Here is a 454,852-nt window from a genome sequence, read left to right on the forward strand (position 1 = left end):
TGTTCACCGTCGGCACCCGCTTCGCGCCGACCCGGGCGAACACCCGCGGCACCAGGCCGTCCCGGGCCATCGCGACCAGCACCCGCGTCTGTCCGTAGAGGACGGTCAGCACCACGGACGCGATCGCGATCACCGCGCCCGCCGACAGCACGGTCGCGGGCCACCCCGCGCCGGTCACCCGTTGCAGGACCGCGGCGAGCGAGGCGTCCGAACCGGCCAGCGCGTCCACGCCCACCGCGCCGACGGCGGTGAACGCCACCAGCACGTAGACGACCGTGACGATCACCAGCGAGATCACGATGGCCCGCGGCAGGTCGCGCTGCGGGTTGCGCGCCTCCTCACCGGCCGTGGACGCGGCGTCGAACCCGATGAACGAGAAGAACACCAGCGACGCCGCACCCGTGACGCCCGCGACCCCGGCCGGGGCGAACGGCGCCAGGTTCCCGCTCTGGAACCCGAACACCGCCACCACCACGAAGAACACCAGCACCGCCACCTTGAGCAGCGTCGTCACCGTGGTGACCGCGGCGCTCTCCCGCACCCCGCCCAGCAGCACGGCCGAGGCCAGCAGCACGACCACCGCCGCGGGCAGGTTCACCACGTCACCGGACAGCGCCGCCGGCAGTTGGAACCCGAGCGTGGCGTCGAGGAACGCGTTGAGGTAGCCGCTCCAGCCGACCGCGACCGCCGCCACCGACACGCCGTACTCCAGCAGCAGGCACCACCCGCACACCCACGCGACCAGCTCGCCGAGCGTGGCGTAGGCGTAGGAGTAGGCCGACCCGGACACCGGCACCGCGCCCGCCAGCTCGGCGTAGGACAGCGCGGAGAACAACGCGGCCAACGCCGCCACCGCGAACGACACGGTGACCGCCGGACCGGCCACCGGCGCGGCGTGGCCGAGCACCACGAAGATCCCCGTGCCCAGCGTCGCGCCCACCGACAGGGAGACCAGCGGGACCAGGCCGAGGCTGCGGCGCAGCGACGTGCGCGCGCTCTCGTCGGTGAGGAGGTCGACGGGCTTGGTGCGCAGGAGCTGCCGCAGCGGTGACACGTCGGCCGACGGTACCTGCCGGTGGATCGGGGCCCGCACCCCGTAGCCTGTCGGCCGTGCGCCTCGTCATCGCTCGCTGCCAGGTCGACTACGTCGGACGCCTCACCGCCCATCTGCCGATGGCGCAGAGGCTGCTGCTGATCAAGGCGGACGGCTCGGTGTCGATCCACTCCGACGACCGCGCGTACAAGCCGCTGAACTGGATGAGCCCGCCGTGCTGGCTGATCGAGGACCCGGACGTGTGGGTCGTGCAGAACAAGGCGGGCGAGAAGCTGATCATCAGCCTGGCCGAGGTGCTGCACGACTCCAAGCACGAGCTGGGCCTGGAACCCGGCCTGGTCAAGGACGGCGTGGAGGCCGACCTCCAGAAGCTGCTGGCCGAGCACGTCACCACGCTCGGCGACGGCTGGACCCTGGTCCGCCGCGAGTTCCCCACCCCGATCGGCCCGGTCGACCTGATGTGCCGGGACGCGTCGGGCAAGTCCGTCGCGGTCGAGATCAAGCGCCGCGGCGAGATCGACGGCGTCGAACAGCTGACCCGCTACCTGGAACTGCTCAACCGCGACCCGTTGCTGGCGCCGGTGCGCGGCGTGTTCGCCGCACAGCAGATCAAGCCCCAGGCCCGCACCCTGGCCGAGGACCGCGGCATCCGCTGCGTCGTGCTGGACTACGACGCCCTGCGCGGCATCGAATCCGATGAGTTCCGCCTGTTCTAGGCGATTCCACACCGAGCGGCACAAATCCGCATTTTTCGTACCTCATCGCGTTTTGGGTAGGGCGCACCCAAAGCGACGCCATGATCCGTACTATGCGATCGTGCAGAGAGTGAGGGCGACATGCCAGTCGACTTAAAGCGTCGAGCCGAGCGCTGGACGCTCACCGCGATGATCGTGGCGACCATCGCGATCACGGTCGGAGACACGGTGGGCCTGTTCGACGACAAGGGCGGTGTCGTCGCCAAGGCGACGCTGGTCCTCTTGGGACTGATCACGGCTTTCCTGCTGTTCGAGGTGCAACGCTTCCACAAGTTCGACCAGATCGAGGCGTCACTCGCCAAGCTCGACATCGACGGCCTCGCCGCGACATTGCGGGAAAAGCATTACGCGGGTCTCACCGAAGTGCACGACGATTTCAGCGACCAGCTGTTCGGCAGGTACGTCGACGGTGCCAAGCAGGTGACGATCCTGAACACCTGGATACCCAACCTCGATGACCTGCGCGGTGATCTCGAACGCGCCGTCAAGCAGGGTGCGGAGGTGCGGATCCTGTTGCTGCACCCGGAGTCCAACGCGGTCGACCTGCGCGGTCGGGCACTCCGGGAGCGCGGTGTCGAGCGTGTCGGCGAGCCGGTGCGCAAGGGCATCGTGGATTGCCTGAACGTCCTGGGTGCGATGCACGCCGGTCTTGATCGGCCCGACCGGGCCAAGCTGCGGGTCCGGCTCTACAACTCGCTGCCTTCGGTGTCGGTGTACCGCGCGGACGAGCGCTACCTCGTGGGTATGTTCCTGCACCGGCAGCTCGCCATCCGGTCGCCGCAGTTCCGGATCGAGGGAACCGCCACCGTGCTGGGGCGGCAGATCCAGCAGGAACTCGACACGTTGTGGGAAATCGGGCGCGACATCGACCCCGGGAACTGGCAGCACGACCTCTACCCCTAGCGCGAAAGGTGTTCGCCGTGAAAGAGCTGGACCATTTCGAGGACGAGTTGATCGAACGCTTCCGGTCGCACCCGGTGCTGGCGGCGATGGACGACCTCCCCGAGCAGGACTTCCACGCCGTCCTGTTGCAGCGACGTTTCGTCTCGCACACGTTCACCAGCGCCTACGACCTGGCGATCGACCTGCTCACCGACGAGAGGGCGGTCGAGATCGCCCGGGTCATCATTCGCGAGGAGTACCCGCACGACCGCGGCGAAGCCCTGACGCCATCGCACCGGGAGGACATGAAGACCGACCTCCTCGGTCTCGGGGTGACGTGGCGGCAGTTCGTGGAGTCCCGACCGACCGAGGTCACCGAGAAGACCAACAAGGACACCTGGTCGCTGATCCTGGACGCGGGCGCGGCCGAACTCGCGAACCTGGAGTTGGTGACCGTCCTCCGGTTCTGGGGCGAGGTGCTGGTCTCCGTCGAGTACGGCCGGATGTGGCCCCGGATCGCGCGGCGACTGGTCGTGGACGGCGAGAACCGCTCCACGTTCTACTACCCGCACTACAAGCACGACGCGAAGACCCACCCGTTGGCGGACGCGTCACCGTTGTCGTTGACGCACTCCGACAAGTTGGGCATGCGCCTGTCGCAGCTGGCGGACTCCCCGGCGGCCTGGGATGCCTTCAAGCGCGTCGAGACGGAGATCCTGGAGCTGAAGACCGGTTTCTACGACCAGTTCCTGCCGATGCTGGGCTGATCCACCGGTCCCTCGACCCGATTCCTGTCGGGGTCGGGCCGGTGATGTGCCGTTGCGGGATGGTGTGGTTGTCCGCATTTTGCGGGTCGGCGGTAAGCCGTTCGGGTGCGTGGCAGGCCGGATTTCGCGATATACGCTGACTTCCCCCGTCGACGGGCCTGGGAGGCGCGCGGTGCGAAGACGAAGACCCGGTCCACCGCTCCTGGTTCTGCTGGTTCCCCTGGTGGTGGCGGGCTGCGCGGCGCAGACGCCCCTGCCGTTGATCGCCGTCACGGCGTTGAGCTCCACCGCCGCCGCGGTTCCCGCCGCGCACCTCGCGGCACACCCCCTCTCCGGTCACGCCGGCGCCGAGGTCCGGCTCAGCGGCGAGGGCTATCCCGCACACGGTCGAGTGGTGTTCACCTTCCACGGCCGGCGGGTCGGCGACACCACCGCGGACGCGGTCGGGCGGTTCGCCGAGGTCGCGGTGCGCGTGCCCGATTCGTTCGGCGATTCCGCCCCCGGCACGCAGTTCACCATCGGCGCCACCTCCGGACCGGTCTACGCCGAGACGCCGTTCGTCCTCACCCGCTGACGCCCCCACCTGAGGTTTAGCCCGGGGTAGTTCAAACCGGCGGAGCGCGCCGGGGTGCACTACCGTCGGCTTGATCGGTTGTGCGGTAGTGCGCGGTGGTGTTCGGGGTTGTGCGATCAGGGAGGTGGGCGGAGGTGCCCGTACTGGCCCAGGTGGATCTTCGGCTGGACGCCGGTCCGTTGGACTACACCCTGCTGGCGGTCTACTTCGTGTTCGTCCTCGGCATCGGGTTCCTGGCCCGCCGATCCGTTTCGTCCAGTTTGGACTTCCTGCTCTCCGGCCGCTCGCTGCCCGCGTGGGTGACGGGCCTGGCGTTCATCTCCGCCAACCTCGGCGCGATCGAGCTGCTCGGCATGGCGGCCAACGGCGCGCAGTACGGCATGGCGACGGTGCACTACTACTGGATCGGCGCGATCCCGGCCATGGTGTTCCTCGGCCTGGTGATGATGCCGTTCTACTACGGCTCGAAGGTCCGCAGCGTCCCGGAGTTCCTGCGCCGCCGCTTCGGCAAGGGCGCGCACCTGGTCAACGCGATCAGCTTCGCCGTCGCGCAGGTGCTGATCGCGGGCGTGAACCTGTACGCGCTGGCGTTCCTGCTCAACCTCATGCTCGGCTGGCCGATCCCGCTCTCCGTGGTCATCGCCGCCGCGATCGTGCTGACGTACACGGCGCTGGGCGGGCTTTCGGCGGCGATCTACAACGAGGTGCTGCAGTTCTTCGTGATCGTCGCCGCGCTGCTGCCGCTGACCATCGTCGGCCTGCACCGGGTCGGCGGGTGGGACGGGCTGGTGGAGAAGGTCACCGGCGGACCGGGCGGGGCGGAGCAGCTGTCGGCGTGGCCCGCGACCGAGCTGACCGGCATCCAGAACCCGGTGCTCAGCGTGATCGGCATCGTGTTCGGGCTCGGGTTCGTGCTGTCGTTCGGGTACTGGACGACGAACTTCGCCGAGGTGCAGCGCGCGCTGTCGGCCAAGAGCATGTCGGCCGCCCGGCGCACGCCCATCATCGGCGCGTACCCCAAGATGCTGATCCCGTTCGTGATCATCATCCCGGGCATCATCGCCGCGCTGGTCGTGCCGGAGATGGTCGCGCTCAAGGCCGGCGAGGAGAGCGGCGTCGTCTACAACAACGCGCTGCCCGCGTTGATCGGCGAACTGCTGCCCAACGGCATGCTGGGCATCGCGATCACCGGTCTGCTGGCGTCGTTCATGGCGGGTGTCGCGGCGAACGTGTCGTCGTTCAACACGGTGTTCACGTACGACCTGTGGCAGGACTACGTGCGCAAGGACCGGCCGGACGAGTACTACCTGCGGGTCGGCCGGTTGGCCACGATCGGCGGCACGGTGGTCGCGATCGGCACCGCGTTCCTGGCGGCCGGTTACGGCAACATCATGGACTACATCCAGGCGCTGTTCTCGTTCTTCAACGCGCCGCTGTTCGCCACGTTCATCCTGGCCATGTTCTGGAAGCGGATGTCGGCGGCGGCCGGTTGGGCGGGCCTGGTCGCGGGCACGCTCGGCGCGGTGGCGGTGTTCGTGCTGGCCGAGGTCGGCGTGCTCGACCTGCCCGGCCAGGGCGCGAGCTTCCTGGGCGCGGGTGTCGCGTTCGCGGTGGACATCGTGGTCAGCGTGGTGGTGACCGTGTTCACCCGGCCGGTGCCGGAGGAGCGGCTGGTCGGGCTGGTGTACAGCCTGACTCCCAAGGAGGACCGCAAGCACTCCACCACCGGCGACGACGCCGGGTGGTACCGGTCGCCCGTGCTGCTGGGCATCGGCGTGCTGGCGCTGACCGCCGTGCTCAACATCATCTTCGGCTGAGGGGAGGTAGGTCGTCGTGGCGCACAAGGCCGGTCTGTTCGACCTGCGACTGGTGATCGCGGTGCTGTTCGCCATCTACGGCGTGGTGCTGCTGGTGGTCGGGCTCGGCTTCACCGACGAGGCCGACCTGGCCAAGGCGGACGGGCTCAACATCAACCTGTGGTCCGGCGTGGGCATGCTCGCGCTGTCCGCGGTGTTCGCCGCTTGGGCGACGCTGCGGCCGGTCGTGGTGCCCGACGCGGAGGCCTCGGGGAGTTGACGCCGGGGAGTTGACGCGGGTGGTCAGCGCCTCGGGTAGACCGGGTTGAACGCCTCGACCGTCCAGGTGTCGAGCCAGCGGACGGCGCGTCGGACGCGGGTGCGCATTCGGTGTTCCTCTCGTTGGTTCGGTTCTCCGGGTGCTCCGCAGGGGTTCTGCGGGGCTCGCTCCGTACAGCGCGTCGATGTTCTGAATCGTTCCCGAAGGGCGTCGTGAGGGCGGACACACGGGTGGAGTCGTGAGCACGGACACAGGGTTCGTGCCACGAATGGCGCAAGCGGTCGCTACCGTGCACTCGTGCCCCGCCTCGTCGCCCTGTTGAGCCTGATCCTGCTGCTGGCCGGCTGCGCCGGGACGGATCTGGCCAAGCAGAAGTTCCCGCGCACCACGATCCCGGCCGACGCCGAGAACGTCTCCGACCCGAGCGGGACGACCCGGACCCCGCCGCCCGCGGCCGGGCAGCCGGTCGACCCGGCGTTCGCCGCGGACAAGATGCGGCTGACCGACCCGTGCGAGCTGCTGGACGAGGACGTGCTGAAGCGGCTCGGCACGCCCGGCGACCGGTCGCGCAGCGGGTTCAGCCGGTGCTCGAACTTCATGAAGGACAAGAACGGCAAGGACCTCGCGGTCACCGTCGAGATCGGCCAGACCATGACCAGCGAGCTGAAGAAGGCCGACAAGCAGCTCGCCGGCCTGCGCAGCTACGAGCAGGTGCTGGAGAACAGCGCCTGCTTCGTCTCGGTGATCACGCAGGAGGAGCCCGGCCTCGGCATCACCGTGCAGATCGGCTACGAGGACGGCGACGCGTGCGCGCCGGGCCGCGAGGTGGCCGAGTCGGTGGTCAAGCAGGTCAAGGAGCGGTCGGCGACCCGCTCGCCCGCGAAGGGCTCGCTGATCACGCTCGACCCGTGCGCGCTGCCGGACAAGGCGGCGGTGGACGCGGGTGCCGGCGCCGATTACCGAACGTATCCGTACGGGCTGCACAACTGCGCGTGGGTGGGCAACGACCGGGAGCTGAGCCTGGCGTTCCGTGAGTCGTTCATCCCCGACGACCGCGAGTTCGACGACGGGCAGACCGAGGTCGACCTCGGTGGTGGCGTCACCGCCTACCAGGTGGCCACCACCACCTCGTTCCCGTCGTGCGAGGTCAAGTGGGTGCAGCTGGTCGGCACGGACGACGAGGGCGAGCTGGTCGAGGTCAAGTCGGCCGGGCCGAAGGACTCCGGGTTCGACCGCTGCGCCACGGCCCTGACCTTCGCCAAGACGGTGGTCGGCAAGATCCCGAAGGGCTGAACGGGGGCTGACATCACCCCCCGTTACCCGTTACTGTTCAGTAACACCCCCGCGTTCGTGCTTTGTGCTTGGAGGGCTCGATGACGCAGACCGCTCCCACCACTCCTGCGCGGGCCGACGACGAGCAGCGGCGGTTCGCCTCGCTCGACCCCCGCACGGGCGAGGTCATCGCCCACCACGCGGTGGCGTCGGAGGACGACGTCCGCGAGGCCGTGCGGGTGGCGCGGGAGGCGTCGGCGTTCTGGGCCGGGCTCGGGTTCGACGGCAGGCGCGGCCGGCTGGACGCGTGGCGCAGGCTGCTGCTCAAGCGGCTGGACGAGTTCCAGCACCTGATCAGCTCGGAGACCGGCAAGTCGGCCGACGACGCCAGGACCGAGTTGGCGCTGGTCATCGACCACCTGCACTGGGCGGCCAAGCACGCGCCGAAGGTGCTGGGCAAGCGCAAGGTCTCGCCCGGGATGCTCATGTACAACCACGCGGCGTCCCTGGAGTACCGGCCGCTGGGCGTGGTCGGCGTGATCGGGCCGTGGAACTACCCGGCGTTCACGCCGATGGGCTCGATCGCGTACGCGCTGGCCGCGGGCAACGCGGTGGTGTTCAAGCCGTCGGAGCTCACGCCGGGCGTGGGTGTGTTCCTGGCGTCGACGTTCGGCGAGGTGGTGCCGGAGTTCCCGGTGCTGCAGGTGGTGACCGGGTTCGGTGAGACCGGTGCGGCGCTGTGCACCTCCGGGGTCGACAAGCTGGCGTTCACCGGCTCGACGGCGACGGGCAAGAAGGTGATGGCGGCGTGTGCGGCGTCGTTGACGCCGGTGCTGGTGGAGTGCGGCGGGAAGGACCCGCTGATCGTGGCGGAGGACGCCGACGTGAAGGCGGCGGCGGACGGCGCGGTGTGGGGCGGGATCTTCAACTCCGGGCAGACGTGCGCCGGGGTCGAGCGGGTGTACGTGGCGGACGCGGTGTACGACGAGTTCGTCGGCCTGGTGGTGGAGAAGGCGAAGAAGCTGCGGCCCGGTGGGGAGGCCGACGCCCACTTCGGACCGATCACCATGCCCAAGCAGGTGGACGTGATCCAGTCGCACGTGGCCGACGCGTTGGAGCGCGGTGGGCGGGCGTTGGTGGGTGGGCTGGAGTCGATCAGGCCCCCTTACGTCGAGCCGGTGGTGCTGGTGGACGTGCCGGACGAGTCGACCGCGGTGACCGAGGAGACGTTCGGGCCGACGCTGGTGGTGACGCGGGTCGCGGACGCGGACGAGGCGGTCCGGCGGGCCAACTCGTCGGCGTACGGGCTGGGCGCGTCGGTGTACTCGCGCAACCGGGGCGAGGAGCTGGCGGATCGGCTGCGGTGCGGGATGGTGTCGATCAACTCGGTGCTGGCGTACGCGTCGGTGCCGGGGTTGCCGTTCGGCGGGGTGGGGGATTCGGGGTTCGGGCGCATCCACGGGGAGGACGGGCTGCGCGAGTTCACGTACGCGCACTCGGTGACGCGGAAGCGGTTCGGGGCGTTGCTGAACCCGATGACGTACGAGCGCGGGTCTCGGACGATCCGGCACGTGGTCCGGCTGGTGCGCGTCCTGTACGGCCGCTGATCACCCGCCCCGGGCCACGCTAAGGGGTTCCTCCGCTACTCCAGGTCATTGACCTGCGGTTCCAAGGCCGCGCGTCCGCTTTCCGGCACGCTCGCGGTGGGGTAGTAATGGGGTGATCAGCGTCGATCGGGAGGTCACCCGTGAAGAAGATCATCAACGATCCGGCGACCGTCGTGGTCGACGCGTTGCGGGGCATGGCGCTCGCGCACGCCGACCTGCTCGACATCCAGTACGACCCGGCGGTGGTGGTGCGGGCGGACGCCCCGGTGGCGCGCAAGGTGGCCGTGATCTCCGGCGGCGGGTCGGGGCACGAGCCGTTGCACGGCGGGTTCGTCGGCCGGGGGATGCTCGACGCGGCCTGTCCCGGGGCGGTGTTCACCTCGCCCACACCCGATCAGGTGGCGGCGGCGGTCGGTCGCACCGATGGTGGCGCGGGGGCGTTGCTGCTGGTCAAGAACTACACCGGCGACGTGCTGAACTTCGAGACGGCCGCGGAGCTGGTCGAGGGCGTGGACGTGCGGACCGTGCTGATCGACGACGACGTGGCCGTCAAGGACTCCCTCTACACGGCCGGTCGGCGTGGTGTCGGCGGGACGGTGCTGGTGGAGAAGATCGTCGGCGCGGCGGCGGAACGCGGGGTCGACCTGGACGGGTGCGAGGCGTTGGCGCGGCGGGTCGTGTCGCGGGTGCGGTCGATGGGCCTGGCGTTGGCCGCCTGCACGGTGCCGCACGCGGGCGAGCCGTCGTTCACGCTCGCCGACGACGAGATGGAGCTGGGCATCGGCATCCACGGCGAGCCGGGACGACGGCGGGTGCCGGTGGGGTCCGCGGACGAGATGGTGCGGGCGCTGCTCGACCCGGTCCTGGAGGACCTGCCGTTCGGCGAGGGCGACCGGGTGCTGCTGTTCACCAACTCGATGGGCGGGACGCCGCTGATCGAGTTGTACTTGGCGCACGGGATCGCGGAGCGGTTGTTGGCGGAGCGCGGAGTGGTGGTGGAGCGGCGGTTGGTCGGCCCGTACATCACGAGTCTGGAGATGCAGGGCATGAGCTTGACGTTGTTGAAGTTGGACGACGAGATGGTCGAGTTGTGGGACGCGCCCGTGCACACCGCGGCGCTGCGGTGGGGCGTCTGATGGCGTGCACGGCGGACTCGGTCGCGGACGCGTTGCGGGCGGTGGCGGCGGTGGTGGTCGAGCACCGGGAAGAGCTGATCCGGCTCGACCGGGAGATCGGGGACGGCGACCACGGCGAGAACATGGCCCGCGGGTTCACCGCGCTGGTGTCGAAGTTGGACGCCGACGTGCCGTCGTCGCCCGGCGGGGTGTTGCGGTTGGTGGCGACGACGTTGATCTCCACGGTGGGTGGTGCGGCCGGGCCGTTGTACGGGACGGCTTTCCTGCGTGCCGCCACCTCGGTTGGTGATGTGGCGGTCGTGGACGGCGCGGCGGCGGCTGCGGCGTTGCGCGCGGCGTTGGAGGGTGTGGTGGCGCGGGGCAAGGCCGCCGTGGGGGACAAGACGATGGTGGACGCCCTCACGCCCGCCGTGGCGGCCGCGGAGTCCGTGGCGGCCACCGGTGGCGGGGTGGCCGAGGTGCTGGCGGCGGCGGCCGACGGGGCCGAGATGGGTGCCGACTCGACCGTGCCGATGGTGGCGCGCAAGGGTCGTGCCTCCTACTTGGGTGAGCGCAGCGCCGGGCACCTGGACCCGGGCGCGCGCTCGACGGCGTTGCTGCTGCGGACCTTGGCGGGGCGTGCGCGGTGATCGGGCTCGTGGTGGTGTCGCACAGCCGGCAGTTGGCGGAGGGCGTGGCGGAGTTGGCCGGGCAGATGGCGCCGTCGGTGGCGATCGTGCCGTCCGGTGGCGACGGGTCGGGTGGCCTCGGCACGGATTACGTGGCGGTCGGCGAGGCGATCGGGAAGGCCGATTCCGGGTCCGGTGTGGTCGTGCTGTTCGACCTGGGCAGCGCGAAGATGGTCGCCGACATGGCCGCCGAGGAGGCCGAGGGGTCGGTGGTGGTCATGGACGCGCCGTTGGTCGAGGGCGCGGTGGCGGCGGCCGTTCGCGCGCAGGGTGGCGCCGGGTTGGCGGAGGTGGCCGCGGCGGCGGGTACCGCCTGGTCCCGGTCGGCGGAGGTGTCCGTTCCGGTCGGGGAGGCGGTGCGGGCGGGGGTGGAGCTGACCAACTCGGTCGGGCTGCACGCGCGGCCGGCGGCGTTGGTGGTGCGGGCGTTGGACTCGCTGGACGCGTCGGTGGTGGTGCGGTTCGGCGACGAGGAGGCGGACGCGAAGAGCGTGTTGGCGTTGATGGGCCTGGGCGCGCCGGGCGGTGCGCGGATCGAGGTCGTGGCCACCGGTGCGGACGCGGCGGAAGCCGTGCGACGGGTGGAGGAGCTGGCCGCGCGGCGGTTCGACGAATGAGCTGATGAGACGTCGCTGGACCGATTACTTGCTCGATACCGATGGTGAAGCTCACGCGAACGACGCGTGACGGCCGTGGGATAGTCGCGGTCAAGTTACCGATCGGTAGCCACTCCGGTGAGTGGGAGGTAAGCAGTGACGCGCCAGTTCAACACGGTCGGAGTCGTCGGTCTCGGCACGATGGGCGCCGGTATCGCCGAAGTCCTCGCCCGGACCGGCATCACTGTGGTGGCGGTCGACGTGGACGAGGACGGCCTGGCCCGCGGTCGCGGGCACCTGGACCACTCGACGGACCGCGCGGTGGCGGGCGGCAAGCTCTCCGCGCAGGAGCGGGACGCGACGCTCGGGCGCATCTCGTACGCCACGTCGCTGGACGCGTTGGCGGGGGTGGACCTCGTCGTCGAGGCGGTGCCGGAGCGGATCGAGCTGAAGGCCGCCGTGTTCGCCGAACTGGACCGGATCTGCGGCCCCGACACGGTTTTCGCCTCGAACACGTCGTCGTTGTCGATCACCGAGATCGGTGTCCACACCGGACGGCCGGGCAAGGTCGTCGGCATGCACTTCTTCAACCCGGCTCCGGTGTTGAAGCTGGTCGAGGTGATCCGCACGGTCGTCACCGAGCCGGACGTGGTGGCCGACGTGGTCGCGTTCGCCGAGGGGTTGGGCAAGTCGCCGGTCGTCATCGGCGACCGGGCCGGGTTCATCGCCAACGCGCTGCTGTTCGGGTACCTCAACCACGCGGTGCGGATGTACGAATCCCGTTACGCGACAAGGGAAGACCTCGACGCGGCCATGCGGTACGGCTGCGGCTACCCGATGGGTCCGCTGGCGCTGCTCGACCTGATCGGACTGGATACCGCATACGAAATCCTGGATACGATGTACCACCAGTCGCGCAACCGGCTGCACGCGCCGGCGCCGCTGCTCAAGCAGATGATCACGGCGGGTCTGCTCGGCCGCAAGAGCGGGCGCGGCTTCTACACCTACGACGGTCCCGACTCGCCGGTCGTGGTGCCGGACGTGCAGACGCCCGTCGCCTCGGTGGAGGGCGTGCCCGCGCGGGAGGTCCAGCGGGTCGGGGTGATCGGTACGGGCACCATGGCCACCGGGATCGTGGAGGTGTTCGCCAAGCGCGGGTACGACGTGGTGCTGCGGGCGCGGTCGGAGGAGAAGGCCGCCGCGGCGGTGGGCAAGGTGCGCAAGTCGTTGGAGAAGGCGGTCTCGCGGGGCAGGTTGTCGGCGGAGGACCGGGACGCGGCGCTGGCGCGGGTGGCGCCGGTGGTCGACTTCGCGGACCTGGCCGACTGCGACCTCGTGGTCGAGGCGGTCGCCGAGGAGCTGTCGATCAAGAAGGCCGTGTTCGAGGCGTTGGACGAGGTGTGCAAGCCCGGCGCGGTGCTGGCCACCACGACGTCCTCGCTGCCGGTCATCGAGTGCGCCGCCGCCACCGCGCGGCCCGGTGACGTCGTCGGTCTGCACTTCTTCAACCCGGCTCAGGTGATGAAGCTGGTCGAGGTCGTGGAGACGATCTCGACGTCGGCGGACGTGGTCGCGACCGCCCGTCGGGTGTGCCTGGACCTGGGCAAGGTGCCGGTGCACTGCGGCGACCGGGCCGGGTTCATCGTCAACGCGCTGCTGTTCCCGTACCTCAACGACGCGGTGAAGATGTTGGAGGCGCACTACGCGACCGCCGACGACATCGACAACGCGATGAAGGTCGGTTGCTCGTTGCCGATGGGGCCGTTCGAGCTGCTGGACGTGGTGGGGCTGGACGTGTCGTTGGCCATCGAGCGGACCCTGTACCTGGAGTTCCGCGAGGCCGGCTTCGCCCCCGCGCCGCTGTTGGAGCACCTGGTGAAGGCCGGGCGGTTGGGTCGCAAGACCGGCAAGGGTTTCCGCGACTACGCGGCCTGAGGGTCGCGTTGTGCGGGCTGATGGCGTGGCGGGTTTCGGCGTTTGGCATCGTGGTCACCATGCGGCGTGTGGTGATCTCGCTCCTGGTGGCGGCGTTCGGTCTGACGAGCGCCTGCGCGTACACGGTCAACGGCACCCCGGTGGCGGAGCAGGTGCTCGACGTCGACCCGCCGTTCACCTCGAGCAAACCCACGCCGACCGGGTCCACCGACCCGTCCGGTGAGCCGACGGGCGAGGTCGGGGACATCTGCTCGTTGCTCGGGTGGGGTGACCTGCCCTACGACGTGCCGGACAAGAAGGCCGCGCCGACCGACACCGGTTACGACGCGACGTTCGACCAGTCGTGCAAGTGGCAGACGTCGGTCGGGACGCTGGACGTGGGCGTGACCCTGCGGTTCCGCGAGGGGCGGGCGATCACGCTGGAGCAGAGCAACGGCGAGTTCGACCTGGGTGACCGGAAGGTGACCTATTTCGACCGGACGACGGACACGTCGGTGCAGCCCTCGTGCGTGCTGGTGATGGACTACGCCGGTGGCGGGCTCGGGATCATCGTGATCGACGGCTCGGCCCGCTTCGGCGCGATCTGCGACCAGGGCAAGAAGGTGGCCGAGGTGCTGCTGGAGAAGGAGCCGACCGGCTGAGCTCGGCCAGCTGAGCTTGACCGGCTGCGGTCGACTGGCTGAGCTGGCCGGCTGAGGACGGCTCTCCGCCGACTCAGGTCGACCAGCTGGGGCCGGCTCCTCCACCGGCTAAGGCCAGCTTGCGGGAGGCCGGCTCTCGACCGGCCAAGCCCCCCCCGGCTTGAGACCGGCTGGCTGGGGCTAGCGGGCCTGATCAGCCGCAGCAGCCGCCGCCGCAGCACCCGCCACCACCGGCTCCGCCTCCGGCGGGCGCGTCGGCCTTGCCGCTCAGGCCGGCCATGGAGAGCAGCTTCACGGTGTCGTCGTGACCGTTCGGGCACGGGGCGGGCGCGGAGGACTCATCCATCGACCGCTTCACGTCGAAGGTCGACCCGCACGCCTTGCAGCGGAATTCGTAGGTTGGCACGCCGCTCATTGTCCCCGGCGCGGCGGTGTCAGCACCAGCAAGGGCACCCCAACCGCCGACACGGTGGCGAGCAGCGTCAACAGCGGCAGGCTGTGCACCCACCCGAGGCCCGCGGCGGCCAGGTGCGTGCCGGTGAACGTGGCCACCCACGTCCGCGACCCGGGTCGCAGCCACACCAGCGCCAACGCCGACAGGGCTGTGACCAGCATCAACATCGTCGTGCCGAGCAGCACGCCCTGCCGGAGCCCACGCGGCTGCCCGACCGGCGCATCAGGCCCCTGGAGGACCGGCCGCACCCCGCCACCAGGCGGAACGTCCGCCTGCGCCGGCTCGAACAGCAGCCCGCGCACCACCGGCAGCAACGTCACGGCGATCTCGACCACCAGGAGCATGGTTAATATGACCCGTTGCCACTTGCTCACCCAGTGGACCGTAGGCGATCACCCAGGGCGAGCCCGGATACCCTCGGTTCTCGTGCCACGCCGTAACCGCCCGCATCGCCCGGACGAGCCGTCACCCATCGGTGGTCACGGCTGGGCACGCGCCGAGAGCGCCCCGGACGGCGAGTGGCTGGTGCGCACCGTGTCCGGCAACGCCACCACCAAGACCTACCGCTGCCCCGGCTGCGACCACGAGATCCGCCCCGGCACCCCGCACGTCGTCGCCTGGCCCGCCGCCGACTACGGCTCGGTCGAAGACCGCCGCCACTGGCACCAGGGCTGCTGGTCGTCACGCCGCCGAAGAGGCCCCACCACCCGCCGCTGGTGACCGCATTGCTCACCAACCCCGCCACCCCATCACACCGCCGCCGGTGACGCTCCGTATCGCGACGGCCTCGCCACCCGCGCAGCCCAACCCGCCCAGCCGGCGCGGCCGCCCACCAAGCCGTGCCGAACGGCCGCGCCGTGCGCCGTGTCGTGCGGCCGTGTCGAACGGCGGTGCCGCTGGTGCGGTGGCAGGCCGGGCGGGTGGTCGGTGTCGTCGTCGGGCGTGCCCGCCGGCGCGTGGGTGGATGGCACGATGTCGTCGTGGGTGACGAAGTCCAGATCAAGGCCAACACCGTGCTGCCCGCACGCCGGGAAGCCGTGACGTTGCGGACCGCGGACGGGTTGGCGTTGGTCGGCGAGCTGGCCTTGCCGGCCGAACGGGACCCACGGGCCACGGTGGTGCTGTTGCACCCGTTGCCCACCCACGGCGGGATGATGGACTCCCACCTCTACCGCAAGGCGGCGTGGCGGTTGCCCGCGCTGGCCGACCTCGCGGTGTTGCGGTTCAACACTCGCGGCACGGCCAGTGCGGCCGGGTGCAGTGAGGGCACGTTCGACCACGCCGTCGGCGAGCGGCTGGATGTCGCCGCCGCCTTGGCGTTCTCGGCCGAACGCGGGTTGCCCTCGGTGTGGCTCGTGGGGTGGTCGTTCGGCACCGACCTGGCGCTGATGCACGGGTGCGACCCGCTGGTCGAGGGTGCCGTGTTGATCTCACCTCCTCTGCGGTGGAGCAGTACCGAGCACTTGCGGACCTGGGCAGGTGCGGGCAAACCGGTGGTGTGCCTGGTGCCGGAGTTCGACACCTACCTGCCACCGGCCGAGGCCAGGCGGCGGTTCGGCGCGGGCATCCCGACCGCGGACGTCATCGACTTCCCCGGCGCCAAGCACCTCATGGTCGGGCACGCCGAAGAGGTGCTGGACGCGATCGTGTCCGCGGCCGTGCCCGAGGTGCCCACGCCGTTGCCGCGCACCTGGTCCGGCCCTCACGAGCAGCATCAAGTGGCCATCGTGGCCTCCTGAAGCCGCCAGACCAGCACCGGCCCCTCGGCGGTCCTGCTGTCGCCCACGTGCGCGAAGCCCAGCTTCTCCGCGACGCGCTGGGAGGGTGTGTTGCCGTGGTCGGTGATGATCGTGACCGGACGGTCCGGCCGGACCCGACCCGCCCACTCGATGGCCGCGCGCGCCATCTCCGGGGCGTAGCCGCGACCCCAGTGCCGGGGGCGGAACCGGTAGAACAGGTTGAGCGTCGGTTCCCCGTCCAGCTCGTGGTGGCGCAGGCCGCCGAAGCCGATGACCTCCCCGGTCTCCGGCAGCTCCACCGCCCAGTACCCGATGCCGTCGTGCGCCCAGTGGGCCTGCCACTCGGCCGGCATCTTCGCCGCTTGCTCCGCCGACGGTGGCCCCGCCGGGTTGAAGCGGTTGGTCTCCGGATCGGACAGGACCGCGATCGCCGCGCGCACGTCACCCGGGCCGACGCGCCTGAGCAGGAGGCGGTCGGTGCGCATCTCGTCCGGTTCGGAGGTGGAGGTCATGCGACGAAGCTAGCCGCGGGGTCCGACAATTCGGGGTATGGAACCTGCTCCGCTCGTCCTCCTGCACGCCTTCCCGCTCGACTCACGGATGTGGGACGGGGCCCGTGAACTGCTGAAACCGATCACACCCGACCAGCGCGGCGGCGATCGTTCACCCGATCTGGTGGCTATTGCGGACGACGTGCTGCGGTTGCTCGACGAGCACGGGGTCGAACGGGCGGTGCTCGGCGGGTGCTCCATGGGCGGGTACGTGGCGATGGCCGTGCTGCGGCGCGACCCGTCCAGGGTGGCCGGGCTGGTGCTGGCCGACACGCGGGCCGGTGCGGACGCCGACGAGGCGCGGGCGAACCGGCTGGCGATGGCCGCACGCGTGGCGGCGGAGGGCGTCGGCTGGGTGCCGGACACCGTGCTGACCGGGCTGCTCGGGCCGGCGCCGGACGCGGCCGTGGTCGAGCGGGTGCGCGGGTTGATCCTCGACCAGGACCCGGCGGAGGTGGCGTGGGCGCAGCGGGCGATGGCCGTGCGGCCGGACTCGACCGGCGTGCTGGCCGAGGTGGACGTGCCGGCGTTGGTGCTGGTGGGCGAGCACGACGCCCTCACACCGCCCGCGTTGGCCCGTGAACTGGCCGGGCTGCTGCGCCAGGGCGAGTACGTCGAGTTGCCCGGCGTCGGCCACCTGTCGCCGCTGGAGGCACCGGGCGCGTTCGCCTCGGCCGTCCTGGACTGGCGGCGGCGCGTCGGGGTGTGACGGCGTGTCCTGAGCGTTGAACTCGGGGGTCCTGAACGTAGGACACGCGCGTTCTGAACGTAGGACACGCGCGTGCTGAAGGTAGGACTCTCGCGAGGTGGAGGTTGGACTCTCGCGTGGTCAGCGCTTGGCGGTTTGGGGCTTGGGGTTGGGGCGGGCCATCTTCTGGGTTGGGCCGTCGGGGGTGGGCTTGGTGGCTGCCGAGGTCGCTTCCGAGTCGGGTTCCGGGGTGGGTTCCGGAGTGGTGCTCGGCTGGGTGGTGGTGCTCGGTTGGGCCGGGGTGCTCGGTTGGGTTGAGGTGGAGCTGGTGGAGGGGGGAGAGGAAGGCGAGGGGGGAGAGGCCTGCTGCTGGGGTGCCTGCTGCGAGGGCTGGGGGCGTTCCTCGTCCAGCGGGTCCAGCAGGGGGGTGACGTCGTGCAGGGCGGAGCTCACGGCGTGCAGCTGCTGGGACAGGCGGTTGCGGAGCTGGCGGAGGGCTTCCACCTTCTGGGTGGCCTGGGTGACGCGGCGGTTCGACTCCTCCGTCGCCTCGCGCACCCGGCGGTTCGCCTCGTCGGTCGCCTCCTGCACGCGGGCCGTCGCCTCGCTGATGGAGTCGTGCCGGCGGCGGTTCGCCTCCTCGGTCGCCTCGCGCACCAGCCGCTGGGCCTCGGCGTTCGACGCGGCCTGCTCCTGGGCGATCTGGGCGCGCACCCGGGCGGCCTCCTCGGCCGCCTCGCGCAACCGCCGCTCGGCCTCGCCCTTCGACGACGCCTCCTGCTCGGCCAGCGTCTTCATCGACTCGACCCGGCGCGCGGCCATCGCGATCTCGAAGTCCTCCTCGACCGTGGTCCGGCGCTGGAGGGACTCCTCGTCCAACCTGGCGGCCTCGGCACGGGCCTCGCCCACCATCCGGTCGGCCTCGGCGCGCGCCTTCTCCAGCACGCCCCGGTGCTCGGCCTCCATCTCGGTGCGCCGCTGGTCGAGCTCGGCGATCAGCTTCTCGTACCGGGTGCGCAGCACCCCCGCGTCGGCCTCGGCCTTGGCGCGGATGTGCCCGCCCTCGGCCTCGGCCCGCGCCTTGATCTCGTTCGCCTCGTCCTGCGCGAGCCGCAGCATCCGCTGCAACCGCTCGCTCAGGCCCTCCAACGTGGTGGGCGGCAGCGACAGCCGCTCCACCTGGCCGCGCAGCTCCGCGATCTCCGACCGGGCCGCTTCCAGCTGCCGGGCCAGGTCGTTGGTCTGCGAGACCGCCGCGTCCCGGTCGGCCGCGAGCAGGCGCAGGTCGGAGTCCAGGCGTTCCAGGTGGTCCTCGACCTGGGCGCGGTCGTACCCGCGCTTGACGATGTCGAAGCCGGATCCCAGGGGGACGAGGTCACGGTCGTCGGCGAGGCCCATGCCGCTCACGCTACCTGCTCCCGATGTGCGGCGGTCACCCGAGAGCCGCACATCGGGAGTGATTTCGCTTTAGACGCCCCGGAAACGGTTGATCCCGTCCAGGTGCGCCGCCCGCAGCTCGTGGTCGCGGACGCCGAGGCCCTCCTCCGGCGCCAGCGTCAGCACGCCGACCTTGCCCTGGTGGGCGTTGCGGTGCACGTCGTACGCGGCCTGCCCGGTCTCCTCCAGGGAGTACACCTTGGACAGTGTCGGGTGGATCTTCCCCTTGGCGACCAACCGGTTGGCCTCCCACGCCTCCCGGTAGTTCGCGAAGTGCGAGCCGACGATCCGCTTGAGGTGCATCCAGAGGTACCGGTTGTCGTACTGGTGCATGTACCCGCTGGTGGACGCGCACGTCACGATCGTGCCGCCCTTGCGCGCCACGTAGACCGACGCGCCGAACGTCTCCCGGCCGGGGTGCTCGAACACGATGTCCGGGTCGTCGCCGCCGGTCAGCTCGCGGATCTTCGCGCCGAGCCGCTTCCACTCGCGCACGTCCTGCTCGTGCTCGTCCTTCCAGAACCGGTAGCCCTCGGCGCTGCGGTCGATGATCAGCTCCGCGCCCATCCGGCGGCAGATCTCCGCCTTCTCCGGTGACGACACGACGCAGATCGGGGTCGCGCCGCCGTTGAGCGCGAACTGGGTGGCGTAGGAGCCGAGGCCGCCCGACGCGCCCCAGATCAGCACGGTGTCGCCCTGCTTCATGTTCGCGCCGTTGGTCGACACGAGCTGCCGGTAGGCGGTGGAGTTCACCAGTCCGGGTGACGCCGCCTCCTCCCACGTCAGGTGGGCGGGCATCGGCATCAGCTGGTTGGCCTTGACCAGCGCGATCTCCGCGAGACCGCCGTAGTTGGTCTCGAAGCCCCAGATGCGCTGCTCCGGGTCGAGCATGGTGTCGCTGTGCCCGTCCGGGTGCTCCAGCTGCACGTCCAGGCAGTGCGCGACGACCCGGTCGCCGGGCTTCCACGCGTTCACGCCGGGGCCGGTGCGCAGCACCACGCCCGCCAGGTCCGAGCCGACCACGTGGAACGGCTGGTCGTGGCGGCCGCCGTACTTCTTGAGGAACGCGAACGTGGACAGCGGCTCGAAGATCGAGGTCCACACCGTGTTGTAGTTGATGGCGCTCGCCATCACCGCGACCAGCGCCTCGCCCGGTGCCAGCTCGGGCGTGGCCACCTCGTCGACGTGCAACGACTTGCGCGGGTCCTTGTCCTTGGTGGCCAGGCCCTCGAACATCTTGACCTCGTCGGCGTGCACCGTCACGCCCCGGTAGCTCTCCGGTACGTCCAGCGATCCGATCGCGTCCAATTCGTCCGCGAGGATCGCGTCGAGGATCTTCTGCACGGCGTTCCCTCCCAATGGGGGCTTGGGGGATGGTCGGTGTCGCGGGCTCCGGAGGTCCACGCGGGTGGCCGGAGGTTACCCACGGGTAACCGATTCAGAACCCGCGCTGTGAGGCACCGCACTGGCATTTCGCCCGATCGGTCGGTCCGCGCCGAGCGGTCGTGCCCTGGTCGTTCCGGGCGGTCTTGACCGGGCGGCCAACCAAGCGGACCATCGACGGTGTCCGATTCATGAGGACGGAGGTGCAGGTCATGGCAAAGGCGTGGACCAGGTGGCAGGACTGGGCCGAGGTCGTCATCGGTGTCCTGGTGCTGCTGTCGCCCCTGGTCGTGGAGACCACCACCGGGGCCATGTGGACGATGATCGTGCTCGGCGCACTGATCGCCATCGACGGCCTCGCGTCGCTCGCGATGCCCGGGATGGTCTACGGCGAGTGGTTCCAGATGGTCCTGGGCGCGCTGCTGTTCATCTCCCCGTGGGTGGTGGGCTACAGCGACCTGGCGGCGGCGTCGTGGGTGTCGTGGGTCGGCGGCGTGCTGACCGTCGCGGCGGGCGCGATGGCGGTGCCGCTGGCGAACGCGGCGCACGGCGGCCGGATCGCCGGCACCGCCTGAGAACGACGGAGGACCCGGGCCCGCGGCTGCCGCCGTGGGCCCGGTCGACGGGAAGGGCTGGGACAATTGGCAGAGGACTCGTCGGCCCGGGAGCGGATCCTGCGAGCGGCCGAGGAGTTGTTCGCCGAGTCGGGTTTCGACGCGACGCCGACCTCGCGCATCGCCGAACGGGCCGCCGTGCCCAAGGGGCTCGTGCACTACTACTTCCGCCGCAAGACCGACCTGCTGGCGGCACTCGTGCAGCGGCTCCCGGACGGCACCGTGGACGCGCACCGGGTCGTGGTGGTCGGCGACGTCGCGGAGAGCCTGCGCAGGCTCGTCGCCGCCCTGGACGCCCGGCTCACCGCGTCACCGCTGCTCAGCCACCTGCTGTGGCGCGAGGCGGACACGCACACGGCGGTCCGCGACGCGCTGCACGAGCGCTACCAGTCGATGGTGCGGCAGATCCGCAACGTCATCATCGCCGCCGGCGGGGCGGCCGTGGCCGCGAAGGACGTCGACAGCGCCTCCGCCCTGCTCGGGCTCGCGGTCAGCTACCGGCACTCGGTGGCCCGGCACGCGCCGGGCGACGACCGGATGGACCTGGAGCTGACGTTCGTCGCCGCCGCCCTCGAACGGCCCTAGCGAGCGGGTTCCACCAGCTCCACCAGCACGCCGCCCGCGTCCTTGGGATGCACGAAGTTGACCCGGCTGTCGGACGTGCCGCGTCTGGCCACGTCGTACAGCAGCCGCAAGCCCTTGGCGCGCAGCGCGTCCGCCGCCGCGTCCACATCGGACACCCGGTAGGCCAGTTGCTGCAGCCCCGGCCCGGACCTGCCGATGAACTTGGCGATGGTCGACTCGGGCGTCAGCGGCGCCAGGAGCTGCACGGCGGTGCCCGCGCCGTCGTCCCCCGGCGCGCGCAGCATCGCCTCGCGCACACCCTGCTCCTCGTTGACCTCCTCGTGCGCGACTTCGAGGCCGAAGTGGTCGCGGTGGAACGCGATCGCGGCGTCGAGGTCGGGCACGGCGATGCCCACGTGGTCGATGGCGGTGACGAGACCGCGGAGTTCTTCCATGGCCGGGAAGGCTAGTGGCCGAATCGGTGCAGGTAGCCCTGTGCGACGCCTCACAGGGCTACTCCGTGGTAACCGTGGGTATCGTGGCGTGTTAACAACCGCTTACACCCGCTGTGGAGGCTGCTGTGTCCGGTTCCGTCATCGTCGCCGGGGCCCGTACCCCGATGGGACGACTGCTCGGGTCGTTGAAGGACTTCTCCGGCGCCCAGCTCGGCGGCGTCGCGATCAAGGCCGCCCTGGAGCGGGCCGGGGTCGCGCCCGACCAGGTCCAGTACGTGATCATGGGCCAGGTGCTCACCGCGGGCGCGGGCCAGATCCCGGCGCGCCAGGCCGCGGTGAACGCGGGCATCCCCATGACCGTGCCCGCCCTCACGATCAACAAGGTGTGCCTGTCCGGCATCGACGCGATCGCGCTGGCCGACCAGCTCATCCGCGCCGGTGAGTTCGACATCGTGGTGGCGGGTGGCCAGGAGTCCATGACGCAGGCGCCCCACCTGCTGCAGAAGTCACGCGGCGGGTTCAAGTTCGGCGACGTCACGATGCTCGACCACATGTCCCACGACGGCCTGTTCTGCGCGTTCGACCAGGTCGCGATGGGCATGTCGACGGAGAAGTTCAACGCGCGCCACGGCCTGACCCGCGAGGAGCAGGACGCGTTCTCCGCCCGGTCGCACCGGCTGGCGGCCCAGGCGACGGAGAACGGCGTGTTCGGCGAGGAGATCGCCCCGGTCGCCATCCCGCAGCGCAAGGGCGACCCGGTGCTGTTCGCCACCGACGAGGGCGTGCGCGCCGACACCACGGCGGAGACCCTGGCCAAGCTGCGCCCGGCGTTCGCGCCCGACGGCACGATCACCGCCGGTTCGGCGTCGCAGATCTCCGACGGCGCGGCGGCCGTGGTCGTGATGAGCAAGGCCAAGGCCGAGGAGCTGGGCCTGACCTGGCTGGCCGAGATCGGCGCGCACGGTGTCGTGGCCGGTCCCGACGCCAGCCTGCACCAGCAGCCCTCGAACGCGATCAAGGCGGCGTGCGCCAAGGAGGGCATCGACCCGGCCGACCTGGACCTGGTCGAGATCAACGAGGCGTTCGCCGCGGTCGGCATCGTCTCCACCCGCGAGCTCGGCATCGCCGAGGACAAGGTCAACGTCAACGGCGGCGCGATCGCGCTGGGTCACCCGATCGGCATGTCGGGCGCCCGGATCGCGCTGCACCTCGCGCTGGAGCTCAAGCGCCGCGGCGGCGGCGTCGGTGCGGCCGCCCTGTGCGGCGGCGGCGGTCAGGGCGACGCCCTGATCGTGCGCGTGCCCAAGGCCTAGGAGTGTGGCCCGCACCGTTGACGTAGCAGAACTGGTCGACCGCGCGCGTGAGGGACAGCCGCGCGCGGTCGCCAGGCTGATCTCGCTGGTCGAGGACGCGAGCCCGCAGTTGCGCGAGGTGGCGGGCGCGCTGGCCCCGTTCTGCGGGAACGCCCAGGTCATCGGCTTGACGGGTGCGCCGGGCGTGGGCAAGTCCACGTCCACGTCGGCACTGGTCGCGGCCTACCGCGGCCGCGGCAAGCGGGTCGGGGTGCTGGCCGTCGACCCGTCGTCGCCGTTCTCCGGCGGCGCGCTGCTCGGCGACCGGGTGCGGATGGGCGAGCACGCCACCGACCCCGGCGTGTTCATCCGGTCCATGGCCACCCGCGGCCACCTGGGCGGGCTGTCCTGGGCCACGCCGCAGGCGTTGCGCGTGCTCGACGCGGCGGGCTGCGACGTGGTGCTGGTCGAGACCGTCGGCGTCGGCCAGTCCGAGGTCGAGGTGGTGTCGCTGGCCGACACCACGGTGGTGCTGCTCGCGCCCGGCATGGGCGACGGCATCCAGGCCGCCAAGGCGGGCATCCTGGAGATCGCCGACGTGTTCGTGGTGAACAAGGCCGACCGCGACGGCGCCGACCAGACCGCGCGTGAGCTCAAGCACATGATCTCGCTGGGCCGCCGCGACCGGGAGGGCGGCCTGTGGCGGCCCCCCGTGGTGAAGACCGTCGCGTCCCGCGCCGAAGGGCTGGACGAGGTCGTGGACGCCGTCGACGCGCACCACGCGTGGCTGGTCCGGCGCGGTGAGCTGGAACGACGCCGTGCCTCCAGGGCCGCGGGCGAGATCGAGGCCATCGCGCTGGAGCGGCTCCGTTCCCGGATCGGCGGATTGCGCGGCGCGTCCGCGCTCGAAACCCTGGCCAAACGGGTCGTGGCGGGTGAGCTGGACCCCTACGCTGCGGCTGATCGACTGGTCGAGGGGGTGGGGGCATGACGCCAGTGGTGATAGACATCGGCAGGCGGGACGTCCGGCGCGTGCTGATCGGGGGAGCGGTGGCCGGGGTGCTCGGCGTGGCCGCACTGGTCGGCGCGGTGACGGCGTACGCGGACGGCGAGGGTGTCGGCGGGACGATCGGGCTGGTCATCGGCCTGGCGTTCACCGGGATCACGGTCGGCGCGATCGTCAACCGGAAGAAGATCTCCCGGCCGCGCAAGCTCGTGTTCGAGGCGGCGGGCGTGCGGTGGGACGACCCGGCGGGCGCGCCCTGGGCGGTGGCGTGGCCGGAGTTGGGCGCGGTGCGCGTCTCGCGGACGCGGGAGCGGGTGTTCCACCCTGCCGACTCGGTCGTCCGCAAGACCATGGTCCGGGTGGACCTGCTGCCCGCCGATCCGCCGACGTTCCAGGCGCGGCACGCCGACATGGCGCACCTGGCCCGTCACGACGGCGGCTACCGGCTGCCGCTCGGCGACGCGGCCGGCCTGGTCCGCGTGGTCGAGGGCGCCGTGCTCGGTTTCGCGCCGCAGCTGTACCGGGGTGTGCAGGACGAGGGTTCGGCGGTGGGGTTGTCGTGAAAGAGGTCGAGATCCCCTTCGGCAACCGGACCGAGCGGCGCGTCGCCCTCGCGGTGCAGCTCGGCTTGACCCTGTTCGGCGTCCTGCTGATGTTCCTGTCCTACTCCGACGGCCACCTGGCGGCGATGGTCGTGGGACCGCTGGTGGCGCTGGGCGGCCTGATCGGCGGCGGCATCTGGCGGCGGAAGGCCCGGCTGCGTCGGCTCGTGGTCGAGCCGCAGGGCCTGCGCTGGGAGGAGAAGGGCAAGACCTGGGCGGTGCCCTGGTACGAGCTGGCCGGGGTGGGCCTGTCGTACGACGGCAAGCCGAAGCCCTCGCTGTGGCTGCACCTCGTGCCGAACGACCCGCGGGCCTTCGCCGTCACGTACCGCAGCATCCCGGCGTCCCCGCACGGCCACTGGGTGCAGCTGCCCGACGACACCGGCAACGACATGCTCGACCTGGCGCTCAAGCGGCACGCGCCGCAGCTCTACCGGGGCTACGTGACGCACTTCACCGGCTGAGCCGGTCCACTCCACCGGCCGGGCACGCCGAGCCCGGCCGGTTCGGGCCGAGCCGGGGCTAGGTCGTGGTCGCCAGGTGCGCCTCGTGCTGGGACACGGCCTTGCGCCACAGCGGGTCGCGGTCCTCGGCGGCGACGACCAGCCCGTAGACGTCGGCCAAGGCCGTGAACCAGTCGGCCCGGTCGTCCAGCAGCGTCCTGGTGGTGGTCTCCCCGATCCGGGACAGCGTCAACGCGCGCAGCACGTCCCAGCCCGTCGCGTCCGCCCGCTGCACGCAGAACGTGCGCACGAAGCCCGACTCGGGTGACGTGGACAGGTGCACGTGCCGGTCCGCGAAGCGGTCCATGCCGACGTCGTCGGGCGCGAAGTCCATGGCGAAGAAGCTGCCCCGCTCGTCGTGCTCCAACCGCCACCCGCCCGGCGCCACCACCGACGGCACCAGGCCGAACGTGAACGGGCCCTGCCGGTACCTGCCCTCACGCAGCGGCAACGGCGAGTGCAGGCCGTCGCCCAAGCCGACGTCCACCAACCAGGCGTCGTCGGACCCGGGCAGGTCGCGCACGGTGAGCGCGAGGTGGTTGCGGTTGATGGTGGGCTCGCCGTCCCGGGTCCTCTGCACGCCGCCGGGGTGCCTGGCCACGTGGTAGCCGAGCGCGCGGAGCAACTCGCTGAACGCGCCGTTGAGGTGGAAGCAGTAGCCGCCGCGACCGGACAGCACGCGGTCCACCGAGTCGAGCGGGTCCAGCGAGGTCACCCGGCCGAGCTGGACCTCCACCGTCTCGTACGGCACGCGTTCCACGAACGCCTGGTGCAGCCGGGTCAGCGCCGCCACGCTCGGCGGTTCGGCGGAGGTCTGGCCGAGGCGGCGCAAGAAAGCGGGCACGTCCAGCGAAGCCATCTTGAAAATCCCCCATCCGGGTGGAACGTCGAAGCCGGGACTTCCGACTCTAGGCAAGGACGATCACAGAACCGAACCTTTATCCCAGCGACCCGGGGGACGAAGAGGTGCGATGTACGACTCCGCTGGGCTTCAGGTCCTCTCCCGCGAGGAGTGCCTCAAGCTGCTCGGCACGGCCGCCGTCGGCCGCCTTGTCTACACCGACAAGGCGTTGCCCGTGGTGCACCCCGTGGTGTTCGTGCTCGACGGGGACTGCGTCGTGCTCCGCGTGCCCGACGGCAGCGCCACCCTCGTCGCCCGGGACACGATCGTGGCGTTCCAGATCGACGACGTCGCGCCCGACCTGTCCCGGGGCTGGTCGGTGATGGCGGTGGGACACGTCACCGAGGTCGAGGAGCAGGTGCGGCTGACCCGGCTCCAGCAGTTGCCGCTGGCCTCCCGCGGCCACGGCGGCGGTGACCACTTCCTGGTCGTCGACCTGGAGCTGCTGTCGGGGCGTCGCATCCCCTAGGAGAAGGCGATAGCCTCGGAACCCTCCCAGCCGGAGGTGGTCGGAGGTGGCCGGAACCCCGGACGCGAACGCCGCGGTGCGACTGGACGGCCTGCTGCGCCAGCTGACCGACCGCACCGCCGAGGCGGTCGTGTCGCAGGCGCGGCTGCACCGGTTGTTGACCGCGGTCGTCTCGTTGGCCAGCGACCTGTCCCTGCCCGACGTGCTGCGCCGGATCGTGGAGTCCTCGTGCGGCCTGGTCGGCGCCCGGTACGGCGCGCTGGCCGTGGTGGGACCGAACCGGCAGCTGCTGGAGTTCACCTACGGCGACGGCCACCACGACACCGACCTCGCCGGGCCCGGGGCGGAGGAGGCCGCGTTCGACGCGTCCGCGGTGGAGTCCCCCGCGTTCGACTCCTCCGCGTTTGACTCCTCCGCGTTCGATCCCGCTGCGTTCGATCCTGCCGGGCAGGGCTTCCTGGGCGTGCCGGTGCACGTGCGGGGGAAGGTGTTCGGCAACCTCTACCTCAGCGACAAGGCCGACGGCTCCGACTTCACCCGCGCCGACCGCGAGGTCGTGGTGGCGGTCGCCGCCGCGGCGGGCATCGCGATCGAGAACGCCCGGCTCTACGAGCAGTCGCGGCAGCGCGAGGTGTGGTTGCGCGCGTCCAACGAGGTGACGAACGCGCTGCTCACCGGCACCCCGGACCGGGACGCGCTGCGCCTGGTCGCGGTGCGCGCCCGGCTGGCCGCCGACGGCGTGAACGCGCTGCTGGCGCTGCCCGACGTGCAGGGCGAGCTGGCCGTCCGGGTGGTGGACGGCCACCTGCGCGGGTTCAGCGTGTCCGGCGAGGGCGGCGCGGTCCGCGAGGTGTTCGACACCGGCAAGGCCAAGGTGCTCGACGGGCTGCCCGGCCACGCCGACCGGATCGGCCCGGTGGTGTTCGCGCCGCTGGCCGCGGGCGAACGGGTGCTGGGCGTGCTGATGGTCGCCCGTGCCCGCGACCAGCGGGCGTTCGACGCCTCGGACGTGGCGCTGGTCGAGTCGTTCGCCCGGCAGGCCGCGCTGATCCTGGAGTTCACCAGGGCCACCGGCGCCGGGCGGCGGCTGGCCGTGCTGGAGGACCGCGACCGGATCGCCCGCGACCTGCACGACCTGGTCGTGCAGCGGCTGTTCGGGCTCGGCCTGGGCTTGCAGAGCATGAACGGGCTGGTGGAGCAGCCGATGGTGGCGCAGCGGCTGACGGACTTCGTCACCGAGGTCGACCAGACCATCCGCGAGATCCGGCGCACCATCTTCTCGCTCCAGGAGCCGCCCGCCGGCGCGGCCGACCTGCGCGCCCAGCTGCTGAAGGTGGTGCAGGAGTCGGCCCGGCTGCTCGGGTTCGAGCCCGCGCTGGCCATGGACGGCCCGATCGACTCGGTGGTGCCCGACCACGTGCGGCCCGACCTGCTGGCCACGCTGCGCGAGGCGCTGGCCAACGCGGCCAGGCACGCCTCGGCGCGCAAGGTCGACGTCGAGGTCGTGGTGGACCGCGCGGCGACGAACCTGCGGCTGGTCGTGCGCGACGACGGCGACGGCCTGCCGTCCGGCCGCGACCGGCACACCGGCGGTCTGGTGAACATGGCGGCGCGTGCCGCGAGGTGGGATGGTTCGTGCGAGGTCGAGTCGACCCGGGGCCGGGGCGTAACGCTGACGTGGTCCGTGCCGTTGGTGTCGGTGTAGGGAGGCCCCATGTCCATCTCAGTGCTCTTGGTGGACGACCACGAGATCGTCCGGCGCGGTTTGCAGCAGCTGTTGGCCGTCGAGTCGGACATCGAGGTCGTCGGTGAGGCGGAGAGCGCCGCCGCGGCCGTGTCCGCCGCCGCGTTCCACCGGCCCGACGTGGCCGTCATCGACGTGCGGCTGCCCGACGGCGACGGGGTCACCGTGTGCCGGGAGATCCGTTCGACGGTCCAGCCGCCGCCCGCGTGCCTGATGCTGACCTCGTACTCCGACGACGAGGCCCTGTTCGGCGCGATCATGGCGGGCGCGGCCGGGTACATGCTCAAGCAGGTCTCCGGCAACGACCTGGTCTCGGCGATCCGCACGCTGGCGGCGGGCGGCTCGCTGCTGCACTCGGGCGTGACCGCGACCGTGCTGCAACGGCTGCGGGGCGGGCCGGTCGAGGATCCGCGCTACGCGTCGTTGAGCCCGCAGGAGCGGCGGATCCTCGACCTGATCGCCGAGGGCCTGACCAACCGGCAGATCGCGACCCGGTTGTTCCTGGCCGAGAAGACGGTCAAGAACTACGTCTCCACGTTGTTGCACAAGCTCGGCTTCGACCGCCGGACCGAGGCCGGCGTCTACGCCGCCCGCAGGCGGCAGGCCGGCGGGTTGTAGCCGGCGGTCGGCGGCTACGCGGCTACAGCGGCCAGCCGATCAGCGGTCGCGTGCTCGTGGCGGCGGGCGCCGTCGGGTCGGGCAGCGGCATCCCCGGGCAGGTCAGGTCACCTGGCGGCACCGTGCCGTCCACGATGAAGGCCTCCACGACGTCGTCCACGCACGGGTTGCCGAAGCCGTAGATGCCGTGGTCGCCCTCGTCGGTCACGGTGAGCAGCCGTGAGCCCTGGAAGTTGCGGTGTGCCCGTTGGGCGCCTTCCAGCGGCGTCGCCGGGTCGCGCTCCGACTGCACCATGAGCAACGGCGGCACGCCCTTGCCGGTCGGCTTCTTCAGCTCCAGCGGCGGCCGCTCCCAGAACGCGCACGGCGCCAGCCGCTGGTAGTAGCCCATCAGGGGGTACTTCCGGCCAAGGCGCTCGGCCTCGGCGGCCAGGGTGGCGCGGTTGTGCCGGAACTTCGTGTCGTTGCACGTGATGCCGTAGAGCGTCGCGTTGGGCGCGTCCGGGAACCGGGCCGACGTCGCCGCGGTCGCCGTGGGCTGCCCGACGAACGCCAAGGCCTCCGCCGCCTGCGGGAACGCCTGCTTGCTGTACTGCGCCTGGGCCAGCACCAGGTCCAGCAGCACGCCGTCGACCACCGTGCCGTCCGGCAGCGTCAACGGGTCCGCGGCCAGCTTCGCGCGGGTCGTCTCGTAGGTCTGGCGGACCTGCTCGGCGGTCGTGCCCAGGTGGTAGAGGCTGTCGTACTTGGCCGCCCAGGGCAGGAAGTCGGTCCGGAACCGGCGTTCGAAGGCGTACCCGAAGTTGTCGAAGATGTCCTGGAACGTCGAGGTGAAGTCGGTGTTGGAGTCGAGCACGACCTTGTCCACCCGGTTCGGGAAGTAGGTGGCGTAGTACGCGCCCATCCAGGAGCCGCCCGAGTAGCCGATCCAGTTGATCTTCTCCCGGCCGAGCAGGCGGCGCAGCAGGTCCAGGTCGTGGACGGTCTGCTCGGTGTTGATCACCTTGCCGAACTCGCCCGAGCGCGCCTGGCACGCGGTGGCCTGGAGCTCGGCGGCGTCGTAGAGCAGCTCGGTGTTGGCCCGGCCGCGGTCGCGCGGGTCGGTGATGCCGAGCCAGTTGTACCCGCCGCAGGTGGCGTTCGTGCTCGCCCCCGTGCCACGGGGGTCGATGCCGATGATCTCCATGCTGTCGACGAGCTTGGCGCGGCCGGTGTAGAGCAGCGGCAGCGACCGGCCCGGCGCACCCGGACCGCCCGGGTTGGTCAGCACGACCCCCTTGGCCTCGCCGGTGCGCGGCTTGAGCCTGCTCACCGCGATGGTGATCTTGCGGCCGTCGTGCGGCGTGCGCCAGTCGAACGGCGACTGGAACGTGCCGCACTCCAGACCTTCGTACTCGGCGCACGCGGACCACGTGATGGTCTGGTCCAGGCCGGGCTCCGGCTCGGCCTGCGCGTACGTCGGCAGGGCGGCGCCGATCAGGGCGCCGATCAGGGCCGCTGTCACGGCCGCGGCGGTTCTCCCTCGCATGGATTTCCCCCTCCGTCGAGGCCTCCACTCCACCGCGCACGTACTCTGGGGGCAACCGCAGAAAGGCCCTGTTCGGCTCTACGAAAGACTTAAGCCACTCGGGCTCGGAGGAAAGTAAGGTCGCTGGAGTGGGGATTTTCCGGAGGAAGCGGCCTGCCGCGGTCGCCCGCGAGGTGGTGCGGGACCACACCTACGACGACGCGATCCTGGACATCGCGGCGGAGGAGATGGACGCGGGCCACCTGAGGGCGGCGACCACGGTGCTCGCGGAGTGCCGTGACGAGCCCGAGGTGCGCGCGTTGCGGGTCGAGGTGCTCGGTGAGCACGCCATCGGCCACGCGGACGAGCTGCTGGAGCTGGCGAAGAACAACACCGACCCCGACCTGTGGCTGCTGGCCGGCACGGCGTTCATCCGGGAGGCGTGGGCGATCCGCGGCTCGGGGCGGGCCGACAGCGTGGGCAAGGACCGGTTCAAGGTCTTCTTCGGCACCCTCCGCAAGGCCGTGGGACCGCTGCACGAGGCCGCGAAGCTCCTGCCGCGCGACGCGGTGCCGTGGGCGCAGTTGCAGACCGCCGGCCTGGGGTTGCAGGTGGACCGGGACCAGAAGGACGAGGTGTGGCGCGAGGTGGCGGCGCGCTGCGCGACGCTGTACCCGGCGCACTGGACCCGGCTGCAGATCCTGGCGTCCAAGTGGGGTGGGTCGGCCGAGGAGATGATGGCGTTCGCCCAGGGCAGCGTCGACGCCGCGCCGCCCGGCGACCCGGTGGTGGCGATGCTGCCGCTGGCGCACTTCGAGATCTTCCTGGAGCAGTTCGAGGACGCCGTGCAGGCGCGGTCGGCGTTGAAGATCGCGACGTTGAAGATGCGGTACTTCACCCGGCACCGGGAGGAGATCGCCGCGGCGGCGGACAAGTGGGACGCCACCCGGACCAAGCCCCACCCGCGCACCCTCCAGGCGCACAACCTGTTCGCGGCGGCGTTCGCCCTGGCCGACGACGCGCCGCGGGCCAAGCGCCACCTGCTCGGCATGCGCGACCACGTGCACGAGGTGCCCTGGGCCTACGTCGCCTACCTGGCCGACGACCTGGAGCAGGAGTACTCGGAACTGGCCAACAAGTACCTCTGACCCGAGAGTCCAACCTCCACCCCGCGAGAGTCCTACGTTCGCGTCACGCGTGTCCTACGTTCAGAACACCCGAGTTCAACGCTCAGAACAGTCGATCTTGTTCTGAGCGTTGAACTCGGGGTACGCGAACGTAGGACACGCGCGTTCTGAACGTAGGACACGCGCGGTGTGGGGGTTGGACTCTCGGGTGGTCAGCACGTTTGCTTGTAGAAGTACTGCGAGTTCGCGTCCATGTCGGCCTTGGTCAGTGCGACCAGGTCGGTCTCGACGTCGCGCTCCACCGGCTTGCCCTCCAGCGCCGCCACGGCCTGCGCGACGCCGGTCCGGCCGATGGTCGCCGGGTCCTGCGCGATCAGGGCCTGCACCGCACCGCCCCGCAGGTCCGCCACCTGTTTGGGTGACGCGTCGAACCCGACCAGGTTGACCGCGCCGGTCCGGCCCGCGTTGCGCAACCCGGTCGCCGCGCCCTCACCGGTGTTCAGGTTCGTCGCGAACACCCCGACCAGGTCCGGGTTGGCGGCCAGCGTGGCGGTCACCTTGGCCGCCGCCTGGTCCGGCTCGTTGTCGGTGTACTGCTGCCCGACGTACTTCAGGTTCGGGTACTGCTTGACCTCCTCCTCGAACCCGGCGGCACGGGCGTCCGTCGTCGACGTGCCCGCCTTCGTGTTCAGCACCAGCACCGAACCGGGCTTGTCGCCGACCAGCCCGGCCAACGTCCGCGCCGCCAGCCGCCCGCCCTGCTCGTTGTCCGAGGAGACGGTCGAGGACGCGATCGACGTGTCCTCCAGCTTGGTGTCGACCTCCACGACCTTGATCCCGGCCTCCTTGAGCTGCCGCATCGGACCGGCCATGGCCTTGTCGTCGGTCGGCGCGATGAGCACCGCGCCGGGCCGGTCGGCCAGCACACCCGTCACGATCGGGGTCTGCTGCGTGGCGTCGAACTTCGCCGGCGCCTGCACGTCGACCGAGTAGCCCGCCGCCGCGGCGGCCTCCCGGAAACCGCACTCCATCGAGATGTAGAACGGCTCCGCCGCCACACCGGGGATCAGCACCATCTTCTTCGCGTCACCCGTGCCGCCGGTGTCGCCGATCTGCCCACCGCCACCGCAGGCCGTGAGCAGCAAAGCCGCCCCTAAAAGAGCACCTGGGACCAGAGCAACCGTCCTCGTTGACATGGTTCTCCTCCTCCGTCGCCGGCTAGCGTCTGTCGCGCGCCTTCCGCCGTGACTGGTCGAACCACACGGCCGCCACCAGGACCAGCGCCACCGCGATCGGCTGCCAGTACACGTTCACGCCGACTATCACGAACCCCTTGCGCAACACGGCCGGGATGAACACCCCGAGCACCGTGCCCACGACCGACCCCGCGCCGCCGAACAGGCTGGTGCCGCCGAGCACCACGGCGGCGATGGCGTTGAGGTTGTCGGTGTCGTGCCCGGTGATCGACGCGACCCGGAAGTACGCCAGCGCCATGAACCCGGCCAGCCCGGCCAGCACGCCCGCCAGCAGGTAGACCCGCACCAGGTGCCGCGTCACCGGGATGCCCGCGCGCCGCGCCGCCTCCTCGTTCGAGCCGATGGCGTACGTGTGCCGCCCGAACACCGTGGTGCCCAGCGCCAGCGCGCCGAGCGCGGCCACCACGGCGGCCAGCAGCACCAGGTTCGGCACGCCGAACCACGTCCCCGTGCCCAGGCCGTCGCCGAGCACCTCGGGCACCCCGGCCACGTTCGACCCGTTGGACAGCAGCTGCCCAGCCCCGAGCGCCGCGCCGAACGACCCGAGCGTCACGATCAGCGGCGGGAGGCCGGTGCGGGCGATGAGCACGCCGTTCAGCAACCCCCACGCCGCACCGGACAGCAGCGCCACCAGCAGGCCGACGAACACCACGCCCCACCCGGCGGTCGTCGCGTTGCCGCCGTGCAGGGCGTTCATCGTCATGGCCGACGTGACGCCGGAGAACACCAGCACCGAGCCGACGGACAGGTCGATCCCGGCGGTGATGACCACGTACGTCATGCCCACCGACAGCACCAGCAGCACCGACGTCTCGACCAGCGTGGTCTGCAACGTGAAGACGGTCAGCACCGCGTCCGGCCGCAACGCGCCGAACACCGCGATCAGCACCAGCAGCACCACCGCGATCCACAACGTGTTCGCGCCGAACAGCCGTTGCAGGGGTGTCCGGCGGCGTTCCGGCGCGGTGTCGAGGGCAGGGTCGAGGCCGGCGTCGGGGGCGGTCATGCCTCCTCCTGCGACAACGCGCCGGTCATCGCGCCGACCAGCTCCTCGACCGTGGTCGTCGCCGCGTCGAACCGCGCCACCCGCCGACCCAGCCGCAGCACCTCGACCCGGTCCGCCACGGCCAGCACCTCGGGCATGTTGTGGCTGATCAGCACCACCGCCATGCCCTGGTCGCGAACCCGCCGGAGCACGTCGAGCACCCGTTGCCGCTGCACCACGCCCAACGCCGCGGTCGGCTCGTCCATGAACACCAACCGGCTCGCCCACACCACCGACCGGGCCACCGCGACGCTCTGCCGCTGACCACCCGACAACGCCCCGATCGGCACGTCCACGTCCGGCAGCGACACCCCGAGGTCGTGGAACGAGGCGATCGCCCGCCGCCGCATCCCCCGCTTGTCCAGCACGCCCAGCCTGCCGAGCAGGCCGCCCCGGCGCAGCTCCCGCCCCAGGAACAGGTTGGCCGCCGGGTCCAGGTCCGGCGCGACGGCCAGGTCCTGGTACACGGTCTCGATGCCCAGCGCCCGTGCGGACACCGGCGAGTCCAGCGTGACCGGCGTGCCGTCGAGCAGGATCGTCCCCGAGTCCGGCCGCTCCACCCCGGACAGGCACTTCACCAGCGTCGACTTGCCCGCGCCGTTGTCACCGACGAGCGCGACGACCTCGCCCGCGTGCGCGGTGAACGAGGCGCCGCGCAACGCCTCCACGTTCCCGTAGTGCTTCACCAACTCCCGTGCGTCCAACAGGGGTAACGCCATCCGTCAGCTCCCGGGGCTCGACACCAGTGGCGGCCGGCACCGGATGGCGACGACGTCGCCGGTCACCACGACCTCACCCGCCGCGTGCGGCACGACCACCGTGCTGCCCCGGTGCACCGCGACGGGACCCAGCGTGCCGGCGCCCTCCAGCACCACGTACACGCCGAACGAGGGTTCCAGCGCCGCCGAGCCCGACACGTGCAGCCGGTCGGCGCGGAAGAACGGGTCGGCCCGCGCGTCGAACAGGGCCACCGAACGCCCGGTGAGCGCCTGCGTGCGCCGCACCAGCTCGTCGGCCGACCGGGCACGGCGCTCCAGGCAGTCCAACGCCTTGTCGTAGCCCAGGCCCAGGTGCCCGGCCTCGGCATCGGCCAGGAAGCCCCGCCACTCCAACGTGACCGAGAAGTCCGTGGGCTGCTGGAGCTCGACGATGAACACACCTTCGCCGATGGCGTGCGGCACGCCCGCGGGCACGAACACCGTGTCGCCCGGCGAGACCTTGACCGGGTTCAGCGCGGCCAGCATCGCGGCGGAGTCCTGGGTGGACACCCACTCGGCGGCCACGGCGGCGGGCACGTCCTCGCGGAAGCCGATGTACACCGTCGGGTCGGCGCCGACCGTGCCGATCACGACCCACGCCTCGGTCTTGCCGTGCCGGCAGCCCAGGTGGGCGGACGCGAACGCGTCGGACGGGTGGCAGTGCACCGGCAGCCGCTGCCCGGCGTCGAGCAGCTTGACCAGCAGCGCGACGTCCGCGCCGAACTCCGCCGCGTGCTCCGACCCCAACCACGCCACCGGGTCCGCCGCCACCGCGTCGCGCAACCACCGCCCGTCCGGCAGCCGGGACAACCCGGCCTCGTCCTTGCCGAACTGCGTGGTGGTCGACGCGACCCAGTCCTCGGGCCCGCGATCGGCCTCGGCCCGGTTCCGGAACGCCGCGATCGCCGCACCGCCCCGGTAGAACTGCCGGGGCTGGTTGGCCTCCAGCGCGATGGGCTGGGCGTCGGGACTCATGCGCGTACCTCTCCTGATCCACGGGCCACCAAGCGGACCGGCAGGACGACGCGGCGCGGTGGGGAGCCGTCGCCGTCCAACCGGGCGAAGAGCAGGTCGGCCGCTGCCTTGCCGAGCGCGCTCGCGTCGTGCGCGATCACGGTGACCGGTGGTGACAGCAGGTCGGCCAGCTCGAAGTCGTCGAAGCCGACCAGCGCGGGTCGGGCCGCGCTGCCCGCCAACGCCCGCACCGCGTGCACGGTGATCCGGTTGTTGCCGGTCACCACGGCGGTGGCCGGGTCGGCCGCGTTCAACAGGCCCCGCAACGCCTTGTGCACCGATTCCTCGTCGTGCGGCCCCATGACCACCAACGACTCGTGGTAGCCGATGCCGGCCCGCACGCAGCCCTCGCGGTAGCCGCGCAGGCGCTCGTTGGCGGTGAAGATGTCCGGCGCGTCGCCGAGGAACGCGATCCGCCGGTGCCCGAACGACGCCAGGTGCGCCACCGCCTCGGCGGTGCCGCCGATGTTGTCCACCAGCACGGTGTCGGCGACCACGTCGCCGGCCGGCCGGTCCAGGAACACCACCGGCGTGCCCGCGCGCATCTCCGGCACCAGGTACCCGTGCTGCAACCCGGCGGGCACGATCAGCAGGCCGTCCACGCGTCGCGAGCAGAACTCCAGCGACAGCTCGCGTTCCCGCGCCGGGTCCTCGTCGGACGAGCCGGTGATGACCTGCCGCCCGCGCAGCCGGGCGATCTCCTCGACGGCGCGCGTGACTCCCGAGTAGAACGGGTTGCCGACGTCCTCCAGCACCAGGCCGACCGTGCCGGTGGACGAGCCGCGCCGCAGGTTGCGCGCGCTGAGGTTGCGCCGGAAGCCGAGTTGGTCGATCGCCGCGAGCACCCGCTCGGCGGTGGCCGGGTGCACGCCCGCCTCGTCGTTCACCACGCGCGAGACGGTCTTGATGCTGACGCCCGCCAGCCGCGCCACGTCGTTCATCGTGGCACGCCGAACCTTGCGGGCGCCTGCCGCGCCGTTCGGGGACAACGTTGTCATAGTGCGCGAATCACACACCTCGCATTCGGGTATGTCAACGGCCGGCCCTGTCTCGAACCGGACAACACTCGGTGTCGGGGTTGACGCCACCCCCACACGCTCCGCAAGTATGCGATTACGGGTAGTTCGTAGACAGCGTTGTCAACCGTCGACGGAGTCGACACACGGATTCAGAGGCGGCCATGCGGACTTCGAAGACACGGAGGATTCTCGCTCTCACGGCGGCGGTGGCGCTTTCGGCTGCGCTTCCGGTCGTGGGGATCGCCCAGGAGGAGCAGGCACAGGGAGAGCAGGTTCGGGTGGACGACCTGGCGCGGTGGGTGAACCCGTTCGTCGGCACCAAGCCGGGTGGACCGGACCACGGCACCGGCGGCGGGGCGGGCAACAACTTCCCCGGCGCGGACGTGCCGTTCGGGATGGTGCAGTGGAGCCCGGACACGGTGACCCGCCAGCACGGCGGCTACGCCTACGAGGACGACCGGATCAGGGGATTCAGCCTCACCCACCTGTCCGGCGCGGGCTGCTCGACCTACCAGGACATCCCGATCATGCCGTTCACCGGCGAGGTCACCACCTCACCCGCGACGGACCCCGACCGGTACGTCTCGACGTTCTCGCACGGCAACGAGACCGCGAGTCCCGGCTACTACGGGGTGACCCTCGACAGCGGGACGAAGGTCGAGCTGACGGTCACCCAGCGCACCGGCGTCGGCCGGTTCGCCTACCCCGGCGGGTCGACGTCGACGTTGCTGGTCAACACCTCCGGCTCGATCTCGGGCACGGACGACGCGGAGATCACCCTCGGCGCGGACACCATCAGCGGCTGGGCGACCAGCGGCCGGTTCTGCGGCGCGGACCACCGCTACCGGGTGTACTTCCACGCGCGGTTCGACCAGCCGTTCGCCTCGATCGGCACGTGGCGCAACGGCGCGGTCACGCCCGGCCGCTCGGCCGAACGCGGCGGGTCCGGCGTCCGCGACGGCTTGGGTGACGCCCCGAAGACCCTTGAGGCGCAGGGAGAACCCGACGTCGAGACCGAGGACACCACGGTGTCGGGTCCAGGCTCCGGCGGTTGGGTGACGTTCGACGACCCGGACGTGACCATGCGCGTCGGCCTGTCGTTCGTCTCGATCGACGGCGCGAGGAAGAACCTGGAGGCGGAGAACGCGGGCAAGTCTTTCGACGCCGTGCACGCCGCCGCCCGCCAGGCGTGGAACGACCGGCTCGGCCAGGTCGAGGTGACCGGCGGCACGGACGCCCAGCGCACCACGTTCTACACCGCGCTGTACCACTCGTTGTTGCAGCCGAACGTCTTCTCCGACACCGACGGCCGCTACCCCGGCTTCGACGGCCGCACCCACACCGCCGAACCCGGTCACGCCGTCTACACCAACTTCTCCGGCTGGGACGTCTACCGCTCGGAGATGCAGCTGCTGTCGCTGCTGGCGCCGCGCGAGGCGTCGGACATGGTCCGCTCGATGATGGCGTTCGCCGAGCAGGGCGGCTCCTGGGACCGCTGGACGGTGGCCAACGGCTACACCGGCGTGATGGTCGGCGACCCGTACCACGTGATGGTGGCCGGCGCGTACGCGTTCGGCGCCAGGGACTTCGACGCGCGCAAGGCCCTGCTGCTGATGCTGCGCGGCGCGACCCAGCCGACCCAGGGCTACGAGGAACGCCCGGGCCTCACCGAGTACATGGACCTCGGGTACGTGCCGGTCGGCGCGCGCAACGTGTGGGGAGCGCCCGCGACCACCCTGGAGTACACGACCGCGGACTTCGCCATCGCCGACCTCGCCCGCAGGCTCGGTGACGGCGCGACCTGGCAGGCGTTCATGAAGCGCGCCCAGTACTGGCAGAACGTCTTCAACCCCGCCACCGGCTACACCCAGCCCCGCAACCGGGACGGCTCGTACGTGGAGCCGTTCACGCCGGGCAGCCCGGACAACTGGGTGGAGGGCAACGCCGCCCAGTACACGTGGATGGTGCCGTACAACGCGCGTGGCCTGTTCACCGCGATGGGCGGCGACGCAAAGGTCCGCGACCGGCTGGACGCGTTCTTCACCAAGCTCAACGCCGGGCCCGACGAGCCGTACGCGTTCCTGGGCAACGAGCCGATCATGCACTCGCTGTGGCTGTACAACTGGGCGGGCGCGCCCGCGAGGACCCAGGCCGTGACGCGGCGTGCGGTGACCGAGCTGTTCGGCCCCGGCCCGGACGGGCTGATGGGCAACGACGACCTCGGCCAGATGTCGTCCTGGTACGTGTGGGCGGCGCTGGGCATGTACCCGGTGATCCCGGGCCGGGCCGAGCTGGTGCTCAACAGCCCGCTGTTCAGCGAGGTCACGATCACCCGGCCGAACGGCGCGCCGCTCGTGATCAAGGCGTCCGGCAGCGGCGCGTACGTGTCGGACCTCAAGCTGAACGGTCGCGAGCAGACCCGCAGCTGGCTGCCGGAGTCGTTCGTGACGCGCGGCGGCACGGTGGAGTTCGGGCTGTCCGAGGAGCCCACCGCCTGGGCCACCGGCCCGGCCGACGCACCGCCGTCGTTCCGGGACGGCGAGGTGGGGCAGCAGGCGTTCGTGCAACCGGGTCGGCTGGTGCTGCCGGCGGGCGGCAGCGGCACCGTGACCGTCGGCGCGCAGGACTTCTCCGGCAGCGGCGGCAAGGTGTCGTGGACCGCGCAGCCACCCGCCGGGATCACGCTCACCCCGGCGTCCGGCCAGGTGACCGTGCCGCCGGGGGAGAAGGCCGGTGTGCCGGTCACGGTCGCCGTGGCGGCGGACGCGGCCGAGCAGATCCACCGCGTGCCGCTGACGTTCTCCACCGGCGGGCGGTCCACGATCTCGGTGCTGGTGGCCGAGCCGGGCAGCCTGCGGGCGGCGTTCGACAACGTGGGCACCTCACCGGACGACGACCAGGCGATCGGCAACTTCGACGGCGGCGGGTGGAGCTACTCGCGCGAGGCGCTGGCCGCCGCCGGCGTGACGCCCGGCGGCACGGTCACCTCCGACGGCCTCGCCTACACCTGGCCGACGTCGCCGGTCGGCGAGCCGGACAACGTCAACGCCTCCGGCGAGGTGGTGACGATCGCCGCGCCCGCGGGTGCGACGAGGCTCGGGCTGCTGGGCAGCGCGGCGGGCGGCAAGGCGTCCGGCACGCTCACCGTCACCTACACCGACGGCAGCACCCAGACCGCCGAGGTCGGGTTCTCCGACTGGGCGCTCGGCGGCAGCGCGAACCTGCCGCCGTCGTTCGACAACCGGACCGTGGCCTCCACGCCGTACCGCAACAACTCCAGCGGCGAGCCGCAGCAGCTCGAGGTGCACGTGTTCGCGACCGCGCCGATCGCGTTGCGGGCCGACAAGCAGGTCCGTTCGGTGACGCTGCCCGCGTCGGTGACCGGCGGGACGTTCCACGTGTTCGCCATCGCGGTAGCGTGAGGTCGTGACCAGCCCTGATCCGGTCGAGTCGGTGGACACGTTCATCGGCACCAAGGACGACGGGAACACGTTCCCGGGCGCGTCCGTGCCGTTCGGCATGGCGCACTCCAGTCCGATCGGCTCGCACTACGCGGGCTACCGCTACGACGACCCGGTGATCCGCGGGTTCGGGCACTTCTTCCTGTCCGGCGCGGGGTGCTGGGAGCAGGGCGGGCTGGTGTCGGTCCTGCCGACCACGCGCCTGCCGCGCCGCTTCGACCACCGCTCGTACGGCGTCGGGTACACCCACGACGGCGAGGTCGGCCGGCCCGGCTACTACCGCGTGCGGCTGGCCTCCGGCATCACGGTGGAGACGACGGCGACGACCCGTGCGGGGGTCGAGCGGTTCTCGTTCCCGGCCGGTGCGACGCCGCACGTGCTGGTGAACGTGGGTCAGGCGAACGACAAGGAGCCGGTGTTCGCCAGCGGCGTGCGGGTGGTGGACGACCGGACGCTGGCCGGGACCGTGGTGTCGCAGGCGTTCTGCGGCGGCAAGCCGTACACCACGTACTTCACCACGACGTTCGACCGGCCGTTCAAGGCGACCGGCAACTGGGGCGGCGTGGAGGGCGGCGCCGGTCTGCGCGGCCAGTGGGTGACGTTCGAGGAGGGCCCGGTCACCGCGGCCACCGCGATCTCGCACGTGGACGCCGAAGGCGCGACGAAGAACCTCGGCGAGGCCAGGGGCAGGTCGTTCGACGCGTTGCGCGCGGCGGCGCAGGAGGCGTGGCGGCGGGAGCTGTCGAGCATCGAGATCTCCGCGGGCGGAACCGACCGCACCGTGTTCTACACCGCGCTGTACCACGCGCTGCTGCAACCGTTGACGGGCAACGACGTGGACGGCCGGTACCGCGGGTTCGACGACCGGGTGCACGTGGCCGACGGCTGGACCTACCACGAGTTCTTCTCGCTCTGGGACACCTACCGGGCGCACAACCAGCTGCTGGCGCTGCTGCGGCCCGCGCGGGCGAAGGACATCGCGCGGTCGTTGCTGGCGATCCACGAGCAGGGCGGGTGGCTGCCCCGCTGGGCGTACGCCAACCAGGAGACCAACACCATGACCGGCGACCCGGTCACCCCCTTCCTGGTGGACCTGTGGCGGTTCGGCGCGCTGGAGGGCTCGGAGGAGCGTGCCTACCGGGCGTTGTGGCAGAACGCGACCGGTGTGCCGCCCGCGTCGTCACCGTTCGAGGGCAGGGCGGGCAACCCGTCCTACCTGGGGCGCGGTTTCGTGCAGTACGACAAGGACTTCCGCAAGAAGGGGCAGGACGTCGACCCGCACCACGGCGCCTCGGCGACGTTGGAGTACGCGCTGGCGGACTGCGCGCTGTCGATCATGGCGCGCGGCCTGGGGCACGAGGACGACGCCGAGGTCCTGCGCCGCCGCGGGCTGAACTACCGGCAGCTGTGGGACGGCACGGTGTCGGACCGCGGGTTCACCGGCTTCCCCCGGCCCAGGCTGGGCAACGGCGAGTGGCTGGCGCCGTTCACCCCGCAGGGCCCGGACGGCTTCCACGAGGGCACGGCGTGGCAGTACCAGTGGCTGGCGCAGCAGGACGTGCCCGGTCTGGTGGAGCTGCTCGGTGGCCGTGACGCGGCGGCGGCCCGGCTGGACGACTTCTTCGCCTACCCGGACCTGGTGGCCGACCCGGCGAAGACCGTGCGCGAGAAGTGGGTCGTCGGGCCGTACAACTACTACAACCAGTACCGGTACAACCCGAACAACGAACCGGACCTGCACGCGCCGTGGATGTACGCGCTGGTCGGGCAGCCGTGGAAGACGTCGGCCGTGGTGCGGGCGGCGCAGACGTTGTTCGTGGCCGCGCCCAACGGCGTGACCGGCAACGACGACCTCGGGCAGATGTCGGCGTGGTACGTGTTCGGCGCGCTGGGCATGTACCCGGTGACACCGGGCACCGGCGACCTGGTGCTGAACGCGCCGAGGTTCGACCGGGCCGTGATCCACCTGGAGAACGGCCGTGACATCACCATCACGGCGGCCGGCGCGGACCCGTCGAGGCTGGAGTACGTGCGGTCGCTCCACGTCGACGACACGTCGTGGGACCGGGCGTACCTGAACGTCGACCGGCTCCGGCACGGCGGCGTCACGCTCGACTACGTGCTGACGGCGGACCCGGCGGAGGCGACGTGGGCGACCCGGCCCGAGTCCGCGCCGCCCTCTGCCGGCACAGGTGAGCACGTCTCGTGATCGGGAGCGCGCGCACAGCGACGGTCGGATGGGTCGAAGGTCTCGATCGTCCTTTACTTCCGTCGCGAACGGATCGAAGCGCCACCACCGGAGCGTGACGCGGCCTACCGTCCAGCCATGACAGGGGCACGCATTCCAGCCGTCGTGGTTGCCGACATCAGGAAGAACTACGGCGAGCTGAAGGCGGTGGACGGCGTCTCGTTCACCGTCGCCGAAGGGGAGTTCTTCGGCATCCTGGGGCCGAACGGCGCGGGCAAGACCACCACGCTGGAGATCGTCGAGGGCCTGCGCAAGCCCGACGGCGGTCAGGTGACGTTGCTCGGCGAGCACTCGTGGCCGCGCAACGCGAAGTTGCTGCCCCGCATCGGCGTGCAGCTGCAGGCGTCGAGCTTCTTCGAGAAGCTGACCGCCCGTGAACAGCTCCAGACGTTCGGCTCGCTGTACGGCGTGAGCCGGCGCAAGGCCGACGAGATGCTGGAGCTGGTCGGCCTGACCGACAAGGCGGACGTGCAGGAGAACAAGCTCTCCGGCGGTCAGCGCCAGCGCCTGTCGATCGCGTGCGCCCTCGTCCACGACCCGGACCTCGTCTTCCTGGACGAGCCGACCGCCGCGCTGGACCCGCAGGCCCGCCGCAACCTGTGGGACGTGCTGCGCGCGATCCAGGCCAGGGGCAAGACCATCGTCTACACCACGCACTACCTCGACGAGGCCGAGATCCTGTGCGACCGGGTGGCGATCATGGACCGGGGGCGGATCCTCGCCATGGACGCACCCGCGACGCTCGTGCGCGGTCTCGACGCGCCCACGCACGTGGTGCTGCAGAAGGGGTTGCTGACGCGTGAGGCGGCGCGTGGCATCACCGGTGTCGAGGACGCCCAGGAGGACGAGGTCTCGTTGACCATCTCCACCCGCAAGCCCGCGCCGGTGCTCTCGGCGCTCGCCGAGCGCGGCACCTTGGACGGGCTCCAGGTGCGCACGGCCACGTTGGAGGACGTCTTCCTCGACCTGACCGGACGGGAGTACCGCGCGTGACCGCGTTCCGGAGCCTCTCGGTCGCCATGGTCAAGGGTTTCCTGCGGGACAAGATGACGTTGTTCTTCGTCTTCCTGTTCCCGTTGATGTTCCTGGTCGTGTTCGGGCTGCTGCTCGGCGACTCGGGCAGCGACAAGACCAAGATCGCGGCGGTGGGCGAGGGGCCGGTGCTGTCGGCGCTGGAGCAGACCGGCGCGGTGGAGCTGGAGAAGTACGGCGACACGGCCACCGCGCGGCAGAAGGTGGACGACGGTGACCTGCCCGCCGCCGTGGTGGTGTCCGGTGATCGCGTCGAGCTGATCTACGCGGCGAGCGACCAGGTGGCGGCGGGCACCGTGACGGGCATCGTGTCCGGCGTGGTCGACAAGATCAACCTGGGTGCGGCGGACGTGGCGCCGCGGTTCACGTTGGAGACCAGCTCGGTCGAGGACGCCTCGCTCAAGCCGATCCAGTACCTGACGCCGGGCATCCTGTCGTGGGCGATCTCGATCTCGGGCGTGTTCGGCGCGGCGTTGACCATGGTGTCGTGGCGGAAGAAGCAGGTGCTGCGGCGGATCCGGCTGGCGCCGGTGAGCGCGACGACGGTGCTCACGTCGCGGGTGCTGGTGAGCGTCGGGACGGCGTTGGCGCAGGGCGTGGTGTTCGTGGCGGTGGCGCTGCTGCCCGCGTTCGGCCTGCGGTTGACCGGTCAGTGGTACTTGGCGCTGCCGTTGCTGGTGCTGGGGACCACGGCGTTCTTCGCGGTCGGGATGCTGGTCGGCGCGTTCTGCAAGACGGAGGAGGCGGCGTCGGGCGCGGCGAACATCGTCATCATGCCGATGGCGTTCCTGTCGGGCACGTTCTTCCCGGTGGAGAACGCACCCGCGTGGCTCCAGACCGTCTCGAACATCTTCCCGTTGCGGCACATGAACGACGGCATGCTGGACGTCCTGGTGCGCGGCAAGGGCGTGGAGGCCCTGCTCCTGCCCTCCGCAGTGCTGATCGCATTCACCCTCGTCGTGGGCCTGCTCGCCGCCAAGCTCTTCCGCTGGGAAGACTGACCGCGAGAGTCCAACACTCAGCCCGGGAGAGTCCAACGTTCACCCCGCGCGTGTCCTACGTTCGCGTCACGCGTGTCCTACGTTCAGAACACCCGAGTTCAACGCTCAGAACAAGATCGACTGTTCTGAGCGTTGAACTCGGGGTACGCGAACGTAGGACACGCGCGTTCTGAACGTAGGACTCGCGCGGGCTGGAGGTAGGACTCTCGGGGGGTGGGGGTGGGGGTGGGGTGAGGGGGGTCACTGGCCACAATGGGGGCATGTTGAGCAGCGCTGTTGGTCGGTTCCGACTCCTCGCCTTTGCCGAGGCGGTGTCCTGGGCCGGTTTGTTGATCGGCATGTTCTTCAAGTACGTCGTGGTCGAGAACGAGATCGGGGTCAAGGTCTTCGGCCCGGTGCACGGCGCGATCTTCGTCGGCTACGTCCTGGTGACGTTGATGCTGGCGCACCGCTGGGACCGCAAGACCCTCGTCCTGGGCCTGGTCGCGAGCATCCCGCCGTTCGGCACCGTGGTGTTCGAGCGCTGGGCCAACCGGACCGGTCGCCTGACCGAGACCGAGGCTCAGACCGCCAACGACTGAGCGCGCGCCAACTCGGCCTCGGGGTCGCCGAGGTGGTAGACGCGTTCGCTCGGCTCGATGTTGTCCAGGAACCCCTGGTACACCAGCGCGCCGACCAGGTGTGACGCCGGCCGGGCGTGCCGCAGCGCGCTCGCCGGATCGCTCGACGGGTAGTGGCTCAACCACGCGTCGACCCACACCCGCTCGATCACCGGCCGGAACTCCGGCGCGACGAACCCGATCAGCCGCGCCGCGTCCAACGCCGGGTGACCCCAGTGCGCGTCACCCCAGTCGAGCACGACCCCGCCGGAACGCCAGTTGCCCGGGTGGAAGTCACCGTGCAGCAGCGTGTCCGGCAGCCCGAAGTCCGGCACCCGCACCCCGCGCACCGGCACCCCGTGCGCACCCAACCGCGGCGAGCCCGCCAACGCCGCCTGCACCGCCACCCACCGCGGCACGATCCGCTCGACCACCTCGTCACCCGGCTGCCAGCAGTCCACCCCGGACGCCTCCGCCAGCAGCACCCGACCGGGCTCCGCCGCGATCAACCCCGGCGCCAACGACGGGTCGACCGACGCCACCAGCCCGATCACCGCGGCCTCGTCCGCCATGAACGGCGGCGTGGCCTTCGCCCACACGTTCCCGCCCGCGGTCGGCAGCCGGTACAGGCACGACAGGTTCCACGTCTTCACCTGCACGGCCGGCCCGCTCACCCCGACGTGCCGCCGGGCCCACCCGACCAGCTCCGCCGGACCGCCGGGACGCGCCCACGGCAGCCGCAGCGGGTGGTCCGGGAACTCGTGCCGCCCCACCTCGGCGACACCGCGAGCCGGCACCCGGTCGGCCTCCACCTGGTACGTCACCACGCCGTCACGCCCGCCGCTACCGGTGGTCGACACCAGCCGCAGCACGCTCGTCGGCACGCCCAGCGCGCGCGACAGGTGCGCGGTCACCGGCTCGACGTCGTTCCACCAAGGGCTGTCCACCGTGAACGGCTCCGCCGCGCCCACGCAACGCCCGCCGACCGTCACCAGAGCCCTGATCTCCCGCACGAGGTGCAGGGTGGCCGTCACCGGCGAGGTCTGTCGACCGAATTCAGTCCTCGGAATTCAGTCCTCGAAGTCGCCGACCGCGCGGCGCACCTTGGCCAGCAGCTCGGTCAGCTGCTCGGTCTGCCGGCCGGTCAGCCCGCGCAACCCGAACTCGACGCCCGTCACGGCCTCCGTGGCCGCCTCCCGCCGGGCGTGCCCGGCCTCGGTGATCTCCACCAGGGTGGTGCGCCGGTCGGTGGGGTGCGGGTTGCGGCGCACGAGCCCGTCGGCTTCCAACCGGTCCACGATGTTCGTGACGCTCGTCGGGTGCAGCTGGAGCCGTTCGCCCATGACCCGCATCGGCAGGCTGCCCGTGCGGGCGAACGTCAACAGCACCAGCGCCTCGAACCGCGCGAACGTCAGCCCGTGCGGTTTGAGGGCGGCGTCCACGGCGGACTGGATGATCTGCTGTACTCGCATGACGCTGGTGACCGCCGCCATCGCCGTCGACGGTCCGATCCGCTTCTCCCACAGCTCGGCGGCGCGCGCGATGGGGTCGAACGGCAGCGGCTGGGACGTCATGCCGCGAAGCTACCAGTGGGTACCCGTCCACCAGGAGGCAGCAGTGCTCGTCGCGTTCAGTGTCAGCCCGCTCGGCGGGGAGTCCGACGGGGTGGCCGAGGCCGTCGCCCAGGCCGTCCGGGTGGTGCGCGAGTCCGGCCTGCCCAACGAGACCAACGCCATGTTCACGCTGGTCGAGGGCGAGTGGGACGAGGTGATGGCGGTGGTGAAGAAGGCGACCGAGGTCGTCCAGGCATCCGCACCGCGGGTCAGCCTCGTGCTCAAGGCGGACATCCGACCCGGCTGGACGGGCCAGCTGACGGCCAAGGTGCAACGGGTCGAGCAGCACCTCGCCGACGACCTGCCGTAGGCGACAAATAGTAGGACGTCCTACTAAGTTGAAGGGCATGGAACCCCGGGACCTGTGGTTGCGCTTCGAGACCTACCACGACGTCACGTACTTCTCGCCCGAGTCACGAGCGGTGACCGACGCGCTGGGCTGCAAGGGCGGCTGGATGGGCTACTTCGGCCAGCGCGCGGCGCCCCTGGGCGCGGTGCCGCCGGAGATCGCGACCGCCGCGTTCTTCAACTTCCACCCGCGCACGGTGGCCCGCGCGCTGCCCGACGCGTGGGACGTGGCCGGTCCGGAGCGGTTCCTCCAGGCCCGGCTGGAGGGCGCCGACCTGGCGTTGCGGCGGATGCTGGCGAGCCTGGACGTGGCCGAGGCCGCCGAGCTGGCCGGTCAGGCCGCCGAGGCCGCACCCCTGGCGGGCCGGGTGCTGGCCGCGGCGAACCACGCGCTGCCGCTGCCCGACGAGCCGCACCTGGCGTTGTGGCAGGCGTGCACGACGTTGCGCGAGTCGCGCGGTGACGGCCACGTGGCCGCGCTGGTCGCGGCCGACCTCGGGCCGTGCGAGGCGTTGGTCCTGTTCAGCGCCGACAAGGACCTCGCGCCCGCGTACATGCGCAGGATGCGCGGGTGGTCCGAGGAGGAATGGCGGGAAGCCGAAGCGGCCCTGGTCGAACGCGGTCTGCTGGACGGGGGTCTGACGCCCGCCGGTCGGGCGCTGCGCGAGGACGTCGAACGCCGCACCGACGAGGCCGCCGCTCGTCCGTGGGACGTGCTCGGCGCGGCGGGCACGGCCCGTTTCGCGGAGTTGACGACCCCGATCGCCCGCCGCCTGGGACGACTGAACGAGGCCATGCGGGTCAACCCGATGGCGATCGACCCGATCGCGCAACTACCCGGCTAGCCGCGCGCGGCGCGCCGCCGCACTCGTGCCAGGATGGAGACGTGACAAGGCCAGACCCCCGAAAGACCGCCGCACTGTCCGCCGCGTTGTCCGGGGCGGTCGACCTCGGCGCGCTCAAGGCCCGGGCCGACGCCGCGAGGCAGCGCGCCGCCACCCCACCCCCGCCGGCCGGTGCGGCCGGCGGCTCGGACGCCGGTCCGAGCCCGTGGGTGCTGGACGTCACCGAGGCGACGTTCCAGTCGGTGGTCGAGCGCTCCCTGGAAGTCCCGGTCGTGGTCGAGCTGACCGCGTCGTGGAGTCCCGAGGCGGGCCAGCTCTCGCCCGTGCTCGAACGCGCCGCGCGGGCGGGCGGCGGCACCTGGCTGCTGGCCAGGGTCGACCTGGACGCCAACCCGCGCATCGGCCAGGTGTTCGGCGTGCAGTCGGTGCCGACCGTGGTCGCGATCGCCGGCGGCCAGCCCCTCGACGCCTTCGCCGGGCCGCTGCCGGAGGCAGAGTTCGGCCAGTGGATCACCCGCCTGCTGGACGCCCTGCGCGACCGCCTGCCGGGCATCAAGGCCGCGGAGGCCAACCGCGGCGCGCCGCAGGCGGGCGTCGTCGAGCCCGAGGGCGAGCCGGAGGACCCCCGCTTCGCCGCCGCCGAGGACGCGTTCGAGCAGGGTGACTTCGCCGCCGCCGAGGCCGCGTACGAGGCGATCCTGGCCGCCGAACCGGCCAACGCCGAGGCGAAGGCGGCCCTGGCGCAGGTCCGGTTCACCGCGCGCGCCGAGGCCGTGCCGGGGGACGCCATCGCCAAGGCCGACGCCAACCCGGACGACCTGGACGCCCAGCTGGCCGCCGCGGACCTGGAACTGGCGACCAACGACGTCGATCAAGCGTTCAAGCGCCTGGTCGACACGGTCCGCCGGGTCTTCGGCGAGGACCGCGACAAGGTCCGCGAACACCTGGTGGGTCTGTTCGAGCTGTTCCCGCCGGACGACGAGCGGGTCGCCAAGGCCCGCCGCAACCTGGCCAGCGCCCTGTTCTGACACGGGTTCCACCACGATTCGCAGGGGTCCCCCGCGCTGGGGGACCCCTGTTCTTCATTCTGCCGGCGGGGTCCGACATTTCGGGTTCCGAGGTGCCGGCTCACCCGGCCACCCCCGTCGCGCTGACGAGTCGTGTGCGGGAAGTCAGCCCGCGTACTTGCGGGTGCACAGGCCCGCGCCCTGGTAGAAGCCGTCGCGGAACGACTCGACGCGGGCGAAGCCCGACGGCACGACGGTGCCGTTCACGTCCGCCGCGATCAGGCTCTTGTCGGCCAGCAGCTCCGCCACCGCCTCGTCCAGGTCGCCGGACGACAGCCGCAGCTTCGCGCCGCTCTGGTTCGTCTTCCCGGCCCACGCCCCGGTCAGGCACGCCGTGCGCAGACCGGCCGCCGGCCCTTCCAGCCCGTACCCGGTCGCCTTCTGGATCGACAGCGCGTACCTCGACGCGATCTCGGCGAACGCGGCGAAGTCGCCGATGCCGCCCTTCTGCCCCCGCTTCGGCGGCGTGCCGATCTTCACCAGGTCGGGCAGGTCGACGGAGATCGAGTTGGTCGACGGGCAGTAGGCCGCGGGCGAGGTGTCGCCGCCGTCCGTGCAGGCCGCGGACGACGAGGTGGTCAGCGACGGCGGGGTCGCGCCCGCCTGGTTGAACGCGTCCCGCAGCGACTCCTCCAGCAGGTCGAGCGACCGCTGGTCGTCCACCTTCAGGTTGCCCTTGCCCTGCCCGGTGTCCTGGTCCTGCGAGTCGAACTTCTGCTGCGTGATCCGCGCCTTGACCTCGGCCTCGTCGATCTGCGCGCACCGCGTCGGGTCGCCCGCGAACCCGAACTGGAACGCGGACACCCGGTCGAACGCGCTGCCGTGCGCGCCCTGCTTCTCGGCCGACGTGCCCGCCGCGTCCCGGATGAAGAACATCGTCGCCAGCACCTGGTTCAACCCGGGCCCGGTGGAGATCCGGAAGTGCTTGGACTTGCCCTCGGCCACCCACCGGAAGAAGTTGCCCGCGTAGCAGTCGGCCTGCTGCTCCTTGATGATCGACGGCGTGGCCTGGTTGATCCCGCCGATGTCGCCGAGCTTGTACTGGATCGCGTGACCCATCTCGTGCGCCAGCACGGTCACCACCGACATCGGCCCGAACGCGTCGTCCAGCATCGGCAGCAGCTCGCCGCGGTCCCAGGCGATCGAGTCGTCGAGCGAGCAGTAGAACGCGTTGGCCACGCCCGCGGTGTTGGTGCGGCAGATGTCGACGCCCTTGCCGTTGGAGTCGTAGGACACCAACCGCTTGACCGGCTCGAACTCCTTGCCGAATCGGGCGGGCAGCTGCTCGGCCCAGTACTGCTCGACGTCGGCCAGCGTGTTGATGGCGAGCCGGTCCATCTCGCCGCCGTCGCCGTTCTCCACCTGCAGGTCGGCGTCCGGGACGCCGGGCTTCGCGCCGCTCTCACCGGTGGTGATGTCCAACCCGGCCACCTTGGTGACGTCGGGCCGTTCCGACCGGCCCTGCCCGCTCACCGTCTGGGTGCACCCGGTCAACGCCATCGCGGCGACGAGCGTCGCCGCAACCCAAGCCCGTCGAGCCATGCCCAAGCCCCATCCCCGGTCCGTGCCGATCCGAGCCCGAACCCTACTTGGCCCGCCCGCGCGGCTAGGCCAAACCACAGGCTTCGGTGCCCTCCAGGACGCCGCCGCGGAACACCTCGACCCGCTTGAAGCCCGGCCCGAGCGCCGCCGAGCCCGTCGCGTCACGTGCCGCGTAGTCGTAGGCGAGCAGCACCTGCACCGCCTCGTCCAGGTCACCGGGCGAGAGCCCGAACCCCTTCTGCCGCACGAACACCTCCCGCGTGTACGCGCCGGCCAGGCACAACGCGCTGCTCGCGGCGGGTTCGCCCTCGAGGTCGACGTCGACGGCCGCCATCGCGGCCAGGCCGTAGCGGCTGGCCAGCAGCACGCCGGTGGCGTAGTCGCCGATCTCCGCGTGCAGCTCGGGCAGGTCGGCCTGGACCTCGATCTCCACCGACTTGTCCGCCGGGCAGAACGCGACCGGGCCCTGGTCGCCGGAGCAGTCCGGCTCGTCCTCGGTGGTCCTGGCCTTCGGCTCGGTCCACTTCTTGCCCGCCTGCTCGACCACGGTCTTGTAGTACAGGTTCAGGTCGGGGGTGACGTTCTCCAGCATCTCGTCGAACGGCAGGTTGCCGCCGCGGTCGCGGTCGTCGGCCGTCGTGAACGCCTGCTGGGTGAAGACCCGGTTGTCGACCGTCATGGCCGCGCAGAACTTGGTGCCCTGCTGGTAGCCGTCCTGGAACGCGGACACCCGGTCGAACGCGTTGCCGTGCGCGGACCGGTCCTCGGCCGAGGTGCCGACCGGGTCGCGGAACGTGATCAGCGCGCCGAGCGCCGAGTCCAGCGTGTCGGAACCGATGTCGAGGTGCTCGGACTTGTCGTCGTTGACCCACTTGATGAACGACCCCGCGAAGCAGTCGGCCATCGCCTCGGTGAGGATCGTCGGGAACCGCTGCGGCTGGCGGCGTTCGGCCTCCGGCGTGATGCCCATCCGGTTCTGCACGGCGTGGCCCACCTCGTGGGCCAGCACGATCACCACGGCGGCGTCGCCGAACCGGTCCTTGAGCACGGGCAGCAGCGCGGCGCGGTCCCAGGCGATGGCGTCGGCGCTGGGGCAGTAGAACGCGTTGCCCTCGACGTCGCTCGCCTTCTCGGTGCACGGCGGCGGCTTGGCCGAGGGGTCGGCCGTGTCGACGGAGTAGATGCCGCCCTCGACCGGCTGCCACGGCTTGTCGAACGTGTCCGGGAACGCCTGCTGCCAGAACGAGTCGATGTCGGTGATCGCGGTGGCCGCGAGCTGGTCGATGGGACCGCCGTCGGTGCCGCGGATGAAGCCCGGGTCGACGGTGCCCTTGGTGACCGCCTCGCCCGCCACCGGTTTGCCGGGAACCACCTCGGCGCAGGCGCCGACCGTGAGCAGGACCGCCGCCAGCAGGGCCGGCCGAGCCGATACGAGCCGCATTCGCCCATTGTGCCTGCCGCGACCCCCTACGGGGTGCTGTTGGGCAGCACCGGCTCCCGCGTCCGGTTCGCCCACCTGGTCAGCGCGGGCACGGGCGCGGCCGCGACGAGGAAGATCGCGGCCACCGCGACCCAGCCGCCCGCGCCGAAGCCGCCGAGCGCGAACGTGAAGACCGCCGGCCCGAACAGCTGCACGGTGGCGGTGGCCGCCTCGTTCACGCCCTGGTACGCGCCGCGCGCCTCCTCGCGCATGAGGCTCACCGAAAGGCCCCAGTTCGCGGCCACGTACCCCAGTTCCCCGACCACGTGCAGCAGCGCCGCGACGATGACGATCGCCACGCCCACCGCACCGCCGCCGCCCGCGGTCGTGGCGAGCAGCAGGCAGCTCGCGGCCAGCACGACCCCGGACCGCACGGCCGTGCGCGCGGCTTGGTCGGTGGTGCGGGCGAACCGCGAGAACGGCACCTGGAACACGGCGATGCCCACCGAGCCGAGGACGACCACCACGCCGCCGAGGGCGAGCGGCAGGTCCGTCGAGCGGGACAGCCACAGCGGCAGACCGGTCGACAGCATCGCCCAGCACAGTGAGAGCACCGAGGTGACGGCGACGACGGCCAGGTAGGGGCGGTCGCGCAGGACCTCGCGGTGGCGCGGGGCACGCACCGCCGCCTCGGGCTTGCGCACCGCGAGCGTCGTCACCGCCAGCACCCCGAACGTGGCCGCGTTGCCCGTGATGGCCAGGGCGTAGGCGGAGTGGCTGTCGGCGGTCAGGACCAGTGCGCCGAGCCCGGCCCCGATCGCGTACCCGACGTGCTGCGCCACCCGCTGCCGCGCCAACGCCCGCACCCGCTCGGCCTGGTCGGAGACCAGGCCCGCGATCAACGCCGTCCGCACCGCGTTGCCGCCGTTGGCCAGCGAGGTGAACGCCACCGTCGCCGCGAGGAACGACCACGTGCCGTCCACCGCCAGGTAGGACGCCATGGCGAGGGCCCGCACGACGGTGATCGCGACCAGCACCAGCCGGGGGTCGAACCGGTCCGCCAACCCGCCGAGCGGCACCGCCGCGACCAGACCCGCCGCCCCGGCCACCGCCATCCCCACACCCACCGTGACCAGCGGCAAGCCGAGCACGCGGGTGAAGAACAACGCCCACGTGGTGAACCACAGGCCGTCGCCGAGCGCCGAGACGCCGCGGCCCCACAACAGCACTCCCAGCCCCATCGGCGCTCACCCTTCACGTAGACATGAATGGTGGATGCACGGTAACCCGAGCCGCGCCGGACCGCAATCAACGTTCAGGAGACCATGAAGAGTGCTAACGTGGGAGGGGGAGAGGAGCACGCACATGGCGGGATGGGTCGACTCCGGCAACGCCGTCCAGGCCGCGGTCGTCGCGCTGGCCCGCGAGCTGTCCGACCCGGTCCGCCTCACCGCGCTGCAACTGCTCGCCGCCGAGGGCCCGCACACGATGGTGCAGCTGGCCGACGCCATGGGCGTCTCGCCGCCGCGCCTGGGCAACCACCTGGCCCGCCTGCGCGCCGCCGGCCTCGTCACGGTCGAGCACACCGGTCGGCACGCGGTCTACCAGGTCGCCCGCGGCGAGATCGCCGACGTCCTCACCGCCCTGGCCCGCTACGCCCACCACGGCGACCTGACCACGCCGCAGCGCTCGTCCTCACCGGTCGACGTGGCCCACACCTGCTACGACCACGCGGCCGGCCGGTTGGGCATCGCGGTGTTCGCCACCCTGGTGGACGGCGGCGCGCTCAAGCCGCCGGACGGCCGCACCGGTGAGCTGGCGCTCGGCGACGACCTGTCCGCGCTGCACCGCCTGGGCGTCGACCCGGGCGCCGTCGCACCGCGCCGCCGCCTGGCGTCGGCCTGCCTGGACCGCACGCACCGCGTCCCGCACCTGGGCGGCGACCTGGGCAGGCTCGTGCTGGACGCGTTCCTGGCCGACGACCTCGTCCGCCGCCAGGACGGCACCAGGGCGCTGCTGGTCACCGAACGGGGAGCCGGACGCCTGCCCGGGCTGCTGCCGACGTTCAGCCCGTCGGGGTGACTCCCCGCACCGCCCACGCCCGGGCGGTGAGCCGGATCGAGCCGTCGCGGTGGGTGGGCAGCCGGGTGCGCAGCAGGTCGCGCAGGGCGCGGCGCCGGTCGTCGGGCAGGGACGCGGCGTAGCCGGGCGCCGGGCCCTGACCACCGAGGAACGGGCGCCAGTAGTCGTCGAAGTCGCTGAACACCGTCGGCACCTCCAACGCCTCCACGCGCACCGCGCCCAGGCCCGCACCGGTCCACAGCGCCCGCAGGGGTTCCGGGCGGCAGAGCGGGAAGCGCCGCCCCTCGTCCAGGTCCGCCGCCGCCGGGTCGAGGTCGGTGGCGGCATCCCAGAACCACCGGGTGATCGCCATGCCCTCGGCGTAGTCCCAGACGTAGGCGGCGACCACACCGCCGGGCGCGGCGACCCTGGCGCACTCGGCCACGGCCCGCGCGGCGTCCGGCACGAAGTTGAGGGCCAGGCCGCTGACCACGGCGTCGAAGGCCCGGTCGGGCAACGGCAGCGCCCGGGCGTCACCGGCGTGGAAGACCGCGCGCGGATCGGCGACGCGGTGCCGCGCGGTGGCCAGGAACCCCTCCGACGGGTCGACGCCGGCGATCTCCGCGGGCTGCCCGACGTCGAGCACGGCCGTCGTCAACGCCCCCGTGCCACAGCCGACATCCACCCAACGGCGGCCCGCCGGCACGTTCAACAGGCGGAGGAACTGCCGCGCGACGGGCGCGCTCCACCGCCCGACGTAAGCCTCGTAAGCCTCGCCTACCGCCCACACCTCGTTCGCCACCGGCTCAGCATGGCAGCGCCGGGCCCGCCGAGGGAGGTTTGTCGCCCGCGAACGAAGCAGGGGCCCCACCTCGGGCGCCCCTGCGCGCCACGTCCGACGGCTCGGTCAGCCGTTGTCCAGCGCGGTCCGCTGCACGTCCGGGCCGCGGTCGGTGTCGTCGTCGGTGTCGTGCTCGGTGTCGGCCGCGGCTGCGGGATCGGCGCCGATCGGAACGAGGTCGTCGTGGATCCTCTCCACGGCCGCGTTGGCGGTGTCAGCGCTCGTCACGGCCGCCGCGGGAGCTTCCGGCACGAGCCAGAGCACGCCCGCCGGCGGCAGTTGCAGCACCGCCGAAGCGGGCCGGCCGTGCCACGGGTGCTCCTCCGCCTCCACCACGCCCAGGTTGCCGACGCCGGACCCGCCGTACACCTCGGAGTCGGTGTTCACCACCTCGCGCCACCGACCGGCCGCGGGCAGACCCACCCGGTAGTCGTGGTGCGGCAGCCCGGCGAAGTTCGCCACGCACGCGACCACCGAGCCGTCCGCGCCGATCCGCAGGAAGCTCAGCACGTTGCCCGCCGAGTCGTTCGCGTCGATCCAGGAGAACCCCTCGGGCCTGTTGTCCGCGCTGTACAAGGCGGGCGAGGCGGTGTAGACCCGGTTCAGGTCCGAGATCAACCGGTGCAGGCCCGCGTGCAGCGGGTCGTGCAGCAGGTGCCAGTCCAGCGACCGGGCCTCCGACCACTCCTCCCGCTGCCCGAACTCGCCGCCCATGAACAGCAGTTGCTTGCCCGGGTGCGCCCACATGAACGCCAGCAGCGACCGCAGCCCCGCCGCCTTGTTCCAGTCGTCGCCGGGCATCCGCTGCCACAGCGAACCCTTGCCGTGCACGACCTCGTCGTGCGACAGCGGCAGCACGAAGTTCTCGCTCCACGCGTACACCAGCGAGAACGTGATCTCGTTGTGGTGGAACGAGCGGTGGATGGGCTCGCGCGACAGGTAGTGCAGCGAGTCGTGCATCCAGCCCATGTTCCACTTGAACCCGAACCCCAGGCCGCCCAGGTGCGTCGGCCGCGAGACGCCCGGCCACGCCGTCGACTCCTCGGCCGCCATCACCACCCCGGGGTGGCGCTTGTAGACCGTCGCGTTCAGCTCCTGCAGGAACCGCACCGCGTCCAGGTTCTCCCGGCCGCCGTACTGGTTGGGCAGCCACTGGCCTTCCTCGCGGGAGTAGTCCAGGTAGAGCATCGAGGCCACCGCGTCGACCCGCAGGCCGTCGATGTGGAACTCCTCGATCCAGTACAGGGCGTTGGCGACGAGGAAGTTGCGCACCTCGTTGCGCCCGAAGTCGAACACCAGCGTGCCCCAGTCGGGGTGCTCGCCCCGGCGCGGGTCCTCGTGCTCGTACAACGCGGTGCCGTCGAACCTGGCCAGCGCCCACGAGTCCTTGGGGAAGTGCGCGGGCACCCAGTCCATGATCACGCCGATGCCGCGCTGGTGGAGCACGTCCACGAAGTACCGGAAATCGTCGGGTGAGCCGAACCGCGAGGTCGGTGCGTAGTAGGAGGTCACCTGGTAGCCCCACGAGCCGCCGAACGGGTGCTCGGCCACCGGCATCAGCTCCACGTGCGTGAAACCGGTGCCCACCACGTAGTCCGCCAGCTCCTCGGCCAGCTCCCGGTACCCCAGACCGGGCTTCCAGGACCCGAGGTGCACCTCGTACACGCTCATCGGCGCGTTGATCCACTGGGTGGCGTCCCGCTTGGCCCGCCACTCGTCGTCACCCCACTGGTGGGTCGACCGGGTCACCACGGACGCCGTGGCGGGCGGTGTCTCGGTCGCGAACGCCATCGGGTCGGCCTTCTCGTGCCAGCGGCCGTCCCGGCCGAGGATCCGGAACTTGTACCGGGTGCCCTCGGGGATGCCGGGGATGAAGATCTCCCACACGCCGGACGAGCCGAGCGACCTCATCGGGTTCGCGCGGCCGTCCCAGCCGTCGAAGTCGCCGCACACCCGGACACCGCGCGCGGTCGGCGCCCAGACGGCGAACGAGACACCGGAGACGACGCCGTCGGGCGTGTCGTAGGTGCGCACCTGCGCGCCCAGCACGTCCCACAGCCGCTCGTGCCGTCCCTCGCCGATGAGGTGCAGGTCCAGCTCGCCGACGGTCGGCAGCCAGCGGTACGGGTCGTCCACCTCGACCAGGTCGTCGCCGTACTCGACCTCCAGCCGGTAGCCGCCGCCGGGGTGCTCGGGCAGGTCGCCCGCGAACAACCCGTCGGTGACTCGGTCCAGCTCGAAGCGCTTGTCACCCGCGATGACGGCGACCGCGGTCGCGCCCGGCCGCAGCGCCCTCGCGACCACGCCCTCCGGGACGTGGTGCACGCCGAGCACGGAGTGCGGGTCGTGGTGCGCCCCGGCCAGCAGCCGGTCGACGTCCTCGGGCGAGATCATGACTGCACCGCTCCCTCTCCAGTGATCCGCGCGATCGACGACAACGGGACCGTCAACCACTCCGGCCTGTTCGCGTGCTCGTACGCCACCTCGTACACGGCCTTGTCCAGCTCGAACGCCCGCAGCAGGTAGCCCCGCTTGCGCGGGTCGCCGACCGACTCCGACGCCGCCTCCGCGTAGCCCTCGGTGAACGCCGCGCGGTTGCGCCGCGCCCACTCCAGCGCCCGCACGGTCAGCTGGTGGTCCTCCGGCTGGCCGACCAGCAGCTGGTGCGCCGCGTAGTCGAAGGATCGCAGCATCCCGGCCACGTCGCGCAGCGGCGAGCGCAGCGCGGTCCGATCCGCGATCGGCGAACCCGGCTCGCCCTCGAAGTCGATCAGCAACCACCCCTGCACGGTCCGCAGCACCTGACCGAGGTGCAGGTCGCCGTGGATGTGCTGCACGGCGATCACGTCCGGGGTGTCCTTGGCCTGCTCGAACGCCTCCCGCAGCGCGGGCACGTACGGCCGCAGCTCCGGCACCGCGGCGACCACCCGGTCCAGCCGCGAGGTCATCGCCCGCACGGTCCGCTCGATGTCCTCGGCGTCCGCGTGCCGCGTGCCCAGCGCGCGCTCCAGGTCCGAGTGCACGGTGGCCACCGCCTGGCCCAGCCGCTGCGCCTCGCCGGCGAAGTCGCCGCCGACCTCGTCGGCGTGCAGGTCGGCCTCGGCCATCAGGTCGCGCACGCTCGTGGTGGCCATCGCCCAGCCGTCCACCGCGTCCGGCATGAACTGCTGCACCATGCCGACCGTGGTGGTCCGGCCGTCCAGCCGACCGGTGATCGACCCGAGCGGCTGGGCGATGTGCTCGCAGCCGACCTGGCGCAACGCGCGGTGCAGCACCAGGTCCGGGTTGTCGCCGTAGGTCAGCTTGCGGAACAGCTTGAGGATGTACTGGCTGCCGAACACGATCGAGGTGTTGGACTGCTCGGAGGTGATCGGCCTGCCGCGCAGCCCGGTCTGCAGCTCCACGTCCGGCTCGTGCGCGAACGTCAGCCCCTCGACCTCGGCGCCCTCGGCGATCAGGTCGAGCAGCACGCCGGTCAGCTCCGGCACCTGGGTCGCGTCGTAGTTGTCCACGTGGTCGGTGACCAGCAGCTGGTAGGGCTCCCGCCGGTCGGGTTGCTCCACCTCGACCACCAGGTGCACCAGCACGGGCTCCTCGGCCCGCAGCACCGACGTCCGCAGCGGTCGGATCGAGGTGACCGGGCGGTCCTTCCCGCCGAACCACCGCTGCGCGGGCAGCCACTCGGGCAGCTCGGCCATCACCTTGTCGACCAGGTCGTGCGGTTCGGTCACGTCCATCACCTCGGCTCGCTGTCGTCGCCGGCTTCCACGAGCTGGAACCAGTAGAAGCCGTGACCGGGCAGGGTCAACAGGTACGGCAAATCGCCCACGGTGGGGAAGACCACCCCGCCGGTCAGCTCCACCGGCCTGCTGCCGTGGTGCTCCGACAGGTCGAGCTCGACCGGCTGCGGGAACCGCGACAGGTTGTTCACGCACAGCACGACGTCCTCGTGGCCGTCGGGTCGCCGCCACCGCCGCCGGTACGCCAGCACGCTCGGGTTCGAGCCGCCCAGGTCGGTGAAGTCGCCCTCGGCGAACGCGTGGTGCTGCTTGCGCACCTCGATCATCCGCCGGGTCCAGTGCAGCAGCGAGGACTGGTTGTTCAGCTGCGCCTCGACGTTGAGCGCCTGGTAGCCGTACACCGGGTCCATGATCACGGGCAGGTAGATCCGGCCGGGGTCGCAGCTGGAGAACCCGGCGTTGCGGTCCGGGGTCCACTGCATCGGCGTGCGCACCGCGTCGCGGTCGCCGAGCCAGATGTTGTCGCCCATGCCGATCTCGTCGCCGTAGTACAGCACCGGCGAGCCGGGCAGCGAGAGCAGCATCGCGGTGAACAGCTCCTGCTGGTTGCGGTCGTTCTCCAGCAGGGGTGCCAGTCGTCGCCGGATGCCGATGTTGGCCTTCATCCGCGGGTCTTTGGCGTATTCGGCGTACATGTAGTCGCGTTCTTCGTCGGTGACCATTTCGAGCGTCAACTCGTCGTGGTTGCGCAGGAAGATGCCCCACTGGGCGCCGGACGGGATCTCCGGCGTCTGCGCCAGGATCTCCGAGATCGGGAACCGCGACTCGCGCCGCACCGCCATGAAGATGCGCGGCATCAGCGGGAAGTGGAAGGCCATGTGGCACTCGTCGCCGCCGACGTCGGGGTCGCCGAAGTACTCGACCACGTCCGACGGCCACTGGTTGGCCTCGGCGAGCAGCACCCGGCCGGGGTACTCGTCGTCCACCACCTTGCGGCAGCGCTTGAGGAAGTCGTGCGTGCGCGGCAGGTTCTCGCAGTTGGTGCCCTCCTGCTCGAACAGGTACGGCACGGCGTCGAGCCGGAACCCGTCGATGCCCAGGTCCAGCCAGAACCGCAGCGTGTCCAGCATGGCCTCCTGGACGTGCGGGTTCTCGAAGTTCAGGTCCGGCTGGTGGGAGAAGAACCGGTGCCAGTAGAACTGGCCGCGCACCGGGTCGTAGGTCCAGTTCGAGGACTCGGTGTCGACGAAGATGATCCGCGCGTCCGCGTAGCGCTGGTCGTCGTCGCTCCACACGTAGTAGTCGCCGTACGGGCCGTCGGGGTCGAGCCGGGACTGCTGGAACCACGGGTGCGCGTCGCTGGTGTGGTTGAGCACGAGGTCGGTGATCACCCGGATGCCGCGGCGGTGCGCCTCGTCCAGCAGGTAGACGAAGTCGTCCACCGAGCCGAACTCCGGCAGCACCGCGCGGAAGTCGGAGATGTCGTAGCCCCCGTCGCGCAGCGGCGAGGCGTAGAACGGCGGCAGCCACAGGCAGTCCACGCCGAGCCACTCCAGGTAGTCCAACCGGGACGCGAGGCCCCGCAGGTCACCGGTGCCGTCGCCGTTGGAGTCGCTGAACGCGCGCACCAGCACCTCGTAGAACACCGCGCCCTTGAACCAGTCGCGCTCGCGCGGCACGAGCTTGGCCGACCGGAAGTCCTCCGCCTGCGGTTCGACCAGCAGGCCGTCGGCGCCGATGGCCTCGCCGGTGTGCGGCACGTTCTCCAGGCCTACCAGCGCGGCATCGGGTCGGGCCTCTTCTTGCATGTGTGCTCCACCTCGTCCCACCTCATTGGGGGTGCGTTCGATCGTCCCTCGTGTCCTTCGGCGGGCACGGGGACTCAGGTTTGGGGACCGGGCTGGGTTTTCGCTGACTGCTGGGTCTCGCCCCAGGGGGATCTCGCCCCTAGGAGAACCTGCGCTGGACGCTCACGATGTGTGCCGGAGCGCGCCAGGGTTCCAGGCGGACGTAGTTGGCCTGACCCCAGTCCCAGGTCTCCCCGGACACCTCGTCGTGCGCGATCAGCCGCTCGTGCCAGTCGGCGCCGAGCGTGGGCAGGTCCAGCCAGACGGTGCCGTCCTGCGCTTCGTGCGGATCCAGGTTGACCACGACGACGACCGTGTCGCCGCTGCCGGGATCCTGCTTCGAGTAGGCGATCAACGCCGGGTTGTCGACGTGGTGGAACCGGAGTGTTCGCATCTGCTGCAACGCCGGGTGCGCCCGGCGGACCGCGTTCAGCTTGCGCAACCACGGTTCCAACGACCGTCCCTCGGCCACCGCCGCCGCGTAGTCGCGCGGGCGGAGCTGGTACTTCTCCGAGTTCAGGTACTCCTCGCTGCCCGGCCGGACGGCCTCGTGCTCGAACAGCTCGTAGCCCGAGTACACACCCCAGGTCGGCGCCATCGTCGCCGCCAGCGCCGCGCGCAGCGCGAACATGCCCGGACCGCCGTGTTGCAGCGACTCGTGCAGGATGTCGGGGGTGTTGACGAACAGGTTGGGCCGCGCTTCGTCCCAGTGCTCGACCAGTTCGGCGCCGAACTCGGTCAGCTCCTCCTTGGTCGTGCGCCAGGTGAAGTAGGTGTAGCTCTGCGTGAAGCCGAGCTTGGCCAGGCCGTACAGGCGGGCCGGGCGGGTGAAGGCCTCGGACAGGAACAGCACGTCCGGGTGCCGGTCCTTGACCGCCCAGATCAGCCACGCCCAGAAGTCCGGCGGCTTGGTGTGCGGGTTGTCCACCCGGAAGATGCGCACCCCGTGGTCCACCCAGTGCAGCACGACGCGCAGCACCTCGTTGTAGATGCCCTGGGGGTCGTTGTCGAAGTTGACCGGGTAGATGTCCTGGTACTTCTTCGGCGGGTTCTCCGCGTAGGCGATCGAGCCGTCCGGGCGGGTGGTGAACCACTCGGGGTTCTTGAGCACCCAGGGGTGGTCGGGCGCGCACTGCAACGCGAGGTCGAGCGCCACCTCCAGGTTCAGCTCGCGGGCGCGCGCCACGAACGCGTCGAAGTCCTCGATCGTGCCGAGCTCGGGGTGGATCGCGTCGTGCCCGCCCTCGTCCGCGCCGATGGCCCAGGTCGACCCGGGGTCGTCCTCGGTGGCGGTGAGCGTGTTGTTCGGGCCCTTGCGGTTCACCCGCCCGATCGGGTGGATCGGGGGCAGGTAGGCCACGTCGAAGCCCATGGCCGCGACGCGGTCCAGCTCCTTCGCGGCGGTGACGAACGTGCCGTGCACCGGGACGCCGGACTCGTCCACCCCGCCCGTGCTGCGGGGGAAGAACTCGTACCAGGAGCCGAAGGCCGCGCGCTTGCGGTCGACCCACACCTTCTGCGGCTTGCCCTTGGTGATCAGCTCGCGCACCGGGTGGTCGTGCATGATCTGCCGGACGTCGCCCGCGAGGGCGGGCGCGACCCGTTCGGCCAGGGGCCGGTGCTCGTCGCGCAGCGCGGTGGCCGCGTTGACCAGCAGCGGCTTCTCCCGGCGCCGGTCCGGCCGGCGGCTGACCCGGTCCAGCAGGCGGGCGCCCGCCTCCAGGTCGTTCTCCAGCTCGTGGGCACCCTGCCCGGCGGCGATCTTGACCTCGACGGCGTGCTGCCAGGTGGCCCACGGGTCGCTCCAGGCGTCCACGCGGAAGGTCCACGCGCCTTCGGTGTCGGGCACGATCGTGGTGGCCCAGCGGTCCAGGCCCGCGCCCGCGGGGACCATGCGCGTCTGTCTGGCGACCCGGTCGTTCGGTCCCCGCCACGCCACGGTGGCGGCCACGGCGTCGTGACCCTCCCGCCACACCGTGGCCTCGACCGGGACGTGTTCGCCCACCACGGCCTTCGCCGGGTAGCGGCCTCCGCTCACGGTCGGGGAGACATCGTCGATTCCGAGTCGTCCGCTCATCGGCAGCGCCCCTCTCACCTGGTGTGACGCGTGCACGGCCAAGTCTGCCCGCAGTGATCGGATAGGTCATCACCGGGACCCGTCTCGCTGTTCCTACCCCTTCTGATTGGATTGCACACTTGGTGGTGGTGCTCGTCTCGCGATGGAGGAGCGGATTCCCAGGTCGTGATCACCCCTGCCCCGCGCCCCGAGCCCCCCGGTCGAGCGATGATCGACCGAACCGGTCACTCTCCGAGACCACCCGGTCGGGCAACGTGACGCTCGGTCCCCGGCCCGTCCCGCCGGCCTCCCGCCGCGTTGCCACTTGCGCGCTGTGGTTGAAATAACTTGCGGCGAAACGTTTGTCCTGGTCAAGCTGGATCGGTCCCTGCATCGGTTCGGGTGACCGTTGTTCCGCGCCGCTGGATGGGGGATAAGGTCCGACGCCATGCGAGCACTTCGCCGGTTCACCGTCCGAGCCAGTCTGCCCGAGCCGTTGACGGCCCTGGGCACCCTCGCCACGAACCTGCGCTGGACATGGCACCAGCCCACCCAGGACCTGTTCGCGTCGGTCGACCCCGAGCTGTGGGCCGACGGCGGCGACCCATTGCGCCTGCTGTCCGTGGTCGCCCCCGAACGCCTCGACGACCTCTCCCGTGACGAGCAGTTCCTCTCGCACGCCCGTGCGCTGGCCGACGACCTGCACCGCTACACCACCGGCCCCCGCTGGTTCCAGCGCCGCCAGGACGAGATCGCGCAACGCCGCGAGCACGGCAACCACGACCTGCACCCCCTGCCCAACGCGGTCGCCTACTTCTCGATGGAGTTCGGCGTCACCGAGGCGTTGCCGAACTACTCCGGCGGCCTCGGCGTGCTGGCGGGCGACCATCTCAAGGCGGCCTCCGACCTGGGCGTCCCGCTGATCGCGGTCGGCCTGCTCTACCGGTCCGGCTACTTCCGCCAGGCGTTGAGCCTGGACGGCTGGCAGATCGAGCACTACCCCGTCCTCGACCCGCGCGGCCTGCCGCTGGAGCTGCTCACCGAGCCGTCCGGCGCGCCGATCCTGGTGCACGTGGCCATGCCCGGCGACCGGGTGCTGCGCGCCAAGGTGTGGAAGGCCCAGGTCGGCCGCATCCCGCTGCTGCTCCTGGACTCCGACGTGGAGGAGAACGACGACGACCTGCGCGGCGTCACCGACCGCCTCTACGGCGGCGACCAGGACCACCGCATCCGGCAGGAGATCCTGGCGGGCGTCGGCGGTGTCCGCGCCGTGCGCACGTACTGCGACCTGACCGGGCACCCCTCGCCCGAGGTGTTCCACACCAACGAGGGCCACGCGGGCTTCCTCGGCCTGGAGCGCATCCGCGAGCTGGTCACCGGCGAGGGCCTGGACTTCGACCAGGCGCTGGCCGCGGTCCGCGCGGGCACGGTGTTCACCACGCACACGCCGGTGCCGGCGGGCATCGACCGGTTCCCGGTCGACCTGGTGCAGCACTACTTCGGCTCGGAGTCGCTGCTGCCGGGCGTGAACACCCAGCGCGTCCTGGCGCTCGGCGCGGAGGACAACCCTGGCCTGTTCAACATGGCGCACATGGGACTGCGGCTCGCGCAGCGCGCGAACGGCGTGTCCAAGCTGCACGGCACCGTCAGCCGCGACATGTTCCGCGGCCTGTGGCCGGGCTTCGACGCCTCGGAGGTGCCGATCGGCTCGGTCACCAACGGCGTGCACGGCCCGACGTGGGCGGCCACCGAGATGAGCCGGCTGGTGGGTGACACGGAGGAGTCCGGCGTCGGCCTGCGCGGGTTCGAGCCGGTGACCGACCAGCGGCTGTGGGAGCTGCGCAACGACCTGCGCACCAAGCTCGTCCACGAGGTGCGCCGCCGCACCCGCGCGTCGTGGCTGCAACGCGGCGCGTCGGCGTTGGAGCTGGGCTGGACCGACTCGGTGTTCGACCCGGACGTGCTGACCGTCGGCTTCGCCCGCCGCGTGCCGACCTACAAGCGGTTGACGTTGATGCTGCGCGACCCGGAGCGGCTGCGCGCGATGCTGCTGCACCCCGAACGGCCGGTGCAGCTGGTCGTGGCGGGCAAGTCGCACCCGGCCGACGACGGCGGCAAGGCGTTGATCCAGCAGATCGTGCGGTACGCCGACGACGCGGGCGTGCGGCACCGGATCGTGTTCCTGCCCGACTACGACATGTCCATGGCCCGGTACCTGTACTGGGGCTGCGACGTGTGGCTGAACAACCCGATGCGCCCGCTGGAGGCCTGCGGCACGTCCGGCATGAAGTCGGCGCTGAACGGCGGGCTGAACCTGTCGATCCGCGACGGCTGGTGGGACGAGCTGTACGACGGCAGCAACGGCTGGGCCATCCCGACCGCGGACGGCGTCACCGACCCGACCCGGCGTGACGACCTGGAGGCCGCCGCCCTGTACGACCTGCTGGGCAACCAGGTCGCGCCGCTGTTCTACGACCGCGGCGAGGACGGCGTGCCGGCCCGCTGGTTGGCCATGGTGCGGCACACACTGGCGTCGCTCGGCCCGGCGGTGCAGGCGTCGCGGATGGTGCGCGAGTACGTGGAGAGGCTGTACGCGCCCGCCGCGTCGTCGGCCGCCTCGGTGGTCGGGGAGGGCTTCCGCGGCGCGAAGGAGCTGGCCTCGTACCGGCAGCGGTTGCGGGCGTCGTGGACCAGGGTGCGGGTGCTGGACTCGCAGATGTCGTCGAACGGGTCGGCCACGCCCCAGCTCGGCTCGCCGGTCGGCGTGCGGGCGCGGATCGAGCTGGCCGGCCTGGAACCGTCCGAAGTGGACGTCCAGGTGGCCCTGGGCCGGGTCGGCGACTCCGACGAGCTCTACGACGTGGTCACGCACGGGATGCGGTACGCGGGCAACGGCAACTACGAGATCGAGGTGCCGCTGCCGCACGCGGGCGCCGTCGGCTACACCGTGCGCGTGCTGCCCCGGCACGACCTGCTCGCGTCACCCGCTGAACTCGGCCGGGTCGTGCTGGCCGGCTGAATCGCCCGATCAGATGACCGCCGGCGTGACCGGCGGTCATCTCGTCGGACAATCCTTCACGCTTTCGGCACGCTATTTCTTCGGCCGGGTGAACTCGTCGTTCCCGCTGTTAGGTGTCGGTGTTCGCGCTTACCCTTCGGGGTGTGAACAAATTCGCGACAATGGGCACGGTGCTCGCCGTGGTGTTCGCCGTGGCCGTCATCCCGGCCGCGTCGGCGCAGCGGCGTTCGGCGGAACCGCCCGCCGGGTGCGCGGGTCTGGTGACGCAGCTCGCGGAGACGGTGAAGAAGGCGATCGAGCCGCTGGCCGCGAACCCGCCCGCGCCGGACAAGGCCGCTGCGCCGCTCGGTGACGCGCTCCGGCTGCTGGTGGGGATGACCGCGGCGAAGTGCCTGCCCGCGCCGCCGGCGAGCGCGCCCGCGCAGGCGGAGGCCCAGTTCCAGGGGCCGGAGTTGTGCCTGTCGCACGCCATGGCGGTGTTCGCCGGGCTGTTCAGCGTGCTGAGCAAGATCGTGCCGGGCGCGGTGGCGCCGGACCCGGGGAAATTGCGCGCCGAAGTGCAGGCGTGGCTGAAAACCGTCACCACCGCGTTGGAGAACTGCGGTCTGCCCGCACCGCCCGGTGGTATGCCGACGTTGCCGAATCCGCCCGCCTAGCGCATTTCCCCGAATAGACGTCCGGTCGGGCTCAGGCGATGTCGAGCCGGGCGGTGGTTTCTGCGACCCGGGGCATCCAGCCGGCCAGTTCCCGGGCCTCGACCAACGTCGCACGGGCCGCCGCGTTGTCCCCGGCGGCCATCTGCGCGCGGGCGATCGTGACCAGGGCGTCGGCCCGCGCCAGCCCGCTCTCGCTGCTCGCCTTGGCCTGCTTGGCGAGGACCAGCGCGGCGGCGTGGTCGTCCTCCAGGAGCGCGAGCTGCGCCAGCGTGCCCGTGCAGCGGTGGCGGGGGTAGCCGAACTGCATCGCGCCGTCCGCGGCCCGTCGCGCCGCGGGCACGCCGATGTCCGCGGGCACCTGGCCGCCCTCGACGGCGTTGGCCGTGGAGCTGGCCATCTCCGCCAGCACGAACGCCATGTCGCGCGGTTCCAGGTCGGTGCGCCCCATCAGGCCGCTGACCGCGTGCAGCGCCTCGGCGTACCGGCTGCGCAGCGTCAGCACGGCGACCCGGGCGCCGGTCGTGACCAGGAGCGTGGGGTGGCGTTCGACCAGTTCGTCGGCGAGCGCCTCCGCCCGGTCGAGGTCGCCGACCGCGAGGGCGTCGGTCACCTGGTTGACCAGCGGCGTCGCCTCGTACTCGGCGGCCAGGCGGCCGGAGGCGCGGGGCAGCGCGAACAGGAACCAGCCGGGTGAGGTGGTGCCCGCGCCGCGTCGCGGCCACAGGCCGTTGACCAGCACCGCCGTGCCCGCGACCGCGAAGCCCCGCAGGAACGGCTGGTCGACGTCGGACCAGACCAGCGCGCCGAGCCAGGCCACCGCCACGATCGCCGCGGACAGCACCGCCGAGGACAGCCCGGTCAGCCACAGCCGACGGCGCACCGGCGCCTTGATCGAGGTGAGGCCGACCGACATCAGCACCGGGACCGTCCGCCACACCACGCGCAGGTGCGGTCGCGTCCACGTGCGCACCTCGCCGCCGACGCCGATCTCGACCAACGACACCCGCACCCGGAACAGCAGCGCACCCAGCAGCAACCCGACTTGCAGCGCCGTGAGCACCGCCCAGGCGCCGCACGCCGCCCCGCCGAACGTCGCGACACCCGGCCGCCAGACCACGAGGACGACCAGCACCAGTCCGGTCAGCGCTTTCCACACGAACCTGGAGACGCTACCGCCACCCCCGCGGTTCCCGAACCGACCACCCGGCCGTTCCGAACGGTGAACTCGGGGGTCCTGAACGTAGGACACGGCCGTTCCGAACGTAGGACACGCGGGGCCTGGACGTAGAACTCGCGCGACCTGAACGTAGGACTCTCGCGCGAGTCCTACGTTCAGGTCGGGTGTGTCCTACGTTCAGGAACCCCGAGTTCAACGTTCAGGACGGTCAGGTGACGGCTTGGGTGGCGCCCGGGCGGACGGGCAGGCCGGCGGCGGCGTAGGCGCGGAAGCCGCCGACCAGGTCCGTCGCGTTGGGCAGGCCCACGCGCCGCAGGTCGCGGGCGGCCAGGCTGGAGGCGTACCCCTCGTTGCACAGCACGACGACGGTGGTGTCGGCGGTGAAGCCGGGGATGCGGTGCTCGCCGTCCGGGTCCAGCCGCCACTCCAGGACGATGCGCTCCACCGGGATCGAGCCGGGGATCTCACCCTCCTCCGCCCGGTTGTGGTGCGGCCGGATGTCGACCAGCAGCACGTCCGACAGCCCCGCCAACTCGTGCGGCGAGACGCGCGTCAGCTCCCGTCGCGCTTCCTCCAGCAACTCCTCGGCACTCACGGGCCCTCCTGATCGGCCAGAACGCGCAGCCGCGCCAACGGCAGCCGCTTCGCGGGCAACGGCGGGATCTCGTGCGGGATGTCCGCCAGGCTCGGGTACTCGCGGGTCGGCACCAGCGGCGGCGAGTAGGCGTGCACGCTCGCCGCACCCGCGGCGCCCTGGTTCACCACCCGGTGCGCACGCCCGGCGCCGAAGCCCAGAGCGCTGCCCACGGGTCGCAGCGCGCTGCGGATCGGCCCACCGGGGTAACGGTAGTCCTCCGCCAACTCGCCGGTGAGCACGGTGAACGAGCCCGCCGCGCCGCCGTGGTCGTGCGGCTCGGTGCCCTGACCGGGCAGCCAGCTCAGCAACCACAGCTCGACGCCCTCGGTCAGCCCGAGCCGGGCCCACCAGCGGCGGTCGGCGTCGTACTCCAGGACGTCCAGCAACGGGGTGGTCAGCTCGGCGGCGACGGTGGCGGTCAGCTCACGCAGCTCGCGCGGCGTCCACAGGTCGCGTTCCGGGTGGATGAGGTCGTGCAGGAACGGCACGTCCAGCTTCGGGTGCAGGTCGGCGCGCGCGATCGTCGCGGTCACGGTGGGTCGCTCCTGATGGCTACGGGTCGGGCGGGGTAGCGATCAAGACGCGACGCGGCGTCAATCCGAGGAGCGGGACCGGCCGCGTCGCGTCCGGCTACACCCGCACGACGCCACCAGCAGGAGGTCGATCGTGCGGTCGCGCCAGGTCAGCAACGGGCGGGCCACACCGTGATCGTGCCACGGATCCGCGACCCGCGCGCAGCCTCTCACCAGGCAGGATTGCATCGGTAGCCGACGCAACCGGCACCGGTCAGTTGGGCACCCGGAGCAGCAGCAGCGACCGGCCCTCCAGCACGACGGTCGTGCCCGCGGCCAGGCTCTCCGCGATCGCGGGCGTGCCGTCGGCGGCGGTGGAGTCGAGCACCGGCTCGTACCGGCCGCCGTACTCGGGCCCCGGCAGGGTCACCTCGACCGGGTCCGCCCCGGCGTGCACGAGCAGCAGCCACGAGTCGTCGGACACCAGCTCGCCGTCACGGGAGCGGGACAGGCTGTTCGACCCGTCGATCCACATGCCCAGGAACCGGCGGCCCTCGTCGAACCAGTCGGTCTCGGCCATCTCCTCGCCGTCAGGTCGGAACCACACCAGGTCCGGCGCGCCGGACGAGGTGGTGCGGCCGTCGAAGAACTGCGGCTGCCGCAACGCGGGCGACGCGGCGCGCAACGCGATCACCCGGCGGGCGAACGCCAGCATCGACTCGCCCTCGCCGCCGGGCTCCCAGCTCACCCAGGACGTCTCGTCGTCCAGGCAGTACGCGTTGTTGTTGCCGCCCTGCGTGCGCCACTGCTCGTCACCTGCGGTCAGCATCGGCGTGCCGGTGGACAGCATCAGCGTGGCGAACAGGTTGCGCGCCTGCCGGGCGCGCAGCGCGAGCACCGACGCGTCGTCCGTCTCGCCCTCCACGCCGCAGTTCCACGACCGGTTGTCGTTGGTGCCGTCGCGGTTGTCCTCGCCGTTGGCCAGGTTGTGCTTGTCGTTGTACGACACCAGGTCGCGCAGCGTGAACCCGTCGTGCGCGGTGATGAAGTTGACCGACTGCCACGGCCGGCGCAGGTCGTCGGCGTACAGGTCGGACGACCCCGACAGCCGGTAGGCCAGGTCGCGCACGCTGGTCATCCCGCGCCAGTAGTCCCGCACGGTGTCGCGGTACCGGCCGTTCCACTCGGCCCACTGCACGCCGAAGTCGCCGACCCGGTAGCCGTCGCCGGTGGCGTCCCACGGCTCCGCGATCAGCTTGCACCGCGACAGCACCGGGTCCTGCGTGATCGCGGTCAGCATCGCCGACGCCCGGTCGAACCGGCCGCCGCCCGGCCGGCCCAGCGTGGAGGCCAGGTCGAACCGGAACCCGTCCACGCCCATCTCGGTGGCCCAGTACCGCAGCGAGTCGGTCACCAGCCGGACGAACTGCGGCGACCCGGCCTCGGTGGTGTTGCCGCAGCCGGTGATGTCGAGCGTGCCGCCGCCCTCGATGTGCAGGTAGTAGCCGGGCGCGTCGAAGCCCCGGTAGGACAGCGTCGGACCCTCCGGACCGCCCTCGCACGTGTGGTTGAAGACCACGTCGATGATCACCTCGATGCCCACGGCGTGCAGCGCGGACACCATCGTGCGGAACTCCTCCACCTCCCGGCCCGCCTCGCTGGCGTAGGCCGGGTGCGGCGCGAAGTAGCTCAGCGGGGAGTAGCCCCAGTAGTTGTGCCTGCCGCCGCGGATCAACGACGGCTCGTCGACGAACGCGTGCACCGGCAGCAACTCCACCGACGTCACGCCGAGCCGCACCAGGTGCTCCACCACGGCCGGGTGCGCCAGCCCCAGGTACGTGCCGCGCTGGTGCTCGGGCACGGCCGGGTGCCGCTTGGTGAAGCCGCGCACGTGCAGCTCGTAGATCACCGCTTCCTCGAACGGCACCTCGGGCTTCACCCCGGTGTCCGGCCCGCCCGGTGAGGTGACCACGGACAGCGGCACGCTGCCCAGCGAGTCGACCGGCGACGGGCCGCCGAGCATCGGGTCGTCCACGTAACCGAGCGCCGCTTCCAGGCTCGTGATCCCGCCGGTGATCCTCGTCGCATAAGGGTCGACCAACAGCTTCGCCGGGTTGCACCGCAGCCCGCGCGAGGGGTCGTAGGGGCCGTGCACGCGGTAGCCGTAGCGCTGGCCGGGCGTGACGCCGGAGATCAACCCGTGCCACACGCCGAACGTGCGCTCGGTCAGCTCGACCCGCTCCTCCGTGCCGTCTTCGCTGATCAGGCACACTTCCACGGCGTGCGCGGGCGGTGCCGAGACGGCGAAGCGCACACCTCCGGCCTCGGGATGCGCCCCGAGGGGGAACGGTCGGCCCGCGAGCAGGATCGAGTCGGCAGCCATACCCGGGATCTTTCCAGCACGGACCGACCGCGTGGGATCGCCGCGCCCCCGGCACGGCGGCCCGGCGGGCACGAGCGCGCCGCGTGACCGCGAGTCCCGGCCACCCCGTGACTGCGAGGTTCGCCCACCGCGCCATACCTCCCCCCACCGGACCGCGGGCGGAGGGGGGTGAAGAACAATGGCGACGGCGGCGCATCGACGGGGCGAGGGCAGGCGTGGAAAACGAAGATCTGGTCATCCACATGCAGGGTGTTTCGGTTCGACGCGGCAAGACCACGCTGGTCGGGGACGTCGACTGGAGCGTGGAGCTGGACGAGCGCTGGGTCGTGCTCGGTCCGAACGGCGCGGGCAAGACCACGCTGCTGAGGCTGGCCGGCGCGGAGCTGCACCCGACCAAGGGCAAGGTGCACCTGCTCGGCGAGCGGATCGGCAAGACCGACATGGCCGAGCTGCGGCCCCGGATCGGGCTGTCCTCGTCCGCGTTGAACGGCCGGATCCCGCCCGACGAGAAGGTGGTCGACCTGGTGGTCAGCGCCGGGTACGCGGTGCTGGGCCGGTGGCGCGAGGAGTACGACAAGCTGGACACCGGCCGCGCCAAGGAGCTGCTGGCCACGATGGGCATCGAGCACCTGGCCGACCGCACCTACGGGACGTTGTCCGAGGGCGAGCGCAAGCGCACCCTGATCGCCCGCGCGTTGATGACCGACCCCGAGATGCTCCTGCTGGACGAGCCCGCGGCCGGCCTGGACCTGGGTGGCCGCGAGGACCTGGTGGCCCGGCTGTCCGAGCTGGCGCTCGACCCCGACGCGCCGGCGACGGTGCTGGTCACGCACCACGTGGAGGAGATCCCGCCCGGTTTCACGCACGCGCTGCTGCTGCGTGACGGCGGCATCGTGGCGCAGGGCCTGCTGGACGACGTGCTGACCGAGGAGAACCTGTCGAAGACGTTCGACCAGCCGCTGGAGCTCCAGCGGTCGGGTGACCGGTACTTCGCCCGCCGCAAAACTACCCAGGGGTAACCTGCGAGGCGCACCGACGGAGGTCGAGGAGGACCGCGTGGCTGAGTTCGTGAGGCTCGAAGTCGAGGACGGGATCGGCACCATCCGGCTGGACCGCCCGCCGATGAACGCGCTCAACCGGCAGGTCCAGGAGGAGATCCGGTCCGCCGCGCTGGAGGCGACCGACCGGGCCGACGTCTACTCGGTGATCGTGTACGGCGGCCCGAAGGTGTTCGCGGCGGGCGCGGACATCAAGGAGATGGCCGAGCTGTCCTACGCCGAGATGGCGGCCCGCGCGGCCGCGTTCACCTCGGCGTTGCGCTCGGTGGAGGAGATCCCGAAGCCGACGGTGGCCGCCATCACCGGGTACGCCCTGGGTGGCGGGTTCGAGCTGGCGCTGTGCGCGGACCGGCGGATCGCGGGCGACAACGCCAAGGTCGGCCAGCCGGAGATCCTGCTCGGCGTCATCCCCGGCATGGGCGGCACGCAGCGCCTGCCGCGGCTGATCGGGCCGTCGCGGGCCAAGGACCTGATCTACACCGGCCGGTTCGTCGGCGCCGAGGAGGCGTTGCGCATCGGCATGGTGGACGAGGTGGTGGCCCCGGACGACGTCTACGCCGCGGCACGCCGGTGGGCAGGCCAGTTCGTGCACGGCCCGGTGCGCGCGTACGCCGCCGCGAAGGCCGCGATCGACGGCGGGCTGGACACCGACCTGGGCAGCGGGCTGAAGTTGGAGAGCCAGCTGTTCGCCGCGATGTTCGCCACCGAGGACCAGAAGACCGGCATGGCGTCGTTCGTCGAGAACGGCCCGGGGAAGGCGAAGTTCAGTGGCCGTTGATCCCAAGCCCAACCCGCACGCCTCCGTCGAGGAGATCGAGGCGGCGTACTCCGACCCCAAGCTCGCGAACGTGCTCTACCACGACTGGGAAGCGGACACGTACGACGAGAAGTGGTCGATCTCGTACGACGAGCGCTGCATCACCTACGCCAAGGACCGCTTCCGCGCGGTCGCGGGTGACGTCGGTCCCTACGAGCACGCGCTGGAGCTGGGCAGCGGCACCGGGTTCTTCCTGCTCAACCTGATGCAGGGCGACGTGATCCGGCGCGGCTCGGTGACCGACCTGTCGCCGGGCATGGTCGAGGTGGCGCTGCGCAACGCCGAGCGGCTGGAGCTGCCGGTCGACGGCCGGGTGGCCGACGCCGAGCGCATCCCGTACGACGACGACACGTTCGACCTGGTGGTGGGGCACGCGGTGCTGCACCACATCCCGGACGTGCCCGCCGCGATGCGCGAGGTGCTGCGGGTGCTCAAGCCGGGCGGGAAGTTCGTGTTCGCGGGCGACCCGACGAACGTGGGCAACTTCTACGCCCGCAAGCTCGGGCAGCTCACCTGGTGGCTGACCACCAACGTGACCAAGCTCGGTCCGCTGAACGACTGGCGCCGGCCGCAGGAGGAGCTGGACTCCTCGTCCCGGGCGGCGGCGCTGGAAGCGGTGGTGGACCTGCACACGTTCGACCCGTCGGACCTGGAGCGGACGGCGCGCGGCGCGGGCGCGGTCGGCGTGCGCGCGGTGACCGAGGAGCTGTCGGCGGCGTTGTTCGGCTGGCCGGTGCGCACGTTCGAGGCCGCCGTGCCGCGCGAGAAGCTGGGCTTCGGGTGGGCGGTGTTCGCCTACAAGACCTGGCAGCGGCTGTCCTGGGTGGACGAGAACGTGCTCGCCAAGGTGCTGCCGCGGGAGGTCTTCTACAACGTCTCCGTGACGGGCCGCAAGCCGGTCTAGTGGCCTACGCGTTCAGCCTCGACGACGTGGCGTACCTGCGTTCCGACGCCGGGTCCGCCGCGTTGTCGGCGTTGGCGGACCTGCCGTTGACGCCCGCGTCGCGGCTGTCCGACGTGCGGCTGGCCAAGCAGGTCTCGCCGACCCGCTTCGCCGCCGTGCTGGAGACGTTGTTGTTGCGGCGCAAGGCGGCCAAACTCGCCTTCGCCGACGGGCTGTTCACCTCCGACGCCTTGCAGCAGGCCACCGCGCACGTGGTGGCCGTGCACCGGGCGCGGCGGTTCGGCGGGCCCGCGCACGACGTGACGTGCTCGATCGGCGCGGACCTCGCGGCGCTGCCCGAGGGCTCGATCGGCTCGGACCTGGACCCGGTGCGGCTGGCCATGGCGCGGCACAACCTGGGTGCCGCGGTGCCGCTGGCGCGGGCGGACGCGTTGCGGCCGGTGTCGCGCGGCACGGCGGTGCTGGCCGACCCGGCCCGGCGTGACGCGACCGGTCGGCGCACGTGGCGCCCGGCCGACTTCGCGCCGCCGTTGGACGAGCTGGCGTCGGCCTACGCGGCGCGGGACATGGCGGTGAAGTGCGCGCCGGGCGTGGACTTCGCGGTCGCGCCGTGGGCGGACGAGGTCGAGCTGGTGTCGTTGGACGGGCAGGTGCGCGAGGCGTGCCTGTGGACGCGCGGCCTGGCCACGCCCGGTGTGTCGCGGCGGGCGACCGTGCTGCGGTCGGACGGTCCGGAGTGGACGATCACCTCCGCCGAGCCGGACGACTGCCCCGTGCGTCCGCCCGGCGAGTGGCTGGTCGACCCGGACGGCGCGGTGGTGCGCGCGGGGCTGGTGCGGCACTACGCGGCCCGGCACGGGCTGGCGCAGCTGGACGAGCGGATCGCCTACCTGACCGGCCCCGTCCCGCCGTCGGGCGTACGGGCGTTCCGCGTGGTGGAGCACGGGCACTACAGTGAGAAGACCTTGCGGTCCGTGCTGCGGGCGCACGACGTCGGTCGGCTGGAGATCCTCGTGCGCGGGCTGGACGTGGACCCGAACGCGTTGCGGCCGAGGCTGAAGCTGTCCGGGTCCGGCGAGGCGACCGTGGCGTTGACCCGCATCGGCCGCCGTCCCGTGTACCTGCTCGCGCACGCCGAGCGCACCTAGCCCGCCAGGCCTGCCAGCCGCTCGAAGAGGAACGCGCGCAGGCCGTCGAGGTCGGCGTCCATCGTGATGTCGAGCGTCGTCGGCGCGCGCACCTCCAGCCGCTGGTCCACCACGAGCGCACCCCGGCCCGGGCCGAACGAGCAGTCGACGTCCACCGGGTACGGGGTCGGGGTGAGGATGCCCGGCCGGACCGCCTCGGCCACCGCGACCGCGTCGTGCACCGCCATGCCGTCCCAGCCGAGGAACTTCCGGTAGGTCTCCAGGTAGGAGGGCGTGAGGCCGACCAGCGTGGCCGCGACCGGGGACGTCTTCGCCAGCGCGTCCAGCCACTCGGCGCTGACCGCGCAGCGGCGGGTCAGGTCCATCGGGACCAGCGTCGTGGGCACGTCCTCCTCGACCAGCACGCGACGGGCGGCCTCGGGGTCGCTCCAGACGTTGAACTCGGCGGTGGCGGTGACGTTGCCGCCACTCACGCCGCCGCCCATGACGACGAGCCTGCCGATCTTCGGCTTGAGGCCGGGGTGCGCGGCCAGCAGCAGCGCGATGTTGGTGAGCGGGCCGATGGGCACGATCGTGACCGGCCGGTCGGCCTGCTCCAGGAGTTCGCGCATGAGCGTGACGGCGTCCCGCGGGTCCACGTCCCGCGTCGGCTCGGGCAGCGTGTGGGCGAAGCCGGACAGACCGTCGGAACCGTGCGCGCTGGACAGGTGCGGGTGGGGATGCACCAACGGCCGGGCCGCGCCGACCCCGACCGGCACGTCGTCCCGACCGAGCAGGGTGAGCAGGCGCAGCGCGTTGCGCGTGGTGTTCTCCAACGACACGTTGCCGAAGACGGTCGTCACCCCGATCAGGTCGACCTCGGGGCTGGCGGCGGCGAGGGCGATGGCGAACGCGTCGTCCACCCCGGGGTCGGTGTCGATGATCAAAGGAGTCGTCACGGCACCACTGTGACATGGCCCCGCCCACCGCCCGCGGAGCAGCGGCAATTCAATACAGTGCTTCTCGTGACGAGCATGTGGGGTGCACCGGTGTGGACGAGGTGGCGCAGGTCGCGGCGCGATCCGGCGCAGGCCAAGTTCCTCACCCTGGCGTCGCTGCGCTGGGTGTTGCGGCACCGGGCGTACACGCCCTGGTACCTGGTGCGGTACTGGCGGCTGCTCAAGTTCCGCATCGCGAACCCGCACGTGGTGCTGCGCGGCATGGTGTTCCTGGGCAAGAAGGTCGACCTGCACTGCCGCCCCGGCTACGGCCGGCTGGAGATCGGCCGTTGGGTGCACATCGGCGACGGCAACGCCATCCGTTGCCACGAGGGGTCGCTGCGGATCGGCGACAAGGCCGTGTTCGGCAAGGACAACACGGTGAACTGCTACCTCGACCTGGAGATCGGCGCGGCCACGCTGGTCGCCGACTGGGTCTACATCTGCGACTTCGACCACGTGACCGCGGACATCACCCTGCCGATCAAGGACCAGGGCATCGTGAAGTCGCCGGTGCGCATCGGGCCCGACTGCTGGCTGGGCACGAAGGTCACCGTCACGCGCGGCACGCGGATCGGGCGCGGGTGCGTGATCGGGGCGCACGCCGTGGTGCGCGGCGACGTGCCGGACTTCAAGATCGCCGTCGGCATCCCGGCGCGGGTCGTCAAGGACCGCCGTGCGGACTACGAGGCCGACGCCGTGCGCCGCGCCGCCGTCGCCGACATGGCCCGCAAGGCGCAGGAAGCCCTGGAGCAGTCCCGCAACGGTTCCTAGACGGGTTGCAGCTCCTCGCCCGCCTTGCGGTCGTACTCCTCCTGCGCGGTGCGGATGTCGTCGATGTGGGTCTCCGACCACACCCTGATCGCGTCCATCAGGCCGCCGACGTTGTCGCCCAGCGGGGTGAGGCTGTACTCGACGCGCGGTGGCACGCTCGGGTAGACGGCGCGGTGCACGAGGCCGGCGCGTTCCAGGTCCCGCAGGGTCTGGGTGAGCATCTTCTGGGTGATCCCGTCGAGGCGGCGGCGGAGCTCGCCGAAGCGCATGGTGCCGGGCCGCAGGGCGCCGATCACCAGGCACACCCACTTGTTGGTCAGCAGGTCGAGCACCGCTCGTGACGCGCAAGTGCGGAGGTAGGCGTCCGCGCCGCCGTAGGCCCGCAGGTCAGGGACGGTATGCATGGGGTACCTAATTACCATTCAGGTGCCTTCTTCACAAGAGGTACCACCGCCGGTGATCCTTTGACCATGACGAACGAGATGCGAGCCGTGACGGTCGAAGCCTTCGGGGAGCCCGAGGTCATGGTGGTCGGGCAGGTCGCACGGCCGGAGCCGGCGATGGACGAGATCCTGGTGGAGGTGCGCGCGATCGGCGTGAACCCGGCCGACTGGAAGGTGCGGCGCCACGGCTACTGGCTGACCGCGCCGTGGGTGCCGGGCTGGGACGTCTCCGGCGTGGTGGCGTCGGTGCCCGCCGGGGAGAACCGGTTCGCGGTCGGCGACGAGGTGTTCGGGATGCCCCATTTCCCGCGCCCGGCCGGTGCGTACGCCGAGTACGTCGCCGCGCCGGCCAGGCACTTCGCTCGCAAGCCCGCGAGCCTCGACCACGTGCACGCGGCGGCCCTGCCGCTGGCCGTGCTGACCGCGTGGCAGGCCCTCACCGAGGCCGCCCGGGTCGGGGCGGGCGACCGGGTGCTGATCCACGCCGCCGCCGGCGGTGTCGGGCACCTGGCCGTGCAGCTGGCGAAGTCGCTGGGCGCGCACGTCATCGGCACCGCCCGGGCGGGCAAGCACGACCTGCTGCGCGAGCTGGGCGCGGACGAGCTGCTGGACTACACGACGCAGGACTTCGGCGAACTCCGGGACGTCGACGTGGTGGTCGACCTGGTCGGCGGCGACGACTACGAGCGGCGCTCGATGCGGGTCCTCAAGCCCGGCGGGCTGTACGTCGGCGTGCCCGCTCCGGGCGCGCTGCCCGAGCTCAAGGCCGCGGCCGAAGCACTGGGCGTCCGTGCCGCCACCGTGTTCGTGGCCCCGGACCACGCCGTCCTGGAGCACGTGGCGGGGCTGGTCGAGCGCGGCGAGCTGGAGGTCCTCGTCGCCGAGACGTTCCCGCTGGAGGACGCGGCCAAGGCGCACGAGGTGGGCGAGGCCAACCGGACCACCGGCAAGCTGGTCCTCACCGTGTGAGCCCGCTCACCGGCGGAGACCTCGGACGACGAGATCCACCGTGGCGACGAGGAAGTCGTCGTCGACCGGACGGCCGGTCACCAGCAGGTGGAAGTAGGGCGGGCCGAGCACGGCCTCGATCACGTGCTCCGGGTCGACGGGCGCGATCTCGCCCCGCTCGACGGCACGGCGGACCACCTCCGCGTCCACGGCGAGGCGTTCGGCCCAGAAGGTGCGGCTCGTGGTGGCCACCGCGTCGTCGTGCGGTGACAGTGCGACGGCCACGCGGACCATCGCCTGCACCTCCGCCGTGGTCAGGTTGGCGATCGCGGCCCGGACCAGGGCGAGCAGGTCTTCGCGCAGGTCTCCGGTGTCCGGGATGGGCACCTTGGCGGTCGCGCGGGCGCGGATCGCGTCGAGGAGCAGCGCCTCCCGCGTGCCCCAGCGGCGGTAGAGGGTCGTCTTGTTGACGCCCGCACGTCGGGCCACGCCTTCCAGGCTCAGGTTGTGGTAGCCGGCCGATACCAGCTCGGCGAGGCCGGCTTCCAGCACGGCGGCGCGGACCTGCGCGCTGCGACCACCGGGACGACGGCGTGGCTCGGGCACGCGGGAACCTTAACGCAACTCTTGGTTGCGCGAAGCACGATCTGTCCGGAGACTAAAAGCAACGCCACGTGGCGTTTAGTTGTCTTCAGATGGGGGATCGCCATGACCGGAGATCACAGCAGGAGGACCGTGCTGGGCGGGATGCTCGGCGCGGGACTGGTCGCCGCGGCGCCCGGCTTGGCCGCCGCCGACGACCGGGGGACACGTGGCCGGTACGCGGGCAAGGTCGTGCAGATCACCGGCGCGACGTCGGGCATCGGTGCCGCCACCGCCCGCGCGTTCGCCGCGGCGGGGGCGAAGGTGGCGTTCTGCGGCAGGCGGACCGCGCTGGGGCACGAGGTGGAGCGGTCCATCCGCGCGTCCGGCGGTGACGCGACGTACATCGCCGCCGACGTGCGGGTGCCGTCGTCGGTGCAGCACTTCGTGGACGGCGCCGTGCGGCGGTACGGGCGGGTGGACATCGCCTTCAACAACGCGGGCGTGCAGGTCAACGCCGACCTGGACAAGGTCACCGTCGAGCAGTGGGACGACGTGGTGAACACGAACGCGCGTGGCGTCTTCCTGGCGATGAAGCACCAGGTTCCGCACATGCGGGCGGCCGGTGGCGGGCACATCATCGTGAACTCGTCCATCGGCGCGATCGTCGGCAGGCCGGGTCTGTCCACCTACCAGGCGAGCAAGCAGGCCGTGCGCGCGCTCGTGCAGTCGGCGGCGCTGGAGTACGGCGTGCACGGCATCAGGGTCAACGCCATCATGCCGGGCATCACCGACACCCCGATGATCCGCCCGCCCGGCTTCGACGACGTCACCTGGGACCAGGTCAAGGCCGCGTTGGGCCAACTCAACGTGGACGGCCTCAAGAGGATCGCGTCACCGGACGACATCGCCCGCGCGGTCCTCGCGATGGCCTCGGCGGACCTGGCCTACCTGACCGGCGCGGCCGTTCCGGTGGACGGCGGCATCGTCGCGGGCCGCCGGATGCTCCTGCCCGAACCGCCGTCGTGACACCGAGCCGCACCGGACGGCCTGGTGCGGCTGGAGGTCGGGGAGGCCGAGGTCGACGTCGAGCGACTGCAACCCGCCGTCGACCTCGATGACCTTCCGGCGCACCTCCCCTTCCCCGACCAGCGCTCGCAACGCCGACGTGAGCACGGTGCCCGGTGCCACGGCGTCGACCCGGCGGATCACGCCGAGCGGGTTCGGACCGGTCCTAGAGGAACGCGTTGCCGGTCGGGATCTTCGGACGGCCCAGCGGCGGGTGGTCGCGGACGGTGGCCGAGCGGTAGACGGCGGCGGTGTCGGTGGCGATCCTCGACCAGTCGAAGTCGGTGGCGAGGCGGGACTTCGCGGCACGAGCCCGGCGCACGGCCGCGGGTCGGTCGGCCAGCACGGACCGGACCGCGCCCGCCAGGGCCTCGACGTCGCCGGGGGTGAACGACAGGCCCGTCACGCCGTCCAGGACGACCTCGCCCAGACCACCCGCGGTCGACGCCACCAGCGGGGTGCCGGCCGCGGCCGCTTCCAGCGCCACGATGCCGAACGGCTCGTACCTGCTCGGCAGCACGACGGCGTCGGCCGCCGCGAGCGCCGCCGCCAGCGCGCGGTCCGACAGGTGGCCGACGAAGTCCACCGCCCGCCGCACCTTGTGCTTGCGCGCCTGGGCCACCAGCCACTCCCGGTGCGTGCCGGTGCCCGCCACGACCAGGCGGGTGCCCGGGTGGGCGCGCCGGATCCGGGGCAGGGCGGCGATCAGGTCCTGCACGCCCTTCTCCCACTCCAACCGACCGAAGAACAGCAGCAGCGGCGCGCCGTGCGGGCTGTGCGCGGCGCGGGCGGCGGCCACGTCGGACGAGCGCACCCGCCACCGGCGCGGCTCGATGCCGTTGTGCAGCACCGTGACCGAGGACGGCTCCACCTCGAACAGGTGCGCCACCTCGGTCCGCATCGCGGACGAGCACGTGATCAGCGCGTCCGCCCGGTTCGCCAACCACCACTCGACGGAGTGCACCTGCTGGTTCAACGTCTGCGACAGCCACCCGCTGTGCCGCCCGGCCTCGGTCGCGTGCACGGTCGCCACCAACGGCGCGCCGCACAGCTCCGCGAGCGCGATCGCGGGATGCGTGACCAGCCAGTCGTGCGCGTGCACCACGTCCGGCCGCCAGTCGCGCAGCAACGCCGACCCGGCCCGCGTCATCGCGTGGCCCATCGCCAACGTCCACGCCACCAGGTCCCGCTCGAACACCAGGTGCGTCGGGTCCTCGGCCACCCGGATCAGCCGCACGCCGTCGACCACGACGTCCGACGTCGGGTGCGTGACCGCGTCCGTCCCCGCCGGCTGGCGGCACAGCACGACCACCTCGTGGCCCTGCGCGGCCAGGTGCCCGGCCAGCGCGTGCACGTGCCGGCCCAGCCCGCCGACGACCACGGGCGGGTACTCCCACGACAACATCAGCACGCGCATGGGCCATCCTCGCACTTCCGCACCGCTAGGCTGGGCAGAACCGGGAGAAGGGGGACCACGGTCATGCCACCTTGGCTCTGGGGGTTGCTGTTCTGTGCCACGCTGCTGACGATCGGGGCCGTGGTCGACCGGAGGGCCCGTGCCAAGCGCGCCGGCCTCGAACGACCGGCCGACACCAGGGGCCGCTCGAAGGCGGACCCGGTGGTGCAGGCCCGGCTCGACAACCCCGGTTCGGCGGGCATCGCGCACCGGCGCGACGGCGACGAAACGGGCGGCGTGGGCGTCAACTAGCCAGCCCTCGCGCGTCGAGGCGGCCGAACGGTCCGTCGATCAGCCGCAGCTCGGCCGCCCGGTCACGGCCGCGCCCGGCCCGCCTCAGGGCGACGAGCTCGCGGAACCTCTCCGCGTGCACCTTGGCGCGGTAGCGGGCGTAGTCCGCGGCCGAGTCCTTGGTCACCATGAACGCCCAGTCGCTGGACAACGCCAGCAGCGCCTCGCGCACGGCCTGGTCGGCCACCGGGTCGCGCACCACGCCGGACAGGTCGAGCGCGAGCAGTTCGCGCTGCACCTCGGCGTTGCCGTGCACGATGTCGCCGACCTGCGGACCGTTCCACACCTGCCAGTCCTTGCCCGAGCCCCAAGACGACGGCGGCACCTCGACCGGCGCGCCCACGTGCCCGGCCTCGACCGCGCCGCGCAGCGTCGTCACCCGCACGCCCGCCTCGGGCAGCGCGCGCAGCACCGCCTCCAACCACGCCGGGCCCTCGTGCCACCAGTGCCCGTACAGCTCGGTGTCGTACGCGGCGACCACCAGGGACGGCTTGCCGTGCTGCTCCTTCAACGCCCGCAGCCGCCGCACCACCGTGTCCACGAAGTCGGCCGCGTGCCGCCGGACCGCCGCCGCGGCCAAGGCCGGGTCGTACGGCCGCTTGTCGGCCGGCTCGACGGTCTTCCCGGTCACCCGCGCCGGCTTGAGCCCGCTGGCGTGGTCGTAGGTGTGGAAGTCCCGGTACGCCGGGTCGCCGGGGTAGCCGACCTTGGGCGACCACACCCGGTAGGACACCTCCAGGTCACGCCCGAAGGCGACCACGTCCGACGTGCCGACCGGCCTGCCCGCGGCGGTGTCACCGTGCAGCGACGGGCCGTCGACCAGGAACCGCCGCACGCCGGCCCGCGCGTAGTCGTGCTCCATGCCCGGCGCGTACGCGCATTCCGGCGCCCAGATGCCCTCCGGCGTCGAGCCGACGCGCAAAGCGGTGTCCGCGAGGCCGGTGCGCAACGAGAACGCCCGCAGCCGCGGGTCGAGCAACGGCTGGAACGGGTGGGTGGCCGGTCCGCCCAGCAGCTCGACCGCCCGTGAGTCCACAAGGGACCGCAGCACCGGCGAGAAACCGTGCCGCCACCGGGTTTCGAAGCGCGCCAACGCCCACGCGGACGCCCGGTGCTCGCGCGCGGCCAGCTCCGGCAGCCGGGAGGACGCACTGTGCGCGCGCAGCTGCCAGTTGCCCAGCCAGTCGTGCAGGCCGCGCAGGCTGTACGGGTCGTCCAGCTGCGCGGCCAGCACGGGCGTGACGCCCAGCGTCAGCACGTCCTCGCGGCCCTCCGCGGCGAACCGCTCCAGCAGGTCGACCACCGGCAGGTACGAGTGCGCCCACGCCTGGTAGAGCCACTCCTCGCCGACCGGCCAGGCGCCGTGGTGCGCCAGCCACGGCAGGTGGCTGTGCAGGACCAGGCAGAACGTGCCCTCGTCGTGGGTCACGGGCGCACCGCCACGGCGACGAGGTCCAGGCAGGCGTCCAGGTCGTCGGTGGTGATCTCGAAGTCCTCGGCCCGCACCGACGCCACGGCCGCGAGCAGGTCGTCGGGCCACTGGCCGCCGTCCACCACCACGGCCACCTGTGCGTCGATGATCGACCCGCCGAACCGCCCGTCCAGCGCGCGCAACGCCGGTCCGTGCCGCAGGCCGGCCAGCAGCTCCACCCGCAGCCCCGCGCCGACCAGCAGCCCGGCCAGCTCGGCCGGTGCCAGCTCGCGGGTGTGGAACGGGTTGAGCGGGGTGTCGCGGCCGGGGGAGAAGGTGATCCGGTTGGGCGTGGTGACCAGCAGCCGCCCGCCGGGCCGCAGCACCCGCGCGCACTCGGCCAGGAAGCCCTCCTGGTCCCACAGGTGCTCGATGACCTGGAGGTTCGCCACCACGTCCACGCTCGCGTCGCGCAGCGGCAGCGAGGCCAGGTTGCCGCGCAGCACCGCCAGCTCCGGGTACGCGCGGCCCGCGTGCGAGGCGGTCGGCTCGTCGTAGTCGAGCGCGACCACGCGCGTCGCGTGCCGGGCGATCAGCGCGGCGCCGTAGCCCTCGCCGCAGCCCGCCTCCAGCACCACCGCGCCGACGCAGTGCCGGACCAGGTCCAGGTACGCCGCTTCGTGGCGCCGGAACCAGTAGTTCTCCTCGGGGACACCGGGCACGGTGCGCTCACCGGTGAGGGGCAGTGGCTCGACGGTCACCGGGCCAGCCTAGTTGTCCGTTACTCGTGGGTAGGCATCGCCCGTCCAGATGGTGGTCACTTTTTCGTGTGAACGCACCGGTCACCTATTGGCGGTTTTTGTTGCTGTGTGCATTCCGATTAGTCCGGTTGATTCGCGGAAAGCAACACTATCGAGTGACCTGAACCGATCCTGCATTGATCTTCCCTGATGGTGTTTGCCCTGGAAGGCGACGCATTGATCGAGGTTCGCCAGGGTAGTCGTGGGTGGTCATGTGCCGGTTGGGTGCTTTACGCTCGTACCCTCGGCCAATCTTCGAACGAGTGGGGCCGCCATGGGTGCGAAAGAGCCGGAGATTGTTCCGCTGCACGCGGGTTTCGACGTCGTCTACCGAGGTTTCCACCGCCGTCAGGTCATCGAGCACCTGGAGAACCTCGACGAGCAGCTCAAGTACACGACCCTGGACCGCGCCGAGGCGCTGGCCCAGGCGGCCGACCTGCGCAAGCTGCTGGAGATGACCAGGCAGGACCTCGACGAGGCCAGGACCCGCATCGAGCGGCTGGAGATGTCGCCCAACACGACGTCCGGCGCGTCCGAGCGCCTGCACCGGATGTTGACGCTCGCCGAGGACGAGGCGAACGAGCTGCGCGTGCGCGCCCGCAACGAGGTGGCGGCGTTGCGCGAGCGCACCGAGGCCGAGCTGGCCGAGCGGCGGCGCCAGGTCGAGGAGGAGCTGACCGCGCAACGCGCGGAGGTCGACGAGCACGCGCGCGAGCAGCGCGAGGCCGCCAACCGGCGGGCCGCCGAGCTGGAGCAGTGCGAGATCGACCTGGAACGCCGCCGGGTCGAGGTGGAGGAGCACCTCAAGGCCCGTGCCGAGGAGGTCGAGGCCGAGTGCGTCGCGGCCGTGGCCAAGGCGGAGCAGGAGGGGGAGCAACTGCTGCGGGAGGCGGCCGAGCGGTGCGCGCAACTGGAGGCCGAGTCCGACGCCAAGCGCACCAAGGCGCAGAACTTCTTCGAGCTGACCATGAACAGGCGGCGCCACGAGGCCGAGCAGCACTTCGCCGAGCAGGAGGAGCTGGCCAAGGCGCGGGCCGCGTTCCTGATCAAGCTCGCCGCCCGGGAGGCGACCCGGCGCCTGGACGAGGTCCAGCGGCAGACCGACGAGCTGCGTGAACTGCGCCGCACGGTGGCCGCCCAGCTCGCCTCGGCCAGGGGCGCGCTCGACTCGGCGGCGGACCAGGTGCCCGGCCTCATCCCGGAGCAGACGACCGCCGAGCAGGCGGAGGCCGAGCAGACCAGCGGCGACGACCAGCGGGTCGGCGCTTGAGGCCGGCGCGGACCGCGGTCCCCGGGCCGCGGACCACGTCGACAGGCGGCCCGGGTCGGCGGCGGGTGCGGGAGTTCGTGATCGTGCGGGGCGCGCCGGTGGGCGCAGCCCCGCGAGTCGACGTGCGCGTCGGGTGAGGATGCGGTGATGACCGGGGTGGCGGTCGTGTTCGGGATGTGCGCCTTGTCGTTCGCGGCGGGCTGCGTGCTGACGGCGGTCATGCTCAGGCGGGACCAGCCACCCGAACCCGCGCCGCGGCCGGCCGCGCCGGTGTCGCCGGCGCCGGTGTTCGAACCGCAGTTCCCGCCCGAGGACTACGTGACCAGGCCGATCCACCGCAACCCGGTGGTGGGCGTGCCGGTGGCGCTGCCCGCACCGGAGCCCGCGCGGCCCAACCTGGTCCTGGTCACGGATGCGCGGCCCGGGGCGGCGAAGCCCGTGCGGTTGGATGAAGTGCGCCGCATGCACGTGGTCCGGGCCGGGGACGTGCCGCAGCTCGAAACCGAGCCGCCCGGACCGGCGGTGCCGCCTGGACCGACAGCGCCGGAACCGGCGGGATCGACCGATGCCGCGGAACCCGCCGATCCGGTGGAGATCGCCGAACCCGCAGCCGGGACCGCCGAATCCGAGACCGAGACCGCCGAACCCGCCGAGATCGTGGAGTCCGGGACCGAGATCGTGGAGCCCGTTGACGCGGCCGGGGATGGCACGGAGTCCGTCGCCGACACCGTGGTCATCCAGGTACCGGCGCAAGCCGAACCCGTTCTGGGTCGGTGAACGTTCGAAGCGGCCCGCCGGGAGTCCGACCGGTAGGGCCGGCGGCGGGCCGCTCGAACGTCAGCGGTGCTAGCGCTTGCGGAACTTGCGCAGCAGTTGTTGGGCCTTGGCCTTGTTGCGTGGATCGCGAGCCGCGTGCTTGACCTGCTCGGCGACCCGACGGCCCTGCGGACTGCGGGCGAACGCGGCGAGCTTGCTGAACAGATTTGCCATGTCCACCTCCTTCCCCAACCGGTCAACGCTCAAACACCGCAGGGAGTTCCTAAACCGGCGAAACGGTCACGCCCACCGCGCCCGGACCGACGTGCGCGCCGATCGCGGAGCTGACCTGGGTCACCAGGAACCGCCGCACGTTGGGCAGTTTCGCGCGCAGCTGGTCGAGCACGGTCGTCGCGCGATCGGCCGCGTCGAAGTGCTCGACCGCGATGTCCACCGCGTCGCGGCCCGCGCGCTTGACCGCGATGTCGACCAGCCTGCGCAGCGCCCGTTCCGCGCCGAGCACCTTGTCCAGCGGCGTGATCCGCCCGTCCGCCACGGTCAAGAGCGGCTTCATCGACAGCGCCGAGCCGAGCAGGGCGGCGGCCTTGCCGATCCGCCCACCGCGCTGGAGGTACTCCAACGTGTCCACGTAGATGAGCTCGGAACTGCCGCGGACGATGTGCTGCGCGGCGGACAGCACGTGGTTCACGTCACCTCCGGCGGCGGCCGCGGTGGCGGCGGCCACGACCGCGTACCCCAGGCTCATGCCGCACGTCCGCGTGTCGACCACGTGCACCGGCACCTGCACCTGCTCGGCGGCCCGCCGGGCCGCCTCCACGGTCTTCGACAGGCCGGTCGACACGTGCAGCGACACGATCGCGTCCGCGCCCGACGTCACCGCGTCGGCGTAGGCCCAGAAGAAGGCGCCGGGGTCGGGCGGCGCGGTGGTGACGTCGAGCTGCCCGCGCAGGGCGTCCACGAGCTTCGGCACGGGCACGCGGACCTCGTCGTCCACCCAGTCCCCGATGCGCACCTGGATCTGCGCGACGGTCACGCCGAGCTTTTCGGTCAACTGCGGCGGCAGGCACGCGGTGGAGTCCGTGACAATCGCTACTCGCCGGGGCATGCGATCGAACCTAGCCGAGTAGGGGACAGGGCCGAGTAGGGGGACGAATGGCCTGCTCGTCCCAGTGAGCATCATCACCCGCCGCCGGTGCTTGCTGCGGTTTGCACCTCTGCTACCGGTGGGTAACATGCGGGTGGCCGACACCACCATGCCAATGCGGCGATGACATGGCAGGGTCACGAACAATCCGGCGACCGCAGGCAACTACCGTCGCCCACCCACGTCGCCGCCCGTCCGCAGGAGGTCGAAGAGGACCCATGAACATTGTCGTCCTGGTCAAGCAGGTGCCCGACACCTGGTCCGAGCGCAAGCTCGCCGACGCCGACCACACCCTCGACCGCGAGTCCGCGGACGCCGTGCTCGACGAGATCAACGAGCGCGCCGTGGAAGAGGCGCTGCTGCTCCAGGAGGCGCACGGCGGCGAGGTGACCGTCGTCGCGATGGGTCCCGACCGCGCGACCGACGCGATCCGCAAGGCGCTCTCCATGGGTGCGGACAAGGCCGTGCACGTCTCCGACGAGGCGCTGCACGGTTCCGACGCGCTCACCACCGCCAAGGTGCTGGCCAAGGCCATCGGCACCATCGAGGGCTTCGACCTGGTCATCGCGGGCAACGAGGCCACCGACGGCCGCGCGGGCGCGGTGCCCGCGATGCTGGCCGAGCTGCTGGGCCTGCCGCAGGTGACCCAGGTGCGCAAGCTCTCCGTCGAGGGCGGCACGGTCAAGGCCGAGCGGGAGACCGACGAGGGTGTCGCGCACCTGGAGGCGAGCCTGCCCGCCGTGGTCAGCGTGAACGAGAAGATCAACGAGCCGCGCTACCCGTCGTTCAAGGGCATCATGGCGGCCAAGAAGAAGCCGGTCAGCACGCTCACGGTCGCCGACCTGGGGTTGGACGCGGGCGAGGTGGGCCTCGGCGCCGCCTGGTCGCAGGTGCTGGAGTCGGCCCCGAAGCCGCCGCGCGGCGCGGGCCAGCGCGTCGAGGACTCGGGTGACGGCGGTTCGAAGATCGCCGCGTACCTGGTCGACCAGAAGCTCATCTGAAGGCGAGGAGAAGCATGTCTGAGGTACTCGTCCTCGTCGACCACGTCGACGGCGAGGTCAAGAAGGTCACCTATGAGCTTCTATCCGCCGCGCGCCGTCTCGGCGAGCCGGCCGCGGTGGTGGTCGGATCGCCCGGGACCGCGGGCAAGGTGAGGGAGTCGCTGGGCCGCTACGGCGCGGTGAAGGTGTACGCGGTGGAGTCCGAGGACGCCGCCAACCACCTGGTCACGCCGAAGGTGGACGCGCTCGCCACGATCGCGGGCACCGCCTCGCCCGTCGCCGTGCTGGTGTCGGCGACGCTGGAGGGCAAGGAGGTCGCGGGGCGGCTGGCCGTGCGGCTGGACTCCGGCCTGCTCTACGACGCCGTGGACCTCGACGGCGAGGGCGTCGCCACGCAGTCGATCTTCGGTGGCGCGTACGTGGTGAAGTCCAAGGTCACCAAGGGCGTGCCGGTCATCGCCGTGCGCCCCGGTGGCGTGGAGGCCTCCGAGTCGCCCGCCGACGCGGTCGAGCAGGCCGTGGAGCTGCCCGCCGCGAACCCGGCGCTGGTCACCAGGGTGACCGGTCGCGAGCCGATCGTCGGTGGCGACCGCCCGGAGCTGACCGAGGCGTCGGTCGTCGTGTCCGGTGGTCGTGGCGTGGGCAGCGCGGAGAGCTTCGAGGTCGTGGAGAAGCTGGCCGACAGCCTCGGCGCGGCCGTGGGCGCGTCCCGGGCCGCGGTCGACTCCGGCTACTACCCGCACCAGTTCCAGGTCGGCCAGACCGGCAAGACGGTCTCGCCGCAGCTGTACATCGCGCTGGGCATCTCGGGCGCGATCCAGCACCGGGCGGGCATGCAGACGTCCAAGACCATCGTCGCGGTCAACAAGGACCCGGAGGCGCCGATCTTCGAGATCGCCGACTTCGGTGTGGTCGGCGACCTGTTCGCGGTCGCGCCGCAGCTGACCCAGGAAGTCGACAACCGCAAGGGCTGACCTGCGGGTTCGTTCGAGAGTCCGGCCGAGGGCCGCTCCGCCGCGCGCGGAGCGGCCCTCGTGCTGCCGGTGGCCTCACCAGCGCTTAACCGACCTGCCACTGAGGCGTCATCGGAACGACCTGCTCCCGGTCGCCAACCGGTCGGTAGACCAGAGCCATGACGCAGCCGCAACTGCTTGTCAGCACCGGTGACGCCGCTTCCGACGCGCCGCGCTACTCCCTGTTGGTCGCGCGTGACAGCGACGAGGTCGTGGCCGCGCAGCGGCTGCGGTACCAGGTGTTCGCCTCCGAGATGGGCGCCGTGCTGCACACACCCGTGCCGGGGCACGACGTCGACCGGTTCGACGAGTACTGCGACCACCTCGTGGTGCGCGACGACCGCACGGGCGACATCGTCGGCACCTACCGGATGCTGCCGCCGGAACGCGCCGCCGAGGCCGGGGGCCTGTACTCCGACGGCGAGTTCGACCTGTCCGCCCTGGACGCCCTGCGGCCGTCGCTGGTGGAGACCGGGCGGTCGTGCGTGCACCCCGACCACCGCAACGGCGCCGTGGTGTCGTTGGTGTGGGCCGGGATCGCCCGGTACATGCTGCTGTCCGGGCACTCGTGGCTGATCGGGTGCGCTTCGGTGCCGCTGCACGACGGCGGGTCGTTCGCGGCGGGAGTGTGGGACGTCGTCCGGGCCAAGCACCACGCGCCCGAGGAGTACCGCGTGACGCCGTTGACGCCGTGGGACGTCGACTCGGTCGAGCGGCCGGGCAGGACCGTGCTGCCGCCGTTGCTGAAGGGCTACCTGCGGCTGGGCGCGTGGGTGTGCGGGCGGCCCGCGTTGGACGCCGACTTCGGCGTGGCCGACCTGCCCGTGCTGCTCGGCATGGACCGGGTGGACCAGCGGTACCTGAAGTTCTTCCTGGGGGAGACGGCGTGAAGCACGCGTGGATGCCCGTGTCGCCGTGCGGCGACGGGTGCGTGGACCACTCGACGGCGTCCGTCGGCGTGGTCCGGGTGGTGTGGCGGGTGGCGGCGGCGTCGGCGGTGATGCTGTCCGGGTTGCTGGTGGTCCTCGGCGTGCTGTGCGTGCGCGGGCGGGCCCGTTCGGTGCTGCTCCGGCGGTGGTTCCGGGCCCTGCTGCGGGCCTTCGGCGTGCGGCTGCGGGTGATCGGGCCGGTGTTCCAGGACAACCCGGGGCGTGGCGTGCTCGTGGTGTCCAACCACGTGTCCTGGTTGGACGAGCTGGCGATCGACGCGGTGCAGCCCATCCGGATGGTGGCCAAGCGGGACATCCGGGACTGGCCCGTGCTCGGCAGGCTGATCACCGCGGCCCGCACGGTGTACCTGGACCGGGAGCGGCTGTCGCTGCTGCCGGCCACGGTGGCCGAGTTGGCGACGGCGTTGCGCGACGGCGCGGCGGTCGGCATCCACGCGGAGGGCACGACGTGGTGCGGGGTGGCCTCCGGGCGCTACCGGCCCGCGCTGTTCCAGGCCGCGTTGGACGCGGGCGTGCCCGTCCGGCCCGTGGTGCTGCGGTACTCGCAGGACTCCTCGACGTCCACCCGGCCCGCGTTCGTGGGGTCCGACACGCTGGTCGACTCGATGCGGCGGGTCCTGCGCTCCCGCGGGCTGGTGGTGGAGGTGCACGTGCTGGACGAGATCGCGCCCGGCCGCGCGTCGACGCGTCGCGAGCTGGCGGCGCTCGCCCAGCAGGAGGCCGAACGGGTCACCCACGGGTCGGTCGAGTTGCCGGCGCAGCGGGTGCACGCCCCGGCGCCGACCACCCGGGTGGCCTGAACTCCGACCGGGCACGACGACCTCGCCCGACCTTGGCGCACGAGTGGATCACGGGCAAGCTGGTCCTCGGGCGTGCGCCGTCACGTCGGCCGTGCGCACCACAGCCACCCCGCGGCCGTGGCCGACGGGAGGCGATCGTGGACCACCGGAGCGGGCTCGACCGCGAGGCGGTGACGCGCCACCTCGAAGACGACCTGCGCCGCGTCCTGCCGCTGCTCGGCCGGATCCTGCTGATCCGGGCCGTCCGGGGCATCCGGTACAACCGCGTGCACAGCCTCTGGGTCGCGAAGGACGCGATCGCCTCCACCTCCGAACTGGCGACCGCGGGAGCGACCACCCGGCGGCTGGCGCAGGCCCTGGCGCCGACCCACGACGTCGACGCCGACCTCGCCTCGTTGGTCCCCTCCGTCCAAGGGCTGAGCCGGGCGCTGGAACAGAAGGCCGGCGCCTACGCGAGGTACAGCGTGCGCACCGATCCGGACGCAGGGCGGGATCCGGACCGGATCGAGGAAGCCGGGCGCGAGTGGGACGCGGCGCGCCGGCACGCGTCGGAGTCCCTCGAACGGATGCCCGTGCCACCCGGCAGCGGCACGGTCGGGTCCGTGCTGCTCGACCGGGCCCTGGACCGCGTCTTCCGCCGCGGCTTCCTCTACGACCTCCGCTACTACCACTTCGCGCGCGAGCCGGAACGCTCGTGGCAACGCCGGGCCGCCCGGGTCGTGCTCGACGCGGGGCACGCGGCGTGGAAGCGCGGTCGCACGGCGGTGGTCGAGGACCTGGCCGACGACGTCCGCACGAGCCGGCGGTCGCTGGACGAGGCGCAGCCGAGCGAGTGGGCGCGGCAGGTCGCGGATCGGCTGGAGCAGACCGCCGTGCCGGTGCTCACCCGGCGAGTACCGCCCACCGCCGACGAGGTCACCGCGATCAGGTTGGCGGCCCTGTGCCTGGCGCACGAACCCGAGGCGCGCCGATCCGCCGTCCTCGGTGACGCGCTCTGCCGGGTCTTCGTCGGGATCACCGCGTTCGCGGGCTGAGTCCGAACTGCGTCATATTGCCTTGACCTCCACCAGGGTGGAGGTTGAACCATTGATCCGTGACGACGACAGCCGAGACCCCCGCCAAGAGCAACCTGTGGACACCTGAACGGCGGGGCCCGACGGTCGGGATCATCCTGCTCGTCACGCTGCTCGCGTTCGAGAACATGGGCGTCAGCACGGCGATGCCGCGCATGGTCGCCGAGCTCGACGGCAACGAGCTGTACGCGTGGCCGTTCCTGGCGTTCCTCGCCGCGAGCGTGGTGGCCACCGTGCTGTCCGGCCGGCTCAGCGACCTGCGCGGGCCGCGGCCGTCGCTGCTGATCGGACCGGCGCTGTTCCTGGTCGGCCTGGTCGTCGCCGGACTGGCCCAGGACATGCCGCTGCTGCTCCTCGGCCGGGTGCTCCAGGGCATCGGCGGCGGCGCGCAGGTGGTCGCGGTCTACGTCCTGATCGGCCTGGTCTACCCCGAACGGGACCGGCCCGCGGTGTTCGGGCTGCTCGCGTCGGCGTGGGTGGTGCCGTCGCTGGTCGGGCCGGCGCTGGCCGGGTGGCTGACCGAGGCGCTGAGCTGGCGGTGGGTGTTCCTGGGGTTGGCGCCGTTCGTGCTGGTGGGCGTGCTGCTGCTGGTGCCCGTGCTGCGCAACCTGCCGCCGCACACCCCCGATCGGAACACCCGGCGAGGGCTGCCGTTGGCGGCACTCGGCGCCGGCTTCGGTGTCGCGGCGCTGAGCTGGGCCGCCCAGCACCCCACCGGCGTCAACCTGGTGATCGGGCTGGCCGGGCTGCTGGCGCTGGCGCCCGCGTTGCGCGTGCTGCTGCCCAAGGGCACGCTCACCGCCCGGCGCGGCCTGCCGGTGACGATCCTGGCCCGCGCGCTGCTGGCCGGCTCGTTCTTCGCGGCCGAGGCGTTCATCCCGCTGACGCTGACCGCCGTGCACGGCTACTCGGCCATCGCCGCCGGCATCCCGCTCACGCTGAGCGCGCTGGGCTGGTCCAGCGCCGCCTGGTGGCAGTCGCGCAAGCCGGACATCCCGCGCGAGAAGCTGGTGCGTTGGGGATTCGTGCTCAATGCCGTGGGCATCACGGGAGTGACGCTCATCGCACCGTCGTGGGGCCCCGCCTGGGCGACACCCGTCCTGTGGGCGGTCGCCGGAGCCGGGATGGGGTTGGCCATGTCGAGCCTGAGCGTGCTCACGCTGGGCGCGTCGTCCGAGGTCGACCGGGGGTTCAACTCCTCCGCCCTGCAGATCAGCGACATGCTCGGCTCGGCGCTGCTGGTCGGTCTCGGCGGTGTGCTCGTCACCACGTTCGCCTCGGCCGCCGCGCCGACGGCCGCCGTGGTGCCGTTCGACCTGCTGATGGCGGGCGTCGCGGTGCTCGGTGCGGTGCTCGCCGGACGGCTGGGCCGGGCTACCCTGGAAAGCTGATGGCCTACTTCGACCACGCCGCCACGACCCCCATGCTCCCCGAGGCGATCGAGGCGATGACCAGGGCGTTGTCCACCACGGGCAACGCCTCGTCGTTGCACACCTCGGGGCGGCGGGCGCGGCGGGCGGTCGAGGAGGCCAGGGAGGACATCGCGGACGCCCTCGGCGCGCGACCTTCCGAGGTCATCTTCACCAGCGGCGGCACCGAGAGCGACAACCTCGCGGTCAAGGGCGTCTACTGGTCCCGCCGGACGTCACGGCGCCGCCGCGTGGTGGCGTCCTCGGTGGAGCACCACGCCGTGCTGGACGCCGTGCAGTGGCTGGCCGAGCACGAGGGCGCCGAGGTCACCTGGCTGGAGCCGGACGGGCTGGGCCGGATCCGGCCCGAGGCGCTGCGCGACGTGCTGGACGACGACGTGACCCTGGTCACCGCGATGTGGGCGAACAACGAGGTCGGCACGATCAACCCGGTGGCCGAGCTGGCCGCGTTGGCCGCCGAGCGCGCGGTGCCGTTCCACACCGACGCGGTGCAGGCCGTCGGCGCGGTGCCGGTCGACTTCACCGCCTCGGGCGCCTCGGCGCTGACCCTGACCGGGCACAAGCTCGGCGGGCCGTACGGGGTCGGCGTGCTGCTGCTGGGGCGTGACGTGGCGACGACGCCGGTGCTGCACGGCGGCGGGCAGGAGCGGGAAGTGCGGTCCGGCACGCTGGACGTGCCGTCGATCGTCGGCCTCGCCGCGGCGGTGCGGCACGCGGTGGACCACCAGGCGCGGACCGCCGCCTCGCTGGCCGCGCTGCGCGACGAGCTGGTGGCGACGGTGCGGCGGGTGGTGCCGGACGTGGCGGTGAACGGCGACCCGGTGCACCGGCTGCCCGGCAACGCGCACCTGACGTTCCCCGGCTGCGAGGGCGACAGCCTGCTGATGCTGCTGGACGCCAAGGGCGTCGAGTGCTCGACCGGCTCGGCCTGCACGGCGGGGGTGGCGCAGCCCAGCCACGTGATGCTGGCCATGGGCGTCGACCCGGTGCTGGCCCGCGGGTCGCTGCGGTTCTCGCTCGGGCACACGTCCACGGCGGCCGACGTGCGCGAACTGGCAGAGGTGATCGGCCCGGTGGTCGACCGCGCCCGCACGGCGGGCATCGCGGGGATGAAGAGGCTTGCGGGCAAGGCGACGGCGGAGGTGTGAGGCGCATGCGGGTGCTGGCGGCGATGAGCGGCGGGGTCGATTCCGCCGTGGCTGCGGCGCGGGCGGTGGCGGCGGGTCACGAGGTGACCGGCGTGCACCTGGCGTTGTCGGCGAAGCCCGGCACGTTGCGCACCGGCGCGCGCGGCTGCTGCACCATCGAGGACGCCCGGGACGCGCGGCGCGCGGCGGACGTGCTCGGCATCCCGTTCTACGTCTGGGACTTCGCGGAGCGGTTCACCGAGGAGGTCGTGGACGAGTTCGTGGCCGAGTACGCGGCCGGGCGCACGCCGAACCCGTGCCTGCGGTGCAACGAGAAGATCAAGTTCGAGGCCCTGCTGGACAAGGCCATCGCGCTCGGCTTCGACGCGGTGTGCACCGGTCACTACGCCCGGCTGTCGACTGTGGACGGTGAGCTGGAGCTGCGCCGCTCGGCCGACGACGGCAAGGACCAGTCCTACGTGCTGGCGTCGTTGACCCGTGAGCAGCTGGCGCACGCGATGTTCCCGCTGGGCGACTCGACCAAGGCGCAGGTGCGCGTCGAGGCCGCCGAGCGCGGGCTCCAGGTCGCCGACAAGCCCGACAGCCACGACATCTGCTTCATCCCCGACGGCGACACCCGGGGCTTCCTGACCCGGCGGTTGGGTGAGCAGCCCGGCGTGCTGGTGGACGACGAGACCGGCGCCGTGCTCGGGCGGCACGTGGGGGTGCACGAGTTCACCGTCGGCCAGCGCAAGGGCCTGGGCATCGACGCGCCCGCGCCGGACGGGCGGCCCCGGTACGTGCTGTCCCTGGAGCCGGTGAGCGGCACCGTGCGGGTCGGCGCGGCGGAGAAGCTGGCCGTCACGGAGATCGTCGCACGGCGCCCTGTGACCAGGATCTCCTTCGACGGTCCGGTCGAGTGCGTGGCGCAGGTGCGCGCGCACGGGGGTCTCGCGCCTGCGGTGGCCGAAGTCGTCGACGGTGAGCTCCTGGTCCGCCTCCGCGCGCCGTTGAGCGGTGTCGCCCCTGGTCAGGCGGTCGCGGTGTACCGGGAGGACCCGGCGGCGGGCGATCTGGTGCTCGCCAGCGCCACGATCAGCACGACTCGTTGAGGTCCGGCTTGTGGATTTGTCGGTGCCGCCTGCGACACTGCGTGCGTGCCGTATGACAACGCACGACGCCGGAGGTCGCTGGTGGACATCGGGATCCGGGTGAGGGTGCTCTCGAGCAAGCTCGACCACCCGTCCGCGCAACGTCTCGACGCGGAGCAGTTCGAGCGGCTGCGCGCGGAGGTCCGCACGCTGCGCTGGGTGGTCCGGGAACGGCTGCACCGACCCGAGTGGGCCGACCTGGTCGCCGAGGTCGAGGCCATGGTCGAACGGGTGGAGCGACTGGACCCCGCGCTCGCGCGCGAGGTCGAGGTGCCACCGCAAGCCAGGGTCTCCCCGGAGCAAGGCCCGCAGGTCCGCGTGTCGGAAGCCGCCGACGCGGGCGGCGTGACCCGGACGAGCGCGTTGTAGCCGCCTGAGGGGGCGGTCGGGGCGAGCACCGACGACGTCACCCCCGCCCGTGCCTAGGCCGCAGGCGGGGGTGCCGACCTCGTCAGGGGGTCCACTCCGCGTTCGCGCCGCACAGCACCACGCAGGCCAGTTCGCCCGGCACCCGCCCGTCCAGCCACGCGGCGAACGGCACGGCCGCCGCGGGCTCCACGGCCAGCCGGAACTCCTCCCACAGCCGGTCGCGCGCGGCCAGGACGTCGGCGTCCGGCACGAGCACCGACGTCACCGGGTGCGTCCGGAGGATCTCGAACGGGACCCTGCCCACCCGGGTGGCGCCCAGCGCCGACGCGGCGACCGAGTCCACCTCGGCGTCGACCGGCTCGCCGGCGTTCAGCGCGTGGCGCAGGGCGCAGCACCGCTCCGGCTCCACCGCGACCGTGAGCCGACCCGAGGCCAGGGCCGTGCCCGCGGCCAGCCCGCCGCCGCCGACCGCGACCGCGATCGCGTCCACGTCCGGCGCGTCCTCGACCACCTCGGCCGCCACCGTGCCCTGACCTGCGATGACGATCGGGTCGTCGTAGGCCTCGACGTAGCGGCCGGGTGCCTCCAGGGCCGCCAGCACCGCCTCCGCGTACGTGTCGCCGTGGCGGATCAGCTTGGCGCCCGCCGCCTCGATCCGCCGCACCTTGGCCTCCGGCGCGCTCACCGGCACGTACACCGTCGCGTGCAGCCCGAGCAGCTGAGCGGCCTTCGCCACGCCCAGGCCGTGGTTGCCACCGGACGCCGTGACCACTCGATCCGGTGAACCGGCGGCGACCAGGGTGTTCACCGCGCCGCGCAGCTTGAACGAGCCGGTGAGCTGGAGGTGCTCCAGCTTGAGCACGATCGGCCTGCCGTCCACCTCCGTGCGCCACAGCGGCGTGCGGCGGACGTGCGGGCGGATGCGGTCGGCGGCGGCGAGGACGTCGGGGTTCATGCACCCCAGCATGCCCTCAGCCGGCGAACCACCGGTAAATCCAGACGACCAGCGTGACCGCGCCCACCACGAAGCACAGCAGCACGATCACCAGGCCGAGCAGCACCAACACGTTCGTGCGCCACGACGAGTCGCGGTCGTCGGCCACCGCCAGCTCCGCCCGCAGTTGGGCGTTGGCCTCGGCCTGCAACGCCGCCAGCCGCTCCCGCGCGGTCCGGGTGGCCGCGCCCGCCTCGGCGCCCGCCCAGTTCATCGCCTCCAGCCGGGACAGCGGCGTGCGGTAGGCGCGTTCGAAGGCCGCCAGCTCGGCCTCGTCGCGCACCTCGGACAGGTAGCTCCAGCGCCCGGCCTGCACCGCGTCGCCGAGCAGCCGGTACACCGACGCCAGCCGGTCGCGCAGGTCCAACCGGTCGGGGTAGCTGGTGACCAGGCCCACCAGGCGCTGCCTCGCGCGCAGCACACTGGCCAGATCGCCGCGTTCGACCTCTTCGGCGGCCCTGCGGAGCGTCAGCTCGACCGGCATGACCCACATCGTCCCAGCCGCCGCAACCGTAGGATCTCCGGGTGATCGCGGTGTCGGTGGCGACTTTCGGCCTGGCCTGGTGGCTGGGCCTGTACCTGCTCCTGCGCGATCCCCGCAAGCACCTGCTCCAGCGAGCCTCGATCGGGTTGCTCGCCTACGCGCTGGTGATCGTCCTCCCGCTGCCGCCGATGGCGTTGGCGGTGCCCGCGGTGGCGTGGACCGGGGTCGTCGTCTGCTGGCTGCCGGTGCGCTACGACCGGTGGTGGCGGTACAGCGCGCTGCCGTTGCTGGCTGCCGCCTACTTCGCGCCGGTGGTGGTGCTGATCCCGTTGGCCGCGGCCCTCGTGCTGTGCCTGCGGGTGCGGCGGGCGTTGCTGGGTGCGGCGACGATCCTGTTCGGGTTGAGCTGCGCGCTGCTGCTGCTCGACGTGCTGCCCGAACCGCTGGTGATCGCCTCGGCCGGGGTCGACCTGCTGGTGTTCGGCGTGGTCGTGGCGGTGGCGGACGCGTTCGACGAGGGTGAGGCGATCCGGGCGGACATGGTGCGCTCGCTGCTCACGTCGGCCGGGCTGGCGGCGGTGTTCGGCGGGCAGGTGGCGTTGTTCCTGGACGACCGGCTGGTGCCGCTGCTGTACGGCACGGTGGCCGCCGCGATCGCGGTGCAGGTGCTGGCCAACCCGCTGGCGCTGCTGGTGGACAAGGTGGCGGTGCCGGACGTGGCGCGGGAACGGGCCGAGCTGCGTGACGCCGCCGAGGCGCTACCCCGCCGTGCCGCGCTCGACCCGGGGGAATTCGTGAAGCTGACCAGGCGTGCGTTGAGCCATTACGGCGACCTCGGCAAGCTGGTCGCCAGTCCGTTGACGGAATTGCCGGTGATCGACGCCCGGCTGGCCGCGCGCGGCGCGTCCGACCAACCGCTGGAACGTGCGGCCGAGTTGAAGTCGTTGTTGTTGGAGAGCATTTGCCGGCTCAAACCGCGGGACGGGGATTTCGGCACCAGCGACGAGTGGCGGCACTACAACGCGCTGTACTTCTACTACGTGGCGGGCATCCGGCCGTACAGCAGGCGCACCAAGCGCGAGGACCTCGACCCGACGGCGCGGCGGGCGCTGGCGTGGTTCGTCAACCAGGTGCCGGAGCGGACCCTGCACAACTGGCAGAACGCTGGGGCGAGGTTGGTGGCCGAGGACTTGTCCTCGCAGGTCGACGCTTTGTGACTGGCAGGCGTTGGCAGTGTTCGGCGTACCGCCGGCAGTACGACCGGACCTAACTTCGTGGCCATGACGACAACTCAGGTTCGCAATGACGGTCTCCTCCGCTTCGCCCTCAAGCTCGACGGTGTCGCCTCGGGCGGGTTGGGCCTGCTGGCCCTGCTGTTCAACGACCTCCCGACGGGATTGCCCCAGGGGCTGGTGATCGGGCTCAGCGTGTTTCTCCTGGTGTATGGCGTGGGTGTTTTCGTGCTCGGCGTGCGCCCCATTCGTCCGCTGGTCGCGGTCGTGATCATCGGCAATTCGGTGTGGGTTCTGGACAGCTTCCTCACCGCGTTCGCCGGGTGGTTCCCGGTGACCGGCCTGGGTGTGTTCCTGATCGTCGCCCAGGCGGTCGCGGTGATGGGTTTCATCACCCTTCAGGTGCTGGGTCTGCGCCGTTCGGCCTGAGGGTCCGGCTGCGGCCGCGGAACTCGGCCACCACCTGGTCGCCCCGGCGCACGGTGATGTCGTAGATCCCGCTGCGCCCGAACCGCACCCGTTCCGCCGCCTCGGCCACCAACTCGTCCCCCTCGTGCACGGGGGCGATGAAGTCGATCTCCGCCTGCGCCGCCACGGTCACCGAGCCGTGGCGGTTGCACGCGCAGGCGAAGGCGGTGTCGGCGAGCAGGAACAGGTACCCACCGTGCCCAATGCCGTGGCCGTTGACCATCTGCCGGGTGACGGTCATGCCCAGCCGGGCCGTCCCGTCACCCAACTCCAACGCCCTGATGCCGAGCGCCGCCGACGCGGCATCGTTGGCAAGCATCTCCGCGGGTCCGTTCATCCCTGCACTCTAAGGTCCACGCCCAGCGTGCCCGCGTGCTGCTGGTGGTAGTGCGGACCACGGCTTCGAACTCCACTTCACACCGCTGTACCGACCGGTGTCAGGCCGTGAAGCCTTTGAAGATGTTGGTGTTCTTCCACCTGTCCTGACCGGACCTGCGGCAAAGCGCTCTAGATCACCTGTGACCAGTACAAACGTATCCGGTTGCGTTCCGTCCCGTTTCGACCTTCCTCAACGTCCCACGGCCCACAGACGGCCTGATAGTTGATCAACGGTCAACGGGCGTCACCCTGACTGAGCCTCACCACGGCCAGCCGAGGTGACGCCGGTTGGCGCTTCCGTGGTCCTGGCCCTCGTCGCCGGTCGACCTTCTCGATGGCAAGACGGCGAAGCCGTCGCGGCAGCCGATCGCCGTGCCCAGCTCGACCAAGCCGCGTGACCGCGCGATCGTTCCGCTGGCAGCTCGTCGTCCTGGCGTCTGCCGTGGCGCGCCGCTACCCGACCACGTGCACCGACTCCGCGCACGGCCGACGGGCGGAGCGGAGCGGGAGCCCGGCGTGCCGTGATGCGGGGAGTCGGTGCCAACGTGCGCCGACCGCGCCGCGCGCCGCCGCAGGCGGCGCGCCTTGATCCCATAGAGCCGAGTTCGGCAGTAAAGTGCACCGAAACTTCAAAGGTTCACTATGGCCGAGATGAGATGCTATGTACCTTCGCGAATATCTGTATGTCGACATTGACAAGGTCCGGTCGTTCGCTGGGCAACTCATGGAAGGCATTCCCGAAGAGGCGCGCTCGACGGAGAAAAAGGCCAAGCAGCTTTCGTTGGGCGTGAAATCTGTTGCGGGTTCGAATACGGATTGGTCGGTTGAAGACTACGTCAACCGATCGCTTACCGATTCTCTTTTCGGTAATCTGGAAGAGATTCTTGAGAGTGAGGGTTGGCTTGTCGACATATCAGACCATGTTCGTTCGACGGACACGGACTTGGGAAGTTTGCAGGACCTGTACCCTCCAGCTCAACTGATTAGGATCACCTGCCCAGGTGTACTCTTTGATGCTCGTTTCGTGGCCCGTGTTCTAGGAGGGCTCGCTGCGGCAAGCGACGGACTTGTCGGAATCAACGCTAGTCTTACTAAGAGTGCCGCCAGTGGATCCCCGCGTGCTGGCAAGAAGCAGCGCCCTGATGACAGGCGTTCCTCCCCACTGGAAGGGTCTCTGGAAGCGGAGGTCGAGGACTTTGATTCGACTCTGCTTAAAATCGACGCATCGCAGCTTCGTTCTTTGGTGAAGCTTGCTCGTGGCGTCTTCACTCCAGGTGTACACCTTATGCTTACGCCGCGTAAAGACGATATCGCGATCACTGCGCGACTTCAAGAAGGGCGGAAATATCTAGAGACTGATTCGGAAATCCTATTCTCTCGGTACGGAACTGCCCAGCAGGAATGGACTCTTGTTGGGTCGATTGGCACTTACGGTGAAGCGGAGTCTCCGCAAACGTCTGCAACAAATTCGTTCACCGATGGTGACGAAAGGGTTAGTCGGCCGAAGTTTGCGACTTTTGTGAATAGTTTCTTGCAGCTTGTTGGGAATAAGGGTCTAGCTGATGTACCTCAGTATCCCGGGTTTTCCGTAGTTCCCTTGGCCGTTTATCGGACCATTGTAAATGGGGGAGGCGTGCGGTCCCTAGACGTGAGGCGGTCCGTCTAGTTGTGTGAGGGTGAGGATCGAAGCTGCTATGTTCGGGCTGGCGACAATTACATCTGTGGAATCTGGTCCGTACGGCGCGCCGGTAGTATCCATTGCTATGGCCCCTGCTTCACGGGCTAGTAGGACGCCGGGAGCGATGTCCAATGTATTGTTCGACAAGATCACTGCGGCATCCAGCCGTCCGTCTGCGACCCATGCAAGGTCATGGGCTGCAGAGCCGAGCATGCGGATTCGTTCGACCTTGCTCGCCAGGGCTGCTGTAACAGCGATTCTTCGTGCGTTCTTTTTGTCGGCTTGAACACCTGTTGCGTAATCGCCGATGGAAACTATCGCCTGGTTTAGTGAGGCTCTATTGCTGACCTTGATGCTTGTTCCGTTAGCGAAGGCGCCTAGTCCTTGGGCTGCCCAGTAGTGCAGGTTCATGTAGGGCATGCTTATCGCTGCTACAACGGCAATCCCGCTTTGGATAAGCGCGATTTGGACCGCACATAGGGGTATCCCATGCACGAAATTGGACGTGCCGTCGATTGGGTCAAGTGCCCAGTAGTATCCGTTGTCGTTATTGCGGTAACTGAATCCTTCTTCTTCGCCTTCAAATCCGACATCAGGCGTGACCTCGCCAAGGTAGGCGCGAATTTCGCGCTCAATCTTTATGTCGACTTCAGTGAAGGTATCGCGATCGGCCTTCTCGGTTACGATTTGCGGGCGTGTCGTTCTAATTCTTTTGTTTCCGATATTTACGGCCTGCCTGGCGATCTCAGTCAACTGGTCGAGCGATCGCTTCACGCAGTCTCCTTCGCGCGGTTCCACATGGAGTCGAACACCTGGGAGAAGGTGCTGAACAGGCCCGGTATGGCGCCGTCCTTCTCGATGACGAGGGTAGGGGATTCGACTCCTCGGGCGTCGGGCAAGTAGGGCTGGACCACGCACTTGGCTTGGTCGGTGATGAGGATGTTGTAGCGGAGTGGTTCGTCGTAGACGCGGATGTGGAGTTGGCCGTGTGCGTCAGGTGGGACCTTGGCTCCGAGTCGGCGTAGGGCTTCGATGTTGAGGCGGGTGAGCATGGAGAGGTGGCCTTCGGGTAGGCCCTCTTCGTGTTCGCGGGCGGTGATGTTGTGGCCGTTGGGGTCGAGGAAGAGGGCCTTGATGGTGGTGCCGGTCTCGATGGAGTCGAGTAGGGCTTTGTCGGAGTACTGCTGGCACAGGACGTTGAGGGACAGGCCTGCGATGTCGATGGTCTTCGCGCGTTCGAAGAGGTCGCGTGGTGTGACGTTGTGTAGGAATTCGGTTCGGCTGGGGTAGACGGCGGTGACGTCGGCCAGGCGGGCCTGTTGGGGCATCTGGACCGGTCGCGGGACGGGGTGGGTGGAAGCCGCGGTGCGTTGGGGCGGCGTGACGAGGCTGTCGGTGTCGCCCTCGTGTGGGGTGAGGAGTTGTTCGGCGGTCCAGCCGGGGAACATCTTTTCGAGGATGCGGCAGTGGTCGGCGTAGGGCAGGCCGAGTAGGTCGCCGGACAGCCAGCGGTAGAACTGGGCCTTGCTGGGGTAGCGGCCGATCAGGTCGGTGTCGAGCTGCTTGGCGACGCGGTCGTACTCCTTGCAGAAGGTGCGGTAGCCCTGCATGTGGCGTTGCCTGAGCAGGACTCTCAAGAGAGTGGACTCCGTGGCCATGTGGTCTCCCCCCACGTGATGCCGGTGGTGCGAGGCTAGCACTCAGACGAGACCAAGACGAGACTCGGTGAGATCGACACGCGGGCTCTACGCGGCAGGTGAGACCGCTGCGGACCTGGGACGGGACCATTGGCCAACGAATCTGAATGGGCAAGCCGCGACACAGCGGCACCAGTCAGAGGAGTTGACACCGATGGCGATCAGCAAGGGGTACCGGTTCCCTGTTTCGTTCGATGACGCGTTCCCTCAGGGCCTGGTGATGGTCGGGGAGGTCATGCCGGACACGGAGTACCAGACGCGGGACGAGAGGGCGGCCGGTCGGCCGGTGCGTCAGCGGGTGGACGAGGCGACCGGTAAGCGGCAGTGGAAGGTGACGGTCACCGATCCGCACGAGCCCAACGCCAAGCGCAAGAGCTTCGAGATCACGTTGTTGGCGGACGTTCAGCCGGTGCCGACCACGGGTGAGGTGTTGCCGGGGATGCGGCCGGTCGAGTTGGACGGTCTGACGGCTGAGCCTCGGATCGCGGGCAACGGTGAGTTCAAGTACCAGTCGTTCCTGTTCCGGGCGACCGGATTCCGGGCGGCGGGGAGGTCGGCTGGCTCGGCTCCGGCCGGCGGCAAGTCGAACGGCGGCAGCGCCGAAGCCAAGGCCGCGTGAGCCGTGTCCGATCTTCAGCAATTGACCGTGCAGTGGCAGGCGTCGTACCGGGCCTACACGGAGGCGCACGAGGCGAACCGGTACGTCGCTGCCGATGATCCGGCGGCTGCGGCTCGGATCGCGCCGACGTATCGGCGGGTGGCGTGGTTGTGGCGGCAGCTTGCGGCGTTGGAGAGCACGCCGTGGTGGGCCAAGGCTGCGGCGCTGCACGCGGCAGAGACGTTCGACCACCAGGCCGACGTCAACGAACGCGTGGCGGGCGGCGATCGGCAGGCCGGTGGGCATCGCGTGCACACGCCGGTCGAGGGGGTGAGCGGTCATGGCGCGGACCAGGCCTGACCTGTGGGCGGCGGCGTATGCCGTGACGTTGCTCAAGGACGCCCACGAGGCGTTGACGCATCTGATGCCCGCGCCGGGCGCGTCGCCGGAGGTGTGGCGGGAGTTCTACCTGCGGTCGGCCGAGGTGTATGCGCGGGTCGCGGAGGTTGATCGGGGTCATCACCACGAGGCGCTGTATTGGGCCGCGCGCGAGGGTGCCAAGGCTGAGGGGGTTGTGTCGAATGAGCGTTGATCAGGCTGTGGGGCGGACTCGTGGCGGGGCCGGCGGTGGTCTCGGCCGTGTGATGCGGGACGGGCTGCCGTTGGCCGACTTGTCCGGTGCCGGATACACGCCGTTGATGTTCGAGGCGGTGATGCGCCAGCTCGTCGGCTACCCGCACGAGGAGTGGTCGTTGCGGTCCTTGGAGCGGGCGGCGCGGATGCCGTACTCCGCGGTGCGCCGCATCTGCCGTGACCTTGTCGAGCTGGGGCACGTGGCCGTCGATGAGGGGACGTTGCAGGGTGCCGTGTCCGTGCATCGGCATCGTCTGTCGCCGGAAGGGCTTGCCTACTGGGGTGGGCCGGTGGTGGCGCACGACTGGTTGCGTGACGCCGACATGTGGCGCGACCCGCGAGTGGTCCCGGTGATGGGATCGCGCTTGTCGGCCGAAGATCGGACGCGGGGCGAGATGGTGGGGTACTCGTTCCCGGTGTTGTACCGGGTGGCGGATGCGCTGGTGCTGGTGCCGTCGCGGGAGTGGAGCATCACCGACCTGGTGACGGCGGCGGGCGCGGTCGAGGAGATGGTGCGTCCGGCCTGTCTGGACCTGGTCGCGGCCGGTCACGCCTCGGCCCATGAGTGGCGGGAGGACGGCGGGGAAGAGCGGGAGGAGACGCGGTTCAAGGTCTCCCTCGCGGGGATGGTTGCCTGGCTTCGCTGGATGCCTGATCCGCTCGACTACTAGCCGGTGGTGTGGGCGGGCATCGGATGTGGCGGTGTCCGCCTGCACTGGCGGGTGACATCTGAAGACGATCACTGACTTGTCGGTCGTGGTCGTCGGTGAACGGACCTCAAGTCTTGGCGGGCCTGGAGCTGTTCACCGACGACGCATCGACCGGGGTTTCTCGCGCGCTTTTGTTGACACACAAGGGGTTCCGGTCATGTCAAGGCTATCGGTACGTGGGGGCGGTGCGTCAAGTCGGCGTGGTGCCCCGTCGGTGTGGAAGCTGTCCAACGGTCGCCCCTGCGGGGCGTGCAAGCGGTTCGGCGTCTACGCGCCCAACCAGCTCGTCTGCTGCTCCTGCCTGGGCTGGCTGCCGCTGATCTTCGCCCCCGTGGGGCGTGCGTGATGGGCGGCGGGAAGTGGGTGGACCCGGCCCCGTTCGAAGGTGTCCGGCCTCGGGTGCCCTGGTGGGTGCTCGTCCCCGGCAAGGCCAAGTGGATCGCGGCCTTGGTGGCCCTGGTGTGGCTGGTCCTGGTCGGCGTCGTGCGCCTGGCGCTCGTCGTGCTGCGCTATCCGGTGGTCACGGTGGTGCCGGTGTCGGCGGCCTGGTGCTGCTGGCGGTTCGGCCTCTCGCCGCTGGTACTGGCCTTGTTGTCGCTGGTCGCGGCGTTGCTGATCTGGGCTGGTCTGGATCGTGGGTCGTTCCTGCGGCACGGCTGGTATCGGCTGGTGACCGAGTGGCGGCGGGCGACGGTCTACGTCCCGAAGTGGCGGTCGGTGATGCGACTCGCCGATCTGGCCAAGCGGGACCGGGGCCGTGAGTACCGGCCGAAGCTGCGGCGGGTGCGGTCTGAGGGCTGGCGGGACCGGGTCCGGGTGCGGATGGTGCCCGCGCAGTCGCCTGAGGCGTGGGAGCTGCGACGGGACGGCCTGGCGCACTCGTTCGGCGCTCGATCGTGCCGGGTGAGGGTGCTCAAGCCTCGGCTGATCGAGTTGGACTTCGTCCACCGCGACCCGCTGGTGCGTCCTCTGGCCGTGCCCGCGCTCATGGATACCGAGGTGGATCTCAAGCGGGTGGTCGTCGGTCGAACGGAGACGGGCAAGCCGTGGCGGCTGCGGCTGCTCGGGTCTCAGGTGCTCGTCGTCGGCGTGCCCGGTGCGGGCAAGGGCTCGGTGCTTTGGTCGCTGGTGTGGCAGCTCGCCCCGGCCGTCCGTGCGGGCCTGGTGCGGCTGGTCGGGATCGACCCGAAGGGCGGGATGGAACTCGGGCAGTGCCCGGACGCCTTCGACCGGGTCGTGTACGACAACGGGCCGGAAGCCGTTGCGCTGCTTGAGGAAATCGCCGCAGAGGTCAAGGAGCGGGCCACGCGTTACCGGGGTGTGCGGCGGCTGTGGGCGCGGTCGACAGGGGAGCCGTTCACGGTCCTGGTGGTCGATGAGCTGGCCGACCTGATCGCCTACCAACCGGACAAGCAGCTCCGCGAACGGGCCGTGCGAGCTATCCAGACCATCACCTCACAGGGCCGTGCGCCTGGCTACGCGGTCGTGGGCCTGGTCCAGGATCCGCGCAAGGAGGTCGTGTCCTTCCGGCACCTGTTCTCCACGCGGGTGGCCCTGCGGCTGGACGAGCCGCAACAAGTGGACATGGTCCTTGGCGACGGCGTCCGGCAGCGCGGCGCGGCGGCGCACGAGATCAGCGAGAACACGCCTGGTGTCGCCTGGGTCAAGGAGGACGGGCAACGGGAGCCGGAACGGGCACGAGCCTTCCATGTCACCGATGCCGACCTGGTCGAGCTGGGCGCGTTCCTGGCTGACGCGGAGGTGCACGACTTCCCGACCAGGCCCGATGGCACCGAGGGGAGGGCGGCGGCATGAGCGGTGAGACTCGCGCTGAGCGGATGCGGCAGCCCATCGCCTTGAACGTGGCCAAGGCTGCGGCGGAGAAGTACGGGGTGTGCGTGCGGCCGTTCACGATGGAAGTCGAGGACCGGGCCACCTACGAGGTTCGCTACGTGGCCGTGCCGTGCGGGTCGACGGTCGAGAGCGTCTGTGCGCCGTGTGCGAAGAAGGCCAAGGCGTTGCGGATGGCTCAGTGTCGCGAGGGCTGGCACATGACCGAGGAACCCGACTTCACTCCGACTCCGCCGACCAAGGACCAGACGGACCTGCTGACGTTCCGGGCGGACCTGGTCAAGGCGTACCGGGAGGCGGTCGAGGTCGGGGAGGCGGGTGACGTTGACGAGCTGCGGGAGGAGATCCACTCGGTCGACGCGGAACTTCGGCAACTCGGAGTGAGGGGCCGCTTCCCCTCCCCTGACGCACGGGGCAAGCGACCGGTAAAGCGGTCCACGAAGCGGCGGCAGGGTGCACCGAATCTGCCTCGGCGGCGGGTCGAGAAGCGAACGGTGGGCCGGGAGTACGCGGGTGGGTTCCGGCCCTCGATGTTCGTCACGCTCACCCTCGACAGCTACGGGCGGGTGCGCGACGACGGCACACCGGTCGACCCTGACTCGTACGACTACCGGCGTGCGGCTCGGGACGCGGTGCACTTCGCCTCGCTGGTGGACCGGTGGTGGCAGAACCTGCGGCGGGTCGTCGGGTGGGACGTGCAGTACTTCGCCACGGTCGAACCTCAGAAGCGGGTGGCGCCGCACCTTCATGCGGCAGTCCGCGGTTCGATCCCGCACGAGACCATCCGGCTCGTCACGGCGGCCACGTACCACCAGGTGTGGTGGCCCAACCACGACGAACGGCTCTACAGCGGCGACCACCTGCCGGTCTGGGACGCGCGGGAGGAAGCGTTCGTCGACCCGGACACGCGCACGCCGCTGACGGCCTGGGCTGACGCGGTCGAGGCCGTGGACGAGCCGGCGCACCTTGTGACCTTCGGCCGCCAGGTGCACTCCAAAGGCATCCTCGGCGGCTCGGAGGAAGCCGGACGCCACATCGGCTACCTGACCAAGTACCTCACCAAGTCCATCGGTGAAGTGGTCGAGCAATCCACCGACAGGCAACGGCGGCACGCTGACCGCCTGGCGGACGAGCTGGCCGTGACGCCCTGCTCCGACCGCTGCCCGGTCTGGCTTCTCTACGGCGTCCAGCCGCGCGGAGCGGGCTCCCGCACCACACCGGGCCATTGCAAGGGACGGGCACACCGTCGAACCACCCTGGGCCTGCCCGGTCGGCGCGTACTCGTCTCGCGCAAGTGGTCTGGCAAGACCTTGGCCGACCTTCGGGCCGACCGGAAGCGGTTCGTCCTGGAAGCGCTAAAGGCGGTCGGGATCGAGAAGCCGGAACCCGACACGTCCCAGCTCGTCTGGCACAAGGTCCGGCCCGGCGACCCCAACGTGCCACCACGCGCACACCAACTCATGCACGCCATCGCGGAGCGGACCCGGTGGAGGGCCGAGTACGACCGCGCGATGTTGGCCGCTTCGGGCTCACCACCTGCCGTCGATGTTTCGGCAACTGGGTCCATAGCCGCCTGACCAGGGGAATTGGGGGAGTCATGTCCGATCGACCGCGTCACATCGTCATCGAAGTGCTCTGGAAGCCGACCGACCTCGCGGACTTCCTGGGCCTTCCGGAAACCACGTTGCGCCAGTGGCGGCACAAGGGCTACGGCCCGCGCTTCGTCCGCCTCGGCAAGCACGTCCGCTACCGCCCGGAGGACGTCCGGGACTGGCTGGACGAGCAGGAAACCGACCCGGCTGCGGCCTAGCAAGAGGGGAACGTCATGGCAGGACACATCCAGGATCGCTGGATGCGGGTCAAGCGCGATGAGAACGGCGTCCCGGTACTCGACGCCAAGGGCAAGCGAACCAAGGAACGCGACCCGGAGAGGTGGGGCAAGGGCGACCGGTACAAGGTCCGGTACTTCGACCCGGACGGCAACGAGAAGTCCGAGTCGTTCCCGGACAAGCAGCTCCGCAAGGCGCAGGCGTTCCTGACCGAGATGCAGCACAACGTTTTGTCGGGCACCTACATCGATCAGGACGCCGGGAGAGTCAACTTCAGGACCTACGCGGAGAACTGGCTCAAGGGCCAGTCGCAGGATGCGGCGACCCAACAGACGCTGCGGAGTCGGCTCAAGAGCCAGCTCTACCCGTTCTTCGAGACACGCACCATCGGCTCGGTCAACGCGGAAATGGTGCGGAATTGGCTGGCTTGGCTCCGGGATCGCAAGCTTGAGGCTTCTACGCAGGCGGTCTACTTCGACACCCTGTCGTCAATCCTGGGCGCGGCCGTCGAGGACCGGAAGATCCGGGTCAACCCGTGCAAGGCGCAGAGCGTCAAGAAGCCGAAGCCCAGCGCTCGGAAGCTCGTCCCGTGGACTGAGGCGCGGCTACGGGCGGTGCAGCTCGCGTTGCAGGCTCGGTTCAAGCCCGCGGCCGTGCTCGGAGCCGGGTGCGGTCTGCGGCAAGGGGAGATCCTGGGCTTCTCCCTGGACGACGTGAACCGCGAAGAGATGCTGATCAACGTCACGCGGCAGATCAGGGTGATCGACAAGCAGCTCGTGTTCGCGCCGCCGAAGGGGGACAAGGCCCGCGTGGTGCCGCTGTCGAAGGGCGTACTCCAGGCGCTGGACGACTACGCGGAGAACTTCAAGCTGGTCACGGTCACCCTTCCGTGGCTGGAACCGTCCGGGCGACCGACCTCGGTCAAGCTGCTGATGGTCGGCAACCAGGGCGTGCCGTACTCGGGGAGTGCCTTCAACGGGGTGGCGTGGATCCCGGCCTTCAAGCAGGCCGGACTGACCTACACGACCAAGGGGGACGGGATGCACGCGCTGAGGCACTTCTACGCCTCGACGCTGCTCGCCCAGGGCGTCTCGATCAAGGAACTCGCCGAGTACCTGGGACACGCAGATCCGGGGTTCACGCTGAGGACGTACACCCACCTCCTGCCGTCGAGCTACGCGCGGGCTCGGTCGGCGGTCGATCGGGTGTTCCGTCCCCGGCGTGAACCCCGGACGGCATGAAGGTGAGCATTCCTCTGTGCTGTAACGGGAGGTCATGTAGTGGCGATCTGCAAGTACAGCACTCGAAGGAGCTTTTATGTACAGCCGTTTGGCGATTCTAGTCATGTGCTCGGGACTCTTACTTGCGGCTTGCTCGGGCTCGTCAACGACGGCGACGGTTGGCGCTGGTTCCGTCACGTCAAGTGCTGTTCCATCGCGGACGACGACAAGCGCCGCGCCGGTGAAGACCACTACTAAGCTTCCTCTCACTCCGGAGGAGGAGTTCGACGCGCGAGCACTGAAAGAGGGATGGGCAAACCCGGGCGACTTCACGGTATCTGATAGGAAATATCACGGTCCTGCGGGATATGTGAAGTACATCTGCGCAGAGTTCGACGGCCCAGCGAAGACTCCCAACCTCACTCACGGGCAGCGGATGGAGATTGAGTGGAAGTCCGAGAAGGGTATCTTCGAAGCTGGTGTCCCGTTGTTCTGCCCGCAGCACATGCCTTTGCTTCAAGACGCGATGAACGGCACTGTCAAGCGCAACTACGGTAACGGTTCATACTTCGTACCGGATGACATCAAGCCGGGAACTTACAAGACGATGGCGGCTGTGCGGGACTGCTATTGGGAGCGGACGAGCCCGGACGGGGCCATAATTGACAACAACTTCGTGACTGCTGCGAAGGAGTTGACGGTGACGGTCTACGTCTCAGACGGTGCTTTCACCAGTCAGAACTGCGGACAGTGGACGCTAGTTGGCTGACCGTTCTCGGTCGGTCGGGTGAAGGGCGGAAGTCGGTGGTGGAGGCCGGGGTCACGCTGAGGACGTACACCCACCTCCTGCCGTCGAGCTACGCGCGGGCTCGGTCGGGTGTTCCGGCCCACGGCGTGAACCCCGGACGGCCTGATGACGGCCTGACAAGATCAACCGTCAACGTTTATGCAGGTCAGGCGGTGAAGCCTTTGAAGATGTTGGTGAATTCGTACTGGGTTTGGCTGATGCTGCTGCACGTCGGCGAGATGCCGCCGCCCGGGCAGGTGCCGTTGTCCCGGCCGACCGACCAGAAGCCCAGCAGGCCGATCCGGTTCGTGTTCGCCCACGCCACCAGCTTGCGCGCGTGAGCCTGGGTGAAGACCTTGCCGTTGAAGTTGCGGCCGATCATGGGGGTGACGCCGAGCAGCCGCTTCAGCTCCGCGTCCGACTTGGCGGGCCAGATCTGCTTCATCTGCCGCAGGCTGCTCTCGGCCGCGGCGATGACGGCGTCGCCCCAGTCCGGGCGCGAGGAGCCGAACTCCATGGTCATGGGGTTCACCAGGACGGTCAGGCCCTTGGCCGCCGCGTTCTGCAGGATCTGCACCGAGTACGGGTCCATGCCGTAGTCGTCGCCCTGCACGCGCATCGTGTAGCTGATCGACGTGCCGCGTTCGGTCTGCAGGCGCTTCAACGCCGTGTTCACCATGTCGTGCGGGATGGCGGCCTCGACGTCGACGTCCAGGTGGTTGCTGCCGACCGCGTCGAGCACCTTCTTGTACGCCGCCAACAACGCGTCGGCGGTGGGGCACGAGTACTCCAGGTACGGCCCGGCGGCGCCGCCGGTCGCCACGATCACCTCACCGCCCAACGCCTTGAGCGCACGCACGTCGTTGATGATCCGGCTGTCCTGCAACGGGATCGTGCCGCCCCACGACGGGTTGCAGCCGCTGCTGTCCGCCAGCGCAAAGGCGAGCGTGAACACCTTCTGGCCGGTGGCACGGGCGACCGACTCCAGCGATGGCGTCGGCATGGTGATGTCCACGTAGGGCGCGGACTTCAGGCTGCCCGGTAGAGGTGGCTGACTCGAAGTCGAAGTCGAAGTCGAAGTCGAAGTCGAAGTCGAAGTCGAAGTGGTGGTAGTGGTGGTAGTGCCGCCGGCGCAGGGTTGGCCGTTGAGCTTGCAGTTGGCGGGCAGGCCGGTGCCGTTGACCAGGAACCCGAACGACGTGGACGCGCCGGCCGCGAGGCTGCCGTTGTACTCACGGTTGGTGAACGTGTGGTGCGCGCCGCTGCTGGTCAGCGTGGCGTCCCAGTACGAACCGGGCGTGCTGCCGGCCGGCAGGTCGAACTCGACCTTCCACCCCGACACCGCGCCGGACCCGGCCGTGACGGTGAACTTGCCCTGGTAACCCGAGCTCCACGTCGAGTCCTGGGTGAAGACCGCGGTCGGGGTCGGCGCGGCGCCCGCGGGGGCGGCCGGCAGCAGACCGGCGGTGACGACCGCGGTGACGCCTGCCGCCAGCGCGGCCAGGCCCTTGCGCTTGAGGGACATCGGTACTCCCGTGCAGGGGGAACGGGGTGGGAGTGGTGCGGGAGCGCGGGGCGCGGCACGCCCCCACACCACGTCGTGGCGGTGCCCTCGACCACTGTCGGCACCGACAAGGTGACCGTAGGTGGACTGGACCATGTCGTCAATGGGTCTAGACCTTTTCGGTCCCGAACGGCGGATCGGCGGTGGTGGGAGACTGTCCGGGTGGATGCCCTCCCTTGGTCCGCCGGCGCCGCAACCGGCATCGGCTCGCTACCCGGAACCGACCCGCTGGAGGCCGCCAGGATCGTTCTCGGCGAACTCCCCGACCTGCCCCACCTGCCCGAACTCCCCGCGCGGGGTGTCGGCGCGGACATGATCGGCCGCACCGCCGCGCTCCTGGTCGACCTGCCGGTCGAGGTGGTCCCGTCCGGCTACCGGACCGCCGCGCACCCCGGTCGCGACCACCGGCGGGCGGTGGACCTGATGCGCCGCGACCTGGACGCGTTCGAGGAGGTCGCGGAGCCCGCGCCGCCGCCGGTGGTCAAGGTGCAGGCCGCCGGGCCGTGGACGCTCACCGCGAGCGTCGAACTGCTGCGCGGCCACCGCGTGCTCACCGACAAGGGCGCGTTGCGCGAGTTCACCCAGTCCCTGGTGGAAGGGCTCAACCGGCACGTCGCCGAGGTCGCCAAGCGCACCGGCGCGAAGGTCGTCGTGCAGCTGGACGAACCGGCGCTGCCCGCCGTGCTCAAGGGCCTGCTGCCCACGCCGTCCAAGCTCGGCACGGTCGCCGCCGTCCCGGAGCCGGACGCGCGCGCCCTGCTCCAGACCGTGATCGACGCCGTGGACGCCGACGTGATCGTGCACTGCTGCGCGCCTCGGCCGCCCATCACGTTGATCCGCCAGGCGGGCGCGCGGGCCGTCTCGTTCGACCTCACGATCCTGGACGAGACGACGTGGGACGAGATCGGCGAGGCGTGGGAGGAGAAGACCCAGCTGTTCCTCGGCCTGGCGCCGAGCACCGACCCCGCGACGCGGCAGGCGCAGCGGACGCCGCAGCAGGCCAGGCAGGCGCTCAGGTCGCTGGCCCAGCCCGCGTTGGACCTGGTGGACCGGCTCGGTTTCCCGCGTTCGATCCTCGGCACGCATGCCGTGCCGACGCCCACGTGCGGCATGGCGGGCGCGAGCGACGAGTGGGTGCGGCGGGCGCTGGCGCTGATCCGTGACGTCGGCAAGGCGTTCGTGGAACCGCCCGAGGACTGGTGACCCGCGAGGCCGGCGCCGGCCTTCCGCCCGAATGAGGCGCCGACCGGCGCAATCGCTTGCGCCAAGCCCTGCACCGTCACCCGACCGCGCGCGAGTCCAACACTCAGGTCGCGCGTGTCCTACGTTCGCGTCACGCGTGTCCTACGTTCGGAACACCCGAGTTCAACGCTCAGAACAAGGCCCGCCGTCCTGAGTGTTGAACTCGGGGTACCTGAACGTAGGACACGCGCGTTCTGAACGTAGGACTCGCGCGGGGGTCAGAGGGTGGTGAAGGGGGTGGCGTAGGTGAAAGGGCCGGTGAGGGCAGGGGTGTAGGCGGAGAGGGTGCGGGCCTGGAAGTACGGGGTCCAGGCGGGGTCGGGCGGGGTGATGCCGTACGTCGACGCCGGCACGAAGCCGAAGCGGGAGTAGTAGGCCGGGTCGCCCAGCAGGATCACCAACGGTTCGTCGAGGGCGTCCGCCGCACCCAGGACGGCGTGCATCAGGGCCTTGCCCACGCCCGAACGCTGGTGCGACGGCAGGACGCTGAGCGGACCCAGGCCGAGGGCCGCGGACTCACCGACCCTGCCGCGGGTGCACACGACGTGCCCGACCACCGCACCCCCCACCTCGGCGACCAGGGACAGCGCGGGGATCCACCCGGCGTCGGCCCGCAGCTCACCCACCAGGCGCACCTCGCCACCGGGTCTCGCCGCGAACGCGGCCTCCGTCACGTCGTGGATGGCCTGCACGTCGGCGGCGGTCTCGCGTCGGATCAGCACGATCCGACACCCTACGACCCCACCAGGTGCACCCCCGAGGGCATTTCCGCCCCGCGCAGGAACGCCAGCAGCACGCTCTGGAACGCACGCCCGGCCGACGTCGGCGCCACGTCCGTCCGGTGCGCCAACGCCACGGTGCGGGTGGTCGTCGGAGCCAGCGGCGTCCCGTGCAACGACCGCGCCGCCAGCACCGTGCTCGGCACGATCGCCACCCCCAACCCCACCTCCACGAACCGCAGCACGGCGTCCATCTCCCCGCCCTCCACCGCGAACCGCGGCTCGAACCCCGCCTGCCGACACGCCGCCAACGTCGTCTCCCGCAGGTCGTACCCCGGCCGGAACATCACCAACGGGTGCTCGCGCAGCTCCGTCCACGTCATCCGGGGCACACCCAGCGGCGCGGCCGACGCCACCACCAGCTCCTCCCGCAGCACCGGCACCACGGTCAACGCCCGATCCGCGTCCGCCGGCGACACGATCACCAGCGCCAGGTCCAGCTCACCGGCCTCCAACGCCCGCACCAGGTCACGCGACCCGCCCTCGGTCACCGACACCTGGATACCGGGGTACGCGTCGTGGTACCGCTTGATCACGTCCGCGAAGATGCTGCCGCACAGGCTCGGCGTCGCACCCACCCGCACCCGCCCGCGCCGCAGCCCCACCAGCTCGGCCACCTCCAGCCGCGCCGTGTCCACATCGGACAGGATCCGGGCCGCCACGGGCAGCAGCGCCTCACCCGCGGGCGTCAACGTGACGTTCCCCCGGGCCCGGCTGAACAGCTCCGCGCCCAGCTCCTTCTCCAGCGCGTGCACCTGCTTGGACAATGAGGGCTGCGCCACACGCACCTCCGCCGCCGCACGCGTGAAGTGCCGCGTCCGGGCCACTGCCAGGAAGTACACGAGCTGCTGGAGCGTCATAGCCCCAGGCTATCTTCAGGCAGTTCACGATGTATTGGACGACTCGTCACACCCGTTCCTAGCGTCGTCGACGTGGACACGATCGGGCTCTACCGCACCACCGTCGGCAAGAAGGTCGTCATGGCGGTCACCGGCGCCGGGCTGCTGCTGTACGTCGTCGTGCACATGCTCGGCAACCTCACGGTCTTCTCCGGCGCGGACGCGATCAACGGCTACGGCCGCTGGCTGCGCGAGATCGGCGCGGTCTGGCCGACGCGGGCGGCCCTGCTCGCCTGCGTGGCGCTGCACTTCGTCGCCGCCTACCAGCTGACCGCGCGAGCGCGCCGGGCCAAGGGCCGGTACGAGCACCGCAGGCGCGTCCAGGGCAGCTACGCGGCCCGCACCATGCGCTGGGGCGGTGTGATCATCGCCCTGTTCGTCGTCTACCACCTGCTCGACCTCACCGTCGGGTGGCTGAACCCGAACGGCGTGCCCGGCGAGATCCACGCCAACGTGGTCGCCGACTTCCAGCACTGGTACGTGGTGCTGGCGTACGCGGTCGCCGTGCTGGCCCTGGGCTTCCACATCCGCCACGGAGTGTGGAGCGCGACCCAGACGCTCGGCGTCACCACCTCGCGCGTGATCGGCCTCGGTGTCGCCGTGGTGATCTGCGCCGGATTCCTCTCCGTCCCCTTCGCCGTCTTCACCGGATTGGTGAGCTGACATGACCTATCTAGAGGGCACCCCGATCGTCGACCAACGCGTGCCCGCCGGGCCGATCGAGAACCGCTGGGACCGCCGCCGGTTCTCCGCCCGGCTGGTCAACCCCGCGAACCGGCGCAACCGCAGCGTGATCGTGGTCGGCACGGGCCTCGCGGGCGGTTCGGCCGCGGCGACGTTGGCCGAGCTCGGCTACCAGGTCGAGTCGTTCTGCTACCAGGACAGCCCGCGCCGCGCGCACAGCATCGCCGCCCAGGGCGGCATCAACGCCGCCAAGAACTACCGCAACGACGGCGACAGCGTGCACCGGCTGTTCTACGACACCGTCAAGGGCGGCGACTTCCGCGCACGCGAGTCGAACGTGCACCGGTTGGCGCAGATCAGCGTCGAGATCATCGACCAGTGCGTGGCGCAGGGCGTGCCGTTCGCCCGCGAGTACGGCGGCCTGCTGGACACCAGGTCGTTCGGCGGCGCCCAGGTCTCCCGCACCTTCTACGCCCGCGGCCAGACCGGGCAGCAGCTGCTGCTGGGCGCCTACCAGGCGCTGGAACGGCAGGTCGCCGCCGGACGCGTCGAAACGCACCCGCGCACCGAGATGCTCGACCTGGTCGTGGTGGACGGCCGAGCCCGCGGGATCGTCGTGCGCGACCTGGTCAGCGGCGCGGTGTCGACCCACTTCGCGGACGCCGTCGTGCTCGCCACCGGCGGCTACGGCAACGTGTTCCACCTCTCGACCAACGCCAAGGGCTGCAACGCCACCGCGATCTGGCGGGCGCACCGGCGGGGTGCGCTGTTCGCGAACCCGTGCTTCACCCAGATCCACCCGACGTGCATCCCGATCAGCGGCGACCACCAGTCGAAGCTCACCTTGATGAGTGAATCGCTGCGCAACGACGGCCGGGTGTGGGTGCCGCGCGACCCGCACGACACGCGTGCGCCGAACGACATCCCCGAAGCCGAGCGCGACTACTTCCTGGAGCGCATGTACCCGGCCTTCGGCAACCTCGTGCCGCGCGACATCGCGTCCAGGGCGGCCAAGAACATCTCCGACGAGAAGCGCGGCGTGTACCTCGACTTCGCCGACGCCGTCGAACGCCTCGGCGCGCTCGCCGTCGAACAGCGCTACGGGAACCTGTTCGAGATGTACCAGCGCATCACCGGCGACGACCCGTACCGGACGCCGATGCGCATCTACCCGGCCGTGCACTACACGATGGGTGGATTGTGGGTCGACTACGACCTCCGGTCCACGATCCCCGGCCTGTACGTGATCGGCGAGGCGAACTTCTCCGACCACGGCGCGAACCGGCTGGGCGCGTCGGCGCTGATGCAGGGCTTGGCGGACGGCTACTTCGTGCTGCCGGGCGTGATCGGCGACTACCTGGCGGACGCGCCGTTCGAGCCGCTGGACGACGGCCACCCGGTCGTCGCCGACACGATGTCCGAGGTGCGCGGCCGGGTGAAGACGCTGCTGGCCGTGGACGGTGACCGCACGGTCGAGTCGTTCCACCGCGAGCTGGGCAGGCTGATGTGGGACGAGTGCGGCATGGAACGCGACGAGGCGGGGTTGCGCAAGGCCTTGGAGCGGATCCCCGAGCTGCGCGAGGAGTTCTGGCAGCGGGTGAAGGTGCCGGGAACCGGGGAGCGGCTGAACCAGGAGCTGGAGAAGGCCGGCCGGGTCGCGGACTTCTTCGAGCTGGCCGAGCTGATGTGCGTGGACGCCCTGCACCGCGCGGAGTCGTGCGGCGGGCACTTCCGGTCGGAGAGCCGGACCCCGGAGGGTGAGGCGTTGCGCGACGACGCCAACTTCTCCTACGTCGCCGCCTGGGAGTACACGGGCGTCGGCCGACCGCCCGTGCTGCACAAGGAAGAGCTGGTCTTCGAACACGTCACGCCGAGCACCCGGAGCTACTCATGAAGCTGACCCTGCGGATCTGGCGGCAGAGCGGCGCCACCGGGCGGTTGGTGGAGTACGCCGTGGACGACCTGTCGCCGGACATGTCGTTCCTGGAGGCACTGGACGTGCTCAACGAGCGGTTGATCACGGCCGGGCAGGACCCGGTGGCCTTCGACCACGACTGCCGCGAGGGCATCTGCGGCATGTGCGGGATGATGATCAACGGGATGGCGCACGGGCCGGAGCGGGCCACCACCGCCTGCCAGCTGCACCTGCGGCACTTCCGCGACGGCGACGTGGTGACCGTGGAGCCGTGGCGCGCCGAGCCGTTCCCGGTGGTGCGCGACCTGGTCGTGGACCGTTCCGCGTTCGACCGGATCGTGGCGGCGGGCGGGTACATCAGCGTGCCCGCGGGGTCCGCGCCGGACGCGCACGCCACCCCCGTGCCCAAGCCGGACGCGGACACGGCGTTCGAGGCGGCGGCGTGCATCGGCTGCGGCGCGTGCGTGGCGGCGTGCCCCAACGGGTCCGCCATGCTGTTCACCGCCGCGAAGGCCACGCACCTGGGCGTGCTGCCGCAGGGGCAACCGGAGCGGTACTCGCGGGCGCGGGACATGGTGGCCGAGCACGACGCGTCCGGTTTCGGCGGCTGCACGAACACCGGCGAGTGCACGCCGGCGTGCCCCAAGGGCATCCCGCTGACCACCATCGCCCGCCTGAACGCCGACCTGCTGCGCGCTCACACCACCAAGAGCGACATGTAACCCGTCCCGCACACCAAGAGCGTGGAGAGCAGCCCCAGGAGGAGCGCCCTGGGGCCGGTCCGCAGCAGGGCCCTGGGGCGGACCGACGTGCCCAGACCGAACAGCGCGGCGGCCAGCACCACCGTCGTCACGGTCTTGGCCACATCGAGCACACCGGTCGGCACCAACGGGCTGACCAGCATCAACGCCAGGAAACCGAGCAGGAAACCGGGCACGGGCGGCGCGCCGCGCCCGCCCACACCGGCCACGATCGGCACCAGCAACGCCACCCGGCCGAGCTTCACCGCCATGGCCGTCGCCAGGCCGCCGGCGGGTGCGGCGGCGGCCACCTGCGCGACCTCGTGCACGCTCAACCCGATCCACTGCGGTGAAGCGCCCAGCAACGGCAGCGCGACCATCGCCAGCGTGCCGTAGAGCGTGACGAGGGCGACGCTCGTGGCCACGTGCTCGTCCTCACGGTCCACCCGGCCCTCGACGGCGGCGATGGCCGACGCGCCGCAGATCGAGAAACCGCCGGCCACCAGGACGCACAGGCCGCGGGGCAGGCGCAGCAGGCGGCCGAGCAGGACGGTGCCGAAGAACGTGACCGAGACGGTGACCACGATCGCCACCAGAACGCCCGGTCCCAAAGTGAGAAGTTGCACTGCGGACAGTTGCAGACCGAGCAGCACCACCCCCGTGCGCAACAGCACCCGCGTGACGCCGGCCAGGTCCGGCAGGCGTCCACCCACCAGCACACCCAGGACCAACGCGGCGATCAGCACACCGACCACCCTCCGTCCCCGCGACCGCTTCCGGTAGCCGGACATGAGGTCTGGGGTCATACCCTGTGGCTATGACCCCAGACCTCGAATCGCTGCGCCTGCTGGTGCTCGTCGGGGAGCTGGGCAGCCTCGGCCGGGCCGCCGACGAGCTCGGCATCGCCCAGCCGTCGGCCAGCAAGCGGCTGTCCACACTGGAACGGCGACTCGGCGTCGTGCTGGTGGACCGGGGACGGCGCGGCTCCGCGCTCACGCCCGCGGGCGTGGTGGTGACCGAACGGGCCCGGCGGGTGCTGGACGAGGTCGCGGGCCTGGTGGAGGGCGCGCGAGCGCTGCGGGCGGCGCAGGAGGCCGAACTGCGCGTCGCCGCGAGCATGACCGTCGCCGAGCACCTCGCGCCCGGCTGGATCGCCGAACTGCGCCGCACCCGGCCCGACCTGCGCGTCGGCCTGCGGGTGACGAACTCGGAGACCGTCGGCACCCTCGTCCGCGACGGCGCGGTCGACCTCGGCTTCGTCGAAGCCCCAGGACCACCGCCACCAGGCCTTTCGTCCCGCAGAACGGCCGTGGACCGGCTCGCGCTGGTCGTCGCCCCGGGCCACCCGTGGTCCCGCGGCCGGCGACCGCTCACCCCCGCCGAACTGGCCGCCACACCGCTCGTGATGCGCGAACGCGGCTCCGGCACGCGCGACACCCTCGACCGGGCGCTGCCCGACGCGTGCCCGCCCGCGTTGGAACTCGGCTCCACCACCGCGGTGCGCGGCGCGGTGGTCGCCGGTGTCGCCCCGGCCGTGCTGAGCGTGCTCGCGGTCGCCGTCGACCTCGCCGAAGGACGACTGGTCGAAGTGCCCGTCGAACTCGACCTGCGCCGCGTGCTGCGCGCCGTGTGGCCGGGCGGGCGCAAGCTCGTGGGACCTGCCGCGGAACTCCTCGCGGTCGCCACCCGCCGTAGTTCAATGGGGCCATGAGCTGGTTGCGCCGACGCACCGAACCCGAGCCCGCGCCCGTCCACCTGCCCAACCCGGACGAGGCCGCCGTCGCGTTCTGGCAGGAGTGGTTCGAGCTGCTGCCGACCGTCAGCGCGGCGCTCGGCGACGGCGAGTCGTACCGGGTGGAGGGCGAACTGGGCGCGCTGGTCGCCGGCATGCACCCCGACCTGGAGTTCTCCCTCGAACGCGGCCACCGCGCCATCTACGCCCTGGTGATCACCAGCCGGGAAGACCCCAAGCTGCGCCCCTACACCGACGCGTGGATCAAGGCCGCGCCGTCCGAGGACATGATCTGGGAGTACCACGACTCGGTGCCCGCCGTGCCCGACCCGACGGCCGTCACCATCAACCTCGGCCCCCGCCGCATCCGGCTCGCCGACGTCCGCGTGGTCGCGCAGGTCTCCGACGGCCTGGTCGACGTCGCGGTCTACCACCCCGAGTTCGCGAACCTGGACGACAAGGCCAGGCAGACCATGACGTTCCTGCCCCTGGACGTCACTCTCGGTGAGCGACTGGCGGGCGAACGGCTGGGCCGGGTGGAAACCGCGGCCACCGAGCCGGAGGGCACGATCGGCCTGCTCGAACTGCGCGACCTGGTCCGGGCGATGGTCGAGGATCCCTCCTGAAATTGTCGGACCCCCTGGTTACGCTCATGCCGTGACCAGCAACGACCCGTTGAACCCGACCCAGGCCCTCGCCGAGGGCGTCGAGGACGTGCCCGCCGACGCGCGCGCCCGGCACGCCGCGCTGGCCGAGGTGGTGCGCGGGCACCAGTTCCGCTACTACGTCCTCGACTCGCCGACGGTCAGTGACGGCGAGTTCGACACGTTGCTCCGGGAGTTGGCCGCGCTGGAGCAGGCGCACCCCGGCCTCGCCACCCCCGACTCGCCCACCCAGCTCGTCGGCGGCACGTTCTCGACCGAGTTCAAGGCGGTCGACCACCTGGAGCGGATGCTCAGCCTCGACAACGTGTTCTCGCCCGACGAGCTCCAGGGCTGGTACGAGCGCGTGCGCAAGGAGATCGGCCCCGACGCCCACTTCCTGTGCGAGCTCAAGATCGACGGGCTGGCCATCAACCTGCTCTACCAGGACGGGCGGCTGGTCAGGGCCTTGACCCGCGGTGACGGGCGGACCGGCGAGGACGTCACGCTCAACGTGCGGACGCTGGAGAACGTGCCGGAGACGCTGACCGGGACCGAGGAGTACCCCGTGCCCGCGCTGGTCGAGGTGCGCGGCGAGGTGTTCTTCGCGGTCGAGGACTTCCTGGAGCTCAACGCGCGCCTCGTGGAGGCGGGCAAGCCGCCGTTCGCGAACCCGCGCAACACCGCCGCCGGGTCGTTGCGGCAGAAGGACCCCAAGATCACCGCGTCACGCCGGCTGCGGATGATCTGCCACGGCCTCGGCAAGCGCGAGGGCTTCGAGCTGACCAGGCAGTCCGAGGCGTACGAGGCGCTGCGGGCGTGGGGGCTGCCGGTGTCCTCGCACACCAAGGTGCTGAGCACGTTCGAGGAGATCGGCGAGCACGTCGAGTACTGGGGCGCGCACCGGCACGACGCCGTGCACGAGATCGACGGCGTGGTCATCAAGGTCGACGAGGTGTCGTCGCAGCGGCGCCTGGGCAGCACCTCGCGCGCGCCGCGGTGGGCCATCGCGTTCAAGTACCCGCCGGAGGAGGCCACGACCACCCTGCTGGACATCAAGGTGCAGGTCGGCCGCACCGGCCGCGTGACGCCGTTCGCGGTGATGGAACCGGTGAAGGTCGCCGGGTCCACGGTCGCGCGCGCCACCCTGCACAACGCCAGCGAGGTCAAGCGCAAGGGCGTGCTGATCGGCGACCGCATCGTGATCCGCAAGGCCGGCGACGTGATCCCCGAGGTGCTCGGCCCGGTGATCGACGCCCGGCCGGACGACGCGCGCGAGTTCGAGATGCCCCTCACCTGCCCCGAGTGCGGGCACGTGTTGCGGCCGATGAAGGAGGGCGACGTCGACATCCGCTGCCCCAACGCGGCCGGGTGCCCGGGTCAGCTGCGCGAGCGGCTCGCCTACCTGGCGTCGCGGTCGGCGTTGGACATCGAGGTGCTCGGCTTCGAGGCCGCGGCGGCCCTGGTCGACTCGCCCGTGTACGGCGACGAGGGGGACCTGTTCGACCTGGACGCGGACAAGCTGGCGCAGGTCGACCTGTTCCGCACCAAGGACGGTGAGCTGACCGCGAACGCCGTGAAGCTGCTGGACAACCTGGAGACGGTCAAGCAGCGTCCACTGTGGAGAGTCCTGGTGGCGCTGTCGATCCGGCACGTGGGCCCGACGGCGGCCCGTGCGTTGGCGCAGGAGTTCGGTTCCCTGGAGCGCATCGTCGAGGCCACGGAGGAGGAGCTGGCGGCCGCCGAGGGCGTGGGTCCGACGATCGCGACGGCCGTGCGCGAGTGGGTGGAGACGCCCTGGCGGCAGGTGGTCGTGGACAAGTGGCGTGCCGCGGGGGTGCGCACGGCGGAGGAGCGCGACACCTCGATCCCCCGCAACCTGGAGGGGTTGTCGATCGTGGTGACGGGTTCGCTGGAGACGTTCTCGCGTGACGAGGCGAAGGAGGCGATCCTGTCACGCGGCGGCAAGGCGGCGGGCTCGGTGTCGAAGAAGACCGCGTTCGTCGTGGTCGGTGAGTCGCCGGGTTCCAAGGCGGACAAGGCACTCCAGCTCAAGGTCCCGGTCCTGGACGAACCGGGCTTCCGGATCCTGCTGACGGAAGGCCCCGACGCCGCGGTCAAGGTCGCCAAGGTCACCGAAGACCCCACCCCTGAACCGGAGGAAGAGTCCACCACACCAAAACCCTAACCGCCGACCTGCCCACCGCCCTGACCAGCACTTTCCCGAACCATCCCAAACACGATCGAGTGATCATGCCAAATCGACCAACCAAAACACCGTTATCCCCAACCTCGAACGTCGGTTGAAACAACGAGGCCGGCAACCAACCCCGTCCCCGACCACCCCTCCGCCCTGACCACCACCCGCCATCCAGCCGTGACCGCGATCGGGCGGCGAACCCCGATCGCACACATAGACCTGGACTAGGCACGCGAACTTTGACCGGGCACCTGCACCTGGACCGGGTACGTGACTTGGGCCTGGACTGGGCACCTTGGACCGGGCACCTGGACCGCGCACGTGGAGTCGGACCGGCACGTGGACCTTGAGCGGGGCAGGTGGGCCTGGATCAGGCGCGTGGGCCGAGGAACAGGCCGCCGCTGGCGTCGATCACCTGGCCGGTGATCCAGCGGGCGGCGTCGGAGGCGAGGAAGGCGACCACGTCGGCGATGTCGTCGGCCTCGCCCAGTCGGCCGAGGGCTGTCGCGCCGGCGATGAACTCGGCCAGGCCGGGTGGTTCGAAGATCGCCCCGTTGGCCGGTGTCCGCGTGGCGCCGGGGGCGACCGCGTTCACCGTGATGCCGCGGTCGCCGAGTTGGTTGGCCAACGTCAGGCTCATCGTCTCGACCGCGCCCTTGGTCATGGCGAACGACGTCTGGGCGGGATTGGCCATGCGGGTTGCCGCGGACGAGATCGTGATGATGCGCCCGCCGTCGCGGAGCAGGGGCAGGGTCCGCTGGATGATGAAGTACGGCGCCCGCACGTTCACCGCGAAGAGGTGGTCGAACTCGACCCTCGTCGTGGCCCCGAGAGGGCCGGCGGGGGTGGCCGCGGCGTTGTTGACCAGGATGTCGAGTGGCCGCCCGGCCAGACCTGCCTCGACTCCCGCGAAGAGCGTCTCGACATCGCCGTCGGCGCCCAGTTCCGCCCCGACGGCGATGGCGGTTCCGCCGGTGCGCTCGATCTCGGCGACCGTTGCCGTCGCGCCGTCCTCGTCGGTGCCGAAGTGCGCGATGACCATCGCGCCACCCGCCGCGAGTCGGGCCGCGATAGCCCGTCCGATACCGCGCGACGCGCCCGTCACGAGTGCCGTTTTGCCGGTCAGGTCGGCCATGCCGGTGCCCCCAAGGATTGTTAGCGGCTACCAAATTGGTAGTCACTACCACTGAGGTAGTGTCTATCACGTGCCCGACCAGCCCTCAACGTTGCGAGCGCAGCGGCGAGCCGAGACCCAGCGCACGATCCAGGCGCACGCGGTGCGGTTGTTCACGCAGCACGGTTACGACGCGACGACCGTCACCGATGTCGCCGAAGCCGCGGGCGTTTCGCCCATGACCGTGTACCGGCACTTCCCGACGAAGGAAGACCTCGTGCTGGTCGACCAGCACGGCCGCCTCATCGCCGAGCGGATCGCGGCGTCGTCCGCGGACCAGCCCCTGGTGCGCCGCATCGGCAGCGCGCTCATCGACGCGGCCGCGACGTTGACCGGCGACCGAGACAGCGGCGGTGGTGGGAACGAGCTCGGGGCGGGCGAGAGGTTCCTGCTCGCCCGCCTCCAGCTCATGATCTCGACGCCCGCCCTGCGCGCCAAGCACCTCGACAACTCCTACGCCCTCCAGCAGGCGATCGTCGGCGCCCTCGTGCCCGACGACACCGCCGATCCCGACACGACCTTCCACGCCCAAGCGGCGGCCAGCGCCTGCCTCGCGGCCATGCACACGGCCCTGGTGCGCTGGGCCGAGGACGACGGGCGGACCTCGTTGCCCGACGTCATCGCGAAAGCGCTCGCTGCCGCCTTCGGCGTCACCCAAGCCGGTACCCGGACACGTGCCCGCGGCTCGAACCGGTGAACGTGCGCGGTCGACCGCCGCACTCAGTCGGTCCGCCGCGTCACCCGCAGCAGGTATTCCTTGCGGTTCAACGGGTTCTGATCCGAACGCGCGCGCACGGGCGCGACGCCCCGCACCGGCGCGTAGTGCGAGAACGACGTCTCCAGCACGCCCTCGCCACGGGTCAGCGCGGGCAGGCTCCGCTGGAACCCGTGCACGAACGCCGCCGGGATCTCGCCCTCCACCACGCTCACCCGCCCACGCGGCACGCTGCTCAGCGGCACCGCCCGCAACCGCGCCATCGCGGGCGTCAGCACACCGAGCACGTCACCCGGCACCTCCAACGTGAACCGGTGCACGGGCGAGAGCACCTCGGTCCCGGCCGAGCGCAGCGCCGACATCAACACCAACGGCGTCAACGACCGGAAGTCGCCCGCCGTGCTCGACATGCTCTTGTCGAACGTCCCGTGCGCGTGCGACTGCCGCGCCCAGTACCCGGCATGCGTCATCGTCACCGCGCACTCGGTGACCTGCCACCCGCACAGCCCCTGCCCGAGCGCCTCCCGCACGGTCTCCTCGACCGCCTTGAAGAACGCGAACGGCATGGACCCGAGCTCGACGCCCAGCCGGAACGCCACCCCGTCGCCCGGCTCGACCCGCAGCCCCACCGTGGCCAGGAACGGGTTTCCCCCGGCGCCGATGGTCTCCACCGCCGCACCCACCCCGACCGGCCGTTCCAGGCAGATGGTGGTCGTCTCGCGGAACTCCACCGCCAGCCCGTGCTCGTCGGCCAACGTCGCCTGCAACACCTCCTTCTGCACCTCGCCGTACAGCGACACCCACAGTTCCCGCCGCACGCCGTCCTGCCGCAGGTCGATCAACGGGTCCTGCTCGGCCAACTGCGTCAGCGCCGCGTGCAGCGCGGCCCGATCGGCGTCCCGCGACGGCACGACGACCGTCTCCAACGTGGGCGGCGCGAACCGGTGCCCCGACGAAGACGACGGCGGCGGCACGCCGAGGACGTCACCGATCCGGACGTCCTCCAACCCCCACAGCTTCGCCACCTGCCCGGCGTGAACGGCATCGCGCTGCACCGCGCCACCCCGGGAGAACACGCTCAACGCGGTGACCTTCCCCCCGCCGGGCACGCGATCACGCACGCGCACCGTCCCGGAGAACATCCGCACGTACGCGATCCGCTCACCGGCCGGCCCGCGTTCCACCTTGAACACCGACCCGGACACCGGCCCGTCGGGATCACCGGACGACGCGGGCAGCATCCGCGCGACCCCGGCCAGCAGTTCCGGCACACCCGCACCCGTGATCGCGGAGCCGAAGTACACCGGGTGCACCGCGCCACGCCGCGTCTGCGCCGCCACCACCGGCCCGAGGTCGGGCGTCGCCCGCCCTTCGACGTAGGCGGCCAGCACGGCGTCGTCGTGCTCGGCCAACACCTCGACCGCGCCACCCTCGACCGCGCCGCCCCCGATCCCCGGCACGACCGAAGCCGCACGGGTGCCGGCGCCACGCACCCGCCCCATCGCGACCACGGCGGGCGTCAGGAAGTCGGCGACGTCCCGCAGCACGGCACCGGGCCGCGCCCCACCCCGGTCGACCTTGTTCACGAACACCAGCGTCGGGATGCGCAACCGCCGCAACGCCCGCATCAGCACCCGCGTCTGCGCCTGCACACCCTCGACCGCCGACACCACCAGCACCGCGCCGTCGAGCACGCCGAGGACCCGTTCCACCTCGGCGATGAAGTCCGGGTGACCGGGTGTGTCGATCAGGTTGACCGTCGTGCCGTCCACGTCGAACGACACCACCGCGGCCTTGATGGTGATGCCGCGCCGCCGTTCCAGGGCCAGCGAATCGGTCTGCGTGGTGCCGTCGTCGACGCGGCCGACCTCGTCGATGACACCGGCGGCGTGCAGCAGCCGCTCGGTCAGGCTCGTCTTACCGGCGTCGACGTGCGCCAGGATCCCCAAGTTCAGCGTTCGCACCAAGTGTCATGTCCTCTTCGAGACAGGCGAATACGACCTTCTGGAAGGGCATGACAGGCGGCACGGCGGTTCTCCTCGGTCCGACGACGGGGACGACGGCCACCAAAACAGCCGGGCGGGAAGCCCGGCAACCGATTAACGCCTCGACGTCACGTCCGGGAAGCGCCCGACCCAGCGCTTCTGCCAGGGCGTTTCCACCGCGCGCCGGTTGTAGTTGGCCCGCGTCCACGCCACGGCGTCACCCGATGGGACGCCCGCCAGCACGGCCAGGCACGCGATCACCGTGCCGGTTCGGCCCACGCCGCCGCCGCACGCCACCTCGACCTGCTCACCGGCCACGGCGCGCGCGTGCAGGTCCCGGATCATCGCCACGGCGTGCTCCGGCGACCTGGGCAGCCGGAAGTCCGGCCACTCGACCCACTCGTGCGCCCACGAGGGCGCGTCCGCGCGCGCCATCACGTCGCGTCGCATCCGAGGCGAACCGAGGTACAGCGCGTAGTCGGGCGTGCCCTCGGGCGTCGGGTTCCGCAGGCCGCGGCCGCGCACGCGTGCGCCGTCGGGCAGTTCGATCGCACCGGGAAGAGTCATCCCGACATCATCCCGGTACCGTCGCGCCCGCAGTCCTGCGGTCGACGTGGACGTGGCACCGGGCATCCGGCCCCACATCCGGCCTGAAACTTGATCGAACCCCTTCCCCCGCAGTGGTCTCCGACGACAATCGGGACGTCCGATGACGTGGAGAGGAACCAGATGGCCGACATCGTGGTGAGGCCCGCCCGGGAAGACGAGTGGGCGGCGGCGGGTGCGATCACCGTGGCCGCCTACCGAGCCGACCGCCACATCGACAGCCACACCGGCGGGTACGCCGACACGCTCGTCGATACGCGCACCCGGGCCCGCGAGGCGGAACTGCTGGTGGCGGTGGACGTGGAGAAGACCGTGCTCGGCACCGTCACGGTGGTCCGGCCCGGCACCCCGTACGCCGAGGTCAGCCGGGACGGCGAGGTGGAGTTCCGGATGCTCGCGGTCAGCCCGTCCGCCCGCGGTCGGGGTGTGGGCGAGGCGTTGGTGCGGGCGGTGATCGTGCGGGCGCGCGAGCTCGGCGCGCGGCGGTTGGTGATGAGCAGTTCCGAGCACATGACCACGGCGCACCGGCTCTACCAGCGGCTGGGGTTCCAGCGGCTGCCCGAACGCGACTGGCGGCCGGTGCCGGGCGTGGACGTGACCGCGCTCGGGTTCAGCCTCGAACTCGCATGATCTCGTCGCGCAGGGACCGGTCCCGCGCGGCCCGGTCGTAGAGCAGCTCCACCAGCGTCGCGTGGTCGAGCTCGGCGAGGCGGACGCGCAGCTCCTCGTCCTCCGCGTCCGGCGGCGGCACGGTCAGGTCGCGCTCCAGCAGCACCAGGCCGACCGCGACGCAGTGCTTGCAGAAGAAGCCCTGCGACCCGTACGGGCACGTGCAGGTGCCCGCCAGGTGGGTGCCCTCCCAGTGCAGCGCGACCCGGTACTCGGCCGTGCCGACCACGACGCCTTCCACGTGCCGCGAGCGCACCGCCAACTCGACCACGGAGTCCCGGTAGGTCAGCCCGCGCCAGTACGACTTGGCGCCCGCGTGGTGGCGCAGCAGGGCTGGGGTCAGCGTCGGCATGGCGGTATCCAACACCTTGTGGTTCGGTGGGTTCCGTGCTCCAGGCTTGTCTGAACGGCGCCCGTGAGCCGGGCAGCCACCCTAGTCTGCCGATCACCCCGCAGCAGCTGGCGGCCGACGCCGCGGCGTGCGCCGAGTCGGGCGTCACGTCGTTCCACGTGCACCCCCGTGACGTGGTCGGGCTGGAGGTGCTGGCCGGTCCGGAGGTCGCGACCGCGGTCTCGGTGGTGCGGGTCGTGGTGCCGCACGCGGAGATCGGCGTGACCACCGGGGCGTGGATCGTGCCGGACCCGGTGCGGCGGGCGGAGCTGGTGCGCGGGTGGGCGGGGTTGGCCGCCGGACGTCCGGACTTCGCCTCGGTCAACGTCCACGAGGACGGTTGGCGCGAGGTCGCCGCCGCGTTGCGCGACGCGGGTGTCGGGATCGAGCTGGGCGTGTTCCACGAGCGGGCCGCTCGGACGTTGGTGGACGGCGGGGTGCCGGCGGGGACCGTGCGGGTGTTGGCCGAGGTGCGGCCGGGGGAGACGACGGCCGACGCGCAACGGCTGCTCGACTTGCTCGGGCCGCTGGGGGTGCCGATCCTGCTGCACGGCGAGGATGACAGCGCGTGGCCGGTGTTGCACCACGCGTTGTCCCGTGGGCTCGACACCCGTATCGGGCTGGAGGACACGCTCACCGCACGTGACGGCACGACCGCCGTGGACAACGCGCAGCTCGTGCGGCTGGCCCTTGGGCTCTGACGCCGGTGCGGCGAAAAGCACTGGTAGAGCGGGTGTTCGCCGTGGTTTCGTAATGCCATGGTGTCCACTGACCGGCTCATCGCCTTCGCGGCCATGTCGTTCCTGCTGATCGTGATCCCCGGACCCAGCGTGCTGTTCGTGGTCGGCCGGGCGTTGGCGCAGGGCAGGCGTGCCGCGCTGATCACGGTCTTGGGCAACACGCTCGGTGCTTACGCCCTCGTCGTGGCCGTCGCGTTCGGTGTCGGTGCGGTGGTGGAGCGGTCGGCGGTCGTGTTCACGACCCTGAAGCTCGTCGGCGCGGCGTACCTGGTGTACCTGGGGGTGAAGGCGGTGCGGCAGCGGGGGGCTCTGCACGCGTCGTTCACCGGGGGTGGTCCGGCGCGCGGCGGTCTGCGGACGTTGTGGGAGGGTTTCGCGGTCGGCGTGGCCAACCCCAAGACGATCGTGTTCTTCGCCGCCGTGCTGCCGCAGTTCGTGGACCGCGCGCAGGGCAGCGTGGCGGTGCAGATGCTCGTGCTCGGCCTGGTGTTCAACGTCATCGCCGTGGCGTCGGACAGCGTCTGGGGCCTGGCCGCCGCCACCGCCCGCGGCTGGTTCGCCCGCTCACCCCGCCGCTTGGCCCTGGTGGGCGGCTTCGGCGGCGTGACCATGATCGGCCTGGGCGTCACCATCGCCACCACCGGCCGCAACCCCTGACCCCGCGAGAGTCCTACGTTCAGCCCGCGAGAGTCCTACGTTCAGGACCCCTGAATTCAACACTCAGGTCCCGACCGCTCGTCGCGAGCGTTGAACTCGGGGTGCGCGAACGTAGGACTCTCGCGTCGTGAAGGTAGGACTCTCGCGTCGTGAACGTAGGACTCTCGCGGTGTGGAGGTTGGACTCTCGCGGTTAGTCGGGGAGGACGACGGAGACGATGCCGGCCAGGTGGGCGAGGCGGGCGACCTCGGCGGCGCGGAACATCGGGCCGCCCGGGCGGCCCACCAGCAGGACGCGGTCCGGTTTGCCCAGCGGGGTGGCGGCCAGTTCGGTGCCCAGTTCCTGCCAGGTGGCGGGCACCCAGTCGTCCTCGCCGTCCAGCACGGTCGCACGGGCCAGCGGGAGCCACGGCGGGGTCTGGAGCCTGGTCTCGGGCGCGGCCGAGGAGGAGGTCAGGCGGTGCACGGTGCCGCCGTCCCACGAGACGACCACCGCCCACCCGGCCCGGATGATCTTCGGCACGCCCTCGGTGAAGATCGCGAGGCCGTTGCGCGGGTCCTCGGCGACGTCCTCCACCAGCTCCAGCTCGCGGTGGGTGTCCAGCACACCCGCGTACGGCCGGACCGCGTCCACCTCGACCCCGTCGATGGACTCCGCGGCCGTGATCAGCACGTCCGGCAACCGCCCGGACGGCAGCTCGACCACCAGGTCGTCGATGGCCAGGCCGGCCCCGCGCTCCACCACGTCCACGCTGAGGATGTCGGCCCCGATCGCGCCGAGCGCGGAGGCGACCGCGCCCAGTGTGCCGGGACGGTCCGGGAGCTGGACCCGGATCAGGAAGGACACGGTGCACGCCTCCAAAGGCTGTGGTGGAGCATCGAGGTGGAAACTCACCGGCCGATGATTCTCGCAGACGCAGCTTCGCTTTCCGACCCACCGGGCGCGTTGCACACGGGTAAAATCGCGCACCCACGCGCGCGAGCGCGGGTAACCCGGTCGAGGCCCCGCCTGACCAGCCAATAGACTCGGCGGGTTCCCAATCCGAAAAACCGACCCACGGGGGTTGACGAGGTGCCCAGCATCTCCCGCGACGAGGTCGCGCACCTGGCCCGCTTGGCGAGGCTCGCCGTCACCGACGACGAGCTGGACCTGTTCGCCGGCCAGTTGGACGTGATCCTGCAGTCGGTGGCCACGGTGGGCGACATCGCCACCGCGGACATCCCGCCCACTTCGCACGCCGTTCCGCTGACCAACGTGTTCCGCGAGGACGTGGTGCGTCCCAGCCTCGGTCAGCAGCAGGCGCTCGCGGGCGCCCCCGCCGCCGAGGACGGCCGTTTCCGCGTGCCCCGCATCCTGGGGGAGGAAGCATGACCGCCGACCTGACCCGCGCCACGGCCGCCGAACTGGCCGCCCGGATCGCGAGCCGCGAGGTCTCCGCGGTGGAGGTCGCGCAGGCCCACCTCGACCGGATCGCCGAGGTCGACGGCGCGATCCACGCGTTCCTGCACGTCGACACCGAGGGCGCGTTGAACGCGGCCCGCAAGGTCGACGACGACATCGCCGCGGGCGCCCACGTGGGTCCGCTGGCCGGCGTGCCGATCGCGCTCAAGGACGTGCTCACCACCGAGGGCGTGCCGACCACCGTCGGCTCGAAGATCCTCGAAGGCTGGCTGCCGCCCTACGACGCCACGGTCACCCGCAGGCTCAAGGAAGCCGGCGTGGTGATCCTCGGCAAGACCAACATGGACGAGTTCGCGATGGGTTCCTCCACCGAGAACTCCGCCTACGGCCCGACCCGCAACCCGTGGGACACCGACCGCATCCCCGGCGGCTCGGGCGGTGGCTCGGCGGCGGCGCTGGCCGCGTTCGAGGCGCCGCTGTCGATCGGCACGGACACCGGCGGCTCGATCCGCCAGCCCGGCTCGGTCACCGGCACGGTCGGCGTGAAGCCCACCTACGGCGGCGTGTCGCGCTACGGCCTGGTGGCGTTCTCGTCGTCGCTGGACCAGGCCGGGCCGTGCGCCCGCACGGTGCTGGACGCGGCCCTGCTGCACGAGGTCATCGCCGGGTACGACCCGATGGACTCGACCTCGATCAACGCGCCGGTCCCGCCCGTGGTCGCGGCGGCACGCGAGGGCGCGAGCGGCGACCTGTCCGGCGTGCGCGTCGGCGTGGTCACGCAGTTCAGCGGCGAGGGCTACCAGCCGGGCGTGCTGCGCAGCTTCGAGGCGGCCGTGGCGCAGCTCAAGCAGCTGGGCGCGGAGGTCGTCGAGGTCTCCTGCCCGAGCTTCGACTACGCGCTGCCCGCGTACTACCTGATCGCGCCGAGCGAGGCGTCGTCCAACCTGGCCCGGTTCGACGCGATGCGCTACGGCATCCGCGTGGGCGACGACGGCACCCGCAGCGCCGAGGAGGTCATGTCGCTGACCCGCGAGGCCGGTTTCGGCCCCGAGGTGAAGCGGCGCATCATGATCGGCACCTACGCGCTGTCGTCGGGCTACTACGACGCGTACTACGGCTCGGCGCAGAAGGTGCGCACGCTCATCAGCCGGGACTTCGACGCCGCGTTCGCCACCGTGGACGTGCTGGTCTCCCCGACCACGCCGACCACGGCGTTCCGGATCGGCGAGCGCACCGGCGACCCGATGGCGATGTACAAGGCGGACCTGTGCACGATCCCGGCGAACCTGGCCGGGAACGCCGCGATGAGCGTGCCCAGCGGCCTGTCGGACGCCGACGGCCTGCCGGTCGGCCTGCAGATCATGGCGCCCGCGTTGCAGGACCACCGGATGTACCGGGTGGCGGCGGCGTACGAGGTGGCGCGGGACGCGGCCCTGGGCGCGCCGGTCATCAGCGGCGTGCCGCAGTTGGCGGGTGCCCGGTGAAGCGGGGACGCACGATCCTGTCGCTGGTCGGCGCCGCGGGTGCGGCCACCAGCGCGTTCTCCACGTTGAAGGCGGCCCGCGGCAAGAACGACAAGCTCGCGCTGGCCAACGCGGTGGCGAGCATCCTGGTGGCGATCACCGGTGCGGCGCTGGCCGTGCGGGGTCTGCGGAAGGACGGGAAGGCATGACGTCGGTGCACGAGCTGATGGACTACGCCGAGGTCATCGAGCGCTTCGACCCGGTGCTCGGGCTGGAGGTGCACGTCGAGCTGCACACCAACACCAAGATGTTCTGCGGCTGCGCGAACGTCTTCGGCGGCGAGCCGAACACGCAGGTCTGCCCGACCTGCCTCGGCCTGCCCGGCGCGCTGCCCGCGCTCAACGGCCAGGCGGTGGAGTCGGCGATCCGGATCGGGTTGGCGCTCAACTGCGAGATCGCCGAGTGGTGCCGGTTCGCCCGGAAGAACTACTTCTACCCGGACATGCCGAAGAACTTCCAGACCTCGCAGTACGACGAGCCGATCGCGTTCAACGGCTTCCTCGACGTGACGCTGGACGACGGCTCGCTGTTCCGGGTCGAGATCGAGCGCGCGCACATGGAGGAGGACACCGGCAAGTCGCTGCACGTCGGTGGCGCGACGGGCCGCATCCACGGCGCGGAGCACTCGCTGCTGGATTACAACCGCGCCGGCGTGCCGCTGATCGAGATCGTCACCAAGACGATCACGGGCACCGGTGAGCGGGCGCCCGAGGTGGCGCGCGCCTACGTCACGGCGTTGCGCGACCTGTTGAAGGCGCTCGACGTGTCGGACGTCCGGATGGACCAGGGTTCGCTGCGCTGCGACGCGAACGTGTCGCTGATGGCCAAGGACGCGACCGAGTTCGGCACCCGCACCGAGACCAAGAACGTCAACTCGCTGCGCAGCGTCGAGCGGGCGGTGCGGTTCGAGATGACCCGCCAGGGGGCGCTGCTGGCGGCCGGCGGCACGGTCACGCAGGAGACCCGGCACTTCGACGAGTCGACCGGCAGCACGTCGTCGGGGCGGACCAAGGAGACGGCGGAGGACTACCGGTACTTCCCGGAGCCCGACCTGGTGCCGATCGCGCCGTCGCGAGAGTGGGTCGACCAGCTGCGCGGGACGCTGCCGGAGCTGCCGTGGGAGCGCCGCAAGCGGGTGCAGCAGGAGTGGTCGTTGACCGACGCCGAGCTGCGCGACCTGGTCAACGCCGGTGCGGTGGACCTGGTGGCGGCTACCGTCGACGCGGGCGCCACGCACACCGAGGCCCGGTCGTGGTGGGTGGCCTACCTGACCAAGGAGGCCAACGCGCGGGGCGTCGAGCCGGCGGAGCTGGCGATCACGCCGGTGCAGATCGCGCGGGTCATCGCGCTGGTGAACGCCGGTGAGCTGACCAACAAGCTCGCCCGCGAGGTCGTCACCGGTGTGCTGGAGGGCGAGGGTGAGCCCGAGGCCGTCATCGAGGCGCGGGGGTTGAAGGTCGTCTCCGACGACTCCGCGCTGGAGCGGGCGGTGGACGAGGCGCTGGCCGCGCAGCCGGACGTGGCGGCGAAGATCCGCGCCGGCAAGGTGGCCGCGGCGGGTGCGATCGTCGGCGCGGTGATGGCGGCGACGAAGGGTCAGGCGGACGCCAAGCGCGTGCGTGAGCTGATCATCGCCCGCTGCTCGTAGCGGGTCGGTCCGGCGGTCGGGCGGGGGTGCGCGACGCGGCCCCGCCCCACCGCCGTCGTGTGCTCCGGGGCCGTGCGTCCCCCTGCGGGTGGAGTCGCCTTATTGCGGACCGAGAGTGCCTGCACTCTGTTAATACGTTCGCCCATTCGAGTGGTAACACTGCTTGAAACACGTCTTCGGTGCTGGTAGCGAAGCTCAAGATCGGCGCGTTGGTCGCTCTCGGTAAATTTCCTCCTCTCAGGTGCGTCCATCTGTGTCAGGCTTGAGCCGTTCGGGAGGGTCGGGGGGCTCACCGAATCGGCAATCAGACCCAGAGGATGCCCCGTCCAGGGGACCCGTTGTTAGGGGAGGCAACGCCATGACTCGCACTGACCCGAAGCTCGTCGCCGAGATCGACGCCATCGAGGACCGGATCGTCGACGAGGCGACCGACACCGCGGCCGGCACCGAGCCGACGGAGGTCGACCTGCTCGTCGGCGGTGGTGTCGAGCCGACCGGCGGCCCGTACAAGCCGACCGGCGACCCGGCCGACGAGCCGCTGGTGAAGCCGATGGGCGGCCCGTACAAGCCGACGGGCGACCCCGAGACGAACGGTGGCCCGTACAAGCCCACCACGGACGAGCCGGCGGCCGCCACCCAGACGCGGTAGCACCACTCAGCCGCGGTAGCGCCACTCAGCCGCGGTAGCGCAACCGACCGCGTGACGTCGCACCGGATGCCGCCGGCCACTGGCCGGCGGCATCCGCTTGGTGCCTGTGATCTCATATGACCGTGCCTTCGCAGAGCCCCGCCGGCGGACCACGCGGGGGGCGCGGCTCCGCCGGACCCGGTGACGTGGTCGCACGGGCCCGGCAGTTGCACCGCAGCGCGTTGGACGCGGCCACCGCCGACCGCCACCCCGCCGCCATCCGGCAGATGCGCAAGGGCCTGTCGCTGCTGGAGACCGAGGGGATCGACCCGCAGGAACGGCTGGAGGTCCGCACCCGGCTGCGCAACACCCTGGCGTTCTGCCTGGCCGAGACCGGCAAGGTGGACGACGGCCTCACCCAGCTCGCGGGCGTGGACGCCGAGCTCGTCGGCCTGCGCGACGAGGCGTTGCGGGCGCACCTGTCGACCCTGGTCAACCTCAACCGCGCCGCCCTGCTGTGCCGGGTCGGCCGCATCGACGAGGGCATCGCCCAGCTGGACCGGGAGATCGACCGCAGCGAACGCCGCCTCTCCCCGCGCGCCGACCCCGAGGCCGTCGACCTGCTCGCGCTGGCCCTGTCCAACCGGGGCAACGCGCACGGCGAGGTCCACCGCCACGACAAGGCCGTCCGCGACCTGAACCGCGCCGTCGAGCTCGCCGACGCCCACGACCTGCCGCTGCGCGCCGCGATCGCCAAGCACGCCCTGGGCAACGCGGTGCAGCGCGCCGGCGACATCCCGGCCGCGCTGCGCCACTACCACGAGGCCAACCGGGCGTTCCAGGACCTCGAACCGGGCCTGCTGCTGCGCCTGCGCATCGACCAGGCCGAGGCGATGATCAGCGTCGGGCTGGCCGACGAGGCGGGCCGGCTGCTGGACGAGGTGCTGCCGGAGCTGCGCCGCCAGCGCATCGGGCAGGACGTCGCCGAGGCCGAGCTGTTCCGCGCGGCGGCCGCGTTGCAGGACGGCGACCTCAAGCTGGCCCGGCGGATGGCGACCTCGGCGCAGCGCAAGCTGGTCGGTCGCGGCAGCCCGGCGTGGGCGGCGGTCGCGGGGCTGATCGCGCTGCGGGTGGACGCGGTGCGCGCGCTGGAGTCGCGGCGCCCGGTCGCCGAGGTGGTGCGGCGGGCGATCGAGCTGTCCGCGGAGCTGGCCGGGCTGAAGCTGGCCGACCAGGCCGCGTTCGCGCTGGTGCTGGCGGCCCGGCTGGAGATCCGCCGCGGCGACCCGGACCGGGGCGCCGAACTGCTGCGCAGCGTGCCGAAGTCGCGCCGGATCGCGCCGATCGACCACCGGATGTTGCTGCGGCTGTGCCGGGCGGAGCTGGCGCTGGCCCGCGGCAACCACCGGGTGGCGTTGGCGCAGGCCAAGGCGGGACTGGCCGAGCTGGGCCGGATGCGGGACCGGCTCGGCGGGTTGGAACTGGTGTCCGGCACCGCCGTGCACGGCCGTGAGCTGGGCGAACTCGCCGTGCGGCTGGTGCTGCGCGGCCGTGACTCGGCGGCCAACGCCAAGCGCCTGTTCACCTGGCTGGAGCGCACCAGGGCCCAGCTGTACCGGTACGACCCGGCGGAGTCCACAGTGGACTCCGAGCTGGGTGAGCGGATCGCCGAGGTGCGCAGGCTCAGCCGCGTGCTGCTGCGCGCCCGCCTCGACGGCCTGCCGACCGGTGAGCTGGAGGCGCGGCTCAAGACGAGCCAGCGCGCCGCCACCCGGATGGGGTGGAGCGCGAGCCCGTGGGGCACGCCGCGCCCGGTCGTCACGCCGGACGAGGTGCTGGCCCGGTTGTGCGGGCGGGCCGTGGTGAGCTTCGCGGTGTCCGGCGACGAGCTGATCGCCGTGGTGTTCGCCGGTGAACGGGTCCGCATGGTGCGCTTGGGCTCCGCCGCCGCCGCCAACGAGGGCGCGCGCCGCCTGCACGCCGACCTCAACGCGCTCGCGCCCGACCACCTCTCGGCGCCGCTGGTCGAGGTGATCTCGGCGTCCGCGCGCCGTGAGGCGGAGAAGCTCGACCGGCTGCTGCTGCACCCGCTGGCGCCGATGATCGGTGACCGGTCGCTGGTCGTGGTGCCCACGGGCGCGCTGTACGTGGTGCCGTGGGGTGTGCTGCCGACGTGCGCGAACCGGCCGACGACGGCCGTGCCGTCGGCCACCGCGTGGATGTCGGCGATCCGCGAGGTGCGTGAGGTCGCCGACGGCGTGCTGCTGGTGCGCGGCCCCGGGTTGCAGGCCGCGCAGGGCGAGATCGACCGGCTCGCGGGCTACCACGGCGGCGCGACGACGCTCGGCGTCACCGAGGCCAAGGTGGGCAAGGTGCTGGCGGCGTTGGACGGCGTGCAGCTCGCGCACATCGCCGCGCACGGCGAGCACGAGCAGGAGAACGCGTTGTTCTCACGGCTGGAGCTGGTGGACGGCGCGCTGTTCGCGCACGAGGTCGGCCGGGTGCGCAGGCCGCCGCACCAGGTCGTGCTGGCCGCGTGCGAACTGGCGTTGAACCGGGTGCGGCCCGGTGACGAGCCGCTGGGGTTCGCCGGTGCGCTGCTGGCCAGCGGCGCGCGGACGGTGATCGCCGCGTCCAGCCGGGTCGGCGACCGGCCGTCGGCGGCGGCGATGGCCGACTTCCACCGCAACCTCGCGGGCGGCGCGTCACCGGCGGTGGCGCTGGCCGAGGCGGTCGCGGTGGACCCGCTGCGTCGCCCGTTCGTGTGCCTCGGTGCCGGCTGAGCGGCTGACCAGCCGTTCGACCGGTTGACCGGGATCACCCGCACCCACTAGTCAGGGTGGAGGAGTTCTTCGGCGATCACCCCTAGGGGGCACGGTGCGCTGGTTGACGCTCACGCTGCTGCTGCTGGCCACGATGACCACCCCCGCGACCGCCGCGCCCGCGGCCGGCCGGGCCCACGAGCCGGGCAACGGCCCGGAGCGCAACCAGGTCGCCGCCGTCGACCCGCCGCTGCACGCCACCGCGCGCGGCGACAACTGGCCCGACGCCAACCCCGGCTACCCGCGCCGCACCCGGCTGCGCGTGTACCCGGAGGACCAGGCCGACCGGGCGATCAAGCTCGGCCTCGCGCCCTACCACTCGCTCGCGCCACGCCTCAACGACCTGCAACGGCGCAGCGACCGGGTGTCCGTCGAGGTCGTCGGCCGGTCGACGGCGGGACGCGACCTCTACCTGGTCACGCTCACCGCGCCGGAGACCCCCGCGGAGACCCGCAGGCAGGAGGCGTGGCGGGACCGGATCGAGAACGCGCCGACGTCCGCCGCCCGCGACATCTTCCTCCGCGCCGGCTACAAGGCGCCGGTGTGGGTCAACGCCAACATCCACGGCGACGAGTGGGAGGGCACCGACGGCGCGCTGCGCGTGCTCGAAGACCTCGCGTTCGCCTCCGACCCGGCCACCCTGGAACTGCTGCGCCGCCACCGGGTGCACGTGAACCTGACCGCGAACCCGGACGGGCGGGTGGCCGGGACGCGGGCCAACGCGCGCGGGTTCGACCTCAACCGCGACTTCGCCACCTCGTCGCAGCCGGAGTCGCGGGCGATGCGGGACGTGGTCAAGCGCATCCAACCGCTGCTGGTGCTGGACGAGCACGGGTACGTGGCCAACACGCTGATCGAGCCGACCACACCGCCGCACGGCCAGAACTACGACTTCGACCTCTACATCGGGCACGGCTACGCGGGCGGCCTGCGCATGGAGGACGCGGTGCGCGGCCTCGGCCACCCGGAGGCGGCCACGCCGGAGATCCCGTTCCGGGACTACCAGCCGGGCGTGTGGGACGGCTGGGCGCCGATCTACACCGCCCAGTACTCGATGTACCACGGTGCGGTGTCCTACACGATCGAGATCCCCATGCGCGTGAACCGGGCCGACTACGTGACGCAGCCGGTGACCGAGTTGCGGCGGCGATCGGCGATCAACACCGACGTGGTCGAGGCGACGATCCGCAGCGCGCTCGCGTACGTGAAGGAGCACCGGCTCCCGATGGTGGACAACCAGATCGAGATGTTCCGCCGCGGCCTGGCGGGCGAGCCGCAGCGGGCGGTGCCGGACGGTTACGTGCCCGGCTTCGGCCCGGAGGACCGCTACACCACCGAGTTCCCGCGCGCGTACGTCATCCCGGTGGGCGACGGGCAGCGGTCCGGGCCGGCGGCGGCCCGGCTGGTCGACCACCTGCTGGCGCACGACGTGCGGGTGCGGCGGGCCGACCGGGCGTTCACCCTCGGCGACCGGTCCTACCCGGCCGGGTCGTACGTGGTGGACCTGCACCAGCCGAAGCGGGCGCTGGCCAACGTGATGCTGGAGGCGGGCCGGGACATCTCCGACCGGGTGGACGTGATGTACGACATCAGCGGCTGGAGCCACCGGCTGCTGTGGGGCGCCTCGGTCGACGTCGTCCGCGACGGACCGGTCGACGTGCGCGGGCGTGACGTGGTGGCGGCGTCGCCGACGGGGTCGGTCGGCGCGCCGGTGGGCAGCGACCTGGCACTGGCCCTGGCCGACGGCAAGGACGCGGCGGCGGTGAACGACCTGCTCGGGCGGGGGCTCGAACTGCGCAGGCAGGACGACGGCACGATCGTGGTGCCCTCCTCGGCGCGCTCGGCGGCCGAGGAGGTGGCGGACCGGTACGGCGTCCGGTTCACGTCGGCGACGCCCGGCGGTGCGCCGCTGCGCCGTCCCGTGGTGGCCGGCGCGGTGGCGGCGGACGAGCTGAAGGCGTTGCGGGACATGGGGTTCGACGTGCGGCCGGTGTCCACGGCGACGGTGGACGCCGGGTTCGACCTGTCCGGGGTGGACGTGCTGGTCGTGTCGTCGGGGTTGCGCTACGACCAGCTGGGCGCACCGGCCAAGGCCGCGGTGGACGGGTTCCTGGCCCGGGGTGGCGTGGTGACGCGCGGCGCCACCGGCGCCCGGTTCAACGCCGACGCGGGGGTGCTGCCGGTGCGCGCGGTCGCGGGTCGCGAGGACGCGAACGGGGTCGTGGAGGTGGTGGACGGGGCCGGCGCCGTCGGCCACTCGTTCGTGTACGCGCCGCACTGGTTCACCGACCTCGGGCCGGGGGTGACCGCGCGGCAGCGGTACCGGGACCTGGTCGCCGGGCACTGGGCCGCGCGCCCCGACGGGTCGGGCGGCCAGGACCAGGCGGCCGGTCAGGCGGCGGTCGTGGCGGGCACGTCGCCGAAGGGCGCACGGGCCGTGCTGTTCGGCACCGAGCCACTGTTCCGCGACCACCCGAAGGGCCTGTACTGGCAGGTGGCGGACGCCATCTACCGCACCGCGGCGCCGTGACGGCCGGGCGTCAGTCGCGGCCGCCCTCGCCGTCGCCTTCCCGCACGATGATCACCACGCGGTCGTCGCTGGAGACCGGCGTGCCGCCCGGCTCCTTGTTCACCGTGCCCGCGAGCGCGGTCGTGTCGTCGAGCATCACCAACGGGCCGAGGCGGCCGAAGCCGTCCGGGCCGTTCATGGTCAGCTCGGGCTTGCCGGTGAAGCTGCCGTCCGGGTTCATCGGCAGGTTGAGCAGGCCCGGCGCGGCGCTCGTGGTCACCATCACCAGGTTCGAGAACGAGCCGCAGCCGCCGACACCCGGCCGCTCCGGCCACGACCACGCGGGGGCGCCGAACGCCTTGCCCGGCTCCACCCGGTACAGCACGTCGGCGGTCGCGGCCGCGTCGGTCACCCACGTCTTGGACCCGTCGCCGGACACGCACAGCCCGCCCGGCGACTTCAGCCCGCTCGCCAGCACCCGGGAGCCCTGCGTCGGGTTGCCGCGCGCGGGTTGGCCGGTGCCGTCGATCCGCAGCACCTTCCCGGCCAGCGAGTCCGGGTCGGCCGCCGCGGCCGGGTTGCCCCCGTCGCCGGTGGCCACCAGCAGGGCGCCGGTGCGGTCGTAGGCGAGCACGCCCCGGTTGCCGGTCTGGCCCTTCGGGATGCCGGTCAACACCGGCTTCGGCACGTCGCCGGGCGCGAGCCGCATCACCCGGTTGTCGGTCGCCGTGGTCACGTACACGAAGACCAGCTGGTCCTCGGGGTACGTCGGCGACAGCGTGAGCCCGGTGAGCCCGCCACCGCCGGAGGCGTCGACGTCGAACTTCGCCACCTCGACCGGGTCGACGTCCTTGGTCACCTTGAGCAGCCGGCCGGTGGTCCGCTCGGTCGCCAGCGCGGTCACCGCGCCGGTGGTCTGGTTGATGTCGGTCAGCGCGACCCCGGAAACGGGGTTCAGGCACGTGCCGACCACGGCCGGGCTGAAGTCCTTGCAGCCCTGCGGCGGCGGCACGGGGGCCTGCTGCTGGCCTTGCTGCCGGCCGTCGGCGGGCCCCTTCGGCAGCTCGCCCGGCAGTTCGGGCACCGGCCCGGCCTGCGGCGTCAGCTGCACGGCCGCGCTCCACCCCGCCGGTCCCGGCTGCTCGGGGAAGCTCGCGCAGCCCGCGGCCAGCAGGCCGAGGGCCGAGCCGATCAGCACTCCACGCAGTCGCGACACGGGTTCCAGGTTAGGCGCGCGGCCGTGAACGCGAGGTGAGCGGCCCTTCCACCTCGCCCCGCACGGCCCGCTGCACGGCGTCCGCCCGGTCGAGCAGCAGCTCCAGCTCGTCCACCACCACCCGCGGGTCCTCCAGCGGCAGGAAGTGCGTGTTCGGCAGCACCCGCACCCTGGCCTGCGGCAACGCGGCTACCGGGCCGAGCACACCGGCGGTCGAGGCCAGGAAGTCGTACCGGCCCGCCAGCACCGTTGTGGGGCACGTCACGCCGGTCAGGTCGAGCCGGGGCGCGCGGCCCAGGGCCAGCGCGAGCGTGAAGTACCAGCGCCAGTCGTGCCGCAGGTACCGGCGCAGCGACCCGAGCAGCGGCCCGCCGACGTCCGGCACCGGCACGCGGTGCAGCACGGCGTCCAGCAGCGGCCCGGCCGCCCTCAACGCCGTCACCCCGCCCACGCCGATCAACCGCCGCAATGGCGGCGGCACGCCCGGGAAGCCGAGCACGTCCGCGAACGTGTCGCCCGGCGCGCCCGCCACCAGCATCAGGCCGCTCACCCGGTCCGGGTGCCGCAACGCCAGCTCCGCGGCCACCGTGACGCCCATCGACCAGCCCATCACCACGCACCGCTCGATCCCGCCGTCGTCCAGCACGGCCAGCGCGTCGGCGACGTGGTCGGCCAGCTCGATGCGGGCGGGGTCGGCGGGCCGGTCCGAGTCGAGCGTGCCGCGGTGGTACCAGCTGTGCACGCGGGCCGACGGCAGCTCCGGCCACAGCGTCGGCACCGCGCCGAGCCCGGGGCTGAGCAGCACGTCCGGCCCGTCGCCGTCGGTGCGCCACAACCTGATCCGCGTGCCGTCCGCGGAGTGGACGTCGTGCTCCCGCATGGCGGCCAGTGTGCCGTAACGTGCGAACCCGTGAGCCTTACCGTGCTGGTCCCCGACGACCTCGGTGTCCGCGTGCTGTCCGAGGTGGAGGGTGTGCGCCCCCTCCGCTACGAGCCGGGGCAGCCGCTGCCGGCCGGGGCCGCGGGGGCGGAAGTCCTGGTGCCGAAGTTCCTCCTGGGCACGGACCCGCGTGACGTGTTCGGGCAGCTGCCGTCGTTGAAGCTGGTGCAGCTGCTCTCGGCGGGTGCCGAGCGGTTCATCGGGGTCGTACCCGATGGGGTGATGCTGTCGACGTGCCGGGGCGCGCACGGTGGCAGCACGGCGGAGTGGGCGATCGGCGCGCTGCTGGCCATCTACCGCGACTTCCCGGTGTTCGAGCGGGCCAGGCTGGAGCGGCGCTGGGACTACCACCTCACGGACACGTTGCAGGACAAGAAGGTGCTCGTGGTCGGCGCGGGCGACCTGGGCGAGCAGTTCCGCCGCAGGCTGGAGCCGTTCGACGCGACCGCGACCCTGGTCGGCCGCACCGCGCGGCCCGGTGTGCACGGCGTGGACGAGCTGCCCGAGCTGCTGGGCGGGTTCGACGCGGTGCTCGTCGTCGTGCCGCTGACCGAGGCGACCACCGGGATGGTCGACGCGAAGTTCCTCTCCCGGATGAAGGACGGCGCGATCCTGGTCAACGCGGCCCGCGGCGCGGTCGTCGACACCGACGCGCTGGTGGCCGAGCTGACCTCGGGGCGGCTGCGCGCGGCGCTGGACGTGACCGAGCCGGAACCCCTGCCGTCGGACCATCCACTGTGGACGGCACCGGGCCTGTTCCTCACCCCGCACGTGGCCGGCAGCTGCACGGGCCACGCCGACCGGGCGTACGCCGTGGCGGCCGCCGAGATCGCGCGGTTCGCCCGCGGTGAGCGGCCGGCGAACCTGGTCCAGGGTGACTATTAGGCCATTCGGGTGTACGCACACCTCGAAACGGACGCTCGCGGACGTCGTCCGAACCTCCTAACGTGCGGGTGCGTGGCTACTCACGACGACCGCTCGAAGGCATCGGGCGGCTACTCCGACGACGGGTTCTACTCGACGAGTGGCGTGGGCGGAGGAGTTCACCACTTCGACGACGGCACGCGGACGATCGACAACAGCGCGTTCACCAAGGACACGACGGCGTTCGACGCGACCGGCTACACGCCGGTCGCGGACCTGGACGACAAGCCCGCGCACCACCAGACCTTCGACGACGAGGACGAGCGCCGGAAGTTCGGCTGGACCGCGAGCGCCGACATCGGCCTGCTGGTGCTGCGGCTGGCCCTGGGCGGCGCGTTCGTCATGCACGGCCTGCAGAAGGTGTTCGGCCTGTTCGGCGGGCCGGGCATCGACGGGTTCGCCCAGTACCTGCAGTCCGCCGGGTTCCGCGAGGCGCGGATCCTGGCGTGGGTCACCGGCGTGACCGAGCTCGGCGGTGGCGCGCTGCTCGTCCTCGGCCTGTTCACCCCCCTGGCCGCGGCCGGCGTGCTCGGCGTGATGGCGAACGTCATCGCGCTGAAGTACCGGGGCGGGTTCTTCGCACCCAACGGCGTGGAGCTGGAGGCCGTCTACGCGGCGATGGCGTTCGCCGTGCTGTTCGCCGGCCCCGGCCGCGCGGCCCTGGACTACAACCGCAGCTGGTTCCGCCACTCGCTGCTGTCGGGCTTCATCTGCCTGGTGCTCGCGGCCGGCGCCACCGCGGCAACCCTCTACGTCTTCCGTTGACATTGCCGCTGCTCCGCAGACGGCGGCTCGGTCGCCCGGAAGTCGACCGCTCGCGCCTGATTTCCCGGCGATCGAAAAGCGTGATCGCCGGGAAATGAGTCGCGAACGGTCGACGCGACCTCGCGTGGTGGGGCCGTTCGTCGGGCCGCGCGACCAGGGTGGGAGACCGACCGGCGGATCATCCGGCGGCCGGTCTTCCGGTTTCCTGCTAATTCACCTCTCGGACGGCGCCGGTGGAGGCGTCGGTGGTCATGCGGGCGTAGGCGCGCAGGGCGGCGGTGACCGGGCGGATGCGGTCGGTCGGTTGCCACGGGCGTTCCGAGGCCTCCATCTTGGCCCGCCGCTCGGCCAGCACCGACTCGTCCACCAGCAGCTCCAACCGCCGCTCGTGGATGTCGATGACGATCCGGTCGCCGTCCTGGACCAGGCCGATCACGCCACCGCCCGCCGCCTCCGGTGAGACGTGGCCGATCGACAGGCCCGACGTGCCGCCGGAGAACCGGCCGTCGGTGATCAACGCGCACTTGCGGCCCAGGCCCGCGCCCTTGAGGAACGCGGTGGGGTGCAGCATCTCCTGCATGCCCGGCCCGCCCGCCGGACCCTCGTAGCGGACCACGAGGACGTCACCGGGCTGGATCTCCTTCTTCAGGATCGCCGAGACGGCCTCCTCCTGGGACTCCACCACCCGCGCCGGCCCCTCGAAGTGCCACAGCTCCTCGTCGATGCCCGCCGCCTTGATCACCGCGCCGCGCTCGGCCAGGTTGCCCCGCAGCACGGCCAGTCCGCCGTCCTTGGTGTAGGCGTGGGCGACGTCGCGGATGCAGCCGCCGGCCGCGTCCGTGTCGAGCTTCGACCACCGGTTGGACGTGGAGAACGCCTCCGTCGTGCGCACGCCGCCGGGCGCGGCGTGGAACAGCTCGACGGCCCGCCGGGAGGGCGACGCGGCGCGCACGTCCCACTCGCCCAGCCACGACGCGATGTCCGGGCTGTGCACGGTGTGCACGTCCTCGTTGAGCAGGCCCGCCCGCCACAGCTCGCCCAGCAGGGCCGGGATGCCGCCCGCCCGGTGGACGTCCTCCATGTGGTAGTCCGAGTTCGGCGACACCTTCGACAGGCACGGCACGCGCCGGCTCAGCGCGTCGATGTCGGCCAGCGTGAAGTCGACCTCGCCCTCCCGCGCGGCGGCGAGGATGTGCAGCACGGTGTTCGTGGAGCCGCCCATCGCCATGTCCAGCGCCATGGCGTTCTCGAACGCCTTGCGGTTCGCGATCGAGCGCGGCAGCACCGACTCGTCGTCCTGCTCGTAGTACCGCTTGCACAGGTCCACGACCGTGCGGCCGGCCTCGGCGAACAGCTCGCGGCGCGCGGCGTGCGTGGCCAGCGTGGAGCCGTTGCCCGGCAGCGCCAGGCCCAGCGCCTCGGTGAGGCAGTTCATCGAGTTCGCGGTGAACATGCCGGAGCACGAGCCGCAGGTCGGGCACGCCGACCGCTCCACCTCGGCCAGGCCGGCCTCGTCCACGTCCGGCGACGCGGACGCGGAGATCGCGGTGATCAGGTCGGTCGGCGCGACGGCGACGCCGTCCACCACGACCGCCTTGCCCGCCTCCATCGGCCCGCCGGAGACGAACACCACCGGGATGTCGAGCCGCATCGCCGCGTTGAGCATGCCCGGCGTGATCTTGTCGCAGTTGGAGATGCACACGATCGCGTCGGCCTGGTGCGCGTTGACCATGTACTCGACCGAGTCGGCGATGATCTCCCGCGACGGCAGCGAGTACAGCATCCCGCTGTGCCCCATGGCGATGCCGTCGTCCACCGCGATCGTGTGGAACTCGCGCGGCACCCCGCCCGCCTCGCGGATCGCCTCGGCCACGATGTCCCCGAGGTCGCGCAGGTGCACGTGCCCCGGCACGAACTGCGTGTAGGAGTTGGCGATGGCCACGATCGGCTTGCCGAAATCGCTGTCGGTCATGCCGGTCGCGCGCCAGAGCGCGCGTGCGCCCGCGGCGTTGCGGCCGTGGGTGGTGGTGCGGGAACGGAGCGGTGGCACGGCTCCTCCAGAAGTCTTTGCCAAACGGTTCGCGTACGACGCGCGCGGGGTGTTGGGCGCGGAGGTGGGGAGCGGTGCCTCAGAGATTACCCCGCCGCAGCGCGCCGGCGACCAGCACGGCGGCGAGCGCGAGCGTGATGACGTGCACGGCCGTGCACCACAGGCAGATCTTCCCGATCAGCAGGAACTCGGCGGCCACCAGGTACACCACGAACAGCACGCCGACGCCGACGGCCGCCAGCCGCGCCCAGTGCCACACCTGGCCGCGCCAGGCGAACGGCAGGCACGCGACGGTCAGGAACGCGAAGAACGCGAGCCCCAGCACCGCGACCGGGATGCCGAGCAGCTCGGACTGCTCGCTGGTGGTCACCGTGCCGCAGTCGATCACCTCGCCCTCGGCGCACAGCAGCGCGCCCGCGGTGAAGTGCGCGATCGTGAGGTAGGCCGAGACGGCCAGGCCCGCCAGGGACAGCACCAGGCTGACGACGGGCACCCACCCGAGGGTCCGCGTGTTCGAACTCACTCCGGTGACTTTACGGGCGGCGGCGTTGTGTCCTCGTCAGGCTCGGCGGGTTCGTCAGCCGCCGCCGCGGCCGTCGGATCGGCCACCCGGCCCCCGCTGACCTGCGACAACACCGGCAGGTGCGCGGCGCGGACGGCGGGCAGCCGCACCAGCGAGTCGTCCGCGAGCACCGCCGACAACCACCCCTTCGGTACCACCTTGATCGCCTTCACGTCCGACCACGGCACGACCCGCTCGCCGAACGTGCCCCGCGCCACGATCCGCTCGCCGTCCACGGTCGTCCGGTTGCGCAACACCCACCACGCGAACGCCGCCGGGAGCAGGTAGAGGACCTGGAGACCGGGAACGCCCCAGGCCACGGGCGTCGCGCAGATGGCGGCGGACCCGGCGGCGAACAGGGCCGGGGTGGGGATGCGGAACACGACTTTCGGCACCCCCCAGATGCTGCCACCTCCTCGTCCGAGCGGGTGACGCCGACCCGCTCCCACGCACGCGGAGGGGTCCACGATCCGGGAGTGCCGTCCCGCACAGTTGACGCTCCACCGCCTTGACGGTTAACGTCAGCCCCATGCAGCGCAACCTCGTTCTCGTACTTCCCAGGCGCGTCGACGCCTAGGCATTCGAGCTTGCGTCGACGCGCGACCCTCGTGCGACCCGTTCGGGTTGGCGAGGGTTTTTTCGTGCCCGGACCGTGCATTCTCCTTACCCACGAGGCAGACAGATGACCAGCGCAACCTCGCGACCGGCTCCCGGAGAGTCGTCGTCGCCCCGCCCTGGACCGCGGCCGAAACCGGCCCCGCCGAGCGGCGCTCCCATCCGCGTGACCGGCGCCCAGTCCCTCGTCCGCTCCCTTGAGGCAGTGGGCTGCGAGGTGGTCTTCGGCATTCCCGGCGGCACGATCCTGCCTGCCTACGACCCGCTCCTCGACTCCACCAAGGTGCGCCACATCCTGGTCCGCCACGAGCAGGGCGCGGGCCACGCCGCGACCGGGTACGCGCAGGCCACCGGCAAGGTCGGGGTCTGCATGGCGACCTCAGGCCCCGGTGCGACCAACCTCGTCACGCCCCTCGCGGACGCCAACATGGACTCCGTCCCGGTGGTCGCCATCACCGGCCAGCAGTCCCGCCCGCTGATCGGCACCGACGCGTTCCAGGAAGCCGACATCTGCGGCATCACGATGCCGATCACCAAGCACAACTTCCTCGTCACCGACGCCGCGGACATCCCGCGCGCCATCGCCGAGGCGTTCCACCTGGCCTCCACCGGCCGACCCGGCCCCGTCCTGGTGGACATCCCCAAGGACGTGCTGCAGGAGATGACCTCGTACTCCTGGCCGCCGGAACTGCGCCTGCCCGGTTACCGGCCGACGACCCGGCCGCACGGCAAGCAGGTGCGCGAGGCCGCGAAGCTGATCGCCGCGGCCCGCCGCCCCGTCCTCTACGTCGGCGGCGGCGTGATCAAGGCCGAGGCGTCGGCCGAGCTGCTGGAGCTGGCCGAGTCCACCGGCATCCCGGTGGTGACCACGCTGATGGCGCGCGGCGCGTTCCCCGACTCGCACCCGCAGCACCTGGGCATGCCCGGCATGCACGGCACGGTCTCGGCGGTCGCCGCGATGCAGAAGTCGGACCTGCTGATCGCCCTCGGCGCGCGGTTCGACGACCGGGTCACCGGGCAGCTGTCCACGTTCGCGCCGGACGCGCAGGTCGTGCACGCCGACATCGACCCGGCCGAGATCTCCAAGAACCGCCGCGCGGACGTCCCGATCGTGGGCGACTGCAAGGAGATCATCGGCGAGCTGCTCGACGCGGTCCGGGTGGAGAAGGAGAACGCGGCGCGCGCGGTCGACCTGACGCCCTGGTGGGACCAGCTCAACGCGCTGCGCGAGACGTTCCCGCTGGGCTACGACTGGCCCGAGGACGGCACGCTGTCGCCGCAGTACGTCATCGAGCGGATCGGCGTGCTGACCCCGGCGGACACCCTGTTCACCGCGGGCGTCGGCCAGCACCAGATGTGGGCCGCGCAGTTCGTGAAGTACGAGACGCCGCGCACGTGGATCAACTCCGGCGGCCTCGGCACGATGGGCTACGCGGTGCCCGCCGCGATGGGCGCCAAGGCCGGCGTGCCGGACGTCCAGGTGTGGGCGATCGACGGCGACGGCTGCTTCCAGATGACCAACCAGGAGCTGGCCACCTGCGCCATCGAGGGCATCCCGATCAAGGTCGCCGTGATCAACAACGGCAACCTGGGCATGGTCCGCCAGTGGCAGACGCTGTTCTACGGCGAGCGCTACTCCAGCACCGACCTGGGCACGCACAAGCACCGCATCCCCGACTTCAAGCTGCTCGCCGAGGCGTACGGCTGCGCCGGCCTGCGCGCCGAGTCGCGCGAGCAGGTCGACTCGGTGATCCAGCAGGCCATGGAGATCAACGACCGGCCCGTCGTCATCGACTTCGTGGTCGGCAAGGACGCCCAGGTCTGGCCCATGGTGGCGGCCGGCACCGGCAACAGCGAGATCATGGCCGCGCGTGGCATCCGCCCGCTGTTCGACGAGGACGAGTGACGAGATGACTAGGCACACCCTGAGCGTTCTGGTCGAGGACAAGCCCGGCGTCCTCGCGCGGGTCGCGGGCCTGTTCTCGCGGCGCGGGTTCAACATCGAGTCGATGGCCGTCGGCCGCACCGAGCACCCGGACATCTCCCGGATGACCATCGTGGTGTCGGTCGAGGAACTGCCGCTGGAGCAGGTCACCAAGCAGCTCAACAAGCTCATCAACGTCATCAAGATCGTCGAGCTGGAGCCCGCCGCGTCCGTGCAGCGGCAGCTCCTGCTCGTCAAGGTGCGCGCCGACGCGACGGTGCGCAGCCAGGTCCTGGAGACGGTGCAGCTCTTCCGCGCGAAGGTCGTCGACGTCTCCCCGGAGGCGGTCACCGTCGAGGCCACCGGCACGTCTGAGAAGCTCGACGCGCTGCTGCGGATGCTGGAGCCCTACGGGCTCCGCGAGATCGTCCAGTCCGGCATGGTCGCCATCGGCCGTGGCGCCCGCTCCATCACCGCGACCGCGGTGCGCTGATTTTCCGGTTCCGAGGAAGGAAGTACCACCAGTGAGCGTCGAGATCTTCTACGACGACGATGCCGACCTGAGCATCATCCAGGGGCGCAAGGTCGCGGTCATCGGCTACGGCAGCCAGGGCCACGCGCACGCGCTGAGCCTGCGCGACTCCGGCGTCGACGTCCGGATCGGCCTCCCCGAGGGCTCGAAGTCCCGTGCCAAGGCGGAGGAGGAGGGCCTGGCCGTCGGCACGCCCGCCGAGGTCTCCGCCGAGGCCGACCTGATCATGATCCTGGCGCCGGACACCGCGCAGCGGCACATCTACGCCAACGACATCGCGCCGAACCTCAAGGACGGCGACGCGGTCTTCTTCGGCCACGGCTTCAACATCCGCTACGGCCTGATCACCGTGCCGTCCAACGTGGACGTGGCGATGGTCGCGCCGAAGGGCCCGGGCCACCTGGTCCGCCGCCAGTTCGTCGACGGCAAGGGCGTGCCCGCGCTCATCGCGGTCGAGCAGGACGCCTCCGGCAACGCGCAGGCGCTCGCGCTGTCCTACGCCAAGGGCATCGGCGGCACGCGCGCGGGCGTCATCAAGACCACGTTCAAGGAGGAGACCGAGACCGACCTGTTCGGTGAGCAGGCGGTCCTCTGCGGTGGCGCGTCCGCGCTGGTGCAGGCCGGTTTCGAGGTGCTGACCGAGGCGGGCTACGCCCCCGAGGTCGCCTACTTCGAGTGCCTGCACGAGCTCAAGCTCATCGTGGACCTCATGTACGAGGGCGGCATCGCCCGCATGCGCTACTCGATCTCCGACACCGCCGAGTACGGCGACCTCACCCGCGGCCCGCGCGTGGTCACGCCGGGGGTCAAGGAGGAGATGCGCAAGATCCTGGGCGAGATCCAGGACGGCACGTTCGCCACCGAGTGGGTGAACGAGGACGACGCCGGCCGCGGCAACTACAAGAAGTTGCAGCAGGAGGGCGAGCAGCACCCGATCGAGGAGGTCGGCAAGAAGCTGCGCGGCCTCATGTCCTGGGTCGACCGACCCATCACCGAAACGGCGTAAGATCAGCGGTTTTTTCGACGGGGCCCGCGGTTTGCGCCGCGGGCCCCGGTATACCTAGGCCCCATGAGCGACAGCGCGCCCATCTACGACGACAAGGCCCACGTCCGGGGCAACCTCGACCTCGGCGGCGCCGAGTGGATCCGCAGCGACGAGGGGGCCGAGGGGGAGGAGGAGCACGTCGAGATCGCGTTCGTCGAGCACACCGACGGCGTGACGTACACGGCGATGCGCAACTCCGCCCACCCCGACGGCCCGGTCCTGGTCTTCACCCCGGCCGAGTGGGAGGCGTTCATCCTCGGCGTCAAGGACGGCGAGTTCGACGAGCCCTGGTGACCGTGCGCGCCCCGCACGCCCCCGCAAGGTCCAAGTAGGACGTGCGTACCGTGTTCCAGCAGGTGAAACGGGGCACCCGGGTGTCAACCGCCGGGCGGGCGCTGACTATGCTCGTTAACAACCCGGACACATTGCCGTGGCCGGCCGGCGCGGGTGACGACCTGCTCGACGGCCCCGCGCTCCCCACCCGTTCACACCTCCGGGAGCGACGTCCGTGACCAAGCCCGTTGTCCTCATCGCCGAGAAGCTCGCACCGTCCGTTCTCGACGTCTTCGGTGATGGCATCGAGGTGCGCCACGTCGACGGCACCGACCGTCCCGCGCTGCTCGAAGCCGTCGCCGACGCCGACGCCCTCCTGGTCCGCTCGGCCACCAAGGTCGACGCCGAGGTGTTCAAGGCCACCACCAAGCTCAAGGTCGTCGCCCGCGCGGGCGTCGGGCTGGACAACGTCGAGGTGCCCGCCGCCACCGAGCGCGGCGTGATGGTGGTCAACGCGCCCACCTCCAACATCGTCAGCGCCGCCGAGCACGCCGTCGCGCTGCTGCTCGCCACCGCGCGCCAGATCCCGGCCGCGCACGCCACGCTGCAGAACCACGAGTGGAAGCGCAGCAAGTTCAACGGCGTCGAGGTGCAGGGCAAGACCGTCGGCGTGGTGGGCCTGGGCAAGATCGGCCAGCTGTTCGCGGCCCGCATCGCCGCCTTCGGCACCGAGCTGATCGCCTACGACCCGTACGTCAGCGCCGCCCGCGCCGCGCAGCTCGGCATCGAGCTGGTGACGCTGGAGGAGCTGCTGGAGCGCGCCGACTTCATCTCCATCCACCTGCCGAAGACCCCGGAGACCAAGGGCCTGATCGGCGCCGCGCAGCTGGCCAAGGCCAAGCGCGGCGTGATCATCGTCAACGCCGCCCGCGGCGGTCTGGTCGACGAGGAGGCGCTGGCCGAGGCCGTGAAGGAGGGCCAGGTCGGCGGCGCGGGCATCGACGTGTTCTCCACCGAGCCCACCACCGAGAGCCCCCTGTTCGGCCTGCCGAACGTCGTGGTCACCCCGCACCTGGGCGCCTCGACCTCGGAGGCGCAGGACCGGGCGGGCACCGACGTGGCCAAGTCGGTGCTGCTCGCCCTGGCAGGCGACTTCGTGCCGGACGCGGTGAACGTGCAGGGCGGCGGCGTGGTCGGCGAGGAGGTCCGCCCGTACCTGCCGCTGGTGCAGAAGCTGGGCACGGTGGTCGCGGCGCTCAGCGCCAAGGCGCCGACCAGCGTCAGCCTGGAGGTGCGCGGCGAGCTGTCCAACGAGGACGTGTCGGTGCTGCCGCTGGCCGCCCTGCGCGGCGTGTTCTCCAGCGTGGTCGAGGAGCAGGTCACCTTCGTCAACGCCCCGGCGCTGGCGAACTCGCTGGGCGTGAGCGTCGACCTGGTCAAGGAGCCGGAGAGCGCCAACCACCGCAGCCTGGTCACGGTGCGCGCGGTGCAGGCCGACGGCGCGGTCATCACGGTGTCGGGCACGCTCACGGGTCTGGACCAGGTCGAGAAGCTGGTCGGCATCAACGGCCGCGGCTTCGACCTGCGCGCCGAGGGCAACGTGCTGCTGCTGGAGTACTCGGACCGGCCGGGCGTGATGGGCACCGTCGGCACCCTGCTGGGCGAGGCCGGCGTGAACGTCGAGGCCGCCCAGATCAGCCAGACCAAGGACGGCGCGGACGCGTTCATGCTGCTGCGCGTGGACCGCCCGGTGGACACCGCGGTGCTCGACCCGATCGGCGCGGCCGTCGGCGCCCGCACGGTGCGCTCGGTCAACTTCGACTGATCGTCGGTCCCTGAAACGGAGTAACGCCGCCGAGGCCTGTCCATGTATATCGCCGCAGGTCTCGGCGGTGTCACAGTTAACCGTTAGTCGTCAAAACTGTGGTTGCCATCACTCGATCGGGCTAAGTGATCCGCTCGACCGAGCGATTAGGTTCCTCGCACGAGGTTGACCCGGTGCCGTAGAGGGCACGGCACCACGCGGGCAGTGCCCCCACTGGAGACGACGCTGCCTGCCCGGTCGAATCCGACCTCGCTTGGGGCACGTTGTGAGCCGATCTCGCGTTGTCGCCAGATCTGCCGTACCGGTGGTGTTGGCCGCGATACTCGTCGCCGGTTCGACCGCCGGTACCGCGCTGGCCGCGGAAGATCCACTCGCGCCGTCCGTCGCGAACGCGCGCGGGCTGGACGCGGGCAAGTTGCAGTTGAAGGTGTCCGACCGGCTGACGGCCGCCACGGGCAAGGTCACCGCGTTCGTGGAGTTGGAGGCCAAGCCGGCCGTCGACGCGTTCGCCGAGAAGACCAGCCAGGGCGCGACCAAGCAGCAGGCCAAGGACGCCGCGAGGGCGACGAAGAACGACACCGGTCGGGTCACCGACCAGGTCGTCGGCGCCCTGCGGGTCGCGGACTCCGCCACCAAGGAGCTGTTCCGCACCGCCAACGGCGTGCCGGGCGTGGTCGTGCAGGCCGACGCCGCGAAGGTGCGCGAGCTGGCGCAGCGCGCGGATGTGAAGTCCGTGCGGACCGTGGTGCCGAAGAAGCGCCAGAACTCCACCGCCGTGCAGCTGACGAACACGCTGAAGGCGTGGCAGGAGTACGGCAAGCTCGGTGACGACACCCGCGTCGGCATCATCGACACGGGCATCGACTACACCCACAGCGACTTCGCGGGCCCCGGCACCATCGAGGCGTTCAAGGCGATCGACGAGACCGTGGTCGACGCCTCCTACTTCCCGACCGCCAAGGTGGTCGGCGGCTACGACTTCGTCGGCAACGCCTACGACGGCGAGAGCGACGACCCGGCGATCAACACCCCGAAGCCGGACCCGAACCCGCTCGACTGCAACGGCCACGGCTCGCACGTCGCCGGCACCGCCGCGGGCTTCGGCGTCAACGCCGACGGCAGCACCTTCAAGGGCGACTACACCAAGCTCACCCCCGCGGCGCTCGACGCGATGCGCATCGGCCCCGGCACCGCGCCGAAGGCCCTGCTGTACGCGCTGAAGGTGTTCGGCTGCGACGGTTCGACCAACGTCACCGCGCAGGCCCTGGACTGGTCGCTCGACCCCGACGGCGACGGCGACTTCTCCGACCACCTCGACGTGGTCAACCTCTCGCTCGGCTCGGACTACGGCGCCCCGGACGACCCGGACAGCCTGTTCGTGCGCAAGCTCAACGCCTCCGGCGTGCTCACCGTGTTCTCCGCGGGCAACGGCGGCGACCTGTACGACATCGGCGGCTCGCCGGGCAGCACCCCCGAGGCGCTGACCGTGGCCAGCACCCGTGACGCGTACGTGCTGCGCGACGCGGTCGAGGTGACCGCCCCGGCCGGTTCGGCGGGCCGCAAGCCCGGCCAGTACAGCGTGGCCTTCGACTACGAGGGCCTGGAGCTCACCGCGCCGGTCGTGGCGATGAGCGACGCCGCCAACAAGGACGGCTGCCTGCCGTTCTCGGCCGCCGACAAGGCCGCCGTGGCGGGCAAGATGGTGTGGCTGGAGTGGGACGACAACGACGCCACGCGTCGCTGCGGCTCGGTCGGCCGGAGCAACAACGCCACCGCCGCGGGCGCCGTCGGCGCGGTGTTCACCTCCACCTTGGAGCACTTCAACGCGGGCATCTCCGGCAACGCGGCGATCCCGGTCTTCCAGTTCACCGGCTCGGCCACCGCGGCGCTGCGCCCGGCGCTGGCCGCGGGCACGCTGGTGGTCCGCCAGGCGGGCGACCTGCGCACCTCGCTGCCCACCTACGACCAGTCCATCAGCGACACGCCGAGCTCGTTCACCTCGCGCGGCGTGCGCGGCCCGGTCGTGAAGCCGGACGTGGCCGCCCCCGGCGACTCCATCGCCTCGGCGCTGGTCGGCTCGGGCAACAAGACGATGGTCAACTCGGGCACGTCGATGGCCGCTCCGCACATCTCCGGCATCGCGGCGCTGGTGCGCCAGGTCCACCCGGACTGGACGCCCGAAGAGGTCAAGGCCGCGGTCATGAACACCGCGGGCCACGACGTGAAGGCCGATGGCAAGATCTTCGCGCCCAACCGCGTCGGCGCCGGCCGCGTCGACGGCAAGGCCGCGGTGGAGAACCAGGTCCTCGCCTACGTGCAGGACGACCCGGGCGCGGTGTCCGCGTCCTTCGGCACGGTCGAGGTGGCCGCGCCGGTCAGCCTCACCAAGACCATCAAGGTGGTCAACAAGTCCACCAAGTGGGTGGACTACACCGTGGGCTACGAGGCGCTGACGCAGATCCCCGGCGTGCGCTACGAGCTGTCCGCGAGCACCGTGCGGCTCAGCCCGCGCGGCATCGCCAAGGTCACCGTCACGCTGAAGATCGACGACCCGGCCGCGCTGCGCAAGACGGTCGACCCGACGATCGAGGCCAACCACCTCGACGTGCCGCGCCAGTACCTGGCCGACGCGTCGGGTCGGGTCGTGCTCACCCCGAAGGCCGGTGCCGCGGTGGCGCTGCGCGTGCCGGTGTACTCCGCGCCGAAGCCGGTGGCCGACATCAACGTGGCCAACAGCGTGCGGGTCAACGGCAAGGGCCAGGGCGTGCTCAACCTGACCGGTCGGGGCGTCAACCAGGGCGCCTACCAGTCCCTGGTGAGCGTGCTGGAGCTGCAGGCGTCCTCGCCGCAGCTGCCGGACTGCCGCCGCAACGTCACCGACAACTGCGTGCTGAACAACACCGCCAAGGGCGGCGACCTGCGCTACGTCGGTGCCGCCACGACCGCGCCGCTGGCCAAGGCGCAGGGCACGCCGGAGAACGCGCTGCTCGCGTTCGGCATCGCGACCTGGGGCAACTGGTACAACCTGGGCAACAACACCATCCCGTTCATCGACATCGACACCAACGGTGACGGTGCGTTCGACTACGAGGTGTACGCGACCAAGCTGACCGACACCGACCTGCTGGTCGCGGCCACGGTGGACCTGAACACGGGCGCCACGGTCGACCTCCAGGGCGTCAACGGCCAGTTCGGCGACGTGGACACGAACGTGTTCGACACGAACGTGGTGGTCCTGCCGGTGCTGCTGTCCGCGTTGGGCATCGACGCGTCGGCGGACACCTCGCGGATCAGCTACCAGGTCGGCGTGGCCGGGTTCTACGTGGCACCGGGCACGACCAACGGCCTGGTCGACTCGATCCCGACCGCGCTGTCGTTCGACCCGCTCAAGCCGGGCATGTGGGTGCAGGGCGGCGGCGACCCCGCGCTGTCCTACCGGGCACGTCCGGCCACCGCGCTGGTGGTCAACCACGACTCGGAGGCCGCGGCGGCCGACGGCGCGGACAGCCTGCTGGTCCTGCACCACCACAACGCCTCGGGTGACAAGGCGGACGTGGTGAGGGTGCGGGCGCAGACGCGGCTGAACCCGGCCGTGCGCCCAGTGGCCTGATCGTCGTGCATCGCTCTGGCCGGTCGGGTTGCCCCGGCCGGCCAGAGCCGTTTACGCACATCGGGTGACGACCGAACGGGGGCACTGAACCGTTCGGGTGTCCCGCAGTCCGGGAGATATGGCCACGGAGGGGTGTTCCGAGTGCGGTTTCACCGCTTCGGACCGGTAGCCTTTCGCAATGAGAACTAGTCCCGCGCATTGGGACTGATACCTGGGAGGTGTGTGGATGCGGCTCGCAGTGATCCCAGGAGACGGGATCGGGCCCGAGGTCGTCGCCGAGGCCCTGAAGGTGCTCGGTGAGGTCGTTCCAGCGGCTGAGATCACCCGCTACGACCTCGGCGCGGCGCGCTGGCACGCCACAGGTGAGTTGCTGCCGGAGTCCGTGCTCGGGGAACTCCGCCAGCACGACGCGATCCTGCTCGGCGCGGTCGGTGACCCGTCGGTGCCGAGCGGGATCCTGGAACGCGGCCTGTTGCTCCGGCTCCGGTTCGAACTCGACCACCACGTGAACCTGCGCCCGGCCCGGCTCTACCCCGGCGTGCGCAGCCCGATCGCCGACCCGCCCGAGATCGACATGGTGGTGGTGCGCGAGGGCACGGAGGGCCTGTACGCCGGCAACGGCGGGCTCCTGCGCAAGGACACGCCGCACGAGATCGCGACCGAGGTGTCGATCAACACCTCGTTCGGCGTGGAGCGGGTGGTGCGCGACGCGTTCGCCCGTTCGGCGAACCGGCCGCGCAAGCACCTCACGCTCGTGCACAAGACCAACGTGCTCACGCACGCCGGGTCGTTGTGGTCGCGCGTGGTGGAGGAGGTGTCGTTGCAGCACCCGGACGTGACGGTGGCCTACCAGCACGTGGACGCCGCGACGATCCACCTGGTCACCGACCCGGGTCGGTACGACGTGATCGTGACGGACAACCTGTTCGGCGACATCCTGACCGACCTGGCGGCGGCGGTGACCGGCGGCATCGGGTTGGCGGCGTCGGGCAACCTCGACGTGACGCGGCGCAACCCGAGCATGTTCGAGCCGGTGCACGGCAGCGCGCCGGACATCGCGGGCCAGGGCATCGCCGACCCGACCGCGGCGGTCCTCTCCGTCGCCCTGATGCTGGACCACCTCGGCGAGTCCGAGGCGGCCCGGCGGATCGAGGCGTCGGTGGCGTTCGACCTGGCGACCCGCGACCACTCGTCGCCGGGCGCGACCTACGCGGTGGGCGACCGCCTGGCCGCCCTGGTGTCGTCCAACGTCCGCACCGCCTGACCCCCGCGAGTCCTACGTCCGGAACGCGAGAGTCCTACGTTCAGAACGCGAGAGTCCTACGTTCGGAACACCCGAGTTGAACGCTCGGAACACGTGATCAGGGCCACCACGACCTCGTCGTGGTGGCCCTGACCGCGTCACGGGCCGTAGGGTCGCCGGTGCCGCCCGTGGGGGAAGTCCGGTCGAAGTCCGGCGCTGACCCGCAACGGTAGGCCGAGCCACGTGCTCGGCGAGCCCGATCACCCGCGGGCGGTGGGAAGTTGCTCCAACTCCTGCCGTGGTCTGCGGGACGGGTGCGCCGGCCTGCCACGAGCGGGCGCGGGTGGCCGGTCTGGGCCACCCGTCCGAAAGGCGACCGGTGACCTCCACCAGCAGTCGGCGCACGACCGACCGCACCGCGCCACCTCCACCGACACCGACACCGACACCGCGCCGCCCGCCCACCGCGGGCCTCTGCATCGCCCTCACCGCCGTCCTCGCCGCGTCGGTCGTCTGCGGTGTCGCGCTGGGGCCGGTGCGCATCCCGTTCGGCGACGTCCTCCGCTTCCTCGCCGCCGCGCTCACCGGCGGCACGATCGACGCCACCGACGCGGGCCCCTACCGGATCGTGTGGGACATCCGCCTGCCGCGCGTCCTGCTCGCCGCCGTCGTCGGCGCGGGCCTGTCCGCGGTCGGCGTCGCGATCCAGGCCATGGTCCGCAACGCCCTGGCCGACCCGTACGTGCTGGGCATCTCCTCCGGCGCGAGCGTCGGCGCGACCGCCGTGGCGACCACCGGCCTGTTCGCCTCGCTCGGCATCTACGCCCTGTCCACGGCCGCGTTCCTGGCCGCGCTCGCCGCGATGGCCCTGGTCTACGTGGTCGCCGGCCGCAACCTGACCCCGTTGCGCCTCGTGCTCACCGGCACCGCCATGGCCTACGGCTTCTCCGCCCTGGCCATGCTGCTGGTGTTCCAGTCGCCACGCGGCGAGGCGGCCCGGGCCGCGATGTTCTGGCTGCTGGGCAGCCTCGGGGGCGTCACGTGGGCGTCGCTGCCCGTCGCCGCCGCCGTCGTGCTGGCCGGCGTCGCCTACCTCCAGAGCCGCGCCAAGCACCTCAACGCCCTCTCCATGGGCGACGAGACCGCGACCACCCTCGGCATCGACGTCTCCCGCACCCGCAAGGCGCTGTTCGGCGTCACCGCCGCCATGACCGGCGTGCTGGTCGCGGTCAGCGGCGCGGTCGGGTTCGTCGGCCTCATGCTGCCGCACGCGGTCCGGCTCACGGTCGGCGCGGACCACCGCAAGGTGCTGGCCGTGGCACCCCTGGCGGGCGCCTGCTTCCTCATCTGGGTGGACGTCGCCGCACGCCTGCTCGCCGCACCCGAGGAACTGCCGCTGGGCGTCATCACGGCCGCGCTGGGCGTGCCGTGCTTCATCCTGCTGATGCGCCGCCGCGGCTACGTGTTCGGCGGCCGCTGATGGACGTCCGGCTCGACCGCGTCACCGTCGACGGCATCCTCCACGGCATCGACCTGCACGCCGGCGCCAACGAGGTGCACGGCATCGTCGGCCCCAACGGCAGCGGCAAGTCCACCACGCTGCGCTGCGTGTACCGGGCGCTGCGACCGTCCGGGGGAGTGGTCCGGCTCGGCGGCCGGGACCTCGCCACGACGAAGGTCCGCGACACCGCCGAGCACCTCGCCGCGCTCACCCAGGACAGCCACGTCGAGTTCGACTTCACCGTCACCGAGGTCGTCGGGATGGGACGCCTCCCGCACCGGGGCACCCCGCGACGCGACCGGGAGGTGGTCGCCGACGCACTGTCCCGAGTGGACGCCGCCCACCTCGCCGACCGGGGTTTCCTCAGCCTCTCCGGCGGCGAGCGCCAACGCGTCCTCATCGCCCGCGCGCTCGCCCAGCAGCCGAAGGTGCTCGTGCTGGACGAACCCACCAACCACCTCGACATCAGCCACCAGCTCGCGGTGCTGGCGCTGGTCCGCGGCCTGGACGTGACCGTCCTCGTGGTCCTGCACGACCTCAACCTCGCCGCCGCCTACTGCGACCGCCTGCACGTGCTCGACCGCGGCCGGGTGGTGCGCAGCGGCAAGCCGGAGGACGTGCTCACCCCCGAAGTCCTGCGCGAGGTCTTCCACGTCCGCGCCCACGTCGTGCGCCACCCCACCAGCGGCGTGCCGCAACTGCTGTTCGAACACAGGGAGATCGAGTGAAGAAGCTCATCGCGCTCGCCGCGGTCCTGGTCCTCACGACGGGCTGCGGCGCGCGGATCGCCACGACGGCGGCCACCGGCACGGTCACCGTCACGAACTGCGGGCAGCAGGTCACCTACGCCGCACCGTCCCGTGTGGTCACCAACGACACCGGCATCGCCGAACTCATGTTCGCGCTGGGCCTGGGCGACCGGATGGCCGGTTACGTCATCGGCGGCGCCCACGCCAACGACGTCGCCTCCTCGCCGTGGAAAGCGGACTTCGAACGCGTGCCGCACCTCGGCGAGCAGATCACCAAGGAACTCGTCCAGGGCGCCAAGGCCGATTTCGTGTTCGCGGGCTGGAACTACGGCTTCTCGGAGTCGACCGGCTTCACCCCCGACGCCCTCCACGACCTCGGCATCGCGACCTACCAGCTCACCGAGGCGTGCCGGAACGGAGTGGGCGGGCAGCGCGGCATCATGCCGCCGTTGGAGGCCCTCTACACCGACCTGCGCAACCTGGGCCACGTCTTCGGCGTGCAGGACAGAGCCGAGGACCTCATCGCCGGTTACCGGAAGCAGGTCGCGGACGCCGAGGAGCTCGTCAAGGGCAACCGCCCGAAGGTGTTCCTCTACGACAGCGGCCTCGACCAGCCGTTCACCTCGGGCCGCAACGCCGCGCCGCACGACATCATCGGCAAGGCGGGCGGCGACAACATTTTCGGCGACCTCGACGACAGCTGGACCACGGTCGGCTGGGAGGCCGTCGTGGACCGGGCGCCGGACGTCGTGCTGATCAACGACTACGCCGACGGCGAGTCGACCACACCGGACGAGAAGCGGGCGTTCCTCCAGTCCTACCCGCCGCTGGCCGACGTGCCCGCCATCAAGGCCGGGAGGTTCTTCGTGCTGCCGTACGCGGCACTGGTGGAGAGCCCGCGCAACCCGGCCGCGATCGAGGCGTTCGCCAGGTTCTTGGCCGATAGCGTCCACCCATAGTGTGGGACGACCCGTCCGTGGCTTGGTATCCGCGGACGGGTTGTGGCACCATCGCCAGCGTGGCTCTCCACACCGTGATCATTATTTCCCAGCGCGCCGGGTAGTGCTGCCTCGAAGCACCCGGCGCGCCGACCTCTCGCATCCTGCGGGGGGTCTTTTTGTTTTCCAAGATCTCTAGGAGCCCCCTCGTGACCCCCCTCGGCGATTCATTCCACGTCTTCGACACGACCTTGCGGGACGGTGCCCAGCGCGAGGGCATCTCCTACTCGGTCAACGACAAGCTGGCCGTCGCCCGCCTGCTCGACTCGCTGGGCGTCGGTTTCATCGAGGGTGGCTGGCCGGGGGCCATGCCCAAGGACACCGAGTTCTTCGCCAGGGCCGCCGCAGGGGACCTCACGCTCAAGCACGCCCAGCTCGTCGCGTTCGGCTCCACCCGCAAGGCGGGCGTCAAGGTGCACGAGGACAAGCAGGTCAGGGCCCTGCTGGAGGCGCGGACGCCGGTCGTGACGCTGGTCGCCAAGTCGGACCGCAGGCACATCGAACGGGCCCTGCGCACCGACGTGGCGGAGAACTGCGCGATGGTCCGCGACACGGTCGCGTTCCTGGTCGGCGAGGGCCGTCGGGTCTTCCTCGACGCCGAGCACTTCTTCGACGGCTTCGCGTTCGACCCGGACACCGCGCTGCGCGTGCTGGAGTCCGCTGTGGAGGGTGGCGCGGACGTCGTCGTGCTCTGCGACACCAACGGAGGCCAGTTGCCCCTGGGCTTGGCCGAGACCGTCGCCGACGTGGTCGCCCGCACGGGCTTCCGGGTCGGCATCCACTGCCAGGACGACACGTCCTGCGCGGTGGCCAACACCATCGCCGCGGTGCAGGCGGGGGCGACCCACGTCCAGTGCACCGCGAACGGCTACGGCGAGCGAGCGGGCAACGCGGACCTGTTCTCCGTCGTCGGGAACCTCGTGACCAAACTCGGCCTGCAGGTGCTACCGCACGAATCGCTGGCCGAGCTCACCCGGGTCTCCCATGCGTTGGCCGAGATCGCGAACATCGCGCCCGACACCCACCAGGCCTACGTCGGGTCGTCGGCCTTCGCCCACAAGGCGGGGCTGCACGCGAGCGCGATCAAGGTGGACCCGGAGCTGTACAACCACATCGATCCGGACACCGTGGGCAACGACATGCGGGTGCTGGTCACCGAGATGGCGGGTCGGGCCAGTCTCGAACTCAAGGGACGTGAGTTCGGGATCGACCTGACCCGCCGGCCGGAAGCGCTCACCAACGTGGTGCGCAAGGTCAAGGAGCTGGAGGCGGGCGGCTGGTCGTTCGAGGCCGCCGACGCCTCCCTGGAGCTGCTGCTCAAGGCGGAGCTGTCCGACCTGGACACGCCACCGTTCGTGCTGGAGTCCTACCGCGTCGTGCTCGACCACCACCAGGACGGCGTGATCGTGTCCGAGGCCACGGTGAAGGTGCACGTGGCCGGTGAGCGGGTGATCGCCACCGCCGAGGGCAACGGCCCGGTGCACGCGCTGGACGCGGCGTTGCGCAAGGCGCTCCTGCCCCACCTGTCCTGGTTGGACGCGGTGGAGCTGAACGACTACAAGGTGCGCATCCTCACCGACCAACACGGCACCGACGCCGTCACCCGCGTGCTGGTGGAGTCCACCGACGGCGAGCGCGAGTGGACCACCGTGGGCGTGCACGGCAACATCGTCGAGGCCAGCTGGCTCGCCCTGTGCGACGCGCTCGTGCACAAGGCGATGCGCGTCAGCCCGTCACGAGCGTGAACCCGTTCTCGGTCAGGACGCGGTTGAGGGGGTAGAAGAAGGACGTGCCGCCGACCGTGCAGTTGCCGCTGCCGCCGAGCAGGTGCCCCTGGGCCTGGGAGCCGGTGAAGACCGGCGCCCACTGGTCGCCGGGCTCGGTGCAGACGTTGGTCTTGGTGAGGCCGTAGACCACTCCCTCCGCGTAGTACACGGTGACGTTCTTGGCCTGCACGGTGCCGCACCGCAACCCGGTGGTGCGGCCCGCCGCGCACACCGCCCCGCCCACGGGCGTCTCGACCGATCCGGTGATCGTGCCGGCACGCCCGGCGATGGTGGGCCGCTGGACCCAGGCGGCGCTGTTGGTGATGCGGACGACCGCGTAGGCCGGCCGGACCGCGACGATCGGACCTATGTCCACCCCTCCGGGTCCGTGGACGATGGTGCCGACGATCCCGCAGGACGGCGAAACGATCAGGTGGCCGCGGACGTTGAAGCCGTTGGCGCAGCGCGCGCCGGTCCACGTGGAGAGCGGGGTGCCGGCCTCCAGCGGGGTCGGCAGCGCGGAGGGGGTCGCCGGCGGGGAGGTGGTCGCCGCGGCGGGCGCGGCCGCGGCGACGAGCAGGGTGAGGACGAGCAGCAGGGTTCGCATCCCTTCGACGTTAGGGACGCGCGGTGCGGTTGCAAGCCGCCGGTTAGGGTGATCGCCGTGCGCATTGCCCGTATCGCCCAACCGGATGGCCTCGCCTTCGCCGCGATCGAGGGCGAAGGTGACGACCTGACCGCGGTCGAGATCGCCGACGACCCCTTTGCCAACCCCACCTTCACCGGTCGCCGCTGGCCGCTGGCCGACGTCCGCCTGCTGGCGCCGTTCCTGCCGCCCAAGATCGTGGCCATCGGCCGCAACTACGCCGAGCACGCCGCCGAGCTGGGCAACGAGGTGCCCGAGAACCCGTTGATGTTCCTCAAGCCCAACACCGCGGTGATCGGGCCGAACGCGGACATCAAGCTCCCGGCGGTGTCGGAGCGGGTCGACTTCGAGGGCGAGCTGGCCGTGGTCGTCGGTGTCGGCGGTCGCGACATCACCGCCGCCCGCGCCCGCCAGTCGATCCTCGGCTACACGATCGCCAACGACGTCACCGCCCGCGACCTGCAGAAGGCCGACGGGCAGTGGACGCGGGCCAAGGGCTTCGACACGTTCTGCCCGCTGGGACCGTGGGTGGAGACCGAGTTCGACCCGTCCGACGTGGCCATCCGCACCGAGGTCGACGGCGTGGTCAAGCAGGACTCGCGGACCTCCCTGCTGGTGCACGGCATCCCCGAGCTGATCGAGTACATCTCCTCGGTGATGACGCTGCGCCCGCTGGACGTGATCCTCACCGGCACCCCCGCGGGCGTCGGCCCGCTGACCGCCGGGCAGACCGTTTCGGTGACCGTCGAAGGTCTGGGCACGCTGACGAACACGGTCACCAACCGCTGAGCGGTCAGGTCCGTTCGATCCGCTCGGGCGCGCGCCGGGCGAACTCCGGCGCGTGCTCGGGCCGCAGCCCGATCGCCACCAGGTAGGCCGGCACCCCCTGCAATTGCGGGAACCGCCGCATCAGGCGGACCGGCAGCGGCGCCCGCCCCGGCGCGGCGGCGGTCGGCGTGCCGGGCGTGTCAGGCGTGCCGGTGAGCGTCGGCTTGAGGAACGAGTCCTGGATCCGCCGCTGGACCGCCTGCGTCACCGCCGTCGGCAGCCACCGCCTGCGCCGCACCCCCGCCAGCACCTTCGGGCTCAGCTCACCCCGCCGCAGCGGCGCGGCCACGATCCGCGCGGCGGCCACCGCGTCCTGCACGGCCAGGTTGATGCCGACCCCGCCGATGGGCGACATGGCGTGCGCCGCGTCACCGATGCACAGCGCACCGTCGGCGTGCCAGCGCCGCAACCGGTCGAGCTTCACGTCCAGCAGCTTCACGTCGTCCAGGGACTCGACGGTCTCCAGCCGCTCCTCCAGCCACGGCACCAGCTTCGCCACCCGCCGCCGGAACGCGGCGACCCCCTCGGCCCGCAGCAGCTCGTCCGTGCCCTTGCGGATGAGGTACGCGCACTGGAAGTAGTCGCCCCGGTTGATCAGCACCATCGCCTGGCCCCGGCTGAACCGCCCGGTGGCGCCGCTGAGCTCGCCGGGGTCGCGCGGCAGCCGGAACCACCACACGTCCATCGGCGCGCCGAACTCGTGCACGGGCAGCTTGAGCTGCTCCCGCACCAGCGAGCGCCGCCCGTCGGCCGCGATGACGAGGTCCGCCGCCAGTTCGCCGGTCGCGCCACCCGGCGTGCGGTACCGGACGCCGGTCACCCGGCCGCCCTCCTCGATCAGGCCGGTGAACTCGGTGTTCATCCGCAGGTCGAAGGTCGGCTCGCGCTTGCCCGCGTCGGCCAGCAGGTCCAGGAAGTCCCACTGCGGCACGAACGCGATGTGCTTGTGCCGGCCGGGCAGCCGGGTGAGGTCGCCCATCGTCTGCGGGCCGCTGTCCAGCAGCACCTGCACCTTGTCCACGAGCTGGTGCGGCACCTCGGCGAACGAGGGCCCCAGGCCCAGCTCGTCCAGCAGGGTCAGCGTCGACGCGTGCACCGTGTCGCCGCGGAAGTCGCGCAGGAAGTCGCCGTGCTTCTCCAGCACGGTCACCTCGACACCGGCCCTGGCCAGCAACAACCCGGCCACCATGCCCGCCGGGCCGCCTCCGACGACCGCGACTCCAGTCCTCTCCATGATCCACCCCTCGCGTTTTCAACACCGGTTGAATAACTCCAGCATGCTCCGGCGTGCGCCCGCGGTCAAGCCGGATACGCTGATCGGGTCATGAGCGCATCAGCACCGCCCGGGGTCCGCGTCCGCTTCTGCCCGTCGCCGACCGGGACGCCGCACGTGGGGCTCATCCGCACGGCCCTGTTCAACTGGGCCTACGCCCGCCACACCGGCGGCGCGGTCGTGTTCCGGATCGAGGACACCGACGCGGCCCGCGACTCCGAGGAGTCGTACCTCTCGCTGCTGGAAGCCATGCGGTGGCTCGGGCTGGACTGGGACGAGGGCCCGGAGGTCGGCGGACCGCACGCGCCCTACCGCCAGAGCCAGCGGCGGGACCTCTACGCCGACATCGCCCAGCGGCTGTTCGAGGCGGGCGAGCTGTACGAGTCGTTCTCCACGGCGGAGGAGATCGAGGCGCGCCGCAAGGCCGCCGGGCAGGATCCGAAGCTCGGCTACGACGGCCACGACCGCGGCCTGACCGAGGAGCGGAAGGCCGAACTGCGCGCCGACGGCCGCGAGCCGGTGCTGCGCCTGAAGATGCCCGACGAGGACATCACGTGGGTCGACCTGGTGCGCGGCGAGATCACGTTCAAGGCGGGCAGCACGCCCGACCCGGTGCTGGTGCGCGCCAACGGCGACCCGCTGTACCCGTTCGTGAACCCCGTGGACGACGCCCTGATGGGCATCACGCACGTGCTGCGCGGCGAGGACCTCCTCCCGTCGACGCCCCGCCAGATCGCGCTGTACCGGGCGTTGACCCGGATCGGCGTCACCGACCGCACCCCGGAGTTCGGGCACCTGCCGTACGTGCTGGGGGAGGGCAACAAGAAGCTCTCCAAGCGCGACCCGCAGTCGAACCTGTTCCTCTACCGCGACCGCGGTTTCCTGCCCGAGGGCCTGCTGAACTACCTGGCGCTGCTGGGCTGGTCCATCGCCGACGACCGCGACGTCTTCTCGGTCGCCGAACTGGTCGAGGCGTTCGAGCTGGCGAAGGTCAGCCCCAACCCGGCCCGCTTCGACCTGAAGAAGGCCGAGGCGCTCAACGCCACCCACCTGCGCGCGCTGCCCGTCGAGGAGTTCATCGACCGGGTGCTGCCGCACCTGGTCAAGGACCAGGTGCTGCCGCCCGGGCCGACCGACGAGCAGCTGGCCGTGCTCAGGGGCGTCGCCCCGCTCGTGCAGGAGCGGCTGGTGGTGCTGTCCGAGGCGGCCGGGATGGTGCGGTTCCTGTTCGTCGCGGAGGAGGACTTCGCGCCGGAGGAGGACGCCGCGGCCAAGACCCTCGGCGAGGACGCCCGGCCGGTGCTGGAGGCGGGGGTCCGCGCGTTGGAATCGCTTCCGGAGTGGACGGCCGCGGCCATCGAGGGCGCCCTGAAGGAGTCCCTTGTGGACGCGATGGGGCTCAAACCGCGCCACGCCTACGCCCCGGTGCGGGTCGCCGTGACGGGCCGTACCGTCTCGCCGCCACTGTACGAATCCATGGAACTACTGGGTCGGAGTCGCTCGATCGGGCGATTGCGCCGGGCGCTCGGGGCAATCTGACTGGTTCGTTCGGGCGGTTGAGCGGTGCTTGACCGTGCAAGAATCGCCAGATATCACCTCTCTGGTCGAGTCGGACGAGGGGTGACCGCACCTAGCCTCACGGGGTGACAACCGCAGCACCGAATTTCACCCCTCGGAGAACCGGCGAGATCCGGGCCGTGTGCCTCGACGTGGACGACACCCTCGTCGACTACAGCACGTCCTCCCGGGCCGCCCTGGCCGCGATGGTCGGCAACGCCGACGCTTGGCCGCTGTGGCAGCGCATCACCGACGAGCACTGCGAGCGGCTGCTCGCGGGCGAGCTGGAATACGAGACGATGCGCAACATCCGCACCCGTGCGTTCTTCGCGGCCCTCGGCGAGGAGTTGAACCAGGAGGAGGCGACCCGCCGGGAACTGCACCGGCAGGAAGTCCTCGCGGCCGGCTGGCGGCTGTTCCCGGACGTCGTGCCGTGCCTGGAGTGGCTGCGGGCGACCGGTCTGCCCATGGCGGCCGTGAGCAACGCCTCAGGGCGCCACCAACGGGTGAAGATCGCGTCCCTGGGGCTGGCCCAGTACTTCGACACCGTGCTCATCGCGGGCGAGGTCGGCGCGGCGAAGCCGGACCGGGTGATCTTCGACACCGCGTGCGCGGACCTGGGTGTGGACCTGGGTGACACGGTGCACGTCGGCGACCGCCTGCACGCCGACGCGATCGGCGCGCGCGACGCGGGCATGAAGGGCGTGTGGCTGAACCGCCAGGGCCCGCGCGAGGGCGCGCTGCCCACCGGCATCGCCGCCATCAGCAGCCTGGCTGAGCTGCCGGAACTGCTCGTCTGCGAGCTCTCGACCGCCTCCGCGTGACCCCGATTTCCGTTCCGCCGGGCACGTGGTCTAGTATTCCTCCCGGCGGAACGGACGGCCCCCTGAAGCGCGATCAACGGGGAGCGGCCCGGGAAACCATTGGGGTATGGTGTAATTGGCAGCACGACTGATTCTGGTTCAGTTAGTCTAGGTTCGAGTCCTGGTACCCCAGCTGCGAAGTAGATAACCCGGTGGTAAGCTAAAAATCCAGTGTGGTAAGCTACTCGCGCCGCAGGACAGCAAGGCAAGACCTGTTCAACTGAATATGAAAGTTCCTGGCCCCGTCGTCTAGCGGCCTAGGACGCCGCCCTCTCAAGGCGGTAGCGTGGGTTCGAATCCCATCGGGGCTACAGATCAGGGAGATCCCTGTTTCGCTGACGCGAAACGGGGATCTTTCGCATTGTCGACCGGGGGTCCGACCCCCGGGCCCCGGGCAGGCGGGCTCCGCCCCCTGCACCCCCGGCGCGAGCGGGCTCCCGTTCCCCGGTGGTGTGGTGCGATGGTGGGGAACGGGGAGCCCGGTCGAGGCCCAGGGGAAACAACCAGGGGGAACTAGGGGCGGGTCAGGACCGTCAGGGGTGTCTGAGGTTTCCCAGGGGTCTGCCCTCCAGGGGGTCAGAGGCGGGTTTGGAGGGCTTCGGCGGCGGCCAGGAGGTCGGCGGCCCAGCGGGCGCCCGGGCGGCGGCCCATCCGGTCGATCGGGCCCGAAACGGAGACCGCGGCCACTACCGAGCCGGTGCTGTCCCTAACCGGCGCGGAAACGGAAGCGACACCCGGTTCCCGTTCCGCCACGGACTGCGCCCAGCCGCGCCGGCGGACTTCCAACAATGTCCGTTCGCCGTAAACGGCGTCGGCGAGAACGGAACGTTGAGTTCCCGGATCCGCCCACGCGGCCAATACCTTCGCGCCCGAACCGGCCGTCATCGGCAATCGCGCGCCGATCGGCACGGTGTCGCGCAAACCACTCGGTGGTTCCGCGGAGGACACGCAGATCCGCTGCATCCCGTCCCGCCGGTACAACTGGACGCTCTCGCCCGTGATGTCGCGCAACCTCGGCAACACCGAGGACGCCGCGTCGAGCAACGGGTCGGTGGCACCGCCCGCCAACTCCGCCAGTGCCGCGCCCGGACGCCAGCGGCCGTCGGAACCCCGTCGCAGCAACCGGTGCACCTCGAGCCCCACCGCCAACCGGTGCGCGGTAGCCCTCGGCAAGCCCGTCCGGTTGCACAACTCGGCGAGCCCACACGGATCCTTTGCGACGGCGTTCAAGACAGCCACTGCCTTGTCCAACACGCCGATCCCGCTATGCTGTCCCACAAGCCGATACTAACTTCCCACTGTCTGGGAAGTCCAGATCTATCGACTGTCCAGATCTTGGGAGAGTTGCGATGAGCCGCACGCTCGCGGAGAAGGTGTGGGAAGCACACGTCGTGCGCCACGGCAGTGGCGCGGAGCCGGACCTGCTCTACATCGACCTCCACCTGCTGCACGAAGTGACCAGCCCGCAGGCGTTCGACGGCCTGCGCCTGGCGGGGCGGCAGCTCCGCCGACCCGACCTCACGATCGCCACCGAGGACCACAACGTCCCGACGATCGACATCGAGCTCCCGATCGCCGACCCGGTGTCGCGCACGCAGGTCGAGACGCTGCGCAAGAACTGCGCGGAGTTCGGCGTGCGGCTGCACCCCATGGGTGACGCCGAGCAGGGCATCGTGCACGTCGTGGGCCCGCAGCTGGGCCTGACCCAGCCCGGCATGACCGTCGTCTGCGGCGACAGCCACACGTCCACGCACGGCGCGTTCGGCGCGTTGGCGTTCGGCATCGGCACGTCCGAGGTGGAGCACGTGATGGCCACCCAGACGCTGCCGCTGCGGCCGTTCAAGACGATGGCCATCACCGTCGACGGCGAGCTGCGGCCCGGCGTCACGGCGAAGGACGTCATCCTCGCGGTGATCGCGAAGATCGGCACCGGTGGCGGCCAGGGCTACGTCCTGGAGTACCGGGGCAGCGCGATCGAGGCGCTGTCGATGGAAGCCCGCATGACCGTGTGCAACATGTCGATCGAGGCGGGCGCGCGCGCGGGCATGATCGCGCCGGACCAGACCACGTTCGACTACATCCAGGGCCGTCCGCACGCGCCGTCGGGCGCCGACTGGGACGCGGCCGTCGAGTACTGGAAGACCCTGCGCACCGACGACGACGCCGAGTTCGACGCCGAGGTCCGCCTCGACGCCGACGAGCTGACGCCGTTCGTCACCTGGGGCACGAACCCGGGCCAGGGCCTGCCGCTCAGCGCCGCCGTGCCCGACCCCGAGACGATCGTCGACGAGAACGAGCGCGTGGCCGCCGAGAAGGCCCTGACCTACATGGGGCTGGAGGCGGGCACCCCGCTGCGCGACATCCGCGTCGACACCGTGTTCCTCGGCTCGTGCACCAACGGCCGGATCGAGGACCTGCGGGCGGCGGCGGACGTGCTGCGCGGCCACCAGGTCGCTGACGGCGTCCGGATGCTCGTCGTGCCCGGCTCCATGCGGGTGCGCGCGCAGGCCGAGTCCGAGGGGCTGCACGAGGTGTTCCTGGCGGCGGGCGCCGAGTGGCGCCAGGCCGGCTGCTCGATGTGCCTGGGCATGAACCCGGACCAGCTCAAGCCGGGCGAGCGCAGCGCGTCGACCTCCAACCGAAACTTCGAGGGCAGGCAGGGCAAGGGTGGCCGCACCCACCTGGTTTCGCCACTCGTGGCCGCCGCCACCGCCGTGCGGGGCACGCTGTCGTCGCCCGCCGACCTGGTCTGAGGGAGTTCTACGAACATGGAAGCGTTCACCACGCACACCGGGGTCGGCGTGCCGCTGCGCAGGTCCAACGTGGACACCGACCAGATCATCCCGGCCGTCTACCTCAAGCGCGTGACCCGCACGGGCTTCGAGGACGGCCTGTTCGCCGCCTGGCGCGGCGACGAGCAGTTCGTGCTCAACCAGGAACCGTTCCGGGCGGGCAGCGTGCTGGTCGCCGGGCCTGATTTCGGCACCGGGTCGTCCCGGGAGCACGCCGTCTGGGCGCTCATGGATTACGGCTTCCGGGTGGTCATCTCCTCCCGGTTCGCCGACATCTTCCGGGGCAACTCGGGCAAGCAGGGCCTGGTGGCCGCCGAGTGCTCGCAGTCCGATGTCGAATTGCTCTGGAAGCTGCTGGAGAACGAGCCCGGCACCGAGGTCACCGTCGACCTGACGAAGAACACCGTTGTGGCGAAGGACTTCACCGCGCCCTTCACGGTCGACGAGTACACCCGCTGGCGGCTGCTGGAGGGATTGGACGACATCGCGCTGACCCTCCGCCACGCCGACGCCATCACCGAGTTCGAGCAGCGCAGGCAGGGTTGGTTGCCGACTACCGATCCGCTGCCCGCGGGGTGACTCCGAAGGGGTCGGATTCCCCTCCGAACAGCGGGAATCCGGCCCCTTCGAACCCTCCGGGGCCGCTCAGGTGTCCCTCGACAGGTCGTAATTGCCCACGCCACAACGGAAAATCTGGCGTGGCGATTGGTATTTCCTTGCATATGGGCTTACCGTGGGCAATCAGTCGGCCCGAGCTAAGGGCCGTGAGCGTCCTGGGAGGGACTGAAGGTGAACAAGGCCCAGCTCATCGAGGCGCTCGCCGAGCGCCTTGGCGACAAGAAGAACGCCGCTGCCGCCGTCGACGGCATCGTCGACGTCATCGTCCGCAGCGTCCACAAGGGCGAGAAGGTCAACATCACCGGTTTCGGTGTCTTCGAGAAGCGTGCCCGTGCGGCCCGCACCGCTCGCAACCCGCGCACCGGTGAGACCGTGAAGGTCAAGAAGACCAACGTTCCCGCGTTCCGCGCGGGTTCGACGTTCAAGGACGTCATCAGCGGCACGAAGAAGCTGCCGCGCGTCACGGCCGCCAAGCCCGCCGCGGCCGCGGCGGCCAAGCCGGCCGCCGGGACGAAGGCGCCGGCGACCCGCAGCACCACCGCGCGTACCACCACTGCGCGCGCGACGCGCAGCACCGGTACCGCCACGCGTGCCGCTGCGGCAGCCACGAAGGCACCGGCGACCCGCCGGACCGCCGCGGCTGCGAAGCCCGCCGCCACCGCCACCAAGGCCGCGCCTGCGAAGAGCACCGCGACCAAGGCCACCGCCGCGAAGCCCGCGGCGGCCAAGGCGACGACCACGGCGAAGCCCGCGGCGGCGGCCAAGAAGGCCGCCACGCCGAAGGCGTCGACGGCGAAGGCCACCACGGCCGCCGCCGCGAAGCCCGCGGCGAAGAAGGCCCCGGCCAAGAAGAAGTGAAACCCGGCCGGGTGATCACCGGCCAGGCGCGCAACACAAGCTCAGGGCCCGATGCGGACGCGCACCGGGCCCTGAGCGCTGTCTACCCAACCCCCACCGCCCCAACCCCGCACAGCCCACCTCAGCCCTCTTTTCCCACCCACTCACCTCGGAACCCCGAACCAACCGGGGCCCCACCCCCACCCCTCGCGCGTGTCCTACCCCCAGAACGCGCGTGTCCTACCTTCAGAACGCGAGAGTCCTACCTTCAGAACGCGAGAGTCCTACGTTCGGAGCGCGAGAGTCCTACGTTCGGAGTCCGAGAGTCCTACGTTCAGGACGCGAGAGTTCTACGTTCGGACGCTGTGTGGAGTCGAGTGGACTCCCCGCGTGACCCGACCGGCCGAGTCCGGTGCACGACTGGCCGATTCCCAGGGTCAGGTCGTGGGCGCGGGCAGCGCGGTGGGGAAGTAGTGGGCCGAGACGAGGCGCGGCCAGGCGGTGTGCGAGTCCGAAGTGGACCACCCCGGCTCGGGCCGCCGGAACGTCAGCAGCCAGGTGCTGCCCTTCTTGCACGGCGTGCCCTCCAACGACAGACCGCCCAGGTCGGCGAGGGTGGACACGATGTCCGGAATCACCCCGCCCTGGCTGCACACGACCGGCGTGCCGGCCCCGTCGGCGATCTCCAGCAGGCGCACCAACCCGGCCTCCCGGTCCGGCCAGTACCCCTCCTCGGACAACCGAGGCTCCAGCAGCACGCCGACGCCCAAGTCCTCCGCCACCCCCTGAACGGTCTCCACGCACCGCACCCGAGGCGCGGAGTGCACCCGCGCGGGCCCCCACAACGGCAGCATCGACCGCAACCCGCCCGCCTGCCGCCACCCCGCCGAGCTCAACGGCCGCAGGTCGTCGTCACCAGGCCAGTTGTCCCGCTTGCCCGCCTTCGCGTGCCGCACCAGCAACACCGTCGCCAGGTCCGCGGGCGCCGCCGAGAACGCCGCCAGCACCGACCGGTCGGTGTCCGTGGTCACCAGCGAAGCCGCCTCGGCGAACGGCACCCACCGCAGCTCGTCCACCTCGTCGTTCGGCACGAACGCACCCGACTCGGCCCGAGCGCTGAAGTAGTCCACGACCTTCGGCCTGCCGAACGCCCGGTACGACACCTGGCACAGGTGCCGCCCCAGCACGGCGCGGAACCCGGTCTCCTCCAGCACCTCCCGCACCGCCGCCGCGGGCACCGTCTCACCGGGGTCCAACTTGCCCTTGGGCAGGGACCAGTCGTCATAACGCGGTCGGTGCACGACCGCCACGGAACCATCGCGCCACAGCACGGCGCCTGCCGCCCGGATCAACGACTCACCCCAGCGCGCGGTGGTTGCGCAGCATCTCGGTCTGGTGGTCGCGCACCCTGGTGCCGTCGGCCGGCGACGCCTCCCACTCCCCGTCGGGTTGCAGCACCCAGCACCGCGTGGTCGGCTCCAGCGCCGAGTCCATCATCGCGTCGAGCTGCGCGGTGAGCTTCGGGTCGGTCACCCGCAGCTGCACCTCCACCCGGCGGTCCAGGTTGCGGTGCATCATGTCGGCGCTGCCGATCCAGTGCTCGGCGGAACCGACGAAGTGGACCACCCGCGAGTGCTCCAGGAACCGGCCGAGGATCGACCGGACGTGGATGTTCTCCGACAGCCCCTTGATGCCCGGCTTCAACGCGCAGACCCCGCGCACCACCACGTCCACCCGCACGCCCGCCTGCGACGCCCGGTACAGCGAGTCGATGACCTGCTCGTCCACCAGCGAGTTCACCTTGATGCGCACACCGGCGGGGGAGCCGGCCCGCGAGTGCTCGATCTCCCGCTCGATGCGCTCCACGATCCCGCGCCGCACGCCGTAGGGCGCGACGAGCAGGCTGCGGTAGTGGTCCTGCCGGGCGTACCCGGTGAGGACGTTGAACAGGTCGGTCAGGTCCGCGCCGATGGTCGGCTCGGCGGTGAGGATGCCGATGTCCTCGTACAGCCGGGCCGTCTTCGGGTTGTAGTTGCCGGTGCCGATGTGGCAGTACCGCTGGATCCGGGAGCCCTCCTGCCGCACCACCAACGAGGTCTTGCAGTGCGTCTTGAGCCCCATCAGGCCGTAGACGACGTGCACGCCCGCCTTCTCCAGCGCCCGCGCCCACTTGATGTTCGCCTGCTCGTCGAACCGCGCCTTGATCTCCACCAGCGCCACGACCTGCTTGCCCGCCTCGGCCGCGTCGATCAACGCGTCCACGATCGGGGAGTCGCCCGACGTGCGGTACAGCGTCTGCTTGATGGCCAGCACGCGCGGGTCGGCCGCCGCCTGCTCGATGAACCGCTGCACGGAGGTGGAGAACGAGTCGTACGGGTGGTGCACCAGCACGTCACCCTCGCGCAACGTGGCGAAGATGCTCTTCGGCGTCTCCCGCTCGCCGAACGCCGAGTGCGTGGCGGGCACGAACGGCGCGTCCTTGAGCTGCTTGCGGTCCACGCTGTAGAGCTGGAACAGGCACGACAGGTCGAGCAGCCCGGGCACCTGGACGACGTCGTGCGGGTCGACCTCCAGCTCGCGCAGCAGCCGTTCCAGCATGTGCTCGGTCATGTCGTCGGCGATCTCCAGCCGCACCGGCGGTCCGAACCGGCGGCGCGCCAGCTCCCGTTCCAACGACTTGAGCAGGTCCTCGTCCTGGTCCTCCTCGACCTCCAGGTCGGCGTTGCGGGTCACCCGGAACGCGTGGCACTCGATGACCTGCATGCCCGCGAACAGCTCGCCCAGGTGCGCCGCGATCAGGTCCTCCAACGGCAGGAACGTGGCCGTCGGGCTGGTCCGGTCGTTCTCCACGCGAACCAGGCGCGGCACGTTGTCCGGCACCTTGATGCGGGCGAACCGCTCCGCGCCGCCCTCCGGGTCGCGCACCGTCACGGCGAGGTTCAGCGACAGCCCGGAGATGTAGGGGAACGGGTGCGCGGCGTCCACGGCCAGGGGCGTGAGCACCGGGAACACCTGGTCGGTGAAGTAGTTGGACAGCCGCAGCTGCTCGAAGTCGCTGAGCTGCGCCCAGTTGACGATGCTGATGCCGTGCTTCTCCAGCTCCGGCTGCACGTGGTCGAGGAACGCCCTGGCGTGCTGCTCGACCAGCTCCTGGGCGCGCTTGGACATGTTCGCCAGCTGCTCGCGCGGGGTGAGGCCGTCCGCGCTGCGCACCGACAGGCCGGTCTCGTCGCGCCGCTTCAGGCCGGCGACCCGCACCATGTAGAACTCGTCCAGGTTCGACGCGAAGATGGCCAGGAACTTCGCCCGCTCCAGCAGCGGCTGGGAGGCGTCCTCGGCCAGCGCGAGCACCCTGGCGTTGAAGTCCAACCAGGACAGCTCCCGGTTGAAGTACCGGTCGTCGGGCAGGTCGACGTGCGCCTCGGTGGCCGTGACGGCGGGCGGTGAGCTCGGGAACCGGGACGTCGACTCGGCCGGTTGCTGCGCCGCCGTGCCCGCACGCGTGCCGTTGCCGCCGCGGCGGGCGGCCGGGCGCGGTCGACGGCGCGGGGTGCTCGTCGCGGGCGTCGCCCTCGGCGTCCTCGTCCGTCGCTTCGGCGCGGGCTGGTCGGGAGTGTTGTCCGTGCTCACGATCAGCATTGTTCCCCAGAACGGGCGGATGCGCGCCGGTCGGAGCCGACCAGGAGGTGAACTCCGCGTCACAGCGGCGGGAGTCACACTGGATCGAGTCACCCGGTTCGCGTCGTTCCGGTTCGGGTGGCCTCGGTGGGGTCGTCCCGGTTCGGGTCGCCCCGAGTCACACCGGCCGGAGCACGCCCCGGATGTTGCCGGTGGCGTCCCGCACGAGGGTGACCCGTTGGCCGGGGCGCAGCGCGCGCCAGCCACCCTCGGCGACGGCGTCGGCCGATACGTCCACCAGCACGCCGTCGTCGCGCAGGACGGTCGCTGAGCCGTCCGGGTGATGCGCGCTCACCGTCGCCTGCTCGGTCACGGGCCAAAGCTAGCCGATCGGAGGGTGGTGGCCGATCGGCCGTCGCTGCCACGCTCCGCAATGGTCCCGTTACCGGAAGGAGTGGGCATGAGGGTTGTGGCAGGGGTGTTGACGGCGTTGCTGCTCGGCGGCCTCACCGGTGCCGTCACCGGCCAGGCTCAGGCGTCACCGGCGGCCGAGGCCGCGGAACCCGGGCGCGTGGGCCTGCCGGCGGCGGCGAAGAACGTCGAGCTGCGCGCGGCGATACCCGAGACCGAAGGCGCCATCTCCATCAACTTCATGCAGTACCGGCACCGCGACGTGATGTTCCTCAGCGGTACGTTCGGGCTCAAGACCTACGACGTGACGGACGTCGACCGGCCCAGGTTGCTCGACCACCTGACCAAGCAGGAGCTGGCGTTGCCGGGCGACGACCCCGAGCAGCGGTTCTGGGAGAACGAGGACGTCACCGTCGACCCGAACCGCAAGCTGGTGTTCCTGGCGCGCGAGCGCAGCGCGTTCGGCCGGCAGGTGGGCAGCGAGCGGCCCACCGGCGTGTACTTCGTGTCCGCGGTCGACCCGGCGCGGCTGGAGCTGCTGAGCTTCGCGCCGATGGGCACCGGTCACATCACGTCGTGCGTCAACGACTGCTCGTACCTGTGGACGACCGGCTACGACGGCACGCCGACCGACGATCCGGACACCTACCGGCGTTCCGGCAAGGTGTTCGTCACCGACATCCGGGATCCGCGCAACCCGAAGACCCTGGGCACCTACGTGGACCTCAACCGCAACCAGGGCGAGACGCACATGACGCACGACGTCCAGGTGGACGCGGCGGGCATCGCGTGGGTGGCCGGTACCGGTGGAACGCGTGGCTACCACACGCGCGGGTGGCACCGCGATCCGTTGACCGGGCAGGTGCGCGAGGCGACGCCGTACAGCCCGGTCCCGTACGCCGGCGGGGCGGCGGCGAAGCTGGACATGCCGACGTCGTTCTCGCACAACTCGTTCCGACCGGTCGGGCGGACGCTGAAGGACGGTCCCAAGCCGTCGCGTGAGCACCCGGCGGGCAGCTTGCTGCTGCACACCGAGGAGGCGTTCGGGTCGGCGACGTGCAAGGACCAGGGGCGGTTCGTGATCTCGTCGCTGGCGGGTTCGACGGGTGGCGAGTCGTGGCGGGCGACGCCCGAGCAGCCGTTCCACCTGAAGACGGTGGGCGTCTGGTCGCCGGACGACCAGGAGGGCACGCTGCCGGGGCCGGACACGTTCTGCTCGGCGCACTACTTCGACGTGCACCAGCGGATCGTGGCGTACTCGTGGTACGAGCAGGGGACGCGGTTCCTGGACATCTCCGACCCGGCGAACCCGATCCAGGTGGCGTACTGGCGGCCGGAGGGCGCGGTGTCGTTCGCCCCGTACTGGCACCGGGGTCGCGTGTTCGTGGCGGACCTGGCCCGTGGTGTCGAGGTGGTGAAGCTCACGGCGGCCGCGTACGAGGCGCAGGCCTCGCACACGAACGTGACGCTGAAGACGGCGCCGGTGACGGAGGTGTCGGCGACTTTCCGGTCGTTGGACGGGCCCCGCAAGCGGCTGCCTCTCGCGCCGGACCCGGATTACGGGTTCGCTTGCCCGATGCTCGTTGGTCGGTGCGTGCCGGGTGAGCCGTGCTGCTGATGGGTGCTGGCTGCTGATGGGGGTGGGGGTGCGGCGGAGGCGTTGAAAGATTGAAAGGTGAAAGCGTCCTCGCCGGACGGGCAGATCAGCAGGATGAAGGGGTTGGGGCGGGATCCCTCGTTGCGTTGTTGGTCGGGGTCCGTGTCATCCCGCCGACCTCCACAAGGGCAACCACACGTGTCAAGGGGGCGGTTCCAGCCTCAGGTGCGGTAGGGCTGGAAGCGCCCCCTTGACACGCGCGGTAGGGCTGCGCCAGGTCGGCGGGATGACACGAACCCCTCCTTTTGGGAGGAAGAGATCAGTGGCCGCACAGGGACGCAGTGGTGCGCTTAGCGGCCTACGGGGGTCACAACGGCGGCTGTTCGGGGGCCGAGGCCCAGGTCGGCGGCCGAGCGCAGGTCTTCGGCCGTGTCGACGTCCTGCCGCAGTGAAGGCCAGGGGCCCACGAGTGCCATCGCTCCGGAAGCGGCGTGGGCGGTGGACGAGTTGATGCCGAAGGAAGGGGTCAAGGGGCCGCCGGGGGACGACAGCAGCAGTGTCGTCCCGGTGCCCTGGTGGTCGGCGCAGAATGCACGGCCCCGGGCCGCCGCCAATGCCGCGGCCAGTTCCAGCGTTCGCAGGGCGGGCAGGTCGGCTTGCAGGGCACCCACGACCGACCCCGCGTCGCGGGACCGCAGCACCCCGAACCCGAACCGCAGCGACTCGTTCAGTCCTTCCGGGCCGGCCAGCGACTCGACGCCCAGGGCGCGCAGTTCCGCCACCACCGCCGGGTCGGACGTGACCGCCAACACACGGCGGACCGCCGGGATCGCTGCCGCGATCGTGTCCAGCGCGAACGCCAGCGCCAGCGCGGGCCGGTCGAGCCGGGTACCGACGAGCCGTGACTTGGCCCGTTCCAGCGCCTTGACCGGCACCACCAGGTCGACGTCCGCTCGCACCAGGCCATACTCCCGGATGCCGGCTGGACCTGGCCACTGGCTCGAAGTCCGACCGAGGTCTGATTGTCCCCTCCGGCGACGTGGGGAAGACTCCAGGTCCACGACGAAGAGGGAGTGCAAGTGGCCAAGGAGAAGGGCGGCTTCTGGGTCGGGCTCGCCGCGGCGATCTTCTACCCCGCCACCGCGATGATGGCGCGGCGGCGAAACGAGGGCGGAGAGCGGGTGCCCAAGACGGGTGGCGCGCTGGTCGTGATGAACCACGTGTCCCACCTGGACCCGGTCTACGACGCCGTCTTCACGCACAAGCAGGGCCGCGTGCCGCACTTCCTGGCCAAGCACAGCCTGTGGAACGTCCCGGTGGTCGGCGCCGTGATCAAGGGCGCCCGCCAGATCCCGGTCTACCGGGGCACGGCCGACGCCCAGCAGAGCCTGCGCGCCGCGCACGAGGCGCTGGAGCAGGGCCTGGTGGTGATCATCTACCCGGAGGGCACGATCACGCGTGACCCCGACGGCTGGCCGATGACCGCCCGCACCGGCGTGGCCAGGCTCGCCCTGGAGCACGACGTGCCGGTGCTGCCCGTCGCCCGCTGGGGCACCCGCGAGCTCTACGACCACTACCGCAAGAAGTTCCGCCCGTTCCCGCGCAAGACCGTGGTGACGAAGGTCGGCGCACCGGTCGACCTGTCGGCCTACCGCGACCAGCCGCAGAACATCGCGGTGCTGCGCGAGGTCACCGACGTGCTGATGAACCAGGTGAAGGGCCTGCTCGCGGACATCCGCGAGGAGCAGGCGCCCGACGGCTTCTACACCAAGAAGGCCTGACGTGGACCGGGTCGCGGTGCTGGGCGCCGGGTCGTGGGGCACCGCGTTCGCCAAGGTGCTCGCCGACTCCGGCACGGACGTGGTGCTGTGGGCGCGGCGGGCCGACGTGGCCGACGCCATCTCGAAGGACCGGGTCAACGCCGACTACCTGCCGGGCGTGGCGCTGCCGGCCAACCTGGCCGCGACCGCGGACGCCGAGAAGGCGTTGGACGGCGCCGGTGCCGTGGTGCTGGCCGTGCCGAGCCAGACGTTGCGGGAGAACCTGACCGGCTGGCGGCCGTGGCTGCCCGCGGGCGCGACGCTGGTCAGCCTGGCCAAGGGCGTCGAGCTGGGCACGCTCAAGCGGATGAGCGAGGTGATCCGCGAGGTGGCCGGCGTGCCGGAGGACCAGGTCGCGGTGGTCTCCGGGCCGAACCTGGCCAAGGAGATCGCGGCCGAGCAGCCGACCGCGACGGTCATCGCGTGCACCGACCACGACCGCGCGGTCGACCTCCAGCACGCGTGCTCCAACTCCTACTTCCGCCCCTACACCAACGTCGACGTGGTCGGCTGCGAGCTCGGCGGCGCGTGCAAGAACGTCATCGCGCTGGCCTGCGGCATGGCGGCGGGCATGGGGTTCGGCGACAACACGATGGCCTCGATCATCACCAGGGGCCTGGCCGAGACCGCCCGCCTCGGCGCGGCGCTGGGCGCGGACCCGTTGACGTTCGCCGGGCTGGCGGGCCTGGGCGACCTGGTGGCCACCTGCGCGTCGCCGCTGTCGCGCAACCGGACGTTCGGGGAACGGCTGGGCCGCGGCGACTCGCCGGCGCAGGCGCAGGAGGCCGCGCACGGGCAGGTCGCCGAGGGCGTGAAGTCGTGCTCGTCGATCCGCGAGCTGGCCGCCCGGGTCGGGGTGGACATGCCGATCACCGACGGCGTGCACCAGGTGTGCCACGAAAGGCTGGACCCGCGCGTGCTGACGGCGGCGCTGCTCGGTCGCGAGCCGAAGGCGGAACGGCAGTGACCCGTGCGACCTGGGGCGACGGCACGCGGGTCGTGCACTCGACGCCCGCCGTGCCGGGTGAGCCGTTCCTGGCCGGCCCGGTGTTCGCCACCGGCTACCACCTGGGTGGCGAGGACACCTACGGCCGGGCGCACAACCCGACGTGGCGCGCGCTGGAGGCGGCGCTGGGCGAGTTGGACGGCGGCACGACCGTGCTGTTCCCGTCCGGCATGGCGGCGATCTCGACGTTCCTGCGCGTGGTGCTCGCGCCCGGCGACGTGGTGGTGCTGCCCGGTGACGGCTACTTCGTGACCCGCGCGCTGGTCGCCGAGATGCCGGTGGAGGTGGTCGAGGCACCCACCGCCGGTCCGTACCCGTCGCTGCACGGCGTGCGGCTGGTGCTGCTGGAGTCGCCGTCCAACCCGGGCCTGGACGTGTGCGACATCGCCGCGCTGGCCGAGGCCGCGCACGCGGCGGGCGCGCTGGTCGCCGTGGACAACACGACCGCGACGCCGCTCGGACAGCAACCGCTGTCGTTGGGCGCGGACGCGGTGCTGAGCAGCGACACGAAGGCCGTCGCGGGGCACAGCGACGTGCTGCTCGGTCACGTGTCCACGTCGGACCCGGCCCTGGCCGAACGGGTGCGCGCGGCGCGCACGACCGGCGGTGCGATCCCCGGGCCGTTCGAGGCGTGGCTGGCGCACCGCGGCCTCGGCACGCTGGACCTGCGGCTGAGCAGGCAGGCGGCGAACGCGGCAGCCCTGTACGACGTGCTCAAGACCCACCCGGCCGTCACGCGCCTGCGTTGGCCGGGCGCGCCGGAGGACCCGGCGCACGAGGTCGCGTCACGGCAGATGCGGCGGTTCGGCGGGGTGCTGACGTTCGAGCTGGCGGGCGTCGACGCGGTGGCGGCGTTCCTCTCGCGGTCCCGGCTGGTGTCCGCGAGCACCAGCTTCGGCGGCCTGCACACCAGCCTGGACCGGCGGGCGCAGTGGGGCGACCCGGTGCCGGAGGGCCTGGTGCGGCTGTCCGCGGGCTGCGAGGACACCGCCGACCTGGTCGAGGACGTGCTCGCGTCACTCTGACGGGGTCCATCTCGTGGGACCCGGTTGCGTGCCGGCGGACGTGCTGCCACCCTCGTCGGCATGTCCTTCCGCGCGATGATCGGCGGGCGGGGTCACATCGACCTCCGCCTGGTCGCCAGCGCGCTCTGTCTGCCTCGGTGATCGACCCGCGTCCCGCGAGCCCGTGCGGCTCGCCACTCACCGAGCACCGAGAAGGAACCATGTTCGCCGTTCCGGAGAACACCATCGCCCTGCCCCAGACGCACGCCGCGCTGCACCCCGTGCGGATCGCGCTCGACGTGGCGGCACGGCGGGAGCGCTGGGCCCACCTGCTCCGCTACGACCCCGACACCCGCTTCGCCGTGCTCGTGGACGCCACCGACGAGCAGGAGGTGTGGCTGATGAGCTGGTTGCCCGGCCAGCACGCCGACCTGCACGACCACGGCGTGACCAGCGGCGCGTTCACCGTGGTCAGCGGCTCGCTGACGGAGGTCGTCACGCCCGGGCCGACCCAGGTGCTGCACCACCTCGTGGCCGGCCAGTCACGCGTGTTCGGCCCCTCGTACGTGCACCAGGTGCGCAACGACGGCGTCGACCCCGCCGTCACGATCCACGTGTACCGCGACGGCGGGCGCACCATGCGGCCGGTCCACTTCGACCCGGTGACGGGGACTACCTCCGCGCGCTGACGTGCGGCGGCACGTCCCAGTCGCCGACCAGCGTCGGGTCGGCCTCGGGCTCACCCCACACCGTGCGCAGCGGCAGCACGCCCGCCCACTTCGCGTTGGCGGCGACGTCCTCGGGCTCGTCGCCGGGCGGGCCGCTGCGGATCTTCACCGACGCCTCGGCGAGGTCCAGGGACAGCACGGCGGTCGCGGCGAGCTCCTTCGGCGTCGGCTGCCGGGCGTAGTCCCACGAGCCGGGCGCGAGGTGCTCGGTGAGCACGCGCAGGGCGTGCCGCTTGGCCTCCGGGTCGGTGACCGGGACGGCGGTGCCGTGGACGACGGCGGCGCGGTAGTTCATCGAGTGGTCGAACGCCGAGCGGGCGTAGACCACGCCGTCCAGGATCGTGACGCCGACGCACACGGGCACGCCGGTCGCGGCTTCGCGCAGGCTGCGCGCGCCGGTCGAGCCGTGCAGGTAGAGGGTGTCGCCGTCGCGGCCGTAGCCGGTGGGCAGCACGAGCGGCGCGCCGTCCACGACGACGGCCAGGTGGCAGACGAGGGCGGCGTCGAGGACCGCGTGCAGCGCCTCGCGTTCGGTCACGGCGCGCTTGCGGCCACGCTTGATGGTGCTGCGGTCCGTCGGTGACAACGTCATGGGACCAGCATTTCCGGTAAAGTGGCCCTTCTCAAGTGCCAATTCCCGGCGTTCTGAGGAGTCCACTTTGGCGGAGACGGCGCTGGCGGTCGTGCTGGACCGCGATTCGGCCGAACCGCTGGCCGTGCAGCTCGCGGACGCCCTGCGCGCGGCGGCGGCCGACGGGCGGCTGCGCAGCGGCGACCGGCTGCCCTCGACCCGGGCGCTGGCCGAACGGCTCGGCGTGAGCCGGACCGTGACGGCAGCAGCATACGAGCAGCTGCACGCCGAGGGCTGGATCGCCGGGCGGCACGGCTCCGGCACGTACGTGACCACGACGCCGCCCGGCGCGTTGAAGCCGCGGACCCGGCGTGCGGCCGCGCCCGTGGTGCCGGCGGACGTGGTCGACCTCGCGCCGGGTGCGCCGTGGGCCGAGGGGCTGGACCGGGCGGCGTGGCGGCGGGCGTGGCGGGCGGCGGCGGACGTGCAGCCGTTGTTCCGGCCGGCCCGGGGTGGGTTGCCGGAGTACCGGGCGGTGGTGGCGGAGCACCTGTTGCGGCACCGGGGGCTGGCCGTGCGCGGCGGGTTGCGGGAGGAGTCGGTGCTGGCGACCGGCGGCACCACGGCGGCGTTGGTGGAGCTGGGGTCGGCCGTGCTGCGGCCCGGGGACGCGGTGGCCGTGGAGGAGCCGGGGTACCAGCGGGCGGTGTGGGCGTTGCGGTCGGCCGGGGTGAAGGTCGTGCAGGCGCCCGTGGACGCGGAGGGGCTGTTGGTGGAGGCCGTGCCGCCGGGCGTGCGTGGCGTGTACTGCTCGCCCGCGCACCAGTACCCGATGGGCGGTCGCATGTCGGCGGCGCGGCGGGTGGCGTTGGTGGAGCGGGCGCGGGCGGAGGGGTGGCTGGTCGTCGAGGACGACTACGACGGCGAGCTGCGGTACGACGTGGCGCCGTTGCCGTTGTTGGCGGCGTTGACGCCGGACGTGGTGGTGCACCTGGGCACCACCAGCAAGATCCTCACCCCGACGCTCGGCGCGGGGTGGATGGTCGCGCCCGAGCCGATCGCGGCCGAGGTCCTGGCGCACCGCGACCGGACCGGCACCGGCCCGTCCGCGGCGGGCCAGCGGATCCTGGTCGAGCTGGCGCGCAACGGCGACCTGGGCCGGCACCTGCGCAAGCTGCGGCGTGAGCTGTCCGAGCGCCGGGCCCTGCTGTCCGCGGCGTTCGGCGACGCCGGGATCCCCGTGCTGGGCGACGACGCGGGCGCGCACATCGTGGTGCCGCTGCCGTCCGCGCAGGCCGAGCGGGACGTGCTGGCCGAGGCGCACGACCGCGGCCTGCGGCTGGACGGGCTCGGCCGCCACCACGCCGGCCGGCCGAAGGTGCACGGTGCCGCGATCGGCTACAGCGCCTGCTCCCGCGACCAGCTGACCGCCGCGATCCCCGACCTGATCCGGATCATCGCCACCCGTGCCGAACCGTCCTGAGCGTTCAACTCGGGGTACCTGAACGTAGGACTCTCGCGTTCCGAACGTAGGACTCGCGCGAGAGTCGTACGTTCAGGTACTGAGTTCTACGCTCGGGTGTGCGGAGATCGCGGGTTACGCCATCCGGGTAGGGTCCGAACCATGACACAGCGCAAGACCAAGGTCGCCGTGGTGTTCGGCGGGCGCAGCAGCGAGCACATGGTCTCCTGCCTGTCCGCCGGCAGTGTCCTCCCGCACCTGGACCGGGACCGGTTCGACGTCGTGCCGGTGGGCATCACCGAGACGGGCGCGTGGGTGATCGGCGCCGACGACACCAGGGCGCTCGAAGTGCGGGACCGGCAGCTGCCCACCGTCCACGCGCTGGTCCCAGTGTCCGGCAGCGAACTGGTGCCGGTGGCGCCCGGCGACGTGCTGGCCGACGTGGACGTCGTGTTCCCCGTGCTGCACGGCGCGTGGGGCGAGGACGGCACCATCCAGGGCCTGCTGGAACTGGCGGACCTCCCGTACGTGGGACCGGGTGTGCTGGCCAGCGCGGTCGCCATGGACAAGGAGTTCACCAAGCGCCTGCTCAAGGGCGCGGGCCTGCCGGTCGGCGAGTTCGCCGTGCTGCGCCGCGACCAGGACACGCTGTCGGAGGCCGACCGGGAACGCCTGGGGCTGCCCGTCTTCGTCAAGCCCGCGCGCGCCGGGTCGTCCGTGGGCATCTCGAAGGTCGTGGACTGGGCCCACCTGGACAGCGCGATCGCGTTGGCGCGCAAGACCGACCCGAAGGTGATCATCGAGGGCGCCGTCTCCGGCCGCGAGGTCGAGTGCGGCGTGCTGGAGTTCCCCGACGGCCGCGTCGAGGCGTCGCTGCCCGCCGAGCTGCGCATCGTCGGCGGCCAGGTCGACTGGTACGACTTCGACGCCAAGTACCTCGACGACGTGTGCGAGTTCGACATCCCGGCCAAGCTGGACGCCCACGTCACCCGCGACCTGCGCGAGATGGCCGTCACCGCGTTCCGCGCGCTGGACTGCCAGGGCCTGGCCCGGGTCGACTTCTTCGTCACCGACTACGACGAGCTCGTGGTCAACGAGGTCAACACCATGCCCGGCTTCACGCCGATCTCGATGTACCCGCGGATGTGGGCGGAGACGGGCGTGGACTACCCGAGCCTGCTGACCACGTTGGTCGAGACCGCGATCGCCCGCGGCACGGGCCTGCGCTGACCGCGAGCCGGCCGACCCGCTAACCCCTGGTGTCCACGGGGCCCTTGGCGAGGGTGTCTCGGATCGTGGTCGAGATGTCCTGCAAGGGCCCCGTGCCCGCGTCCGACGGCACGGTCAGCGCCACGTACACCGGCCGGTCCACCACGTACCAGGTGGCCGAGCCGCCCTCGGGCACCTCCAACCACTGCACGTCCGAGATGACCCGCAGCTGGGAGGTCGGGGTGAGGTCGCCGGGCCGGTCCAGGCCGCACCGCAGCACGACGGGCTCGTGCCGCGCGTCGCCCCACGCCATCGCGCCCGCGGGCGCCGGCGAGGCCAGCTCACGGCGCGGCAACGTGGCGCCGTTGGACACCAGCTGCATCGGCAGGGCGCTCAGCAGCGCCTTGCACTCGTCCGACTCGGCCTTGGGTGCGGGCACCGGTACCAGCGCCACGGGCCCGGAGTGGACGGCCGACGGGTCGGCGGGGTCGTCCTTGCCCCCGGCGCCGAGGAAGAGGCCCACGGCCGCCACCGCCGCCGCGAGCAACGCCGGCAGCCCGAGGGCGACGGCGAGCAGCGGACGCGGGAGCAGCGACGCGGGTTCCGGTTCCTGTGCCACCCGGTTATGACAACACGTGCCTACAGGTGGACCACAGGGCAGGTCAGCGTTCGCGTGATGCCCTCCACGTTCTGGATGCGGGCGACCACGAGCTGTCCCAACTGGTCGACGGTGTCGGCCTCGGCGCGGACGATGACGTCGTACGGTCCGGTGACGTCCTCCGCGGTGGCCACACCGGGGATGCCGGAGATCTCCGCCGCAACGGCGGCTGCCTTCCCGACCTCGGTCTGGATGAGGATGTATGCGTGCACCACGGCGTGCCCCTTCGTCGCGACAGGTTAGGTCGGGGTAGGAACGTGCACAGCAACGTACCCCAGTTGGGGTTCCGAATGCTCAGAACGGGAGGCAATCTTGCGTCCGGAGCCGCCGCGCAACGCGGACACGGTCGCTGAGGTGGGTGAGTTCGGTCTCATCCGCCGGGTGACGGCAGGTCGGACGCAGCCGCCCACCACCCTGCTCGGGCCGGGTGACGACGCGGCTGTCGTCGCGGCGCCCGACGGTCGCGTGGTGGTGTCCACCGACGTGCTGGTCGAAGGTGTCCACTTCAGACTCGACTGGTCCTCCCCGGAGCAGGTGGGGCGCAAGGCGGCGGCGGTGAACCTGGCCGATGTCGTGGCCATGGGCGCGATGCCGACGGCCCTGCTGATCGGCTTGGCCTGCCCGTCCGACACGCCGTCCGCCGTGGTCGAGGGGATCACCGCCGGCCTGTGGCAGGAGGCCACCGTCGCCGGCGCGGGCGTGGTCGGGGGCGACATGGTGTCGTCCGCGACACTGGTGATCTCCGTTACGGCGCTGGGCGACATGGGCGGTCTGGAGCCCATCACCCGATCCGGTGCGCAAGTGGGTGATGTCGTCGCGGTGTGCGGACGGCTCGGCTGGGCGGCGGGCGGACTGGCCGTGCTGCAGCGCGGGTTCCGGTCGCCGGTCGCGGTCGTCGGCGCCCAGCGGAACCCCGAACCCCCGTACGCCGCCGGACCGCAGGCGGCCGCGGCGGGCGCGACGGCGATGATCGACGTGTCCGACGGCCTGCTGGCCGACCTGGGGCACATCGCCGACGAGTCGGGCATCGGCATCGACATCCGGACCGAGCTGCTGGAGGTGCACCCGCGGCTGATCGACGTCGCCGCGGCGCTCGGCGCGGACGCCCGGCACTGGGCGCTGACCGGTGGCGAGGACCACGCGCTCGCGGCCACGTTCCCCGAACCGGCGGCGGTGCCCGAGGGGTGGCGCACCATCGGCACGGTCCGCCACGGCAGCGGGGTGACCGTCGACGGCAGGGCGTACGAGAAACCCGCTGGATGGGAGCACTGGCGCTAGGTAGCCTGACGAGTGTGGAACTATGCACGCTCGCGTATGACCATCCAGACTCGGTCAAGTTGATCGCCGACATCCAGCAGGTCTACCTGGACCGCTACGGCGAGGTCGACGTCACGCCGGTCGACCCGGCGGAGTTCGCCGCGCCCCTGGGGCACTTCGTGGTCGGCTACGTCGACGGCGACCCGGTGGCGTGCGGCGGCTGGCGAGCGCACGACGTGGCGGACGCCTCGCTGCGACCCGGTGACGCCGAGATCAAGCGCATGTACGTGGCGGAGGCCGTGCGGGGGCGGGGCCTGGCGCGGCTGGTGCTGGCCTCGCTGGAGTCGGCGGCGCGGGCGGCCGGCCGCAAGCGGATGGTGCTGGAGACCGGGTTGCGCCAGCCCGAGGCGATCGGGTTGTACCAGGCCAACGGATACGCGCGCATCGACAACTTCGGTGTGTACCGGCATCATCCGGAAAGCCTTTGCTTCGCGAAGGGACTGTAGGGCCGGGAGGGACCGCGATGGCGATCTACGCGTTGGGCGACTTCGAGCCGGTGATCCACCCGGACGCCTACGTGCACCCCGACGCGACGGTGATCGGCGACGTCCGGATCGGCGCGCACGCGTCCGTGTGGCCGCAGGCCGTGCTGCGCGGTGACTACGGGCGCATCGAGGTCGGCACGCGGACGTCGATCCAGGACGGCACGGTCGTGCACTGCACGGACGTCCACCCGACGTTGATCGGCGCGGAGTGCGTGATCGGGCACAACGTGCACATCGAGGGCGCGACGATCGCCGACCGGTGCCTGATCGCCTCCGGGTCGGTGGTGCTCAACGGGTCCGTGGTGGAGACGGGCGCGATCGTGGGCGCGGGCGCGGTGGTGTCGTTCGAGGGGCACGTGCCGGCGCGGTCGATGGCGCTCGGCGTGCCCGCGAAGGTGCGCGAGGGGTACGTCGTGCCGGACGGCGCCTGGCAGTTCGCGGTCGACAAGTACGTGGCCAACATCTTGCTGTACCGCAAGGAACTGCGGCGCCTGGACTGAGATAGGGTCCCGCCGTGGCACGTCCGCTTGAGGAAATCATGGAAGCAGGCTGGGCCGCGGCACTCGCGCCCGTGGCCGACCGGATCGCCGCGATGGGCGAGTTCCTGCGGGCGGAGGTCGCCGCCGGGCGCACCTACCTGCCGGCCGGGGAGAACGTGCTGCGGGCGTTCCAGCAGCCGTTCCACGCCGTGCGCGTGCTGATCGTCGGCCAGGACCCGTACCCGACGCCGGGGCACGCGGTCGGTCTGAGCTTCTCGGTGTCGCCGGAGACCCGACCCGTCCCGAAGAGCCTGGTCAACATCTACACCGAGTACATGTCCGACCTCGGGCACCCGAAGCCCGCCAACGGCGACCTGACCCCGTGGGCCGAGCGGGGCGTGCTGCTGCTCAACCGCGCGTTGACGGTGCAGCCGGGCAAGTCCAACTCCCACCGCAACAAGGGCTGGGAGCCGGTGACCGAGCAGGCGATCAAGGCGCTGGCGGAGCGGGACGCACCGCTGGTCGCGATCCTGTGGGGCAGCCAGGCGCGTGCCCTCAAGCCGCTGCTGGGCGCGGACCGCTGCGTCGAGTCGGTCCACCCGAGCCCCCTGTCGGCGGCGGGCGGCTTCTTCGGCTCCCGGCCGTTCAGCAAGGCCAACGAGCTGCTCGTGCGGCAGGGTGCCGAGCCGGTCGACTGGAAGCTGCCCTGAAGCCGAACCGCTGAAGTCGAACGGCCGTCACGCACGAACCCCAGTCACGCCGAAAGGCCCCCCGGGACGAGTCCCGGGGGGCCTTTCGACAAGCTCAGGCGCGGGTCATCAGCCGCGCACCACCTTGCCCGCCTTCAGGCACGAGGTGCACACGTTCAGCCGCTGCCGCGTCGAAGAGGACACCTTCGCGCGCACGGTCTGAATGTTCGGGTTCCACCGGCGGTTCGTCTTCCGGTGGGAGTGCGAGACAGAATGGCCGAAGCCCGGCCCCTTGCCACAGACGTCGCACACGGCAGCCACGTCAGCCACTCCTTAAGGTTCCTGATCGATACTCACGCCCCGGCGGGCGCGCAAGCGTGCACAAGCCTCAGCCGGGCATGGCAACCCAGACAGGGTAGCCGGTGGCGCGTTCTGCCACCAAACCGGGTCGAATACGCTCGCCGGCATGCAGGCACTCGATGCGGTCGCGGTGCGCCAGTGGGCGGACGCCTGTGTGCGGTCCCTGGACGCCAACCGGGAGGACATCGATCGCATCAACGTGTTCCCCGTGCCGGACGGCGACACCGGGACCAACCTGCTCCAGACCATGCGCTCGGCGTTGGACGCGCTGCTCAGGACACCGGTGGACACGGTGGGGGCGGCGTTGGCGGCGCTCGCGCGCGGCGCGCTGGCAGGGGCTCGCGGCAACTCCGGGGTGATCCTCTCGCAGGTGCTGCGCGGGTTGGCCGAGGCCGCGCAGGGCGCCTCGACGGCGTCCGGCACGTCGTTGCGGCGGGCGCTGCACCGGGCCGACGAACTGGCCACCGCCGCCGTCTCGAAGCCGGTGCCGGGAACCGTGCTGTCCGTGCTGCACGCGGCGGCCGAGGCCGCTCGCGACTGCACGTCCGACGAGCTGGACGACGTGGTGACGGCCGCCGCGAAGGCGGGCGCCGAGGCGTTGGCCGACACGCCCCGCCAGCTGGCCGTGCTGGCCCGCGCCGGAGTGGTGGACGCGGGCGGGCGGGGGCTGGTCGTGCTGCTGGACGCGTTGGCGGCGGTGATCACCGGACGCGAGGTGCAGGACGCGCCGGTGGTCGTCACGGTGCCGCGCGACTCCCTCACCACCGCGCGCGAGGCCGGGTCGTCCGAGTTCGAGTACGAGGTCATGTACCTGCTCGACGGCCCTCCCGGCGGCGAGGCCGGGGTCGAGGTGCTGAAGGACGAGCTGCTGGCGATCGGTGACTGCGTGTCCGCGGTCGGCGACGGGAACGGCCTGTGGACCGTGCACGTGCACTGCAACGACATCGGCGCGGCCGTCGAGGCGGGCATCCGGGCCGGTCGGCCGCACCGGATCACGGTGGCCAGGTTCGCCGACCAGATCGCCGCCCAGGCGCCCCGGTTCGTGCGCGACCGGGCGATCGTCGTGCTGGTCGAGGGCGAGGGCGCGGCCGAGCTGTTCCGCTCCGAGGGCGCGGTGGTGTTCGAGCCGGGCGACGACGTGACGGCGGCCGACCTGCTGGCCGTGGTGGTGAGCACGCGGGCGCGGCAGGTGACCGTGCTGCCCGGCGACCCGACCTGGCGCGAACCGCTGGACGAGGCCGTCACGCAGGCCGTCGCCGCGGGTCAGGACGTCGTGGTGGTGCCGACGTTCTCGCCGGTGCAGGCGTTGGCCGCGCTGGCCGTGCACTCGCCGTCCCGCCGTGCCGGTGACGACGTGGTGGCCATGGCGGAGGCCGCGGCGGCCACCCGGCGCGGCGAGGTCGCGGTGTCCGACCGGGAGGCCATCACCTGGGTCGGCCGGTGCCGTCCCGGCGACCTGCTCGGCATGGTGGACGGCGAGGTCGTGCTGGTCGAACCGGCCGCGGCGCACGTCGGCGACCTGGCCTGCCGGCTGGTCGACCGGATGCTCGCCAGCGGCGGCGAGCTGGTGACCGTGCTGTTGGGGCGGGCCGCCCCGGACGGGGTCGAACGGGTGCTGGAAGATCACCTGCGCGTCGTCCACCCGGAGGTGGAGCTGGCCGCCTACCAGGGCGGACAGCGCGACGCGCTGCTGGTTGTCGGTGTCGAGTAGTTGAATGGGCCGAGATGACGACCTTCGACGAGAAGCTGGTGTCGGTGCTCGGCAAGAAGAGCGCCGACGCGCTGGAGGCCGGCCTCGGCCTGACCACCGTCGGTGAGCTGCTGCGCCACTACCCGCGCCGCTACGACGAGCGCGGCAAGCTGACCGAGATCGCCGGGCTGGAGCTGGGCGAGCACGTCACGGTGCAGGCGCGGGTGAAGAGCGCCCGGCAGCGGCGGATGAAGTCGCGCAGTGGCGAGCTGCTGGAGGCCGTGATCACCGACGGCACCAGCGACCTGCACCTGGTGTTCTTCGGGCGCGGTTCGCGCAAGGTCGAGCGGGAACTGCTGCCGGGTCGCGAGGCGATGTTCGCGGGCAAGGTCGGCATGTTCAACGGCAAGCTCCAGCTCGCGCACCCCGACTACCAGGTGCTGGACGGGGAGGAGGGTGCCGCGGCGGACTTCGCGGGCGCGTTCATCCCGGTCTACCCGGCGGCGCAGGGCATCCAGTCGTGGAACGTCTCCAACTGCGTCGAGCAGGTCCTGGCCGTGTGGGACGGGGTGGCCGAGGACCCGCTGCCGGCGTCGTTGCGCGCCGATCGGGGGCTGATCGGGTTGGAGAAGGCGCTGCGCGACATCCACCGGCCGGACGGGTGGGCCGCGATCGCCGTCGCGCAGCAGCGGTTGAAGTGGGACGAGGCGCTGGCGGTGCAGCTGGCGCTCGCGCAACGCCGCCGTTCGGCGACGGCCCGTCCCGCGCCGGTGTGCGAGCCCCGCGACGGCCTGGTGCGTGACGCGTTCGAGGCGCGCCTGCCGTTCGAGCTGACCGCGGGGCAGCGGGAGGTCGGTGCGCAGGTCGCCCGCGACCTGTCCGGCGAGCACCCGATGAACCGGCTGCTCCAGGGTGAGGTCGGTTCGGGCAAGACGATCGTCGCGTTGCGGGCGATGTTGCAGGTCGTCGACGCGGGGCGGCAGGCGGCGATGCTCGCGCCGACCGAGGTGCTGGCGGCCCAGCACGCGCGGTCGTTGCGGGAGTTGCTGGGTGACCTCGGGCAGGCCGGTGAGCTGGGCGGGGCCGAGCACGCGACGCGGGTGACGTTGCTGACCGGGTCGATGGCGACGGCGGCGCGCAAGCGGGCGTTGCTGGAGATCGTGTCCGGTGAGGCCGGGATCGTGGTCGGCACGCACGCGTTGATCCAGGACAAGGTGGAGTTCGCCGACCTGGGGCTGGTCGTGGTGGACGAGCAGCACCGGTTCGGCGTGGAGCAGCGGGCCGCGCTGAGCGGGCGTGCGGGCGGGTCGACGCCGCACGTGCTGGTGATGACGGCCACACCCATCCCGCGCACGGTGGCGATGACCGTGTACGGGGACCTGGAGGTGTCCGCGCTGCGCGAACTGCCGCAGGGGCGTTCGCCGATCAGCACGTCCGTGGTGCCGGTGGCGGCCAAGCCGGGCTGGCTGGACCGGGCGTGGCAGCGGATCCGCGAAGAGGTGGGCAAGGGGCACCAGGTGTACGTGGTGTGCCCGCGCATCGGCGACGGCGCGGCGGAGGACGACGCCGAGGCACCGCCGAAGGAGGACGCGGGCAAGGACGGGGCCGCCGACCGGAGGCCGCCGCTGGCGGTGGTGGACGTGGCCAACCGGCTGGCCGAGGGGCCGTTGCGGGGGCTGCGGATCGACATCCTGCACGGGCGGATGGCCTCGGACGACAAGGACGCCGTGATGCGGGCGTTCGCGGCCAACGAGGTGCAGGTGCTGGTCGCCACGACCGTGGTCGAGGTCGGGGTGAACGTGCCCAACGCCACCGTCATGGTGATCATGGACGCGGACCGGTTCGGCGTGAGCCAGCTGCACCAGCTGCGCGGGCGCGTCGGGCGGGGCAGCGCGCCGGGGCTGTGCCTGCTGGTGACCGAGATGCCGGACGGCACGTCCACGATGGAGCGGCTGCGGGCGGTCGAGTCTACTTTGGACGGCTTCGAGCTGGCCCAGCTGGACCTGGAGCTGCGGCGCGAGGGCGACATCCTGGGCGCGGCCCAGTCCGGCACGCGGTCGGGGTTGAAGATGCTGTCGCTGCTGCGCGACGAGGACGTGATCGCCGAGGCGCGGGTGGTCGCGCAGGAGGTCGTGGAGGTCGACCCGGAGCTGGCCGCGAACCCCGGGTTGGCCGGGCTGGTGGCGGGGCTGCTGGACGAGGAGCGCGCGGAGTACCTGGAGAAGGCGTAGCCGGCGGCTCCGCGCGGGCCGGGTGGTGCGCCTGGAGGTGGCCTGGCCGCCGTGCCCGGAGGGGGCTTGGCCGGTCGCTGGGTACCCTGACTCGTGCGCCGATTCCTACTCGCCCTGGTTCCGCTGGCGTTGGTCGCCTGCTCGGCCGCGCCGACCGGTGATACCGCTCCGACCACGTCGTCGCTGCCCAAGGGCGATCTGGCGGTGCTCGCCGAGCGCATCGAGCAGCGGCGGGCCGAGCTGGTGACGGCCACGTTCCACACCGAGGGGTTCGCGTCCGACGGGCAGTCCACCGAGGTGCGCAACGTCGTGGACGGCGCGGTGCGGCAGGACGCCGGCGAGGTGACCGGGTCGATGACGATGGACGTGTCGACCGGTGGTCAGCCGAAGAAGATCGGGCTGGTGATCGTCCGCGACGGCACGTACGTGCAGGTCGAGGGCGCGCCGATGCCCGCGGGCAAGAAGTGGGGCTTCTACCCGTCGCGCAGCGGTGGCGAGGTGTCCGCGTTGCTGCGCGGCTTCGGCCCGAGCGCCACGGTCGGCGCGGAGCTGGACTACGTGCAGCCGAGGGCGGCGTTGATCGTGGGCAAGGCGTCCGAGCAGCTGGACGGCGTGCCGGTGACCCGGTTCGACCTGGTGGTGGACGCGTTGAAGATGGCCAAGGTCATCGAGGACCAGGACATCCAGTTGCAGCACACCCAGCTGGCCGAGCACGGGGTGCAGATCTCCGCGTCGGTGTGGGTGGACGGCACGAGCGCCCCGGTACAGGCCGAGTACCGGTTCGAGCTGGCCGGCAAGGTCGTCAAGCAGTCCACCACCCGGTTCCGCGGGTGGGGCGAGCCGGTGCGGATCACCGTGCCGGACCAGGCCGAGGTCGTCCCGGCCGACCAGTTGCCCCAGTAGGGGGCAGGGCCTGGCCGGGCGGCTGCTAGGTCCGCTTGCCCGACTTGGGCACCGGCAGCTGGGCGGTCGGCTGCTCGGACGGGTCGACGGCCTTCGGCTTGGTCGCCGCCGCCGGTGTGGTGGGCGCTGCCGGTTCGGCCGCCGCTGCCGGCGTGGCCGTCGCCGGTGTGGTGGGCGCGTCCGCGGGTGCCGAGACCTCGGACTCCTCGTCCAGCGGGGTGAGGGTGGCCACCGCCCGGGACACCGCTTCCTGCGCCGCCGCGAACTGCTCGCTCAGCGCCCGGTGCACGCGGTGCAGCTCGGCCAGCTTCGCGTCAGCCGCCGTGGTCCGGCGGTCGGCGTGGGCGTCGGCCTCGGTGATGGTCTTCTCGGCGTGGGCGTCCGCCTCGATGACGGTCTTCTCGGCCTTGGCGTTGGCCTCGCTGACCGTCTTCTCGATCTTGGCCAGGGCGTCGGCCTCCAGCTCGGAGATCTGCTTCTCGGTCTCCGAGCGCACCCGCGCCGCGTCGGCCCGGGCGGCTTCGAGGAGCTTCGCGGCCTCCGCCTTGGCCTCCACCACGTGCACCTCGTGCTCCTTGCGGAGCTCGGTGCGCAGCTCGTCGTACTCCTTGTCGAGGTCGTCGTGGTAGCCCTTGTACTTCTGCTCCAGCTCGACCCGCTTGGCCTCCAGCTCGGCCTGCTTCGCCTCGAAGTCGGCGGTCAGCTTCTCGCGGTCGGCGCGGGCCTCGGCCATCAGCGCCTCGTGCTCGCCGGTCAGCTTGACCCGCAGCTCCTCGTGGGAGCGCTCCAGCTCGGTGCGGCGCTCCTCGTACTGGCGCTCCAGCTCCGTGGTCCGCTGCTGGTGGGCCGCCTCCAGCTGCCGGCGGCGGTCTTCCAGCTCACCCATCGCGCGCTGGTGCACCGCCTTGCCCTGGGCCGCCTCGCGCTCGGCCTCGGCACGGGTGGCGGTCGCGTCGTCCAGCGCCGCCTTGCGGATGTCGGCGATCTCCTCCTCCGCCAACGTCATCATCACGCGCACGCGCTCGGTGACGTTGGAGGCGCTGGCCGGGCTGGTGGCCAGCTTGCCCAGCTGCGCCTTGACCTTCTCCAGCTCGGCGCGCGTCGAGCCGAGCAGCTTGCCCAGCTCCGCGGCCTGGGCCGACGCCGCGTCCCGGGCGCGGTTCGAGTTCTTGAGGTCGAACTCGAGTCGTGTCACCCGTTCGTTCACCTGGCGCTGGTTGTACCCGCGCAGTACGACGTCGAAATGGGTGCGGGCAGCAGGCTGCCCAGTCCCTTCAGCCCCGGCCATGGGGGCAACCCTACCGAGAAGTCGCCGGCGGCAGTCACCCGATGCGGCGAACGCACCGTAACGAGTCGGTGATCCAACGTGTGGGGTGAACGGTCGTTCGCCGGTGTCGGGTGCCGGGCCGTGCCCGCCCGCGGTCGGTCCGCCACTCGCGTGCCGTCCGCCGGGGGCTGCGCACGAGGCCCGCACAAGGGAGAATCCCGGGGCATGGTCCCAGGTCGCGACCGCCTTGACCGGGAGAGTGACCGATCACGATGACGTCCGTCACGTGAGATGGAACTCCCGAGGGGCGGGAAGCGCACGGTAACGTGCCTTGATTCATCGAGTCCCGCCCGCGCTCGGGCGGGACTCGCCGAGTAACCGGGAGGGAACGCCGCATGTTCCGCAAGGTTCTTGTCGCCAACCGCGGCGAGATCGCGATCCGGGCCTTTCGCGCTGCCTACGAGCTGGGCGCCGGCACGGTTGCCGTCTTCCCCCACGAGGACCGCAACTCCCTGCACCGGCTGAAGGCCGACGAGTCCTACGAGATCGGCGAGCCCGGCCACCCCGTCCGGGCCTACCTGTCCGTCGAGGAGATCATCAAGGCGGCCCGCAAGGCGGGCGCCGACGCGGTCTACCCCGGCTACGGCTTCCTGTCGGAGAACCCCGAGCTGGCCAGGGCCTGCGCCGACGCCGGCATCACGTTCGTCGGCCCGCCCTCGGACGTGCTCGAACTGACCGGCAACAAGGCCCGCGCCATCGCCGCGGCCCGGGCGGCCGGCCTCCCGGTGCTCAAGTCCAGCGAGCCGTCGAGCGACATCGACGCCCTGGTCCGGGCCGCCGAGGACATCGAGTTCCCGGTGTTCGTGAAGGCCGTCGCGGGCGGCGGCGGGCGTGGTATGAGGCGGGTGGAGGAGCCCGGCGCGCTGCGGGAGTCCCTGGAAGCCGCGTCGCGCGAGGCGGAGTCGGCCTTCGGCGACCCGACGGTGTTCCTCGAACAGGCCGTGGTCGAGCCCAGGCACATCGAGGTGCAGATCCTCGCCGACGGCGACGGCAACGTGATGCACCTGTTCGAGCGCGACTGCTCGGTGCAGCGCCGCCACCAGAAGGTCATCGAGATCGCGCCCGCGCCGAACCTCGACCCCGAGCTGCGCGACCGGATCTGCGCCGACGCCGTGAAGTTCGCCCGGCACATCGGCTACCGCAACGCGGGCACGGTCGAGTTCCTGCTCGACCCGCGGGGCAACTACGTCTTCATCGAGATGAACCCCCGCATCCAGGTCGAGCACACGGTCACCGAAGAGGTCACCGACGTCGACCTGGTGCAGTCGCAGATGCGCATCGCGGGCGGTGAGACCCTGGACGACCTCGGGTTGAGCCAGGACACCGTGCAGCTGCGCGGCGCGGCCCTGCAGTGCCGCATCACCACCGAGGACCCCGCCAACGGCTTCCGCCCGGACACCGGCATGATCAGCGCCTACCGCTCGCCGGGCGGCTCGGGCATCCGGCTGGACGGCGGCACGACCGGCGCGGGCACGGTCATCGGCGCGCACTTCGACTCGATGCTGGTCAAGCTCACCTGCCGCGGTCGCACGTTCTCCGCCGCGGTGGCCCGCGCCCGGCGCGCGGTGGCCGAGTTCCGCATCCGGGGCGTGTCCACGAACATCCCGTTCATCCAGGCGGTGCTGGACGACCCGGACTTCTACGAGGGTCGCGTCACGACCTCGTTCATCGAGAAGCGCCCGCACCTGCTGACGGCGCGGCACTCCGCCGACCGCGGCACGCGGATGCTCACCTACCTGGCCGACGTGACGGTCAACAAGCCGAACGGCCCGCGCCCGTCCGCCGTGGACCCGAAGGTGAAGCTGCCGGTCGTCGACCTGAACGCCGAACCGCCTGCCGGGTCGAAGCAGAAGCTGGACGAGCTGGGACCGGAGGGCTTCGCCCGCTGGCTGCGGGAGAGCAAGGCGCTGGCGGTCACCGACACCACGTTCCGCGACGCGCACCAGTCGTTGCTGGCCACACGGGTGCGGACGAAGGACCTGCTGGCCATCGCGCCGCACGTGGCGCGGATGGCGCCCCAGCTGCTGTCGCTGGAGGCGTGGGGCGGCGCGACCTACGACGTGGCGCTGCGGTTCCTGGCCGAAGACCCGTGGGAGCGGCTGGCCGCACTGCGCGAGGCGGTGCCCAACATCACCCTCCAGATGCTGCTGCGCGGCCGGAACACGGTGGGGTACACGCCCTACCCCGAGGCCGTGACCAGCGCGTTCGTCGAGGAGGCGACGAAGACCGGGATCGACGTCTTCCGCATCTTCGACGCGTTGAACGACGTCGAGCAGATGCGGCCGGCCATCGAGGCGGTGCGGGAGACGGGCACCGCGGTCGCCGAGGTGTGCCTCTGCTACACCTCCGACCTGTCGAACCCGGACGAGCGCATCTACACGCTCGACTACTACCTGAAGCTGGCCGAGCAGATCGTCGGCGCGGGCGCGCACGTGCTCGCGGTGAAGGACATGGCCGGCCTGCTCCGGCCCCCGGCGGCGGCGCGGTTGATCAGCGCGTTGCGCAAGGAGTTCGACCTGCCGGTGCACCTGCACACGCACGACACGGCGGGTGGGCAGCTGGCCACCTACCTGGCGGCGATCCAGTCCGGTGTGGACGCGGTGGACGGCGCGGTGGCGTCGATGGCGGGCACGACCTCGCAGCCGCCGCTGTCGGCGATCGTGGCGGCGACCGACTACACGGACCGGGCGACGGGCCTGGACCTGCGGGCCGTGTGCGACCTGGAGCCCTACTGGGAGTCGGTGCGGAAGGTCTACGCGCCGTTCGAGTCGGGGATCCCCGGTCCGACGGGGCGGGTCTACTCGCACGAGATCCCCGGCGGGCAGCTGTCGAACCTGCGCACGCAGGCGGTCGCGCTCGGGCTCGGGCAGAAGTTCGAGGAGATCGAGTCGATGTACGCGGCCGCCGACCGGATGCTCGGTCGGCTGGTGAAGGTGACGCCGTCGTCCAAGGTGGTGGGCGACCTGGCACTGCACCTGGTCGGCGCGGGGGTGAAGCCGGAGGACTTCGAGGCGGACCCGGGTCGGTTCGACATCCCGGCGTCGGTGATCGGGTTCCTGCACGGCGAGCTGGGCGACCCGCCCGGCGGCTGGCCGGAGCCGTTCCGGAGCAAGGCGTTGCAGGGTCGGGCCGCGCCGAAGGGCGTGGCGGAGCTGACCGACGAGGACGTGAAGGGCCTGGAGGACGACCGGCGCGGCACGCTGAACCGGTTGCTGTTCCCGGCGCCGACGAAGGAGTTCCTGGCGCACCGGGACGCCTACGGCGACACGAGCGTGCTGGGCAGCAAGGACTTCTTCTACGGGCTCAAGCCGGGGGAGGAGTACCAGGTCGACCTGGAGCCGGGTGTGCGGTTGCTGATCGGGCTGGAGGCCATCGGCGAGGCGGACGAGCGCGGTATCCGCACGGTGATGGCCACGTTGAACGGGCAGCTGCGGCCGATCCAGGTGCGCGACCGGTCGATCGCGGCCGAGGTGCCGGTGGCGGAGAAGGCGGATCGGGGCAACCCCGGTCACGTCGCGGCGCCGTTCGCCGGGGTCGTCACGCCGAGCGTGGCGGAGGACGACGTGGTCGAGGTCGGGCAGACGATCGCGACCATCGAGGCGATGAAGATGGAGGCCGCGATCACCGCGCCCAAGGCGGGGCGGGTCAAGCGGCTGGCGGTGCGCGGGGTGCAGCAGGTCGAGGGCGGGGACCTGCTGATCGTGCTGGAGTGACCGGAGCGCCCTGCCGGGCCGGGCGCCGTGCGGTGCCCGGCCCGGCAGGGCGTGGCGAGCGGGGGGATGTGGGTCGTGGGCAGGAAGTGGGACTGGGCGACCGCTCGGTACCTCGGGATGGTCGCGTTGCCGTTCGTCGGCCTCGCGGTCGCGTCGTTCCTGCCCCACTACGGCTACCGCGGGTTGTTGATCCTCGTCCTGTGGCTGTTCGCCTCGGCGTTGGAGCAGAGGCTCGCCGGCCCGCCGCCGACCGTCCGGACGTCTCCGGTCTGGTGGCTCCGGCACGACCGGATCGGCCGCAGTCGCCTGGTGCTGCTCGTGGTGGTGGCGGCCTGTGCGATCGGGTGGGCGGTGCTCGACTGGCCGGAGTGGAACTTCCCCGCGGCCGCCATGGGGTTCGCGGTCGTGCTCGTCGCCGGGGACTACTGCTTCTTCCGGTACGACGTGCGCAAGGCCCGGCGGGCGGCGTCCGACGCGGAGGTGCGCGCCGAGGAGCGCGCGGCCGCGGTCGACCGGGACGCCTGAACGCCCGGCGGTGCTCGGGGTGCGCTGGGTCACCCGGCCGTGGGGAACCGGTGGGTCGGGGGCGGCGTTGGTCGTGGCATGAAGAAGGTTGCCGCTGTACTGCTCGCACTCACGGCCGGCGCCGTCGCCTGGGCGGCGCGGGACGTGCCCGTGGCGTTGGGTGGGAAGCCCGGAGGTGAGCGGGTGCGGCGGTCGCCGCGGTACCGCGACGGGAAGTTCCACAACGACGGGCCGACGCGGACCATGCCGGACGGGGCGGCCGGGACGGTGCGGGAGATGTTCTTCGGCGGTCAGCAGCGGCGGCCGGTGGGCGAGGTGCCGCTGGTGCCGCCCGTGGCCGGGTCGTCGGACGGGTTGCACATCACCTGGTACGGGCACGCCTCCACGTTGGTGGAGATCGACGGTGCCCGGGTGTTGATCGACCCGGTCTGGAGCGACCGGTGCTCACCGTCCCCAGTGGTCGGTCCCCGTCGGCTGCACCCGGTGCCGCACCAGTTGCACGAGGTGGGGCGGGTGGACGCGGTGGTGATCTCGCACGACCACTACGACCACCTGGACCTGCCCACCGTGCGGGCGTTGGAGCGGGACACGGACGCGGTGTTCGTGGTGCCGCTCGGGATCGGTGCGCACCTGCGGCGGTGGTGGGTGCCCGAGCACCGGATCGTGGAGCTGGACTGGGACGAGTCGCACGAGGTGGCGGGGATCACCCTGACGGCCACCGCCGCGCAGCACTTCTCCGGGCGCGGCTTCCAGCGGGACAACACGTTGTGGGCCTCGTGGGTGGTGAAGGGGCCGGAGCACCGCGTGTACTACAGCGGGGACACCGGGTACTTCGACGGCTACAAGAAGATCGGTGAGGAGCACGGTCCGTTCGACGCCTCGCTGATCCAGATCGGCGCCTACGGTCCCGGGTGGCCGGACATCCACATGACGCCGGAGGAAGGCGTGGCCGCGCACCGGGACGTGCGGGGCGGCCTGTTGATCCCGGTGCACTGGGCGACGTTCAACCTGGCGTTCCACGACTGGTCCGAGCCGGTCGACCGGGTGTGGCGGGAGGCGAAGGCGCACGAGGTGCCGCTGGCCGTGCCGCGGCCCGGTGAGCGGGTCGACGTGGACCGACCGCCCGCGGTCGACGGGTGGTGGCAGGCGCTTGGCACGATGACGGGGTGACCAGGATCGTCGCGGGCGCCGCCGGTGGCCGGAGACTGCAAGTGCCCCCACGCGGCACCAGACCCACTTCCGACCGCGTTCGCGAGGCGTTGTTCAGCTCGCTGGAGACGATGGTCGACCTCGACGGCGCCGTCGTGCTGGACCTCTACGCGGGGTCGGGGGCGCTCGGCTTCGAAGCGCTGTCGAGGGGTGCGACGAAGGCCACCTTCGTGGAGTCCGACAAGCGGGCTGCCGAAGTCCTCAAGGGCAACGCCAAGGTGGTCGCGCTGCCGGGGGCGGTGGTGGTGCACCGCACCGCTGAGGCCGTCGTCGCCACCACGGCGGACGGGCCGTGCGACGTGGTCTTCGCCGATCCGCCGTACGCCGTGACCGACGAACAGCTCAACCGGGTCCTCGCGTCGCTGGTCACCAACGGTTGGACGAAACCGGGCTCGTTGATCGTCGTGGAACGCGGCGCGCGCAGTCCTGAACCGATCTGGCCAAGCGCGGTGGAATCCTTGCGCAGCAAGCGATACGGCGACACGGCGCTCTACTGGGCCGAACAGGTTGCCGCCACCGGGTGATGCCGACCACGCACCTGAGTGGATGCGTCCGATCGGGTGCTACCGTCCGAAACCATGACGCGTGCCGTGTGCCCCGGCTCCTACGACCCGGTCACCAACGGACACTTGGACATCATCGGCAGAGCGGCGAAGCTCTTCGACGAGGTCGTGGTCGCCGTGCTCATCAACAAGACCAAGAAGACGTTGTTCTCGGTCGAGGAGCGCACGGACATGCTCCGCGAGGTCACCGCGCAGTGGCCGAACGTCCGCGTCGACGCCTGGCACGGCCTGCTGGTCGACTACTGCCGGGAGAACGACATCAAGGCCATCGTCAAGGGCCTGCGCGCGGTCAGCGACTACGACTACGAGCTGCAGATGGCGCAGATGAACCACCAGCTCTCCGGGGTCGACACGCTGTTCATGCCGACCAACCCGATCTACAGCTTCCTGGCCAGCTCCCTGGTCAAGGACGTGGCCACCTACGGCGGCGACGTGAGCAGCCTGCTGCCGCCGACCATCCGCGACCGGCTCGCCGCCCGGCTCGCCGAGAGTCGCTGACCGGTCACGGTCCGTTAACTTACGCAGGGTCTGTTCGTCGCTCGGTGTGGTTAGCGTTCACCGGCATGAGCGAGATCACATCGCGCACCGCGAAGGTGCTGCTCTCCCTGCTGCTGGTCCTCACGGGCACGTTCACCACGTCCGCACCGGCGGTCGCGGCCGAGTCGGTCGCGGTCGCGCAGGCAGCCTGCGGTGACACGTCCGGCTTCCGGAAGGTGGCGCTGTCCACCCTGCCGAGCCAGGCCACGGACACCGTGCGGTTGATCCAGCGGGGCGGTCCGTACCCGTACTCGCAGGACAACCAGACCTTCTACAACCGCGAGGGCATCCTCCCGGCCTGCTCGACCGGCTACTACAAGGAGTACACGGTCAAGACGCCGGGCATCTCCACCCGCGGCGCGCGGCGGATCGTGACCGGCAACGCCACCCCGAAGCTGTACTTCTACACGGCGGACCACTACGCGAGCTTCGTCCTGGTGGACATCACCCGTTAGCCGGACACGCCCTGCCGATCTCCCGGCGGCGAGGAGATCGGCAGGGCACACTGGGACGGGTACTGCTGTGGGCGCGAGGAGTGAGACGTGTACCGGGTGTTCGAGGCCCTCGACGAGCTGGTCACGATCGTCGAGGAAGCGCGTGGCGTGCCGATGACCTCCGGGTGCGTCGTGCCGCGCGGCGACGTGCTCGAACTCCTCGACGACGTGCGCGACGCGATCCCGGCGGAGCTGGACGACGCCCAGGACGTGCTCGACCACCGCGACGAGCTGGTCGGCAAGGCGCAGCACGAGGCGGACCAGGCCGTGAGCAAGGCCCGCTCCGACGCCGAGCGGATGGTCGCCGAGGCGCAGCACGAGGCCGAGCGGATGCTGTCCGAGGCGCGCGCCCGGGCCGAGCGGATGGTCGGCGAGGCCGAGGACCAGGCGCAGCGCACCGTCGCCGCGGGCCGGCAGGAGTACGAGGACCTGGTGGGCCGGGCGCACGCCGAGGCCGATCGCATGGTCCAGGCGGGCCGCGCCAACTACGAGCGCGCGATCGAGGAGGGCCGCGCCGAGCAGGCGCGCCTGGTCGACGGCACCGAGGTCGTGCAGGCCGCGCACGCCGAGGCGGCGCGCGTGCTGGACGCCGCCCAGACGGAGTCCATCCGGCTGCGCAGCGAGTGCGACGCGTACGTGGACGGCAAGCTGGCCGACTTCGAGGACCTGCTCGCGCACACCCTGCGCAGCGTCGGCAAGGGCCGCTCGCACCTGCGCGGACCGGCCGTCGCGAGCGCCGCCGCGCCCTTCGACTACCACGAATAGGAACCGTGCACCCGACCGGACGACGTCCCGACCAGCCGATTTCACGTCGACGCCCGTTGTCCCGTACCCTTGACCGGCTGGTCGTGGTAAGTCCCCGACGGCACACCAAACATCATGTCTGAGCATCGTCACGCCTCCGCGCGTCCCACAGCGACCGGGCCCTGGGTCATCGACACCAGGGACCTCGGGCGTCGTGCGGGCTCCAGCCGCGGGTTGCGCAGGACGGTGCCGGCGGAAGGCGTCGGCCTCCTGGGCGTGATCGCGGTGCCGGCGGGGGGCAACGTCGAACTCGACCTCCTGCTGGAGTCGGTGGTCGAGGGCGTGCTCGTGACGGGCACCGCCGCGACGGTGGTCGAAGGGGAGTGCTCGCGCTGCCTGGAGCCGCTGTCCGCGGAGGTCGAGGTGGAGCTGACCGAGCTGTACGCGTACCCGGACAGCACCACCGATGAGACGACCGAAGAGGACGAGGTCAGCCGTCTGCACGACGACCTGATCGACCTCGAACCCGTGGTGCGCGACGCCATCGTGCTCGCGCTGCCACAGGTGCCGCTGTGCTCGCCGGACTGCCTCGGGCTGTGCGTCGACTGCGGCGGGAAGCTGGCTGATCTCGGCCCCGACCACGGGCATGAGACGATTGACCCCCGTTGGGCGGCTCTGCAGGAGCGGTTCGACGGGAATCGTGACAATCCAGAGGAGAACTAGTCGTGGCCGTCCCGAAGCGGAAGATGTCGCGCTCGAACACGCGCTCGCGCCGCGCTCAGTGGAAGACCGCTGCCGTGCACCTGGTGGCCTGCCAGAACAAGGCCTGCCGCCAGCCGAAGCCGCAGCACGTCGCCTGCCCGGCCTGTGGCCAGTACGACGGCCGCCAGGTCGTCCAGCCGGCCTGATCACCCCCTCTGGCGAAGGTAGCGGCGAATCGTGGGGGGTAGGTCGTCGCGCGGTCGGTCCGCCGACCGCGCCCCGTTGATCGAAGCGCTCGGCGTCCCGTTGGACGCCGAGCTGCTGACGCTCGCGCTCACACACCGGTCGTACGCGTACGAGAACGGCGGCCTGCCGCCGAACGAGCGGCTGGAGTTCCTCGGCGACGCGGTGCTCAGCCTCGTCGTCACCGATCACCTGTACCGCACGCACCCGGAACTGCCCGAGGGTCAGCTCGCCAAGCTCCGCGCGAGCGTGGTGAACATGCACGCCCTGGCGGGCGTGGCCCGGGGGCTCGGCGACGACGGGTTGGGCGGGCACCTGCTGCTCGGTCGCGGCGAGGAGCTGACCGGCGGCAGGGACAAGGCGAGCATCCTCGCGGACGGCCTGGAAGCCGTCATCGGCGCGGTATACCTGCAATTCGGCATCGACACCGCGCATCAGGTCGTTCACCACCTGTTCGACCCGTTGTTGGCGGAAGCGCCGCTGCGGGGTGCTGGACTGGACTGGAAGACGAGTCTCCAGGAGCTGACCGCGTCCGCCGGCCTGGGCGTCCCCGAGTACCGGGTGGACGACCAGGGGCCGGACCACCGCAAGGAGTTCACCGCCAAGGTGCTCGTCGGTGGCCAGCCCTACGGCACCGGCGACGGGCGCACGAAGAAGGAAGCCGAGCAGAAGGCCGCTGAGGCCGCGTACCGCGTGCTGCACGAACGGGTTCGCGCCGAGGACACCGGCGCGTCCGGGAACGGCCACGCACCCGGCTCGGCGACGCAGGCTTCACCCCAGGCTTCACCTACTCAGGAAGACTGACGCCGAAATGTATGCCACGAACGTCCGGACGAACCGGCGCGCACGCCACGCGCGTCCGTCCCGCCCGCTGAACGCCAGCCGCAACGGCGGCATCCAGGGCCTGGTACTCGTGCGCGACACCGCCCAGGCAGGCGGCTGGATGCTCAAGCCGACCAAGCCGCAGGCCGCCGCCTACGAGATGCTCGAAGAGCTGGAGCGGGCCGAGGCCGCCGCCGCCGAGCGCGAGTCCGAGGACTGACCTCCCGCCCGTGCCCGAGCTGCCCGAGGTAGAGGTCGTCCGCCGAGGTCTGCACGAGCACGTCGCGGGCCGGACCGTCGACTCGGTGCAAGTCCTCCACCCGCGCGCGATCCGCCGACACCTACTCGGTGCGGCGGATTTCGCCATGCGCCTGACCGGTCAGCGCCTGGAGGCCGCGCGTCGGCGCGGCAAGTACCTGTGGGTCGACCTGTCGGGCGGCGACGCCATGCTCGCGCACCTCGGCATGAGCGGCCAGATGCTGGTCCAGCCCGTCGACGCGCCGGACGAGAAGCACCTGCGGGTGCGGGTCCGGTTCGCCGACGACGGTCCGGAACTGCGATTCGTGGACCAGCGCACGTTCGGCGGATTGGCCCTGGCGGACATCGTCGAGGTCGACGGGACCCGGCTGCCGCAACCGGTGGCGCACATCGCGCGCGACCCGATGGACCCGGCGTTCGACCCGGACGCGGCGGTCGCGGCGTTGCGGAGGCGGCGGACCGAGGTCAAGCGCGCCCTGCTCGACCAGACGCTGGTCTCCGGCGTCGGCAACATCTACGCCGACGAGGCGCTGTGGCGGACCAAGCTGCACGGCCTGCGCCCCGTCGACCGGCTGACCAGGGCCAAGGCGGCCGAACTGCTCGCGCACGCGACGCAGGTCATGTACGAGGCGTTGGGCGAGGGCGGCACGTCGTTCGACGCGCTCTACGTCAACGTGAACGGCCAGTCGGGCTACTTCGACCGGTCCCTGGCCGTGTACGGGCAGGAGAACCGGCCGTGCCCGAGGTGCGGGACGGCGATCAGGCGTGAGCCGTTCATGAACCGCTCCTCCTACTCGTGCCCGCGGTGCCAACCCCGCCCGAGGGGCTGACGGACGCGCTCACCGCGCCGGGTCGGCGAGCCGGCGCAGCAGCGGCGTGACCGTGCGCACCGCGTCGCGCTCCTCCGGCTCCAGCCGGGCAAGCCGCTCGGACAGCAGTTCCGCCTCGCCGTGCGCCAGGGACAGGATGGTGTCGCGCCCGAGGCCGGTCAGCTCGACGATGGTCGCCCGCCCGTCGGCGGGGTCGGACTCGCGGCGCACCAGGCCGCCGGATTCCAGGCCCGTCACCACCGTGGTCGCCGTGGGCTGCGAGCACAGCGCACGCACCGCGATCTCGCCTATCCGCATCGGTCCCTTCGACGCGAGTTCCGCGAGCACCAGCAACTGCGTGGGCTGCAATCGCCGAACGGACGCGGACTGGCGCAGGCTGCGGATCAGCCGGTGCACGGCGACCACGAGTTGTAACGCGTCCTGATTAGTCACACTGGTGGTCATCAGACCTCCTCGTGGCTCACCGTGGGTGAGCAAGTGTCCGAATTCGGACAGGACATTCGCACTTTCGCAGTACGGCTGTCCAGAGAAAGGTTTCATTCGCACCCGGATGTACTCACCCTCTCCGCACCGATGCGGAGAAGGAGCCGTCAAATCGGCACAAAGGCGGGAAGCGTTTCCCCGGCGGTTCGCGGAACGTAGTCGGCACGGGGTGGCGCCCGCTCCGGGCGTAGTGTCTGAGCGTGACAAAGGTGCTGGTCGTGGATGACGAGCCGCAGATCGTGCGGGCGTTGCGGATCAACCTGTCGGCCCGCGGCTACTCGGTCCTGACCGCGCACGACGGCACGACCGCGCTCAAGGCGGCGGCCGAGGGCAAGCCGGACGTGGTGGTGCTCGACCTGGGGCTGCCGGACGTGGACGGCACCGAGGTGATCGCGGGCCTGCGCGGGTGGACGACCGTGCCGATCATCGTGCTGTCCGCGCGGGTCGACTCCGCGGACAAGGTGCAGGCGCTGGACGCGGGCGCCGACGACTACGTGACCAAGCCGTTCGGGATGGACGAGCTGCTGGCCCGGCTGCGGGCGGCGGTGCGCCGCGCCGCGGTGGGCGAGGGCGGGGACGCGGTCGTGGAGACGGCGTCGTTCACCGTGGACCTGGCCGCCAAGAAGGTGCGCCGGGACGGCGTCGAGGTGCACCTGACGCCCACCGAGTGGGGCCTGCTGGAGGTCCTGGCCCGCAACCGCGGCCGGCTCGTGGCGCAGAAGCAGCTGTTGCAGGAGGTGTGGGGCCCGGCGTACGCGAAGGAGACCCACTACCTGCGCGTCTACCTGGCCCAGCTGCGGCGCAAGCTGGAACCGGAGCCCGCCCGCCCCCGCCACCTGGTGACGGAGCCGGGGATGGGCTACCGGTTCGAGCTCTAGGGACGGCGGCCGGCGGCGACAGCGCCCCGGCGGCCCGCCGACCGCTCACCCCGCCGGCATGGTGGGGTGGCTCTGGAAGAACAGCGCGTTGCGCACCACGAGTTCCTTGGCGAGCGCCGCCACCCGGCCGGTGAGCACGCGCTCCTTCGGGTTGTCGTCGGCGTCCACGAACTGGATCAGACCGTCCCGGCGACCGAGGCTGACGCACCGGATGTGGTACCGGAAGTCGAGCCGGTCGGCCGGCTCGTCGCCGCCGAGCCGCTTCGCCAGGGCGCGCACCGCCTGCTGCGCCGTGGGCAGGCCGGTCGCGCACGCCATCCGCAGTTCGAGGCCGTCGTGGCGCTTCATCGCCGCCGCGTCGCCGATGCCCTGGACCTCGGGGTGCGAGATCGACGTCAACGTCTGGTCCACCAGCAGGCGGCCGTGGTCGTCCACCGCGAACCCGGCCCGCGCCGCCAGGTCCGGCACGGCGAAACCGGCCGTCCAGACGACCGTGTCGGCGGCGACCGGCTCGTCGCCTGCCAGCACCAGGCCGTCGGCGCGGACCTCGGTGACGTGCGCGCGGTCGCGCACCCGGATGCCGAGCCGGTCGAACACCTTGCGCAGGTGCGCCCGGCCCTTCTCCGACAGGGCGTCGCCGAACCCGCCGGCGGTGACGAGCACGACGTCCAGGTCCGGTCGCGACTCGGCCAGCTCGGCGGCGGCCTCGATACCGGTCAGCCCACCGCCCAGCACGGCGACCGTGCGCGCGTCCTTGAGCGCCACGGCCAGTTTCTCGGCGTCCTCGTGGGTGGAGACGGCGTGGGCGTGCTCGGCCGCGCCGGGGACGCCGCGCAGGTTCGCCTGGCTGCCCGCGGCGTAGATCAGCCGGTCGTAGGCCAGCGTGCCGCCGGTGAGCTGGATCTTGCGGGTGTCCGGGTCGATGTCGGTCACCCGGTCGACCACGAGGTCGACGCCGGTGCCCTTGAGGAGGTCGGCGAGCGGGACGTCGCGCATCCGCTGGCCCACCGCGAGCTGGTGCAGCCGGACCCGCTCCACGAACCGGTCCCGCGCGTTGACCAGGGTGACCCGGGAGCCGGTCCACTTCGCCGCCAGCCTGGCCGCGGCCAGACCCGCGTATCCCGCGCCGACCACCACGATGTGCTCTGCCATTTTTCCCGTCCTTTCGTCATGAGAGGAGCGAGAGAGGCAGGCGCGGTGTGACGGCATAAGGTGTGAGTCGTGTCACCTGTTTCCGTGCTGCACACCTGGCAAGTGCCCGGGACGACGCTCACCGCCGCGCGCAAGCTGCTCGACGAGGCGTTCGACGGCGATTTCGGCGACGAGGACTGGGAGCACAGCCTCGGTGGCGTGCACGCGTTCGTCTGGGACGGCGACGAGCTGATCGGTCACGGCGCGGTCGTGCAGCGGCGGTTGCTGCACGCGGGGCGCGCGCTGCGGGCCGGTTACGTGGAAGGGGTCGCGGTGCGGGCGGACCGACGCCGCGAAGGCGTCGGCGGGGTCGTGATGGCGGCTCTGGAGGACGTCGTGCGTGGCGCGTACCCCCTCGGTGCGCTGAGCGCGTCGGAGGACGCTCTGGCGTTCTACGCGGCGCGTGGGTGGCAGCGGTGGCGTGGCAGGACGTTCGCCCTGACCCCCGGCGGTGTGGAGCGCACCGAGGAGGAGGACGACGCGATCTTCGTCCTGCCGGTCGTGCCGCTCGACCTGGCGGGCGACCTCACCTGTGACTGGCGTGACGGCGACGTCTGGTAGCTACCGGCTCTCCGTCGTCGTCGGCGTGGTGGTGGCCGACGCGGAGGAGGAGGACGACGTCGGCGGCTCGTAGGACGTCGGAGGGTTGCTCGGTGGCTGGGTGGTCAGCCGCGCCTCGGATGACGCCGACTTCGGCTCAGGGGGCTGTTCCGCGCGTTCCTCCGGCTTCGAGCCGGTCTCCTTGCCCGGCCGGCCGGTCGACCGCTTGGACACCGTGACGACCACCGTGGCCGTGCTCGCGCGCGGCGCGGCGCCCATCGTCGTGTCCGTCGTCGTCCTCAGCTCGGCGAGCGGTTCCGGCGGCGCCGCGGTGGACCCGCCGCCCGCCAGCACGGACGCGAGGGTGGCGATCACGGTGGCGACGGCGGCGCCGCCCGCGGCGAGCAGCACCACCGAGGAGACCTTCTTCTTCGGTGACGCTTGATCTTCCTCGAACACACCATCTCCCTGCGGGGGATCCGGACGGATGGTCAGTGTTCGAGTTATCGGCGGATCATGCCGGGGGCCTCAACGTTCGAGCGGTCGTCCACACGATGGTGTGGACGACCGTCACCCCGGGCGGACGATCTCGTTACGGCTCGGTCGGCGGGTCGACCGGCGTCGTCGTGGTCGTCGTCGTGGTCGTGGTGGTGCTCGTGGTCGTCGTCGGCTTCGTGGTGGTCGTCGTGTTCACCGGCGGCTGGGTGGTCGTGGTGGTGGGCTGCGGCTGCGGGTCGTCGACCACGGTGGTCGTGGTCGTCCCGTCCGGCCGGGTCACCGTGGTCACGCGGGTGCGCCGCGAGGTGGTGGTCGTCGTCGTGGTCTCGGTCGTCGTGGTGGTGGACTCCGCGGTGGTGGTCAGGCTGACCGAGGAGGCCGAGGTGCGCGGGGCAGTGCTGAGGGTGTTGCGCGAGACGACGTCCTCACGCGGCTGCTGGTTCGCGGGGGAGGCGTCCGGGGTCGCGCCCGCCAGGGCCGCGATGGTGGCGAAGATCGTCGACACGGCGACACCGGACGCGGCCAGCAGCACGTGTGGCGACACGCGCAGGCGGGGGCGCTCGGGCTCCGGGGTCTCGTACAACGGTTCTCCCAAGGTTCGTCGGACGTCTTTACCAGCCGAAGTTCTGGGTCCAGTACCAGCCGCGGGTGTCCAGACCCACGCCGATGGTGGTGAACCCGCAGTTCAGGATGTTGCGCCGGTGCCCGTCGGAGTTCATCCAGGCCCGCATGACCTGCTCGGCGGAGCGCTGCCCCATGGCGATGTTCTCGCCGCCGGGGCTCGGGTAGCCCGCCGCGCGCATCCGCTGCGCGAAGTCGACGCCCTCCGGGGTGGTGTGCGAGAAGTAGTCGCGCGCGGCCATGTCGGCGCTGTGACCGCGTGCGGCCTCGACCACCCGCTCGTCCACCTTGAGCGGCTTGCAGCCGGCCAGGTCGCGGGCCTCGTTCACCAGGGCGACGACCTGCTGCGCCTGCGGCACGTCGGCGGGCGCGGTGGTAGTCGTCGGCGCCGCGGACGTCTCGGGCGGCGTCGTGGTCGTCGTCTCGGTCGTGGTCGTGGTGGTCTCGGTGGTGGTCGTCGTCTCGGTGGTCGTCTCCGGCGACGACGGCGCCTCGGTGGTGGTCGGCAGGACGTCCGGCTCACGGCTCTGCGCGGGCTCGCCCACACCGCCCACCCCGCCGACGCCCACGTTGTCGGAACCGCGGCTCTGTGCTGCGCTTACCCCGACGAACGGGGCGAGCTGTTCCGGGTTCGCGACGGCGACGCCGGTCGCACCGGCCGCGCCGAGGAGCAGGCCGACGAGTCCGCCGATCACGGATCGGTTACCACGCCGTGCTGTCACGGTCGCGCACCGTACCACTAACGGGTGAAATGTCAGGATGGCTGTTGTGGCTGGAGTAGAGGGGACCGTCCGTCTGACCGCCTGGGTGCGGGGCCGGGTGCAGGGGGTCGGCTTCCGCTGGTGGACTCGTGCGAGGGCGCTTGAGCTGGGACTTGTCGGTTCGGCGTCCAACCTGCGGGACGGTCGGGTAGAGGTGAACGCGGAAGGTCCGGAATCGGCGTGCCGGGATCTGCTCACCGCGCTGCGTTCCGGCGGTACCCCTGGTCGGGTGGACTCGATCGTGGAGCGCTGGTCGGAGGCCCGCGGCGGCCTCACCGGTTTCGTGGAGCGTTGAACGCCGAGGGGTCCGATGGCGTAGTACTTCGATGTGGACCGTGGCGAAGATGTCGTCAGGCAGCTGTACGGCCGTTGGCGCGGCCCGCTGCACGGCTACGTCCTGCGCATGGTCGGCGGTGACCACCAGCAGGCCGAGGACGTGGTCCAGGAGACGCTGCTGCGGGCGTGGCGGCACGTCGACGAGCTGACCCCGGCCGACGCGGGCCCGTGGCTCTACACGGTGGCCAGGAACCTGGTCATCTCCGGCTACCGCAAGCGCGGCGGCCGCAACTCCGAGGTGCCGATCGAACCGGGCGACCTGCCCCCGGTCGCGGACGAGGTGGAGCACGTCCTGCAGAGCTGGCAGGTCGCCGAGGCGTTGCGCGCGCTGAGCGTGGACCACCGCAACGTGGTGGTAGAGCTGTACTACCGGCGGCGTTCGGTCGCCGAGGCCGCGGTGGTGCTGGGCATCCCGCCCGGCACGGTCAAGTCGCGCTGCTTCTACGCCCTGCGGGCGTTGCGGGACGCGCTGGAGGAGCGGGGGGTCACCGAGTCATGAGCTGTGACCGGACCGTGGCGCTCGGCGCCTACCTGCTCGGCTCGCTCGACCCGGCGGAGCGGTCGGCGTTCGAGCGGCACGTGCACGGCTGCTCCACCTGCCGCCGGGAGATGGTGCGGCTGGCGCCGTTGCCGGGGCTGCTCGGCCAGGTGCAGCTGGCGGACCTGGAGCTGCCGTTCGACGACCCCGCGCCCGACCCCGACCTGTGGCCGCTGCCGGTCGAGCCACCCACCCCGCCCGAGCCCGAGCCGCGGCACGCGTCGCGCGTGCGGCGCCGGCCGGTGCTGGTCGGCGCCGCCGTGCTGCTGGTGCTGGTCGCGCTGGGCGTGCTGCTGGTGCCGCGGCTGACCGGTGACGACGGCGGGCACCGCGGCGGTGAGGCCGCCGTCACCTGGCACGCCTCCGACGCCACCTCCGGCGTGGTGGCCAGCGCGGACCTCGTCGGCAAGTCCTGGGGCACCGAGCTGTGGATGAGCATCGAGAACATGCCCAAGGGCATGAGGTGCAAGCTGATCGTCCACGACCGGGGCGGGCGCACCGAGATCGGCGGCTGGTGGGGCACCGACCACGCCCCCGACGAGCGGATCCCCGGCTCCACGTCGTTCCCGGTCGACCAGATCGAACGGCTCGACCTGGTGGTCGACATGACGGTCCTGGTGTCGGTCCGGCCGTGATCGCGCTGGTCAGCGTGCCGACGACTGGTGTGAGGCCCGCACGGGTACTCTGCCCGGCGTGCACCTCAAGAGCCTGACGCTGAAGGGCTTCAAGTCCTTCGCCTCGGCTACCACGCTGCGCTTCGAGCCGGGCATCACCTGCGTCGTCGGGCCGAACGGGTCCGGCAAGTCGAACGTGCTCGACGCGCTGCGCTGGGTGATGGGCACGCAGGGCGCGAAGGACCTGCGCGGCGGCAAGATGGAGGACGTCATCTTCGCCGGCACGTCCGGCCGCGCGCCGCTCGGCCGCGCCGAGGTGACGCTGACCATCGACAACTCCGACGGCGCGCTGCCGATCGACTACGTCGAGGTGTCGATCACCCGCCGGATGTTCCGCGAGGGCGCGACCGAGTACGAGATCAACGGCAACTCCTGCCGGCTGATGGACATCCAGGAGCTGCTCAGCGACTCCGGCATCGGCCGCGAGATGCACGTGATCGTGGGCCAGGGCCAGCTCGCCGCGATCCTGGAGTCCAAGCCCGAGGAGCGGCGGGCGTTCGTCGAGGAGGCCGCGGGCGTCCTCAAGCACCGCAAGCGCAAGGAGAAGGCGCTGCGGAAGCTGGAGGCGATGCAGGCGAACCTGACCCGCCTGACCGACCTCACCGCCGAGCTGCGCCGCCAGCTCAAGCCGTTGGGCAAGCAGGCCGAGATCGCCCGCCGCGCCCAGGTCGTGCAGTCGGAGTTGCGCGACGCCAAGATGCGCCTGCTCGCCGACGACCTGGTCACGCAGCGCGAGGCGTTGGCCCGCGAGGAGCAGGACGAGGCCGCCGCCCGCGCCCGCCGCGCCGAGGTGGAGAAGTCGCTGCAACAGGCGCAGTTGCAGCAGAACGAGCTGGAGGACCAAGTCGCGGCCGACACGCCGCGGCTCCAGCAGGCCCAGGACACCTGGTACCGGCTGTCGGCGTTGGAGGAGCGGCTGCGCGGCACGGTGCGGCTGGCCGTGGAGCGGGAACGGCACCTGTCGGCGGCGGTGGACGCACCGCGCGGCGGGCGTGACCCGGACGAGCTGGAGGCCGAGGCCGAGCAGACCGCGCTGCTGGAGCAGGAGCTCCAGGACGGCGTGACGGAGGCGCGGGTCGGTCTGGCGGAGGCCGTGGAGACGCGGGCCGAGCTGGAACGCGTGGTGTCCGCGGCGGAGAAGGCGCACCTGGCCGCGGTGCGGGCGATCGCCGACCGCCGCGAGGGCCTGGCCCGGCTGTCCGGGCAGGTGGAGGCGTTGCGGTCGAAGACGAGCGCGACCGCCGAGGAGATCGAGCGGATGTCGATCGCGCTGGCCGAGGCGGTCGAGCGGTCGGAGGTCGTGCAGCAGGAGCTGGCCGAGGCCCGTGAGGTGACCGGGACCGAGGACGAGGACGACCTCGGCCTGGACGAGCGGCACCGGCTGGCCGCCGAGGCGGACGACGCCGCGCGCCGCCGGGTCGAGGAGCTGGTCAAGGCCGAGCGGACGGCCGAACGGGACATCGCGTCGTGGCAGGCGCGGGTGGACGCGCTGTCGTTGGGCCTGACCCGCAAGGACGGCGCGGGCGCGTTGCTGGCCTCCCGGTTGCCCGGGTTGCTCGGCTCGGTGGCGGCGTTGCTGACCGTGGCGCCGGGCGCGGAGGTCGCGCTGGCCGCGGCGCTCGGGCCGATCGCGGACGCGGTCGCGGTGGCGTCCGGCGCCGACGCGGTGGCGGCGTTGGAGTTGTTGAAGGAGCAGGACACCGGTCGCGCCGGGGTGCTGGTGGGCGGTGCGGCGGTGGGCGTCGACCGGTCCGGGTGGCCGGCGTTGCCGCCGGGCGCGCGGTGGGCCGTGGACCAGGTGCAGGCGCCGGAAGCGCTGCGGCCCGCGTTGCACCGCGCGTTGGACAAGGTCGTCGTGGTGGACTCGCTGGCCGCCGCGCGGGAGCTGGTGGACGCGCACCCGTCGGTGCGCGCGGTGACCCGTGACGGCGACGTGCTGGGCGCGGACTGGGCGGTCGGCGGGTCCGGGCGCAGCCAGAGCGTCATCGAGGTCCAGGCCGCGGTGGACGAGGCGTCGGAGAAGCTGGCGCTGGCCGAGCGCGCGCTGGAGCAGTCCACGGCCGCCCTTGAGGGCGCACGGGCCGAGCAGCAGGCACGTCGGGCCGAGGTCGCCGCGGTCAAGGAGCAGCTCAACGAGGCCAAGGTGCGGCGCGCCCGGTCGTCGGAGCGGCTCAACCGGCTGGCCTCGGCGGTCCGGTCGGCCGAGGCCGAGGTGGAGCGGGCGCGGGTGCAGCGGGAGAAGGTCGAACTCGCCCGCGAGGAGAACCTGCTCAAGCTCGGTGAGCTGGAGGAACGCCTGCTGGTGGCGCAGGAGCAGCCGCTGGACGACGAGCCGGACACCGCGCACCGCGACGAGCTGGCCGCCGAGCTGGCCGCCGCCCGCCAGGGCGAGGTGGAGGCGCGGCTGGCGCTGCGGACCGCCGAGGAACGCGCCCGCGCGTTGCAGGGCAAGGCGGAAGGGCTGCGCCGGGCGGCACGCGCCGAGCGCGAGGCGAGGGAACGTGCCCAGCGCGCCCACGCTTCCCGGGCACGGGGTGCGGTCGTGGCCAAGGCCGTGGTGCGTGGCGGCGAGCTCGCGCTGGAGAAGATCGCCGCGTCGCTGGCCCGCGCGGCCCGCGAGCGCGACGCGGCGCAGGAGCGCCGGACGCAGCGCGAGGCGTTCCTGGCCCAGGTGCGCAACCTGGTGCGCGAGATGTCGGTCGAGCTGGAGAAGCTGACCGACGCCGTGCACCGCGACGAGGTGTTGCGGGCCGAGCAGCGGATGCGCATCGAGCAGCTGGAGACCAAGGTCGCCGAGGAGTTCGGCATCGGCCTGGAGGACCTGGTCGCCGAGTACGGCCCGGACGTGTTCATCCCGCCGTCGCCGCAGGAGGTCGCCGAGTACGAGGCGGCGAAGGAGCGCGGCGAGCTGGTGACCGCGCCGCAGCCGATGCCCTACGACCGGGACACGCAGGCGCGGCGGGCCAAGCGGGCCGAGCGGGACCTCTCGCTGCTGGGCAAGGTCAACCCGTTGGCGTTGGAGGAGTTCGCGGCGCTGGAGGAGCGCTACAAGTTCCTGTCCAACCAGCTGGAGGACATCAAGGCGACCCGACGCGACCTGCTGACCGTGGTGAAGGAGGTCGACGACAAGATCCTGGAGGTCTTCACGTCGGCCTACGAGGACGTCGCGCGCGAGTTCGAGGTCGTGTTCAAGGTGCTGTTCCCCGGCGGGGAGGGTCGGCTGGTGCTGACCGAGCCGGACGACATGCTGACCACGGGCATCGAGCTGGAGGCACGGCCGCCGGGCAAGAAGGTCAAGCGCCTGTCGTTGTTGTCGGGTGGGGAGAAGTCGCTGGCGGCGGTGGCGATGCTGGTGGCGATCTTCCGGGCCAGGCCGTCGCCGTTCTACGTGATGGACGAGGTCGAGGCGGCGCTGGACGACACCAACCTGCACCGGTTGATCGGCCTGTTCGAACAGCTGCGGGAACGGTCGCAGCTGTTGATCATCACGCACCAGAAGCCGACGATGGAGATCGCCGACGCGCTGTACGGCGTGTCGATGCGCGGTGACGGCATCAGCCAGGTGATCTCGCAGCGGCTGCGCGGCGAGGACAAGCCGAAGCGCGCCAAGGCCGCCGCCAAGGCCGAGCCCACCGCCGACGCCACCGACGCCCCTGCCGCGGTCGCTGCCGAAGCCGTCGCCGAACCCACCCCGGAACCTGAGGTCGCGCCGGTGGCCGAAGTCGTCCCGGCGACCGAAGCCCCGCCGGTGACCGAGGCCGACCCTGCGACCGAGGCCGTCCCGGTGGCCGAAGCCGCGCCGGAGACCGACACCGCGCCCTAGTCCTCCCGGTGCGCGAACCCGGTCCGGTACGCCCACACCACCGCCTGGGTGCGGTCGCGCGCGTCCAGCTTGGCCAGCACGTGCTTGACGTGCGTCTTCACCGTCTCGACCGACAGGTGCAGCGACCGCGCGATCTCCGGGTTCGACCACCCACGCGCCAGCGCCCGCAGCACGTCCGCCTCCCGCTCGGTCAGCCGTGCGGCCCGCTCGCGGTCCGGGCGGGAGCGGGCCGCGTACCCGTCGAACAGCCGCCGCGTCACCGACGGCGACACCACCGCGTCGCCCGCCGCCACCGCGCGGATGCCCGCCACCAGCTCCTCCGGTGAGGCCCGCTTCAACAGGAAGCCGTCCGCGCCGGCCGCGATCGCGTCGTCCACCACCTCGTCCAGGTCGAACGTGGTCAGCACCAGCACCCTCGGCCGCCGCGCCAGCGCCACCAGCTCCCGCGTCGCGGACACCCCGTCGCCGATCGGCATCCGGACGTCCATCACCACCACGTCCGGCCGCAGCGCCACCGCCGACCGCACCGCCGCCGCGCCGTCCGCCGCCTCACCGACCACCACGACGTCCGCCTCGGCCCGCAGCAGCGCCTTCAGCCCACCCCGCACCAGCGCGTCGTCGTCGACCAGCAACACCCGGATCACGGCCGCACCGGCAACGTCGCCCGCACCCGGAACCCGCCCTCGAACGGACCGGCCTCGAACGACCCGCCCTCCAACCGCGCCCGCTCGCGCATGTTCACCAGCCCCCGGCCCGGCGTCGGCGCGGCCAGCCCCCGCGCCTCGTTGACCACGTCCACCACCACCGAGCCGCCCACCACGGCCAGGTCGACGTCGATGCGCCCGGACGCGGTGTGCCGCAACGCGTTGGTCACGGCCTCCTGCACGATCCGCCGCACCGCCCGCCCGGCGCTCCCGGCCAGGTCGACGGTCCCGGTCAGCCGCAGTTCCCGGCCGGCCGCGCGCACCTGGTCGGCCAGCTCGGACAGGTCCGGCGGCGGGTCGTCGGAGCGCACGACCCGCAGCAACCGGTCCAGCTCGCCCAACGCGTCCCGACCCACGGTCTCGATGTGCCCCAACGCCTCCCGCGCGAACGCCGGGTCGTCCGCGAACACCCGCCGGCCCACGCCGGCCTGCATCACCATCACGTTCACCGCGTGCCCCAAGGCGTCGTGCAGCTCGCGCGACAGGTGGGTCCGCTCCTCCGCCAGCAGCCGCGCCTGCTCGGACCGGGCGTAGGACCGGCGGCTGCGCGCGGCGTCACCCGCGACCGTGGCGATCACGAAGAGGACGGCGAGGCCGAACACCGAGTCCGCGTCGACCAGGCCGGGGTCGAAGACCACGTACCCGACGACCGCCAGGCCCGTCACCACCCCGCCGACGACCCGCGGCCCCCGACCGCAGGCGGCGAACACGGTGAACGTCGCGATCCACGCGGGCCACTGCACGACCGTCGGCGGGTACCCGGCCGCCGCGTTCCCGACGACCAGGGCCCCGGTGACCACCAGCACCGGCACGGGCGCGGCCCGCCGCCACAGCAGGCTCAGCGCGGACGCGGCGGTGAACGCCATCCCCGCCGCGTCGAGCGGCCGGTGCGGCGGGTCGGAGCCCACCAGCACGGCCGCCACCGCCGACGCGACGACGAGCGCGACGGCCAACCAGACATCGGTGCGATGGGGCACGGCCCATCCTCTCCCGCGCGCCACCCGGGTCCGCAACGTTCGCGAGTCGTGCGTGCCTCCCTCACGCGAGGGAGGCGCTTCGACCCTCATGGGCGACTACTTCGCGAGCGCCGATCCCTATCGTCCTGCACAAAGCACTGAGGGGGGACCAATGATGACCAAGCGACGCACGGTGGGCGTCTGGTGGCTCGCGCTGACGGCGGCGACCATCGCGGTGTTCGCGCCACTGCCGTACCTGACCAACTCGCTCGGCGAGCTGGCGGCGAACGACGGCGGGCTGGCCGCGCACTACGTGGCGCAACCGGCGTGGACGCGGGGCGTGCTGTACGTGCACATGGTGTTCAGCGGGCTGGCGTTGCTGTTGTCGCCGCTGCAACTGTCGACGCGCGTGCGCGGCAGGGCGCCGCGACTGCACCGCGTGGCGGGCCGGGTCACCATCGTCGCGATGGTGGTGGGCGGCGCGGCCGGCGGTGCGCTGGCGCCGTTCAGCATCGCCGGTTGGGTCGGCACGGCCGGCTTCGGGCTGCTGGCCGTGCTGTCGGTGGTGTTCCCGCTGCTGGGCCTGCGGGCCGTCCGCACCGGTGACGTGCCCGCCCACCGCCGCTGGATGGTGCGGGCCTTCGCCCTGGTCTACGCGGGTGTGGCGCTGCGCCTGGGCGTGGTGCTGCTGGTGCCGGTGACGGGCAGCTTCGCGGCGGCGTACGCGTTCATGCCGTTCGGCTCGTGGGTGCCGAACCTGCTGGTCGCGGAGTGGGTGCTGCGGCGCGGTCGGGTCAGCGACCGTCGAGCTGCTTCGCCTCTTCCGGTGTAGGGGCGGTGCCGCCGAGGTGGGCCGGCTGCCACCACTGGTCCTCGCCCGACTCCGGGTAACGGGCCTGGGCGTCGTCCAGCAGCGCCTGCATCCGCTCGTGCAGCGCGGCGTCCGTGGTCGGCTCCATCGGCTCGCCGATGAGGATGGTGATCGGCACGTGCCGCTGGGTCAGCGACTTTGGCCTGCCCTTGGTCCACAGCCGCTGCGTGCCCCACACGGCCGTCGGCAGCAACGGCACGCCGGCCTCGGCCGCCATCCGCACCGCGCCGCTCTTGACGTCCTTGACGGTGAACGACCGGCTGATGGTGGCCTCCGGGAAGATCCCGACGATCTCACCGGACCGCAGCGCGTCCACCGCCTGCTGGTAGGACGCCTGGCCGGCGGTCCGGTCCACCGGGATGTGGTGCATCCCGCGCATGAGCGGGCCGGACACGCGGTGCTTGAACACCTCGTGCTTGGCCATGAACCGGACCAGCCTGCGCGCGGGCTGCGCGCCGTAGCCGGCGAAGATGAAATCGAGGTAGGAGACGTGGTTCGAGGCCAGCACGGCCCCGCCGGTGGTCGGCACGTGCTCCGCGCCCTCCACGGTGATCCGCATGTCGAGCACGCGGAACATCAGCTTGGCCGCGGCGATCACCGGCGGGTACACGCGATCTGGCATATCCCCAGCGTACGTTACTCGTCGGTAGTGCGATCGTGCTCGCGCACCACCTTGGGAACGCCGGCCAGGTCCTCCTCATTGCACAGCAGCTTCAGGGCGTAATAAGGCGAGCCCTTGGTGTCGTCGTAGTCCAGGTGGACCGCGATCACGTCGACCGCTTCACCGAGCCAGTCCTGTGTCTGCCGCAGCCAGGAGGCCGCGCGCTCCAACGCGTTGGGCAGGTCGTCGTCACGGAACTCGACCGGCCGGTAGGGGACCTCCTGGACCTGGTCCCGCTGGTTGGCAGGCATCGGTAGGTCTACCGCCACCCCGCTGTCGTTGAGTTCGAGTTGGATCGTTTCCTCGCTCACCCTCCCAGGGTTCCCCAACGCGAAACGCGCGGCAATAGATGTCGGTCATCGGTGATGTCGTGTCGAACTCCTCCGACCGCGGGCACCACCCTGCGAAACCGGGGTGTAACGCTCGGCACACGCCTGCCGTCAGACCCTGACCGGCAGCTCGGCCAGGCCGCTGACCAGGACCTTCCGCCACGCGAGCTCCTCGACCGGCCGGGCCGCGCGCAACCCCGGGAATCGCCGCAGCAACACCAGCAGCGCTTCCTGGAGTTCGATGCGCGCCAACTGCGCACCCAGGCAGAAATGAGGGCCGATGCCGAGCGCGAGGTGCTGGTTGGGCGTGCGCGCGAGGTCCAGCTCGTCCGGTGACGCGAACGCGCGCGGGTCGCGGTTGGCCGATCCGATGGACGCCATCACGCCCTCGCCCGTCCGGACGACCACACCCGCGACCTCCACGTCCTCCAGCGCCACCCGCAGCTGGCCGACCTCGCTGAGCCGGGTGAACCGCATCAGCTCCTCCACCGCGCTCGGCACCAGTGCCGGGTCGCGCACCAGCCGTTCCCACTGCGGCCGCTCGCGCAGCAGGGTGGCGACGAAGCTGGTGATCTGGTTGGCCGACGTCTCGTGCCCCGCGACCAGGAGGTTCAGCGCGAACGCGACCAGCTCGTCGTGCGTCAGCGGCGTCGCGCACAGCTCGTCCAGCAGGTCGTCCGAGCGGGGGTCGCGCCGTTTCGCCGCGACCAGCGCGCCCATGTACTCCAGCAGGCTCGCCATCGCCGCCTCGACCCGCGGCTGCTCGGACATCTCCAGGCTGTACGCGAGCTCCACCCACTCGCGGAACCGCTCGCGGTCGGCGTAGGGCACGCCGAGCAGCGTGCAGATCACCTGGATCGGTAGCGGCAGCGCGTACACCTGTCGCAGGTCGGCGCCGTCCAGCACGTCGTCCGCCAGCCGTTCGCACAGCTCGCGCACCCACGACCGGGTCCGCTCGATCCGCCGGTGCGAGAACGCGCCGGACACCAGCTTGCGCAACCGGGTGTGCTCGGGCGGGTCGGTGGTCGGCAGGGTGCCGGGCAGCGGCCGGGACACCCCCACGCGGGGCGCGCCCGCCGCCACCACCCCGGCCCGGGAGAACCGCGGGTCGGCCAGCACCAGCTTCACGTCGTCGTAGCGGGTCACCAGCCACACCTCGGCGCCCGCGAGCGTGCGGACCCGGGCCACCGGCGCCTCGTCCCGCAGCCGCGCCCACGTGGGCGACGGGTCGAAGGCGAAGGCGTCGGCGAAGGGGATGTCGAGGACGTCGTCGGTCATGACCTCGACGCTAGGAGCCCGGGGGAGCGCAGTGCCAGCGCCATCCGGTGCGCCTGGGCAGGTCGCCGAGCGGGATGCGGCCGTTCGCCCAGAGCAGCGTGTCCACCGGGTCCCGGTCGGTCGGCGCCTCGGGGAACATCCGGGCCAGCACCTTGCGCGCGAGCTCGGGCGGGATCGCGAAGTCCAGCCCCAGGCCGCGCGCCGCGTCGTGGGTGTGCACCAGCATCTCGTCGCACCCCATCCCGGCGAACCCGGCCGCGTCCGCCAGGCCCCACGGGTGCCAGCCCCGGACGTCCGCCGCGGTCGCCTGCGCCACCACCGCCGCCAGCACGGACGCGAACGCCCGCAGCGTGCGCACCAACTCGGCCGGTGCCGAGTCCGGCCGCACCGCTATGTCGGCCGTGCTCAGCTCGCTCGTCCCGGCGACGAGATCGGTGGAGTACCAGAGCATGACGTCCGAGATGTGCGCCACGGTCTTCGCGACCGTCCAGTCCAACTCCGGCACGACCGCCGTCCAGTCCGAGTCCAGCGCCCCTTCGAGGAACGACGCGCACCGCTCCGCGACCTCGATCACGTCCCGTCCGTCCAACACCGAAAACTCCCTCGCATCAGGCCGTCCCCGCGGGTGACCATTCCAGACATGTACGACATCCGTCCCGCCGCCCAGGACGACCTGGACGCCGTGCTCGCGTTGGTCCTGCGGTTGCAGGCCGACGACGCGCACCACATCGGCTACCTCGGCGAGACGCTCGGCGACATCGCCGCGGAGCTGTCCGAGTTCGAGCCGGACTGGGCCTCGTGCACGCTGGTCGCCACCGACGACTCGGGTTGGGTCGTCGGCGCGCTCAGCGTCGAGGCCGACACCGAGTCAGGCCGCGCCTACCTGCACGGACCGTTCGTCGACGTGCCGGTCAACCACCCGGCGGGCAGCCGGATCTGGGACCAGACCGCCGACGCGCTCTACGCGGCCGCCGCGCCGCTGCTCGACGGGATCGCCGACCGCGAGCTGCTGGGCCACACCGGGCACCGGCGGCTGGCCGCGTTCGCCGAACGGCACCGCTTCGCCGCCGCCCGCGCGTGCGGCATCCACGTGCTCGACGGCGACGGCCTGCGCGGCCTGCTGCTGCGCGAGGCGAGCTGCCCGCGCACCGGTCCGGCCCGCGAGATGCGCGTGCTGCCGACCGACCCGGCCGTGCACGAGGCGGTGGCCGTGCTGCACGAGCGGTGCTTCCCCAAGACCTACCTGTCCGGGCGGAAACTGGTGGACGGCGGCCGTCGGCACACCGTGGTGGTCGCCATGGACGGCGACCGCGTCCTCGGGTACGCCTCGGGCAAGGCCGAGCCGGGCGAGTTCTACCTGGACTTCGTGGCCGTGGAGCCCGACGTGCGCGGGCAGGGCGTCGGCGCGGCGCTGGTCACCGAGCTGGTCTGGAAGCTCGCCGCGGCCGCGGGCGCGCGACCACAGGTGGCCGCCGCGATACTGGCCGGCAACCGCTCCTCCCAACGGCTGTTCGACCGGCTCGGTTTCCGCCTCCACCTGGAACTGGTCGCCTACCGCGCCAACGCCGCCTGAGCCCCGCCGGTCACGCCGCCTTGGCCGACACCGCGTCCTGCACGTCCGGCGGCTGATAACCCTTGTGCCGCAACGACATCAACCCGCCCACGAGCAACGTCACCAGCACGCCCAACACCGTGTACCAGGGGTAGGCGAGCGCCACGATCTTCTGCGCGGGCGCCGCGGGCGAGAAGTCGATCGCCAGGGTCGCGTCCGGTCCGACGAACTTCACGCCCAGGATCACGAACGCCATGACCACCACCGTCACCGCGAACGCCACCACCGCGTCGAGCTCCTTGGCCTTGCGGAACACCAGGCCGAGCAGGAACGCGCCGAGCAGCGCGCCGTAGGTGAACCCGGCGATCGACAGGCCCTGCTCGACGATCGGGTTGCCGCGGCGGGTCAACGTGGCGAACAGCCCGGCGCACACGATCAGCAGACCCGCCCACGCCACCGTCCAGATCCGGCCCTGGCGGAACACCTCGGCCTCGCTCATCGGCCGCCGCACCACGCGCTGCACGACGTCGGTCACGGTCGAGGAGGCCAGCGCGCCCAACGAGGACGACAGCGCCGCCGCCAGGATGCCCGCGATCACGAACCCGCTCAGCCCCGACGGCATGTCGTTGACGATGAAGTTCGCGAACAGCTCGTCGTTGTTGTTGAGCTTGAGGTCCTTGACCGGGTTGGCCCCCTTGTAGAACGCCCACAGCATCACGCCGATGAACAGGAACAGGGCGAACTGGAAGAACACCACCACGCCGCTGGCGATCAACGCCTTCTGCGCCGCCCGCACGTCCTTGGTGGCCATCAACCGCTGCACGATGAGCTGGTCCGCGCCGTGCGACGCCATGGACAGCACCGCGCCGCCGATGAACGCGGTCACGATCGCGTACGGCGAGGTGAACGCACTGGCGTTGAAGTCGAGGACCTGGAACTTGCCCGCGTCGGCGGCGCCGGTGAACCACCCGTCGGGCAACTTCCCGTTCAGCACCAGGATCACCGCGAACGCGCCGACGACGTACCAGAGCATCTGGATCGCGTCGACCCACACCACGGCCCGCACGCCGCCGAGGAAGCTGTAGACGACCATCGCGACGCCGAGCGCCGCCACGATCACCCAGTACGACACGTCCACGCCGTACGCGACCAGCACCACCTTGATCGGGATGGCGGTGGCGAACAGCCGCAGGCCGTCCGCGAGCAGCCGGGTGACCAGGAACGTCAGCGACGCGGTGCTCTGGATGTTGCGCCCGAACCGCTTGCCGAGGAACCCGTACGCGGTGATCAGCTCGCCCGCGATGTACTTGGGCAGCAGCACGAACGACACCACGATCCGGCCGATCAGGTAGCCGATCGCCAGCGACAGGAACGTCGTCGTGCCCAGGTAGGCGACCGTCGGCACGCTCAGCACGGTCAGCGTGGACGTCTCGGCCGACACCACCGAGACGCACACCACCCACCACGAGATGCGGCGCTCGCTGACGAAGTAGTCGGTGGCGGAGCGCTGGCGCCCGGCGATCCACACGCCCAGCAGCGGCATGCCCACCAGGAACAGCACGATGATGCCGACATCAAGTGCGCGCACGGTCTCCTCCATCTCCCTGGGAACCTTGGCCCGACGGCCGCCGGTGGCGGCTGACCGTCAGTCCGGTCACGGCGGTGAGCGCCGGCTCGGGCAGGCGCAGCGGGTGGCGGCCGGGGGTGATCGACCCCAGCGGGCGCGGGCCGGCGGCGCCGGTGGCGGACGGCACGTTCGCGGGCAGGCCGTGCCAGGTCAGGAAGCCGAGCAGGGCGGCGAGGTAGGCCTCCTTGGCCGCGGCGGGCAGTCCCAGTTCGTCGCTCGTGCGCAGGTCCACGTGTCGGCTCAACGACTCGACCAGCACGGGGTTGCGCATGCCGCCGCCGGAGCCGATGACGGTGCCCTCGCACTCGGCCGCGATCGTGCGCGCGGTGAGCTCGGTCAGCGTGGCCAGCAGGTCCTCGGCGGGCATGGTCAGGCCCTCGGTGACGCGGTCGAGGTAGGCGAGGTCGAAGTGCTCCTTGCCGGTCGACTTGGGCGCGGGCCGGGCGTAGTACGGGTCGGCGAGCAGGCGGTCGAGCAGCTCGGCGTGGACCCGGCCGCGGCGGGCGAACTCGCCGTCGGTGTCCTGGTTGCGCAGGCCGCCGGACAGCACGGTCATCGCCGCGTCCATGAGCGCGTTGCCCGGTCCGGTGTCGTAGGCGACCACACCTCCGGGCGAAACCCTGGTGACGTTGGCGATGCCGCCGATGTTCAGCGCGGTGGCGGGTCCGTCGAACCCGGCCAGCCAGAGGGCGTCCAGCGTGCTGGCCAGCGGGGCGCCGTGACCACCAGCGGCGACGTCCCGGACGCGCAGGTCGGCCACCACGGGCAGGCCGGTGGCTTCGGCTATCCACGCGGGCTGGCCGAGTTGCAGCGTGCCGAGGCAGCGGCCGTCCTCGACCCAGTGGTGCACGGTCTGGCCGAGCGAGGCCACGAGGTCCCCCCGGTGCCTGGCGGCGGCCTCGGCGAACGCCTGGCCCAGCCGCGTGTCGAGCACGCACAGGTCCGCGGCACTGGCGGGTGGTCTGCGCAGGTCCTCCGGGAACGGGTACTCGGCGTGCTCCACGGGGACCAGCACGACGGTCGGGCCGTCCAGGGACAGGTCGGCCACGGCCACGTCGATGGCGTCCATCGAGGTGCCCGAAATGAGCCCGATCACCCTCACGCCCTGTGGTCTATTCCACACAGAGCGCCGGCGCAAGAGTGTTCGTGGGAAAGTTGCCGGAAATCAACCTGGTTCGTCGATCAGCAACATATGGTGGCGTGCGAGGATTGCGCCGTGTCCACCACGTCCCTGATCTGGATCATCGTCGTCGTCGCGGCACTGCTCGCGGTCGCCCTCGTGACGGGCGTCGTGCTGGCGCGGCGCCGGCGGATCAGCCTCGTCGAGCCCGAGCAGGACAAGCCCGCCAAGGGTTACCAGGCCGGTGGCGCGATCTCGTTCAGCGCGCCCGCGCCGCCGGTGGCCGAACCGACCAGACCGGCCGAGCCGGTCGAGCGCACCGAGCCGGCGGAGCGGGCCGGGGCGTCGCCCGCTGCCGCGCCGGTCGAGCCCGCCAGGCCGGTGGCGCCGGTCGAGCCCGTCGAGCACCCCGTCGCCGAGCGCACCGAGGTCGACGGTCAGCCGGGTGTCGGTGACGACGCCGCCGTGCCCCGTGACTCGGTCAAGCGCGGGTTCGTCGAGGTCGACCTGCCCGAGGCGGCCTCCGAGATCGAGGAGATCGAGCCGACCGCCGGTCGGTTGGAGCGGCTGCGGGGCCGGCTCTCCCGGTCGCGGTCGACGTTCGGCCAGAGCGTGCTGGGGCTCCTGGGCGCGGGTGACCTGGACGAGGACTCGTGGACCGACATCGAGGACACGCTGCTGATGGCGGACCTGGGTGCGGCGATCACGGACCAGATCGTCACGGCGCTGCGGGAGCAGATCGTGGCGCGCGGTGTGCGCACGTCCGACGACGCCCGCGCGTTGCTGCGGGACGTGCTGGTGGGGGCGTTGCACCCGGAGATGGGCCGCGCGGTGAACGCGTTGCCGCACGCCAACGGCTCCGGTCAGGTGAAGCCGGCCGTCGTGCTGGTGGTCGGCGTGAACGGCGTCGGCAAGACCACCACGACCGGCAAGCTGGCCCGCGTGCTGGTGGCCGACGGCCGCACCGTGCTGCTGGGTGCGGCGGACACCTTCCGTGCCGCCGCGGCCGACCAGTTGGAGACCTGGGGCTCGCGCGTGGGCGCGTCGACCGTCCGGGGTGCGGAGGGCGCGGACCCGGCGTCGGTGGCGTTCGAGGCGGTGAAGCAGGGCGTCTCCGACGGCGTCGACACGGTGCTGATCGACACCGCGGGCCGGCTGCACACCAAGACCGGCCTGATGGACGAGTTGGGCAAGGTCAAGCGGGTGGTGGAGAAGCAGGCGAAGGTGGACGAGGTGCTCCTCGTGCTCGACGCCACCACCGGCCAGAACGGCCTGACCCAGGCGCGGGTGTTCGCCGAGGTGGTCGACGTGACCGGCATCGTGCTGACCAAGCTCGACGGCACCGCCAAGGGCGGCATCGTGTTCCAGGTCCAGCGCGAGCTCGGCGTCCCCGTCAAGCTCGTCGGCCTGGGCGAGGGCGCCGACCACCTGGCCCCGTTCGAACCAACGGCCTTCGTCGACGCCCTCCTCACCTGACCCGCGAGAGTCCAACCCTCACCCCGCGAGAGTCCAACACTCACGCCGCGAGAGTCCAACACTCACGCCGCGAGAGTCCAACACTCACGCCGCGAGAGTCCAACACTCACGCCGCGTGAGTCCAACGTTCACGACACCCGAATTCAACGCTCAGCCGCGAGCCGGGGGGCGTCGAGCGCGCCGTCGGACGCGCTGAGCGTTGAATTCACGTGCTCCGAACGTAGGACTCTCGCGGCTTGAGCGTTGGACTCTCGCGGTGGGTCAAGGGTGGGATTGGGTGGCGAGGTCGGTGGCGGTGGCCAGGACCTCGGGGATGATCCGGGCCAGCGAGTCCTTGGTCAGGCGGCTGTCGGGGCCCGAGACGGAGACGGCCGCCAGGGTCGGGGCGCCGCGCAGGGGGACGGCGATGCAGCGCACGCCCAGCTCCTGCTCGCTCTCGTCCAGCGCGTAGCCCTGCTCGGCGATCCGGTCCAGGGACGCCAGCAGCTCGTCCGCGTCCGTGATGGTGTTCGGCGTGTACGCGGGCAGGCCGGTGCGGGCCAGCAGCGCGCGCACCTCGTCGCGCGGCAGCTGGGACAGCATCGCCTTGCCCACGCCCGTGCCGTGCGGCAGCACCCGGCGGCCCACCTCGGTGAACATCCGCATCGAGTGCCGTGACGGCACCTGCGCCACGTACACCACCTCGTCGCCGTCGAGCACGGCCAGGTTCGCGGTCTCCTCCACCCGGTCCACCAACCGCGCCAGCAACGGCCGCGCCCACGTGCCGAACTGCCGCGACGCGCTCTCCCCGAGCCGGATCAACCTCGACCCGAGCGTGTAGCGGCGGTTGCTGTTCTGCCGCACGTACCCCAGCGTGACCAGGGTGCGGATCAACCGGTGGATGGTCGGCAGCGGCAGGCCGGAGGTGGCGGCGAGCTCGGACAGGCTGGCCTCGCCACCCGCGTCGGCCAGGCGTTCGAGCAGGTCGAAGGCGCGTCGCAGCGACTGGACGCCGCCCGTGGACTCCGGTGCCACCGTCACCACTCCTTCGTTGCCGTTCCGCGTGGTGAAAACTATAGTCCGCGAAGTAGAAACCGATCGGAATCGAGGTGGACTTCCATGTCCGGTGTTCGCGTCCTCGGGGGCGAAGTGGAGCGCGGGGACGAGATCCTCACGCCGGACGCGCTGGAGTTCGTCGCCGGGCTGCACCGCGACTTCGCCGCCACCCGCGACGAGCTGATCGCCCGCCGCGCGCAGCGCCGTCGGCTGGGTTTCCTGCCGGAGACGCAGGCGGTGCGGGAGGGTGACTGGAGGGTCGCCGAGGCGCCCGGGCCGTTGCGCGACCGGCGGGTGGAGATCACCGGGCCGACCGAGCGGAAGATGACCGTCAACGCGTTGAACTCCGGCGCGAAGGTGTGGCTCGCCGACCTGGAGGACGCCAACACCCCGCACTGGCACAACGTGGTCTCCGGCCAGGTCAACCTCTACGACGCGGCCCGCGGCACGATCGAGCACACCTCGCCGGAGGGCAAGCGCTACACCCTGCGCGACGACGTGGCCCGCCCGACGATCGTGGTCCGGCCGCGCGGCTGGCACCTGCCCGAGCGGCACCTGGAGATCGACGGCAAGCCCGCCGTGGGCGCACTGGTCGACTTCGGCCTGCACTTCTTCCACAACGCCGAGCTGGGCGTGCCGTACTACTACCTGCCCAAGATGGAGAGCCACCTCGAAGCCCGGCTGTGGAACGACGTGTTCACCGCCGCGCAGCAACGGCTGGGCGTCCCGCACGGCACGATCCGCGCGACCGTGCTGATCGAGACGATCCCCGCCGCGTTCGAGATGGAGGAGATCCTCTTCGAGCTGCGCGAGCACGCGTCGGGCCTGAACGCGGGCCGCTGGGACTACCTGTTCAGCGTCATCAAGTACTTCCGGGACGCGGGCGCGGACTTCGTGCTGCCCGACCGCAACAGCATCACGATGACCGTGCCGTTCATGCGCGCCTACACCGAACTGCTGGTGCGCACGTGCCACAAGCGCGGCGCGTTCGCGATGGGCGGCATGGCCGCGTTCATCCCCAACCGGCGTGACCCGGAGGTCACCGCGCAGGCGTTGGAGAAGGTGCGCGCGGACAAGACCCGTGAGGCGAACGACGGGTTCGACGGCTCGTGGGTGGCCCACCCGGACCTGGTCCCCGTGTGCCGGGAGATCTTCGACGACAAGCTGTCGGACCAGCCGAACCAGCTCGACGTGCTGCGGCCCGAGGTGTCCGTCACCGCCGAGCAGCTGCTGGACTTCAAGTCGACCGGCGGCCGCGCGACCCGGGCGGGCGTGGAGTCGGCCGTGGACGTCGGCGTGCGGTACCTGCTGTCCTGGCTGGGCGGCAACGGCGCGGCGGCCATCCACAACCTGATGGAGGACGCCGCCACCGCCGAGATCTCCCGCTCGCAGCTGTGGCAGTGGGTGCACAACGACGTCGTGCTGGACGACGGCACGCCGGTCACCGCCGAGCTGGTGCGCACCGTGCTGGCCCGGGTGAAGGAGGACCTGGAGGGCGAGCACCTCGACCTGGCCGTGGAGCTGTTCGAGCAGGTCGCGCTGGCCGACGAGTTCGTGGACTTCCTGACCCTGCCCGCCTACGAGCGGATCGGCTGACGTGCCGCGCACGTCGTTGCCGGCCGACGCGGTGCGGGCGGTCACCGCCCGGCTGTCCGATGTGGAGCCGCACCCGCCGGCGGGCAGGCAGCCGGTGCACACCTGCTACGTGCCCGCCGACCGGGTGACGTCGTCCACGCCGGGTGACTGGGGTGCGCAAGCGCTTGCGGCGCTGGACGCGCACGCGCCGGGCGGCTTGGCCGACGTGCTCGACCTGACGCCGGAAGTGGCGGAGGTCGTGCACGGTCGCGTGCGGGCGAAGCTCGGTGCCGAGCCGGTGGAGGACCTCCGCGTCGACTTCGAGGACGGCTACGGCGTCCGGTCCGACGAGGAAGAGGACTCCGACGCCGAGCGCACCGCGCTCGTGGTGCGGGACTGGGTGCGGGACGGCGTGGCACCGCCGAGGTTCGGGCTGCGGATGAAGTCGTTCGACACCAGGGCGTTGCGCGAGCGCGGCATCCGAACGCTGGACGTGTTCCTCACCGCGTTGGGCGGCGCGCCCGAGGGCTTCGTGATCACGTTCCCGAAGGTCACCTCCGTGGCGCAGGTGGAGGTGCTCGGCGACGTGCTGGACCTGTTCGGGCTGCCGCTGCGGTTCGAGATCCAGGTCGAGACGACCCGGTCGGTCGTGGACCCGGAGGGCAGGCTGGCCCTGCCGAGGTTCATCGAGGCGGGTCGCGGGCGGGTCAGCGGCCTGCACTTCGGCACGTACGACTACACGGCGGGCTGTGGTCTGGGTGCGGCGCACCAGCACCTGGCGCACGGCGCGTGCGACTTCGCCCGCAACGTCATGCAGGTCTCGGCGGCGGGCACCGGGGTCGCGCTGTCCGACGGCTCCACGAACGTGCTGCCGGTCGGCGACCACGTGCACGAGGGCTGGCGCACGCACTACCGGCTGGTGCGGCGGTCGTTGGCGCACGGTTTCTACCAGGGCTGGGACCTGCACCCCGCGCAGCTGGTGACCAGGTACGCGGCCGTGCACGCGTTCTACCTGGAGGGCGTGGAGGCGGACGCGCGCCGGCTGCGGGCGTACGTGGAACGGGCGGGCGGTGCGGTGCTGGACGAGCCCGCGACCGCCCAGGCGCTGTCCACGTCGTTCCTGCGCGCCCTGGACTGCGGTGCCCTGGACGTGGACGAGATCCACCGCGCGACGGGACTCAGCGTGACGGATCTTCAGGCGCTAGCTAGAAGAGAGTGATCACGGCATCGCTTGATGGAGTGATTCTCGAACCAGCGAGCGGCCGGACCGTGCGACACCGGTCAGGGTGTGTGCATGACCATGCGGGCCGGCTTGTGGACCGGGCTGCCGGACTTGGAGCGGGCGGAGTTCCGCTACCAGGTGGTGGCGTGCGCGGCGGACGTGGACGTGCTCATCGCCGCCTTGGCGCGGCCCGAGTGCAATGACGGGATGCTGGAGCACTTCGGCCGCGCGCCCGACGCGGAAGGGGAGAGCGACCACAACCTGGTGCTGGCCGTGCGCGGCCGGTGGGGCTACCTCAACTACGTGGACGACGAGTTCACCGGCTGGCCGAAGGGCGAGCCGGACGCGCCGTACGTGGACGAGGCCTACACCGACTTCCCGCCGGGCGTGGGCGTACCGCTGACGACCTACCGCGAGATCCTGGTGGAGTTCATGTTCACCGCCCGCCGGCCGACCGTCGTGGACTGGTACGAGGAGGCCGACCTGTTCCACGAGTGGCGGTTGCAGCGGATGTCCCTGCACCGGAAGTGACCGTGCTCCCCGGCCCGGGAGCACGGTCGGCGCCACTCAGAACGACGGCAGCGTGTGCCAGGCGGACCCGGCGTCCTCGGCGTCGTCACGCAGCACGGAACCCTCGATGAGCCCGTACGGCCGGTCGGCGGCGTAGAACACCTCGTTGTCGTTCTCCAGCCCGAACGGCGAGAGGTCGACCGCGAAGTGGTGCTTGTTCGGCATCGACAGCCGCACCTCGGCCACCTCGGGCCGGGCCCGCAGGACCGCCTCGCCCATGGCGTACAGCGTCTGCTGCAACGACAGGCTGTGCTTGGCCGCGAACGTGGTCAGCAGCAGCCGCCGGATCTCGGTGAAGCTCTTCGCCCAGTCGATCCCGGTGCCCTGGTACCGCCACCGCGCGGTCACCGAGGTGGCCAGGATCCGGTCGTCGGTCTCCTTCAACGTCGTGTACTCGTCGCGCGGGAAACCGTGGAACTCCGACCCGGTCGACTTCAGCACCACCACGTCCCGCACGCCCGACACCACCCACGCGCGCTCGCCCTCGACGGTCACCGCGGTCGTGCGCTTCTCGTTGCCGCCTTGCACGAACGAGTGGTCATGGCCCTCGATGCGCTCCCACGAGTGCTCGTCGACGAGCACGCGGGCCCCGCTGATCGCCTCCTGCGACGAGACGAAGTGCCGGCCGAGGCGCAGGGCGAAGTCCTCGATCTCACCGACCGGGGACTGCTTGGCGAACGCGTAGACGGTGTTCTTCTGCGTGTCGGTCGCCAGCACCTTCGCGTTGTCGCCGGTGAGGTGGGTGTCCGCGAGGTCGCCGCGCAGGGAGGTGCTGACCGTGAGGTCCTTGATCGTGTGCACGGCGCCGTCGCGGGTCACCGTGACGAGGCGGTTCTCCGCCTTCCCGTACTGGTTCGGCCCCAGGACGATGGCCATCGGTCAGCTCCCTCGGTAGGTCGTGTACGCGAACGGGCTCAACAGGATCGGCACGTGCAGGTGCCCCGGATCCCCGGTGACCCGGAACGCCACGGTGATCTCCGGGTAGAACGGCGTGTCGACGAGGAAGACCAGCCGGTGCACGCCGGGCGACAGCCGGGCCGCGAACCGCAGCCTGCCGTCGTCGTCGGTGACGCCATCGGCCAGCACCGCGCCGTCGCGCTCCAACCGGACCGGCACGCCGACGCGCGGCCGCCCGGCCTCGGCGTCCAGCACGTGGGTGGACAGCGACACCGTCATGCCAACACCTTCCTCAGCCGCAGCGCCGCGATCCTCGCCAGCTCCCGGTTCACCACGCGCAGTTCCACGTCCGGCGGGTTGGCCATCCGGGCACCGAGGTCGGCCAGCACCTGCTCGCCGCTCAACCCGGTCGCGCACACCAGGTAGATGTGCCCGAACCGGTCCTCGTAGGCGGTGTTGGCGGCGCGCAGCCGGTCGGCGAGCGGCGCCGTGACGCCGGACTGCTCGTCGGCCGACCACTTCGCCGACACACCGCCTCCCGGGGCGCTCTCGCCGATGCGGGGGTGACCCGCGATGGCGCCGAGGACTTCCTCGTCGTTCAGGTCCGCGTGCAGATCGGACGCGGCGAGCAGGGCGTCCACGTCGGCGTAAGGGCGGCCGGCCAGCAGCGCGTCGACCCAGCGCGGCACCGCGAGGCATTCGGTGAGCAGGGGGCGGAGCTCGGCCGCGGGCGCGGAGTTGAACCCTTCCAGATCGGGCAAAGAGGCTCCCTTTTCTGTATCGCGGAATCCCTTTTCCGCAAGGGGGGACGCTACGAGCGCCCTCCGAGCGTGTCAACAGTCTTGCGCCAGGCCGGAAGACCCGCAGGGAGGGTTCGCTCGACCACTGGACCGGGCCCGGCAAGGCCCCGGCGGGCGGGGCGCGGGCGGCGGGCGGTGTGCCGCTCGCATCGCCGCCGACCGGCTGGGAGAGTGACGGCCATGGACCTGGTGCTGCGCGCTGCCCGAGTGATCACCCCCGATGGTGAACGCCGTGCCGACGTCGGCGTCGAGGACGGTCGGATCGTCGCCGTGGCCGACCGGCTGGACGCCGGGACCGTCGTGGAGCTGGCCGACGACGAGGTGCTCCTCCCCGGCCTGGTCGACACGCACGTGCACGTGAACGACCCGGGCCGCAGCGACTGGGAGGGCTTCGGGAGCGCCACCAGGGCGGCGGCGGCCGGCGGCGTCACCACGATCGTCGACATGCCGCTCAACAGCCTGCCGCCGACCACCACGGTCGCGGCCCTGGAGGCCAAGCGGGAGGCGGCGCGGGACAGGGTGCACGTCGACGTCGGGTTCTGGGGCGGCATCGTGCCGACCAACCTCGACGACCTCCCCGAGCTGCACGACGCGGGCGTGTTCGGCTTCAAGTGCTTCCTGATCCACTCGGGCGTGGACGAGTTCCCGCACGTCACCGAGGGCGAGCTGCGGGCCGCGCTGTCCCGGCTGCGCTCGCGCGACGCGCTCACGATCGTGCACGCCGAGGACCCGCACGAGGTCACCGAGCCCGGTCCCGACTACCGCGCCTTCCTCAACTCCAGGCCGCACCGGGCCGAGACGCACGCCGTCGCCGCGGTGGTCGACCTGGCCAACGAGACCAGGGCCAGGCTGCACGTGCTGCACCTGTCCAGCGCCGAGGCCGTGCGGCAGGTGAAGACCGCCAAGGAACTCGGCCTGCGGCTCACCGCCGAGACCTGCCCGCACTACCTGACCTTCACCGCGGAGGAGATCGGCGACACGGCGACGGAGTTCAAGTGCTGCCCGCCGATCCGTGACGCGGCCAACCGCGAGCAGCTGTGGCGCGCGTTGGGTGACGGCCTGATCGACCTGGTCGTCACCGACCACTCGCCGTGCACGCCGGAGCTGAAGCAGGGCGACTTCGCCACCGCCTGGGGCGGGATCGCGAGCCTGCAACTGGGTCTGCCCGCGGTGTGGACCCAGGCCAGGCAACGCGGTCACGGGCTGACCGACGTGGTCCGGTGGATGGCCACCCGGCCCGCCGACCTGGTCGGGCTGACCACCAAGGGCCGCATCGCGCCCGGCGCGGACGCCGACTTCTGCGTGTTCGCCCCGGACGACGCGTTCGTGGTGGACCGCGCCGCGCTGCACCACCGCAACCCCGTCACGCCCTACCACGGCCGCCCGCTGGCGGGCGTCGTGCGCCGCACGTGGCTGCGCGGGCAGCCGATCGACGACCGACCGCGCGGGCGGTTGCTGACCCGGGCCTGAGACGACCTTGGCCGAGCCGAGCCCGGGACGGCCCCGGCGGAGCCGAGCACCGAGCAGAGGAGACGCATGACCGAGGCCCCCGACTGGACCCGCCTGCCCGACCTGGCCTGCCGCTCGGTGGGCGGCGGCGTGGTGTGGGCCAACGACGAGTCGTTCGCCGAGCGCGAGAACCTGATCCGCAAGCCCGAGCCCGAGTACCGGACCTACACGTTCGGCCACAAGGGCCAGCTCTACGACGGGTGGGAGACCCGCCGCCGGCGTGCGGGCGGCGAGGACCGGGCGATCGTCCGCCTCGGCCTGCCGGGCGTGATCAGGGGCGTGGTGGTCGACACCGCGTTCTTCAAGGGCAACTACCCGCCGTTCGCGTCGGTCGAGGCCACCTCCGCCGAGGGCTACCCGGCCCCCGACGAGCTGACCGGCTGGGAGACCGTGGTGCCCAAGTCGCCGCTCGGAGGCGACCGCAAGCACTACTTCGAGGTCTCCGCCCACCGCCGGTACACCCACGTGCGGCTGACGATCTACCCGGACGGCGGCGTGGCGCGGTTGCGCGTGTTCGGCGACCCGGTGGCCGATCCCGACCTGATCGTGCCCGACGCGCTGGACCTGGCCGCGTTGGAGAACGGCGCGTCGATCACCGGGTGCAGCAACAGGTTCTACAGCGACCCGAGCAACCTGATCGCGCCCGGCCAGGCCACGCTCATGGGCGAGGGCTGGGAGACCGCGCGCAGGCGTGACGACGGCAACGACTGGGTCGAGGTCGAACTGGCCGCGCCCGGCGTCATCCGGCTCGCCGAACTGGACACCACCCACTTCAAGGGCAACGCGCCGGGCTGGGCGTCGGTCCGGGGTCGCGACGCGCGCACCGGCGCCGAGTTCGACGTGCTGCCCCGCACCCGCTTGCAGCCCGACACCCGGCACCGCTTCCGCGTCGAGCGGACCGCCGAGGCCACCCACGCGCGGCTCGACATCTACCCGGACGGCGGGATGGCACGCCTGCGGCTGTTCGGCGGCTTGACCGCCGACGGTCTCAGGGTAATCACCCAGCGCTACCAGGACTTGCGCTGACGAGGGGAAAAGTTGTCAGCCCGTGGGCTGATTGCGGCTAAGACTTCAGTCGGTTGTGGCGTGTTCAACCGCCCTGGAAGCCTGCGAAAACCCGATTGGGTGAACAGGAACTAGGGAGGAACCTGTGCGACCGATCACCAGGGCGCTCGGCGGCGTGGTCACCGCCCTCGCGCTCGTCACGGGGACGACGTCGTTGGCGTCGGCCGAAACGGAGCCGCAGGCGCAGGGCCACGCGGGCATCGACTGGAAACCCTGTCCGGAACTGGCCGAGGTGGAGTGCGGCACGCTGAGCCTGCCCATCGACTGGGCGAACCCGCGCGGCGAGAGGTTCGACCTCGCGGTGGCCCGCCGCAAGGCCACCGACCCGGCCAAGCGGATCGGCGTCATGGTCATCAACCCCGGCGGCCCCGGCGGCTCGGGCGTGAACTTCGCGCTGGGGGCGGACGGCTACTTCAGCCCCGAGGTGCAGCAGCGCTTCGACATCATCGGCTTCGACCCGCGTGGCGTGGCGCGCAGCCAGCCGGTGCGGTGCTCGCTCGACCTGCTGCGCGCGCAGCCGTCCGTGCACCCTGCCAACCAGCGGGAGTTCGACGCCCTCGCCGCGTACAACCGCAGGCTGGCGGCCGACTGCCGCGAGCACAGCGGCCCGATCTTCGACCACGCCGACACCGGCGCGGTCGTCAAGGACATCGACGCGCTGCGCAAGGCCCTCGGCGAGCGCAAGATCAACTACTACGGCATCTCCTACGGCACGCTCATCGGCCAGCAGTACGCCGAGGAGTACGGGCGCGACATCCGCGCCATGGTGATCGACTCCAACATGGACCACAGCCTCGGCACGTGGCGGTTCAACGAGACCGAGGCCGAGACCGCCGAGGACTCGTTCCGCGAGTTCGTGAAGTGGTGCGACCGCGCCGAGTCGTGCGCCCTGCACGGCCAGGACGTGGCGAAGGTGTGGGACGACCTGCTGGCCCGCGCCGACCGGGGCGAGATCGTCGACCCGCTCGACCCGAGCCGCAAGGTCCCCGCCGACGACATCATCGGCGTCGCGTTCGGCGCGTTCTACGGCCCGGACTGGCAGCTGCTGTCGGAGTGGCTGGTGGAGCTCGGCGCGGGCACGGCCGCGCCGGCGCCGGTCGCGTTCGCGGCGGAGACGGTCCGCGAACCGTTCGCGGCGGTGTTCTGCCAGGACTGGGCGATCCGGGTGCGCGACCACCGCGAGTTCTCCGCCCTGGTCGACCGGGCCCGGCGGATCGCGCCGCACATGCGCGGCTCGGCGCTCGGGCACATCGCGATGGCGGGCTGCGTCGGCCTGCCGGAGAAGGTGAACAACCCGCAGCACCGGCTCCGGATCGAGCACGCGCCGAAGATCCTCATGATGAACGCGCTGCACGACCCCGCGACCGGCTACGAGTGGGCGGCCAACGCCCACCGGCAGAGCCGTGACACCACGGTCCTGCTGACCTACGAGGGCTGGGGTCACGGCGTCTACGACCGCAGCGACTGCACGCGCCGGGTGACGGACGACTACCTGGTCAGCCTGAAGACCCCGCGTCCGGGCGCCCGGTGCGCGGCCGTGGAGCCCGCGCCGCAGTCGGCCGCGTCGCCGGCCGCGAAGCCGCTCCCGGCGGGTCCGACGCCGGCCATCCCGGGCTGGCTGGACTAGCGCGGCCGGGGACCGCCTCCGCCACCCGGCGGAGGCGGTCCCAACCGGTCTGGCAGGCTCGACCGCGACCGGTGCGCCGGACGTCACAGTTCGGTGACCGAGCGTCGTCGGGGCGCTGCGCGGGATCACACGAACCACCGCAAAGACGAGACCCGCTCGCACGGTCCGTCACCGCAAAATCCGCGTCGGTCCGCACTGATTGCGGGCGGAACTGCTTGCTTCAAGTCGACGAAACGTGCCCGTAACACCAGGGCCCGGACAGTTCACCTCCGCGAAACCTGAGGCGCAATCGCGCGAAACAGGACATCTCGATGCTCCCTGCAACCGACGTGCAGTGGAGGTCGACGTGGATACAGGGGACACCGCCTGGGTGCTCACCAGTGCCGCACTGGTGCTGTTGATGACGCCGGGACTTGCCTTCTTCTACGGGGGCATGGTCCGGTCGAAGAGTGTGCTCAACATGATGATGATGAGCCTGGGCGCAATCGCCGTGGTCGGTGTGCTCTGGGTGTTGGTCGGCTATTCCATGGCGTTCGGCACCGACGTCGGCGCCGGCCTGCTCGGCAAGCCGTTCGAGTTCTTCGGCCTGGACGGCCTGCTCGGCAAGGAGTCGGCGTTCGGGACCATCCCGACCACCGTCTTCGTCGCCTTCCAGGCGATGTTCGCCATCATCACGGTGGCGCTGATCTCGGGTGCGATCGCCGACCGCGCCCGCTTCGGGCCGTGGCTGCTGTTCGCGGGCCTGTGGGCGCTGCTGGTGTACTTCCCGGTCGCGCACTGGGTGTTCGACTTCGACGGCAAGGACGCTGACGGCAACGTCATCGACCCGGGCGGCTGGATCGCCAACAAGCTGCTCGCCATCGACTTCGCGGGCGGCACGGCGGTGCACATCAACGCCGGTGCGGCGGGCCTGGCGCTGGCGCTCGTCCTCGGCAAGCGCGTCGGTTGGCCGAAGGACCGGATGAAGCCGCACAGCCTGCCGCTGGTCGTGCTCGGCGCCGGTCTGCTGTGGTTCGGCTGGTTCGGCTTCAACGCGGGCTCCGCCGTCGCCGCGAACGGCACCGCGGGCGTCGCGTTCATCAACACCCTGGTCGCCACCTGCGCCGCGATGCTCGCCTGGCTGGTCGTGGAACGCGTCCGCGACGGCAACGCCACCACGCTCGGCGCCGCGTCCGGCATCGTCGCGGGTCTGGTCGCCATCACCCCGGCGTGCTCCTCGGTCACCCCGGTCGGCGCCATCGCGATCGGCGCGATCACCGGCGCCCTGTGCGCCCTGGCGGTCAGCCTGAAGTACCGCTTCGGCTTCGACGACTCGCTCGACGTGGTCGGCGTGCACCTGGTCGGTGGCCTCTCCGGCACCATTCTGATCGGCTTCTTCGCCAGCTCCTCCGCCCCGGCGGGCATCGACGGCCTCTTCTACGGTGGCGGCGTGGACCAGCTGTGGCGACAGGCCGTCGGCGCCCTCGCCGTGCTCGCCTACTCCTTCGTGCTCAGCCTCATCCTCGGTTACCTGGTCAAGATCACCGTCGGCTTCCGCGCCGACGAGGAGGCCGAGGTCGCCGGCATCGACGAGGCCGAGCACGCGGAGACGGCGTACGAGTTCGGTGGTGGCATCGGCGCCCGTGGCGGCAGCAAGCCCAGTGTCGCCGCCGGCGCCACTGCGGTTCTTGAGGGGAGCAACAAGTCATGAAGTTGGTCACCGCGATCATCAAGCCCTTCACCCTGGACGACGTGAAGGCGTCCCTGGAGCAGCTGGGCGTGCTGGGCATGACCGTCAGCGAGGTCCAGGGGTACGGCAGGCAGAAGGGCCACACCGAGGTCTACCGCGGTGCCGAGTACGCCGTGGACTTCGTGCCCAAGCTGCGCATCGAGGTCCTGATCGACGACGCCGCCGTGGAGAAGGTCCTCGACGCCGTCGTGGAGGCCGCGCGCACCGGCAAGATCGGTGACGGCAAGGTCTGGGTGACCCCGGTCGACACGGTCATCCGGGTCCGCACCGGGGAGCGCGGCTCGGATGCCCTATAGGGATCCGAAGTAGGAATGGGAGACGGCCGTATGGATAACGCCGAGACGGCCGTCGTCACGGCTGACGACCTGGTGCGAGCACGCGATCGGCTGCTCGCGCCAGGTCGGCGCCGTTTGACGGGGGAGTCGCTGCGCGAGGCGCTGGTGGACCTGCACGAGTTCTGGCTCACCGCGCACGCCTCGCAGGCGGGCGTCGGCGGACCGGGCGGCGGGGTCGCACTGGTCGCCGTGGGGGGTTTGGGCAGGCGGGAGCTGGTGCCCTATTCCGATCTCGACCTGCTCCTGGTGCACAACGGGCACAAGGGCGTGGACGCGATCGCCGAGAAGCTCTGGTACCCGCTGTGGAACTCCGGCATCGGCCTGGACCACTCGGTGCGCACGGTCGGCGAGGCGCTGCGCGTTGCCGCCGGTGACCTGCGCACCGCGTTGGGGCTGCTGGACATCCGCCACATCGCGGGCGACCAGGAGATCAGCCAACGGCTGACCGACAGCGCCCGTCAGGCGTGGCGCACGGGGGTGCGCACGCGGCTGGACGAGATGGCCGAGTCGGCGTCGCGGCGCTGGGCGCGCAGCGGCGAGATCGCGCACCGCGTGGAGCCCGACCTCAAGCACGGCCGCGGCGGGCTGCGGGACGTGACGCTGCTGGACGCGTTGAGCGCGGCGCAGCTGACCGACCGGCCGTCCGCCGAGGTCAACGAGGCGCGCAAGCTGCTGCTGGACGTGCGCACGGAGCTGCGCCGGGTGGCGGGCAAGCCGCGCGACGTGCTCCGCGCGCAGGACGGCGACGAGGTCGCCACCGCGCTGGGCCTGCAGGACCGCTTCACGCTGGCCCGCTCGATGTCGTCGGCCGCGCGCACGATCGTCTACGCGGTGGACGTGGCCATGCGCACGGCGCGTGCCGCGGTGCCCAAGCGCGGGCTGGGCGTGTTCGCCCGCTCCCCGCTCCGGCGCGCGCCCACGAGGCGGCCGCTGGACGAGGGTGTCGTGCTGCACGGCTCCGAGGTGGCGTTGGCGCGCGACGCGATGCCCAGCCGTGACCCGGCCCTGCTGCTGCGGGTCGCCACGGCCGCCGCCCGCAGCAAGCACCCGATCGCCCCGGGCACGTTGGCCAAGCTCGCCGACTCGGCCCCGGAGCTGCGGCAACCGTGGCCGAGGGAGGCCCGCGACGAGCTGCTGGCCCTGCTGGGCACCGGCACGGGCCTGATCGACGTGGTCGAGGCGCTGGACCGCACCGGCCTGTGGGGCAGGCTCTTCCCGGAGTGGGGCGCGGTGCGCGACCTGCCGCCCCGCGACGCCGCGCACACCTGGACCGTCGACCGCCACCTGGTGCAGGCCACCGCGCACGCGGCCCGCCTGGTCACCAGGGTGTCCCGGCCGGACCTGCTGCTGCTCGGCAGCCTGGTGCACGACATCGGCAAGGGCAGGCAGGCCGACCACTCCGAGGTCGGTGCGGCGATCACCACTCAGATCGCCGAACGGCTCGGCCTGTGGCCGCAGGACGTGGCCACGCTCACCGCGCTGGTGCGCCACCACCTGCTGCTCCCGCACACGGCGACCCGCCGTGACGTGGAGGACGAGGCCACCGTGCGCCGCGTGGTGGACACGCTCGGCGGCGACCCGGTGCTGTTGGAGCTGCTCTACGCGCTGGCCGAGGCCGACGCGGTGGCCACCGGGCCGGGCGTGTGGTCGGACTGGAAGGCCTCGCTGATCAGCGACCTGGTCGCGCGCTGCCGCACGGCGATGGCGGGCGACCCGCTGCCCAAGCCGGAGCCGCTGGACCAGCGCCAGCAGGACCTCGCCCGGACCGTGCTGGCCAGCGGCAAACCGGACGTGCTGATCGACCGGGCCGACCATGCGGCCACCATCACGGTGGTGGCGCCCGACCGGCCGGGCCTGCTGTCGCGGGCCGCCGGCGTGCTGGCGCTCAACTCCCTCGAGGTGCACTCCGCCACCCTGCGTTCCCACGGCGATCCTTCGTCCGGGGCAGCCGCGGTCGACGTGTTCACCGTCTCGCCCAGGTTCGGCTCGCTGCCGGACGTGACCCTGTTGCGCGAACAGCTCACCAGGGCCATGGACGGCTCCCTCGGGCTGGCCGACAAGCTCGCCGCGAAGGAGCGCGACTACGGCGGCCCGCCGCAGGACCCGCCACCGCCGAAGGTGCTGTGGTTCGACGACGAGTCGACCGGCTCGGTGGTGCTGGAGCTGCGCGCGGCGGACCGGATCGGGCTGCTGCACCACGTCGCCGACGCCCTTGAGCAGTCCGGTGTGGACATCGTGTGGGCGCGGGTGTCCACATTGGGCTCCACGGTGGTGGACTCGTTCGCCCTCACGGTTCCCGACGGCATGGGGGTCGACCAGCGCCGCCGGATCGAACGGGCGGTCCTGCTGGCCGCCCGGTGACGGCGCCGGGACTTGCGTAGGTCTACGCACAACCGACCGCGGGTGCTCACGCTGCCCGCGGACCCCGTGCCGGGGCAAGCTTTGAGCCGTGGCACGAGGGCTCGCCAGGGGAGGGGACGGGCCGGGGGACCTCGCCACGGGGGGAGGCGGGGAGCGGCTCATCGAGGGGTTGGGCCGCTCCCGGTCACGTCGGAACTCGTGCTCGTCCGAAACGTCTCTTTAGTATGGATGCGATGACCGCTGTCGCCGTGAGGCCGCGCTCGCTGGTCGTGCTGGCCGGACTGCCGGGAGCGGGTAAGTCGACGCTGCTCGCCGCCGCCGACACGGGTGGCGCGCCCGCCGTCGTGCTGGATTCCGACCAGGTGCGGACCAAGCTCCGGACCCTCTTCCCGAAAGCCCTGCCGTACCGCCTCTACCGCCCGTTGGTGCACCTGGTGCACCGCTCCCGCATCCTGTGGTTCGCGATCACCGCGGGCGGCCTGCTGCTGGTGCACGAGCCGTCCACCCGCCCGACCACCCGGGCCGGCCTGGTCGCGGTCGGCGTGCTGACCAACCGGCCGAGGCACTTCCTGTGGCTGGACGCGAGCCCGGAGGAGGCGCTGTCCGGCCAGGTCACGCGGGGCAGGCTGATCCGGTCCCGGTCGTTCGCCCGGCACGTGCGCCGCGCGGCCCGGCTGCGCGCCCGCTTCGCCGCGGGGGTGCCACCGCGCGGCTGGCAGGGCCTGACCCTGCTGACCCGCCGGGACCACCTGCGGCTGTCCGTGACGTCGGCGTGAACGGCTACCCTAAGAACTGAGGTACCCACCGACGACGTGCGAGGTCTGGCGGCAACGTGTTCAACACCCTTTCCGACCGGCTCACCTCGGTCCTGCAGAACCTGCGGGGCAAGGGGCGGCTCTCCGAGGCCGACATCGACGCGACCGCGCGCGAGATCCGGGTCGCGCTGCTGGAGGCCGACGTCGCGCTGCCCGTGGTGCGGACGTTCATCGCGAAGGTCAAGGAGCGCGCCAAGGGCGCCGAGGTCAGCCAGGCCCTGAACCCGGCCCAGCAGGTCGTCAAGATCGTCAACGAGGAACTGGTCAACATCCTCGGCGGGGAGACCCGCAGGCTCAACCTGGCCAAGAACCCGCCCAGCGTGATCATGCTCGCGGGTCTGCAGGGCGCCGGCAAGACCACCCTGGCGGGCAAGCTCGCCAAGTGGCTCAAGGGTCAGGGCCACACGCCGATCCTGGTCGCCTGCGACCTCCAGCGTCCCAACGCGGTGACCCAGCTCCAGGTGGTCGGCGAGCGCGCGGGCGTGCCCGTGTTCGCACCCGAGCCCGGCAACGGCGTCGGCGACCCGGTCGACGTGGCCCGCAAGGGCATCGAGGAGGCCAAGCGGGCCCAGCACGACATCGTGCTGGTCGACACCGCGGGCCGCCTCGGCGTCGACGAGGAGATGATGCGCCAGGCCGTCGACATCCGCGCCGCCGTGCAGCCCGACGAGGTGCTGTTCGTGGTCGACGCGATGATCGGCCAGGACGCGGTGAACACCGCGACCGCGTTCTCCGAGGGCGTCGGCTTCACCGGCGTGGTGCTCACCAAGCTCGACGGCGACGCCCGCGGTGGTGCCGCGCTCAGCGTCCGCGAGGTCACCGGCCAGCCCATCCTGTTCGCCTCGAACGGGGAGAAGCTGGAGGACTTCGACGTCTTCCACCCGGACCGGATGGCGAGCCGGATCCTGGGCATGGGCGACATGCTCACCCTGATCGAGCAGGCCGAGCAGGCGTTCGACGCCGACCAGGCCGAGGCCGCCGCGGTCAAGATGGGCTCCGGCCAGCTCACGCTGGAGGACTTCCTGGAGCAGATGCTCGCGCTGCGCAAGATGGGCCCGATCGCGAACCTGCTCGGCATGCTGCCCGGCGCGGGCCAGATGAAGGACCAGCTGGCCAACCTGGACGAGAAGCACCTCGACCGGGTGCAGGCGATCATCCGCGGCATGACCCCGGCCGAGCGCGACGACCCGAAGATCATCAACGCGTCCCGCCGTCTGCGCATCGCCAACGGCTCGGGCGTCAAGGTCAGCGACGTGAACGACCTGGTCAACCGGTTCTTCGAAGCCCGCAAGATGATGAGCCAGATGGCCGGCCGCTTCGGCCTGCCGGGCGCGGGCGGCAAGAACAACCGCAAGGGCAAGGGGAAGAAGGGCAAGAAGGGCAAGGGCCGCGGCCCCACGCCGCCGAAGGTGCGCGGCGGGTTCCCCGGCATGCCCGGGATGATGCCCGGCATGCCCGGCATGCCGCCCCAGGGCGGCGGGCACGAGCTGCCGCCCGGCATCGGCGGCCTCGACCAGCTCCCGCCCGGCTTCGACCCGTCGAAGCTGAAGTTCGGCAAGTGACCGGCCTGCACCTGCGGGGTGTGGTGCTGCCGGACGGCGAGGACCCGCAGGACGTCTGGGTGGTCAACGGCCGGATCCGCACCCGGCCGGTGCCCGGCGCGACCACCGTCAGCACGGGTGGCTACCTGGTGCCCGGCCTGGTCGACGCGCACTGCCACGTCGGCCTGGGCGCCAAGGGCGCGGTCGACCTGCCCGAGGCGGTCGACCAGGCCCTCGCCGACCGGCGGGCGGGCACGCTGCTCATCCGCGACTGCGGCTCGCCGGTGGACACCCGCCCGTTGCAGGAGCGGCTGGACCTGCCCCGGATCATCCGCGCGGGCAGGCACCTGGCCCGGCCCAAGCGGTACATCAAGTACCTGGGCGTGGAGATCGAGGACCCGGCCGACCTGCCGTCCGCGGTGGCCGAGCAGGTCGCCGCCGGTGACGGCTGGGTCAAGCTGGTCGGCGACTGGATCGACCGCGGCACGGGCGACCTCGCGCCGCTGTGGACCGAGGACGTGCTCACCGAGGCGATCAAGGTCGCGCACGAGAACAAGGCCAGGGTCACCGCGCACGTGTTCGGCGAAGACGCCCTGCCCGCCCTGCTCAACGCCGGTATCGACTGCATCGAGCACGGCACGGGCCTGACCGACGACACGATCGCGCAGATGGCCCGCGCCGGGACCGCCCTCGTGCCGACGCTGATCAACATCGAGAACTTCCCGTCGATCGCGGCCGGCGCGGAGAAGTACCCGGTCTACCAGGGGCACATGCGCGAGCTGTACGCGCGCAACACCGAGACCATCGCCAAGGCCGTCGAGGCGGGCGTGCCGGTGTTCGCGGGCACGGACGCGGGCGGCGGCATCGAGCACGGCCGGATCGTGGACGAGGTCAAGGCCCTGCACGGGGTCGGCATGACCCCCACCCAGGCCCTCGGCGCGGCCTCGTGGGCCGCTCGCGAGTGGCTCGGCTTCCCGTCCCTGGCCGAGGGTGCGGCGGCCGACATCGTGGTCTACGACACCGACCCGCGCGAGGACCTCGACGCGCTGCGCCACCCCGCGCTGGTCATGCTGCGCGGCCGGATCCACGCCTGACCGCCGCCGGGGAGCACGCCTGACCGTTGCTGCGTTCGCGCCTGCTCGCCGCCGGAAGCAGGCCCGACCGTTGCTGCGTTCGCGCCGGACCCACCGCCGGGTCCACGCCTGACCGCCGCCCGGAGCAGGCCCGACCGGCGCGGCCCACGACCCGGTCGGCGGTAGGAAATCCGTGGTGGGGCCGCGTGGCGAGGAGTTCTTCCGCCACCCGAAGTCATCCCTGCCGCCGTCAGGGTGATCTTGAACCGGCTCGGGCGGCACTCCGCCCCACCGGACCACTACGTTCGGACGAGTGGAGGAACAGCGGGACCGGGACACCGGCCGGGCGCACTGGGGTTTCCTCGCGTTCTTCACCGGCCTGGCCGGCTACCACCTCGCCATCCTGGTCTTCACCGCCGCGACCGCCGACCGCTTCGCCGAGGTGGACATCACCGACCCGCCGGTCCTCGGCCCGCTCCTGCTGCTGGTCTTCCTGCCCAACGTGCTGCTCGGCCTCGGCCCCGTCGTCATCTCCTGGCGCCGGGGCGACGGGCCCGCCAGGGACTTCGGCCTGATCCCCACCGCCCGTGACCTCAAGGTGGGCCTGGCCGCGGGCGGCGCGGCGCTGCTGGCCGCCTGGCTGCTCGGCGCGCTGCTGCTGCGCATCAACCCGGACCGGTCCAGCTCGCTGGACGAGATCGAGGCCCTGGCCGGCGGCCGCACGATCTGGCTGGCCGCGGCGGCGCTGTTCGTCTTCCTCGGCGCGCCGCTGACCGAGGAACTCCTCACCAGGGGAGCCCTGTGGCAAGCACTGGCCCACTATCAGATCCCCCGGATCGCCATCCTCTCCCTCACCGCGCTCGTCTTCGCGTTCCTGCACGAGGAGAGCTGGCGGGTGCTCAGCCTGTTCGCCCAGGGGCTCGCCATCGGCGCGGCCCGCATGATCACCGGCCGGGTTGCCTCCAGCGTGGTGGCCCACGCGACCAACAACCTGCTGCCGGCCGTCTACCTCTACACCGGCTGACTAGGGTGGATGGTTGTGACAAGACCGGATGAGCCGCCGCCAGGCCTGATCGCGAGCGTCCGCGCGGTCGGCCGGGAGCCGGAAGTGGTGCAGGCCGGCCAGCGGTGGGGCTTCGGCGCGTTCCTGCTGGTAGAAGCGGTTTTCATTCTCAGTGCGGTGTTCATCACCGCGGTGGCCCGCACGTCGGGCACGGACATCGGCTCCTCGGTGACGTTCATCCTGATCGGCTCGATGGTCCCGACGGTGCTGGCCGCGGGCGTCGCGATCGCGGTCACCTACCTGCGCGGCAACGGCCCGTTCCGGGACCTGCGGCTGGCCTGGGACTGGGCGGACGTCAAGATCGGCCTCAAGCTGGGCGCACTCGGGCTGGCGCTCACCTACGTGGCCGCGGTCATCTGGTCGAAGCTGGTCGGCGACGACAACGCCACCTCCGCGATCGGCGAGCTCGTGGACGGCGCGGGACTGCCCCTGGCCGCGGCCCTCGCGATGTTCCTCTACGTGTGCTTCCTCGGGCCGGTGTGCGAGGAGATCATCTACCGCGGCCTGCTGTGGGGCGCGATCGAGCGCCAGCGCTGGAGCCGGTGGGCGGCGTTCGTGCTGACCACCGTCATCTTCGCGGCCGGCCACCTCGAACCGCTGCGGACGTCGCTGCTCATCGTCATCGCGCTGCCCCTCGGCATCGCGCGCCTCATCACGCGCAGGCTCACCGCGAGCGTGGTCGCGCACGTGATCAACAACTTCCTGCCCGGCCTGACCCTCCTGCTCGTCTCGATCGGGGTGATGCCCGCGTGATCGACCTCAACAGCGACCTCGGCGAGGGCTTCGGCATCTGGCGCCTGGGCGACGACGAAGCCCTGCTCGGCATCGTGACCAGCGCGAACGTGGCGTGCGGCTTCCACGCCGGCGACCCGTCGACCATGCGCCGGGTGTGCCGGCAGGCAGCGGCCGCCGGGGTCGCGGTCGGCGCCCAGGTCTCCTACCGCGACCTGGCCGGCTTCGGCCGCCGCTTCATCGACGTCGACCCGTCCGAGTTGGCCGACGAGGTCCTGTACCAGATCGGCGCGCTCGACGCGTGCGCCCGGGCGGCCGGGACCAGGGTCGAGTACCTCAAGCCGCACGGCGCGCTCTACAACGCCACCGTGCACCACGACCGGCAGGCGCAGGCCGTGGTGGACGGGGTCAAGGCGTTCGGCGACCTGCCCGTCCTCGGGCTGCCCGGCTCACGCCTGCTCCACCACGCCGAACGGGCGGGGCTGCGCCCGGTCCGGGAGGCGTTCGCCGACCGCGCGTACACCCCGGACGGCACCCTCGTGCCGCGCACCCGGCCGGACGCCGTCCTGACCAGCACGGACGCCGTGCTCGCCCGGGTGCTCGGGCTCGCCGAACGCGGTGAGCTGATCGCCGCCGACGGCGCCGTGCTCAGGCTGGAGGTCGACTCGATCTGCCTGCACGGCGACACACCGGGCGCGGTCGAGCACGCGACGAAGATCCGCGCCGCGCTGGCGGCCGCGGGCGTCACCGTGGCCCGATTCGTGCCGGGGTAGACCTGTCTGGCAGAATGGTTGGTTGTTCGCCGAGGTCGGTCCCTCTCACCGTGCCATGGCGCCCCAGACATCTGGGCTTTCTCCACCCGTGCCCCACTCGGGTGAGGACTGCCCGCACCTGAGCACACAGAGCACGAGGAGCACCCACACCCGTGGCCGTCAAGATCAAGCTTCAGCGGCTTGGCAAGATCCGTCAGCCGTACTACCGGATCGTCGTCGCCGACGCCCGCGTCCGCCGCAGCGGCAAGGCCATCGAGACGATCGGCAAGTACCACCCGAAGGAAGAGCCGTCGTTCATCGCGGTGGACAGCGACCGCGCGCAGTACTGGCTGGGTGTCGGCGCGCAGCCGACCGAGTCGGTGCAGCGCCTGCTGGAGATCACCGGTGACTGGCAGAAGTTCAAGGGCCTCCCGGGCGCCGAGGGCACGCTGAAGGTCAAGGAGCCCAAGACCAGCAAGGCGGAGCTGTTCGCCGCCGCGCTGGCCGCCGCGGGCGACGCCCCGACCACCGAGGCGACGACCCCGAAGAAGAAGTCGGCCAAGAAGGTCGCCGACGCCGAGCCCGCCGCCGAGGCTCCCAAGGACGAGGCGTGAGCTTGTTGGCTGACGCTCTCGAACACCTCGTTCGGGGCATCGTCGACCACCCGGACGACGTCCGGGTGAACCTGGTCACGACCCGGCGTGGTCGCACGCTCGAGGTGCACGTCCACCCGGACGACCTCGGCAAGGTGATCGGCCGCAGCGGTCGCACCGCGACCGCCCTGCGCACCGTGATGGCGGGCATCGGCGGTCGTGGCGTTCGCGTCGACGTGGTCGACACCGACCGCTGAACGCGCACATGGACGTCGTCGTCGGCCGAGTGGCCAAGGCGCACGGGATCAGCGGCGAGCTCGCGGTCGACGTGCGCACGGACTCACCCGAGACCCGGTTCGCGCTGGGCTCGGTGCTGGCCGCCAAACTGCGCGACGGCACGTCCCGCAACCTCACCGTCGCAGCCGCCCGGAACCACTCCGGGCGGCTGCTGGTGCGTTTCGAGGAAGTGCTGACCCGTGACGTCGCCGAGACGCTGAGGGGCACGGTGCTGCTCGGCCGCACCGAGGACCTGCCGCCGACCGGCGACCCGGACGAGTTCTACGACCACGAGCTCGAAGGGCTGACCGCCGAGCTGGCCGACGGCACGAAGGTCGGCACCGTGCTGGAGGTCGTGCACGGGCCCGGCGGCGAGCTGCTGGTGGTCAAGCGCGAGGACGGCAGCGAGACCCTGGTGCCGTTCGTGCGCGAGATCGTGCCCACGGTGGACATCGCGGGCGAGCGCGTCGTGCTGGACCCGCCCGAGGGCCTGCTCGATGCGGATTGACGTCGTCACGATCTTCCCGGAGTACCTGGACCCGCTGCGCGCCGCCCTGCTGGGCAAGGCGATCGACAAGGGCCTGATCAGCGTCGGCGTGCACGACCTGCGCGACTGGACGCACGACGTGCACAAGGCCGTCGACGACAGCCCGTACGGCGGCGGTCCCGGCATGGTGATGAAGCCCCAGGTGTGGGGTGAGGCGCTGGACGCGGTCTGCACCCCGGCCACCCGCCTGATCGTGCCCACCCCCGCCGGCCGCCCGTTCACCCAGCGGATGGCGCACGACCTGGCCGCCGAGGAGCACCTGGTGTTCGCCTGCGGCCGGTACGAGGGCATCGACCAGCGGGTGGTGGACGACGCGTCCCGCCGGATGCGCGTGGACGAGGTCTCCATCGGCGACTACGTGCTCGTCGGCGGCGAGGTGGCCGTGCTGGTCGTGGTCGAGGCCGTGGTCCGGCTGCTGCCCGGTGTGCTGGGCAACCCCAAGTCGGCCGCCGAGGACTCGTTCTCCGACGGCCTGCTGGAGGGGCCCAGCTACACCCGCCCGGAGGTGTGGCGCGAGCTCGCCGTGCCGGAGGTCCTGCGCTCGGGCAACCACCGGGCGATCGACCGCTGGCGGCGGGACCAGTCGCTGCGCCGCACCCGCGAACGCCGTCCGGAGCTGCTCGACGCCCTGCCCGAGGGCGCGCTGGACAAGCACGACCGCAGGCTGCTCGACGAGCTCGACTAGGGGCGATTTCGTGGTGCCGCCCCTCGTCTGGCACACTGGACAGGTTGCTGCACCCGGTTCTACTCATCCGGCGTGCGCTAGGCCCGCCCCCGCGCGTGTGTGACTTGAGTTCGGCCGCGCCTTGGGGGAGTACGCAATACACGTGAGGACGAGGACGGACCACCGATGAACACCCTGGACGCTCTTGACGCCCAGTCGCTGCGCTCCGACATCCCCAGCTTCCGGCCGGGCGACACGCTGAAGGTCCACGTCCGCGTCATCGAGGGCTCCCGCGAGCGGGTCCAGGTGTTCCAGGGCGTCGTGATCCGCCGGCAGAACGGCGGCATCCGCGAGACCTTCACCGTCCGCAAGGTCTCGTTCGGTGTCGGCGTCGAGCGCACCTTCCCGGTGCACTCCCCGAACATCGCCGAGATCGAGGTCGCCTCCCGCGGCGACGTCCGCCGGGCGAAGCTGTACTACCTCCGCGACCTGCGCGGCAAGGCCGCCAAGATCAAGGAGAAGCGCGACGCCAAGCCGGCCTCCTGACGCCGGGCACACGCGGAACCAGTAGCCTGCCCACGTGGCAGATCCCGTGCACCGCTCCGCTGACGAAGACGGTCAGGATCCCGCAGTCGAGTCCACACCGGACTCGGCTGCGGGCGGCAAGTCGAAGAAGGACAAGAAGAAGCCCCCGCTGTGGCGCGAGCTCCTCGTGCTCGGCGCGACGGCCCTCGTCCTCACCATCCTGATCCAGACGTTCCTCGCGCGGGTGTACGTGATCCCGTCGCAGTCGATGGAGGAGACCCTCCACGGCTGCCCGGGGTGCAACAACGACCGGGTGCTGGTCGACAAGCTGGTGTACGACTTCACCGACATCGAGCCGGGCGAGGTCGTGGTCTTCCGCGGCCCCGAGACCTGGGGCAACAACGACTTCACGTCCGGTCGCTCGGACAACCCGATCGTGGCGGGCATCCAGTCGGTGGCCTCGCTGGTCGGCCTCGCGCCGCCGGACGAGCGCGACTTCGTGAAGCGGGTCATCGCGGTCGGCGGGCAGACCGTGCAGTGCTGCGACGACCAGCACCGGGTGCTGGTCGACGGCAAGCCGCTGGACGAGCCTTACATCTACTGGCAGCCGGGCACGTCACCGGAGAACCACGACCCGTTCGAGCCGGTCAAGGTTCCCGAGGGCCACCTCTGGGTGATGGGTGACAACCGCACGAACTCCACCGACTCGCGCAAGCAGGGCGGTGGCGGCGTGGCGGGCACCGTGCCGGAGGACAACGTCATCGGCAAGGCGCGGGTCATCGTGCTGCCGCCGTCGCGCTGGCAGGGCATCGGCGACCACGACCCGCAGGCCGTCGCGCTCGGCGCGCCCGCGTGGCAGAGCGCCGTCCCGGCGGGTGCCGGCCTGGCCGCGGCGTGGCCGCTGGTGTTCTTCGGCCGGAAGCTGCGCAGGCGGTTGACCAGGGCCTCACAGGCCTGATCGGTACGCTGACCGGGTGGTGGACGTCGCATCGTCCCGGGGCTCCTCCGACGAGGGCGACCCGGAGCACGAGGAAAAGGTCGAGCAGTGGCGTGCCCGCGCGCGCAAGAAGGCCAAGCGCAAGGGCTCGTTCTGGAAAGAGCTGCCGATCCTGATCGGCGTCGCGGTGCTGCTCGCGGTGCTGATCCAGTCGTTCCTGGCGAAGGTCTACATGATCCCGTCGGAGTCGATGGAGCAGACCTTGCACGGCTGCTCCGACGGCTGCTTCGGCGACCGGGTGCTGGTCGACAAGCTGACCTACGACTTCAGCGAGCCCGAGCCGGGCGACGTGGTCGTCTTCCACGGCCCGGACACCTGGATCAACCAGGACTTCGTGGCCGCCGAGCCGACCAACCCGGTGGCCCGCGCGGTGCGGGGGCTCGGCTCGCTGCTGGGGTTCCCGGCGGCGAACGAGGAGGACTTCGTCAAGCGGGTCATCGCGGTCGGCGGGCAGACGGTGAAGTGCTGCGACGACCGCAACCGGGTGCTGGTCGACGGCAAGCCGTTGGACGAGCCGTACGTGTACTGGGCGCCCGGGCGCAGCACGGTGCAGGAGTCGTTCGCCGAGCTGAAGATCCCCGCGGGCTACCTGTTCGTGCTGGGTGACAACCGCAACGACTCGTGCGACTCGCGGTGCCAGGGCGACGGCCGCGAGGGCGGTCTCGTCCCGGTGGACAACGTGGTGGGCAAGGCGCGGGTGATCGTGCTGCCGCCGTCGCGCTGGCAGGGCGTGGGCGACCACGACCCGCAGGTCGTGGCCATCGGCGCGCCGGCCTGGCAGGACGCCCTGCCCGCCGGTGTCGGCCTGGCGGCGGCGTGGCCCCTGCTCGTGCTCGGCAGGCGGGTGAGGGCGCGGCTGCGCGGCTCGCGACTGGGATAGGGTCGAGGGGTGATCCGCAAGCCGCCGCGAGTCCAGGTCCGGCAGACCGCGGGCATCTGGGCCTTCGAAGCCGCGCTGGACCGGCGTGGGTTCGGTCCGGTGGCGGGCGTCGACGAGGCCGGGCGCGGCGCGTGCGCGGGACCGCTGGTCGTGGCGTCGTGCGTGCTCAAGCCGGGTGACGCGGCGAAGTTCGACGGGCTCACCGACTCGAAGCTGCTCACCGCCGCCGCGCGGGACCGGATGTACGACCTGGTGCTCAAGCGCGCGCTCGACTACGCGGTGATCGTGATCCCGACCGCCGAGGTCGACCTGCTCGGCGTGCACGTGGCGAACATCGAGGGCATGCGGCGCGCGGTCGCCCAACTGGGCGCGCACCCCGGGTACGTGCTGACCGACGGCTTCCCGGTGCCGGGCCTCACGGCGCCGAACATGCCGGTGGTCAAGGGCGACCGGGTGGCCGCGTGCGTCGCGGCGGCGTCCGTGCTGGCCAAGGTCACCCGGGACCGGATCATGGCCGGTCTGCACGGGGAACTGCCCGTCTACGGGTTCGACGTGCACAAGGGCTACAGCACCCCCGAGCACTCCGCCGCGCTGGTGGAACACGGCCCGAGTGCGCAACACCGCTGGTCGTATGCGAATGTGGCCGCCGCGGCGCTCCGGCACGGGTTGGAACCGCCGCACCGGGTGGCGCGCGGCGTGGTCGCGGCCGCCGTGGTCCAGAATGGGTCAACCCCGCAGACCAGCGGTGGCAGGCTCGCGACGAGGAGGGGCGCGGATTCGATGATTACCCGCGCGGAGGCGTAATGAGTGCAGAGGATCTCGAGAAGTACGAGACCGAGATGGAGTTGTCGCTGTACAAGGAGTACCGCGACATCGTCAGCCAGTTCTCGTTCGTCGTGGAGACCGAGCGGCGGTTCTACCTGGCCAACTCGGTGGACGTGCAGGTCCGCAACGCGGACGGCGAGGTCTACTTCGAGGTGCGGATGTCCGACGCGTGGGTGTGGGACATGTACCGCCCCGCCCGCTTCGTGAAGAACGTCCGCGTGATCACCTTCAAGGACGTCAACGTCGAGGAGCTGGACAAGCCCGACCTCAGGCTGCCCGAGGACGGCCCGTTCAACTCCTGATCGCCGCAAGCCGCAGGGGCCTGCCCTAGGGCGGGCCCCTTTGCGTCTCTTCGCGCCGATACCACGCGATACCGACAATTCCGCCGGCTCTGTCCACAGCCCCTGAGGTTGTCCACAGCCGGCGAACTTCCGCTCGTCACCCCGCACCACCCCCGGCAAGGTCGAACCGAGACCGAAGCGGCGGCGAAGGGGCGGGGCATGAGCACGGCGACCGATCTGGGCAGGCGCGGCGAGGACGCGGCGTGCCGGTACCTGGAGCACCAGGGGCTGTCGATCCTGGCGCGCAACTGGCGGTGCGACGACGGTGAGCTGGACGTCATAGCCACCGACGGGGCGCGGTTGGTGGTGGTCGAGGTCAAGTGCCGTTCGGGCACCACCAGGGGGACACCGCTGGAGGCGGTGACGCCGGAGAAGCTGGCCCGGGTGCGCAGGTCGGCCCTGCGCTGGCTCAGCGCGAACCGCCTCGGCCGGGTGGAGATCCGGTTCGACGTGATCTCGATCGAGTGGCCGCCCGGTGGCCGGGTCCGCCTGCACCACCTGCGAGGTGTGTGATGGCGCTCGCGCGCACGTGGTCGGTGGCGTTGTTCGGCGTGGACGGCGTGCCGGTCGAGATCGAGGCCGACGTGGGCGTCGGGACGGTGAAGACCCAGCTCCTGGGCCTGCCCGATGCCGCTCTGCACGAGTCGAAGGACCGCGTGAAGGCGGCCGTGCGCAACAGCGGGCACGACTGGCCGTCACAACGCGTGACCCTGGGCCTGTCCCCGGCGACCCTGCCGAAGAACGGCTCGGGGTACGACCTCGCCATCGCCTGCGTGGTGCTGGCCGCCGCCCAGGCGATCGAGGCGGGGCGGCTCGCCGACACCGTGCTGCTGGGTGAGCTGGCGCTGGACGGCCGGGTGCGCACCGTCCGAGGCGTCCTGCCCGCCCTGCTGGCCGCCCGGCGGGCGGGTCTGACCGAGGCCGTGGTGCCGGTGGACGCGCTGCCGGAAGCCGCCCTGGTCGAGGGCATGACCGTCCACGGTGCGGCGACCCTGGCCGACGTCCTGGCCTGGCTGTCCGGCGAGGGCGTCCTCCACCACACCACCCCGCCCGCGCTCGCCCCGCCACCGGACGGGCCGGACCTGGCGGACGTCATCGGCCAGCCGGAGGCGCGGTGGGCGCTGGAGGTGGCCGCGGCGGGCGGTCACCACATCCTCCTGACCGGTCCGCCGGGCACGGGCAAGACCATGCTGGCCCAACGCCTGGCCGGCCTCCTGCCGCCGTTGTCGCCGGAGGAGGCCCTGGGGGTCACGGCGGTGCACTCCATCGCCGGCCTGCTCAGCCGCGAGTCGCCACTGGTCTGCACGCCGCCGTTCATCTCGCTGCACCACTCGACGTCGACGGTCGCGCTGATCGGTGGCGGCACCGGCATCGCGAAGCCGGGGGCGATGAGCCGAGCCCATCGCGGGGTGCTGTTCCTAGACGAGGCGCGGGAGTTCGGCGCGGCGAAGCTGGAGGCGTTGCGCACGGCGTTGGAGGAGGGCGAGGTCCGGTTGGCGCGGCGTGACGGGATCGCCCGCTACCCGGCCAGGTTCCAGCTGGTGATGGCGACCAACCCGTGCCCGTGCGCGCCGCCGAAGGAGATCGACTGCGTCTGCCTGCCGGCGGCCAGGAGGAGGTACCAGAGCAAGCTCTCGGGCCCACTGCTGGACCGGGTCGACCTCAGGGTCGTGATGCGGCCGTTGACCGCCATGAGCGGTGCGGACATAGCCCCACCGGAACCGACGGCCGCCGTCCGCGAGCGGGTGCAGAAGGCCAGGACGAGGGCGGCGGAACGTTGGGCGGACCACGGCTGGCTGACCAACGGCGAGGTGCCGGGCCCCGTCCTCAGGCGGGAGTACGCCCTGCCCAGACAGACGACCGCGGTGCTGGATCGAGCCCTGACCACGGGAGCCCTGACGGGCCGGGGCGCCGACAGGTGCCTGCGGGTCGCCTGGACCCTCGCCGACCTGGCGGAGGTCGACCAACCAACAGCGGACCACGTAGCGGCCGCCCTGGAATTCCGAGAGCGCAGGAAGGCATGACCACCCCAACCCACCTCAACACCCAACCGCCACCACACCACCGAGCAACCCCAACCACCCCAAAACCCCACCCCACCCAACCCCGACCAACATCCCCCTCCCACCGGCCATCCCCCTCCGACCCCTCACCACCGACCGCCCCACCTCCCACCTCGACGTCACCCACCCCCTCGGCCGCCACCCCCTCAGTTGCCAACCCGACCTCGCCCAGCCTCGCCTCGCCCAGCCCGGGAGCGTCCAGCCCCGCACCGTCCAGCCCCGCACCGTCCAGCCCTGCACTGCCCAGCCCCGCACTGCCCAACCCGGGAGTGCTCAGTCTCGTGCCGCCCAGCCCGGGAGCGGCCGGCCTCGCGTCGTCGAACCCCGCGTCGCCCAGCCTGGGAGCGGGCAACCCCGCACGGCCCAACGTGGGAGCGCCCAGACTCGCGTCGCCCAGTCCCGCGTCGCCCAGTCCCGCGTCGCCCAGTCCCGCGTCGCCCAGTCCCGCGTCGCCCAACCCGGGAGCGGCCAGGTGGGTATCGGCCGACCTCGTTACCTCGAAGTCGCTGTCGGTGGCCGATTCCGCGTCGCTCGACCCGATGTCGCGCAACCTCGCAACGGCCGGCTTTGCGTCGTTCGATCCGGTGCCGCCGCACCTCGGACCGCCCGACTCCGCGGCTGCCCGCACTTCGTCGGCCAGGCCGGCGTCCCCCGCACTCGCCGCCGCACCGGCCGGAGCGGGTCGGGCTTCGGAGACATCGGCGCCGAGGGCGTCCCGGCCCGGACCGTCGACAGCCCGCGCCACCCCCGATCCGACCGCGCGGACTTCGGCCATGTCCCCGGCGACCGCCGACCTGCCGGCAGTGGTCGGGGCGGGTGTCGGGCGCAATCGGGACATGGCGTTGGCCGCCAACGCGCGTACCTGGACGTGCGAATGGTGGCGGTGGTGGTGAGCACCGACGAGATCCGGCTGGCGCGGGCCTATCTCTCCCGGGTTGCCGAACCGCCCGCCGCGGCGCTCGTCCGGTTCGTCGCCGAGGTCGGGCCGGTTCGGGCTGCGGAGTTGGTTCGGGCGGGCGAAGTCCCGGCCGCCGTCGACAGCCAGACCTCCGCGCGGCGGGCGTTGGACTTGGCCGAGCAGGACTTGGCGGCCGCCGCCAAGGTCGGGGGCCGGTTGTTGGTCCCCGAGGACGACGAGTGGCCCCGGTGGCCGTTCAACGCCCTGGCCATCGCCGCCGCGAACGGCTTGCGGTGCGGGTTGGAGCCCTTGGCGCTGTGGGTTCGGGGCGATGCCGACCTGGCCGCGATCACCGAACGGGCCGTCGCGGTCGTGGGCAGTCGGGCGTCGTCCGGATACGGGCAGCACGTCGCGGGCGAGTTCGGGTTCGGGTTGGCCGAAGCCGGGGTCACGGTGGTGTCCGGCGCCGCCTACGGCATCGACGGCGCGGCCCACCGAGGCGCCATCACGGCCGGTGGCCTGACGATCGCCGTGCTGGCCTGCGGCATCGACGTCGCCTACCCGGCGGGCCACCGCGCGTTGCTGGAGCGCATCCCGAGCCACGGCCTGCTGGTGAGTGAGTACCCACCAACGCACACGCCCGCCCGGCACCGGTTCCTGACGCGGAACCGGCTCATCGCGGCCCTCGCCGAGGGAACCGTGGTGGTCGAAGCGGGCCGTCGCAGCGGGGCCAAGAACACCGCCGCGTCGACAGCGGCGCTCGGGCGGGTGCTCATGGCGGTTCCCGGGCCGATCACGTCGGTCAGCTCGTCGGGTTGCCACGAACTGCTGCGCTCGGGCATCGCGTTGCCGGTGACCAGCGTCGCCGAGGTCATCGAGTCGACCGGACGGCTCGGCGTCGACCTGGTCGAGGCCACCCGGAACACCGACACGGGCCCACCGCAGGGCGACGCGATGAGGGTCTTCGAGGCGCTGGGCCTGACGTCCGGGTACAGCCCGGAGGCGATCGCGGTGGAATCCGGCGTCGAACTGGCCCGAGTGCGCGGTTTGCTACCTCAATTGGAACTAGCGGGTCTCGCCGAACGGTCCGAGACCGGTTGGAAGCGCTCCCAGGAGGGGAGTTGGCGTGGCGATACTTGACCAAGAGCGCTTGAGGGCGGAGCGTCAGGGGCTATGTCCCCGCCGCCGCCCGCCCGGACACGTCGTGTCGACCTGGTTCGCCTGCGTCGCGCGTTGCCCGCGGACGTGGCGGCGTCCCTGGACCGCTACGAACGCCACCTCGCGATGGAGCGCGGCCTGTCGCCGCACACCGTTCGCGCGTACCTCGGCGACGTGGTCGCCCTGCTGGTCCACTTAGCCGACGGCACACCCGACGACGCGGCCGTGGAAGCGATCGACCTGCCCGGGCTGCGGTCGTGGTTGGCCTCCCAGCACTCCGCCGGCGCCGGCCGCACGACGATGGCCCGCCGTGCCGCCTCCGCCCGGACGTTCACCGCGTGGGCCTGCCGCACCGGCCTCCTCCCCACCGACCCGGGCCTTCGGCTCAGCGCACCCAGACCGCACCGAACCCTTCCCGCAGTGCTGCGGGCCGACCAGGCCGGCGCTGCCATGGCCGTTGCCGAACTTGGTGCGGAACAAGGCGATCCGGTTGCGCTGCGTGACCAAGCCGTGGTGGAGTTGCTGTACGCAACAGGTGTCCGGGTCGCCGAGTTGTGCAGTCTCGACCTCGACGACGTGGACTACTCCCAAAGGGTGATTCGGGTTCTGGGCAAGGGTAGTCGCGAACGCACCGTGCCGTTCGGCGTTCCGGCCGAACGCGCTATACGGCGCTGGGTGGAATATGGCCGATCTGCCCTGGTCAACGACCGTTCACACCGCGCACTGCTACTCGGTGCGCGCGGCGGCCGGCTCGACCCGCGTACCGCCAGGAGAGTTGTCCACGATGTAGTGGGTGCGGTCACGGGAACGGCTGACACCGGTCCCCACGGCCTACGTCATTCCGCGGCCACGCACCTGTTGGAAGGGGGAGCGGACCTGCGCACCGTCCAGGAGCTCCTTGGTCACGCTACGCTCGCAACGACTCAGCTCTACACACACGTCACCGTCGAACGGCTGAAGGCGATCCATGACCGAACCCACCCCCGCTCCTGACGTCGCAGGGGGAGGTTCGCGGACCGCAACCGTGACCTCTCCCTCCGCCGCGCACGTCGGGACCTCGTCGGCGGCGCGCACCCCGGCTGGGACGAACGGTCACCACGTCGGCGAGGAGCCGCTGCGCACGAACGGGCACAGCGTGCCCGCGGTCGTCGGCAGGCCCGCGCACGCGGCGTCGGAGTCGCGCACCGCCGATGACGTGGAAGCCGGGATCATCGGGTTGTGGCACACCTACGGCGAATCGCGGTTGCAGGGTCTGCGGGACCGCCTCGTGCTGCACTACGCGCCGCTGGTGAAGTACGTCGCGGGCCGGGTCGGCACCGGTCTGCCGGCGCACGTCGACGTGGCTGACCTGATCCAGTCCGGCATCTTCGGCCTGGTCGACGCCATCGAGAAGTTCGAGCCCGAGCGCGGCCTGAAGTTCGAGACCTACGCGATGCAGCGCATCCGCGGCGCGATCCTCGACGACCTGCGCTCGCAGGACTGGGTGCCACGCTCGGTCCGCAGCCGGGCACGCGACGTCGAACGGGCCCTGGAGCGCCTCGGCGGCCGCCTGCAACGCACGCCGACCGACCGCGAGCTCGCCGTCGAGCTGAAGATCGGGCTCGGCGAGCTGCGGGAGCTCTACGCCCAGCTCCAGCTGACCAGCGTGGTGGCGCTGGACGAACTGATCGCCGCAGGCCGCAACACCGGTGGTGCCGGCTCGTCGCTGGCCGAGTCCCTGCCCGACGAGGGCGCGGAGGACCCGATCGCGACCCTGGTCGACCAGGACAGCCGCCGCCAGCTCGCCGACGCGATCGCCCAGCTCGCCGAACGCGACCGCGTCGTGGTCACCCTGTACTACTTCGAGAACCTGACGTTGGCCGAGATCGGCAAGGTCCTCGGCGTCACGGAATCCCGCGTGTGCCAACTGCACACCCGCGCGGTGCTGCGGCTGCGCACCAAGCTGAACGAGCAGCTAGAGGCTTAGGCCGGGCTTGCCGCCGCCGGTCGGTACGAAGCCTCCGCGCACCATGCGCCGCCGCTGGTGTCGAGTGCGGCAAAGCGGTGAGCAATAGCGGTGAGCAATAGCGGTGAGCAATAGCGGTGAGCAATAGCGGTGAGCAATAGCGGTGAGCAAAGCGGTAGCCAGGGCGGCAGTCGGTCTTGGCTGGCGGCGTGCGGGTGCTGGGTGCGGGATCCGGTGGGGTGGGCGGGCCCAGTGCGTTGTGCCTGACCTGGGGGAGTGCGGACACGGTCGGGGTCGGGGTCGGTCGGCGAGGGATTAGCCGTGGGTTGGCCTGGGCAGTAGGCGGACTCGGCCGTTGGTCAGCAGGTGCAGTGGGTTCAGGTACGTGCGGGACTTCGGTGGGGCCGTGCGGATGGCGCCCCAGTGGAGGCAGGCCTCCTCGGGGCAGCCCTCGTGACCTGGGCGCAGGGTGCCGATGCGGTCCCCTCGGCGGACCGGCTGGCCTCGGCGGACGGTCGGGTCCACCGGCTCGTACGTGGTTCGCAGGCCGCCCCGGTGCAGCAGGGACACGACCGTGCGGTCGGCGACCGGGCCCGCGTGCACGACGACCGCGTCCGCCGTGGCCAGGACCGGGGCGCCGGGTGGTGCGGCCAGGTCGACGCCGCGGTGGCCGGCGGCGTACTGCGTCGCCGGTGGCTCGAAGGCGCGGACCACCTGGTGCGGTGGTGCCAGGGGCCAGGCGTAGCGCGGTGGGCGGGACGCCTGGGCGGGCGTGGCGGCCGGGGTCAGGGGTAGGGTCGACAGCGCTGTCAAGGCCAGGACCAGCAGTGTTCGCATGGTGGGAGTCATGGGTCCAGCGTTGCCGTGCGGACCGGGGGCTACCAGTGGGTTCTCCGGAACTGTGGACAACTCGCAGGGCTGTGGACAACTCCAGGCCCGGTTCGTGGTTCCCGGCCCTTCCGGCGTACACTCGGTCCGCGGCCCGTGTGACTGCGGGGCGACTTCGCGTGCCAATGCAGATTCGACCGGTTTTCGGTGTGGTCGAGTCACGGCGTCCGGCGGTCCTGAGGCGACACGTCCTCCGGTTCGGACGGCGGCAGGGGCACCAGGGCGGCGGTCCGACCCGGCCCGCCGCGACGAACCGGAACGCGCGCCGGCCTCCCGCCAGGCGCGCCTGAACGAAGAGGTGCGAACCCGGCCATGGCCGTCGTCACCATGAAGCAGCTGCTCGACAGCGGCGTGCACTTCGGGCACCAGACCCGCCGCTGGAACCCGAAGATGAAGCGCTACATCTTCACCGAGCGCAACGGCATCTACATCATCGACCTCCAGCAGACGCTGACCTACATCGACCGGGCTTACGAGTTCGTCCGGGAAACGGTCGCGCACGGTGGGTCGATCCTGTTCATCGGCACCAAGAAGCAGGCGCAGGAGGCCATCGCCAACGAGGCCCTCCGCGTCGGCATGCCCTTCGTGAACCAGCGCTGGCTGGGCGGCATGCTCACCAACTTCTCCACGGTGCACAAGCGCCTCCAGCGGCTCAAGGAGCTGGAGTCGATGGAGCAGACCGGCGGTTTCCAGGGTTTCACCAAGAAGGAAATCCTGATGATGAACCGCGAGAAGGACAAGCTGGAGCGCACGCTCGGCGGTATCCGCGACATGTCCAAGGTGCCCAGCGCCGTGTGGATCGTGGACACCAAGAAGGAGCACATCGCCGTCGGCGAGGCGCGCAAGCTGAACATCCCGATCGTGGCGATCCTCGACACGAACTGCGACCCGGACGAGGTCGACTACCCGATCCCGGGCAACGACGACGCGATCCGGTCCGCCGCGCTGCTGACCAAGGTGGTGGCCGAGGCCGCCGCCGCCGGTCTGATGGCGCGCTCCGGCGCCCGCACCCAGGCCGCCGACGGCGCTGACAAGCCCGAGCCGGGCCAGGACGAGCCGCTGGCCGAGTGGGAGCAGGAGCTGCTGGTCGGCGCCGACGCGCCCGCCGCGCCGGCTGCCGCCGCCGACGCCCCCGCTGCCGAGGCGCCCGCCGCCGAGGGCACCGAGGCCGTCCAGTCCTGATCTGCGCGCACGCCGCGCCTGCCCTGATCACGGCGGGCGCGGCGTGCGCACAGCACCAGCACTGACCAGCTCGACACCGCACCACCCCAGCGCGTACACGCGTCGGCGAGCGAAGCCGACGACCAGACCGCAGAAGGAACGGAAATCGCACGATGGCGAACTACACCGCCGCTGACGTGAAGCGCCTCCGCGAGCTGACCGCCGCGGGCATGATGGCCTGCAAGAAGGCGCTCGAGGAGACCGACGGCGACTTCGACAAGGCGGTCGAGCTCCTGCGCATCAAGGGTGCGAAGGACGTCGACAAGCGCGCCGAGCGCACGACCTCCAACGGCCTGGTCGTGGCCGAGGACGGCGTGATGATCGAGCTGCGCTGCGAGACGGACTTCGTCGCCAAGAACGCCGACTTCCAGGAGCTGGCCTCCCGGATCGTCGCGGTCGCCAAGGCCACCCGTCCGGCGGACGTCGAGGCCCTCAAGGCCGCCGAGCTCGACGGCAAGGGCATCGACGCGGTCGTCCAGGAGTTCTCCGCCAAGATCGGCGAGAAGCTGGAGCTGGCCAAGGTCGCCGTCTTCGACGGCACCGTGACCACCTACTTGCACCGCCGTGCCGCCGACCTGCCGCCCGCCGTCGGCGTGGTGGTCGAGTACACCGGCGACAACGAGGACGCCGCCCGCGGCGCCGCGATGCAGATCGCCGCGATGCGTCCCCGCTACCTCACCCGCGACGAGGTCCCCGCGGACGTGGTGGCCAACGAGCGCCACATCGCCGAGGAGACCGCGCGCGAGGAGGGCAAGCCGGAGGCGGCGCTGTCCAAGATCGTCGAGGGTCGCGTGAACGGCTTCTTCAAGGACGTCGTGCTCCTGGAGCAGTCGTCCGTGACGGAGTCCAAGAAGACCGTCAAGGCCGTGCTGGACGAGGCCGGTGTCACCGTGACCCGCTTCGCCCGGTTCGAGGTCGGCCAGGCCTGATTCGCGTGAGGGCGGGGTTGCGCGCAGACGTCGCGACCCCGCCCTTGCCGTGTCCAGAGGAGTACCTGTGAGCGCAGAGGTAGATCACCCGAAAGCGGATCAAGCCGACGACGAGCCCATTCACGGCTACCGCCGGGTGATGCTCAAGCTGGGCGGCGAGATGTTCGGCGGTGGCGGTGTCGGCGTCGACCCCGACGTCGTGCAGACCGTCTCGCGCCAGATCGCCGCGGTCGTCCGGACCGGGGTCCAGGTCGCGGTCGTCATCGGCGGCGGCAACTTCTTCCGCGGCGCCGAGTTGCAGCAGCGCGGCATGGACCGCAGCCGCGCCGACTACATGGGCATGCTCGGCACCGTGATGAACTGCCTCGCCCTGCAGGACTTCCTGGAGCGCGAGCACGGCATCGAGACCCGGGTGCAGACCGCCATCACGATGGGCCAGATCGCCGAGTCCTACATCCCCCGCCGGGCCATGCGGCACCTCGACAAGGGCCGCGTGGTGATCTTCGGCGGCGGCGCCGGCATGCCGTACTTCTCCACCGACACCACCGCCGCGCAGCGCGCGCTGGAGATCGGCTGCGAGGTCGTGCTGATGGCCAAGGCCGTGGACGGCGTCTACACCGCGGATCCCAAGATCGACCCGGACGCGCTGATGTTCGACAACATCACCCACCGGGAAGTGCTCGAACGCGGCCTGAACGTCGCCGACGCGACCGCGTTCAGCCTGTGCATGGACAACAACATGCCGATCATGGTCTTCAACCTGCTCACCGAGGGGAACATCGCGCGAGCCGTGCGTGGTGAGAAGATCGGCACACTGGTGAGCACCCCCGGTGGTCGCCCGTCCTTCTAGACCTGCTGGGATTCGAGCCGAACTGCGCACACCAAGGGAGTCAGTCGTGATTGACGAGACCCTCCTCGACGCCGAGGAGAAGATGGAAAAAGCGGTGTCCGTGGCGAAGGAGGACCTGGCCGCGGTGCGCACCGGCCGTGCCAACCCCTCGATGTTCTCCCGCATCGTGGTGGAGTACTACGGTTCGCCCACCCCGTTGAACCAGCTCGCCAGCGTCGCCATCCCGGAGGCGCGCATGGCGGTGATCAAGCCCTACGACGCCACCCAGCTCAACGCGGTCGAGAAGGCCATCCGCGACTCCGACCTGGGCGTGAACCCCAGCAACGACGGCTCGATCATCCGCGTGGTGATCCCGCAGCTGTCCGAGGAACGCCGCCGCGAGATGGTCAAGGTCGCCAAGGGCAAGGGCGAGGACGCCAAGGTGTCCATCCGCAACATCCGCCGCAAGGCCAAGGAAGAGCTGGACCGCCTGGTCAAGGACGGCGAGGTCGGCGAGGACGACGGCACCAGGGCCGAGAAGGAACTGGAGAACGTCACCCACCGCTACGTCGCCCAGATCGAAGAGCTGGTCAAGCACAAGGAAGCCGAACTGCTAGAGGTCTAGGTGGTCACGTCGGGTTCGGCGGGTCGGGTCACCGGCCGCGCGCGTTGCTTGGCCGGTGGACGGTCGTGATAGGAGCACAACAGGTGTCAGGCGGCGGTGACCAGGGCGCGCCGGAGAAGAGCGCGTCACGGGCGGGGCGCAACCTGCCCGCGGCCATCGCCGTGGGCGTCGGCCTCGGCGCGGTCATCCTCGTCGCGCTGCTGACGGTGCGCGAGCTGTTCGTCGGCGTCGTCGCGGTCGCGGTCGGCGTCTCGATGTACGAGCTGACGGGCGCGTTGCGGCGTGGCGCGGGCATCCGGGTGGCACTGCTGCCCGTGCTGGTGGGCGGGCAGGCCGTGGTGTGGCTGGCCTGGCCGTACGAGCGCGGCGGCGTGCTCGGCGCGTTCGTGGTGACGATCCTGGTGTGCCTGATCTGGCGGCTCAAGGACGGCGCGGACGGCTACCTGCGTGATGTCACCGCGTCCATCTTCACGGTCGCCTACGTGGCCGTGTTCGCGTCCTTCGCGGTCATGCTGGTCGTGCCCGACGACGGCGTGTTCCGCGTCCTGGCGTTCCTGATCGGCGTCGTGCTGTCCGACACCGGCGGTTACGTGGCCGGCGTGCTGTTCGGCAAGCACCCGATGGCCCCCACCATCAGCCCCAAGAAGTCCTGGGAGGGCTTCGCGGGCTCGATGGTGGCGGGCATGGCCGGTGGCGCGCTGACCGTCGGCCTGATGCTGGACGGCCAGTGGTGGCAGGGCGTGCTGTTCGGCGCGGCCCTGGTCGTCACCGCCACCGCGGGCGACCTGGTGGAGTCGCTGATCAAGCGCGACCTCGGGATCAAGGACATGGGCACGCTCCTGCCCGGTCACGGCGGCCTGATGGACCGGATGGACTCGCTGCTGCCCTCGGCCGTCGTGGCCTGGCTGCTCCTGCACGTATTCGTGTAGTAGTGCCCGGCCCGCACACCGAGCCGCCATCCGCGGAGCAGGGCCGATCAGTCGTCGTAGGGGTCGTCCACTCGGCTGTCGGTGTCTTCGTCCTCCGGCAGCGGGGTGGTGCGGGAGGGGTCGATCACCGAGAACACGGCGCCCGTGTGGTCGGCGACGACGGTGATCCGGCCGAACGGCGTGTCGTACGGCTCCACGGTGACGCGTCCGCCCAGCTCCAGGACCCTGGACGCGGCGGAGTCCGTGCCGATCTCCGGTGCTGCGGTGAAGTAGATCATCCAGTGCGCGGGGGTGTCCGGCGCGAACGCCCGGCCCATCCGCTGACGCCCGAGCACGGTGTGGCCCTGGACGCCCCAGATCGTGTAGTCGACCGCCTGGCCGTCACCGATCTGGGTGATCTCGTACCCGCACAGCTCGCCGAAGAACTCGTCCGCGGTCTGGCCGTCACGCGTGTTCAGCTCGGCCCACGCGTACGCGCCGTGCCCATCGGTGCCGAACACCCAATCAGGTGGAACGTGTCGGAACCCGACCACCGCTCCGGTCGGGTCGGCGAGCACGGTCACGGTGTCCGACGGCTCGCCGAGCACCACCCCGCCCAACGCGTGCGCCTTCTCGGCGGTGGCCCGGGCGTGCGGCGTGTTCAGGTACAGCGTCCACGCGCTCGGCTCGGCGGCGACCACCAACTCGGCCACCGGCAAGCCGTCCACCAGCGCGATCGTGCCGCCGCCCGAGTCCGAGAAGTACCAGCCGAACAGGCCCGAGTAGAAGTCGGTCGTGGCCTGGAGGTCCGTGGTGGCGAGGTCGACCCAGCACGGTGCGCCGTGGTGCAACTCGGCCAAAGCGGGAGAATTGGGGACGATCGACACCTGATACCTCCTGCCAGCCGCCCTTTTCGATCACGCTACGGCTCTAGAGTCGTCCCGTGAAGGGATTCGTCCGCGCCGCGTTGGCCGCCGTGCGCCCCGTCGACGTGCTGCCGAGCCCGAACATCTGGCACTGGCCGGAGGTCTACGAGGTCGAGAACCGCGCCCAGGACGTCGACGGAGCCATCTGGAGCGCGCTGCGCGAGGAGTGCGACTGGGCCGGGCAGGACGTGGTCGACGTCGGCTGCGGTGACGGGTTCCACCTGCCGGTCTTCGCGCGGGAGGCGCGCTCGGTCATCGGGGTCGAGCCGCACCCCCCGCTGGTGCGGCGCGCCCGGGCACGGGTGGCGGAGGTGCCGAACGCCGAGGCGGTGGCCGGTCCCGCGCAACGCCTGCCGCTGCGCGACGCGACCGCCGACCTGGTGCACGCGCGCACGGCGTACTTCTTCGGCCCCGGCTGCGAGCCGGGCATCCACGAGGCCGAACGGGTGCTGCGGCCCGGCGGCGCGCTCGCCATCGTGGACCTCGACGGCCTCGCCGAACCGTACGGGCCGTGGTTGTGCGCCGACGAGCCCCGCTACAACCCCGTGGACGTGGAGCGGTTCTTCGCCGCCCAAGGGTTCTCGTTGCGGCGCGTGCGCGCGCTGTGGCGGTTCGAACGGCGTGCGGACCTGGAGGCCGTGTTGCGCATCGAGTTCTCCGAGGCGATCGCGGAGAAGGCCCTCGCGCACACGCCCGGCCTGTCGTTCGAGGTCGGCTACCGCCTGCACGTGAGGCGCAAACCGGCCGGGATTGTGCTGCCCTGAGAACGCTCACATAGGATCCGGACCGTGGAGAACAGGAACGCGGGCAGGGTTGGCCGGCAGGTCGGCGTCGTGGGGCTCGGCTGCTGGCAGCTGGGCGCGGACTGGGGCCAGGTCGAGGAGTCCGACGCGCTGGCGGTGCTGCACGCCGCCGCCGACACCGGGGTGAACTTCTTCGACACCGCCGACGTCTACGGCGACGGCCGCAGCGAGACCCTGATCGGCAAGTTCCTGCGCGAGCGCGGCGACGCGGGCATCACGGTGGCCACCAAGATGGGCCGCCGGGTCGAGCAGACGCCGGAGAACTACACCCGCGCCAACTTCCTGGCCTGGAACGACCGGTCGCGCGCCAACCTGGGCGTCGACACGCTCGAACTCGTGCAGCTGCACTGCCCGCCGACCCCGGTCTACTCGACCGACGAGGTGTTCGACACGCTCGACGAGATGGTGCAGGCCAAGCGGATCGCCGCGTACGGCGTGAGCGTGGAGACCGTCGAGGAGGCGCTGACCGCGATCGCCCGACCCGGCGTCGCGAGCGTCCAGATCATCCTGAACGCGCTGCGGCTCAAGCCGTTGGAGCGGGTGCTGCCGGCGGCGGCGGAGGCGGGCGTGGCGATCATCGCCCGCGTTCCGCTCGCCTCGGGGCTGCTGTCGGGCAAGTACAGCGCGTCGACCACGTTCGGCGCCGACGACCACCGCAACTACAACCGCAACGGTGACGCGTTCGACGTCGGCGAGACGTTCTCCGGCGTGCCGTTCGAGGTCGGTCTGCGGGCGGTGGAGCGGCTGCGGCCCCTGGTGCCCGCCGGTGCGACCATGGCGCAGTTCGCGCTGCGGTGGATCGTGGACCAGCCCGGCGTCACCGTGGTCATCCCCGGCGCCCGCAACGCCGAGCAGGCCCGTGCCAACTCGGCCGCCGCGGACCTCGCCCCGCTGTCGGCGCAGGCCCAGGACGAGGTGCGCGCGGTGTACGACGAGCTGATCCGGCCGCTGGTCCACGACCGCTGGTAGGTCAGTCCTCCGGGTTGTCCTCTTCGACGTCGAACTCGCCGAGGATCGCGTACAGCTTGCGGCGGGCCTCGCCGAGGACCTCGACGGCCCGCGCCTGCTGTTCCCGCGTGCCCGCGTGGGCCATCTGCTGCATCGCCGCGCCGAGGTGGCGTGCGGAGGTGCGCAGCTTCGCCGCGTGCGCGTCGAGGTCGTCGTTGACCTGCTGCCACGGCGGCACGCCTTCGTGCTTGGCGGCCTCCGCCCGGCCGGACTCGGTCAGCGTGAACAGCTTCTTGCCGCCCGCCTCCTCGGTGGAGGCGACGAGGCCCTCGTCGGCCAGCATCTGCAATGTGGGGTAGACCGAACCCGGGCTGGGCCGCCAGAGGCCGTCGGTGCGGCGGCCGATCTCCTGGATCATCTCGTAGCCGTGCATGGGGCGTTCGGCGAGCAGCGTGAGCACCGCCGCGCGGACGTTGCCCTTGGGCTGCCTGCCGCCGCGCCCCCTGCCCCTGCCCCGGCCGTGCCCGAAGAAGCCCGGCGGCTCCGGCGGCATCATCGGGGGACCGGGGAACGGGCCGCCGCGGTCGAAACCGCCGCCGAAGCCGTGCCCGGGGTCGCCGAAGTCGTGCTCGCGGTGGTGCCTGTGCCCGCGGTGCCCGTGTCCGTGATTGCGTCCGTGGATGAACATCTCTACTCCTTGTTCCGATCGGTTGCGACGTGTCGACGATATATCGGAACGTATCGCGATGCAACGGTGATGTCGCTCGCGGCGGGGGTGTCCACGCACACGGGCCGTGCGGTCCTGGGCACCGCGCGCTCGTGGGACACTGGAAGGCGCTATGACTGCCCTCCCCCTCGTCTTCGACGCGCCCAAGCGCGGGCTGCCGCCGCGCCACCTCGCCGACCTGTCCGCCGACCAGCGCCGGGAAGCCGTCGCCGCGCTCGGTGAGAAGCCGTTCCGCGCCGCGCAGCTGTCGAACCACTACTTCGGCCGGTTGACCGTCGACGCCGACGCGATGACCGACATCCCCGCCGCCGCCCGGGACCGCCTGGTGGCCGACCTCATGCCGCCGTTGTGGACCGAGCTGCGCAGCGTCGAGGCCGACGGTGGCTCGACGCGCAAGACGTTGCTGCGGGCGCACGACGGGACGTTGGTCGAGAGCGTCCTGATGCGCTACCCCGACCGCGCCACGCTGTGCATCTCGTCGCAGGCGGGTTGCGGCATGGCGTGCCCGTTCTGCGCCACGGGACAGGGCGGGCTGACCCGCAACCTGTCCACGGCGGAGATCGTGGACCAGGTGCGGCGCGGTGCGGCGGCCATGCGCGACGGCGAGCTGCCCGGTGGGCCGGGTCGACTGTCCAACATCGTGTTCATGGGCATGGGCGAGCCGCTGGCCAACTACAAGCGCGTGGTGGAGGCGGTGCACCGGATCTGCGACCCGGCCCCGGACGGGTTGGGGATCTCGCAGCGCTCGGTGACGGTGTCGACGGTGGGCCTGGTGCCGGCGATCCGGAAGTTGACCGAGGAGGACCTCCAGGTCCGGCTGGCCGTGTCGCTGCACACGCCGGACGACGAGCTGCGTGACACGTTGGTGCCGGTCAACACGCGGTGGAACGTGGCCGAGGTGCTGGAGGCGGCGCGCGGTTACGCCGACCGGACCGGCCGGCGGGTGTCCATCGAGTACGCCCTGATCCGCGACATCAACGACCAGCCGTGGCGTGCGGACATGCTGGGCAAGCTGCTGCGCAGGCACTTGGGCCGGCTGGTGCACGTGAACGTGATCCCGCTGAACCCGACGCCGGGCTCGAAGTGGGACGCGTCACCGAAGCCGGTGGAACGGGAGTTCGTCCGCCGGGTCAACGACCAGGGCGTGGCCTGCACGGTCCGCGACACCAGGGGCCAGGACATCGCCGCCGCCTGCGGCCAGCTCGCCGCCGAGGGCTAGTCCCTCGATCGGCTGGTTCGTCCCCCGGCGGGGCGCAGCTGCCGACCGGCCCCGGGTGAGGGGCCGGTCATGGGCGATCTAGCGGCGCCAGGAGGTGCGGCTGCGGACCTGGTCCCAGATCAGCAGGGCGGCCATGGTGAGGCCGGTGAGGATCACCCAGATGTTCTCGGTCTGGCCGTGGTGGTTGCCGATCAGCAGGGCGAAGACGCCGATGGTGGACAGCCAGCCCGCGATCTTGATGCCCTTGGGGAACGTGCCGTGCCAACCCCACTCGGCCGACGGCTCGTCGTGGGTGTCGACCGCCGAACGCTTGTCCAGCTCCGAGGACGAAGACACAGCCGCACGACCTTCCTGCCCGATCACGTTCAACCCCAATCAGGTGCACTGACGGCGTCATCGTCGCACACGCGCGGGCCACGCGAGACGTGAGGTGCACGCCGCCACAGCGGGGTGTGCTCGTGGTCGCATCCCCCATGCTTCACCTGCGTCAACTTTCGTCGGCACTGGTCGAGACCAAGGAACGCGGCCGGCGGCGGGGTGGGTCTCCTACCGTGGTGCCCCGTGACGTCTCTCGCCCAACGGCTCCGGCCCGTCCTGCCGGATCTCCGGGAGGCTCCCGCCGCGTTCCTGCGCACCCACGCCGAACGCCTCCGCGAGGTCACGCCCTGGCGCGTGGGACGCGAGGTGCTGGCCGTCCTCGTGCTCCTCGGCCTGGACGTGTTCCCCGGCTGGATCTCCGGCAACTGGAGGCTGTCCGGGTGGACGCTGATCGCGCTGGGCGTCGGCTACGCGGCGATCTACCTGACCCGGCTGCCGTTCCCCGCGCTCGCCCTGCTGATCGCCACCTGGGTGGTCTTCAGCTCCGAGCACGGCGGGATCGCGATGGTGATCATGCTGTCCTACGCCGCCGGCTACCGGATCGCGCCGTGGCAGCGCTCGCTGCTCACCGCCGTCCTCGCGCTCGCCCTGCACATGTTCGCCTGGGGCGTGTCCGCACCCGGCCTGTCCGGGCCGTTCGGCCAGTGGGTGATGCTGACCGTCTACTGCATGGTCGTCGCCCTGCCGTTCCTGGTCGGCCGGTACGCGGCGCAGCGCAACGCCCTGGTCTCGGCCCTCCAGGAACGCGAGGAACGGGTCGTGCGCGAGCGGCGGATGGTGTCGCGCCAGGTGCGGCTGCGCGAGCGCAACCGGATCGCCCAGGACATGCACGACAGCCTCGGCCACCGGCTCAGCCTCATCTCCGTGCACGCGGGCGCGCTGGCCATGGACGCGGACCTCGGCGACCGCCAGCGCGAGGCGGTGCAGGTGCTGCGCAGCGCGGCCCTCACCGCGATGGAGGAGCTGCGCGGCGTCATCGGCGTGCTGCGGCGCGACGAGGAACCGGACGACGACCAGGGCGGGCGGACCGCCGTCGGCCGAGCCGACAACCGGACCGTGGAGGCGATCGACGAGCTGGTCGACGGCGCGCGGCGGGCCGGTGTGCGGGTCAGCCTGGTCCGCGGCGGCCAGCCCGTGCCGCTGCCCGCGAAGGTCAGCCACGCCGCGTACCGCATCGCCCAGGAGGGCCTGACCAACGCCAACAAGCACGCGCCCGGCGCGAGCGTGCAGGTGACCGTGAAGTACGAGCCGGACGCGCTGGTGGTGGAGGTGCGCAACAACCCGCCCCGCGCCAAGCTGCCGAGCGGCGGCGGGTTCGGCCTGATCGGGCTGGGTGAGCGGGTCCGGCTGGCGGGCGGGATGCTGCACGTCGGCGAGCTGCCGACCGGCGGCTTCCGGATCGCGGCCGTGCTGCCCTACGAGGACACCGCCGCGGCGGGCGACGAGCCGCTCGACGACGAGCCCGCGGACGTCGAGGCGCCCGCGAAGCCGACCGGCATCCGCAAGTGGGCGGGTGTCGGCTCGATCGTGCTGGCCGGGATCGTGGTGCTGGTGGTCGTCGGCGGCTACACGTGGATCGGGTCACAGCCCGTCACCAAGGTGGTGTCCGAGGAGTTGTACGACTCGGTGTCGGTCGGGCAGTCGCAGGTCGAGGTGATGGCCAAGCTCCCCGGCGGCGCCGAACCACCGCTGGGCGACATCAGGTCCGACGCCGAGCCGGAGCCCTCCGGGGCGGCGTGCGAGTACCGCGTGGCCGACGGGCAGACGTACTCCTCACGGGCGACCAAGATCGTGCGGTTCTGCTTCGCGAACGGCACGCTGGTCGAGAAGAACACCCACCTGCAGGAGTTGTGACGTGATCCGGGTCCTCATCGCCGACGACGAGCCGCTGATGCGCGCGGGCATCAAGGCCATCCTCGGCACCGCCGACGACATCGAACTGGTCGCCGAGGCCGGTGACGGGCGGGAAGCCGTGCGCGTCGCCCTGGAACGGCGGGTGGACGTGGCCGTGCTCGACATCCGGATGCCCCGCCTGGACGGCCTGGCCGCGGCACGCGAGCTGCGCACCGCGGCGCCCTCCGTGCGGGTGGTGATGCTCACCACGTTCGGCGAGGACGACAACATCGTCCGGGCGCTGTCCGACGGCGCGGCGGGGTTCCTGCTGAAGGACTCCGCCCCGGAGGAGCTGCTCCGCGCCGTCCGCGCGGTTCACTCCGGCGAGGCCTACCTGTCACCCATGGTGACGAGCCGGGTGGTGGGGATGGTGGCGCAGGTCGGCCAGCCGCGTCGCCAGGCGGCGATGCGCCAGGTCGAAGGGCTGACCGAACGCGAGGTCGAGGTGCTGGCCCTGCTCGGGCTCGGCATGTCGAACGCCGACGTCGGGCAGCGGCTGCACATGAGCGAGGCGACCGTGAAGACCTACGTGAGCAGGCTCCTGGCCAAGCTGGGGCTCACCAACCGGGTCCAGGCGGCCCTGCTCGCGCGGGACGCCGGGTTGGCCGGCTGAGGAGCCGGAAACGGGCGTGGCCCACCGGTCACCCGGTGGGCCACGCCCTGCACTTGCGGTCCAGCGACTTGCGGTCTAGCGCGAGGTCATGCCCTCGCCCGGTTTCCGCGGTTGCCGGTCACCATGCGGTAGATGCCGAGCACGATCAGCGAGCCGAGGATGGCGAGCAGCCAGGTGCTCAGGTCGAAGAACGTGTTGATGTCGGTCCCGAAGATGGCACGGCCGACAAAGCCGCCGATGATGGCGCCGACAATGCCGAGCAGCATCGTGATGATGATGCCGCCGGGGTCCCGACCTGGCATGATGGCCTTGGCGATGGCACCCGCGATGAGGCCGAGGACGATCCAACCCAAGATGCCCACGGGGGCTCTCCTTCCTGATGGCCGCGACGGGCGGATCCGTCGGGCGCTTGATCGAGGAATGCCCACGGATGGGTGAGACCACGCGTTAGTTACCGTTCCGTTATCGAAGTACCGCTGTGCGGGCTATCAGGACGCCTCGGGGACAATGGACGGTGATGAGCACACCACGCACCGTCCTGGTCCTGGGTTCCACCGGGTCGGTCGGCACCCAGGCCCTCGACGTCATCGCCGCCAACCGCGACCGGTTCACCGTGGTCGGCCTGGCCGCGGGCGGCGCGGACCCGGCCGCCCTGGCGGCGCAGGCCGTCGAGTTCGGCGTGCGGGCCGTGGCCGTCGCCCGCGCCACCGCGGTCGAGGACGTCACGCTCGCCCTCTACGCCGAGGCGCAGCGGCGCGGCTACCCGCAGGGCGCGTTCAAGCTGCCGCGCATCCTCGCCGGCCCCACCGCGATGACCGACCTGGTCGACTCCACGCCCGCCGACGTGGTCCTCAACGGCATCACAGGCTCCATCGGCCTGGCGCCGACGCTGCACGCCCTCAAGGCGGGCGCGACGCTCGCGCTGGCCAACAAGGAGTCGCTGATCGCGGGCGGACCCCTGGTGCTCAAGGCGGCGAAGCCGGGCCAGATCGTGCCGGTCGACTCCGAGCACTCCGCGCTCGCCCAGTGCCTGCGCGGCGGCCGGGCCGACGAGGTCGCCAAGCTGGTGCTCACCGCCTCCGGTGGTCCGTTCCGCGGCCGCACCCGCGCCGAACTCGCCGACGTCACCGCCCGTGAGGCCATGGCGCACCCGACGTGGTCGATGGGCCCGGTCATCACCGTCAACTCCGCCACCCTGGTCAACAAGGGGTTGGAGCTGATCGAGGCGCAGCTGCTGTTCGGCGTGCCCTACGACCGCATCGACGTGGTCGTGCACCCCCAGTCGGTCGTGCACTCGATGGTCACCTTCACCGACGGCTCGACGCTCGCCCAGGCCAGCCCGCCGGACATGCGGCTGCCGATCGCACTGGCGCTGGGCTGGCCCGACCGCATCGCCGGCGCCGCCGCCGCGTGTACTTTCGATGTCGCGACGGCGTGGACGTTCGAGCCGCTGGACCAGGAGACGTTCCCGGCGGTGCGACTGGCCAGGCAGGCGGGCTCCGGTGGGGGCTGCCTGCCGGCGGTCTACAACGCGGCGAACGAGGAAGCGGTCGCGGTCTTCCTCGGCGGCGGCACGTCGTTCACCTCCATCGTGGACACTGTCGAACGAGTGCTCGCGGAGGCGGACGGCTGGGCGCACGAGCCGGCCGACGTCGCCGAAGTCCTCGCGGCGGAGGATTGGGCCCGGGCGCGGGCGCGGGAACTCGTGGCCACTTCGGTGGGGTCTGGAAGGGACTGACGTGCTCGTCTTCTTGGGCATTCTGCTGTTCGCCCTGCTCATCGGCATCTCGATCGCGCTGCACGAGCTGGGCCACCTGGCCACGGCGAAGATGTTCGGGATGAAGGTGACCCGGTACTTCATCGGGTTCGGACCGAAGATCTGGTCCTTCCGCCGCGGTGAGACCGAGTACGGCATCAAGGCCATCCCGGCGGGCGGCTTCTGCGAGATCACCGGCATGACCGCGCTGGAGGAGGTCGCGCCGGAGGACCGGCACCGCGCGTTCAACAAGCAGAAGACCTGGAAGCGCGTGGTCGTGCTGTCCGCGGGCTCCATCACCCACTTCATCGTGGGCTTCGTCATCCTGTACTTCATGGCCTTCACCATGGGCATCCCGAACCTGCGCGACAGCGCGCTGGTCGCCGAGGTGGCCCCGTGCGTGCAGAGCAGCACCAGCGCCCAGGACGAGTGCGCGCCCGGCGCGCCGGCACCGGCCAAGGACGCGGGCTTCCAGGTCGGCGACGAGATCGTGGCGGTGGCCGGTGTGGCCACGCCGACGTGGGCCGACGTGCTGACCAAGACCCGCGAGCGGACCGGCACGACCGAGTTCAAGGTGCTGCGCGACGGCGACGAGCTGACCCTCACCGCCGACGTCGCCCGGGTCGAGCGCGAGCTGGAGCGCAAGGACGGCACGCGCTACAAGGAAGAGGTCGGCGCGATCGGCGTCATCCAGCAGCGCAACTTCGAGTACAACGCGATCACCGCGTTCGGCGGCGCCACCCAGTTCACCGGCACGATGTTCGAGAACACCTGGCGCGGCCTGATCAACTTCCCGAAGAAGATCCCGGCCGTGATCGAGGCCATCGGCGGCGCCGAGCGCGACATCGACAGCCCGGTCAGCGTGGTCGGCGCGAGCAGGCTCGGCGGCGAGGCGGTCGACCGGGGCCTGTGGCAGCTGTTCTGGCTGATGCTGGCGGGGCTGAACTTCTTCGTGGGTGTGTTCAACCTCCTGCCGCTGCTGCCGCTTGACGGTGGTCACATCGCCGTGAACCTGTACGAACGGGTGCGAAACTGGATCCGGGGGCTGCGCGGCCTTCCGGCCGGCGCACCCGTCAACTACCTGCGACTATTGCCGCTGACCTACTTCGTGATCTTCGTCGGCGGGTCGGTCACGCTGCTGACGATCACCGCCGACATCGTCAACCCCATCAAGCTCTTCCAGTGATCACAGTGAGAGGTGCCAGTTCATGAGTGACGGCGTCATGCTCGGTCTACCGGCGATGCCTCCTCCGGTGTTGTCGGAGCGGCGCAAGACCCGCCAGCTCATGGTGGGCTCGGTCGGTGTCGGCAGTGAGTTCCCGGTGTCGGTGCAGTCGATGACCACGACGGTCACGGCCGACGTCAACGCGACGTTGCAGCAGATCGCCGAGCTGACCGCGGCGGGGTGCGACATCGTCCGGGTGGCGTGCCCGTCGCAGGACGACGCGGACGCCCTGGCGGCGATCGCGAAGAAGTCGCAGATCCCGGTCATCGCGGACATCCACTTCCAGCCGAAGTACGTGTTCGCCGCGATCGAGGCCGGGTGCGCGGCGGTCAGGGTGAACCCGGGCAACATCAAGAAGTTCGACGACAAGGTCAAGGAGATCGCGGCGGCGGCCCGCGACCACGGCACCCCGATCCGGATCGGGGTCAACGCCGGGTCGTTGGACCCGCGGTTGATGGCGAAGTACGGGAAGGCGACGCCCGAGGCGCTGGCGGAGTCGGCGTTGTGGGAGGCGTCGCTGTTCGCCGAGCACGACTTCCACGACCTGAAGATCTCGGTGAAGCACAACGACCCGGTGGTGATGGTCCGGGCCTACGAGCTGCTGGCCGAGCAGTGCGACTACCCGTTGCACCTGGGCGTTACCGAGGCCGGTCCGGCGTTCCAGGGCACGATCAAGTCCGCCGTCGCGTTCGGGGCGCTGCTCAGGCAGGGCATCGGCGACACCATCCGCGTCTCGCTGTCGGCCCCCCCGGTCGAAGAGGTCAAGGTCGGCCACCAGATCCTGCAGTCGCTGAACCTGCGCCCGCGCAAGCTGGAGATCGTCTCCTGCCCGTCGTGCGGTCGGGCGCAGGTGGACGTGTACACGTTGGCCGAGCAGGTCACCGCGGGTCTGGAGGGCATGGAGGTGCCGCTGCGGGTCGCCGTGATGGGCTGCGTGGTGAACGGGCCGGGTGAGGCTCGTGAGGCGGACCTGGGCGTGGCCTCGGGCAACGGCAAGGGGCAGATCTTCGTCAAGGGCAAGGTCGTCAAGACCGTGCCCGAGCACCAGATCGTGGAGACCCTGATCGAAGAGGCCATGCGCATCGCCGAGGAGATGGGCGAGACCGTCGAGGGCGGCGAGCCGGTGGTGACCGTCAGTTGAGGGCCGGTCGCACGCCTGCGCTGAGCGGGTGGCGGACGCGCGGGTAACGGGTTGCATCTGGCAGGCTTGACGACGTGCTGAGGTTGGCTGGCGCGCGCTTGGTGGACGAGCGGGACCTGACCGAGGTCCTCGCCGTGCTCGCGGCCGACCCGGTGGCGTCCTGCATGGTCGCCGCGCGGGTCGAGGTCGCGGGCCTGGACCCGTGGCGGCTCGGCGGCGAGGTGTGGGCGTACGACCACCGGTCGCTGCGGGGCGGCCGGGTCGACGCCCTGTGCTTCGCGGGACCGAACCTCATCCCGCTGCGCGGCGACACGGCCGCGCTGCGCGGCTTCGCCGACCGGGCCCGTCGCCGGGGCCGCATGTGCTCCTCTCTGGTCGGCCCCGCCGAGCAGGTGCTCGGGCTGTGGGAGGAGTTGGCCCCGGACTGGGGCCCCGCTCGCGAGGTGCGCGCCGCGCAGCCGTTGATGGCCCTGGGCGGCAGCCCGTCGATCGCGTTGGACCCGCTGGTCCGGCCCGTGCGGCCGGATGAGCTGGACCGGTACCTGCCCGCCGCGATCGCCATGTTCATCGAGGAGGTCGGCGTCGACCCGTGCGCCGAGGACGGCGGCTTGTCCTACCGGGCACGGGTGGCGGAGCTCATCGCGGGCGGCCGGGCGTTCGCCCGGTTCGAGGGCGGCGACGTGGTGTTCAAGGCCGAGATCGGGGCCATGTCCGCGCAGGTCGGCCAGATCCAGGGCGTGTGGGTGCGGCCGGACCGCCGCGGCCGCGGCATCGGCGCGGCGGGCACCGCGGCGGTGGCCGAACGCCTGGTCCGGGGCCTGGGGCGGACCGCGTCGCTGTACGTGAACTCCTACAACGACGTGGCCAAGGCCGCGTACCGCAAGATCGGGTTCTCGCAGGTCGGCGAGTACGCGACCGTGCTGTTCTGAGGCCGTCGCCGCGTGTGGTCGGCGGCACCCGGCATACTCGGCGCCGTGATCGCGCGCAAGCTGGCCCCGGCTCCGCTGGTCCTGTTCGGGGTGGTCCTGTTCGGGGTGGTCCTGCTGCTCGTCAGCGGCTGCGGCCTGTTCTCCTCCCGGCCCGGTCCCGACCAGGTGGCCGGTGACTTCCTCACCAGGCTCGCCGCGGGCGACGTCGACGGCGCGGCCGGGCTGACCGACGACCCGGGCGGCGCCAAGGACGTGCTGGGCAAGGTCCGCGAGGCGCTCAAGCCCGAGGGCCTGAGCGCCAAGGTCGAGCAGGTGCGCTCGACCGGCGAGTCGACCACCGCCGACGCGACCGCGAGCCTCGACTGGGACCTCGGGCACGACCACGCGTGGAGCTACCGGACGGAGTTCGACCTGCGGCGCGAGGAGGACGACTGGAAGGTGCACTGGGCGCCTTCGGTCGTGCACCCGAAGCTCGCCGTGCAGCAGACGCTGGGCGTGGCCGACGTGCGGCCCACGTTGGCGCCGGTGTTGGACCGCGACGGCACCCCGCTGCTCGCGCCGGACCAGGTCGTGTCGATCCTGCTCGACGCCAAGGAGGCCGGTGACGTGGGCGCGGTGGCCGGTGCGCTGGCCGCCGCCCTGACGCCGATCGACGCCGCCATCACCCAGGCGGCGATCGTGGACGGGGTGTCGAAGGTGCCCGCCGGGCAGGTCTACCAGGTGGCCGCGCTGCGCGACGCGGACTACCAGACCGTCAAGCCCGCGATCTACGAGCTGCCGGGCGTCCGGTTCACCACGCAGACGAGCCTGCTCGCGCCGTCGCGGACGTTCGGCTCGCAGGTGCTGCCCGCCGTGCGCAAGGCGGTGGAGGAGGAGATCGCCGGCAAGGCCGGGCTGCGCGTCTACACCGTGAACGCGGCCGGTGACGAGGTGGAGACCCTGCACGAGCAGGCGCCCGAGCCGGCGCAGGCGATCTCGACCACGTTGAGCCGGATCACGCAGGCGGCGGCGGAGGACGCGCTGGAGCCGATCCCGCAGGCGGCGATGCTGGTGGCGGTGCAGGCGTCGACCGGCGAGGTGCTGGCGGTGGCGCAGAACGGCCCGGCCGACGCGGAGGGTGCGGTGGCGTTGACCGGTCGTTACCCGCCGGGGTCGACGTTCAAGATCGTGACGGCGGCGGCGGCCCTGTCGTCCGGGCAGGCGACGGCGGACAGCGCGCTGCCGTGCCCCGGCAAGGCGGTCATCGACGGACGCCGGATCGTGCCGAACGACCGCGAGTTCGACAAGGGCACGATCCCGCTGCACTCGGCGTTCGCGTTCTCGTGCAACACCACGTTCGCGCAGCTCGCGGCCGGGATGGCGCCGGACGCGCTGACCAAGGCGGCGGAGGGGTTCGGCATCGGGGTCGACTTCGAGATCCCGGCGATCACCACGATCACCGGCTCCGTGCCGCCCGCGACCGACGTGGTGGAGCGGGCGGAGGACGGCTTCGGCCAGGGCAAGGTGCTGGCCAGCCCGTTCGGCATGGCCCTGGTGGCGGCGACGACCGCGACGGGCAAGGTGCCGGTCCCGACGCTGCTGAAGGGCCGGGAGACGAAGGCGGACCGCACCCCGGCCCCACCCGCGCCCGCCGTGCTGGAGCCGTTGCGGGCGATGATGCGGGAAGTGGTCGAGTCCGGCACCGCGCCGCAGCTCAAGCCGTACGGGGACGTGCGGGGCAAGACCGGCACGGCGCAGTTCGGCGACGGCACGAACTCGCACGGCTGGTTCGTCGGCTATCGCGGCGACGTGGCCTTCGCGACCCTGCTCCTGGGCACCAACAGCTCCGCCCCGGCGGTCGAGGCCTCGGCCCGCTTCCTGGGCGCGTTGGGCTGAACGGCTTAGTGTGCTACCATGTAGCACATGGAATCGATCGGTGTGCGCGAGCTCCGGCAGAACGCCAGCGTGTACCTGCGTCGGGTCGCGGCCGGTGAATCGATCACCGTGACGGATCACGGTGTGCCTGTCGCGGTGATCATCCCGCCACCTCGGGACGCGACCCTCCGGGAGCGTCTCAGGGTCAACGGTCAGCTGATCCCGGCCGACGCCAACCGGAATGTGCTGCTCGAACCGCCTATCGAGTCGGACCTCGACGTGTCGGCAGAGCTGCAGTGGCAGCGAGAGGACCGGTTTTGATCTACTTCGACTCGTCGGCTCTGGTGAAGCTCGTCCGCGCCGAGGCTGAGAGCGCCGCGCTCCACGATTGGCTCGTGTCGCACACCGATCCGGTGGTCAGCAGCGCACTCGCCCGCACCGAGGTGCTCCGCGCGGTCCGGCGCGACTCGACCCGATTGGCTGACAAGGCGCGTCGCGTGTTGTCGGGGGTCGAGATGATCCCCATGACATTCGACCTTCTCGACGAGGCGGGCGGCCTGTCCGCGGAGTTGCGCAGCCTTGACGCGATCCACCTGGTGTCGGCCCTGCGGCTGCGCGGTGACCTCGACGCGTTCGTGGCCTACGACAAGCGACTCCTGACCGCGGCCGACGAGATGGGGCTGCCGGTCGCCTCGCCCGGCACGGCGGAACCCACCCCGTAACGGACACGTGGCGCATGTCCCGTCACGCTGAGCCGTAATCTGGAGGGCATGTCCGTGCGTGCCGTCCTCCAGCCAGGTGTGCTGTCCCCGCGCCGTCCGGTGCCCGCCCAGATCGAGCGGCCCGAGTACGTCGACCGGCCCGAACCCCAGCGCAACACCGACCCGTGGGTGCAGCCGCCCGAGGTCGTCGAGGCGATGCGGGTCGCTGGTCGGCTGGCGGCGCAGGCGTTGCAGGAGGCGGGCAAGGTCATCGTGCCCGGCGTGACCACCGACGAGATCGACGCGGTCGCGCACGAGTTCCTGTGCGACAACGGCGCGTACCCGTCCACGCTCGGCTACCGCGGTTTCCCGAAGTCCTGCTGCACCTCGCTGAACGAGGTCATCTGCCACGGCATCCCCGACTCGACCGTGGTCGAGGACGGCGACATCGTCAACGTCGACGTCACCGCCTTCATCGGCGGCGTGCACGGCGACACGAACGCCACCTTCCTGGCGGGCGACGTGCGCGAGGAGGTCCGCCTCCTGGTCGAACGCACGCACGAGGCCACCATGCGCGCCATCAAGGCGGTCAAGCCGGGCAGGCAGCTCAACGTGGTCGGCCGCGTCATCGAGTCCTACGCCAACCGCTTCGGCTACGGCGTGGTGCGCGACTTCACCGGCCACGGCATCGGCCGCACCTTCCACAGCGGCCTGGTCGTGCTGCACTACGACGCGCCGCACGTGCCCACGATCATCGAAGAGGGCATGACGTTCACCATCGAGCCGATGATCACCCTCGGTGGCATCGAGCACGACCTGTGGGACGACGGCTGGACGGTCACCACCCGGGACAAGAGCTGGACCGCCCAGTTCGAGCACACGATCGTGGTCACCGCGGACGGCGCGGAGATCCTCACCGTCTGTTGAGCAGCGGCACGAGAGCGGCGGCCACCTCGGCGGGCGACGTCACCGCGCCCAGGTGGTGGCTGTCCAGCTCGACCACCGGCCAGCCGAGCTCGCGTGCGGCCGCCGCGGCGTTGTCGTAGGCGGCGCTGAGCCGCACGTACGAGCACGGCCCGGCCCACGCCACGGTGGGCCGGGGCTCCTTGAGGAACGCCAGCGGCACCTCGGGCGCCTCGGCCACGATCTCCTCCAGCAACCGCACGTCCGGCACCATCGCGGACAGCGCCTCGGGCGCGAACCACAGGTCCCAGCGGGGCATCAGCCCGTCCCGCGCGATGGCCTTGAGGTGGGCCATGCGCTCGGCCGGCGCGTCGTCGCGCCAGCTGCGGCCCGGTGTGGGCAGGTTGGCGTCGAGGAACACCAGCCCGCGCACGTGCGTCTCCAGGGCGTCGGCGAACGCGGGCAGCAGGGGACCGGCGCCGCTGTGCCCCACGAGCACGAGGTCGCCGTCCAGCGCGGAGTCCTCCACCGCGTCCGCGAACGCACCGATCAGCCGCTGGTGCACCGGCGCGGCGTTGACCGTGACGCGCAGGTCGAGCAGCGTCACGGGGTGGCCGAGCGCGGCCAGCGCCCCGGCGAGCGGGCGCAGGCTCGCCGGCCCGAGGTAGGGGCTGTGCACCAGGACCGCGGTGGCGGGGACGTCGACCATGACGTGGATGATGTCAGCCGCGACCGACAAACGTCCGATTGTCGGCTCGACCGACGGTGAGGGGACCACGTGCGCAGCGCGTTGCTGGTGGCCGGCACGACGTCGGACGCGGGCAAGAGCGTCCTGGCCGCCGGGCTGTGCCGGTGGCTCACCCGCCGCGGCGTGCGGACCGCGCCGTTCAAGGCGCAGAACATGTCCAACAACTCGGTCGTGACGGCCGACGGCGGCGAGATCGGCCGGGCGCAGGCGTTGCAGGCCGCCGCGTGCGGGCTGGAGCCGAGCGTGCGGTTCAACCCGGTGCTGCTCAAGCCGGGCGGCGACCGCAGTTCGCAGGTCGTGGTGCTGGGGCGGGCCGTGGGCGAGGTGTCCGCGTTGTCCTACCGCAAGCGCAAGGCCGAGCTGTTCGCCACGGTCCTGGCCACCCTGGACGACCTGCGGGACGACTTCGAGGTGGTGGTCTGCGAGGGCGCGGGCTCGCCCGCCGAGATCAACCTGCGGGCCGACGACATCGCGAACATGGGCTTGGCGCGGGCGGCGGACCTGCCGGTGCTCGTGGTCGGCGACATCGACCGGGGCGGGGTGTTCGCGCACCTGTTCGGCACGCTGGCCCTGCTCGACCCGGCCGACCAGGCGCTGGTCTGCGGGTTCGTGGTGAACAAGTTCCGCGGCGACCCGGCGTTGCTCGAACCGGGTCTGCGGCAGCTCGACGCCCTGACCGGACGTCCGGTGCTGGGCGTGCTGCCGTGGCGGGAGGAGCTGTGGCTGGACGCGGAGGACTCCCTGTCCTACGCGGCGGACGGCGTGATCGGCAGGCCGGAGCCGCCGCACGGCGACCAGTGGCTGCGGGTGGCGGTGGTGCGGCTGCCGCGGATCTCCAACGCCACCGACGTGGAGGCGCTGGCCTGCGAGCCGGGCGTGTCGGTGCGGTTCGTCACCGAGCCGTCCCGGCTGGCGGACGCGGACCTGGTGGTGGTGCCCGGCTCGAAGGCCACCGTCGAGGACCTGCGCTGGTTGCGCCGCACGGGGCTGGCCGACGCGATCGTCGCGCACGACGGACCGGTGCTGGGCATCTGCGGCGGGTTCCAGATGCTCGGCCGGGCGATCGAGGACGCGGTGGAGTCGCGCGCGGGCGCGGTGGCGGGCCTGGGCCTGCTGGACGTGGACGTGCGGTTCGCACCGGACAAGACCCTGGAGCGGCCGCGCGGCGACGCGTTCGGCGAACCCGTCACCGGCTACGAGATCCACCACGGCGTGGTCACCCGCAACGCGGAGCGGGGTCTGGTCACCCTGCCCGACGGCACGCCGGAGGGCGCGCTGCGCGGGCGGGTCGCCGGCACGCACTGGCACGGGTTGCTGGAGAACGACGGCTTCCGCCGCGCCCTCCTGCGCTGGGCGGCCGGCCACGCGGGCCGGGAAGGATTCACCCCCGCGCCGGACGTGGACTTCGCCGGGCGGCGGGCCGCGCAGCTCGACCTGCTCGGCGACCTGGTCGCCGACCACCTCGACACCGACGCGGTGTGGGCGTTGCTGGAGAAGGGTGCGCCGCCGGGACTTCCGGTGATCCCTCCCGCGGGTGCTCCGCCTGTCGCGTGACGACGTCCGACCGCGGTGCGCGCGACCGGCAAGTCGCGCGTTGTGCCACCGGTGGGCGGGAGCCGTGACGACGACCGGGCCGCACGACGGTGCGCGGGGGACAGCTCGACCGGCAAGCCGGGCGGACCTACCCGCGTGGTCCCGTCGAGGACCGTGCGGTCGCATCCGTGCGTGAGGGAATCCTGGCGGTCCGGACTGGGCGCTTGCTCAGATCTCCGCCGGCCGGCGGAGGGACGTGTGGAAGAAGGCGCACATGTCACACCTCCGCTCACGGGTAGTCACACTGTGAAGGTACCGGCGCCGCACCCGGGGATACGTCGCCCGTTCGGGTCAACGGGTTTCACGAACGGCCACGAGCAGCGCCCAGTCCGGCGCCGCGGGCTGCTCCACCCACCCCGACGGCCACTTCCGCCGCACGTCACGGGTCCGCGTCCGGGCGCCGGTCAGCGTCGCCGAGGTGTGCACGCCGAAGTCCGTGCCGCCCTCGAACACCGCGCCCCGGAACACCGAGTCGCCGAACCGGACCCGCCGGAAGTCGGCCAGGTCGCGGAAGCACGTGTCGCGGAAGTCGGCCGTGCCGGCGATCTCGGTGCCGCGCAACGTCGCCGGGCCGACGAACGTGGTGCCCGCGAACGAGGCCGACCGGATCCGCGCGTGCGTCAGCGTCGCCTTCACCAGCGTGGCGTTGGACAGGTCGAGCGTGATGTCGTCCCAGAACGCGTCCGGCCGGTCCGGCCGCAGGTGGGCGGCCAGCAGCGCGGTCGCGGTCTGCCGCACCTCCAGCTCCTGGAACCGGTGCGCGTCGCGCGGCCCGATCCTGGCCCTGGCGCGCGCTTCGGGCGGCGGGGTGAACGGCATCCGCAGGTAGGCGCAGACCAGGTTCACGATCGTCTGCCGGTGCGCGGGGTTGCCCTGCGCCAGCCGTTCCAGCGCGTACAACCCGGCCAGCCGCACCGGCGCCTTGTCGCTGCCCAGCTGGTCGGCGGCCTTGCCGTACAGCTCGGTGACGCGGCGTTCGGTCGCGTCGTGGTCCTTCTGCACGAGGTCGAGCTCGGTGTAGCGCTGGCGGCGGGCGGTGAGCAGCAGCGCCGCCGCGCCGCCCGTGCCGAGCACGATGCTGGCGGCGGTGCGGATCACGTCCAGCCGCACCCCGTCACGCGGCTCGCCCGACCCGAGCAGCACCAGCAGGAGCACGACGGACGCCGCCGCCACCACACCCAACCCGACCGCCCACAGCACGATGGTCCTGGCCGACAGCACGCGGTGCTCCACGGCCTCCAGCCCATCGGACCGCCGGCGGGTCGTCAATCACCGAGGCGGGCGGTACAAAGGCGTGTGGTGGATTCGCGCAACGACATGAGCGGGACGGTGACGGGGCCGCTGATCCAGGCGCGGGACGTCGCCTTCACCGAGCCCGCCCCCGTCGCGCTGGCCGGTCTGCCGCCGGTGGACCTGTTCACCGGCCGTGCGGCGGACCTCGACGCGTTGGCGGAGGCGTTGCGGCCGAGCCCGGAGCCCGCCGCCGCGCCCGTGGTGCTCTCGGCCGTCGCGGGCCTCGCGGGCGTGGGCAAGACCACGCTCGCGGTGCGGGCGGCGCACGACGCGGTCGAGGCGGGCTGGTTCCCCGGCGGCGTGCTGTTCATCGACTTGCGGGGCTACGACCCGCGCGCACGGCTGACGCCGGACGTGGCGCTGTCCACGTTCCTGCGCGCGTTGGGCGTGCCCGCCGAGCACGTCCCCGGTGAGCGCGCGGGACGTGAGGCGCTGTACCGGTCGAAGCTCGCCGAGCTGCCACCGGTGTTGATCGTGCTGGACAACGCGTCGGCCGCGGACCAGGTGCGCCCGCTGCTGCCCGGCACGCGGGCCCACCGCGTCCTGGTCACCAGCAGGCACACGCTGGGCGACTTGATCGGCGCCCGGCTGCTGGACCTGAACGTGCTCGACGCGGCCGAGGCGGTGGCCCTGCTGGACGGCGCGGTGCGCGCGGCGCGGCCCGACGACGACCGGGTGGTGGCCGATCCGGAGGCCGCCCGCGAACTCGTCCGGCTCGGCGGCCACCTGCCGCTGGCGTTGAGCATCGTGGCCGCGATCCTGGTCACCGACCCGGAGCAGCCGCTGGACGACCTGGTGGCCGCGCTGGGCGAGGCGTCGACCAGGTTGGGCGAGCTGTCGTTCGGCGACAGCTCGGGCGTGCACGCCGCGTTCGACCTGTCCTACCACCGGCTCACACCGGCCGAGGCGAGGCTGTTCCGCCTGCTGTCGCTCAACCCGGGTCGGCAGGTGAGCGTGGCCGCCGCGGCGGCGTTGGCGGACCTGCCGCCGCGGGAGGCCGAGAAGCTGCTGACCTCGCTGCGGCGGGCGCACATGGTCGAGCCCGGCGAGCCCCGCGGCTGGTTCCGCCTGCACGACCTGCTGCGGCTCTACGCCGGGGAACGGGCGGAGGACGAGTCGGCGCAGGAGCGCCAACGCGCGGTGGCACGCCTGCTCGACCACTACGTCGAAGTGACCGGCGAGTCCGACGCGCAGCGCAACCCGGCGTACGAGATCTCCAGGGAGGCGTTGGCGTGGCTCGACGTCGAGCACCCCACGTTGGTGGAGGCCGTGCTGCTGGCGGACCGGGTCGGGCACCCCGAACGGGCGCTGCGGCTGGCGTTCCTGCTCACGGGGTTCCTGTTCTACCGGCGGCACTGGGACGACTGCCGGGTGCTGTACGAGTTCGCGCTGGGAGCGGCGAGGCGGATCGGTGACCGGGCCGCCGAGGCGCAGGCCGTGCACCGGCTGGCCAGGCTCGCCCGCGAGACGCGCCGGCGTGACGCGGCGCAGCGGCTGTACCGGGAGTTCCTGGCGTTCAGCCGGGAACTGGGCGACCGGCCCGGCACCGCGCAGGCCCTGCACAACCTCGGCTCGATCGCCCGCCGCAACCGCGACCTGCTCGCGGCGCAGGCGCACTACGACGAGGCGCTGCCCCTGTACCGCGAGCTGGGTGACTGGCGCGGTGAGGCGGACATCCTGTTCAACCTCGGCACGGTCGCCCGCGAACGCCGCCGTCACGCCCTGGCCGACGAGCACTACACCGCGGCCATGCGGTTGGCGACCGAGCACGGCGACCGGTTGCGCGAGGCGCGGGTGTCGGTGTCGCGCGGCATCCTGTCCCGGCGGTTGCACGACCACGAGATGGCGCGGCACTGGTGGCGGGAAGCCATCGGGCGCTACCAGGAGCTCGGCCGGGACGACATGGTGCGCAGCGTGCGCAAGCGGCTGTCGAAGTTACCGCGCCGCTGACCCGACCAGCTCCGGTTCCGGCGCGCGGGGCTGGCGGCGTTTCAGCGTGGTGGCGGCCATGCCGGTGATCACCAGCGCGGCCGCGCCCAGGCGCACCGCGGTGATCTGCTCGTCCAGCAGCAGCCAACCGGACAGCATCCCCGCCACGGGCACCAGCAGCGCGAACGGCACGACGGCGCTCGCCTCGTAGGTCCGCAGCAGCAGGTTCCACAGGCCGAAGCCGAGCAGCGTCGACACCCACGCGATGAACAGGATCGCGCCCACGCCGGTCCAGCTCAGCCCCCGCAGCGCGGCCAGGTCCGCGGCGGGGCCCTCGAAGACGAGCGACAGGCCGAGCAGCGGTGGCACGGCCAGCGCGCTGACCCAGACGATGAAGTTGATCGGGTCCGGCGGCCGGGCGTACCGGGTGGCGACGTTGGCCAGGCCCCACGCCACCGCGCCGAGCACCACCAGCAGGAACGCCGAGATCGGGCTGCCGACGCCGTAGTCGAACGCGATCACCACGATCCCGGCCGCCGCCACGCCCATGCCCAGCAGCTGCACCGGCCGCGGCCGTTCGCGCAGCAGCACGGCCGCGAACAGCACGGTGAAGAACACCTGGCTCTGGAGCACCAACGACGACAAGCCGGCGGGCATCCCGGCGGCCATCCCGACGAAAACCAACCCGAACTTCGCCACGCCGAGCGCCAGCGCGACCGCGACGACCCACTGCCACGCCACCTTGGGCCGTCCGACGAACCACAGCGCGGGCACGGCGGCGGCCAGGAACCGCAGCGCGGAGAAGAACAACGGCGGGAAGTCGCGCAGACCCACCTTGATCACGACGAAGTTGATCCCCCAGATGGTGGCGACGAGCACCGCGACAGCGACGTGACGAGGTTTCACGCCACCGAGTCTTGAGCGCCGCAACGTTTAGCACCAGCGACGAATGCTGAAGGTTTCGGTTTAGGATTGCTACATGCTGGATCTCGGACGGCTCCGCGCCCTGCACGCGGTCGCGCAACACGGCTCGGTCGGCGCGGCGGCCACGGCGTTGGGCTACACACCGTCCGCGGTGTCACAGCAGATCGCCAAACTGGAACGCGAGACCCGCACCACGCTGCTGGAACGCCGCGGTCGCGGTGTCGCGCTGACCGACGCGGCCCACCTGCTGGCGACCACCGCCGGGCAGGTGCTCGCGCTCGTGGAGCACGCCGAGGTGGCGTTGGAGGAGCAGCGCGGCGCGGCCGTCGGCGAGCTGCGGGTCGGTGCGTTCGCCACCGCCGCGCGCGGCCTGCTGCCCGCCACGCTCGTGCGGCTCGCGGAACACCACCCGCAGCTGGACGTGCGGCTGGTCGAGCTCGACCCGCCGGACTGCCTGGAGGCGGTGGCGCGCGGCGAGCTGGACCTGGCGGTCACGCACGACTGGGTCAACGCACCGCTGGCCGTGCCGGACCCGGTGTCGCGGGCGCGGCTCGGCGAGGACGTCGCCGACGTGCTGCTGCCGGTCGACCACCCGTTGGCCGGGCGGGACGGCGTGGCGCCCGAGGACCTGGCGGGCGAGCGGTGGATCTGCCAGCCGGAGGGCACGATCTGCCACGACTGGCTGGTGAACACCTTCCGGGGTGCGGGCATGGAACCGGACCTGGCCTACCGGATCGCCGAGTACGAGACGCAGTTGGCGCTGCTGGCCAAGGGGATCGGCGTGGCGCTGCTGCCCAGGCTCGGCCGCGGCGCGCTGCCCGACTCGGTGCGCGCGGTGCCGTTCCGGCCGACGCCGACCCGCCGGGTGTTCGCGGTGTGGCGCACCCAGGCCACCCGCCGGCCCGCGGTCACCGCCACGCTGGCGGCGTTGCGGGACTGCTGGGGCCTTCGAGAGACCGCGTGAGGTAACGATCGGGCATCCCGGCGTTGCGCCGGGGCCGATCTCGGCGACTATCGGTGTGAGACCGGGGCTGGGGGTCGCACGAGCCACTCACCAGGGGGCCTCCTGGGGAAATCCGCCGCCGTGGGAGGCCTCCGCCCCGTTGTGGGCAGCCCTCGCCCGCCCCGCTTCAGTCCTTGTGGCGCTCCAGCAACTCCTCCAGGAAGCCGCCCGCCTCGATCGCGGCACGGGCCGCGTCGCGGTCGCGCACCGCGTCGAGCAAACCGGTGTGCGACACGTGGTCGTCGTCGTGGTCGGTCTCCACGGTGGCCGTGATGCTGGCCCGGACCGCCTCGGTCAGGCCCTGGTACAGCTCGGCCAGCAGGGTGTTGTGCGAGCACTGGACGAGCAGCACGTGGAAGGCGGTGTCCCGCTCCACCAGCCGCGCCCAGTCCTTGGCGGCCAGCGCCTCGTCCCGCTCGGTCAGCAACCGCCGGAGGGCGCTCAGCTCCTCGTCGGTGCGGTGGGTGGCGGCCAGGCGGGCGCCTTCGACCTCCAGCGTCCGGCGCACCTGCAGGACCTCGCGCAGCTCGCTGCCGCACATGCGGCGGACCGCGCCGGACAGCTCGCTGGTCGCGCGGACGAAGGTGCCGTCGCCCTGGCGCACCTCCAGCAGGCCGGCGTGGGACAGCGCGCGCACCGCCTCCCGCACGGTGTTGCGACCCACACCGAGGGCGGTGACCAGCTCGGGCTCCGGTGGGATGCGCCGTCCGACCGGCCATTCACCGGCGGTGATCGCTCCCCTCATCTGGTCGATCACCTGGTCGACGAGCCCGGCCCGCCGAGTAGTGGCCAACGGCACAGCGTCATCCTTTCATCCGAACATCCCATGTTTGCGATAGTGGTCCGGTGCCAATCCAGCAGACCCGGCCAGACTGGTCACCGTCGACCGCCCACATTGCCACCGATCCCGGTGCCGATGTGACGATCGCGGACCATCCTGGCCGCACCGGGACCGGTGAGGCGCGGCGGAACCGCCAAGTTGCCCTGGTCGGCAGCACCCTGTTGGCGATCGGCGTAGCGCTGGCCGCGGCCAACCTGCGCCCGGCCGTCACGAGCCTGGCCTCGGTGCTGGGTGACGTGCGCGTGTCGTTGGGCGTCTCCACCGCGTGGACGAGCCTGCTGACCGCCGTGCCCACGGTGTGCTTCGGGTTCTCCGCGTTCCTCGCGCCCTGGTTGGGGCGACGGCTCGGCATGGCGCGCGCGGTCGGGCTGTCGTTGCTGGTGCTGACCGCGGGCCTGGTGCTGAGGGTGGTGGACGGCCCGGCGGCGGTGCTCGGCGGCACGTTCATCGCGTGCGCGGGCATCGCGGTGTCCAACGTGCTGATCCCGGTGGTCGTGAAGGACTCGTTCCCGGGCCGGGTCGGCCTGGTGACCGGTGTGTACACGGCCGCGCTGGCCGCGGGTGCGGCGATCGGCGCCGCGTTCACGCCGGTGCTGGAATCCGCGCTCGGCTCGTGGCGGTTGGCCGTGGGCGCCTGGGCGCTGCTGTCCCTGGCGGCGTTGCTGCTGTGGGCGGCGGGTGCGCGGCACGGTGCCCCGGTCCGGTCGGCGGCGCGCCGGGTGGGCGCCGGGCGTTCGTTGTTCCGCAGCCCGCTGGCGTGGGTGATCACGGTGTTCTTCGGCTTGCAGTCGCTGCTGGCCTACACCGTGATGGGGTGGTTGCCGCAGATCCTGGGCGACGCCGGGGTGGACCGCACGACGGCGGGCCTGCTGCTCGCGATCACCATGGTGCTGGGCGTGCCGGTGAGCCTGATCGTCCCGCCGCTGGCGGCACGGCGTCCCGGCCAGTCCGGGCTGGTGCTCGTGCTGGGCGCGCTGTCGGTCGCGGGTGTGCTGGGGCTCGCCCTCGCGCCCGCCGCCGCACCGGGGCTCTGGGTCGTGCTGATCGGCGTGGGCATGGGCATGTTCCCGCTCGCGCTAATGATGATCTCGCTGCGCACGTCGTCCGGCGCGGACACCGCCCGGTTGTCGGCGATGGCGCAGAGCATCGGCTACCTGATCTCGGCCGCCGGGCCGTTCGCGTTCGGCGTGCTGCGCGGCGTCACGGGCACCTGGACGGTGTCGATGCTCGTCCTGGTCGGGCTGCTGGTCCTGTTGACCGCCCTCGGCTGGATCGCCGGCCGGCCGCGCACGGTGTAACTGATAACGCCTCGTCTTCCCGGCGCGATGTGGCGGTTACCGGTACGAACGGGAGACCCGGCCGCACGAGGGGTTGGCCGGGTCTCCCGTCGACCGGGAGCTTCGGCGCCGGTCGTCGCGTCGGTCTGGCCGGTCAGGCCTGCCGGTGCGTCAGGGGCAGGTTGAGCAGCGCGTTCTCGATCACCTCGGGCATGGCCGGGTGGATCCAGTACTGCCCGCGCGCCATCGTCCCGGCGTCCAGGCCGAAGCTCATGGCCTGGATCACCGGCTGGATCACGCTCGACGCCTGTGGCCCGATCACGTGCGCGCCCAGGATGAGGCCGGTGTCGGGATCGGCCAGGACCTTCGCGAACCCGGTCGTGTCCTCCATCGCCCAGCCGTACGCGATCGACGCGTAGGCCTGCGCCGCCGCTACGTACCGGACGCCGCGTTCGACGGCCTGCTCCTCGGTCAGCCCGACCGAGGCGATCTGCGGCGACGAGAACACCGCCGCCGGCACGAACCGGTGGTCCGACGCGATCGGCTCGTCTGGGTGCAGCAGGTTGTGCCGCACGACCCGCGCCTCGTGGTTGGCCACGTGCTTGAGCTGGTACTCCGAGCTGACGTCACCCATCGCGTAGATGCCCTCGACCGAGGTGCGCTGCTGGGGGTCCACGACCACGCGGCCGTCGGGGTGCACCTCCACGCCGGTGGCGGCGAGGTCGAGCAGGTCCGAGTTCGGCGTGCGGCCGACCGCGACCAGCAGCTCGTCCGACTCCACGACCTCGGCGCCGTCCGGGCCTTCCAGGTGCAGCCGCACCACGCCGTCGACCCGCTCGGCCCGCACCGCCTTGCGCTTGAGCCGCACGTCCCACTTCTGCCCGGCGATCTCGGTGAACCGGGTGGCGATCTCGCGGTCCTCGTGGCGCAGCAGCACGCCCGAGCGCGCGACGACGGTCACCGCCACCCCGAACGACGAGAACACGTGCGCGAACTCGGCCGCGACGAAACCGCTGCCCAGGATGGTGAGGCGGGCGGGCAGGGCGTCGAGCCGCATGACCGTGTCGCTGGTGTGGTAACCGACCGAGTCGAGGTCCGCCACGTCGGGCACGACCGGGCGGCTGCCCGCGGCGATCACGAACCGGTCCGCGGTGATCACCTCGCCGGTGCCGGTGTCGAGGGTCTTCGGACCGGTGAACCTGGCCGTGCCCTCGTAGACGGTGACGTTGGCGTTCTCCTCGGCCCGCCAGTGGCGGCCGCCGGCGGAGATGGGGTCGATGCGGCCGAAGATCCGGTCGCGCACGTCGGTCCACCGCACGCCGTCCAGGTGGGCGTCGACGCCCAGCCGCGTGCCCGAGGCGGGCGCCGCGGCGACGTCGGCGGTGTGCACGAACATCTTCGTGGGGATGCACCCGACGTTCAGGCACGTGCCGCCGAACACACCCTTCTCGACGATCGCGATGTTCCAGCCGGCGAACCGCTCGTCCGCGATGGAGTTGCCGGAGCCGGTGCCGATGATGACCAGGTCGAAGTGCCTCACGTCGTGCTCCAACCGACGACGTGAGGCACTTGTTCCCGCCATCAGTGCGCGTAGGTCGGCACGAGGATCGCCCGGGCCAGCGTGTGGAACGCCAGGTTGAAGCTCACCACGGCCGGTGAGGCGTCGCCGTCGACGTCCAACTCCGCCACGTCCACCGCGTGCACCACGAAGTAGTAGCGGTGCACCTGGTCGCCGGGCGGTGGCGCGGCGCCGCCGAACGCGCGCGTGCCGAAGTCGTTGCGCACGTGGAACGCGCCCGCGGGCAGCGCGTCGTCCGAGGCGCCCGCGCCGGTGTCCAGCGAGGTCACCGACGCCGGGACGTTCACCACGACCCAGTGCCAGAAGCCCGACGGCGTCGGCGCGTCCGGGTCGAAGCAGGTGACCGCGAAGCTCTTGGCCTCCTCCGGGAACCCGGTCCAGCTCAGCTGCGGCGAGGTGTTGCCCGCCTCGAACACCTGGGCCTGCGGCAGCGTCCGGCCGTCCGCGACGTCGGTCGAGTCGACCGTGAACGACGCCACCCGCGGCAGCAGCGAGTAGGGGTCGGGGGCGACGGGTCGCTCAAGGCTCATCGGGTCCTCCACACGTGATCTTGCGGGACAGACCCGCACGACCCTATCCCCGAACCGGCGGTGACACGGACGGGGGAGTGGAGGTGGTCCGGTTGGACGGCCGGGGGCAACCTGAGCGATCCTCTTGGCGTCTCAATCGAGTAAGCGCCTCCCGAACGGATCGGCGCTCGTTGGAGGGGAACCCGGATGAGACGCAGGGGAATGGCGGTCCTGGCCGCCGTTATCGCGGTCGCGTGCGCACCGCAGCCGGAAGCCGTTCAGGAGCAGCCGGCCACGGCGACCACCACCACGACCGCGGTGACGACGACCACCACCACACCGCCGACGGCCCTGCCCGGCCCGGGCGGCACCACCATTCCCGTCTTCCAGCAGGCCTACGCGTACGGCACGCCGCAGCGGCACGTGCCGCCGATCGTCGACGGCATGGTGCCGGTCGTCCGCCGGATCGAGACCGACCGGCCGTACGTGTTCATCACCGTCGACGACGGCGCGGTCCGCCACCCCGCGGCGATCGAGCTGATGCGCAAGAGCGGCGTCGAGCCGACGTTGTTCCTCAACTCCAAGCACGTCGACGGCCACGCCGACTACTTCAAGGGGTTCGACGGCGTCGCGACGGTCCACGCGCACACCGCGACCCACCCGGACCTGTCCGGCACGTCGTACGACTTCCAGCGCCGGGAGATCTGCGGCAACGCCGACCTGCTCCGCGCGCAACTGGGCGCCCGGCCGACGCTGTTCCGGCCGCCGTTCGGCAACTTCGACCACACCACGCGCCGGGCCGCGGCCGACTGCGGGTTCACCGCGCTGGTGATGTGGACGGCGGCGGTCAACGACGGTGTCGTGCAGTTCCAGGCCGGTGGTCGGTTGACCGCGGGCGACATCGTGCTCATGCACTTCCGGCACACGTTCGTGGAGGACTTCCTGGCCTTCCTGGAGCGCTGCAAGCTCGACGGCCTCACGCCCGTCGTGCTGGAGGACTTCCTGGCGGACCCCAAGGCAACCGTGTGACGTGCGACACGTCTCTAGGGGTATGCCGGCTCGGAACAGCGGAGCCGGGAGAGCCCATGGAGGGCCACCATGAACAGCCGCCTCAGGAAACTCGCACTGCTCGTCCTGTCACTGGCCGCGATCGGCGCCGCCATCCCGGCCGCGTCGGCCGCCACGTCGATGACGCAGACCCCGGTGCTGACCAACATCCGCACCGGCAGACACGCCGACTTCGACCGCGTCGTGCTCGACCTCAACGGCCACCGGCCGGAGTTCTTCATCCGGTCGGTCGACCAGCTCCACTACGACGGTTCCGGCCTCCCGGTCTCGTTGCCGGGCTCGTACTTCCTGGAAGTCCGGTCGGCCCCGGCCGCCGCGCACGACGACAACGGCAACCTCACCTACACCGGTCCCCGGCAGTTCACGACGCCCGCGTTGACCAACGTCCAGGCGGTCGCGATCACCGGTGACTACGAGGCCAACCTCACCGTCGGGCTCGGCATGCGGCGCGACTCGTGGCACCGCGTGTTCCTGCTCGACTCGCCGACCCGCGTGGTGATCGACGTCGGGCACTGACGGCAGGCACCGACGTCCGGCGCCGGCCCCGACGACCGGCCGGAGATCGTCCGTCCGGTGCGGGAGCGCTTGCCGCGCGGTGAAGCCGTGGTGAACACCCGGTGATGACCCGGTTCTCGGTCGGTCCGCCGACCGAGAATTCGGTGTGCAGGTGCTGCGGTCCGCGTTGGACTTCCTCGGTGGTCCCGGTCCGGTGCTGCTGGCGATCGGGCTGCTGTTCGCCACGCCGGTCATCGACCGGCTCTTCGTGCGCCGCAAGCGGCTCGGTTTCCGGGTGCTCTACAACTCCAAGATCGGGCTCGGGCCGGAGCAGCTGCACGACGGCACCGACCCGAACTCGCCGCAGCTGCGGGAACTGGTGCGGGTGCTGGACCGGATGAGCATCGTGGTGGTCCGCGTCCGCAACACCGGCAGCTACGACATCGACGGCGAGGACTTCGAGCAGCCGCTGACGTTCACCTTCGGCAACCGGGTGGTGTGGAACGCCAGGGTCTCCGAGGCCGGGTCGGACGAGATGAAGGCGCAGATCCGGCGCAGCATGCGGTTCTTCGGCTCGGAGGCGGGCCCGGTGAAGGCGACGCTGCCGACGGTGCGGGAGCGGATGGCGCAGCGCGTGGCCCGGTGGGGCGGCCTCGCGGTGCCCGCGGAGCAACCGGGCGAGCCGGTGTGGCACGGGGTGCGGCTGGAGAAGTTGGCGTTGCGGCGCAAGCAGAAGTTCAAGCTGCTGGTGGTGCTGCGCGAGCCGGACGGCAACGCCGCCGGCGAGCTGGGCAAGGACGTGAAGGTGGTCGGCAGCCTCGGCGGCGCCGGGATCGTGCACGACGAGCGCCCGGAACGGCTGCTCACCCTGCCCCGGCTCACCGGCGGCCTGGCCGCCCTGCTGGCCGCGGTCCTGGTGCTGGTGCTGGCGTGGCCGCCGAGTTCCCACGACGCCACGGTCGCGTGCGCGTCGGGGGCGTTGCGGGTGGAGGGGTCGAGCGTGTTCATGCCGACCATGGCCACGATCGCCGACCAGTACGAGCGGGCGTGCCCGGACGCCGAGATCACCACGTCCGCGACGGGGAGCATCCAGGGCGTGCGCGAGGTAGCCGGCGGCGAGGAGGGCGTGGTCGCGCTGTCCGACGGCAAGCAGGAGGCGCAGGGCGTGTTCGCGCAGCAGCTGGCGATCGTGGTGTACCACGTCGTGGTGCACACCTCGGTCGGGCTGGACACCATCTCGGTGGAGCAGCTGCGCGGCATCTACGCGGGTGTCTACACCGACTGGAGCCAGCTGCGCGGCGGCGCGGCGCTGCCGATCCGGATCGTGGGGCGCGGCGGCGAGTCCGGCACCCGGGAGCTGTTCGAGCGGCGGGTGCTCGGCACGAGCGAGAGCGCGTTGTCGTCCAACGACTGCCGGGCGAAGGACCGCGCGCCGTCCGCGCCGGTGATCCGGTGCGAGCGGGACAAGAACGCCGACGTGGTGCGGGAGATCGGCGCGGTCGAGGGCGCGATCGGGTACGCCGACGCGCCGTCGGTGGCCGAGGCGCGCAAGACGAACGCGCTGACCGCGCTGTCGTTGGACGGCAAGGTGTTCGACGCGGCGTCGGGCGTGGAGTCCGGTTACCCGTTCTGGACGGTGGAGTACCTGTACACGCGGTCGGAGCCGGCGGCCGAGCAGTTGATCGGTCGGTTCGTGGCGTACGTGCGCGAGCACGACGACGCGCGGGTGCGGATGAAGGACGCCGGGTACCTGCCGTGCCTGAACGCCGACGGCGCGCCGCTGGACCTGTGCAACCTGCGGTGAGCGGTTGACCTCCAGCTCGGTCGAGCTCTTAGCGTGGCCGGTGACGAAGGGGGATCACCATGACCGTCCTGGTGACAGGCGCCACCGGCAACACCGGCCGGCACGTCGTGGCCGAGCTGGTCCGTCGCGGACAGCGCGTCCGGGCGTTGTCCCGCGACCCGGCGCGGGCGCGGCTGCCCGCCGGCGTGGAGGTGGTGCCGGGCACGCACACCGCGCCCGGGACCGTGACCGAGGCGCTCGACGGCGTCACCCGGTTGCACATCACGGTGACGGCCGGGCTCGCCGAGGTCGCCGCCGAGCTGGTCGAGCGCGCCGTGGACGCGGGCGTGCGCCGGATGACCGTCGTGTGGGGCGGGTGGGTCGGACCGGCGGAGCAGGCGGTGGCCGAGTCCGGTGTGGAGTGGACGCGCCTGGAGCCGCAGGAGTTCATGTCCAACGCGTTGACCTGGGCCGACTCGATCCGCGCCGAGGGCGTCGTGCGCGAGCCCTACGACCTGCCCGGCGCGGTGGTGCACGAGGCGGACATCGCCGCCGTCGCGGTCACCGCGCTCCTGGAGGACGGTCACGCGGGCCGCGCCTACAACCTCACCGGGCCGCAGTCGCTGACCACGCGTGAGCGGGTCGCGATCCTCGCCGGGGTTCTGGGGCGCGACATCGCGTTCGCCGAGATCACGCACCAGCAGGCGGTCGACCGGCTGCTGGCGACCGGCGTGTCCCGCGAGGACGCCGAGTTCGTGATCGGTTGGCACGCCTCGCCGCCCGCGGCGGCGGCCACCGTGGTCGACACGGTCGCCGAGGTGACCGGTCGCCGTCCGCGCACGTTCGCGGACTGGGCGGCCGAGCACGCCGACCGCTTCTGAGAGCACGCGATCGCCGAAGCCCCGGCCGACTCTCGGGTCGGCCGGGGCTTCGGCGCCAAGGGGTCAGGCGGCCGCGGTGGTCGCCGCCGCGACCGGCTCCAGCGCCAGGTCCAGCACCTCGCTCACGTCCGCCACCAGGTGGACGGTCAGCTCGGCCCGCACCGACTCCGGCACGTCGTCCAGGTCGGGCTCGTTGCGCCGCGGCAGCAGCACGGTCGTGATGCCCGCCCGGTGCGCGGCCAGCAGCTTCTGCTTGACGCCACCGATCGGCAGGACGCGGCCGGTCAACGAGACCTCGCCGGTCATCGCCACGTCGGACCGCACCGGGCGGCCGGACAGCAGCGACGCGAGCGCCGTGGTCATGGTGACACCGGCCGACGGCCCGTCCTTCGGCACCGCGCCCGCCGGCACGTGGATGTGCACGCCCCGATCGGCCAGCGCCTCGGCCCGGTCGTCGTGCGACCTCAGGTAGGACAGCGCGATCTGCGCCGACTCCTTCATCACCTCGCCGAGCTGGCCGGTCAGCGTGACGCCCGCACCGCCGGTGCCGGAGGAGGCGAGCGACGCCTCGACGAAGAGCACGTCGCCGCCCGCGCCGGTGACCGCCAGGCCCGTGGCCACGCCCGGCACGGTGGTCCGCTCGGCCGACTCCGGCGTGTGCTTGGGCGAGCCCAGGTAGCCGCGCAGGTCCGGCACGTCGACCGTGACCGGCAGCTCGGCCTCCTCCAGCGCCACGCCTGCGGTCACCTTGCGCAGCACCCGTGCCAGCGAGCGCTCCAACTGGCGCACGCCCGCCTCGCGGGTGTACTCGCCGGCCAGCTTGCGCAGTGACGCCTCGGTGATCGTGACGTCCTGAGCCGTGAGGCCGGCGCGTTCGACCTGGCGGGGCAGGAGGTGGTCGCGGGCGATGGTCACCTTCTCGTCCTCGGTGTACCCGTCGAGTCGCACCAGCTCCATCCGGTCCAGCAGCGGGCCGGGGATGGAGTCCAGCACGTTGGCCGTGGCCAGGAACACCACGTCCGACAGGTCGAGCTCGACCTCCAGGTAGTGGTCGCGGAAGGTGTGGTTCTGCGCGGGGTCGAGGACCTCCAGCAGCGCCGCGGTCGGGTCGCCCCGGTAGTCCGCGCCGACCTTGTCGATCTCGTCCAGCAGCACGACCGGGTTCATCGAGCCCGCCTCGGCGATCGCCCGGACGATCCGGCCGGGCAGCGCGCCGACGTAGGTGCGCCGGTGGCCGCGGATCTCGGCCTCGTCCCGCACGCCGCCGAGGGCGACCCGGACGAACTTGCGGCCCATGGCCCGCGCGACCGACTCGCCGAGCGAGGTCTTGCCCACGCCGGGCGGGCCGACCAGGGCCAGCACCGCGCCGGAACGGCGACCGCCGACCACGCCGAGGCCGCGGTCGGCCCGACGACGGCGCACGGCCAGGTACTCCGTGATGCGCTCCTTGACGTCGTCCAGGCCCGCGTGGTCGGCGTCGAGGACGGCACGGGCGCCCGCGATGTCGTAGGACTCCTCGGTGCGCTCGTTCCACGGCAGCTCCAGCACCGTGTCCAGCCACGTGCGGATCCAGCCGACCTCGGGCGACTGCTCCGAGGTCCGCTCCAGCTTGTCGACCTCGGCCAGCGCGGCCTTGCGCACGGTGTCCGGCAGGTCCGCGCCCTCGACCCGGGCCCGGTAGTCCTGCTCCTCGGTGGCGGGCTTGCCGTCCAGCTCGGCCAGCTCCTTGCGGATCGCGGCCAGCTGCTGGCGCAGGAGGAACTCGCGCTGCTGCTTCTCGACGCCTTCCTTGACGTCCTTGCGGATCGTCTCGGCCACGTCGAGCTCGGTCAGGTACTCGCGGCCCCACTCCAGCAGCTTCTCCAGCCGCTCGGCGACGTCGCTGGTCTCCAGCAGCCAGACCTTCTGCTCCTCGTCCAGGTACGAGGCGTAGCCCGCGAGGTCGGCCAGCGCGGACGGCTCGTCCACCTGCTGCACCGAGTCGACGACCTGCCACGCGCCGCGCTGCTGGAGGATGGTGGTGACCAGCGCCCGGTACTCGCGGGCCAGCTCACGGGTGCGGTCGTCCACCGGCGGCTCGTCCGCCACGGTCGCCTCGACCCACAGTGCCGCGCCCGGACCGGTCGTGCCGGTGCCGATGCGGACCCGCTCGGTGCCGCGCACCACGGCCGCGCGCTCGCCGCCGGACAGCCTGCCGACCTGCTCGATCACCGCCAGCGTGCCCACCTTGGCGTACTTGCCGTCCAGCCGGGGCACCAGCAGGACCTTCGACCGGTCGCCGGAGGCCTCGCCCGCGGCCGTCGCCGCCTCGATCGCGGCGCGGGCCTCGGCGGTGGCGTCCGAGCCGCTGAGCCGGATCGGCACGACCATGCCCGGCAGCACGACCACGTCGTCCAGCGGCAGCACCGGCAGCGCCAACGTCTCGCCCATGATCCCTCCAAAGTTGAGTCTGACTGGCTCAACCAAGGTGAGCGCGGGATTGTTTCCGGTTCGTGTTCGCCCACAGCGAGCGCCCATTCGGGGGTCGAACCTGGGCCGGACGGTGGTGACCCGGGATGGGAGACCCGGGCCGCGGTCGGGAGCCGGACCTCCTACGGTTACCGCGAATCGCGCCGCGAGCGTCCATTCGGGGGTTGTGCCCGGTTTGCCGCACCGCGACGATCACGCGGTCCACTGACGAGGAGATGTGCGCATGGAGCAGGCGAGCTGGGTCCCGTCCTCGGTGGACCTCCAACGGCCGAGCGCGGCCCGGATGTACGACTACTACCTGGGCGGGTCGCACAACTTCGCGGTCGACCGCGAGGCGGCCAAGTCGGTCGAGCAGATCTTCCCCGGCATGTCCGGCGCGGCCCGGGCCAACCGGTCGTTCCTGCGGCGGGCGGTGCGCTACCTGCTGTCGCAGGGCGTCGACCAGTTCCTCGACCTGGGGTCGGGCATCCCGACCGTGGGCAACGTGCACGAGATCGCCCAGCAGACCAACCCGGCGGCCCGCGTGGTGTACGCCGACGTCGAGCCCGTCGCCGTGGCGCACAGCACGGCGTTGCTGGCGGACAACCCGCTGGCCACCGCGATCCAGGCCGACCTGCGCGACCCGGACTCCGTGCTGGCCGCCGACGAGGTCCGCGCGACGCTCGACTTCGACCGGCCCATCGGCCTGCTGATGCTCGCGGTGCTGCACTTCGTGCCCGACACCGACGACCCGCACTCGGCGCTCGCCCGGTACCGGGACGTGCTGGCGCCGGGCAGCTTCCTGGCCATCTCGCACGCCAGCTGGGACGGCGTGTCGCAGGAAGCGCGGGAGAGCGGTGAGCAGGTCAACGCCATCTACCGCCGCACCGACAGCCCGCTGGTGCTCCGCTCGGGCGCGGAGGTCGCCGCGTTCTTCACCGGACTGGACGTGGTGGAACCCGGCGTCGTGCCGTTGAGCGAGTGGCGGCCGGACTCCGACGACGCCTACATCAACGCGTACGCGGGCGTCGGCCGCAAGGCCTGACCGCCGTCACTCCGGTGGGGTCAGGCGCAGGTCGGGGTCGACGGGCGGCTCGCCGTCGAACGGGCCGTCGGGCACCGCGCCCAGCGCGTCCAGGGTGAGGCCGATCTCCCGCGCGTGCGGGTCGAGGCCGGTCGGCGGGGTCGTGAACCACTCGTGCAGGTCCGCCGGGATCCGGTAGCGGGCGGTGAGGTCGCGGTACAGCTCGCCGCGCTCGCCGGACTGCTCGGCCAGCTGCCGGTACTCGCGCATGGCCAGCCGCATCCGGATCCAGCGGTAGCGGTCGGTCCGGTCGCCGCCGTCCTCGGTGAACCGGGTGCGCAGCAGCCGCCCGGCCTCCGCGCCGCGCTCGGCCAGGGCGCGGATGGTCTCCGGGCGCATGAACAGGTTCGTGCCGCCTTCCAGCGCGCCGACGCGGACGTGCGCGATCCGGCCGCGGTAGCCGGGCAGCGCGGACTGCATGGTGTCGCGCCAGTCCAGCATGGTGTCCAGGATCGCGGACGCGAAGTGCCGCACCAGCCCGATGCCGCGCCACGGCGTGCCGCTGGTGGACGCGTCCTGCTCGGGCAGCCAGACGGGCCGGTCGTCGCCCGGCGGGTAGGACTGCAGCGAGAGCCCGAACGTCGGCCAGCGCGGCAGCAGGTTGTCGAAGAAGTGGATCGGGAAGTTGCTGGTGATCCCGCCGTCGGAGAACCAGTGCACGCGCGGCTCCGGCTCGGCGCGCACCAGCGGGACCGCGGCGATCAGGCCCGGCAACGGCATGCTCATCCGCACGGCCAGCGCGACCGGCAGGTTCCTCGGCAGCACGCGCACGGTCTCGGTGGGGTGCAACGGGCAGTGGTGCCGCGTGGCGTCGTCGCCCAGCTTGTCGACGGTGCGCCCCGGCAGGACCTTCCTCAGGCACGTCGGGCAGAACAGCCACGCGTCGGCCGGCTCGGTGAACGGCAGCCGGTAGGGGCGGCCCTCGGACAGGTCCGTCGTCATCAGGACCAGGTTGGTGGTCAGGTCGTCGAACGTCAGGTCCGCGGTGCCGGACAGGTCGTCCAGCCGGTCGGCGATCCAGTCGCTCAACGGCGGCACGCCGGTCGACGCCGGGACACCGCAGCGCCGGTCCCAGAAGGACGGCCGGAACTCGCCGGTGCCCGGCACGAGTCCGAAGTGGATGGTGGTGGCCATCCGGTCGAGGAAGCGCTTGGCGCCCAGGCCGAAGGTGAGCGCGACCGCGCTGACGAACGCGAAGCCGAGCACCAGCCACCACCCGGCGGCGGTGGCCGCGCTCGCCAGGTCCCGCGCCGTCCACCGGGTGCCCAGGGCGACCGGGATCAGCGGGAGGACCAGGAGCAGGGCGGTGCCGGCGCGGCGCAGCCAGGCGTCCCGGCCCTTCGGCAGGACCCGCAGCACGATCCCGGGCACCGCGACCAGGACCACGACGGTGAGGCCGATCAGCACCCACGTCGGCGTGGAGCCCCACTCGACCGAGTGAAACCACAACGTCGGTCCGGTGAGCCACAACGTCAGCGCCACCGTCAGGAACGCCCGTGCGCGCCACCCGATCGCGCTGATCAGGGCCAGCAGGAGGCACGTGAGCGGGCTGCGGCCGGTGGAGTCGCGGCGTTGCATGGAGGCCGCCACGATCCGGTACAGCTTGCGGGTGTGCCCGCTGGGCTGGAACAACTGCGCCAGCCGCCACCCGGGTGCGGCGAACCAGTCGACGACCTCTTCGAGCTTGCGGAAACCGCCCTGGTCGCGGCCCTTCTCGGCGGCCGCGGTGAACGCGGCCCCGATCGCGCCCGCCGAAGCGCCGCCCAACGACTTGAACCGGTAGTGCCGGGCCAACTCCACCACCGCCAGCGGGTAGACGACCCCGCTCGCCGTCCCGCCCCGCATGGTCAGGTCGCAGTACCGGTCGAAGTCCTCGGCCATGGGAACCTCCCGCCCACCATGATCTCCGACCCCGGCGGCGTGGCGCTAGACCGATCGGTTGTTCACGGGACGTTCCCGATGTGGTGTGGTGGCGCGGTGGTCTACTCGGAGATGATGGCGCGCCGCCTGGAGCCCGCCCTGCGCGACCTGGTCGAGGTGTGCCGGTTGCGGGAGCGCGACCGGTACGACTGGGGGCCGCTGTTCGAGGCGACGGTGTCCGTCGGCGGTGACGACGACGCCACCTACGCGCGGGTGGCCCTGTGGCGGCCGGCCGGCGGCGAACCGGCGCGGGTGCACGTGTGGGGTTGGGTGGTCAACCGCGACCTGGCCCGGTACATCGGCGGCAACCCGCCCCCGGAGCACGACGTGGAGGTGCTGCGGCTGCGCGGGCCGGTGCGGCCGCGCGGTGACGACCTGGAGGCCGCCGGGTTCAGCGCCCGCATCGCGCGGCACCTGTGCGACCTGGTCGGCGGCACGGGGTTCGGCGTGGACGAGGGGTTGCCGCACTTCAACCTGGAGGTGTGAGCCCCGGCGCCGGGCACGCGTGCCGCCGGGCCGCTGACCGCTCAGACCTGGTCCAGGAACTCGTCGACCTCGGCCAGCGCGCGCCTGCGCACCGGCTCGGCGGACAGGAACAGGTCGTGCATGCCGCCCTCCACCGGCACGATCGTCACCCGCTTGCCGATCTTCGGCCCCCACTGCCGCATGTGCTCCACGTCCAGCACGGTGTCCGCGGTCATCGCCTCGGGCGTCCACCGCTTCGCGTGCAGGTGGCTGCGAGCGGACCGCAGGAGCAGCACGGGCGGGCGGACGTCCAGGCCCCGGTGCAGCCGGGCGTGACCGCGGCGGATCGCGCGCAGCCACCCGGCGTGCACCGGGAACGCCTCGATCGGCTTCCACGCCGTGTCGAAGTCCCACTCGCCCTGGTGGTCGCGGTGGATGCTCTCGCCGTACACCGGGCCCAGGCCGGGCTTGAGCACCAGCCGCGGCGCGAAGCGGCCGACACCGCGCACCAACGCCGTGCCGACCGTCCGCACCAACCACGGCTCGGCCAGGTCGAGCCAGGGGCTGTTGAGCACCAACGCGTCGAGCAAGTCGTCCGAACGCCGCTCGTGCGCCCACAGGCTGGTGATGAGGCCACCGGTCGAGTGACCCATCACCACGAGGTGCCGGTGACCGTCCTCCTCGCGGATCACCCGCGCCGCCGCGTCGATCTCCTCGAAGTGCTCGGCCAGGTCGGTGACGAAGTTCGCGACCTGGCCCGGCCGCAACGACCGCCCGTACGCGCGCAGGTCGATGGCGTAGAAGTCGAAGCCGCGCGCGGTGAAGTGCTCGGCGACGTGCCGCTGGAAGAAGTAGTCCGCGAAACCGTGCACGTACAGCACCGCGCCCCGGGTGGCGGGCCGCGCGCGGCGGCGGACCAGGGTGGCGGTCGTGTCCCCGCCGCCCAGGGGCAGCGCGCGGAGTTCGTAGTCGGTGCCGAGCACGTCTGCGTTCACCGGGCCAGTGTGCACGCCGATTCGTCCGATCGGGGAGAGGTGGGTGCCCTGTTCGTGGCACTGTGGGAGGCATGAGCAGCGAGGAGATCGAACGGTCGAGCGCGCGCGTGCGGTTCCCGGGCATCAGCCCGCGGGCGTACGAGCACCCGGTCGACCGGGGGGCGTTGGCGGTCTTGCGCGCGGTGCCGGGCATCGGCCCGGTGTTGCAGGCGGTGGCGGGCGCGTTCACGGAACGCGGCGAGCGGTTGGGCTACCTGGCGTCGAGCATCAGGGTGGGCCCGAAGCAGTACCCGGAGCTGGACCGGCTCCGGCTGGAGGCGGCGGCGACGCTGGACGTCGACCCGGTGCCGGAGTTGTTCGTCAAGCGCGACCCGGTGCCCAACGCCATGACGCTGGGCATCGACAAGCCGTTCATCGTGCTCACCACCGGCCTGATCGAGCTGCTGGACGCCGACGGCCTGCGGTTCGCCATCGGGCACGAGATGGGCCACGTGCTGTCCGGGCACGCGCTGTACCAGACGATCCTGCAACGGCTCATGCAGTTGCAGCACGGCCTGGGCTGGATGCCGGGGGGCTACTGGGCGATCACCGCGATCATCGCCGCGCTGCGCGAGTGGTACCGCAAGACCGAGCTGTCCTGCGACCGCGCCGGCCTGCTGTGCGGGCAGGACCCGGCCGCCGCGCTGCGGGTGCACGTGGCCATGGCGGGCGGCATGGACCTCACCCGGGTCGACACCGCCGAGTTCCTCAAGCAGGCCAAGGAGTACGAGCAGGTCGAGGACGTGCGCGACAGCGTGCTGAAGCTGATCCGCACGTGGCCCCTGACCCACCCGATGGCCGTGGTCCGCGCCGCGGAGTTGCAGCGGTGGGCGGCGGGCGAGGAGTACCGCGCCATCCTGACCGGCGAGTACCAGCGGCGTGAGGACGACCGGCCGACGAGCTCGTTCACCGAGGACATCAAGTCCGCGGCCCGGTCGTACAAGGAGTCGGCGGCCCAGTCCGAGGACCCGCTGATGAAGGTGTTCAACGAGGTGGGCGACGTGCTCACGGGTGCGGCCGGTCGGGTGCGCAGCAAGTTCACCGGAGCGGACTAGTCCAGTTGGACCAGCGGGATCGGCTGTTCTGGCTAACCTCCTCCTGAAGACTCTTGATCAGGAGGAGGGGCCGATGCGGCTTGCCGCGTTGTCGATGACGTTGTTGATGGCTCTCGCGGGCACCGCCACGGCGGACGAACGCGCGGACAGCCCGGTGGTGGGCAGTCCGGTGGTGGGCGGCCCGGCGGTGGACGACCGCGTGGCGGACGACCGCGTGGTGGGTGGCCATCGGGTGTCTATCGAGGACCACCCGTGGGTGGTGTACCTGACGGACTCCGGTGGCAACCAGTTCTGCGGCGGCACGCTGGTCGCGCCGACGAAGGTGCTCACCGCCGCGCACTGCGCGACCGCGCGCACGCCCAGGAACACACGGGTCGTGGTCGGTCGCGAGGACCGCAACGGCAGCGCGGGCAGGGTCGTGCGGCTGACCTCCATCTGGATCCACCCGGACTTCGCGGCGGCGGACCAGGGCGCGGACGTCGCCGTGCTGACGTTGCGCTCGCCGGTGGAGCAGACGCCCCTCCCGCTCGCCGGCCCGTCGGACGGCGCGCTGTACGAGCCGGGCACGAACGGCCTGGTGCTGGGCTGGGGGCGGACCAGCGAGCAGGGCGCGTTGTCGCGGTACCTGCTGGGCGCGACCGTGCCGGTGATGGAGGACGGGTACTGCCGGGACGCGTACCCGCAGTACGACCCGGACGAGATGACGTGCGCCGGCTACCCGGAGGGCGGCGTGGACACCTGCCAGGGTGACTCCGGCGGTCCGTTCGTGGCGGGCGGGAAGCTGATCGGCATCACCTCTTGGGGTGAAGGTTGCGCCCGCCGCGGCAAGCCGGGGATCTACGGCAAGGTCGCCGCCTACGCCGACGTGATCGAGGACCAGATCACGGCCTGATGTGGCGGTGTGCGGACCCTCGGGCCTCGGGGGTCCGCACACCGGAACTGGGAGGCGTCGGGCTGCCTAGAGCACGAGCCCGATCGACATGGTGAGGAACACCGCCGCGCACACCGCGTCCAACGCCGTGGTCACGCCGGGTCGGCGCAGCGAGCCGGCGACGCGCGCCGCGGCCACCACGATCGTCAGCTCCCACAGCGCGGCCAGCCCGAGGAACACCGCGGCGAGCATCCCGAGCTGGAACGCCGGGTCGCCCGCGCCGATGAACTGCGGCAGGAACGCCAGCGAGAACAGCAGCATCTTGGGGTTGGTGATGTTGGTCAGGAAGCCCTGCCGGAACGGTCGGGGCGCGACCGCCACCACCTCGCCGCCCGACCGCCGCAGCAGCCCGCGGGTGATCGACACGGCCAGGTAGAGCAGGTACGCCGCGCCGATCCAGCGCAGGCCGGTCAGCACGGCGGGGTAGCGGGCGATCACCACGCCCAGGCCCGAGATGACCAGCGCCACCTGCACGAAGGCCGCGGTGTGGATGCCCGCCAGCGCCAGCAGCCCGGCGCGCGTGCCGGACCGCATCGAGGTGCGCAGCAGCAAGAAGGCGTCCACGCCCGGGGTCAGCACGACCACCGCGCAGGCGATCAGGAACGCCGGCAGCTGGGTGAAGTCCAGGTGCATGGAAACCTCCCTCGTGATCCGGACAGACCGTCGTGATCTGCCTCACTGGCCGTTGAATCTTCGGCGCTAGAGCATCCTAACAACAGAATTTCCGGATTCCATCCCACGGTGACGCCCGTTGCGGCGGTCCGCTACGGTCGGTGCCCGTTCGGCCACACGTCGTAGGAGGGGTGCTCCATGCGCATCAGCGCGCCGGTCTTCGCCGTACTCGTGCTGATCCTGTCCGCGCTGCCGGCGGACGCCATCGTGGGCGGCCGGGAGGCGCCCGCGACGCCGTGGGCGGTGGCGTTGTTCGACGGGGGCGCCTTCTTCTGCGGTGGTGCCCTCGTCGCGCCGGACAAGGTGGTCACGGCCGCGCACTGCACGGTCGCGCGCACCGCGCTCGGCGTCCGCGACCGGCGGCCCGCCGACCTGACCGCGGTCGCCGGTCGCGCCGACCTGGACACCGGCGCCGGCCGGGCGGTGCGGGTGGCCGCGCTCTGGCGGCACCCCTCGTTCACCGACGTGTCCACCGGTCACGACGTGGCCACGCTCACCCTCGCCACGCCGCTGCCGTACCGGCCGATCCGGCTCGCCGACGCCACGTCCGGCCAGGCCACGGTCTACGGCTGGGGTCGGACCGGTGAGCTGGGCGCGCCCAGCCGACGCCTGCGCGAGGTGGACGTGCCGATCCGCGCGGACGCCGAGTGCGCCGCCGAGGTGCCCGACTACCGGCCGGGCGGGATGCTGTGCGCCGGCTACCCGGAGGGCGGCAAGGACGCCTGCGAGGGCGACTCCGGCGGACCGCTCACCGTGGCGGGCGAGCTGGTCGGCGTCGTGTCCTACGGGCGCGGTTGCGCCCGACCCGGCCAACCCGGCGTCTACACGCGGCTGAGCCGGTACCGGGACCAAATCTGAGACTGTGGTACCACAGTGGGGTGCGCTCACACCCCTACCCGGCGACGTTGCGCCGGCAGTGGTCGGCCGACCTGACGCCCGACCAGCTCTACGCCGTGCTCAAGCTGCGCTCCGACGTGTTCGTGGTGGAGCAGAACTGCGTCTACCCGGAACTGGACGGGCGCGACCTCGAACCGGGCACCCGCCACTTCTGGCTGGAGGCCGACGACTCACCCGAACCCCGGGCGTACCTGCGGCTGCTCGAGGAGCCCGGCGGCACGTTCCGCATCGGCCGGGTCTGCACGGCCCGCGCCGCCCGCGGCCGCGGCTACAGCCGTCGGCTGGTGGAGGCGGCGCTGGCCGAGGTGGGCCGGGTGCCGTGCGTGCTGGACGCGCAGACCTACGTGGCCGACTTCTACGCGTCGTTCGGCTTCGAGCCGCAGGGCGCGGAGTTCATCGAGGACGGGATACCGCACCTGCGGATGCGCCGGTCTCCGTGATCACCCGCACGGCGCGCTCGACGTCGCCCTCGGACAGGTCGGCGCGGGCGGTCAGGCGGAGCCGTGAGATCCGGTCGGGCACCGACGGCGGCCGGAAGCAGCCGACGACCACGCCCTGCGCGCGGCACGCCTCGGCCCAGTCGAACGCCGCCTCGGGCGAGGGCGCCTGCACGGACACCACGGCCGCGGTGGGCGTGCTGACCCGCAACCCGGCCTCCTTCAGCCGGAACGCGAGGTCCTGAGCCACCTCCAGCGCTCGCGCGGGCCGCTCCGGCTCGTCCCGCAGCACCTTCAGCGCGGCCAGCGCCGCCGCCGTGCCGGCCGGCGCGAGCCCGGTGTCGAAGATGAACGTGCGCGCGGTGTCCACCAGGTGCTTGATCACCCGGCTCGGTCCGAGCACCGCGCCGCCCTGCGCGCCCAAGGACTTGGACAGGGTCACCGTGGTCACCACGTCGGGCGACTTGGCCAGGCCCGCCGCGTGCACCGCGCCGCGCCCGCCCTCGCCGATGACGCCGAGCCCGTGCGCGTCGTCCACGACCAGCGCCGCGTCGTGCTCGCGGCAGGCGGCGGCGAGGGCGGCCAGCGGCGCCAGGTCGCCGTCCACGGAGAACACCGAGTCGGTCACCACCAGCGCCCGCCGCTTGCCGCGGGTGGCCAGGGCGTGGGTGACCTGGTCGACGTCGCAGTGCCCGGCGACCACGACGTCGGCCTTGGACAGCCGGGTGCCGTCGATCAGGGAGGCGTGGATGTGCTGGTCGGCCACGATCGCGGTGCCCGGACCGGACAGCGCGGTCAACGCGCCCAGGTTCGCCAGGTAGCCGGAGGAGAACACCAGCGCCGACTGCGCGCCGCAGAAGTTCGCGAGCTCGTACTCCAGCTCGGTGTGCAGCTCGGTGGAGCCGGTGACCAACCGCGACCCGGTCGAGCCCGCGCCCCAGCGCAGCGAGGCCGCCGCGGCGGCGCCCGTCACCCGCTTGTCGCGGGCCAGGCCGAGGTAGTCGTTCGACGCCAGGTCGAGGTTCGTCGAGTCGGCCGGGCGGGGTCGGACCCGGCGGGCGAGGCCTGCTTTCGCGCGGGCCTCGGCACGCGTGTCGATCCAGTCGAACACCGAGTCACCTGTGCGCACGCTCACGCCGGCAGTGTCGCATCCGGCGGCTACGGTGCCGGCGTGGACCTCTTCCAGCCGGAGCCTGCCGACCTGCGCTCGTTGCGCGAGAACGCGCCGGTCCACCGTGACGAGCGGACCGGCCTGTGGCTGGTGAGCCGCTACGACGACGTGCGTGCCGTGCTGGCCGACCCGCGCCGCTTCCACCCGGACAACGCGTTGACCGCGGTGGTCCCGATCGCGGGGCCGGTGCTGCGGGTGCTGGCCCGCGCGGGCTTCTCGCTGCCGCCGACGTTGGCCAACAACGGCACCGACACGCACGCCGACCTGCGCCGGTTGGTCGCCCGGTTCCTCACGCCGGCGCGGGTGGCGGCGGTGGGGCCGCGGATCGCGCGGCTGGCGGGGGAGCGGCTGGACCGGTTGGGCGGGCGGGCCGACCTGCACCCGGCCCTGGCCCGCGACCTGCCCGCGATCGTGCTGCTGGAGGTCATGGGCATCCGCGAGGTGGACGTCGAGGCGCTCAAGGCGTGGAGCACGGCGTCGTTGGAGCTGTTCTGGGGTGACGTCACGGTGGCGCGGCAGCACGAGCTGGCCCGTCCCGCCGCCGCGTTCCACCAGTGGCTGACGTCCCGGATCAAGGCCGCGGACCCCGGCGGCGACGACCTGTTCGGCGCGTTGCGCGCGCAGGGCGTGCCGATCCGGGACGCGGCCGGGCTCTGCTACTTCCTGCTGATCGCCGGGCAGGAGACCACCACCCAGCTGCTGTGCTCGGCGTTCCACGCGGTGCTGCGGGAGGACGGCCTGTGGTCGCGGCTGGGTGAGCCTGGCGTGGCCGCCGCGTGCGTGGAGGAGGTGCTGCGCCGCGACCCGCCGGTGAGCACCTGGCGGCGGGTGGCCGCCGAGCCGGTCACGCTCTCGGGGGTGGACGTGCCGGCGGGCGCGCAGCTGCTGCTGATGCTCGCGGGCAGCGGCTCGGACCCGGAGGTGTTCCCCGAGCCCGAGCGGTTCTGCCCGGCCAGGTCAGGCGCCCGCAAGCACCTGGCGTTCGGCTTCGGCAGGCACTTCTGCCTGGGCGCGGGCCTGGCCCGGCTGGAGGCCGAGGTGGTGCTGCGCGAGACCGCGCGCCGGTTCCCCGACCTGCGCCTGGCCTCGACCGACCCACCACCGATGCTGGGCCTGCTGTCGTTCCGCGCGCCGTTGCGGGTGGAGGTCGAGCTGGGACCGCGGCACGACTTCGAGCCGGCCCGGAGTTGATCGGTCGCCGAACGACACCGGGGTGACGACGAGCACGTCGACGAGGTGTCGCGCGACCCGGCCCCCGCTCGGCACGTGCCGGTGTGATCGTCCTCGCCCCGGCGGGACTTGGAGCGCGCCGGGCGAAGTGCGACGATGCCCAGGCTGTAGAGGGGGTGTGCGAGGAAGCCGGTGCGAATCCGGCGCGGTCCCGCCACTGTGACCGGACCGAGGAGCCGGGAGTCAGGAACTCGACCCCCGACTCATCGACCGGACACGGGCGTGGACACCCGAGGAAGGACACCGCCGCATGGGCGCGCGTTTCCCCTTTTCCGCTGTCGTCGGCCACGACGACCTCCGCACGGCTCTGCTGCTCAACGCCGTGCACCCCGGTATCGGCGGGGTGCTCGTCCGAGGTGAGAAGGGCACCGCGAAGTCGACCGTGGTGCGCGCGCTCGCCGCGCTGCTGCCGGAGCTGGACGTGGTACCGGGCTGCCGCTTCGGCTGCGACCCGGCCGCGCCGACCGACTGCCCGGACGGACCGCACGGCGCGGGTGCGCAACGGCGTCCGGCGCGGCTGGTGGAGCTGCCGGTCGGCGCGACCGAGGACCGGCTGATCGGCTCGCTCGACCTGGAACGCGCGTTGACCGAGGGCGTCCGCGCCTACCAACCGGGTCTGCTGGCCGCCGCGCACCGGGGCGTGCTGTACGTGGACGAGGTGAACCTCCTGCACGACCACCTGGTCGACCTGCTGCTCGACGCCGCCGCCATGGGCCGTGCGCACGTCGAGCGCGAAGGCGTATCCGTGTCGCACGCCGCGTCGTTCCTCCTGGTGGGCACCATGAACCCGGAGGAGGGCGAGTTGCGCCCCCAGCTGCTGGACCGCTTCGGCCTCACGGTCGCGGTGCGCGCCTCGCGGGACGTGCCGACCCGCACCGAGGTCGTGCGGCGGCGGTTGGCCTACGAAGCCGACCCCGAGGGTTTCGCCGCCCGCTGGGCGGAGACCGACCAGGACCTGGCGCGGCGGATCGTCGCCGCGCGCGACCGGCTCAAGGACGTCGTGCTGCCGGACGCCGAGCTGCGCCGCATCGCCGGGATCTGCGCCGCGTTCGAGGTGGACGGGATGCGCGCGGACCTCGTGGTGGCCCGCACGGCGACCGCACACGCCGCCTGGCGAGGTGCCGCGGAGGTGACCGAGGAGGACGTGGAGGCGGCCGTCCGCCTGGCGTTGCCGCACCGCAAGCGCCGCGACCCGTTCGACGAGCCCGGCTTGGAGGAGGAGCAGCTCGACGACGCCCTCCAGCAGGGCGCGGAGGCCGCCCGGGAACCCGAGGACGATCCCGAAGGCCCGGACGACCCCGAAGGCCCCGGCGACCCGGGAGGCCCGGACGACGGTGGTGGCTCGCCGCCACCCGGCGGGCCACCGGAGTCCACTTCGGACGGTCAGGGCAGGGGCCCGGCCGAGCGGTCGCACGCTCCCGCGCCCGCGTTCCGCGCCCGGCTGTTGGAGGTGCCCGGGGTCGGCGAGGGCGCGCCGGGCAAGCGGTCCCGCGCCCGCGCGCGCACCGGCCGGGTGGTCCGCTCGTCCACTGTGGACGGCACGGGCCTGCACGTCGTCGGCACGCTCGGCGCGGCGGCGCCCTACCAGGCCGCCCGCGGCCGCCGCGGTCCGGGACTTGAGCTGCGCGGCGCGGACCTGCGGCGATCGGTGCGCGAGGGCAAGGAGGGCAACCTCGTGCTGTTCGTGGTCGACGCGTCCGGCTCGATGGCCGCCCGGCAGCGGATGTCGGCGGTCAGCGGCGCGGTGATCTCCCTGCTCCGCGACGCCTACCAGCGGCGGGACAAGGTCGGGGTGGTGACGTTCCGGGGCCGCGAGGCCCAGGTCGCCCTGCCGCCGACCAACTCGGTCGACGCGGCGGCGGCCCGGCTGCGCGCCCTGCGCACCGGCGGCCGGACGCCCTTGGCCGACGGCCTCCTGCGCGCCCGCCGCGTGCTGGACGCCGAACGGGTCCGCGACCCCCGCCGCCGACCGCTGCTGGTGCTGCTCACCGACGGTCGCGCGACCGCGACCGGCACGGGCGGCGACCCGATGCGCGACGCGCTGCGCGCGGCCGGACTGCTGGCCGCCGACCGGGTGGCGTCGGTGGTGGTCGACTGCGAGCACGGCCCGATCAGGCTCGGCCTGGCGGCACGCGTGGCGGCCGCGCTGGAAGCGGCGTGCGTGCGCCTGGAAGAACTGTCCGCCGACCAGGTCGCCGGCGTCGTGCGCGCCGCCCGAGCCGCGTAGGAGCGTCGAAATGCCCCAAGGTCAACCAACCACCGTCCCGAACGACGGCCTCAGCACCCGGCAGCGCCGCAACCGACCGCTGGTCGTGCTGCACACCGGCGAGATGAAGGGCAAGTCGACCGCCGCCTTCGGCCTGGCGCTGCGCGGGTGGAACCAGGGCTGGTCCATCGGCGTCTTCCAGTTCGTGAAGTCAGCCAAGTGGAAGGTCGGCGAGGAGTCGGCGTTCCGCGCGCTCGGCCGGCTGCACGAGCAGACCGGCGAGGGCGGCCCGGTCGAGTGGCACAAGATGGGCGAGGGCTGGTCCTGGACCCGCAAGCAGGGCACCGAGGACGACCACGCCGCCGCCGCCCGCGAGGGCTGGCAGGAGATCTCCCGCCGGCTGGCCGACGCACGGCACGGCCTCTACGTGCTCGACGAGTTCACCTACCCGATGCACTGGGGCTGGATCGACGTGGACGAGGTGGTGGCGGCCCTGCGCGACCGGCCCGGCCACCAGCACGTGGTCATCACCGGCCGGCACGCGCCCGCGAAGCTGGTCGACGCCGCCGACCTGGTGGTGGAGATGACCAAGGTCAAGCACCCGATGGACGCGGGGCAGAAGGGCCAGAAGGGGATCGAGTGGTGAACCGGCTGGTGGTCGCCGCGCCCGCGTCGGGCAGCGGCAAGACCACCGTGGCCACCGGCCTGATGGCGGCGCTGCGCCGCGCGGGCGACCGGGTGGCACCGTTCAAGGTCGGCCCGGACTACATCGACCCCGGCTACCACGCGGTGGCCACGGGCAGGCCGGGCCGCAACCTCGACCCCGTCATGGTCGGCGAGCACCGGGTGGCGAGCCTGTTCGCGCACGGCGCCCGCGGCTGCGACCTGGCCGTGGTGGAAGGCGTGATGGGCCTGTTCGACGGGCGGGTGGACACCGAGGGCATCGGGTCCACCGCGCACGTCGCCAAGCTGCTGTCCGCGCCCGTGCTGTTCGTGGTCGACGCGCGCGGCCAGAGCCGCAGCCTCGCCGCCCTGCTGCACGGGTTCCGCGGCTACGACCCGACCGTGCGGCTCGGCGGCGTGGTGCTCAACCAGGTCGGCTCCGCCCGCCACGAGCACGTGCTGCGCGGCGCGTGCGCCGAGGTCGGGCTGGACGTGCTCGGCGTGCTGCCGCGCGACGACCGGTTCGCGCTCCCGTCCCGGCACCTCGGCCTGGTCACCGCCGCCGAGCACGGACCGGCGGCCGTCGCGGCCGTCGACGCCATCGCCGACGCGGTCGCCCGGCACGTCGACCTGGACGCGGTGCGCAGGCTCGCCGCCGAGGTGCCCGCGATGGCCGTGGCGACCTGGGACCCGCACGCCGAGGTCGAGGCGGTCCCCGGCGCGCCGACGATCGCCGTGGCGGGCGGTGCGGCGTTCACCTTCGGCTACGCCGAGCAGGTCGAGCTGCTGGCGGCGGCGGGCGCGGACGTCGTCGTGGTCGACCCGCTGCGCGATGAGACCCTGCCCGACGGCACGGCCGGCCTGGTGCTGCCGGGCGGGTTCCCCGAGCAGCACGCCGCCGAGCTGTCGGCCAACGACGGGCTGCGCGCCGCCGTCGCCGCCCTGGCCCGCGGCGGCGCGCCCGTGCACGCCGAGTGCGGCGGCCTGCTGTACCTGGCGAACTCCCTGGACGGCGCGCCGATGTGCGGCGTGATCGACGCCGAGGGCGTGATGACGTCCCGGCTCACCCTCGGCTACCGCGACGCCGTCGCGCCGCAGGACTCGGTGCTGGCCCGCGCGGGCTCCCGGATCACCGGGCACGAGTTCCACCGCACCGCGCTGAGCGTGGCGCACGGCGCGAAACCGGCCTGGCAGTGGCGCGGCCACGACCTGCGGCCGGTGTCCGAGGGATTCGTCCTCGGCCGGGTGCACGCGTCGTACCTGCACACCCACCCGGCGGCCGCGCCGGAGGCGGTGACCCGCTTCGTGCGGGCCTGCGCGAACGAGTCCGTGCGCTTCGAGGCCACTCGTTAGTGGATCGTGCTCGCGCGGTACGGTCCTTGCCCACCAAGCCGAACACGTCGTGGGGAGCAGTTGTGATGACTGGTCGGGTCTCCTTCGTGGGTGCCGGTCCCGGCGCCGCCGATCTCATCACCGTCCGCGGCGCGAAGCGGATAGCCGAGGCCGACGTCGTGCTGTGGGCGCCCAGCGTGATCGAGGTGGAGTGCGTGCGCGAGCACGCCCGCCCGGACGCGGAACTGGTCGACTTCTCCCGGGTCGCCGAGGCCGACGTGGTCGAGGTGTACCGGCGGGCGTCGGCGGGCAAGCTCAGGGTCGTGCGGCTGCACGCGGGCGACCCGTCGCTGTGGAGCGGCCTGCGCGACCAGCAGGACGCGTGCCGCCGCCTCGGCCTGGAGACCGACGTCGTGCCCGGCGTGTCGCAGGTGTCCGCCGCGGCGGCGTCGGTCGGCCGCGAGCTGACCACCTCGGGCCTCGCGCAGTCGTTGCTGCTGGTCGGGCCCGAGACCGCCGAGCACGTCGAGGAGTTCGCCGCGCACGGCACCACGATGGCGATCTCCGCGTCCGGCGCGCGTGCCGGCCTGCTGGTCGAGCGGCTGCGCGCGGGCGGTTACGCCGATGACACACCGGTCGTGGTGGCGTACAAGGTCTCCCTGCCCGACGAGACGGTCGCGCAGACCACGGTGGGCGAGCTGGAGGCGTGCGTCAAGGAGCACAAGCTCTACCGCACCACGTTGTTCCTGGTCGGCAAGGTGCTCGCGGCGCCCGCGTCGCGCCGCCGTGCGCCGGTGGTCGAGGGTGACGAGCCGGCGCGCGGGCCGCGGCCGTCGAAGTGGGCCAAGCGGGCGCACCGCCCGGTGGTGAGGTCGTCGGTCGGCGAGTCGCCGTCGGCCGCGGCGGCGTGGTCGGCCGTGCACGACTGGCAGGAGACGGCGCGCACCAAGCGCTCCGGGCAGTCGAGGCCGAAGGCGCCTGCCGACGAGCCGGTGCTGGAGCTGGTCCAGGACGTGCCCGACGTGTCGAGCCAGGACGTGCCGAACCAGGCCGTGTCCGACCGAGAAGGGCCGGACCAGGGTGGGACGGCGGGTGCGGGCGTCGAACCGGCGGCCAGGCCGAAGCCCAAGCCCGTGGTCGCCGCCGCCGCCAAGCGCAACCCCGCCACCGTGCGGGCGAGCACGACGCCGCGCAAGCCGGTCGCCTCGCGGACCAAGAAGAACAAGCGCGTGAACTGACATGGACGTCGTCGCGCTGCACCGCTTCGTCACCGAGGCCGGTCGGTCCTGGGACGAGGTGACCGTCGTGGACGCGGCGGCGCTGGGCCTGCCGCACGCGGTGAACGTGTGCCGGGCGCGGCCCGCGGTCGTCGTGTCCGGCGCGGACCCGGCGGAGCTGGCCCGCGGGCTGGCCGGGTGGCGGCGGTCCCTCGTGGTCTCCTCCGCCGCCGGTCTGTCCACCGTGGACCCGGCCGACGCGGTCGCGCGGCCGTGGGCGGACGCCGGCGCGATCCTGTGCCTGGCCGAGCAGAACTTCGCGCCCGCGGGCGAGGGCTGGGCGCTGCCGGACGACGACTTCGCGCACCGCGACGGCATGGTCGCCGTCGCCGAGGTGCGCGCGCTGGTGCTGGCCCGGCTCGCACCGCGCCCCGGCGTGCTGGTGTGGGACGTCGGCGCGGGTCCCGGCGCGATCGGCGTCGAGTGCGCCCGGCTCGGCGCGGCGGTGGTCGCGGTGGAGCGCGACCCGGTGCAGTGCGTGCGGATCATCGCCAACGCCTCCGCCCACGGCGTGGACGTGCGCGTGGTCGAGGCCGAGCTGGACGCGGCGGGCGAGCTGCCCCGGCCGGACGCGGTGTTCGTCGGCGGCGGTGGCGCGGACGTGGTGCGGCGCGGCGCGCGGTCCGGTGCCCGGCGGGTCGTGGTGGCGACCCCCGACCTGGACCGCGTCCTGCCCGCCCGGGACGCGTTGCTGGACGCGGGCTACGAGGTCGAGGGCAGCCAGCTGGCCGCCGCGCGGCTGACCGGCGGCACGTTGCTGGCCACCAACCCGGTGACCGTCGTGTGGGGGGTGAAGAAGGCGTGATCGGGGTGTTCGCCGCGGGCGAGCGCGGGCGGCGGGCCGCGGTCGAGCTGGCCGGGTTCCTCGGGCCGGACGCGGTGGTGCCGGACGGCCCGGTCGGGCCCGCGTTGCGCGCGCTGTGGCCCCGGCTGGGGTCGGCGGTGTTCTTCCTGGGCACGGGTGCGACCGTGCGGCTGGTCGCGCCGCTGCTGCGGGACGAGCGCGCCGATCCGGGCGTGGTGTGCGTGGACGGCGGGTTCGCCGTGTCGCTGCTGGGCGGCGCGGACGCGTTGGCCGAACGGGTCGCCGACGTGCTCGGCGCGCGGGCCGTGCTCACGTCGGCGGCCGTGGACTCGCCGTTGGACGAGCTGGTGGAGCTGCTGGACGCCACCGTCGAGGGTGACCTGGCCGGGTGCGGCGAGGCGGTGCGGCTGGGCGAGCCGGTGTCGTTGGCCAACCCGCTCGGTTTCCCGCTGCCCGCGCTGCCCGACAACGTGGTGGCGGGCCACGGGCACGACGCGGCGTGGACGGTGCTGGTCGACGACCGCGTGCCCAAGGGGCCGCCGAACGACCACGTGGTGCGGGTCGTGCCGCGCACGCTCGTCGTGGGCGTGGGGTCGAGCACCGGCGTGTCCGCGGCGGCGGTGTCGGCGGCGTTGGCGCAGCTGGAGGAGAAGCGCGGGCTGGACCTGCGCGCCATCAGGGCGTTCGCCACGCTGGACCGCAAGGTCGCCGAGCGAGGCATCGCGGACGCGTTGGAGGACTGGGGTTTCTGGCACGACTCGACCACCGCGCCGCTGCTGTCCTACCCCGGCGAGGAGCTGGCCGTGATCCCGGTGCCGAACCCGGCGGAACTCGCCATCGGCATCCCCAGCGTGGCCGAGGCGGCGGCGTTGCGCGGTGCGGTGGAGCTGTCCGGCGGCGGCCGGGTGGAGATCGCGGCGGAGAAGGTGAAGGGCGTCGGGGTGACCGTCGCCGCCGCCCGCGTGCTGCCCCGCGGCCGGTTGGCCCTGGTGGGCCTCGGTCCGGGCGACGCGGACGAGCGCACGCCGCGCGCCGAGGCGGAGTTGCGCCGGGCGGCGGTCGTGGTGGGCAGCGCCGAGTGCGTGGCGCAGGTGCGGCACCTGCTGCGGCCGGGCACGCGGGTCGCGGCGGACGGCGCGGTGCGGCTGGCCGAGGCGGGCGCGGCGGTGGCGTTCGTGGACGCGGGCGCCGGGCCGGTTGTTGCCGGGCCGATTCGGGCCGATGTCATTCGCGTGACCGGTGTCACTAGTCAACTGTGAAGTTGCGAGGGACCGTCGAAAGGCGGTTGTCGCGTCCGTCGTCTTGGTCCTAGCTGGAGGTGCGCCCGCTCCGGGGCGCCCCTGCACTGGAAGGATCGACATGGCGAAAACCCTGCGTCGCCTGTTCACCGTCCTGGCCACGACGGTGGCCGCGATCGGTCTGATGACCGTCGCGCCCGCCTCGGCCGAGACGTCCTCCGACACCGGTGTGTCACCGTTCATCGTCGGTGGCTCGCGCGTGTCCACCAGCACCTACCCGTGGGTCGTCTACCTGGCCACCAGCACCGGCGGCCAGTTCTGCGGCGGCACGCTGGTCAAGGCCAACAAGGTCGTCACGGCCGCGCACTGCGTGAGCGGCCGCAGCGCGTCGAGCACCCGCGTGGTGCACGGCCGGGACGACAAGCAGAGCACGGCGGGCACCGTCGCCACGGTGAGCCGGATCTGGGTGCACCCCAGCTACCGGACCGCCAGCTCCGGCTACGACGTCGCGGTGCTGACCCTCGGCACCAACATCAGCTCGACCTACCTGCCGCTGGCCACCCCGTCCGACACCGCGCTGTACGCGGCGGGCACGAGCGCGCGGATCTACGGCTGGGGCACCACGTCCTCGGGCGGCTCGGCGTCGCGGTACCTGCTCGGCGCGACCGTGCCGGTGACCTCCGACGCGACCTGCCGCACGGCCTACTCCAACTACAGCAACACCTCGATGGTGTGCGCGGGCTACCCGCAGGGCGGCGTGGACACCTGCCAGGGCGACTCGGGCGGCCCGCTGGTCGCGGGCGGCAAGCTCATCGGCGCCACCTCGTTCGGTCGGGGCTGCGCGCTGGCCGGTTACCCCGGCGTGTACGCGCGGATCGCGGCCTACTACTCCGTGATCACCGCTCAGCTGTAGTCACCCGCGACGTGCCCACGACCGGGTGGTTCCCGGTCGTGGGCACGTTCGGCGGGTTCGATCCGGTGACATGCGCCGACTACTCGTGACGATGCTGGTCCTGCTGTTCGCCGCGCCGGGCGTGGCCTCCGCGTCGGGCGTGCTGCACTCGTGCACCACGTCGGTCGACGGGCACACGGCCTCGGGGCAGTGCGAGGGCGGCGGGTCGTTCCGCCTGCTCGCCTCCTGCGAGGACGGCTCGACCGCCCGGAGTTCCTGGCTCACCTTCACCAACGGCATCGGCAAGACGAAGATCCGCTGCCGGTCGAACGCCCTGGAGGCGTGGATCGAGCAGGGGTAGCCGCTCGCGGCGGGTTCCCGTGATGTGAAGCACCCCGGTTGGACAGGACATGTCTGGTGTGGATGCTTCTACCCATGCACGGTGAACAGCACTACCTCGTGGGCCTGGACCTGACCGGTCGACGCGTCGTCGTCGTGGGCGGCGGCACGGTCGCGCAGCGCAGGCTGCCCAGGCTGGTCGCGGCGGGCGCGCGGGTGGAGGTGATCTCGCCCGAGGTCACCCCGGCGGTCCAGGGCATCGTCGACGGCGGCGAGGCGACCTGGCACGCCCGCGAGTACGCCGACGGTGACCTCGACGGCGCCTGGTACGTGCTGGCCTGCACCTCCTCGCCCGAGGTCAACGCCAGGATCACGGCGGACGCCGAGCAGCGCCGCGTGTTCTGCGTGCGCGCCGACGTGGCCGTGAAGGGCACCGCCGTGACGCCGGCGGTCGGCGAGCACGACGGCCTGCTGATCGGCGTCCTCGCGGGCGGGCAGCACCGCCGTTCCGCCGGGGTGCGGGACGGGCTGCTCTCCGCGTTGCGCGACGGTTCCCTGGCCGACCACCACGACCAGCCGGCGGGCGTGGCGCTCGTCGGCGGCGGCCCGGGCGACCCCGACCTGATCACCGTGCGCGGGCGCAGGCTCCTCGCCAGGGCCGACGTGGTGGTGGCCGACCGGCTCGCGCCGCGCGAACTGCTGGACGAGCTGCCGCCGCACGTCGAGGTGGTGGACGCGGCGAAGATCCCGTACGGACGTGCCGCGACGCAGGACTTCATCAACACCACGCTGGTCGACCACGCCAAGGCGGGCCGGTTCGTGGTCCGACTCAAGGGCGGTGACCCGTACGTGTTCGGCCGGGGCTTCGAGGAGCTGATCGCGTGCGCCGAGGCGGGCGTGCCGGTCACCGTCGTGCCCGGCGTCACCAGCGCGTTCGGCGTGCCCGCGCTGGCGGACGTGCCGGTGACGCACCGGGGCGTGGCGCACGAGGTGGTGGTCGTGTCCGGGCACGTCGCGCCGGACGACCCCAGGTCGCTGGTCGACTGGTCGGCGCTGGCGAGGTTGAGCGGCACGGTCGTGATCCTCATGGGGGTGGAGCGGGCGGCGGCGTTCGCGGACGCCCTCATGGCGGGTCGTCCGGGCGACACCCCGGTGTCGGTGATCCAGGAGGGCGGCACCCGCACCCAGAAGGTCGTGCGGTCCACGTTGGCGTCCCTGGCCGCGGACATCGCCGAGCACGGCATCCGCCCGCCCGCGATCATCGTTGCGGGACCGGTTGCCGCACTGGCGGGGCAGCTGCCGCCGCGCTCCTGAGCGCCCACCCCGCCCCGGCGGCGACGACCGCGACGAGCCCGCCCAGCGCGGCCCACGTCGTGCCGCCGGGGTGGACCAGCGCCTCACCCCGCATCGCCTGCCAGACCAGCAGCGCGAACAGCCCGGCGTACCCGAGCGCAGCCACGCCGATCAGCCGGGTGCGGGCGCGTTCGGCCACCCCCAGCGCGGCCACCCCCAGCGCCAGCACGACCATCACCTGCAACCCGTGCATGCCGAAGAAGTGCGGCACGCGCAGGTCGCCGCCGGTGGTGCTCCACCCGGTGAGCGGCAGGCCGGGACCGCCGTCGGGCACGCCGACGCTGTGCCCGGCGACCAGCTCGACCTCCCGGCCGGCCGCGTCCACCGCGGTGTACTCGTTGCGCTGGAACACCATCAGGTAGCCCGACGACATGCCCGCGATCGCCAGGTACAGCCCGCCGCGCACGGCCCACCGCACGTCGCGCCGCCCGAACCGCTGGAACGACAGCACCAGCGCCGGCACCACGTTGGCCAGGAACATCGCCGGGATCGCGGTGCCGAAGCTGACCTGGAGGAACTGGTTGAGCGGGTCGTCGGAGGTGTTGTAGTGGGTGAACATGCCGCGCCCGGCCTGGACCGCGATCAGCCCGACCTCCACGAACATGATCACCGCGATGAACGTGGCGGCCCCGGCCGTCCACCTCCGCCCCCGGTGCGGCAGGGAGAGCATCCAGGACAGCGTCGCCGAGTAGACCGCCAGCGACACCGCGAACTTGAACGGCTTCGCCCACGGCGACGCCCCCTGCAACACCCGTCCGTCCAGCAGCATCGCCACCGCGAACCCCACCGCGCCCACCGCCATCACCACGGCCAACCACAGGGTGGGCCGGTGCCAGGTCTTCGTCATGGGACCAGCCTCGCCGGGCGCACCACCAAGATCACTGGTGCTGTCCCCGCACTCCGAGGTAGGGCAGGCCATCCCCCGCGTCCGGGTGGGACAATGGGGGACGAGGCCCGGACGCGGCGGCGGGCCGCGCGGAACGGGGTCGGCGTGGCGGTGTGGGTTCGGCTCGCCGGGGTGGGGCTGGCCAAGGTGCGGTTCGCCTACTCGCCGGTGTTCGAGACCGTGATGGCGGTCGACGGGTTGCGCACACCGGGCGCGCACGCCGTGCACCTGCCGTGGGTGCGGTGGGCGCGGGACCGGGTCGACGGGATCGCCGGCCTGGACACGTTGCTGGCCCGGTTGGAGGGTCCGGCGAAACCGGCCGACCTGATGCCGGTGCCCGACGTGCGGATGCCCGACCTGGACGCCGAACTGCGGCAGGTCGCGCGGCCGGAGGCCGACGTCATCCGGCGCTGCCACGACCTGCTCATCGCGCCGCACTGGAAGCGCATCACCGCCGTCCTCGAAGCCGACATCGCGGCGCGCGCGGCGACCCTGGCGGACAAGGGCGTCGAGGCGGTGTTCCACGACCTGCACCCCGAGGTCACGTGGGCCGACGGCGAACTGGTCCTGCACCGCAAGCCCGAGCACCGGGTCGACCTGGCCGAGCGCGGTCTGGTGCTGTGCCCCAGCGTGTTCTGCTGGCCGAAGGCGTGGATCGCGCTCGACCCCGTCGGCCAGGGCGTGCTGCGCTACCCGGCGCGCGGCATCGGCACGTTGTGGGAGGACCGGGAGACACCGCACGACCTGGCCGCGCTGATCGGCCGCACCCGTGCCCACCTGCTCACGTTGCTCGAAGCGCCGAGGAGCACGACCGACCTGGCGGCGGCGCTGGGCGTCACGGCGGGGGCGGTCTCGCAGCACATCGGCGTGCTGAGGGCGGCCCGGCTGGTGACGACGCGGCGTGAAGGGCGGCACGTCCTGCACATGCGCACCACCCGGGCCGACGCGCTCCTGGGCTAGGTGCGCCGCCCGGATCGCCGCGTCGTCGTCTCGGCGGATCCTCGACGCGGGCTGTGGCTCCGGCACGGTGTCTGGTTGCACTACCTGGAGGACTGGACGGGACCGCTGGCCGAGTTGCGGTGCGTGCTGAAGCCCGGCCCCGGAAGCCCGTGACCTCTTCCCGGACGAATTCGCACCGTTCCCGTCCGGGGCCTTCCTGGGCTTCCTGTTCTTCGTCCTGGAAGCCGCCTGACTGTCCAACATCCGAGGGCTAGGGCCTGTCCTCAAAGCCAGATGAGCAGTGTGGCGAGGTCGAGCATGGCTCGGTAGGAGGTGGCGGTCTTGTCGAAGCGGGGTGGCGATGGCACGGAACTGCTTGAGCCGGTTGAAGCAGCGTTCGACCACGTTGCGGCGTTTGTAGGCGGTGCGGTCGAAGGCCGGTGGGCGTCCGCCGGCCCGGCCGCGTCGCAGCCGGTTGGCCTGCTGGTCGCGGCGTTCGGGGATGGTGGCCGGGATGCGGCGTCGGCGCAAATGGGAGCGGATGGCGCGGCTGGAGTAGCCCTTGTCCGCGATCACCCGGCTCGGCCGCGTGGCGGGCCGCCCCGGTCCGGGTCGGTCGAACCGGATACCGGCCATGACCTGGGTGACATGGTGCAGTCGTTGACGTTGCCGCCGGTCAGGACGATCGACAGGGGTCGGCCGTGGCCGTCGCAGGCGAGGTGGATCCTGGTGGTGGGTCCGCCGCGCGAGCGGCCGATGGCATGATCACCTGGCTCGCTGTGCCCGCCGCACGACCCGACCGCCCCCTCTGTGGGACACGGTCGTGCGGCCGGCGCCGGCGGCGTGCTGATGAGCGCGCACGATGCCGGAGTCGACGGCGACCTCGCGGTCGAGTTCGTCGATCGCCTCGGCGATGACGCGGACCTTCGCCACGAGTGCGGTGAGGGTGCCGTTGCGCGACCATCGCCAGAACCGGTTGTAGACCGTCTTCCACGGCCCGTAGCGTTCGGGCAGGTCACGCCAGGCAATCCCGGTCTTGGCCTTGAACGGCATCCCGTTGATCAGCCTGCGGTCGTCCACCCGAGGACGGCCTGTCGCCCCCGAGACGGGCAGTAAGGGCTCGACGACCTGCCACTGCTCATCGGTCAACTCATGCCTACGCACCACGACCCAAGATCAAAGCAGATTAGGACTACCCGCTTTGAGGACAGGCCCTAGGCCCGACAGCCGGGGGCGAGGCAGAGCCCCGTGAACGGCAAAGCAGGAGTCCCCGCCAAGGGGACCCCTGCTTTTATGCTGCCACGGGGGTCTGACAATTTTTGGTGTCAGACCCCCGTCAGACGACGAACTGTGGACTAGTGCTGCGGCACCCGGCGAGGCCGGCCCGAGCCCGCGCCACTGCGGTCGCGGTCGAAGCGGCCGCCGCGGAAGCCGCCGCCGGTGCCGCCGCTGCGCCGAGGACCGCCGCCACCGCCGCCGCGACGGGCGCGGACCGGGACCTCGGGCTCGATGACGGGGATGCCGCTCGGCACCCGCGCGCCCGTGATGCGGACCAGTTCCTCGTCACCCGGACGGACCTTGGTCGTGGTGGGGCGGATGCCCGCGCGCGACGTCAGGCCCTGGACCGCGCGCCGCTGGTCGTGCGTGACCAGCGTGACGACGGTCCCGGACTGGCCGGCCCGCGCGGTGCGCCCGGCCCGGTGCAGGTAGTCCTTCGGGTCGGCCGGCGGGTCGACGTGCACGACGAGGCTCACGTCGTCCACGTGGATGCCGCGCGCCGCCACGTCGGTGGCGATCAGCACCGGCATGCTGCCCTCGCGGAACTGGCCGAGCACCCGCGTGCGCGCGCTCTGCGCCTTGCCGCCGTGCAACGCACCGGCGTGCACGCCCATCGACCGCAGCTTCTTGGCCAACCTGTCCACGTGGTGCTTGGTGCGCACGAACATGATCGTGCGACCCTCGCGCGCCGCGACCTCGGTCACCACGTTCTGCTTGTCCTCGGCGGACACGAACAGCAGGTGGTGCTCCATCGTGGTGACGCTGCCCGTGGGCGGCGACACCGAGTGGACCACCGGGTCGTGCAGGTACTGGCGCACCAGCTTGTCCACGTCGCCGTCCAGCGTCGCGGAGAACAGCAGCCGCTGCCCGTCCTGCGGCGTCAGGTCGAGGATCGCCCGGACCTGCGGCATGAAGCCCATGTCCGCCATCTGGTCGGCCTCGTCCAACGCGGTGAACATGACCTCGGACAGGTCCGCCGTGCCCTGCCGGACGTGGTCGGACAGCCGACCCGGCGTGGCGATCAGCAGGTCGACACCACGGCGCAGCGCGTCGACCTGACGCGGGAACGACGTGCCGCCGACGACCGTGCGGCACCACAGGCCCAGCGATCGGGCGAACGGGTTGAGGGCTTCCTCGACCTGCATCGCCAGCTCACGGGTGGGCACCAGCACGAGCGCGCGCGGCTTGAGCGGCTTGGCCCGACCACCGGTCAGGCGGGACAGCAGGGCCAGGCCGAACGCCAGCGTCTTGCCGGAGCCGGTCTGGCCACGCCCGAGCAGGTCGCGGCCGGCCATGGCATCCGGCAGCGTGGCGGCCTGGATCGGGAACGGTTCGGTGATGCCCGCCTGTTCGAGCGCGCGCAGCAGCTCGTCGGACAGGCCCAACTCGGCGAACGAGGGCAGCGGGCCCTCGGGCATCGTGCTCTCGACGTGGTCGGGAATGGTGGTCGTCAGCTCCACGCTGGAAGCGGGACGACGGTTGCCCTGGCCTGGGCGCCTGTTACTGCGGGGCTTGCGGAACTGCGGGCGCTCGGAACGGCCTTGGGACATTGTCGGCAAAACAAACCTCCGGGACACGGCACGTCTCGAGGATTGCTCTGCTTGAGCAGGCGCGATCGCGGGGACGGGCCCGGCGCGCGGATCGCGCCGATAGTGGTTGGGAAGCACCACCGGCCACTCTGGCGGCCTGGGGCACGCAGCGGCGCCACCGGGCGGTGCACCACTCAGTCTAGCCGATCACGGGCCGGAGTTCGTCATCCCGGCGGTGTTCTCGCGCACACGGGTGGCCGTCCGGACGATCGAGTGAGTCGCACCGATGATCTTGAAGAACCGAGAAACCGCACGTGGCGAGGGGTGTGCGGAACTTCCGATCCGCTCGGGCCGAGGCGGCTCCCACCAGCTGAACGGGGCAACGAACGGTCGGCGCGGTGCGCACCGGGCGGAAGGACTTCGACTTCCCGCAGGTGCTCGTGGGCCGCCGCGCCGGTTCGTCGCGCACGAGCTCCGGGCCGACGTCGACCCGGAGCTCGTGCGCGCCCTGCCGTCCTACCGCCGGCCGCCGACCGGCGAGGCCCGCTCCGCACGGGCCGCCGGCGACCTCGTCCGGCCGATGCCTACGCCGAACGGGTGACCACCGGTCACCGCAGACCGGCCAGGTCGAGCAGCATCTCGGTGGTGTCGCGCGGCTCCGCCAGCTCCGGCGGGAGGCCGCGCGCGGTGAACCAGCCGGCCACGTTGCGCACGTCCCGTTCCAGGAACTCCGGCCCGCGCGGGTTCGCCACCAGGTCCACCACCTGCGGCAGGTCGATCACGACCAGCCGCCCGTCGTGCACCATCAGGTTGAACGCCGACAGGTCGCCGTGCGCCAGCCCCACCGACGCCATCACGCCCAGCGCGTCCACCAGCTGCCGCCACAGCCCCAGCAGCTCGTCCGGCTCGGGCCGCAGCTGCGCCAACCGGGGCGCGGCCGCGCCGTCCGTGCCGACGAACTCCAACAGCAGCTCGGTGCCGTCGCGCTGCACCGGGTAGGGCACCGGGGCGCCCGACTGCCACAGCGTCGTCAGCGCGGCGAACTCGGCCACCGCCCACCGCTCGGCGATGAGGTTGCGGCCGAACGCGCTGCGGTTGGCCATCGCGCGCATCTCGCGCGAGCGCCGCATCCGCCTGCCTTCGAGGTAACCCGCGTCCCGGTGGAACAGCCGGTGGTCGTTGCTGCGGTACCGCTTCGCCGCCAGCAGGCACGACCGGTCGGTGCCGGGCATCGCGCGTTCCAGCAGGAAGACGTCAGCCTCCTTGCCGGTCTTCACGATCCCCAGCTCGCGGTCCACCGCGGCCAGGTCGGTGACCAGCCAGTCCGGGTGCGGTTTCGGCCCCTGGTCGGCATCGCCCCAGGTGGACCACCGGTCGCCGTCCTCGGGGACGTCCGCCGCGGCGGCGTCCTCACGCATCTGGGCGAGGCGGTCCTTGGCCTCTTCGGTGAGCCGGCCACGACGGCCGGGCTCGATGTCGCCGTCACCGCGCGCCGAGGCCTTCTTGGCCTTCTTGGCCCGCCACCTCAGGTCGTCGGCGTGGTCGAAGTCGGATTCGAGTTCTGCGTGCTGCTCGTGCTCGCGCACTGGATGAGCTCCAGGTGAAGTGGGGTGGATCGCCCCCACCGGCGCGGTGTGGTCCTTCGCGCGGGTTCGCGTCAGGCGAGAGGGGCGAGCGGACGGGTCGGTGCCACGTCCCGGACAGCTGTCGCCATCTGGCACCTCCTCGACTCCGCCGTGGTCTGCCACCACCGGCGCTGTGCGCGTACCGGCACAGGTTGCCCGGCGCCCGGGCACGGTCGCAACCGAATTACCGCGTCTCCACGCGGTAGCTGGTGCGCTGCCCCAACCAGGCCGCGGCCAGCTGGGCGATCACCAGCGAGTCGTGCCGCAGCACGCGCTCGTCGTGCCACTGCGAGGCCCTGGGCGCGGCGGCCAGCATCCGCTGCCGGGCCGTGCCGCTGAAGTCCACCAACGCCGCCACCGCCTCCTCGACCTCGACCGGCGTGAGCGGTCGAGGTGCGGCGGTGTCCGGCAGGGAGGGCGCGGCGTCCGCGAACGTCGCCGTGGTGCCCAGGTCGCGGGCGAGCTGGTGCTCCACCGACTCCGCGTTGAGCTGCCGCTGCCGCCAGGTCGGGTCGACCAGGGCCAGGCGCAGCCCGAGCAGCCGGGCCAGGCACAGCCCCGCCCACACCCGCTTCAAGGCCTCCGGGGCGTCCAGCGCGTCGGTTCGCAGGTCCTCGGTGATACCCCGCAGCTGCGCGGGGGTGACCGCGTCGGGGTGCGTCGCGCCGGGTGTGTCGCCGGGTGTGTCGGGGCTCACCCGGTCATTCTGTCACTACCCTCACGACTGGTGACAAACCACTGCGCTGCGTCACGCAATTGGCGGCCGGCGGTGTGCGAACGACCGTCGGTAATCCTTTGGCGGCACGCCCACCACCGACGTGAAGTGGTGGCGCAACAACGCGGCCGTGCCGAAGCCGGCGCGGTGGGCCACGTCCTCCACGGTGAGCTGCGTCTCCTCCAGGAGCTGACGGGCGCGCAGCACCCGCTGGACGGTGAGCCAGCGGTGCGGGGTCGTGCCGGTCTCGGCGGCGAAGCGGCGGGCGAACGTGCGTTCGGACATGGTCGCCTGCTCGGCCAGGCTCGCGATGGTGTGCTCCTGGTCGAGCCGGTCCTGCAACCAGGCCAGCAGCGGCTGGAGGCTGTCGGCCTGGTGCGGCGCGGGCAGTTCCACGAACTGGCGCTGCCCGCCCTCGCGCTGCGGTGCGACGACCATGCGGCGCGCGATGGTCGCGGTGACGGCCGCGCCGAGCTCGCGGCGGACCAGGTGCAGGCACGCGTCGATGCCCGCGGCCGTGCCCGCGCTGGTGACGATGTCGCCCTCGTCCACGAACAGCACGTCCGGGTCGATCTTGGCGTGGGGGAAGCGCTCGGCGAGCGCGGTGGCGTGGTGCCAGTGGGTGGTGCAGCGGCGGTCGTCCAGCAGGCCTGCCGCGCCCAGGACGAACGCGCCGCTGCACACCGACAGCAGCGTGCTGCCCCCGCGGTGGGCTTCGCGGATGGCTTCGAGCACGAGCGGCGGGTACTCGTCGCGGATCTTCACGGCCGGGACGGCCACCAGGTCGGCCCGGCCGAGCGCGTCGAGGCCGTGGTCGGGGGTGAGCGACGCTCCGACGCTGGTGCGCACGGGTTCGCCGGGGCGTTCGCCGCAGACCAGGAAGTCGATCGGCGGCACGCCGTCCTCGGTGCGGTCGACGCCGAAGACCTCGCAGATCACGCCGAACTCGAACGGCGCGAGGCCGTCGATGACCACGGCGGCAACGGAGCGGAGCATGACGCCACCGTACTTGGCAGGATTTTGATGCACAACGGCACAGCTGCCAATTGTGGCGGTTTCTTGTGCATCGCATAGTTAGCGCCATGACAGCGATCCTCTTCGCCCTGACCGTCCTGGCCCTGGTCGTCTACGGCCTGGAGCGCAACCACCAGCGCCGAACCCGCCTGGGCTCCGCCCTCGTCGGCAGCACCGACGTGGAGGACCGGGACGTGCGGCGGGTGGCGGCCGACCTGCGGGCCGCGTCCGCGCACGCCACCGCCGACCGCGCCGCGCACCGCCGCCCGGCGGCACCCGTCCGCTCGATGCGCCCGGCCCGCTCGGTCTGACCTGCTCCGGCGGTGCGCTAGACGACCAGGTCGGCGGTCTTGGCCCCGGTCGGCTCCACCCGCAACCCGGCGCGGACCGCGACCTTGATCAACCCCTTGAGGTCGGTCGGCTCCGACCGCGACCGCACGATCGCCTGCGCGAGCCGACCCTTGTGGGCCTTGTTGAAGTGGCTGACCGCGTTGCGGCGGCCCTTCGCGTCCTCGGTGACGACGCGGATCACGGCGGCGTGGGGGATGCGGGCGAGCGAGGTGTACGGGCTCGACCGCAGGTCGACCACGAACTCGTCGACGGCGGCCAGCACCGGTTCGAGCGCGGGTCGCCACAGACCGCCCAGCGGTCCGACGGATGGCAGCACGCTGCCGCCGGACAGCCGGTACGCGGGGATCGGGTCACCACCGCCGACGACGCCGAACAGCGCCGACGCCACCGCGAGGCGTGCGGCGGCGCGGGACTTCTCGGTCTTGGTCAACGAGTCGAGGGCCAACGCGTCGTACAGCACCCCCGTGTACCGCGCGAGGGCGGGCAGCGTGGGCGACCGGCGCAGCTCGGCGTTGCGCCCCACCTCGCCCGCCTGCCGTTCGGAGAGCCCGAGCACGGCCAGGCTCGCGGGGACGTCGGCGGCGAGGTCGACCAGGGCGTCGACCAGCTTGCCGCGCACCGGGGTGAGTTCCGGGTGCGACAGCCGGTCGAGGTCGAGCGGCGCGCCGGAGCCGCCGAGGGCCTTGGTCTCCGACGGGGGGAGCAGTACCAACACGACGGGCAAGCCTAGGCGGTCCCGGTGCCGACGGCTCCCGCCCCGGAGCCCGCGGTCAGCCCACCTGGCCGACGCAGAACTGGTTGCCGTCCGGGTCCGCCAGCACGGTCCAGGTCAACCCCGGCACGGTGTGCTCCGCGATCTCCGTCGCGCCCAGGCCGACCAGCCGTGCCACCTCGCCCGCGCGGTCCTCGACGTGGGTGTCGAAGTGCACCCGGTTCTTGCCCGGCGTCGGGTCGTCGACCCGTTGCAAGCCCAGTTGCAGCCCGCCCTCACCCACCGGGGCGAGGATCAGGAACTCGCCCCAGTCGTGCTGCACCGACGTGCCGAGCGCCTTGGTCCAGAAGTCCGCCAGCCGGTGCACGTCGGCGGTGTCGATGGTGATCATGCCGATGGTGAAGGTCATGGACCGGCACGCTAGACCCGACCACCGACAATTCCCGCCGACGTCCACCGCCGCCACCTCAGGCGGAACCCGTTGGAACTGATCAGGGGCCGTTCACTACCCTTCTCGGACAACCCGCCCACGAGGAGCGCCCACCGTGATCACGAGGATGTCGTCGCTGTTCCTGCGCACCCTGCGCGAGGACCCGGCCGACGCCGAAGTACCCAGCCACAAGCTGCTGGTCCGCGCCGGCTACGTCCGCCGCGTCGCACCGGGCGGTTACTCGTGGCTGCCGCTGGGGCTGCGGGTGCTGCGCAACATCGAGCAGGTCGTGCGCGAGGAGATGGACGCCTTCGGCGCGCAGGAGATCCAGTTCCCCGCGCTGCTGCCGAAGGAGCCCTACGAGGCGACGAACCGGTGGACCGAGTACGGCCCCAACATCTTCCGCCTCAAGGACCGCAAGGGCGCCGACTACCTGCTCGGCCCCACCCACGAGGAGCTGTTCACGCTCACCGTGAAGGGCGAGTACTCCTCCTACAAGGACTACCCGGTCACGCTCTACCAGATCCAGACCAAGTACCGCGACGAGGCGCGCCCCCGCGCGGGCATCCTGCGCGGTCGCGAGTTCGTGATGAAGGACTCCTACTCCTTCGACCTCACCGACGAGGGCTTGGCGCGGTCCTACCGGCAGCACCGCGACGCCTACATCCGCATCTTCGACCGGCTGGGCATGGAGTACGTGATCGTCTCCGCCACGTCGGGCGCGATGGGCGGCTCGGCGTCGGAGGAGTTCCTGGCGGTCGCGCCCAACGGTGAGGACACCTTCGTCCGCAGCACGGAGTCGGACTACGCGGCGAACGTCGAGGCCGTCACCACGCCCGCGCCCGCCGAGCAGGACCCGGCGACCCGGCCCGAGGCGCAGGTGCACCACACGCCGAACACGCCCACCATCGAGTCCCTCGTCGCCTTCCTCAACGCCAACACCGACCGCACCTTCACCGCCGCGGACACCCTGAAGAACGTCCTGGTGAAGACGCGCAAGCCCGGTGCCGAGGCGTGGGAGCTGCTGGCCGTCGGCCTGCCCGGCGACCGCGAGGTGGACCTCAAGCGGCTGGAGGCGGCGGTCGAGCCCGCCGAGGTGGCGATGCTGGAGGAGGCGGACTTCGCCCGCAACTCCTTCCTGGTCAAGGGCTACATCGGCCCGGCCGCGCTGCAGGCCAACGGCGTCCGGTACCTGACCGACCCCCGCGTGGTGCGCGGCACGGCGTGGGTGACCGGCGCCGACAAGGCCGACCACCACGTGGTGGACCTGGTCGTCGGCCGCGACTTCACCCCCGACGGCACGATCGACGTGGCCGAGGTCCGCGAGGGCGACCCTTCGCCCGACGGCAAGGGCGTGCTGGTCGCCGCGCGCGGCATCGAGATCGGGCACATCTTCCAGCTGGGCCGCAAGTACGCGGACGCGTTCTCGCTGGACGCCCTGGGCCCGGACAGCAAGCCGGTCCGGATCACCATGGGTTCCTACGGCATCGGCGTGTCGCGCCTGGTCGCCGCGATCGCCGAGCAGAGCCACGACGAGCGCGGGCTGATCTGGCCGCGCAACGTCGCGCCCGCCGACGTGCACGTGGTCGTCGCGGGCAAGGACGAGACGCTGCTCGCGGGCGGCGAGAAGCTGGCGGGCGAGCTGTCCGCGGCCGGTCTGACGGTGCTGCTGGACGACCGCAAGGCGAGCCCGGGCGTGAAGTTCGCCGACGCCGAGCTGATCGGCGTGCCGACCATCCTGGTGGTGGGCCGCGGCCTGGCCAACGGCGTGGTCGAGGTCAAGGACCGCCGCACCGGCGACCGCGAAGAGGTCGCGGTCGACGACGCCGTGCAACACCTGCTCCGGGTCGTCCGGGGCTGACCGCCTAGCCGAGCACGGCGGCCAGCACGGCCGCCGTGTCGGTGAGGTCGGTGAGCACGACGTGCGCGCCGGCCTCCCGCAGGTCGGCGACGCCGCTGCGGCCCGTCGCCACACCGATGGCCACGGCGCCGTGGCGCAGGGCGGCGTCCACGTCGTGCGGCGTGTCGCCGATGACGACGCACCGGAATTCGCGGGTGTGCTTGGCCGAGGCCAGCCGCACCGCCTCCAGCACCAGGTCGGGCCGGTGCTCGGACACCGAGCCGTAGCCGCCGAGCTCGAAGTCGACGTGCTCGTCGAGCCCGAACGCGGCCAGCTTGAACCGGGCGATCTCCACCAGGTTGCCGGTGACCAGCGACTGCACGACGTCCTCCCGCGCCGCCAACGCCTTCAGCGCCGCCGCCGCGCCGGGGAGCGCGCGTCCCCGCGACGGCAGCAGGCCTCGCTCCCGCGTGGCCACGTCGATCAGCTCCGCGTGCAGCCGCGCCACGAGTTCCTCGGTGGGCTCCAGGTCGTGTGCCGTCAACAGCTCCCGCGTGATGGCACGCTCGGTGCGGCCGGGGAAGCTGGGCACGTGCACGAGGTCCAGGCCCGCCGCGGCGCGCAACGCGGTGCGGTACCAGTCGTGCCCGAGGCCGCGGGCGTCGATCAACGTCAGGTCGATGTCCCACAGCACCAAGGTGCTCACGGCAACCGCACGCTTTCCAGGATGCGCTTCACGTCGTCGTCCGACGGTCCTTCGGCCACGTGCGGTCCGCCCTCGGCGACGTTGAGCACGAACACCGACACCTTGGAGCCGTTGCGCAGCGCCACCGCGCTGACCGTGGCCTTGGGGGCGTAGCAGGCGCTGGCGGACTTCGGCGTCACCTCGACGCTGAGCCGGACCACGTCCTCGGTCGCGGACTCCACCCGCGGCTCGCCGATCTCGGGCGGCGCGCCCGCGACGGTGTACCCGCCCGCAGCGATCCGGTTCACCAGCTCGGTGGCGACCTGCTCCGGGTCGTCGTCGATGATCGAACCGGCCGCCGCCTGCGCCTGGATCATGTCCCGGCCCTGGCACTGGAACGGCCGGGACACGTACGACGTGGTCAGCCTGATCCGGCCGGACGCGCCGCCGCCGCTGGACTCCCAGGTCGGCGGCAGCTCGTAGACCAGGCCCGCCTGCGAGTCGTCCACCGGCTGCCAGTCCGGCCGCGCCGCGGACGACGGTGACGAGCCCGACGTGGGCGGCGGTGCCGCGGCCCGGTCGTCACCGGAGTTCAGCACGAGCGCCGTCACGCCGCCGCCGACGACCAGCACGGCGACCACGGCGAGCGCGATCCACAACGGCGCGCGGCTCGGCCGCTTCGGCGGTTGCTGCTGGTAGACGCCCAGCCCGGTGTAGCTCACCGGCTCAGCGGCTTCACGGAGTCGACCATGCCCTGCAGGTCGGCCTCCGTCGGCGGCTTGGGCTCGGCCGGCCCGCCTTCGAGGTCGCCGTTGGCCATGAACACGTGGAAGCCCTTGTCGCCCTTGAGGACCAGCACCTTCACCACGCCCTTGGTGGCCAGGCAGGGGTCGCCCGAGGTGGTGGCGGTGGCGTCGACCTGGATGCCCTCGATGTCACCCAGGGGGCTGGGCACCTTCACCGGCTTGGGCTCGCCGAGCTTGACCTCGAACTTCGGCGCGGACTTGTAGTACTGGGTGGCGAGCTTCTCGGCGAAGTCCCTGGCCACCGCGGTCAGGTCGGTCTGCGGCACCACGACGCCGCCCGCGCCGCCGCGGTTGAACCCGTTGTTGCCGCAGTCGTAGGCGCCGGTGACGGTCAGGCCGGTCAGCTTCACGTCCTGCATCGCCTCGACCGGTGCGCTGTTGGGCGTGGGCGACCAGCCCTTGGGCACGTCGTAGCTGTAGGACAGGGCCTGCACGGGCAGGCAGTTCCAGCCGGGCTTGAGGGGCTCGCAGGTGAGGTTCGGCGCGCTCGACTCGGTCGTCTTCGCCGTGGTGGAGGTCGTCGTGGTGGGCGAGCCGCCAGTGGTGTTCTGCGCGACCGGGGTCGACTCCGGCCGGGTCAGCACGTACGCGGTCACGCCGCCGCCGACGAGGACGACCACGACCGCGCCGATCACCAGCCACAGCTTGGTCTTGCTCTTCTTGGGCGGGGGCTCGTCACCGCCGGAGAACACGCCGAGCCCACCGTAGGAACTGCCGTAGCTCTGCGGGAAGACCTGCTGCGGGTAGCCGTGGTCCTGCGGGCCCGAGTCGCCCTGGCCGGGCTGGCCGCCCCAGCCGGACTGCCCGTCACCTGGGTAAGTCACGGCCAAACCGTACCCGGTGTCCTCCGAACGCCGGACCGGTCCGATTTATTCAGCGCACGTTGACTTTGTCGGGCGGTGCGTCGTAGCCTCTAATTCAACACTTGATGAACAACCTGGGAGGACATCATGGCCGCACTGCACGACCGGCCGCCGGCGGTCATCGCGGTGGCCACCGCCGTCGTCGGCTCGTTGATCGCGCTCGTCCTGGGCCTGCTGACGTTCGGCGTCCAGGCGACGGTGCACCCGGAGGCGGTGCCGCTCGCGGTCGCCGTCGACGCCGGCGCACCGCCGCCGCTGCGCGGTGTCGCCGACAAGCTCGCCGGCGGCGACGTGGCGGAGGTCTCGTGGCGGGTGACCACGCCCGGCGAGGCGCGGGAGCTGCTGTCCCGCCAGGAGGTCTACGGGGTGCTCGAACTGGCGCCCGGCGGCGCGACCGTGGTGCTGTCCGGCGCGGTGAACCCGTCCGGCACGCAGGTCGCGCAACAGGTCCTCGGCGGCGTCGCGCAAGGGGCCGGGATGCCGGTGCAGGTCGTCACGCTGCACCCGGCGTCGGCCGCCGGTCGCACCGCACCGCTGGCCGCCAGTGCGCTGCTGTGGATCGCGGGTCTGGTCGCCGGGGCGGCGTTCGTGCTGCTGGCGCGCAAGCCGACCGCGGTCGGCCGGCTGGCGGGCGTGGCCACCACGACCGTGCTCGGCGTCGCGGTCGTGGCGGGCTTCTTCACGCTGTGGGACTCGTCCCTGCCGCTCGGCTGGGACGTGCTGGCCTACCTCGCCCTGGTCGGGGTGGCGTTCGCGCTGGTCCAGGGCGCCCTGCTGAGGCTGCTCGGCATCCGGGCGATGGCCGTGCTCGGCCCGCTGTACCTGATCGCGCCCGCGGTCGCGGGCCAGGTGCCGGAGCTGCTCGACCCGGCCTACCGGGCGTTGCTGTGGTCGTGGACGCCGTTCCGGTTCTCCGCCGAGGGGCTGCGCGCCCTGCTGCACGGCGGTTCGCCGAGCTCCGCCCAGGTCTGGGTGTTCGTGGCGCTCGCCGCGGTCGGGCTGGCCGTGCTGCTGCTACCCGGCAAGAAAGGTGAGCCGGACCTTGCGCACGGGGTTGTCGACGTTGGTGTCGACCAGGCAGACCGACTGCCAGGTGCCCAGCGCCAGCACACCGCCTAGCACCGGGATCGTCGCGTAGGGCGGCACGAGCGCGGGGAGCACGTGGTCACGGCCGTGGCCGGGCGTCCCGTGGCGGTGCCGCCACCTGCCGTCGGCGGGCAGCAGCTCGCGCAGCGCGGCGAGCAGGTCGTCGTCGCTGCCCGCGCCGGTCTCCAGCACGGCCAGCCCCGCGGTGGCGTGCGGCACCCAGAGGTGCAGCAGCCCGTCGCCGTCCACGTCGGCCAGGAAGTCCTCGCAGGCACGGGTGAGGTCGTGCACGACCTCCGTCGAGCCGGTGCGGATCTCGATCTCTTCGCTGCGCATGCCTCCAGAGCTTACGAACGGCCGCCGGGAAACCCGGTGCGCCGTCGTCGCCCGATCGGGCAGGATGCCGACCGTGATCCACACCGCCATCGTCACCGGCGCGAACCAGGGCATCGGAGCCGCGACCGCGAAGGCCTTGGCGGCCCAGGGCGCCAACGTCCTCATCACGTTCCTGCGCTTCGCGCCGACACCCGACCCGAGCCTGCCGGGCGAGTACTTCACCGCCCGCGAGTCGGACGCCGAGGACGTGGTCGCGGCCATCACCGAGGCGGGCGGCCAGGCGCACGCGCTGGAGGTCGACCTCACCGACACCTTGGCGCCCACCACGCTGTTCGACACCGCCGAGCGGATCTTCGGACCGGTCGACATCCTGGTCAACAACGCCTCCGGCTGGGTGCAGGACACGTTCCTGGCCGTGACCCAGGACCAGTTCGGCCGGGTCCTCCAGGCCGTCACGCCGCAGACGTTCGACGCGCAGTTCGCCGTGGACGCCCGCGCGGGCGCGTTGCTGATCGCCGAGTTCGCCCGCCGGCACATCGCCCGCGGCGGCAACTGGGGTCGCATCGTCGGCCTGACCTCCGGCGGCCCGCTCGGCTTCCCCGGCGAGGTGTCCTACGGCGCGGCGAAGGCGGCGCTGGACAACTACGCCCTGTCCGCGGCCGCCGAGCTGTGGCCGCACGGCATCACGTCGAACGTGGTCAAGCCGGGCGTCACCGACACCGGCTGGGTCAACGACGCGGTGCGCGCCCAGCACGACGTCTCGCAGCCCGAGGACGTCGCCAACGTGGTCGCGTTCCTCTGCTCGGACGCGGCGGCCAAGGTGACGAGGAACGTCATCACCCTGCACTGATCCCAGCCGGACCGATTCCAGCCGACCGGTCATTACTCGCTGGTAACATAGGCCTCGTGAAGGCTTCCCGTCTGCGCCGCGGCATGAACCTGTGGCCACCGTTCCTGTTCGCCGGCATCCGCGTGGTCGAGCTGTCCGACGACTACCGCCACGTCAAGGTCCGGATGCGGCTGCACTGGTGGAACCGCAACTACGTGGGCACCCACTTCGGCGGCTCGCTGTTCGCGATGACCGACCCGTTCTGGATGCTGCTCGTGCTGCACCACCTCGGCCGCGAGCACCTGGTGTGGGACCGGGCGGGCGAGATCGAGTTCGTCAAGCCGGGCCGCGGCACCGTGCACGCCGAGTTCCACCTGACCGACGAGCACCTGGACGAGCTGCGCTCCCGGGCCGCGGCCGACAACAAGGCCCTGGTGTGGTTCGCCACCGACGTCCTGGACGCCTCCGGCGAGGTCGTCGCCCGCACCCGCAAGCAGGTCTACGCCCGGCGCAAGAACCGCAATTCGGTGGACGGCGGGATCGCCGAGACCGTGTGATGATCCCATGCGTTCAGCCTTCGGCACGACCTTCGACGTCCCCCTCGGCTACCTGAACACCGCCGGCATCGGCGTCCCTCCCGCCCCGGTCGCCTCCGCCGTGTCCGACGCCGTGCGCCGGTGGACGGTCGGCGGGGACGGCCCCGGCGCGATCGACCCGCACGTGACCACCGCCCGCGAGGCGTTCGGGCGACTCGTGGGCGTGCCGTCGGACCGCGTCGCGATGGGCGCCTCCGCGTCCCAGCTGGTGGCCCTGGTGGCGGCCGGGCTGCCCGCCGACGCGTCGGTGCTCGTGGCGCGCGGCGAGTTCACCAGCCTCACGTTCCCGTTCGCGTCCCGTGGCCTGCGGGTCACCGAAGTCGATCTCGACGAGGTCGTGGCCGAGGCCGGTGCGCACGACCTCGTCGCCGTGAGCGTCGTGCAGTCCGCGGACGGGCGCGCGGTCGACCTGGACGGGCTGCGGGCGACCGGCGTGCCGGTGCTGCTGGACGCCTCGCAAGCCGTCGGCTGGATGCCGCTCGACCTGGGGTGGGCGGACTGGGTGGTGGCCGTCGGCTACAAGTTCTTGATGTCGCCGCGCGGGTGCGCGTGGCTCGCGTGCTCGCCGTCGGCGTTGGAGCGCACGGTGCCCGTCGCGGCGAACTGGTTCGCCGGTGACGACCCCTGGAGCACGGTGTACGGGCTTCCGCTGCGGCTCGCGCCCGACGCGCGGCGGCTCGACATCTCGCCGGTGTGGCTGTCCCAGATCGGTGCCGCGGCGTCGCTGCCGTACCTCGCCTCCCTCGACCTCGCGGCCGTGCGGGACCACGACGTGGCGCTGGCCGACGCGGTGCTGACCGGCCTCGGACTGCCCGCCCGCGGGTCCGCGATCGTGTCGCTCGACCTGCCGTCCGCCGGTGAACGGCTCGCGGCGGCGGGGGTGCGGTCCAGCATGCGCGCCGGACGCGTCCGACTCGCGTTTCACCTGTACAACACGGTGGAGGATGTCGATCTGGTGCTCACAGCGCTTGAGTGACCCTCTTCCGTTACCGTGGGTCTTTGTGTCGGTTCCTCCCGAATCACCCGAAGAGGTGACGCAGCGGATCCCGCCCATCCGACCGTCGGACACCGCGCCGCTGTGGCGGTCGGAGATCGGGCAGTTGGACTCGCTGCTGAGCTCGCCTCCACCGCCGCCGCCACCCCGGCAGCCCGCGGCCACGACGCGCTCGCGTCGCGGGATGGTGCTCAAGGGCCTCGGTCTGCTCGGCGTGGCCGTGGTGTCAGGGCTCGTGTGGCTGGTCGTGATGCCGAAGAACAACCCCACCGGCACACCCGCCACGACGTCCACGCCGGCCGGCGAGTTCGCTTTCAGCGCCTCGCCGGATGTGCCCGAGCCGTTGCAGGACAGCGACTGCGCGGTGCACGCGTACGGGCAGACCAAGACGTTCCTGACCAGCACGCCGTGCCAGCAGCTCACTCGCGGCCTGTACACGACCACCACTCCCGACGGGGTGACGGTCTACACGTCCGTGTCAGTCGTGCGGATGAAGACGGTCGAGGACGCCGCCAAGCTGAAGGACCTGACCACCCGGGACGGCACCGGCAACGTCAACGACCTGGTCAAGGACGGCGCCGTCCGCGTGCCGAACCTGACCACCCTGGCCAACGGCGGCTTCGCGGCCCGCCAGGACGACCGCGACGTGATCATCATCGAGTCGGACTCGATCAAGCACGGCCCCGACGAGGCCGCGCACAACCGCATGATGAAGCGGATCAGCAACGACGCCTTCCGCCTCGCCGCCGACCTCAACGCCTAACCCACCCCCGCACCGGGGAACGCGATCGACGTCGGGGTCAACCCCGCCGCCTTGCGCCACCGCGTCGCACGCACCGCCGACACCGTCAGCGCGTCCAACGCCGACGTCCGCAGCGCCCCGTCCCCGGTCCGCTCCAACACCCCGCGCCAAGCCACGCACGCATCGGTCTCCACCGCCACCAACGCCGCGATGGCCGACGTCGCGCTGTCCACCGGCTGCGGCGGGAGGTAGGCCGCCGCCGGTGGCTCGGGCGTGGCTCCGGCGTCACGCAACCACCGCTCCGTCACGTCCCGCCGAGCCCGGTGCGCGTTCGCACCGTCCGCCACCGCCGCCGACTGCTGCGGCACCGAGATGAAGGCGCTCACCAACCCGTACGTCCACACCGCCGCGTGCTCCGCCGCCAACGCGACCTGCACCGCCTCGACGCTCACGACAACGCCTCCACCAAGCTCGCGCACCCGGCCGCCACCGAGGCCACCAACCCCACCCGGTGCGACTCCACCGACGCCACCAGGTCACCCGCCTGCTTCTGCGCGGCCTGCAACGCCGGCACCAAGGCCTCGCGCGCCGCGCCCACCGGCGGCGCCACCGAAGCCGTCGTCGTCGGCGCCGCGGACGACCCGGGCACCCGCGGCGTGGCCCGATCCACCTCCGCCCGCAACCGCACGGCGTGCTCGGTGCGCACCGCCGCCGTCTCGGGTGCGCCGACCGCCGTGGCCAGCGCGGCGTCCGACAGCGCCGCCTGCACCAACGCCGCCAGCGGGTCCGGCGGCGGTGGAGGTGGCGGGGGTGTGGTGCACGCGACTGCCAACGGCGCCGTCGCCGTCGCCAGCAGCACCGCGCGCCTGCTGAACGCCGTTCTTCCGATCACGTGTCCCGATCCTGCCAGAGCGGCCCGCGCCGCCTCCCGGAGCCGCTACCTCCACCGGAAGCCGTCCCTCGAACCCGGCTCCACGTCCGCGGCACGTGGGGGGCCGCCGGACGAGATAGTCTGGGCGACCACGGCCGGCGAAGTGCAGCGTCGGCCGGGGTTGCCGTGCCCTCTGCACTCGAAGAGAACTTGGAGTCACCACGTGTCCAGCCCGCCGCGCGGAGAACTCGCCGCGCAGCTAGCACCCGTCGTGCGGGAGGCGGTCGAGGCGATCGGCTTCGACCTCGAACTGCTCGACGTGAACCAGGCTGGGCGTCGCAGGCTGGTCAAGGTGGTCGTGGACGGCGACGAGGGGATCGGCCTGGACGAGGTGGCGCAGGCCAGTCGCGCCGTGTCCGCCGCCCTCGACGCGCACGAGCACCTGATCGCCGGGCCGTACACGCTCGAGGTCACCTCGCCCGGCGCGGACCGCCCGCTCACCAAGCCACGCCACTGGAAGCGCAACCGGCTGCGCCTGGTGAAGGTCAAGCAGCCGGAGCAGGTCGAGTGGTTCGGCCGCGTCGGCGACGCCGACGACACCGGCGTCGTGCTGCTGGTCAAGGGCGAGCTGCGCCGCGTCGAGTACCGGACGATCGAGCGCGCCGTCGTCGAAGTCGAGTTCAAGCAGCCGCCCGTCGAAGAGCTCGCGCTCCTGGACGGCAAGCACCTGAAGGAGGAGTCGGAGTGAACGTCGACATCGCCGCTCTCAGGGCGATCGAACGGGACAAGGACATCCCCTTCGACACCGTTCTCGAAGCCATCGAGACCGCCCTGCTGACCGCCTACAAGCACACCGAGGGCCACCACTCGCACTCCCGCGTCGAGATCGACCGCAAGACCGGCATGGTGCGCGTGCTGGCCCAGGAGCTCAACCCGGACGGCACCGTGGCCGAGGAGTGGGACGACACCCCCGAGGGGTTCGGCCGCATCGCCGCCACCACCGCCCGCCAGGTCATCCTGCAACGCCTGCGCGACGCCGAGCACGAGCGCACGTTCGGCGAGTTCTCCGCCAAGGAGGGCGAGATCATCGCCGGCGTCGTGCAGCGCGACGCCCGCGCCAACGCCCGCGGCATGGTCGTCGTCCAGATAGGGGACACCGAAGGCGTGCTGCCGCCCGCCGAGCAGGTGCCCGGCGAGTCCTACGAGCACGGCTCGCGGCTCAAGTGCTACGTCGTGGGCGTGTCCCGCGGCGCGCGCGGCCCTCAGATCACCCTCTCCCGCACCCACCCGAACCTGGTGCGCCGGCTCTTCGCGCTCGAAGTGCCGGAGATCGCCGACGGCACCGTCGAGATCCCCGCGGTGGCACGTGAGGCAGGTCACCGTTCGAAGATCGCGGTCCGCACCGCCGTCCCCGGCGTCAACGCCAAGGGCGCGTGCATCGGGCCGATGGGCGCACGGGTGCGCAACGTCATGAGCGAGCTGGCCGGTGAGAAGATCGACATCATCGACCACTCCGACGACCCGGCCACGTTCGTCGGGAATGCCCTGTCGCCGGCGAAGGTTGTCTCCGTGCGGGTGCTCGACGAGCGCGCCAAGACGGCACGCGTCGTGGTCCCGGACTTCCAGCTCTCCCTCGCCATCGGCAAGGAGGGCCAGAACGCCCGGCTGGCCGCCCGGCTCACCGGCTGGCGCATCGACATCCGCAGCGACGCGGAGGCCGTCGGGTCCGCTCCGGCAGGCGCCGGCGGGGCCGCTCCGGCGGGCGCACCGGCAGGCGGTTCGGCGGCCGGATCGGCATCGGGTCCGACCGAATCGGCATCCGGTTCGGCTGAATAAGCAACAGGGGATAGACTTCTCAGTGGTTCAACGTCGGGGATCGGATCTCACGCACATCGGCCCGGTTCGTACGTGCATCGGATGCCGCGCTCGGACGTTGCCCTCCGAGCTGCTGCGCGTGGTGGTCGTGGACGGGACCGTGGTCCCGGACACACATCGACGGTTGCCCGGTAGGGGAGCATGGCTGCACCCCGATCCGGACTGCCTCCGCAACGCCGAGAAGCGACGGGCGTTCCCCAGGGCCTTCCGGGTCCAGGGACCGCTCGACGTGGAACGCGTGCGCGGTCACCTCGAGCAGTGTGGGCAGGAGGTCGCGGGATCGCCCCGTGACCAGCAGGAAGCAAGGAAGCAGGTCGACCCGTCATGAGTCAGCCGTGAAGCTGAAGACATGAACGCGCGACGTTAAGACGAGGTCGACGGGACTTGCCCGCCGGCCTCCCTCACAGAGGAGTGCAGTGGCAGGTAAGGCCCGCGTGCACGAGCTCGCCAAAGAGCTCGGTGTCACGAGTAAAGAACTACTCAGCAAGCTCGCCGACCAGGGCGAATACGTGAAGTCCGCGTCCAGCACCGTCGAGGCCCCGGTGGCTCGGCGGCTCCGTGACGCCTACGCCAAGGGCGACGCGAAGCCCAAGTCGGCCGGTGCCCGCCCGGCGCCGCCGAAGCCCGCGCCGTCGAGCCCGACCTCGGGCGAGACCAAGGGCGAGGGCACCCCGCGTCCGCCGGCTCCGGCCGGCAAGCCGGGTCCGCGCCCCGTGCCCGGTCCCAAGCCGATGGCGCCGAAGCCGGTGGCCAAGCCCGACGTCGCCCCGGCCGCGCCGGCCGCGCAGGCACCCGCCCCGGCCGCGCCCGTCGTGCAGCCGCAGGCGCCCGCCGCGGCCTCGGCTCCCGCACCCGCCGCCAGGCCGGCTGCCGCCGCACCTCAGCAGCCGCAGCAGCAGCCGCAGCAGCAGCCCCAGGCACCTCAGCAGGCGCCGCGGACCAGTGGCCCCGGCCCCCGTCCCGGCCCGCGCGCACCGCAGCAGCAGCCCGCGGCGGCGCAGAACACCCCTCCGTCCGTGGTCCCGCCGCGCCCGCAGGCTCCCAAGCCCGCGGGTCCGCGGCCCCCGCGTCCGGGCAACAACCCGTTCGGCGTGGGCGGTGGCGCTCCGGCGCCGCGTCCGCAGGCGCCTCGCCCGGCCTCGCCGGGTGGCGGCGAGCGTCCGTCCGGCCCCAAGCCCGGTGACTCGCGTCCGGCCGGCCCCCGTCCGGGTGGCTCCGGTGGCGGTCCCGGCGGTCCCCGGCCCAACCCCGGCAACATGCCGCCTCGGCCGAACCCGGGCATGATGCCCGGTCGTCCGGCGCCCCGTCCCGGTGGCGGTGGTGGCGGCGGCGGTCGTGGCCCCGGTGGTCCCGGTGGCGGTGGCGGCGGTCGTGGCCCCGGTGGCGGCGGCGGTCGTCCCGGTGGCGGCGGTGGCGGTGGCGGCGGCGGTGGCTTCCGTCCCGGTGGTGGCGGTGGCGGCGGCGCCGGTGGCGGCTTCCGCCCTGGTGGCGGCGGTGGCGGCGGCGGTGGCTTCCGCCCCGGCGGCGGTGGCGGCGGTGGCGGTGGCGCACCGGCCGGTGGTGGCGGCGGTTTCCGCGGTCGTCCCGGTGGTGGCGGTCCCGGTGGTCGCGGCGGTGCCGCGGGTGCCTTCGGCCGTCCCGGTGGTCCGGCGCGTCGTGGCCGCAAGTCCAAGCGCCAGAAGCGCCAGGAGTACATGGACAACATGCAGGCGCCGTCGGTCGGTGGCGTCCGCTTGCCCAAGGGCGGCGGCGAGACGATCCGGCTCCCGCGCGGCGCTTCGCTGACCGACTTCGCCGACAAGATCAACGCCAACCCGGCCTCGCTGGTGCAGGTGTTGTTCCACCTCGGCGAGATGGTCACCGCGACGCAGTCCGTCTCCGACGAGATCCTGGAGCTCCTGGGCTCCGAGATGAACTACAACGTGCAGGTCGTGTCCCCCGAGGAGGAGGACCGCGAGCTGCTCGGGACGTTCGACATCACCTACGGCGACGACGCCGGCGGCGAGGACGACCTCCAGATCCGTCCGCCGGTCGTGACCGTCATGGGTCACGTCGACCACGGTAAGACGCGCCTGTTGGACACCATCCGCACGGCGAAGGTCGCCGAGGGCGAGGCCGGTGGCATCACCCAGCACATCGGTGCCTACCAGGTGAACACGGAGCTCGAGGGCAACGAGCGCCTGATCACCTTCATCGACACCCCGGGTCACGAGGCGTTCACCGCCATGCGTGCGCGTGGTGCGAACTCGACCGACATCGCGGTCATCGTGGTGGCGGCCGACGACGGCGTGATGCCGCAGACGGTGGAGGCGATCAACCACGCCCAGGCGGCCAACGCGCCGATCGTGGTCGCGGTCAACAAGATCGACAAGGAGGGGGCCAACCCCGCCAAGATCCGCCAGCAGCTCACCGAGTACGGGCTGGTCGCCGAGGAGTACGGCGGCGACACCATGTTCGTCGACATCTCGGCGAAGCAGGGCATCAACATCGACGGCCTGCTGGAAGCGATCCTGCTGACCGCCGACGCCTCGCTCGACCTGCGGGCCAACCCGGAGATGGAGGCGCAGGGCGTCGCCATCGAGGCGCACCTGGACCGCGGTCGCGGTCCGGTGGCCACGGTGCTGGTGCAGCGCGGTTCGCTGCGCGTGGGTGACTCGATCGTGGCGGGTGCCGCCTACGGTCGCGTGCGCCGCATGGTGGACGAGCACGGCGTGGACGTCACGGTGGCGACGCCGTCGCGTCCGGTGCAGGTCATCGGTCTGACCTCGGTGCCCGGCGCGGGCGACACGTTCCTCGTGGTCGAGGAGGACCGGGTGGCCCGGCAGATCGCCGAGCGCCGCCAGGCCCGCAACCGCAACGCGATGAACGCCGCGAAGCGCAAGCGCGTCAGCCTGGAAGACCTCGACGCCGCGTTGAAGGAGACCAGCGCCCTCACCTTGATCATCAAGGGCGACAACTCCGGTACCGTCGAGGCGCTGGAAGACGCGTTGATGAAGATCGAGGTCGGCGACGACGTCGAGCTGCGGGTCATCCACCGCGGCGTCGGTGGCATCACCGAAGGCGACATCAACCTCGCCGTCGCGGGTAGCGCCATCGTCCTGGGCTTCAACGTCCGGGCCGAGGGCAAGGCCACCGAACTCGCCAACCGCGAGGGCGTGGACGTCCGCTACTACACGGTGATCTACCAGGCGATCGACGAGATCGAGCAGGCCCTGAAGGGCATGCTCAAGCCGGAGTACGAAGAGGTCCAGCTGGGCCGCGCGGAGGTCCGCGAGGTCTTCAAGTCCTCCAAGGTCGGCACGATCGCCGGTTGCCTCGTGATGTCGGGCGAGATCCGCCGCAACGCGCGGGCACGTCTGCTGCGTGACAACAACGTCATCCAGGAGAACCTGCCCATCAGCTCGCTGCGCCGGTTCAAGGAGGACGCCACCGAGGTCCGCGAGGGCTTCGAGTGCGGTCTGACGCTCGGCAACTACAGCGACCTCAAGGTCGGCGACCTGATCGAGACGTTCGAGATGCGCGAGAAGCCGCGCGCCTGATCGTCTTCAGCCAGGTGCGGGGCCGTCAGCGATGGCGGCCCCGCACCCTTGACCACGACACCTGGTGATGATCCGTGTTCGTCGGTGCCCTTGAGCTGGACGTGCTGCTCGGCGACGTCCACTCGTTGAAGCAGAAGCGGTCGGTGGTCAAGCCGGTCGTGGCCGAGCTGCGCCGCAGGTTCGAGGTGTCGGTCGCCGAGGCGGGCCACCTCGACCTGCACCGCCGCGCCCTGATCGGAGTGGCGGCCGTCGCTGCCGACGCCGAGCATGTGAGGGACGTCATGGCCGCCTGCGAGCGGCTCGTGGCCGGACGGCCCGAACTGGAACTTCTCTCCGCCCGCCACAGGTTGGTCGGGCCGGAGGACGACTAGCAGACGTCGCCGCCGAGGCGATCCATCGCAACGACAGGAGGGGAGCGCCGTGGCCGACCAGGCACGGGCTCGCAAGCTCGCCAAGCGGATCTCGCAGATCGTGGCTTCCGCGTTGGAGCACGAGGTGAAGGACCCGAGGCTGGCCCGCGTCACCATCACCGACACGAGGGTGACCGGCGACCTGCACGACGCGACGGTCTACTACACCGTGCTCGGCGAGCGGCTGGACTCCGAGCCGGACCTCGCGGGGGCCGCGGCGGCGTTGGAGAGCGCCAAGGGCGTGCTGCGCACCATGGTCGGCCAGCAGACCGGCGTCCGGTTCACGCCGACCCTGTCGTTCGTCACCGACACCGTGCCCGACGAGGCGCGCCGGATGGACGAGCTGCTGGCCAAGGCGCGGGAGCTGGACGCCGAGGTGGCGCGCATCGCGCACGGCGCGGAACCCGCGGGCGAACCCGACCCGTACAAGCCTCCGCGCGAGGCCGAGGACGCCGACTAGCGTTCTCGCCGTGCACAACGAGCTGAGCCCGAACGACCTGGGCGACCCCACCGGCCTGGTTCACCCCACCGACGGGGGTGACGCCGGCGCCCGCGGTGATGCCACCGACCTGGGCACGGCACTGGCCGAGGCCGCCCGCGTCCTGTCCACGGCCACCGACGTCACGCTGCTGGCGCACGTGAACCCCGACGCGGACGCGTTGGGCAGCGCGTTGGCGCTGGGACTGGTCCTGCACCGCCGTGGCGCGGTGGTCCGGGTGTCGTTCGGTGCGCCCGACGAGGTGCCGGAGACGTTGCGGAACCTGGACGTGGCCGGGTTGCTGGTGCCCGCATCAGCCGTGCCCGCCGCGCCGCCCGTGCTGGTCGCGTTGGACACCGGCAGCGTGGGGCGGCTCGGCCCGTTGGCCGACCGGGTGTCCACCGCCGGTGTGGTGGTGGTGCTGGACCACCACGTGTCGAACCCCGGGTTCGGGCACGTGAACGTGGTGGACGACCGCGCCGAGGCGACCGCGATCGTGGTGCTGCGGTTGCTGGACGCGTTGGGCGTGGAGCTGGACGAACCGGTGGCGCGATGCGTCTACGCCGGTCTGGTGACGGACACGCGGTCGTTCCGGCACGCGTCGGCGACGACGCACGAGGTGGCCGCACGGCTGCTCGCGGCCGGGGTGGACGCCGAGGCGGTGGCCCGGCCGTTGATGGACTCCCACCCGTTCGGGTACCTCGGGATGTTGGCGAAGGTGCTGAGCCGGGCGTGCCTGGAGCGTGAGGCCGCCGGCGGGCTGGGGTTCGTGCACGCCGTCGTGACGTTGGAGGACGCCTCCGGGCTGCGGCCCGAGGAGGTGGAGAGCGTGGTCGACCTGGTGCGGACCACGGCCGAGGCCGAGGTGGCGGCGGTGCTGAAGGAGCTGCGGCCGTCGTCGTGGTCGGTGTCGTTGCGCGCGGTGAGCGCGGTGGACGTGCGCGAGGTGGCGCAGCTGCTCGGCGGCGGTGGTCACCGGCTGGCCGCGGGCTTCACCGCCACCGGTCCGGCTGACGAGGTGCTGACGCGCCTGCGTGCCGCCCTGGAGACGGTCGCCGCGTCCTGAGCGTTGAACTCGGGTGTTCTGAACGTAGGACACGCGCGTTCTGAACGTAGGACTCTCGCGAGAGTCCTACGTTCGCGTGGCGAGAGTCGGGCATTGAGAGGATCGGGTGGAGGAGCGGGTTCCGGCGCGGCGGGTGGTCGGGTTGGCCGCGCCCGCGCTGGTGGTGCTGGCGGCCGAGCCGCTGTACGTGCTGGTGGACACGGCGGTCGTCGGCCACCTCGGCGCGCTGCCGCTGGCCGGGCTCGCGCTGGGCGGGGTGCTGTTCACCCAGGTGGCGACCCAGCTGACGTTCCTCTCCTACGGCACCACGGCCCGCACGGCGCGGTTGTTCGGCGCCGGGCGGCGGACCGAGGCCGTCGAGGAGGGCGTCCAGGCCACCTGGCTCGCGCTGGCCGTCGGCGCGATCGTGATCGTGCTCGGCCAACTGCTGGCCGGGCCCGCCGCACGGCTGCTGGCCGGTGAGGGCGCGGTGGCCGACAACGCCGTCGCGTGGCTGCGGGTCGCGTTGTTCGGCGCGCCGTTCGTGCTGGTCACGATGGCGGGCAACGGCTGGATGCGCGGCGTGCAGGACACCCGTCGGCCCCTGCGGTACGTGCTGGTCGGCAACGGCATCTCGGCCGTGCTGTGCCCCGTCCTGGTGCACGGCGCGCACTGGGGCCTGGTGGGCTCGGCGATCGCGAACGTGATCGCGCAGGTGTTGTCGGCCGGGTTGTTCTTCAAGGCGCTGCACGCCGAGCGGGTGAGCCTGCGGCCGGATCGGCACCGGATGCGGGCCCAGCTCGGCCTCGGCCGGGACCTGGTGCTGCGCAGCCTCGCGTTCCAGGCGTGCTTCCTGTCCGCCGCGTCGGTGGCCGCGCGCACGTCGGTCGGCGCGGTCGGCGCCCACCAGGTCGTGCTCCAGCTGTGGACGTTCCTCGCGCTCGTGCTGGATTCGTTGGCGATCGCCGCCCAGTCGATCGTGGGCGCGGCGCTGGGCGCGCAACGCCGGGAGCAGGCGCGCCGGTTCGCCTGGCAGGTCACCGGGTACGGGCTGTGGTTCGGCGTGCTGCTCGGCGTCGTGTTCGCGGCGCTGTCCGGCATCCTGCCGCAGGTGTTCACCAGCGACCGGGCGGTGCTGGACGAGGTGCCGCACGCCTGGTGGTTCTTCGTGGCGTTGCAGCCGATCGCGGGCGTGGTGTTCGCGCTGGACGGTGTGCTGCTCGGCGCCGGTGACGCGAAGTTCCTGCGGACCGCGACGTTGGCCTCGGCGGCGCTGGGGTTCCTGCCGCTGGTGTGGGCGTCCTACGCGTTCGGCTGGGGGTTGACCGGCATCTGGAGCGGCCTGTCGGCGTTCATGGTGCTGCGGCTCGTCCTGGTGCTCATGCGCACCCGTTCGGGGGAGTGGGCGCGGGTCGGCGCCGTGTGGTGACCCGGTGACCAGGCGTGATGTGGTGAGCGGCACCCTCAGGAATCGTTAACAGTAGGCAACTGTTTCTCGATACTGGGGGTGCCGCCGCACGGAACGCCTAGGAGATCAAACTTGCCGGTCGATCGTGCCACCAAACACGCGTGGCTGATCTGGTCAACCGCCGTCGTCGTCTACGTCGCCGCCCTGTTCCACCGGACCTCGCTGGGCGTGGCCGGGCTGGAGGCGAGCGACCGCTTCTCCGTCGGACCAGCCGCGCTCGGCACGTTCACCGTGCTGCAGATCGGCCTCTACGCGGCGATGCAGATCCCCACCGGCCTGCTGGTGGACCGCTTCGGCCCGCGCCGCGTGCTCACCGCCGCCGCCCTGCTCATGGGCGTCGGCCAGGCGTTGTTCGCGATCGCCGAGTCCTACCCGCTCGGCCTGGCCGCGCGTGCCGTGCTCGGCGTCGGTGACGCCATGACGTGGGTCAGCGTGCTGCGGCTGGCCGCCGCCCACTTCCCGCCCCGCCGGTTCACCCTGGTGATGACGCTGTCCGCCGCGCTGGGCGGCGCGGGCAACCTGGTCGCGACCGTGCCGCTGACGCTGCTGCTGGACGACGCGGGCTGGACGGCGACGTTCCTGATCGCGGGCCTGGCCACGGCCTCGTACGCGGCGGTGGTCGCGTGGCGCGTGCGCGAGGTGCCCGCCGGCGTGCCGCAGCCCGTGGCCGAACCGGTGCCGTGGCGCGCGGTGGGCGCGAAGGTGGGCCAGGCGTGGCGCGAGCCGAGCACCCGCCTGGGGTTCTGGGTGCACTTCACGTCGATGTCCGCGCCCGCGGTGCTCGGCCTGCTGTGGGGTTTCCCGTACCTGGTCGAGGCGCAGGGCCTGACGCGGCCGTCGGCGTCGGCGGTGCTGAGCACGCTGGTGCTGGTGGCGATCGTGACCGGACCCGTGCTGGGCACGGTGATCGGCAGCCGGCCGGCGTGGCGGATGCCGATCGTCGGCTCCTACCTGGCCGCGGCCGTGCTGTGCTGGGCGGTGCTGCTGGGCTGGCCGGGCGGCGTGCTGCCGACACCCGTGCTGTACCTGCTGTTCGCGCTGCTGGCGGTGGGCAACCCGGTGTCCGGCGTGGCGTTCGCGCTGGTCCGCGACTACAACCCGTTGTACCGGGTCAGCACGGCGACCGGGGTGGCCAACGTCGGCGGGTTCGCCGCGATCACGTTCACCGCGCTCGCCGTCGGTGTGCTGCTGGACGTCGTCGAGCCCGCCGTGGCGGCGCCGCAGGCGTACCGGATCGCGTTCCTGGCGGTGGTCGCGGTGCTGTTGGTGGGCGTGTGGCGCACGGTGGTGTGGTGGCGTCGGGCGCGTGCCGCGGTGTTCGCCGCCGAGGACCGCGGTGAAGCCGTGCCCGTGCAGCTGCGCCGCCGTCGCTGGGATGTCACCGCCGACGGAGTCGGTAATCGGACGACAGCCGGCGGAGTCGGCAGCCGGATCACCGCGGGCGGAGCCGAGGGCCGGGCCGGTGATCGCACCGTCGTGGGCGGAGTGGACGAGCAGGCTCTGGTCGAGGCCTAGGATCCTCCTCCGTGTCCGCATCCTCTCGTGTTCGTTCTCCCGGGCCGCCCGTCCCGCCCGGCCTCGTCGTGATCGACAAGCCCGACGGCATGACCTCCCACGACGTGGTGGCCAAGGTCCGCCGCATCCTCGGTACCCGCAAGGTCGGGCACGCGGGCACGCTCGACCCGATGGCGACCGGCGTGCTCGTGCTCGGCATCGAGCGGGCCACCAAGCTGCTGGGCCACCTGGCGCTGGACAGCAAGGCGTACCTGTCGACGATCCGCCTCGGCTCGGCCACCACGACCGACGACGCCGAGGGCGAGGTGCTGTCCACCGCCGACGCGTCCGAAGTGGACGAGGCCGCGATCCGGGCCGGGGTGGCGAAGCTGACCGGTCCGATCGAGCAGGTGCCCAGCGCGGTGAGCGCGGTGAAGATCGACGGCAAGCGCGCGTACGCGCGGGTCCGGGCGGGCGAGGCGGTGGAGATCCCGGCGCGCCCGGTGACGGTGCACCGCTTCGACGTGCTGTCGATCCGCCGCGAGGAGGGCGTCACCGAACTGGACGTGATGGTGGAGTGCTCGTCCGGGACCTACGTGCGGGCGCTGGCCCGTGACCTGGGCGCGGACCTCGGCGTCGGCGGCCACCTGGCGGCGCTGCGGCGTACCAGGGTCGGCCCGTTCGACCTGCGCGTGGCCAAGACCCTGGAGCAGCTGGAGAGCGCGCCGGGCCTGTCCCTGGACCTCGACGCCGCCGTGTCCACCGCCTTCCCCCGCCGTGAGATCGCGACGCGTGAGGCGCTGGCCCTGTCACACGGCCGGCGCCTGGCCGCCGGTGGCCTGGCCGGCACGTACGGCGTGTTCGGCCCGGACGGTCACGTGGTGGCCCTGGCGAAGGACGAGGGGCCGATCGCCAAGCCGTTGGTGGTGCTCGCCGTCGGTTGACGTCGGGCGGGCCGAGGTCCGCTCCGGTCACGGGGTTCACCAGGCTCGACGAACGGGGGTCCGGTGTTCGGAACGCTTACCAAGCGGGCCGGGCAAGGCCTACCGTGGTGACCATGGCGAGATGGGTGTGGCCGGCCGCGGCCGGCGTGGTGACCTCGGCCACGGGAGTGGCGATCAACCTGGCCACCGACGGCCGCGCGAACCCGTGGGCGTGGGTGACGGTCGCGCTGCTCACGGCGTTGGGCGTGGTCATCGCCCTGCGCGTGGCACCGGCCGCGCGCGCGGCCGAACCGACCGCCGAGCCCGCGCCCGAGGTGAAGCCCCAACCGCCGGCGGCCACCGTGCACAACACCGTCAACGGCACGGTGACCGGCGGCCTGGTGCAGGCAGGTGAGCTGGGCTCGGTCACCATCAACTCGCCGACCACCGTCAACCAGACCGCGGTCGCGCGCGAGGGCAGCACGATCCACCAAGCCGGGCGTGACATCAACCGCGGCTAGGCCCACCTCGAACGGTGCGCCGGGGCCGACCGCCTAGGCTTGCCGCCGTGCAACGCTGGAGAGGGCTCGACGACCTGCCGGGCGGCTGGGGTCGTTGCGTGGTGACGATCGGGGTGTTCGACGGTGTGCACCGGGGGCACCAGGCGCTGATCAACCGGGCGGTCGAGTCGGCCGCCGACAAGGGCGTGCCGAGCGTCCTGATCACCTTCGACCCGCACCCGTCCGAAGTGGTCCGACCGGGCAGCCACCCGGCCCAGCTGACGAGCCTGCGCCGGCGCGCGGAGTTGGTCGAGGGCCTCGGGGTGGACGTGTTCTGCGTGATCCCGTTCACCGCCGAGGTGGCGCGCACCCCGGCCGACGAGTTCGCGCACGAGGTGCTGGTGGACCGGCTGCACGTGGCGGCCGTGGTGGTGGGTGAGAACTTCACGTTCGGCCACAAGGCGGCGGGCAACGTGGACCTGTTGCGCGCGCTGGGCAAGCGGTTCGGTTTCGTGACCGAGGGGGCGGATCTGGTGACCGACGACGGGGTGACGTACTCGTCGACCTACATCCGGGCGTGCATCGACGCCGGCGACGTGGCGGCGGCGGCGCACGCGCTCGGCCGGCCGCACCGGCTGGAGGGCATCGTGGTGCGCGGCGACGGGCGTGGCAAGGAGTTGGGCTTCCCGACGGCCAACCTGTCCACCACGCGGTTCGCCGCCGTGCCCGCGGACGGCGTGTACGCGTGCTGGTTCGTGCACGGCTCGGGCCGTCGTCTCAAGGCCGCGGTGAGCGTGGGCACCAACCCGACGTTCTCCGGCCGGGAACGGCGGGTCGAGGCGTTCGTGCTCGACGTGGACGAGGACTTCTACGGGCAGCGGGTGGCGCTGGACTTCGTGCACCGGCTGCGGGACATGGAGAAGTTCGACAGCGTCGAGGCGCTGCTGGAGCAGATGCACCGCGACGTGGCCACGACGCGTGACCTCCTGACGGATCCGGGTGACGCCTGACGGGTTGAACCAGGTGGGTGGAACCCGCCGTGTGACACCGGACGACCTGGCAAGATGCCTGTGACGTCCGTCGGTCAGGGGAGAGGCGAAGGTGGAGGACCACAAGATCGTCCAGCGCAACCTCGCGTTGCAGCGAGAGTGGTACGGGGAACCCTTGGGCGACCGGGTGCGTCGGCTCGTGGTCGCGTTCAGCGTGTCCCAGGCCCAGCTCGCGGACGTGCTGGGCATCAGCGCCCCCATGCTGAGCCAGGTGATGAGCGGCCGGCGGGCCAAGATCGGCAACCCCTCCGTGCTGGCCCGGATGATCATGTTGGAGCGCAAGGTCCTCACCCCCGACGTGGCCTCCGGCGCCCCCGAGGCGTTGCAGCGCGCGCTGGAGGACGTTCGCCAGTCGAAGCCGACGGTGAGCCGCGACTCACTGCCCGTGAACGCCGCCGACGCCGAGGCCGTGGTGTTCCCGTTCCTGCGCCGGCTGGCCGACCGCCGCGAGCTGTCGCAGGCCGCGGACGTGCTGGGCGAGGACTTCCCCGCTCTGGCCGAGCTGCTCCGCCGTGCGGGCAAGGTCCCCGAAGCCTGACCGGTGAGCCTCTTCTCCGCCGTCTTCCCGCCCCCCGACGCCGTCGACGAGCTGCACGACGCCCTGCGCCCGCTGCGCCGAGCCCACCCCCGCCTGCGCTGGCAGCACCCGGCCCGCTGGCACGTCACCGTCCGCTTCTACGGTGGGACCGCGCCCACCGACCCGCTCGACGGCCTCGACCGCGTGACCGCGCCGGTGCTCCGGCTGCGCGGCAGCGGCACGTTCCGCCAGGTGCTGTGGATCGGCGTGGACGGCGACCTGCACGAGGTGGGCGAGGCGGCACGCGTGCCGCCCGACTGGCGACCGCACCTCACCGTGGCCCGCGGCGCCGTGCTGCCGCTCGTGGACTTCACCGGTGGTGAGTGGACCGCCACGGAGGTCGCACTGGTGCGCAGCGACCCGGCGGAGGGCTACACCGTGCTCGACCGAGTGCCCTTGCGCACGTCAAACGCGTAGCGCGCGGCCCCTGCTGGTAACCTCGACATTTGGGTCTGGCTGCGGTCCGTGGCGGCCAGTACCGACTACCCCGCTCACGTGGGGCCGCACGGGACTTAACCAGTACAAGGAGTAACAAGCACGTGGCACTGACCACCGAGCAAAAGAAGACCATCCTCGCCGAGTACGGCGTCCACGACACGGACACCGGTTCCGCCGAGGCCCAGGTCGCGCTGCTGAGCAAGCGCATCGCCGACCTGACGAGGCACCTCCAGACGCACAAGCACGACCACCACTCGCGTCGTGGCCTGCTGCTGCTGGTCGGCCGGCGTCGCCGGCTGCTCAACTACCTCTCGAAGGTGGACATCCAGCGCTACCGCGACCTGATCGGTCGGCTCGGCCTGCGCAGGTGAGACGTGCCGAGGGGGAGTGACCACCACGGTCACTCCCCCTCGGTGTTATTCGCGAAAAACAATGAAGAGGGAAGCACGCGCGGCGCCCGGGACGACAGTTCGCCGGTCCTCGGTAGTGGCCCCCTGGTAGACGAAACCCAGGGGACTTCGATCGAAGACCGGCCTCGTCCGAACCGCGATCCCGCGCCCTGAGCGCGCTGTGACCCGGATGACGAGGAGTACCACATATGACGGACATCGAGGTCCACGAGACTTCAGCCACGATCGACAACGGTCGGTTCGGCACGCGCACCATCCGCTTCGAGACCGGTCGCCTGGCCCGCCAGGCGGCGGGTTCGGTCGTCGCCTACCTGGACGACGAGACGATGCTGCTGTCGGCGACGACCGCGTCGAAGCACCCCAAGGAGCACTTCGACTTCTTCCCCCTCACGGTGGACGTCGAGGAGCGGATGTACGCCGCGGGCCGCATCCCCGGCTCGTTCTTCCGCCGCGAAGGCCGCCCGTCGACCGACGCGATCCTGACCTGCCGGCTCATCGACCGGCCGCTGCGCCCGTCCTTCGTGGACGGTCTGCGCAACGAGATCCAGGTTGTCATCACGGTGATGAGCCTGAACCCGCAGGACCTGTACGACGTCGTGGCGATCAACGCCGCGTCCGCGTCCACGCAGCTCGCGGGCCTGCCGTTCTCCGGCCCCATCGGCGGCGTCCGGGTGGCGCTGATCGAGGGCCAGTGGGTGGCGTTCCCGACCCACGAGCAGCTGGAGAAGGCCGTGTTCGACATGGTCGTCGCCGGCCGTGTCGTCGGTGACGACGTCGCGATCATGATGGTCGAGGCCGAGGCCACCGAGAACGTCATCGACCTGATCGGCGACGGCGCGCAGGCGCCCACCGAAGAGGTCGTGGCCGCGGGCCTGGAGGCGGCCAAGCCGTTCATCAAGGCGCTGTGCGACGCGCAGGCCCAGCTGGCGCAGGTCGCCGCGAAGGCCACCGGCGAGTTCCCGACCTACCCGGCCTACCAGGCCGACGCCTTCGAGGCCGTCGAGCAGGCCGCGTCCGGCGAGCTGGCGCAGGCGATGAGCATCGGCGGCAAGCAGGAGCGCGAGTCCCGCATCGACGAGATCAAGGCGTCGGTGCTGGAGAAGCTGGCCGAGCAGTTCGAGGGTCGCGAGAAGGAGGTCGGCGCGGCCTTCCGCTCGCTGACCAAGAAGCTCGTGCGCCAGCGCATCCTGCGCGACAAGGTGCGCATCGACGGCCGCGGCCTCACCGAGATCCGGTCGCTGTCGGCCGAGGTCGAGCTGATCCCGCGGGCGCACGGCTCGGCGCTGTTCGAGCGCGGCGAGACCCAGATCCTGGGTGTCACCACGCTCAACATGCTGCGCATGGAGCAGCAGATCGACTCGCTGTCCCCGGAGACGCACAAGCGCTACCTGCACCACTACAACTTCCCGCCGTTCTCCACCGGTGAGACCGGCCGCGTGGGCTCGCCCAAGCGCCGCGAGATCGGCCACGGCGCGCTGGCCGAGCGGGCGCTCATGCCCGTGCTGCCCAAGCGCGAGGAGTTCCCCTACGCGATCCGCCAGGTGTCCGAGGCGCTGAGCTCCAACGGCTCGACGTCGATGGGCTCGGTCTGCGCGTCCACGATGTCGCTGCTCAACGCCGGCGTGCCGCTGAAGGCGCCGGTCTCGGGCATCGCGATGGGCCTGGTGTCCGACGAGGTCGACGGCAAGACGGAGTACGTCGCGCTGACCGACATCCTGGGCGCCGAGGACGCGTTCGGCGACATGGACTTCAAGGTCGCCGGCACCAAGGAGTTCGTCACCGCGCTCCAGCTCGACACCAAGCTCGACGGCATCCCGTCCGACGTGCTGGCGGGCGCCCTGGGTCAGGCCCGTGACGCGCGCCTGACCATCCTGGAGGTCATGGCCGAGGCCATCGACAGCCCGGACGAGATGAGCCCGTTCGCGCCGCGCGTGACGTCGGTCAAGATCCCGACCGACAAGATCGGCGAGGTCATCGGCCCGAAGGGCAAGATGATCAACTCGATCACCGAGCAGACCGGTGCCGACATCTCCATCGAGGACGACGGCACGATCTACGTCGGCGCGGCGGACGGCCCGTCGGCCGAGGCCGCGATCGACCTGATCAACGCGATCGCGAACCCGCAGCTGCCGAAGGTGGGCGAGCGCTTCCTGGGCACCGTGGTGAAGACCGCGGCGTTCGGCGCGTTCGTGTCCCTGCTCCCGGGCAAGGACGGCCTGATCCACATCTCCAAGCTGGGCAACGGCAAGCGCATCAACAAGGTCGAGGACGTGGTCAACGTCGGCGACAAGCTCCGCGTGGAGATCGCGGACATCGACCAGCGCGGCAAGATCAGCCTGGTGCTGGTGAACGAGGACGCGGAGGCGGCCCCGGCCGCCGACAACCCCGCGCAGGACGCCGCACCCGCCGAGGTCTCCGAGGCCCCGGCGCAGTGACGACGAGCGTCAACGGGACGGCCGCGGGTGCTTCCGGCACCCGCGGCCGTCCGCTTGCGCGCAGGCTCGGGCACCTCCAGAAGCCCGGCAGCACGGTGGCGCTGGAACGCGGTGACGGCGGCGTGACCGTGCGCCGCAGCCTGCTGCCGTCCGGGCTGCGGGTCATCACCGAGCGCATCCCCGGTGTCCGCTCGGCGTCGGTCGGCCTGTGGGTGCAGGTCGGGTCGCGCGACGAGCGGGTCGATGTCGCGGGCGCCGCGCACTACCTGGAGCACCTGCTGTTCAAGGGCACGGCGAACCGCACGGCGGCGCAGATCGCCGAGGAGATCGACGCGGTCGGCGGCGAGCTGAACGCCTTCACCGCCAAGGAGCACACCTGCTACTACGCGCACGTCCTGGACGAGGACCTGCCGTTGGCGATGGACCTGGTGTGCGACGTGGTGTTCGACGCGCTGTGCGAGCGGCGCGACTTCGAGACCGAGCGCGGCGTGGTGCTCGAAGAGATCGCGATGCGCGACGACGACCCGGAAGACCTGTTGCACGACGCGTTCCTCGACGCCCTGCTGGGCGAGCACGCGCTGGGGCGGCCGGTGCTGGGCACCGAGCAGAGCATCGGCGACATGGACCGCGACGCGCTGTTCGGCTTCTACAAGAGGCGCTACACGCTGCCGCGGATGGTGCTCGCGGTGGCGGGCAACATCGACCACGCGCACGTGATGCGCTTGGCGCGCAAGCAGATCGGCGACCGGCTGGACCGCGTCGGCACGCCCGTCGCACCGCGCGCCGGCCGGGCCCGCATCCCCGGTTCCCGCAAGCTGGTGCTCCACTCCGACGACACCGAGCAGGCGCACCTGATGCTGGGCGTGCGCGGGCTCGACCGGCACGACGAGCGCCGGTTCGCGTTGAACGTGCTCAACGCCGCGTTGGGCGGCGGCATGAGCTCGCGGCTGTTCCAGGAGGTCCGGGAACGGCGTGGCCTGGCGTACCAGGTGTACTCGTCGGTGGGTCTCTACGCGGACGCGGGCACGTTGTCGGTGTACGCGGGCTGCCAGCCGGACCGGCTCGGCGACGTGGCCGGTGTGGTGCGCGACGTGCTGTCCACGGTGGCCCGTGACGGGCTGGGCGACGCGGAGGTGGCCCGCGGCAAGGGTCAGCTGCGCGGCGGGCTCGTGCTGGGCCTGGAGGACACCAGCTCGCGGATGTCGCGCATCGGCAAGGGCGAGCTGAACTACGGCGACTACCTGTCGGTCGAGCAGACGTTGGCGCGCATCGACGAGGTCACCGCGGCGGACGTGGCGACGTTGGCGCGGGACTTGCTGCGACGCCCCGTCGCCGCCGCCGTGGTCGGGCCCTACGCTCACGCCGACGATCTGCCGTCCCAGGTGCACGAGGTGATCTCTTGAGTTCCCAGTCCCCGCTCGACCCCGCGAGCAGGTCTTCGGCCGAACCCCTCCGGGTGGCCGTCATCGGCGCCAGGGGCCGCATGGGCGCCGAGGTGTGCCGCGCGGTCGAGGCCGCGTCGGACATGGAAGTCGTCGCCATGGTCGACGCGGGCGACTGGCTGTTCAACCTGGCCGACGCCGGGGCCGAGGTCGCGGTCGACTTCACCAGCCCCGAGGTGGTGATGGACAACATCCGGTTCTGCGTCGACAACGACATCCACGCCGTCGTCGGCACCTCCGGGTTCGACGCGCAGCGGCTGGGCACGGTCGCGGAGTGGTTGGAGCCGAAGCCGGAGCTGGGCGTGCTGATCGCGCCGAACTTCGCCATCGGCGCGGTGCTGTCCATGCGGTTCGCCGAGCTGGCCGCCCCGTACTACGAGTCGGTCGAGGTCGTCGAGCTGCACCACCCGCGCAAGGTGGACGCGCCCTCCGGCACCGCCGCGCACACCGCCCGGCTGATCTCACAGGCGCGTGCGGCGGCGGGCCTGGGGCCGATGCCGGACGCGACGACGCAGGAGGCCCCGGGCGCGCGCGGCACGCTCGTGGGTGACGTCCGCGTGCACTCGCTGCGGGTGGCCGGGTTGATCGCGCACCAGGAGGTCGTGTTCGGCACGGAGGGCGAGACGCTGACGCTGCGGCACGACTCGCTGGACCGCAAGTCGTTCATGCCGGGCGTGCTGCTGGCCGTGCGGTCGATCGCGGGACACCCCGGGCTGTCCGTGGGGCTCGACAAGTACATGAGCCTCTGAGCGGGTCCGCGAGCCGATGACGACCCGCACCGTCGCGTTCCTGATCACCGCCGCGTTGGCGGTGTACTTCGTGCTGCTGGGCGGGCGGGCAGTGGTGCTGCTGGGCACCGGCGACCCGGTCGGCATCGGCCTGGGCGTCGGCGTGCTGGTGCTACCGCTGATCGGCGCGTGGATCGCGTGGACGAACCTGCGGTTCGGCTTCACCACCGAGCGGATGGCGCGGCAGCTCGACGCCGAGGGCGGTCTCCTCGACACGTCCGGGTTGCCGCGTCGCCCGTCCGGGCGGGTGGACCGGGACGCGGCCGACGCGTGGTTCGAGCAGCGCCTGGCCGACGTCGAGGCGCGGCGCGAGGACTGGCGGGCGTGGTTCCTGCTGGCGCAGGCCTACGACCTCGCCGGGGACCGGGGTCGGGCGCGGGAGACCATGCGCCAGGCCATCGACCTATTCCAGTCGCCGACGAATCGTGCGCAAGACGCTGAGTGAGACGCGATTCATTCGGCGTTAACGCCTTCTTGCCTTGGATCTTTCGGTAAGCGTCGTTACCGTGGGTGATGTGGCTAAAACCTGCGAGAACCTGAGGCTGACCGTTGCCTGCGTGGTCATCGCGACCGCCGTGAGCGTCGCGCTCGCACTCGGCTGACCACGCCGACCTCCTGGGGAAGAATCAGGCGACCCGCCGCCCGTCCCCAGGAGTACCCATGCACCTCGCTCGGATCGTCCGGGTGGCTCTCGCCGTCGCCACCGCCCTGGTCGCGGTCGGCCTCGTCACCCCGACGGCCACGGCGGGCGCCGCGGTGGGCTGCGACGTCGACTACGACGTCACCGAACAGTGGCGGAGCGGGTTCGGCGCGCGGGTCACCGTGACCAACCTCGGCGACCCGCTGTCGGGCTGGACCCTGGAGTGGGCGTTCACCGCCGGGCAGCGGATCACCTCCGAGACGTGGAACGGCGTGTTCACCCAGTCCGGCAGCACCGTGCGGGTCAGGAACACCGGCTACAACGGCGCGCTGGGCACGGGCCGGTCGGTGACGGTCGGCTTCAACGGCACCTGGTCGGGCGTGAACCCCGCGCCGACGTCGTTCACCGTCGACGGCGTGCCGTGCACCGGCGCACCCGTGGCCGCCACGACGACGGGCGGTGCGCCGGCGCAGCCGTCCACGCCGTCGCCCACCACCGCGCCGCCCGCCACGACCACCACGACGACGACCACCGCCACCACGACGTCGTCGGCCGCGTCCTCGTCGGCGACCACGACCGAGCCGGCCACGTCGTCGGCGGCGGCGTCCGGCACGTTCGACTGGCCGACGGCGTCGCCGAAGCCCGCGGTCGTGCTGTCCGCGGACGTGAGCCCGGAGAGCGGTGTGGACGCGTTGCGCCTGGGACTGGTCATCAGCTTGCTCGTGGGGACGGTGGGCCTCGCCGTGCTGCTGGTGGTGCGCCGCCACCTCCGCCGAGCGGGTGACGACGCCGGCCGGCCTTAGGGGGTCACACGACCGGGTGGTTCAGCGTGCGATCACCCAGATGGCCGGGTAGCCGATGAGGCATGGATCGTGCAGTGGCGGTCGACCGCCTCTACGACTGTGACGTGCTGGATCGGCACGGCCGGCCCATCGGGCCGGTCGCGGGGCTGTGGCTGGCCGGTGACCGGCCGCTGTGGGCCTCCGTGCGCCGGGACACCGGGACCACCCTCGTGCCCATCCGCGGCGCCCAGGTGCGCGACCGCAGGCTGGTGGTGCCGGTGGAGGAGCGGGAGGTCGAGGACGCGCCGAAGGTCGGCGACCGGGAGCTGTCCGAGGCCGAGCAGGCCGAGCTGCACGACCACTACGGGCTGACGCTGCCCGAGCAGCGCCTGGTGCGCCACCAGCGCGATGCCGGCGCGCCGACCGGCGTCAGTGCGTCGAGCGGTGTCAGTGCACCCACCAGCCGGCCACCGCGGCGGGCGACGCGGCGAGCACGCTGAACCGGGCGAACCGGCCGACCATGCCGGTGGAGATGAACAGCCAGGACGACATGCCCGCCAGACCCGCGAGCACCGTGGTGAACATGAACGGCGGCAGGCCGACCACCGAGCTCACCGCGTGCGTGCCGAACATCCAGTGCGGGTGCCGGTGGCAGCGCACGCGCACCCATTCCAACCGGGTGCGCCACTTCTGCCGCCACGGGGACAACGGCTTGGCCTGCTTCTCCTTGCGCCTCATGAACGCGGGCAGGCGCAGCGAGCCGCGCGCGGCCAGGAAGTAGAACATCTTGCCCAGCACCTGGCCCACGGCCACCGCGAGCCCGATCCACCACCACGAGATGCCCGGTTGCTGGGTCACCAGCCCGATCACGAAGATCTCGATGCTGATCAGGGGTAACAGCGCGGAGCCGAAGGCAACGCTGAACGTGAGGCACAACCACCCGAGCACCCGGCGAGGCTACCTCCGCGGTCAAGGTTCGAGCAGTAGGGACAACCCCCCGGTAACCCTTATTTCCCGCAGCGGTCGCCCACCGGCGTCCAGGGTGCGCACCGTGCCGTCGGCCGCCCAGTCCGCCTTGCCGTAGAAGCCGATCGAGGCCTGGTCCGCTTCGGGCACCCACGCGATGCCCCTCGTGGCGCCGGCTTCGCGCAGGTGGTGGGCGGCCGTGGCGAGCAGCCTGCCGCCGTGACCGCGCCGTCCCCAGCGCGGTTCCACGAGCACGCTCACCAGCGCCGTCGTCGCCGCGTCGGCGGGCAGCGAGCCGTCCGCGTGCGCCACTTCCCCCTCGGGAGCGATCCCGGCGACGCAGAAGCCGACCGTCCAGGTGGCCTCGGCGGCGACGAACACCTGGCCGCGGTCGACCGCCTCGGCCCACGCCCGCGCGGTGTCGTCCACGTCGATCGCCTGGAGCACCTCGGCGGGCACGAGCTCCCGGTAGGCGGTGCGCCAGGTGTCGCGGTGGATGCGGGCGATCTCCGCCACGTCGTCGGGCTGCGCGGTGCGCACTGTGGCGTCGGCCATGTCGGAACCCTAGCGGCGGAAACCCGCGTGATTCCGCCCGGTGTGGCGTGAAAGCGTGGCGTGGTGCGTTGGGCAGCGTTGGGCGTCGTGTACGTGGTCTGGGGTTCGACCTACCTGGCCATCAAGTTCAGCATCGAGTCGATGCCACCGCTGTTGTCGGGAGGGACGAGGTTCCTCATCGCGGGTGCGGTGCTGGCGCTGCTCGTGGCCTGGCGGGGCGGGCTGCGGATGACGCGGCGGCAGTTCGGGTCGGCGGTGCTGCTCGGGTTGCTGCTGCCCGCCTGGGGCAACGGGCTCGTGGTGCTGGCCGAGCAGTCCGTGGCGTCGGGGTTGGCGGCGCTGCTGGTGGCGTCCGTGCCGCTGTACGTGGTGCTGATGCGGCGGTTCGCCGGTGAGCGGCCGCGGGCGGTGACGTACGCGGGCGTGGCCATCGGGTTGGTCGGGCTGGCCGCCTTGTTGCTGGACGACATGGGTGAGTCGTCGTGGTGGGGGCCGTGGGTGGTGCTGCTGGCGGCGTTCGGGTGGGCGCTGGGGTCGTTCCTGAGCAGTCGGCTGGACACGCCCGCGAACCCGTTCGCCCTGTCTGCGGTGGAGATGCTGGCCGGTGGGGCGGCGTTGACGGTGGTGGGGCTGGTCGCGGGGGAACGGGTGTCGTTCGGCGCGATCACCACGTCGTCGTGGGTGGCCTGGTGGTACCTGGTGGTGTTCGGGTCGTTGCTGGCGTTCAGCTCGTACGTGTACGTGCTCGGCCAGTTGCCGGTGTCCACGGTGGCGACCTACGCGTACGTGAACCCGGTGATCGCGGTGGTGCTGGGGGTGTGGCTGGCCGACGAGACGTTCGGGCCGTTCCAGCTGCTCGGCGGTGCGCTCGTGGTCGTGGCGGTGGTGCTGGTCGTGCGGGCCGATCGGGCCGAGCGGGCTGAGCGGGCTGAGCGGGCTGAGCGGGAGTGTCGGACCTGAGTGGGAGTATCCAGCCGTGCAGAAGATGAGCGCAGACGTCGCCCGCCGCATCGCGCTGGCGGCACAGGGTTTCGCCGATCCGCGGCCCGCTTCCGCGCCCACCCGGCGGCACCTGCAGAGGGTGCTGTCCCGGGTCCGGTTGCTCCAGCTCGACTCGGTGAACGTCGCGGTCCGCGCGCACTACATGCCGTTGTTCAGCAGGCTCGGCGCCTACGCGCCGTCCTTGGTCGACGACGCCGCGTGGTCGCACAGCCCCCGCAAGCCGCGGCTGCTGGTGGAGTACTGGGCGCACGAGGCGAGCCTGGTGCCGGTGGAGGACTGGGCGCTGCTGCACTCCGGGGCCAAGCGCGCGGGCTGGTGGAAGAACTACACGGCGATCGCCGAGGGCTCGCCGCAGCTCGTGGACGACATCCTGGCGGTGGTCAAGGAGCTGGGGCCGGTCGGCGCGGGCGCGATCGAGAAGGCGTTGGCCGGTGGCGGGCCGCGGGCCAAGGAGCACTGGGGCTGGAACTGGTCCGAGGTCAAGAAGGTCTGTGAGTACCTGTTCGGCGAGGGCGTGCTGACGACCGGGTCGCGGCGCGGCTTCGAGCGGCTGTACGACCTGAGCGAACGCGTGCTGCCGCCCGAGGTGCTCGCCAGGCGGACGTCGGTCTCGGCGGAGGAGGGCGCGCGCGAGCTGGTCACCCGTGCGGCGACGGCGCTGGGCGTGGCGACGGAGCCGGACCTGCGTGACTACTACCGCTTGCAGCCGGGCCGCAGTCGGCAGGCGGTGGCGGAGCTGGTGGAAGCCGGGGTGCTGGAGCCGGTCGAGGTGCGGGGCTGGGGCGTGCCCGCGTACCTGCACGTCGAGGCGCGCGTGCCGCGTCGGATCACCGGGCGCGCGCTGCTGTGCCCGTTCGACCCGCTGATCTGGGAACGGGCCCGGACGGAGCGGATCTTCGACTTCTTCTACCGGATCGAGATCTACGTGCCCGCGCCGAAGCGGGTGCACGGGTACTACGTGTTCCCGTTCCTGCTCGACGGCGAGCTGGTCGGGCGGGTGGACCTGAAGGCGGACCGGGCCGCCGGCGTGTTGCGGGTGCAGGCGGCGTACTCGGAGCCGACCGCGGACGTGGGCCGGGTCGCGGTCGAGCTGGCCGCCGAGCTGCGCCACATGGCCGACTGGCTGGAGCTGGAGCACGTGGAAGTCGTCCCCAAGGGCGACCTCGCACCCGTGTTGACGGCGGTGGCGCGGTGACTTCGGCCACTCGGTGGACTGACAGAAGTTGAAATCTGTCAGTCCAACACTCATAGTGGAGTCATGACGAACTCCACCAACGGCGTGACCGCTCGTCGGCGCTTGGGCTCGACCGGCCCCGAGGTGTCCGCGCTCGGCCTCGGCTGCATGGGCATGTCCGACCTGTACGGCCCGGCCGACGAGGCCGAGAGCGTGGCCACCGTCCACGCCGCCGTCGACGCGGGCGTCACCCTGCTCGACACCGGCGACTTCTACGGCATGGGCCACAACGAGCTGCTGATCCGCCAGGCCCTGCGCGACCGCAACCGCGACGACGTGGCGATCAGCGTGAAGTTCGGCGCGCTGCGCGACGCGGACGGCGGCTGGCACGGCAACGACAACCGCCCCGAGGCCGTGCGCAACTTCCTCGCCTACACGCTGCGGCGGCTGGGCACCGACCACGTCGACGTCTACCGCCCGGCCCGCCTCGACCCGGCCGTCCCGATCGAGGAGACGGTCGGCGCGATCAAGGAGGAGGTCGAGAAGGGCCGTGTGCGCCACATCGGCCTCTCCGAGGTCGGCGCGGACACGCTGCGCCGGGCGCACGCGGTCCACCCGATCGTCGACCTCCAGATCGAGTACTCGCTGATCTCCCGCGGCATCGAGCAGGCGATCCTCCCGACCGCCCGCGAGCTGGGCATCGGCATCACCGCGTACGGCGTGCTGTCGCGCGGCCTGATCTCGGGCCACTGGACGGCGTCGAGGCAGGTCGCCGACTTCCGCGCCGTCTCGCCGCGCTTCCAGGGCGACAACCTCGACCGCAACCTGGCGCTGGTCGAGGCCCTGCGCGCGGTCGCCGCCGAGCAGGGCGTCACGGTCGCGCAGCTGGCCATCGCCTGGGTCCTGGCCCAGGGCGACGACATCGTCCCGCTGGTGGGCGCCCGCCGCCGTGACCGCCTGACCGAGGCGCTCGGCGCGCTGGACGTCACCCTCACCGAGGCCGACCTGGCCCGGATCCAGTCGGCGATCCCCGCCGACGCCGTGGCGGGCGAGCGCTACGCGCCGGCCCAGATGGCGCACCTGGACAGCGAGCACTGACCTCGGGCCGGGCCGGCGGCCGGTGCGCGCACAATGGACCGGACCAGCCCGCGACACCAGGGAGCACCACGTGGCGGAAGCGCTGACCGCGGAGGTCATCCTCGGCACCACCGAGGACGTCCTGCGCCGCTACGGCCCGGCCAAGGCGACGGTCGTGGACGTGGCCCGGGCGCTGGGCGTGAGCCACGGCAGCGTCTACCGGCACTTCCCGACCAAGACGGCGCTGCGCGAGGCCGTCACCCAGCGCTGGCTCGACCGGGCACACGCGGGCCTGGCCGAGGTGGCCGCCGCCGACACCCCCGCGCCGCAACGCCTGCGCGACTGGCTGGCGGCGCTCTTCGAGGCCAAGCGCAAGAAGGCGCTGGGCGACCCGGAGCTGTTCGCCACGTTCTCCGTGCTGGTGAAGGAGAACAGCACCGTGGTCGCCCAGCACATCGCGGACATGGTGGCCGAACTGACCAGGATCGTCGCCGACGGCGTGGCGTCCGGCGACTTCACCACCCCGGACCCGGCCATGAGCGCCCGGGCCGTGTTCGACGCCACGTCCCGCTTCCACGACCCGGCCCACGCCGCCGACTGGTCCGCCCCGGACGCCGACGCGTCGTTCGACGCCGTGGTGTCGCTCGTGGTCGCGGGGCTCCGGGCCCACAGGTAGGAACGCCGCGGCGTGCGCATCGGGGGTGCGCACGCCGCGGCTGGTTCAGGGACGTTGGTCGGTCAGGTGGTGGTCGCGGTGGTGACCAGGGCCGTGCCGCTGCTGGTCCGGCCGGTGATGACCAGTGCCGGCTCGGTCTCCGGCGGGGTGTCGGAGACGTCCAGGTCGCTGCGCGCCGCGCCCGAGCTGGAGGCCAGGTCGACCCGCGCCGCCACACCGGGCCGCACGCCCACGCGGACGTCGCCCGAGCCGGTGCCCAGCTGGATCCGGCCCGACGCGGCGTCGGCCACGGTGACGTCACCGCTGCCCGTCCGCACCTGCACGTCGTTCTGCACGGCGCCGAGCCACACGTCGCCGGTGCCGGTGTAGACCACGGTGTTCCCGCCGACCGACGACACCTCGATGTCGCCGCTGCCGGTCTTCGCCCGCAACCCGCCCAGCATCGGCCCGAGCCGCAACTTGCCCGAGCCCGAGTTGACCTGCGACGACGCGTCCGCCCGGTCCGCGGTCACGTCACCGGTGCCGGTCTGGACCTCCAGCCGGCCCGCCGCGCCGGTCACCGTCACGTCCGCCGACCCCGCCTTGGTGATCACGTGCGAGCCGATCGGCGCCCGCACGGTCACGCTCAGCGGCACCGCGCGCAGCGGCAGCGCCTTGGAGGAGTGCACCGCCACCCGCGTGCCGGACAGCTCCAGCCGCGCGTCCCGCACCGCCTCCGCCGGACCGGCGGGCTGCCCCTTCCCGTTGCCGAACTGGTCGTTCACCCAGCTCAGCAGCCCGGACAGGCCTGCCGTCCAGGACTCGCCCGGCGAGGGGTCGTGCTTGACCTCGACGTGCACGCCCGGCTCGTCCAGCAGGTGCACCCGCACCCGACCGGCGAGCAGCGCCACGTCGATCTCGACGACACCCTCGACCTCGAAGCTCTGCTGCCGCACGACATCCGATTCCATGATCCCCCTCCTCAGCCCTGCACCCAGCCGCGGACGCGGGAGGACGACGACGAGTCGCCGCCCGACTGGTCCTTCGGCGGTCCCCAGTGCTTGTGGCCGCCACCGCGCCGCCCGCCGACCGCGCCCTGCACGGCCTGGGCGACGAACGTGTTCAACGACATCCCCTGGGCCGCGGCGGCCTGTTCCGCCTTGGCCTTCAGCTCGTCCAGCAGCCGCAGCGTGACGCGCGTGGCGTCGCCCGCGGCGGGCCGGGGAACTTCCTGCGGCTCGGGTTCGTGTTCTTCCCGAGCGGCCGCGCCGGTGACGACCACCTGCACGTCCCGTCCGTCCAACCGCACGTCGACCACGGGGCCGTCGAGGGCCGCGGTGACCTCCGCGGCCAGGTCGGACAGTGCGTTCATGAGCGCGAGCCGCGCGGCGGGCTCCAAAGCTGCGGACAGCAGGGCCGCGGTGCGCCGGGTGTTGTCGTCCCCGGCGGACGCGGCCGTCGCGAGGTCCTCGCGCAGCGCTGCGATGTACGGCGACAGATCCATGACACCACCATGACGTCAAATCTGACATCAGTCAAGGAAACAGGTGATGTCGTTCATGACAGCACAGGTCGAGTGAGGCCGGTGACCGGGCCGAGCCCGCGCGGTACGCTCAAAGATTGCTCTGCGCGGCTCGACTAGGCTGCCTGGCGGAAGCCCCGCTCCAAGGAAGGTTCGTCGTGACCGAAACGGTGTCGCCACAGGTCCAGCTCATCGCGAAGACGGAGTTCTTCCCGCCTGCGGACGTCCCGTGGTCCACCGACGCCGACGGCGGCGAGGCGCTGGCGGAGTTCGCCGGCCGCGCCTGCTACCAGTCGTGGACCAAGCCGAACCCGGCCACCGCCACGAACGCCGGCTACATCAAGCACATCATCGAGGTCGGCCACCTGTCCGTGCTGGAGCACGGCTCGGTCAGCTTCTACCTGACCGGCATCTCCCGGTCGCTGACCCACGAGCTGATCCGGCACCGCCACTTCTCGTACTCGCAGCTGTCCCAGCGGTACGTGCCCGAGCGCAACGCCGCCATGGTCGAGCCGGACGTCATCGCGGGCGACCCCGAGCTGCACGAGAAGTTCCTCGCCGCCGCCCAGGCCAGCGTCGACGCCTACAACGAGCTGCTCAAGGGCCTGGAGGAGAAGTTCTCCGACGTGCCCAGCGCGACCCTGCGCCGCAAGCAGGCCCGCCAGGCGGCCCGCGCGATCCTGCCCAACGCCACCGAGACCCGCATCGTGGTCACCGGCAACTACCGCGCGTGGCGGCACTTCATCGCCATGCGCGCCACCGAGCACGCCGACGTGGAGATCCGCGCCCTGGCCGTGGAGTGCCTGCGCGAGCTGCAGAAGGCGGCGGCCAACGTGTTCGCCGACTTCACCATCTCGACGCTGTCCGACGGCACCGAGGTCGCGTCCAGCCCGCTGGTCACCGAAGGCTGACGGCCGGTGAAGCGGCTGATCGTCGACGTCCGGCCGGGCGAGTACGCGGTCGCGCGGCTGCCCGCCGACGCGCCGGTCCCGGCGGGCCTGCTCGACGCGCCCGGCCTGGTCTCGGTGACCAGGACGCCCGACGAGCTGTCGATCGTGTGCCCGGTCGAGCACGCGCCCCGGGTGGAGACCGCGCAGCCGGGGTGGCGGTTGCTGACCGTGCGCGGTCCGCTGGAGTTCACGCTCACGGGCATCATGGCCGCCCTGTCCGGCGAACTGGCCGCGGCGGGCGTGAGCCTGTTCGCCCTGTCCACTTACGACACCGACCACCTGCTGGTGAAGACCGGTGACCTGGCCCGTGCCGTGCAGGCGTTGCGCGCCTCGGGGCACGAAGTCACGAAACCGTGAAACCGGATCGGGCGACGCGGGGTCTGAAGTAGCGTTCCGCCGGTCCGCGGTCGGGGTTTCGAGGAGTGACGGTGACTGGTCCGACGCAAGGTGTGAGCGACCGACCCCGAGTGATCGCGGGCAGGTACACCCTGCTCGCCGAGCTGGGGCGCGGTGGCATGGGCGTCGTCTGGCGCGCGCAGGACAACGTGATCGGCCGCCAGGTGGCCATCAAGGAGCTGCACCTGCCCGACGGCATCGCGCTGGAGGAGCGCCGGGTGCTGGAGGAGCGGGTGCTCCGCGAGGCGCGCACCGCGGGCCGGTTGAACGACCCCGGCGTGGTCACCGTGTTCGACGTGGTCGCCGAGGGCGGCATGACCTACATCGTGATGGAGCTGGTCGAGGCGGCCACGCTGTCCACCCTCGTCAGCGCGCACGGCCCGATGCCGCAGGACCGGGTCGTCTCGATGGCCGTGCAGGCGCTGTCCGCCCTGGACTCCGCGCACCAGGCCGGGATCGTGCACCGGGACGTGAAGCCCGGCAACCTCATGATCACGCCCAACGGCCGGGTGAAGCTCACCGACTTCGGCATCGCCCAGGCCGTGGACGACCCGCGGCTGACCACCAGCGGCAGCCTGATCGGCTCGCCCGCCTACATGTCGCCCGAGCGCATCCACGGCAACGAGGCCTCGCCGGCCTCCGACCTGTGGGCGCTGGGCGCGACCCTCTGCTACGCCGTGGAGGGCGCCAACCCCTACGAGCGCTCGACCACCGCGTCCACCCTGCACGCGATCATGAACGAGATGCCGCGGGTGACCAGGGCGCACGGCGTGCTCGGCGCGGTGATCACCGGCCTGCTGATGCCCGACCCGAACGCCAGGCTGACCGGCCCCCAGGCGCGCGCCATGCTGGAACGCGCCGCCGCCCAGCCGACGCCGCCGACCGGGTTCGGCGTGCCGCCGCAGAACCCGACCATGCACTACGCCCAGCCGACCGCGGTGCGCAAGCCGTGGCTGAAGGGCCTGCTGATCACCGCCACGGCGATCGCGGCGGTGGTGCTGCTGGTCGGCGGCGTGTTCCTCGGCCGGTGGCTGTTCACCGACCGGCCGCCCGCCGCGATGGCGCAGACGGTCACCTACGGTCCCGGCGGCACGATCGAGGCCGCCCAGTTCAAGCCGGGCAACGGGCAGTGCGGCGACAACCTGGTCGACCCCAACACCACGGTCAACTACACCGACTGCGAGGAGCCGCACCGGGTCGAGGTCTTCGCGGCGGCCGAGCCGTTCGGGTCGGACAAGATGCCCTACCCGGGTGACCAGTGGCTGCGCAACTACGCCGAGGACTTCTGCACGATGTACTTCATGTCCGAGCGCGTCCCGGTGGAGGACAAGCAGTCCACGCTGCGCTACCTCGCCGTCGTGCCCACGGCGGGCATCTGGGCGGACGACCCGTCGTCCTCCTCGTCGTCGGGCAAGCGATTCCGCGACGTGGTCTGCGTGCTGTGGAACAAGGACGGCACCGCGCTGAAGGACCAGGTGTACGCCAAGTAACGTGGGCCCCATGGGCGTCGCGCAGGACGAACGCAGGCTGTTGACCGAGCTGTTCGCCGAGGTGGGGCCGGACGCGCCCACGTTGTGCGACCCGTGGCGCACCCGTGACCTGGCCGCCCACCTGGTGCTGCGGGAACGCCGCCCGGACGCGGCGGCGGGCATCCTGGCCAAGCCGCTGGCCGCGCACACCCGGCGGGTCCAGGACGCCTACGCGGCCAGGCCGTGGGACGAGCTGGTCGGGCTGGTCCGCGTCGGCCCGCCCCGGTTCTCGCCGTACGCGCTGGTCGACGAGCTGGTCAACTCCGTCGAGTACTTCGTGCACCACGAGGACGTGCGCCGGGCCCGCCCCGACTGGGAGCCCCGTTCACCCGATCCGGTACGAGACGCGGTGCTGTGGCGGCGGCTCGCGCCCACCGCCCGGCTGATGTACCGCAAGAGCCCGGTCGGGGTCGTGCTGCGCCGCCCGGACGGCGAGGTGGTCGTGGCCAGGCGTGGCGCGAACCCCGTGGTGCTGACCGGGCAGGTCTCGGAATTGCTGGTGCACGTGTTCGGCCGGGCCGCCGCACGGGTGGAGTACGACGGCGCGGACGAGGCGGTGCGGCTGGTGCGCGCCCTCGACCGGAGCATGTAGTCGCAGCTTGCCGAGGGTGACGCGGTAGATTTCCGCATATGACCGGAAGTCCTACCGCCTCGCCCGGCCGTCCCTTCGGCCGCGTGCTCACCGCCATGGTCACCCCGTTCGACGCGGAGGGGGCGGTGGACCTGGACAAGGCGCGGCAGCTCGCCGAACACCTGGTCGAGCTGGGCAACGACGGTCTCGTGGTCAACGGGACCACCGGTGAGAGCCCGACCACCAGCGACGCGGAGAAGGCGGACCTGATCCGCGCCGTGGTGGAGGCGGTCGGCGACCGCGCGACCGTGGTCAGCGGCGCGGGCACGTACGACACCGCGCACAGCGTGCACCTGGCCAAGCAGGCCGAGGCGGCGGGCGCGCACGGTCTGCTGCTGGTCACCCCGTACTACTCGCGGCCCACCCAGGAGGGTGTGCACGCGCACTTCACCACCGTGGCCGACCAGGTCGGCGTGCCCGTGATGCTGTACGACATCCCGCCGCGCACCGTGATCCCCATCGAGGTGGAGACCCTGCTGCGGCTCGCCGAGCACCCGCGCATCGTCGCGGTGAAGGACGCCAAGGGCGACCTGCTCGCGGGCAGCAAGGTCATCGCGGCCACCGACCTGGCCTACTACTCCGGTGACGACCCGCTGAACCTGCCGTGGCTGTCGGTCGGCGCGGTCGGCTTCGTCAGCGTCATCTCGCACATCGCCGCGGACCGGCTGCGCGACATGCTCGACGCGTTCTCCTCCGGCGACGTCGCCGGCGCCACCGCGATCCACCAGTCGCTGTTGCCGCTGCTGCGGCCCTTCAGCCGGATGCCCGGCGTGACCTACGCCAAGACCGCGCTGCGGCTGCGAGGTCTGGACGTGGGCGACCCGAGGCTGCCGCTGGTACCCGCTTCAACCGAGGACATCGAGGCCGTCGAGGCCGAATTGGGAGTCAACGCGTGATCAACCCGAACTCACCCCCGCTCGCACTGCCCGACGGAGGTCTGCGCGTCGTCGCACTGGGCGGAATTGGCGAGATCGGCCGCAACATGACGGTGTTCGAGCACGCCGGCCGGCTGCTCGTCGTGGACTGCGGCGTGCTCTTCCCCGAGGACGACCAGCCTGGCGTCGACCTGATCCTGCCGGACTTCCGGGCCATCGAGGACCGGTTGGACGACATCGAGGCGCTGGTGCTCACCCACGGGCACGAGGACCACATCGGCGCGGTGCCGTTCCTGCTCAAGCTGCGCCCCGACCTGCCGGTGGTGGGCTCGCGGTTCACGTTGGCGCTGCTCGCGGCGAAGTGCAAGGAACACCGCCAGACGCCGCGGCTGTTCGAGATCACCGACGGCGAGCGCCGCTCGTACGGGCCGTACGACCTGGAGTTCTTCGCGGTCAACCACTCCATCCCGGACGCGGTCGCGGTGGCCATCCGCACGTCCGCCGGGCTGGTGCTGCACACCGGCGACATCAAGCTCGACCAGTTGCCGCTGGACGGCAGGCTCACCGACCTGGCCGGGTTCTCCCGGCTCGGCGACGAGGGCGTCGACCTGTTCCTGGTCGACTCGACCAACGCCGAGGTGCCGGGGTTCGTCGCGCCGGAGCGCGAGATCGGGCCGGTGCTGGAGAACGTCGTCCGCAAGGCCAACCAGCGCGTGATCGTCGCGTGCTTCGCCTCCCACGTGCACCGCGTGCAGCAGGTGCTGGACGTGGCCGTGCAGTACCGGCGGCGGGTGGCGCTGGTCGGCCGGTCGATGGTGCGCAACATGGGCATCGCGGCGGAACTGGGCTACCTGAACGTGCCGGAGGGGTTGTTCGTGGACCTCAACGAGGCCATGGAGATGCCCGAGGACCAGGTGATGTTCGTGTCGACCGGGTCGCAGGGCGAGCCGCTGTCGGCGTTGTCGCGGATGGCGCGCGGCGAGCACCGGCAGATCTCGATCAAGGCCGGTGACACGATCGTGCTGGCCTCGTCGCTGATCCCGGGCAACGAGAACGCGGTGTTCGGCGTGGTCAACGGCCTGGCCCGGCTCGGCGCGACGGTCGTCCACCAGGGCAACGCCAAGGTGCACGTCTCCGGCCACTCGCCGGCCGGTGAGCTGCTGTTCCTCTACAACGCCGTGCGGCCGTCGAACGTGATGCCGGTGCACGGCGAGTGGCGGCACCTGCGGGCGAACGCGGCGCTGGCCGTGGCGACCGGCGTGGACGCGGAGCGGGTCGTCATCGCCGAGGACGGCGTGGTGGTCGACCTGGTCGACGGCAAGGCGGCGATCAGCGGCAAGGTCGAGGTCGGCCACGTCTACGTCGACGGCCTGTCCGTCGGCGACGTCGGCGAGTCGACCCTGTCCGACCGGCTCGTGCTCGGCGAGGGCGGGTTCATCGCCATCACGGTGGCGGTGGACTCCACCAACGGTCGCGCGGTCGCACCGCCGACCGTGTCCGGCCGCGGGTTCTCCGACGACCCGAAGGCCCTGGACCAGGCCATCTCCCTGGTGGAGATGGAGCTGTCCCGCACGGAGGCCGAGGGGATCACCGACTCGCACCGCATCGCCCAGGCCGTGCGCCGCGTGGTGGGCCGCTGGGTCGCCGAGACCTACCGCAGGCGGCCGATGATCGTGCCGACCATCATCCCCGTGAACTGACCGCCCGCGATGCGCGTGGCTGGGAGGACGTGACGTGGCCGAGGTGCTGCTGTTCCACCACGCGCACGGGTTGACGCCCGGTGTCGCGACCTTCGCCGAGCAGTTGGCGCAGGCCGGGCACACCGTGCACGTGCCGGACCTGTACGAGGGCCGGGTGTTCGTGGACCTGGGCGACGGCTTGGACTACGCGGAGCAGGTCGGGTTCGGCACGATCGCCGAACGCGGCCTCGTCGCCGCCGAGGGGTTGCCCTCGGACGTCGTGTACGCGGGGTTCTCGCTCGGCGTGCTGCCCGCGCAGATGCTGGCGCAGACCAAGCCGGGAGCCGCCGGCGCGCTGCTGTTCAGCGCGTGCGTGCCGGTGTCGGAGTTCGGCCCGGCGTGGCCGGCGAGCGTGCCGGTCCAGGTCCACGCCATGGCGGCCGACGAGCTGTTCGTGGACGACGGCGACCTCGACGCCGCGCGTGCCCTGGTGGCGGGCGCGGCGGACGGGGAGCTCTTCCTCTACCCCGGCGACCGGCACCTGTTCGCCGACCCGAGCCTGTCGTCCTACGACGAGGTGGCGGCGGTGCTGCTGATGGAGCGCGTGCTCGCGTTCCTGAACTGATCCTCGACGCCGGACGTGCCGTGCACCCGCCCCTGCCGGCCTGACCGGGGTGATCGCGGTCGACGTCGTCAGCCATCACGGCGGGGTGGGCACCGGGGAACCACCGGTGCCCACCCTTCCGCTCTCGTATCGGCCGCGCGGAGTGGTCGCGGCGGTCCGCGCGGGCGTGCTCATGGCCGCCGGTCGGCTCGGCGGCGGCTCAGCGGCCTGGACGTCCGTCCGGCACGTGCCCGCGCGGCACGCGGAACGGCTCGTCGCCGGTCACGGCACGCTGTCCTCGCCGGTCGGCGGGCGCCACGGGCTCGTGCCCGTCGTCGGCCGGGTGGGGTCGTGGAACTTCGGCAGGTCCGGCTCGTCCACCCGCAACGGCACCAGGCCCGCGGTGATCGCGCGCATGATCCGCTCGTGCGCCCGCCGCGCGTCGCCCGGCTTGCCGTCCTCCAGCCCGGACAGGTCCACCGGCTTGCCGAAGTGCACCTTGAACGTCGGCCGCTTCCGCAGCCCGCGCAGGTACGAGGTCAGGTAGGGCTTGACGTCGGCCCACCCGCTGACCCCGGTGTTGCCCCAGTACACGGCTTCGTGCGCGCCCCACTGGCTCACCGGGACCACCGGGATGCCGCCGCTGAGCGCGAGCCTCGCCGCACCGGTCTTGCCCCGCTCCGGCCACAGGCCCGGGTCGAGGCTGATCCGGCCCTCCGGGTACATGGCGATCGGGTCGCCGCCGCGTTGCAGCACCGCGACGGTGCGGTGGTAGGCGTCGCCGACGTCGGCCGCCGAGCGGTCGACGCGCACGTGGCCGGACGCCTTCAGCAGCGGCCCGAGGACCGGCGCGTCGAGCAACCCGCCCGCGAGCAGGAAGCGCGGCGCGACACCGATCCGGCGGCACGCCGCGATCAGCACGAAGGGGTCGAGGTTGCCGATGTGGTTGGACGCGAGCAGCAGGGGACGTCCCCTGAGGTCCGCCGGGATGTCACCGGTGACTTCGAGTCGTCCGCTGAGGCCGACGACCCCCTGGTCGACTGCGGTCAGCACGCGCCACAGCAGTGGTGTGGACACCACGGCAGGCTACGGTGTGCCGACCCGTCACCGCACCGGCTTCCGGGCAACCGCACGCACCGGGCCGCGCACGTCACGTCCACCGTGAACGTTGGGGCGGCTGAGGCCAGAGGTACTACCGTGTGCACCATGGCCGGCCGACCTGGGACTTCGCGCAAGGGCACGACCCGCAGCACCGGATCCGGGTCGAAGGCCCGGTCCGGCGCGTCCCGACCGGCCGCGAAACGCCCTCCCGCCAAGCGCGCGCCCGCGAAGAAGTCCTCCGGCTCGGTCCGCAAGCTCTGGGGCCTGCTCGGCCGCGGTGTCGGGTCGGTCGTCCGCGCGGTCGGCCGGGGCAAGGAGCTCGACCCGGCGCACCGCCGCGACGGCCTGGCGCTGGTGCTCATCTCGCTGGCCGTGATCACCGCCGCGGGCGTGTGGTGGCAGGCCGGCGGACCGGTCGGGCAGTGGGTCGACGTGGCCGTGCGCAGTTCCGTCGGCGGCCCGGCGGTGATCGTGCCCGTGGTGCTGCTGGCGATCGGCGTGACCCTGATGCGCACCGACCCCACCCCCGAGGCCCGGCCCCGCCTGGTGATCGGCGCGGTCCTGGTCGCGGTCGGGTTCCTCGGCATGTTCCACCTCGCCGGCGGCCTGCCGATGGACCCGCTCGCCCGTCGCGACGCCGGTGGCGCGCTCGGCTACCTCTCCGGCGGGTTCCTCGCCCAGGGCCTCACGCCGTGGGTCGCCGGGCCGCTGCTCGTGCTGATCTTCGGCTACGGCGTGCTGCTGCTGGTGCACGTGCCGGTCCGCGAGGTGCCCGCGAAGCTCGGCGCCCTGCTGCACCGCAAGCCCGACCAGCTCGACGGTTTCGGCGACGAGGACGCCGCGCCGGCCCCGGACGTCGAGGAGCAGCCGGCCAAGCTGCGCCGCCCGTCCCGCGGTCGCCGCCAGGCCGTCGCCGCCGTCGCCGACGACGAGCAGCCCGAGCTGCCGCTGGACGAAGAGCCACCGCCGCCGCCCAAGCCCGCGCCCAAGCCCAAGGCGACCCCGGAGACCCCGAAGTCCGCCGCGATCGCCGTGCGCGCGGTCGAGGGCGACTACCGCCTGCCCCCGCCGACCATCCTCAAGGACGGCGACGCGCCCAAGGCCCGCAGCAAGGCCAACGACCTGATGATCGAGGCCATCTCCGGCGTGCTCGACCAGTTCTCCATCGACGCGCAGGTCACCGGCTTCACCCGCGGCCCGACGGTCACCCGGTACGAGGTCGAGCTCGGTCCGGGCGTGAAGGTCGAGAAGATCACCGCGCTGACCAAGAACATCGCCTACGCGGTCGCCACGGACAACGTGCGGCTGCTCGCCCCCATCCCCGGCAAGTCCGCGGTCGGCATCGAGGTGCCCAACAGCGACCGCGAGATGGTGCGGCTGGGCGATGTGCTGCGCTCGCCGTCCACGGTCAAGGACAACCACCCGATGGTGATCGGGCTGGGCAAGGACATCGAGGGCCACTTCGTCACCGCGAACCTGACCAAGATGCCGCACCTGCTGGTCGCGGGCTCCACGGGTTCGGGCAAGTCGAGCTTCGTGAACTCGATGCTGGTGTCGCTGCTGGCGCGCGCCACCCCGGACGAGGTCCGGATGATCCTGATCGACCCGAAGATGGTCGAGCTCACCCCCTACGAGGGCATCCCGCACCTGATCACGCCCATCATCACCCAGCCGAAGAAGGCCGCCGCCGCGCTGGCCTGGCTGGTCGAGGAGATGGAGCAGCGCTACCAGGACATGCAGGTCAACCGGGTGCGGCACATCGACGACTTCAACCGCAAGGTCAAGTCGGGCGAGATCAGCGCGCCGCCCGGCAGCGAGCGCGTCTACCGGCCGTACCCCTACATCATGGCGATCGTGGACGAGCTGGCCGACCTGATGATGACCGCGCCGCGCGACGTGGAGGACGCGATCGTCCGGATCACGCAGAAGGCGCGTGCGGCGGGCATCCACCTGGTGCTCGCGACGCAGCGGCCGTCGGTGGACGTGGTGACGGGTCTGATCAAGACGAACGTGCCGTCACGGCTGGCGTTCGCCACGTCGTCGTTGACCGACTCGCGGGTCATCCTGGACCAGCCGGGCGCGGAGAAGCTGATCGGCATGGGCGACGGCCTCTACCTGCCGATGGGCGCTTCCAAGCCGGTGCGCGTGCAGGGCGCGTACGTCGGGGACGACGAGATCTCCGAGATCGTCAACTTCACCAAGGACCAGGCGCAACCGGAGTACACCGACGGCGTCACGGCGGCGAAGGCGGCCGAGAAGAAGGAGGTCGACGCCGACATCGGCGACGACCTCGAACTGCTGATCCAGGCGGCCGAGCTGATCGTCACCTCGCAGTTCGGCTCGACCTCGATGTTGCAGCGCAAGCTGCGGGTCGGTTTCGCCAAGGCCGGTCGGCTGATGGACCTGCTGGAGACGCGCGGCGTGGTCGGCCCGTCGGAGGGTTCGAAGGCCCGTGAGGTGCTGATCAAGCCGGACGAGCTCGACTCGGTCGTCTACCTGATCCGCGGCGGTTCCGGGCCGGCCGACGACGGGGACGACGAGGTCTGAGCCGGCCGGTCACGGGCCGGGCCGGAACTCCAGCAGGCTGCGCTGCTCGGTCAGCTCCGTGACCGCGTCCAGGACCAGGCCGTGGGGCGCGGCCAGCTCGCGGAACTCCTCGACCCGGCGTTCCCGGCCGCCGAAGATCGCCAGCATGGACAGGTCGATCGCGCTGTTCGCGGGCCGGCCGCCGACCAGCTCGATGACCAGCACGCGGCTCGTGGGCGCCGCGGCCTCGGCGCAACGGCCCAGGACCTGGCCGGCACGGTCGTCGTCCCAGTTGTGCAGGATGTCGCACAGCAGGTAGGCGTCCGCCCCGGCCGGCAAGGGGTCGAAGAAGCTGCCGGCGGTGACCCGCGCCCGTTCGGCGAGCCCCTCGGCGCGGAACGTGCGGTCGGCTTCGGCGGCGGTCGGCTCCAGCTCGACCAGGTGGCCGCGCACCTCGGGGTTGGCCTTCAGGACGGCGGCCAGCAGGGTGCCGTTGCCGCCGCCGACGTCCACGACGGTGGGGAAGCGGGCCCAGTCGACGCCGCCGACGAGCCGGGGGACCTGCTCGCCGAACCGCTGGGTCATCTGCCGGTCGAACGACTCGCGCAGGTGCGGGTGGGCGGCCAGGTCGTCGTAGAAGTCCCGGCCGTAACGGCGCGGGTAGGCGGCCTCGCCGGTGGCGATGCTGTGCGCCAGCTCCACGAACGCGAGGTCCGCGCGACCACCCGCGTGGTCCAGGTGCAGGAGGCTGGTGGTCAGGCCGTTGTCCGCGTCGGCGCGGAGGTTCGCGCCGAAGGCGGTGGTCCGGTAGCCGGTGGCCGTGCGCTCGACCACCCCGACCGCGGCGAGGTGGCTCAGCAGCAGTTCCAGCGCGATCGGCGAGGCGTCGAGCTCGGCGGCGAGCCGGTCGACCGCGGCGCCCGCGCCGAGCAACCGGTCGGGCAGTCCCAGGGTGACCGCCACCCGCAAGGTCATCGGTGTGATCAGATCGGCCATCCGGCGCAGCGCGGCGATGTCGTCGTGTCCCACGCCGATCCACCCTGCCGCACACGTCAACCGGGAACGGCGGGGATCCCCGGTCGAGGACCCCTGCCGCCCACCGGTCAGCTGGCGCCGAACTCCCGCACGGCCTGGTAGTACAGGTCCGCGGTGCGGTTGCACGCCCAGTTGCCCGCGCACTGGTTGTAGAGGTCGGACTTGAACTTGTTGTCGATCGTCAGCCGGGTCGCCTCGGTGAACCGGCCCTGCCGCTTGTAGTTGCGGTAGCCGAAGTCGTGCCGGTGGCAGGCAGGCAGGAACTTGAACCCGAACGGGTTGTCCGGCGACCAGGAGCAGCCGTCCGACGACCAGTCGAGCTGGTCGCTGTAGGGCCGCTGCGCGCGCAGCGAGCTGAACTGCGACAGGGACTTGCTGAAGACGTAGTCGTCGGTCACGGCGGGCGCGTTGATGGCCGCCTGGCCGACACCGGCGCCGGCCAGCAGGGCGAGTGAGGCGACCACGACGGCGAACGCGTTGCGCAGGGATTTCGCGAGCACTGTTCTTCCCCTCGGTTTTCGGGCTTGAGGGGTTCTTACCGGCACGTGATCAACGCACAACAGCCCCGATCGGCTCATACCACGTCAACGACGGGTGAACATCGGGCCGAACGCGATCACCGCCGCCAGCCGGACCGGCTGACCGCGCAGTCCCAGCAACGCCAACACCTCGGCGTCCGCCGCACCGCCGAGCAGGTACCCGCCGAGCCGCTGCTCGGCCATCCGCAGGCAGACCGACTGCGCCGCCGCGCCCGCTTCGACCAGGCCGAACCGCCCACCGCGCTGCCCGTACTTGGCCAACACCGGTTGGTCCGCCAGCACGAGCACCAGCACCACCGCCGGTTCGGCGTCGGCGGCCAGCACTTCGCGCAGCCGCACCCAGTCCGGCGCCGGCCCCACGTCCTGCACGGCGTGCCGCCGCGCGTCGTACCGGACCACCCGCCCGTTCAACCCGTGCTCGACGTTGCGCAGGAACGCGTAGGAGCGCACCGGGTGCAGCCCGCCCGCCGACGGGTACGCGCGGCCGTCCTCGTCGGCCAACGCGGCCAGCACCGCGCCGAACCGCCGTGCCGACAACGGCCGCGAGCTGAACTCGCGCGTGCTGCGGCGGGCGCGGAACAGCCGTTGCAGCCGGTCGCGCGGCCGGTCCAGGAACTGCGGCGCGCTCGGCAGCTCGAACGGGTCCGCGGTCACCCGACTCCCGGCCACCCGGTCGCCGGCCCCCTGGCCCGCCGTCACCTGGTCCGGTCGGAACTCGCGCAGTCGTTCACCCAATCGGCGTTGGTGCAGCGCGGAGTAGCCGCTGGCGGTCCAGAAGTCGTCGAACGGCGTCATGCTCACCCCAGCGGATGCGGTGCGGGATTGGGGAGCCGGCCCGATCGGCCCGGGTAGCGCCACGCCACGTCCGCCGCGCGACCGCCCAGGTGCGGCCACCGGTGGTCGGCGTGCAGCGGTGTGAGGTCGGGGGAGAGCACGCGCACGCACCGCAGTCCCACCGCCGCCGCCTCGGGGGTGGTCAGCTCCCGGTAGGCCAGGCGCACGCCGAGCGCGCGCACGAGCTCTTCGAGCTGCGCGGCGTCGCCGCGAGCGGTGGAGCCGCGCGGCGGTGGCCCCGGCACGCCCCGCCACCACGGCAGCGCGTGCCACTCGTCCAGGTGATCGGCGTAGTACAGGGCGTGCCGGTCGAAGTCCGTGACCTCGTCCGGCCGGTGGACCTCGGTGGTCGACCGCGCCGCGATGAAGACCGTGCCCTGCGTCCACTCCAACCACGCCTTGCCGATCGCCTCGGCCACCGTCGCCCGGCACGCCAGCCCGAGCGTCGGCCGCGGTCGACCCGCGAGCGGGAGCGTGCCCGCGACCGCGACCACCGGGTGCGGGCTGTAGGCGGGGGTGAGGTCGAACGCCCGCACGTCACCGGTCCGCAGCTCGGCGGGCAACGACAGCCGGGGCGGGGCGAGGCCGTGCAGCCACGTGGTGGTGAAGGCGTCCCGTTCGACCAACTCCTGCGTCGCGCGCAGCAGCGCGTTCACCGCCGAAGGGCCTGCGGCCAGGCCGGACGACGTCGCGGGCAGACCGAACTCCTCACGCAGCCCGACCAGGCCGGCGGGCACCCACACCGGCTCGTTGTCCGGCAGCGTCCACGCCTTGGTGTAGCGCGGTTCGGCGTACCGGTACCGGAAATCGGGGTGCGCCCGCTGGTCCCGCGTGTGGAGGCTGAAGTCGTCCAACCGCCAGCACGGCCCGTCCGGTTCGCTGACCGTCTCAAGTGGACTGCGCGCGGCCGAGTACCGCTCCACCGCCTCGGCGATCGCGGCCAGCCTCGCCTGTTCCGGCTCGAACGCCGCACCACCGGACGTGCCGCCGGTCGCGAACGGCTCGGGCACCGCGGCGAAGCCGGGCACGTCCACGTCGGACAGCGTGCGCGGCACCGGGTGCAGGCGCGCCACCACGCCCTGCCGCCAGCCGACGGCCCGCGGCAGCAGCGCGGACGCGGGCGTGATCACGCGGTCGCCCGCCGCGAGTAGTAGCGGTGGACCTGCCGGCCGGCGAGGCCCACCAGCAGCGCGTAGCCGAGGATCGCGACCGGTGCGCCGAGCGCGCCGAGCGCCCCGAGCAGCGGCAGGGACACCACCAGTTCGGCGACGAACAGCCCCACCCAGATCCCCAGGCGCACCAACCCCCGCGCGGGACCGGCGGCGCCGGTGAGCTTCGCCGCGAAGAACGTCCAGAGCAGCGTGCAGACCGCACCCGCGAGGGCGTAGAGCGGCCAGTGCTCCCCGACGTCGAGGAACGGCGAGGCCAGCACCCAGGGCAGGAAGAGCGTCGCGGGCAGCACCCAGAGCGCCTTGCGGCGTGGCTGACGGGCCTCGGCGAGGTCGTTGGCCAGGCCGGACGGCAACGCGATGGCCCCGCCGACCGCGGACACCGCGCAGCAGCAACAACAGCAGCTGCACGTCGGCGTGGCGGCGGTGGCGGCCGTCGTGTCGGGCGTGAACGGATCAGGCAGGCGCAGAGCGGTCGTCATGAGTCTTCCCCCACGGCAGGTCGACCCGGCCCACTTCGAACCGGGGGCACGCTTCGCAGTCCGCCGCCGGCAGCACGTCCTCGGCGGTGGTGGTGAACTCGTCCAGGTGCAGCGTCACGACGCGGTCCAGCAGGGCCAGCGAACCGGCGGCCAGCCTGGCGATCGCGTGCCTCGCCCAGCGCAACGGGAAGTCGGCGGTCGTCGCGGCGGGCCGCGGGGGAGGTCGCGGATCGCCCCAGCGGTGCCGTGCGCGCACGGCCAGGCAGCCCAGGCAAGCGCTTGCGCCCGGCACCACGAACGGCCCGAGCGAGGCCGTGTGGTGGTAGGCCAGGTCCAGCAGCAGGTGCGGCTTCGGCTCCCGCAACGCGGCCAGGTCGGCCAGGGTGCCGTCGGTGCGCACGACGAGCACCAGGTCGGCTTCGCCCTCGTGGGGCGGGAAGTGTTCGCCGAGCCCGGCGGGTTCCGCGCCGACGACGCGCACGCCGACGTTCAGCGGCTCGTCCGGCACGGGCAGACCCGCCGGGCGCAGCGCGCCCAACGACCGCAGTTGCGCGCGGACCGGCCCGCTGAGCCGTTCCGGGTCGAGCGGGCGAGCCGAACCCCTCCGCACCGGCTCGAACAACTCGACCAGCAGCCGCGCCTCGGCGCCGGGCACATCGGGGAGGAGGTAGGCGAGGTCCGCTCCCGCGTGCACGACCAGACCCTCGTCCTGCACCTGGACCTGCCAGACCGGGTCCGGCACGAGGCCGGTCACCGGCCCGGCTCGTCGTGGTCGTCGCCCCGGTCGAGGAACCGCCGGATCGCCGGCTCGTCGGGGAACTCGTCGTCCTCGTCGGTCTTGACGAGACGTTCCGCGATGGGCACCGGTTCCTCCACCCAGGCGGGCTGGAAGTCGTCGCCGGGCAGCAGCTCGTGGCGGCGGGCGAACTGCTCGGCGGCCTCGCGGATGGACTCGCGCAGGGTGCCGATGACCACCGTCTCGGCGGTGTAGGTCAGCTCCACGAGCAGCGCGCGCACCCGGTCGAGCTGGTCCTCCTGGTCGGCGTTGTCCGCCAGCTGCGGCCAGAGCCTGCGCTCGAACACCTCCACGAAGTCGGCCGCGATGCCGTCGGTGGCGGTGCGCAGGTTCGCGAACTTGTCCAGCACGTCGTCGCTGGGCACGCTCAGCGCGGCGAGGCGGTTGCCCGCCTCCAGCGCCCAGCGGCGGACGTGCGGCCACCCGCGTCGCCAGCGGACCAGGCCGAGCTGCATCGCGCGGCGCAGGACGCGCGGCCGGACGTCGCCGAGCGGGACGAGGCGGCTGATGTCGCGGACCTTGATCCGGACCCAGTCGTCCGGGCCTTCCGCGTCGCCGACGCCCAGGACGGCCGCGACGCTCGCGCCCTTCTCGCGGGCCTTCACCAGCTCGGCGATGGCGGGCAGCGAGAAGCCGCGGGACTGCAGGCGTTGGACGAGCGTGAGGCGTTCCAGGTGGGAGGCGTCGTAGTAGGCGACGCGGCCCTGCCGGCGGGGCGGGTGCAGCACTCCCTTGGTCTGGTACATGCGGATGGTGCTGCCGGGCAGGCCCACGCGGACCGCCAGCTCGTCGACCGTCAACTGCTCCACGAGGTCGATCTTGGCGGGTCGACGTTCGTGGAGTCAAGACTCTTCGAGTGAATACTCGAAGAGTCAGAGGTGGAGCAGCATGCGTGAGTTGCCCAGGGTGTTCGGCTTCACGTACGAGAGGTCGAGGAACTCCGCCACGCCCTCGTCGGCCGATCGCATGATCTCCTCGTAGACCTCGGGGGACACCGGCGTGCCGTCGATCTCGACGAAGCCGTGCTTGCCGAAGAAGTCGGTCTCGAAGGTCAGCACGAACAGCCGTTCCAGCTGGAGCTCGCGGGCCGTCTCGATCAACCGGTGCACGATCCGGTGGCCGATGCCCCGCCCCAACGCCGTCGGCGACACCGCCACCGTGCGGATCTCCGCCAGGTCGTCCCACAGCACGTGCAGCGCACCGCACCCGAGGACCACGCCGTCCTCTTCGGCGACCCAGAACTCCTGCATGTCCTCGAACAGGGTCACGAGCGGCTTGGCCAGCAGCACCTTGCCGGCGTAGGCGTCGATGAGGGCCTTCATCGCCCGCACGTCACCGGTGCGGGCGCGACGCACGTTGATCGGGTCGTTCACGGTGCAAACGTAACCTTCCGCCGCCGCCGCCCTGCATCCGGCGGTCCGGACGGTGAAATCGGCCCCGATGGATCACTAGAGATCCTTCTGTGCAGTTTACTTGCGTGGAACGGGTCGAAGCTTCACCGAGGGAGGTGTCACATGCTCCGGAGCTTCAGGGTGGGCAACCACCGTTCGTTCCGCGCCGAGCAGGAGTTGCTGCTCATGCCGGTCTACGCGAAGGACCGCGAGGCGCTGCCCGTCGCGGCCGTGTACGGCGCCAACGCCTCCGGCAAGTCGAACCTGCTCGACGGTCTGAAGTTCATGGCCGACGCGGTGCGTGACTCGTTCGCCCAGTGGAGTCCGGGTGGCGGCGTGCCGCGGCGCCCGTTCAAGCTCGACCCGGAGGCCAAAGACCAGCCCTCGGTGTTCGTCGCCGAGTTCGTCGAGGACGGCGTCCGCTACACCTACGGCTTCGAGGTGGATGACGAACGGGTGCTCTCGGAATGGCTCTACAGCTATCCGGAGAAGCGGAAGCGGGTGCTCTTCGATAGATCGGGCGATCAGATCAAATTCGGTCGCGCGGTCGCGGAAGGGACGACGAAGGCGGAGGTCCTCGAAGAACTCCTTCGGCCCAATTCCTTGTTCCTCAGCCTCGCGGCTCAGACGAACATCGTCCATTTGATTCCTCCGCGCCGGTGGTTCGTGGAGAGACTGCGCTTCCGTGAGAACCGGGCACCGGTCGACCTCGCCGTTGAGATCGATGACTTCATCGGCGAGCAGCCGGAGCTGCACGAGTCGTTGATCGACCTGCTTCGCGCGGCGGATTTCGGAATTCGGGACATCAGTGTCAGTCGGCGGGTCGCGGCCAAGGTGACCGTCGATGACGGGACGATCTTCGATGGAGTGGTCGAACTCCCCTCCGTGGTGAGCGGCACGGGTAGTTCGGCGGAATCCGGCGAGTCGGTGGCCTCAGTGGGTCCGGTTCGACAGATGACGGTCAAGTACAGTGCTCAGGCATGGGCTGACGCGGAGCGTCGAATTCGGCTGGTGCACGGCCGCGGTGAGTTCTTCGAGTTGGATGAGGAGTCGGCCGGAACACGATCTTGGCTCGGCCTGCTGCCGGACGTTCTTCGCATCCTGAGGCACGGTGGACTTCTGGTGATCGATGAGATCGACGAGAGCTTGCACTCCCTCCTCACTGCCCGCCTGATCGCGCTCTTCAACGATCCGCAGGCCAATGTGGGTAGCGGTCAACTCATCTTCACCACCCACGACGCGACCTTGCTGCACCCACCTTTGGCGGACGAGGTGTTGCTGCGGGACGAGATCTGGTTCGTGGGAAAAGGCCGAACCGGCGCGAGCACGCTGTACCCTCTGTCCGATTTCAAGCCGCGCAGCGAGGACAACCTGGAGCGGCGTTACCTGGCTGGGCAATACGGCGGGGTTCCGACCGTGTACGAGGAGCTGTTCGCCGACGCCGTGCGGAGTGGCGGCGATGGTGAGGCGTGAGAACTCGCAACGCCGGTCGAGTCGGGAGGTTGCTCCCCGTCGGAACAACGTGCTGGTCGTCAGCGGCGGCCAGAAGACCGAGAGTCGGAACGTCTCCGGGCTGCGGCTCATCCGTGGAGCGCCGATCACGGTGAAGTGCAAGGTCGACGCCCCGCTCAACCTGGTCAAGTACGCGGCCAAGGTGCGTGACCGGTACCACGAGGAGTTCCAAGCGGTGTGGTGTGGTCGACGTGGACCACTTCGACATTGCCGCCGCCCTGCGTGAGGCCGACCGCGCCAAGGTGAACCTCGCCGTGTCGGACCCGTGTTTCGAGTTGTGGCTGCTCCTGCACTTCGCGGACCACCGGGCGCACATCGCCGACTACCGGGCCGCCCGTGACCTGCTCGCCCGCCACGTCCCGGGCTACGACAAGAAGCTCGACTACGCCGTGTTCGACCCCGGCCTCGAACGAGCGGTGGCTCGCGCCGCGCTGCTCGGGCCGGACAACCCGGCGACCACCGTCGGCCGCCTCGTCCAAGCGGTGCTCCGCACCTGACCTGGACCGCTTCCGCCCACGGGCGGACGGGGAGGGGGTTGGCGCCGGTTACGCTGAGCACCGTGTCTTCCCCCGCCACGTCCAAGCGCGTCGCCATGCTGACCCTCGGGTGCGCCCGCAACGAAGTCGACTCCGAAGAGCTCGCCGGCCGGCTCACCGCAGGTGGCTGGGAGCTGGTCGACGACGAGGCCGACGTGGTCGTGGTCAACACCTGCGGCTTCGTCGAGTCCGCGAAGAAGGACTCCGTGGACACCCTCCTCGCCGCCGCCGACAGCGGCGCGAAGGTGGTCGCGGTCGGGTGCATGGCCGAGCGCTACGGCACCGAGCTGGCCGACAGCCTGCCCGAGGCGAACGCCGTCCTCGGGTTCGACCACTACGCCGACCTCGCCGACCGGCTGGACGACGTCCTCGCCGGCGAGGCCATCGAGTCGCACAAGCCGGTCGACCGGCGCACGTTGCTGCCGCTCACCCCGGTGCAGCGGCCCAAGGCCGCCGAGGACGTGCAGGTCCCGGGCCACGGCTGGGGCCCGCGCGTGCTGCGCACCCGCCTCGCCGACACCCCCGTGGCACCGCTGAAGATCGCCTCCGGCTGCGACCGCCGCTGCTCGTTCTGCGCCATCCCGTCGTTCCGCGGCGCGTTCGTGTCCCGCCACCCGGACGAGGTGGTGGCCGAGGCGATGTGGCTGGCCGAGCAGGGCGTGCGCGAGGTGTTCCTGGTCTCGGAGAACTCCACCTCCTACGCCAAGGACCTGCCCCGCGAGCTGGGCGGCCTCGAACTGCTCGTCCAGCGGCTCGCCGCGGTGCCCGGCATCGACCGCGTCCGGGTGTCCTACCTGCAGCCCGCGGAGACCAAGCCCACCCTGGTCAAGGCCATCGCCACCACCGAGGGCGTGGCCGACTACTTCGACATGTCCTTCCAGCACTCCAGCGAGCCCGTGCTGCGCCGGATGCGGCGGTTCGGGTCCACCGAGTCGTTCCTCGGCCTGGTCGAGCAGATCCGCTCCCTCGCACCGCGTGCGGGTATCCGCAGCAACGTCATCGTCGGCTTCCCGGGCGAGACCGAGCAGGACGTGGCCGAGCTGGAGCGCTTCCTCACCGCCGCCCGGCTGGACGCGGTGGGCGTGTTCGGCTACTCCGACGAGGACGGCACCGAGGCCGAGGGCCTGCCGGACAAGCTGGACGCCGACACGATCGCCGAGCGCGTCGCCCGCATCTCCAACCTGGTCGAGGAGCTGACCTCGCAGCGCGCCGAGGAGCGCGTCGGCGAGGAGGTCGTCGTCCTGGTCGAGACCGCGGAGGACGACGAGAACGACTGCGTCGGCCGTGCCGCCCACCAGGCGCCCGAGGTCGACGGCGAGTGCGTCATCACCAACGCCGACGGCCTGGAGGTCGGCGACCTGGTGCGCTGCCGGGTCGACGAGTCCGAGGGCGTCGACCTGGTCGTGACAGCGATCGAGGTGCTCCCGAGGTGACCGAACCCGCGCGCGTGCCGGTGCTGAACATCGCCAACGTGCTGACGATGTCCCGGCTGGCGCTCGTGCCGGTGTTCCTCTACTTCCTGTTCGCCGAGGACGGCCACCAGCCCTGGTGGCGGCTGGCCGCGTTCGGCGTGTTCGCCGTGGCGTCGGTCACCGACCACGTGGACGGCAACCTGGCCCGCAAGCACGGCCTGATCACCGACTTCGGCAAGATCGCCGACCCGATCGCGGACAAGGCGCTGACCGGCGCCGCGCTGGTGGGCCTGAGCCTGCTGGGCGAGCTGCCGTGGTGGGTGACGGTCGTCATCGCGGTCCGCGAGCTCGGCGTGACGCTGCTGCGCTTCTGGGTCATCCGGCACGGCGTGATCCCGGCCAGCCGCGGCGGCAAGGCCAAGACGCTCGTGCAGATCGTCGCCATCGGCCTGTACGTGCTGCCGCTGCCGGGCTGGCTGGACGCGCTCTCGGTGGTCACCATGGGCGCGGCCGTCGTGCTGACCGTCGTCACGGGCGTCGACTACGTCATCCGCGCCTTCCGGCTGCGCGCGAGGGGCAAGCGCGCGGTGGCGGGCGCGTGAGCGCCGAGGACGTCGTCCGGGCCCTCAAGGAACGCGGTGAGACGGTCGCCACCGCCGAGTCGCTCACCGCGGGCCTGGTGACCGCCGAGCTGACCTCCGTGCCCGGTTCCAGCGCCGTGGTCCGCGGCGGGCTCGTGGTCTACGCGACGGACCTCAAGCACACGCTCGCGGGCGTGGACGCCGCGCTGCTGGCCGAGCACGGCGCGGTGCACCCCGAGGTGGCCCGGCAGCTCGCCGTCGGCGCACGCGAGCGCTGCGGCGCCACGTGGGGCCTCGGGCTGACGGGTGTGGCCGGCCCGGACCCGCAGGACGGCGTCCCGCCGGGCACCGTCCACATCGGTTTGTCCGGTCCGTCCGGATCGCTTGTTCGATCGCTCACTCTGGGTGGTGACCGTGACGAAGTGCGCACGAGTTCCACAACAGCGGTTCTGAACCTCTTGCGCGCCCACCTCAAGATCCCTGTCGAGTGACGTGAGCTGCGCGTTTTCGGTCACATCCGAACACGCACGCGGGAACTTACCCGGTAGTTCACTCGTTCGCCCTTGGCGGACGTGTACCGAAGTGACTGCCCGTCGACGGGACGGGTCGGTAACGTGGTGGCACGGCCGGCCGGAAGGAGGCGCGCGATGACCGTGCTGCTACGCGAGGCGATCGGTGATCGGCTCCGCCATGCCCGCACCACCCAACGCCGCACGCTGCGCGAGGTCTCCAGGACCGCCCGCGTCAGCCTGGGGTACCTCTCCGAGGTGGAGCGTGGCCGCAAGGAGGCCTCCAGCGAGCTGTTGGCCGCGATCTGCGAGGCGTTGGACCTGCCCCTGTGGGAGTTGTTGCACCTGGTCGCCTCGGACATCGGCGCGGTGCAGCAGCCGGTGCCGACACCCGCCGAGCTCGCCGAGCCGAGCCGCGCGCCCGCGCCATCGGGTCTGGAGGTCGGCACCATGGTGCCCGCGGTGATCGGCAACGACCTGTCCGACCTGCGGTTGCAGCCCGTGCTCACGCACCGGCTGTCGACCTCGATCAGCAAGCCGCGCAACGCGGTGGTGGCGGCGTAACCCCAGCGCACACGTGCCGAAGCCGAGCCGGTCCCACCGGCTCGGCTTTCGGCGTTCACGGTGGGCTTGGGCGTGCAACGACTTGGCAACCCCCCACGGGGTCGTCGCGTCCCCTCCAAGGCGGGCGGGCAGGATGACCATGTCGACGAAAGTCGGGGGGTGACTCAGGGTGATCCCGGATATCTCCCCAGGTCGGTGGAAGCAGCGCGGGACAACTGACACGATGGAACCAACACCGGCACCGGGTCGTTGCCAATCACGAGCGCGAGCCAGGGAAGTGCGGAGAAGGCAGGCGTAGGAGATGGCCAACCCTTTCGTGAAGGCATGGAAGTACTTCATGGCGGCGTTCTCATCCAAGATCGACGAGCACGCCGACCCGAAGGTGCAGATCCAGCAGGCCATCGAGGAGGCGCAGCGGCAGCACCAGGCCCTGTCGCAGCAGGCCGCCGCGGTGATCGGCAACCAGCGCCAGCTTGAGATGAAGCTCAACCGCCAGCTCGGCGAGGTGGAGAAGCTCCAGGCGTCCGCACGCCAGGCGCTCGTGCTGGCCGACGAGGCCCGGGGCAAGGGCGACGAGCAGCGGGCGACGCAGTTCGAGACCGCCGCGCAGGGCTTCGCCACCCAGCTGGTGACCGCCGAGCAGAGCATCGAGGACCTCAAGACGCTGCACGACCAGGCGTTGCAGGCGGCGACGCAGGCGAAGCAGGCCGTCGAGCGCAACGCGATGGTCCTGCAGACCAAGCTCGCCGAGCGCACCAAGCTGCTCAGCCAGCTGGAGCAGGCGAAGATGCAGGAGCAGGTCTCCCACTCGCTGCGCCAGATGACCGAGCTGGCCGCGCCGGGCAACACGCCGTCGCTGGAGGAGGTCCGCGACAAGATCGAGAAGCGGTACACCACCGCGCTCGGTTCCGCGGAGCTGGCGCAGAACTCGGTGCAGGGCCGGATGCTGGAGGTCCAGCAGTCGACCACCGAGATGGCGGGCCACTCGCGGCTGGAGCAGATCCGCGCCTCGATGGGCGGTGGCAAGGTGGCCGGCGAGGTGACCAGCGGTCAGCCCGCCAGTGCGAGCGCGAGCATCCAGCAGGAGATCCAGCAACGGGTGCAGCAGACGCAGGCGCAGCCGACCCAGCAGATGCAGCAGAACCCGCCGGCGAGCCAGGGCTGAGGGGGTGGTGTCCGCGATGGAACCCCGGCGGAAGGCGGCCGGTGAGATCGTCCAGATCATCGGCGGTCAGCTTCAAGGGCAACTCGCGGACCAGGTGAAGCGGCGTTACGCCGCCTGGAACGACCCGCGCGCGAAGCTCGACCGGCGGTACCGCCGGTCGAGCCGCGTGCTCACCTTCTGGTTGATCGTGCTGGCCCTGCTCGCGGTGGTCGGCACGCTGGCCATCGTCGGCACGCTCGCCGCGGGCGTCGGGGTCGGCGCGGCCCTGGGCTTCGCCGGCACGTCCGTGCTGGCCGTGCGCACGAACATGAGGATGAGGGGGATCGACGCCCAGCGCCGGCACTTGGAGATCGCGCCGGTGCGCGAGCCGATGCCCGCCCGCTCCTCGGCGGCGCGCCAGCCGATGGAACGGCTGGACGACGCCGAGGACACGTTGCGGGAGCTGCTGCGCCAGCTCGACTCGGCGGCCTTGACCTCCATCCCGACCGACTCGGTCGAGCAGGCCCGCGCCACCGGCGCCGAGGCCTCGTCCGCGATCCGGGCCGTGTCCCGCCAGTTGCAGGCCGTCGAACGCGCGCGCGACACCGCGCCGCCGCTGGACCGCGCCCCGCTCGTGGAGGGCGTGCGAAGACTGCGGGCCCAGCTGGACGAGGGCGTGGACGGCTACTGCGGCCTGGTCGCCGCGGCGGGCCGGGTGCTCGCCGAGAGCACCGCCTCCAACCCCCGGCAGGTGCTGGGTGACGCGACGGACCACCTGGCGGGTCTGGCGTCGGGGCTGCGCGACCTGTCGCGCTGAACGACCCGCTCCGACACCTCGTGGCGGAGGACGGCACGGACCCGCGCGGCCATCTGCACGAACGCGGATTAGGTCACGTTGCGTAGCAGAGTTGGGCTGAACTCGCAGCCGCGGTGGCGTACGCTGCTGCGATCGTGTGATTATCAGACCGTTATATAGCCGCAGCCACTACATGGCGTGGCAGGATCCCTGGGTCGGACAGCGTGGTCCGTCCTGGTCGCCGGGGAGGTCATTGAGTGGCGTTGTGGACCGTGCGCGGTGATGGCCGCCCCACCGACGGTGACGCCATCGCGCCGCAGGAACGGCTGAGCTGGCCGCGCACCGTCGGGTTCGGCGCCCAGCACCTGGTCGCGATGGCAGGCGCCACCATCCTCGTCCCCGCCACCACGGGTCTCCCGGTGAGCACCACGCTGCTCTTCTCCGGTGTCGGCACCCTGCTGTTCCTGGTGATCACCCGCAACCGGGTGCCCAGCTACCTCGGCGCGTCGTTCGCGTTCATCGCACCGCTGGCCGTCGCCCGTGACGAGGGCATCGCCGCGCAGCTCGGCGGCGTGCTCGCGGCCGGCCTGCTGGTGATCATCATCGGGGTCGCGGTCAAGGCGCTGGGCGTGCGGCTGCTGGAGGCCGTGATGCCGCCGGTGGTGACCGGGGCGGTGGTCGTGCTGATCGGGTTGAACCTGTCGCACCGGGCCACCGACTCGTTCGCCGAGCAACCGCTGCCCGCCGTGGTGACCATGGGCATCATCCTGCTGTGCGGCGTGCTCGGACGTGGCGTGTCGTTCCGGTTCTCGGTGCTCATCGGCGTGGTCGTCGGGTGGGCGCTCGGCTTCTGGCTGGGCCTGGTCGACACGGCCGTCGTCGGTCGTGCCGCCTGGTTCGGCCTGCCCGAGTTCCACGCGCCGGAACTGCGGCCGTCGGTCACCCTGCTGGTGCTGCCGGTGGTGATCGTGCTGGTCGCGGAGAACGTCGGGCACGTCAAGGCGGTCGGCGCGCTGACCGGCCGCAACCTCGACGGCAACGTCGGCGACTCGATCATCGCCAACGGCGTGTCCACCGCCCTGGCGGGTCTGGGCGGCGGGTCGGGCACCACCACGTACTCCGAGAACATCGGCGTGATGGGGGTGACCAAGGTCTTCTCCACCGCCGCGTACGCCGTGACCGGGGTGGCCGCGGTGCTGATGGCGTTCTCGCCGAAGGTCACCGCCGTGCTCGCGACCATCCCGGCGGGCGTGGTCGGCGGCGCCACCCTGGTGTTGTTCGGCCTGATCAGCCTGGTCGGCGTGCGGGTGTGGATGGAGAACCGGGTCGACCTGACCAACCCGGGCAACGCGCTGGTCGGCGGCGCCGCCCTGGTCGCCGGGGTGGGCGACCTGACGCTGGAGCTGGGCGACATGGAGCTGGGCGGCCTGGTCTGGGGCTCGCTGCTGGTCGTGATCCTGCACCCGATCCTGCGCTGGCTCCGGACCGCCCGGAAGGTCTAGCCCCGCGTGGCCGGAGTCGGCGCCGACCGGGCCAACCCCCGGTTGATCCGCTGGACCAGGCCGGGGCCTTCGTAGATGAACCCCGTGTAGACCTGGAGCAGGCTCGCGCCCGCGTCCAGCATCCGCGCGGCGTCGTCCGGGCTCGCGATGCCGCCGACGCCGATGATCGGCAGCCTGCCGCCGGTCTCCCGGCTGACGAACCGCACCACCTCGCGGGCACGGGTGGTCAACGGCCGGCCGCTCAGCCCGCCCGCCTCGTGCGCCAGCCGCTGGTCGGCCGGGGCCAGGCCGTCGCGCGACAGCGTCGTGTTGGTCGCGATCAGCCCGCTGACCTCGTGCGCGGCGCACACCTCCAGCAGCTCGGCGATCGCCGGCTCGGTCAGGTCGGGCGCGATCTTGACCAGGATCGGCTTGCGCGGCCCGGACCCGGCCAGTTCCCGCGCGGTCACGTTGAGCGCGGACAGCAGTTCGGTCAACGCGCCGCGGTCCTGGAGGCTGCGCAGGCCCGGCGTGTTGGGTGAGCTGATGTTGATCGCGAAGTAGTCGCCGTGCCGGTAGAGCGCGCGCAGGGACGTCCGGTAGTCCTCCACCGCGTCCTCGACCGGCGTGACCTTGGACTTGCCCAGGCTGATGCCCAGCGGCACGGGCAGCGGGCCGAGGCGGTCGAGCCGGTTGGCCAGCTCCAGCGCGCCGTCGTTGTTGAAGCCCATCCGGTTGATGATCGCCTCGCTGTCGCGCAGCCGGAACAGGCGCGGCCTTGGGTTGCCCGGCTGCGCGTGCCGGGTGACCGTGCCGACCTCGACGAACCCGAACCCGAGCGCACCCCACGCGGGCAGCGCCCGGCCGTTCTTGTCCAGCCCGGCGGCCAGGCCGACCGGGTTGGGGAACCGCACGCCGAACACCGTGCGCGCGGACGCGGGCTTGCGCCGCACCAGCTTCGCCGCCGGGCTCAGCTTCTCCAGCACGCCGAGGGTGGTCTCGTGGACCCGCTCCGCGTCACCGCCGTGCATCCGGAACAACGCCTTGCGCACCACGCTCTTGTAGACCACGGCGGTAACCCTAAGCGATCGGCCCTGGCTGGCAGCGCGGGCACCAGTACGCGGGACGCTCCAGCACCCCCGCGCCCTGACCGCCGACGCGCACCTTCGTCCCGCAGCGCAGGCACGGCCTGCCACCCCGTTCGAACACCCAGTGCTGCCGCCCGCGCCCCATCAGACCGGTCGTGTTCTGCTCCGGCCGCCACGCGTTGGCCAGCAGCAGCTTGCGCGCCAGCCGCACCGCCTCCGCCGGGTCCACCGCCGACACCGGGCTCCACGGCGAGACGCCGAGCAGGAAGCACACCTCGGCCTTGTAGAGGTTCCCGACGCCGGCCACGACCCGCTGGTCCAGCAGGGCCAGGCCCAGTTCCCGGTCCGGGTCCGCGGCCAGCCTGACGGCGCCCTCGGCGGCCCGGTCGTCGTCCCAGTCGCCCAGCAGGTCCGGCCCCAGGTGCCCGACCAGCCGCGACTCCTGGTCGGTCGGCAGCAGTTCCAGGTCGTGCAGCGCGAACCCGACCGCGACCCGGTCCGGCACCTCCAGCAGCGCCCGCACCTGGTGGCCCGGCCGCTGCCAGCGCTCGCCGGGCCGGTAGAGGTGCCAGGCGCCGTCCATCCGGAAGTGGCTGTGCAGGCTCAGGTCGCCGGAGAACCGGGTGAACAGGTGCTTGCCGACCGAACACACCGCCAGGACGTCCCGCCCGCTCAGGTCGGCGGTGGCCCACCTCGGGTGGCGCAGCTCACCGCGCAGCAGTCGGCGGCCGGCCAGCGCCTCGTTCAGGCGGTGCCCGGCCAGGAAGACCGTGTCACCCTCGGGCACCGCTGTCGAACGCCATCTTGAGGCCGAACCCGACCAGCACGGACGCGGTCAGCCGCTCGGTCCACCGCCGCACCGCGGGCTTCGTCAGCACGACCACCGCACGTCCGGCCAGCCACACCACCGCGATCTGCCAGACCTGCCCGATGCCCACGTGCACGCCGACCAGCAGCGCGCCCCACCCGGCCGACGCCTGGTCGGACGGCAGGAACTGGGGGAGCAGGCTCAGGTAGAACACGCCGATCTTGGGGTTGAGCAGGTTCGTGGTGAACCCGATCCGCAACGCCTGCGCGGGCGTGATCGAGAGGGCCTCGGTCGGCTCGCCGAACGTGCCGCGCCAGGACTTCCACAGCGCCGAACCGCCCAGCCACAGCAGGTAGGCCGCACCCGCGTACCGCACCACGTCGTAGGCCGTCTGCGACGCCACCAGCAGCGCGGTCAACCCGGCGATGCTCGCCGCGCCCCACACCAGGCAGCCCAGCGTGGTGCCGAACCCGCCGACCAGCCCGGCCCTGCGCCCGCCGCCGAGCACCATGCGCAACAGCATCATGGTGTCCAGGCCGGGCGTGATCGTGAGCAGGACGGCGGCGAGAGTGAAGGCCAGGAGGGCACCCGTGCTCACGCGTCCACCGCTTCCTCGATCTCCTCGTCGTTGAAGTCGTGGTGCACGGCCCTGCGTCTGCTCCGGCTGATCCGCAGTATCCGGGCCAGCAGCAGGTTGAACGCCAACGCCACCTCACGCGCGCCCGGCGTGCCCCACTCGTGGATCGGCATGCACGCGCCCTGCGCCTGCTGCACCGCGAGCCGGTCCGGCAACGCCACCGGCATCACCAGCGGGCCGAAGATGTCGCGCAGCTCGTCGATGCGGAACTGGTGCTCGTGCGACCTCGGCCGCACCCGGTTCACCACCACGCCCAGCGGCTGCAACTCCTCGTTGTGCTCCCGCTCGGCCTGCACCGCCTCGAACGCCCGCTGCACGCCCGCCACCGCGAACATGGTGGGCTCGGTCACCAGCAGCGCCCGGTCCGCCGCGACCAGCGCCGACCGGGTCAGCTGACCCAGCGACGGCGGGCAGTCCAGCAGCACCAGCTGGTAGGGCTCCTCGTCGTCCCGCAACAGCCGCAGCGCCTCGCGCAGCCTGCCCAGCCGCGTCTCGCCCGGGTCGGGGTGGTTCAGCGACTCCGCGTCCTCCGAGCCGGCCAGCACGTCCACGCCGTCACCCCACGTGCTGGGGGCGATCGCCTTGCGCAGCGTGTCCTCGCTCGGGTCCTGGAGGACGTCGTAGATGCTGGCCTCGGTGTCCTCGGGTTCCAGCGTCGAGGTGGCGTTGCACTGTGGATCGAGGTCGATGACCAGCGTCCGGACGCCACGCCGCAGCGCCGCCGACGCGAGACCGAGCGCGACCGTCGTCTTCCCAACGCCACCCTTGAGGCTGAGCACCGCCACCGTATGCACGTAGTGCAGCCTACGGCCCTTACGCTCTACGTCCATGCGACCGGACGCCGTACACAGGGTGCTCGACGCCGAGCTGGCCGCCGCGCGGGACCGCCGGGGTGGTGAACCCCCGCGGGTGCTCGACGTCGGCGGTGGTAGCGGCGTGTGGGCCGTGCCGCTGGCCGTGGCCGGGTGTTCGGTCACCGTGGTGGACCCGAGCCCGGACGCGCTGGCCACGTTGCACCGCCGTGCCGCCGACGAGGGCGTGCTGGACCGGATCACCGCTGTCCAGGGCGACACGGACGCGTTGGACCGGGACGGCTCGGCGGACCTGGTGCTCGGGCACGGGCTGCTGGAGGTCGTGGACGACGCGGGTGCCGCGCTGGCCGCGCTGGCCGCCGCGGCGACCCCCGGTGGGGCGGTGTCGTTGCTGGTGGCGAACCGGTACGCGGCCGTGCTGCACCGGGCGATCGCCGGCCGGCTGGTCGACGCGCGGCGGCTGCTGGACGACGAGGCCGGTCAGCTCACAGGCACCCGCGACCCGCTGCTGCGCCGGTTCGACGTGGCCGGGCTGGAGGCACTGGTGGTGGCGGCGGGCTTGAAGGTGGAGCTGGTGCAGGGGCACGGCGTCGTATCGGACCTGGTGCCGGGCGCGGTGCTGGAGGCGAACCCCGGCGCCGCGGAGGCGCTGGCCGAGCTGGAACTGGCCGCCTCGACCCGTTCGCCCTTGCGCGATGTGGCGGCCCGGTTGCACGTATTGGGCCGAAAGCCCGCCTGAGTGCGGTAGAACGGAGGTTCCGCCGCCTATCCGCAGAGGACCCGTCATGGGAGACCCGCACTTAGCCGGGGCCGGCTGATGGCCGGACCCGCGCCCGAAGACCTGGATGACGTGGTGCGCGCGGCCGTCGCCGGCGACCGCCGGGCGATCGCCTCGGTGCTGGGCACCGTCCGCCCCTTGGTGGTGCGCTACTGCCGTGCCCGCGTGGGCAGGCAGGAGCGCTCGTTCACCTCCGCTGACGACGTGGCCCAGGAAGTGTGCTTGGCCCTGCTGACCGCGTTGCCGACCTACAAGGACCACGGTCGACCGTTCCTGGCGTTCGTGTACGGGATCGCGGCGCACAAGGTGGCCGACGCGCATCGCGCGGCGTTGCGCAACCGCGCGGAGCCGGTGCCCGAGCTGCCCGACGCGCCGGACGACGAGCAGGCGGGCCCGGAGCAGTCGGCGTTGCGGGTGGAGCTGTCGCAGCGGGTCGGCGAGTTGCTCAGGCTGCTGCCGGACAAGCAGCGGGAGATCGTGGTGCTGCGGGTGGTGGTGGGGCTCTCGGCCGACCAGACCGCCGAGGCGGTCGACGCCTCGCCCGGTGCCGTCCGAGTGGCGCAGCACCGGGCGCTGACCCGGCTGAGACGGGAAATCGAGCGATCCTTGGTTACTCCGCGCGTTCAATGAGGGTGCTTGTTCGCCCAAACGGGGAATAAACGCATCCATTCGGAGTAACTTTCTGTGACCGGCGTCATCACCTCGAAGGGCTTGCGTCGCGTTCGCATGTGCCCCCGAGAGTCGTCCAGCGCGCGGACGCCGAGGAGCTCGCTATGACAGCAGTGGTGGTCGGGTTTTCGATCTTGCCGGTAGTTCGCGGCAACGCGGTGAGGACGGTGGTGCCCGTGCGGAGCGAGGACGTCCCGTCCTCCTCACCGGCACGTGCGGAGGGAGGTCCGGAGTCGTACGTGTCCGCGGCGGTCCGCGGTGACCGGCGGGCGGTCGAGGCGTTGCTGGCCGAGATCAGACCGGTGGTCGTGAAGTACTGCCGGGCCAGGATCGGGCGCGGTCAGCGGTCGTCGGCGTCGGCGGAGGACGTGGCCCAGGAGGTCTGCCTCGCGGTGCTGAAGGCGCTGCCCAACTACCGGGAGCAGGGCCGGCCGTTCCTGGCGTTCGTGTACGGCATCGCCGCGCACAAGGTCGCGGACGCGCACCGTGCGTCGGCGCGCAACCGGGCCGAGTGCGTGCCGGAGCTGCCGGACAGCGCGGGCGCCGAGCCGGGCCCGGAGCTGCGGGCGTTGCAGGGCGAGTTGTCCGACCGGATGGGGCAGCTGCTGGGCGTCCTGCCGGACCGGCAGCGCGAGATCCTGGTGCTGCGCATCGTCCTCGGCCTGTCCGCCGAGGAGACCGCGGAGGCGGTCGGCTCGACGCCCGGCGCGGTGCGGGTGGCCCAGCACCGGGCGTTGGCGCGGTTGCGCAAGGCGTTGGACGAAGCTCGGCACCGCGCCTGAGGGCGCTCAGTGCCGCCAGCGGGTCAGCGCGGCGATCTCCTCCGGTGAGCAGTCGGCGAACCGGGCGATCTCGCCGCGCCGCACATCGACGATGGTCGCGGCGAACTCCGCGCCGAACGCCTCGGTCAGCACCTCGTCGGCCTCGAACGCCGCCACGGCCTCCTCCAGGCAGGTGGGCAGGCGCTCGGCCCCCGGCAGCGCGACCGGGTCGACCCCGACCGGCTCGGGCAGCCGCGCCCGGTCCACGATCCCGGCCAGGCCCGCCGCCATCGTGGCCGCCACCGCGAGGTACGGGTTCGCCGACAGGTCGTAGCACTTGATCTCCAGGTCGCGCGCCGCGATCAGGCGCAACGCCGCTTCCCGGTTCTCCAGGCCCCACTCGGCGAACGCCCCCGACCAGTGCCGCGGCACCAGGCGCAGGTAGCTGGCCACCGACGGGGCGCCGATCGCGCACAGCGCGGGCAGCCGCGCCAGCACGCCCGCCGTGAACGCCTCCGCCTCGTCGGTCAGCCCGAACCAGCCCTCGCCGCCGCCGAACAGGTTGCGGCCGTCGCGCCACAGGCTCAGGTGCAGGTGGCCGCCGTTGCCGACGCCCTCGGTGGTGACCTTCGGCGAGAACGACGCGCGCAGGCCGTGCCGCCGGGTGATGGCCCGGATCGTCTCGCGCACCAGCACCGACGTGTCGGCCGCGTGCACCGGGTCCTCGGGCGCGGTGGACACCTCGAACTGGCCCGGCGCGTACTCGGGGTGGAACTGGAGCACCTCGACGTCCTGCTCGGCCAGCGCCGACAGCAGGTCGGCGGCGTAGTCGGACAGCTCGACCTGGCGGGCGTGGCCGTAGGCGGGGGCGGTGGTGGCGGGTCGGAACTCGTCGGTGTCGCCCTGCCCGACCACCCACTCCACCTCGAAACCCGCCTGGACCTCGTAGCCGTGCACGGTGAGCCGGTCGGCCACCGCCCGCGCCAGCCCGCGCTCGTCCTGCGGGTGCGGCTCGCCGTGCTGGTCGAAGCGGTCGGCCGGGGCCCACGCCCAGCCGGGTTGGCCCGCCAGCACGGTGAGCCGGTCCAGGTCGGGGTGCAGGCGCAGGTCGCCGACCGGGCCGCCCGCGTGCCGCCCGGTGATGATCGTGTCGTCCAGGAGGAACACGTCGAACACGGGCGACGTGCCCACGCCGTCCGCGGCGGCCCTGGGCAGGCCCGCGAGCGGTACGGACTTCACCCTGGTGATGCCGCTGTGGTCGACCCAGGTGAGGGCGACCGCCACCACGTCCTGCTCCAGCAGGTCGTCCGCCAGGTCGACGGCCAGCGCACGTCGGTGCTCCCGCTCGGCTGTGTCCATCGTGCGTGGTTACACCAGGTCACTACTGTTCAACAAGTGGACCCGTTGCTGCCGTTCGTGGCGTCGTTGCGCCTGGTGGACCACCACTGCCACGGCGTGCTGGGCACCGACCTGGACCGGGACGGCTTCGAGTCGAACCTGACCGAGGCCGGGTCGCCGTCGCCGTTGGGCACGTCGTCGTTCGACTCGTCGCTGGGGCTCGCGGTGCGGCGCTGGTGTGCGCCGTTGCTGGACCTGCCGCCGCTGGCGCCCGCCGACGAGTACCTGGCCCGGCGGCGGTCGTTGGGCGCGGCCGAGGTGAACCGGTCGTTGCTGTCGGCGACGGAGATCGCGACGTTCCTGGTGGACGGCGGCCCGTGGCCGGAGGGCTTCGTGGGGCCCGCCGAGTTCACCGGTTCGCGTGAACTCGCGGTGCTGCGGCTGGAGCGGTTGGCGGAGGATGTCGTGCCCGAGGGCGCCTCCGGGTTCCCGGCGCGGGTGCGGGCGGCGTTGGACTCGTCGTCGGCGGTCGCGGCGAAGTCGATCGCGGCCTACCGGGTGGGGCTGGCGCTGGACCCGGCGCGGCCGTCGGACGCGGACGTGGTGGCGGCGGCCGATCGGTGGTTGCGGTCCGGTTCGACCCGGTGCGCGGACGAGGTGATCAGCCGGTTCCTGGTGTGGGAGGCGCTGGACCGCGGGCTGCCCGTGCAGTTCCACGTCGGTTTCGGTGACGCCGACCTCTCGCTGCACGAGTGCGACCCGTCGCTGCTCACGGGCCTGCTGCGGGCGACCGCGCCGCTCGGCGTGCCGATCCTGCTGCTGCACAACTACCCGTTCCACCGCACCGCCGGGTACCTGGCGCAGGTGTTCCCGCACGTGTTCGTGGACCTGGGGCTGGCCACGCACGCGGTGGCGCACCAGGCGAGCCGGGTGCTGGCGGAGGCGCTGGAGATCGTGCCGTTCGGGAAGTTCCTGTTCTCCACCGACGCGTTCGCGCTGGTCGAGCTGTACTACCTGGGCACGCTGTTCTTCCGGCGCGCGTTGTCGGACTTCCTCTCGGCGGGGCTGCGGGCGCATGCTCTCGCGGTGGCGGACGCGGAACGGATCGCTCGCCTGATCGGGTGGGAGAACGCGCACCGGGTCTACCGCTTGGCGTAGAGTGTCGAACAGGTGTTCGGCTGGATGGGGGTGGTCGTGGGCCGCAGCGCAAACCTGCCGCGCGGTCTGGTCGACCGCTTCCGCGCCCGCGGCGACGTCTGGCCGGACGACACCGGCTGCTCGATGCTGCACGTGGACATGGACGCCTTCTACGCGTCGGTCGAGATCCGCGACCGGCCGGAGTTGGCGGGCAGACCGGTGGTCGTGGGCGGGACGGCGAACCGGGGCGTGGTGGCGTCGGCCAACTACCTGGCCCGCGAGTTCGGCGTGCGCTCCGCCATGCCGACCTCCCACGCGCGCAGGCTCGCGCCGCACGCGGTGTTCGTGTCGCCGAACTTCTCCCGGTACCAGGAGGTCTCGCGCGGCGTGATGGCGATCTTCCGCGACATCACGCCGCTGGTGGAGCCGTTGAGCCTGGACGAGGCGTTCCTGGACGTGAGCGGCGCGTTGAAGCGGATGCGGTCGAGCCCGGCGCAGATCGCGCAGTTGATCCGGGCGCAGGTGGAGCAGGCGCACGGGATCACCTGCTCGGTCGGTGCCGCGCCGACGAAGTTCCTGGCCAAGCTCGCGTCGGGGATGTGCAAACCGGACGGCCTCATGGTCGTGCCGCGCGACCAGGTGCTGTCGTTCCTGCACCCGTTGCCGGTGTCGGCGCTGTGGGGCGTGGGTCAGCGGACGGCCGAGCACCTGGACCGGGTCGGGCTGGAGACGGTGGCCGACGTGGCCGCGACGCCGTTGCCGCGGCTGCGCAGGCTGATCGGCGTGGCGTTGGCCGAGCACCTGCACGCGCTGGCGCAGGGCCACGACGACCGGCCGGTGGTGCCGTCCACGCGGGAGAAGTCGATCGGCGCGGAGGAGACCTTCGAGGTCGACCACTTCGACCGGGAGCTGCTGCGCCGGGAGCTGCTGCGGCTGTCGGAGCGTTCGGCGGCGACGTTGCGCTCACGCGGCCTGCGCGGGCGCACGGTGTCGATCAAGGTGCGGTTCTCCGACTTCACCACCATCACCCGGTCGAAGACGCTGCGGGTGGCGACGGACGTGACGCAGGAGGTCTACAAGACCGCGTCGACCCTGCTGGACGAGCAGGTGCCGCCGGGCGCGGTGCGGTTGATCGGGGTCCGGATCGAGCAGCTGGTCGAAGGCGACGACGGCGAGCAGCTGATGTTCGACGCGCCGGAGCGGGGCTGGCGCGAGGCGGAGCAGGCGGCCGACCAGGCGCGGTCGAGGTTCGGCACGGCGGCGATCCGCCCGGCGTCCCTGCTGGTCCAGGGGCCGTCCCGGTCGGGGGTGGACGAGCCCAAGCCCGACCGCGGGCCGTGACCGGCGGCGTTCGGGTTCCCGACTCCGGGGTCGAGCCGTTCGGGTGGTCACCGGCCTGATCCCGGCGGCGCGGGTGGATCACCCGGCACAGTGGTGGCGTGGATCGGTTCTGGGGTCTGCTCACACCCTCCGAGCACGAGGTGCTCACGGCGACGGGTGTCGAGCGCGACTACCCGCACGGCTCGGTGATCTGCCACGAGGGCGAGGTCACCCGGCACGTGCTGGTCGTCCGGCGCGGGCTGCTGCGGGTGACCGCGACCACCGCCAACGGCACCGAGAAGGTGCTGGCGGTGCGTGGTGCGGGTGACATCGTCGGTGAGCGCTCGGCGGTGGACGGGCGGCCGCGTTCGGCGACCGTGCGGGCGCTGGGCGAGGTGCGGGCACTGGTGCTGTCCGCCGGGTCGTTCGCCGGTCTGTGCCAGCGGTACCCGCGCATCGCGTGGTCCGTGCTGATCGTCGTGGTGACGCGGCAACGCGACACCGACCGGCAGCGCGTGCAGATCAGCGGCACGGCCACCCAGCGCGTCGCCGCCGTGCTCATCGACATGGCGTTGCAGCGCGGGATCGCCGACCAGGGCGCGATCGCGTTGAGCCAGGAAGACCTCGCGAGCATCGCGGGCACGTCGCGGGAATCGCTCGTGCGGGTGCTGCGCGGACTGCGCGAGGAGGGCATCATCAGCACGGGGCGTCGCAAGATCGATATCCACCGGGTGAGCCGGCTCTACGACTTCACCGCCTGATTTCCCCTTGTGCGTCATCTGACGCAGAACTCGCTGCTCGAACCTCCTACAAATGAGGCATCAGCCGAGTTCAGAGGGGGAGTCATGAACCACAACGACGAGCAGGCCCGGTCCCGCCGCCGGTTCACCGAGCGCCTCGCCAGCACCCTCGTGTTCACCGCCGTGATGGTGTGGGCGGCGGTCGTGGTGATCGTCAAGTCCGATTTCGACGGTGTGGTCGCGCTCGCCGTCTCCTTCGTGCTCGCCGGCGGTCTGGTCGCCGTGTACGACGCCTGGCGCGAGGTCCGCTCCGTCCGCCGGGAGCTGGACGTGGAGATCCGCGAGGACCTCGTCCGGCTCTAAGAGACCACGCGACGGCCAACGAGGGGTGGCCGTCGTCCACCGAGGCCTTCCGCAGACGGGTCGGGTCTGCGGAAGGCCTCATTTCGCGTGAGTTGTCCACAGGCCGGCCAGTTGTCCACAGTTCGCGATCTCCCCGTCGACCGACCTCGGCGAACCGCCGATGGTGGACACATGCACACCTCCAGCCGCACCACCATCGACCTGGACGCCCTCGGCGGCCTCTTCCCGCACCGCGTCGCCACCACGTCGGAACTGCTCGGCCTCGGTCTGCCGAGCGAGGAACTGGCCGTCCGCTGCCGCCCGCACGGCCCGTGGCAGCACGTGCTGCCCGGCATCCTGCTGCTGGCCCGAACACCGCCGAGCCGTGCGCAACTGGTGCGGGCGGCGTTGCGCTACGGCGGGCCGGAGACCCTGTTGACCGGCCTGGACGCGCTGCAACTGCACGGCATGCGTGCCCTGCCCGCCACCGGCCCGGTGCAGATCCTGGTCAACCGCCCGCTCGAACCGGCCGCCGGTGTCCGCATCACCCGCACCCGCCGTGCACCGGATCCCGTGCTGCGCCGGGGGTTCCTGACCGCGCCGCTGGCCAAGGCGGCCGTCGACGCCGCCAAGGTGCTGCGCTCGCGTGACGACGTGCGAGCCGTGCTGACCGAGGTGGTCCGCCACGGCGGGGTGGCGGTGGCCGACCTCGGCCCGGGCCTGGCCCGTGCCGGTGAGCCGGCCAGGCAGGTTCTGGCCGAGCTGTCCGACGGCATCCGTTCGGTGCCGCAAGCCTGGGCCAGGGCGGTCCTCGACGACCTGCCCCTGCCCGCGCCGGCCTGGGACGTCCCCTGAAATCCGCCGAGGGCCGCCCCCTGGGGACGGCCGACGCCTGGTGGGACCACCTGGCCCTGGCCTGGCAGTTCAACACCCCCAGACCCCGCGCGGACCTCCTGCACGCCGCCGGCGCCGTCGTCCTGCACACCGCCCCGGCCCGCCTGCGCCAATCCCCGACCGCCGTCGCCCGAGACCTGCTGCGAGCAGCCACCCAAGCCACCGACCGCCCAAGGCCCCTGATCAACCGCGCCACCCGCCGACCAGCCCCACCGGGGATCCACCCTCCGCCCATCCCTAACCACCACCCCTGACCCTGACCCTGACCCTGACCCTGACCACCACCCTTGATCACCCCGCCTGACCAACACCGTTGATCACCCCGGGCCAATCCCGCCCCCGCCCCAACCGCCCTCGGCACCCCCCACCGATCCCGGTCCGAACCGCCCTCACCCGCCGACCCCGGTGTCCGGCCGAACCGACCTTCGGGCGGTCGGGCGGCGTGCCATTGGCTCGAACAGTCCTCGAGCGTCGTGCGTCGTGTGCCGGCCGAGTCGATCTTCGTGCTCAGTCCTGGCGCACCACTGGCCCGAGCCTCGACCGCCAAACCCGGCGAGCGAGGCCTCGGGGCATCGCTTGCCCACCGAGCCGACCTGTGGGCAGCCGGGTCTCGTGCGCCGGCGGCTCGGCTCTCGACCGCCGAACCCGGCGGGTCAGGCCTCGGCCTCGGGCGTCGGGTGCCGATCCTCGGGCAGTCCGGGCTTGGCGCGCCGGTGGGGCGGACCTCGACCGCCGAGCCCGGCATGCCCGCCGAGCCGGTCTTCGGACGGTTGGGCCTGGGTACGTGGGCGGGTCGGGTCTCGGCCGTCGAGCCGGGTGCGTGGGCCGAGCCGATCTTCGGGCGGTCCGGCGATGTGCCGTTGGTTCGGGTGGGTTTGGGGCGCCTGCCGAGTCGCTCTGCGGGCGGTCCGGGGGTGGTGCGGGGGTGGTGCGCCGGTGGTGCGCCGGTGGTGCGGACCTCGACCGCTGAGCCCGGTGCGCCGGCCACGCCGATCTGTGGGCAGTCGGGCCTGGTGCGCGGGTGGGTCGGTTCTCGACCGTCGAGCCCGGTGTGTGGGCCGAGCCGGTCTTCGAACACCGAGCACCCCGACGCCGCTCCGGTCCCAACACCCGACCCCACCCCGACCGTTCAACCGCCCGCCCGCGCACCAGGCTCTGCGGTCGAGGCCCGACTCACCGGCGTACTACCCTCCCGGCCCGCGCGAAGATCGACTCGCCCGGCACGCCGGGGCCCACCCGACCTACCGGCACACCCCCGACCGCCCGAACTGAGGGCTGGATCGGGCGTGGGTTTGGCGTGGGCCGGGTGTCGGGACCGTGGGCCGGTCGGTCGGGGTGGTGGGGCGGGCTTCGTGGTTCCGTACTCGGCCCCACCGGGGGCGTCGGTGGGCGGGTGTGGGCGGTGGGGTGGGCGCGGTCTCGGTTGTGATCTCGGTCTCGAAAGGCGGCCCTGGGTGGCGTACGGGTGCGATCACTGTCCGTAGGCGCGCCAGTGCGATCTTTGAACCGGATGAGGTGAATCGGGGGTTACCGCCGCCTTACGGGCGACAGACCGGTAGTCACAGCCCTTCGATCACTCCCTCGGGCGAGTGAACGGCCGGGCTTTTGCAGGTCTTGACAGTGGCCCTCGATGAGGCTTGCCCGACCTCACGGTGGCCTGACCGTTGACCCGTGAGGATGATGGTGACAGAACGAACCGCTTAGGGGCACGGACTGGGTAGTCGGCAAGCCTCCCGAATCGTATCCTGGTTGTGACGCCCCCAGGGCGGGGCGTCCGCCGGGACCGGCGGCAACCGTGATTACCCGGCGCCCGCGACCGCTGTGCCGGAGGAGGAGCCATGCCACTCTCCGAGCACGAGCAGCGACTGCTCGACCAGATCGAGCGCGCGCTCTACGCCGAGGACCCGAAGTTCGCATCCACTGTGCGCGGCGCCAAGCTGCGCAAGCCGTCCCGACGGCGTCGCATCCAAGGCATCGCGTTGTTCGCCGTGGGTGTGGCACTGCTGGTCACGGGTGTGATGTTGCCGAAGCTCGCTGGTATCCCGGTGGTGAGCGTGGTCGGCTTCCTGTTGATGTTCTTCGGCGTACTGCTCACCGTGACGACGCTGCGTCGTGGTGACCAGGGTGCCGAAGAGCCCAGCGAAGAGGGAAGCCGGCCCAGCCGCAGCTCGTTCTCTCAGAAGATGGAAGAACGTTTCCGTCGCCGTTTCGAGGACGAGTAGTCCGCGCGACAGCCCAACCGAACGACTGCACGACCGAACAACGCACACGGCCCGCCCCGGTTCCTCCGGGGCGGGCCGTGTGCTTGTCCTACCGACTCCTACCGACTCCTACCGACTCCCACCGCACTGAGCACCACTGAGCACCGCGCTGAGCAGCACACCCCGCTCCCAGCGCGGTGCCGTCACTCCTGCGGGTCGTCCTCCGCCGGCGGCGTCGGCTGGAGCACCGACCGGGGCAGGACCTTCGCCTTCAACGCCAGCGGCGCGTTGCGGTTCAGGCTCTCGCGCACGTCGTCCACCGCACCCGGCAGCGACGGGTCCGCCGCCGCCTGGGTGCTGTACCAGGACCGCTCCACCGCCCCGACCACCGCACGCAGCCCGTCCCGGCCCTGCTCGTCCAGGTTGTGCGCCCGGACCAGCCGCCGCGCGGCCACCCGCACGGTCTCCGTGCGCGGCACCCGCGTGCCCCGGTCCACGGACTCCGCGACCAGCTCCTGCCACGCCGCGCTCGCCGCGTCCGGCCCCAACCCGGCCACCGCCCGCAGCCGCTGCCGCCGCCACCAGGTCCGCACGACCGCCGGCGCCGCCGTCACCACCAGCACCAGCAACGCCACCGCCAACCACCACGACAGCAACGCCACCGCCAACGCCAGCACGACCGCCCACGCCACCGCCGCGGCCGCCATGGTCGCCGAACGCAGCCACACCGGCCGTGCCAGCCGCGCACCGCCGAACAACACCAACAACGTCGCCAGCAACGCGAGCAGCGACAGCACCCCGAGCGTCACCAAGTGCCAGGTGGGCGTCGGCTCGGCTTCCGCCGTCGTCCCGTCCTGGCCCTGCGCGTCCGGCAGGGCCGACGCGGACGCCGACGTGCCCGGCGCCGCCGTGGTGGTCGTGGTGGTCGTCGCGCCCGTGCTGGAGCCGTCCTCCTCGTCGTCGGCGTCGAGACCGGAGATGTACGGCGGGGTCACGCCGCGCCCGTCCGACAGCGGCGTCGGGTCGAAGGTCATCCAGCCGTGGCCGGGGAAGTAGATCTCGACCCACGCGTGCGCGTCCTGCGACGTGATCGTCTGCACCTCACCGGTCGCGTACCCGGCCGTGAAGCCCAACGCCACCCGCGAAGCCATGCCGACCGACCGCGCCATGATCGCCATCGCGGACGCGTACTGCTCGCAGAACCCCTTCTTGCCGTTGAACACGAAGTCTTCCAACGCGTCCACGGACGTGCTCGTGGTCGAGGTCTGCGTCGTGTAGTCGAACCCCTGCGTGCCGTCGGTGAAGTACCGGTACAGCGCGGTCGCCCGGTCGAACTGGTTGTCGTGCCCCGAGACGATCTGCCGCGCCAACGCGGCGACCCGGCCCTCGACGCCCGGCGCGTCCAGGTACTCCTGGTCGACGTCCACCTGACCGACGGCCTTGCGCAGCGTGTCCGCCGAAGGCGTGTCGAACACCGTCTCCAACGTGTACGGCTCCGACTTGCGCGGCCGCACGCTGTAGATCATCCCGCGACCGGGGTCGAACCTCCAGTTGTCGCCGACCTCCTCGACACCGCGCGGCCGACCGTAGATGGGCAGCCAGTTGTCCACCCAGTTCACCGGCTCGATCCGGATGTCGACGACGTCGCCACCGCCCGGGTCGCCCGGCTGCGGGGGCAGCGCGCCGCCGGCGGGCACGCCCTCCGGCATGCTCCCGCCCAGCTCCCAGCCCTTGTCCGGCACGTACTGGCGCAACGTCATCGCGCGCAGGTACGCCGACGTCTTCGGCATGTTCCGCACCCGGAACAGCTCGCGCGGCGCACCTTGGTTGAGCATGCCGCGCAGCTGGGTCATCGGGTCGATGCCCAACCCGCCCGTGCCGCCGCCGATCTCGTCGCCGGTGCCCGGCAGCCGACCCACCGTGCCCACCAGGGTCAGGCTCGCGCCCGCCACCAGCGCGACCACCACCGCCAACCCGGCCACCGCGGTCGCCGCCGGCCCGGACCCGCTCTGCCCGCTGCCCGCCATCCGGCCGCGCCACGCCTCGTGCCGGTGTTGCCCGTCCACGGCCAGCAGCAGCGCGAACGCGGCCGCGCCGAACACGAACGTCCACAGCGGCAGCATCTCGTCGGCCAGCGACGCGGGCACCGCGAACACGCACAGCAGCACCAGCCCCGACGCCGCCGGCGCGGCCAGGCCGACCGCCAGGGTGTCCACCAGGATCGCGACCAGCCCGATCGCCACCATCACCAGGCACCGCATGGCGGGGCTGTCCGGCACCGGCGGCACACCGGTCTGCACCTCGGTCATCGCGTCGCCCAGGACCGCCAACAGGTCCTGCAACGACTGCGGACCGGGCAGCACGACCAGCACACCGCTGCGGGTGAAGATCGTCACCAGCAGGCACGTCAACGCCAGCACCTGCCCGAGCGCGACCACCACCGGCGGCACCCGGGTCGCCCGCAGCAGCACGCCCGCACCACCGACCACCGCGATCGCCACGGCCAGGTACACCAGCCACAGCACGCCGTCGAGCACGCTGGACAACGCCGTCGCCGCGCACAGCGTGGCGAGGCCGGCGACCGCGGGTGTCGCGCTCACCACCCAGTTGCCGTTGCCCGCCGCGGCCGTTCTGCCGGTCACTCAGCCCACCTCCGTGCGCACCACCGGGCCGCGGTTGCCCGCGCTGTGGCACAGCTCCTGCCACACCTGCCCCATCGGCGTCGACGGCCGCGCCACGACCACGCCCCAGCCCGCGCCGCTCAGCAACCGCTGGGCGTCGGCGGGGTCGGGCGCCGGGTCCTCCGACGCGGACGCCCACGCGCGGACGTCCATCACGATCGCGAGGCTGCGCATCCCGCGCGGCCGGTTGCGGATCAGCGCGTCCACCACGGCGGGCGTGCTGCCGCCGAGGATCGCCACGACCTCCTGGCCCGCGCCGGGGTCCACCCCGGCGGCCGGCTCGCGGCGGTGCGACGGCGGCAACGCGGCCAACGCGTCCAGCACCACCGAGTCGTTGTACCCGCTGTCACCCGGTCCGCCCGCCAGCACCCGGCCGTCGTCGCCGACCAGCCGCACCTGGTGGCCGTACCGGTGCAGGTGCAGGCAGATCGACGCGGCCATCGACACCGCCCACTCCAGGCTCGCACCGGGACCGCTGCCCCGGTGCGCGACCAGCCGGTGGTCCAGCAGCACGGTCGTGCCGCCGCGCCACGGCCGTTCCTCGACCCGCACCATCAGCTCGTCGCGCCGCGCGGTCGAGCGCCAGTGCACCTTCCGCAGGTCGTCGCCGTGCCGGTAGGGGCGGACCACCGCGTCGTCCTCGCCCTGACCGGCGCGCAGCCGGATCGAGCCGTCGTCGCCGGAGCCCATGCCCGAACCGCTCGGCAGACCCGTCAGCGCCACCACCCGGGGCACCACGACCAGCCGGCTGCGGCCCGCCATCTCGCGGTCGAACTCGGCCAGGCCGAACGGGTCGGTGATCCGCGCCATCAGCGGACCCACCTGCTGCACGCCGCGCATCACCGGCTTGAGCGGGTACCGCAGCACGGTCACGATGTTGCGCGGCAGCCGTTCCACCACGAACCGCGGGCGGGCGCCCAGCGCGTACGGCACCGCGTCCTCCAGCAGCAGCCCACCGGTCGGCAGTCGTCCGGCGCTGCGCAGCTCCACCCGCACGTCCGTGGCCGTGCCCACCTGGACGCGGCTGGGGTGCAGGAACCGGCTCGCGTGCAGGCCGACCCGGGCCCGCTGCGCCAGCCAGGCCGCGAGCAGCGGCAGGGCCACCACGAACGCCGCCACGCGCAGCAGGTCGCGCTCGTTGAGCACGATCGCGCACAAACCGGCCGCGAACCCCGCGGCCAGCAGGCACCGGCCGCGGGTGGTCAGCCCGGACAGCGCTGCGCGCATGTCAGCGGTGGTTGTTCGGGTTGATGTTGTGCAGGAACTGCCCGCTCGGGTCCAGCGCCGCGTGCGGCACCGGAACCCGCTGGAGCAGGTTGCGCACCAGGTCGGCCGACGACCGGCGGGCGGCCTGCGCCTCCGCGGTCATCACCAGGCGGTGCGCCAGCACCGGCACGGCCACCGCGTGGATGTCGTCGGGCACCACGAAGTCGCGGCCCGCCAGCGCGGCCTGCGCCCTGGCCGACCGCACGAGCTGCAACGTCGAGCGCGGCGACGCGCCCAGCCGCAGCTCCGGCAGCCGCCGGGTGGCGCCGACGAGCTCCACCGCGTACCGGCGGACCTCCTGCGACAGGTGCACCCGCCGCACGACCTGGACCAGCCTCAGCACCTGCTCGGCGTCGGACACCGGGCGCAGGTCGGCCATCGGGTCGTGGCCCGCGTGCTCGTCCACCATGGCCAGCTCGGCCGCCGGGTCCGGGTACCCGATGGAGACGCGCGCGGTGAACCGGTCGCGCTGCGCCTCGGGCAGGGCGTAGGTGCCCTCCATCTCGATCGGGTTCTGCGTGGCGATCACCATGAACGGCGCGCCGAGCGGGTAGGTCTGCCCGTCGACGGTGACCTGGCGCTCCTCCATGCACTCCAGCAGCGCCGACTGGGTCTTCGGCGAGGCGCGGTTGATCTCGTCGCCCACCACGATGTTGGCGAACACCGGGCCGGGCCGGAACTCGAAGTCGTTGTCCTGCCGGTTGTAGATGGACACGCCGGTGATGTCGCTGGGCAGCAGGTCGGGGGTGAACTGGATGCGGCTCACCGTGCAGTCGATGGACCTGGCCAGCGCCTTGGCCAGCGACGTCTTGCCCACCCCCGGCACGTCCTCGACCAGCAGGTGGCCCTCGGCCAGCAGGGTGACCAGCGCGACCCGGACGACGTCCGGCTTGCCGACGATGACCTTCTCCACGTTGGCGGCGATCCGCCCGACCACGGCGTGCAGCTCCGCGAGCGCTTCCTCCGGTCGGGTGTGACCCCCGTTGTTGACGTGCGCGGTGGCGCGGTTGTCGGCTCCGCCGACGGCGTTCCCCTGGTTGACCGCAGGCACGCCGCCCCCGTAGGAGTGTTCTGGCAGCGCGGCTGGCTGTGTACTCGGAGTCACTCGACCTCCTGGAGCAGGGCGCGGCCCTACCGCGACCGGTTCGCGGTGGCGGTGAGCGTTTCACGCAGTGTGTCAAACCAGGGCGAAGCGCCCTACACCGATTGAACAGTTTCGGACCCGTGGTGGCCACGTCCCGGGAGCCCGGCCGGTTCACCCCACCCCACCACGATTCCCCACCAGGGCCTCCGGCGAACCGGTTTTGCCCGTTTTCGCTGCGCCATCCGGGTGGAGTTCCGGCCGGTTCGACTCACCCGCGGAGGTGGTCACGGCGGACGTCCCCCACCGCGCTCCACCCCGGCCATCTTCGTTCTACCTGCGTAAACGTCCCGGCACGGCGCGTGCAACCACCCGTTTCAGCGTTGACTGTGGTGAAAAGTGGGGTACTGTGGCGGCCGGTGGGGCAGACGGGGGCTCCACTGCCGGTCGGAAGTGAATCTTCCGGCGTCGGGAGGTGGGCGCCGTGTTCTTGGGCACGCACTACCCGAGGCTGGACGACAAGGGCCGACTGACGCTGCCTGCGAAGTTCCGGGACGCGCTAGCGGGGGGTCTGATGGTCACCAAGGGCCAGGACCACTGCCTCTACGTGTTCCCACGGGCCGAGTTCGAGCAGATGGCGCGCAAGGTGGCGGAGGCTCCTTTCACCAACGAGGCGGTCCGCGCCTACCAGCGCTACCTGTTCGCCGGGACCGACGAGCAGCGGCCGGACGGCCAGGGCCGGGTGTCGATCGCACCGGAACTGCGGCGGTACGCGGGGTTGACCAAGGAGTGCGTGGTCATCGGCGCGATCAACCGACTGGAGATCTGGGACGCGCAGGCGTGGCAGCGCTACCTCGACGAACACGAGGACAGCTACGCCACGGCGCGCGAGGAGGTGCTGCCCGGCGTCTTCTAGATCGGCTGGATCGGCCGTTTGTTTCGAGGTTTCGGGTGCCGTGAGGCCTCGGTCCGCTCGGCTTTCGGCCCTGGCGCACCTTCCCCGGCGCCAGGTCCGACGGGCGGGCGGGGACCTGACGACACCCGAATTTCTTCATCTTGTGAGGGGGGACCATCGAGGGAGGGGACATGGTGGAGCAGGCGCGGCACGTGCCGGTGTTGCTCGACCGCGTCCTGGCCCTGCTGGCCCCCGCGCTGGCCGATCGGGACGCCGTGTTCGTGGACTGCACGCTCGGTCTGGGCGGGCACTCCGAAGCGGTCCTGCGCGCGCACCCGCGGCTGCGGCTGATCGGGTTGGACCGCGACCCGCAGGCCATCGAGCTGTCCCGGCGGCGGCTGGCGCCGTTCGGCGACCGCGTGGAGTTCGTGCAGACCACGTACGACGGGATCGCCGAGGCGGTCGGCGGCGCGAAGGTCGACGGGATCCTGATGGACCTCGGGGTGTCCTCGCTCCAGCTGGACGCGGAGGAGCGCGGGTTCGCCTACTCCAAGGACGCGCCGCTCGACATGCGGATGAGCGCGGGCACCGGGACGACGGCGGCCGACGTGCTCAACACCTACTCGGTGGACGACCTGACCCGGATCCTGCGCGACTACGGCGAGGAGCGGTTCGCCCGCAAGATCGCGGGCGCGGTGGCGCGGGAACGGGAGCGCGAGCCGTTCACCACCAGCGGTCGGCTGGTCGAGCTGCTGTACGACGTGGTGCCCGCGGCGACCCGCAGGACGGGCGGCCACCCGGCGAAGCGGACGTTCCAGGCGTTGCGCATCGAGGTGAACCAGGAGCTGGAGTCGCTGCGCCTGGCGCTGCCGGCCGCGCTGTCGGTGCTGGCCGTCGGTGGCCGGATCGTCGTGGAGGCCTACCAGTCGCTGGAGGACCGGATGGTCAAGCGGGTGTTCACCGCGTTGGCCACGTCGACGTCACCGCAGGACCTGCCGGTCGAACTGCCCGGGCACGGCCCCCAGCTGCGGCTGGTGACCAGGGGCGCGGAGCAGGCGAACGAGCAGGAGATCGAAGAGAACCCCAGGGCCGCCTCGGTGCGACTGAGAGCGGCGGAACGCATCCGGGAGGCGACATGACCGCGCCGGCACGGACCGGCGGCGGCGTGCCGTCCCCGGCCAGGCCCTCCAAGCCCAGCGAGCGCGCGCTCAAGGCCGTGCCGCCGGAGCGTCGTCGCTCCGCGGCGGCGGAGCGCGCCTACGCCCGGCGCGCCCAGCGCACGTCGTCCAAGCGCGGTCCGGCGGTGACCCGGCAGCCCGCGGTGGCGCCCAAGGCGCCGTTCGTCGTGATGGTGATGGTCGTGCTCGGCGTGGGCATCGCGGCGATCATGTGGCTGTCCACCCAGGCGACCGCGGACTCGTACCGGCTCCAGGACGCGCGTGCCGAGGAGACCCGGCTCGCCCGGCAGGTCGACCAGCTGCGGCGGGAGGTCGCGCTGGCCGAGTCGCCGCTGAGCCTGGCCGAGGCCGCGGCGAAGCTCGGCCTGGTCCCGGCGGGCGACCCGGCCCGGTTGCGCCAGCTCCCGGACGGGTCGGTCGAGATCTACGGCAAGCCGTCCGCGGTCCAGCCGCCGCCCAGCCCTTCGACGTCCGCCGGGCCGCCGCCCGCCCAGGCGCAGGGTCAGACCACGCAGGGCCAGACCACGCCTGACCAGACCGCGCAGGGGCAGACCCCGCCGGACCAGGCGGCGCAGGACCAGGCCGCGCAGAACCAGACCGCGCAGGGGCAGACCACGCCGCCGTCCGCCGAGGGCCAAGCCGGGCAGCAGCCCCCGCAGGGCTAGCGGCGGACCAGGCTCGCAACGATCCGTGCACCAACCGGTACCAGGAGGTCAGTGATGCCGGGGCCCAGTCGGGGCAGACCTGTGCGACGCCCGTTGTCCGTCCGGGGGCCCGCTCCCGGACGTCGGCGCGGTGGCAACAGCCGGGTCCGCCTCGCGGTCGGCCGGTTGCTGCTGGTGGGCGCGCTGCTCCTGGCCGGTGTCAAGTTGGTGCAGGTCCAGGGCTTCCAGGCGGAGGCGTTGTCCGCGCAGGCCGAGCGGCAGCGCGCCACGGAGATCGACATCCCGGCGCCGCGCGGTTCGATCCTGGACCGCAACGGCAACCAGCTGGCGTTCAGCGTGGAGGCGCGCGCCCTGTACGTCGTGCCGCCGCGGATGCGCGAGGAGTGGGCGACGGCGCTGGCGGCCGACCCGGACATCGGCAGCTTCGAGGACCGCATCGCCGACATCGCCGCGTTCATCGAGCAGACGCTGGGCAAGGAGGTCGCCGGGCAGAAGACCGACCGCGACACCATGCTCGCCAAGCTGTCCCTGGACACCACCTACGTGGAGCTGGTCGACAACGTCGACCCGGGCAAGGCCGCCGTCATCACCGAGAAGTACAACAACGTCGGCTCGGAGTACCGGGCCGTGCGCGTGTACCCGAACGGCGAGCTTGCGTCGAACATCATCGGCGCGGCGAACTGGCGCAAGAACGAGGACCCGCCCGCCACGCACGGCCTGCTCGGCCTGGAGATCGCGCAGGACAACCTGCTCGCCGGCCGCAACGGGCAGCGGATCGTGGACACCATGCAGGGCAACGACAACGTCGTCATCCCGGGCCCGAACCGGTCGCGCGAGCTGGCCGCCGCCATCCCGGGCAAGAGCCTCGAACTGACCCTGGACGTGGACACGCAGTACGCGTTGCAGGGCATGGTCACCGAGTACACGAACAAGACCAAGGCCCGCAGCGGGTCGGCGGTGGTGCTCGACGTCCGGACCGGCGAGATCCTGGCGATGGCCAACGACAAGACGTTCGACCCGAACGACTTCGGCAAGGCGACCGAGGACCAGCTGCGCAACGTCGCGGTCACGTCGGTGTTCGAGCCCGGCTCGGTGAACAAGGTGGTGACCGCGGCGGCCGCCATCGAGGACGGCATCTACCAGCCGGACAGCGTGCTGGAGGTCGACGGCCGGATCAAGGTCGCCGACCGGACGATCAGCGACTGGTGGCAGCACGGCCCGCTGGACATGACGTTCACCGGGGTGTTCGCCAAGTCGTCCAACGTGGGCACGCTGCTGACCGCGCAGAAGATCGGCCAGGACCGGTACTCCGACATGCTGCGCAAGTTCGGGCTGGGCAAGCGCACCCAGTCCGGGCTGCCGGGCGAGGAGCCGGGGTACGTGCCGCCGCTCAACCAGTGGTCCGGGTCGACGTTCGGCAACCTGCCGATCGGGCAGGGCCTGAACATGACGTTGTTGCAGATGACAGGCATGTACCAGGCGATCGCGAACGACGGGGTGCGCATCCCGCCGCGGATCGTGCGCGCCGAGGTGTCCGACGACGGCGGCCGCAAGGAGATGAGCCCGCCCGACAGCGAGCGGGTGGTGTCGCCGCAGACGGCCAAGACGGTCCGCGACATGTTCCGCTCGGTGATGCAGAACGCGTCGGGACCGGATGCGCTGGTGCAGAGCGGGACGGGGACGCCCGCGGCGCTGCCGGGCTACCAGATCAGCGGCAAGACGGGGACCGCGCAGCAGATCGACCCCAAGTGCGGCTGCTACAGCAGCTCGGACTACTGGATCACGTTCGCCGGCATCCTGCCCGCCGACAACCCCAGGTTCGTGGTCGGCATCATGCTGGACAACCCGACCGCGAGCCCGCAGTCGGCCGCGCCGCTGTTCCGCGACGTCGCGTCGTACCTGTCGCAGCGCTACCAGATCCCGATGTCGGCGGAGCAGAGCCCGACCGTGCCGCTGGTGCTCTGAGATCCGGTTTCCCGCCAACGCCTTCGCCCGCGCGGTCGCCGTCCGAGGCCGACGCGGGGTCGGGTTCCACCGCTGAGGTCCCCGTATGTGCAAATCCATTCAGGTTTCAGGTGTAGGCCACTCGGTTTCAGGTGCAGAAGAGTGCGGTGAGCCGGTCCGGAGTGGACGTGCCGGACGAACACTCTCCGTGCGCCGGTAGCCTTCCGCGCGTGCCTGCCAAGCTAGAGGGCAAGGTCGCGACCGCTCCGCCTCGCCCTTCCCGCACCCAGCCCGTTGCCGTGTCCGAGCTCGCCACGACCGTCGACGCGCGCCTGACCGCGCCCGACCAGGCCCACGTCCAGGTCAGCGGCGTGACGTTGCGTGCTCAGCACGTGCGGCCGGGGGACCTGTTCGCCGCGTTGCCGGGCACGCGCGTGCACGGTGCCGACTTCGCCGCACAGGCCGTGGCGAGCGGCGCGGTGGCGGTGCTGACCGACGCCGAGGGCGCGGAGAAGGTCCACGGCGTGCCCGTGCTGGTCCACCCGGACCCGCGCGCCGCGCTCGGGCTGCTGGCCGCCTGCGTCTACGGCTTCCCGTCGACCAGGCTGGCGGTGTGGGGTGTGACCGGCACGTCCGGCAAGACCACCACCAGCTACATGATCGAGTCGGCGCTGCGCGCGGCCGGTCGCGCCACCGGGCTCATCGGCACGGTCGAGACGCGGGTCGCGGGTCGCAGGCTCGACAGCGCCCTCACCACCCCGGAGGCCCCCGACCTGCAAGCACTGCTGGCCGTGATGGTCGAGTGCGGCACCACGGACGTCGTCATGGAGGTCTCCAGCCACGCGCTGCGCCTGGGCCGGGTCGGCGGCGTGGGGTTCGCGATCGGCGCGTTCACCAACCTCTCGCAGGACCACCTGGACTTCCACCCGGACATGGAGGACTACTTCCGGACCAAGGCCGAGCTGTTCGACGGCCGGGCCCGCACCGAGGTGGTCTGCGTGGACGGCGAGTGGGGTCCGCGCCTGGTCAAGGACCGCACCGTCACGGTGGCGACCACCAAGCCCGCGGACTGGACGGCCACCGACGTCACGGTGTCGGCCACCGGCGAGCAGCGGTTCACCGCGCACGGCCCGGACGGCCTGCGGCTCGACGTCGAGCTCAGCCTGCCCGGCGACTTCAACGTCGCCAACGCCCTGCTGGCCATCGCCTGCCTGCACGTGCGGGGCATCGGGCTGGACGCCATCGGCGACGGCCTGCGCGACGTCCAGGTGCCCGGCCGCATGCAGCGCGTGGACGAGGGCCAGGACTTCACCGCCGTCGTGGACTACTCGCACAAGCCCGCCGCCGTCGCGCTCGCGCTGGACGCGGTGCGCGCCCGCGCCACCGGCCGCGTCATCACGGTCCTGGGCTGCGGCGGCGACCGGGACACCGCCAAGCGGCCACTCATGGGCGAGGAAGCCGCACGTCGCAGCGACGTCCTGGTCGTCACCGACGACAACCCGCGCAGCGAGGACCCGGCCGCGATCCGGGCCGCGATGCTGCACGGCGCGCTGGCCGTGGCGGACGACGAGCGCGGCGAGGTCGTGGAGATCGGCGACCGCCGCCGCGCCATCGAGCACGCGGTGTCCCTCGCGCGCACCGGCGACGTCGTCGTGGTCGCGGGCAAGGGCCACGAGACCGGCCAGGAGGTCGCGGGCGTCGTGCACCCGTTCTCCGACGTGGACGCACTGACCGAAGCGATCAGAGGAGCCACCCGGTGATCCAGCTCAGCCTCGCCGAGATCGCCGAGGTCGTCGGCGGCAAGCTGCACCACGCCACCGGCGCGGAGGTGGTCACCGGCAGCGTCGAGTTCGACACCCGCAAGCTCACCCCCGGCGGCCTGTTCCTGGCGCTGCCCGGCGAACGGGTCGACGGCCACGACTTCGCCGCCCAGGCCGTCGCGCAGGGCGCGGTCGGCGTGCTGGCGGGCCGTGCGGTCGACGCGCCCGCCGTCATCGCGCCACCCGTCGACAAGGCCGAGGGCAACGCCTACGTGCTGTCCGGCGACACCGACGGCGCGGGCGCGGCGGTGCTGGCGGCGCTGGCGAAGCTCGCCCGGCACGTCACGGACCGGCTGGCCGACCTGACCGTCATCGGCGTGACCGGCTCGTCCGGCAAGACGTCGACCAAGGACCTCATCGCCCAGGTGCTGACCCCGCTCGGGCCGACCATCGCGCCGCCCGGGTCGTTCAACAACGAGCTGGGCCACCCGTGGACGGCGTTGCGGGCCGACGAGAGCACCCGCTTCCTGGTCCTGGAGCTCAGCGCCCGCGGCGTCGGGCACATCGCCGAGCTGTGCGAGGTCGCCGTGCCCCGCGTCGGCGCCGTGCTGAACGTCGGCAGCGCCCACCTCGGCGAGTTCGGCTCCCGCCAGGGCATCGCCCAGGCCAAGGGCGAGCTGGTCGAGGCCCTGCCCGAGGACGGCATCGCGGTCCTCAACGCCGACGACCCGCTCGTCGCGGGCATGGCCGACCGCACCAAGGCCAAGGTCGTCCTCGTCGGCGAGAACGCGAACGCGCAGGTCCGCGCGAGGGACGTCGAGCTGGACGAGCAGGCCCGCGCCCGCTTCACGCTGGTCACGCCGCAAGGCGAGGCACCCGTGCGGTTGGCCGTGCACGGGCCGCACCAGGTCGGCAACGCCCTCACCGCCGCCGCGATCGCGCTGGAGCTCGGCTCGACCCCCGAGCAGATCGCGCACAGCCTCGGCAACGCCGAACGGGTCTCCGCGCATCGCATGGCGGTCTCCGAACGTCCTGACGGTGTGACGATCGTCAACGACGCGTACAACGCGAACCCGGAGTCGGTGCGTGCGGCGCTGAAGTCGCTGGCCACCATCTCCCGGTCCACCACGCCCGCCCGCCGGAGCTGGGCGGTGCTGGGCCCGATGGCCGAACTGGGTGCGGACTCGATCCGCGCGCACGACGAGATCGGCCGGCTCGCGGTCCGCTTGGACATCAACAAGCTGGTCGTGGTCGGTCAGGACGCCCGCGCTATGCACCAGGGGGCGCACCTGGAAGGATCTTGGGGCGAAGAAGCGATCTTGGTGCCCGACGTGGCGGCGGCCGTCGAGCTGCTGCGCGACCAGGTGCGGCCCGGTGACGTCGTCCTGGTGAAGGCATCCAACTCATACGGCCTGTGGCGGGTTGCCGAGGCTCTCCTGGAGGCGGTCAGCAAGTGAAGAGCATCCTCATCGCGGCGGCCATCGCGCTGATCGCGTCGATCATGCTGACGCCGTACCTGATCAAGATCTTCTCCCGGCAGGGCTTCGGCCAGGAGATCCGCGAAGAGGGACCGCAGAGCCACAAGACCAAGCGCGGCACGCCCACCATGGGCGGCGTGGCGATCCTGGTCGCGATGTGGGCGGGCTACCTCGGCGCGCACCTGGTGAACTCCATGTCGGCGTCCGCGCAGGACCAGACGCCCAGCGCGTCCGGCCTGCTGGTGCTGATGCTGACCACGTCGCTGGGCGTCGTCGGCTTCCTGGACGACTTCATCAAGATCCGCAAGCAGCGCAACCTGGGCCTGAACAAGACCGCGAAGCTGGTCGGCCAGTTCGTCGCCACGATCATCTTCGCGGTCCTGGTCATGCAGTTCCCGAACAAGGAGGGGTTCACGCCCGCCTCGGTGAACCTGTCGTTCGTGCGCGACATCGCCGTGGTGTCGTTCGGCGTGGTCGGGTTCGTGGTGTTCTGCTACGCCGCGATCAGCGCCTGGTCCAACGCGGTGAACCTGACCGACGGCCTGGACGGCCTGGCCGGCGGCACGTCCGCGATGGTGCTCGGCACCTACGTGGTGATCAGCTTCTGGCAGTTCCGCTACAACTGCTCGAACCTGCTCGTGGCCGGCTGCTACGACGTGCGCGACCCGCTGGACCTGGCGCTGGTCGCCGCCGCCGCGATGGCCGGCTGCATCGGCTTCCTGTGGTGGAACGCCGCGCCCGCCAAGATCTTCATGGGTGACACGGGCTCGCTCGCGCTGGGCGGCCTGGTCGCCGGCCTGTCCATCACCACGCGCACCGAGCTGCTGATGGTCGTCATCGGCGGTCTGTTCGTGGTCGAGGCGTTGTCGGTGGTGCTGCAGGTCGCGGTCTTCCGCACGTCACGGCGCCGGTTGTTCCGCATGGCGCCGTTCCACCACCACTTCGAACTCGCCGGGTGGGCGGAAACCACGGTGATCATCCGGTTCTGGCTGCTCGCGGGCATGTGCTGCATGCTGGGGCTCGGCCTGTTCTACAGTGAGTGGCTGACCGCGGTAGAGAGCTGACCATGGGATTCCTCGAAGGTCGTCGCGTTCTCGTAGCGGGCGCCGGGGTGACCGGCCGGTCCGCGGCGGAGGCCTTGCTGGCGGCCGACGCGGTCGTCACGGTGACCGACGGTTCGGCGGATCGCCTCGCCGCGCTGGAGCAGCTGTTGCCCGGCGTGACGCTGACGCCCGGGCTGGTGGCGCCGCCGTCGGGCACGGACCTGGTCGTGACCAGCCCCGGGTGGCGTCCGTCCAGCCCGTTGCTGGAGGCGGCGACGGCGGCCGGGATCGAGGTGATCGGCGAGGTCGAGCTGGCCTGGCGGATGGGGCTGGAGCTGGCCGACCCGCCGACGTGGCTCGCGGTGACGGGGACGAACGGCAAGACCACGACCGTCGGGATGCTGGAGTCGATCCTGCGTGCGGCCGGCATCGACGCGGTGGCGTGCGGCAACGTGGGCCTGCCCGTGGTGGACGCGCTGCTGGCCGGTCGCCGGGTGCTGGCGGTCGAGCTGTCGAGCTTCCAGCTGCACTGGTCGCCGTCCGTGCGGCCGTTCGCCGGGGTGTTGTTGAACCTGGCCGAGGACCACCTGGACTGGCACGGCACGTTCGAGGCGTACGCCGGGGCGAAGGCCGGTGTGCTGACCGGTGAGGTCGCCGTCGGCGGGGTGGACGATCCCGTCGTGGCGCGGCTCCTGGCCTCGTCGCCGGCGGCCGCGCACGTCGGTTTCACGCTCGGGTCGCCGGAGGAGGGGCAGCTCGGGGTGCACGACGGCCAGTTGGTTGACCGGGCGTTCGGGCCCGCGGACGAGGTGCTGCTGCCGGTCGCCGACGTCCAGCCGGGCGGGCCGCCGGGGATCGCGGACGCGTTGGCGGCGGCGGCCCTGGCCCGTGCGCACGGCGTGCCGGCTTCGGCGGTGGCGCAGGGGTTGCGCGAGTTCCGGCCCGGGGCGCACCGGGCGGTGCCGGTGGCCACGGCCGGTGGGGTTTCGTACGTCAACGACTCCAAGGCCACCAACCCGCACGCCGCGGCGGCGTCGTTGCGGTCGCACGAGAGCGTGGTGTGGGTGGCCGGCGGGTTGCTCAAGGGCGCCTCGGTGGACGAGCTGGTGCGCGACGAGGGCCACCGGTTGCGCGGGGCGGTGTTGATCGGGGCGGACCGCGAGGTGATCGCTTCGGCGCTGTCGAGGTACGCGCCGTCGGTGCCCGTGGCGGTGCTGGCCGACGCCACGATGCAGGACGCGGTGCGGGCCGCCAGTTCGATGGCGCGGGACGGGGATGCGGTCGTGCTGGCGCCGGCGGCGGCTTCGATGGACATGTTCACCGACTACGCGCATCGCGGGCAGGCGTTCACCGACGCGGTGCTGGAACTGGTCGGTCAGCGCGGCGAGTGATCTTCGAGGACCCGGTCGGGGTCTTTGAGGTAGGTGTGCGCGGACTCGATCACCGCGCACGGCCAGGTGGTGTGGCAACCCGGGCACCGGCCGGCGGCGTCGGCCTTGTGGGTGGTGAGCGTGCCGCGCAGCGCGGCGATCAGGCGGGGGACTTCGGTGCGGGCGACGGCCAGGACGGTGTCGTCGTCGGTGTCGTGCTCGGTGGTCAGCAGCTCGACGGTGTCGAGGTAGCCGAGCATGTCCTGGTTCAGCAGGTGGTGGGCGCGGGCCAGCGCGTCGGAGATCATGCGGCCAAAGGTGCACTTCAACGGCTCGCGATGCAACACGGCAACATGCTTATCGGCAGAAGTTCACCCGATCAGTGGCCCTGTTGCCCGCTAATGTCGGACCCATGCCGCAGAACCAAGGTCCGGGAGTCCGGCGGCGCGTCCTGGCGAGCGCGCTGACCCAACTCCGCGAGGAGGCCGGGCTCGACTTCGACGATGTGGTCGAGAACCTGGGCTACTCGAAGTCGAAGATCAGCCGCATCGAGTCGGCGTACACCGGAGTGTCCATAGTAGACACCCGGGCGCTGGCCGAGCTTTACGGGGCCGCTCCCGAGAAGACGGCGTGGTTGCTGCGGTTGGCGAAGGTCGCGAAGAAGCGCGGCTGGTGGCACGTGTACGGCGATGTCCTGTTCGACTGGTTCTCCGAGTACGTGGTCCTGGAGTCCGAGGCGGTCGCCATCGACACCTTCGAAATCGACCTGGTCCCCGGCCTCTTCCAAACCCCGGCCTACGCTCGCTGGGTCATGCGTTCCTACGCGCCCGATGCGACTGATGAAGCCATCCACAAGCGTGCCGAACTGCGCCAGACGCGACAGCACCGGGTGGAAGACGGCTCGCTTTCGGTGTGGGCGATCCTCGATGAAGCAGCCCTGCGCCGGGTTGTCGGTGGCGCGGAGGTGCACGAGGAGCAACTGGCCCACCTGCTGAAACTGGCCGACCTGCCGAACGTGACCTTGCAGGTGCTGCCCTTCGGCAAGGGGCAGCACATGGCGATGGGCACCGCCTTCACGCTGCTGAAGTTCGCCGACTTCCCGAGTGTGGTCTATATAGACAACCTGACCGGCGGCCTCTATCTGGAGGAAACGACCGAGATCGCGCGGTATAGCCTGGTGCTGGATCATCTGCGGGCCACCGCGCTCGACCCGCACGAGTCGGTCGCGCTGATCAAGCGGGTGATTGATGGCCTTTAGCCCGCTCCAGGAGGACGCGATGTGGTCTCAGTGGCGCAAGAGCAGCCGCAGCAACGGTAGCGGGAACTGCGTGGAGGTGGCCCTGTCGACCGACGCGTTCCGGGTTCGGGACAGCAAGAACTCCGCCGGCCCCGTCCTCCAGTTCGGCGAGCGGGCCATGGCGATCTTCCTGGCCGGTGTCAAGCGGGGATAAATCTCGCTGACACGCGGGCGATTGTCGACGGCTGCCGGCCCGCGCGGGAGACGATGGGTGCATGACTGCGGTGGACCGGACCCCGGTGGAGCGACCGCCACGAGCGGCACGGCGCACCAAGCGGGTGGTCGCGGTGCGGACTTCGCTGACCGCGTGGCTCGGTCGTCCGCTGGCGGACTTCCACCTGCTGCTGGCGATCTTCGGCCTGCTGACCGTGCTCGGCCTGATCATGGTGCTGTCCGCGTCCGCCCCGGGCGAGGTGGCGGAGGGCGCGTCGGCCTACAGCGTGTTCAAGAAGCAACTGCTGTACGTGGGCGTCGGCGCGATCGTCTTCCTGATCGTCCTGCGCATACCGCTGCGCACGATCCGGCACGGCAGCACGATGGCGATGCTGGTCTCCGTGATCCTGCTGGTCCTGGTGCTCACCCCGCTCGGCTCGGTCCTGGGCGGCGCGCAGTCGTGGTTCACCGTCGGGCCGATCTCGTTCCAGCCGATCGAACCGGCGAAGCTCGCGCTCGCGCTCTGGGGCGCGCACGTCCTGGTCACCAAGCGCGCCCTGCTGGACCAGTACCGGCACCTGCTGGTCCCGGTCGTGCCGGTGGCGATGCTGGTGTTCGCGCTGGTGATGCTCCAACCCGACCTCGGCGGCACGATCACGCTCGGTGTCGTGCTGATGAGCCTGCTGTGGTTCGTCGGCGCGCCCATGCGGATCTTCGGGATCATCACGATCGGCGCGGTGACCGGCGCGCTGGTGCTCGCGCTCGGCTCGGACTACCGCTTCAAGCGCGTGCACACGTTCCTCAACCCGGCGGCGGATCCGCAGGGTGACGGGCTCCAGGCGTTGCAGGCGCTGTACGCGTTGGCGGAGGGCGGGTTCTTCGGCAAGGGCCTCACCAACGGCAGCTCGAAGTGGCGCTACCTGCCCAACGTGCACAGCGACTTCATCTTCGCCGTGATCGGCGAGGAGCTGGGGTTCATCGGCTGCGTGCTGGTGCTCGGCCTGTTCGTGCTGCTCACCGTGGTGGGCTTGCGGATCGCGGCGCGCAACACCGACCCGTGGATCCGCATGGTGGCGGCGACGCTGACCGTCTGGCTGGTCGCGCAGGCCGCGATCAACATCGGCTACGTCGTGCAGCTGCTGCCGGTCACCGGCATCACCCTGCCGATGATCTCCTCCGGCGGCACGTCGGTCGTCACGACCATGTTCGTGTTCGGCATCCTGGCCAACTGCGCACGTCACGAGCCGGAAGCGGTCTCGGCGCTGCGGTCGCTCGGCCCCGGCCGGGTCGGCGGGGTGCTGAAACTGCCGGCGCCCGAGGTGTACAAGCCGCCGCCGAAGCGCCGTCCCGTGCGGCCCTCACCGCCGCCGCGCGGTCGCAAGGCCGCGCCGCCGCCCGTGGACGAGCGGAGGATGGCCGGTCGTCACGCTCCGCCGTCGGAGTACCGTCGTCGCGAATCCCGGAAGGCCGCCCAGGACCGGGACGTGAGGTCCAGGCGGCGTGACGGGCGCTAGCCACTACAAGCGGTAAACGATGCGAGGAGGAGTGCGTGACCGGGGTTCCCCAGCAGGCCGGTCCGTGCGTGGTGGTCGCCGGAGGCGGCACCGCCGGGCACATCGAGCCAGCCCTGGCCCTGGCCGACGCGGTCATGCGGCTTCGGCCCGACGCGCGCGTGGTCGCGCTCGGCACTGAGCGCGGCCTGGAGAGCAGACTCGTGCCGGCCCGCGGTTACCCGCTGGAGCTGATCCCGCCGGTGCCGATGCCGCGCAAGCCGACGACGGACCTGCTGAAGCTGCCGCTGCGGGTGCGCGGCGCCGTCCGCCACACGCGTGAGGTGCTGGAACGGGTCGGCGCGGACGTCGTGGTCGGCTTCGGCGGCTACGTCGCGCTGCCCGCGTACCTCGCCGCCCGCAACCGGGTGCCGATCGTGGTGCACGAGGCCAACGCCAAGGCCGGGCTCGCCAACAAGGTCGGCGCGAAGTTCGCCGAACGGGTCGCCGCCGCCGTGCCCGACTCCGGCCTGACCGACGCCGAGATCATCGGCATCCCGCTGCGCTACTCGATCACCTCGCTCAAGCGGGCCGAGCTGCGCCAGCAGGCCCGCGCCCACTTCGGCCTGCACCCGACGGCGCCCACGCTGCTGGTGTTCGGCGGCTCGCAGGGCGCCCGGTCGATCAACAACGCGGTGTCCGGCGCCGCGTCCGCGTTCGCGCAGGCCGGGATCGCGGTGCTGCACGCGCACGGGCCGAAGAACACCGTCGCGGTGCAGTCGGTGCCGGGTGCGGCCCCGTACGTGCCGGTGCCGTACCTGGACCGGATGGACCTCGCCTACGCGGCGGCGGACGCGGTGCTGTGCCGGTCCGGCGCGATGACGGTGGCCGAGGTGTCCGCCGTGGGCCTGCCCGCGGTGTTCGTGCCGCTGCCGCACGGCAACGGCGAGCAGGCGCTCAACGCGGGGCCCGTGGTGGCCGCCGGCGGCGGCATCCTGGTGCCGGACGAGCAGCTGACGCCGGAGTGGATCTCGGCGAACGTGGTCCCGCTGGTCGCCGACCGCAACCGGCTGGCCGCGATGACCACGGCCACGCTGAGCACCGGCCACCGCGAGGCCGACGAGGTGCTGGCCCGCATGGTGCTCGAGGTGATCAAGAAGTGAGCGACGTCCTGGACCGGGTGCACCTGGTCGGCATCGGCGGCGCGGGCATGAGCGGCATCGCGCGGATCCTGCTCGCCCGCGGCGCGCAGGTGTCCGGCTCGGACGCCAAGGACTCGCGCACCGTGCTCGCGCTGCGGGCGCAGGGCGCGGCGATCGCGGTCGGCCACGCCGGCGCGAACCTCGACCAGCTCTCCGGCGGCCCCACGGCGGTCGTGGTGTCCACCGCGATCCGCGAGGACAACCCCGAGCTGGTGGAAGCCCGCGCCCGCGGCACGGTCGTGCTGCGGCGGGCCGAGGCGCTGGCCGCGCTGATGCTCGACCACCGGGTGGCCTGCGTCGCCGGCACCCACGGCAAGACGTCCACCACCTCCATGCTCACGGTCGCCCTGCAACATTGCCGAATGGACCCGTCGTTCGCGATCGGCGGCGACCTCAACGAGTCCGGCGCCAACGCCCACCAGGGCACCGGCGGCGTGTTCGTCGCCGAGGCCGACGAGAGCGACGGCTCGTTCCTCTTCTTCTCGCCCTCGGTCGCGGTGGTGACCAACGTCGAGGCCGACCACCTCGACCACCACGGCACGGTCGAGGCCTACGTGGCGGTGTTCGACTCGTTCCTGGAGCGCATCCAGCCCGACGGCGTGCTCATCGCGTGCGCGGACGACCCGGGCTCGGCGGCGCTGGCCGAACGGGCCGCGAAGCTCGGCATCCGGGTCCGCGCGTACGGCCGCACGGCCACCGGTCCCGGCTCGGTGCGCCTGATCGACTACCGGCCCGCCGACTCCGGCGGCGTGGCCAGGGTGGAGCTGGCCGGTGACGCGGCCGGTGACGCACCCTCCGGGGGAGACGGCAACGAGGTGCTGGACGTGCACGTGGCCGTGCCCGGCGAGCACATGGCGGGCAACGCGATCGCCGCCCTGATCGCCGCCCTGGAACTGGGCGCGGACCGCGAGGGCGTGCTGGTCGGCCTGGCCGCGTTCGGCGGCGTCCGCAGGCGGTTCGAGTTCAAGGGCCAGGCGCGGGGCGTGCGGGTGTACGACGACTACGCCCACCACCCCACCGAGGTGGCCGCCCAGATCACCGCCGCCCGCCCGGTCGCGGGCGACGGCAAGCTGGTCGTGGTGTTCCAGCCGCACCTGTACTCGCGGACCCGGCTGTTCGCCGAGGAGTTCGCCGCCGCGCTCGGCCTGGCCGACGCGGTGGTGGTGCTCGACGTCTACGGCGCGCGCGAGGAGCCGGAGCCGGGCGTCAGCGGCGCGCTGGTCTCGGGCCTGGTGTCGCTGGAGGTCGGCAAGGTGGTCTACGAGCCGTCGTTCGACCGGGTGCCCGCGCTGGTCGCGAGCATGGTCGAGGAGGGCGACGTGGTCGTGACGATGGGCGCGGGCGACGTGACCATGCTCGGGCCGGAGATCGTCGGGGAGCTGGACCGGGCATGACCACCCAGGCGCGTCGTCGCCCGGCCGCGCCCGGCGGCCCGGGCTCGCGGTCGGCGCCGCGCCGTCGACCGCGCGGCGCGCCACGTCGCCCGTCGCGGGGCGGCCTGTACCGGCGCAAGGTGGTGCGCCGCCGGCTCGGCGCGATCCTGGCCATGTCCGTGGTGACCATCGTGGTCTGCACGGTCTGGTTCACGCCGGTGCTCGGCGTCCGCGAGGTGCAGGTGCGCGGCATCGTGGACCTCAGCGCCGACGAGGTGCGCGCGGCCGCCGCGGTCGAGTCCGGCACGCCGCTGGTGCGGCTGGACGTCGACGCGGTCGCCGGGCGGGTCCGTGAGCTGCCCCGGGTCGCCGGGGTCGTGGTCGAGCGGGTGGTGCCCGGCACCGTGCGGCTCACCGTGGACGAGCGGGAGCCGGTCGGGGTGATCATCGTGCCCGACGGCGCGCACCTGGTCGACGTGACCGGCAAGGACTACGCGACCGTCGTGCAGCCGCCGGACGGGCTGCCGGAGCTGAAGGTGTCGCAGGACGCGGTCGTCGCCGCGGTGGCCGTGCTGACCCAGATCCCCGAGGCGTTGCGCAAGGACGTGCGGACCGTCACGGCGGACTCGCCGTCGGACGTGCGGCTGTCCCTGAGCGCCGGCCGCGAGGTCCGTTGGGGCTCTTCGGCCGACACCGCCCGCAAGGCCGCCGTGCTGGCCGTGCTGCTGACCCGCAAGGGCAGCGTGTTCGACGTGTCCAGCCCCGAGCTGCCGACCGTCTCGTAAATCCGGTAAACCCGGCGACGTGGTGAAACCCGCCACATGACGTATCTGCGGAAGTCCGTCGTCCGCGACCCTTCCCGAGGTGATACTTCGGGTATGACCCAGGCGCCGGTGGACAACCGCATCGAACTGCCCTACACCGGCGGCGAACGCGTCCTGCTGGGCGGTTTCCTCGATTTCCTGCGCGGCACGATCGAGCTGAAGTGCGCCGGGCTGTCCGACGCCGACGCCACCCGCTCGGTGCTCCCGTCGCAGCTCAACACGGCCGCGGGCATCGTCAAGCACCTGCGCTGGGTCGAGCACTACTGGTTCGAGGTGGCCCTGGCCGGAGGGCCGTCGAAGGTCCCGTACACCAGGGAGGACCCGGACGCCGATTGGCGCGTCGAGCCGGGTGAGACGATCTCGGGATTGCTCGCCGACTACGCTGCGCAGTGCAGGGCGAGTCGCGAACTCGTCGCGGGCCTCGACCTCGACCACGAGGTGGCGTTCCGCGGTGACAAGCAGCTTTCCGTGCGCTGGGTGCTGATCCACATGATCGAGGAGACGGGTCGGCACGCGGGGCACCTGGACGTGGTGCGGGAACTGCTCGACGGGGTGACCGGCGAGTAAAGACCGCTCACCCGGTCAGGACACAACACGGCGTGGCTGCTGGACCGAGGCATTCGCGATGCATAACGTCCAGCAGGAACATACGGGGTTGACATAACTCTGAACCTCTGGTTGAGAGTTTCAATCCGGGTGGAGATCCGTCCGGGCTGTGACACCGGTGGTCATCCACTCCAGCACATGAGCACGGACACGATCAGGAAGGCGGACCGATGACGCCCCCGCACAACTACCTCGCGGTGATAAAGGTCGTCGGCATCGGCGGTGGCGGTGTCAACGCCGTCAACCGCATGATCGAGGTCGGGCTCAAGGGCGTCGAGTTCATCGCGGTGAACACCGACGCCCAGGCGCTGCTCATGTCGGATGCCGACGTGAAGCTCGACATCGGCCGCGAACTCACCCGCGGCCTGGGAGCCGGCGCCAATCCCGAAGTCGGCCACAAGGCCGCCGAAGACCACCGCGAAGAGATCGAAGAAGTCCTCAAGGGCGCGGACATGGTGTTCGTGACCGCCGGCGAGGGCGGTGGCACGGGCACCGGTGGCGCGCCCGTGGTCGCCTCGATCGCCCGCAAGCTCGGCGCGTTGACCATCGGTGTGGTCACGCGACCGTTCTCGTTCGAGGGCAAGCGCCGCGCCAAGCAGGCCGAGGACGGCATCCAGGCCCTGCGCAACGAGTGCGACACCCTCATCGTGATCCCCAACGACCGGCTGCTGCAGCTCGGCGACATCGGCGTCTCGCTGATGGACGCGTTCCGCTCCGCGGACGAGGTGCTGCTGTCCGGTGTCCAGGGCATCACCGACCTGATCACCACCCCCGGTCTGATCAACCTCGACTTCGCCGACGTCAAGTCGGTCATGTCCGGCGCGGGCAGCGCGTTGATGGGCATCGGCTCGGCGCGTGGCGAGGGCAGAGCGGTGCAAGCCGCCCAGAAGGCGATCAACTCGCCGTTGCTGGAAGCGTCGATGGAGGGTGCGCACGGCGTGCTGCTCTCGATCGCCGGTGGCAGCGACCTCGGGCTGTTCGAGATCAACGAGTCGGCCTCGCTGGTGCAGGAGGCCGCCCACCCCGACGCGAACATCATCTTCGGAACGGTGATCGACGACTCCCTCGGCGACGAGGTCCGGGTCACGGTGATCGCGGCGGGTTTTGACAGTGGCGGGCCGACACACAAGAAGTTGGAGCCGCAGGCTCTGTCCAGCCCGCCGCGTGGCACGCCCGTGGCCTCGGCCACCGCGGGTCAGGTGAACCACACCCCGCAGCCCCAGCCGGTGCAGCAGGTGCCGCAGCCGCAGCCGGTGCAGCACCAGCCGCAGCCCGTGCAGCAGGTGGAGCAGCCGGTCGCGCCGCGGCCGACCGTGCCGCAGCAGCCGCAGTCCGGCCCGGGCAACGGCCAGTCCCCGTACGCCGCGCCGCAGCCGGCCATGCCGAGGTCGCTGTCGCCGGGCGTGCCGGGGAACACCGGCGGGTCGTTGCCGAACCGGGCCGTGCCGGTGACGGACGACCCCGACGACGAGGTCGACGTACCACCGTTCATGCGCCGCTGACCACGAGAGTCCAACCTCCAACCCGCGAGAGTCCTACCTCCAGCACGCGAGAGTCCTACGTTCAGGACCCCCGAGTTCAACGCTCACGGGCCGCCGAGTCGGCCCCACGGCCGGACTCGGGGGTCCTGAACGTTGAACTCAGGTGTCCTGGACGTAGGACTCTCGCGGCGTGAACGTAGGACTCTCGCGCGTGTCCTACGTTCGGAACGCGCGTGTCCTACGTTCGGAACACCCGAGTTCAACGCTCAGGTCACCCGGCGAGCGGGGTCTGGGAAGCTTGGGGGGTGCGCATCCGTCGTGTCCTGACCACCCGCGAAGGCGGCGTGTCGAAAGCTCCCTACGACTCCTTCAACCTCGGTGACCACGTCGGCGACGACCCGGCCGCCGTCGCCGCCAACCGGCGCCGGCTGGCGGAGGGCATCGGGCTGAGCCCGGACCGGCTGGTCTGGATGGAACAGGTGCACGGCCGGACGGTCGGCGTCGTGGACGGGCCGGTGAGCGAGCCGCTGGAGGCCACGGACGCCGTCGTCACGGCGCAAGAGCGGCTGGGGCTGGTCGTGCTGACCGCGGACTGCGTGCCGGTGCTCCTCGGCGACCCCGAGGCGGGCGTCATCGCCGCCGTCCACGCCGGCCGCGTCGGCGCACGGGTCGGCGTCGTCCCCGCGACCCTGGACCGCATGGTCGAACTGGGCGCGGCCAAGGACCGGGTGGAGGTCCTGCTCGGCCCGGCCGTCTGCGGCCAGTGCTACGAGGTGCCCGCCGCCATGCGCGACGACGTCGAGAAGCACCTCCCGGGCAGCGCGTCCAAGACCCGGTCCGGCAAGCCCGCCCTGGACCTGCGCGCCGGCATCTGGCAGCAGCTCGCCGACGCGGGCGTGGGCAGGATCGGCATCGACCCGCGCTGCACGGTCGAGGAGAGGTCGCTGTTCAGCCACCGCCGCGACCCGGGCACGGGACGGCTGGCGGGCGTCGTCTGGATGGAGCCGTGAACCGGCACGAGGAGCTGGCCCTGTCGCTGGCCGAGGTCACCGAGCGCATCGCCAAGGCCTGCGCCGCCGCGGGCCGGTCGCCGGACGAGGTGGAGCTGCTGGCCGTCACCAAGACCTTCCCGGCCGAGGACGTGGCGATCCTGAGCGACCTCGGGCTCACCGCCTTCGCCGAGAACCGCGACCAGGAGGCGAACCGCAAGACCGCCGAGTTCGCCGAGCTCCGCCCCGGCGCCGCGGCCAGGTGGCACATGGTCGGCTCGCTCCAGCGCAACAAGGCCAAGTCGGTCCTGCGCTGGGCCGACCGGATCGACACGGTCGACTCGACCCGGCTCGCCGACGCCATCGCCAAGGCCGCGACCGAACCGACGGAGGTGCTGGTCCAGGTCAGCATCGACGGTGACGAGACCCGCGGCGGCCACCCGATCGGTGACCTTCCGCGACTGGCCGATCACGTAGCACGATCGAGTGAACTTATTTTTCGGGGTGTGATGACCGTCGCACCCCTCGGGATGTCTCCACAGCAGGCGTTTGCCGCTCTATACGAAGCGGTAACCCGCTTGCGAGCCGATCATCCCGGTGCCACCGTGATCTCGGCGGGGATGAGCGGTGACCTGGAGGATGCGATAGCGCACGGATCGACGTGCGTGCGTGTCGGAACAGCGTTGCTGGGCAGCCGGAGACTAGCCTCGCCGTAACTGTCTGGAACCTCTGGGACGGCCGCGACGTCCTTGCGGGTAGGGATCTCGGCGGAGGAAGGGCTCGAGCCATGAGCGGGTTTCACAAGCTGAAGGCCTACTTCGGGATGGTTCCCGCCGAGTACGCCGACGACCCGGCCGCCTACGACGACGACCGGCGCTACGCGGACTACCGGTCCGAGTACGCCGACCCGGACGACTACGAACCGTACCCGGAGCAGCGCACCGCGCGTCGTCGCCCGGTCAACGGCTACCGCGCCGAGCTGGACGACGCGGCCGACTACGAGCCGGAGCGCGCCGTCCGCCCGCGCCGGCCGTGGAACCCGGAGACGCACGGCACGCTGGCCGTGGAGCCGCAGCGCGAGCCCGTGGGCAGGCTGCGGCCCGCCCCGGAACCCGCGAGCAACCCGCTGGCCCGCATCACCACGCTGCACCCGCGCAGCTACAACGAGGCGCGGACCATCGGCGAGCACTACCGCGACGGCACCCCGGTGATCATGAACCTCACCGACATGAACGACGCGGACGCCAAGCGGCTGGTCGACTTCGCGGCCGGTCTGGCGTTCGCGCTGAGGGGCTCGATCGACAAGGTCACCAACAAGGTGTTCCTTCTCTCACCCCCCAACATCGACGTCACGGCCGAGGACCGGAGGCGACTCGCGGAGGGCGGGTTCCTCAGCCAGGGCTGAGTGGTGGCACAGTTGAACGTGTGGATGCCCTCTGGCTCGTGGTCTACTACGTGTTGTTCTCGTTCTGGCTGCTGCTCACGGCGCGTGTCGTCGTGGAGCTCGTCCGTAGTTTCGCCAGGGGATGGCGGCCTGCGGGCGGGGTCGCGGTGGCGCTTGAGACCGTATACACCGTGACCGATCCTCCGGTCCGCTTGCTGCGTCGGATCATCCCGACCGTGCGGATCGGCGGCATCGGACTGGACTTGTCCATTATTGTGCTGTTGCTGGTCGTTATCATTCTGATGCGAGTAGCCGATCCCAGGTGAGGGGACCAGGGATGTCCACAGCCCAGGAGTGCGTGAGGTGATCTGATGCCGTTGACCCCCGCGGACGTGCACAACGTCGCGTTCAGCAAGCCGCCGATTGGCAAGCGGGGCTACAACGAGGACGAGGTGGACGCGTTCCTCGACCTGGTTGAGGGCGAACTGGCCCGACTGATCGAGGAGAACAACGACCTGCGCCAGCAGGTCGAGCAGCTCGACCAGCAGGTCGAGACCGCGCGTGCCGACCTCGAAGATGCCCGGGCGAAGGTTGCCGCAGGCGTCGGCCCGAGCCGCGTCGTGGACGAGCCCCGCAGGCTCGCACCGGTGCCACCCCCTTCGGCGCTGGAGCAGACATCGCCGGGCGGTGGTGGTGACCACCACGTCCAGGCGGCCAAGGTGCTCGGTCTGGCGCAGGAGATGGCCGACCGGCTCACCGGCGAGGCCAAGGCCGAGGCCGACGGGATGCTCTCGGAGGCCCGGACCAAGTCCGAGCAGCTGTTGTCCGAGGCGCGGTCCAAGGCCGACACGATGGTCAACGAGGCGCGCACGCGTGCCGAGACCATGCTGAACGACGCGCGAACGCGCGCCGAGACGCTGGAGCGGCAGGCCCGTGAGAAGGCCGGTGCGCTCGACCGTGACGCGCAGCGCAAGCACGCCGAGGTGATGGGCAACATCACCCAGGAGAAGAACACGCTCGAGAAGCAGATCGACAAGCTGCAGACCTTCGAGCGCGAGTACCGCACCCGGCTCAAGACGATGCTGGAGTCCTCGTTGCGCGACCTGCAGGACCGCGGCCCCGCCGCGCCGTCCGACAGCCGCCAGCAGGGCGGGTACTCGTTCGGGGCGCGCGCCGAGGCCGGCTGATCGGCGTTGCTGATCTAGTCTGCTGCACGTGCTCTACATAGTCCTGCTGTTGGTGCTGGCAGCCCTGGGGTTGCTCGTGCCCGCGCTGACCAGCGCCCAGACCCACTGGGCCTGGTTGTCCGTGGGCACGAGCGGGGCCGCTGCCGTGGTCCTGGTGCTCGACTGGTGGCTCCGCCGCCGGTCGGGTCCCGGGGCTGCCGGCGCCGCGGTCGTCGGGCACCGGCCGAACGCGGGTGATCGACCGGCCCCGGTCGTGGGCACCGAGGACGACACGCCGAGCAGTCCACCCGATCAGGCGGATGTCGAGCCTGGCGAGGAGGACACGGACGCGGCCGACGCCTTGATCGTGAGCGAGCTCACCGACGAGGTGCGGGTGCTGGACGAACGTCCGCGCTACCACCTGACGGACTGCTCCGTGCTCACCGCGCGGACGTCGTTGGGCCTGCCGGTCGACGAGGCGCGCCAACTGGGCTTCACGCCGTGCGCGGTGTGCCGCCCGGACGCCGGCCTCGCGGCCCGCAAGCGGGCCGCGGACCGGTCGGAGCCCGCCTAGCTGTGTGATTCCGCCCAGCTGTTCGGTCGCCTGGCTGTCGGTCGCCTAGCTGCTCAGCGTCGCGTGCGCGACGAAGGCCGGCGCGTCCGGCGCGCCGCACCGGTGCTCCAGCTCCACGTCCACGCCGGTCAGCCGTCCCGTGCCGGGATCGCGCTCGATGCTGTGCACGGTGAAGCTCCCGTGCACCGGGTAGCACGCCAGGCCGTCGGCGATCACCAGCAGCCCGGGGTTGGTCGCGGTCGGCCGTTGCCGCACGTCGGTGTAGGTGCCCACCCGCAACGGCGCGTCGCCCGGACCCGCGAGCTGGATCCGGACGTGGTCCCGGCCGTCACCCTCGCCGTCGATCACCAGTGCCCCGCCCTCGACCGACTGCTCCCGGATCCGGACCTCCTGCTCGGGCGTGGACCAGGTCGCCTGCCGGTCGTCCACCGGGAACGCCCCCGCCTCGGCGTGGAACTTCACCGCCGCCACCGGCTCGTCGGCCCCGGCCGTGCCCGCCAGCACCGGCAGTGTTGCCACGGCCAGCGCCAACGCGATCGTTCGCTTCACGGTCTGTCCCCCCCTCGTGTCGAACTCGGTGATCGTGCTCTTCCAGGCTCCCGACGGGCTCGGACGGGCCGCATGGGGGGAACTACTCAAAGCGGTTTGCGCGGTTCGGCTACCCTGGGTGGTAGCACGGCGTTGATCCGGCCATCACCGGGGAGCCTCCGGAAGAACGGGCGCGTGCCCCGGTGGGACACGCCTCAGTAGAACCGGACGGGTGCGGCCCGTCACAGCCGTCGACAAGAGAGGCCAGAGCCTTCGCGCCCTGGCAAGCGGGGTGGTACCGCGGTGCGCCTGACCGGCGTGTCGTCCCCGTGAGCCGGTTGACGCACGCGAGGAGCTGCACGATGGCCTACCCGAAGGCAGGCGAGGGGTCCGTTCCCTCCCAGCCGTCCTTCCCCGCCCTCGAGGAGGGCGTGCTCGGCTTCTGGGAGTCCGACCGGACGTTCCAGGCGTCGATCGAGTCCCGGCCGGCGGGGGACAACGGGTCGAACGAGTTCGTCTTCTACGACGGCCCGCCGTTCGCCAACGGCCTGCCGCACTACGGCCACCTGCTCACCGGTTACGTCAAGGACGTCGTCCCGCGCTACCAGACCATGCGCGGCAAGCACGTCGAACGCCGCTTCGGCTGGGACACCCACGGGCTGCCCGCCGAGGTCGAGGCGGAGAAGCAGCTCGGGTTCTCGTCCAAGAGCGAGATCGAGGCGTTCGGCATCGAGAAGTTCAACGAGGCCTGCCGCACGTCGGTGCTGCGCTACACCGACCAGTGGCGCGACTACGTGACCCGGCAGGCCCGCTGGGTGGACTTCGACAACGACTACAAGACCCTCGACCTGGACTACATGGAAAGCGTCATGTGGGCCTTCAAGACCCTGTGGGACAAGGGCCTGGTCTACGAGGGCTTCCGGGTGCTCTGGTACTGCTGGCGCTGCGAGACGCCGCTGTCCAACACCGAGACCAAGATGGACGACACCTACCGGGACCGGCAGGACCCGGCGGTGACCGTCGGCCTGCGGCTGGAGACCGGCGAGCTGGCCCTGGTGTGGACGACCACGCCGTGGACGCTGCCGTCCAACCTGGCCGCCGCCGTGCACCCGGACGTCGACTACGTGACGGTCGAGGCGAACGGCGAGCGCTACCTGCTCGCCGAGGCCCGCGTCCCGGCGTACGCGCGCGAGCTGGGCGAGGAGCCGCCGGTGGTGGCCCGCTGCAAGGGCGCCGACCTGGTCGGGCGCCGGTACGCGCCGCCGTTCGACTTCTTCGTCGGCCGGGAGAACGCGCACCAGGTGCTGGCCGCCGACTACGTCACCACCGAGGACGGCACGGGCCTGGTGCACATCGCCCCCGCCTTCGGTGAGGACGACAAGGTCGTCACCGACGCGGCGGGCATCGAGGTCGTCGTGCCGGTCGACTCGCACGGCCGGTTCACCGCCGAGGTGCCGCCCTACGAGGGTCAGCAGGTCTTCGAGGCGAACAAGGCGATCATCCGCGACCTGAAGCAAGCGGGTCTGCTGCTGCGCCACGAGACCTACGACCACCCGTACCCGCACTGCTGGCGGTGTGACAACGCGCTGATCCAGCGTGCCGTGTCGTCGTGGTTCGTCGCGGTCTCGAAGTTCAAGGACCGCATGGTCGAGCTGAACCAGCAGATCAACTGGGTGCCCGAGCACATCAAGGACGGCCAGTTCGGCAAGTGGCTGGAGAACGCCCGCGACTGGAACATCTCCCGCAACCGGTTCTGGGGCTCGCCGATCCCGGTGTGGGTGTCGGACGACCCGGAGTACCCGCGGGTGGACGTCTACGGCTCGCTGGACGAGCTGGAGCGCGACTTCGGCGTGCGCCCGACCGACCTGCACCGGCCCGTCATCGACACGCTGACCAGGCCGAACCCGGACGACCCCACGGGTCGCTCGGTGATGCGGCGGGTGCCGGAGGTGCTGGACTGCTGGTTCGAGTCCGGCTCGATGTCGTTCGCCCAGGTGCACTACCCGTTCGACAACGCGCAGTGGTTCGAGGACCACTACCCGGGTGACTTCATCGTCGAGTACAACGGCCAGACGCGCGGCTGGTTCTACACCATGCACGTGCTGGCCACGGCCCTGTTCGACCGGCCCGCGTTCCGCAACTGCGTGGCGCACGGGATCGTGCTGGGCGACGACGGGCAGAAGATGTCCAAGTCGCGCAAGAACTACCCGGACGTGAACGAGGTGTTCGAGCGGGACGGCTCGGACGCCATGCGCTGGTTCCTGATGGCGTCGCCGATCCTGCGCGGCGGCGACCTGGTGGTGACCGAGCGCGGCATCCGCGACGCGGTGCGGCAGGCCGTGCTGCCGTTGTGGAACTCCTGGTACTTCCTGGCCCTGTACGCCAACGCGGACGGGGTCGAGGGGACGTGGCGGACGTCGTCGGAGCACGTGCTGGACCGGTACGTGCTGGCGAAGACGCACGACCTGGTGGCGGGGGTGACCGCGCAGCTGGACGCCTACGACATCTCGGGCGCGTGCGCGTCGATCCGGGAGTTCCTGGAGGTGCTGACGAACTGGTACGTGCGGCGTTCGCGCGACCGGTTCTGGTCCGGTGACCAGGACGCGATCGACACGCTGCACACCGTGCTGGAGGTGGTCTGCCGGGTGGCCGCGCCGTTGCTGCCGCTGACCACCGAGTCGGTGTGGCGCGGGTTGACCGGTGGCCGGTCGGTGCACCTGGCCGACTACCCGTCGGCGGCCGACCTGCCCGCCGACGACGCGCTGGTGGCCGCGATGGACCAGGTGCGGCAGGTGGCGTCGACGGCGTTGTCGCTGCGCAAGTCGAACAAGCTGCGGGTGCGGTTGCCGTTGGCGAGGCTGGTGATCGCGTCGGCGGACGTGGCGCAGCTGGCGGCGTTCAGCGAGGTGCTGCGGGACGAGGTGAACGTCAAGGAGGTCGAGCTGACCACGGACGTGGACGCGCACGGCCACTTCCAGCTGGCGGTCAACGCGCGTGCCGCCGGGCCCCGGCTCGGGCCGGACGTGCAGAAGGTCATCAAGGCCGTGAAGGCCGGTGACTGGCAGGAGGTGGACGGTCGGGTCGTGGCCGCCGGGATCGAGCTGTTCCCGGAGGAGTACGAGCAGCGGCTGGTCGCCACCGACCAGGGTGCGACGGCGGCGTTGCCGAACAGCGGCGGGCTGGTCGTGCTGGACACGGCGGTGACCGAGGAGCTGGCGGCCGAGGGCGTCGCCCGCGACCTGGTGCGGGTGGTGCAGCAGGCGCGCAAGGACGCCGGGCTGGACGTGTCGGACCGGATCGCGCTGACGTTGCAGCTGCCGCCGGCCGTGGAGGCCGCGGTGCGCCGGTTCGAGGCGTTCGTGAAGGAGGAGACGCTCGCCGAGTCGGTCTCCTACGGCGAGGTCGCGGAGGGCTCGGACGGCGTGGTCGGCGAGGGCCAGAAGGTCCGGGTCGCGGTCGCCCGCGTCTGACGGCTCGCGTCTGACGGCCCGGGTCCGACCGTCCCGAGGCCGACGTCGCAGGCTCCGACGCTGCGCAGGGGTCCCCGCCCAGGGGACCCCTGCTTTCATTCTCCCGCAGGGGTCCGACAATCCGGGCCGCCGAACGGCCAGGATCGGCGCACGCCAGCCAGGCCGCGTCTGCCGGCGCACGCCTGCCAGGCCACGTCGGTCAGCGCACGTCGGTCAGCGCACGTCGTCCTGTTCCAGCCGGGCCTTGAGGTGCTCGAACCTGTCAGTCGAGCCACACCAGGTGGGTTCGTGCACCTGACGACCGGGAGCTGATCTCGAAGATCACCCGCGCGTTCTCCGGGCTCTCGGAACTCAGGTGGAAGTCGCCTTCGACCGAGTTGACCTCCGCGTGGCCGGGGTAGGCGAGTCCGTAGCCGGCGACCCGAGCTTCCTGCCGTTCCCCGTACTCCTCCACGATGGCGAACAGTCGTGGTGCGTCCTCCGCCGCGAGCTGCCGCATCACGGCGGCGAACTCCTCCGGTCGGTTCACTCGCCCACCCTTCGCGTCGTGCCTGCCGCTGGCACGCGCACTTCGTCGCGATCCACTGTGATCGGACACGGTGACTTCACGAGGAAGCAGGCCGGATCCACGAGCATCCCGTCACACCACACCGCTCCCGGTGTGACCGGCCGGCCGAGTCCGGCGTACGCCAATGCCCATCGGCGGCTGCCCTTCGTGATCCGTGGGGCTTCCGGCACGGTTCCCTCCCTCGTCTCGTCGCCGCCTTGGTCGGATGAGGCGGTTCCGGGTCGAGCCTGACCGTGGCTGGGTGGGCCGGGAACCGAGGCGGGCCAGGAGAGATCGACCTCCGCGCAAGTCACCGCCGACCCGGAGGGTTTCCCGGAGGATTGAGCAAGATCAGCGGGCCGTGGATCGGCTCACCGTTACGCTGGGTGTTCGATCGACCACGGGCGGGCGGAGATGCGGAACGAGGCGATGCGGGCGGCGCGGGAAGGTGCCGGGTTGACGCAGGCGCAGCTCGCCGACCTGGCGAACGCGCAGGTCGAGGTGGCGACGGGGCGGCTCGGCGCAATGGACGCGGACTACATCGGCAAGCTCGAACGAGGTGTGCACCGCTGGCCGCACCAGAGCTATCGGGCCGCACTGCGCGTAGTGCTCGACGTTGCCACGGACGGCGATCTCGGCTTCTTCAGCACGCGGTCCCGTCTCGCTACCGTGGCCTCAGTGCCCCGACATGCGGAAGGTGGGGACGACGTGGAGCGCAAGGCTTTCCTGCGGGTGCTCGCCGGCTCGGTGGTCGGCATCGCCCTGACCGACCCCCTCGCCGCGTTCACCGGCCGAGCGGCAGCCGGTGGCACGAGGCGGATCGGCCAGGCGGAAGTGGACCACGTGCGACACCTGGCCAGGATGTTCGCGAGCCAGGACCACCAGTACGGCGGCGGCCTGTCCGCACGGGCCGTGGTCGCCCAGCTGTCGGCGTCGGCCGAGCTCACCGAAGGGACGTTCGCGAGCACGCGGGCGCGGGACGAGTTGTTGACGGCCGTCGCCGAGCTGGCCGACACCGCGGCCGGGCTGTGCTTCGACGCCGGACTGCACCGCGAGGCCGAGCGCTCCTTCAGGTTCAGCGTCGGCTGCGCCACCGAGTCGGGGGACTGGGCGATGAGGGCCAAGGCGTTGTCCGGTCTCGCCAACCTGTCGGTGCACCGGGGTCGTGCGGAGGACGCACTGAGCTTCGCCGAGATGGCGCTGGTGCGTGCCGACCGGCTGAGCCCGAAGGTCGGGGCCGTGGTGCGGACCCGCCACGCACGGGCACTGGCGCTGGCCGGTGCCTCGCGCGGGGTGGACTGCCACACGGCCATCGGCAAGGCCGGAGAGCTGTTCGCCGCGTCGTCGTCCGGTGACGAGCCCGCCTGGCTCGCCTACTACGACGAGGCGCACCTGGAACGCGACTGCGGACGGGCGTTGGTGCACCTCGCGCTGAACGGCGGCGCGCACGGAGAAGCGCGCGATCGGCTGACCACCTCGATCGCGCGGTTCCCGGAAGGCCATTCCCGGGGCAAGGCGCTCGCCAAGGCCAACCTGGCGGCGCTGATGATGGCCCGCGACGATCCGCGCCACGCCGTCGAACTGGGGCACGACGCCGTCGAGTCGGTCGGTGCGGTGCGTTCCGACCGCGTGAACGACGCGCTCAGGCAACTGGTGGCCGCCGGCCGGCCGCACGCCCACCTGCCCGAGGTGCGCGAGCTGCTCCACCGCGTGCGACTCGCGGTCGGCTGAGTCGTCAGCGCACGTCGGTCAGCGCACGTCGTCCTCTTCCAGCCGGGCCTTGAGCCGGGTCAGGCAACGCCCGCGGGTCGGGCCGATCGAGCCGCGCGGCATGGCGAGGGCCTCGGCCACGGCCCGGTACTCGGCCCGGCCCGCCAGCACGGTCAGCCGCAGCAGTTCCTGGCAGCGGCGGGACATGGAGTTGAACGCGCGCCAGAGGCGGCGGTCGCGGTCGTCGCGCAGGGCCTCCGGTTCCGGCAGCCAGCGGTCGTCGGGCATGTCGACGGCGGAGTCGGTGGACAGCGCCGGGCGGCCGTTGAGGTCGCGCCAGGCCCGTTGCGCCTCGCGGCGGGTGGCCACGATCAGCCAGCCGGCCACGGCCCGCGGCTCGGTCAGGCGGTCGAGGTGGCGCAGCAGGCTGAGCCACACGGTCTGCACGACGTCCTCCGCGGTGGCCTGGTCCAGGCCGTTGCCCCTGGCCACGTGCCACACCAACGGGGTCAGCTCGGTGACCAGCGACTCCAGCGCCTCCCGGGAACCGGACCGCGCGGCCTCGACCAGGGCCGCCTGCCGGTCGTACCGCGACGCCTGCGCCATGATCGCCGCCACGCCGAGGTCGTCCGCGCCGGGATCCTCCGGGATGGCCTCGGCCAACTCGGCCCGCAGGTGGTCCAGCCGAGGGTCCAGCTCGTCGGTCATGACGTCCCCTTCCCGCGCTGCGAGCCGCGCACCCGTCGCTCCTCGTTGCCGACCTGCTCGCTGACCCTCGCCCGCGCCTCGGACACGTACCGCCGCACGGACGCCCGTCGGCAGCCCAGCACGTCGGCGATCTCGTCGTCGTCGAAGTCCCAGAACCGCAGCACCAGCGCGGTGCGCAGGTGATCGGGCAGGTTCGCGACCGCCGCCAGCGTGCTGACCAGCTCGTGCCACGTCTCGGCGTCCCGCTGCTTGGGCACCAGGATCCGGTACGTGCCGCGCTGCCGGGCCACGACCTCGTCGGTCAGGTCGCCCGGCCGCTCCCGCCGGCGGGCCTGGTCCACCAGCAGGTTGCGGATCGTCTTCACCAGCCAAGCACGTCTGGACTCCGGGGCGATCACCGGCCAGTGCCGCCACGCGCCGACGAACGCCTCCTGCACCGCGGACTCGTGGTCCAGGTGCGGCGACATCACGGCGGCGAAGCGGAACAACCGGATCCGCTCCCGGTGGTAGAAGTCGCTGAAGGTGGCCGCGTGGTCGTCGGGGTCGTCCGGCGTCACGAACCCTCCCCCCTCTGGTCCCGGTAACGGGTAGACGGACCAGACCGGTGGTTGTGGAGGAAATCCGGTCAGGCGGGTCGCCGGGCGGCCGTCCTGGCGCCCGCGCGCAGCACCCGCACCGGGACCGACCACCTGGCCGGGTGAACGGGTGGGTGTCCGGCGGCGCGCGCCGCGTTGTCGAGCAGGTCTTCGATGAGCGCGTCGTGCAACCACCGCACGGCCAGTGGCCACCACAACCGCATCAGGCCGCGCGGCCGACCGGTCAGAGTGTGCCGCAACCCGCCCGGCACCGCTTCCAGCACGTGGGTGCCGACCAGGCCGACGCCGGGCGCGAAGGTGAACTCGACCCGCCGACCGGGCAGGTGGCCGGTGCAGCGGTAGCGCACGAACGAGTGGCCGCCGTCCGCGCCGACGCCGAGCGGCCGGTCGAGCACCAGCGGTGGCCACCGGTCGGCGGGCCACAGCTCCACCACCCGGTCGACCAGGCCGGCGGCGTCGGGGATCGGCCGGGTGTGCACGTTCTCGATCATCACGACCTCCATACGGGACCGTATGGTCCGTTACCGTACGGTAGCGTACGGAGTCATGGCACGGCGGACGCGCGACGACTGGACCGGGGTCGCCCTGCGGGCGCTGGCCGAGGGCGGGGTGGCGGCCGTCGCCGTGGAACCGCTCGCGGCCAGGCTCGGTGCGACCAAGGGCAGCGCCTACTGGCACTTCCCCAACCGGGAAGCCCTGCTCAAGGCCACCCTCGAACGCTGGGAGCGCGAGCACACCGAGGCCGTGATCGAGATCGTGGAGTCGGTGCCCGAGCCGCTGGCCAAGCTGCGCCTGCTGTTCGCCACCGTGCTGGAGAACGTCGAGGACAGCGCGGTCGAGCTGGCCATGCTCGCGGCCAAGGACGACCCGGCGGTCGAGCCGGTGCTGCGGCGCGTCACCGACCGCCGCATCGGCTACCTGGAGGAGCTGTTCGCCGAACTCGGGTTCGACGGCGACGTGGCGCACCAGCGGGCCGTGCTCGCCTACTCCGTCTACCTGGGGCAGGCGCAGCTGCTGTCGTCCACCCCGCACGTGGTCAAGGCGCGCCGCCAGCTGCTGGAGGAGACGCTGACCGCGGTGGTGTGCCGTGCCTGACGCGTTCCGGTTCGCGATCCGGGTCAAGCCGGGCGCCAAGCGCGAGGCCGTCGGCGGCCGGTGGGGTGACGGCGCGCTGGTCGTCGCGGTCGCCGCGCCCGCCGTGGAGGGCAAGGCGAACGAGGCCGTCCGCAGGGCGCTGGCCAAGGCGTTCGACGTGCGCCGGCAGGACGTCGAGGTGGTCGCGGGGGAGCGCGGCCGGGACAAGGTCGTGCAGGTCGACCCCGCCCCGGCCGGCGCACCCGAGGTGCTGGCGCGGCTGCTGGGCGGTTAGGCCGCCAGCGTCCACACGGCGTGCGCGATGGCGTCGGTGTTGCGGTCCAGCGCGGTCGCGTTCACGTTCGACGTGGTGTCGCACGAGCGGTGGTAGCAGCGGTCGAACGCGGTGCCGGCCGTGCCGCCCCACTTCTGCGCCTGCGCGGAGGTCTTGACGCCCTCCGCGCCGGTGAACGTGCCGCCGACCGGGATGCCCGCCCGCGCGAACGCCGCGTGGTCGGACCGGCCGCCCACGCTGGTCAGCTCGGTCGGCACGCCGATCGAGCCGAAGTAGCCCTGGAGCGCCTGCTGGAGCGCCGACGAGCCGGCCGGCTGCCCGGACGCGCTGTAGACGAAGTAGCCCGGGTTCGGCGAGCCGATCATGTCGAAGTTGAGGTAGGCGTCGATCCGCGAGCGGTCCGTTGTGGACAGCGAGTTCACGTAGTGCGTCGAGCCGACCAGGCCCAGCTCCTCCGCGCCCCACCAGGCGAAGCGCAGGTGCTTGGTGGGTCGGAAGCCGGTCGACCGCACGGCCAGCGCGACTTCGAGCAGCCCGGCCGAGCCGGTGCCGTTGTCGTTGATGCCCGGACCGGCCGACACGCTGTCGAGGTGCCCACCGACCATGACCACGTTGTCCACGTCGCCGCCGGGCCAGTCGGCGATCAGGTTGTAGCCGGTGGCGCCGTTGCGGCTGAACGACTGCACCCGGGTGGTGAACCCGGCGGCGTCCAACTTGGACTTGACCCAGTTCACCGAGGCCAGGTAGCCGGGACGGCCGTGCGCCCGGTTGCCGCCGTTGGCGTTGGCGATGGCCTGGAACTGGGTGAGGTCGGCCTGGACGGCGGACACCGGGATGTTCGGCCCGGCCAGGACGCGCGGTGGCGCGGCGGTGGCCGAGCCGAGGCCGGAGCCCAGGAGCACGCCGGTGGTGACCAGCGCGGTGGAGATCGTTCGCAACTTCACGGTTTCTCCCGCAGGGTGTGGAGGTGACCGGGGCGGCGGACCCGTTCGTCAACGTGCACGGTTCGACGTGGTTCGCGCTAGGGGCGTTCGGCTGGTGACGCCGCGTGGGTTGCCGGATTCGTCCATTTCGGTGTCGCCGGGGAGAATGACCCCGTCGAGTGATGCAGCGGGGACGACGGCCTGGAGGTCGAGTGGGCGGTGTGACGGGCTACCTGGGCATCGCCGCCGGCGTTCTGCTGCTCTCGGTCATCGCGGTGAGGGTGTCGATCAGGCTCGGTCTGCCGTCCCTCCTGCTCTACCTCGGCATCGGCCTGCTGCTCGGCGAGGCCGTGCTCGGCATCCAGTTCGAGGACGCCGACCTGACCCGTTCGCTGGGCACCGTCGCGCTCGTGCTGATCCTCACCGAGGGCGGGCTGACCACCCGGTGGAGCGCGGTGAAGCCCGCGCTGGGCCTGGGCATCGCGCTGTCCACGGTGGCCGTCGGCGTGAGCATCGCGGTCACCGGGTTCGCGCTGCACTTCCTGCTGGACATGGACTGGCGCACCGCCCTGCTGTGGGGCGCGGTGCTGTCGTCCACCGACGCGGCGGCGGTGTTCAGCGTGCTGCGCGGGGTGGGGGTGCGCAAGCGGCTCATCGGCGCGCTCGAACTGGAGTCCGGCATCAACGACGCGCCGGTGTACATCGCCGTCGTGCTGCTCGCCGCGCCCGACCCGATCACGTGGACCGCGCCGTTGCTGATGGGCTACGAGCTCGTCGCGGGCGGGGTGATCGGGATCGTGCTCGGCTGGGTCGGCGGCGTGGGGCTGCGCCGGGCCGCGCTGCCCGCCACCGGCCTGTACCCGCTGGCCACGGTCGCCGTGTGCCTGCTCGCCTACACCGTCGGCGACCTGGCGCACGCGTCCGGCTTCCTCGCCGTCTACATCGCCGCCCTCGTGCTCGGCAACGCCCGCCTGCCGCACCGGGCGGACACCCTGTCGTTCGCCGAGGGGTTGGGCTGGATCGCGCAGATCGGGCTGTTCGTGCTGCTCGGCCTGTACGCCTCACCGGGACGCCTGCTCGACGTGCTGGTGCCCGCGCTGGTCGCGGGGGCGGTGCTGGTGCTGCTGGCCCGCCCGCTGTCGGTGCTGTGCGCGGCGCTGCCGTTCCGGGTGCCGTGGCGCGAACAGGTGTTCGTCTCGTGGTCGGGGCTGCGCGGCGCGGTGCCGATCGTGTTCGCGCTGATCCCGCTGATCCAGGGCGTGCCGGGTGCGCAGCGGCTGGTGGACGCGGTGTTCGTGCTGGTGGTGGTGCTGACCGTGGTGCAGGGCACGAGCCTGCCGTGGCTGGCCAAGTGGCTCGGGCTGGTCAAGTCCGGGGAGGCGCACGAGGTGCAGGTCGACTCGTCGGCGCTGGACGAGCTGGGCGCGGAACTCCTCCAGGTCCGCATCCAGCCCGGCTCCAAGCTGCACGGCGTGTACCTGTCGGAGCTGCGGCTGCCGCCCGGCTCCTCGGTCAGCCTCGTGGTGCGCGACGACAACGGCTTCACCCCGCAGCCGACGACCCGGTTGCAGGAGCACGACCAGCTGCTGGTGGTGTGCACCGAGGCCATGCGCACGGCGACCGAGCAGCGCATCCGGGCGGTCGACCGGGCGGGCCGGTTCGCCCGCTGGAAGGGCGACGTCGGCCTGCCCTGACGCTCCCAGGATGTGAACCGGACTCGACGCGGGCGCGCGGTCCGGGTTACCTTCGCTCCGAAGGTCATGAGTGCCAGCGCGAAGCCCAGGCTCGCTGGCCGGCAACCCTCCTACCGCGGTGGGGTGCCCCTGGTGAGGACCTGGCCGGCGCGCAGGGCGTCCGGCAAGCGCGGGCTCCCTCTCCGGCGGGGTCCCGGACCCCCGGAGGGCGTCATGACGATCGCAGTTCCCCGCACCAGCACCGTTGCCCGGCCGGAGAAGCCGGCACTGCCGCGCGTGGTCGGCGCGTCGCTGCGCGTGCCGCTGGTCACCGGTGAGCGCGTCGAGTACGCCAACCTCGACCACGCGGCCAGCGCGCCGTGCCTGGAGCAGGTCCGCGACGCGGTGGACGAGGTGCTGCCCTGGTACGCCAGCGTGCACCGGGGCGCGGGCTTCGCCTCGCAGGTCAGCACCCGGGTCTACGAGCAGGCCCGCACGTCGGTCCGCCGGTTCCTCAACGCCCGCGGCACCGACGCCGTGGTGTTCACCCGCAACACCACCGACGCGCTGAACCTGCTGGCCAGGAGCCTGCCCAAGCACACGGCCGTGACCCTGTTCGACACCGAGCACCACGCCGCGCTGCTGCCGTGGCGCGGCCCGAACGTGCGTCGCCTGCGCACCCCCGACTCACCCGCCCAGGCGGTGCTGGAGCTGGACCGGGCGCTGCGCGAGGCGCCGGTCGGCCCGCGCCTGGTCGTGGTCACCGGGGCGTCCAACGTGACCGGCGAGCTCTGGCCGGTGGCCGAACTGGCGCGCGTGGCCCGCAGGCACGGCGCCCGGATCGCCCTGGACGCCGCCCAGCTCGCGCCGCACCGGCCGGTGGACGTGCGCGCGCTCGACGTCGACTACACCGTGCTGTCCGGGCACAAGGTCTACGCGCCGTTCGGCGCGGGCGTGCTGGTCGGCCGGTCGGACTGGTTGCAGGCCGCCGAGCCGTACCTGGTGGGCGGTGGTGCGACGGCCCGCGTCACCGACCACGGCGACCGGCTCGGCGTGGCCTGGTCGGCGGTGCCCGAGCGGCACGAGGCCGGCACCCCGAACGTGGTGGGCGTGCACGCGCTGGCCGTGGCGTGCGACGTGCTTGGCAGGCACTGGGAGCAGACCACCGAGCACGAGCGGGTGCTGCTGGCCAGGCTGCGGGCGGGCCTGCGGACCGTGCCGGGCGTGCACGAGCTGACGTTGTTCGGCTCGGACCAGGACCGGGTGGGTGTGGTGAGCTTCACCGTCGGCGGTCAGGACGCCGGTTACCTGGCTGCGGCGCTGTCCGCGGAGCACGGCATCGGTGTGCGCGACGGCGCGTTCTGCGCCCACGTTGCCGTGCACCGCCTCGCCCACGGCGAACGGGCGCTGCGTGCGTCGATCGGCCTGGGAACCACCGAGGAGCACGTGGACCGCTTCGTGGCCGCGCTGCGGGCGCTCGTCGTCGAGGGTTCGCGGTGGGAGTACGAACAGCGCGACGGCCGTTGGGTGCCGCTCAACGACCAGCGCGCGCTCCCGCCGTTCCTGCGCTGACCCCGATGCTGGACAATGGCCCGGTGAGCACCGATCCCAACACCGAGCCGGACACGCCGGACCAGCCGGACCAACCGCTGCCGAAGCGACGGGTCCTCCTGCTGGCGGTCATCGCGCCGCTGGTGTTGGCGCTCGACCTGGTCACCAAGATCCTCGCGGTGGAGCACCTGGAGGGGCGTGAGCCGATCGAGCTGCTCGGCGGCCTGCTCTACCTGCCGCTGATCCGCAACACCGGCGCCGCGTTCGGCCTGGCCGAGGGCTGGACGGTGATCCTCGCCCTGATCGCGTCCGGCGTGGTCGTGTTCATCCTGTGGATCGCGCGCCGGCTGCGGTCGGTCGGCTGGGCCATCGGCCTCGGCCTGGTCCTGGGCGGCGCGATGGGCAACCTGGCGGACCGGATCTTCCGCGGTCCCGGCCCGCTGCGCGGCGGCGTGGTCGACTTCATCTCGGTGCTCGACCCCTGGGGCAACTTCTTCCCGGTGTTCAACCTGGCCGACTCGGCCATCTGCGTGGGCGGCGGCGTGATCGTGCTGATGGCGCTGCTCCAGCGCGACTACGACGGCACCCGCGTGGAGAAGAAGCCCGGCACCCAGTCGGAGAAGAAGGCGGGCGCATGACCGGCGACTACCGGACCCTGCCCGTGCCGGACGGCTTGGACGGGATGCGGGTCGACGCCGGCCTGGCCAAGCTCCTCGGCCTGTCCCGCACGGTCGTGGCCGCGTTGACCGAATCGGGTGACGTCGTGCTCGACGGGCAGCCCGCGGGCAAGTCGGACCGCCTGATCGCGGGCTCCGTGCTGGAGGTCACCCTCCCCGAGCCCGAACGCCCGGTGCAGGTGCAGGCGGTGCCCGTGGAGGGCCTGATCGTCCTGCACGAGGACGACGACGTGATCGTGGTCGACAAGCCGGTCGGCGTGGCCGTGCACCCCAGCCCCGGCTGGACCGGTCCGACCGTAGTGGGCGGCCTGGCCGCGGCCGGGATCCGGATCGCCACGTCCGGCGCCGCCGAGCGGCAGGGCGTCGTGCACCGGCTGGACGTCGGCACGACCGGCGTCATGGTGGTGGCGAAGAGCGAGAGCGCTTACTCGGCGTTGAAGCACGCCTTCAAGGAGCGCACGGTCGACAAGCTCTACCACGCGCTCGTGCAGGGCCACCCGGACCCGATCAAGGGCACCATCGACGCCCCGATCGACCGGCACCCCAAGCACGACTACAAGTTCGCCGTGATGGCCAACGGCAAGCCGAGCATCACGCACTACGAGGTGGTCGAGGCCTTCCGGGCCGCGTCACTGCTCGACGTGCACCTCGAAACCGGTCGCACGCACCAGATCCGGGTCCACTTCTCCGCGCTGCGGCACCCGTGCGTCGGCGACCTGACCTACGGCGCCGACCCCGTGCTGGCCAAGCGCCTCGGCGTCACCCGGCAGTGGCTGCACGCCAGGACGTTGGGCTTCCACCACCCGGCCGACGGCCAGTGGGTGTCCTACACCAGCGAGTACCCGGACGACCTCTCCAGCGCGTTGGAACTGTTGCGGGCCGAGGGTTACTGACCGGTTCTGCTCGCAAGTCTTGCGCCCGTCGCGTGATGTGTGCCATATCGCTTTCCCTGGATCGTTTGTCTTGCGAAGCTTTTGACAGACGAGCGTGGGGGATGGCGGATGGACAGCAGAACCCGACTGGTGGCACTACTGGGCACGCTGTGCCTGCTCGGACCGCTCTCGATCGACACGTACCTGCCCGCGTTCCCGGCCATCGCGGGTGAGTTCGGCTCGACCGAGTCGCAGATCCAGCTGTCGCTGACCACGTTCATCATCGGCCTGTCGGTCGGGCAGCTGCTGGTGGGTCCGCTGTCGGACTCGTGGGGCAGGCGGCGGCCGCTGCTGTTCGGCATCGCGAGCTACGTCGTGGTCTCGCTCTTCTGCGCGGTCGCGCCGAGCGCCCTCGCGCTGTCCGGCCTGCGCCTGCTCCAGGGGCTCGGCGTGGCGGCCGGGTTCGTGGTGGCGATGGCGGTCGCGCGCGACCGGTTCGAAGGCCTGGCGATGGCGCGGTTCATGTCGCTGATGATGCTGGTCAACAGCCTGGGCCCGGTGGTGGCCCCGGTGCTGGGCGGCCAGCTGCTGCGGTTCACCAGCTGGCGCGGCACGTTCGTCGCGCTCGCCGTGGTCGGCGCGGCCCTGCTGGTCGCGCTGGCCGTCGGTCTGCCGGAGACGTTGCCCAAGGCCAAGCGGCGGCCGGCGAACCTGCTGCTCACGGTCAAGGTGTTCGGCGGGCTGCTGGCGGACCGCAAGTTCCTCGGCTACGCCCTGGCGTCCGCGCTGGCCCTCGGCTCGCTGTTCGGTTACGTGGCCGGTGCGTCGTTCGTGCTCCAGGGCGTGTACGGGTTGACGCCGCAGCAGTTCAGCCTGGTGTTCGGGGCGAACTCGGTGGCGATCGTCCTGGCCGGTCTGCTCAACACCAGGCTGACCGGCCGGATCATGCCCCGTCCGCTGCTCAAGATCGGGTTGGCGGGCGCCTCGGTCGGCGGCGTCGGGTTGCTCGTCGGTGGCCTGGTCGGTGGCGGTCTGGCGACGTTCCTGCCGCCGCTGTTCGTGCTCACGATGAGCGTCGGCCTGCTCATGCCGAACGCCGGCGCGTTGGCGATGTCGCGGCACCCGGAGGCGGCGGGCAGCGCGTCGGCCGTGCTGGGCGTGCTGACGTTCCTGGTCGGCGGCCTGATGGCGCCGCTGGTCGGCGCCGGCGGCTCGGCCAGCGTGCTGCCGATGGTGACCGTGATGGCGGCCGCCACGACCCTGGCCGTGCTCGTCTTCGCCACCATGACCAAGGGCGACATCGGCATCACCCGCGACCCCGACCCGATCCCCGCCTGACCGCGAGGCCGCTACCGGACCACCGCGCGAGGTCGCGAACGACCGACTTCCCGGCGACCGAGCCCGCCATCTGCGGAGCAGGGGCAATCCAACTCAGTCGTCGATGGTCCAGACCAGGGTGTTCAGGTCGGTCTCCGGGCGGGAGCTCCAGCGGACGGAGAAGATCACCGTGTCCTCCGGCAGCACGTAGACCGTGTGGCCGCCGGCCGTCTCGCCGGGCTGCACGCCGATCTTGTGCGGCGGGCGGGACGACAGCGACACCGGCGCCTTGCTCACCGTCTCGCCCTTGTTGGTCATCAGCACCAGGTACATGTCGGGCAGGGCGTTGAACGGCACCTGGCCGATGTTCGCCAGCTCCGTGTGCACGACCACGGCGCGCTCGCCGTCGGCCAGCTTGTAGCCGGCCGCGGTGAACAGGAAGTCGGCCGGGTCGACCACCTCGACCAGCTGGATGGTGAACCGGGCGCCCTCCAGGCCCTCGGTCTCCAACGTGCTGCCGATCTTGCCCGTGCGCGAGCGCGGCGCGGGCGCCTGGTCGCCGCGCGCCCAACCGGACGTGCCGGGCACGCCCCAGGTGCTCATCGGCTCCGGCACGCGCACCGGCCCGGACGGCGGTCCCGACGGCGTCGGCTGCGGTCCGGTCTGCGGCTGCGCCGGGAACGGCGTGCTGGGCGGCCCCTGCGGACCGGGGTAGCCGGGGTAGGAGCCGGACGGCGTGCCCTGCACCGGCGAGTACGGGCCGCTCGGCGTGCCGCGCACGGCCTGGCCGCCGGGCCCGGAGTAGTTGCCCCACGCCACGCTGTTGGCCAGCGCCTTGCGGATGCCGTTCGGGTCGCACTCCACACCGACGAGCAGCGGCAACCCGCTGCCGGACAACGTGATCAGCCGGGTGGCGGCCTCCCGCGGGTCCATGCCCAGCCGTGCGGCCACCTCGTGCACGGCGGCACGGCCCATCTCGGCGATCATGGCCAGGAGACGGGCGTCGACGGGGTCCGGCGCTACCACACCTCGAACGCTACCCGTGTGGGCGGATCTTCGCGCTATCGGCCTGCCGACTGGCTCGGGCTGACACGACCGGACTAGTGTGCGTCCGGCGGCTCTGCTGGCTCCGTCTTTTGTTCGGTGTGCGTGGTATACAAGGGGGTTTTGGCGTGGCTGACTCGTTTGTGCACCTCCACGTGCACACCGAGTACTCGATGCTCGACGGCGCGGCGAAGCTGAAGGACCTGTTCGCCGAGTGCGAGCGGATGGGCATGCCCGCCGCCGCGATCACCGACCACGGCAACATGTACGGCGCCTACGACTTCTACCGGCAGGCGACCGCCGCGGGCGTCAAGCCGGTGATCGGCATCGAGGCCTACCTGGCCCCCGAGTCGCGCTTCAACAAGAAGCGCGTGCTGTGGGGCGACCCCGGGCAGAAGTCCGACGACGTCTCCGCGAGCGGCGCCTACACCCACCAGACCATCTGGGCCCGCAACAACGAGGGCCTGCACAACCTGATGAAGATGTCGAGCCGGGCCTCCACCGAGGGCCAGCTGGGCAAGTGGCCCCGGATGGACGTCGACCTGATCGCCGAGCACGCGGTGGGCCTGATGGCGACCACCGGCTGCCCGTCCGGCGAGGTGCAGACGCGGTTGCGCCTGGGCCACGAGCAGGAGGCCCTGGAGGCCGCCGCGAAGTACCGCGACATCTACGGGGCGGACAACTTCTTCGTCGAGCTGATGGACCACGGCATCGAGATCGAGAGCCGGGTCCGCAGCGGGCTGCTGGACATCGCCAAGAAGCTCAGCATCCCGTTCGTGGTGACCAACGACTCGCACTACACCTTCGCCGAGGACCGCGACGCGCACGCGGCGCTGCTGTGCGTGCAGACCGGCAAGACGCTCCAGGACCCGACCCGGTTCAAGTTCGACGGCACGGGCTACCACCTGAAGTCGCCGGACGAGATGCGCGCGATCGACTCCTCCGACGCCTGGCAGGAGGGGTGCCGCAACACCCTGCTGGTGGCCGAGAAGGTCGACACCACCGGCATGTTCGCCTTCCAGAACCTGATGCCGCGCTACCCGACGCCGGACGGCAAGACCGAGGCGGACTACTTCCGCGACGAGGTCTGGGAGGGCATGCGCCGCCGGTTCCCGGAGGGCGTGGACGAGGTCCACCGCAAGCAGGTCGAGTTCGAGATCGACGTCATCCTCCAGATGGGCTTCCCGTCCTACTTCCTGGTGGTCGCCGACTTCATCAACTGGGCCAAGGCCAACGGCATCCGGGTCGGTCCGGGTCGCGGTTCCGCCGCGGGCGCGCTGATCGCCTACGCGATGGGCATCACCGACCTCGACCCGCTGGCGCACGGCCTGATCTTCGAGCGGTTCCTCAACCCCGACCGGGTCAGCCCGCCCGACATCGACATCGACTTCGACGAGCGCCGGCGCGGCGACGTGATCCGGTACGTCACCGAGAAGTGGGGCGTCGACAAGGTCGCCCAGGTGATCACGTTCGGCACGATCAAGGCGAAGGCGGCGATCAAGGACTCCGCCCGCGTGCTGTACGGGCAGCCGGGCTACGCGGTGGCCGACCGCATCTCCAAGGCCATGCCGCCCGCCGTGATGGGCAAGGACATCCCGCTGGCCGGCGTGTTCGACCCGGCGCACAAGCGGTACTCCGAGGCCGCCGAGGTGCGCGCGCTCTACGAGACCGACCCGCAGGTCAAGGAGATCATCGACACCGGCCGCGGGCTGGAGGGCCTGATCCGCAACGCGGGCGTGCACGCCTGCGCGGTGATCATGTCCGCGGAGCCGCTGACGGACCACATCCCGGTCTGGATGCGCCCGCAGGACGGCTCGATCATCACCCAGTTCGACTACCCGACGTGCGAGACGCTCGGCCTGCTGAAGATGGACTTCCTCGGCCTGAGCAACCTGACCACGATCGACGACGCGCTGAAGAACATCGAGCTCAACGGCAAGGGCCGGATCGACATCTCGACCGTGCCGCTGGACGACCGCAAGACCTACGAGCTGCTGGGCCGCGGCGACACCCTGGGCGTGTTCCAGCTCGACGGTGGCGCGCTGCGCGACCTGCTGCGGTTGATGCGCCCGGACAACTTCGAGGACGTCTCGGCCGTCATCGCGCTCTACCGGCCGGGTCCGATGGGCGCGAACTCGCACACGAACTACGCGCTGCGCAAGAACAAGCAGCAGGAGATCGTGCCGATCCACGAGGAGCTGCGCGAGCCGCTGGCCGAGATCCTGGACACCACGTACGGCCTGATCGTGTACCAGGAGCAGGTCATGGCGATCGCGCGGAAGGTGGCGGGCTACTCGCTGGCCCAAGCGGACCTGCTCCGCCGCGCGATGGGCAAGAAGAAGAAGGAGATCCTCGACAAGGAGTACGAGGGCTTCGAGGCGGGCATGGTCGCCAACGGCTACTCGCCCGAGGCGATCAAGACGCTGTGGGACATCCTGGTCCCGTTCGCGGACTACGCGTTCAACAAGGCGCACTCCGCCGCGTACGGCCTGATCGCGTACTGGACGGCGTACCTCAAGGCCAACTACCCCAGCGAGTACATGGCCGCGCTGCTCACCACGAACTCGGACAACAAGGACAAGTCGGCCGTCTACCTGGCGGAGTGCCGCCGGATGGGCATCACGGTGCTCCCGCCGGACGTCAACGAGTCGGAACGGGAGTTCGTCGCGGTCGGCGACGACGTCCGGTTCGGCCTCGGCGCGATCCGCAACGTCGGCGCGAACGTGGTGGACGCGATCATCAAGACCCGCGTGGAGAAGGGGAAGTTCGCCGACTTCTCGGACTTCCTGCGCAAGGTCGACGTGCAGGCGTGCAACAAGAAAGTCGTCGAATCGCTGATCAAGGCGGGCGCGTTCGACTCGCTCGGCCACCCGCGCAAGGGCCTGCACATGGTCCACGTCGAGGCGGTCGACGCGATCATGCTGACGAAGAAGGAAGAGGCGCGCGGCCAGTTCGACCTGTTCGGCGACGGCGACGGCGGCGGCGACGGTGACGGCGCGTCGGTGTTCGACGTGAAGATCCCCGACGAGCACTGGGAGTCCAAGCACCAGCTCACGCTGGAGCGCGAGATGCTGGGCCTGTACGTGTCCGGCCACCCGCTCAACGGCGTGGAACAGGTGCTGAGCTCCTATTCGGACACCACGATCCCGCGCATCCTGGAAGGCGACGTGCCCGACGGCACGCAGGTCACCCTGGGCGGCATCCTCGCGTCGGTCACCCGCCGGGTGAACAAGAACGGCGAGCCGTGGGCGTCGGCGCAGCTGGAGGACCTGGCCGGTGGCATCGAGGTGCTGTTCTTCCCCAAGAGCTACACCGTCCACGGCATGTCGGTGGCCGAGGACGCGATCGTGCTGGTCAAGGCGCGGGTGGCGAAGCGGGAGGACCGGATCTCGCTGATCGCCAACGACCTGGTCGTGCCGGACCTGTCGGAGCTGGGCGCGCAGGCGTTGCGGCTGAAGGTGGCGGCGTCGCGCTGCGACCCGAAGCTGGTGACCTCGCTCAAGGAAGTCCTCACCGCGCACCCCGGCACGACCGAGGTGCACCTGAACCTGGTCATCAACAGCAGCCGCAACACGTTGCTGAAGCTGGACGACGCCCTCCGGGTTACGCCCACGCCGTCCCTCATGGGCGATTTGAAGGCGCTGCTCGGACCGGGGTGCTTGGGCTGATCGGGTGATTCGGCCCGGGATCGGGGACACGAGCGAGCCTCGAATCGTTGAGTGAACAGGGTTAACTCAAACGAGGAGGGGATCCCTTTGGGGGAGCAGATCGCCGGTCTCGACGTGCTGGGCGAGGAGTACTTCGCCGATCCGCACGCCTACCACGCCAGGATGCGCGAGCAGGCGGCGGCGACCCAGGTCGTGTTGCCGCGAGGCACCAAGGCGTGGTTGGTCACCCGGTACGAAGAGGCACGGCTGGCGCTGGCCGACCCGCGGTTCAGCAAGCACTTCGAGCGCTTCCCGGAGGTCATGGAGCTCAACCGGGTCGGTGACCAGGAACCCATGGTGTTCGACGAGTCCCTGGTGCAGCACATGCTGAACATGGACCCGCCGCACCACACCCGGCTGCGCAAGCTCGTCACCAAGGCGTTCACCGCCCGGCGGGTCGAGCAGCTGCGACCCAGGATCCAGGAGATCACCGACCAGCTCCTGCGGGACGTGGAGGGCAGGTCCGAGCTCGACCTCGTGGACGCGCTGGCGTTCCCGCTGCCCATCACCGTCATCTGCGAGATGCTCGACGTGCCGATGGAGGAGCGCGACGAGTTCCGCCGGTGGTCGAACGTGCTGGTGGCCGGCGGGTCGGACGCCAAGGAGCTCCAGGACGCGGGCACGCAGATGGCGGGCTACCTGATGAAGCTGGTCGAGCACAAGAAGGCCGACCCGGGCGACGACTTCTTCTCGGCCCTGGTGCACGCCGACGAGGAAGGCGACCGGCTCGACCAGATGGAGCTGATCGCCATGGCGTTCCTGCTCCTCGTCGCCGGGCACGAGACGACGGTCAACCTGATCGCCAGCGGCGTCCACCACCTGGTGCGCAACCCCGATCAGCTGGCCAAGCTGCGCGCCGACCGGACGTTGTTGCCCGGCGCGGTGGAGGAGGTCCTCCGCTACGACAGCCCGGTCAACCAGTCCACGTTCCGCTACACCTCCGAGGACGTGGAGCTGGGTGACGTGGTCATCCCGAAGGACAGCCTGGTGGTCGTGGC

General features: G+C 71.8%; 446 protein-coding genes, 2 tRNA genes, 1 pseudogene and 2 riboswitches (2 of these 451 running past the window's edge). Of the genes and pseudogenes, 306 read left to right on the forward strand and 143 right to left on the reverse strand.

Annotated elements, in window-relative coordinates:
- Positions 1 to 1,054, reverse strand: the 5' portion of a protein-coding gene (locus ACYVLT_RS19280) for an amino acid permease (RefSeq protein WP_461121572.1). Its footprint begins 377 nt before the window's first position; the window shows 1,054 of its 1,431 coding nt (coding positions 1-1,054); its start codon is at positions 1,052 to 1,054; its stop codon lies beyond the left edge, outside the window.
- Positions 1,055 to 1,110: 56 nt separating this feature from the next.
- Here ACYVLT_RS19280 and nucS point away from each other — a divergent pair, with 56 nt between their 5' ends.
- The 13 genes from nucS (at position 1,111) to ACYVLT_RS19345 (ending at position 13,963) form a co-directional block, all read left to right on the forward strand.
- Entirely contained in the window at positions 1,111 to 1,770 is a 660-nt protein-coding gene (gene nucS / locus ACYVLT_RS19285; protein WP_461121573.1) for an endonuclease NucS, read from the forward strand.
- A 120-nt stretch (positions 1,771 to 1,890) separates the two neighbouring features.
- Positions 1,891 to 2,712 (forward strand): DUF5919 domain-containing protein, encoded by an 822-nt coding sequence (locus ACYVLT_RS19290; RefSeq protein ID WP_461121574.1) that lies wholly within the window; start codon positions 1,891 to 1,893, stop codon positions 2,710 to 2,712.
- A 17-nt stretch (positions 2,713 to 2,729) separates the two neighbouring features.
- Entirely contained in the window at positions 2,730 to 3,458 is a 729-nt protein-coding gene (locus ACYVLT_RS19295; protein ID WP_461121575.1) for a hypothetical protein, read from the forward strand.
- Positions 3,459 to 3,630: 172 nt separating this feature from the next.
- Positions 3,631 to 4,032 carry a hypothetical protein gene (locus ACYVLT_RS19300; protein WP_461121576.1) on the forward strand — a complete coding sequence of 134 codons (402 nt, stop codon included), beginning with the start codon at positions 3,631 to 3,633 and terminating at the stop codon, positions 4,030 to 4,032.
- Between the two features lie 134 nt (positions 4,033 to 4,166).
- A complete protein-coding gene (locus ACYVLT_RS19305; RefSeq protein ID WP_461121577.1) occupies positions 4,167 to 5,849 on the forward strand; it encodes a sodium:solute symporter family protein in 1,683 nt (560 codons plus the stop codon).
- A gap of 16 nt (positions 5,850 to 5,865) precedes the next feature.
- Positions 5,866 to 6,108 (forward strand): hypothetical protein, encoded by a 243-nt coding sequence (locus ACYVLT_RS19310; RefSeq protein ID WP_461121578.1) that lies wholly within the window; start codon positions 5,866 to 5,868, stop codon positions 6,106 to 6,108.
- 297 nt (positions 6,109 to 6,405) lie between these two features.
- Positions 6,406 to 7,401 carry a DUF3558 domain-containing protein gene (locus tag ACYVLT_RS19315; protein WP_461121579.1) on the forward strand — a complete coding sequence of 332 codons (996 nt, stop codon included), beginning with the start codon at positions 6,406 to 6,408 and terminating at the stop codon, positions 7,399 to 7,401.
- Positions 7,402 to 7,481: 80 nt separating this feature from the next.
- Positions 7,482 to 8,987 carry an aldehyde dehydrogenase family protein gene (locus ACYVLT_RS19320; protein WP_461121580.1) on the forward strand — a complete coding sequence of 502 codons (1,506 nt, stop codon included), beginning with the start codon at positions 7,482 to 7,484 and terminating at the stop codon, positions 8,985 to 8,987.
- Positions 8,988 to 9,127: 140 nt separating this feature from the next.
- Positions 9,128 to 10,123, forward strand: a complete 996-nt coding sequence (gene dhaK, locus ACYVLT_RS19325) for a dihydroxyacetone kinase subunit DhaK (RefSeq protein ID WP_461121581.1) — start codon at positions 9,128 to 9,130, stop codon at positions 10,121 to 10,123.
- A complete protein-coding gene (dhaL, locus tag ACYVLT_RS19330; RefSeq protein WP_461121582.1) occupies positions 10,123 to 10,752 on the forward strand; it encodes a dihydroxyacetone kinase subunit DhaL in 630 nt (209 codons plus the stop codon). Before dhaK ends, dhaL begins: the two co-directional genes overlap by 1 nt.
- The gene (dhaM, locus tag ACYVLT_RS19335; protein ID WP_461121583.1) at positions 10,749 to 11,408 is read left to right on the forward strand and encodes a dihydroxyacetone kinase phosphoryl donor subunit DhaM; all 660 of its coding nucleotides are present in this window, start codon (positions 10,749 to 10,751) and stop codon (positions 11,406 to 11,408) included. Before dhaL ends, dhaM begins: the two co-directional genes overlap by 4 nt.
- Before the next feature lie 135 nt (positions 11,409 to 11,543).
- Entirely contained in the window at positions 11,544 to 13,322 is a 1,779-nt protein-coding gene (locus ACYVLT_RS19340) for a 3-hydroxyacyl-CoA dehydrogenase family protein (RefSeq protein WP_461121584.1), read from the forward strand.
- 59 nt (positions 13,323 to 13,381) lie between these two features.
- A complete protein-coding gene (locus ACYVLT_RS19345) occupies positions 13,382 to 13,963 on the forward strand; it encodes a DUF3558 family protein (protein ID WP_461121585.1) in 582 nt (193 codons plus the stop codon).
- A 193-nt stretch (positions 13,964 to 14,156) separates the two neighbouring features.
- Here the strand turns inward: ACYVLT_RS19345 and ACYVLT_RS19350 are convergent, their stop codons facing one another.
- On the reverse strand, positions 14,157 to 14,369 hold the full coding sequence (locus ACYVLT_RS19350) for an FmdB family zinc ribbon protein (protein ID WP_461121586.1): 213 nt from the start codon (positions 14,367 to 14,369) through the stop codon (positions 14,157 to 14,159).
- Positions 14,370 to 14,374: 5 nt separating this feature from the next.
- On the reverse strand, positions 14,375 to 14,761 hold the full coding sequence (locus ACYVLT_RS19355) for a hypothetical protein (RefSeq protein WP_461121587.1): 387 nt from the start codon (positions 14,759 to 14,761) through the stop codon (positions 14,375 to 14,377).
- An 82-nt stretch (positions 14,762 to 14,843) separates the two neighbouring features.
- On the opposite strand from ACYVLT_RS19355, the gene ACYVLT_RS19360 reads away from it, so the two are divergent.
- Positions 14,844 to 15,137, forward strand: coding sequence for a hypothetical protein (locus ACYVLT_RS19360; RefSeq protein ID WP_461121588.1), 294 nt, complete (start codon positions 14,844 to 14,846; stop codon positions 15,135 to 15,137).
- 260 nt (positions 15,138 to 15,397) lie between these two features.
- On the forward strand, positions 15,398 to 16,156 hold the full coding sequence (locus ACYVLT_RS19365; protein ID WP_461121589.1) for an alpha/beta hydrolase: 759 nt from the start codon (positions 15,398 to 15,400) through the stop codon (positions 16,154 to 16,156).
- Here ACYVLT_RS19365 and ACYVLT_RS19370 read toward each other — a convergent pair.
- Complete coding sequence (locus tag ACYVLT_RS19370) at positions 16,132 to 16,668, reverse strand: GNAT family N-acetyltransferase (RefSeq protein WP_461121590.1); 537 nt, start codon at positions 16,666 to 16,668, stop codon at positions 16,132 to 16,134. The genes ACYVLT_RS19365 and ACYVLT_RS19370 overlap by 25 nt on opposite strands.
- A gap of 37 nt (positions 16,669 to 16,705) precedes the next feature.
- On the opposite strand from ACYVLT_RS19370, the gene ACYVLT_RS19375 reads away from it, so the two are divergent.
- The gene (locus ACYVLT_RS19375) at positions 16,706 to 17,416 is read left to right on the forward strand and encodes an alpha/beta fold hydrolase (protein ID WP_461121591.1); all 711 of its coding nucleotides are present in this window, start codon (positions 16,706 to 16,708) and stop codon (positions 17,414 to 17,416) included.
- A gap of 120 nt (positions 17,417 to 17,536) precedes the next feature.
- Here the strand turns inward: ACYVLT_RS19375 and ACYVLT_RS19380 are convergent, their stop codons facing one another.
- Together ACYVLT_RS19380 and ccrA are read right to left on the reverse strand one after the other, a co-directional pair.
- Positions 17,537 to 18,793, reverse strand: a complete 1,257-nt coding sequence (locus ACYVLT_RS19380) for a chromosome segregation protein (protein ID WP_461122250.1) — start codon at positions 18,791 to 18,793, stop codon at positions 17,537 to 17,539.
- A 69-nt stretch (positions 18,794 to 18,862) separates the two neighbouring features.
- Entirely contained in the window at positions 18,863 to 20,176 is a 1,314-nt protein-coding gene (gene ccrA / locus ACYVLT_RS19385) for a crotonyl-CoA carboxylase/reductase (protein ID WP_461121592.1), read from the reverse strand.
- 251 nt (positions 20,177 to 20,427) lie between these two features.
- Here ccrA and ACYVLT_RS19390 point away from each other — a divergent pair, with 251 nt between their 5' ends.
- Positions 20,428 to 20,790 (forward strand): SPW repeat protein, encoded by a 363-nt coding sequence (locus ACYVLT_RS19390; RefSeq protein ID WP_461121593.1) that lies wholly within the window; start codon positions 20,428 to 20,430, stop codon positions 20,788 to 20,790.
- A gap of 66 nt (positions 20,791 to 20,856) precedes the next feature.
- Positions 20,857 to 21,414, forward strand: a complete 558-nt coding sequence (locus ACYVLT_RS19395; protein WP_461121594.1) for a TetR/AcrR family transcriptional regulator — start codon at positions 20,857 to 20,859, stop codon at positions 21,412 to 21,414.
- Here the strand turns inward: ACYVLT_RS19395 and mce are convergent.
- Positions 21,411 to 21,848 carry a methylmalonyl-CoA epimerase gene (mce, locus tag ACYVLT_RS19400; RefSeq protein WP_461121595.1) on the reverse strand — a complete coding sequence of 146 codons (438 nt, stop codon included), beginning with the start codon at positions 21,846 to 21,848 and terminating at the stop codon, positions 21,411 to 21,413. The genes ACYVLT_RS19395 and mce overlap by 4 nt on opposite strands.
- Positions 21,849 to 21,973: 125 nt before the next feature.
- Here mce and ACYVLT_RS19405 point away from each other — a divergent pair, with 125 nt between their 5' ends.
- Genes ACYVLT_RS19405 through ACYVLT_RS19420 form a run of 4 tightly spaced genes read left to right on the forward strand, consistent with a single transcriptional unit; the run spans position 21,974 to position 25,212 of the window.
- Positions 21,974 to 23,161, forward strand: a complete 1,188-nt coding sequence (locus ACYVLT_RS19405; protein WP_461121596.1) for an acetyl-CoA C-acetyltransferase — start codon at positions 21,974 to 21,976, stop codon at positions 23,159 to 23,161.
- Between the two features lie 4 nt (positions 23,162 to 23,165).
- Positions 23,166 to 24,131 (forward strand): methylmalonyl Co-A mutase-associated GTPase MeaB, encoded by a 966-nt coding sequence (meaB, locus tag ACYVLT_RS19410; RefSeq protein WP_461121597.1) that lies wholly within the window; start codon positions 23,166 to 23,168, stop codon positions 24,129 to 24,131.
- Complete coding sequence (locus ACYVLT_RS19415; protein ID WP_461121598.1) at positions 24,128 to 24,709, forward strand: hypothetical protein; 582 nt, start codon at positions 24,128 to 24,130, stop codon at positions 24,707 to 24,709. The genes meaB and ACYVLT_RS19415 overlap by 4 nt, the downstream gene beginning before the upstream one ends.
- Positions 24,706 to 25,212, forward strand: coding sequence for a hypothetical protein (locus tag ACYVLT_RS19420; protein ID WP_461121599.1), 507 nt, complete (start codon positions 24,706 to 24,708; stop codon positions 25,210 to 25,212). The genes ACYVLT_RS19415 and ACYVLT_RS19420 overlap by 4 nt, the downstream gene beginning before the upstream one ends.
- Positions 25,213 to 25,270: 58 nt before the next feature.
- Here ACYVLT_RS19420 and ACYVLT_RS19425 read toward each other — a convergent pair whose 3' ends face one another.
- Positions 25,271 to 26,110 (reverse strand): arylamine N-acetyltransferase family protein, encoded by an 840-nt coding sequence (locus ACYVLT_RS19425; RefSeq protein ID WP_461121600.1) that lies wholly within the window; start codon positions 26,108 to 26,110, stop codon positions 25,271 to 25,273.
- 112 nt (positions 26,111 to 26,222) lie between these two features.
- Between ACYVLT_RS19425 and ACYVLT_RS19430 the strand changes: the two genes are divergently transcribed.
- From ACYVLT_RS19430 to ACYVLT_RS19440, 3 genes are read left to right on the forward strand one after another with little or no spacing between them, the layout of a single operon-like run.
- Positions 26,223 to 26,621, forward strand: coding sequence for a pyridoxamine 5'-phosphate oxidase family protein (locus tag ACYVLT_RS19430; RefSeq protein WP_461121601.1), 399 nt, complete (start codon positions 26,223 to 26,225; stop codon positions 26,619 to 26,621).
- Positions 26,622 to 26,667: 46 nt separating this feature from the next.
- The gene (locus tag ACYVLT_RS19435) at positions 26,668 to 28,326 is read left to right on the forward strand and encodes a sensor histidine kinase (RefSeq protein ID WP_461121602.1); all 1,659 of its coding nucleotides are present in this window, start codon (positions 26,668 to 26,670) and stop codon (positions 28,324 to 28,326) included.
- Positions 28,327 to 28,335: 9 nt separating this feature from the next.
- Positions 28,336 to 28,983, forward strand: a complete 648-nt coding sequence (locus ACYVLT_RS19440) for a response regulator (RefSeq protein ID WP_461121603.1) — start codon at positions 28,336 to 28,338, stop codon at positions 28,981 to 28,983.
- A 22-nt stretch (positions 28,984 to 29,005) separates the two neighbouring features.
- Here ACYVLT_RS19440 and ACYVLT_RS19445 read toward each other — a convergent pair whose 3' ends face one another.
- Positions 29,006 to 30,511 carry an alpha/beta hydrolase gene (locus tag ACYVLT_RS19445; RefSeq protein ID WP_461121604.1) on the reverse strand — a complete coding sequence of 502 codons (1,506 nt, stop codon included), beginning with the start codon at positions 30,509 to 30,511 and terminating at the stop codon, positions 29,006 to 29,008.
- A 128-nt stretch (positions 30,512 to 30,639) separates the two neighbouring features.
- Here ACYVLT_RS19445 and ACYVLT_RS19450 point away from each other — a divergent pair, with 128 nt between their 5' ends.
- Positions 30,640 to 31,638, forward strand: a complete 999-nt coding sequence (locus ACYVLT_RS19450) for a hypothetical protein (RefSeq protein WP_360446874.1) — start codon at positions 30,640 to 30,642, stop codon at positions 31,636 to 31,638.
- A gap of 191 nt (positions 31,639 to 31,829) precedes the next feature.
- Here the strand turns inward: ACYVLT_RS19450 and ACYVLT_RS19455 are convergent, their stop codons facing one another.
- From ACYVLT_RS19455 to ACYVLT_RS19475, 5 genes are read right to left on the reverse strand one after another with little or no spacing between them, the layout of a single operon-like run.
- On the reverse strand, positions 31,830 to 32,813 hold the full coding sequence (locus ACYVLT_RS19455; RefSeq protein WP_461121605.1) for an ABC transporter substrate-binding protein: 984 nt from the start codon (positions 32,811 to 32,813) through the stop codon (positions 31,830 to 31,832).
- A 22-nt stretch (positions 32,814 to 32,835) separates the two neighbouring features.
- Positions 32,836 to 33,879 carry an ABC transporter permease gene (locus tag ACYVLT_RS19460; RefSeq protein WP_461121606.1) on the reverse strand — a complete coding sequence of 348 codons (1,044 nt, stop codon included), beginning with the start codon at positions 33,877 to 33,879 and terminating at the stop codon, positions 32,836 to 32,838.
- Complete coding sequence (locus ACYVLT_RS19465) at positions 33,876 to 34,637, reverse strand: ATP-binding cassette domain-containing protein (protein ID WP_461121607.1); 762 nt, start codon at positions 34,635 to 34,637, stop codon at positions 33,876 to 33,878. The genes ACYVLT_RS19460 and ACYVLT_RS19465 overlap by 4 nt, the downstream gene beginning before the upstream one ends.
- A gap of 3 nt (positions 34,638 to 34,640) precedes the next feature.
- A complete protein-coding gene (locus ACYVLT_RS19470; protein WP_461121608.1) occupies positions 34,641 to 35,651 on the reverse strand; it encodes a class I mannose-6-phosphate isomerase in 1,011 nt (336 codons plus the stop codon).
- Entirely contained in the window at positions 35,648 to 36,631 is a 984-nt protein-coding gene (locus ACYVLT_RS19475; RefSeq protein WP_461121609.1) for a LacI family DNA-binding transcriptional regulator, read from the reverse strand. Before ACYVLT_RS19475 ends, ACYVLT_RS19470 begins: the two co-directional genes overlap by 4 nt.
- A 311-nt stretch (positions 36,632 to 36,942) precedes the next feature.
- On the opposite strand from ACYVLT_RS19475, the gene ACYVLT_RS19480 reads away from it, so the two are divergent.
- From ACYVLT_RS19480 to ACYVLT_RS19500, 5 genes are all read left to right on the forward strand, one after another.
- Positions 36,943 to 40,131: a GH92 family glycosyl hydrolase gene (locus ACYVLT_RS19480; protein WP_461121610.1), complete on the forward strand. Its 3,189-nt coding sequence runs from the start codon at positions 36,943 to 36,945 to the stop codon at positions 40,129 to 40,131.
- Positions 40,132 to 40,135: 4 nt separating this feature from the next.
- A complete protein-coding gene (locus ACYVLT_RS19485) occupies positions 40,136 to 42,379 on the forward strand; it encodes a GH92 family glycosyl hydrolase (RefSeq protein WP_461121611.1) in 2,244 nt (747 codons plus the stop codon).
- Positions 42,380 to 42,496: 117 nt separating this feature from the next.
- On the forward strand, positions 42,497 to 43,411 hold the full coding sequence (locus ACYVLT_RS19490) for an ABC transporter ATP-binding protein (protein WP_461121612.1): 915 nt from the start codon (positions 42,497 to 42,499) through the stop codon (positions 43,409 to 43,411).
- Positions 43,408 to 44,451 carry an ABC transporter permease gene (locus ACYVLT_RS19495; protein ID WP_461121613.1) on the forward strand — a complete coding sequence of 348 codons (1,044 nt, stop codon included), beginning with the start codon at positions 43,408 to 43,410 and terminating at the stop codon, positions 44,449 to 44,451. The genes ACYVLT_RS19490 and ACYVLT_RS19495 overlap by 4 nt, the downstream gene beginning before the upstream one ends.
- A 260-nt stretch (positions 44,452 to 44,711) precedes the next feature.
- A complete protein-coding gene (locus ACYVLT_RS19500; RefSeq protein WP_461121614.1) occupies positions 44,712 to 45,032 on the forward strand; it encodes a DUF3817 domain-containing protein in 321 nt (106 codons plus the stop codon).
- On the opposite strand, the gene ACYVLT_RS19505 is transcribed toward ACYVLT_RS19500, so the two are convergent.
- Entirely contained in the window at positions 45,014 to 46,084 is a 1,071-nt protein-coding gene (locus ACYVLT_RS19505) for a phosphotransferase family protein (RefSeq protein ID WP_461121615.1), read from the reverse strand. The genes ACYVLT_RS19500 and ACYVLT_RS19505 overlap by 19 nt on opposite strands.
- 36 nt (positions 46,085 to 46,120) lie before the next feature.
- Positions 46,121 to 46,624, reverse strand: a complete 504-nt coding sequence (locus ACYVLT_RS19510; protein ID WP_461121616.1) for a MarR family winged helix-turn-helix transcriptional regulator — start codon at positions 46,622 to 46,624, stop codon at positions 46,121 to 46,123.
- Positions 46,625 to 46,667: 43 nt separating this feature from the next.
- Here ACYVLT_RS19510 and ACYVLT_RS19515 point away from each other — a divergent pair, with 43 nt between their 5' ends.
- From ACYVLT_RS19515 to ACYVLT_RS19525, 3 genes are read left to right on the forward strand one after another with little or no spacing between them, the layout of a single operon-like run.
- A complete protein-coding gene (locus ACYVLT_RS19515; RefSeq protein WP_461121617.1) occupies positions 46,668 to 46,973 on the forward strand; it encodes an MTH1187 family thiamine-binding protein in 306 nt (101 codons plus the stop codon).
- 37 nt (positions 46,974 to 47,010) lie between these two features.
- A complete protein-coding gene (locus ACYVLT_RS19520; protein WP_461121618.1) occupies positions 47,011 to 47,856 on the forward strand; it encodes an SCO6745 family protein in 846 nt (281 codons plus the stop codon).
- A 41-nt stretch (positions 47,857 to 47,897) separates the two neighbouring features.
- Positions 47,898 to 48,884: a co-chaperone YbbN gene (locus ACYVLT_RS19525; protein WP_461121619.1), complete on the forward strand. Its 987-nt coding sequence runs from the start codon at positions 47,898 to 47,900 to the stop codon at positions 48,882 to 48,884.
- 144 nt (positions 48,885 to 49,028) lie between these two features.
- Here the strand turns inward: ACYVLT_RS19525 and ACYVLT_RS19530 are convergent, their stop codons facing one another.
- From ACYVLT_RS19530 to ACYVLT_RS19540, 3 genes are all read right to left on the reverse strand, one after another.
- Positions 49,029 to 50,465 (reverse strand): neutral zinc metallopeptidase, encoded by a 1,437-nt coding sequence (locus tag ACYVLT_RS19530; protein ID WP_461121620.1) that lies wholly within the window; start codon positions 50,463 to 50,465, stop codon positions 49,029 to 49,031.
- Positions 50,466 to 50,529: 64 nt separating this feature from the next.
- On the reverse strand, positions 50,530 to 51,906 hold the full coding sequence (locus ACYVLT_RS19535; RefSeq protein ID WP_461121621.1) for a neutral zinc metallopeptidase: 1,377 nt from the start codon (positions 51,904 to 51,906) through the stop codon (positions 50,530 to 50,532).
- A gap of 26 nt (positions 51,907 to 51,932) precedes the next feature.
- Positions 51,933 to 53,126: an MFS transporter gene (locus ACYVLT_RS19540; protein ID WP_461121622.1), complete on the reverse strand. Its 1,194-nt coding sequence runs from the start codon at positions 53,124 to 53,126 to the stop codon at positions 51,933 to 51,935.
- Between the two features lie 124 nt (positions 53,127 to 53,250).
- On the opposite strand from ACYVLT_RS19540, the gene ACYVLT_RS19545 reads away from it, so the two are divergent.
- On the forward strand, positions 53,251 to 53,967 hold the full coding sequence (locus ACYVLT_RS19545; protein WP_461121623.1) for an ArsR/SmtB family transcription factor: 717 nt from the start codon (positions 53,251 to 53,253) through the stop codon (positions 53,965 to 53,967).
- On the opposite strand, the gene ACYVLT_RS19550 is transcribed toward ACYVLT_RS19545, so the two are convergent.
- From ACYVLT_RS19550 to ACYVLT_RS19570, 5 genes are all read right to left on the reverse strand, one after another.
- Positions 53,951 to 54,748 carry a class I SAM-dependent methyltransferase gene (locus ACYVLT_RS19550; protein ID WP_461121624.1) on the reverse strand — a complete coding sequence of 266 codons (798 nt, stop codon included), beginning with the start codon at positions 54,746 to 54,748 and terminating at the stop codon, positions 53,951 to 53,953. The genes ACYVLT_RS19545 and ACYVLT_RS19550 overlap by 17 nt on opposite strands.
- A 105-nt stretch (positions 54,749 to 54,853) precedes the next feature.
- The gene (gene glgB, locus ACYVLT_RS19555) at positions 54,854 to 57,181 is read right to left on the reverse strand and encodes a 1,4-alpha-glucan branching protein GlgB (protein WP_461121625.1); all 2,328 of its coding nucleotides are present in this window, start codon (positions 57,179 to 57,181) and stop codon (positions 54,854 to 54,856) included.
- On the reverse strand, positions 57,178 to 58,518 hold the full coding sequence (locus tag ACYVLT_RS19560) for a maltokinase N-terminal cap-like domain-containing protein (protein ID WP_461121626.1): 1,341 nt from the start codon (positions 58,516 to 58,518) through the stop codon (positions 57,178 to 57,180). The genes glgB and ACYVLT_RS19560 overlap by 4 nt, the downstream gene beginning before the upstream one ends.
- Before the next feature lie 5 nt (positions 58,519 to 58,523).
- Positions 58,524 to 60,335 carry a maltose alpha-D-glucosyltransferase gene (gene treS / locus ACYVLT_RS19565; protein ID WP_461121627.1) on the reverse strand — a complete coding sequence of 604 codons (1,812 nt, stop codon included), beginning with the start codon at positions 60,333 to 60,335 and terminating at the stop codon, positions 58,524 to 58,526.
- 139 nt (positions 60,336 to 60,474) lie between these two features.
- The gene (locus ACYVLT_RS19570) at positions 60,475 to 62,451 is read right to left on the reverse strand and encodes an alpha-1,4-glucan--maltose-1-phosphate maltosyltransferase (protein ID WP_461121628.1); all 1,977 of its coding nucleotides are present in this window, start codon (positions 62,449 to 62,451) and stop codon (positions 60,475 to 60,477) included.
- 427 nt (positions 62,452 to 62,878) lie between these two features.
- Here ACYVLT_RS19570 and glgP point away from each other — a divergent pair, with 427 nt between their 5' ends.
- Entirely contained in the window at positions 62,879 to 65,449 is a 2,571-nt protein-coding gene (glgP, locus tag ACYVLT_RS19575; protein WP_461121629.1) for an alpha-glucan family phosphorylase, read from the forward strand.
- A gap of 143 nt (positions 65,450 to 65,592) precedes the next feature.
- Entirely contained in the window at positions 65,593 to 66,105 is a 513-nt protein-coding gene (locus ACYVLT_RS19580; protein ID WP_461121630.1) for a hypothetical protein, read from the forward strand.
- 31 nt (positions 66,106 to 66,136) lie between these two features.
- On the opposite strand, the gene ACYVLT_RS19585 is transcribed toward ACYVLT_RS19580, so the two are convergent.
- The 4 genes from ACYVLT_RS19585 to glgX all read right to left on the reverse strand — a co-directional run bounded on the left by ACYVLT_RS19585 (position 66,137) and on the right by glgX (position 70,814).
- Complete coding sequence (locus tag ACYVLT_RS19585) at positions 66,137 to 67,261, reverse strand: hypothetical protein (RefSeq protein WP_461121631.1); 1,125 nt, start codon at positions 67,259 to 67,261, stop codon at positions 66,137 to 66,139.
- A gap of 229 nt (positions 67,262 to 67,490) precedes the next feature.
- Entirely contained in the window at positions 67,491 to 67,877 is a 387-nt protein-coding gene (locus tag ACYVLT_RS19590; RefSeq protein WP_461121632.1) for a rhodanese-like domain-containing protein, read from the reverse strand.
- On the reverse strand, positions 67,874 to 68,452 hold the full coding sequence (locus ACYVLT_RS19595; RefSeq protein WP_461121633.1) for a cysteine dioxygenase: 579 nt from the start codon (positions 68,450 to 68,452) through the stop codon (positions 67,874 to 67,876). Before ACYVLT_RS19595 ends, ACYVLT_RS19590 begins: the two co-directional genes overlap by 4 nt.
- Before the next feature lie 253 nt (positions 68,453 to 68,705).
- The gene (gene glgX, locus ACYVLT_RS19600; protein WP_461121634.1) at positions 68,706 to 70,814 is read right to left on the reverse strand and encodes a glycogen debranching protein GlgX; all 2,109 of its coding nucleotides are present in this window, start codon (positions 70,812 to 70,814) and stop codon (positions 68,706 to 68,708) included.
- Positions 70,815 to 71,056: 242 nt separating this feature from the next.
- Here glgX and ACYVLT_RS19605 point away from each other — a divergent pair, with 242 nt between their 5' ends.
- The 4 genes from ACYVLT_RS19605 to ACYVLT_RS19620 are packed head-to-tail and all read left to right on the forward strand — an operon-like array spanning position 71,057 to position 74,741.
- A complete protein-coding gene (locus ACYVLT_RS19605; RefSeq protein ID WP_360447591.1) occupies positions 71,057 to 71,833 on the forward strand; it encodes an ABC transporter ATP-binding protein in 777 nt (258 codons plus the stop codon).
- Positions 71,834 to 71,870: 37 nt separating this feature from the next.
- Positions 71,871 to 72,650: an enoyl-CoA hydratase/isomerase family protein gene (locus ACYVLT_RS19610; protein ID WP_461121635.1), complete on the forward strand. Its 780-nt coding sequence runs from the start codon at positions 71,871 to 71,873 to the stop codon at positions 72,648 to 72,650.
- Positions 72,640 to 73,593, forward strand: a complete 954-nt coding sequence (locus ACYVLT_RS19615) for a class I SAM-dependent methyltransferase (RefSeq protein ID WP_461121636.1) — start codon at positions 72,640 to 72,642, stop codon at positions 73,591 to 73,593. Before ACYVLT_RS19610 ends, ACYVLT_RS19615 begins: the two co-directional genes overlap by 11 nt.
- Complete coding sequence (locus ACYVLT_RS19620) at positions 73,593 to 74,741, forward strand: THUMP-like domain-containing protein (RefSeq protein ID WP_461121637.1); 1,149 nt, start codon at positions 73,593 to 73,595, stop codon at positions 74,739 to 74,741. Before ACYVLT_RS19615 ends, ACYVLT_RS19620 begins: the two co-directional genes overlap by 1 nt.
- Here the strand turns inward: ACYVLT_RS19620 and ACYVLT_RS19625 are convergent.
- Positions 74,738 to 75,679 (reverse strand): nucleoside hydrolase, encoded by a 942-nt coding sequence (locus tag ACYVLT_RS19625; protein WP_461121638.1) that lies wholly within the window; start codon positions 75,677 to 75,679, stop codon positions 74,738 to 74,740. The two genes, ACYVLT_RS19620 and ACYVLT_RS19625, sit on opposite strands and share 4 nt — an antisense overlap.
- A gap of 66 nt (positions 75,680 to 75,745) precedes the next feature.
- Here ACYVLT_RS19625 and ACYVLT_RS19630 point away from each other — a divergent pair, with 66 nt between their 5' ends.
- Positions 75,746 to 76,492, forward strand: coding sequence for an acyltransferase (locus ACYVLT_RS19630; protein WP_461121639.1), 747 nt, complete (start codon positions 75,746 to 75,748; stop codon positions 76,490 to 76,492).
- Here the strand turns inward: ACYVLT_RS19630 and ACYVLT_RS19635 are convergent.
- Positions 76,489 to 76,896, reverse strand: a complete 408-nt coding sequence (locus ACYVLT_RS19635; RefSeq protein WP_461121640.1) for a winged helix-turn-helix transcriptional regulator — start codon at positions 76,894 to 76,896, stop codon at positions 76,489 to 76,491. The two genes, ACYVLT_RS19630 and ACYVLT_RS19635, sit on opposite strands and share 4 nt — an antisense overlap.
- A gap of 66 nt (positions 76,897 to 76,962) precedes the next feature.
- Here ACYVLT_RS19635 and ACYVLT_RS19640 point away from each other — a divergent pair, with 66 nt between their 5' ends.
- Positions 76,963 to 77,904 (forward strand): NADP-dependent oxidoreductase, encoded by a 942-nt coding sequence (locus ACYVLT_RS19640; RefSeq protein ID WP_461121641.1) that lies wholly within the window; start codon positions 76,963 to 76,965, stop codon positions 77,902 to 77,904.
- A 6-nt stretch (positions 77,905 to 77,910) separates the two neighbouring features.
- On the opposite strand, the gene ACYVLT_RS19645 is transcribed toward ACYVLT_RS19640, so the two are convergent.
- Positions 77,911 to 78,489, reverse strand: a complete 579-nt coding sequence (locus ACYVLT_RS19645) for a TetR/AcrR family transcriptional regulator (protein ID WP_461121642.1) — start codon at positions 78,487 to 78,489, stop codon at positions 77,911 to 77,913.
- A 102-nt stretch (positions 78,490 to 78,591) separates the two neighbouring features.
- On the opposite strand from ACYVLT_RS19645, the gene ACYVLT_RS19650 reads away from it, so the two are divergent.
- The gene (locus ACYVLT_RS19650) at positions 78,592 to 79,494 is read left to right on the forward strand and encodes an SDR family NAD(P)-dependent oxidoreductase (protein WP_461121643.1); all 903 of its coding nucleotides are present in this window, start codon (positions 78,592 to 78,594) and stop codon (positions 79,492 to 79,494) included.
- Between the two features lie 205 nt (positions 79,495 to 79,699).
- Here ACYVLT_RS19650 and ACYVLT_RS19655 read toward each other — a convergent pair whose 3' ends face one another.
- A complete protein-coding gene (locus ACYVLT_RS19655) occupies positions 79,700 to 80,950 on the reverse strand; it encodes a glycosyltransferase family 4 protein (protein WP_461121644.1) in 1,251 nt (416 codons plus the stop codon).
- A gap of 63 nt (positions 80,951 to 81,013) precedes the next feature.
- Between ACYVLT_RS19655 and ACYVLT_RS19660 the strand changes: the two genes are divergently transcribed.
- Positions 81,014 to 81,241 carry a hypothetical protein gene (locus ACYVLT_RS19660; RefSeq protein WP_461121645.1) on the forward strand — a complete coding sequence of 76 codons (228 nt, stop codon included), beginning with the start codon at positions 81,014 to 81,016 and terminating at the stop codon, positions 81,239 to 81,241.
- Here ACYVLT_RS19660 and ACYVLT_RS19665 read toward each other — a convergent pair.
- Both ACYVLT_RS19665 and ACYVLT_RS19670 read right to left on the reverse strand, forming a co-directional pair.
- Positions 81,234 to 82,709: a 1,4-alpha-glucan branching protein domain-containing protein gene (locus tag ACYVLT_RS19665; RefSeq protein ID WP_461121646.1), complete on the reverse strand. Its 1,476-nt coding sequence runs from the start codon at positions 82,707 to 82,709 to the stop codon at positions 81,234 to 81,236. The two genes, ACYVLT_RS19660 and ACYVLT_RS19665, sit on opposite strands and share 8 nt — an antisense overlap.
- Positions 82,706 to 83,452, reverse strand: a complete 747-nt coding sequence (locus tag ACYVLT_RS19670; protein WP_461121647.1) for a class I SAM-dependent methyltransferase — start codon at positions 83,450 to 83,452, stop codon at positions 82,706 to 82,708. The genes ACYVLT_RS19665 and ACYVLT_RS19670 overlap by 4 nt, the downstream gene beginning before the upstream one ends.
- A 313-nt stretch (positions 83,453 to 83,765) precedes the next feature.
- Between ACYVLT_RS19670 and ACYVLT_RS19675 the strand changes: the two genes are divergently transcribed.
- Complete coding sequence (locus ACYVLT_RS19675) at positions 83,766 to 84,761, forward strand: hypothetical protein (protein ID WP_461121648.1); 996 nt, start codon at positions 83,766 to 83,768, stop codon at positions 84,759 to 84,761.
- Between the two features lie 147 nt (positions 84,762 to 84,908).
- Positions 84,909 to 85,538, forward strand: a complete 630-nt coding sequence (locus tag ACYVLT_RS19680) for a hypothetical protein (protein WP_461121649.1) — start codon at positions 84,909 to 84,911, stop codon at positions 85,536 to 85,538.
- 69 nt (positions 85,539 to 85,607) lie between these two features.
- On the opposite strand, the gene ACYVLT_RS19685 is transcribed toward ACYVLT_RS19680, so the two are convergent.
- The gene (locus tag ACYVLT_RS19685; protein WP_360446970.1) at positions 85,608 to 85,751 is read right to left on the reverse strand and encodes a hypothetical protein; all 144 of its coding nucleotides are present in this window, start codon (positions 85,749 to 85,751) and stop codon (positions 85,608 to 85,610) included.
- 49 nt (positions 85,752 to 85,800) lie between these two features.
- A complete protein-coding gene (locus tag ACYVLT_RS19690) occupies positions 85,801 to 86,643 on the reverse strand; it encodes a DegV family protein (RefSeq protein WP_461121650.1) in 843 nt (280 codons plus the stop codon).
- Positions 86,644 to 86,900: 257 nt separating this feature from the next.
- On the opposite strand from ACYVLT_RS19690, the gene ACYVLT_RS19695 reads away from it, so the two are divergent.
- From ACYVLT_RS19695 to ACYVLT_RS19735, 9 genes are all read left to right on the forward strand, one after another.
- Entirely contained in the window at positions 86,901 to 87,683 is a 783-nt protein-coding gene (locus ACYVLT_RS19695) for an electron transfer flavoprotein subunit beta/FixA family protein (RefSeq protein WP_360446974.1), read from the forward strand.
- A 14-nt stretch (positions 87,684 to 87,697) separates the two neighbouring features.
- Entirely contained in the window at positions 87,698 to 88,657 is a 960-nt protein-coding gene (locus ACYVLT_RS19700) for an electron transfer flavoprotein subunit alpha/FixB family protein (RefSeq protein ID WP_461121651.1), read from the forward strand.
- A gap of 158 nt (positions 88,658 to 88,815) precedes the next feature.
- Positions 88,816 to 89,586 (forward strand): GNAT family N-acetyltransferase, encoded by a 771-nt coding sequence (locus ACYVLT_RS19705; protein ID WP_461121652.1) that lies wholly within the window; start codon positions 88,816 to 88,818, stop codon positions 89,584 to 89,586.
- Positions 89,583 to 90,446: a lysophospholipid acyltransferase family protein gene (locus tag ACYVLT_RS19710; protein WP_461121653.1), complete on the forward strand. Its 864-nt coding sequence runs from the start codon at positions 89,583 to 89,585 to the stop codon at positions 90,444 to 90,446. The genes ACYVLT_RS19705 and ACYVLT_RS19710 overlap by 4 nt, the downstream gene beginning before the upstream one ends.
- 137 nt (positions 90,447 to 90,583) lie before the next feature.
- Positions 90,584 to 91,480: a hypothetical protein gene (locus ACYVLT_RS19715; RefSeq protein ID WP_461121654.1), complete on the forward strand. Its 897-nt coding sequence runs from the start codon at positions 90,584 to 90,586 to the stop codon at positions 91,478 to 91,480.
- 59 nt (positions 91,481 to 91,539) lie between these two features.
- On the forward strand, positions 91,540 to 92,910 hold the full coding sequence (locus tag ACYVLT_RS19720) for an MFS transporter (protein WP_461121655.1): 1,371 nt from the start codon (positions 91,540 to 91,542) through the stop codon (positions 92,908 to 92,910).
- Entirely contained in the window at positions 92,910 to 94,097 is a 1,188-nt protein-coding gene (locus ACYVLT_RS19725; protein ID WP_461121656.1) for a cysteine desulfurase family protein, read from the forward strand. Before ACYVLT_RS19720 ends, ACYVLT_RS19725 begins: the two co-directional genes overlap by 1 nt.
- Positions 94,098 to 94,102: 5 nt before the next feature.
- Complete coding sequence (gene mnmA, locus ACYVLT_RS19730) at positions 94,103 to 95,188, forward strand: tRNA 2-thiouridine(34) synthase MnmA (RefSeq protein ID WP_461121657.1); 1,086 nt, start codon at positions 94,103 to 94,105, stop codon at positions 95,186 to 95,188.
- Between the two features lie 45 nt (positions 95,189 to 95,233).
- Positions 95,234 to 95,596, forward strand: a complete 363-nt coding sequence (locus ACYVLT_RS19735) for a hypothetical protein (protein ID WP_461121658.1) — start codon at positions 95,234 to 95,236, stop codon at positions 95,594 to 95,596.
- Positions 95,597 to 95,678: 82 nt separating this feature from the next.
- On the opposite strand, the gene ACYVLT_RS19740 is transcribed toward ACYVLT_RS19735, so the two are convergent.
- Entirely contained in the window at positions 95,679 to 96,551 is an 873-nt protein-coding gene (locus ACYVLT_RS19740; RefSeq protein ID WP_461121659.1) for a serine/threonine dehydratase, read from the reverse strand.
- A 16-nt stretch (positions 96,552 to 96,567) separates the two neighbouring features.
- Positions 96,568 to 97,074 (reverse strand): DUF6584 family protein, encoded by a 507-nt coding sequence (locus tag ACYVLT_RS19745; protein WP_461121660.1) that lies wholly within the window; start codon positions 97,072 to 97,074, stop codon positions 96,568 to 96,570.
- A gap of 41 nt (positions 97,075 to 97,115) precedes the next feature.
- On the opposite strand from ACYVLT_RS19745, the gene ACYVLT_RS19750 reads away from it, so the two are divergent.
- Together ACYVLT_RS19750 and ACYVLT_RS19755 are read left to right on the forward strand one after the other, a co-directional pair.
- Positions 97,116 to 98,291, forward strand: coding sequence for a hypothetical protein (locus tag ACYVLT_RS19750; protein ID WP_461121661.1), 1,176 nt, complete (start codon positions 97,116 to 97,118; stop codon positions 98,289 to 98,291).
- A 63-nt stretch (positions 98,292 to 98,354) separates the two neighbouring features.
- Positions 98,355 to 98,735 (forward strand): hypothetical protein, encoded by a 381-nt coding sequence (locus ACYVLT_RS19755; RefSeq protein ID WP_461121662.1) that lies wholly within the window; start codon positions 98,355 to 98,357, stop codon positions 98,733 to 98,735.
- Here the strand turns inward: ACYVLT_RS19755 and paaI are convergent.
- Positions 98,698 to 99,111, reverse strand: coding sequence for a hydroxyphenylacetyl-CoA thioesterase PaaI (paaI, locus tag ACYVLT_RS19760; protein WP_461121663.1), 414 nt, complete (start codon positions 99,109 to 99,111; stop codon positions 98,698 to 98,700). The two genes, ACYVLT_RS19755 and paaI, sit on opposite strands and share 38 nt — an antisense overlap.
- Before the next feature lie 702 nt (positions 99,112 to 99,813).
- On the opposite strand from paaI, the gene ACYVLT_RS19765 reads away from it, so the two are divergent.
- On the forward strand, positions 99,814 to 100,818 hold the full coding sequence (locus ACYVLT_RS19765) for a DUF6414 family protein (protein ID WP_461121664.1): 1,005 nt from the start codon (positions 99,814 to 99,816) through the stop codon (positions 100,816 to 100,818).
- Here ACYVLT_RS19765 and ACYVLT_RS19770 read toward each other — a convergent pair.
- Complete coding sequence (locus tag ACYVLT_RS19770; RefSeq protein WP_461121665.1) at positions 100,795 to 101,604, reverse strand: inositol monophosphatase family protein; 810 nt, start codon at positions 101,602 to 101,604, stop codon at positions 100,795 to 100,797. The genes ACYVLT_RS19765 and ACYVLT_RS19770 overlap by 24 nt on opposite strands.
- Positions 101,601 to 102,488: a DUF5919 domain-containing protein gene (locus tag ACYVLT_RS19775; RefSeq protein WP_461121666.1), complete on the reverse strand. Its 888-nt coding sequence runs from the start codon at positions 102,486 to 102,488 to the stop codon at positions 101,601 to 101,603. Before ACYVLT_RS19775 ends, ACYVLT_RS19770 begins: the two co-directional genes overlap by 4 nt.
- 193 nt (positions 102,489 to 102,681) lie before the next feature.
- Between ACYVLT_RS19775 and ACYVLT_RS19780 the strand changes: the two genes are divergently transcribed.
- From ACYVLT_RS19780 to ACYVLT_RS19825, 10 genes are all read left to right on the forward strand, one after another.
- Positions 102,682 to 103,146, forward strand: coding sequence for a hypothetical protein (locus ACYVLT_RS19780; RefSeq protein WP_461121667.1), 465 nt, complete (start codon positions 102,682 to 102,684; stop codon positions 103,144 to 103,146).
- A gap of 21 nt (positions 103,147 to 103,167) precedes the next feature.
- A complete protein-coding gene (locus ACYVLT_RS19785; RefSeq protein WP_461121668.1) occupies positions 103,168 to 103,485 on the forward strand; it encodes a hypothetical protein in 318 nt (105 codons plus the stop codon).
- A 22-nt stretch (positions 103,486 to 103,507) separates the two neighbouring features.
- Positions 103,508 to 103,717, forward strand: a complete 210-nt coding sequence (locus tag ACYVLT_RS19790; protein ID WP_461121669.1) for an AMED_5909 family protein — start codon at positions 103,508 to 103,510, stop codon at positions 103,715 to 103,717.
- Positions 103,718 to 103,769: 52 nt separating this feature from the next.
- Entirely contained in the window at positions 103,770 to 104,429 is a 660-nt protein-coding gene (locus ACYVLT_RS19795; RefSeq protein ID WP_461121670.1) for a hypothetical protein, read from the forward strand.
- 253 nt (positions 104,430 to 104,682) lie between these two features.
- Positions 104,683 to 104,814, forward strand: coding sequence for a hypothetical protein (locus tag ACYVLT_RS19800; protein WP_360452025.1), 132 nt, complete (start codon positions 104,683 to 104,685; stop codon positions 104,812 to 104,814).
- The gene (locus tag ACYVLT_RS19805; protein ID WP_461121671.1) at positions 104,814 to 106,283 is read left to right on the forward strand and encodes an FtsK/SpoIIIE domain-containing protein; all 1,470 of its coding nucleotides are present in this window, start codon (positions 104,814 to 104,816) and stop codon (positions 106,281 to 106,283) included. The genes ACYVLT_RS19800 and ACYVLT_RS19805 overlap by 1 nt, the downstream gene beginning before the upstream one ends.
- Positions 106,280 to 107,896, forward strand: a complete 1,617-nt coding sequence (locus tag ACYVLT_RS19810) for a replication initiator (protein ID WP_461121672.1) — start codon at positions 106,280 to 106,282, stop codon at positions 107,894 to 107,896. The genes ACYVLT_RS19805 and ACYVLT_RS19810 overlap by 4 nt, the downstream gene beginning before the upstream one ends.
- Positions 107,897 to 107,916: 20 nt before the next feature.
- Complete coding sequence (locus ACYVLT_RS19815; protein ID WP_141980987.1) at positions 107,917 to 108,129, forward strand: helix-turn-helix transcriptional regulator; 213 nt, start codon at positions 107,917 to 107,919, stop codon at positions 108,127 to 108,129.
- Between the two features lie 15 nt (positions 108,130 to 108,144).
- Complete coding sequence (locus ACYVLT_RS19820; protein WP_461121673.1) at positions 108,145 to 109,389, forward strand: tyrosine-type recombinase/integrase; 1,245 nt, start codon at positions 108,145 to 108,147, stop codon at positions 109,387 to 109,389.
- 76 nt (positions 109,390 to 109,465) lie between these two features.
- Positions 109,466 to 110,137 carry a hypothetical protein gene (locus ACYVLT_RS19825; RefSeq protein ID WP_461121674.1) on the forward strand — a complete coding sequence of 224 codons (672 nt, stop codon included), beginning with the start codon at positions 109,466 to 109,468 and terminating at the stop codon, positions 110,135 to 110,137.
- Positions 110,138 to 110,321: 184 nt separating this feature from the next.
- On the opposite strand, the gene ACYVLT_RS19830 is transcribed toward ACYVLT_RS19825, so the two are convergent.
- On the reverse strand, positions 110,322 to 111,680 hold the full coding sequence (locus ACYVLT_RS19830; protein ID WP_461121675.1) for a glycoside hydrolase family 18 protein: 1,359 nt from the start codon (positions 111,678 to 111,680) through the stop codon (positions 110,322 to 110,324).
- A gap of 201 nt (positions 111,681 to 111,881) precedes the next feature.
- Between ACYVLT_RS19830 and ACYVLT_RS19835 the strand changes: the two genes are divergently transcribed.
- The gene (locus ACYVLT_RS19835; RefSeq protein ID WP_461121676.1) at positions 111,882 to 112,922 is read left to right on the forward strand and encodes a methionine synthase; all 1,041 of its coding nucleotides are present in this window, start codon (positions 111,882 to 111,884) and stop codon (positions 112,920 to 112,922) included.
- 257 nt (positions 112,923 to 113,179) lie between these two features.
- On the opposite strand, the gene ACYVLT_RS19840 is transcribed toward ACYVLT_RS19835, so the two are convergent.
- Both ACYVLT_RS19840 and ACYVLT_RS19845 read right to left on the reverse strand, forming a co-directional pair.
- Positions 113,180 to 113,683: a GNAT family N-acetyltransferase gene (locus tag ACYVLT_RS19840; RefSeq protein ID WP_461121677.1), complete on the reverse strand. Its 504-nt coding sequence runs from the start codon at positions 113,681 to 113,683 to the stop codon at positions 113,180 to 113,182.
- An 11-nt stretch (positions 113,684 to 113,694) separates the two neighbouring features.
- Positions 113,695 to 114,600, reverse strand: coding sequence for a LysR family transcriptional regulator (locus tag ACYVLT_RS19845; protein ID WP_461121678.1), 906 nt, complete (start codon positions 114,598 to 114,600; stop codon positions 113,695 to 113,697).
- 72 nt (positions 114,601 to 114,672) lie between these two features.
- Between ACYVLT_RS19845 and ACYVLT_RS19850 the strand changes: the two genes are divergently transcribed.
- The 3 genes from ACYVLT_RS19850 to ACYVLT_RS19860 are packed head-to-tail and all read left to right on the forward strand — an operon-like array spanning position 114,673 to position 117,960.
- Positions 114,673 to 115,302: a succinate dehydrogenase cytochrome b subunit gene (locus ACYVLT_RS19850; protein ID WP_461121679.1), complete on the forward strand. Its 630-nt coding sequence runs from the start codon at positions 114,673 to 114,675 to the stop codon at positions 115,300 to 115,302.
- A 1-nt stretch (position 115,303) separates the two neighbouring features.
- The gene (locus tag ACYVLT_RS19855) at positions 115,304 to 117,217 is read left to right on the forward strand and encodes a fumarate reductase/succinate dehydrogenase flavoprotein subunit (RefSeq protein ID WP_461121680.1); all 1,914 of its coding nucleotides are present in this window, start codon (positions 115,304 to 115,306) and stop codon (positions 117,215 to 117,217) included.
- Positions 117,214 to 117,960, forward strand: a complete 747-nt coding sequence (locus ACYVLT_RS19860) for a succinate dehydrogenase/fumarate reductase iron-sulfur subunit (protein WP_461121681.1) — start codon at positions 117,214 to 117,216, stop codon at positions 117,958 to 117,960. The genes ACYVLT_RS19855 and ACYVLT_RS19860 overlap by 4 nt, the downstream gene beginning before the upstream one ends.
- On the opposite strand, the gene ACYVLT_RS19865 is transcribed toward ACYVLT_RS19860, so the two are convergent.
- A complete protein-coding gene (locus tag ACYVLT_RS19865) occupies positions 117,936 to 118,784 on the reverse strand; it encodes a YeiH family protein (protein WP_461121682.1) in 849 nt (282 codons plus the stop codon). The genes ACYVLT_RS19860 and ACYVLT_RS19865 overlap by 25 nt on opposite strands.
- Before the next feature lie 11 nt (positions 118,785 to 118,795).
- Between ACYVLT_RS19865 and ACYVLT_RS19870 the strand changes: the two genes are divergently transcribed.
- The 3 genes from ACYVLT_RS19870 to ligA are packed head-to-tail and all read left to right on the forward strand — an operon-like array spanning position 118,796 to position 122,539.
- Positions 118,796 to 119,689, forward strand: a complete 894-nt coding sequence (locus ACYVLT_RS19870) for a LysR substrate-binding domain-containing protein (RefSeq protein WP_461121683.1) — start codon at positions 118,796 to 118,798, stop codon at positions 119,687 to 119,689.
- Entirely contained in the window at positions 119,686 to 120,336 is a 651-nt protein-coding gene (locus tag ACYVLT_RS19875; RefSeq protein ID WP_461121684.1) for a hypothetical protein, read from the forward strand. Before ACYVLT_RS19870 ends, ACYVLT_RS19875 begins: the two co-directional genes overlap by 4 nt.
- A gap of 31 nt (positions 120,337 to 120,367) precedes the next feature.
- Entirely contained in the window at positions 120,368 to 122,539 is a 2,172-nt protein-coding gene (gene ligA / locus ACYVLT_RS19880; protein WP_461121685.1) for an NAD-dependent DNA ligase LigA, read from the forward strand.
- A gap of 382 nt (positions 122,540 to 122,921) precedes the next feature.
- On the opposite strand, the gene ACYVLT_RS19885 is transcribed toward ligA, so the two are convergent.
- Complete coding sequence (locus ACYVLT_RS19885; RefSeq protein WP_461121686.1) at positions 122,922 to 123,686, reverse strand: SDR family oxidoreductase; 765 nt, start codon at positions 123,684 to 123,686, stop codon at positions 122,922 to 122,924.
- Between the two features lie 70 nt (positions 123,687 to 123,756).
- On the opposite strand from ACYVLT_RS19885, the gene ACYVLT_RS19890 reads away from it, so the two are divergent.
- Positions 123,757 to 124,422 (forward strand): TetR/AcrR family transcriptional regulator, encoded by a 666-nt coding sequence (locus ACYVLT_RS19890; RefSeq protein WP_461121687.1) that lies wholly within the window; start codon positions 123,757 to 123,759, stop codon positions 124,420 to 124,422.
- A 23-nt stretch (positions 124,423 to 124,445) separates the two neighbouring features.
- Here the strand turns inward: ACYVLT_RS19890 and ACYVLT_RS19895 are convergent, their stop codons facing one another.
- Positions 124,446 to 126,404 carry a GTP-binding protein gene (locus tag ACYVLT_RS19895; RefSeq protein ID WP_461121688.1) on the reverse strand — a complete coding sequence of 653 codons (1,959 nt, stop codon included), beginning with the start codon at positions 126,402 to 126,404 and terminating at the stop codon, positions 124,446 to 124,448.
- 135 nt (positions 126,405 to 126,539) lie between these two features.
- A complete protein-coding gene (locus tag ACYVLT_RS19900) occupies positions 126,540 to 126,992 on the reverse strand; it encodes a phosphatase domain-containing protein (RefSeq protein ID WP_461121689.1) in 453 nt (150 codons plus the stop codon).
- Between the two features lie 162 nt (positions 126,993 to 127,154).
- Between ACYVLT_RS19900 and ACYVLT_RS19905 the strand changes: the two genes are divergently transcribed.
- Positions 127,155 to 127,661 (forward strand): GNAT family N-acetyltransferase, encoded by a 507-nt coding sequence (locus ACYVLT_RS19905; RefSeq protein ID WP_461122251.1) that lies wholly within the window; start codon positions 127,155 to 127,157, stop codon positions 127,659 to 127,661.
- Here the strand turns inward: ACYVLT_RS19905 and ACYVLT_RS19910 are convergent.
- Positions 127,642 to 128,052, reverse strand: a complete 411-nt coding sequence (locus ACYVLT_RS19910) for an SWIM zinc finger family protein (protein WP_461121690.1) — start codon at positions 128,050 to 128,052, stop codon at positions 127,642 to 127,644. The genes ACYVLT_RS19905 and ACYVLT_RS19910 overlap by 20 nt on opposite strands.
- 26 nt (positions 128,053 to 128,078) lie before the next feature.
- Between ACYVLT_RS19910 and ACYVLT_RS19915 the strand changes: the two genes are divergently transcribed.
- On the forward strand, positions 128,079 to 128,792 hold the full coding sequence (locus ACYVLT_RS19915) for a 3-keto-5-aminohexanoate cleavage protein (protein WP_461121691.1): 714 nt from the start codon (positions 128,079 to 128,081) through the stop codon (positions 128,790 to 128,792).
- A gap of 57 nt (positions 128,793 to 128,849) precedes the next feature.
- Positions 128,850 to 129,488: a LysE family translocator gene (locus ACYVLT_RS19920; protein WP_461121692.1), complete on the forward strand. Its 639-nt coding sequence runs from the start codon at positions 128,850 to 128,852 to the stop codon at positions 129,486 to 129,488.
- A 192-nt stretch (positions 129,489 to 129,680) separates the two neighbouring features.
- On the opposite strand, the gene ACYVLT_RS19925 is transcribed toward ACYVLT_RS19920, so the two are convergent.
- Complete coding sequence (locus ACYVLT_RS19925) at positions 129,681 to 130,334, reverse strand: ACT domain-containing protein (RefSeq protein ID WP_461121693.1); 654 nt, start codon at positions 130,332 to 130,334, stop codon at positions 129,681 to 129,683.
- A 225-nt stretch (positions 130,335 to 130,559) separates the two neighbouring features.
- Between ACYVLT_RS19925 and gatC the strand changes: the two genes are divergently transcribed.
- The 7 genes from gatC (at position 130,560) to ACYVLT_RS19960 (ending at position 140,040) form a co-directional block, all read left to right on the forward strand.
- The gene (gene gatC / locus ACYVLT_RS19930) at positions 130,560 to 130,859 is read left to right on the forward strand and encodes an Asp-tRNA(Asn)/Glu-tRNA(Gln) amidotransferase subunit GatC (protein ID WP_015104569.1); all 300 of its coding nucleotides are present in this window, start codon (positions 130,560 to 130,562) and stop codon (positions 130,857 to 130,859) included.
- On the forward strand, positions 130,856 to 132,373 hold the full coding sequence (gene gatA / locus ACYVLT_RS19935) for an Asp-tRNA(Asn)/Glu-tRNA(Gln) amidotransferase subunit GatA (protein WP_461121694.1): 1,518 nt from the start codon (positions 130,856 to 130,858) through the stop codon (positions 132,371 to 132,373). Before gatC ends, gatA begins: the two co-directional genes overlap by 4 nt.
- Positions 132,370 to 132,561 (forward strand): hypothetical protein, encoded by a 192-nt coding sequence (locus ACYVLT_RS19940; protein WP_033437546.1) that lies wholly within the window; start codon positions 132,370 to 132,372, stop codon positions 132,559 to 132,561. Before gatA ends, ACYVLT_RS19940 begins: the two co-directional genes overlap by 4 nt.
- Positions 132,558 to 134,060: an Asp-tRNA(Asn)/Glu-tRNA(Gln) amidotransferase subunit GatB gene (gatB, locus tag ACYVLT_RS19945; RefSeq protein ID WP_461121695.1), complete on the forward strand. Its 1,503-nt coding sequence runs from the start codon at positions 132,558 to 132,560 to the stop codon at positions 134,058 to 134,060. The genes ACYVLT_RS19940 and gatB overlap by 4 nt, the downstream gene beginning before the upstream one ends.
- A 358-nt stretch (positions 134,061 to 134,418) precedes the next feature.
- On the forward strand, positions 134,419 to 134,709 hold the full coding sequence (locus ACYVLT_RS19950) for a hypothetical protein (protein WP_461121696.1): 291 nt from the start codon (positions 134,419 to 134,421) through the stop codon (positions 134,707 to 134,709).
- Positions 134,710 to 134,831: 122 nt separating this feature from the next.
- Complete coding sequence (locus tag ACYVLT_RS19955; protein ID WP_461121697.1) at positions 134,832 to 137,471, forward strand: CHAT domain-containing protein; 2,640 nt, start codon at positions 134,832 to 134,834, stop codon at positions 137,469 to 137,471.
- 94 nt (positions 137,472 to 137,565) lie between these two features.
- Entirely contained in the window at positions 137,566 to 140,040 is a 2,475-nt protein-coding gene (locus ACYVLT_RS19960; RefSeq protein WP_461121698.1) for a M14 family zinc carboxypeptidase, read from the forward strand.
- A gap of 10 nt (positions 140,041 to 140,050) precedes the next feature.
- Here ACYVLT_RS19960 and ACYVLT_RS19965 read toward each other — a convergent pair whose 3' ends face one another.
- Both ACYVLT_RS19965 and ACYVLT_RS19970 read right to left on the reverse strand, forming a co-directional pair.
- The gene (locus tag ACYVLT_RS19965) at positions 140,051 to 141,235 is read right to left on the reverse strand and encodes a PQQ-dependent sugar dehydrogenase (protein WP_461121699.1); all 1,185 of its coding nucleotides are present in this window, start codon (positions 141,233 to 141,235) and stop codon (positions 140,051 to 140,053) included.
- A gap of 10 nt (positions 141,236 to 141,245) precedes the next feature.
- On the reverse strand, positions 141,246 to 142,115 hold the full coding sequence (locus tag ACYVLT_RS19970; RefSeq protein WP_461121700.1) for an alpha/beta fold hydrolase: 870 nt from the start codon (positions 142,113 to 142,115) through the stop codon (positions 141,246 to 141,248).
- A gap of 30 nt (positions 142,116 to 142,145) precedes the next feature.
- Between ACYVLT_RS19970 and ACYVLT_RS19975 the strand changes: the two genes are divergently transcribed.
- Entirely contained in the window at positions 142,146 to 143,060 is a 915-nt protein-coding gene (locus ACYVLT_RS19975; RefSeq protein WP_461121701.1) for a 2-hydroxyacid dehydrogenase, read from the forward strand.
- 72 nt (positions 143,061 to 143,132) lie between these two features.
- Positions 143,133 to 143,864 (forward strand): DoxX family protein, encoded by a 732-nt coding sequence (locus tag ACYVLT_RS19980; protein ID WP_461121702.1) that lies wholly within the window; start codon positions 143,133 to 143,135, stop codon positions 143,862 to 143,864.
- Between the two features lie 208 nt (positions 143,865 to 144,072).
- On the opposite strand, the gene ilvD is transcribed toward ACYVLT_RS19980, so the two are convergent.
- From ilvD to ACYVLT_RS19995, 3 genes are all read right to left on the reverse strand, one after another.
- Complete coding sequence (ilvD, locus tag ACYVLT_RS19985) at positions 144,073 to 145,914, reverse strand: dihydroxy-acid dehydratase (protein ID WP_461121703.1); 1,842 nt, start codon at positions 145,912 to 145,914, stop codon at positions 144,073 to 144,075.
- A gap of 79 nt (positions 145,915 to 145,993) precedes the next feature.
- Positions 145,994 to 146,437, reverse strand: a complete 444-nt coding sequence (locus ACYVLT_RS19990; protein ID WP_461121704.1) for a vitamin K epoxide reductase family protein — start codon at positions 146,435 to 146,437, stop codon at positions 145,994 to 145,996.
- Complete coding sequence (locus ACYVLT_RS19995; protein ID WP_461121705.1) at positions 146,434 to 146,871, reverse strand: PH domain-containing protein; 438 nt, start codon at positions 146,869 to 146,871, stop codon at positions 146,434 to 146,436. Before ACYVLT_RS19995 ends, ACYVLT_RS19990 begins: the two co-directional genes overlap by 4 nt.
- A 287-nt stretch (positions 146,872 to 147,158) precedes the next feature.
- Between ACYVLT_RS19995 and ACYVLT_RS20000 the strand changes: the two genes are divergently transcribed.
- The 11 genes from ACYVLT_RS20000 to cimA all read left to right on the forward strand — a co-directional run bounded on the left by ACYVLT_RS20000 (position 147,159) and on the right by cimA (position 162,536).
- Positions 147,159 to 148,997 (forward strand): acetolactate synthase large subunit, encoded by a 1,839-nt coding sequence (locus ACYVLT_RS20000; RefSeq protein ID WP_461121706.1) that lies wholly within the window; start codon positions 147,159 to 147,161, stop codon positions 148,995 to 148,997.
- Positions 148,998 to 149,001: 4 nt separating this feature from the next.
- Entirely contained in the window at positions 149,002 to 149,508 is a 507-nt protein-coding gene (ilvN, locus tag ACYVLT_RS20005; protein WP_360447069.1) for an acetolactate synthase small subunit, read from the forward strand.
- A 31-nt stretch (positions 149,509 to 149,539) separates the two neighbouring features.
- On the forward strand, positions 149,540 to 150,553 hold the full coding sequence (gene ilvC, locus ACYVLT_RS20010) for a ketol-acid reductoisomerase (protein WP_360447071.1): 1,014 nt from the start codon (positions 149,540 to 149,542) through the stop codon (positions 150,551 to 150,553).
- A gap of 63 nt (positions 150,554 to 150,616) precedes the next feature.
- On the forward strand, positions 150,617 to 150,886 hold the full coding sequence (locus ACYVLT_RS20015) for a DUF397 domain-containing protein (protein WP_461121707.1): 270 nt from the start codon (positions 150,617 to 150,619) through the stop codon (positions 150,884 to 150,886).
- Positions 150,887 to 151,100: 214 nt separating this feature from the next.
- Positions 151,101 to 152,690, forward strand: a complete 1,590-nt coding sequence (gene serA / locus ACYVLT_RS20020) for a phosphoglycerate dehydrogenase (protein WP_461121708.1) — start codon at positions 151,101 to 151,103, stop codon at positions 152,688 to 152,690.
- A 265-nt stretch (positions 152,691 to 152,955) separates the two neighbouring features.
- Positions 152,956 to 156,300 (forward strand): S8 family serine peptidase, encoded by a 3,345-nt coding sequence (locus ACYVLT_RS20025; RefSeq protein WP_461121709.1) that lies wholly within the window; start codon positions 152,956 to 152,958, stop codon positions 156,298 to 156,300.
- A 226-nt stretch (positions 156,301 to 156,526) separates the two neighbouring features.
- The gene (locus ACYVLT_RS20030; RefSeq protein WP_461121710.1) at positions 156,527 to 157,564 is read left to right on the forward strand and encodes a 3-isopropylmalate dehydrogenase; all 1,038 of its coding nucleotides are present in this window, start codon (positions 156,527 to 156,529) and stop codon (positions 157,562 to 157,564) included.
- Between the two features lie 457 nt (positions 157,565 to 158,021).
- Positions 158,022 to 159,023 (forward strand): FecCD family ABC transporter permease, encoded by a 1,002-nt coding sequence (locus ACYVLT_RS20035; protein ID WP_461122252.1) that lies wholly within the window; start codon positions 158,022 to 158,024, stop codon positions 159,021 to 159,023.
- Positions 159,023 to 159,772: a heme ABC transporter ATP-binding protein gene (locus tag ACYVLT_RS20040; RefSeq protein ID WP_461121711.1), complete on the forward strand. Its 750-nt coding sequence runs from the start codon at positions 159,023 to 159,025 to the stop codon at positions 159,770 to 159,772. Before ACYVLT_RS20035 ends, ACYVLT_RS20040 begins: the two co-directional genes overlap by 1 nt.
- Positions 159,769 to 160,752: an ABC transporter substrate-binding protein gene (locus ACYVLT_RS20045; protein ID WP_461121712.1), complete on the forward strand. Its 984-nt coding sequence runs from the start codon at positions 159,769 to 159,771 to the stop codon at positions 160,750 to 160,752. Before ACYVLT_RS20040 ends, ACYVLT_RS20045 begins: the two co-directional genes overlap by 4 nt.
- A gap of 188 nt (positions 160,753 to 160,940) precedes the next feature.
- Positions 160,941 to 162,536, forward strand: coding sequence for a citramalate synthase (gene cimA / locus ACYVLT_RS20050; protein ID WP_461121713.1), 1,596 nt, complete (start codon positions 160,941 to 160,943; stop codon positions 162,534 to 162,536).
- Here the strand turns inward: cimA and ACYVLT_RS20055 are convergent.
- Positions 162,517 to 163,164 (reverse strand): S1 family peptidase, encoded by a 648-nt coding sequence (locus tag ACYVLT_RS20055; protein ID WP_461121714.1) that lies wholly within the window; start codon positions 163,162 to 163,164, stop codon positions 162,517 to 162,519. The genes cimA and ACYVLT_RS20055 overlap by 20 nt on opposite strands.
- 57 nt (positions 163,165 to 163,221) lie before the next feature.
- On the opposite strand from ACYVLT_RS20055, the gene ACYVLT_RS20060 reads away from it, so the two are divergent.
- A complete protein-coding gene (locus ACYVLT_RS20060) occupies positions 163,222 to 163,992 on the forward strand; it encodes a fumarylacetoacetate hydrolase family protein (protein WP_461121715.1) in 771 nt (256 codons plus the stop codon).
- Between the two features lie 4 nt (positions 163,993 to 163,996).
- On the opposite strand, the gene ACYVLT_RS20065 is transcribed toward ACYVLT_RS20060, so the two are convergent.
- Positions 163,997 to 165,265, reverse strand: coding sequence for an FAD-dependent oxidoreductase (locus ACYVLT_RS20065; protein WP_461121716.1), 1,269 nt, complete (start codon positions 165,263 to 165,265; stop codon positions 163,997 to 163,999).
- 90 nt (positions 165,266 to 165,355) lie between these two features.
- Here ACYVLT_RS20065 and gltX point away from each other — a divergent pair, with 90 nt between their 5' ends.
- From gltX to ACYVLT_RS20085, 4 genes are all read left to right on the forward strand, one after another.
- On the forward strand, positions 165,356 to 166,843 hold the full coding sequence (gene gltX, locus ACYVLT_RS20070; RefSeq protein WP_461121717.1) for a glutamate--tRNA ligase: 1,488 nt from the start codon (positions 165,356 to 165,358) through the stop codon (positions 166,841 to 166,843).
- 104 nt (positions 166,844 to 166,947) lie between these two features.
- Positions 166,948 to 167,685, forward strand: coding sequence for an HAD family hydrolase (locus ACYVLT_RS20075; protein WP_461121718.1), 738 nt, complete (start codon positions 166,948 to 166,950; stop codon positions 167,683 to 167,685).
- A gap of 100 nt (positions 167,686 to 167,785) precedes the next feature.
- Positions 167,786 to 167,857 (forward strand) — tRNA-Gln (locus tag ACYVLT_RS20080).
- Between the two features lie 105 nt (positions 167,858 to 167,962).
- A tRNA-Glu gene (locus ACYVLT_RS20085) sits at positions 167,963 to 168,035 on the forward strand.
- A 265-nt stretch (positions 168,036 to 168,300) separates the two neighbouring features.
- On the opposite strand, the gene ACYVLT_RS20090 is transcribed toward ACYVLT_RS20085, so the two are convergent.
- Positions 168,301 to 169,002 carry an IclR family transcriptional regulator gene (locus ACYVLT_RS20090; RefSeq protein ID WP_162470707.1) on the reverse strand — a complete coding sequence of 234 codons (702 nt, stop codon included), beginning with the start codon at positions 169,000 to 169,002 and terminating at the stop codon, positions 168,301 to 168,303.
- A 71-nt stretch (positions 169,003 to 169,073) separates the two neighbouring features.
- Between ACYVLT_RS20090 and leuC the strand changes: the two genes are divergently transcribed.
- The 3 genes from leuC to ACYVLT_RS20105 all read left to right on the forward strand — a co-directional run bounded on the left by leuC (position 169,074) and on the right by ACYVLT_RS20105 (position 171,992).
- Entirely contained in the window at positions 169,074 to 170,477 is a 1,404-nt protein-coding gene (gene leuC, locus ACYVLT_RS20095; RefSeq protein ID WP_461121719.1) for a 3-isopropylmalate dehydratase large subunit, read from the forward strand.
- A 15-nt stretch (positions 170,478 to 170,492) separates the two neighbouring features.
- Positions 170,493 to 171,095, forward strand: a complete 603-nt coding sequence (gene leuD, locus ACYVLT_RS20100; protein ID WP_360447100.1) for a 3-isopropylmalate dehydratase small subunit — start codon at positions 170,493 to 170,495, stop codon at positions 171,093 to 171,095.
- 210 nt (positions 171,096 to 171,305) lie between these two features.
- Positions 171,306 to 171,992, forward strand: a complete 687-nt coding sequence (locus ACYVLT_RS20105; RefSeq protein ID WP_461121720.1) for an HU family DNA-binding protein — start codon at positions 171,306 to 171,308, stop codon at positions 171,990 to 171,992.
- Between the two features lie 416 nt (positions 171,993 to 172,408).
- On the opposite strand, the gene ACYVLT_RS20110 is transcribed toward ACYVLT_RS20105, so the two are convergent.
- The 3 genes from ACYVLT_RS20110 to ACYVLT_RS20120 all read right to left on the reverse strand — a co-directional run bounded on the left by ACYVLT_RS20110 (position 172,409) and on the right by ACYVLT_RS20120 (position 175,962).
- On the reverse strand, positions 172,409 to 173,320 hold the full coding sequence (locus ACYVLT_RS20110; RefSeq protein ID WP_461122253.1) for an NUDIX hydrolase: 912 nt from the start codon (positions 173,318 to 173,320) through the stop codon (positions 172,409 to 172,411).
- A 7-nt stretch (positions 173,321 to 173,327) separates the two neighbouring features.
- Positions 173,328 to 175,610 (reverse strand): RNA degradosome polyphosphate kinase, encoded by a 2,283-nt coding sequence (locus ACYVLT_RS20115; protein WP_461121721.1) that lies wholly within the window; start codon positions 175,608 to 175,610, stop codon positions 173,328 to 173,330.
- Positions 175,611 to 175,767: 157 nt separating this feature from the next.
- Positions 175,768 to 175,962: a hypothetical protein gene (locus ACYVLT_RS20120; RefSeq protein ID WP_461121722.1), complete on the reverse strand. Its 195-nt coding sequence runs from the start codon at positions 175,960 to 175,962 to the stop codon at positions 175,768 to 175,770.
- A gap of 87 nt (positions 175,963 to 176,049) precedes the next feature.
- Here ACYVLT_RS20120 and ACYVLT_RS20125 point away from each other — a divergent pair, with 87 nt between their 5' ends.
- Entirely contained in the window at positions 176,050 to 177,618 is a 1,569-nt protein-coding gene (locus tag ACYVLT_RS20125; protein ID WP_461121723.1) for an LVIVD repeat-containing protein, read from the forward strand.
- A gap of 329 nt (positions 177,619 to 177,947) precedes the next feature.
- Here ACYVLT_RS20125 and cofC read toward each other — a convergent pair whose 3' ends face one another.
- Positions 177,948 to 178,556 (reverse strand): 2-phospho-L-lactate guanylyltransferase, encoded by a 609-nt coding sequence (cofC, locus tag ACYVLT_RS20130; RefSeq protein ID WP_461121724.1) that lies wholly within the window; start codon positions 178,554 to 178,556, stop codon positions 177,948 to 177,950.
- A gap of 120 nt (positions 178,557 to 178,676) precedes the next feature.
- On the opposite strand from cofC, the gene ACYVLT_RS20135 reads away from it, so the two are divergent.
- The 4 genes from ACYVLT_RS20135 (at position 178,677) to ACYVLT_RS20150 (ending at position 182,116) form a co-directional block, all read left to right on the forward strand.
- Positions 178,677 to 179,378 (forward strand): lysophospholipid acyltransferase family protein, encoded by a 702-nt coding sequence (locus ACYVLT_RS20135; protein ID WP_461121725.1) that lies wholly within the window; start codon positions 178,677 to 178,679, stop codon positions 179,376 to 179,378.
- A 1-nt stretch (position 179,379) separates the two neighbouring features.
- Positions 179,380 to 180,384 (forward strand): NAD(P)H-dependent glycerol-3-phosphate dehydrogenase, encoded by a 1,005-nt coding sequence (locus tag ACYVLT_RS20140; RefSeq protein ID WP_461121726.1) that lies wholly within the window; start codon positions 179,380 to 179,382, stop codon positions 180,382 to 180,384.
- A complete protein-coding gene (locus ACYVLT_RS20145) occupies positions 180,381 to 181,448 on the forward strand; it encodes a cystathionine gamma-lyase (protein ID WP_461121727.1) in 1,068 nt (355 codons plus the stop codon). The genes ACYVLT_RS20140 and ACYVLT_RS20145 overlap by 4 nt, the downstream gene beginning before the upstream one ends.
- Before the next feature lie 200 nt (positions 181,449 to 181,648).
- Positions 181,649 to 182,116: a cysteine dioxygenase gene (locus ACYVLT_RS20150; protein ID WP_461121728.1), complete on the forward strand. Its 468-nt coding sequence runs from the start codon at positions 181,649 to 181,651 to the stop codon at positions 182,114 to 182,116.
- On the opposite strand, the gene ACYVLT_RS20155 is transcribed toward ACYVLT_RS20150, so the two are convergent.
- Positions 182,100 to 182,747: a pyridoxamine 5'-phosphate oxidase family protein gene (locus ACYVLT_RS20155; RefSeq protein WP_461121729.1), complete on the reverse strand. Its 648-nt coding sequence runs from the start codon at positions 182,745 to 182,747 to the stop codon at positions 182,100 to 182,102. The genes ACYVLT_RS20150 and ACYVLT_RS20155 overlap by 17 nt on opposite strands.
- Before the next feature lie 67 nt (positions 182,748 to 182,814).
- Here ACYVLT_RS20155 and pdxR point away from each other — a divergent pair, with 67 nt between their 5' ends.
- The gene (gene pdxR, locus ACYVLT_RS20160) at positions 182,815 to 184,209 is read left to right on the forward strand and encodes a MocR-like pyridoxine biosynthesis transcription factor PdxR (RefSeq protein WP_461121730.1); all 1,395 of its coding nucleotides are present in this window, start codon (positions 182,815 to 182,817) and stop codon (positions 184,207 to 184,209) included.
- A gap of 141 nt (positions 184,210 to 184,350) precedes the next feature.
- Entirely contained in the window at positions 184,351 to 185,418 is a 1,068-nt protein-coding gene (locus tag ACYVLT_RS20165) for a D-alanine--D-alanine ligase family protein (RefSeq protein ID WP_461121731.1), read from the forward strand.
- 19 nt (positions 185,419 to 185,437) lie between these two features.
- Here ACYVLT_RS20165 and ACYVLT_RS20170 read toward each other — a convergent pair whose 3' ends face one another.
- Together ACYVLT_RS20170 and ACYVLT_RS20175 are read right to left on the reverse strand one after the other, a co-directional pair.
- The gene (locus ACYVLT_RS20170; protein WP_461121732.1) at positions 185,438 to 186,016 is read right to left on the reverse strand and encodes a DUF3515 domain-containing protein; all 579 of its coding nucleotides are present in this window, start codon (positions 186,014 to 186,016) and stop codon (positions 185,438 to 185,440) included.
- Positions 186,017 to 186,036: 20 nt separating this feature from the next.
- The gene (locus ACYVLT_RS20175) at positions 186,037 to 186,270 is read right to left on the reverse strand and encodes an Lrp/AsnC family transcriptional regulator (protein WP_015104517.1); all 234 of its coding nucleotides are present in this window, start codon (positions 186,268 to 186,270) and stop codon (positions 186,037 to 186,039) included.
- A 97-nt stretch (positions 186,271 to 186,367) separates the two neighbouring features.
- Between ACYVLT_RS20175 and ACYVLT_RS20180 the strand changes: the two genes are divergently transcribed.
- From ACYVLT_RS20180 to ACYVLT_RS20195, 4 genes are read left to right on the forward strand one after another with little or no spacing between them, the layout of a single operon-like run.
- Positions 186,368 to 187,333: a thiamine-phosphate kinase gene (locus ACYVLT_RS20180; protein ID WP_461121733.1), complete on the forward strand. Its 966-nt coding sequence runs from the start codon at positions 186,368 to 186,370 to the stop codon at positions 187,331 to 187,333.
- Entirely contained in the window at positions 187,315 to 187,818 is a 504-nt protein-coding gene (locus tag ACYVLT_RS20185) for a GNAT family N-acetyltransferase (protein ID WP_461121734.1), read from the forward strand. Before ACYVLT_RS20180 ends, ACYVLT_RS20185 begins: the two co-directional genes overlap by 19 nt.
- A 17-nt stretch (positions 187,819 to 187,835) precedes the next feature.
- Positions 187,836 to 188,357, forward strand: a complete 522-nt coding sequence (locus ACYVLT_RS20190) for a gamma carbonic anhydrase family protein (protein WP_461121735.1) — start codon at positions 187,836 to 187,838, stop codon at positions 188,355 to 188,357.
- 14 nt (positions 188,358 to 188,371) lie between these two features.
- Entirely contained in the window at positions 188,372 to 189,046 is a 675-nt protein-coding gene (locus ACYVLT_RS20195; RefSeq protein ID WP_461121736.1) for a uracil-DNA glycosylase, read from the forward strand.
- A 108-nt stretch (positions 189,047 to 189,154) separates the two neighbouring features.
- Here the strand turns inward: ACYVLT_RS20195 and rpmB are convergent, their stop codons facing one another.
- On the reverse strand, positions 189,155 to 189,346 hold the full coding sequence (gene rpmB / locus ACYVLT_RS20200) for a 50S ribosomal protein L28 (protein WP_033437952.1): 192 nt from the start codon (positions 189,344 to 189,346) through the stop codon (positions 189,155 to 189,157).
- Positions 189,347 to 189,491: 145 nt separating this feature from the next.
- Between rpmB and ACYVLT_RS20205 the strand changes: the two genes are divergently transcribed.
- The 3 genes from ACYVLT_RS20205 (at position 189,492) to ACYVLT_RS20215 (ending at position 194,209) form a co-directional block, all read left to right on the forward strand.
- On the forward strand, positions 189,492 to 191,096 hold the full coding sequence (locus ACYVLT_RS20205) for a DAK2 domain-containing protein (RefSeq protein WP_461121737.1): 1,605 nt from the start codon (positions 189,492 to 189,494) through the stop codon (positions 191,094 to 191,096).
- A gap of 14 nt (positions 191,097 to 191,110) precedes the next feature.
- A complete protein-coding gene (gene recG, locus ACYVLT_RS20210; protein WP_461121738.1) occupies positions 191,111 to 193,306 on the forward strand; it encodes an ATP-dependent DNA helicase RecG in 2,196 nt (731 codons plus the stop codon).
- 93 nt (positions 193,307 to 193,399) lie between these two features.
- A complete protein-coding gene (locus tag ACYVLT_RS20215; RefSeq protein WP_461121739.1) occupies positions 193,400 to 194,209 on the forward strand; it encodes a hypothetical protein in 810 nt (269 codons plus the stop codon).
- 25 nt (positions 194,210 to 194,234) lie between these two features.
- On the opposite strand, the gene ACYVLT_RS20220 is transcribed toward ACYVLT_RS20215, so the two are convergent.
- A complete protein-coding gene (locus ACYVLT_RS20220) occupies positions 194,235 to 195,404 on the reverse strand; it encodes a hypothetical protein (protein ID WP_461121740.1) in 1,170 nt (389 codons plus the stop codon).
- A 467-nt stretch (positions 195,405 to 195,871) separates the two neighbouring features.
- Here ACYVLT_RS20220 and ACYVLT_RS20225 point away from each other — a divergent pair, with 467 nt between their 5' ends.
- From ACYVLT_RS20225 to mutM, 12 genes are all read left to right on the forward strand, one after another.
- Positions 195,872 to 199,249, forward strand: a complete 3,378-nt coding sequence (locus tag ACYVLT_RS20225; protein WP_461121741.1) for a pyruvate carboxylase — start codon at positions 195,872 to 195,874, stop codon at positions 199,247 to 199,249.
- Between the two features lie 75 nt (positions 199,250 to 199,324).
- Positions 199,325 to 199,774: a hypothetical protein gene (locus tag ACYVLT_RS20230; protein WP_461121742.1), complete on the forward strand. Its 450-nt coding sequence runs from the start codon at positions 199,325 to 199,327 to the stop codon at positions 199,772 to 199,774.
- Positions 199,775 to 199,852: 78 nt separating this feature from the next.
- Complete coding sequence (locus ACYVLT_RS20235) at positions 199,853 to 200,944, forward strand: MBL fold metallo-hydrolase (RefSeq protein ID WP_461121743.1); 1,092 nt, start codon at positions 199,853 to 199,855, stop codon at positions 200,942 to 200,944.
- Positions 200,941 to 201,507, forward strand: a complete 567-nt coding sequence (gene rsmD, locus ACYVLT_RS20240) for a 16S rRNA (guanine(966)-N(2))-methyltransferase RsmD (protein WP_461121744.1) — start codon at positions 200,941 to 200,943, stop codon at positions 201,505 to 201,507. Before ACYVLT_RS20235 ends, rsmD begins: the two co-directional genes overlap by 4 nt.
- Before the next feature lie 54 nt (positions 201,508 to 201,561).
- Complete coding sequence (gene coaD, locus ACYVLT_RS20245; RefSeq protein WP_461121745.1) at positions 201,562 to 202,044, forward strand: pantetheine-phosphate adenylyltransferase; 483 nt, start codon at positions 201,562 to 201,564, stop codon at positions 202,042 to 202,044.
- A 65-nt stretch (positions 202,045 to 202,109) separates the two neighbouring features.
- The gene (locus tag ACYVLT_RS20250; protein WP_461121746.1) at positions 202,110 to 202,538 is read left to right on the forward strand and encodes a guanyl-specific ribonuclease; all 429 of its coding nucleotides are present in this window, start codon (positions 202,110 to 202,112) and stop codon (positions 202,536 to 202,538) included.
- Positions 202,539 to 202,625: 87 nt separating this feature from the next.
- Positions 202,626 to 203,342 carry a DivIVA domain-containing protein gene (locus tag ACYVLT_RS20255; protein WP_461121747.1) on the forward strand — a complete coding sequence of 239 codons (717 nt, stop codon included), beginning with the start codon at positions 202,626 to 202,628 and terminating at the stop codon, positions 203,340 to 203,342.
- Between the two features lie 114 nt (positions 203,343 to 203,456).
- Positions 203,457 to 204,044, forward strand: a complete 588-nt coding sequence (locus ACYVLT_RS20260; RefSeq protein WP_360447158.1) for a YceD family protein — start codon at positions 203,457 to 203,459, stop codon at positions 204,042 to 204,044.
- A 2-nt stretch (positions 204,045 to 204,046) separates the two neighbouring features.
- Positions 204,047 to 204,229: a 50S ribosomal protein L32 gene (gene rpmF / locus ACYVLT_RS20265; protein ID WP_073896635.1), complete on the forward strand. Its 183-nt coding sequence runs from the start codon at positions 204,047 to 204,049 to the stop codon at positions 204,227 to 204,229.
- A gap of 31 nt (positions 204,230 to 204,260) precedes the next feature.
- A complete protein-coding gene (rnc, locus tag ACYVLT_RS20270; protein WP_461121748.1) occupies positions 204,261 to 205,070 on the forward strand; it encodes a ribonuclease III in 810 nt (269 codons plus the stop codon).
- Positions 205,071 to 205,077: 7 nt separating this feature from the next.
- Complete coding sequence (locus tag ACYVLT_RS20275; protein ID WP_360447163.1) at positions 205,078 to 205,308, forward strand: hypothetical protein; 231 nt, start codon at positions 205,078 to 205,080, stop codon at positions 205,306 to 205,308.
- Positions 205,309 to 205,318: 10 nt separating this feature from the next.
- Positions 205,319 to 206,176, forward strand: coding sequence for a bifunctional DNA-formamidopyrimidine glycosylase/DNA-(apurinic or apyrimidinic site) lyase (gene mutM, locus ACYVLT_RS20280; protein ID WP_461121749.1), 858 nt, complete (start codon positions 205,319 to 205,321; stop codon positions 206,174 to 206,176).
- Positions 206,177 to 206,185: 9 nt separating this feature from the next.
- On the opposite strand, the gene ACYVLT_RS20285 is transcribed toward mutM, so the two are convergent.
- The gene (locus ACYVLT_RS20285; protein ID WP_461121750.1) at positions 206,186 to 206,620 is read right to left on the reverse strand and encodes a MarR family winged helix-turn-helix transcriptional regulator; all 435 of its coding nucleotides are present in this window, start codon (positions 206,618 to 206,620) and stop codon (positions 206,186 to 206,188) included.
- Positions 206,621 to 206,859: 239 nt separating this feature from the next.
- On the opposite strand from ACYVLT_RS20285, the gene ACYVLT_RS20290 reads away from it, so the two are divergent.
- Positions 206,860 to 207,537 carry a response regulator gene (locus tag ACYVLT_RS20290; protein ID WP_461121751.1) on the forward strand — a complete coding sequence of 226 codons (678 nt, stop codon included), beginning with the start codon at positions 206,860 to 206,862 and terminating at the stop codon, positions 207,535 to 207,537.
- 45 nt (positions 207,538 to 207,582) lie between these two features.
- On the opposite strand, the gene ACYVLT_RS20295 is transcribed toward ACYVLT_RS20290, so the two are convergent.
- Complete coding sequence (locus ACYVLT_RS20295) at positions 207,583 to 208,689, reverse strand: NAD(P)/FAD-dependent oxidoreductase (RefSeq protein WP_461121752.1); 1,107 nt, start codon at positions 208,687 to 208,689, stop codon at positions 207,583 to 207,585.
- Positions 208,690 to 208,758: 69 nt separating this feature from the next.
- On the opposite strand from ACYVLT_RS20295, the gene ACYVLT_RS20300 reads away from it, so the two are divergent.
- Positions 208,759 to 209,289: a GNAT family N-acetyltransferase gene (locus tag ACYVLT_RS20300; protein ID WP_461121753.1), complete on the forward strand. Its 531-nt coding sequence runs from the start codon at positions 208,759 to 208,761 to the stop codon at positions 209,287 to 209,289.
- Here ACYVLT_RS20300 and ACYVLT_RS20305 read toward each other — a convergent pair whose 3' ends face one another.
- The 3 genes from ACYVLT_RS20305 to ACYVLT_RS20315 all read right to left on the reverse strand — a co-directional run bounded on the left by ACYVLT_RS20305 (position 209,290) and on the right by ACYVLT_RS20315 (position 211,082).
- A complete protein-coding gene (locus ACYVLT_RS20305) occupies positions 209,290 to 209,727 on the reverse strand; it encodes a hypothetical protein (RefSeq protein WP_461121754.1) in 438 nt (145 codons plus the stop codon).
- Positions 209,728 to 209,860: 133 nt separating this feature from the next.
- Positions 209,861 to 210,349, reverse strand: coding sequence for a hypothetical protein (locus ACYVLT_RS20310; RefSeq protein WP_461121755.1), 489 nt, complete (start codon positions 210,347 to 210,349; stop codon positions 209,861 to 209,863).
- A 28-nt stretch (positions 210,350 to 210,377) separates the two neighbouring features.
- On the reverse strand, positions 210,378 to 211,082 hold the full coding sequence (locus ACYVLT_RS20315) for a CAP domain-containing protein (RefSeq protein ID WP_461121756.1): 705 nt from the start codon (positions 211,080 to 211,082) through the stop codon (positions 210,378 to 210,380).
- Between the two features lie 64 nt (positions 211,083 to 211,146).
- Here ACYVLT_RS20315 and ACYVLT_RS20320 point away from each other — a divergent pair, with 64 nt between their 5' ends.
- From ACYVLT_RS20320 to smc, 4 genes are read left to right on the forward strand one after another with little or no spacing between them, the layout of a single operon-like run.
- Positions 211,147 to 211,443 carry an acylphosphatase gene (locus ACYVLT_RS20320; RefSeq protein ID WP_360447181.1) on the forward strand — a complete coding sequence of 99 codons (297 nt, stop codon included), beginning with the start codon at positions 211,147 to 211,149 and terminating at the stop codon, positions 211,441 to 211,443.
- Between the two features lie 33 nt (positions 211,444 to 211,476).
- A complete protein-coding gene (locus ACYVLT_RS20325; protein WP_461121757.1) occupies positions 211,477 to 211,983 on the forward strand; it encodes a sigma-70 family RNA polymerase sigma factor in 507 nt (168 codons plus the stop codon).
- Positions 211,980 to 212,657: an anti-sigma factor family protein gene (locus ACYVLT_RS20330; protein WP_461121758.1), complete on the forward strand. Its 678-nt coding sequence runs from the start codon at positions 211,980 to 211,982 to the stop codon at positions 212,655 to 212,657. Before ACYVLT_RS20325 ends, ACYVLT_RS20330 begins: the two co-directional genes overlap by 4 nt.
- 58 nt (positions 212,658 to 212,715) lie before the next feature.
- Positions 212,716 to 216,519, forward strand: coding sequence for a chromosome segregation protein SMC (smc, locus tag ACYVLT_RS20335; RefSeq protein WP_461121759.1), 3,804 nt, complete (start codon positions 212,716 to 212,718; stop codon positions 216,517 to 216,519).
- Here the strand turns inward: smc and ACYVLT_RS20340 are convergent.
- Both ACYVLT_RS20340 and ACYVLT_RS20345 read right to left on the reverse strand, forming a co-directional pair.
- Positions 216,516 to 217,163, reverse strand: a complete 648-nt coding sequence (locus ACYVLT_RS20340; protein ID WP_461121760.1) for a response regulator — start codon at positions 217,161 to 217,163, stop codon at positions 216,516 to 216,518. The genes smc and ACYVLT_RS20340 overlap by 4 nt on opposite strands.
- Positions 217,160 to 218,200 (reverse strand): sensor histidine kinase, encoded by a 1,041-nt coding sequence (locus tag ACYVLT_RS20345; RefSeq protein WP_461121761.1) that lies wholly within the window; start codon positions 218,198 to 218,200, stop codon positions 217,160 to 217,162. Before ACYVLT_RS20345 ends, ACYVLT_RS20340 begins: the two co-directional genes overlap by 4 nt.
- Positions 218,201 to 218,354: 154 nt before the next feature.
- On the opposite strand from ACYVLT_RS20345, the gene ACYVLT_RS20350 reads away from it, so the two are divergent.
- Complete coding sequence (locus ACYVLT_RS20350; protein ID WP_461121762.1) at positions 218,355 to 219,011, forward strand: DUF2306 domain-containing protein; 657 nt, start codon at positions 218,355 to 218,357, stop codon at positions 219,009 to 219,011.
- On the opposite strand, the gene ACYVLT_RS20355 is transcribed toward ACYVLT_RS20350, so the two are convergent.
- The 4 genes from ACYVLT_RS20355 to ACYVLT_RS20370 all read right to left on the reverse strand — a co-directional run bounded on the left by ACYVLT_RS20355 (position 218,974) and on the right by ACYVLT_RS20370 (position 221,910).
- The gene (locus ACYVLT_RS20355) at positions 218,974 to 219,672 is read right to left on the reverse strand and encodes a lysophospholipid acyltransferase family protein (RefSeq protein ID WP_461121763.1); all 699 of its coding nucleotides are present in this window, start codon (positions 219,670 to 219,672) and stop codon (positions 218,974 to 218,976) included. The genes ACYVLT_RS20350 and ACYVLT_RS20355 overlap by 38 nt on opposite strands.
- Positions 219,673 to 219,686: 14 nt before the next feature.
- Positions 219,687 to 220,022, reverse strand: a complete 336-nt coding sequence (locus tag ACYVLT_RS20360) for a hypothetical protein (RefSeq protein ID WP_123745931.1) — start codon at positions 220,020 to 220,022, stop codon at positions 219,687 to 219,689.
- Between the two features lie 129 nt (positions 220,023 to 220,151).
- The gene (locus ACYVLT_RS20365; RefSeq protein ID WP_461121764.1) at positions 220,152 to 221,318 is read right to left on the reverse strand and encodes a cytochrome P450; all 1,167 of its coding nucleotides are present in this window, start codon (positions 221,316 to 221,318) and stop codon (positions 220,152 to 220,154) included.
- Between the two features lie 10 nt (positions 221,319 to 221,328).
- On the reverse strand, positions 221,329 to 221,910 hold the full coding sequence (locus ACYVLT_RS20370; RefSeq protein ID WP_461121765.1) for a maleylpyruvate isomerase N-terminal domain-containing protein: 582 nt from the start codon (positions 221,908 to 221,910) through the stop codon (positions 221,329 to 221,331).
- 48 nt (positions 221,911 to 221,958) lie between these two features.
- Between ACYVLT_RS20370 and ACYVLT_RS20375 the strand changes: the two genes are divergently transcribed.
- Complete coding sequence (locus ACYVLT_RS20375; protein ID WP_461121766.1) at positions 221,959 to 222,891, forward strand: GNAT family N-acetyltransferase; 933 nt, start codon at positions 221,959 to 221,961, stop codon at positions 222,889 to 222,891.
- A gap of 10 nt (positions 222,892 to 222,901) precedes the next feature.
- Here ACYVLT_RS20375 and ACYVLT_RS20380 read toward each other — a convergent pair whose 3' ends face one another.
- Positions 222,902 to 224,458, reverse strand: coding sequence for a sodium:solute symporter (locus tag ACYVLT_RS20380; RefSeq protein WP_461121767.1), 1,557 nt, complete (start codon positions 224,456 to 224,458; stop codon positions 222,902 to 222,904).
- Positions 224,445 to 225,599 (reverse strand): anhydro-N-acetylmuramic acid kinase, encoded by a 1,155-nt coding sequence (locus ACYVLT_RS20385; protein ID WP_461121768.1) that lies wholly within the window; start codon positions 225,597 to 225,599, stop codon positions 224,445 to 224,447. Before ACYVLT_RS20385 ends, ACYVLT_RS20380 begins: the two co-directional genes overlap by 14 nt.
- Positions 225,600 to 225,713: 114 nt before the next feature.
- Between ACYVLT_RS20385 and ftsY the strand changes: the two genes are divergently transcribed.
- Positions 225,714 to 227,093: a signal recognition particle-docking protein FtsY gene (ftsY, locus tag ACYVLT_RS20390; protein ID WP_461121769.1), complete on the forward strand. Its 1,380-nt coding sequence runs from the start codon at positions 225,714 to 225,716 to the stop codon at positions 227,091 to 227,093.
- Positions 227,094 to 227,354: 261 nt separating this feature from the next.
- On the opposite strand, the gene ACYVLT_RS20395 is transcribed toward ftsY, so the two are convergent.
- A complete protein-coding gene (locus tag ACYVLT_RS20395; protein WP_461121770.1) occupies positions 227,355 to 228,107 on the reverse strand; it encodes an IclR family transcriptional regulator in 753 nt (250 codons plus the stop codon).
- 84 nt (positions 228,108 to 228,191) lie between these two features.
- Between ACYVLT_RS20395 and aceB the strand changes: the two genes are divergently transcribed.
- The 3 genes from aceB to ACYVLT_RS20410 all read left to right on the forward strand — a co-directional run bounded on the left by aceB (position 228,192) and on the right by ACYVLT_RS20410 (position 231,456).
- Positions 228,192 to 229,724 carry a malate synthase A gene (gene aceB / locus ACYVLT_RS20400; protein ID WP_461121771.1) on the forward strand — a complete coding sequence of 511 codons (1,533 nt, stop codon included), beginning with the start codon at positions 228,192 to 228,194 and terminating at the stop codon, positions 229,722 to 229,724.
- 1 nt (position 229,725) lies between these two features.
- Positions 229,726 to 230,922, forward strand: a complete 1,197-nt coding sequence (locus ACYVLT_RS20405) for a DUF6986 family protein (protein ID WP_461121772.1) — start codon at positions 229,726 to 229,728, stop codon at positions 230,920 to 230,922.
- Between the two features lie 75 nt (positions 230,923 to 230,997).
- The gene (locus ACYVLT_RS20410; RefSeq protein ID WP_461121773.1) at positions 230,998 to 231,456 is read left to right on the forward strand and encodes an Imm1 family immunity protein; all 459 of its coding nucleotides are present in this window, start codon (positions 230,998 to 231,000) and stop codon (positions 231,454 to 231,456) included.
- 36 nt (positions 231,457 to 231,492) lie between these two features.
- Here ACYVLT_RS20410 and pucL read toward each other — a convergent pair whose 3' ends face one another.
- The 3 genes from pucL to uraD are packed head-to-tail and all read right to left on the reverse strand — an operon-like array spanning position 231,493 to position 233,153.
- Positions 231,493 to 232,371 (reverse strand): factor-independent urate hydroxylase, encoded by an 879-nt coding sequence (gene pucL, locus ACYVLT_RS20415; protein WP_461121774.1) that lies wholly within the window; start codon positions 232,369 to 232,371, stop codon positions 231,493 to 231,495.
- A gap of 3 nt (positions 232,372 to 232,374) precedes the next feature.
- On the reverse strand, positions 232,375 to 232,671 hold the full coding sequence (locus ACYVLT_RS20420; protein ID WP_461121775.1) for a hydroxyisourate hydrolase: 297 nt from the start codon (positions 232,669 to 232,671) through the stop codon (positions 232,375 to 232,377).
- Entirely contained in the window at positions 232,668 to 233,153 is a 486-nt protein-coding gene (gene uraD / locus ACYVLT_RS20425; RefSeq protein WP_461121776.1) for a 2-oxo-4-hydroxy-4-carboxy-5-ureidoimidazoline decarboxylase, read from the reverse strand. Before uraD ends, ACYVLT_RS20420 begins: the two co-directional genes overlap by 4 nt.
- 219 nt (positions 233,154 to 233,372) lie before the next feature.
- Between uraD and allB the strand changes: the two genes are divergently transcribed.
- From allB to ACYVLT_RS20555, 26 genes are all read left to right on the forward strand, one after another.
- Entirely contained in the window at positions 233,373 to 234,662 is a 1,290-nt protein-coding gene (allB, locus tag ACYVLT_RS20430) for an allantoinase AllB (RefSeq protein ID WP_461121777.1), read from the forward strand.
- A gap of 66 nt (positions 234,663 to 234,728) precedes the next feature.
- Positions 234,729 to 235,727: an allantoicase gene (gene alc, locus ACYVLT_RS20435; RefSeq protein ID WP_461121778.1), complete on the forward strand. Its 999-nt coding sequence runs from the start codon at positions 234,729 to 234,731 to the stop codon at positions 235,725 to 235,727.
- A gap of 124 nt (positions 235,728 to 235,851) precedes the next feature.
- Entirely contained in the window at positions 235,852 to 237,393 is a 1,542-nt protein-coding gene (locus tag ACYVLT_RS20440; RefSeq protein WP_461121779.1) for an alpha/beta hydrolase, read from the forward strand.
- 346 nt (positions 237,394 to 237,739) lie between these two features.
- Positions 237,740 to 239,083, forward strand: a complete 1,344-nt coding sequence (locus ACYVLT_RS20445; protein ID WP_461121780.1) for an ammonium transporter — start codon at positions 237,740 to 237,742, stop codon at positions 239,081 to 239,083.
- Positions 239,080 to 239,418, forward strand: coding sequence for a P-II family nitrogen regulator (locus ACYVLT_RS20450; RefSeq protein WP_123745943.1), 339 nt, complete (start codon positions 239,080 to 239,082; stop codon positions 239,416 to 239,418). Before ACYVLT_RS20445 ends, ACYVLT_RS20450 begins: the two co-directional genes overlap by 4 nt.
- Before the next feature lie 30 nt (positions 239,419 to 239,448).
- Positions 239,449 to 241,818 carry a [protein-PII] uridylyltransferase gene (locus ACYVLT_RS20455; protein ID WP_461121781.1) on the forward strand — a complete coding sequence of 790 codons (2,370 nt, stop codon included), beginning with the start codon at positions 239,449 to 239,451 and terminating at the stop codon, positions 241,816 to 241,818.
- Between the two features lie 233 nt (positions 241,819 to 242,051).
- Entirely contained in the window at positions 242,052 to 242,594 is a 543-nt protein-coding gene (locus ACYVLT_RS20460; protein ID WP_461121782.1) for an AAA family ATPase, read from the forward strand.
- Positions 242,595 to 242,650: 56 nt separating this feature from the next.
- On the forward strand, positions 242,651 to 244,195 hold the full coding sequence (gene ffh / locus ACYVLT_RS20465) for a signal recognition particle protein (RefSeq protein WP_461121783.1): 1,545 nt from the start codon (positions 242,651 to 242,653) through the stop codon (positions 244,193 to 244,195).
- Complete coding sequence (locus tag ACYVLT_RS20470; RefSeq protein WP_461121784.1) at positions 244,192 to 245,268, forward strand: amidohydrolase family protein; 1,077 nt, start codon at positions 244,192 to 244,194, stop codon at positions 245,266 to 245,268. Before ffh ends, ACYVLT_RS20470 begins: the two co-directional genes overlap by 4 nt.
- A gap of 292 nt (positions 245,269 to 245,560) precedes the next feature.
- Positions 245,561 to 246,271, forward strand: coding sequence for a lysostaphin resistance A-like protein (locus ACYVLT_RS20475; protein ID WP_461121785.1), 711 nt, complete (start codon positions 245,561 to 245,563; stop codon positions 246,269 to 246,271).
- A gap of 9 nt (positions 246,272 to 246,280) precedes the next feature.
- Complete coding sequence (locus ACYVLT_RS20480; RefSeq protein WP_461121786.1) at positions 246,281 to 247,063, forward strand: lysostaphin resistance A-like protein; 783 nt, start codon at positions 246,281 to 246,283, stop codon at positions 247,061 to 247,063.
- Positions 247,060 to 247,815 (forward strand): LamB/YcsF family protein, encoded by a 756-nt coding sequence (locus ACYVLT_RS20485; RefSeq protein ID WP_461121787.1) that lies wholly within the window; start codon positions 247,060 to 247,062, stop codon positions 247,813 to 247,815. Before ACYVLT_RS20480 ends, ACYVLT_RS20485 begins: the two co-directional genes overlap by 4 nt.
- A 152-nt stretch (positions 247,816 to 247,967) precedes the next feature.
- On the forward strand, positions 247,968 to 248,408 hold the full coding sequence (gene rpsP / locus ACYVLT_RS20490; RefSeq protein WP_360447237.1) for a 30S ribosomal protein S16: 441 nt from the start codon (positions 247,968 to 247,970) through the stop codon (positions 248,406 to 248,408).
- A complete protein-coding gene (locus tag ACYVLT_RS20495; RefSeq protein ID WP_015104447.1) occupies positions 248,405 to 248,644 on the forward strand; it encodes an RNA-binding protein in 240 nt (79 codons plus the stop codon). The genes rpsP and ACYVLT_RS20495 overlap by 4 nt, the downstream gene beginning before the upstream one ends.
- Before the next feature lie 8 nt (positions 248,645 to 248,652).
- Positions 248,653 to 249,171, forward strand: a complete 519-nt coding sequence (gene rimM, locus ACYVLT_RS20500) for a ribosome maturation factor RimM (RefSeq protein WP_461121788.1) — start codon at positions 248,653 to 248,655, stop codon at positions 249,169 to 249,171.
- Complete coding sequence (gene trmD, locus ACYVLT_RS20505) at positions 249,161 to 249,895, forward strand: tRNA (guanosine(37)-N1)-methyltransferase TrmD (protein ID WP_461121789.1); 735 nt, start codon at positions 249,161 to 249,163, stop codon at positions 249,893 to 249,895. The genes rimM and trmD overlap by 11 nt, the downstream gene beginning before the upstream one ends.
- Positions 249,896 to 250,060: 165 nt before the next feature.
- Positions 250,061 to 250,420, forward strand: a complete 360-nt coding sequence (gene rplS, locus ACYVLT_RS20510) for a 50S ribosomal protein L19 (RefSeq protein ID WP_053720493.1) — start codon at positions 250,061 to 250,063, stop codon at positions 250,418 to 250,420.
- 34 nt (positions 250,421 to 250,454) lie between these two features.
- Entirely contained in the window at positions 250,455 to 251,357 is a 903-nt protein-coding gene (lepB, locus tag ACYVLT_RS20515; RefSeq protein ID WP_360447244.1) for a signal peptidase I, read from the forward strand.
- A 16-nt stretch (positions 251,358 to 251,373) separates the two neighbouring features.
- Positions 251,374 to 252,276, forward strand: coding sequence for a signal peptidase I (lepB, locus tag ACYVLT_RS20520; protein ID WP_461121790.1), 903 nt, complete (start codon positions 251,374 to 251,376; stop codon positions 252,274 to 252,276).
- 9 nt (positions 252,277 to 252,285) lie between these two features.
- A complete protein-coding gene (locus ACYVLT_RS20525) occupies positions 252,286 to 253,080 on the forward strand; it encodes a ribonuclease HII (RefSeq protein ID WP_461121791.1) in 795 nt (264 codons plus the stop codon).
- A complete protein-coding gene (locus ACYVLT_RS20530; RefSeq protein ID WP_015104440.1) occupies positions 253,080 to 253,403 on the forward strand; it encodes a DUF2469 domain-containing protein in 324 nt (107 codons plus the stop codon). Before ACYVLT_RS20525 ends, ACYVLT_RS20530 begins: the two co-directional genes overlap by 1 nt.
- 198 nt (positions 253,404 to 253,601) lie before the next feature.
- Positions 253,602 to 253,955, forward strand: a complete 354-nt coding sequence (locus ACYVLT_RS20535; RefSeq protein WP_461121792.1) for a YraN family protein — start codon at positions 253,602 to 253,604, stop codon at positions 253,953 to 253,955.
- Complete coding sequence (locus tag ACYVLT_RS20540) at positions 253,955 to 255,466, forward strand: YifB family Mg chelatase-like AAA ATPase (protein WP_461121793.1); 1,512 nt, start codon at positions 253,955 to 253,957, stop codon at positions 255,464 to 255,466. The genes ACYVLT_RS20535 and ACYVLT_RS20540 overlap by 1 nt, the downstream gene beginning before the upstream one ends.
- A gap of 928 nt (positions 255,467 to 256,394) precedes the next feature.
- Positions 256,395 to 257,543: a DNA-processing protein DprA gene (dprA, locus tag ACYVLT_RS20545; RefSeq protein ID WP_461122254.1), complete on the forward strand. Its 1,149-nt coding sequence runs from the start codon at positions 256,395 to 256,397 to the stop codon at positions 257,541 to 257,543.
- Between the two features lie 33 nt (positions 257,544 to 257,576).
- Positions 257,577 to 258,554, forward strand: coding sequence for a tyrosine recombinase XerC (locus ACYVLT_RS20550; protein ID WP_461121794.1), 978 nt, complete (start codon positions 257,577 to 257,579; stop codon positions 258,552 to 258,554).
- Positions 258,529 to 259,527 carry a FliA/WhiG family RNA polymerase sigma factor gene (locus ACYVLT_RS20555; RefSeq protein ID WP_461121795.1) on the forward strand — a complete coding sequence of 333 codons (999 nt, stop codon included), beginning with the start codon at positions 258,529 to 258,531 and terminating at the stop codon, positions 259,525 to 259,527. The genes ACYVLT_RS20550 and ACYVLT_RS20555 overlap by 26 nt, the downstream gene beginning before the upstream one ends.
- Before the next feature lie 294 nt (positions 259,528 to 259,821).
- Here the strand turns inward: ACYVLT_RS20555 and ACYVLT_RS20560 are convergent, their stop codons facing one another.
- A complete protein-coding gene (locus tag ACYVLT_RS20560) occupies positions 259,822 to 260,343 on the reverse strand; it encodes a M23 family metallopeptidase (protein WP_461121796.1) in 522 nt (173 codons plus the stop codon).
- 363 nt (positions 260,344 to 260,706) lie between these two features.
- On the opposite strand from ACYVLT_RS20560, the gene rpsB reads away from it, so the two are divergent.
- The 5 genes from rpsB to ACYVLT_RS20585 all read left to right on the forward strand — a co-directional run bounded on the left by rpsB (position 260,707) and on the right by ACYVLT_RS20585 (position 264,927).
- Positions 260,707 to 261,576 (forward strand): 30S ribosomal protein S2, encoded by an 870-nt coding sequence (gene rpsB / locus ACYVLT_RS20565; protein ID WP_360447262.1) that lies wholly within the window; start codon positions 260,707 to 260,709, stop codon positions 261,574 to 261,576.
- A gap of 152 nt (positions 261,577 to 261,728) precedes the next feature.
- Positions 261,729 to 262,544 (forward strand): translation elongation factor Ts, encoded by an 816-nt coding sequence (gene tsf, locus ACYVLT_RS20570; RefSeq protein ID WP_461121797.1) that lies wholly within the window; start codon positions 261,729 to 261,731, stop codon positions 262,542 to 262,544.
- 139 nt (positions 262,545 to 262,683) lie between these two features.
- A complete protein-coding gene (pyrH, locus tag ACYVLT_RS20575; RefSeq protein WP_141984185.1) occupies positions 262,684 to 263,394 on the forward strand; it encodes a UMP kinase in 711 nt (236 codons plus the stop codon).
- A gap of 46 nt (positions 263,395 to 263,440) precedes the next feature.
- Positions 263,441 to 263,998 (forward strand): ribosome recycling factor, encoded by a 558-nt coding sequence (gene frr / locus ACYVLT_RS20580; RefSeq protein ID WP_053721506.1) that lies wholly within the window; start codon positions 263,441 to 263,443, stop codon positions 263,996 to 263,998.
- Positions 263,999 to 264,081: 83 nt separating this feature from the next.
- Positions 264,082 to 264,927 carry a phosphatidate cytidylyltransferase gene (locus ACYVLT_RS20585; protein ID WP_461121798.1) on the forward strand — a complete coding sequence of 282 codons (846 nt, stop codon included), beginning with the start codon at positions 264,082 to 264,084 and terminating at the stop codon, positions 264,925 to 264,927.
- A gap of 47 nt (positions 264,928 to 264,974) precedes the next feature.
- On the opposite strand, the gene ACYVLT_RS20590 is transcribed toward ACYVLT_RS20585, so the two are convergent.
- Positions 264,975 to 265,793 carry a VOC family protein gene (locus tag ACYVLT_RS20590; protein ID WP_461121799.1) on the reverse strand — a complete coding sequence of 273 codons (819 nt, stop codon included), beginning with the start codon at positions 265,791 to 265,793 and terminating at the stop codon, positions 264,975 to 264,977.
- A 56-nt stretch (positions 265,794 to 265,849) separates the two neighbouring features.
- Here ACYVLT_RS20590 and ACYVLT_RS20595 point away from each other — a divergent pair, with 56 nt between their 5' ends.
- Entirely contained in the window at positions 265,850 to 266,596 is a 747-nt protein-coding gene (locus tag ACYVLT_RS20595; protein ID WP_461121800.1) for a class I SAM-dependent methyltransferase, read from the forward strand.
- A gap of 24 nt (positions 266,597 to 266,620) precedes the next feature.
- Positions 266,621 to 267,604: an aldo/keto reductase gene (locus tag ACYVLT_RS20600; protein WP_461121801.1), complete on the forward strand. Its 984-nt coding sequence runs from the start codon at positions 266,621 to 266,623 to the stop codon at positions 267,602 to 267,604.
- Between the two features lies 1 nt (position 267,605).
- Here the strand turns inward: ACYVLT_RS20600 and ACYVLT_RS20605 are convergent, their stop codons facing one another.
- On the reverse strand, positions 267,606 to 268,271 hold the full coding sequence (locus ACYVLT_RS20605) for a PadR family transcriptional regulator (protein WP_461121802.1): 666 nt from the start codon (positions 268,269 to 268,271) through the stop codon (positions 267,606 to 267,608).
- Positions 268,272 to 268,422: 151 nt separating this feature from the next.
- Here ACYVLT_RS20605 and rlmN point away from each other — a divergent pair, with 151 nt between their 5' ends.
- Positions 268,423 to 269,529, forward strand: a complete 1,107-nt coding sequence (gene rlmN / locus ACYVLT_RS20610; RefSeq protein ID WP_461121803.1) for a dual-specificity RNA methyltransferase RlmN — start codon at positions 268,423 to 268,425, stop codon at positions 269,527 to 269,529.
- Positions 269,530 to 269,607: 78 nt separating this feature from the next.
- On the opposite strand, the gene ACYVLT_RS20615 is transcribed toward rlmN, so the two are convergent.
- Positions 269,608 to 269,865 (reverse strand): DUF2631 domain-containing protein, encoded by a 258-nt coding sequence (locus ACYVLT_RS20615; protein ID WP_461121804.1) that lies wholly within the window; start codon positions 269,863 to 269,865, stop codon positions 269,608 to 269,610.
- A gap of 225 nt (positions 269,866 to 270,090) precedes the next feature.
- On the opposite strand from ACYVLT_RS20615, the gene ACYVLT_RS20620 reads away from it, so the two are divergent.
- Both ACYVLT_RS20620 and ACYVLT_RS20625 read left to right on the forward strand, forming a co-directional pair.
- On the forward strand, positions 270,091 to 271,761 hold the full coding sequence (locus ACYVLT_RS20620; protein WP_461121805.1) for a sensor histidine kinase: 1,671 nt from the start codon (positions 270,091 to 270,093) through the stop codon (positions 271,759 to 271,761).
- A gap of 1 nt (position 271,762) precedes the next feature.
- A complete protein-coding gene (locus ACYVLT_RS20625; RefSeq protein ID WP_360447282.1) occupies positions 271,763 to 272,413 on the forward strand; it encodes a response regulator transcription factor in 651 nt (216 codons plus the stop codon).
- Between the two features lie 86 nt (positions 272,414 to 272,499).
- Here the strand turns inward: ACYVLT_RS20625 and ACYVLT_RS20630 are convergent, their stop codons facing one another.
- Complete coding sequence (locus ACYVLT_RS20630) at positions 272,500 to 272,775, reverse strand: GlsB/YeaQ/YmgE family stress response membrane protein (protein ID WP_141981159.1); 276 nt, start codon at positions 272,773 to 272,775, stop codon at positions 272,500 to 272,502.
- 155 nt (positions 272,776 to 272,930) lie between these two features.
- Here ACYVLT_RS20630 and dxr point away from each other — a divergent pair, with 155 nt between their 5' ends.
- The 8 genes from dxr to map all read left to right on the forward strand — a co-directional run bounded on the left by dxr (position 272,931) and on the right by map (position 280,946).
- A complete protein-coding gene (dxr, locus tag ACYVLT_RS20635; RefSeq protein WP_461121806.1) occupies positions 272,931 to 274,151 on the forward strand; it encodes a 1-deoxy-D-xylulose-5-phosphate reductoisomerase in 1,221 nt (406 codons plus the stop codon).
- Position 274,152: 1 nt separating this feature from the next.
- Positions 274,153 to 275,355 carry a M50 family metallopeptidase gene (locus ACYVLT_RS20640; RefSeq protein WP_461121807.1) on the forward strand — a complete coding sequence of 401 codons (1,203 nt, stop codon included), beginning with the start codon at positions 274,153 to 274,155 and terminating at the stop codon, positions 275,353 to 275,355.
- Between the two features lie 22 nt (positions 275,356 to 275,377).
- Complete coding sequence (gene ispG / locus ACYVLT_RS20645; protein ID WP_461121808.1) at positions 275,378 to 276,535, forward strand: flavodoxin-dependent (E)-4-hydroxy-3-methylbut-2-enyl-diphosphate synthase; 1,158 nt, start codon at positions 275,378 to 275,380, stop codon at positions 276,533 to 276,535.
- A gap of 74 nt (positions 276,536 to 276,609) precedes the next feature.
- The gene (locus tag ACYVLT_RS20650) at positions 276,610 to 277,464 is read left to right on the forward strand and encodes a GNAT family N-acetyltransferase (RefSeq protein ID WP_461121809.1); all 855 of its coding nucleotides are present in this window, start codon (positions 276,610 to 276,612) and stop codon (positions 277,462 to 277,464) included.
- Between the two features lie 48 nt (positions 277,465 to 277,512).
- Positions 277,513 to 279,339, forward strand: a complete 1,827-nt coding sequence (locus tag ACYVLT_RS20655; protein ID WP_461122255.1) for a penicillin-binding transpeptidase domain-containing protein — start codon at positions 277,513 to 277,515, stop codon at positions 279,337 to 279,339.
- A gap of 27 nt (positions 279,340 to 279,366) precedes the next feature.
- Positions 279,367 to 279,639, forward strand: coding sequence for a type II toxin-antitoxin system Phd/YefM family antitoxin (locus ACYVLT_RS20660; protein WP_461121810.1), 273 nt, complete (start codon positions 279,367 to 279,369; stop codon positions 279,637 to 279,639).
- Positions 279,636 to 280,040 (forward strand): type II toxin-antitoxin system VapC family toxin, encoded by a 405-nt coding sequence (locus tag ACYVLT_RS20665; RefSeq protein ID WP_461121811.1) that lies wholly within the window; start codon positions 279,636 to 279,638, stop codon positions 280,038 to 280,040. Before ACYVLT_RS20660 ends, ACYVLT_RS20665 begins: the two co-directional genes overlap by 4 nt.
- Before the next feature lie 48 nt (positions 280,041 to 280,088).
- A complete protein-coding gene (gene map, locus ACYVLT_RS20670) occupies positions 280,089 to 280,946 on the forward strand; it encodes a type I methionyl aminopeptidase (RefSeq protein ID WP_461121812.1) in 858 nt (285 codons plus the stop codon).
- Here the strand turns inward: map and ACYVLT_RS20675 are convergent.
- Positions 280,933 to 281,631 (reverse strand): alpha/beta hydrolase family protein, encoded by a 699-nt coding sequence (locus ACYVLT_RS20675; RefSeq protein WP_461121813.1) that lies wholly within the window; start codon positions 281,629 to 281,631, stop codon positions 280,933 to 280,935. The genes map and ACYVLT_RS20675 overlap by 14 nt on opposite strands.
- 69 nt (positions 281,632 to 281,700) lie before the next feature.
- On the opposite strand from ACYVLT_RS20675, the gene ACYVLT_RS20680 reads away from it, so the two are divergent.
- On the forward strand, positions 281,701 to 283,224 hold the full coding sequence (locus tag ACYVLT_RS20680) for a cobyric acid synthase (RefSeq protein WP_461121814.1): 1,524 nt from the start codon (positions 281,701 to 281,703) through the stop codon (positions 283,222 to 283,224).
- A 330-nt stretch (positions 283,225 to 283,554) separates the two neighbouring features.
- Here ACYVLT_RS20680 and ACYVLT_RS20685 read toward each other — a convergent pair whose 3' ends face one another.
- The gene (locus ACYVLT_RS20685; RefSeq protein WP_461121815.1) at positions 283,555 to 284,496 is read right to left on the reverse strand and encodes a pentapeptide repeat-containing protein; all 942 of its coding nucleotides are present in this window, start codon (positions 284,494 to 284,496) and stop codon (positions 283,555 to 283,557) included.
- Between the two features lie 66 nt (positions 284,497 to 284,562).
- On the opposite strand from ACYVLT_RS20685, the gene ACYVLT_RS20690 reads away from it, so the two are divergent.
- Positions 284,563 to 286,506, forward strand: coding sequence for an ATP-binding protein (locus ACYVLT_RS20690; RefSeq protein WP_461121816.1), 1,944 nt, complete (start codon positions 284,563 to 284,565; stop codon positions 286,504 to 286,506).
- Here the strand turns inward: ACYVLT_RS20690 and ACYVLT_RS20695 are convergent.
- On the reverse strand, positions 286,492 to 287,391 hold the full coding sequence (locus ACYVLT_RS20695; protein ID WP_461121817.1) for an EamA family transporter: 900 nt from the start codon (positions 287,389 to 287,391) through the stop codon (positions 286,492 to 286,494). The two genes, ACYVLT_RS20690 and ACYVLT_RS20695, sit on opposite strands and share 15 nt — an antisense overlap.
- A gap of 73 nt (positions 287,392 to 287,464) precedes the next feature.
- Here ACYVLT_RS20695 and ACYVLT_RS20700 point away from each other — a divergent pair, with 73 nt between their 5' ends.
- Complete coding sequence (locus ACYVLT_RS20700; protein WP_461121818.1) at positions 287,465 to 288,373, forward strand: LysR family transcriptional regulator; 909 nt, start codon at positions 287,465 to 287,467, stop codon at positions 288,371 to 288,373.
- A 166-nt stretch (positions 288,374 to 288,539) separates the two neighbouring features.
- Here ACYVLT_RS20700 and ACYVLT_RS20705 read toward each other — a convergent pair whose 3' ends face one another.
- Positions 288,540 to 289,211, reverse strand: a complete 672-nt coding sequence (locus ACYVLT_RS20705; RefSeq protein WP_461121819.1) for a FadR/GntR family transcriptional regulator — start codon at positions 289,209 to 289,211, stop codon at positions 288,540 to 288,542.
- A gap of 125 nt (positions 289,212 to 289,336) precedes the next feature.
- Between ACYVLT_RS20705 and ACYVLT_RS20710 the strand changes: the two genes are divergently transcribed.
- Complete coding sequence (locus tag ACYVLT_RS20710) at positions 289,337 to 290,551, forward strand: MFS transporter (protein WP_461122256.1); 1,215 nt, start codon at positions 289,337 to 289,339, stop codon at positions 290,549 to 290,551.
- A gap of 133 nt (positions 290,552 to 290,684) precedes the next feature.
- Here the strand turns inward: ACYVLT_RS20710 and ACYVLT_RS20715 are convergent, their stop codons facing one another.
- Together ACYVLT_RS20715 and ACYVLT_RS20720 are read right to left on the reverse strand one after the other, a co-directional pair.
- Entirely contained in the window at positions 290,685 to 292,070 is a 1,386-nt protein-coding gene (locus ACYVLT_RS20715; protein WP_461121820.1) for a mycothione reductase, read from the reverse strand.
- A gap of 41 nt (positions 292,071 to 292,111) precedes the next feature.
- Complete coding sequence (locus tag ACYVLT_RS20720) at positions 292,112 to 292,639, reverse strand: YbhB/YbcL family Raf kinase inhibitor-like protein (RefSeq protein WP_461121821.1); 528 nt, start codon at positions 292,637 to 292,639, stop codon at positions 292,112 to 292,114.
- Between the two features lie 186 nt (positions 292,640 to 292,825).
- On the opposite strand from ACYVLT_RS20720, the gene ACYVLT_RS20725 reads away from it, so the two are divergent.
- The 4 genes from ACYVLT_RS20725 to ACYVLT_RS20740 all read left to right on the forward strand — a co-directional run bounded on the left by ACYVLT_RS20725 (position 292,826) and on the right by ACYVLT_RS20740 (position 296,845).
- Positions 292,826 to 293,647: a polysaccharide deacetylase family protein gene (locus tag ACYVLT_RS20725; protein WP_461121822.1), complete on the forward strand. Its 822-nt coding sequence runs from the start codon at positions 292,826 to 292,828 to the stop codon at positions 293,645 to 293,647.
- Positions 293,648 to 293,716: 69 nt separating this feature from the next.
- The gene (locus ACYVLT_RS20730) at positions 293,717 to 294,202 is read left to right on the forward strand and encodes an AMIN-like domain-containing (lipo)protein (protein WP_461121823.1); all 486 of its coding nucleotides are present in this window, start codon (positions 293,717 to 293,719) and stop codon (positions 294,200 to 294,202) included.
- A gap of 145 nt (positions 294,203 to 294,347) precedes the next feature.
- Positions 294,348 to 295,985, forward strand: a complete 1,638-nt coding sequence (locus tag ACYVLT_RS20735; RefSeq protein ID WP_461121824.1) for a PstS family phosphate ABC transporter substrate-binding protein — start codon at positions 294,348 to 294,350, stop codon at positions 295,983 to 295,985.
- 59 nt (positions 295,986 to 296,044) lie between these two features.
- The gene (locus ACYVLT_RS20740) at positions 296,045 to 296,845 is read left to right on the forward strand and encodes an NAD(P)H-binding protein (RefSeq protein ID WP_461121825.1); all 801 of its coding nucleotides are present in this window, start codon (positions 296,045 to 296,047) and stop codon (positions 296,843 to 296,845) included.
- Between the two features lie 63 nt (positions 296,846 to 296,908).
- Here the strand turns inward: ACYVLT_RS20740 and lon are convergent, their stop codons facing one another.
- Complete coding sequence (gene lon, locus ACYVLT_RS20745) at positions 296,909 to 299,275, reverse strand: endopeptidase La (RefSeq protein ID WP_461121826.1); 2,367 nt, start codon at positions 299,273 to 299,275, stop codon at positions 296,909 to 296,911.
- 262 nt (positions 299,276 to 299,537) lie between these two features.
- On the opposite strand from lon, the gene ACYVLT_RS20750 reads away from it, so the two are divergent.
- Positions 299,538 to 300,338, forward strand: a complete 801-nt coding sequence (locus ACYVLT_RS20750) for an SAM-dependent methyltransferase (protein ID WP_461121827.1) — start codon at positions 299,538 to 299,540, stop codon at positions 300,336 to 300,338.
- A gap of 6 nt (positions 300,339 to 300,344) precedes the next feature.
- Here ACYVLT_RS20750 and ACYVLT_RS20755 read toward each other — a convergent pair whose 3' ends face one another.
- Entirely contained in the window at positions 300,345 to 302,258 is a 1,914-nt protein-coding gene (locus ACYVLT_RS20755; protein WP_461121828.1) for a patatin, read from the reverse strand.
- 96 nt (positions 302,259 to 302,354) lie between these two features.
- Between ACYVLT_RS20755 and ACYVLT_RS20760 the strand changes: the two genes are divergently transcribed.
- Positions 302,355 to 302,783, forward strand: a complete 429-nt coding sequence (locus ACYVLT_RS20760; protein WP_461121829.1) for a hypothetical protein — start codon at positions 302,355 to 302,357, stop codon at positions 302,781 to 302,783.
- A 41-nt stretch (positions 302,784 to 302,824) separates the two neighbouring features.
- Here the strand turns inward: ACYVLT_RS20760 and ACYVLT_RS20765 are convergent, their stop codons facing one another.
- Positions 302,825 to 303,757 carry an alpha/beta hydrolase gene (locus tag ACYVLT_RS20765; protein ID WP_461121830.1) on the reverse strand — a complete coding sequence of 311 codons (933 nt, stop codon included), beginning with the start codon at positions 303,755 to 303,757 and terminating at the stop codon, positions 302,825 to 302,827.
- A 71-nt stretch (positions 303,758 to 303,828) separates the two neighbouring features.
- Between ACYVLT_RS20765 and ACYVLT_RS20770 the strand changes: the two genes are divergently transcribed.
- Complete coding sequence (locus tag ACYVLT_RS20770; protein WP_461121831.1) at positions 303,829 to 304,851, forward strand: M48 family metallopeptidase; 1,023 nt, start codon at positions 303,829 to 303,831, stop codon at positions 304,849 to 304,851.
- A gap of 73 nt (positions 304,852 to 304,924) precedes the next feature.
- Positions 304,925 to 305,743 (forward strand): S1 family peptidase, encoded by an 819-nt coding sequence (locus ACYVLT_RS20775; protein ID WP_461121832.1) that lies wholly within the window; start codon positions 304,925 to 304,927, stop codon positions 305,741 to 305,743.
- Positions 305,744 to 305,809: 66 nt separating this feature from the next.
- Here ACYVLT_RS20775 and ACYVLT_RS20780 read toward each other — a convergent pair whose 3' ends face one another.
- Positions 305,810 to 306,415: a LysE family translocator gene (locus tag ACYVLT_RS20780; RefSeq protein ID WP_461121833.1), complete on the reverse strand. Its 606-nt coding sequence runs from the start codon at positions 306,413 to 306,415 to the stop codon at positions 305,810 to 305,812.
- 177 nt (positions 306,416 to 306,592) lie between these two features.
- Between ACYVLT_RS20780 and ACYVLT_RS20785 the strand changes: the two genes are divergently transcribed.
- Positions 306,593 to 307,312, forward strand: coding sequence for a serine protease (locus ACYVLT_RS20785; RefSeq protein ID WP_461121834.1), 720 nt, complete (start codon positions 306,593 to 306,595; stop codon positions 307,310 to 307,312).
- A gap of 20 nt (positions 307,313 to 307,332) precedes the next feature.
- The gene (locus ACYVLT_RS20790) at positions 307,333 to 307,791 is read left to right on the forward strand and encodes a GNAT family N-acetyltransferase (RefSeq protein WP_461121835.1); all 459 of its coding nucleotides are present in this window, start codon (positions 307,333 to 307,335) and stop codon (positions 307,789 to 307,791) included.
- Here ACYVLT_RS20790 and ACYVLT_RS20795 read toward each other — a convergent pair.
- Entirely contained in the window at positions 307,745 to 308,923 is a 1,179-nt protein-coding gene (locus ACYVLT_RS20795; RefSeq protein WP_461121836.1) for an 8-amino-7-oxononanoate synthase, read from the reverse strand. The two genes, ACYVLT_RS20790 and ACYVLT_RS20795, sit on opposite strands and share 47 nt — an antisense overlap.
- A gap of 36 nt (positions 308,924 to 308,959) precedes the next feature.
- Here ACYVLT_RS20795 and ACYVLT_RS20800 point away from each other — a divergent pair, with 36 nt between their 5' ends.
- The 10 genes from ACYVLT_RS20800 (at position 308,960) to cobA (ending at position 320,255) form a co-directional block, all read left to right on the forward strand.
- Complete coding sequence (locus ACYVLT_RS20800; RefSeq protein ID WP_461121837.1) at positions 308,960 to 310,150, forward strand: cytochrome P450; 1,191 nt, start codon at positions 308,960 to 308,962, stop codon at positions 310,148 to 310,150.
- A gap of 161 nt (positions 310,151 to 310,311) precedes the next feature.
- Positions 310,312 to 310,382, forward strand: a riboswitch (cobalamin riboswitch).
- 57 nt (positions 310,383 to 310,439) lie between these two features.
- The gene (locus ACYVLT_RS20805) at positions 310,440 to 312,416 is read left to right on the forward strand and encodes a putative cobaltochelatase (protein ID WP_461121838.1); all 1,977 of its coding nucleotides are present in this window, start codon (positions 310,440 to 310,442) and stop codon (positions 312,414 to 312,416) included.
- Between the two features lie 10 nt (positions 312,417 to 312,426).
- The gene (cobO, locus tag ACYVLT_RS20810) at positions 312,427 to 313,041 is read left to right on the forward strand and encodes a cob(I)yrinic acid a,c-diamide adenosyltransferase (protein ID WP_461121839.1); all 615 of its coding nucleotides are present in this window, start codon (positions 312,427 to 312,429) and stop codon (positions 313,039 to 313,041) included.
- Positions 313,038 to 314,411: a cobyrinate a,c-diamide synthase gene (locus tag ACYVLT_RS20815; protein WP_461121840.1), complete on the forward strand. Its 1,374-nt coding sequence runs from the start codon at positions 313,038 to 313,040 to the stop codon at positions 314,409 to 314,411. Before cobO ends, ACYVLT_RS20815 begins: the two co-directional genes overlap by 4 nt.
- Positions 314,412 to 314,476: 65 nt before the next feature.
- The gene (locus tag ACYVLT_RS20820; RefSeq protein ID WP_461121841.1) at positions 314,477 to 315,628 is read left to right on the forward strand and encodes a cobalt-precorrin-4/precorrin-4 C(11)-methyltransferase; all 1,152 of its coding nucleotides are present in this window, start codon (positions 314,477 to 314,479) and stop codon (positions 315,626 to 315,628) included.
- A gap of 1 nt (position 315,629) precedes the next feature.
- Entirely contained in the window at positions 315,630 to 316,472 is an 843-nt protein-coding gene (locus ACYVLT_RS20825) for a bifunctional cobalt-precorrin-7 (C(5))-methyltransferase/cobalt-precorrin-6B (C(15))-methyltransferase (protein ID WP_461121842.1), read from the forward strand.
- Positions 316,469 to 317,731 carry a cobalamin biosynthesis protein gene (locus ACYVLT_RS20830; protein WP_461121843.1) on the forward strand — a complete coding sequence of 421 codons (1,263 nt, stop codon included), beginning with the start codon at positions 316,469 to 316,471 and terminating at the stop codon, positions 317,729 to 317,731. The genes ACYVLT_RS20825 and ACYVLT_RS20830 overlap by 4 nt, the downstream gene beginning before the upstream one ends.
- A gap of 100 nt (positions 317,732 to 317,831) precedes the next feature.
- On the forward strand, positions 317,832 to 318,623 hold the full coding sequence (locus ACYVLT_RS20835) for a S1 family peptidase (RefSeq protein ID WP_461121844.1): 792 nt from the start codon (positions 317,832 to 317,834) through the stop codon (positions 318,621 to 318,623).
- Positions 318,624 to 318,693: 70 nt separating this feature from the next.
- Complete coding sequence (locus ACYVLT_RS20840; protein WP_461121845.1) at positions 318,694 to 318,963, forward strand: hypothetical protein; 270 nt, start codon at positions 318,694 to 318,696, stop codon at positions 318,961 to 318,963.
- Positions 318,964 to 319,037: 74 nt separating this feature from the next.
- Positions 319,038 to 320,255 (forward strand): uroporphyrinogen-III C-methyltransferase, encoded by a 1,218-nt coding sequence (gene cobA / locus ACYVLT_RS20845; RefSeq protein WP_461121846.1) that lies wholly within the window; start codon positions 319,038 to 319,040, stop codon positions 320,253 to 320,255.
- Here cobA and ACYVLT_RS20850 read toward each other — a convergent pair.
- On the reverse strand, positions 320,200 to 321,141 hold the full coding sequence (locus tag ACYVLT_RS20850; RefSeq protein ID WP_461121847.1) for a hypothetical protein: 942 nt from the start codon (positions 321,139 to 321,141) through the stop codon (positions 320,200 to 320,202). The genes cobA and ACYVLT_RS20850 overlap by 56 nt on opposite strands.
- Before the next feature lie 93 nt (positions 321,142 to 321,234).
- Here ACYVLT_RS20850 and ACYVLT_RS20855 point away from each other — a divergent pair, with 93 nt between their 5' ends.
- The gene (locus ACYVLT_RS20855; protein WP_461121848.1) at positions 321,235 to 322,140 is read left to right on the forward strand and encodes an ArsR/SmtB family transcription factor; all 906 of its coding nucleotides are present in this window, start codon (positions 321,235 to 321,237) and stop codon (positions 322,138 to 322,140) included.
- A 263-nt stretch (positions 322,141 to 322,403) separates the two neighbouring features.
- Here ACYVLT_RS20855 and ACYVLT_RS20860 read toward each other — a convergent pair.
- The 5 genes and pseudogenes from ACYVLT_RS20860 to ACYVLT_RS20880 all read right to left on the reverse strand — a co-directional run bounded on the left by ACYVLT_RS20860 (position 322,404) and on the right by ACYVLT_RS20880 (position 328,262).
- Positions 322,404 to 323,286, reverse strand: a pseudogene (locus ACYVLT_RS20860) (IS5 family transposase).
- A gap of 188 nt (positions 323,287 to 323,474) precedes the next feature.
- Positions 323,475 to 324,947 carry a DEAD/DEAH box helicase gene (locus ACYVLT_RS20865; RefSeq protein WP_461121849.1) on the reverse strand — a complete coding sequence of 491 codons (1,473 nt, stop codon included), beginning with the start codon at positions 324,945 to 324,947 and terminating at the stop codon, positions 323,475 to 323,477.
- 587 nt (positions 324,948 to 325,534) lie between these two features.
- On the reverse strand, positions 325,535 to 326,455 hold the full coding sequence (locus ACYVLT_RS20870) for a serine protein kinase RIO (RefSeq protein ID WP_461122257.1): 921 nt from the start codon (positions 326,453 to 326,455) through the stop codon (positions 325,535 to 325,537).
- 280 nt (positions 326,456 to 326,735) lie between these two features.
- A complete protein-coding gene (locus tag ACYVLT_RS20875; protein ID WP_461121850.1) occupies positions 326,736 to 327,248 on the reverse strand; it encodes a hypothetical protein in 513 nt (170 codons plus the stop codon).
- Between the two features lie 51 nt (positions 327,249 to 327,299).
- Positions 327,300 to 328,262 (reverse strand): helix-turn-helix domain-containing protein, encoded by a 963-nt coding sequence (locus tag ACYVLT_RS20880; protein WP_461121851.1) that lies wholly within the window; start codon positions 328,260 to 328,262, stop codon positions 327,300 to 327,302.
- An 86-nt stretch (positions 328,263 to 328,348) separates the two neighbouring features.
- Between ACYVLT_RS20880 and ACYVLT_RS20885 the strand changes: the two genes are divergently transcribed.
- Positions 328,349 to 328,591, forward strand: coding sequence for a hypothetical protein (locus ACYVLT_RS20885; RefSeq protein WP_461121852.1), 243 nt, complete (start codon positions 328,349 to 328,351; stop codon positions 328,589 to 328,591).
- A 17-nt stretch (positions 328,592 to 328,608) separates the two neighbouring features.
- On the opposite strand, the gene yaaA is transcribed toward ACYVLT_RS20885, so the two are convergent.
- Both yaaA and ACYVLT_RS20895 read right to left on the reverse strand, forming a co-directional pair.
- Positions 328,609 to 329,346 carry a peroxide stress protein YaaA gene (gene yaaA, locus ACYVLT_RS20890; protein ID WP_461121853.1) on the reverse strand — a complete coding sequence of 246 codons (738 nt, stop codon included), beginning with the start codon at positions 329,344 to 329,346 and terminating at the stop codon, positions 328,609 to 328,611.
- Between the two features lie 55 nt (positions 329,347 to 329,401).
- Positions 329,402 to 329,752, reverse strand: coding sequence for a VOC family protein (locus ACYVLT_RS20895; protein ID WP_461121854.1), 351 nt, complete (start codon positions 329,750 to 329,752; stop codon positions 329,402 to 329,404).
- Positions 329,753 to 329,888: 136 nt separating this feature from the next.
- On the opposite strand from ACYVLT_RS20895, the gene ACYVLT_RS20900 reads away from it, so the two are divergent.
- Positions 329,889 to 331,634: a proline--tRNA ligase gene (locus ACYVLT_RS20900; protein ID WP_461121855.1), complete on the forward strand. Its 1,746-nt coding sequence runs from the start codon at positions 329,889 to 329,891 to the stop codon at positions 331,632 to 331,634.
- 4 nt (positions 331,635 to 331,638) lie between these two features.
- Here ACYVLT_RS20900 and ACYVLT_RS20905 read toward each other — a convergent pair whose 3' ends face one another.
- The 3 genes from ACYVLT_RS20905 to ACYVLT_RS20915 are packed head-to-tail and all read right to left on the reverse strand — an operon-like array spanning position 331,639 to position 333,928.
- Positions 331,639 to 332,319, reverse strand: coding sequence for an HAD family hydrolase (locus ACYVLT_RS20905; RefSeq protein ID WP_461121856.1), 681 nt, complete (start codon positions 332,317 to 332,319; stop codon positions 331,639 to 331,641).
- Positions 332,316 to 333,020, reverse strand: a complete 705-nt coding sequence (locus ACYVLT_RS20910; RefSeq protein WP_461121857.1) for a hypothetical protein — start codon at positions 333,018 to 333,020, stop codon at positions 332,316 to 332,318. Before ACYVLT_RS20910 ends, ACYVLT_RS20905 begins: the two co-directional genes overlap by 4 nt.
- Complete coding sequence (locus ACYVLT_RS20915) at positions 333,017 to 333,928, reverse strand: hypothetical protein (RefSeq protein ID WP_461121858.1); 912 nt, start codon at positions 333,926 to 333,928, stop codon at positions 333,017 to 333,019. Before ACYVLT_RS20915 ends, ACYVLT_RS20910 begins: the two co-directional genes overlap by 4 nt.
- Positions 333,929 to 334,054: 126 nt before the next feature.
- Between ACYVLT_RS20915 and ACYVLT_RS20920 the strand changes: the two genes are divergently transcribed.
- Positions 334,055 to 335,086, forward strand: coding sequence for an ABC transporter permease (locus ACYVLT_RS20920; protein WP_461121859.1), 1,032 nt, complete (start codon positions 334,055 to 334,057; stop codon positions 335,084 to 335,086).
- Here ACYVLT_RS20920 and ACYVLT_RS20925 read toward each other — a convergent pair.
- Positions 334,982 to 335,389, reverse strand: coding sequence for a YjbQ family protein (locus ACYVLT_RS20925; protein ID WP_123746036.1), 408 nt, complete (start codon positions 335,387 to 335,389; stop codon positions 334,982 to 334,984). The two genes, ACYVLT_RS20920 and ACYVLT_RS20925, sit on opposite strands and share 105 nt — an antisense overlap.
- A gap of 64 nt (positions 335,390 to 335,453) precedes the next feature.
- Here ACYVLT_RS20925 and ACYVLT_RS20930 point away from each other — a divergent pair, with 64 nt between their 5' ends.
- From ACYVLT_RS20930 to ACYVLT_RS20945, 4 genes are read left to right on the forward strand one after another with little or no spacing between them, the layout of a single operon-like run.
- Positions 335,454 to 336,239, forward strand: coding sequence for an SDR family NAD(P)-dependent oxidoreductase (locus ACYVLT_RS20930; RefSeq protein ID WP_461121860.1), 786 nt, complete (start codon positions 335,454 to 335,456; stop codon positions 336,237 to 336,239).
- Between the two features lie 56 nt (positions 336,240 to 336,295).
- Positions 336,296 to 336,775, forward strand: coding sequence for a DUF4442 domain-containing protein (locus tag ACYVLT_RS20935; protein ID WP_461121861.1), 480 nt, complete (start codon positions 336,296 to 336,298; stop codon positions 336,773 to 336,775).
- A 7-nt stretch (positions 336,776 to 336,782) separates the two neighbouring features.
- The gene (locus ACYVLT_RS20940; protein ID WP_461121862.1) at positions 336,783 to 337,790 is read left to right on the forward strand and encodes an aminotransferase class V-fold PLP-dependent enzyme; all 1,008 of its coding nucleotides are present in this window, start codon (positions 336,783 to 336,785) and stop codon (positions 337,788 to 337,790) included.
- A gap of 25 nt (positions 337,791 to 337,815) precedes the next feature.
- On the forward strand, positions 337,816 to 338,571 hold the full coding sequence (locus ACYVLT_RS20945) for a hypothetical protein (protein WP_461121863.1): 756 nt from the start codon (positions 337,816 to 337,818) through the stop codon (positions 338,569 to 338,571).
- On the opposite strand, the gene ACYVLT_RS20950 is transcribed toward ACYVLT_RS20945, so the two are convergent.
- Positions 338,568 to 339,002, reverse strand: coding sequence for a ferritin-like domain-containing protein (locus ACYVLT_RS20950; protein ID WP_461121864.1), 435 nt, complete (start codon positions 339,000 to 339,002; stop codon positions 338,568 to 338,570). The genes ACYVLT_RS20945 and ACYVLT_RS20950 overlap by 4 nt on opposite strands.
- Positions 338,999 to 339,442 (reverse strand): hypothetical protein, encoded by a 444-nt coding sequence (locus ACYVLT_RS20955; RefSeq protein WP_461121865.1) that lies wholly within the window; start codon positions 339,440 to 339,442, stop codon positions 338,999 to 339,001. The genes ACYVLT_RS20950 and ACYVLT_RS20955 overlap by 4 nt, the downstream gene beginning before the upstream one ends.
- Positions 339,443 to 339,644: 202 nt before the next feature.
- Between ACYVLT_RS20955 and rimP the strand changes: the two genes are divergently transcribed.
- The 21 genes from rimP (at position 339,645) to ACYVLT_RS21060 (ending at position 360,214) form a co-directional block, all read left to right on the forward strand.
- Positions 339,645 to 340,169: a ribosome maturation factor RimP gene (gene rimP / locus ACYVLT_RS20960; protein WP_461121866.1), complete on the forward strand. Its 525-nt coding sequence runs from the start codon at positions 339,645 to 339,647 to the stop codon at positions 340,167 to 340,169.
- Positions 340,166 to 341,257, forward strand: coding sequence for a transcription termination factor NusA (gene nusA / locus ACYVLT_RS20965; RefSeq protein WP_461121867.1), 1,092 nt, complete (start codon positions 340,166 to 340,168; stop codon positions 341,255 to 341,257). The genes rimP and nusA overlap by 4 nt, the downstream gene beginning before the upstream one ends.
- A gap of 22 nt (positions 341,258 to 341,279) precedes the next feature.
- Complete coding sequence (locus tag ACYVLT_RS20970) at positions 341,280 to 341,624, forward strand: YlxR family protein (protein WP_360447420.1); 345 nt, start codon at positions 341,280 to 341,282, stop codon at positions 341,622 to 341,624.
- 88 nt (positions 341,625 to 341,712) lie between these two features.
- Positions 341,713 to 344,835 (forward strand): translation initiation factor IF-2, encoded by a 3,123-nt coding sequence (gene infB / locus ACYVLT_RS20975; RefSeq protein WP_461121868.1) that lies wholly within the window; start codon positions 341,713 to 341,715, stop codon positions 344,833 to 344,835.
- Positions 344,836 to 344,909: 74 nt separating this feature from the next.
- A complete protein-coding gene (locus ACYVLT_RS20980) occupies positions 344,910 to 345,206 on the forward strand; it encodes a DUF503 domain-containing protein (protein WP_230570286.1) in 297 nt (98 codons plus the stop codon).
- Positions 345,207 to 345,255: 49 nt separating this feature from the next.
- Complete coding sequence (gene rbfA / locus ACYVLT_RS20985) at positions 345,256 to 345,705, forward strand: 30S ribosome-binding factor RbfA (protein WP_461121869.1); 450 nt, start codon at positions 345,256 to 345,258, stop codon at positions 345,703 to 345,705.
- A gap of 121 nt (positions 345,706 to 345,826) precedes the next feature.
- Positions 345,827 to 346,789, forward strand: a complete 963-nt coding sequence (locus ACYVLT_RS20990; RefSeq protein WP_461122258.1) for a DHH family phosphoesterase — start codon at positions 345,827 to 345,829, stop codon at positions 346,787 to 346,789.
- Between the two features lie 106 nt (positions 346,790 to 346,895).
- Positions 346,896 to 348,197 carry an MATE family efflux transporter gene (locus ACYVLT_RS20995; RefSeq protein WP_461121870.1) on the forward strand — a complete coding sequence of 434 codons (1,302 nt, stop codon included), beginning with the start codon at positions 346,896 to 346,898 and terminating at the stop codon, positions 348,195 to 348,197.
- Positions 348,198 to 348,308: 111 nt separating this feature from the next.
- Positions 348,309 to 349,751, forward strand: a complete 1,443-nt coding sequence (locus ACYVLT_RS21000; RefSeq protein ID WP_461121871.1) for an MFS transporter — start codon at positions 348,309 to 348,311, stop codon at positions 349,749 to 349,751.
- 68 nt (positions 349,752 to 349,819) lie between these two features.
- Positions 349,820 to 350,674, forward strand: a complete 855-nt coding sequence (gene truB, locus ACYVLT_RS21005; RefSeq protein WP_461121872.1) for a tRNA pseudouridine(55) synthase TruB — start codon at positions 349,820 to 349,822, stop codon at positions 350,672 to 350,674.
- A 113-nt stretch (positions 350,675 to 350,787) separates the two neighbouring features.
- Entirely contained in the window at positions 350,788 to 351,174 is a 387-nt protein-coding gene (locus ACYVLT_RS21010; protein ID WP_461121873.1) for a hypothetical protein, read from the forward strand.
- Between the two features lie 47 nt (positions 351,175 to 351,221).
- On the forward strand, positions 351,222 to 352,163 hold the full coding sequence (locus tag ACYVLT_RS21015) for a bifunctional riboflavin kinase/FAD synthetase (RefSeq protein ID WP_461121874.1): 942 nt from the start codon (positions 351,222 to 351,224) through the stop codon (positions 352,161 to 352,163).
- A gap of 91 nt (positions 352,164 to 352,254) precedes the next feature.
- Positions 352,255 to 352,740, forward strand: a complete 486-nt coding sequence (locus tag ACYVLT_RS21020; protein ID WP_360447438.1) for a helix-turn-helix transcriptional regulator — start codon at positions 352,255 to 352,257, stop codon at positions 352,738 to 352,740.
- A gap of 3 nt (positions 352,741 to 352,743) precedes the next feature.
- Entirely contained in the window at positions 352,744 to 353,196 is a 453-nt protein-coding gene (locus tag ACYVLT_RS21025) for a 2'-5' RNA ligase family protein (RefSeq protein ID WP_461121875.1), read from the forward strand.
- Positions 353,197 to 353,318: 122 nt separating this feature from the next.
- Positions 353,319 to 353,588, forward strand: coding sequence for a 30S ribosomal protein S15 (gene rpsO / locus ACYVLT_RS21030; protein ID WP_360447442.1), 270 nt, complete (start codon positions 353,319 to 353,321; stop codon positions 353,586 to 353,588).
- A gap of 227 nt (positions 353,589 to 353,815) precedes the next feature.
- On the forward strand, positions 353,816 to 356,062 hold the full coding sequence (locus ACYVLT_RS21035) for a polyribonucleotide nucleotidyltransferase (protein ID WP_461121876.1): 2,247 nt from the start codon (positions 353,816 to 353,818) through the stop codon (positions 356,060 to 356,062).
- Entirely contained in the window at positions 356,059 to 357,465 is a 1,407-nt protein-coding gene (locus ACYVLT_RS21040; protein ID WP_461121877.1) for a M16 family metallopeptidase, read from the forward strand. The genes ACYVLT_RS21035 and ACYVLT_RS21040 overlap by 4 nt, the downstream gene beginning before the upstream one ends.
- Positions 357,462 to 358,253, forward strand: coding sequence for a 4-hydroxy-tetrahydrodipicolinate reductase (dapB, locus tag ACYVLT_RS21045; RefSeq protein WP_461121878.1), 792 nt, complete (start codon positions 357,462 to 357,464; stop codon positions 358,251 to 358,253). The genes ACYVLT_RS21040 and dapB overlap by 4 nt, the downstream gene beginning before the upstream one ends.
- 16 nt (positions 358,254 to 358,269) lie before the next feature.
- Positions 358,270 to 358,737 (forward strand): tetratricopeptide repeat protein, encoded by a 468-nt coding sequence (locus tag ACYVLT_RS21050; protein ID WP_360447451.1) that lies wholly within the window; start codon positions 358,270 to 358,272, stop codon positions 358,735 to 358,737.
- A 215-nt stretch (positions 358,738 to 358,952) separates the two neighbouring features.
- Positions 358,953 to 359,735 (forward strand): cellulose-binding domain-containing protein, encoded by a 783-nt coding sequence (locus ACYVLT_RS21055; protein WP_461121879.1) that lies wholly within the window; start codon positions 358,953 to 358,955, stop codon positions 359,733 to 359,735.
- A 62-nt stretch (positions 359,736 to 359,797) separates the two neighbouring features.
- On the forward strand, positions 359,798 to 360,214 hold the full coding sequence (locus tag ACYVLT_RS21060; RefSeq protein WP_461121880.1) for a hypothetical protein: 417 nt from the start codon (positions 359,798 to 359,800) through the stop codon (positions 360,212 to 360,214).
- Here the strand turns inward: ACYVLT_RS21060 and ACYVLT_RS21065 are convergent.
- Together ACYVLT_RS21065 and ACYVLT_RS21070 are read right to left on the reverse strand one after the other, a co-directional pair.
- The gene (locus ACYVLT_RS21065; protein ID WP_461121881.1) at positions 360,162 to 360,662 is read right to left on the reverse strand and encodes a hypothetical protein; all 501 of its coding nucleotides are present in this window, start codon (positions 360,660 to 360,662) and stop codon (positions 360,162 to 360,164) included. The two genes, ACYVLT_RS21060 and ACYVLT_RS21065, sit on opposite strands and share 53 nt — an antisense overlap.
- 21 nt (positions 360,663 to 360,683) lie before the next feature.
- Complete coding sequence (locus tag ACYVLT_RS21070; protein ID WP_461121882.1) at positions 360,684 to 361,235, reverse strand: GNAT family N-acetyltransferase; 552 nt, start codon at positions 361,233 to 361,235, stop codon at positions 360,684 to 360,686.
- Positions 361,236 to 361,298: 63 nt separating this feature from the next.
- On the opposite strand from ACYVLT_RS21070, the gene ACYVLT_RS21075 reads away from it, so the two are divergent.
- The 4 genes from ACYVLT_RS21075 (at position 361,299) to ACYVLT_RS21090 (ending at position 365,164) form a co-directional block, all read left to right on the forward strand.
- Positions 361,299 to 362,195, forward strand: coding sequence for an EamA family transporter (locus ACYVLT_RS21075; RefSeq protein WP_461121883.1), 897 nt, complete (start codon positions 361,299 to 361,301; stop codon positions 362,193 to 362,195).
- A 25-nt stretch (positions 362,196 to 362,220) separates the two neighbouring features.
- Entirely contained in the window at positions 362,221 to 363,432 is a 1,212-nt protein-coding gene (locus ACYVLT_RS21080) for a winged helix-turn-helix domain-containing protein (protein ID WP_461121884.1), read from the forward strand.
- Between the two features lie 63 nt (positions 363,433 to 363,495).
- Positions 363,496 to 364,509 carry an aldo/keto reductase gene (locus tag ACYVLT_RS21085; RefSeq protein WP_461121885.1) on the forward strand — a complete coding sequence of 338 codons (1,014 nt, stop codon included), beginning with the start codon at positions 363,496 to 363,498 and terminating at the stop codon, positions 364,507 to 364,509.
- 70 nt (positions 364,510 to 364,579) lie between these two features.
- On the forward strand, positions 364,580 to 365,164 hold the full coding sequence (locus tag ACYVLT_RS21090) for a TetR family transcriptional regulator (protein ID WP_461121886.1): 585 nt from the start codon (positions 364,580 to 364,582) through the stop codon (positions 365,162 to 365,164).
- Between the two features lie 62 nt (positions 365,165 to 365,226).
- On the opposite strand, the gene ACYVLT_RS21095 is transcribed toward ACYVLT_RS21090, so the two are convergent.
- Entirely contained in the window at positions 365,227 to 366,114 is an 888-nt protein-coding gene (locus ACYVLT_RS21095; protein WP_461121887.1) for a DUF4097 family beta strand repeat-containing protein, read from the reverse strand.
- 11 nt (positions 366,115 to 366,125) lie between these two features.
- Positions 366,126 to 366,647: a toxin-antitoxin system HicB family antitoxin gene (locus ACYVLT_RS21100; RefSeq protein WP_461121888.1), complete on the reverse strand. Its 522-nt coding sequence runs from the start codon at positions 366,645 to 366,647 to the stop codon at positions 366,126 to 366,128.
- Positions 366,648 to 366,823: 176 nt separating this feature from the next.
- Here ACYVLT_RS21100 and thyX point away from each other — a divergent pair, with 176 nt between their 5' ends.
- The 7 genes from thyX to ACYVLT_RS21135 all read left to right on the forward strand — a co-directional run bounded on the left by thyX (position 366,824) and on the right by ACYVLT_RS21135 (position 373,350).
- Entirely contained in the window at positions 366,824 to 367,576 is a 753-nt protein-coding gene (gene thyX, locus ACYVLT_RS21105; RefSeq protein ID WP_461121889.1) for an FAD-dependent thymidylate synthase, read from the forward strand.
- Between the two features lie 6 nt (positions 367,577 to 367,582).
- The gene (locus ACYVLT_RS21110; RefSeq protein ID WP_461121890.1) at positions 367,583 to 367,972 is read left to right on the forward strand and encodes an ACT domain-containing protein; all 390 of its coding nucleotides are present in this window, start codon (positions 367,583 to 367,585) and stop codon (positions 367,970 to 367,972) included.
- A gap of 92 nt (positions 367,973 to 368,064) precedes the next feature.
- The gene (locus ACYVLT_RS21115) at positions 368,065 to 369,501 is read left to right on the forward strand and encodes a serine/threonine-protein kinase (protein ID WP_461121891.1); all 1,437 of its coding nucleotides are present in this window, start codon (positions 368,065 to 368,067) and stop codon (positions 369,499 to 369,501) included.
- Positions 369,502 to 369,511: 10 nt separating this feature from the next.
- Positions 369,512 to 370,132 carry a TIGR03085 family metal-binding protein gene (locus tag ACYVLT_RS21120; protein WP_360447481.1) on the forward strand — a complete coding sequence of 207 codons (621 nt, stop codon included), beginning with the start codon at positions 369,512 to 369,514 and terminating at the stop codon, positions 370,130 to 370,132.
- A 38-nt stretch (positions 370,133 to 370,170) separates the two neighbouring features.
- Positions 370,171 to 371,067: a 4-hydroxy-tetrahydrodipicolinate synthase gene (gene dapA, locus ACYVLT_RS21125; protein ID WP_461121892.1), complete on the forward strand. Its 897-nt coding sequence runs from the start codon at positions 370,171 to 370,173 to the stop codon at positions 371,065 to 371,067.
- Entirely contained in the window at positions 371,064 to 372,746 is a 1,683-nt protein-coding gene (locus ACYVLT_RS21130) for a ribonuclease J (protein WP_461121893.1), read from the forward strand. The genes dapA and ACYVLT_RS21130 overlap by 4 nt, the downstream gene beginning before the upstream one ends.
- Positions 372,747 to 372,780: 34 nt before the next feature.
- The gene (locus ACYVLT_RS21135) at positions 372,781 to 373,350 is read left to right on the forward strand and encodes a dienelactone hydrolase family protein (RefSeq protein WP_461121894.1); all 570 of its coding nucleotides are present in this window, start codon (positions 372,781 to 372,783) and stop codon (positions 373,348 to 373,350) included.
- A 261-nt stretch (positions 373,351 to 373,611) separates the two neighbouring features.
- Here ACYVLT_RS21135 and ACYVLT_RS21140 read toward each other — a convergent pair whose 3' ends face one another.
- Entirely contained in the window at positions 373,612 to 374,406 is a 795-nt protein-coding gene (locus tag ACYVLT_RS21140) for a lysophospholipid acyltransferase family protein (protein WP_461121895.1), read from the reverse strand.
- Between the two features lie 129 nt (positions 374,407 to 374,535).
- On the opposite strand from ACYVLT_RS21140, the gene ACYVLT_RS21145 reads away from it, so the two are divergent.
- Positions 374,536 to 376,977 carry an FtsK/SpoIIIE family DNA translocase gene (locus tag ACYVLT_RS21145; protein WP_461121896.1) on the forward strand — a complete coding sequence of 814 codons (2,442 nt, stop codon included), beginning with the start codon at positions 374,536 to 374,538 and terminating at the stop codon, positions 376,975 to 376,977.
- Between the two features lie 9 nt (positions 376,978 to 376,986).
- Here the strand turns inward: ACYVLT_RS21145 and ACYVLT_RS21150 are convergent, their stop codons facing one another.
- The 8 genes from ACYVLT_RS21150 to ACYVLT_RS21185 form a co-directional block, all read right to left on the reverse strand.
- Positions 376,987 to 377,985: a methyltransferase gene (locus tag ACYVLT_RS21150; protein ID WP_461121897.1), complete on the reverse strand. Its 999-nt coding sequence runs from the start codon at positions 377,983 to 377,985 to the stop codon at positions 376,987 to 376,989.
- Between the two features lie 74 nt (positions 377,986 to 378,059).
- Entirely contained in the window at positions 378,060 to 378,491 is a 432-nt protein-coding gene (locus ACYVLT_RS21155; protein ID WP_461121898.1) for a phospholipase, read from the reverse strand.
- 84 nt (positions 378,492 to 378,575) lie between these two features.
- Positions 378,576 to 379,325, reverse strand: a complete 750-nt coding sequence (locus ACYVLT_RS21160; RefSeq protein WP_461121899.1) for a SagB/ThcOx family dehydrogenase — start codon at positions 379,323 to 379,325, stop codon at positions 378,576 to 378,578.
- A 2-nt stretch (positions 379,326 to 379,327) separates the two neighbouring features.
- Positions 379,328 to 380,494, reverse strand: coding sequence for a YcaO-like family protein (locus tag ACYVLT_RS21165; RefSeq protein WP_461121900.1), 1,167 nt, complete (start codon positions 380,492 to 380,494; stop codon positions 379,328 to 379,330).
- Entirely contained in the window at positions 380,491 to 381,015 is a 525-nt protein-coding gene (locus ACYVLT_RS21170) for a hypothetical protein (RefSeq protein WP_461121901.1), read from the reverse strand. Before ACYVLT_RS21170 ends, ACYVLT_RS21165 begins: the two co-directional genes overlap by 4 nt.
- Positions 380,990 to 381,769, reverse strand: coding sequence for a hypothetical protein (locus ACYVLT_RS21175; protein ID WP_461121902.1), 780 nt, complete (start codon positions 381,767 to 381,769; stop codon positions 380,990 to 380,992). Before ACYVLT_RS21175 ends, ACYVLT_RS21170 begins: the two co-directional genes overlap by 26 nt.
- Positions 381,766 to 382,620, reverse strand: a complete 855-nt coding sequence (locus ACYVLT_RS21180) for a MerR family transcriptional regulator (protein ID WP_461121903.1) — start codon at positions 382,618 to 382,620, stop codon at positions 381,766 to 381,768. Before ACYVLT_RS21180 ends, ACYVLT_RS21175 begins: the two co-directional genes overlap by 4 nt.
- 63 nt (positions 382,621 to 382,683) lie before the next feature.
- Positions 382,684 to 383,184, reverse strand: coding sequence for an amino-acid N-acetyltransferase (locus ACYVLT_RS21185; RefSeq protein WP_461121904.1), 501 nt, complete (start codon positions 383,182 to 383,184; stop codon positions 382,684 to 382,686).
- A gap of 141 nt (positions 383,185 to 383,325) precedes the next feature.
- On the opposite strand from ACYVLT_RS21185, the gene ACYVLT_RS21190 reads away from it, so the two are divergent.
- From ACYVLT_RS21190 to ACYVLT_RS21230, 9 genes are all read left to right on the forward strand, one after another.
- On the forward strand, positions 383,326 to 384,675 hold the full coding sequence (locus tag ACYVLT_RS21190; protein ID WP_461121905.1) for an AAA family ATPase: 1,350 nt from the start codon (positions 383,326 to 383,328) through the stop codon (positions 384,673 to 384,675).
- Positions 384,676 to 384,896: 221 nt separating this feature from the next.
- Positions 384,897 to 385,211 (forward strand): RloB family protein, encoded by a 315-nt coding sequence (locus ACYVLT_RS21195; protein ID WP_461121906.1) that lies wholly within the window; start codon positions 384,897 to 384,899, stop codon positions 385,209 to 385,211.
- 95 nt (positions 385,212 to 385,306) lie between these two features.
- Entirely contained in the window at positions 385,307 to 386,683 is a 1,377-nt protein-coding gene (gene rimO / locus ACYVLT_RS21200; protein ID WP_461122259.1) for a 30S ribosomal protein S12 methylthiotransferase RimO, read from the forward strand.
- 47 nt (positions 386,684 to 386,730) lie between these two features.
- Positions 386,731 to 387,264, forward strand: coding sequence for a CDP-diacylglycerol--glycerol-3-phosphate 3-phosphatidyltransferase (gene pgsA, locus ACYVLT_RS21205; protein ID WP_461122260.1), 534 nt, complete (start codon positions 386,731 to 386,733; stop codon positions 387,262 to 387,264).
- On the forward strand, positions 387,261 to 387,734 hold the full coding sequence (locus ACYVLT_RS21210; RefSeq protein ID WP_461121907.1) for a CinA family protein: 474 nt from the start codon (positions 387,261 to 387,263) through the stop codon (positions 387,732 to 387,734). The genes pgsA and ACYVLT_RS21210 overlap by 4 nt, the downstream gene beginning before the upstream one ends.
- 156 nt (positions 387,735 to 387,890) lie before the next feature.
- Positions 387,891 to 388,316 carry a helix-turn-helix domain-containing protein gene (locus ACYVLT_RS21215; protein WP_461121908.1) on the forward strand — a complete coding sequence of 142 codons (426 nt, stop codon included), beginning with the start codon at positions 387,891 to 387,893 and terminating at the stop codon, positions 388,314 to 388,316.
- Positions 388,317 to 388,617: 301 nt separating this feature from the next.
- Positions 388,618 to 389,481 (forward strand): PspA/IM30 family protein, encoded by an 864-nt coding sequence (locus tag ACYVLT_RS21220; RefSeq protein ID WP_461121909.1) that lies wholly within the window; start codon positions 388,618 to 388,620, stop codon positions 389,479 to 389,481.
- A 16-nt stretch (positions 389,482 to 389,497) separates the two neighbouring features.
- Positions 389,498 to 390,277, forward strand: a complete 780-nt coding sequence (gene pspM / locus ACYVLT_RS21225) for a phage shock envelope stress response protein PspM (RefSeq protein ID WP_461121910.1) — start codon at positions 389,498 to 389,500, stop codon at positions 390,275 to 390,277.
- 236 nt (positions 390,278 to 390,513) lie between these two features.
- Positions 390,514 to 391,758: a uracil-xanthine permease family protein gene (locus ACYVLT_RS21230; RefSeq protein WP_461121911.1), complete on the forward strand. Its 1,245-nt coding sequence runs from the start codon at positions 390,514 to 390,516 to the stop codon at positions 391,756 to 391,758.
- Here the strand turns inward: ACYVLT_RS21230 and ACYVLT_RS21235 are convergent.
- Genes ACYVLT_RS21235 through ACYVLT_RS21250 form a run of 4 tightly spaced genes read right to left on the reverse strand, consistent with a single transcriptional unit; the run spans position 391,755 to position 395,064 of the window.
- Positions 391,755 to 392,807 (reverse strand): quinone-dependent dihydroorotate dehydrogenase, encoded by a 1,053-nt coding sequence (locus tag ACYVLT_RS21235; protein WP_461121912.1) that lies wholly within the window; start codon positions 392,805 to 392,807, stop codon positions 391,755 to 391,757. The two genes, ACYVLT_RS21230 and ACYVLT_RS21235, sit on opposite strands and share 4 nt — an antisense overlap.
- A 10-nt stretch (positions 392,808 to 392,817) precedes the next feature.
- Positions 392,818 to 393,612, reverse strand: coding sequence for a DNA-formamidopyrimidine glycosylase family protein (locus tag ACYVLT_RS21240; RefSeq protein WP_461121913.1), 795 nt, complete (start codon positions 393,610 to 393,612; stop codon positions 392,818 to 392,820).
- Complete coding sequence (locus ACYVLT_RS21245) at positions 393,599 to 394,231, reverse strand: LysE family translocator (protein ID WP_461121914.1); 633 nt, start codon at positions 394,229 to 394,231, stop codon at positions 393,599 to 393,601. The genes ACYVLT_RS21240 and ACYVLT_RS21245 overlap by 14 nt, the downstream gene beginning before the upstream one ends.
- On the reverse strand, positions 394,228 to 395,064 hold the full coding sequence (locus ACYVLT_RS21250; protein ID WP_360447526.1) for a ParA family protein: 837 nt from the start codon (positions 395,062 to 395,064) through the stop codon (positions 394,228 to 394,230). Before ACYVLT_RS21250 ends, ACYVLT_RS21245 begins: the two co-directional genes overlap by 4 nt.
- 34 nt (positions 395,065 to 395,098) lie before the next feature.
- Here ACYVLT_RS21250 and ACYVLT_RS21255 point away from each other — a divergent pair, with 34 nt between their 5' ends.
- From ACYVLT_RS21255 to ACYVLT_RS21265, 3 genes are all read left to right on the forward strand, one after another.
- A complete protein-coding gene (locus tag ACYVLT_RS21255; RefSeq protein WP_461121915.1) occupies positions 395,099 to 395,821 on the forward strand; it encodes a class I SAM-dependent methyltransferase in 723 nt (240 codons plus the stop codon).
- 78 nt (positions 395,822 to 395,899) lie between these two features.
- Complete coding sequence (locus ACYVLT_RS21260) at positions 395,900 to 396,490, forward strand: sigma-70 family RNA polymerase sigma factor (protein WP_461121916.1); 591 nt, start codon at positions 395,900 to 395,902, stop codon at positions 396,488 to 396,490.
- A gap of 215 nt (positions 396,491 to 396,705) precedes the next feature.
- Positions 396,706 to 397,311, forward strand: a complete 606-nt coding sequence (locus ACYVLT_RS21265; RefSeq protein WP_461121917.1) for a sigma-70 family RNA polymerase sigma factor — start codon at positions 396,706 to 396,708, stop codon at positions 397,309 to 397,311.
- Positions 397,312 to 397,317: 6 nt separating this feature from the next.
- On the opposite strand, the gene ACYVLT_RS21270 is transcribed toward ACYVLT_RS21265, so the two are convergent.
- On the reverse strand, positions 397,318 to 398,649 hold the full coding sequence (locus ACYVLT_RS21270) for a glutamine synthetase family protein (RefSeq protein WP_461121918.1): 1,332 nt from the start codon (positions 398,647 to 398,649) through the stop codon (positions 397,318 to 397,320).
- Positions 398,650 to 398,685: 36 nt separating this feature from the next.
- Between ACYVLT_RS21270 and ACYVLT_RS21275 the strand changes: the two genes are divergently transcribed.
- The 6 genes from ACYVLT_RS21275 (at position 398,686) to ACYVLT_RS21300 (ending at position 405,283) form a co-directional block, all read left to right on the forward strand.
- Entirely contained in the window at positions 398,686 to 399,786 is a 1,101-nt protein-coding gene (locus tag ACYVLT_RS21275) for an amidohydrolase family protein (RefSeq protein WP_461121919.1), read from the forward strand.
- A gap of 36 nt (positions 399,787 to 399,822) precedes the next feature.
- Positions 399,823 to 401,106 carry a DNA polymerase IV gene (locus tag ACYVLT_RS21280; RefSeq protein WP_461121920.1) on the forward strand — a complete coding sequence of 428 codons (1,284 nt, stop codon included), beginning with the start codon at positions 399,823 to 399,825 and terminating at the stop codon, positions 401,104 to 401,106.
- A gap of 98 nt (positions 401,107 to 401,204) precedes the next feature.
- On the forward strand, positions 401,205 to 401,846 hold the full coding sequence (locus ACYVLT_RS21285) for a Crp/Fnr family transcriptional regulator (RefSeq protein ID WP_461121921.1): 642 nt from the start codon (positions 401,205 to 401,207) through the stop codon (positions 401,844 to 401,846).
- A gap of 84 nt (positions 401,847 to 401,930) precedes the next feature.
- Positions 401,931 to 402,188: a hypothetical protein gene (locus tag ACYVLT_RS21290; RefSeq protein ID WP_461121922.1), complete on the forward strand. Its 258-nt coding sequence runs from the start codon at positions 401,931 to 401,933 to the stop codon at positions 402,186 to 402,188.
- A gap of 171 nt (positions 402,189 to 402,359) precedes the next feature.
- Complete coding sequence (locus tag ACYVLT_RS21295; protein WP_461121923.1) at positions 402,360 to 403,022, forward strand: hypothetical protein; 663 nt, start codon at positions 402,360 to 402,362, stop codon at positions 403,020 to 403,022.
- A gap of 1,877 nt (positions 403,023 to 404,899) precedes the next feature.
- Positions 404,900 to 405,283, forward strand: coding sequence for a DUF3040 domain-containing protein (locus ACYVLT_RS21300; protein ID WP_033437744.1), 384 nt, complete (start codon positions 404,900 to 404,902; stop codon positions 405,281 to 405,283).
- A 182-nt stretch (positions 405,284 to 405,465) separates the two neighbouring features.
- Here the strand turns inward: ACYVLT_RS21300 and ACYVLT_RS21305 are convergent, their stop codons facing one another.
- The 3 genes from ACYVLT_RS21305 to ACYVLT_RS21315 are packed head-to-tail and all read right to left on the reverse strand — an operon-like array spanning position 405,466 to position 410,314.
- Positions 405,466 to 407,904, reverse strand: coding sequence for a transglutaminase TgpA family protein (locus ACYVLT_RS21305; RefSeq protein ID WP_461121924.1), 2,439 nt, complete (start codon positions 407,902 to 407,904; stop codon positions 405,466 to 405,468).
- Entirely contained in the window at positions 407,905 to 409,170 is a 1,266-nt protein-coding gene (locus ACYVLT_RS21310) for a DUF58 domain-containing protein (protein WP_461121925.1), read from the reverse strand.
- Position 409,171: 1 nt separating this feature from the next.
- Positions 409,172 to 410,314, reverse strand: a complete 1,143-nt coding sequence (locus ACYVLT_RS21315; protein WP_461121926.1) for an AAA family ATPase — start codon at positions 410,312 to 410,314, stop codon at positions 409,172 to 409,174.
- A 460-nt stretch (positions 410,315 to 410,774) separates the two neighbouring features.
- On the opposite strand from ACYVLT_RS21315, the gene mraZ reads away from it, so the two are divergent.
- The 8 genes from mraZ (at position 410,775) to murD (ending at position 420,644) form a co-directional block, all read left to right on the forward strand.
- A complete protein-coding gene (gene mraZ, locus ACYVLT_RS21320; protein ID WP_106613421.1) occupies positions 410,775 to 411,206 on the forward strand; it encodes a division/cell wall cluster transcriptional repressor MraZ in 432 nt (143 codons plus the stop codon).
- Positions 411,207 to 411,376: 170 nt separating this feature from the next.
- On the forward strand, positions 411,377 to 412,324 hold the full coding sequence (rsmH, locus tag ACYVLT_RS21325) for a 16S rRNA (cytosine(1402)-N(4))-methyltransferase RsmH (RefSeq protein WP_461121927.1): 948 nt from the start codon (positions 411,377 to 411,379) through the stop codon (positions 412,322 to 412,324).
- Complete coding sequence (locus tag ACYVLT_RS21330) at positions 412,321 to 413,028, forward strand: hypothetical protein (RefSeq protein WP_461121928.1); 708 nt, start codon at positions 412,321 to 412,323, stop codon at positions 413,026 to 413,028. The genes rsmH and ACYVLT_RS21330 overlap by 4 nt, the downstream gene beginning before the upstream one ends.
- Positions 413,029 to 413,109: 81 nt before the next feature.
- Entirely contained in the window at positions 413,110 to 414,993 is a 1,884-nt protein-coding gene (locus ACYVLT_RS21335; protein WP_461121929.1) for a peptidoglycan D,D-transpeptidase FtsI family protein, read from the forward strand.
- A 209-nt stretch (positions 414,994 to 415,202) separates the two neighbouring features.
- Complete coding sequence (locus tag ACYVLT_RS21340; RefSeq protein ID WP_461121930.1) at positions 415,203 to 416,732, forward strand: UDP-N-acetylmuramoyl-L-alanyl-D-glutamate--2,6-diaminopimelate ligase; 1,530 nt, start codon at positions 415,203 to 415,205, stop codon at positions 416,730 to 416,732.
- Positions 416,729 to 418,189 (forward strand): UDP-N-acetylmuramoyl-tripeptide--D-alanyl-D-alanine ligase, encoded by a 1,461-nt coding sequence (locus ACYVLT_RS21345; protein WP_461121931.1) that lies wholly within the window; start codon positions 416,729 to 416,731, stop codon positions 418,187 to 418,189. The genes ACYVLT_RS21340 and ACYVLT_RS21345 overlap by 4 nt, the downstream gene beginning before the upstream one ends.
- Positions 418,186 to 419,274, forward strand: coding sequence for a phospho-N-acetylmuramoyl-pentapeptide-transferase (gene mraY, locus ACYVLT_RS21350; RefSeq protein WP_461121932.1), 1,089 nt, complete (start codon positions 418,186 to 418,188; stop codon positions 419,272 to 419,274). Before ACYVLT_RS21345 ends, mraY begins: the two co-directional genes overlap by 4 nt.
- Before the next feature lie 2 nt (positions 419,275 to 419,276).
- Complete coding sequence (gene murD / locus ACYVLT_RS21355) at positions 419,277 to 420,644, forward strand: UDP-N-acetylmuramoyl-L-alanine--D-glutamate ligase (RefSeq protein WP_461121933.1); 1,368 nt, start codon at positions 419,277 to 419,279, stop codon at positions 420,642 to 420,644.
- On the opposite strand, the gene ACYVLT_RS21360 is transcribed toward murD, so the two are convergent.
- Positions 420,629 to 420,931, reverse strand: a complete 303-nt coding sequence (locus tag ACYVLT_RS21360; protein ID WP_461121934.1) for a hypothetical protein — start codon at positions 420,929 to 420,931, stop codon at positions 420,629 to 420,631. The genes murD and ACYVLT_RS21360 overlap by 16 nt on opposite strands.
- A 104-nt stretch (positions 420,932 to 421,035) precedes the next feature.
- Here ACYVLT_RS21360 and ACYVLT_RS21365 point away from each other — a divergent pair, with 104 nt between their 5' ends.
- From ACYVLT_RS21365 to ACYVLT_RS21430, 14 genes are all read left to right on the forward strand, one after another.
- Positions 421,036 to 421,881 (forward strand): helix-turn-helix domain-containing protein, encoded by an 846-nt coding sequence (locus ACYVLT_RS21365; protein WP_461121935.1) that lies wholly within the window; start codon positions 421,036 to 421,038, stop codon positions 421,879 to 421,881.
- 19 nt (positions 421,882 to 421,900) lie between these two features.
- Positions 421,901 to 422,074: a DUF397 domain-containing protein gene (locus ACYVLT_RS21370; protein WP_461121936.1), complete on the forward strand. Its 174-nt coding sequence runs from the start codon at positions 421,901 to 421,903 to the stop codon at positions 422,072 to 422,074.
- Between the two features lie 61 nt (positions 422,075 to 422,135).
- Positions 422,136 to 423,587, forward strand: a complete 1,452-nt coding sequence (gene ftsW, locus ACYVLT_RS21375; protein WP_461121937.1) for a putative lipid II flippase FtsW — start codon at positions 422,136 to 422,138, stop codon at positions 423,585 to 423,587.
- Between the two features lie 35 nt (positions 423,588 to 423,622).
- Positions 423,623 to 424,726 (forward strand): undecaprenyldiphospho-muramoylpentapeptide beta-N-acetylglucosaminyltransferase, encoded by a 1,104-nt coding sequence (gene murG / locus ACYVLT_RS21380; RefSeq protein ID WP_461121938.1) that lies wholly within the window; start codon positions 423,623 to 423,625, stop codon positions 424,724 to 424,726.
- A complete protein-coding gene (gene murC, locus ACYVLT_RS21385) occupies positions 424,723 to 426,159 on the forward strand; it encodes a UDP-N-acetylmuramate--L-alanine ligase (protein ID WP_461121939.1) in 1,437 nt (478 codons plus the stop codon). The genes murG and murC overlap by 4 nt, the downstream gene beginning before the upstream one ends.
- The gene (locus tag ACYVLT_RS21390; protein ID WP_461121940.1) at positions 426,156 to 426,923 is read left to right on the forward strand and encodes a cell division protein FtsQ/DivIB; all 768 of its coding nucleotides are present in this window, start codon (positions 426,156 to 426,158) and stop codon (positions 426,921 to 426,923) included. Before murC ends, ACYVLT_RS21390 begins: the two co-directional genes overlap by 4 nt.
- A gap of 93 nt (positions 426,924 to 427,016) precedes the next feature.
- The gene (locus ACYVLT_RS21395; RefSeq protein ID WP_461121941.1) at positions 427,017 to 427,529 is read left to right on the forward strand and encodes a DinB family protein; all 513 of its coding nucleotides are present in this window, start codon (positions 427,017 to 427,019) and stop codon (positions 427,527 to 427,529) included.
- Between the two features lie 209 nt (positions 427,530 to 427,738).
- Positions 427,739 to 429,070 carry a cell division protein FtsZ gene (gene ftsZ / locus ACYVLT_RS21400; protein WP_461121942.1) on the forward strand — a complete coding sequence of 444 codons (1,332 nt, stop codon included), beginning with the start codon at positions 427,739 to 427,741 and terminating at the stop codon, positions 429,068 to 429,070.
- A gap of 284 nt (positions 429,071 to 429,354) precedes the next feature.
- Positions 429,355 to 430,059, forward strand: a complete 705-nt coding sequence (gene pgeF / locus ACYVLT_RS21405; RefSeq protein WP_461121943.1) for a peptidoglycan editing factor PgeF — start codon at positions 429,355 to 429,357, stop codon at positions 430,057 to 430,059.
- On the forward strand, positions 430,056 to 430,754 hold the full coding sequence (locus ACYVLT_RS21410) for a YggS family pyridoxal phosphate-dependent enzyme (RefSeq protein ID WP_461121944.1): 699 nt from the start codon (positions 430,056 to 430,058) through the stop codon (positions 430,752 to 430,754). The genes pgeF and ACYVLT_RS21410 overlap by 4 nt, the downstream gene beginning before the upstream one ends.
- 71 nt (positions 430,755 to 430,825) lie before the next feature.
- Positions 430,826 to 431,443, forward strand: coding sequence for a cell division protein SepF (locus ACYVLT_RS21415; protein ID WP_461121945.1), 618 nt, complete (start codon positions 430,826 to 430,828; stop codon positions 431,441 to 431,443).
- A 20-nt stretch (positions 431,444 to 431,463) separates the two neighbouring features.
- Positions 431,464 to 431,748 carry a YggT family protein gene (locus ACYVLT_RS21420; RefSeq protein WP_033437765.1) on the forward strand — a complete coding sequence of 95 codons (285 nt, stop codon included), beginning with the start codon at positions 431,464 to 431,466 and terminating at the stop codon, positions 431,746 to 431,748.
- Positions 431,749 to 431,793: 45 nt separating this feature from the next.
- Positions 431,794 to 432,609, forward strand: coding sequence for a DivIVA-like cell division protein Wag31 (wag31, locus tag ACYVLT_RS21425; protein ID WP_461121946.1), 816 nt, complete (start codon positions 431,794 to 431,796; stop codon positions 432,607 to 432,609).
- Positions 432,610 to 432,637: 28 nt separating this feature from the next.
- Complete coding sequence (locus ACYVLT_RS21430) at positions 432,638 to 433,162, forward strand: hypothetical protein (protein ID WP_461121947.1); 525 nt, start codon at positions 432,638 to 432,640, stop codon at positions 433,160 to 433,162.
- Positions 433,163 to 433,207: 45 nt separating this feature from the next.
- Here ACYVLT_RS21430 and ACYVLT_RS21435 read toward each other — a convergent pair whose 3' ends face one another.
- A complete protein-coding gene (locus ACYVLT_RS21435) occupies positions 433,208 to 433,711 on the reverse strand; it encodes a hypothetical protein (protein ID WP_461121948.1) in 504 nt (167 codons plus the stop codon).
- Between the two features lie 341 nt (positions 433,712 to 434,052).
- On the opposite strand from ACYVLT_RS21435, the gene ileS reads away from it, so the two are divergent.
- A complete protein-coding gene (gene ileS / locus ACYVLT_RS21440) occupies positions 434,053 to 437,160 on the forward strand; it encodes an isoleucine--tRNA ligase (protein WP_461121949.1) in 3,108 nt (1,035 codons plus the stop codon).
- A 262-nt stretch (positions 437,161 to 437,422) separates the two neighbouring features.
- Here ileS and ACYVLT_RS21445 read toward each other — a convergent pair whose 3' ends face one another.
- Complete coding sequence (locus tag ACYVLT_RS21445) at positions 437,423 to 437,689, reverse strand: hypothetical protein (protein WP_461121950.1); 267 nt, start codon at positions 437,687 to 437,689, stop codon at positions 437,423 to 437,425.
- 432 nt (positions 437,690 to 438,121) lie between these two features.
- Here ACYVLT_RS21445 and ACYVLT_RS21450 point away from each other — a divergent pair, with 432 nt between their 5' ends.
- Entirely contained in the window at positions 438,122 to 439,438 is a 1,317-nt protein-coding gene (locus tag ACYVLT_RS21450; RefSeq protein WP_461121951.1) for a helix-turn-helix domain-containing protein, read from the forward strand.
- 18 nt (positions 439,439 to 439,456) lie between these two features.
- Here the strand turns inward: ACYVLT_RS21450 and ACYVLT_RS21455 are convergent, their stop codons facing one another.
- The 3 genes from ACYVLT_RS21455 to ACYVLT_RS21465 all read right to left on the reverse strand — a co-directional run bounded on the left by ACYVLT_RS21455 (position 439,457) and on the right by ACYVLT_RS21465 (position 441,212).
- Positions 439,457 to 440,023, reverse strand: a complete 567-nt coding sequence (locus ACYVLT_RS21455) for an RNA polymerase sigma factor (protein ID WP_461122261.1) — start codon at positions 440,021 to 440,023, stop codon at positions 439,457 to 439,459.
- Positions 440,024 to 440,121: 98 nt separating this feature from the next.
- Positions 440,122 to 440,682 (reverse strand): RNA polymerase sigma factor, encoded by a 561-nt coding sequence (locus ACYVLT_RS21460; RefSeq protein WP_461121952.1) that lies wholly within the window; start codon positions 440,680 to 440,682, stop codon positions 440,122 to 440,124.
- A 68-nt stretch (positions 440,683 to 440,750) separates the two neighbouring features.
- Entirely contained in the window at positions 440,751 to 441,212 is a 462-nt protein-coding gene (locus ACYVLT_RS21465; RefSeq protein ID WP_461121953.1) for an SRPBCC family protein, read from the reverse strand.
- A 55-nt stretch (positions 441,213 to 441,267) separates the two neighbouring features.
- On the opposite strand from ACYVLT_RS21465, the gene ACYVLT_RS21470 reads away from it, so the two are divergent.
- Together ACYVLT_RS21470 and ACYVLT_RS21475 are read left to right on the forward strand one after the other, a co-directional pair.
- Complete coding sequence (locus tag ACYVLT_RS21470; RefSeq protein ID WP_461121954.1) at positions 441,268 to 441,816, forward strand: TetR/AcrR family transcriptional regulator; 549 nt, start codon at positions 441,268 to 441,270, stop codon at positions 441,814 to 441,816.
- Positions 441,809 to 442,090: a DUF167 domain-containing protein gene (locus ACYVLT_RS21475; protein WP_461121955.1), complete on the forward strand. Its 282-nt coding sequence runs from the start codon at positions 441,809 to 441,811 to the stop codon at positions 442,088 to 442,090. The genes ACYVLT_RS21470 and ACYVLT_RS21475 overlap by 8 nt, the downstream gene beginning before the upstream one ends.
- Here ACYVLT_RS21475 and ACYVLT_RS21480 read toward each other — a convergent pair.
- A complete protein-coding gene (locus ACYVLT_RS21480; RefSeq protein ID WP_461121956.1) occupies positions 442,087 to 443,034 on the reverse strand; it encodes a M28 family metallopeptidase in 948 nt (315 codons plus the stop codon). The two genes, ACYVLT_RS21475 and ACYVLT_RS21480, sit on opposite strands and share 4 nt — an antisense overlap.
- Before the next feature lie 200 nt (positions 443,035 to 443,234).
- Between ACYVLT_RS21480 and ACYVLT_RS21485 the strand changes: the two genes are divergently transcribed.
- The 5 genes from ACYVLT_RS21485 to ACYVLT_RS21505 all read left to right on the forward strand — a co-directional run bounded on the left by ACYVLT_RS21485 (position 443,235) and on the right by ACYVLT_RS21505 (position 449,124).
- Complete coding sequence (locus tag ACYVLT_RS21485) at positions 443,235 to 444,707, forward strand: potassium/proton antiporter (RefSeq protein WP_461122262.1); 1,473 nt, start codon at positions 443,235 to 443,237, stop codon at positions 444,705 to 444,707.
- Positions 444,708 to 444,769: 62 nt separating this feature from the next.
- Positions 444,770 to 444,883: riboswitch (SAM riboswitch) on the forward strand.
- Positions 444,884 to 444,920: 37 nt separating this feature from the next.
- Positions 444,921 to 446,258, forward strand: coding sequence for an aminotransferase class V-fold PLP-dependent enzyme (locus ACYVLT_RS21490; RefSeq protein WP_461121957.1), 1,338 nt, complete (start codon positions 444,921 to 444,923; stop codon positions 446,256 to 446,258).
- A gap of 23 nt (positions 446,259 to 446,281) precedes the next feature.
- Entirely contained in the window at positions 446,282 to 446,875 is a 594-nt protein-coding gene (gene lspA, locus ACYVLT_RS21495) for a signal peptidase II (RefSeq protein ID WP_461121958.1), read from the forward strand.
- Positions 446,872 to 447,807 (forward strand): RluA family pseudouridine synthase, encoded by a 936-nt coding sequence (locus ACYVLT_RS21500; protein ID WP_360465878.1) that lies wholly within the window; start codon positions 446,872 to 446,874, stop codon positions 447,805 to 447,807. The genes lspA and ACYVLT_RS21500 overlap by 4 nt, the downstream gene beginning before the upstream one ends.
- A 108-nt stretch (positions 447,808 to 447,915) precedes the next feature.
- Positions 447,916 to 449,124 carry a multidrug effflux MFS transporter gene (locus ACYVLT_RS21505; protein ID WP_461121959.1) on the forward strand — a complete coding sequence of 403 codons (1,209 nt, stop codon included), beginning with the start codon at positions 447,916 to 447,918 and terminating at the stop codon, positions 449,122 to 449,124.
- A gap of 93 nt (positions 449,125 to 449,217) precedes the next feature.
- Here the strand turns inward: ACYVLT_RS21505 and ACYVLT_RS21510 are convergent, their stop codons facing one another.
- Positions 449,218 to 450,129 carry an AsnC family protein gene (locus ACYVLT_RS21510; RefSeq protein WP_461121960.1) on the reverse strand — a complete coding sequence of 304 codons (912 nt, stop codon included), beginning with the start codon at positions 450,127 to 450,129 and terminating at the stop codon, positions 449,218 to 449,220.
- Between the two features lie 146 nt (positions 450,130 to 450,275).
- On the opposite strand from ACYVLT_RS21510, the gene dnaE reads away from it, so the two are divergent.
- Together dnaE and ACYVLT_RS21520 are read left to right on the forward strand one after the other, a co-directional pair.
- Positions 450,276 to 453,815 (forward strand): DNA polymerase III subunit alpha, encoded by a 3,540-nt coding sequence (dnaE, locus tag ACYVLT_RS21515; protein ID WP_461121961.1) that lies wholly within the window; start codon positions 450,276 to 450,278, stop codon positions 453,813 to 453,815.
- An 87-nt stretch (positions 453,816 to 453,902) separates the two neighbouring features.
- Positions 453,903 to 454,852 carry the 5' portion of a cytochrome P450 family protein gene (locus ACYVLT_RS21520; RefSeq protein ID WP_461121962.1) on the forward strand. Its footprint extends 280 nt past the window's final position, so only the first 950 of its 1,230 coding nucleotides appear in the window; its start codon is at positions 453,903 to 453,905; its stop codon lies beyond the right edge, outside the window.

The sequence above is a fragment of the Saccharothrix stipae genome (assembly GCF_054781895.1).

Bases quoted from the DNA above. Each gene is read 5' to 3' on its own strand.
- ACYVLT_RS19655 (WP_461121644.1), bottom strand. From the start codon at position 80,950: ATGCGCGTGCTGATGTTGTCGTGGGAGTACCCGCCCGTGGTCGTCGGC.
- coaD (WP_461121745.1), top strand. From the start codon at position 201,562: ATGACGCGTGCCGTGTGCCCCGGCTCCTACGACCCGGTCACCAACGGA.
- ACYVLT_RS19855 (WP_461121680.1), top strand. From the start codon at position 115,304: ATGACCTATCTAGAGGGCACCCCGATCGTCGACCAACGCGTGCCCGCC.
- ACYVLT_RS19680 (WP_461121649.1), top strand. From the start codon at position 84,909: ATGACCGGGGTGGCGGTCGTGTTCGGGATGTGCGCCTTGTCGTTCGCG.
- pgsA (WP_461122260.1), top strand. From the start codon at position 386,731: ATGTCCCGGCTGGCGCTCGTGCCGGTGTTCCTCTACTTCCTGTTCGCC.
- ACYVLT_RS19920 (WP_461121692.1), top strand. From the start codon at position 128,850: ATGGTGTCCACTGACCGGCTCATCGCCTTCGCGGCCATGTCGTTCCTG.
- ACYVLT_RS19460 (WP_461121606.1), bottom strand. From the start codon at position 33,879: ATGACCGCCCCCGACGCCGGCCTCGACCCTGCCCTCGACACCGCGCCG.
- ACYVLT_RS20560 (WP_461121796.1), bottom strand. From the start codon at position 260,343: ATGCGAACACTGCTGGTCCTGGCCTTGACAGCGCTGTCGACCCTACCC.
- rimO (WP_461122259.1), top strand. From the start codon at position 385,307: ATGCTGACCCTCGGGTGCGCCCGCAACGAAGTCGACTCCGAAGAGCTC.
- glgB (WP_461121625.1), bottom strand. From the start codon at position 57,181: ATGATCTCGCCCGAGGACGTCGACCGGCTGCTGGCCGGGGCGCACCAC.
- mce (WP_461121595.1), bottom strand. From the start codon at position 21,848: ATGGAAGAACTCCGCGGTCTCGTCACCGCCATCGACCACGTGGGCATC.
- ACYVLT_RS20885 (WP_461121852.1), top strand. From the start codon at position 328,349: ATGACAGCGATCCTCTTCGCCCTGACCGTCCTGGCCCTGGTCGTCTAC.
- ACYVLT_RS20115 (WP_461121721.1), bottom strand. From the start codon at position 175,610: ATGCTGATCGTGAGCACGGACAACACTCCCGACCAGCCCGCGCCGAAG.
- cobA (WP_461121846.1), top strand. From the start codon at position 319,038: ATGCACGGTGAACAGCACTACCTCGTGGGCCTGGACCTGACCGGTCGA.
- rimM (WP_461121788.1), top strand. From the start codon at position 248,653: ATGGACGTCGTCGTCGGCCGAGTGGCCAAGGCGCACGGGATCAGCGGC.
- rlmN (WP_461121803.1), top strand. From the start codon at position 268,423: ATGACTGCCCTCCCCCTCGTCTTCGACGCGCCCAAGCGCGGGCTGCCG.
- ACYVLT_RS19355 (WP_461121587.1), bottom strand. From the start codon at position 14,761: ATGCTCCTGGTGGTCGAGATCGCCGTGACGTTGCTGCCGGTGGTGCGC.
- ACYVLT_RS20125 (WP_461121723.1), top strand. From the start codon at position 176,050: ATGAGGGTTGTGGCAGGGGTGTTGACGGCGTTGCTGCTCGGCGGCCTC.
- ACYVLT_RS21415 (WP_461121945.1), top strand. From the start codon at position 430,826: ATGAGCGGGTTTCACAAGCTGAAGGCCTACTTCGGGATGGTTCCCGCC.
- ACYVLT_RS19845 (WP_461121678.1), bottom strand. From the start codon at position 114,600: ATGACGCTCCAGCAGCTCGTGTACTTCCTGGCAGTGGCCCGGACGCGG.
- ACYVLT_RS20720 (WP_461121821.1), bottom strand. From the start codon at position 292,639: ATGAGCCTTGAGCGACCCGTCGCCCCCGACCCCTACTCGCTGCTGCCG.
- ACYVLT_RS19650 (WP_461121643.1), top strand. From the start codon at position 78,592: ATGACCGGAGATCACAGCAGGAGGACCGTGCTGGGCGGGATGCTCGGC.
- ACYVLT_RS19605 (WP_360447591.1), top strand. From the start codon at position 71,057: ATGCAGGGTGTTTCGGTTCGACGCGGCAAGACCACGCTGGTCGGGGAC.
- ACYVLT_RS19675 (WP_461121648.1), top strand. From the start codon at position 83,766: ATGGGTGCGAAAGAGCCGGAGATTGTTCCGCTGCACGCGGGTTTCGAC.
- ACYVLT_RS21500 (WP_360465878.1), top strand. From the start codon at position 446,872: ATGACCGGCGACTACCGGACCCTGCCCGTGCCGGACGGCTTGGACGGG.
- ftsW (WP_461121937.1), top strand. From the start codon at position 422,136: ATGACTGCGGTGGACCGGACCCCGGTGGAGCGACCGCCACGAGCGGCA.
- aceB (WP_461121771.1), top strand. From the start codon at position 228,192: ATGTCCGGTGTTCGCGTCCTCGGGGGCGAAGTGGAGCGCGGGGACGAG.
- ACYVLT_RS19290 (WP_461121574.1), top strand. From the start codon at position 1,891: ATGCCAGTCGACTTAAAGCGTCGAGCCGAGCGCTGGACGCTCACCGCG.
- ACYVLT_RS21470 (WP_461121954.1), top strand. From the start codon at position 441,268: ATGGCACGGCGGACGCGCGACGACTGGACCGGGGTCGCCCTGCGGGCG.
- ACYVLT_RS19370 (WP_461121590.1), bottom strand. From the start codon at position 16,668: ATGACCTCCACCTCCGAACCGGACGAGATGCGCACCGACCGCCTCCTG.
- ACYVLT_RS21290 (WP_461121922.1), top strand. From the start codon at position 401,931: ATGAACCACAACGACGAGCAGGCCCGGTCCCGCCGCCGGTTCACCGAG.
- alc (WP_461121778.1), top strand. From the start codon at position 234,729: ATGACCGAGGCCCCCGACTGGACCCGCCTGCCCGACCTGGCCTGCCGC.
- ACYVLT_RS21100 (WP_461121888.1), bottom strand. From the start codon at position 366,647: ATGGATCTGTCGCCGTACATCGCAGCGCTGCGCGAGGACCTCGCGACG.
- ACYVLT_RS20755 (WP_461121828.1), bottom strand. From the start codon at position 302,258: ATGGCCGAGGACTTCGACCGGTACTGCGACCTGACCATGCGGGGCGGG.
- ACYVLT_RS19375 (WP_461121591.1), top strand. From the start codon at position 16,706: ATGGAACCTGCTCCGCTCGTCCTCCTGCACGCCTTCCCGCTCGACTCA.
- ACYVLT_RS20540 (WP_461121793.1), top strand. From the start codon at position 253,955: ATGGCGCTCGCGCGCACGTGGTCGGTGGCGTTGTTCGGCGTGGACGGC.
- ACYVLT_RS19490 (WP_461121612.1), top strand. From the start codon at position 42,497: ATGACAGGGGCACGCATTCCAGCCGTCGTGGTTGCCGACATCAGGAAG.
- ACYVLT_RS19390 (WP_461121593.1), top strand. From the start codon at position 20,428: ATGGCAAAGGCGTGGACCAGGTGGCAGGACTGGGCCGAGGTCGTCATC.
- gatA (WP_461121694.1), top strand. From the start codon at position 130,856: ATGACCGCCGACCTGACCCGCGCCACGGCCGCCGAACTGGCCGCCCGG.
- ACYVLT_RS20660 (WP_461121810.1), top strand. From the start codon at position 279,367: ATGGAATCGATCGGTGTGCGCGAGCTCCGGCAGAACGCCAGCGTGTAC.
- ACYVLT_RS19320 (WP_461121580.1), top strand. From the start codon at position 7,482: ATGACGCAGACCGCTCCCACCACTCCTGCGCGGGCCGACGACGAGCAG.
- ACYVLT_RS21035 (WP_461121876.1), top strand. From the start codon at position 353,816: ATGACGGACATCGAGGTCCACGAGACTTCAGCCACGATCGACAACGGT.
- ACYVLT_RS19775 (WP_461121666.1), bottom strand. From the start codon at position 102,488: ATGGCCACGGAGTCCACTCTCTTGAGAGTCCTGCTCAGGCAACGCCAC.
- ACYVLT_RS21260 (WP_461121916.1), top strand. From the start codon at position 395,900: ATGGCCGGACCCGCGCCCGAAGACCTGGATGACGTGGTGCGCGCGGCC.
- ACYVLT_RS20770 (WP_461121831.1), top strand. From the start codon at position 303,829: ATGAGCAGCGAGGAGATCGAACGGTCGAGCGCGCGCGTGCGGTTCCCG.
- ACYVLT_RS19475 (WP_461121609.1), bottom strand. From the start codon at position 36,631: ATGAACGACGTGGCGCGGCTGGCGGGCGTCAGCATCAAGACCGTCTCG.
- ACYVLT_RS19535 (WP_461121621.1), bottom strand. From the start codon at position 51,906: ATGCGGCTCGTATCGGCTCGGCCGGCCCTGCTGGCGGCGGTCCTGCTC.
- ACYVLT_RS21505 (WP_461121959.1), top strand. From the start codon at position 447,916: ATGGACAGCAGAACCCGACTGGTGGCACTACTGGGCACGCTGTGCCTG.
- ACYVLT_RS19865 (WP_461121682.1), bottom strand. From the start codon at position 118,784: ATGACCCCAGACCTCATGTCCGGCTACCGGAAGCGGTCGCGGGGACGG.
- ACYVLT_RS20840 (WP_461121845.1), top strand. From the start codon at position 318,694: ATGCGCCGACTACTCGTGACGATGCTGGTCCTGCTGTTCGCCGCGCCG.
- ACYVLT_RS19465 (WP_461121607.1), bottom strand. From the start codon at position 34,637: ATGGCGTTACCCCTGTTGGACGCACGGGAGTTGGTGAAGCACTACGGG.
- ACYVLT_RS20410 (WP_461121773.1), top strand. From the start codon at position 230,998: ATGACCATGCGGGCCGGCTTGTGGACCGGGCTGCCGGACTTGGAGCGG.
- dapA (WP_461121892.1), top strand. From the start codon at position 370,171: ATGACCGGAAGTCCTACCGCCTCGCCCGGCCGTCCCTTCGGCCGCGTG.
- leuC (WP_461121719.1), top strand. From the start codon at position 169,074: ATGAGCCGCACGCTCGCGGAGAAGGTGTGGGAAGCACACGTCGTGCGC.
- ACYVLT_RS20730 (WP_461121823.1), top strand. From the start codon at position 293,717: ATGAACAGCCGCCTCAGGAAACTCGCACTGCTCGTCCTGTCACTGGCC.
- ACYVLT_RS21060 (WP_461121880.1), top strand. From the start codon at position 359,798: ATGGATCGTGCAGTGGCGGTCGACCGCCTCTACGACTGTGACGTGCTG.
- ACYVLT_RS20855 (WP_461121848.1), top strand. From the start codon at position 321,235: ATGGGGGACGAGGCCCGGACGCGGCGGCGGGCCGCGCGGAACGGGGTC.
- ACYVLT_RS21360 (WP_461121934.1), bottom strand. From the start codon at position 420,931: ATGATCTCCGACGCGCTGGCCCGCGCCCACCACCTGCTGAACCAGGAC.
- ACYVLT_RS19780 (WP_461121667.1), top strand. From the start codon at position 102,682: ATGGCGATCAGCAAGGGGTACCGGTTCCCTGTTTCGTTCGATGACGCG.
- pyrH (WP_141984185.1), top strand. From the start codon at position 262,684: ATGCTCAAGCTGGGCGGCGAGATGTTCGGCGGTGGCGGTGTCGGCGTC.
- ACYVLT_RS19815 (WP_141980987.1), top strand. From the start codon at position 107,917: ATGTCCGATCGACCGCGTCACATCGTCATCGAAGTGCTCTGGAAGCCG.
- ACYVLT_RS20530 (WP_015104440.1), top strand. From the start codon at position 253,080: ATGAGTGCAGAGGATCTCGAGAAGTACGAGACCGAGATGGAGTTGTCG.
- ACYVLT_RS20450 (WP_123745943.1), top strand. From the start codon at position 239,080: ATGAAGTTGGTCACCGCGATCATCAAGCCCTTCACCCTGGACGACGTG.
- ACYVLT_RS20785 (WP_461121834.1), top strand. From the start codon at position 306,593: ATGCGCATCAGCGCGCCGGTCTTCGCCGTACTCGTGCTGATCCTGTCC.
- leuD (WP_360447100.1), top strand. From the start codon at position 170,493: ATGGAAGCGTTCACCACGCACACCGGGGTCGGCGTGCCGCTGCGCAGG.
- ACYVLT_RS21080 (WP_461121884.1), top strand. From the start codon at position 362,221: ATGAGCGCAGACGTCGCCCGCCGCATCGCGCTGGCGGCACAGGGTTTC.
- ACYVLT_RS19425 (WP_461121600.1), bottom strand. From the start codon at position 26,110: ATGGCTTCGCTGGACGTGCCCGCTTTCTTGCGCCGCCTCGGCCAGACC.
- ACYVLT_RS20460 (WP_461121782.1), top strand. From the start codon at position 242,052: ATGACCGCTGTCGCCGTGAGGCCGCGCTCGCTGGTCGTGCTGGCCGGA.
- ACYVLT_RS19500 (WP_461121614.1), top strand. From the start codon at position 44,712: ATGTTGAGCAGCGCTGTTGGTCGGTTCCGACTCCTCGCCTTTGCCGAG.
- ACYVLT_RS20940 (WP_461121862.1), top strand. From the start codon at position 336,783: ATGCGTTCAGCCTTCGGCACGACCTTCGACGTCCCCCTCGGCTACCTG.
- ilvN (WP_360447069.1), top strand. From the start codon at position 149,002: ATGACTAGGCACACCCTGAGCGTTCTGGTCGAGGACAAGCCCGGCGTC.
- ACYVLT_RS21145 (WP_461121896.1), top strand. From the start codon at position 374,536: ATGGCCGGCCGACCTGGGACTTCGCGCAAGGGCACGACCCGCAGCACC.
- ACYVLT_RS20775 (WP_461121832.1), top strand. From the start codon at position 304,925: ATGCGGCTTGCCGCGTTGTCGATGACGTTGTTGATGGCTCTCGCGGGC.
- ACYVLT_RS20750 (WP_461121827.1), top strand. From the start codon at position 299,538: ATGGAGCAGGCGAGCTGGGTCCCGTCCTCGGTGGACCTCCAACGGCCG.
- wag31 (WP_461121946.1), top strand. From the start codon at position 431,794: ATGCCGTTGACCCCCGCGGACGTGCACAACGTCGCGTTCAGCAAGCCG.
- ftsZ (WP_461121942.1), top strand. From the start codon at position 427,739: ATGACGCCCCCGCACAACTACCTCGCGGTGATAAAGGTCGTCGGCATC.
- ACYVLT_RS21050 (WP_360447451.1), top strand. From the start codon at position 358,270: ATGACGACCCGCACCGTCGCGTTCCTGATCACCGCCGCGTTGGCGGTG.
- ACYVLT_RS21095 (WP_461121887.1), bottom strand. From the start codon at position 366,114: ATGGAATCGGATGTCGTGCGGCAGCAGAGCTTCGAGGTCGAGGGTGTC.
- dxr (WP_461121806.1), top strand. From the start codon at position 272,931: ATGAGCACACCACGCACCGTCCTGGTCCTGGGTTCCACCGGGTCGGTC.
- ACYVLT_RS21070 (WP_461121882.1), bottom strand. From the start codon at position 361,235: ATGGCCGACGCCACAGTGCGCACCGCGCAGCCCGACGACGTGGCGGAG.
- ACYVLT_RS20275 (WP_360447163.1), top strand. From the start codon at position 205,078: ATGTATGCCACGAACGTCCGGACGAACCGGCGCGCACGCCACGCGCGT.
- gatB (WP_461121695.1), top strand. From the start codon at position 132,558: ATGACGTCGGTGCACGAGCTGATGGACTACGCCGAGGTCATCGAGCGC.
- ACYVLT_RS19910 (WP_461121690.1), bottom strand. From the start codon at position 128,052: ATGCCGACGCTGACCCCAGCCCTGCTGCGCCACCACGCGGGCGCCAAG.
- pucL (WP_461121774.1), bottom strand. From the start codon at position 232,371: ATGGCCATCGTCCTGGGGCCGAACCAGTACGGGAAGGCGGAGAACCGC.
- ACYVLT_RS20165 (WP_461121731.1), top strand. From the start codon at position 184,351: ATGACACAGCGCAAGACCAAGGTCGCCGTGGTGTTCGGCGGGCGCAGC.
- ACYVLT_RS21085 (WP_461121885.1), top strand. From the start codon at position 363,496: ATGACGAACTCCACCAACGGCGTGACCGCTCGTCGGCGCTTGGGCTCG.
- ACYVLT_RS21270 (WP_461121918.1), bottom strand. From the start codon at position 398,649: ATGGACACAGCCGAGCGGGAGCACCGACGTGCGCTGGCCGTCGACCTG.
- ACYVLT_RS19860 (WP_461121681.1), top strand. From the start codon at position 117,214: ATGAAGCTGACCCTGCGGATCTGGCGGCAGAGCGGCGCCACCGGGCGG.
- ACYVLT_RS20480 (WP_461121786.1), top strand. From the start codon at position 246,281: ATGGTTGTGACAAGACCGGATGAGCCGCCGCCAGGCCTGATCGCGAGC.
- ACYVLT_RS21255 (WP_461121915.1), top strand. From the start codon at position 395,099: ATGCGACCGGACGCCGTACACAGGGTGCTCGACGCCGAGCTGGCCGCC.
- ACYVLT_RS20420 (WP_461121775.1), bottom strand. From the start codon at position 232,671: ATGACGGTGTCGCTGTCCACCCACGTGCTGGACGCCGAGGCCGGGCGG.
- ACYVLT_RS21300 (WP_033437744.1), top strand. From the start codon at position 404,900: ATGCCACTCTCCGAGCACGAGCAGCGACTGCTCGACCAGATCGAGCGC.
- ACYVLT_RS20925 (WP_123746036.1), bottom strand. From the start codon at position 335,389: ATGCGCAGCGAAGAGATCGAGATCCGCACCGGCTCGACGGAGGTCGTG.
- ACYVLT_RS20820 (WP_461121841.1), top strand. From the start codon at position 314,477: ATGACTGGTCGGGTCTCCTTCGTGGGTGCCGGTCCCGGCGCCGCCGAT.
- ACYVLT_RS19825 (WP_461121674.1), top strand. From the start codon at position 109,466: ATGTACAGCCGTTTGGCGATTCTAGTCATGTGCTCGGGACTCTTACTT.
- ACYVLT_RS20015 (WP_461121707.1), top strand. From the start codon at position 150,617: ATGAGCGACAGCGCGCCCATCTACGACGACAAGGCCCACGTCCGGGGC.
- ACYVLT_RS19440 (WP_461121603.1), top strand. From the start codon at position 28,336: ATGTCCATCTCAGTGCTCTTGGTGGACGACCACGAGATCGTCCGGCGC.
- pspM (WP_461121910.1), top strand. From the start codon at position 389,498: ATGGAACCCCGGCGGAAGGCGGCCGGTGAGATCGTCCAGATCATCGGC.
- ACYVLT_RS20000 (WP_461121706.1), top strand. From the start codon at position 147,159: ATGACCAGCGCAACCTCGCGACCGGCTCCCGGAGAGTCGTCGTCGCCC.
- ACYVLT_RS20185 (WP_461121734.1), top strand. From the start codon at position 187,315: ATGGGAGCACTGGCGCTAGGTAGCCTGACGAGTGTGGAACTATGCACG.
- ACYVLT_RS20700 (WP_461121818.1), top strand. From the start codon at position 287,465: ATGCTGGATCTCGGACGGCTCCGCGCCCTGCACGCGGTCGCGCAACAC.
- ACYVLT_RS19870 (WP_461121683.1), top strand. From the start codon at position 118,796: ATGACCCCAGACCTCGAATCGCTGCGCCTGCTGGTGCTCGTCGGGGAG.
- ACYVLT_RS21295 (WP_461121923.1), top strand. From the start codon at position 402,360: ATGCACACCTCCAGCCGCACCACCATCGACCTGGACGCCCTCGGCGGC.
- ACYVLT_RS20155 (WP_461121729.1), bottom strand. From the start codon at position 182,747: ATGACGTTGTCACCGACGGACCGCAGCACCATCAAGCGTGGCCGCAAG.
- ACYVLT_RS20365 (WP_461121764.1), bottom strand. From the start codon at position 221,318: ATGACCGACGACGTCCTCGACATCCCCTTCGCCGACGCCTTCGCCTTC.
- lon (WP_461121826.1), bottom strand. From the start codon at position 299,275: ATGGGCGAGACGTTGGCGCTGCCGGTGCTGCCGCTGGACGACGTGGTC.
- ACYVLT_RS19900 (WP_461121689.1), bottom strand. From the start codon at position 126,992: ATGACTCTTCCCGGTGCGATCGAACTGCCCGACGGCGCACGCGTGCGC.
- murD (WP_461121933.1), top strand. From the start codon at position 419,277: ATGGGATTCCTCGAAGGTCGTCGCGTTCTCGTAGCGGGCGCCGGGGTG.
- ACYVLT_RS19695 (WP_360446974.1), top strand. From the start codon at position 86,901: ATGAACATTGTCGTCCTGGTCAAGCAGGTGCCCGACACCTGGTCCGAG.
- ACYVLT_RS19905 (WP_461122251.1), top strand. From the start codon at position 127,155: ATGGCCGACATCGTGGTGAGGCCCGCCCGGGAAGACGAGTGGGCGGCG.
- gltX (WP_461121717.1), top strand. From the start codon at position 165,356: ATGAGCGCATCAGCACCGCCCGGGGTCCGCGTCCGCTTCTGCCCGTCG.
- ACYVLT_RS21160 (WP_461121899.1), bottom strand. From the start codon at position 379,325: ATGACGCCGTTCGACGACTTCTGGACCGCCAGCGGCTACTCCGCGCTG.
- ACYVLT_RS19740 (WP_461121659.1), bottom strand. From the start codon at position 96,551: ATGAACCCCGACGTCCTCGCCGCCGCCGACCGCATCCGCCCGCACGTC.
- ACYVLT_RS19520 (WP_461121618.1), top strand. From the start codon at position 47,011: ATGGAACCCCGGGACCTGTGGTTGCGCTTCGAGACCTACCACGACGTC.
- ACYVLT_RS20835 (WP_461121844.1), top strand. From the start codon at position 317,832: ATGGCGAAAACCCTGCGTCGCCTGTTCACCGTCCTGGCCACGACGGTG.
- rplS (WP_053720493.1), top strand. From the start codon at position 250,061: ATGAACACCCTGGACGCTCTTGACGCCCAGTCGCTGCGCTCCGACATC.
- ACYVLT_RS21455 (WP_461122261.1), bottom strand. From the start codon at position 440,023: ATGGCGCAGGCGTCGCGGTACGACCGGCAGGCGGCCCTGGTCGAGGCC.
- ACYVLT_RS19635 (WP_461121640.1), bottom strand. From the start codon at position 76,896: ATGCATACCGTCCCTGACCTGCGGGCCTACGGCGGCGCGGACGCCTAC.
- ACYVLT_RS20455 (WP_461121781.1), top strand. From the start codon at position 239,449: ATGGATAACGCCGAGACGGCCGTCGTCACGGCTGACGACCTGGTGCGA.
- ACYVLT_RS20850 (WP_461121847.1), bottom strand. From the start codon at position 321,141: ATGACGAAGACCTGGCACCGGCCCACCCTGTGGTTGGCCGTGGTGATG.
- ACYVLT_RS20920 (WP_461121859.1), top strand. From the start codon at position 334,055: ATGGCCGCACTGCACGACCGGCCGCCGGCGGTCATCGCGGTGGCCACC.
- allB (WP_461121777.1), top strand. From the start codon at position 233,373: ATGGACCTGGTGCTGCGCGCTGCCCGAGTGATCACCCCCGATGGTGAA.
- ileS (WP_461121949.1), top strand. From the start codon at position 434,053: ATGGCCTACCCGAAGGCAGGCGAGGGGTCCGTTCCCTCCCAGCCGTCC.
- paaI (WP_461121663.1), bottom strand. From the start codon at position 99,111: ATGAACGGACCCGCGGAGATGCTTGCCAACGATGCCGCGTCGGCGGCG.
- ACYVLT_RS19430 (WP_461121601.1), top strand. From the start codon at position 26,223: ATGTACGACTCCGCTGGGCTTCAGGTCCTCTCCCGCGAGGAGTGCCTC.
- ACYVLT_RS19455 (WP_461121605.1), bottom strand. From the start codon at position 32,813: ATGTCAACGAGGACGGTTGCTCTGGTCCCAGGTGCTCTTTTAGGGGCG.
- ACYVLT_RS19510 (WP_461121616.1), bottom strand. From the start codon at position 46,624: ATGACGTCCCAGCCGCTGCCGTTCGACCCCATCGCGCGCGCCGCCGAG.
- ACYVLT_RS19795 (WP_461121670.1), top strand. From the start codon at position 103,770: ATGCGGGACGGGCTGCCGTTGGCCGACTTGTCCGGTGCCGGATACACG.
- ACYVLT_RS20030 (WP_461121710.1), top strand. From the start codon at position 156,527: ATGCGGCTCGCAGTGATCCCAGGAGACGGGATCGGGCCCGAGGTCGTC.
- ACYVLT_RS19685 (WP_360446970.1), bottom strand. From the start codon at position 85,751: ATGGCAAATCTGTTCAGCAAGCTCGCCGCGTTCGCCCGCAGTCCGCAG.
- ACYVLT_RS19540 (WP_461121622.1), bottom strand. From the start codon at position 53,126: ATGGGGCTGGGAGTGCTGTTGTGGGGCCGCGGCGTCTCGGCGCTCGGC.
- ACYVLT_RS20895 (WP_461121854.1), bottom strand. From the start codon at position 329,752: ATGACCTTCACCATCGGCATGATCACCATCGACACCGCCGACGTGCAC.
- ACYVLT_RS20740 (WP_461121825.1), top strand. From the start codon at position 296,045: ATGACCGTCCTGGTGACAGGCGCCACCGGCAACACCGGCCGGCACGTC.
- ACYVLT_RS21170 (WP_461121901.1), bottom strand. From the start codon at position 381,015: ATGACGACCGCTCTGCGCCTGCCTGATCCGTTCACGCCCGACACGACG.
- ACYVLT_RS20150 (WP_461121728.1), top strand. From the start codon at position 181,649: ATGTTCGCCGTTCCGGAGAACACCATCGCCCTGCCCCAGACGCACGCC.
- ACYVLT_RS20065 (WP_461121716.1), bottom strand. From the start codon at position 165,265: ATGGAGAGGACTGGAGTCGCGGTCGTCGGAGGCGGCCCGGCGGGCATG.
- ACYVLT_RS21330 (WP_461121928.1), top strand. From the start codon at position 412,321: ATGACCGCGCCGGCACGGACCGGCGGCGGCGTGCCGTCCCCGGCCAGG.
- trmD (WP_461121789.1), top strand. From the start codon at position 249,161: ATGCGGATTGACGTCGTCACGATCTTCCCGGAGTACCTGGACCCGCTG.
- ACYVLT_RS20555 (WP_461121795.1), top strand. From the start codon at position 258,529: ATGACCGAACCCACCCCCGCTCCTGACGTCGCAGGGGGAGGTTCGCGG.
- ACYVLT_RS20205 (WP_461121737.1), top strand. From the start codon at position 189,492: ATGCAGGCACTCGATGCGGTCGCGGTGCGCCAGTGGGCGGACGCCTGT.
- cobO (WP_461121839.1), top strand. From the start codon at position 312,427: ATGCCCCAAGGTCAACCAACCACCGTCCCGAACGACGGCCTCAGCACC.
- ACYVLT_RS21370 (WP_461121936.1), top strand. From the start codon at position 421,901: ATGTGGTCTCAGTGGCGCAAGAGCAGCCGCAGCAACGGTAGCGGGAAC.
- ACYVLT_RS21450 (WP_461121951.1), top strand. From the start codon at position 438,122: ATGCGGAACGAGGCGATGCGGGCGGCGCGGGAAGGTGCCGGGTTGACG.
- ACYVLT_RS20865 (WP_461121849.1), bottom strand. From the start codon at position 324,947: ATGTCCCAAGGCCGTTCCGAGCGCCCGCAGTTCCGCAAGCCCCGCAGT.
- ACYVLT_RS20825 (WP_461121842.1), top strand. From the start codon at position 315,630: ATGGACGTCGTCGCGCTGCACCGCTTCGTCACCGAGGCCGGTCGGTCC.
- ACYVLT_RS20675 (WP_461121813.1), bottom strand. From the start codon at position 281,631: ATGGTCGACGTCCCCGCCACCGCGGTCCTGGTGCACAGCCCCTACCTC.
- ACYVLT_RS20055 (WP_461121714.1), bottom strand. From the start codon at position 163,164: ATGCGAACCCTGCTGCTCGTCCTCACCCTGCTCGTCGCCGCGGCCGCG.
- ACYVLT_RS19830 (WP_461121675.1), bottom strand. From the start codon at position 111,680: ATGTCCCTCAAGCGCAAGGGCCTGGCCGCGCTGGCGGCAGGCGTCACC.
- ACYVLT_RS20285 (WP_461121750.1), bottom strand. From the start codon at position 206,620: ATGACCACCAGTGTGACTAATCAGGACGCGTTACAACTCGTGGTCGCC.
- ACYVLT_RS19415 (WP_461121598.1), top strand. From the start codon at position 24,128: ATGACGCCAGTGGTGATAGACATCGGCAGGCGGGACGTCCGGCGCGTG.
- ACYVLT_RS21190 (WP_461121905.1), top strand. From the start codon at position 383,326: ATGCTCCGGAGCTTCAGGGTGGGCAACCACCGTTCGTTCCGCGCCGAG.
- map (WP_461121812.1), top strand. From the start codon at position 280,089: ATGTCCGTGCGTGCCGTCCTCCAGCCAGGTGTGCTGTCCCCGCGCCGT.
- ACYVLT_RS19570 (WP_461121628.1), bottom strand. From the start codon at position 62,451: ATGAGCGGACGACTCGGAATCGACGATGTCTCCCCGACCGTGAGCGGA.
- ACYVLT_RS20295 (WP_461121752.1), bottom strand. From the start codon at position 208,689: ATGGCAGAGCACATCGTGGTGGTCGGCGCGGGATACGCGGGTCTGGCC.
- ACYVLT_RS20550 (WP_461121794.1), top strand. From the start codon at position 257,577: ATGTCCCCGCCGCCGCCCGCCCGGACACGTCGTGTCGACCTGGTTCGC.
- ACYVLT_RS19700 (WP_461121651.1), top strand. From the start codon at position 87,698: ATGTCTGAGGTACTCGTCCTCGTCGACCACGTCGACGGCGAGGTCAAG.
- glgX (WP_461121634.1), bottom strand. From the start codon at position 70,814: ATGGCTGCCGACTCGATCCTGCTCGCGGGCCGACCGTTCCCCCTCGGG.
- ACYVLT_RS19820 (WP_461121673.1), top strand. From the start codon at position 108,145: ATGGCAGGACACATCCAGGATCGCTGGATGCGGGTCAAGCGCGATGAG.
- ACYVLT_RS21120 (WP_360447481.1), top strand. From the start codon at position 369,512: ATGGGCGTCGCGCAGGACGAACGCAGGCTGTTGACCGAGCTGTTCGCC.
- treS (WP_461121627.1), bottom strand. From the start codon at position 60,335: ATGCAAGAAGAGGCCCGACCCGATGCCGCGCTGGTAGGCCTGGAGAAC.
- ACYVLT_RS19970 (WP_461121700.1), bottom strand. From the start codon at position 142,115: ATGCGGGAGCACGACGTCCACTCCGCGGACGGCACGCGGATCAGGTTG.
- ACYVLT_RS19530 (WP_461121620.1), bottom strand. From the start codon at position 50,465: ATGGCTCGACGGGCTTGGGTTGCGGCGACGCTCGTCGCCGCGATGGCG.
- ACYVLT_RS19380 (WP_461122250.1), bottom strand. From the start codon at position 18,793: ATGGGCCTCGCCGACGACCGTGACCTCGTCCCCCTGGGATCCGGCTTC.
- ACYVLT_RS19445 (WP_461121604.1), bottom strand. From the start codon at position 30,511: ATGCGAGGGAGAACCGCCGCGGCCGTGACAGCGGCCCTGATCGGCGCC.
- ACYVLT_RS21055 (WP_461121879.1), top strand. From the start codon at position 358,953: ATGCACCTCGCTCGGATCGTCCGGGTGGCTCTCGCCGTCGCCACCGCC.
- ACYVLT_RS20225 (WP_461121741.1), top strand. From the start codon at position 195,872: ATGTTCCGCAAGGTTCTTGTCGCCAACCGCGGCGAGATCGCGATCCGG.
- ACYVLT_RS20780 (WP_461121833.1), bottom strand. From the start codon at position 306,415: ATGCACCTGGACTTCACCCAGCTGCCGGCGTTCCTGATCGCCTGCGCG.
- ACYVLT_RS21310 (WP_461121925.1), bottom strand. From the start codon at position 409,170: ATGCGCGCAGCGCTGTCCGGGCTGACCACCCGCGGCCGGTGCCTGCTG.
- glgP (WP_461121629.1), top strand. From the start codon at position 62,879: ATGCGAGCACTTCGCCGGTTCACCGTCCGAGCCAGTCTGCCCGAGCCG.
- ACYVLT_RS20355 (WP_461121763.1), bottom strand. From the start codon at position 219,672: ATGCCAGATCGCGTGTACCCGCCGGTGATCGCCGCGGCCAAGCTGATG.
- ACYVLT_RS19765 (WP_461121664.1), top strand. From the start codon at position 99,814: ATGTACCTTCGCGAATATCTGTATGTCGACATTGACAAGGTCCGGTCG.
- ACYVLT_RS21465 (WP_461121953.1), bottom strand. From the start codon at position 441,212: ATGATCGAGAACGTGCACACCCGGCCGATCCCCGACGCCGCCGGCCTG.
- ACYVLT_RS21010 (WP_461121873.1), top strand. From the start codon at position 350,788: ATGGCGAGATGGGTGTGGCCGGCCGCGGCCGGCGTGGTGACCTCGGCC.
- ACYVLT_RS19805 (WP_461121671.1), top strand. From the start codon at position 104,814: ATGGGCGGCGGGAAGTGGGTGGACCCGGCCCCGTTCGAAGGTGTCCGG.
- ACYVLT_RS19545 (WP_461121623.1), top strand. From the start codon at position 53,251: ATGGCGGGATGGGTCGACTCCGGCAACGCCGTCCAGGCCGCGGTCGTC.
- ACYVLT_RS19705 (WP_461121652.1), top strand. From the start codon at position 88,816: ATGACGCAGCCGCAACTGCTTGTCAGCACCGGTGACGCCGCTTCCGAC.
- ACYVLT_RS19660 (WP_461121645.1), top strand. From the start codon at position 81,014: ATGCCACCTTGGCTCTGGGGGTTGCTGTTCTGTGCCACGCTGCTGACG.
- ACYVLT_RS19755 (WP_461121662.1), top strand. From the start codon at position 98,355: ATGACGACAACTCAGGTTCGCAATGACGGTCTCCTCCGCTTCGCCCTC.
- ACYVLT_RS19690 (WP_461121650.1), bottom strand. From the start codon at position 86,643: ATGCCCCGGCGAGTAGCGATTGTCACGGACTCCACCGCGTGCCTGCCG.
- ACYVLT_RS21365 (WP_461121935.1), top strand. From the start codon at position 421,036: ATGCCGCAGAACCAAGGTCCGGGAGTCCGGCGGCGCGTCCTGGCGAGC.
- ispG (WP_461121808.1), top strand. From the start codon at position 275,378: ATGAGTGACGGCGTCATGCTCGGTCTACCGGCGATGCCTCCTCCGGTG.
- ACYVLT_RS20930 (WP_461121860.1), top strand. From the start codon at position 335,454: ATGCCGACCGTGATCCACACCGCCATCGTCACCGGCGCGAACCAGGGC.
- ACYVLT_RS21395 (WP_461121941.1), top strand. From the start codon at position 427,017: ATGACCCAGGCGCCGGTGGACAACCGCATCGAACTGCCCTACACCGGC.
- ACYVLT_RS19950 (WP_461121696.1), top strand. From the start codon at position 134,419: ATGACTCGCACTGACCCGAAGCTCGTCGCCGAGATCGACGCCATCGAG.
- ACYVLT_RS20805 (WP_461121838.1), top strand. From the start codon at position 310,440: ATGGGCGCGCGTTTCCCCTTTTCCGCTGTCGTCGGCCACGACGACCTC.
- ACYVLT_RS20320 (WP_360447181.1), top strand. From the start codon at position 211,147: ATGGCTGTTGTGGCTGGAGTAGAGGGGACCGTCCGTCTGACCGCCTGG.
- ACYVLT_RS20725 (WP_461121822.1), top strand. From the start codon at position 292,826: ATGAGACGCAGGGGAATGGCGGTCCTGGCCGCCGTTATCGCGGTCGCG.
- ACYVLT_RS20350 (WP_461121762.1), top strand. From the start codon at position 218,355: ATGACCAAGCGACGCACGGTGGGCGTCTGGTGGCTCGCGCTGACGGCG.
- ACYVLT_RS21215 (WP_461121908.1), top strand. From the start codon at position 387,891: ATGACCGTGCTGCTACGCGAGGCGATCGGTGATCGGCTCCGCCATGCC.
- dhaL (WP_461121582.1), top strand. From the start codon at position 10,123: ATGGCGTGCACGGCGGACTCGGTCGCGGACGCGTTGCGGGCGGTGGCG.
- ACYVLT_RS21220 (WP_461121909.1), top strand. From the start codon at position 388,618: ATGGCCAACCCTTTCGTGAAGGCATGGAAGTACTTCATGGCGGCGTTC.
- tsf (WP_461121797.1), top strand. From the start codon at position 261,729: ATGGCGAACTACACCGCCGCTGACGTGAAGCGCCTCCGCGAGCTGACC.
- ACYVLT_RS19885 (WP_461121686.1), bottom strand. From the start codon at position 123,686: ATGGCCGACCTGACCGGCAAAACGGCACTCGTGACGGGCGCGTCGCGC.
- ACYVLT_RS19725 (WP_461121656.1), top strand. From the start codon at position 92,910: ATGGCCTACTTCGACCACGCCGCCACGACCCCCATGCTCCCCGAGGCG.
- ACYVLT_RS20235 (WP_461121743.1), top strand. From the start codon at position 199,853: ATGAAGAAGGTTGCCGCTGTACTGCTCGCACTCACGGCCGGCGCCGTC.
- ACYVLT_RS21390 (WP_461121940.1), top strand. From the start codon at position 426,156: ATGACCACCCAGGCGCGTCGTCGCCCGGCCGCGCCCGGCGGCCCGGGC.
- ACYVLT_RS19345 (WP_461121585.1), top strand. From the start codon at position 13,382: ATGCGGCGTGTGGTGATCTCGCTCCTGGTGGCGGCGTTCGGTCTGACG.
- ACYVLT_RS21490 (WP_461121957.1), top strand. From the start codon at position 444,921: ATGACGATCGCAGTTCCCCGCACCAGCACCGTTGCCCGGCCGGAGAAG.
- rsmH (WP_461121927.1), top strand. From the start codon at position 411,377: ATGGTGGAGCAGGCGCGGCACGTGCCGGTGTTGCTCGACCGCGTCCTG.
- ACYVLT_RS20605 (WP_461121802.1), bottom strand. From the start codon at position 268,271: ATGTTCATCCACGGACGCAATCACGGACACGGGCACCGCGGGCACAGG.
- ACYVLT_RS20040 (WP_461121711.1), top strand. From the start codon at position 159,023: ATGGACGTCCGGCTCGACCGCGTCACCGTCGACGGCATCCTCCACGGC.
- ACYVLT_RS19875 (WP_461121684.1), top strand. From the start codon at position 119,686: ATGAGCTGGTTGCGCCGACGCACCGAACCCGAGCCCGCGCCCGTCCAC.
- rpsB (WP_360447262.1), top strand. From the start codon at position 260,707: ATGGCCGTCGTCACCATGAAGCAGCTGCTCGACAGCGGCGTGCACTTC.
- ACYVLT_RS20880 (WP_461121851.1), bottom strand. From the start codon at position 328,262: ATGCTCCGCTCCGTTGCCGCCGTGGTCATCGACGGCCTCGCGCCGTTC.
- ACYVLT_RS19470 (WP_461121608.1), bottom strand. From the start codon at position 35,651: ATGAGTCCCGACGCCCAGCCCATCGCGCTGGAGGCCAACCAGCCCCGG.
- mnmA (WP_461121657.1), top strand. From the start codon at position 94,103: ATGCGGGTGCTGGCGGCGATGAGCGGCGGGGTCGATTCCGCCGTGGCT.
- ACYVLT_RS20375 (WP_461121766.1), top strand. From the start codon at position 221,959: ATGTACGACATCCGTCCCGCCGCCCAGGACGACCTGGACGCCGTGCTC.
- ACYVLT_RS20330 (WP_461121758.1), top strand. From the start codon at position 211,980: ATGAGCTGTGACCGGACCGTGGCGCTCGGCGCCTACCTGCTCGGCTCG.
- ACYVLT_RS19745 (WP_461121660.1), bottom strand. From the start codon at position 97,074: ATGCCGGTCGAGCTGACGCTCCGCAGGGCCGCCGAAGAGGTCGAACGC.
- ACYVLT_RS20260 (WP_360447158.1), top strand. From the start codon at position 203,457: ATGTCTGAGCATCGTCACGCCTCCGCGCGTCCCACAGCGACCGGGCCC.
- ACYVLT_RS19810 (WP_461121672.1), top strand. From the start codon at position 106,280: ATGAGCGGTGAGACTCGCGCTGAGCGGATGCGGCAGCCCATCGCCTTG.
- ACYVLT_RS20535 (WP_461121792.1), top strand. From the start codon at position 253,602: ATGAGCACGGCGACCGATCTGGGCAGGCGCGGCGAGGACGCGGCGTGC.
- ACYVLT_RS20250 (WP_461121746.1), top strand. From the start codon at position 202,110: ATGAGCGAGATCACATCGCGCACCGCGAAGGTGCTGCTCTCCCTGCTG.
- ACYVLT_RS19640 (WP_461121641.1), top strand. From the start codon at position 76,963: ATGACGAACGAGATGCGAGCCGTGACGGTCGAAGCCTTCGGGGAGCCC.
- ACYVLT_RS20190 (WP_461121735.1), top strand. From the start codon at position 187,836: ATGGCGATCTACGCGTTGGGCGACTTCGAGCCGGTGATCCACCCGGAC.
- recG (WP_461121738.1), top strand. From the start codon at position 191,111: ATGACGACCTTCGACGAGAAGCTGGTGTCGGTGCTCGGCAAGAAGAGC.